The organism is Pseudomonas fjordensis (genome assembly GCF_976987115.1).
This window is the reverse complement of sequence record NZ_OZ336860.1, coordinates 3122616-3583988: the sequence shown is the minus strand read 5'-3', so window position 1 is coordinate 3583988 and position 461373 is coordinate 3122616. Positions and strand designations below refer to the sequence as shown.

Annotated in this window: 392 protein-coding genes, 2 tRNA genes and 20 pseudogenes (2 of these 414 running past the window's edge); 190 read left to right on the top strand and 224 right to left on the bottom strand. The window is 57.6% G+C overall.

The features are described 5' to 3' along the window. From ACWHXD_RS16010 to ACWHXD_RS15995, 4 genes are all read left to right on the top strand, one after another. On the top strand, positions 1-256 hold the end of the coding sequence (locus tag ACWHXD_RS16010; protein WP_032897009.1) for a sugar ABC transporter ATP-binding protein. 1298 nt of this gene lie to the left of the window's left edge; only the last 256 of its 1554 coding nucleotides appear in the window; its start codon lies beyond the left edge, outside the window; the stop codon is at positions 254-256. A 26-nt stretch (positions 257-282) separates the two neighbouring features. Then, positions 283-1305: an ABC transporter permease gene (locus ACWHXD_RS16005; RefSeq protein WP_003191668.1), complete on the top strand. Its 1023-nt coding sequence runs from the start codon at positions 283-285 to the stop codon at positions 1303-1305. A 385-nt stretch (positions 1306-1690) separates the two neighbouring features. Continuing rightward, a complete protein-coding gene (locus tag ACWHXD_RS16000) occupies positions 1691-2095 on the top strand; it encodes a TraR/DksA family transcriptional regulator (protein WP_003191666.1) in 405 nt (134 codons plus the stop codon). A gap of 159 nt (positions 2096-2254) precedes the next feature. Next, on the top strand, positions 2255-2458 hold the full coding sequence (locus tag ACWHXD_RS15995; protein WP_032897012.1) for a hypothetical protein: 204 nt from the start codon (positions 2255-2257) through the stop codon (positions 2456-2458). On the opposite strand, the gene ACWHXD_RS15990 is transcribed toward ACWHXD_RS15995, so the two are convergent. The 3 genes from ACWHXD_RS15990 to ACWHXD_RS15980 all read right to left on the bottom strand — a co-directional run bounded on the left by ACWHXD_RS15990 (position 2459) and on the right by ACWHXD_RS15980 (position 3386). Further along, a complete protein-coding gene (locus ACWHXD_RS15990; RefSeq protein ID WP_138761471.1) occupies positions 2459-2701 on the bottom strand; it encodes a DUF2789 domain-containing protein in 243 nt (80 codons plus the stop codon). A 68-nt stretch (positions 2702-2769) separates the two neighbouring features. Next, entirely contained in the window at positions 2770-3000 is a 231-nt protein-coding gene (locus tag ACWHXD_RS15985; RefSeq protein WP_003191661.1) for a hypothetical protein, read from the bottom strand. Between the two features lie 110 nt (positions 3001-3110). Further along, the gene (locus tag ACWHXD_RS15980) at positions 3111-3386 is read right to left on the bottom strand and encodes a hypothetical protein (protein ID WP_080765570.1); all 276 of its coding nucleotides are present in this window, start codon (positions 3384-3386) and stop codon (positions 3111-3113) included. A 396-nt stretch (positions 3387-3782) separates the two neighbouring features. Here ACWHXD_RS15980 and ACWHXD_RS15975 point away from each other — a divergent pair, with 396 nt between their 5' ends. Together ACWHXD_RS15975 and ACWHXD_RS15970 are read left to right on the top strand one after the other, a co-directional pair. Further along, entirely contained in the window at positions 3783-4232 is a 450-nt protein-coding gene (locus ACWHXD_RS15975) for a hypothetical protein (RefSeq protein ID WP_192901621.1), read from the top strand. Positions 4233-4363: 131 nt separating this feature from the next. Next, entirely contained in the window at positions 4364-5371 is a 1008-nt protein-coding gene (locus ACWHXD_RS15970) for an ABC transporter substrate-binding protein (protein WP_138761469.1), read from the top strand. 157 nt (positions 5372-5528) lie between these two features. Here ACWHXD_RS15970 and ACWHXD_RS15965 read toward each other — a convergent pair whose 3' ends face one another. Beyond that, positions 5529-7655: a TonB-dependent receptor gene (locus ACWHXD_RS15965; RefSeq protein WP_138761468.1), complete on the bottom strand. Its 2127-nt coding sequence runs from the start codon at positions 7653-7655 to the stop codon at positions 5529-5531. A gap of 91 nt (positions 7656-7746) precedes the next feature. Then, positions 7747-8136 (bottom strand): DUF2946 domain-containing protein, encoded by a 390-nt coding sequence (locus tag ACWHXD_RS15960; RefSeq protein ID WP_138761467.1) that lies wholly within the window; start codon positions 8134-8136, stop codon positions 7747-7749. A 93-nt stretch (positions 8137-8229) separates the two neighbouring features. On the opposite strand from ACWHXD_RS15960, the gene ACWHXD_RS15955 reads away from it, so the two are divergent. From ACWHXD_RS15955 to ACWHXD_RS15940, 4 genes are all read left to right on the top strand, one after another. After that, positions 8230-8667, top strand: coding sequence for a DUF3995 domain-containing protein (locus ACWHXD_RS15955; RefSeq protein WP_003191649.1), 438 nt, complete (start codon positions 8230-8232; stop codon positions 8665-8667). 242 nt (positions 8668-8909) lie between these two features. Next, entirely contained in the window at positions 8910-10076 is a 1167-nt protein-coding gene (locus tag ACWHXD_RS15950) for an efflux RND transporter periplasmic adaptor subunit (protein ID WP_138761466.1), read from the top strand. Then, entirely contained in the window at positions 10073-13249 is a 3177-nt protein-coding gene (locus tag ACWHXD_RS15945; RefSeq protein ID WP_138761465.1) for an efflux RND transporter permease subunit, read from the top strand. The genes ACWHXD_RS15950 and ACWHXD_RS15945 overlap by 4 nt, the downstream gene beginning before the upstream one ends. Continuing rightward, the gene (locus tag ACWHXD_RS15940) at positions 13246-14700 is read left to right on the top strand and encodes an efflux transporter outer membrane subunit (RefSeq protein ID WP_138761464.1); all 1455 of its coding nucleotides are present in this window, start codon (positions 13246-13248) and stop codon (positions 14698-14700) included. Before ACWHXD_RS15945 ends, ACWHXD_RS15940 begins: the two co-directional genes overlap by 4 nt. Positions 14701-14956: 256 nt before the next feature. On the opposite strand, the gene ACWHXD_RS15935 is transcribed toward ACWHXD_RS15940, so the two are convergent. Continuing rightward, positions 14957-16249: a PQQ-dependent sugar dehydrogenase gene (locus ACWHXD_RS15935; protein ID WP_138761463.1), complete on the bottom strand. Its 1293-nt coding sequence runs from the start codon at positions 16247-16249 to the stop codon at positions 14957-14959. Beyond that, a complete protein-coding gene (locus ACWHXD_RS15930) occupies positions 16246-16671 on the bottom strand; it encodes a DUF2231 domain-containing protein (protein WP_138761462.1) in 426 nt (141 codons plus the stop codon). The genes ACWHXD_RS15935 and ACWHXD_RS15930 overlap by 4 nt, the downstream gene beginning before the upstream one ends. Positions 16672-17422: 751 nt before the next feature. Here ACWHXD_RS15930 and ACWHXD_RS15925 point away from each other — a divergent pair. After that, positions 17423-18220 (top strand): nucleotidyltransferase domain-containing protein, encoded by a 798-nt coding sequence (locus tag ACWHXD_RS15925; RefSeq protein ID WP_138761460.1) that lies wholly within the window; start codon positions 17423-17425, stop codon positions 18218-18220. Beyond that, complete coding sequence (locus tag ACWHXD_RS15920) at positions 18213-18662, top strand: NUDIX hydrolase (RefSeq protein ID WP_138761459.1); 450 nt, start codon at positions 18213-18215, stop codon at positions 18660-18662. Before ACWHXD_RS15925 ends, ACWHXD_RS15920 begins: the two co-directional genes overlap by 8 nt. Positions 18663-18720: 58 nt before the next feature. On the opposite strand, the pseudogene ACWHXD_RS15915 reads toward ACWHXD_RS15920, so the two are convergent. Then, positions 18721-19280, bottom strand: a pseudogene (locus tag ACWHXD_RS15915) (cysteine hydrolase family protein). Positions 19281-19532: 252 nt separating this feature from the next. Here ACWHXD_RS15915 and ACWHXD_RS15910 point away from each other — a divergent pair. Then, entirely contained in the window at positions 19533-21731 is a 2199-nt protein-coding gene (locus ACWHXD_RS15910) for an OsmC domain/YcaO domain-containing protein (protein WP_138761458.1), read from the top strand. Between the two features lie 122 nt (positions 21732-21853). On the opposite strand, the gene ACWHXD_RS15905 is transcribed toward ACWHXD_RS15910, so the two are convergent. From ACWHXD_RS15905 to ACWHXD_RS15890, 4 genes are all read right to left on the bottom strand, one after another. Further along, positions 21854-23020, bottom strand: coding sequence for a cystathionine gamma-synthase (locus ACWHXD_RS15905; protein WP_032897041.1), 1167 nt, complete (start codon positions 23018-23020; stop codon positions 21854-21856). Continuing rightward, the gene (locus tag ACWHXD_RS15900) at positions 23017-24393 is read right to left on the bottom strand and encodes a pyridoxal-phosphate dependent enzyme (protein WP_138761457.1); all 1377 of its coding nucleotides are present in this window, start codon (positions 24391-24393) and stop codon (positions 23017-23019) included. The genes ACWHXD_RS15905 and ACWHXD_RS15900 overlap by 4 nt, the downstream gene beginning before the upstream one ends. A 922-nt stretch (positions 24394-25315) precedes the next feature. Next, positions 25316-25798 carry a VOC family protein gene (locus ACWHXD_RS15895; protein ID WP_098951312.1) on the bottom strand — a complete coding sequence of 161 codons (483 nt, stop codon included), beginning with the start codon at positions 25796-25798 and terminating at the stop codon, positions 25316-25318. Positions 25799-25857: 59 nt separating this feature from the next. After that, positions 25858-27042, bottom strand: coding sequence for an MFS transporter (locus tag ACWHXD_RS15890; protein ID WP_032897045.1), 1185 nt, complete (start codon positions 27040-27042; stop codon positions 25858-25860). 94 nt (positions 27043-27136) lie between these two features. On the opposite strand from ACWHXD_RS15890, the gene ACWHXD_RS15885 reads away from it, so the two are divergent. Then, entirely contained in the window at positions 27137-28030 is an 894-nt protein-coding gene (locus ACWHXD_RS15885) for a LysR family transcriptional regulator (protein ID WP_138761455.1), read from the top strand. 81 nt (positions 28031-28111) lie between these two features. Here ACWHXD_RS15885 and ACWHXD_RS15880 read toward each other — a convergent pair whose 3' ends face one another. Next, positions 28112-29053 carry a LysR family transcriptional regulator gene (locus ACWHXD_RS15880; RefSeq protein ID WP_032897049.1) on the bottom strand — a complete coding sequence of 314 codons (942 nt, stop codon included), beginning with the start codon at positions 29051-29053 and terminating at the stop codon, positions 28112-28114. Positions 29054-29162: 109 nt separating this feature from the next. On the opposite strand from ACWHXD_RS15880, the gene ACWHXD_RS15875 reads away from it, so the two are divergent. The 6 genes and pseudogenes from ACWHXD_RS15875 to aroQ all read left to right on the top strand — a co-directional run bounded on the left by ACWHXD_RS15875 (position 29163) and on the right by aroQ (position 34632). After that, the gene (locus ACWHXD_RS15875) at positions 29163-30215 is read left to right on the top strand and encodes a Gfo/Idh/MocA family protein (protein WP_138763653.1); all 1053 of its coding nucleotides are present in this window, start codon (positions 29163-29165) and stop codon (positions 30213-30215) included. Positions 30216-30312: 97 nt separating this feature from the next. Next, a pseudogene (locus ACWHXD_RS15870) lies at positions 30313-30480 on the top strand (MFS transporter); the annotation flags it as partial. Between the two features lie 116 nt (positions 30481-30596). After that, positions 30597-32117: an IS21 family transposase gene (gene istA / locus ACWHXD_RS15865; protein WP_081273177.1), complete on the top strand. Its 1521-nt coding sequence runs from the start codon at positions 30597-30599 to the stop codon at positions 32115-32117. Beyond that, entirely contained in the window at positions 32114-32854 is a 741-nt protein-coding gene (gene istB, locus ACWHXD_RS15860) for an IS21-like element helper ATPase IstB (RefSeq protein WP_064491510.1), read from the top strand. The genes istA (ACWHXD_RS15865) and istB (ACWHXD_RS15860) overlap by 4 nt, the downstream gene beginning before the upstream one ends. Positions 32855-32915: 61 nt before the next feature. Further along, positions 32916-34163 (top strand): annotated as a pseudogene (locus ACWHXD_RS15855) (MFS transporter); the annotation flags it as partial. Between the two features lie 19 nt (positions 34164-34182). Continuing rightward, positions 34183-34632: a type II 3-dehydroquinate dehydratase gene (gene aroQ, locus ACWHXD_RS15850; protein WP_032897054.1), complete on the top strand. Its 450-nt coding sequence runs from the start codon at positions 34183-34185 to the stop codon at positions 34630-34632. A gap of 285 nt (positions 34633-34917) precedes the next feature. Here the strand turns inward: aroQ and ACWHXD_RS15845 are convergent, their stop codons facing one another. The 3 genes from ACWHXD_RS15845 to ACWHXD_RS15835 form a co-directional block, all read right to left on the bottom strand. Continuing rightward, entirely contained in the window at positions 34918-35328 is a 411-nt protein-coding gene (locus ACWHXD_RS15845) for a hypothetical protein (protein ID WP_138763652.1), read from the bottom strand. 183 nt (positions 35329-35511) lie between these two features. Beyond that, positions 35512-35925, bottom strand: a complete 414-nt coding sequence (locus ACWHXD_RS15840) for a hypothetical protein (protein WP_138763651.1) — start codon at positions 35923-35925, stop codon at positions 35512-35514. 146 nt (positions 35926-36071) lie between these two features. Next, positions 36072-36374 (bottom strand): hypothetical protein, encoded by a 303-nt coding sequence (locus tag ACWHXD_RS15835; RefSeq protein WP_138763650.1) that lies wholly within the window; start codon positions 36372-36374, stop codon positions 36072-36074. A gap of 294 nt (positions 36375-36668) precedes the next feature. On the opposite strand from ACWHXD_RS15835, the gene ACWHXD_RS15830 reads away from it, so the two are divergent. Both ACWHXD_RS15830 and ACWHXD_RS15825 read left to right on the top strand, forming a co-directional pair. Next, positions 36669-37883, top strand: coding sequence for an aldose 1-epimerase family protein (locus ACWHXD_RS15830; protein ID WP_138763649.1), 1215 nt, complete (start codon positions 36669-36671; stop codon positions 37881-37883). A 259-nt stretch (positions 37884-38142) separates the two neighbouring features. Next, positions 38143-38658 (top strand): GNAT family N-acetyltransferase, encoded by a 516-nt coding sequence (locus tag ACWHXD_RS15825; RefSeq protein ID WP_138763648.1) that lies wholly within the window; start codon positions 38143-38145, stop codon positions 38656-38658. Between the two features lie 274 nt (positions 38659-38932). Here the strand turns inward: ACWHXD_RS15825 and ACWHXD_RS15820 are convergent, their stop codons facing one another. Together ACWHXD_RS15820 and ACWHXD_RS15815 are read right to left on the bottom strand one after the other, a co-directional pair. Further along, a complete protein-coding gene (locus ACWHXD_RS15820; RefSeq protein WP_032897064.1) occupies positions 38933-39553 on the bottom strand; it encodes a LysE family translocator in 621 nt (206 codons plus the stop codon). Positions 39554-39647: 94 nt separating this feature from the next. Next, positions 39648-39908, bottom strand: a complete 261-nt coding sequence (locus tag ACWHXD_RS15815; RefSeq protein WP_032897066.1) for a DUF6429 family protein — start codon at positions 39906-39908, stop codon at positions 39648-39650. A 101-nt stretch (positions 39909-40009) separates the two neighbouring features. On the opposite strand from ACWHXD_RS15815, the gene ACWHXD_RS15810 reads away from it, so the two are divergent. Then, complete coding sequence (locus ACWHXD_RS15810; protein WP_083610656.1) at positions 40010-40495, top strand: DUF2867 domain-containing protein; 486 nt, start codon at positions 40010-40012, stop codon at positions 40493-40495. A 78-nt stretch (positions 40496-40573) separates the two neighbouring features. Here the strand turns inward: ACWHXD_RS15810 and ACWHXD_RS15805 are convergent, their stop codons facing one another. The 17 genes and pseudogenes from ACWHXD_RS15805 to ACWHXD_RS15725 all read right to left on the bottom strand — a co-directional run. Then, the gene (locus ACWHXD_RS15805; RefSeq protein ID WP_057711800.1) at positions 40574-40930 is read right to left on the bottom strand and encodes a VOC family protein; all 357 of its coding nucleotides are present in this window, start codon (positions 40928-40930) and stop codon (positions 40574-40576) included. Positions 40931-40999: 69 nt separating this feature from the next. Beyond that, positions 41000-41692, bottom strand: coding sequence for a methyl-accepting chemotaxis protein (locus ACWHXD_RS15800; RefSeq protein ID WP_256204046.1), 693 nt, complete (start codon positions 41690-41692; stop codon positions 41000-41002). Between the two features lie 950 nt (positions 41693-42642). Beyond that, positions 42643-43944, bottom strand: a complete 1302-nt coding sequence (locus tag ACWHXD_RS15795; protein WP_499085056.1) for an IS4 family transposase — start codon at positions 43942-43944, stop codon at positions 42643-42645. 156 nt (positions 43945-44100) lie between these two features. Continuing rightward, positions 44101-46254, bottom strand: a complete 2154-nt coding sequence (locus tag ACWHXD_RS15790) for a TonB-dependent siderophore receptor (protein WP_138763577.1) — start codon at positions 46252-46254, stop codon at positions 44101-44103. Positions 46255-46466: 212 nt separating this feature from the next. Next, complete coding sequence (locus ACWHXD_RS15785; protein WP_138763579.1) at positions 46467-47228, bottom strand: PIG-L deacetylase family protein; 762 nt, start codon at positions 47226-47228, stop codon at positions 46467-46469. Positions 47229-48134: 906 nt separating this feature from the next. Further along, positions 48135-48794: a glycosyltransferase family 2 protein gene (locus tag ACWHXD_RS15780; protein ID WP_138763581.1), complete on the bottom strand. Its 660-nt coding sequence runs from the start codon at positions 48792-48794 to the stop codon at positions 48135-48137. Then, positions 48791-49390: an SAM-dependent methyltransferase gene (locus ACWHXD_RS15775; RefSeq protein ID WP_138763582.1), complete on the bottom strand. Its 600-nt coding sequence runs from the start codon at positions 49388-49390 to the stop codon at positions 48791-48793. Before ACWHXD_RS15775 ends, ACWHXD_RS15780 begins: the two co-directional genes overlap by 4 nt. Beyond that, complete coding sequence (locus ACWHXD_RS15770) at positions 49387-50145, bottom strand: PIG-L deacetylase family protein (RefSeq protein WP_098951333.1); 759 nt, start codon at positions 50143-50145, stop codon at positions 49387-49389. The genes ACWHXD_RS15775 and ACWHXD_RS15770 overlap by 4 nt, the downstream gene beginning before the upstream one ends. Beyond that, a complete protein-coding gene (locus tag ACWHXD_RS15765) occupies positions 50142-51140 on the bottom strand; it encodes an acyl-CoA dehydrogenase family protein (RefSeq protein WP_098951334.1) in 999 nt (332 codons plus the stop codon). The genes ACWHXD_RS15770 and ACWHXD_RS15765 overlap by 4 nt, the downstream gene beginning before the upstream one ends. 1 nt (position 51141) lies before the next feature. Next, complete coding sequence (glgX, locus tag ACWHXD_RS15760) at positions 51142-53301, bottom strand: glycogen debranching protein GlgX (RefSeq protein ID WP_125970132.1); 2160 nt, start codon at positions 53299-53301, stop codon at positions 51142-51144. 123 nt (positions 53302-53424) lie between these two features. Beyond that, positions 53425-53694 (bottom strand): DUF2934 domain-containing protein, encoded by a 270-nt coding sequence (locus tag ACWHXD_RS15755; RefSeq protein ID WP_003191595.1) that lies wholly within the window; start codon positions 53692-53694, stop codon positions 53425-53427. Positions 53695-53717: 23 nt separating this feature from the next. Next, positions 53718-56468, bottom strand: coding sequence for a malto-oligosyltrehalose synthase (locus ACWHXD_RS15750; protein WP_138763583.1), 2751 nt, complete (start codon positions 56466-56468; stop codon positions 53718-53720). Beyond that, on the bottom strand, positions 56465-58549 hold the full coding sequence (gene malQ / locus ACWHXD_RS15745; protein WP_138763584.1) for a 4-alpha-glucanotransferase: 2085 nt from the start codon (positions 58547-58549) through the stop codon (positions 56465-56467). Before malQ ends, ACWHXD_RS15750 begins: the two co-directional genes overlap by 4 nt. Further along, positions 58546-60291, bottom strand: a complete 1746-nt coding sequence (gene treZ, locus ACWHXD_RS15740) for a malto-oligosyltrehalose trehalohydrolase (protein WP_138763585.1) — start codon at positions 60289-60291, stop codon at positions 58546-58548. The genes malQ and treZ overlap by 4 nt, the downstream gene beginning before the upstream one ends. A 31-nt stretch (positions 60292-60322) precedes the next feature. Beyond that, positions 60323-61879 (bottom strand): glycogen synthase GlgA, encoded by a 1557-nt coding sequence (gene glgA / locus ACWHXD_RS15735; protein ID WP_078467083.1) that lies wholly within the window; start codon positions 61877-61879, stop codon positions 60323-60325. 455 nt (positions 61880-62334) lie between these two features. Beyond that, positions 62335-63288 carry a D-2-hydroxyacid dehydrogenase family protein gene (locus tag ACWHXD_RS15730; protein WP_138763587.1) on the bottom strand — a complete coding sequence of 318 codons (954 nt, stop codon included), beginning with the start codon at positions 63286-63288 and terminating at the stop codon, positions 62335-62337. Between the two features lie 25 nt (positions 63289-63313). After that, positions 63314-63604 (bottom strand): annotated as a pseudogene (locus tag ACWHXD_RS15725) (alpha/beta fold hydrolase); the annotation flags it as partial. A gap of 53 nt (positions 63605-63657) precedes the next feature. Here ACWHXD_RS15725 and ACWHXD_RS15720 point away from each other — a divergent pair. Continuing rightward, positions 63658-65232, top strand: coding sequence for a recombinase family protein (locus tag ACWHXD_RS15720; RefSeq protein WP_499084226.1), 1575 nt, complete (start codon positions 63658-63660; stop codon positions 65230-65232). Between the two features lie 895 nt (positions 65233-66127). Here ACWHXD_RS15720 and ACWHXD_RS15715 read toward each other — a convergent pair. Beyond that, entirely contained in the window at positions 66128-67252 is a 1125-nt protein-coding gene (locus tag ACWHXD_RS15715) for a DUF3800 domain-containing protein (RefSeq protein ID WP_499084225.1), read from the bottom strand. A 273-nt stretch (positions 67253-67525) separates the two neighbouring features. On the opposite strand from ACWHXD_RS15715, the gene ACWHXD_RS15710 reads away from it, so the two are divergent. Then, on the top strand, positions 67526-68461 hold the full coding sequence (locus ACWHXD_RS15710; RefSeq protein WP_499084224.1) for a hypothetical protein: 936 nt from the start codon (positions 67526-67528) through the stop codon (positions 68459-68461). Between the two features lie 315 nt (positions 68462-68776). Here the strand turns inward: ACWHXD_RS15710 and ACWHXD_RS15705 are convergent, their stop codons facing one another. Continuing rightward, a complete protein-coding gene (locus ACWHXD_RS15705; protein ID WP_499084222.1) occupies positions 68777-69487 on the bottom strand; it encodes a recombinase family protein in 711 nt (236 codons plus the stop codon). A 1838-nt stretch (positions 69488-71325) separates the two neighbouring features. Here ACWHXD_RS15705 and ACWHXD_RS15700 point away from each other — a divergent pair. Continuing rightward, a complete protein-coding gene (locus ACWHXD_RS15700; protein ID WP_138763593.1) occupies positions 71326-71646 on the top strand; it encodes a hypothetical protein in 321 nt (106 codons plus the stop codon). A gap of 341 nt (positions 71647-71987) precedes the next feature. Here the strand turns inward: ACWHXD_RS15700 and ACWHXD_RS15695 are convergent, their stop codons facing one another. The 9 genes from ACWHXD_RS15695 to ACWHXD_RS15655 form a co-directional block, all read right to left on the bottom strand. Further along, on the bottom strand, positions 71988-72269 hold the full coding sequence (locus ACWHXD_RS15695; RefSeq protein ID WP_138763594.1) for a hypothetical protein: 282 nt from the start codon (positions 72267-72269) through the stop codon (positions 71988-71990). 31 nt (positions 72270-72300) lie between these two features. Further along, positions 72301-72759 (bottom strand): hypothetical protein, encoded by a 459-nt coding sequence (locus ACWHXD_RS15690; protein WP_499084220.1) that lies wholly within the window; start codon positions 72757-72759, stop codon positions 72301-72303. 299 nt (positions 72760-73058) lie between these two features. Next, on the bottom strand, positions 73059-73313 hold the full coding sequence (locus tag ACWHXD_RS15685; RefSeq protein WP_197881316.1) for a hypothetical protein: 255 nt from the start codon (positions 73311-73313) through the stop codon (positions 73059-73061). An 84-nt stretch (positions 73314-73397) separates the two neighbouring features. Next, on the bottom strand, positions 73398-75755 hold the full coding sequence (locus ACWHXD_RS15680; RefSeq protein ID WP_499084217.1) for a tape measure protein: 2358 nt from the start codon (positions 75753-75755) through the stop codon (positions 73398-73400). Positions 75756-75771: 16 nt separating this feature from the next. Continuing rightward, complete coding sequence (locus tag ACWHXD_RS15675) at positions 75772-76164, bottom strand: hypothetical protein (RefSeq protein ID WP_499084215.1); 393 nt, start codon at positions 76162-76164, stop codon at positions 75772-75774. 190 nt (positions 76165-76354) lie between these two features. Next, entirely contained in the window at positions 76355-77089 is a 735-nt protein-coding gene (locus tag ACWHXD_RS15670; RefSeq protein ID WP_499084214.1) for a Gp138 family membrane-puncturing spike protein, read from the bottom strand. Next, on the bottom strand, positions 77089-78012 hold the full coding sequence (locus tag ACWHXD_RS15665; RefSeq protein WP_197881322.1) for a hypothetical protein: 924 nt from the start codon (positions 78010-78012) through the stop codon (positions 77089-77091). Before ACWHXD_RS15665 ends, ACWHXD_RS15670 begins: the two co-directional genes overlap by 1 nt. Beyond that, on the bottom strand, positions 78009-78854 hold the full coding sequence (locus ACWHXD_RS15660) for a phage baseplate protein (protein WP_499084213.1): 846 nt from the start codon (positions 78852-78854) through the stop codon (positions 78009-78011). The genes ACWHXD_RS15665 and ACWHXD_RS15660 overlap by 4 nt, the downstream gene beginning before the upstream one ends. Before the next feature lie 12 nt (positions 78855-78866). Further along, positions 78867-79046: a hypothetical protein gene (locus tag ACWHXD_RS15655; protein ID WP_499084212.1), complete on the bottom strand. Its 180-nt coding sequence runs from the start codon at positions 79044-79046 to the stop codon at positions 78867-78869. 795 nt (positions 79047-79841) lie between these two features. Between ACWHXD_RS15655 and ACWHXD_RS15650 the strand changes: the two genes are divergently transcribed. Then, on the top strand, positions 79842-80051 hold the full coding sequence (locus tag ACWHXD_RS15650) for a hypothetical protein (protein ID WP_499084210.1): 210 nt from the start codon (positions 79842-79844) through the stop codon (positions 80049-80051). A gap of 340 nt (positions 80052-80391) precedes the next feature. Here the strand turns inward: ACWHXD_RS15650 and ACWHXD_RS15645 are convergent, their stop codons facing one another. From ACWHXD_RS15645 to ACWHXD_RS15610, 8 genes are all read right to left on the bottom strand, one after another. Beyond that, a complete protein-coding gene (locus ACWHXD_RS15645) occupies positions 80392-81564 on the bottom strand; it encodes a hypothetical protein (protein ID WP_499084208.1) in 1173 nt (390 codons plus the stop codon). A gap of 887 nt (positions 81565-82451) precedes the next feature. Further along, the gene (locus ACWHXD_RS15640; protein WP_499084207.1) at positions 82452-82886 is read right to left on the bottom strand and encodes a hypothetical protein; all 435 of its coding nucleotides are present in this window, start codon (positions 82884-82886) and stop codon (positions 82452-82454) included. 122 nt (positions 82887-83008) lie between these two features. Next, positions 83009-83446 (bottom strand): hypothetical protein, encoded by a 438-nt coding sequence (locus tag ACWHXD_RS15635; protein WP_197883778.1) that lies wholly within the window; start codon positions 83444-83446, stop codon positions 83009-83011. Between the two features lie 81 nt (positions 83447-83527). Further along, a complete protein-coding gene (locus ACWHXD_RS15630) occupies positions 83528-83728 on the bottom strand; it encodes a hypothetical protein (RefSeq protein WP_197883780.1) in 201 nt (66 codons plus the stop codon). 188 nt (positions 83729-83916) lie between these two features. Beyond that, a complete protein-coding gene (locus ACWHXD_RS15625) occupies positions 83917-84258 on the bottom strand; it encodes a phage baseplate plug family protein (RefSeq protein WP_197883782.1) in 342 nt (113 codons plus the stop codon). Beyond that, positions 84255-84470, bottom strand: a complete 216-nt coding sequence (locus ACWHXD_RS15620; protein ID WP_499084204.1) for a hypothetical protein — start codon at positions 84468-84470, stop codon at positions 84255-84257. Before ACWHXD_RS15620 ends, ACWHXD_RS15625 begins: the two co-directional genes overlap by 4 nt. A 63-nt stretch (positions 84471-84533) precedes the next feature. Then, complete coding sequence (locus ACWHXD_RS15615) at positions 84534-85067, bottom strand: hypothetical protein (RefSeq protein ID WP_197883786.1); 534 nt, start codon at positions 85065-85067, stop codon at positions 84534-84536. 81 nt (positions 85068-85148) lie between these two features. Next, positions 85149-85295, bottom strand: a complete 147-nt coding sequence (locus ACWHXD_RS15610; RefSeq protein ID WP_499084202.1) for a hypothetical protein — start codon at positions 85293-85295, stop codon at positions 85149-85151. A 932-nt stretch (positions 85296-86227) separates the two neighbouring features. On the opposite strand from ACWHXD_RS15610, the gene ACWHXD_RS15605 reads away from it, so the two are divergent. Next, on the top strand, positions 86228-86857 hold the full coding sequence (locus ACWHXD_RS15605) for a hypothetical protein (protein ID WP_138762817.1): 630 nt from the start codon (positions 86228-86230) through the stop codon (positions 86855-86857). 11 nt (positions 86858-86868) lie between these two features. After that, the gene (locus tag ACWHXD_RS15600; RefSeq protein ID WP_499084200.1) at positions 86869-87591 is read left to right on the top strand and encodes a hypothetical protein; all 723 of its coding nucleotides are present in this window, start codon (positions 86869-86871) and stop codon (positions 87589-87591) included. Positions 87592-87630: 39 nt separating this feature from the next. On the opposite strand, the pseudogene ACWHXD_RS15595 reads toward ACWHXD_RS15600, so the two are convergent. The 6 genes and pseudogenes from ACWHXD_RS15595 to ACWHXD_RS15570 form a co-directional block, all read right to left on the bottom strand. Next, positions 87631-88383: pseudogene (locus tag ACWHXD_RS15595) on the bottom strand (alpha/beta fold hydrolase); the annotation flags it as partial. Between the two features lie 196 nt (positions 88384-88579). Continuing rightward, a complete protein-coding gene (locus tag ACWHXD_RS15590; protein ID WP_138762815.1) occupies positions 88580-92428 on the bottom strand; it encodes an immunoglobulin-like domain-containing protein in 3849 nt (1282 codons plus the stop codon). 110 nt (positions 92429-92538) lie between these two features. After that, the gene (locus ACWHXD_RS15585; RefSeq protein WP_032897096.1) at positions 92539-92961 is read right to left on the bottom strand and encodes a YqaA family protein; all 423 of its coding nucleotides are present in this window, start codon (positions 92959-92961) and stop codon (positions 92539-92541) included. Positions 92962-92964: 3 nt separating this feature from the next. Beyond that, positions 92965-93411, bottom strand: a complete 447-nt coding sequence (locus tag ACWHXD_RS15580) for a DUF411 domain-containing protein (protein WP_032897098.1) — start codon at positions 93409-93411, stop codon at positions 92965-92967. Positions 93412-93504: 93 nt separating this feature from the next. Further along, the gene (locus ACWHXD_RS15575) at positions 93505-93963 is read right to left on the bottom strand and encodes an SRPBCC family protein (protein ID WP_138762814.1); all 459 of its coding nucleotides are present in this window, start codon (positions 93961-93963) and stop codon (positions 93505-93507) included. A gap of 133 nt (positions 93964-94096) precedes the next feature. Beyond that, positions 94097-95092: an aldo/keto reductase gene (locus ACWHXD_RS15570; protein WP_138762813.1), complete on the bottom strand. Its 996-nt coding sequence runs from the start codon at positions 95090-95092 to the stop codon at positions 94097-94099. A 114-nt stretch (positions 95093-95206) separates the two neighbouring features. Here ACWHXD_RS15570 and ACWHXD_RS15565 point away from each other — a divergent pair, with 114 nt between their 5' ends. Further along, on the top strand, positions 95207-96118 hold the full coding sequence (locus tag ACWHXD_RS15565; protein WP_138762812.1) for a LysR family transcriptional regulator: 912 nt from the start codon (positions 95207-95209) through the stop codon (positions 96116-96118). Here ACWHXD_RS15565 and ACWHXD_RS15560 read toward each other — a convergent pair. Beyond that, complete coding sequence (locus ACWHXD_RS15560) at positions 96115-97020, bottom strand: AraC family transcriptional regulator (protein WP_056783513.1); 906 nt, start codon at positions 97018-97020, stop codon at positions 96115-96117. The genes ACWHXD_RS15565 and ACWHXD_RS15560 overlap by 4 nt on opposite strands. A 103-nt stretch (positions 97021-97123) precedes the next feature. Here ACWHXD_RS15560 and ACWHXD_RS15555 point away from each other — a divergent pair, with 103 nt between their 5' ends. The 5 genes from ACWHXD_RS15555 to ACWHXD_RS15535 are packed head-to-tail and all read left to right on the top strand — an operon-like array spanning position 97124 to position 101529. After that, the gene (locus tag ACWHXD_RS15555; RefSeq protein WP_138762811.1) at positions 97124-97684 is read left to right on the top strand and encodes a carboxymuconolactone decarboxylase family protein; all 561 of its coding nucleotides are present in this window, start codon (positions 97124-97126) and stop codon (positions 97682-97684) included. A gap of 39 nt (positions 97685-97723) precedes the next feature. Further along, positions 97724-98785, top strand: a complete 1062-nt coding sequence (locus tag ACWHXD_RS15550; RefSeq protein ID WP_003191576.1) for an acyl-CoA dehydrogenase family protein — start codon at positions 97724-97726, stop codon at positions 98783-98785. Beyond that, positions 98782-99585 (top strand): ABC transporter ATP-binding protein, encoded by an 804-nt coding sequence (locus ACWHXD_RS15545; protein WP_138762810.1) that lies wholly within the window; start codon positions 98782-98784, stop codon positions 99583-99585. Before ACWHXD_RS15550 ends, ACWHXD_RS15545 begins: the two co-directional genes overlap by 4 nt. Further along, positions 99572-100771 (top strand): ABC transporter substrate-binding protein, encoded by a 1200-nt coding sequence (locus ACWHXD_RS15540; protein WP_138762809.1) that lies wholly within the window; start codon positions 99572-99574, stop codon positions 100769-100771. Before ACWHXD_RS15545 ends, ACWHXD_RS15540 begins: the two co-directional genes overlap by 14 nt. An 11-nt stretch (positions 100772-100782) precedes the next feature. Continuing rightward, positions 100783-101529: an ABC transporter permease gene (locus ACWHXD_RS15535; protein ID WP_414478940.1), complete on the top strand. Its 747-nt coding sequence runs from the start codon at positions 100783-100785 to the stop codon at positions 101527-101529. A 73-nt stretch (positions 101530-101602) separates the two neighbouring features. Here ACWHXD_RS15535 and ACWHXD_RS15530 read toward each other — a convergent pair whose 3' ends face one another. Together ACWHXD_RS15530 and ACWHXD_RS15525 are read right to left on the bottom strand one after the other, a co-directional pair. Next, a complete protein-coding gene (locus ACWHXD_RS15530) occupies positions 101603-106432 on the bottom strand; it encodes a TraB/GumN family protein (protein WP_138762807.1) in 4830 nt (1609 codons plus the stop codon). A gap of 224 nt (positions 106433-106656) precedes the next feature. Then, entirely contained in the window at positions 106657-106788 is a 132-nt protein-coding gene (locus tag ACWHXD_RS15525) for a hypothetical protein (protein WP_256557817.1), read from the bottom strand. 172 nt (positions 106789-106960) lie between these two features. Here ACWHXD_RS15525 and ACWHXD_RS15520 point away from each other — a divergent pair, with 172 nt between their 5' ends. Continuing rightward, complete coding sequence (locus ACWHXD_RS15520; protein ID WP_014718591.1) at positions 106961-107155, top strand: hypothetical protein; 195 nt, start codon at positions 106961-106963, stop codon at positions 107153-107155. Positions 107156-107165: 10 nt separating this feature from the next. Here the strand turns inward: ACWHXD_RS15520 and ACWHXD_RS15515 are convergent, their stop codons facing one another. Further along, positions 107166-107546 (bottom strand): hypothetical protein, encoded by a 381-nt coding sequence (locus ACWHXD_RS15515; RefSeq protein WP_003191568.1) that lies wholly within the window; start codon positions 107544-107546, stop codon positions 107166-107168. A 238-nt stretch (positions 107547-107784) separates the two neighbouring features. On the opposite strand from ACWHXD_RS15515, the gene pvdQ reads away from it, so the two are divergent. The 3 genes from pvdQ (at position 107785) to pgeF (ending at position 111317) form a co-directional block, all read left to right on the top strand. Further along, complete coding sequence (gene pvdQ / locus ACWHXD_RS15510) at positions 107785-110064, top strand: bifunctional acylase PvdQ (RefSeq protein WP_098951359.1); 2280 nt, start codon at positions 107785-107787, stop codon at positions 110062-110064. A 214-nt stretch (positions 110065-110278) separates the two neighbouring features. Next, positions 110279-110352, top strand: a tRNA-Cys gene (locus ACWHXD_RS15505). A 233-nt stretch (positions 110353-110585) separates the two neighbouring features. Next, positions 110586-111317: a peptidoglycan editing factor PgeF gene (gene pgeF, locus ACWHXD_RS15500; protein ID WP_098951361.1), complete on the top strand. Its 732-nt coding sequence runs from the start codon at positions 110586-110588 to the stop codon at positions 111315-111317. A 93-nt stretch (positions 111318-111410) separates the two neighbouring features. Here pgeF and ACWHXD_RS15495 read toward each other — a convergent pair whose 3' ends face one another. Beyond that, positions 111411-111980: a DJ-1/PfpI family protein gene (locus ACWHXD_RS15495; protein ID WP_032897123.1), complete on the bottom strand. Its 570-nt coding sequence runs from the start codon at positions 111978-111980 to the stop codon at positions 111411-111413. Positions 111981-112445: 465 nt separating this feature from the next. Between ACWHXD_RS15495 and ACWHXD_RS15490 the strand changes: the two genes are divergently transcribed. Then, positions 112446-113165 carry an META and DUF4377 domain-containing protein gene (locus ACWHXD_RS15490; RefSeq protein ID WP_238344578.1) on the top strand — a complete coding sequence of 240 codons (720 nt, stop codon included), beginning with the start codon at positions 112446-112448 and terminating at the stop codon, positions 113163-113165. A gap of 437 nt (positions 113166-113602) precedes the next feature. Here ACWHXD_RS15490 and ACWHXD_RS15485 read toward each other — a convergent pair whose 3' ends face one another. Further along, complete coding sequence (locus ACWHXD_RS15485; protein ID WP_098951364.1) at positions 113603-114544, bottom strand: aromatic alcohol reductase; 942 nt, start codon at positions 114542-114544, stop codon at positions 113603-113605. 96 nt (positions 114545-114640) lie between these two features. Between ACWHXD_RS15485 and ACWHXD_RS15480 the strand changes: the two genes are divergently transcribed. The 5 genes from ACWHXD_RS15480 (at position 114641) to ACWHXD_RS15460 (ending at position 118707) form a co-directional block, all read left to right on the top strand. Continuing rightward, positions 114641-115090, top strand: coding sequence for a winged helix-turn-helix transcriptional regulator (locus tag ACWHXD_RS15480; RefSeq protein ID WP_044274169.1), 450 nt, complete (start codon positions 114641-114643; stop codon positions 115088-115090). A 122-nt stretch (positions 115091-115212) separates the two neighbouring features. Next, positions 115213-115821, top strand: a complete 609-nt coding sequence (locus tag ACWHXD_RS15475) for a LysE family translocator (protein WP_138762804.1) — start codon at positions 115213-115215, stop codon at positions 115819-115821. Positions 115822-116387: 566 nt separating this feature from the next. After that, complete coding sequence (locus tag ACWHXD_RS15470; protein WP_192901656.1) at positions 116388-116645, top strand: hypothetical protein; 258 nt, start codon at positions 116388-116390, stop codon at positions 116643-116645. Between the two features lie 93 nt (positions 116646-116738). Then, positions 116739-117722, top strand: coding sequence for a GlxA family transcriptional regulator (locus ACWHXD_RS15465; RefSeq protein WP_072446538.1), 984 nt, complete (start codon positions 116739-116741; stop codon positions 117720-117722). A gap of 37 nt (positions 117723-117759) precedes the next feature. Continuing rightward, positions 117760-118707 (top strand): ADP-ribosylglycohydrolase family protein, encoded by a 948-nt coding sequence (locus tag ACWHXD_RS15460; RefSeq protein ID WP_138762803.1) that lies wholly within the window; start codon positions 117760-117762, stop codon positions 118705-118707. On the opposite strand, the gene ACWHXD_RS15455 is transcribed toward ACWHXD_RS15460, so the two are convergent. The 5 genes from ACWHXD_RS15455 to ACWHXD_RS15435 form a co-directional block, all read right to left on the bottom strand. Next, complete coding sequence (locus ACWHXD_RS15455; protein ID WP_098951371.1) at positions 118678-119925, bottom strand: NAD(P)/FAD-dependent oxidoreductase; 1248 nt, start codon at positions 119923-119925, stop codon at positions 118678-118680. The two genes, ACWHXD_RS15460 and ACWHXD_RS15455, sit on opposite strands and share 30 nt — an antisense overlap. Positions 119926-119927: 2 nt before the next feature. Next, a complete protein-coding gene (locus tag ACWHXD_RS15450) occupies positions 119928-121499 on the bottom strand; it encodes an aldehyde dehydrogenase (NADP(+)) (protein ID WP_098951373.1) in 1572 nt (523 codons plus the stop codon). Between the two features lie 134 nt (positions 121500-121633). After that, a complete protein-coding gene (locus ACWHXD_RS15445; protein ID WP_032897145.1) occupies positions 121634-122581 on the bottom strand; it encodes a dihydrodipicolinate synthase family protein in 948 nt (315 codons plus the stop codon). Positions 122582-122618: 37 nt separating this feature from the next. Beyond that, positions 122619-123545 carry a 4-hydroxyproline epimerase gene (locus ACWHXD_RS15440; protein WP_098951375.1) on the bottom strand — a complete coding sequence of 309 codons (927 nt, stop codon included), beginning with the start codon at positions 123543-123545 and terminating at the stop codon, positions 122619-122621. Between the two features lie 11 nt (positions 123546-123556). Next, complete coding sequence (locus ACWHXD_RS15435) at positions 123557-125182, bottom strand: APC family permease (RefSeq protein WP_138762801.1); 1626 nt, start codon at positions 125180-125182, stop codon at positions 123557-123559. A gap of 187 nt (positions 125183-125369) precedes the next feature. Here ACWHXD_RS15435 and ACWHXD_RS15430 point away from each other — a divergent pair, with 187 nt between their 5' ends. Both ACWHXD_RS15430 and treS read left to right on the top strand, forming a co-directional pair. Beyond that, entirely contained in the window at positions 125370-126158 is a 789-nt protein-coding gene (locus tag ACWHXD_RS15430) for an AraC family transcriptional regulator (RefSeq protein ID WP_032897151.1), read from the top strand. Positions 126159-126343: 185 nt separating this feature from the next. Next, positions 126344-128407, top strand: a complete 2064-nt coding sequence (gene treS, locus ACWHXD_RS15425) for a maltose alpha-D-glucosyltransferase (RefSeq protein ID WP_138762800.1) — start codon at positions 126344-126346, stop codon at positions 128405-128407. A 161-nt stretch (positions 128408-128568) separates the two neighbouring features. On the opposite strand, the gene ACWHXD_RS15420 is transcribed toward treS, so the two are convergent. Further along, positions 128569-128997 carry a glycine zipper domain-containing protein gene (locus tag ACWHXD_RS15420; protein WP_034135058.1) on the bottom strand — a complete coding sequence of 143 codons (429 nt, stop codon included), beginning with the start codon at positions 128995-128997 and terminating at the stop codon, positions 128569-128571. 226 nt (positions 128998-129223) lie between these two features. Between ACWHXD_RS15420 and ACWHXD_RS15415 the strand changes: the two genes are divergently transcribed. Continuing rightward, positions 129224-129682, top strand: coding sequence for an Hsp20 family protein (locus ACWHXD_RS15415; protein WP_003191546.1), 459 nt, complete (start codon positions 129224-129226; stop codon positions 129680-129682). A 66-nt stretch (positions 129683-129748) separates the two neighbouring features. On the opposite strand, the gene ACWHXD_RS15410 is transcribed toward ACWHXD_RS15415, so the two are convergent. Then, positions 129749-130645: a LysR family transcriptional regulator gene (locus ACWHXD_RS15410; protein WP_499084191.1), complete on the bottom strand. Its 897-nt coding sequence runs from the start codon at positions 130643-130645 to the stop codon at positions 129749-129751. 292 nt (positions 130646-130937) lie between these two features. Between ACWHXD_RS15410 and ACWHXD_RS15405 the strand changes: the two genes are divergently transcribed. From ACWHXD_RS15405 to ACWHXD_RS15365, 9 genes are all read left to right on the top strand, one after another. Continuing rightward, a complete protein-coding gene (locus ACWHXD_RS15405) occupies positions 130938-131627 on the top strand; it encodes an isochorismatase family protein (protein WP_032897157.1) in 690 nt (229 codons plus the stop codon). Positions 131628-131692: 65 nt separating this feature from the next. Beyond that, positions 131693-132319: an isochorismate family cysteine hydrolase YcaC gene (gene ycaC, locus ACWHXD_RS15400; protein ID WP_003191542.1), complete on the top strand. Its 627-nt coding sequence runs from the start codon at positions 131693-131695 to the stop codon at positions 132317-132319. A 767-nt stretch (positions 132320-133086) separates the two neighbouring features. Continuing rightward, positions 133087-134118, top strand: coding sequence for a phosphate ABC transporter substrate-binding protein PstS (gene pstS / locus ACWHXD_RS15395; protein ID WP_098951382.1), 1032 nt, complete (start codon positions 133087-133089; stop codon positions 134116-134118). A gap of 74 nt (positions 134119-134192) precedes the next feature. Continuing rightward, complete coding sequence (gene pstC, locus ACWHXD_RS15390) at positions 134193-135158, top strand: phosphate ABC transporter permease subunit PstC (RefSeq protein ID WP_003191517.1); 966 nt, start codon at positions 134193-134195, stop codon at positions 135156-135158. Beyond that, the gene (gene pstA / locus ACWHXD_RS15385; protein WP_014718563.1) at positions 135158-136051 is read left to right on the top strand and encodes a phosphate ABC transporter permease PstA; all 894 of its coding nucleotides are present in this window, start codon (positions 135158-135160) and stop codon (positions 136049-136051) included. Before pstC ends, pstA begins: the two co-directional genes overlap by 1 nt. Positions 136052-136127: 76 nt before the next feature. Beyond that, positions 136128-136889 (top strand): phosphate ABC transporter ATP-binding protein PstB, encoded by a 762-nt coding sequence (pstB, locus tag ACWHXD_RS15380; protein WP_019817112.1) that lies wholly within the window; start codon positions 136128-136130, stop codon positions 136887-136889. A gap of 54 nt (positions 136890-136943) precedes the next feature. Further along, complete coding sequence (locus ACWHXD_RS15375) at positions 136944-137642, top strand: hypothetical protein (RefSeq protein ID WP_032897161.1); 699 nt, start codon at positions 136944-136946, stop codon at positions 137640-137642. After that, a complete protein-coding gene (locus ACWHXD_RS15370) occupies positions 137642-138259 on the top strand; it encodes a hypothetical protein (RefSeq protein ID WP_138762797.1) in 618 nt (205 codons plus the stop codon). The genes ACWHXD_RS15375 and ACWHXD_RS15370 overlap by 1 nt, the downstream gene beginning before the upstream one ends. 369 nt (positions 138260-138628) lie before the next feature. Continuing rightward, entirely contained in the window at positions 138629-140488 is a 1860-nt protein-coding gene (locus ACWHXD_RS15365) for a calcium-binding protein (RefSeq protein WP_138762796.1), read from the top strand. A gap of 218 nt (positions 140489-140706) precedes the next feature. Here ACWHXD_RS15365 and ACWHXD_RS15360 read toward each other — a convergent pair. Further along, positions 140707-140793 (bottom strand) — tRNA-Leu (locus tag ACWHXD_RS15360). Positions 140794-141016: 223 nt separating this feature from the next. Between ACWHXD_RS15360 and ACWHXD_RS15355 the strand changes: the two genes are divergently transcribed. After that, complete coding sequence (locus ACWHXD_RS15355) at positions 141017-141493, top strand: hypothetical protein (protein WP_138762795.1); 477 nt, start codon at positions 141017-141019, stop codon at positions 141491-141493. A gap of 572 nt (positions 141494-142065) precedes the next feature. Here the strand turns inward: ACWHXD_RS15355 and ACWHXD_RS15350 are convergent. Beyond that, entirely contained in the window at positions 142066-142593 is a 528-nt protein-coding gene (locus tag ACWHXD_RS15350; RefSeq protein WP_138762794.1) for a DinB family protein, read from the bottom strand. Positions 142594-142717: 124 nt separating this feature from the next. On the opposite strand from ACWHXD_RS15350, the gene ACWHXD_RS15345 reads away from it, so the two are divergent. Continuing rightward, a complete protein-coding gene (locus ACWHXD_RS15345; RefSeq protein WP_138762793.1) occupies positions 142718-143416 on the top strand; it encodes a tellurite resistance TerB family protein in 699 nt (232 codons plus the stop codon). Here ACWHXD_RS15345 and ACWHXD_RS15340 read toward each other — a convergent pair. The 7 genes from ACWHXD_RS15340 to ACWHXD_RS15310 all read right to left on the bottom strand — a co-directional run bounded on the left by ACWHXD_RS15340 (position 143413) and on the right by ACWHXD_RS15310 (position 151153). Then, positions 143413-144225 carry a PA4824 family protein gene (locus ACWHXD_RS15340; RefSeq protein ID WP_499084187.1) on the bottom strand — a complete coding sequence of 271 codons (813 nt, stop codon included), beginning with the start codon at positions 144223-144225 and terminating at the stop codon, positions 143413-143415. The genes ACWHXD_RS15345 and ACWHXD_RS15340 overlap by 4 nt on opposite strands. 18 nt (positions 144226-144243) lie before the next feature. Beyond that, positions 144244-144591: a DUF2493 domain-containing protein gene (locus tag ACWHXD_RS15335; RefSeq protein ID WP_003191350.1), complete on the bottom strand. Its 348-nt coding sequence runs from the start codon at positions 144589-144591 to the stop codon at positions 144244-144246. A 64-nt stretch (positions 144592-144655) separates the two neighbouring features. Continuing rightward, entirely contained in the window at positions 144656-147370 is a 2715-nt protein-coding gene (gene mgtA, locus ACWHXD_RS15330) for a magnesium-translocating P-type ATPase (protein WP_138762791.1), read from the bottom strand. A 236-nt stretch (positions 147371-147606) separates the two neighbouring features. Next, positions 147607-147900, bottom strand: a complete 294-nt coding sequence (locus ACWHXD_RS15325; protein WP_138762790.1) for a hypothetical protein — start codon at positions 147898-147900, stop codon at positions 147607-147609. A gap of 318 nt (positions 147901-148218) precedes the next feature. Continuing rightward, the gene (locus tag ACWHXD_RS15320; protein ID WP_138762789.1) at positions 148219-148830 is read right to left on the bottom strand and encodes a LysE family transporter; all 612 of its coding nucleotides are present in this window, start codon (positions 148828-148830) and stop codon (positions 148219-148221) included. A 545-nt stretch (positions 148831-149375) separates the two neighbouring features. Further along, a complete protein-coding gene (locus ACWHXD_RS15315) occupies positions 149376-149858 on the bottom strand; it encodes an arsenate reductase ArsC (RefSeq protein WP_138762788.1) in 483 nt (160 codons plus the stop codon). 11 nt (positions 149859-149869) lie between these two features. Beyond that, positions 149870-151153: an arsenic transporter gene (locus tag ACWHXD_RS15310; RefSeq protein ID WP_032897175.1), complete on the bottom strand. Its 1284-nt coding sequence runs from the start codon at positions 151151-151153 to the stop codon at positions 149870-149872. A gap of 223 nt (positions 151154-151376) precedes the next feature. On the opposite strand from ACWHXD_RS15310, the gene ACWHXD_RS15305 reads away from it, so the two are divergent. The 4 genes from ACWHXD_RS15305 to ACWHXD_RS15290 all read left to right on the top strand — a co-directional run bounded on the left by ACWHXD_RS15305 (position 151377) and on the right by ACWHXD_RS15290 (position 153193). Then, positions 151377-151592: a hypothetical protein gene (locus tag ACWHXD_RS15305; protein WP_003191339.1), complete on the top strand. Its 216-nt coding sequence runs from the start codon at positions 151377-151379 to the stop codon at positions 151590-151592. 71 nt (positions 151593-151663) lie between these two features. Beyond that, positions 151664-152359, top strand: a complete 696-nt coding sequence (locus tag ACWHXD_RS15300; RefSeq protein ID WP_032897176.1) for an AzlC family ABC transporter permease — start codon at positions 151664-151666, stop codon at positions 152357-152359. Further along, complete coding sequence (locus tag ACWHXD_RS15295) at positions 152356-152667, top strand: AzlD domain-containing protein (RefSeq protein ID WP_003191337.1); 312 nt, start codon at positions 152356-152358, stop codon at positions 152665-152667. Before ACWHXD_RS15300 ends, ACWHXD_RS15295 begins: the two co-directional genes overlap by 4 nt. Positions 152668-152839: 172 nt before the next feature. Continuing rightward, positions 152840-153193, top strand: coding sequence for a hypothetical protein (locus ACWHXD_RS15290; RefSeq protein ID WP_032897178.1), 354 nt, complete (start codon positions 152840-152842; stop codon positions 153191-153193). Positions 153194-153342: 149 nt separating this feature from the next. Here the strand turns inward: ACWHXD_RS15290 and ACWHXD_RS15285 are convergent, their stop codons facing one another. From ACWHXD_RS15285 to ACWHXD_RS15235, 11 genes are all read right to left on the bottom strand, one after another. Next, positions 153343-154047: a YoaK family protein gene (locus ACWHXD_RS15285; protein WP_032897181.1), complete on the bottom strand. Its 705-nt coding sequence runs from the start codon at positions 154045-154047 to the stop codon at positions 153343-153345. A gap of 69 nt (positions 154048-154116) precedes the next feature. Continuing rightward, on the bottom strand, positions 154117-155751 hold the full coding sequence (locus tag ACWHXD_RS15280; RefSeq protein ID WP_138762787.1) for an ABC-F family ATP-binding cassette domain-containing protein: 1635 nt from the start codon (positions 155749-155751) through the stop codon (positions 154117-154119). Between the two features lie 124 nt (positions 155752-155875). Beyond that, positions 155876-156925 carry a DNA topoisomerase IB gene (locus ACWHXD_RS15275; RefSeq protein ID WP_032897185.1) on the bottom strand — a complete coding sequence of 350 codons (1050 nt, stop codon included), beginning with the start codon at positions 156923-156925 and terminating at the stop codon, positions 155876-155878. Between the two features lie 74 nt (positions 156926-156999). After that, positions 157000-158079 (bottom strand): molybdenum ABC transporter ATP-binding protein, encoded by a 1080-nt coding sequence (gene modC, locus ACWHXD_RS15270; RefSeq protein ID WP_138762786.1) that lies wholly within the window; start codon positions 158077-158079, stop codon positions 157000-157002. A 5-nt stretch (positions 158080-158084) separates the two neighbouring features. Next, on the bottom strand, positions 158085-158765 hold the full coding sequence (modB, locus tag ACWHXD_RS15265; protein ID WP_098951403.1) for a molybdate ABC transporter permease subunit: 681 nt from the start codon (positions 158763-158765) through the stop codon (positions 158085-158087). Further along, positions 158766-159518 carry a molybdate ABC transporter substrate-binding protein gene (modA, locus tag ACWHXD_RS15260; RefSeq protein WP_047710915.1) on the bottom strand — a complete coding sequence of 251 codons (753 nt, stop codon included), beginning with the start codon at positions 159516-159518 and terminating at the stop codon, positions 158766-158768. It lies immediately after the preceding gene. Positions 159519-159615: 97 nt separating this feature from the next. Beyond that, positions 159616-160680, bottom strand: a complete 1065-nt coding sequence (locus tag ACWHXD_RS15255; RefSeq protein ID WP_138762785.1) for an NAD(P)H-dependent flavin oxidoreductase — start codon at positions 160678-160680, stop codon at positions 159616-159618. A gap of 71 nt (positions 160681-160751) precedes the next feature. Then, positions 160752-161825 (bottom strand): bifunctional DNA-binding transcriptional regulator/O6-methylguanine-DNA methyltransferase Ada, encoded by a 1074-nt coding sequence (gene ada / locus ACWHXD_RS15250; RefSeq protein ID WP_138762784.1) that lies wholly within the window; start codon positions 161823-161825, stop codon positions 160752-160754. 75 nt (positions 161826-161900) lie between these two features. After that, the gene (gene alkB, locus ACWHXD_RS15245) at positions 161901-162566 is read right to left on the bottom strand and encodes a DNA oxidative demethylase AlkB (protein WP_138762783.1); all 666 of its coding nucleotides are present in this window, start codon (positions 162564-162566) and stop codon (positions 161901-161903) included. Between the two features lie 3 nt (positions 162567-162569). Next, on the bottom strand, positions 162570-162737 hold the full coding sequence (locus ACWHXD_RS15240; RefSeq protein ID WP_098951408.1) for a hypothetical protein: 168 nt from the start codon (positions 162735-162737) through the stop codon (positions 162570-162572). 26 nt (positions 162738-162763) lie between these two features. Then, positions 162764-163066, bottom strand: a complete 303-nt coding sequence (locus ACWHXD_RS15235; protein WP_003191319.1) for a DUF1883 domain-containing protein — start codon at positions 163064-163066, stop codon at positions 162764-162766. Between the two features lie 212 nt (positions 163067-163278). On the opposite strand from ACWHXD_RS15235, the gene ACWHXD_RS15230 reads away from it, so the two are divergent. Both ACWHXD_RS15230 and ACWHXD_RS15225 read left to right on the top strand, forming a co-directional pair. Further along, the gene (locus ACWHXD_RS15230; RefSeq protein ID WP_003191317.1) at positions 163279-163629 is read left to right on the top strand and encodes a hypothetical protein; all 351 of its coding nucleotides are present in this window, start codon (positions 163279-163281) and stop codon (positions 163627-163629) included. Positions 163630-163774: 145 nt separating this feature from the next. Then, complete coding sequence (locus ACWHXD_RS15225; protein WP_032897196.1) at positions 163775-164005, top strand: hypothetical protein; 231 nt, start codon at positions 163775-163777, stop codon at positions 164003-164005. A 5-nt stretch (positions 164006-164010) separates the two neighbouring features. On the opposite strand, the gene ACWHXD_RS15220 is transcribed toward ACWHXD_RS15225, so the two are convergent. The 11 genes from ACWHXD_RS15220 to ACWHXD_RS15170 all read right to left on the bottom strand — a co-directional run bounded on the left by ACWHXD_RS15220 (position 164011) and on the right by ACWHXD_RS15170 (position 172834). After that, a complete protein-coding gene (locus ACWHXD_RS15220) occupies positions 164011-164292 on the bottom strand; it encodes a hypothetical protein (protein ID WP_032897198.1) in 282 nt (93 codons plus the stop codon). Between the two features lie 141 nt (positions 164293-164433). Continuing rightward, entirely contained in the window at positions 164434-165402 is a 969-nt protein-coding gene (locus tag ACWHXD_RS15215; protein ID WP_138762782.1) for a fimbrial protein, read from the bottom strand. A 96-nt stretch (positions 165403-165498) separates the two neighbouring features. After that, positions 165499-166023 (bottom strand): fimbrial protein, encoded by a 525-nt coding sequence (locus tag ACWHXD_RS15210; RefSeq protein WP_032897202.1) that lies wholly within the window; start codon positions 166021-166023, stop codon positions 165499-165501. An 11-nt stretch (positions 166024-166034) separates the two neighbouring features. Continuing rightward, entirely contained in the window at positions 166035-166514 is a 480-nt protein-coding gene (locus tag ACWHXD_RS15205; protein ID WP_138762781.1) for a fimbrial protein, read from the bottom strand. A 13-nt stretch (positions 166515-166527) separates the two neighbouring features. After that, positions 166528-167022 (bottom strand): fimbrial protein, encoded by a 495-nt coding sequence (locus ACWHXD_RS15200; protein WP_138762780.1) that lies wholly within the window; start codon positions 167020-167022, stop codon positions 166528-166530. A gap of 10 nt (positions 167023-167032) precedes the next feature. Beyond that, positions 167033-167605 carry a fimbrial protein gene (locus ACWHXD_RS15195; RefSeq protein WP_032897208.1) on the bottom strand — a complete coding sequence of 191 codons (573 nt, stop codon included), beginning with the start codon at positions 167603-167605 and terminating at the stop codon, positions 167033-167035. A 20-nt stretch (positions 167606-167625) separates the two neighbouring features. Continuing rightward, a complete protein-coding gene (locus tag ACWHXD_RS15190) occupies positions 167626-168387 on the bottom strand; it encodes a fimbria/pilus periplasmic chaperone (protein ID WP_032897210.1) in 762 nt (253 codons plus the stop codon). Next, positions 168384-170996, bottom strand: coding sequence for an outer membrane usher protein (locus tag ACWHXD_RS15185; protein WP_138762779.1), 2613 nt, complete (start codon positions 170994-170996; stop codon positions 168384-168386). Before ACWHXD_RS15185 ends, ACWHXD_RS15190 begins: the two co-directional genes overlap by 4 nt. A gap of 19 nt (positions 170997-171015) precedes the next feature. After that, complete coding sequence (locus tag ACWHXD_RS15180; RefSeq protein ID WP_032897212.1) at positions 171016-171576, bottom strand: fimbrial protein; 561 nt, start codon at positions 171574-171576, stop codon at positions 171016-171018. Between the two features lie 51 nt (positions 171577-171627). Then, positions 171628-172149: a fimbrial protein gene (locus tag ACWHXD_RS15175; protein WP_032897213.1), complete on the bottom strand. Its 522-nt coding sequence runs from the start codon at positions 172147-172149 to the stop codon at positions 171628-171630. A gap of 499 nt (positions 172150-172648) precedes the next feature. Further along, positions 172649-172834: a hypothetical protein gene (locus tag ACWHXD_RS15170; protein WP_003191311.1), complete on the bottom strand. Its 186-nt coding sequence runs from the start codon at positions 172832-172834 to the stop codon at positions 172649-172651. A 309-nt stretch (positions 172835-173143) separates the two neighbouring features. On the opposite strand from ACWHXD_RS15170, the gene galU reads away from it, so the two are divergent. Continuing rightward, on the top strand, positions 173144-173983 hold the full coding sequence (gene galU / locus ACWHXD_RS15165; RefSeq protein WP_003173830.1) for a UTP--glucose-1-phosphate uridylyltransferase GalU: 840 nt from the start codon (positions 173144-173146) through the stop codon (positions 173981-173983). A 150-nt stretch (positions 173984-174133) separates the two neighbouring features. Here the strand turns inward: galU and ACWHXD_RS15160 are convergent, their stop codons facing one another. Beyond that, on the bottom strand, positions 174134-175726 hold the full coding sequence (locus ACWHXD_RS15160) for a trypsin-like serine peptidase (RefSeq protein ID WP_138762778.1): 1593 nt from the start codon (positions 175724-175726) through the stop codon (positions 174134-174136). A gap of 249 nt (positions 175727-175975) precedes the next feature. On the opposite strand from ACWHXD_RS15160, the gene gorA reads away from it, so the two are divergent. Beyond that, entirely contained in the window at positions 175976-177334 is a 1359-nt protein-coding gene (gorA, locus tag ACWHXD_RS15155) for a glutathione-disulfide reductase (protein ID WP_032897214.1), read from the top strand. On the opposite strand, the gene ACWHXD_RS15150 is transcribed toward gorA, so the two are convergent. Next, positions 177335-178342 carry a DNA-binding protein gene (locus ACWHXD_RS15150; protein ID WP_138762777.1) on the bottom strand — a complete coding sequence of 336 codons (1008 nt, stop codon included), beginning with the start codon at positions 178340-178342 and terminating at the stop codon, positions 177335-177337. A gap of 169 nt (positions 178343-178511) precedes the next feature. Between ACWHXD_RS15150 and ACWHXD_RS15145 the strand changes: the two genes are divergently transcribed. From ACWHXD_RS15145 to ahpF, 3 genes are all read left to right on the top strand, one after another. Then, positions 178512-179444, top strand: a complete 933-nt coding sequence (locus tag ACWHXD_RS15145; RefSeq protein WP_138762776.1) for a site-specific integrase — start codon at positions 178512-178514, stop codon at positions 179442-179444. A 133-nt stretch (positions 179445-179577) separates the two neighbouring features. Further along, positions 179578-180141 (top strand): alkyl hydroperoxide reductase subunit C, encoded by a 564-nt coding sequence (gene ahpC / locus ACWHXD_RS15140; protein ID WP_003191303.1) that lies wholly within the window; start codon positions 179578-179580, stop codon positions 180139-180141. Between the two features lie 130 nt (positions 180142-180271). Next, positions 180272-181837 (top strand): alkyl hydroperoxide reductase subunit F, encoded by a 1566-nt coding sequence (gene ahpF / locus ACWHXD_RS15135; RefSeq protein ID WP_138762775.1) that lies wholly within the window; start codon positions 180272-180274, stop codon positions 181835-181837. A 124-nt stretch (positions 181838-181961) separates the two neighbouring features. Here the strand turns inward: ahpF and gloA are convergent, their stop codons facing one another. Next, complete coding sequence (gene gloA, locus ACWHXD_RS15130; RefSeq protein ID WP_138762774.1) at positions 181962-182483, bottom strand: lactoylglutathione lyase; 522 nt, start codon at positions 182481-182483, stop codon at positions 181962-181964. Between the two features lie 179 nt (positions 182484-182662). Here gloA and ACWHXD_RS15125 point away from each other — a divergent pair, with 179 nt between their 5' ends. Then, positions 182663-183199 carry a DUF4946 domain-containing protein gene (locus ACWHXD_RS15125; protein ID WP_032897918.1) on the top strand — a complete coding sequence of 179 codons (537 nt, stop codon included), beginning with the start codon at positions 182663-182665 and terminating at the stop codon, positions 183197-183199. A gap of 111 nt (positions 183200-183310) precedes the next feature. Here the strand turns inward: ACWHXD_RS15125 and ACWHXD_RS15120 are convergent, their stop codons facing one another. Next, positions 183311-183676: a histone-like nucleoid-structuring protein, MvaT/MvaU family gene (locus ACWHXD_RS15120; RefSeq protein WP_003191298.1), complete on the bottom strand. Its 366-nt coding sequence runs from the start codon at positions 183674-183676 to the stop codon at positions 183311-183313. Positions 183677-183870: 194 nt separating this feature from the next. After that, positions 183871-185415, bottom strand: a complete 1545-nt coding sequence (locus ACWHXD_RS15115; RefSeq protein WP_032897221.1) for an EAL domain-containing protein — start codon at positions 185413-185415, stop codon at positions 183871-183873. A 290-nt stretch (positions 185416-185705) separates the two neighbouring features. On the opposite strand from ACWHXD_RS15115, the gene ACWHXD_RS15110 reads away from it, so the two are divergent. The 5 genes from ACWHXD_RS15110 to ACWHXD_RS15090 are packed head-to-tail and all read left to right on the top strand — an operon-like array spanning position 185706 to position 191593. Then, positions 185706-186266, top strand: coding sequence for a fimbrial protein (locus ACWHXD_RS15110; protein ID WP_032897223.1), 561 nt, complete (start codon positions 185706-185708; stop codon positions 186264-186266). Between the two features lie 53 nt (positions 186267-186319). Further along, positions 186320-187093 (top strand): fimbrial biogenesis chaperone, encoded by a 774-nt coding sequence (locus ACWHXD_RS15105; protein WP_138762773.1) that lies wholly within the window; start codon positions 186320-186322, stop codon positions 187091-187093. A 2-nt stretch (positions 187094-187095) separates the two neighbouring features. Continuing rightward, positions 187096-189717: a fimbria/pilus outer membrane usher protein gene (locus tag ACWHXD_RS15100; RefSeq protein WP_138762772.1), complete on the top strand. Its 2622-nt coding sequence runs from the start codon at positions 187096-187098 to the stop codon at positions 189715-189717. Next, positions 189714-190853, top strand: coding sequence for a fimbrial protein (locus ACWHXD_RS15095; protein WP_138762771.1), 1140 nt, complete (start codon positions 189714-189716; stop codon positions 190851-190853). Before ACWHXD_RS15100 ends, ACWHXD_RS15095 begins: the two co-directional genes overlap by 4 nt. 59 nt (positions 190854-190912) lie before the next feature. Continuing rightward, the gene (locus ACWHXD_RS15090) at positions 190913-191593 is read left to right on the top strand and encodes a fimbrial biogenesis chaperone (RefSeq protein ID WP_138762770.1); all 681 of its coding nucleotides are present in this window, start codon (positions 190913-190915) and stop codon (positions 191591-191593) included. Here ACWHXD_RS15090 and ACWHXD_RS15085 read toward each other — a convergent pair. Next, a pseudogene (locus ACWHXD_RS15085) lies at positions 191594-191896 on the bottom strand (LysR family transcriptional regulator substrate-binding protein); the annotation flags it as partial. A 470-nt stretch (positions 191897-192366) separates the two neighbouring features. Between ACWHXD_RS15085 and ACWHXD_RS15080 the strand changes: the two are divergent. The 3 genes and pseudogenes from ACWHXD_RS15080 to ACWHXD_RS15070 form a co-directional block, all read left to right on the top strand. Beyond that, a pseudogene (locus tag ACWHXD_RS15080) lies at positions 192367-192567 on the top strand (EamA family transporter); the annotation flags it as partial. 246 nt (positions 192568-192813) lie between these two features. After that, positions 192814-193890, top strand: coding sequence for a 4-hydroxyphenylpyruvate dioxygenase (gene hppD, locus ACWHXD_RS15075; RefSeq protein WP_032897233.1), 1077 nt, complete (start codon positions 192814-192816; stop codon positions 193888-193890). A 287-nt stretch (positions 193891-194177) separates the two neighbouring features. Next, complete coding sequence (locus ACWHXD_RS15070; protein ID WP_238344577.1) at positions 194178-195407, top strand: dermonecrotic toxin domain-containing protein; 1230 nt, start codon at positions 194178-194180, stop codon at positions 195405-195407. A gap of 57 nt (positions 195408-195464) precedes the next feature. Here ACWHXD_RS15070 and rarD read toward each other — a convergent pair whose 3' ends face one another. The 3 genes from rarD to ACWHXD_RS15055 form a co-directional block, all read right to left on the bottom strand. Beyond that, positions 195465-196346 carry an EamA family transporter RarD gene (gene rarD / locus ACWHXD_RS15065; RefSeq protein WP_138762768.1) on the bottom strand — a complete coding sequence of 294 codons (882 nt, stop codon included), beginning with the start codon at positions 196344-196346 and terminating at the stop codon, positions 195465-195467. Positions 196347-196382: 36 nt separating this feature from the next. Further along, positions 196383-197393: an aldo/keto reductase gene (locus tag ACWHXD_RS15060; protein WP_044273895.1), complete on the bottom strand. Its 1011-nt coding sequence runs from the start codon at positions 197391-197393 to the stop codon at positions 196383-196385. Positions 197394-197475: 82 nt separating this feature from the next. Further along, on the bottom strand, positions 197476-198378 hold the full coding sequence (locus tag ACWHXD_RS15055) for a LysR family transcriptional regulator (RefSeq protein ID WP_138762767.1): 903 nt from the start codon (positions 198376-198378) through the stop codon (positions 197476-197478). Between the two features lie 101 nt (positions 198379-198479). Between ACWHXD_RS15055 and ACWHXD_RS15050 the strand changes: the two genes are divergently transcribed. Beyond that, on the top strand, positions 198480-199184 hold the full coding sequence (locus tag ACWHXD_RS15050) for an SDR family oxidoreductase (protein ID WP_138762766.1): 705 nt from the start codon (positions 198480-198482) through the stop codon (positions 199182-199184). A gap of 48 nt (positions 199185-199232) precedes the next feature. On the opposite strand, the gene ACWHXD_RS15045 is transcribed toward ACWHXD_RS15050, so the two are convergent. After that, positions 199233-200543: an MFS transporter gene (locus ACWHXD_RS15045; RefSeq protein ID WP_138762765.1), complete on the bottom strand. Its 1311-nt coding sequence runs from the start codon at positions 200541-200543 to the stop codon at positions 199233-199235. A 157-nt stretch (positions 200544-200700) separates the two neighbouring features. Between ACWHXD_RS15045 and ACWHXD_RS15040 the strand changes: the two genes are divergently transcribed. Then, on the top strand, positions 200701-201804 hold the full coding sequence (locus ACWHXD_RS15040) for a sugar diacid recognition domain-containing protein (protein WP_032897246.1): 1104 nt from the start codon (positions 200701-200703) through the stop codon (positions 201802-201804). A 29-nt stretch (positions 201805-201833) separates the two neighbouring features. Here ACWHXD_RS15040 and ACWHXD_RS15035 read toward each other — a convergent pair whose 3' ends face one another. Both ACWHXD_RS15035 and ACWHXD_RS15030 read right to left on the bottom strand, forming a co-directional pair. Next, on the bottom strand, positions 201834-203066 hold the full coding sequence (locus ACWHXD_RS15035) for a T6SS immunity protein Tli4 family protein (protein ID WP_138762764.1): 1233 nt from the start codon (positions 203064-203066) through the stop codon (positions 201834-201836). Beyond that, the gene (locus tag ACWHXD_RS15030) at positions 203054-204850 is read right to left on the bottom strand and encodes a lipase family alpha/beta hydrolase (protein WP_138762763.1); all 1797 of its coding nucleotides are present in this window, start codon (positions 204848-204850) and stop codon (positions 203054-203056) included. The genes ACWHXD_RS15035 and ACWHXD_RS15030 overlap by 13 nt, the downstream gene beginning before the upstream one ends. Positions 204851-205175: 325 nt before the next feature. Here ACWHXD_RS15030 and ACWHXD_RS15025 point away from each other — a divergent pair, with 325 nt between their 5' ends. Further along, the gene (locus tag ACWHXD_RS15025) at positions 205176-206315 is read left to right on the top strand and encodes a glycerate kinase (RefSeq protein ID WP_032897249.1); all 1140 of its coding nucleotides are present in this window, start codon (positions 205176-205178) and stop codon (positions 206313-206315) included. Here ACWHXD_RS15025 and ACWHXD_RS15020 read toward each other — a convergent pair. From ACWHXD_RS15020 to ACWHXD_RS15005, 4 genes are all read right to left on the bottom strand, one after another. Further along, positions 206305-207417: a class II histone deacetylase gene (locus ACWHXD_RS15020; protein WP_138762762.1), complete on the bottom strand. Its 1113-nt coding sequence runs from the start codon at positions 207415-207417 to the stop codon at positions 206305-206307. The two genes, ACWHXD_RS15025 and ACWHXD_RS15020, sit on opposite strands and share 11 nt — an antisense overlap. Continuing rightward, positions 207414-208568, bottom strand: coding sequence for an MFS transporter (locus ACWHXD_RS15015; protein WP_138762761.1), 1155 nt, complete (start codon positions 208566-208568; stop codon positions 207414-207416). Before ACWHXD_RS15015 ends, ACWHXD_RS15020 begins: the two co-directional genes overlap by 4 nt. Before the next feature lie 21 nt (positions 208569-208589). Then, positions 208590-209462: a transporter gene (locus ACWHXD_RS15010; RefSeq protein WP_032897252.1), complete on the bottom strand. Its 873-nt coding sequence runs from the start codon at positions 209460-209462 to the stop codon at positions 208590-208592. 96 nt (positions 209463-209558) lie between these two features. Continuing rightward, positions 209559-210530, bottom strand: coding sequence for a helix-turn-helix transcriptional regulator (locus tag ACWHXD_RS15005; protein ID WP_138762760.1), 972 nt, complete (start codon positions 210528-210530; stop codon positions 209559-209561). A gap of 227 nt (positions 210531-210757) precedes the next feature. On the opposite strand from ACWHXD_RS15005, the gene ACWHXD_RS15000 reads away from it, so the two are divergent. After that, positions 210758-211270: a GNAT family N-acetyltransferase gene (locus tag ACWHXD_RS15000; RefSeq protein WP_138762759.1), complete on the top strand. Its 513-nt coding sequence runs from the start codon at positions 210758-210760 to the stop codon at positions 211268-211270. A gap of 257 nt (positions 211271-211527) precedes the next feature. On the opposite strand, the gene ACWHXD_RS14995 is transcribed toward ACWHXD_RS15000, so the two are convergent. Then, positions 211528-212241: an aspartate/glutamate racemase family protein gene (locus tag ACWHXD_RS14995; protein WP_032897256.1), complete on the bottom strand. Its 714-nt coding sequence runs from the start codon at positions 212239-212241 to the stop codon at positions 211528-211530. 222 nt (positions 212242-212463) lie between these two features. Between ACWHXD_RS14995 and ACWHXD_RS14990 the strand changes: the two genes are divergently transcribed. Both ACWHXD_RS14990 and ACWHXD_RS14985 read left to right on the top strand, forming a co-directional pair. Then, on the top strand, positions 212464-213819 hold the full coding sequence (locus tag ACWHXD_RS14990; RefSeq protein WP_138762758.1) for a M10 family metallopeptidase C-terminal domain-containing protein: 1356 nt from the start codon (positions 212464-212466) through the stop codon (positions 213817-213819). Between the two features lie 115 nt (positions 213820-213934). Continuing rightward, a complete protein-coding gene (locus ACWHXD_RS14985) occupies positions 213935-214606 on the top strand; it encodes a DUF3313 domain-containing protein (protein WP_032897258.1) in 672 nt (223 codons plus the stop codon). Between the two features lie 54 nt (positions 214607-214660). Here the strand turns inward: ACWHXD_RS14985 and ACWHXD_RS14980 are convergent, their stop codons facing one another. Together ACWHXD_RS14980 and ACWHXD_RS14975 are read right to left on the bottom strand one after the other, a co-directional pair. Beyond that, the gene (locus ACWHXD_RS14980) at positions 214661-216061 is read right to left on the bottom strand and encodes a DUF1254 domain-containing protein (protein ID WP_138762757.1); all 1401 of its coding nucleotides are present in this window, start codon (positions 216059-216061) and stop codon (positions 214661-214663) included. 115 nt (positions 216062-216176) lie between these two features. Then, positions 216177-216530 (bottom strand): response regulator, encoded by a 354-nt coding sequence (locus ACWHXD_RS14975; protein ID WP_032897262.1) that lies wholly within the window; start codon positions 216528-216530, stop codon positions 216177-216179. Between the two features lie 262 nt (positions 216531-216792). On the opposite strand from ACWHXD_RS14975, the gene ACWHXD_RS14970 reads away from it, so the two are divergent. From ACWHXD_RS14970 to ACWHXD_RS14945, 6 genes are all read left to right on the top strand, one after another. After that, entirely contained in the window at positions 216793-220290 is a 3498-nt protein-coding gene (locus tag ACWHXD_RS14970) for a response regulator (protein ID WP_138762756.1), read from the top strand. Further along, positions 220291-221121, top strand: a complete 831-nt coding sequence (locus ACWHXD_RS14965) for a CheR family methyltransferase (protein WP_171905487.1) — start codon at positions 220291-220293, stop codon at positions 221119-221121. Continuing rightward, on the top strand, positions 221118-221717 hold the full coding sequence (locus tag ACWHXD_RS14960; protein WP_138762755.1) for a chemotaxis protein CheB: 600 nt from the start codon (positions 221118-221120) through the stop codon (positions 221715-221717). Before ACWHXD_RS14965 ends, ACWHXD_RS14960 begins: the two co-directional genes overlap by 4 nt. Further along, entirely contained in the window at positions 221711-222904 is a 1194-nt protein-coding gene (locus tag ACWHXD_RS14955; RefSeq protein ID WP_032897268.1) for a hybrid sensor histidine kinase/response regulator, read from the top strand. The genes ACWHXD_RS14960 and ACWHXD_RS14955 overlap by 7 nt, the downstream gene beginning before the upstream one ends. Positions 222905-222982: 78 nt before the next feature. Beyond that, positions 222983-223360: a response regulator gene (locus tag ACWHXD_RS14950; RefSeq protein ID WP_032897270.1), complete on the top strand. Its 378-nt coding sequence runs from the start codon at positions 222983-222985 to the stop codon at positions 223358-223360. 360 nt (positions 223361-223720) lie between these two features. Then, positions 223721-227560 (top strand): hypothetical protein, encoded by a 3840-nt coding sequence (locus ACWHXD_RS14945; protein WP_138762754.1) that lies wholly within the window; start codon positions 223721-223723, stop codon positions 227558-227560. 56 nt (positions 227561-227616) lie between these two features. Here ACWHXD_RS14945 and ACWHXD_RS14940 read toward each other — a convergent pair whose 3' ends face one another. From ACWHXD_RS14940 to ACWHXD_RS14925, 4 genes are all read right to left on the bottom strand, one after another. After that, the gene (locus ACWHXD_RS14940; RefSeq protein ID WP_138762753.1) at positions 227617-229287 is read right to left on the bottom strand and encodes an ATP-binding protein; all 1671 of its coding nucleotides are present in this window, start codon (positions 229285-229287) and stop codon (positions 227617-227619) included. Beyond that, positions 229287-230786 (bottom strand): ATPase domain-containing protein, encoded by a 1500-nt coding sequence (locus ACWHXD_RS14935; RefSeq protein ID WP_032897276.1) that lies wholly within the window; start codon positions 230784-230786, stop codon positions 229287-229289. Before ACWHXD_RS14935 ends, ACWHXD_RS14940 begins: the two co-directional genes overlap by 1 nt. A 206-nt stretch (positions 230787-230992) precedes the next feature. Beyond that, positions 230993-232051 carry a tetratricopeptide repeat protein gene (locus ACWHXD_RS14930; protein WP_098951460.1) on the bottom strand — a complete coding sequence of 353 codons (1059 nt, stop codon included), beginning with the start codon at positions 232049-232051 and terminating at the stop codon, positions 230993-230995. A gap of 72 nt (positions 232052-232123) precedes the next feature. Further along, entirely contained in the window at positions 232124-233017 is an 894-nt protein-coding gene (locus ACWHXD_RS14925) for a bestrophin family protein (RefSeq protein WP_098951462.1), read from the bottom strand. A gap of 336 nt (positions 233018-233353) precedes the next feature. Between ACWHXD_RS14925 and ACWHXD_RS14920 the strand changes: the two genes are divergently transcribed. Genes ACWHXD_RS14920 through ACWHXD_RS14900 form a run of 5 tightly spaced genes read left to right on the top strand, consistent with a single transcriptional unit; the run spans position 233354 to position 238911 of the window. Continuing rightward, complete coding sequence (locus tag ACWHXD_RS14920) at positions 233354-235003, top strand: AMP-binding protein (RefSeq protein ID WP_138762752.1); 1650 nt, start codon at positions 233354-233356, stop codon at positions 235001-235003. Positions 235004-235024: 21 nt separating this feature from the next. Beyond that, positions 235025-235792, top strand: coding sequence for an SDR family NAD(P)-dependent oxidoreductase (locus tag ACWHXD_RS14915; RefSeq protein WP_138762751.1), 768 nt, complete (start codon positions 235025-235027; stop codon positions 235790-235792). Between the two features lie 12 nt (positions 235793-235804). Continuing rightward, positions 235805-236989: an acetyl-CoA C-acyltransferase gene (locus ACWHXD_RS14910; protein WP_047710882.1), complete on the top strand. Its 1185-nt coding sequence runs from the start codon at positions 235805-235807 to the stop codon at positions 236987-236989. Positions 236990-236998: 9 nt separating this feature from the next. After that, positions 236999-238126, top strand: a complete 1128-nt coding sequence (locus ACWHXD_RS14905) for an acyl-CoA dehydrogenase (RefSeq protein ID WP_034135008.1) — start codon at positions 236999-237001, stop codon at positions 238124-238126. A gap of 11 nt (positions 238127-238137) precedes the next feature. After that, the gene (locus ACWHXD_RS14900) at positions 238138-238911 is read left to right on the top strand and encodes an enoyl-CoA hydratase (protein ID WP_138762750.1); all 774 of its coding nucleotides are present in this window, start codon (positions 238138-238140) and stop codon (positions 238909-238911) included. A gap of 614 nt (positions 238912-239525) precedes the next feature. Here the strand turns inward: ACWHXD_RS14900 and ACWHXD_RS14895 are convergent. From ACWHXD_RS14895 to arnC, 12 genes are all read right to left on the bottom strand, one after another. Further along, positions 239526-240677: an acyl-CoA dehydrogenase family protein gene (locus tag ACWHXD_RS14895; RefSeq protein WP_138762748.1), complete on the bottom strand. Its 1152-nt coding sequence runs from the start codon at positions 240675-240677 to the stop codon at positions 239526-239528. A 3-nt stretch (positions 240678-240680) separates the two neighbouring features. Further along, the gene (locus ACWHXD_RS14890; protein WP_138762747.1) at positions 240681-241784 is read right to left on the bottom strand and encodes an enoyl-CoA hydratase/isomerase family protein; all 1104 of its coding nucleotides are present in this window, start codon (positions 241782-241784) and stop codon (positions 240681-240683) included. A gap of 130 nt (positions 241785-241914) precedes the next feature. Continuing rightward, positions 241915-242625 (bottom strand): HPP family protein, encoded by a 711-nt coding sequence (locus ACWHXD_RS14885; RefSeq protein ID WP_003191232.1) that lies wholly within the window; start codon positions 242623-242625, stop codon positions 241915-241917. Between the two features lie 165 nt (positions 242626-242790). Continuing rightward, entirely contained in the window at positions 242791-242979 is a 189-nt protein-coding gene (locus ACWHXD_RS14880; RefSeq protein WP_262381714.1) for a type VI secretion system contractile sheath small subunit, read from the bottom strand. A 320-nt stretch (positions 242980-243299) separates the two neighbouring features. Continuing rightward, the gene (locus ACWHXD_RS14875; RefSeq protein WP_138762746.1) at positions 243300-244922 is read right to left on the bottom strand and encodes an ArnT family glycosyltransferase; all 1623 of its coding nucleotides are present in this window, start codon (positions 244920-244922) and stop codon (positions 243300-243302) included. Beyond that, entirely contained in the window at positions 244923-246305 is a 1383-nt protein-coding gene (locus tag ACWHXD_RS14870; protein WP_056783204.1) for a UDP-glucose dehydrogenase family protein, read from the bottom strand. Then, positions 246302-246715 carry a 4-amino-4-deoxy-L-arabinose-phosphoundecaprenol flippase subunit ArnF gene (arnF, locus tag ACWHXD_RS14865; protein ID WP_032897300.1) on the bottom strand — a complete coding sequence of 138 codons (414 nt, stop codon included), beginning with the start codon at positions 246713-246715 and terminating at the stop codon, positions 246302-246304. The genes ACWHXD_RS14870 and arnF overlap by 4 nt, the downstream gene beginning before the upstream one ends. After that, positions 246712-247059 (bottom strand): 4-amino-4-deoxy-L-arabinose-phosphoundecaprenol flippase subunit ArnE, encoded by a 348-nt coding sequence (arnE, locus tag ACWHXD_RS14860; protein WP_138762745.1) that lies wholly within the window; start codon positions 247057-247059, stop codon positions 246712-246714. The genes arnF and arnE overlap by 4 nt, the downstream gene beginning before the upstream one ends. Further along, complete coding sequence (gene arnT / locus ACWHXD_RS14855) at positions 247056-248711, bottom strand: lipid IV(A) 4-amino-4-deoxy-L-arabinosyltransferase (protein WP_138762744.1); 1656 nt, start codon at positions 248709-248711, stop codon at positions 247056-247058. The genes arnE and arnT overlap by 4 nt, the downstream gene beginning before the upstream one ends. After that, positions 248708-249592: a 4-deoxy-4-formamido-L-arabinose-phosphoundecaprenol deformylase gene (gene arnD, locus ACWHXD_RS14850; RefSeq protein ID WP_138762743.1), complete on the bottom strand. Its 885-nt coding sequence runs from the start codon at positions 249590-249592 to the stop codon at positions 248708-248710. The genes arnT and arnD overlap by 4 nt, the downstream gene beginning before the upstream one ends. Then, a complete protein-coding gene (gene arnA, locus ACWHXD_RS14845; RefSeq protein WP_032897309.1) occupies positions 249592-251583 on the bottom strand; it encodes a bifunctional UDP-4-amino-4-deoxy-L-arabinose formyltransferase/UDP-glucuronic acid oxidase ArnA in 1992 nt (663 codons plus the stop codon). Before arnA ends, arnD begins: the two co-directional genes overlap by 1 nt. Further along, positions 251580-252620 (bottom strand): undecaprenyl-phosphate 4-deoxy-4-formamido-L-arabinose transferase, encoded by a 1041-nt coding sequence (gene arnC, locus ACWHXD_RS14840; protein WP_138762742.1) that lies wholly within the window; start codon positions 252618-252620, stop codon positions 251580-251582. The genes arnA and arnC overlap by 4 nt, the downstream gene beginning before the upstream one ends. A gap of 411 nt (positions 252621-253031) precedes the next feature. Between arnC and ACWHXD_RS14835 the strand changes: the two genes are divergently transcribed. Then, positions 253032-253844, top strand: coding sequence for a M949_RS01915 family surface polysaccharide biosynthesis protein (locus tag ACWHXD_RS14835; protein WP_499084175.1), 813 nt, complete (start codon positions 253032-253034; stop codon positions 253842-253844). 108 nt (positions 253845-253952) lie between these two features. Continuing rightward, positions 253953-254867, top strand: a complete 915-nt coding sequence (locus ACWHXD_RS14830; RefSeq protein WP_056783188.1) for a site-specific integrase — start codon at positions 253953-253955, stop codon at positions 254865-254867. 489 nt (positions 254868-255356) lie between these two features. Here the strand turns inward: ACWHXD_RS14830 and ACWHXD_RS14825 are convergent, their stop codons facing one another. Beyond that, on the bottom strand, positions 255357-256568 hold the full coding sequence (locus ACWHXD_RS14825) for a multidrug effflux MFS transporter (RefSeq protein ID WP_098951487.1): 1212 nt from the start codon (positions 256566-256568) through the stop codon (positions 255357-255359). Between the two features lie 157 nt (positions 256569-256725). Here ACWHXD_RS14825 and ACWHXD_RS14820 point away from each other — a divergent pair. Continuing rightward, positions 256726-257481 (top strand): annotated as a pseudogene (locus ACWHXD_RS14820) (MCP four helix bundle domain-containing protein); the annotation flags it as partial. Further along, positions 257476-258339 (top strand): methyl-accepting chemotaxis protein, encoded by an 864-nt coding sequence (locus tag ACWHXD_RS14815; RefSeq protein ID WP_371914714.1) that lies wholly within the window; start codon positions 257476-257478, stop codon positions 258337-258339. The pseudogene ACWHXD_RS14820 and the gene ACWHXD_RS14815, both read left to right, overlap by 6 nt. Positions 258340-258603: 264 nt before the next feature. Here ACWHXD_RS14815 and ACWHXD_RS14810 read toward each other — a convergent pair whose 3' ends face one another. After that, positions 258604-258756, bottom strand: coding sequence for a hypothetical protein (locus ACWHXD_RS14810; RefSeq protein WP_169918349.1), 153 nt, complete (start codon positions 258754-258756; stop codon positions 258604-258606). A gap of 20 nt (positions 258757-258776) precedes the next feature. Here ACWHXD_RS14810 and ACWHXD_RS14805 point away from each other — a divergent pair, with 20 nt between their 5' ends. The 5 genes from ACWHXD_RS14805 (at position 258777) to ACWHXD_RS14785 (ending at position 264813) form a co-directional block, all read left to right on the top strand. Next, on the top strand, positions 258777-258962 hold the full coding sequence (locus tag ACWHXD_RS14805) for a helix-turn-helix domain-containing protein (RefSeq protein WP_032897323.1): 186 nt from the start codon (positions 258777-258779) through the stop codon (positions 258960-258962). Positions 258963-259769: 807 nt separating this feature from the next. Beyond that, on the top strand, positions 259770-260387 hold the full coding sequence (locus ACWHXD_RS14800) for a hypothetical protein (protein ID WP_019817046.1): 618 nt from the start codon (positions 259770-259772) through the stop codon (positions 260385-260387). Beyond that, the gene (locus ACWHXD_RS14795) at positions 260384-262390 is read left to right on the top strand and encodes a hypothetical protein (RefSeq protein WP_019817045.1); all 2007 of its coding nucleotides are present in this window, start codon (positions 260384-260386) and stop codon (positions 262388-262390) included. The genes ACWHXD_RS14800 and ACWHXD_RS14795 overlap by 4 nt, the downstream gene beginning before the upstream one ends. Further along, positions 262390-263355, top strand: coding sequence for an ATP-binding protein (locus tag ACWHXD_RS14790; RefSeq protein WP_019817044.1), 966 nt, complete (start codon positions 262390-262392; stop codon positions 263353-263355). Before ACWHXD_RS14795 ends, ACWHXD_RS14790 begins: the two co-directional genes overlap by 1 nt. Positions 263356-263358: 3 nt before the next feature. Further along, positions 263359-264813 carry a hypothetical protein gene (locus tag ACWHXD_RS14785; RefSeq protein ID WP_139129452.1) on the top strand — a complete coding sequence of 485 codons (1455 nt, stop codon included), beginning with the start codon at positions 263359-263361 and terminating at the stop codon, positions 264811-264813. A 414-nt stretch (positions 264814-265227) separates the two neighbouring features. On the opposite strand, the gene ACWHXD_RS14780 is transcribed toward ACWHXD_RS14785, so the two are convergent. Continuing rightward, complete coding sequence (locus tag ACWHXD_RS14780; RefSeq protein WP_171905453.1) at positions 265228-265515, bottom strand: hypothetical protein; 288 nt, start codon at positions 265513-265515, stop codon at positions 265228-265230. A gap of 232 nt (positions 265516-265747) precedes the next feature. Here ACWHXD_RS14780 and ACWHXD_RS14775 point away from each other — a divergent pair, with 232 nt between their 5' ends. Both ACWHXD_RS14775 and ACWHXD_RS14770 read left to right on the top strand, forming a co-directional pair. Next, positions 265748-266035, top strand: coding sequence for a helix-turn-helix domain-containing protein (locus ACWHXD_RS14775; protein ID WP_019817042.1), 288 nt, complete (start codon positions 265748-265750; stop codon positions 266033-266035). Positions 266036-266665: 630 nt separating this feature from the next. After that, complete coding sequence (locus ACWHXD_RS14770; protein WP_019817039.1) at positions 266666-268705, top strand: hypothetical protein; 2040 nt, start codon at positions 266666-266668, stop codon at positions 268703-268705. 234 nt (positions 268706-268939) lie between these two features. Here the strand turns inward: ACWHXD_RS14770 and ACWHXD_RS14765 are convergent, their stop codons facing one another. The 7 genes and pseudogenes from ACWHXD_RS14765 to ACWHXD_RS14735 all read right to left on the bottom strand — a co-directional run bounded on the left by ACWHXD_RS14765 (position 268940) and on the right by ACWHXD_RS14735 (position 276626). Next, complete coding sequence (locus ACWHXD_RS14765) at positions 268940-269476, bottom strand: hypothetical protein (RefSeq protein ID WP_499084173.1); 537 nt, start codon at positions 269474-269476, stop codon at positions 268940-268942. A 98-nt stretch (positions 269477-269574) separates the two neighbouring features. Further along, positions 269575-270315: an IS21-like element helper ATPase IstB gene (gene istB, locus ACWHXD_RS14760; RefSeq protein WP_064491510.1), complete on the bottom strand. Its 741-nt coding sequence runs from the start codon at positions 270313-270315 to the stop codon at positions 269575-269577. Continuing rightward, complete coding sequence (gene istA / locus ACWHXD_RS14755) at positions 270312-271832, bottom strand: IS21 family transposase (protein WP_081273177.1); 1521 nt, start codon at positions 271830-271832, stop codon at positions 270312-270314. Before istA (ACWHXD_RS14755) ends, istB (ACWHXD_RS14760) begins: the two co-directional genes overlap by 4 nt. A 110-nt stretch (positions 271833-271942) precedes the next feature. Further along, positions 271943-272773, bottom strand: a complete 831-nt coding sequence (locus ACWHXD_RS14750) for a hypothetical protein (RefSeq protein ID WP_499084171.1) — start codon at positions 272771-272773, stop codon at positions 271943-271945. Then, entirely contained in the window at positions 272770-274593 is a 1824-nt protein-coding gene (locus ACWHXD_RS14745; RefSeq protein ID WP_019817037.1) for a VPA1262 family N-terminal domain-containing protein, read from the bottom strand. Before ACWHXD_RS14745 ends, ACWHXD_RS14750 begins: the two co-directional genes overlap by 4 nt. 250 nt (positions 274594-274843) lie before the next feature. After that, positions 274844-275464 (bottom strand): annotated as a pseudogene (locus ACWHXD_RS14740) (tyrosine-type recombinase/integrase). A gap of 106 nt (positions 275465-275570) precedes the next feature. Beyond that, the gene (locus tag ACWHXD_RS14735) at positions 275571-276626 is read right to left on the bottom strand and encodes a hypothetical protein (RefSeq protein ID WP_019817036.1); all 1056 of its coding nucleotides are present in this window, start codon (positions 276624-276626) and stop codon (positions 275571-275573) included. Positions 276627-276934: 308 nt separating this feature from the next. Here ACWHXD_RS14735 and ACWHXD_RS14730 point away from each other — a divergent pair, with 308 nt between their 5' ends. Continuing rightward, positions 276935-281317: an NACHT domain-containing protein gene (locus ACWHXD_RS14730; protein ID WP_139129451.1), complete on the top strand. Its 4383-nt coding sequence runs from the start codon at positions 276935-276937 to the stop codon at positions 281315-281317. A gap of 468 nt (positions 281318-281785) precedes the next feature. On the opposite strand, the gene ACWHXD_RS14725 is transcribed toward ACWHXD_RS14730, so the two are convergent. Beyond that, on the bottom strand, positions 281786-282181 hold the full coding sequence (locus ACWHXD_RS14725) for a hypothetical protein (protein ID WP_069556933.1): 396 nt from the start codon (positions 282179-282181) through the stop codon (positions 281786-281788). 277 nt (positions 282182-282458) lie between these two features. Between ACWHXD_RS14725 and ACWHXD_RS14720 the strand changes: the two genes are divergently transcribed. From ACWHXD_RS14720 to ACWHXD_RS14705, 4 genes are read left to right on the top strand one after another with little or no spacing between them, the layout of a single operon-like run. Beyond that, positions 282459-282998, top strand: coding sequence for an AAA family ATPase (locus ACWHXD_RS14720; protein ID WP_069556932.1), 540 nt, complete (start codon positions 282459-282461; stop codon positions 282996-282998). A 3-nt stretch (positions 282999-283001) separates the two neighbouring features. Next, entirely contained in the window at positions 283002-284675 is a 1674-nt protein-coding gene (locus ACWHXD_RS14715) for an adenylosuccinate synthetase (RefSeq protein WP_069556931.1), read from the top strand. Between the two features lie 3 nt (positions 284676-284678). Beyond that, positions 284679-285329 (top strand): DUF7002 family protein, encoded by a 651-nt coding sequence (locus tag ACWHXD_RS14710; protein ID WP_069556930.1) that lies wholly within the window; start codon positions 284679-284681, stop codon positions 285327-285329. Positions 285330-285353: 24 nt separating this feature from the next. Continuing rightward, a complete protein-coding gene (locus ACWHXD_RS14705) occupies positions 285354-285815 on the top strand; it encodes an NUDIX hydrolase (RefSeq protein ID WP_069556929.1) in 462 nt (153 codons plus the stop codon). Between the two features lie 180 nt (positions 285816-285995). Here the strand turns inward: ACWHXD_RS14705 and ACWHXD_RS14700 are convergent, their stop codons facing one another. After that, positions 285996-286208 (bottom strand): hypothetical protein, encoded by a 213-nt coding sequence (locus ACWHXD_RS14700; RefSeq protein WP_069556928.1) that lies wholly within the window; start codon positions 286206-286208, stop codon positions 285996-285998. Positions 286209-286299: 91 nt separating this feature from the next. Here ACWHXD_RS14700 and ACWHXD_RS14695 point away from each other — a divergent pair, with 91 nt between their 5' ends. Continuing rightward, positions 286300-286635 (top strand): hypothetical protein, encoded by a 336-nt coding sequence (locus tag ACWHXD_RS14695; RefSeq protein ID WP_069556927.1) that lies wholly within the window; start codon positions 286300-286302, stop codon positions 286633-286635. A gap of 367 nt (positions 286636-287002) precedes the next feature. Here ACWHXD_RS14695 and ACWHXD_RS14690 read toward each other — a convergent pair whose 3' ends face one another. After that, positions 287003-288154, bottom strand: a complete 1152-nt coding sequence (locus ACWHXD_RS14690) for a site-specific integrase (RefSeq protein WP_069556926.1) — start codon at positions 288152-288154, stop codon at positions 287003-287005. Between the two features lie 78 nt (positions 288155-288232). On the opposite strand from ACWHXD_RS14690, the pseudogene ACWHXD_RS14685 reads away from it, so the two are divergent. Together ACWHXD_RS14685 and ACWHXD_RS14680 are read left to right on the top strand one after the other, a co-directional pair. Beyond that, a pseudogene (locus tag ACWHXD_RS14685) lies at positions 288233-289103 on the top strand (DNA-binding protein). A 273-nt stretch (positions 289104-289376) separates the two neighbouring features. After that, positions 289377-290132 (top strand): GNAT family N-acetyltransferase, encoded by a 756-nt coding sequence (locus tag ACWHXD_RS14680; RefSeq protein WP_019819770.1) that lies wholly within the window; start codon positions 289377-289379, stop codon positions 290130-290132. A gap of 141 nt (positions 290133-290273) precedes the next feature. Here the strand turns inward: ACWHXD_RS14680 and ACWHXD_RS14675 are convergent, their stop codons facing one another. Further along, positions 290274-290396: a hypothetical protein gene (locus tag ACWHXD_RS14675; protein ID WP_256203228.1), complete on the bottom strand. Its 123-nt coding sequence runs from the start codon at positions 290394-290396 to the stop codon at positions 290274-290276. 641 nt (positions 290397-291037) lie between these two features. Between ACWHXD_RS14675 and ACWHXD_RS14670 the strand changes: the two genes are divergently transcribed. The 14 genes from ACWHXD_RS14670 to ACWHXD_RS14605 all read left to right on the top strand — a co-directional run bounded on the left by ACWHXD_RS14670 (position 291038) and on the right by ACWHXD_RS14605 (position 318504). Continuing rightward, positions 291038-291757 carry a purine nucleoside phosphorylase YfiH/LACC1 family protein gene (locus tag ACWHXD_RS14670; protein ID WP_171905452.1) on the top strand — a complete coding sequence of 240 codons (720 nt, stop codon included), beginning with the start codon at positions 291038-291040 and terminating at the stop codon, positions 291755-291757. A gap of 375 nt (positions 291758-292132) precedes the next feature. Beyond that, complete coding sequence (locus tag ACWHXD_RS14665; RefSeq protein ID WP_019819764.1) at positions 292133-302068, top strand: non-ribosomal peptide synthetase; 9936 nt, start codon at positions 292133-292135, stop codon at positions 302066-302068. 8 nt (positions 302069-302076) lie between these two features. After that, positions 302077-305850, top strand: a complete 3774-nt coding sequence (locus ACWHXD_RS14660; protein ID WP_074059239.1) for a MupA/Atu3671 family FMN-dependent luciferase-like monooxygenase — start codon at positions 302077-302079, stop codon at positions 305848-305850. Continuing rightward, on the top strand, positions 305837-308392 hold the full coding sequence (locus tag ACWHXD_RS14655) for a condensation domain-containing protein (protein WP_019819761.1): 2556 nt from the start codon (positions 305837-305839) through the stop codon (positions 308390-308392). The genes ACWHXD_RS14660 and ACWHXD_RS14655 overlap by 14 nt, the downstream gene beginning before the upstream one ends. Then, positions 308376-309239 carry a S66 peptidase family protein gene (locus ACWHXD_RS14650; RefSeq protein ID WP_323570853.1) on the top strand — a complete coding sequence of 288 codons (864 nt, stop codon included), beginning with the start codon at positions 308376-308378 and terminating at the stop codon, positions 309237-309239. Before ACWHXD_RS14655 ends, ACWHXD_RS14650 begins: the two co-directional genes overlap by 17 nt. Continuing rightward, positions 309229-310242, top strand: a complete 1014-nt coding sequence (locus ACWHXD_RS14645) for an N-acetylmuramoyl-L-alanine amidase-like domain-containing protein (RefSeq protein ID WP_019819757.1) — start codon at positions 309229-309231, stop codon at positions 310240-310242. Before ACWHXD_RS14650 ends, ACWHXD_RS14645 begins: the two co-directional genes overlap by 11 nt. A gap of 98 nt (positions 310243-310340) precedes the next feature. Then, complete coding sequence (locus ACWHXD_RS14640; RefSeq protein ID WP_019819755.1) at positions 310341-311489, top strand: HlyD family secretion protein; 1149 nt, start codon at positions 310341-310343, stop codon at positions 311487-311489. A gap of 8 nt (positions 311490-311497) precedes the next feature. Then, a complete protein-coding gene (locus tag ACWHXD_RS14635; RefSeq protein ID WP_019819753.1) occupies positions 311498-313627 on the top strand; it encodes a peptidase domain-containing ABC transporter in 2130 nt (709 codons plus the stop codon). A 5-nt stretch (positions 313628-313632) separates the two neighbouring features. Next, positions 313633-314676 (top strand): RNA ligase family protein, encoded by a 1044-nt coding sequence (locus ACWHXD_RS14630; RefSeq protein WP_177324619.1) that lies wholly within the window; start codon positions 313633-313635, stop codon positions 314674-314676. Between the two features lie 53 nt (positions 314677-314729). Further along, the gene (locus tag ACWHXD_RS14625; RefSeq protein ID WP_019819748.1) at positions 314730-315791 is read left to right on the top strand and encodes an ROK family protein; all 1062 of its coding nucleotides are present in this window, start codon (positions 314730-314732) and stop codon (positions 315789-315791) included. 67 nt (positions 315792-315858) lie between these two features. Next, the gene (locus ACWHXD_RS14620; RefSeq protein WP_019819746.1) at positions 315859-316455 is read left to right on the top strand and encodes a hypothetical protein; all 597 of its coding nucleotides are present in this window, start codon (positions 315859-315861) and stop codon (positions 316453-316455) included. After that, positions 316452-316664 carry a hypothetical protein gene (locus ACWHXD_RS14615; protein ID WP_367235741.1) on the top strand — a complete coding sequence of 71 codons (213 nt, stop codon included), beginning with the start codon at positions 316452-316454 and terminating at the stop codon, positions 316662-316664. The genes ACWHXD_RS14620 and ACWHXD_RS14615 overlap by 4 nt, the downstream gene beginning before the upstream one ends. Before the next feature lie 184 nt (positions 316665-316848). Continuing rightward, positions 316849-318228: a TolC family outer membrane protein gene (locus ACWHXD_RS14610; RefSeq protein WP_019819744.1), complete on the top strand. Its 1380-nt coding sequence runs from the start codon at positions 316849-316851 to the stop codon at positions 318226-318228. Between the two features lie 39 nt (positions 318229-318267). Beyond that, positions 318268-318504, top strand: coding sequence for a hypothetical protein (locus ACWHXD_RS14605; RefSeq protein WP_074059233.1), 237 nt, complete (start codon positions 318268-318270; stop codon positions 318502-318504). A 281-nt stretch (positions 318505-318785) separates the two neighbouring features. Here ACWHXD_RS14605 and istB (ACWHXD_RS14600) read toward each other — a convergent pair whose 3' ends face one another. Together istB (ACWHXD_RS14600) and istA (ACWHXD_RS14595) are read right to left on the bottom strand one after the other, a co-directional pair. Further along, the gene (gene istB / locus ACWHXD_RS14600; protein ID WP_064491510.1) at positions 318786-319526 is read right to left on the bottom strand and encodes an IS21-like element helper ATPase IstB; all 741 of its coding nucleotides are present in this window, start codon (positions 319524-319526) and stop codon (positions 318786-318788) included. Next, entirely contained in the window at positions 319523-321043 is a 1521-nt protein-coding gene (gene istA / locus ACWHXD_RS14595) for an IS21 family transposase (protein ID WP_081273177.1), read from the bottom strand. Before istA (ACWHXD_RS14595) ends, istB (ACWHXD_RS14600) begins: the two co-directional genes overlap by 4 nt. A 344-nt stretch (positions 321044-321387) precedes the next feature. Between istA (ACWHXD_RS14595) and ACWHXD_RS14590 the strand changes: the two genes are divergently transcribed. The 6 genes and pseudogenes from ACWHXD_RS14590 (at position 321388) to avs1c (ending at position 331186) form a co-directional block, all read left to right on the top strand. Continuing rightward, positions 321388-322158, top strand: coding sequence for a hypothetical protein (locus tag ACWHXD_RS14590; protein ID WP_019819742.1), 771 nt, complete (start codon positions 321388-321390; stop codon positions 322156-322158). Between the two features lie 82 nt (positions 322159-322240). Then, positions 322241-322315, top strand: a pseudogene (locus ACWHXD_RS14585) (transcriptional regulator); the annotation flags it as partial. Between the two features lie 569 nt (positions 322316-322884). Beyond that, positions 322885-323847, top strand: a complete 963-nt coding sequence (locus tag ACWHXD_RS14580) for a DNA-binding protein (RefSeq protein WP_019819740.1) — start codon at positions 322885-322887, stop codon at positions 323845-323847. An 81-nt stretch (positions 323848-323928) separates the two neighbouring features. Beyond that, positions 323929-325113, top strand: coding sequence for an AVAST type 1 anti-phage system MBL fold metallo-hydrolase Avs1a (avs1a, locus tag ACWHXD_RS14575; protein WP_019819738.1), 1185 nt, complete (start codon positions 323929-323931; stop codon positions 325111-325113). Continuing rightward, the gene (gene avs1b / locus ACWHXD_RS14570; protein ID WP_499084167.1) at positions 325113-330917 is read left to right on the top strand and encodes an AVAST type 1 anti-phage system protease Avs1b; all 5805 of its coding nucleotides are present in this window, start codon (positions 325113-325115) and stop codon (positions 330915-330917) included. The genes avs1a and avs1b overlap by 1 nt, the downstream gene beginning before the upstream one ends. A gap of 11 nt (positions 330918-330928) precedes the next feature. Next, positions 330929-331186: an AVAST type 1 anti-phage system protein Avs1c gene (gene avs1c, locus ACWHXD_RS14565; RefSeq protein ID WP_019819734.1), complete on the top strand. Its 258-nt coding sequence runs from the start codon at positions 330929-330931 to the stop codon at positions 331184-331186. Between the two features lie 668 nt (positions 331187-331854). Here avs1c and ACWHXD_RS14560 read toward each other — a convergent pair. From ACWHXD_RS14560 to merT, 10 genes are all read right to left on the bottom strand, one after another. Next, complete coding sequence (locus ACWHXD_RS14560) at positions 331855-332679, bottom strand: hypothetical protein (RefSeq protein ID WP_019819733.1); 825 nt, start codon at positions 332677-332679, stop codon at positions 331855-331857. Beyond that, on the bottom strand, positions 332676-333758 hold the full coding sequence (locus ACWHXD_RS14555; RefSeq protein ID WP_019819732.1) for a ComEC/Rec2 family competence protein: 1083 nt from the start codon (positions 333756-333758) through the stop codon (positions 332676-332678). Before ACWHXD_RS14555 ends, ACWHXD_RS14560 begins: the two co-directional genes overlap by 4 nt. A gap of 266 nt (positions 333759-334024) precedes the next feature. Further along, a complete protein-coding gene (locus tag ACWHXD_RS14550; protein ID WP_019819731.1) occupies positions 334025-334237 on the bottom strand; it encodes a DUF3330 domain-containing protein in 213 nt (70 codons plus the stop codon). A gap of 160 nt (positions 334238-334397) precedes the next feature. After that, positions 334398-334634, bottom strand: a complete 237-nt coding sequence (gene merE / locus ACWHXD_RS14545) for a broad-spectrum mercury transporter MerE (protein ID WP_019819729.1) — start codon at positions 334632-334634, stop codon at positions 334398-334400. Further along, positions 334627-334989: a mercuric resistance transcriptional repressor MerD gene (gene merD / locus ACWHXD_RS14540; RefSeq protein ID WP_019819727.1), complete on the bottom strand. Its 363-nt coding sequence runs from the start codon at positions 334987-334989 to the stop codon at positions 334627-334629. Before merD ends, merE begins: the two co-directional genes overlap by 8 nt. Continuing rightward, a complete protein-coding gene (locus ACWHXD_RS14535; RefSeq protein WP_019819725.1) occupies positions 334986-335405 on the bottom strand; it encodes a hypothetical protein in 420 nt (139 codons plus the stop codon). The genes merD and ACWHXD_RS14535 overlap by 4 nt, the downstream gene beginning before the upstream one ends. A 20-nt stretch (positions 335406-335425) precedes the next feature. Next, on the bottom strand, positions 335426-337108 hold the full coding sequence (gene merA / locus ACWHXD_RS14530) for a mercury(II) reductase (protein WP_019819719.1): 1683 nt from the start codon (positions 337106-337108) through the stop codon (positions 335426-335428). A gap of 34 nt (positions 337109-337142) precedes the next feature. Beyond that, positions 337143-337577: an organomercurial transporter MerC gene (merC, locus tag ACWHXD_RS14525; RefSeq protein WP_019819717.1), complete on the bottom strand. Its 435-nt coding sequence runs from the start codon at positions 337575-337577 to the stop codon at positions 337143-337145. A gap of 12 nt (positions 337578-337589) precedes the next feature. Next, positions 337590-337868 carry a mercury resistance system periplasmic binding protein MerP gene (gene merP, locus ACWHXD_RS14520; RefSeq protein ID WP_019819715.1) on the bottom strand — a complete coding sequence of 93 codons (279 nt, stop codon included), beginning with the start codon at positions 337866-337868 and terminating at the stop codon, positions 337590-337592. A 13-nt stretch (positions 337869-337881) separates the two neighbouring features. Further along, positions 337882-338232 (bottom strand): mercuric ion transporter MerT, encoded by a 351-nt coding sequence (merT, locus tag ACWHXD_RS14515; protein ID WP_019819713.1) that lies wholly within the window; start codon positions 338230-338232, stop codon positions 337882-337884. 71 nt (positions 338233-338303) lie between these two features. Between merT and merR the strand changes: the two genes are divergently transcribed. Then, positions 338304-338723: a mercury resistance transcriptional regulator MerR gene (gene merR, locus ACWHXD_RS14510; protein ID WP_019819711.1), complete on the top strand. Its 420-nt coding sequence runs from the start codon at positions 338304-338306 to the stop codon at positions 338721-338723. A 201-nt stretch (positions 338724-338924) separates the two neighbouring features. Here merR and ACWHXD_RS14505 read toward each other — a convergent pair whose 3' ends face one another. Both ACWHXD_RS14505 and ACWHXD_RS14500 read right to left on the bottom strand, forming a co-directional pair. Beyond that, on the bottom strand, positions 338925-339131 hold the full coding sequence (locus ACWHXD_RS14505; protein ID WP_019819709.1) for a co-regulatory protein PtrA N-terminal domain-containing protein: 207 nt from the start codon (positions 339129-339131) through the stop codon (positions 338925-338927). A 162-nt stretch (positions 339132-339293) separates the two neighbouring features. Next, on the bottom strand, positions 339294-339542 hold the full coding sequence (locus ACWHXD_RS14500) for a phosphoribulokinase (protein WP_200645650.1): 249 nt from the start codon (positions 339540-339542) through the stop codon (positions 339294-339296). A 297-nt stretch (positions 339543-339839) separates the two neighbouring features. Between ACWHXD_RS14500 and ACWHXD_RS14495 the strand changes: the two genes are divergently transcribed. From ACWHXD_RS14495 to ACWHXD_RS14430, 14 genes and pseudogenes are all read left to right on the top strand, one after another. Further along, positions 339840-340520, top strand: a complete 681-nt coding sequence (locus tag ACWHXD_RS14495; RefSeq protein ID WP_004574802.1) for a cupin domain-containing protein — start codon at positions 339840-339842, stop codon at positions 340518-340520. Beyond that, positions 340517-341101 (top strand): TetR/AcrR family transcriptional regulator, encoded by a 585-nt coding sequence (locus tag ACWHXD_RS14490; protein ID WP_004574803.1) that lies wholly within the window; start codon positions 340517-340519, stop codon positions 341099-341101. Before ACWHXD_RS14495 ends, ACWHXD_RS14490 begins: the two co-directional genes overlap by 4 nt. A gap of 59 nt (positions 341102-341160) precedes the next feature. Continuing rightward, positions 341161-341937, top strand: a complete 777-nt coding sequence (locus tag ACWHXD_RS14485) for an SDR family NAD(P)-dependent oxidoreductase (RefSeq protein WP_004574804.1) — start codon at positions 341161-341163, stop codon at positions 341935-341937. Positions 341938-341951: 14 nt separating this feature from the next. Next, complete coding sequence (locus ACWHXD_RS14480) at positions 341952-342518, top strand: OsmC family protein (RefSeq protein ID WP_004574805.1); 567 nt, start codon at positions 341952-341954, stop codon at positions 342516-342518. Positions 342519-344007: 1489 nt separating this feature from the next. Further along, positions 344008-344313, top strand: a complete 306-nt coding sequence (locus ACWHXD_RS14475; RefSeq protein WP_019819701.1) for a type II toxin-antitoxin system RelE/ParE family toxin — start codon at positions 344008-344010, stop codon at positions 344311-344313. Next, entirely contained in the window at positions 344294-344629 is a 336-nt protein-coding gene (locus ACWHXD_RS14470; RefSeq protein WP_001172026.1) for a helix-turn-helix domain-containing protein, read from the top strand. The genes ACWHXD_RS14475 and ACWHXD_RS14470 overlap by 20 nt, the downstream gene beginning before the upstream one ends. Positions 344630-344643: 14 nt before the next feature. Continuing rightward, complete coding sequence (locus tag ACWHXD_RS14465; protein WP_000741275.1) at positions 344644-344979, top strand: hypothetical protein; 336 nt, start codon at positions 344644-344646, stop codon at positions 344977-344979. Positions 344980-345002: 23 nt separating this feature from the next. Next, positions 345003-345329: a hypothetical protein gene (locus ACWHXD_RS14460; RefSeq protein ID WP_000091614.1), complete on the top strand. Its 327-nt coding sequence runs from the start codon at positions 345003-345005 to the stop codon at positions 345327-345329. Continuing rightward, complete coding sequence (locus tag ACWHXD_RS14455) at positions 345326-345706, top strand: hypothetical protein (RefSeq protein ID WP_001054412.1); 381 nt, start codon at positions 345326-345328, stop codon at positions 345704-345706. The genes ACWHXD_RS14460 and ACWHXD_RS14455 overlap by 4 nt, the downstream gene beginning before the upstream one ends. Positions 345707-345862: 156 nt before the next feature. Continuing rightward, positions 345863-346135 carry a DUF3391 domain-containing protein gene (locus ACWHXD_RS14450; protein WP_236223213.1) on the top strand — a complete coding sequence of 91 codons (273 nt, stop codon included), beginning with the start codon at positions 345863-345865 and terminating at the stop codon, positions 346133-346135. A 91-nt stretch (positions 346136-346226) separates the two neighbouring features. Next, positions 346227-347096: an HD-GYP domain-containing protein gene (locus ACWHXD_RS14445; RefSeq protein ID WP_223198360.1), complete on the top strand. Its 870-nt coding sequence runs from the start codon at positions 346227-346229 to the stop codon at positions 347094-347096. Positions 347097-347263: 167 nt separating this feature from the next. Further along, positions 347264-348118 (top strand): annotated as a pseudogene (locus ACWHXD_RS14440) (helicase-related protein); the annotation flags it as partial. 151 nt (positions 348119-348269) lie between these two features. Beyond that, positions 348270-348518, top strand: coding sequence for a hypothetical protein (locus tag ACWHXD_RS14435; RefSeq protein WP_020302556.1), 249 nt, complete (start codon positions 348270-348272; stop codon positions 348516-348518). A gap of 92 nt (positions 348519-348610) precedes the next feature. Further along, positions 348611-348778: a hypothetical protein gene (locus ACWHXD_RS14430; protein WP_020302555.1), complete on the top strand. Its 168-nt coding sequence runs from the start codon at positions 348611-348613 to the stop codon at positions 348776-348778. A 154-nt stretch (positions 348779-348932) separates the two neighbouring features. Here the strand turns inward: ACWHXD_RS14430 and ACWHXD_RS14425 are convergent. Next, positions 348933-349019: pseudogene (locus ACWHXD_RS14425) on the bottom strand (AAA family ATPase); the annotation flags it as partial. A 192-nt stretch (positions 349020-349211) separates the two neighbouring features. Between ACWHXD_RS14425 and ACWHXD_RS14420 the strand changes: the two are divergent. Further along, positions 349212-349541: a four-helix bundle copper-binding protein gene (locus ACWHXD_RS14420; RefSeq protein WP_032489165.1), complete on the top strand. Its 330-nt coding sequence runs from the start codon at positions 349212-349214 to the stop codon at positions 349539-349541. 185 nt (positions 349542-349726) lie between these two features. Here the strand turns inward: ACWHXD_RS14420 and ACWHXD_RS14415 are convergent, their stop codons facing one another. Beyond that, a complete protein-coding gene (locus ACWHXD_RS14415) occupies positions 349727-349996 on the bottom strand; it encodes a hypothetical protein (RefSeq protein ID WP_003458515.1) in 270 nt (89 codons plus the stop codon). Beyond that, a pseudogene (gene tnpC, locus ACWHXD_RS14410) lies at positions 349986-350987 on the bottom strand (IS66 family transposase); the annotation flags it as partial. The pseudogene tnpC (ACWHXD_RS14410) and the gene ACWHXD_RS14415, both read right to left, overlap by 11 nt. A gap of 368 nt (positions 350988-351355) precedes the next feature. Here tnpC (ACWHXD_RS14410) and chrA point away from each other — a divergent pair. The 4 genes from chrA (at position 351356) to ACWHXD_RS14390 (ending at position 355810) form a co-directional block, all read left to right on the top strand. Then, the gene (gene chrA, locus ACWHXD_RS14405) at positions 351356-352561 is read left to right on the top strand and encodes a chromate efflux transporter (protein WP_017735062.1); all 1206 of its coding nucleotides are present in this window, start codon (positions 351356-351358) and stop codon (positions 352559-352561) included. 10 nt (positions 352562-352571) lie between these two features. Further along, positions 352572-352877 (top strand): PadR family transcriptional regulator, encoded by a 306-nt coding sequence (locus ACWHXD_RS14400; RefSeq protein ID WP_017335982.1) that lies wholly within the window; start codon positions 352572-352574, stop codon positions 352875-352877. Between the two features lie 582 nt (positions 352878-353459). After that, on the top strand, positions 353460-354947 hold the full coding sequence (locus ACWHXD_RS14395) for a SulP family inorganic anion transporter (protein WP_017735063.1): 1488 nt from the start codon (positions 353460-353462) through the stop codon (positions 354945-354947). Positions 354948-354958: 11 nt separating this feature from the next. Then, the gene (locus ACWHXD_RS14390) at positions 354959-355810 is read left to right on the top strand and encodes a universal stress protein (RefSeq protein WP_020302552.1); all 852 of its coding nucleotides are present in this window, start codon (positions 354959-354961) and stop codon (positions 355808-355810) included. Between the two features lie 102 nt (positions 355811-355912). Here the strand turns inward: ACWHXD_RS14390 and ACWHXD_RS14385 are convergent, their stop codons facing one another. Genes ACWHXD_RS14385 through ACWHXD_RS14375 form a run of 3 tightly spaced genes read right to left on the bottom strand, consistent with a single transcriptional unit; the run spans position 355913 to position 359559 of the window. Continuing rightward, positions 355913-358906, bottom strand: a complete 2994-nt coding sequence (locus ACWHXD_RS14385) for a Tn3 family transposase (RefSeq protein ID WP_019334756.1) — start codon at positions 358904-358906, stop codon at positions 355913-355915. A 3-nt stretch (positions 358907-358909) separates the two neighbouring features. Further along, positions 358910-359320: a putative toxin-antitoxin system toxin component, PIN family gene (locus ACWHXD_RS14380; protein WP_017335986.1), complete on the bottom strand. Its 411-nt coding sequence runs from the start codon at positions 359318-359320 to the stop codon at positions 358910-358912. Next, positions 359320-359559 carry a ribbon-helix-helix domain-containing protein gene (locus ACWHXD_RS14375; protein ID WP_017335987.1) on the bottom strand — a complete coding sequence of 80 codons (240 nt, stop codon included), beginning with the start codon at positions 359557-359559 and terminating at the stop codon, positions 359320-359322. Before ACWHXD_RS14375 ends, ACWHXD_RS14380 begins: the two co-directional genes overlap by 1 nt. Positions 359560-359760: 201 nt before the next feature. On the opposite strand from ACWHXD_RS14375, the gene ACWHXD_RS14370 reads away from it, so the two are divergent. From ACWHXD_RS14370 to ACWHXD_RS14355, 4 genes are all read left to right on the top strand, one after another. Further along, the gene (locus ACWHXD_RS14370; RefSeq protein WP_017335988.1) at positions 359761-360678 is read left to right on the top strand and encodes a recombinase family protein; all 918 of its coding nucleotides are present in this window, start codon (positions 359761-359763) and stop codon (positions 360676-360678) included. Between the two features lie 163 nt (positions 360679-360841). Next, positions 360842-361105 (top strand): type II toxin-antitoxin system RelB/DinJ family antitoxin, encoded by a 264-nt coding sequence (locus ACWHXD_RS14365; protein WP_020303033.1) that lies wholly within the window; start codon positions 360842-360844, stop codon positions 361103-361105. Then, positions 361092-361373, top strand: a complete 282-nt coding sequence (locus tag ACWHXD_RS14360) for a type II toxin-antitoxin system YafQ family toxin (RefSeq protein WP_011282522.1) — start codon at positions 361092-361094, stop codon at positions 361371-361373. The genes ACWHXD_RS14365 and ACWHXD_RS14360 overlap by 14 nt, the downstream gene beginning before the upstream one ends. Positions 361374-361589: 216 nt before the next feature. Further along, positions 361590-361874: a hypothetical protein gene (locus ACWHXD_RS14355; protein ID WP_425311902.1), complete on the top strand. Its 285-nt coding sequence runs from the start codon at positions 361590-361592 to the stop codon at positions 361872-361874. A 55-nt stretch (positions 361875-361929) separates the two neighbouring features. Here ACWHXD_RS14355 and ACWHXD_RS14350 read toward each other — a convergent pair whose 3' ends face one another. After that, positions 361930-362634, bottom strand: a complete 705-nt coding sequence (locus ACWHXD_RS14350) for a methyl-accepting chemotaxis protein (protein WP_370588167.1) — start codon at positions 362632-362634, stop codon at positions 361930-361932. A 228-nt stretch (positions 362635-362862) separates the two neighbouring features. Continuing rightward, positions 362863-362973: pseudogene (locus ACWHXD_RS14345) on the bottom strand (hypothetical protein); the annotation flags it as partial. 1945 nt (positions 362974-364918) lie between these two features. Between ACWHXD_RS14345 and ACWHXD_RS14340 the strand changes: the two are divergent. From ACWHXD_RS14340 to ACWHXD_RS14330, 3 genes are all read left to right on the top strand, one after another. After that, complete coding sequence (locus ACWHXD_RS14340) at positions 364919-365989, top strand: ComEC/Rec2 family competence protein (RefSeq protein ID WP_020302117.1); 1071 nt, start codon at positions 364919-364921, stop codon at positions 365987-365989. A 32-nt stretch (positions 365990-366021) separates the two neighbouring features. Further along, a complete protein-coding gene (locus tag ACWHXD_RS14335; protein ID WP_032904893.1) occupies positions 366022-366504 on the top strand; it encodes an MFS transporter in 483 nt (160 codons plus the stop codon). A 103-nt stretch (positions 366505-366607) separates the two neighbouring features. Further along, positions 366608-366958, top strand: a complete 351-nt coding sequence (locus tag ACWHXD_RS14330; protein WP_020302115.1) for a hypothetical protein — start codon at positions 366608-366610, stop codon at positions 366956-366958. A 459-nt stretch (positions 366959-367417) separates the two neighbouring features. Here the strand turns inward: ACWHXD_RS14330 and ACWHXD_RS14325 are convergent, their stop codons facing one another. After that, positions 367418-368284 carry a BrxR family helix-turn-helix transcriptional regulator gene (locus tag ACWHXD_RS14325; RefSeq protein WP_020302114.1) on the bottom strand — a complete coding sequence of 289 codons (867 nt, stop codon included), beginning with the start codon at positions 368282-368284 and terminating at the stop codon, positions 367418-367420. 135 nt (positions 368285-368419) lie between these two features. Here ACWHXD_RS14325 and mblB point away from each other — a divergent pair, with 135 nt between their 5' ends. The 3 genes from mblB (at position 368420) to ACWHXD_RS14310 (ending at position 372820) form a co-directional block, all read left to right on the top strand. Further along, a complete protein-coding gene (gene mblB, locus ACWHXD_RS14320; protein WP_020302113.1) occupies positions 368420-369604 on the top strand; it encodes an anti-phage 6A-MBL system MBL-fold protein in 1185 nt (394 codons plus the stop codon). Continuing rightward, positions 369601-371829, top strand: coding sequence for an anti-phage 6A-MBL system cap2_3 protein (gene cap2-3, locus ACWHXD_RS14315; RefSeq protein WP_020302112.1), 2229 nt, complete (start codon positions 369601-369603; stop codon positions 371827-371829). Before mblB ends, cap2-3 begins: the two co-directional genes overlap by 4 nt. Positions 371830-372235: 406 nt before the next feature. Next, complete coding sequence (locus tag ACWHXD_RS14310; RefSeq protein WP_020302111.1) at positions 372236-372820, top strand: hypothetical protein; 585 nt, start codon at positions 372236-372238, stop codon at positions 372818-372820. A 308-nt stretch (positions 372821-373128) separates the two neighbouring features. Here ACWHXD_RS14310 and ACWHXD_RS14305 read toward each other — a convergent pair whose 3' ends face one another. The 4 genes from ACWHXD_RS14305 to ACWHXD_RS14290 all read right to left on the bottom strand — a co-directional run bounded on the left by ACWHXD_RS14305 (position 373129) and on the right by ACWHXD_RS14290 (position 375987). Next, entirely contained in the window at positions 373129-373473 is a 345-nt protein-coding gene (locus ACWHXD_RS14305) for a hypothetical protein (protein ID WP_020302110.1), read from the bottom strand. A gap of 69 nt (positions 373474-373542) precedes the next feature. Next, on the bottom strand, positions 373543-373920 hold the full coding sequence (locus tag ACWHXD_RS14300; RefSeq protein WP_020302109.1) for a TIR domain-containing protein: 378 nt from the start codon (positions 373918-373920) through the stop codon (positions 373543-373545). Positions 373921-373922: 2 nt separating this feature from the next. Further along, entirely contained in the window at positions 373923-374399 is a 477-nt protein-coding gene (locus ACWHXD_RS14295) for a hypothetical protein (protein WP_139129447.1), read from the bottom strand. A gap of 556 nt (positions 374400-374955) precedes the next feature. Then, a complete protein-coding gene (locus tag ACWHXD_RS14290; protein ID WP_020302107.1) occupies positions 374956-375987 on the bottom strand; it encodes a hypothetical protein in 1032 nt (343 codons plus the stop codon). A gap of 1832 nt (positions 375988-377819) precedes the next feature. Here ACWHXD_RS14290 and ACWHXD_RS14285 point away from each other — a divergent pair. The 4 genes from ACWHXD_RS14285 to ACWHXD_RS14270 are packed head-to-tail and all read left to right on the top strand — an operon-like array spanning position 377820 to position 382705. Then, the gene (locus ACWHXD_RS14285) at positions 377820-379073 is read left to right on the top strand and encodes a tyrosine-type recombinase/integrase (RefSeq protein WP_138762740.1); all 1254 of its coding nucleotides are present in this window, start codon (positions 377820-377822) and stop codon (positions 379071-379073) included. A gap of 11 nt (positions 379074-379084) precedes the next feature. Continuing rightward, positions 379085-379519, top strand: coding sequence for a hypothetical protein (locus ACWHXD_RS14280; protein ID WP_138762739.1), 435 nt, complete (start codon positions 379085-379087; stop codon positions 379517-379519). Next, positions 379447-380604 carry a tyrosine-type recombinase/integrase gene (locus ACWHXD_RS14275; protein ID WP_238344576.1) on the top strand — a complete coding sequence of 386 codons (1158 nt, stop codon included), beginning with the start codon at positions 379447-379449 and terminating at the stop codon, positions 380602-380604. Before ACWHXD_RS14280 ends, ACWHXD_RS14275 begins: the two co-directional genes overlap by 73 nt. After that, on the top strand, positions 380582-382705 hold the full coding sequence (locus tag ACWHXD_RS14270) for a hypothetical protein (RefSeq protein WP_499084150.1): 2124 nt from the start codon (positions 380582-380584) through the stop codon (positions 382703-382705). The genes ACWHXD_RS14275 and ACWHXD_RS14270 overlap by 23 nt, the downstream gene beginning before the upstream one ends. Before the next feature lie 809 nt (positions 382706-383514). On the opposite strand, the gene ACWHXD_RS14265 is transcribed toward ACWHXD_RS14270, so the two are convergent. From ACWHXD_RS14265 to ACWHXD_RS14250, 4 genes are all read right to left on the bottom strand, one after another. After that, a complete protein-coding gene (locus ACWHXD_RS14265) occupies positions 383515-384570 on the bottom strand; it encodes a hypothetical protein (RefSeq protein ID WP_238344575.1) in 1056 nt (351 codons plus the stop codon). Between the two features lie 93 nt (positions 384571-384663). After that, on the bottom strand, positions 384664-386691 hold the full coding sequence (locus ACWHXD_RS14260) for a UvrD-helicase domain-containing protein (protein WP_138762736.1): 2028 nt from the start codon (positions 386689-386691) through the stop codon (positions 384664-384666). Between the two features lie 2 nt (positions 386692-386693). Continuing rightward, a complete protein-coding gene (locus ACWHXD_RS14255) occupies positions 386694-388736 on the bottom strand; it encodes an ATP-dependent nuclease (protein WP_138762735.1) in 2043 nt (680 codons plus the stop codon). Positions 388737-388828: 92 nt separating this feature from the next. Then, entirely contained in the window at positions 388829-392782 is a 3954-nt protein-coding gene (locus tag ACWHXD_RS14250; protein ID WP_499084148.1) for a DUF8371 domain-containing protein, read from the bottom strand. 415 nt (positions 392783-393197) lie between these two features. Here ACWHXD_RS14250 and ACWHXD_RS14245 point away from each other — a divergent pair, with 415 nt between their 5' ends. Beyond that, positions 393198-394067, top strand: a complete 870-nt coding sequence (locus ACWHXD_RS14245) for a hypothetical protein (protein WP_138762732.1) — start codon at positions 393198-393200, stop codon at positions 394065-394067. A gap of 267 nt (positions 394068-394334) precedes the next feature. Here ACWHXD_RS14245 and ACWHXD_RS14240 read toward each other — a convergent pair. Next, positions 394335-394622, bottom strand: a pseudogene (locus tag ACWHXD_RS14240) (transposase); the annotation flags it as partial. 63 nt (positions 394623-394685) lie between these two features. Here ACWHXD_RS14240 and ACWHXD_RS14235 point away from each other — a divergent pair. Continuing rightward, positions 394686-395105, top strand: a pseudogene (locus ACWHXD_RS14235) (DDE-type integrase/transposase/recombinase); the annotation flags it as partial. Between the two features lie 30 nt (positions 395106-395135). Here the strand turns inward: ACWHXD_RS14235 and ACWHXD_RS14230 are convergent. The 7 genes and pseudogenes from ACWHXD_RS14230 to ACWHXD_RS14200 form a co-directional block, all read right to left on the bottom strand. Then, positions 395136-396128: an HNH endonuclease gene (locus ACWHXD_RS14230; protein ID WP_138762731.1), complete on the bottom strand. Its 993-nt coding sequence runs from the start codon at positions 396126-396128 to the stop codon at positions 395136-395138. A 301-nt stretch (positions 396129-396429) separates the two neighbouring features. After that, positions 396430-399702, bottom strand: a complete 3273-nt coding sequence (locus ACWHXD_RS14225; RefSeq protein WP_499084146.1) for a DEAD/DEAH box helicase — start codon at positions 399700-399702, stop codon at positions 396430-396432. After that, a complete protein-coding gene (locus ACWHXD_RS14220) occupies positions 399695-400522 on the bottom strand; it encodes a hypothetical protein (protein ID WP_138762978.1) in 828 nt (275 codons plus the stop codon). Before ACWHXD_RS14220 ends, ACWHXD_RS14225 begins: the two co-directional genes overlap by 8 nt. 322 nt (positions 400523-400844) lie before the next feature. Next, a pseudogene (locus ACWHXD_RS14215) lies at positions 400845-401009 on the bottom strand (transposase domain-containing protein); the annotation flags it as partial. An 18-nt stretch (positions 401010-401027) separates the two neighbouring features. Next, a pseudogene (gene tnpB / locus ACWHXD_RS14210) lies at positions 401028-401273 on the bottom strand (IS66 family insertion sequence element accessory protein TnpB); the annotation flags it as partial. After that, on the bottom strand, positions 401270-401590 hold the full coding sequence (tnpA, locus tag ACWHXD_RS14205; RefSeq protein ID WP_138762980.1) for an IS66-like element accessory protein TnpA: 321 nt from the start codon (positions 401588-401590) through the stop codon (positions 401270-401272). The gene tnpA (ACWHXD_RS14205) and the pseudogene tnpB (ACWHXD_RS14210), both read right to left, overlap by 4 nt. A gap of 118 nt (positions 401591-401708) precedes the next feature. After that, a complete protein-coding gene (locus ACWHXD_RS14200; protein WP_499084145.1) occupies positions 401709-402242 on the bottom strand; it encodes a hypothetical protein in 534 nt (177 codons plus the stop codon). A gap of 44 nt (positions 402243-402286) precedes the next feature. On the opposite strand from ACWHXD_RS14200, the gene tnpA (ACWHXD_RS14195) reads away from it, so the two are divergent. From tnpA (ACWHXD_RS14195) to tnpC (ACWHXD_RS14185), 3 genes are all read left to right on the top strand, one after another. Next, entirely contained in the window at positions 402287-402619 is a 333-nt protein-coding gene (tnpA, locus tag ACWHXD_RS14195) for an IS66-like element accessory protein TnpA (RefSeq protein ID WP_019818068.1), read from the top strand. Continuing rightward, complete coding sequence (gene tnpB, locus ACWHXD_RS14190; protein WP_019719038.1) at positions 402616-402951, top strand: IS66 family insertion sequence element accessory protein TnpB; 336 nt, start codon at positions 402616-402618, stop codon at positions 402949-402951. Before tnpA (ACWHXD_RS14195) ends, tnpB (ACWHXD_RS14190) begins: the two co-directional genes overlap by 4 nt. A gap of 81 nt (positions 402952-403032) precedes the next feature. Continuing rightward, a complete protein-coding gene (gene tnpC, locus ACWHXD_RS14185) occupies positions 403033-404589 on the top strand; it encodes an IS66 family transposase (RefSeq protein ID WP_019818069.1) in 1557 nt (518 codons plus the stop codon). Between the two features lie 1490 nt (positions 404590-406079). Here tnpC (ACWHXD_RS14185) and ACWHXD_RS14180 read toward each other — a convergent pair. The 4 genes from ACWHXD_RS14180 to ACWHXD_RS14165 all read right to left on the bottom strand — a co-directional run bounded on the left by ACWHXD_RS14180 (position 406080) and on the right by ACWHXD_RS14165 (position 411877). After that, positions 406080-407048, bottom strand: a complete 969-nt coding sequence (locus ACWHXD_RS14180; protein ID WP_138762981.1) for a hypothetical protein — start codon at positions 407046-407048, stop codon at positions 406080-406082. Continuing rightward, on the bottom strand, positions 407039-407668 hold the full coding sequence (locus ACWHXD_RS14175) for a YaaW family protein (RefSeq protein WP_138762982.1): 630 nt from the start codon (positions 407666-407668) through the stop codon (positions 407039-407041). Before ACWHXD_RS14175 ends, ACWHXD_RS14180 begins: the two co-directional genes overlap by 10 nt. 339 nt (positions 407669-408007) lie before the next feature. Beyond that, positions 408008-409612, bottom strand: a complete 1605-nt coding sequence (locus tag ACWHXD_RS14170; protein ID WP_138762983.1) for a nuclease domain-containing protein — start codon at positions 409610-409612, stop codon at positions 408008-408010. A 3-nt stretch (positions 409613-409615) separates the two neighbouring features. Then, complete coding sequence (locus tag ACWHXD_RS14165; protein ID WP_192901660.1) at positions 409616-411877, bottom strand: McrB family protein; 2262 nt, start codon at positions 411875-411877, stop codon at positions 409616-409618. 673 nt (positions 411878-412550) lie between these two features. Here ACWHXD_RS14165 and ACWHXD_RS14160 point away from each other — a divergent pair. Next, positions 412551-413828, top strand: a complete 1278-nt coding sequence (locus ACWHXD_RS14160; protein WP_138762985.1) for a DUF2254 domain-containing protein — start codon at positions 412551-412553, stop codon at positions 413826-413828. A gap of 25 nt (positions 413829-413853) precedes the next feature. On the opposite strand, the gene ACWHXD_RS14155 is transcribed toward ACWHXD_RS14160, so the two are convergent. Both ACWHXD_RS14155 and ACWHXD_RS14150 read right to left on the bottom strand, forming a co-directional pair. Beyond that, positions 413854-415161, bottom strand: a complete 1308-nt coding sequence (locus ACWHXD_RS14155) for an ATP-binding protein (RefSeq protein ID WP_138762986.1) — start codon at positions 415159-415161, stop codon at positions 413854-413856. Beyond that, positions 415158-415898, bottom strand: a complete 741-nt coding sequence (locus ACWHXD_RS14150; RefSeq protein ID WP_138762987.1) for a response regulator — start codon at positions 415896-415898, stop codon at positions 415158-415160. Before ACWHXD_RS14150 ends, ACWHXD_RS14155 begins: the two co-directional genes overlap by 4 nt. 304 nt (positions 415899-416202) lie before the next feature. Here ACWHXD_RS14150 and ACWHXD_RS14145 point away from each other — a divergent pair, with 304 nt between their 5' ends. Both ACWHXD_RS14145 and ACWHXD_RS14140 read left to right on the top strand, forming a co-directional pair. Next, positions 416203-416463, top strand: a complete 261-nt coding sequence (locus tag ACWHXD_RS14145; protein WP_032897332.1) for a DUF2790 domain-containing protein — start codon at positions 416203-416205, stop codon at positions 416461-416463. Positions 416464-416493: 30 nt separating this feature from the next. Beyond that, complete coding sequence (locus tag ACWHXD_RS14140; RefSeq protein ID WP_138762988.1) at positions 416494-417705, top strand: cytochrome c biogenesis protein DipZ; 1212 nt, start codon at positions 416494-416496, stop codon at positions 417703-417705. 42 nt (positions 417706-417747) lie between these two features. On the opposite strand, the pseudogene ACWHXD_RS14135 reads toward ACWHXD_RS14140, so the two are convergent. The 8 genes and pseudogenes from ACWHXD_RS14135 to ACWHXD_RS14100 all read right to left on the bottom strand — a co-directional run. Continuing rightward, positions 417748-417882: pseudogene (locus ACWHXD_RS14135) on the bottom strand (aldehyde dehydrogenase family protein); the annotation flags it as partial. A gap of 24 nt (positions 417883-417906) precedes the next feature. Continuing rightward, a complete protein-coding gene (locus tag ACWHXD_RS14130) occupies positions 417907-418683 on the bottom strand; it encodes an alpha/beta fold hydrolase (protein ID WP_098951497.1) in 777 nt (258 codons plus the stop codon). Positions 418684-418708: 25 nt separating this feature from the next. Further along, on the bottom strand, positions 418709-419218 hold the full coding sequence (locus tag ACWHXD_RS14125; RefSeq protein WP_138762989.1) for a cytochrome P460 family protein: 510 nt from the start codon (positions 419216-419218) through the stop codon (positions 418709-418711). 24 nt (positions 419219-419242) lie between these two features. Beyond that, positions 419243-420316 (bottom strand): alpha/beta fold hydrolase, encoded by a 1074-nt coding sequence (locus ACWHXD_RS14120; protein WP_138762990.1) that lies wholly within the window; start codon positions 420314-420316, stop codon positions 419243-419245. 62 nt (positions 420317-420378) lie between these two features. Further along, the gene (locus ACWHXD_RS14115; RefSeq protein ID WP_138762991.1) at positions 420379-421746 is read right to left on the bottom strand and encodes an epoxide hydrolase family protein; all 1368 of its coding nucleotides are present in this window, start codon (positions 421744-421746) and stop codon (positions 420379-420381) included. A gap of 375 nt (positions 421747-422121) precedes the next feature. Continuing rightward, on the bottom strand, positions 422122-422370 hold the full coding sequence (locus ACWHXD_RS14110; protein ID WP_032897344.1) for a CsbD family protein: 249 nt from the start codon (positions 422368-422370) through the stop codon (positions 422122-422124). A gap of 134 nt (positions 422371-422504) precedes the next feature. Then, positions 422505-423113: a dTMP kinase gene (locus tag ACWHXD_RS14105; protein WP_138762992.1), complete on the bottom strand. Its 609-nt coding sequence runs from the start codon at positions 423111-423113 to the stop codon at positions 422505-422507. A 143-nt stretch (positions 423114-423256) separates the two neighbouring features. Next, positions 423257-424984: a hydrogenase maturation protein gene (locus ACWHXD_RS14100; protein ID WP_138762993.1), complete on the bottom strand. Its 1728-nt coding sequence runs from the start codon at positions 424982-424984 to the stop codon at positions 423257-423259. Positions 424985-425193: 209 nt separating this feature from the next. On the opposite strand from ACWHXD_RS14100, the gene ACWHXD_RS14095 reads away from it, so the two are divergent. Next, the gene (locus ACWHXD_RS14095) at positions 425194-426099 is read left to right on the top strand and encodes a LysR family transcriptional regulator (RefSeq protein WP_138762994.1); all 906 of its coding nucleotides are present in this window, start codon (positions 425194-425196) and stop codon (positions 426097-426099) included. A gap of 1 nt (position 426100) precedes the next feature. On the opposite strand, the gene ACWHXD_RS14090 is transcribed toward ACWHXD_RS14095, so the two are convergent. The 5 genes from ACWHXD_RS14090 to ACWHXD_RS14070 form a co-directional block, all read right to left on the bottom strand. Then, positions 426101-427033, bottom strand: coding sequence for a cupin domain-containing protein (locus ACWHXD_RS14090; RefSeq protein ID WP_138762995.1), 933 nt, complete (start codon positions 427031-427033; stop codon positions 426101-426103). 158 nt (positions 427034-427191) lie between these two features. After that, positions 427192-428523 (bottom strand): LLM class flavin-dependent oxidoreductase, encoded by a 1332-nt coding sequence (locus ACWHXD_RS14085; RefSeq protein ID WP_138762996.1) that lies wholly within the window; start codon positions 428521-428523, stop codon positions 427192-427194. Positions 428524-428545: 22 nt separating this feature from the next. Continuing rightward, a complete protein-coding gene (locus ACWHXD_RS14080) occupies positions 428546-429502 on the bottom strand; it encodes an ABC transporter substrate-binding protein (protein ID WP_138762997.1) in 957 nt (318 codons plus the stop codon). 165 nt (positions 429503-429667) lie between these two features. After that, positions 429668-430996 (bottom strand): ATP-binding protein, encoded by a 1329-nt coding sequence (locus ACWHXD_RS14075; RefSeq protein WP_138762998.1) that lies wholly within the window; start codon positions 430994-430996, stop codon positions 429668-429670. Then, positions 430993-431748, bottom strand: coding sequence for a response regulator (locus ACWHXD_RS14070; protein WP_138762999.1), 756 nt, complete (start codon positions 431746-431748; stop codon positions 430993-430995). Before ACWHXD_RS14070 ends, ACWHXD_RS14075 begins: the two co-directional genes overlap by 4 nt. A 119-nt stretch (positions 431749-431867) precedes the next feature. On the opposite strand from ACWHXD_RS14070, the gene ACWHXD_RS14065 reads away from it, so the two are divergent. From ACWHXD_RS14065 to ACWHXD_RS14055, 3 genes are all read left to right on the top strand, one after another. Next, a complete protein-coding gene (locus tag ACWHXD_RS14065; RefSeq protein ID WP_138763000.1) occupies positions 431868-432179 on the top strand; it encodes a hypothetical protein in 312 nt (103 codons plus the stop codon). Continuing rightward, complete coding sequence (locus ACWHXD_RS14060) at positions 432179-432847, top strand: DUF3313 domain-containing protein (RefSeq protein ID WP_138763001.1); 669 nt, start codon at positions 432179-432181, stop codon at positions 432845-432847. Before ACWHXD_RS14065 ends, ACWHXD_RS14060 begins: the two co-directional genes overlap by 1 nt. A 108-nt stretch (positions 432848-432955) precedes the next feature. Then, a complete protein-coding gene (locus ACWHXD_RS14055) occupies positions 432956-433825 on the top strand; it encodes an isocitrate lyase/PEP mutase family protein (protein ID WP_003191182.1) in 870 nt (289 codons plus the stop codon). Positions 433826-433829: 4 nt separating this feature from the next. Here the strand turns inward: ACWHXD_RS14055 and ACWHXD_RS14050 are convergent, their stop codons facing one another. Then, the gene (locus ACWHXD_RS14050; protein WP_138763002.1) at positions 433830-434306 is read right to left on the bottom strand and encodes a winged helix-turn-helix transcriptional regulator; all 477 of its coding nucleotides are present in this window, start codon (positions 434304-434306) and stop codon (positions 433830-433832) included. Between the two features lie 107 nt (positions 434307-434413). Between ACWHXD_RS14050 and fabF the strand changes: the two genes are divergently transcribed. The 3 genes from fabF to ACWHXD_RS14035 all read left to right on the top strand — a co-directional run bounded on the left by fabF (position 434414) and on the right by ACWHXD_RS14035 (position 438823). Continuing rightward, positions 434414-435682 (top strand): beta-ketoacyl-ACP synthase II, encoded by a 1269-nt coding sequence (fabF, locus tag ACWHXD_RS14045; RefSeq protein WP_098951517.1) that lies wholly within the window; start codon positions 434414-434416, stop codon positions 435680-435682. A gap of 71 nt (positions 435683-435753) precedes the next feature. Beyond that, positions 435754-436134, top strand: coding sequence for a RidA family protein (locus ACWHXD_RS14040; protein ID WP_003191178.1), 381 nt, complete (start codon positions 435754-435756; stop codon positions 436132-436134). A gap of 709 nt (positions 436135-436843) precedes the next feature. Then, positions 436844-438823: a peptidase U32 family protein gene (locus ACWHXD_RS14035; RefSeq protein ID WP_019820074.1), complete on the top strand. Its 1980-nt coding sequence runs from the start codon at positions 436844-436846 to the stop codon at positions 438821-438823. Between the two features lie 77 nt (positions 438824-438900). Here the strand turns inward: ACWHXD_RS14035 and ACWHXD_RS14030 are convergent, their stop codons facing one another. Continuing rightward, positions 438901-439809 carry a DMT family transporter gene (locus tag ACWHXD_RS14030; RefSeq protein ID WP_138763003.1) on the bottom strand — a complete coding sequence of 303 codons (909 nt, stop codon included), beginning with the start codon at positions 439807-439809 and terminating at the stop codon, positions 438901-438903. 108 nt (positions 439810-439917) lie between these two features. Between ACWHXD_RS14030 and ACWHXD_RS14025 the strand changes: the two genes are divergently transcribed. The 3 genes from ACWHXD_RS14025 to ACWHXD_RS14015 all read left to right on the top strand — a co-directional run bounded on the left by ACWHXD_RS14025 (position 439918) and on the right by ACWHXD_RS14015 (position 442456). Then, positions 439918-440361 (top strand): Lrp/AsnC family transcriptional regulator, encoded by a 444-nt coding sequence (locus tag ACWHXD_RS14025; RefSeq protein WP_032897385.1) that lies wholly within the window; start codon positions 439918-439920, stop codon positions 440359-440361. 345 nt (positions 440362-440706) lie between these two features. After that, positions 440707-442053, top strand: a complete 1347-nt coding sequence (locus ACWHXD_RS14020; RefSeq protein WP_098951523.1) for a cation:proton antiporter — start codon at positions 440707-440709, stop codon at positions 442051-442053. A 55-nt stretch (positions 442054-442108) separates the two neighbouring features. After that, the gene (locus ACWHXD_RS14015) at positions 442109-442456 is read left to right on the top strand and encodes a helix-turn-helix domain-containing protein (RefSeq protein WP_032897389.1); all 348 of its coding nucleotides are present in this window, start codon (positions 442109-442111) and stop codon (positions 442454-442456) included. On the opposite strand, the gene ACWHXD_RS14010 is transcribed toward ACWHXD_RS14015, so the two are convergent. The 3 genes from ACWHXD_RS14010 to ACWHXD_RS14000 all read right to left on the bottom strand — a co-directional run bounded on the left by ACWHXD_RS14010 (position 442447) and on the right by ACWHXD_RS14000 (position 443439). Continuing rightward, positions 442447-442584 (bottom strand): hypothetical protein, encoded by a 138-nt coding sequence (locus ACWHXD_RS14010; RefSeq protein ID WP_169918350.1) that lies wholly within the window; start codon positions 442582-442584, stop codon positions 442447-442449. The two genes, ACWHXD_RS14015 and ACWHXD_RS14010, sit on opposite strands and share 10 nt — an antisense overlap. Positions 442585-442595: 11 nt before the next feature. Then, entirely contained in the window at positions 442596-442808 is a 213-nt protein-coding gene (locus ACWHXD_RS14005) for a hypothetical protein (RefSeq protein WP_032897391.1), read from the bottom strand. Positions 442809-442893: 85 nt separating this feature from the next. Further along, entirely contained in the window at positions 442894-443439 is a 546-nt protein-coding gene (locus tag ACWHXD_RS14000) for a hypothetical protein (RefSeq protein ID WP_014718415.1), read from the bottom strand. A gap of 407 nt (positions 443440-443846) precedes the next feature. Here ACWHXD_RS14000 and ACWHXD_RS13995 point away from each other — a divergent pair, with 407 nt between their 5' ends. Further along, positions 443847-445256 (top strand): circularly permuted type 2 ATP-grasp protein, encoded by a 1410-nt coding sequence (locus tag ACWHXD_RS13995; protein ID WP_032897394.1) that lies wholly within the window; start codon positions 443847-443849, stop codon positions 445254-445256. A 2-nt stretch (positions 445257-445258) separates the two neighbouring features. Beyond that, entirely contained in the window at positions 445259-446209 is a 951-nt protein-coding gene (locus ACWHXD_RS13990; RefSeq protein WP_003191166.1) for an alpha-E domain-containing protein, read from the top strand. A gap of 100 nt (positions 446210-446309) precedes the next feature. On the opposite strand, the gene ACWHXD_RS13985 is transcribed toward ACWHXD_RS13990, so the two are convergent. Together ACWHXD_RS13985 and ACWHXD_RS13980 are read right to left on the bottom strand one after the other, a co-directional pair. Further along, positions 446310-448571, bottom strand: a complete 2262-nt coding sequence (locus ACWHXD_RS13985) for an ATP-dependent DNA helicase (protein ID WP_138763004.1) — start codon at positions 448569-448571, stop codon at positions 446310-446312. Continuing rightward, on the bottom strand, positions 448568-450214 hold the full coding sequence (locus ACWHXD_RS13980) for a VRR-NUC domain-containing protein (protein WP_138763005.1): 1647 nt from the start codon (positions 450212-450214) through the stop codon (positions 448568-448570). Before ACWHXD_RS13980 ends, ACWHXD_RS13985 begins: the two co-directional genes overlap by 4 nt. A gap of 189 nt (positions 450215-450403) precedes the next feature. Between ACWHXD_RS13980 and ACWHXD_RS13975 the strand changes: the two genes are divergently transcribed. Further along, positions 450404-450628: a YgdI/YgdR family lipoprotein gene (locus tag ACWHXD_RS13975; RefSeq protein ID WP_003191162.1), complete on the top strand. Its 225-nt coding sequence runs from the start codon at positions 450404-450406 to the stop codon at positions 450626-450628. A 59-nt stretch (positions 450629-450687) separates the two neighbouring features. On the opposite strand, the gene ACWHXD_RS13970 is transcribed toward ACWHXD_RS13975, so the two are convergent. The 6 genes from ACWHXD_RS13970 to ACWHXD_RS13945 all read right to left on the bottom strand — a co-directional run. Then, a complete protein-coding gene (locus tag ACWHXD_RS13970) occupies positions 450688-452112 on the bottom strand; it encodes a polyurethane esterase (protein WP_138763006.1) in 1425 nt (474 codons plus the stop codon). 180 nt (positions 452113-452292) lie between these two features. Further along, a complete protein-coding gene (locus ACWHXD_RS13965) occupies positions 452293-455400 on the bottom strand; it encodes an autotransporter outer membrane beta-barrel domain-containing protein (RefSeq protein ID WP_138763007.1) in 3108 nt (1035 codons plus the stop codon). 185 nt (positions 455401-455585) lie between these two features. Beyond that, positions 455586-458543, bottom strand: a complete 2958-nt coding sequence (gene eprS, locus ACWHXD_RS13960) for an autotransporter serine peptidase EprS (protein ID WP_138763008.1) — start codon at positions 458541-458543, stop codon at positions 455586-455588. A gap of 125 nt (positions 458544-458668) precedes the next feature. Beyond that, positions 458669-460009 (bottom strand): TolC family outer membrane protein, encoded by a 1341-nt coding sequence (locus ACWHXD_RS13955; protein WP_032897411.1) that lies wholly within the window; start codon positions 460007-460009, stop codon positions 458669-458671. 2 nt (positions 460010-460011) lie between these two features. Next, the gene (locus ACWHXD_RS13950; protein ID WP_032897414.1) at positions 460012-461325 is read right to left on the bottom strand and encodes an HlyD family type I secretion periplasmic adaptor subunit; all 1314 of its coding nucleotides are present in this window, start codon (positions 461323-461325) and stop codon (positions 460012-460014) included. Beyond that, positions 461322-461373: the 3' end of a type I secretion system permease/ATPase gene (locus tag ACWHXD_RS13945; protein ID WP_138763009.1), read on the bottom strand. 1700 nt of this gene lie beyond the right edge of the window; the window shows 52 of its 1752 coding nt (coding positions 1701-1752); its start codon lies off the right edge, out of view; its stop codon occupies positions 461322-461324. The genes ACWHXD_RS13950 and ACWHXD_RS13945 overlap by 4 nt, the downstream gene beginning before the upstream one ends.

Genomic DNA, 461373 nt, shown 5'->3' with positions numbered 1-461373 from the left:
CCGCTTGCTGATCCTGGATGAACCAACGCGTGGCATCGACGTGGGCGCCAAGGCCGAGATCTATCGCTTGATCGCCTTCCTCGCCAGCGAAGGCATGGCGGTGATCATGATTTCTTCCGAACTGCCCGAAGTGCTCGGCATGAGCGACCGGGTGATGGTGATGCACGAAGGTGAGCTGATGGGCACCCTGGATCGCGCCGAGGCGACCCAGGAAAAAGTCATGCAGTTGGCTTCCGGGATGACCGCAGTCCACTGATCTACAGAATAAGAAGGTGATGGGTTATGAACGCAATAACAGACAACAAGCCGGCAACCGCACCGGTCAAGAACCGTCGACGCATGCCCACCGAGCTGAGTATCTTCCTGGTGCTGATCGGTATCGGCCTGGTGTTTGAACTGTTTGGCTGGATCGTGCGCGACCAGAGCTTTCTGATGAACTCCCAGCGCCTGGTACTGATGATCCTGCAGGTGTCGATCATTGGCCTTTTGGCCATCGGTGTGACCCAGGTGATCATCACCACGGGTATCGACTTATCGTCCGGCTCGGTACTGGCCTTGTCAGCAATGATCGCCGCCAGCCTGGCGCAGACCTCTGACTTTTCCCGGGCGGTGTTTCCGTCCCTCACCGACTTGCCGGTGTGGATCCCGGTGGCGATGGGCTTGGGCGTGGGACTTTTAGCGGGGGCGATCAACGGCAGCATTATCGCGGTCACCGGCATCCCGCCGTTTATCGCGACCCTGGGCATGATGGTTTCGGCCCGTGGCCTGGCGCGCTACTACACCGAAGGCCAGCCGGTGAGCATGCTCTCGGACTCCTACACAGCAATCGGCCATGGCGCCATGCCGGTGATTATCTTCCTGGTGGTGGCGGTGATCTTCCACATCGCCCTGCGTTACACCAAGTATGGCAAGTACACCTATGCCATCGGCGGTAACATGCAGGCGGCGCGTACCTCGGGGATCAACGTCAAGCGCCACTTGATCATTGTCTATAGCATCGCCGGTCTTCTGGCGGGCCTGGCCGGCGTGGTGGCCTCGGCGCGTGCTGCAACGGGGCAGGCCGGCATGGGCATGTCCTACGAACTGGATGCGATTGCCGCCGCAGTGATCGGCGGTACCAGCCTGGCTGGTGGCGTAGGGCGCATCACCGGTACGGTGATCGGCGCGCTGATCCTCGGGGTGATGGCCAGCGGGTTTACCTTTGTCGGGGTGGACGCGTATATCCAGGACATCATCAAGGGCCTGATCATCGTGGTGGCGGTGGTGATCGACCAATACCGCAATAAGCGCAAGCTCAAGCGCTGAATACCCTGTAGGAGCGAGCTTGCTCGCGAAAGCTGCAAAGATAACGCGGGCTATCTGATTGAACGCGGTGTCCTTGAATGCTTCGCGAGCAAGCTCGCTCCTACAACCGTTTGTCTTCTATATAGCTCCACTACACTGAATTTCTTGCTATAAACGCACTCCGATGACCATTCGCCAAGCCCGTCCTGGTGCTTTTGGGGGTTGATCGGGAAAAAATGCCTGTCTTTTCAGTTGCTGCGCCCTCAAGTCGGCCTTAGACTGCCGCCCCTCGTAAATTGAGTGCCGGGTGGCGCTTGAAATGGACGGCGCCCTTCCGAGACCTGCACAGGCCTTGCGGAACGCTCCCTTATTCGCCTTAATGCACGTATTTTTTATAGAGAAATCAATGACAAAGGAAAAGTTGCTGGCCATGCCGGCGGATGACTACATGAATGCCGAACAGCACGCTTTTTTCGAGAAGTTGCTGCAAGACATGAAAGTGGAACACCACGAGCGCATTGAGCAGAACCGTATCGCCATTGAAAGCCTGGACACCCCGGCCGACCCGGCTGACGCGGCTTCCGTGGAAGAAGAGCGCACCTGGTTGGTGAATGCCATTGACCGCGACCAGCGCATGCTGCCGCAACTTGAGCGCGCCCTGGAGCGTATCAAGGAAGATTCCTTCGGCTGGTGTGACGACAGCGGCGAGCCTATCGGCCTCAAGCGCCTGCTGATCAGCCCCACCACCAAGTACTGCATCGAAGCGCAAGAGCGCCACGAGCAGATCGACAAGCACCAGCGTCAAGCCTGATGCGGTGAATGGGGGCGGCTCTCGAGCTGGCCGCCCCGGTCTCTACATTGTTGCTGTTTATGCAATGAAGCTATTCCGAAGATAGCTTTTTCCAACTGGAATAAAACCGTAGCATGGCCAACATTGTTAGCCAGCTAACTAATGCTGCGGAGAAGCTCCATGCAAAACAAAGTCGATGTGGCCGTGATGATCGGCAGTGGCGTACCCGAAACTCTGCGTGCCATGGGCCAGCGAGCCTGCTGGGTGGTGTTGCTCAACGGTGAGCAGCGCGGTACGGCATTCGCCAGCCGGGATGAGGCGCAGGAATGCCAGGCTGCCTGGCAAGCGCTGTTGCGCAGTGAAGCGTCAGACAGCCTGCATTGATCACATGCGGGGAGGCTCATGCAGCAGTGCATTGAGGTCATCCACGGCGGGCGCCCATTCTGCGTCGACGTGCAATTGCTCCCTGAGGAAGTTCGCCTGCTGTTCGCTCCAGAACGGCGCGTCGATGAGTTTTACATCGTCGGGCAGGCGATGTTCAGCGGTGAAACGCTCGATAGCTTCCTGGCTGGAATCCAGGCCCAGTTGTTCGAACAGGGTTTCAAGGGTTGGGGTGGTGGTGTCCATAACGTTCTCCATGCGGGCTTATCGTCATGCATGTGAGGGGTAGGGGACGCCAGAGTTCTATCGGATTGTCAGGAATTGAGCGCGCCGCAATCCACGGCGGCTTTCAGCGCCTGGGCCGCTTCTTTGCCTGCCACGGCAGCTGCGTCGGCGGTTTTGAACCAGCGGTCTTTTTCCACCTGGTGCGCGGTGACCTTGTTCAGCGGCGGTTTGGCTCGCATGATGATGACCGCTTGAAACTCGCCGTCTACTTCCCTCGCATCACCGTGGATAATAAATTCGCCAATATCAAATTCCGTCACGTATAGCTTTCCCTTCAAGGTAACTGCGTTGATGAAACCTGACCCGCAGGGGGCAAACTTCAATGGACGGGCCAGTATGGCAGTTGTTGAGGGGCGGTGGCGCAGTAAAGTCAGCCAGGTGACGAAACGACCCGACCGCAACGAGCGTGCAGCTTTGCTTCCAGAGTCTTGGCCAGTTCACAGGCCTTGTTGTGATCGCTGCGAAAACCCTTGATCCTGCCGCTGGGCACTTCAAGAATATGAAAAAAATTCTTTCCTGCCGGTACAACTTGGTACAGCACTGAATTGGAGTACCCGTCAAGGTTAAGCAAGCAGTAGTATTGGCGTTCGTCTGGACATGATGAACGAGTGTGGAAAGACGTAGCGTCGTGTTGACGTCGTTGCATGCTCAGCTCCTGTCGATCGATCTTATTGGCCTGTGGTTAGCATTTGCGGTGGTTTTGACCCCTGTTGCTGTTTTAGTATTGTCGTCGGCAGTTCGCGACTGGTTCCATGCCTTGCGTATTTTTTTGTGTGGAATGTCGGAAAACTGCATTTTTAATCGGGTTATTCTCTGAAGTTGGTCGCCCCGTATTCTCGGGTCGTTGAACCTGTGATTTGCTGTACCACCGGATGACCTTGCATGAGGTCCGCCGCAGATGTCTGTACTAGCCTTACGCGTTCTCTTCAGTTTTTTAATGACTCTGTGATCGTGTCGTAACGGCGATTTTTTGTGCTGCTCGCTTCGGCGGCCAGCGCTTTTTTGATGTGGGGGCGTTTCCTTGGCAGTCAGTAATCTGGATATGCACGCGTTATTCGTGCTGGGTGATTTGCGCGCTAAGTTGGTCAAGCAGTTTCAATCTCGGTTTGTCTACATCACTGAACAGACGCCGGAAGGTATTTATATCGCCGAGATCGATACCGAAGCGGCGCTGGTCGTGGATGACAAGCCACGTCTGGAACTCAAAGTGGGCGACCATTTTCGCGCGTCGGTGTTGCCCAGCCGCGAGGGTGGCAAGTTCGAATTGAGGTTTCGCGATATCAAGTTGACCGTGTACGGCCTCGGCGACTATGCCTTTGTGTCATCGAACGAAGGCCAGGGCATTGTGTTCAAGGAAGGCCACAGCGTAATGCTGGTATTCGCCGCCCATGAGCAATTGCAGGAAGGGTTGACCAAAACCCTGAAGGCCGTGACGGGCAAAGCCGCCAAATGGCGCAAGGGCGAGCTGGTGACCTTCAAGGCCAGCGAGTAGGTACTGAACACGTTGTGCCTCTTTGTCTATTGGAACCTCTACTACAGTTGAGTTGACTTAACTATTCAGAGGCTTCGCGCATTCGCAGCAAAGCCGTTCGCCATGACTGCGAAAACGCGAGGTGCAAAGGCATGAAAGGATTGAAGTCACTGTTGGCGGCGGGCCTGACAACCCTGAGTCTGTCATTGCCGGTATCGGCTGCCCAGGCACCGGTGCATTTTGCCGACCTGAACTGGGAAAGCGGCAGCCTGATCACAGAGGTCCTGCGTTTTATCGTCGAGAAGGGTTATGACCTGCCCACCGACACCTTGCCGGGCACCACCATCACCCTGGAAACCGCCCTGGCCAAGAATGATATCCAGGTGATTGGCGAGGAGTGGGCCGGCCGCAGCCCGGTGTGGGTCAAGGCTGAAGCCGAAGGCAAGGTGGCGGGCCTGGGCGATATCGTCAAAGGCGCCACCGAAGGGTGGTGGGTGCCGGAATACGTGGTCAAGGGTGACCCCTCTAAAGGACTCAAGCCCCTGGCACCGGATTTGAAAAGCGTACAGGACTTGGCGCGTTACAAGGACGTGTTCAAAGACCCTGAATCCCCAGGCAAGGGGCGCTTTCTCAACAGCCCCATCGGCTGGACCTCCGAAGTGGTCAACAAACAGAAGCTCAAGGCTTATGGCCTGGACGACAGCTACGTGAACTTCCGCAGCGGGTCGGGCGCGGCGCTGGATGCGGAGATTGCTTCGTCGATTCGCCGGGGCAAGCCCGTGCTGTTCTACTACTGGTCGCCGACCCCATTGATGGGGCGCTACAAATTGATCCAGCTGCAAGAGCCGCCATTTGATGCAGACGCGTGGAAGACCCTGACCGATGCCGACAACCCGAACCCTAAGCCGACACGCTCGTTGGCGTCCAAGTTGAGCATTGGCGTATCGACGCCGTTCCAGCAGGAACATCCACAAATTGCCGAGTTCTTCGAGAAGGTCGAGTTTCCCATCGAGCCGCTCAATAAAGCCTTGGCGGCGATGAGCGAGCGTCACACGCCTCCTAGGGAAGTGGCCCAGGCGTTTCTCAAGGAACATCCACAGGTGTGGAAGGCCTGGTTGACGGACGATGTGGCGCAGAAGGTCGAGGCGAGCCTCAAGTAAGCGACGGTCTTTGTATGCAGTGAAGATCAAAATGTGGGAGCTGGCTTGCCTGCGATAGCGGTGGGTCAGCCTAAAAATAGGTTGTCTGACACTCAGTCATCGCAGGCAAGCCAGCTCCCACATTCAATTGCATTTCAAGTCAACGGTCGTTGCAGCGTTAGAACTTGGTTTGTACAGCCAGCTCAAAGGTCCTCGGTGACCCCAGATAATACGCCGGCGACACATGGGCAAACTCGGCATACACCTCGTTGGTCAGGTTACGCACGCGCCCGGTGACCGAGGTGTTCGCATCCAGCTTATAGCGCAGGAACGTGCCGAACAGCGTATACGCTGGCACGGTCTGGGTGTTGGCATTGTCTGCATACACCTGGGCGACGTAGCGCGCATCCACGCCACCTTGCCAGTCCTCGGCAAAGTCGTAGGTCAGCCACAGGTTGCCCACGCGCTTGGGCACGTTGGTTGGCGTATTGCCCTTGCGTGACACTACGGCGCCGCTGGCGGTTTTTTCGTTGAACTCATCATACTGCGCGTCTACCCAGGCGAAGTTGCCTTCGGCCAATAGCCTCGGCGTGACGCGCAACGAGCTGGCCAGTTCGATGCCCTTGGACGACTGCGCGCCCACCGGGATGCTGTTGGTCGGGTCCAGCGGGTCGGTGACGGCAAAGTCCTTGCGTTCGATCTTGTAGGCCGCGACCGTAGCGGAGCCCCGACCTTCCAGGTAATCGAACTTGCTGCCGATTTCCCATTGCTTGCCGGTGGACACGTCGAACACTTGGGTCGTGGTATTGGGCTGTTCGACGGCGGTGCTGTATTGCACATAGACATTGGCAGACGGGATGAACTGATAGGTCAGGCCCACCCGACCCGTTACCGGCTCCCAACTGCGCTTGAAGTGCCGCGGGTTGGTGGCGGTGATCGTGCGATGGTTAGTCACGTCCAGGTCGATAGCGTCATAACGTAGCCCGGTCAGCAGCGAGAGCTTGTCCGTCAGCCCCAGGCGGTTCTCCACAAACAGTGCCTTGGTGGTCACCTGGTTGGTTTTGTCCTTGACGAAACCTGGCTGGGTACCGGGAATATCATAGAAGTGCCCTGGGTCGTAGTGGTTCGGGTCCACGCTACTTTTGCCCGGCACGTTCAAGGGACTGTTGGTGGTGCTGTTGACCTTGTACTCAAAACCGCCGGACCAGGTGGTGGCAAGGCCGAACACGCTGGTGTCATGGCGCAGTTCGAACTGGTTGCCGTTCTGCTCGCCCTGATGCCGCACCTGATAGGCCGTCGAGCGGTTCACCGCGCTGTTGTCGGCGTTGTACTGGTAAGTCTCCAGGTTGCGGTAGTCGCGCTGGCTGTCGAGGTGGTAAAGCGTGTTTTTCAGCGTGGTGCTGTCGTTGATCCGGTAGTCGATGATTGAACGTGCCCAGATCGTGCGTTGCTCATAACGCCCGTCGGCGACGTTGTAGTTATTGAAGCGGTTGTGCTTGTCGATCTTCAGCTCACCGGCCTTGGGGTTGAGCACAGGCGTGCCCCAGTACGGGCTGTCTTCATGTTCGTCCTGATATTCCAGGGCCAGGATGTGGGACAGATTGGGGGTGAGGTCGCTGAGCAGGGAAAACGCCACGCTCCAGGCATCGCGCTGGTCGCGGTCGATGTAGCTGTGGTTGGTGTTGCGGCTCACATCCAGGCGGGCGTAATGCTGCACCTCGGCGCCGGGTTCGGTCAGCGCATGGTTGAGGCCGAACGCCATGCCAGCGGTGTCGTAGCTGCCATAGTTCAGTTGGCCTTCGACGGCCTGTTCCTCGCGGGTCGCCAGCTTGGTCACGTAGTTCAGCGAGCCACCCACGGAGCCTGCGCCGTTGATCAAGGAGGAGGGGCCACCCACCAGTTCGACGCGGTCGTAGATCCACGCATCCACCGGCCGCGCCAGGCCGGTGGCGACATTGATGCCGTTGAACATCTGGGTGATCTGGCTGCTGGTAAACCCTCGGTACGAGACAAACCCGCCAAACCCGGGCGGCGCGCTGGCGTTGACGCCGGGCAGGGTATTGGCCGCATCGCGGAAGGTCTTGGCGCCGTGGCGCTCGATATCGTTGCTGTTGGCGATGGCCACTGACGCCGGGGTTTCCCGCACGCTCAGGCCCAGGCGCGAGGCCATGCCGCTGGATTGGTCCAGGGCCAGGCCTGGCTCGGCACTTTGCTCGCCATCAATGGTGGTCGGCGCCAGCTCAAGGGCCGAGGCGCAAACAGGCAGGCAGCCGAACAGGCCCGCCAACAGGGGTAAATGTTTCATGGTTGAATCCTGAAAACTTGGCTCGAAAACAACGCACAGCCACCCGTACTCCTTACGGCAACGGGGCAATGCAGATCAGAAAGCGCAGGGATCAGGCGAAGGCAGGTGGCGCGCGCGGATTAGCCGCAGGCCAGCTGAAGCGGGCAGGAATGTCAGCGGCAAGCACCACCGCAGCAGGCGGCGCGTGGGGTTGCGGCAGCACCGCCACATTCAGGTGGGAGTTGAGCGCCGGGCCCATGCCGCCGGTAGAACACAGCGGGCAACCAAACGCCTTCGACAGCGTGGGCAGGTTCTCGTCCGTCGAGTTGCTGGGCAGCGGCGCCTGGGTGCGTGGGTCGACCGTGCAGAACTGGCCGCTGATGCCGTTGAGCTGCATCCCCACCATCTGCCCATGCCCAATGCTGCAGGCGAACACATTGAACAGGACGCAGCAGTAGAGCATCCAGGCAATAAGCGAGCGGTCGGCACGGGCAAGTTTCATGGGGCGGCACTTTATCATCAGCGACCGACGAAATGCCTGCAAAAAATCTCAGGGCGACTATCCTCATTCGCACATTTTTGTGGAGCGCCGACCATGAGCTTTGTGATTGCGCGGTGGATCGTCGGGGTCTTTACCTTCATCAGCATGGTGCATTTGTATTGGGCTGCGGGTGGCAAGCTCGGCAGCCTGGCCGCTATCCCGCAACTGCCCGGAGAGTTTGCCAGCGGGCCCAGGCCGGCGTTCAAACCATCGGCGCTGGGCACTTTCCTGGTAGCGATGGGGCTGGTGGCGATTGCCCTGCTGGTGTGCCTTCGCGCCGGGCTGTATTTCTCGCCGGTGTCCCATGGGGCGTTGCAGTGGGGCATCAGTGCGATTGCCGTGCTGATGTTTGCCCGGGCGATCGGGGATTCGGAGCTGGTGGGGTTTTTCAAGAAGGTCGGCGGGTCGAAGTTTGCTCGCCTGGATACGTATTTTTACTCGCCGTTGTGCCTGGTGTTGGGCGCAGGCTTGCTGGTGGTCGCCTGGACCTGATGGAGCTCCTCTGTAGGAGCGAACTCGCTCGCGAAAAACGTCAACGATGACGCGTTCTTCCTGAATAAGCGCGGCGCTTGTGAGTTTTTCGCGAGCAAGCTCGCTCCTACCTGTTTAACCCTCCAGATATTTCTCAGACAAAACACACCCCCGGTTTTATAGCGCTTGACCTTCCCAGTATGGCAAGCCGGATAAAAACCCCACGTGTCGATTTGTCTTGAAAATTCCAAGGAGGGTGAACGATGTACACCAAACCACTAAGCCTGATTGCCGGGGCGTTGGCCGTAGCGTTAACGCTGGGCGGATGCTCGGACAAGGCGCCGCCAGCCGCAGCCGCCCAACCACCCGGCGTGCCGGTGGCCCAGGTAGTGGCGCGGGCAGTGACGCCGTTTGTGGAGTACACCGGTTCGTTGACCGCCATCGACCAGGTTCAATTGCGCCCGCGAGTCAGTGGCTATCTGCAAAGTGTCAGCGTGCCCGAAGGCCAGTTCGTGGCCAAGGGCAGCCCGTTGTTTGTGATCGATCCGCGCATGTTTCAGGCGGCAGTGAACGCCGCCAAGGCGCGTTTGCGCGAGGCCGAGGCCAATGCATCACTGGCCCAGGCCGAGCATGGCCGCGCCGAGCAGTTGTACGCCAAGAAGGTGGTGGCACGTGATCGCCTCGACACCGCCATTGCCTCGTTGAATGCCGGCAGGGCCCAGGTTGAGGCGGCCAGGGCTGCGCTGGATACGGCCCAACTGGACCTGAGTTACACCCGCGTCACCGCGCCTATCAGCGGGCGCATCGACCGCGCATTGGTGACGGAGGGCAACTATGTCACCCGTGGGGAAACACCCCTGACCACAATTGTCTCCATCGACCCCTTGCATGTGTACTTCGACGTGGACGAACGCACCTACCTGCATTCGTTGGCAGCGACGCGGCAGCATGCCGGGTCCAAGGGCGAAAACGCTGCCAAGGTCATGGTGGCGATGCTCAACGACACCACCTATGCACGGGCCGGGCGCGTGGACTTTCTGGCCAACTCGGCCGATCGCAAGACAGGTACGGTTCGCGTGCGTGCGGTGGTGGCGAACCCGGATGGGCGCTTGACGCCTGGGCTGTTTGCCAAGGTCAAGCTGGACACCGGCGCGGCGCAACCCCGGGTGTTGATTGCCGACCATTCCATCGGCACCGACCAGGGCCGCCGTTATGTGCTGGTGGTGGGTGAGGGTGACAAGACCGAATACCGCCCAGTCGAACTGGGCCCGGAGGTCGACGGCCTACGGGTCGTCGAACAGGGCCTGCAACCGGGCGAGCGCATTGTCGTCAAAGGCCTGGTGCGCCCCGGCATGCAGGTAACACCACTGGCTGCCAGCATCGAGGGCAAGCCGCTTGAGGCGCCGCTGGCGGTGGGGGGCGTGCAATGAGCTTCCCACGCTTTTTCATTGACCGACCGATCTTCGCCATCGTCCTGTCGGTGTTGATGATGATCGGCGGCATCGTCGCCTTCTTCCATTTGCCGTTGAGCGAATACCCGGCCGTCACGCCGCCCACGGTGCAAGTGACCGCGTCGTATCCGGGGGCCAACCCGCAGGTAATTGCCGAGACAGTGGCAGCGCCGCTGGAACAGGTGATTACCGGGGTCGAGGGCATGCTTTACATGACCTCGCAGTCGGCCACCGATGGCCGCATGATCCTGACCGCGACCTTTGCCCAGGGCACCAATGCGGACATGGCCCAGATCCAGGTGCAGAACCGTGTGTCGCGAGCTTTACCGCGCTTGCCCGAAGAGGTGCAGCGCCTGGGCGTGGTCACGCAGAAGACCTCGCCGGACATCCTCATGGTGGTCCACCTGCTGTCTCCCGACCAGCGTTATGACCCGCTGTACATCTCCAACTACGCCTATCTGCAGGTGCGCGACGAGTTGTCGCGCCTGCCGGGGATCAACGATGTGCTGGTGTGGGGCGCGGGTGAATACAGCATGCGCCTGTGGCTCGACCCGGACCTGATCGCCGCCCGTGGCTTGACCGCCGGCGATGTGATTGCTGCCGTGCGCGAGCAGAACGTGCAAGTGGCCGCCGGATCGGTCGGCCAGTCGCCGGATTCCACTGCGGCCTTCCAAGTCACGGTCAATACCCTCGGGCGCCTGACCGATGAAGAGCAGTTTGGCGACATCATCATTCGCACCGGCGATAACGGCCAGGTCACGCGCCTGCGTGATGTGGCCCGTATCGAAATGGGCGCCGATGCCTACGCGCTGCGCAGCCTGTTGGACGGCGAGCCTGCGGTGGCTTTGCAAATCATCCAGAGCCCGGGGGCGAACGCGCTGGATGTGGCGCAGTCGGTGCGCGATACCATGCAGCGCCTGCAAACCAACTTCCCCGAAGGGCTGGTATCGCGGATTGCTTATGACCCCACCGTGTTTGTGCGCGCTTCCCTGGAGTCGGTGGCCATCACGCTGATGGAAGCGATCCTGCTGGTGGTGATCGTGGTGGTGGTGTTCTTGCGCAACTGGCGCGCGTCGCTGATCCCCTTGATGGCCGTGCCGGTGTCGATCATCGGCACCTTCGCAGTCATGCACCTGATGGGCTTCTCCCTCAACACCTTGTCGTTGTTTGGCCTGGTGCTGTCGATTGGCATCGTGGTCGACGATGCCATCGTGGTGGTGGAGAACGTCGAGCGGCATATCGAGAACGGCGAGGAGCCGATGCAGGCTGCGCGAAGGGCCATGGGCGAGGTCACCGGCCCTATCATTGCGATCACCTCGGTGCTGGCGGCCGTGTTCATTCCCACTGCGTTTCTCAGTGGCCTGCAAGGCGAGTTCTATCGGCAATTTGCGCTGACCATCGCGATTTCCACCATCCTCTCGGCGGTCAACTCGTTGACCCTCAGCCCGGCGCTGGCCGGCCTGTTGCTGCGGCCCCGGCATACCGCCGTGGTGCCCGACCCGCGCAGCCTGCGCGGTCGCGCTACGCGGCTGCTTGAGGTGCTGGGCCGGCCGTTCCAGCGTGCGCCGCAAGCCTATGGCAATACCGTGCGCAAGGTCGTCGGCCGTCGCGGCGTGGCGCTGTTGGCCTACGGCGGCTTGCTCGCGCTGACCTGGTTTGGCTTCAACGCGGTACCGGCCGGCTTCGTGCCGATGCAAGACAAGTACTACCTGGTCGGCATCGCCCAACTGCCCAACGCGGCCTCGTTGGAGCGTACCGATGCGGTGGTGCGGCAAATGTCGAAAATCGCCCTGGACGAGCCGGGGGTCGAGAGTGTGGTGGCGTTCCCGGGGCTGTCGGTCAATGGCTTCGTCAACGTCCCGAATGCGGCGGTGATGTTCGTCATGCTTGATCCGTTCAAAGAACGCACCTCGGCGGATATGACAGCGGTCGCTATTGCCGGGCGCCTGCAAGCCAAGTTTGCGAGCATCCCCGACGGTTTCCTCGGCGTGTTCCCACCGCCGCCGGTACCGGGGCTCGGGGTGACCGGCGGCTTCAAGCTGCAGGTCGAAGACCGTGGCGGCGTCGGGCTTGAGGCGTTGGTGCAGCAGACCCAGGTATTGATGACCAAAGCCACTGAGTCAGGCCAGGTGGCCGGGTTGATGACCAGCCTGGACGTCAACGCGCCGCAACTGAATGTCGACATCGACCGCACCCAGGTCAAGAGCCAGGGCGTGCGCCTGGCGGATGTGTTCGAGTCGCTGCAGGTCTATCTGGGGTCACTGTATGTCAATGACTTCAACCGGTTTGGCCGCACCTACAAAGTCACGGCCCAGGCCGATGCAGACCACCGCATGCAGGCCGAAGCCATCGGCCGTCTGCAGGTGCGCAACGCCGCTGGGGACATGCTGCCGTTGTCAGCGTTTGTCACGGTCACGCCGAGCTCGGGGCCTGACCGGGTGATTCACTACAACGGCTATCCGTCGGCGGATATCTCTGGCGGCGCGATGCCAGGGGTCAGTTCCGGGCAGGCGGTTGCGCTCATGGAGCGTCTGGCCCAGGAGGTACTGCCCGAGGGCGTGACCTATGAATGGACGGACCTGACCTACCAGCAAAAGCTCGCCGGGTCATCGGCCCTGTTTATTTTCCCGCTGTGTGTGTTACTGGCGTATTTGATCCTCGCCGCGCAGTACAACAGTTGGCTGCTGCCGTTGGCGGTGTTGCTGATCGTGCCCATGTGCCTGCTCAGCGCAATCCTCGGCGTGTGGCTGGTGGACGGCGACAACAACGTGTTCGTGCAAATCGGGTTGGTGGTGCTGGTGGGCCTGGCGGCGAAGAACGCTATCCTGATCGTCGAGTTTGCCCGCAGCCTCGAAGCTGAAGGCGCCAGCCCCTTGGAGGCGGTGATCCACGCGTGTCAATTGCGCCTGCGGCCTATTTTGATGACGTCCCTGGCGTTTATCGCCGGCGTAGTCCCGCTGGTGTTTGCCAGTGGCGCCGGTGCCGAGATGCGCCATGCCATGGGGGTGGCGGTGTTTGCCGGGATGTTGGGGGTGACGCTGTTCGGCCTGTTCCTCACGCCCGTGTTCTATGTGGTGATGCGCAGCCTGGCGCTGCGTGTGCAGCGTCAGGGGGCGAGCCCTAAGGTGCAGCTAAAGGAGAGCGCATCATGAAACAGGCGTATCCAGCTTTTGTGTTGTCGTTGACCCTGCTGGCCGGTTGCGGCTCTGTGGGGCCGGACTATTCCGCGCCGGTGCTGCCCGCTGCGCAGCGGGCGACGAGCTTTGGCGCGCCCATCGCCGGGCTGGGTCCGGGCGAGGTGGAGGTGCAGTGGTGGCAGGTGTTTGATGAGCCGGCACTGAGCCAGTTGATCCAACAGGCACTGGCGGCCAACCACGACATCGGCATCGCCGCCGCGCGCCTGGACGAAGCCAAGGCGCTTTTGCGCGAAAGCCGCCAAGGCTTCCTGCCCAGCGGCGGCGCCGCCCTGGGCTACGAGCACCGCAAGCGCAGCGAGGTCGAGACCCCGTTCGGCGAGCAGCGCTCCATTGAAACCACCCGCGCGGCGGTGGATGCGGCCTGGGAAATCGACTTGTTTGGCCGCGTGCGTCGCTCGGTGGAGGCGGCCCAGGCCCAGGCTGGGTCGCGTCAGGCGTTATTGCGCAACGTGCAAGCGAGCGTCGCAGCGACTGTTGCGGCCACCTGGTTTGACCTGCAAGGCATCGAAGCTGAGCAGGCCGTGGTTGCGGATATCAGCCAGAGCCAGCGCGACAGCCTGGGCCTGGTGGGGCAGATGGTCAGCGTCGGCGCCGCCACCGAATTCGACCGGCTGCGCGCAGAGGCCTTGTTGCGCAATGTGGAGGCGGTCGCGCCTGACCTGGAGCGACGTCGCGCAAGGGCAGCCAACGCGCTGGCGGTGTTGTTGGGGCAGGCGCCTCAAGGGTTCAAGCCACCGCAGGCCCGGCCTGGGCGTGAAACCTTGAACCTGCGCACGCTGCAGGTGGGAGACCCAGCCGGCTTGCTGGCGCGCCGCGCCGACATTGCTGCGGCCGAACGCACGCTGGCGGCCGCGACCGCGCAGATCGGCGTGGAAACCGCAGGCTTGTATCCGGACATTCAGGTGCAGGGCTCCATCGGTTTGCTGGCCGGAAGCCTCAGCGCCCTGGGCGATGCGGGCATGCAGTCGAACTTTATCGCGCCGGTGATTCGCTGGTCGCTGCTGGACACCGGGCGCGTACGTGCGCGGATTGCCGCCAGCGAGGCGCGCACCCAGGCGGCCTTGATCGCTTATGACCAGACTGTGTTGCGGGCCTTGCAGGAAACCGATGATGCATTCCAGGCCAACCGCACGGCCGGCAACACCCTGGGCTTGCGGCTGCTGGAGGCGGCCGCCAATCGTGAGGCCGCCAGCTTTGCGCGCGAGCGGTTTGCGCAAGGCGAGGGCGTGTACCTGGATGTGCTTGAGGCCGAACGTGCCGACTTCACCAGCCGCCGCGCGTTGACCGCAGCGCGCACGGAACAGCGTTTGGCGGTGGTGGGGATCTATAAGGCGCTGGGTGGCGGCTGGGAGATCTGCGAGCGGTCGGGGCAGGCGTGTAGCGGGGCTGCTGCTGTGTTGCGGTAACGGTTAGGTATCAAATATACGACGGTGGGCTTGTGGGAGCGGGCTTGCTCGCGAAGGCGGTGGGTCAGTGACTGAATCTTTAACTGAACCACCGCAATCGCAGGCAAGCCAGCTCCCACATTGGTTATGTATTGCCCAAAGAATCAGCGCCTGGCACAGACCTTGTGTGCGCCCGATGGCAGCCTGACAGCCGAACAGCAGGTTGGATCAGACAGCCTATACATCAGTCTCACTACCCCGTTGCGTCGTTCCTCGATTATTGGTTACGTGTGACTCGCCAAACAGTATTGGCCAAGTCGTCAGCAATGATCAGCGCGCCTTTGGGATCCACGGTCACTCCAACCGGGCGGCCACGGGTTTTGCCGTCGTCGCCGCGAAAGCCGGTGGCAAAGTCGATGGGCTCGCCCGCCGGTTTGCCGTTGCTGAACGGTACGAAGATCACTTTGTAGCCCACTGGGTCGTCACGGTTCCAACTGCCGTGCTCGCCGACAAACACGCCGTCAGCGAATTTTTCACCCAGGGCGGGGATGGAGAAATCCACGCCCAACGCGGCCACGTGGGAACCCAGGCTGTAATCGGGCTTGATCGCCGCGGCCACCTTGGCCGGGTTTTGCGGTTGTGCGCGGGGGTCGACGTTCTGGCCCCAGTAGCTGTAGGGCCAGCCGTAGAAGGCACCTTCACGCACCGACGTCAGGTAGTCCGGCACCAGGTCGGGGCCCAGTTCATCGCGCTCGTTGACCACCGTCCACAGTTGCCCGGAACGCGGTTGGAGGGTCAGCGCCGTCGGGTTGCGCAGTCCCGTGGCGTAGGGTTTGTGCGCGCCGGTGGCCGCGTCGATCTGCCAGACCATTGCGCGGTCGATCTCCACTTCCATGCCGCGCTCGGTGATGTTGCTGTTGGAACCGATGCCCACATACAGCTGGCGCCCGTCCTCACTCACGGCCAATGACTTGGTCCAGTGATGGTTGATCTGCGCCGGCAGGTCGGTGACTTTGACCGGCGGGGCGCTGGCCTTGGTCTGGCCGTCGGCGTAGTCAAAACGCACCAGTGCATCCTGGTTGGCCACATACAGTTTGCCGTCGGCGAATGCCAGCCCGTAGGGAGCGTTGAGGTTGTCGGCGAATACCGTCTTGAGTTCATAGGTGCCGTCACCGTCGGCGTCACGCAGCAGCGTAAGGCGGTTGCCGCCCTTGACCTGGGTGTTGCCCTGGGCCTTGATCATACTGGCGATCACGTCCTTGGGCTTGAGCTTGGCCGCGCTGCCGCCACGGCCTTCGGCCACCAGGATATCGCCGTTGGGCAGCACCAGGGTCTGGCGTGGGATCGCCAGGTCAGTGGCGATAGCGGTCACGCTGTAGCCTTCGGGCACCTTGGGCTTTTGATCGCCCCACGGGGTGGGCTCGGCAATCTTCATGCTCGGCAACAGGCTGCTTTGTTGCTCAGGCAGCTTGGGGTCTGGGCCGCGCGCCTGGGTCTTGTCACCTTCGCCGCCGCAGGCACTCAGCAACAGGGCGGCGCTGAGCAGGGTCAGTGTGTTGAGTGGTTTCATCGGGCAGCTCCTGAGCGCAGGTTGGTCAAGCCGATCCAGGTGGCGACAATCGCCAGCACGGTGACGATCGCCGACAGCATCAAGCCGGTGGGCATCATGGCGTAGGCGTCCTTGGCATGCTGGAAGGCATTGACCAACCCAAGCACCCAAGTGCCCAGCAACAGCAGGAAGTACGCCACCGGGCGCCCGGCCTTGCGTTCGGCACGCACCAGGTTGACCAGCGCAAACAGCAGGGCAAAACCACAGAACACCAAGGCTCCTGCGATCAGCCAGGAGGCAAAATTGGCCCATTGGATCTGGTAGGTCTGGCCGTAGGCGATATCACTGAGCAAGGCTCCGAGAAACAACGGCACGGTGCCGGCGAGCAAAGTCCCGTGCAACGGCCCGGGCCTGACGACGGGGTAAGTGGGGAGGGTAGTCATGGTGGTGGCGGCTCCTTATCGTTCTGCACCCTGGACTCAGGGCGCGCTGACTTCGCATAGAAAAGGAGCATGGCACTTGTGAGAAAGTTCACTGGGAGGGCGTTTCGAGGTGTGTTTCGATCCGGCGTTCCGCTGCATATGCAGGTATCTAAACAATTTTGTCCTGTGGCGAGGGAGCTTGCACCCGTGACGGTCTCACAGCTGGCGCTGATCTATCTGACGCACCGCAATCCAAATGTGGGAGCTGGCTTGCCTGCGAAGGCGGCCTGGCAGTCGACACAGTTGGACGGTGTACATATCCGTTATTTAGGTAACTGCCACCTAGGGTTCCGCCCTGACGGCGGCTCACTTTTGAACAGCGCAAAAGTAAGCAAAACGCTCTTGCCCCACCACTCGGCACCTCGCTTAGGCTCGGTGTGCCCGTAATCCGCCAGTGATTTGGGGGGCCGCCGCCACGCGCCATCCATGGCGCGGGGCGGCTAAACCGGCATCCCTGCCGGTTTACCCCCCAAATCCCTGTCGAATTCCGGCCAGCGTGGTTTGACGGGGCGCTTAAGATCAAGATCAAAAGCAGATCAAGAGCGGCTCGCTTCGCATCGTGGTTAGCGTCTGCTGCTACAGCCCACAAAGTTATGTAGATACCTATGCCTGCATCTGTTTACCACAGCGGCTATATGACTCATCCTTCCTGGCCCGATATGAGGAATCGCGTTATGCCCACTCTGCATCTGCTCTGCGGCAAGATCGCATCGTGAACACCCAAAAATCTGCAGGCATTGATGTCGACGGCTATATCCTCACCGTTGCCGATGGGCCTATACAACCCGAGTTCCAGCCCCTGCTGACGGACATCTGCGCTACCTTGTCCCGGCCTGAACTGGGGCTGCACGGGATTTACCTGTATGGCAGCATCGCACGGGGCGAAGGTGAGATCGGCATTTCTGATCTTGACCTTTCCCTGATACTGGTCGAGCCACCGGATGCGCCCGTGCTTGAACAATTGGAGTCGGCCCGACTCGCGTTGGAGCAGCGGCATCCCCAAGTCACCAAGATCGACTTTGATATCGGCCACCGCGCCCAGGTGTTGGCGCCCGAGAACCGAAACCGTTGGGGCTTCTGGCTCAAACATCATTGCCGTTGTCTCTGGGGCGAAGACCTGTCGCTGCATTTCGAACCGTTTCGCCCGTCTCGCGCCATCGCCCTGGCGGTCAACGGCGATTTTGAACAGGCGCTCACGGGGTATCTGGTAGGTATCGAACAGGCCAGCACTGAGCACGTACGCCATCGCTTGCAGCGGGAAGCGTCGCGGGCCTTGATCCGCGCCACCCACACTCTGCGAGCGGAAGATGCGCAAACCTGGCCGCAAACCCTGGAAGAGTACGTCGGGCTGTTTGTTCAGCATTACCCGACTATGCGCGTGCAAATCGCCTATTTCCTGTTTGAGGCACGCAACCCGAGCGCCGAGGGCCAGGCATTTACGACACGCCTGCGGGCGTTTCTGAGCAGGATGAATTCGGCCGTCATAGAAAGGAATCAATCAGATGCGTGAACGCAAAGCCGCACGATTACTGGTCATAAACCCTGCACAGCAAGTGTTGCTGTTTCGCTTCGTGCACAAAGAAGGCGCCTTGGCCGGCCAGGATTACTGGGCCACACCGGGCGGTGGCGTTGAGGCCGGGGAGACCTTTCACAGTGCCGCGATTCGTGAGTTGCGCGAAGAGACTGGGATCACGGTGAGCAGCGTCGGGGAATGTGTAGCAGAGCGCAACGTGACCTTGATGCTACCCTGCGGCGAAACGGTGCTGGCGGTTGAGCGGTACTTCGTTGTGCATGCGCCCAGCGAGGCGTTATCCAGGGCCGAGTGGACGGAGCAGGAGGCCCAGGTGATGGCGGACCATCGCTGGTGGTCGGCAGAGGCGCTGCGCGCAACGAGCGATACGGTATGGCCGCAGGCGTTATCGCAAATGCTGGAGGATGCTGGGGTGTTTTAACCGCTCAGGCCCGCAAGCGGCCGCCAGCGTGCATTTGCCCTGATGCATGTCTGCTTTGTTAATGACTGGCCAGGATTTCACTCGTCTGGAACACCCTGGCATAGTCCATGGCCAAGTTACTCAGCGACAGCGCATGCACGTCTTCAGCGGCCCACAGCCGCCCCGACAAGTCGGTTTGGTCGAAGGTAAAACACGCATCCTCCGCCACGATCACGTCGAACCCCAGGTTGCCTCCCGAGCGTGCGGTGGATTCCACTGAATTGTTGGTGATGACGCCAACGATCACCAACTGCTGGATCGAGCGCACGTGTAGCCAGCGCTCCAGGCCTGTTGCGCTGAATGCATCCGGTACATTTTTTTCCACCACATGTTCGTGGGCCAGGGGATGCAACGCATCCCGGAACTCACAGCCAGGTTGGCCTGGCCGGAATACCGAAGCGGCAGAGCGGGAGATATGCCGCACATGAATGATCGGGCGTTGCGCCTGGCGCCACGCATTGAGCAAGTGCTGTATGTGCAGCTCAGCGTCTGGGTTGTTGCGGCGCCCAAGGGTGGGTCGGCCATGCCTTTTTGCATATCGATGATCAACAGTGCGGCGTTCGTCGCTATCGGTTCCATGACCTGTCCTGGCAGAGGTGAACATTATCCAGCGGGTATAACGCAGTCCAAATGTGGGAGCGGGCTTGCTCGCGAATGCGGTCTATCAGTGACTTATTTATCAACTGACAGCACGCATTCGCGAGCAAGCCCGCTCCCACAGGTTGGACGTTAGCACCGATCGGCAGCCGATACGCAAAACCCTGAGACTTCCCGGCGAAACGCTTCATAATGGCGGCCAATTTGTTTAGCTCGTTATTCTGGTGTGCCCGCATGGAAATTAAGGTCAACTTTCTCGACAACCTTCGGCTTGAAGCCAAGTTCGATGACTTCACGGTCATTGCCGACCAGCCCATCCGCTACAAGGGCGATGGCTCGGCACCGGGGCCATTCGACTACTTCCTGGCTTCGTCGGCGTTGTGTGCGGCGTACTTTGTGAAGTTGTACTGCCAGACGCGCAATATTCCCACCGAGAATATTCGCCTGTCGCAGAACAACATCGTCGACCCGGAAAACCGCTACAACCAGATTTTCAAGATCCAGGTCGAATTGCCCGCAGACATCTCCGACAAGGACCGCCAAGGCATCCTGCGTTCCATCGACCGCTGCACCGTGAAGAAGGTGGTGCAGGCCGGGCCGGAATTCGTGATTGAGGAAGTCGAGAACCTCGACGCCGATGCCCAGGCGTTGTTGATGCCCAATTCCACGTCCGAGGCGGGCACCTACATTGCCGGCAAGGACCTGCCGCTGGAGCAGACCATCGCCAACATGTCGGCGATTCTCGCCGGCCTGGGCATGAAGATCGAGATCGCCTCGTGGCGCAATATCGTGCCCAACGTGTGGTCGCTGCATATCCGCGACGCCCATTCACCGATGTGCTTTACCAACGGCAAAGGCGCGACGAAAGAAGGCGCGCTGGCGTCGGCGCTGGGTGAGTTCATCGAGCGCCTGAACTGCAACTTTTTCTACAACGACCAGTTCTGGGGCGAGGACCTGGCCAACGCGCCGTTCGTGCATTACCCGGACGAGCGTTGGTTCCAGCCGGGCCCCAACGATGAGCTGCCGAGTGAAATCCTTGATGCCTACTGCCTGAAAGTCTACAACCGCGAGGGCGAGCTGCGCGGTTCGCACCTGTTCGACACCAACTCCGGCAACGAGGCCCGTGGCATTGTCTCGCTGCCGTTCGTGCGTCAGTCCGATGGTGAGGTGGTGTATTTTCCGTCCAACCTGATCGAAAACCTCTACCTGAGCAACGGCATGAGCGCCGGCAATACCTTGGCCGAAGCCCAGGTGCAGTGCCTGTCGGAGATTTTCGAGCGGGCGGTGAAGCGCGAAATCATCGAAGGCGAATTTGCGCTGCCGGACGTACCGGCCGACGTGTTGGCCAAGTACCCAGGCATCCTGGCGGGCATCGAAGGCCTGGAAGCCCAGGGCTTTCCGGTGCTAGTCAAGGATGCGTCCCTGGGCGGTGAATTCCCTGTGATGTGCGTGACCTTGATGAACCCGCGCACCGGTGGCGTGTTCGCTTCGTTTGGCGCGCACCCCAGCCTGGAAGTGGCGCTGGAACGCAGCCTCACCGAGCTGCTGCAAGGCCGCAGCTTCGAAGGCTTGAACGACCTGCCGCAGCCGACCTTCGAAGGCCAGGCGGTCACCGAGCCGAACAACTTCGTCGAGCACTTTATCGATTCCAGCGGCGTAGTGTCGTGGCGCTTCTTCAGTGCTCAGTCTGATTATGAATTCGTCGAGTGGGACTTCTCCGGCCAGGGCGAAGACTCCAACGTCCAGGAAGCCGCCACGCTGTTCGGCATCCTCGAAGGCATGGGCAAAGAGTCGTACATGGCGGTGTATGAGCACCTGGGCGCTACCGCCTGCCGGATCCTGGTGCCGGATTACTCGGAAATCTACCCGGTGGACGACCTGATCTGGGACAACACCAACAAGGCGCTGTTTTTCCGCGAAGACATCCTTAACCTGCACCGCCTCAACGAGGAAGAGTTGCAGGCGTTGGTCGAGCGCCTGATAGAAAGCGAGCTGGACGACTACACCGATATCACCACGCTGATTGGCATCGAGTTCGATGACAACACGGCGTGGGGCCAACTGACCATCCTGGAGCTCAAGCTGCTGATCTTCCTGGCCTTGCAGCAGTATGAAGAGGCCAAGGAGTGCGTGGAGATGTTCCTGCAGTACAACGACAACACCGTTGAGCGCGGCCTGTTTTACCAGGCGATGAACGCGGTTCTGGAGATGGAGTTGGATGACGACTTGGAACTGGCTGACTACGAGGCCAACTTCCGGCGCATGTTCGGTAATGAACGCATGGACGCGGTGATCGGTTCGGTTAACGGCAGCGTGCGCTTTTATGGGCTGACGCCGACCAGCATGAAGCTGGAAGGCCTGGACCGGCATTTGCGCTTGATCGATAGCTACAAGAAGCTGCATGCAGCGCGGGCCAACATCACCCAAGGCTGATACACACTGATCGTTCCCACGCTCCGCGTGGGAACGCATCCGGTGACGCTCTGCGTCACGCTTGGGGACGCAGAGCGTCCCGGGTGGCATTCCCACGCAGAGCGTGGGAACGATCATGGCGGTTAGATGTGGGCCAAGGCCTGCGCCAGGTCGGCGCGCAAATCCTCCACATCTTCAACCCCCACCGACAACCGCACCAGCCCATCGCCAATGCCCAATTGCGCCCGAGTAGCCGCCGGGATGCTGGCATGGGTCATGATCGCCGGGTGTTCGATCAGGCTTTCCACTCCCCCCAGGCTCTCGGCCAGGGCGAAGATCTTCACGTTCTCCAGAAAACGCGTCGCGCCGGCCAGGTCGCTGTTCAAATCCACGGAAATCATCCCGCCAAACCCGCGCATCTGCTGTTTCGCCAGGTCGTGCTGTGGGTGGGATTCCAGCCCCGGGTAATGAACCCGCGACACTTGCGGCTGTTGTTCCAGCCAGGTGGCCAGGTCGAGGGCATTGCTGCAATGGCGCTCCATGCGAAGCGCCAGGGTTTTTACCCCGCGCAGGGTCAGGAAGGCATCGAACGGCCCGGCGATGGCGCCGATGGAGTTTTGCAGGAAGCCCAGGCGTTCGGCCAATTCAGCGTTGTCGCCAACCACAGCGATACCACCGATCACATCGGAATGCCCATTGAGGTATTTGGTGGTGGAGTGCACCACGATGTCGAAGCCCAGCTCCAGCGGGCGCTGGATCCAGGGGCTGGCAAAGGTGTTGTCGGCCACGCAGATAATCCCACGGGCACGGCAGATGCGGGCCACGGCGCGCAGGTCGGTCAGGCTCAGCAGCGGGTTGCTTGGGGTCTCGACCCAGACCATGCGCGTGTCGTCCTGCAATGACGCTTCAAAGGCCGACACGTCGCTGAGGTCGACATAGCTGAAGCGGTGCCCGGCACTGCGCTGGCGCACCTTGTCGAATAGCCGGAAGGTGCCGCCGTACAGGTCATTGCCCGAGACGATATGCGCGCCGGCATCCAGCAGTTCCAACACAGTGGAGATCGCCGCCAGCCCCGAGGCAAACGCAAACGCCTGGCTCCCGCCTTCAAGGTCGGCCACGCAGCGTTCCAGGGCAAAACGCGTGGGGTTGTGGGAGCGGCCATAGTCAAAGCCCTTGTGCACGCCGGGGCTGTCTTGCAGGTAGGTGGAGTTGGCGTAGATCGGCGGCATCAGCGCGCCCGTGGTCGGGTCGGGTGACTGCCCGGCGTGGATCACACGGGTGGCAAACGCGCTTTTATCGGGCTGGCTCATGCAAGGGATCTCCGTAGGTGGTTAAGCAGGTCGACGCGGGTGATCAGGCCATGGAAGCCTGAGGCGTCGGCAATGATGGCGACCAGGCCGCGATCCAGTTCTGCCTGAAGTTCGGCCAGGCTGGCGCTGGGGGCCAGGGTGTGCAGCGTATTGGTCATGGCGCTGGCAACGGTCATGGAGAAGTCCGCGGCGTCATTGTGCAGGCCCAGCAGGATGTCGGACTCGTCGATCACGCCCACCAGTGTCTGGCCATCGACCAGTACCGGCAGTTGCGACACGTCCGCCAGGCGCATGCGCTGGAAGGCGGTGAGCAGGGTGTCGTCGGGGCTCACGCTGATCACCCGGCCGTCTTCGAAGCGGCGGGCGATCAGGTCGCGCAGGTCGCCGTAGTGCTTGTATTGCAACAGGCCGGCGTCGTTCATCCACTGGTCGTTGTAGACCTTGGACAGGTAGCGCGTACCGGTGTCGCAGACAAAGGTCACCACGCGCTTGGGCTCGGTTTGCTCGCGGCAGTAGCGCAGGGCAGCGGCGAGCAGGGTGCCGGTGGATGAGCCACCGAGGATACCTTCGGCCTTGAGCAACTGGCGGGCGTAGTCGAAGCTGTCGGCATCGCTGATGGAGTAGGCGTGGCGCACGCTGGACAGGTCGGCGATCGAGGGAATGAAGTCCTCGCCGATGCCTTCCACCGCCCAGGAGCCGGGGGTTTCCAACGTGCCGCTGCGGCTGTATTCGGCCATCACCGAACCGACCGGGTCGGCCAGCACCATGGCCAGCTCGGGTTGCACGCGCTTGAAGAAACGCGTCAAACCGGTGAGGGTGCCGGCCGAGCCGACACCCACCACAATCGCGTCCACATCGTGCTGGGTCTGCGCCCAGATCTCCGGCGCGGTACTGGTCTCGTGGGCCAACGGGTTGGCCGGGTTGTTGAACTGGTCGGCGAAGAACGAGCCTGGAATATCTTTGGCCAGGCGCGCTGCCACGTCCTGGTAATACTCGGGGTGGCCCTTGCCCACATCGGAACGGGTGATATGCACCTCGGCGCCCATGGCCTTGAGGTGCAGGACCTTTTCCGTGGACATCTTGTCGGGCACCACCAACACCACCCGGTAACCCTTGGCCCGGCCCACCAGCGCGAGGCCCAGGCCGGTATTGCCGGCGGTGGCTTCAATGATGGTACCGCCAGGGCGCAAACGACCGTCGCGTTCGGCAGCGTCGATCATCGCCAGGCCGATGCGGTCCTTGATGGAACCGCCGGGGTTTTGCGATTCCAGTTTGAGAAACAGCGTGCAGGGGCCGGTATCGAAGCGGCTGACTTTGACCAGCGGGGTGTTGCCGATTAGCTCAAGTACGGCAGGGCGTGAAGGCGTGGGCATGTCGTCTCCTGGTTACGGGATGGGCGTAGGGCGAGGGACAGTAAAAAAACAGCATGGCTTGGAACATAGGCCGGTATCGCCGGTGTCGCAACCGGGCGTCCGTTGGATGACTTTTTTTGCCGCATGGGGGGAGGGCGCGCAATCCAGGATTGCGCTGAAAACCAACGATGGAGCTGGCTTGCCGGATTGCCGACACCTATCTACCTGACGCCACGCGATCCAATGTGGGAGCTGGCTTGCCTGCGATGGTCATAGGTATCTACACAACGTTGGTGCGACGCTGACCCTGTGGCGAGGGAGCTTGCTCCCGCGACGGCCTGACAGCCGACACCTATCTACCTGCCGCCCCGCGATCAAACTGTGTGGCTTGCCTGCGATAGCGACCTGCCAGCCGACACCTATTTACCTGACGCCCCACGACCCAACTGTGGGAGCGGGCTTGCTCGCGAAGGCGGCCTGACAGTCAAAACAGTTATACCGAGTACATATCCATTCCTGCGGTAACGGCCACTTAGGGTTCCGCCCAACGGCGGCTCACTTTTGAAAAGCGCAAAAGTAAGCAAAACGCTCTTGCCCCACCACTCGGCACCTCGCTTAGGCTCGGTGTGCCCGTAATCCGCCAGTGATTTGGGGGGCCGCCGCCACGCGCCATCCATGGCGCGGGGCGGCTAAACCGGCATCCCTGCCGGTTTACCCCCCCAAATCACTGTCGAATTACGGCCAGCGTGGTTTGACGGGGCGCCTAAGATCAAAAGCAGATCAAGAGCGACTCGCTTCGCATCGTGGTTACCGTTGAGAGCTGCAGAGTTATGTAGATACCTATGCCTTCATGTGGGAGCGGGCTTGCTCGCGAAAGCGGTGGGTCAGTTTTCACATGTGCTAGCGGATACATCGCCTTCGCGAGCAAGCCCGCTCCCACAGTTCAGTTCCCGGCAATCGCGGCTTCGATGGTAGCGATGTCGATTTTGGTCATTTTCATCATCGCCTCAAACGCACGCTTGGCGACGGCAGGATCTTTACTGGTAACCGCATCGACCAACACCCTCGGTGAGATCTGCCACGACAGCCCCCACTTGTCCTTGCACCAACCGCAAGCGCTTGCCTGCCCACCGTTGTCGATGATGGCATGCCACAAGCGGTCGGTTTCCTCCTGGTCATCCGTGGACACCTGAAAGGAAAACGCCTCACTGTGCTTGAACATGGGGCCGCCATTGAGGCCCACGCAGGGGATACCCAGTACGGTGAATTCCACGGTCAACTCATCACCCTGCTTGCCGGATGGGTAGTCGCCAGGGGCACGGTGTACGGCCTTTACTGCGCTGTTGGGGAAGGTGTTGGCGTAGAAGGTCGCTGCCTCCAGGGCATCGCCGTTGTACCAGAGGCAGATCGTATTCTTGTTGTTCATCGCAAGGCTCCTCGGGTTGGAAGGTGCATGAAGTCTAGACTAACAACCTGCGATGCTGCTCAGGCTTGCACCGCCTCTCTGCCAGAGCGTGAATCGGCCCGCCGCGCACGCCAGCTCAACCCCAATACCATCAGCAAACCCAGCCCAGCCATGATCGCGCCTGCCAGTGAAATCGCCGGGTAGCCCAGCCCAGCATTGATCACCGCACCCCCCAACGCCGCACCAATCGCATTCCCAAAATTGAACGCACCGATGTTCATCGCCGAAGCCAGGTTAGGCGCATCCTTTGCTGCCTCCATCACCCGCATCTGCAACGGCGGCACCAGGGCAAAGCTGGCAGCGCCCCACAGCAGGATCGACAACGCCGCAGGCAGCGGCCATTGCATGAGCACCGAGAAGGCCAACAGCACGGCAATCAACACCACCAGCGAGATGATCAAGGTGCGGTCTACCGAGCGGTCCGCAGACTTGCCACCCCACACATTGCCCAGGGTGAGCCCGATGCCGAACAGCACCAGCATCCCGGTGACGAAGTTGGTCGAAGCGTGGGTGACGTCTCGCAGAATCGGCGCGATGTAGGTGAATACCGTGAACATCGCACTCGAGCCCACCACGGTCAGCGCCAACGCCGCCAGCACAGGCCCGCGACCCAGCACACGAATTTCCGCCATCAGCCCGCCACCTTTAGGGGCCGGCGCATTGGGCAAGGCCCACCACAGCGCCGCCATCACCACTGCGCCAAGCCCACTGATGCCCCAGAACGCTGTGCGCCAACCAAAGTTCTCGCCAAACCAGGTCGCCAGGGGCACGCCGCCAATGGTTGCCAGGGTCAGCCCCATGAACATCGCCGCCACAGCCCCCGCGCGCTTCTCGGGCGCCACCAGGCTTGCGGCCACGATCGAGCCAATCCCAAAGAACGCCCCATGATTGAGCGACGTCACCAGCCTGGCGATCATCAGCGTCTGGTAGTTGCTGGCCAACGCCGACAGCAAATTACCCAGGGTAAAAATCGCCATCAGCCCGATCAGCAAATAGCGGCGGGGTACCCTGGCCGTCGCCAGGGTCATGATCGGCGCGCCAATCAACACGCCCATGGCGTAGGCGCTCACCAACAGTCCCGCAGCGGGAATGGAGACATCAAGATCAGCGGCGATACCGGGCAACATGCCCATAGGGGCAAACTCTGTGACCCCGATGCCAAAGGCACCGACGGACAATGCTACAAGGGGTGGATTGATACGCATGGGTGACTCCTCATCTGTGAGCCAAATGCTACAATCCTGCCTTTTGCAGCAGTAGCCCTTGGTTGGGAACTACAGCTTTGCGCAGGAGGCACAAATGGACATCGGCGGGCGGTCGGGAGAGATGGAGGTGTTCACCATGGTCGCCGAGCACGGCAGCCTGTCGGGTGCGGCAAGGGCCTTGGGGCTGACGCCATCGGCCATCAGCCGCATCATCACCCGCACTGAACAGCGCATCGGCACCCGCTTACTGCTGCGCACCACCCGCGCCATCACCTTCACCGCCGAAGGCGAAGCCTACCTGCGCGGCGCCCGGCGCATCCTCGCCGACATGGCCGAAGTCGAAGACGCCATCACCGACCAGGGCGCGCCCCGCGGCCGCCTGCGCGTCAGCGCCGCACTGGCACACGGTCGCATGACCATCGTCCCCCTGGTCGCCGCCTTCAGCGCCCGCTATCCCGCCATCGTCGTCGACCTGATGCTCGGCGACGAAGTCGTAGACATCCTCGGCGGCCAGGCCGACGTCGCCATCCGCTTCGGCACCCTCGCCGACAGCCCACTGACTGCTCGCCTTATCGGCTCTACCAGGCAGGTGATCGTCGCCTCGCCGGAGTACCTGGCACGGCATGGCACACCGGTGACGCCGCAGGATCTGCTTGGGCACAACTGCCTGCGCTTTAACTTCCGTAGAGCGGCCCCGGATTGGCCGTTTCGGGTGGAGGGACGGGAGTTTTCGCTGAAAGTAGCGGGGACGATTGAGGGCAATAGTGGTGAAGCATTGGCGCAGTTGGCGAAGCTGGGGGCGGGGGTGGCGAGGATTGGGGCGTTTAGTGTGGTGGAGGAGGTGAGGCAGGGGGAGTTGGTGGTGCTGCTGGAGGAGTTTAATCCTGGGGATGTGGAGCCGATTCATGCGGTGTTTGTAGGGGGAGGGGCGATGCCGGCGCGGGTTAGGGCGTTTGTGGATTTTTTGGTGGAGAGGTGTGGGGGTTAAGGGGAGGGATTTTTGGGGAGGAGGGGGCTGACCGGCGGATTTCGGCCAATAACTGCCGGTCGTAGCGACACCCTCTGGGACTTAGCCATTTCGTAGCGCGTAAGGGCCAGAACTCAAGTGCGCACTCAGAAACTCCAGGCATACCCTGATCTTCATCGAGCCAGAAGCCCGAATCGTAGTGACTGCGGACACATTCGCCGGCTGGAAATGTTCAGGCAGGATGCGTATGAGCGTCCCACTCCTGATGCTCGGGGCCACATCCCAGGTTGATGCCATGATGATGCCGAAACCATCATGCGCCCACTCTCGAACGACATCACTGTGGTTGGACGCCATCGGCCCTGTGACTTTCACCGACTCAAGACCGTTTGGCCCCTCGAGCCGCCATACTCCAAAGCTTTGATCCCTCCCACGAAACAATAGACAATCGTGGCGTTGAAGCTCGCTCACAGAGTTTGGATTACCGCGCTCTTCCAGGTAACTCGGAGCAGCACAGAGAATCCTCTGGCTATCTGCGATTTTGTGAATAATCAGATTTTGCTCGTTAACTTCTCCAACTCGGATATCGATGTCGAACTGCTCCCCAATGAGATCAGTTCGACGGTCAACCAGCTCAAGCCACACCTCTAATTTTGGGTAGCGTTTACGAAGCAAGGCCAGAACTGGAGCGATGTGAAACCGCCCCATTCGCTGGCTTGTGCTGATACGCAGCGTGCCTCTGGGCTCGACCCGGTCACCAAGTGATGTCTCCAGCATCCCATTGACGTTGTCCATGATTGTCTGAGCCCAAACGAGCATCGTTTCGCCATCTTTGGTGATCGAAACCCGTCTGGTTGTCCGGTTAAAGAGCTTGCAGCTCAGCGTTTCTTCCAACGCCAAAACACGCTTGCTGACATGGGCGGGAGAAATTCCAAGCTCTGTCCCGGCCGCGCTAAAACTTCCACGTTTTGCGATGACTGAGAACAGAAGCAGATCCCTCAGGAAGGGATCATTATTTACTAGTGGAGAATTCTGATTTTCCATATGGCTCAATTATAGCTTTGCGCGTTGATAGTAGCCTTGATCCTAGCAGATCGAATCACGACTTCAGTACGTCGAGATTTAAAACAATAACGCTCGCGAAGATCAAAGCATGTCCAAAATCAGAATTGCGGTAGCGGGTGCCGGCCTCATCGGCCGACGCCATATCGAACTCATCCAAGCGAGTTCTTCTTGCGAACTGTCAGCCGTTATCGATCCGTTCGAACTTGATGGCTCCTACCTAGACTCGCTTGGCGTCTCGCAGTATGAAAATCTTCTGGCTTGTTTCGCCGAGGACAAGCCTGATGGCGTAATTCTCGCCACTCCAAACGCCTTACATGTCGAACAGACTTTGCAATGCATTGAGGCTGGTGTTGCGGCGCTGATAGAGAAGCCGGTGGCGCACAGCGTTGAGGAGGGCAGGCGGTTACTCGCTGTTGCCGATGCAACTGACGCCAAGCTGCTCGTAGGACATCATCGAGCGCATAGCCCAATCCTTGCCAAGGCGCGAGAGATCATCCGTGACGACATTCTTGGAGACATCGTTGCCGTGCAAGGCAGCGCTCTGTTTTACAAACCAGATGACTATTTCGACGCTGCCATCTGGCGACGCCAGGAAGGCGGTGGCCCTATCTTGATAAATATGATCCATGAGATCGGCAACCTGCGTTCGCTGTGCGGCGAAATTGTTGCTGTTCAAGCAATGCAGTCGAGTGTCGCACGTGGATTTCCTGTCGAAGATACCGTGTGTATCGGCCTGCGCTTTGAGAATGGAGCTCTCGGTTCCTTCTTGCTTTCCGATAGCACCGGATGTGCCCGCAGTTGGGAACAAACATCGCAAGAAAACGCGAGCTATCCGTCCTACGAGGATGAGGATTGCTACGTCATCAGTGGGAAGAACGGCTCACTGTCAGTGCCCACAATGCGTCTCAAATACTACGTGAAGGCCGAAGACAGATCATGGTGGAAGCCCTTCCAAACGAGCCACTGCGCTGTCGACCGCACAGACCCCCTCGAGATCCAGCTTGAGCACTTTTGCAACGTCATACGAGGCACGGAAACGCCTTTGGTCTCCGTGCGCGACGGACTGCAGAATCTGATCATCACTGAGGCTATTTCACAGGCCGCAAAAAGCGGCTCGATCATAGAAATCGACCGTATTTGAGCCCGGCATGGCTTCCAGTCATACCCTGTTTTGCGTGTACCAGGGGCGGTTGTTGCTGCCCTGCCAGACCTATAACAACAATATCTGGAGTAGTCAGATGAACACAGCAACAGCGACAGAGCAGCACCGTTCCAAGCAAGCCAAGAAAGCCACCGCGAGTGGTTGGATCGGCTCCGCGTTGGAGTATTACGACTTTTTCATCTATGCCCAAGCGGCAGCACTGATATTTCCACAACTCTTCTTCCCCTCTGTTAATGGCCAATTAAACTGACCCACCTCTGGCCAACAATTTTGACCCACCCATAGTGGCATTGGCCACCGACCATGTAGCGTCACCCGCCTTATGCACAGGCCGGGGACAGATCATTGAAGGAGTGGGTTGTGATTCACAAGATCAAGGGGTTGTATGACCAGGGCCGAGGCCTGTCGGTCCGTGCCATCAGTCGTGAGCTGGGGATTTCCCGGAACACCGTACGCAAGTATCTCCACCTGGATGAGATGCAGATCAGCGCTACCATTGCTGACCCTTCACGCACCAAGGTGCTCGACGAGCACCGCGATTATCTGATTAATCAGTTGGGTCAGTTTCCAGCCCTGAGCGCAGTCAAGCTGGCCCGTCGCCTGAGGGAGCGCACCACCGAGCTGGCGGTGTCAGACCGGAGCATTCGCCGCTATGTGCAAGCGCTCAAGCAGCAGGTTGCCAGTGGCCAGTTGCGCTATTACGAGCCGGTCGTTGAGTCAGTGCCTGGCGTGCAGTGTCAGGTCGACCCCGGTGAGCTGCGAGGCGTCATGATTGGCGGCCTGGAGCGTGTCGTTCATTTTGTGGTGTTTGTGCTGTCCTGTTCACGGCTGATGTATGTCGGTCTGAACTTCCGGCCGCTGGATACCGAACGGTTTATCCAGATGCACGACGAGGCCTTCCGCTACTTCGGCGGCGTCACCGAGGAGTGCATCTACGATCAGACCAAGATGGTGGTGATCAACGAGCAGTACCGTGAGCTGACGCTGAACCAGCGCTTCCACCAGTATGCGACTACCGTCGGGTACCGCATCCATGCCTGCGAGGGCTATGACCCGGAGAGCAAGGGCAAGGTGGAGGCCGGGGTCAAGTACGTCAAGCGTGACTGCTTCTACGGCGAGCACTTCCAGGACGAGGCCGCCGTCCGACAGCACCTGAATGATTGGCTCGAGACTGTCGCCAACGCACGCGTGCACGGCACGACGGGGCAGCATCCAAGAGCGCATTTCGAGGCACTGGAGCGTAGTCAGCTCAAGCCCTATCTCGTCCCGCAGAACCTGCTGCACGTGGCGCCGACAAGGGAGACCCGCAAGGTCGACAAGACCGGCTTGATCTCATGGCAGGCCAACAAGTACTCGGTACCCATGGCCTGGCAGCAAGCCCGTGTCGGTGTCAGCGCACAGGACAACCAGTTGCTGATCCATGACCTGGAGAGCGGTGAACTCATAGCCACCCATGACCTGTGCAAGGCCAAGGGCCGGATGATCAAGAACAACAACCATTACCGAGACCATGCCCAGCGCATTACCGACCTGGAGCGCGGCATCGACTCGATCCTGCCCGATGCCCTTGGGGCAACCCTGTGCCAACTGCTCAAGCGTACTTCGCCGCGTATCTACAAGGATCAGCTGGTTGCTGCACGCGACCTGCTCATGGCCCATGCGCCGGTTGATACGGCGTTGCTCGGCGAGTTGTGCGAGCGCAGTGAACTGACCGCCACCGGGCTCAAGCGCTACCTCGAAGCATGGCAGCAAGCCAAGGCGCGGGGCCGGATCATCGGCGACCATGACTATGCGCCAGAGGCCGGTAGCCAGGTTAGTCACGCCGACCTGAACGCTTATGCCCGCATTGGCCAGTCGACTGGCCACGGGGTGACCCAATGAGCCTGCTCGACAGCACTATCGCGCAGTACCGAAGCCTGCGCCTCAGCGCGACCGCGGGTGAGCTGGCCACCCTGCTGGCCAGAGCCGAAGCCAATGAACTGTCCTACCTGAGCTTCGCCCAGTCACTGGTCGAGCATGAGCTTAACGCCCGCTCCAGTAGCCGCGTAAGCCGCAACCTCAAGCAGGCGCAGTTCCCCTCGGAGAAGCATCTGGAGGCCTTCGATTACCGGCACCAGACCACCATCACCAAGCGCCAGGTCAGCACCTTGCTGGACTTCAGCTTTATCGACAACCGCGACAACCTGGTGTTCATCGGACCACCGGGTGTGGGCAAGACCCACTTGGCCATTGGGATTGGCCACAAGGCGGTTCAGGCGGGCTACAAGGTGCTGTTCCGCACGGCTCTGGCGTTGGTCGAGGATCTGGAGCTGGCGGAAATGAAGGGCGAGCTGAAGAAGCGCCTTAATCAGCTGAGCAAATACGACGTGCTGATCATCGATGAGCTGGGCTACCTGCCGATGACGCGCCAAGCCCGGTACAACCTGTTCCAGTTAATCAACAACCTGTACGAGTACCGCTCGGTCATCCTGACCACCAACAAGGACTTCACCAGCTGGGGCGAGTTCTTCCATGACGACAACGTGGCCGTGCCCATCATCGACCGCGTGATCCACCATTCACACATCTTTATGCTGGGAGGTGAGAGCTATCGTTTGAAGCAGAAAACCGGCGGTTAGCGGTGAGCAAGTGGGTCAATTCTATTGGCCAAAAGTGGGTCAAAATTAATGGCCATTGACACCCTCAACCGATCCAAAGATTGCCATCGTGGCGGCTATGGCGACTTACGGGGTTGGGTACATTGCTCGCCCTATCGGCGCGTTCTTCTTGGGGCACTGGGGTGATACTCGAGGACGCAAGAACGTACTGCTGCTATGCATGTTCCTGATGGGATTCGCCACCATGGCGGTAGGCCTGCTGCCGACCTACCACCAGATTGGTATATGGGCACCTATCCTGCTAGTAGTTCTGCGACTGGTGCAGGGGTTTGCTGTAGCGGGAGAGATCTCGGGAGCCAGCTCAATGATTCTGGAGCATGCACCCCAAGGACGAAGAGGATACTTCGGCAGCTACACACTTCAAGGGGTACAGGCAGGTCAGGTACTCGCAGCAGCCATTTTCCTGCCTCTGGCCTATTTCATGTCCGATGAAGCCTTCAATAGCTGGGGCTGGCGTATTCCCTTTCTTTTGAGCGCTGTGGTGCTGATCGCTGGCTTTATCATTCGCCGGGAAGTTGAGGAACCGCCAGTATTCGTAGAGCAAACAAAGAAAGATGAGAAGTCTGAATCGCCGGTTATCGGAGCTTTCAAACACAGCTGGAGAGGCATGCTGGTGGTCGTTGGGGTTTCGTTGATGAATGTTATTCCAGTCATTACGACCGTGTTTGGAGCGGCCTATGCGGTGCAACCTGCCTATGGCATCGGTTTCGATAAAAGCGTGTACCTGTGGATCCCGGTCGTTGGCAATATCGTGGCGGTGCTGTGCATCCCTTTCGTGGGCAATCTTTCTGACAAGGTTGGGCGCCGGCCTCTGATCATCGCAAGCGCCTTTGGTTGCGGGCTGATGTCCTTTGCTTATTTATACGCAATCAGCATTCACAGCCTCCCGCTCGCTTTCGGCGCCTCACTGCTGATGTGGGGAATGATCTACCAGGGCTACAACGCGGTGTTCCCATCCTTCTTCCCAGAGCAATTTGAAACACGTTACCGCGTGTCGGGAATGGCAATTTCGCAAAACAGCGGACTGTTCATCACCGCAATGTTACCTGCTCTGTTTGCCCTGATCGCAGGCCCTGGGACTCAAAACATACCCTTGATTGTCGGTGGGATCGCCTGTGTGTGCACGTTGCTAGCTGGTATCGCGGCCTGGTGCGCGCCCGAGACCTCTCGAATTCCTACAGCCGACCTCGGTAACCGCGATGCCCAATCCACAGAAGCCGGCGAATATCATAAAGCACGTCTGGCAGCCATGAGTACCGTAAAGAATTGAAGCGACTGGCGAGGATTAAATGATGAAAACCATCCTGGTTTTGAACGGCCCTAACCTGAACATGTTGGGATTGAGAGAGCCCGAGGTGTATGGGTCGGAAACATTGGCCGACGTTGAGCAGACGTGTCGTCAGTACGGCGAAGGACTTGGGCTTGTAATTGAGTTTCAGCAAACCAATCACGAAGGGCAAATGATTGAATGGATTCACCACGCACGTAGAAGGATAGCGGGGATTGTGATCAATCCAGGAGCATGGACCCATACATCGGCAGCCATCCACGATGCATTGATTGCAGCCGAGGTACCGGTGATTGAGGTTCATATCTCAAATGTCCACAGGCGTGAAGATTTCAGGCACTTTTCCTACGTGTCACGCGTTGCCAAAGGCGTGCTCGCAGGGTTCGGCACTGATGGGTATCGAATGGCGATACAGCACTATGCAAGCTGCCTGGAACAATCAAACGCCTAACCGAGACGCCCGGCCCAGTGATCTGCTAGCGGTGCGTGGTATCTGTTGAGTAAGCGCTCTCAATCCACGCTGGCTCATGTTTACGGTGTAGCCGAGTCTGCGAGGATTGATAGTTGTTTGCTGGCACTGCCTAGAGCCAGAAAATTGTGGATTACCACGCTTCGGGTCGATTTCCGCCGTTCACGATCGGCAGTTTTCGACCCAATGGGGACACCAGTTGCCGGAAGAAATCGGCGAAAAGCGGCTTCCGATCAACAATGGAATCTCAGCTTCTGTGATTCACGCCTACAAGCCGCATAGGAGTTCGCGCCTCACCTGAAGAGCAATTGCTGCGAAGCCCTTTCCAGTACCGCGCTTGCGGGGCGCGTAGTCCTGATTAACAGAAACATCCTCCCATTGACTCACCGATTTCACGTACCTATGAGTGTCATCGGTATCAATTTCAAACTCTATGAACCGCTCTGCGTGAGTGAGCAAAAGACCATAAAGGCTGGGCATACCGGGAAAGTCGACTTCAAGATCCAGTACTACGGTTTCTGACCATCTAATGCCTTTCGACTCGCCATATTTTTTTAAGGCTAGGGGAATCCCTCTGGCCAACCAAGCTTTGGCGGTTACCATGAGTGTGTGGGCCACAAGAGCATTTTGCTCTTGCACGTTCAGTTGCCGCTTTTTTAACAGACGGTCAATGTCCACTTCAATCTCCTCAGAAATCGTCGCTTACAGAATGACGATGACCTATCAAACGCGCAACGACTCGGGCGATTCCCATCTCCACGCTGCTACCCGCTCCGCGCGGGGCGTAGCGACGTTCCGATGTCTTTACCGAAAGACGTCTTTCGACCCATAGCAGACGTCGAGGGCCAGAATTTATTCCGTTCAGAAAACGATTTCGCATCGTGCTTCAGCGGCTTGTACTCGTAATGTCAGACCAGACTCGAAAGACATGACAAGGTGATGATCTGGTTGGATGTTATCTGTGAGATAAAAGGTTTGTGTCTCGGCGTCGGACACCACGGCTCCAATCGAATGGATAACACTACCGTCGCCTTCAATTGGGTGTACATCCCGCCCACTTGCTGAAAAGTAATCGACCTCATGGAAGCTGATAGTAATCTTGCGTGCCTCTTCGGCTGGCACCCAAGCTTCAGTCCGTCGAGTAAAGATAAGTACAGCCGACCTATCCACGATGTCGTAATTGATAACGCTGGCTCGGTAGAAATTATGCAGATCGTAGGCACGGTCGTGAATCTCAACCTCGATATGCCCGAACACGAAACCAAGGAATTGCATGGGTTAGCTCTTATGATCTACCGGCAGGCGTGTATCGTACTGCATCGTCGCAATGGCTGCTTTTGGCCGATTGCAGCCGATGAGACGACGCTCACTCTAATCCCCACGCGCTGGCCTTTTCGATTCCAGCGCGCGGAGATCATCCACTAGCTAACGGTCGCGGCAGACGCAACCTCCACCTCGGAAACCTCCTTCTGCAACCGCTGCCCAATAACCTCCATCAAATCACACCCATCCCGCAACGGTATCGCCAGCAACTGCGCAAAATCCGAAAGCACCACGCAATCAGCCTCCACCTCACCCCGAAAAGCGATGTTTTCCAATACTTGAGTCACGGTACGAATACGGTAGTCAGCCATCGCTTGAAGCACGTCGAGCGGTGCTTGCGAGTCAATGAGAAGGGAGGCTGGAACCCGTTCGATGCCAGTAAGAGGGATATATCTTTCCATTTTGAAACTCCGATAAATGCAATGATTTACCGATAAGCAGGTCGCCAAACCTGGTCGCCACGTGGGTGACCGGGGGACTATAAATGTCATTGCAGCCGACTAGCAACGCCAAGGTTGTAACCGGCACGGATGGTCTGAAGCTCATACGCCGCTCATCCCACTTTTTTGCTTCAGTCTCCCTAGGCTAGTCTCATCTCCTTCGTGGCATTTCCCCGTACGACTACGCTTTTTAAGCTTGCTGAAACGTTTCATCGAGTTTATAAATCGCAAACAACTCCAATAAAGGCCACCGCCATGACCCCGCTAAAACTCATCGTTGCCCTCAGCGCATTCTCTGCCGCCTCCCACGCCCTGGCCTGGGATTACGTGCTGCTCGATACCGACAAAGCCGCCCAGAACTGGCAGGTCACCAGCCAGCAGCTTGGCATCCAAACCGACAAACCCTTCAGCGTTACCCTGCGCACCCTGCACGGTGGTCGGCAGGAGGGCGTGAGCATTGTCGATATTAATAACGGCACGATGAAGCTCTCGGTAGTGCCGACGCGTGGCATGAACGTGTTGCAGGCGTCGGTTGGCGATGTGCGTATGGGTTGGGATTCGCCGGTCAAGGAAGTGGTGAATCCGTCCTTTATCGAACTCAATGGCCGTGGTGGTTTGGGTTGGCTGGAGGGTTTCAATGAGCTGGTCACCCGCTGCGGCTACGAATGGGTCGGGCACCCTGGCATCGACAACGGCGAGTTGCTGACCCTGCACGGGCGGGCGGCCAATATTCCTGCGAATAAAGTCACCCTGCATATCGATGAAAAACCGCCGTACGCCATCACCCTGCGCGGCGAGTTGAAAGAGCAGGCGTTCAAGAAGGTCGATTTTTCTGTTGCGACCGAACTGGTCACCGAGCCTGGCAGTGTGGTGTTCGCTCTCAACGACACGCTGACCAACAATGGTGATTATCCGAAGGAATACCAGGCGCTGTATCACAGTAACTTCAGCACGCCGTTCCTGGAGCAGGGCGCGCGTTTCGTTGCGCCGGTGAAGCAGGTGTCGCCGTTCAACGACAAGGCCAAGGGCGAACTGGCAGACTGGCAAACCTATCGTGCCCCGACCAAGGACTATGACGAAACGGTCTACAACGTGGTGCCGTATGCCGATGCCAAGGGCGATACCTTGACGGTGTTGCATAACAAGGCCGGCAGCCTGGGGGTTTCGGTGGGTTTCAATACGCAGACACTGCCGGTGTTTTCCCTGTGGAAGAACACTGATACCCAAGGGCAGGGCTATGTCACGGGGCTGGAGCCGGGGACGAGTTTTTCGTACAACCGTCGTTATCAGCGGCCATTGAACCTGGTGCCTACGATCGGGGCGAAGGAACATAAGCAGTTCCGTATCAGCTACAGCTTGTTGGCGGATAAGGCGGCTGTTGATAAGGCTTTGAAGCAGGTCAGCGAGATTCAGGGTGGGCGGGAGACTGAGGTGCGGCAGACGCCTTTGGTGGATTTGACCAAGGGGTGATGTTGGCTGGAGCTTTCACGCGGGGCCCGGCGTTCTTCATCGACGCCGGAATCGCCCTGCAGCTGTAGGAGCGAGCTTGCTCGCGAAAAACCCACAGGCGCCGCGTTCACTCAGCAAGCCCGCGTTATCGTTGAAGTTCTTCGCGAGCAAGCTCGCTCCTACATTGAGGTTGGTATTGATATTGGGCGGTGTTCAGCGCAGGGCTTTCTGTCATCGACGGGCATGCATACTGAAATAACCGTATTTCAGGAGCATCTCCATGATTCGCAGGGCCTTACCCGCCGACGCAAAAGCCATTGCCCAGGTGCATATCAGCAGTTGGCAAGACGCCTACCGTGACTTGATGCCCGCCCAGTTCTTGAGCGGGTTGCAAGCAACCCTGGCTAGGCGCGAAGCCCATTGGGTTCGCTCGCTTGCCTTGGGTGAGTCGACGGTATGGGTTGCCGAGGTGGGCCAGCAGATTGTCGGCTGGATATCCGTTGGCGCCAGCCGTGACGAAGACGCCGTCCAGGCAAAGGCTGGTGAGGTCATGGCCATCTACGTGCTCGCCGAGCATTGGCAAACCGGCGTTGGGCTGGCCTTGTGGAAAGCCGGCTTGCAGGACCTATTGGCGCAAGGCTATGAGCGTTTAACGCTGTGGGTCTTGGCCGGTAATGAACGGGCTATTCGATTTTATCGCCGGGCGGGGTGTGTGGAGGAGGCCGGGACTGAGCGCGATCTTGAAAGGGGCGGTGTTGCGCTGGTGGAGGTGAGGTATGGTTTGCCGTTGAGATAGCACAGGTATCTACGCAACTTGGGCATCAGTTGAATCGTCGTCGGCTGCCAGGCCGCCTTCGCGAGCAAGCCCGCTCCCACATTGGTCATGCATTGCCGTCAAAATCAGTGCCTGGCACAGATCCCCTGTGGGAGCTGGCTTGCCCGCGAAGGCGGTGTGTCAGTCACTGAATTTTCAACTGAACCACCGCCATCGCAGGCAAGCCAGCTCCCACATTTAGATCGCGCCGCGTCAGTTAGATCGGCGTCGGCTGCCAGGGGCACTCCCACCTCACTCATGCCCTGCGCGCAGTCAACAACACCGCCGCCGCCGCTGACAACAAACCCGCGCAGCAGCGATTGAACAGGCGCTTGCCCTTCGGCTCGGCAAACCAGCGACGCATATGCAGGCCCATATAGGCGTAGGCGCTAATGGCGACCCATTCCAAAGCCAGGAACATCACACCCAGCAGGGCAAATTGCGCAGTGACGGGTTGGCCGGGCACCACGAATTGCGGGAGGAAGGCGGTGAAGATCAGGATGGCTTTGGGGTTGCCTGCCGCCACCAGAAACTCCTGCCGTGCCAAGGCCCACAGGCCTACCTTAGTCGTCGCGGTGTCCACCTGCTGCTGCGGGTCTGCGCGCCATAGCTGATACGCCAGGTAAAACAGATACGCAGCGCCGAGAATCTTGATCCCGTAGAACAACAACTCTGAGGTTTGCAGCACCACCGCCAACCCGGCGGAAGCGAGGGCGATCATGCCAGCGAAGGCCAACAGGCGACCGAGACCGGCGAGACAGGAGGTGCGGTAACCGTAGCGGGTAGCGTTACTTACCGACAGCAGGTTATTGGGGCCGGGGGCCATGTTCAGGGCGAAGCAGGCGGGGAGGAAGAGGGCGAGGGTGGCGAGGTCCATGGCGGCTCCGGATTGGCAGGTCGGGGAGTCTGGAGGATAAAGGCATAAAGCACGGTTTAACAATTCGTGGCTGGGCTTAAGCTCCGCTAGCGCTTCAGGTGTCCGGGTTGGATAAGCGCTCGGCTTCAGGTGCTGCACCAAACAATTGATCCGCGATGTGCCGGCCCCGTTCCAAGCCTTCCGGCGTCAGCCAAATGGATTTGCTTTTGTTTACCGGATTTCGGATAAAGCCTTGCTCATGGAGTCGGTTCATTATCTGAAAGTCGTAACCTTTCCATGAGTTGCCCTTATCAAAACTGAAGGTGGTCAGCAGGGCAAGTACGGTTTCCTCAATCCGTTTTTCGTCGTATTCCATAATGGGTACTCCGCTTGAATTCCACAGACCCTGTCTAGCTTAGCGCAGCATTTCGCTTGAAGAGTTATGATGCCAATCCCGGTTTTGATCATGGACGAAAAATCTTGGCGACTCACTCTGTCAGTCACACGTTGGGTGCACCGTCTGAACTCAATTATTACGATTGCAGGTCGGTGCCATTGTCGACTGAGATCAGCGCGCTGGATGCCTGGAACATCATGACCGCCGAAACGGGACCGCTGTTAAAATTGGCCTTTAGGATCAGAGATGGGATTTCTTCAAGGTTTGGCGTTAAGCGCATCGGCGGGTTCTCCGGCAATCGGCGCGTGACGGTGCAAGCGGGTGAGCGGCTTGATTTTTTCCTGGTGGAGGACTGCGCGCCGGATAGGCTGGTGCTGACCGAGCGTGACCGGCACCTGGATGTGATGATTTGCCTTTCACTTGCTGATCGTGTGCTTACGATCACTTCATCGGTGATCACCCACAACACCTTTGGGCGCCTCTACATGCTGCCGGTGGGGCCGGCGCACAAGCTGATCGTCAATCGGCTAATGACCCGCTTGCAGCGCAAGCTGCAACAGCTTTGAATCTAGAAAAGACTCCCTCAACACAATTTATTCTCCGTCAGAGCTTTCGCGCTTTAACGATACAGCTAAAGCGCTGGATCACAGCGCAACGCTCCACACCGCCAGTTCATACCCATCTGGATCGGTGAAGTGGAACCTGCGGCCTCCTGGAAACGCAAACGTCTGGCGAGTAATCACCGCGCCCAGCTGTTGAAGCCGCTGCTGCACACTGTCCAAGTCATCGGCATACAAGATAACCAAGGGCCCGCCCGGTCGCACAGGCTCGCCGGTGGTGAAACCGCCCGTGAGCCGGCCATCGCTGAATTCGCTGTAGGTGGGGCCGTAGTCGACGAACGTCCAGCCGAATGCAGCGCCGTAAAAGGCTTTACTGCGGGCGATGTCGCTTACGTTGAACTCAATATTGTCGATCTGTCTGTCTTTACCGGCTGTGCTCATGGTGGCCTCCGCGGCTCGTATCTTAGGCCGCGAGTGTAGCGGATCCGTGCCTGTCCATTTCCCACGCGTTCAAGGATGAAACCTGCGCCCCAACGCATCCAGCCGCACCGCGATCGGTGGCAGACGTTCGCTGCTACGCGCGAGTGTCTCGACGTCGTCGGCGGTGTTCTGGGCGATGCTTTGCACCGATTGCAAGCGCTCGACGATCTCCAGGTTGGCCGAGGTCTGCTCGCGGGTGGTGGTGACAATGTGGCCGTTGAGTTGGTCGATGTGCGCGATGTCCTCGCCCACCGCCCGTAGCATGTCCACCGCCTCTTGGCTGTCGGCCACGCAGCGCTCTACGCCTTCGCGGCTGGCGTGCATGGCTTCGACGGCTTGGCGGCTGCCGTGTTGCAGGCCCTCGATGATGCTCTTGATTTCCTGGGTGGACAGGGCGGTGCGCTGGGCCAGGCTACGCACTTCATCGGCCACCACGGCAAAGCCACGGCCTTGCTCGCCGGCGCGGGCGGCTTCGATGGCGGCGTTGAGGGCCAGCAGGTTGGTCTGGTTGGCGATGCTGCTGATCACTTCCAGCACCGAGCCGATTTGTTCGGCCTGCACCGCCAGGGATTCTACGGTCGACTCCGTGCCGTTGATGCGCGAAGCCAGTTGGCTGATTTCATGCTGGGCGCGGCCGACGCTTTCCTGGCCGCGCACAATCTGCTGGCTGGCCTGGCCCGCATGTTCCACGGCCTGTTCGACTTGCACCGTAATGTGGCCCATGGCGTCTTCCATGCGCTGCATCGAGCCGGTCATCTCGCCGATCTGTGCCAGTTGATGCCGTGCGCCTTTTTCCAGGGTGCCGCTGGCGCTGGCCAGTTCCTGGCCGAGCTGGCCCAGGCCATGGGAGTCGCGGGCGACGCCGTCGATCAGGTGGGTGAGTTGCTGCAGGAAGTGGTCGAACCGCTTGGCGAGGGACACGTGGGCCTTGCTTTCACCTTGGGCGGTTTCCACGGTGAACTGCGAGGTAACGGCGAGCATCTTCTCCAGCATTTCCTGGCTCTCCACCGCTTCGGCCTGGCTATGGACGGCGAGGTAGAGCAGGGCGACGGTCTCCATCACCACATAAAAGGCGTGGACGAAGACCATCGTCCAGCCGCCGTGATGCTCCATCACAAACACCGGGAAGCCCTGATGCTGCAAGGCATGGAACACCACGTGATGCACCGCGATGGTGAGCGCCGCTACCAGGATCGGCAGCCAGTCACGGTAGAAGGTCAGCACTGCCAACAGCGCGAAAATGCCGAAGTGGGATTCGATCACCCCGTGCGCCTGGTTGATGTGCAACGCCGCCATCACCATCAAGCCGGCACCCAGTGCACAGCGCATCACGCGGGTGCCGCCGATGACGCGGTACAGCGCCGTGAGCACCACGCCGGTGCCTCCCCCGACGATCACGGCCTGCATGAGGGTGTCGTGCCAGAACGCCAGGCCGAGGGAGAACAGCAGCATTAACCAGATCAGTGCCAGCATGATGCGGTCGGCCTTGCGATAGTGCTCTAGAAAACGGACGGGCATTCACTCTTACTCCATGAGAGGGGGCGTCGAGGTCAAGCAAGCACGCGGTGTGCCACACAGGCGCTCCGCTGTGGAGTCAAGCAGATGTTAAGGATTGTCGCCGGTTACCCACGCGTTATCGGCACGCGGGTGCGGGACTTTAAGAACCAGCCCTTTCAAGGTCTTTTCGTTTTGGCAGCCTTGATTACCCTGTCTGTTGAAACATGCGCATTCACCGCCGTGCCTTGCACCCATGTCTTGGGTTTAGGCACCTTGGGGCCGCGGGGACTTTTCGCAACTTGTTTGGGTTGGATGTTTCTGGCCAGCTCCAACAAACGCTGGGCCAACTTTTCCACAGGGATGGCGGGAAGATATTCCGAGGGCAGTGCAATCTGCATTCCCTCATAACCACTCCTGACCTGGACCGCCAAGTGATAGATCGAGGCTTCCCAGCCATCAGGCTGGGTCTCCCGATGGGCTTGCTCCACGCTTCGCTTGAGTACGGCCAGGACGTTGTAGGCCAACACTGCCGTAGTGAACCCGAGCAAGGCGGCCTCTGGGCTGCCGAGAGTTTCGATTTCACTTTCCAGGATCGCTTCCAGTCGCTGGAACATACCTTCAATGCTCCAGCGGCGGCGATAGAGTTGCGCGATCTGCTCAGCGCTGACGTTTTCAGGCAAGTTGCTCCAGAACATCAAGCTGCTGTCACCCGAGTCTGTTGGCGAATGAAGCGTCAGTTCGACGCGCCGACATTGGTAACCGCCTCTGACCTGGATGATCTGCTCACGCACAGAGCCTGTTTCCACAGGCACGGGTTCTTGCCACTCACCCTCTTGAATCAGGCGTGGATGTTTGGCTTGCTGGCGAATGACAAAGGACGTCTGGACCTGCTCACAAGCTTCCATTACCGGAAGCGTGCAGTAGAGTCGGTCAGCCAGCCACACCTGGCCCGGTTCAGCATTAGCCAACAGAGGCAACACGCAAACGCGCTCGCTGGCGTAGGCATCCTCACATGCCTGAAGGTCGATGACCTGATCGAGATCAGGATCGTAGACCACTACCGAAAAACCGGGACGAGCCGCACCTCGCTCCTGGCGTAAAGCCCCCAGACGCTTCTCAGTGGATGCCAGGTGATTGCCATCTACCACGCGAACCTGCCAGTCCGGCAGCATCGTCGTGCAACCCAGTTCTTTGATGGTTGGAGTCAGTCGTTGCGCACTACCGGTGACCAGAGCGCGCAATAGCGCGGGTTCAGTACGACTGATCTTGTCGTAAAGCGCCGCCAAGCTGACAGGGAGATCTTCCAGTTGCCGCGCGGCGGCGTGCAGGGATGGCTTCAAGCCCAATGAAACAAGGGACATCAGCTTGATTATGGTCGAGAACAGTAGTTCACGAGAATACTGCCGTTGCCGATGTTCTTCGAAGACCTGATCGACCCACTCAGGGGCAATAGCTTGTTCCAGCGCCAATTTGGCCATGACGCTGGCAGGTGCTTTTTTCTCGAAACGCGCTAGAACATCGGCCCACATCGTTTGGGATCCCTGAATGAAATTTCAGGGGATTTTACCGAAGACCTTGAAAGGGATGACTTTAAGAACGGCTGCCCGAGCGGGCAGCCGAGGTTGCCGTGAGCCTCAGAAGCTGTACTTGGCAGTCAGCATCATGTTGCGGGGGCTGCCATAGGAGTCGCCGCCATAAGTCACTGAGTTGGAGATGGACTGGTAGTAGTGGCGATCAAAGATGTTGTTGGCGTTGAGCTGCAGGTCCAGGTGCTGATTGACCCGATAGCCCGCCATCAAGTCGGTGACGGCGTAGCCGCCTTGCTGGAGCCGATAGTTGCTGCCGTCCGCGAGCTTGATGTCGTTGTACATGCGGCTCTGCCAGGAGATATTGCCGCCGACTCGGAGTTTTTCCAGCGGGCCCTGGAAGTTGTAGCGGGTGGTCACTTTGAACAGATGTTCCGGGATGTCGGTATCGAACTGCTTGTTGACCTTCTGCGGGTTGGCGTCGTCCTTGATGGTGTGGGTGCGCGCATAGGTATAGCCGCCGCCGACCTGCCAGTTTTCAGTCAAGGCGCCTTGCAGTTCGAAGTCGATACCCTGGCTGCGGATTTCGCCCGAGGCTTCGGCACAGGACGCCTGTGGGCAGTTGGGCACCACCACCGGCACGGCGCGGTTTTCCTGGTCGACGCGGAACAACGCCACGCTGGCATTGAGCGTGCCACCGAAGTATTCGCCTTTGACGCCAACTTCATAATTTTTACCGACGATGGGCTTGAGTGGGGTGCCGGCTGTGCTCTTTTCCTTTTGCGGCGTGAAGATGTCGCTGTAGCTCACGTATACCGAATGCTGGTCGTCCAGGTCGTAGATCAGGCCGGCGTAGCGGGTGAGGTTACGGGTGACTTTGTAGTCGCCGGCGGCATCACGGTTGTCGTAGTCGTACCAGTCCAGGCGAGCGCCGAGGATCAGCTTCAGCGGGTCAGCCAGGCTCAGGCGGCTGGTCAGGTAGAAACCGTCTTGGGTGGTGACTTCGCGCACATTGTTGGTGCGGGTGAAGTTCGGCTTGCCGGCGTTGATCGGCCAGTTGAGGTCGTACGGGCTGTAGTTGTGGGTGGTCATGTCGTAGATGCGCTTGCTGGCGCCCACCACCAGTTCATGGGCACGGCCGAACGCCTCGAACGGGCCGCTGGCGAAGGCGTCGAGCCCGGCCTGGTTTTCATCGTAGCTGGCCTGGTACACCGTGCGGCCCAGGGTGCTGTTGGTCCAGCGCGATTGGTAGGAGCCGGAGAACAGGGCGTTCTGTTCGGCATAGTTGGCGTTGACCTGCAGGCTCCAGTCATTGGCCAGGCGCTGGCGCAGCTCGGCGAACGCGGTGTTGATTTCCTGGTCCTTGTTTTCCCAATCGGTGCCTGGGTTGTAAGAGCGCGACAGGTCCAGGTGGCGGCCATCGAGGCCGACCATCGAAGCGCCCCAGAAGTAGTTGGTCTTGTCCTTTTGGTTCGAGTAACCGAGGGTTAGGGTGGTGTCTTCGCCCAGGTCGGCTTCGGTGACGGCATAGAACAGGCCGTGATCCTGTTCAGCCTTGTCGATGAAGCTGTTGGCATCCCTGTAAGAGGTGACGACGCGACCGCGCCAGGTGCCGCTGTCATTGAGTGGGCTGGAGGCGTCGAGCTCGCCTCGGTAGTCGTCCCAGCTGCCGACGGCGCCGGTGAGCGTGACTTTCTGCTCGTCCAGTGGCCGCTTGCGGATCAGGTTGATGGCGGCCGAAGGGTTGCCCGCGCCGGTCACCAGGCCGGTAGCGCCGCGCACCACTTCGACACGGTCGAACATTGCCAGGTTCGGCTGGGCGCCTACCGAGGCACCGTTGTAGCCGCTGGGGATACCGTCATACATGAGGTTGTCGATATCGAACCCGCGTGCGGTAAAGCCTTGTCGGCCAGGGCCGTTGGAGTAATTGAGGAACAGCCCCGGCGTGGCGTTGACCACGTCGTTGATGCTGGTCATGGCCTGGTCATCCATGCGCTGGCGCGTGATCACGGTGACGGCCTGCGGGGTTTCGCGCAGGGTCAGTGGCAGTTTGGTTGCGGTCTTCATCGAGCCGGTGGTGTACGACTCGCTGCCTTCGGTGGTTGCGCCAAGCTGTTGGCCGGAGACCTGGGTGGCGCCCAGCTCAATGGTGGCAGGGGCTTCGGCGTCGGCGGCCATGGCCGCATTGGAGGTTGCTAGAGCGATAGTGATTGCCATCAGACTGGGTGTAAAAACGTTGCCGCCGCATTGTTGCACAGACATGAAAGTAGGGCTCCCCAAGCGCCGTCCGTGGCGAATAATAAATCTGTTGATAATTATTCGCATCAGTTTGGCAGATTGAGTCTGTAGGGAAAAGCCCGAACGCTGTAGGAGCGAGCTTGCTCGCGAAAGACTCACTGGCGCCGCGTTTATTCAGGAAGCCCGCGTTATCGTTGAGGTTTTTCGCGAGCAAGCTCGCTCCTACAGGGGGGTGTTCAGGTGAACAGGATTTCGTAGGGCTCGCGCATGCGTTCCAGCAATATTTGCGCGAGCATCGGTGGTAAGCCGATCTGCGGGTCGCCCACCAGTTGGCTGGCGTAGGCATGGGCGGCGTGCAGCTTGCGCGCGACGGTCCAGGTGTCCAGGCGGACCTTGCGCGCACGTTGCCAGGGTATTACCGCGCTTTCCCGGGCTGGCCAATGCCAGGCCCAGATCGGCAGTTCATACAACTGCGCACCCACCAGGCTGCACGCCTTGGCACTCGCGCGGCCAACGGCATCGTGGTCGTCATTGCCGTCGTTGCGCCAGGTGGTAAACACCACGTCGCCGGGTTGCAGGTAGCGCGCGATGAATTGGCTCATGGGCTGTTCACGGGCGGCCAGGGCGTCATCACAAAACCCGCCACGAATCCATTTCAGGCTGTGCAAGGGCATGCCCAATCGGCGCAGGGCCTCGGCGCTTTCCTGGGGGCGCACCACGCTCAAGCGGCTGGCCGGCCATACTTGAGAGCCCGGATGGCTGGCGCTGCCATCGGTGATGGAGATCAATTGCAGTGGATGCTCCTGGGTGCTGAGCAGTTGCAGCAAACCGCCGCACGCCAGCACTTCATCGCCCGGGTGCGGGGCGATCACCACCACGCGAGCGCCGCGCGGTACCAGGGTGTTCAGGGAGATGATGGGGGTTTGCGCCAACTGCGGCGCACTGTTCCAGATTTGCGCGGGGCCGCGGCGGCCTTCGCTTAAGGAGGCAGGCTTCATGGGTGTCACATCCTTGTCGGTTGATACCGGGTCGTACCCCGTTGACGGGACGACGCTCTTGTCTTCACCGCAGGCTCCGCTGGGGTGAGTGCTGTGCGAGGCGTTAGGAGCATAGACAGGCATGGGTGTCTGCACAACTTTGGATGCGATGCCACATAACAGTCGACGATTAGCCTGGCGTCTCACGATCCAACTGTGGGAGCGGGCTTGCTCGCGAAAACGGTGGGTCATTCACCATCAATGTTGGCTGGGCCGACGTCTTCGCAGGCAAGCCAGCTCCCACAAGGATCTGTGCCAGGCGCTGATTTTGTGGGCAATACATGACCAGTGTGGGAGCTGGCTTGCCTGCGATGGGCATAGGTATCTACACAATTTTGTAGGTTGCAGCAGCCAACGGTAACCACGATGCGAAGCGAGTCGCTCTTGATCTTGATCTGCTTTTGATCTCAGGCGCCCCGTTAAACCACGCTGGCCGAACGCAGGCTTGAATTCGTGGGTAACCCGGCAGGACGCCGGGTTAGCCGCCCCGCGCCATGGATGGCGCGTGGCGGCGGCCCACGGATTCAAGCCTGCGTTCGGGCACACCGAGCCCAAGCGAGGTGCCGAGTGGTGGGGCAAGAGCGTTTTGCTTACTTTTGCGCTGTTCAAAAGTGAGCCGCTGTCAGAGCGGAACCCTAAGTGGCCGTTACCTAAATAACGGATATGTACCCGGTCCAACTGTGTTGACTGTCAGGCCGCCTTCGCGAGCAAGCCCGCTCCCACAGGTTGATCTCGGGGCGTCAGGTAGAAGCATCGGTTGTCCGGTCGTCACGGGAGCAAGCTCCCTCGCCACAGGTTCGGCGCAATACCCGAAGTTGTGTAGATACCTATGCTGCGATGGGCCTGTTGTTGAATGCGTTTCCGTTTTCACCCAGCCTGCATCAAGCTCTTCAAATAGTCCCCAAACCCACCCTCAGCCCGACAATCCAGGCGCGCGCTGGTCACCACTTGCGGTGCATGGCTCCAGGCAATAGAAGCGCCGCAACGCTCCAGGTCGCGCACCAGCTGTACATCCTCGTGGCATTCCAGCGGTTCAAACCCTCCGGCCTCTACATAGGCGCGGGCACTCACGCCCAGGTTGGCACCGTGGATATGCCGATGCCCGTCGCGGGCCTGGTAGGCCTGGTGATAGCGGATCTGCGCAGCCGGGTCGAAGCCTTCGCTCCAGGCGTCTACGGTGACTGTGCCGCACACCGCGTCACAACCTTGAGCCAGTTGGGCCACCAGCCAGTCAGGGGCGACGCGGCTGTCCGCGTCGGTACAGGAAATCCACCGCGCGCCTTGCTCCAGCAAGTACCGTGCACCCACGCCGCGGGCATGCCCCACATTGCGGGCCTGCACGTGCAGGCAGTGCACTTGGTGGGCCTGAGCTATCGCCGCGCTGGCATCGCTGCAGCTGTCGAGTACTACCAGAATCTGTACCGCTTCACCCAGCAAGCCAGGATGGTCGGCGGCGATTCGCGCAGCCTTCAGGCAACCATCCAACCAGGCTTCTTCGTTATGTGCCGGGATCAGAATACCGATCATCGTAAGTCCTCGTGGCGAGCGACCGAGGTGCCGTCGAGGCTCCACAGGTCGAGCAGGAAGTCCGGGTCCTGGTACTGGACCAACGGTGCTCCACCCAGACGCTGTTGCAGCACGGTGTGCACCTGTTCGGCGGTTTGCGGGCAACCGTCAATGGGCGCTCGCCAATGGCAGGCCAGGAGTTGACCGTCAGCGGTCAAGGAGGCGAGGGCGCAATCGATCAGACGATTCAAATCATTTGCATCAAGGTAGTAACAAAGCTCACTCAATACGATCAGTTCGAACTGCCCGCTGGGCCATTGCTCCGGCAGGCGGCGCTGCTCCACGCGGGCATGAGCAAAACGCTCCAGCCGCGCCTGTGCCAGCCGCACCGCAGCGCTTGCAGTGTCGCAACACAGCAGGCGGTCGCAACGTGGCGCCAGCTCGGCACTCAGTTCGCCATTGGCACAGCCCGGCTCGAATATCGACGCATAGCGCGGCCGTGTCAGCATGGCTAAGGTCAGGGCGCGCTTGCGTTGTTCGTACCAGCGTTGGCGAAAAGCCCAGGGGTCGTCATTGCCAGCAAACAATTGGTCGAAGTAGGGGGTTGCCACACTCATACGAACACCACTTCAAAAGGTTGCAGCAAGCGCTCCACCACATAGGGCGCCAGCACCGGAGGCAGGCCGATTTGCGGGTCGCCCTCCAATTGGCTGGCAAAGGCGTGGATCGCATGGCGTTTGCGCGCCACTTGCTCGGCGGTCAGCGGGATTTTGCGCGCCCGATGCCAGGGCACTTTGTGGTCTTCGGCGGTGGCCCAGTGCCAGGTCCATACCGGCAGTTCACACAACACTGCGCCCACGGCCTTGGCGGCCTTGGCGCTGGCGCGGCCCACGGCTTCATGATCGCAATGCCCATCCTCGCACCACGTGGCGAACACCACGTCGTTGGGCTTGAGGTGGCGCTGGATAAACTCGCACAGCTGGGTTTCGCGCTCGGCCACATGGCTGTCGGCAAACCCGCCGCGCAGCCATTTCAAACTGTGCAGCGGCAAGCCAAGGCGGTGCAGGGCCTGGGCTGATTCCTGCGGGCGCACCACGCTCAAGCGCTCCACCGGCCAGCGCCGGGAGCCAGGGTGGCTGGCGCTGCCGTCGGTGACGGAGATCAACTGGATGGGGCGATCCAATGCAGCCAACCCTTGCAGCAAGCCGCCGCTGCCCAGCACTTCATCATCCGGGTGCGGGGCGACGATCACCGCTCGATGCCCTGGCGGCACCAACTGCGCCACGCTGATGTGTGGCAACTCGGCCAACCGTTCAGAGTTTTGCCAGTGGCTTAACGGTGTGCCCTGGCCAACAATCGGATTGGGCCTCATAGCTCCCATCTCCCTGTAGGCGCGCCAGCGACGTGTTCGCCCAAAGCGGCCAAGTCGCGTTCGGCATGGCTTTGCCGCACATACACCGGCAAATCCGCCATCAACTGGGCAAAGTGCGGGTCCTTGCAATACGGCCCGGCGCCGACCGCACGGCCCACATGGTGGATCACTTGCTCCACCGTATCTTCGATACACGCGCGCGTCTGTTGCGCCAGTTGCCGCGCATCGGCGCGTGGCTGGCGGTCGATCTGCGCGGCGCTGGCGCGTAACACGCAGGCGGCACTGTTCAGGGCGCTGTCGACCGCGCCGAGATGGGCCAGCGCATGGGGCTCCGCACGCGTGGCACATTGGGCGCGCAGCACTTCACCCAGGCGTTGCGCCGCGCCGTACCAGCACGCGGCGATGCCAATGCCGCCGTGCCAGAAGCCCGGGCGGGACAGATAGTCGCCCGGGCCACCCACGGCAATCCCCCTGGCGGCGCTGAACAGGATGTCGACGCTACCGGTCGCCGCCATGCCCACCGCCTTCCAACCTTCATCCGTCACCGTGATGCCGGGCTGATCCATCGCCACGGCCACCAGTTGCTGGCGGTCCTCTTCGTCCCAGGCCGTCAGCAAGCCGTGGCTGACCACCGCCGCACCGGAACACCAGGCTTTGCGCCCCTCGACGAGCAATCGCTGGCCGTCGCGGCGCACGCGCACCTTGGCGGTCGGCGGCTCGGCTGCCCACATGCCCCAGGTGCTGCCCAGCGGCGGCAAGGGGCTGTCGAGTTCGGCAATGATCGCCAGCGCATCGGTATGGCCTTCGAACAACTTGCACAGGCGCAGGTCATGCCCGGCCACCTGAGCCAATTGGCTCAAGCGGGCCAGGGTATCGCCGCTGCCCGGCAACGGCAGTTGATCAAGGCCTTCCTCTTGAAGGGCCCTCAGCGCATTGCCCAGGGCTTGCGTGTCGGCATAGCCCCGGTAGCCCCGAAGGAAACCGTGCAAGGCCATTTCACACCTCGCCTTCGTGCTGCAGTTCAAACAGCAGCAGCGAGCGACCGGTGACCGCGTACTCATGCTCGAAATCAAAGCGTTCCTGGCCACGCACAGCCGGGTCGTTGGTGTCGAGCAGGCAGGTCCAGAACTCACCCTCTGGTACCGGTGGCAGGCGGAAATTGACCAGGTCATGATGGGCGTTGACCACCAGCAGCAAGGTGGCGTCGGCCCCGGCGCGGCGAATCCCGGTTTCCTGGGCGCGGCCATCCATCAGCATGCCCAGGCAACGGCCCTGGCTGTCTTCCCATTGCTCGGTGGTCATCTCGTTGCCGTCCGGTGCCAGCCAGGTGACATCCTTCACGCCGATGTCTTCGTTGTAGTCGCCCACCAGGAAACGCCCGCGCCGCAGGATCGGGTAAGCCAGGCGGAGCTTGATCAGGCGCTTGACGAACTTGAGCAGGGCCTTGCCGTCATCGTCCAGGTCCCAGTTGACCCAGCCGATTTCGCTGTCCTGGCAATAGGCGTTGTTGTTGCCGTGCTGAGTGCGAGCGAACTCGTCCCCGGCGACGATCATCGGCGTGCCCTGGGCCAGCAGCAGGGTGGCGAAGAAGTTGCGCATCTGGCGCAGGCGCAGCGCGTTGATCTCCGGGTCGTCGGTAGGGCCTTCGACACCGTGGTTCCAGGACAGATTGTTATTGCTGCCGTCCTGGTTGTTTTCGTCATTGGCCTCGTTGTGTTTGTCGTTGTACGACACCAGGTCGTGCAAGGTGAAGCCGTCGTGGGCGGTGATGAAGTTCACCGAGCTGTACGGCCTGCGCCCACGGTGGTTGAACATCTCGCCCGAGGCGGTCATGCGCCCGGCGAAGTCGGCGAGCTGGCCGTCGTCGCCTTTCCAGAACGCCCGCACGGTGTCGCGGAAGCGGTCGTTCCATTCCACCCAGCCCGGTGGGAAGTTGCCCACTTGGTAGCCACCGGGGCCGCAGTCCCAGGGCTCGGCGATGAGTTTCAACTGGCGCAGGATCGGGTCCTGGCGGCAAGCCACGAGGAAACTGTGGCGCTCATCGAACCCATCGCGGTAGCGCCCGAGGATGGTCGCCAGGTCAAAGCGGAAGCCGTCGACGTGCATCTCGGTGGCCCAGTAACGCAGGGAGTCGGTGACCATTTGCAGCACGCACGGATGGCTCAGATCCAGGGTGTTGCCGGTGCCCGAATCGTTGATGTAGAAGCGCTTGTCGTCGGGCATCAGCCGGTAGTAGGAGGCGTTGTCGATGCCGCGCATGGACAGGGTCGGGCCGCGTTCGTTGCCTTCGGCCGTGTGGTTGTAGACCACGTCCAGAATCACTTCCAGCTTCTGCTCGTGCAGATGCGCGACCATCTCCTTGAACTCTGCGATCTTGCCGCTGGCCAGGTAGCGCGGGTCGGGGGCGAAGAACGCAATGCTGTTGTAGCCCCAGTAGTTGGTCATGCCTTTTTCCAGCAGATGCTGGTCGTTGACGAAGGCGTGCACGGGCAACAGCTCGACCGAGGAAATGCCCAACTGACGGATGTGCTTGAGTACGTCATCTTCCATCAAGCCGGCGCAGGTGCCACGTACTGATTCGCCCACCGAAGGGTGGCGCATGCTGATGCCGCGCAGGTGGGTTTCATAGATGATCGTGCGGTCCCACGGCACCCGTACCGGTTGGTCGTTGCCCCAGGTGTGCGCCGGGTCGATGACCTTGCACTTGGGCACGAAGGGCGCACTGTCGCGTTCATCGAAACTGAGGTCGTCGTCCGGGTGGCCGATGGTGTAGCCAAACAGCGCTTCGGACCATTTGAGTTCGCCCACCAGTTGCTTGGCGTAGGGGTCGATCAGCAGCTTGTTGTGGTTGAAACGGTGACCATTGGCCGGGTCATACGGGCCGTATACGCGGTAGCCGTAGATCAGCCCAGGGTGAGCATCGGGCAGGTAGCCATGAAAGATTTCGTCGGTGTATTCGGGCAGTTCGATGCGTTCCAGCTCAACCTCGCCGGTATCGTCAAACAGGCACAGCTCCACTTTGGTGGCGTTGGCGGAAAACAGCGCAAAGTTCACACCCAGGCCATCCCAGGTGGCGCCAAGGGGGAAGGGCAAACCTTCACGGATCCGCGACGGCTCATTAACCGGCGTCGCTGTGGTGTTGTCGGGTTTGCTCATCGAGTTGCTCCTGCAAGGGGTCTTTTTTTTCGGGCCGAACGCCACCGTACTGACGGTGCTTCAGCGCATGGCATGGACGGAAAAGGGCCTGCAGCGCGCATTGCGTGCTGCAGGCCCGAGAAATCATGGGGCGGGCGGTTTGGGCTTCTTCGGCGCGGCGGGTTTCTTTGCCGCAGGCTTGGCGGCGGCAGGCGCAGCCGGCTTGGGCTTGGCCGCCGCCTTGGGCGCGGTTTTCGGCTTGGCGGCCGGTTTAGGCTTGCTCGGCGTCAGCGCCTCGGCTTCGGCCAGCTTGCGCGCCATCTCCCAGTGGCGATCATGGGCGCCATCGGGCTTGCCTTCAGACTCCCAGATCTGATGCGCCAGTTCGCGAATGCGTTTGTCTTCTTTACTCATCACAAACTCCTCACAGAAAATTTTCAGCTTTCTTGATTATCAGGATTGATAAAGACATTGACCGGGAGATCCCCCAGGGCAGCGCTGATCAACAGCTCCTTGTTGGGTGTGACTACGCCCGTTTGAAAAAGTCCCTTCCAGTTTTGTGCAGGGGCGGCGAACGGTAATTTCACCCGCGTATCGCCCCAAACCTGCGCATTGATCTGGGGAAACATCCCGTTTTCAAGCAACGGATAAGACCAGCGCGGCACCACCACCAGTAACTGCTTGCCTTGATGTTCACGGTAAAACGCAACCACGCGCTCAGCGTGCTGACCCACCACTTCCAAAGGCGTATAGCTGCCATGGCGCAGCAGATCGGGGCAGGCTTTACGCAGGCCCAGTACCTGGGCGATCACTGCCTGTTTGATACGCCCGTCGCGCCAGTTGAACAACAGTTCGCCGATGTCCGGTGGTGCCTGCAATGCACGTTGCCGCGCAGCGAAGTCCACCGGGCGACGGTTGTCCGGGTCGACCAGGCTGAAGTCCCAGAACTCATCGCCCTGGTAAATATCCGGCACACCCGGCACGGTCAGATGAAGCAAGGTTTGCGCCAGCCCATTCAGGGCGCCAGCGGGAGCGATGGCCTGGGCGGCGCTGTCCAGGGCACTGCGCAGCGGCGCACCGGCCTCACTGAGCAGCAGGCGCTTGAGGAACCCGTCCACCGCCTGTTCATACGCGTCGTTGGGCGCGCTCCAACTGCTCTGCAACTTGGCCTCGCGCAGGGCTTTTTGCTGCCACTGCCAGAGGCGTTGCTGGTACACCTCCAGATTGGGGTTGGGCTCCAGCGGCCAACTGCCCAGCAGCACCTGATAAAGAATCAGCTCATCACCCGCTGAGGGGCTCTCGGCGCTCTCGCGCAAAGGCTCGGCCAGGCGGCGCCAGTGCTCGACCTGTTCGGCATACCAGGGGGCGCACTCGCTGAGTACCGCCAGGCGCGCGCGGGTGTCTTCGCCGCGTTTGTGGTCGTGGGTGGCGGTGGCCAGCAGGTTGCCAGGGAAGGTCTTCAGGCGCTGTTGATTGGCTGCATGGAAATCGGCCAGCGGCGCACTGAATTGCTCGGTACTGAAACCCACATCGTTACGCGACAACAGCACTGCCGAACGGTAGAACGCGGTGTCTTCCACGGCCTTGGCGGCGGCGGGCGAGGTCAGTTGCTGGAAGCGCACGCAGGCATGCTTGAGCATCTTGCGCGCGCGGCCCACCGGGCGATTGCGCCAGGGCTGGCCGCCGAGCCATTGCTCCAGGTGGTCGAGTACCGGCCAGTCGCCTTCGTTGAGGGTGCTGCGCGCCCCCTCCATGGCCTGCTGGAACACCTTGTCGTCGTCCGCACTGCGGCCCTTGGCGCTGATATAGGTGCGGTACACCGGGAAATGCACGATCAGTTCCTGCAAGGCACGACGGATGGCGCCCAGGGTCAAGTCGCGGGTCATCACGTCATCGCGGGCCACTTGCAGCAGGGCCTGGGCCACGCTTTCGAAGTCGCCGCCCAACGAACCATTGAGGATCTGCTGGCGCGCCAGCCGCGCTTCTTCGCCGAAGGCTGAAGGCCGGTCGCTGTAACGCGTCCACATCTCGGCCAGCGGCGTAAAACCTTCGGGATGGTGTTGCAGCAATGACAACTGGTTCATGAACTCGTAGCCGGTGGTGCCATCCACCTGCCAGTCTTCACGCAGGGTTTCGCCTTCGCCCAGGATCTTTTCGACAAAGATCGGCAGGTGACGCTGGGGTGACAGCGCATCCACCCGCCGACGCAATTTGCGGCAATAGCCACGCGGGTCGGCGAGGCCGTCGATGTGGTCGATGCGCAGCCCGTCGACCAGCCCCGCGCTGATCAGCTCGAAAATCTTGCCATGGGTGGCTTCGAACACCGCTGCGCGCTCGACCCGCAGGCCGCCCAGCTCATTGACGTCGAAGAAGCGCCGCCAGTTGATGTCGTCCGCGGCGGTGCGCCAACTGGCCAGGCGATAGGTCTGTTGTTCAAGCAGGTGATGCAGGCGCTCGAAGCCCTCGGGCTGGCGACTGTCGAATGCGGCCAGGCGTTGTTCAATAGCGGGCAGCAGCTCGCTGGCGCGTTCGGCCAAGGCTTGTTTGAGCGTGGCGGCTTCGGCGTAGGCGTCGTGCTGATAGGCGAGGGCGGCGAAACGTTCGGCCAGCGGTTTGAGTAACTCATCGTTGCCCAGGATCAGGCCGTAGTCCCTGGGACAAATCGGAAAATGGTGTTCGTAATGCTCGACATAGAAACTCCCCTGGGCGGCATCGAACTTGAGCGGGAGCGTGCCGCTCTGCAAGGCTTCGCCGTAATCGCTGCCGAGAAAGGGCATCAGCAACTGGCCCTTGAGCAGCGGGTCGGGAGAATGCCACTGGATGTCGAAGAACTCGCTGTAGGGGCTTAGGCGGCCCCACTCCAGCAGGTCCAGCCACCAAGGGTTATCCGCGCCGCCCACGGCCATATGGTTGGAGACGATATCGAGGATCAAGCCCATGTCGTGCTCACGCAGCGCGGCGACCAGGCGACGCAAAGCCGCTTCGCCCCCCAGCTCTGGGTTGACGCGGGTCGGGTCGACCACATCGTAGCCGTGCATGGAGCCGGCGCGGGCGCTCAACAGCGGTGAGGCATACAGGTGGCTGATGCCCAGCTGGGCGAAATACGGCACCAGCGGCACCCCGTCATCGAGGGTGAAACCTTTATGAAATTGCAGGCGCTGGGTGGCGCGCAGGGGCAGTGCGTTCATCGGTCACGCTCATAGGCTTGGTTACGCGCCACGGCCAGCAGTTCGAGGCGGCGCGCGGCGCTGTCATTGTCGAGCAGGCTGGCGGCTTCGCCGGGCAAACGGCGGCGCCAATTGGGGTGGGTGTCGAGGGTACCTGGAAGGTTGGCTTGCTCCTCCATGCCCAAAGCATCTTCCAGGGGCAACAACACCAGGGGCGCGCGGGTATGGCCCAGGTAACGCGCGCTGGCGTCGATCATATGGTCGGTGTCGTTGCGGATCTCATCGATGAAGTTCTGCGGGTCCTGGCTCAAGGCTTGGCGCAGTGCCTGGCGTTCGCGCAGGCGGTGTTCGCTCCATTGGTCCACGGTGGGCGCGTCGATCAGGCCCAGCTGGATGTTCCATTCGATATCGCGGCTGTGCCACCAGCCATTGAGGGTGGGCAAGTCGTGGGTACTGGTGGTGGCCAAGGCGTTGTCGGGCCAATCGAGGATGGGCTTGAACTGGCCGTCATGGTTCTGTTCGAACAGCAGCACACGCATGCCCAGGATCGAGCGGGCGCTGAGCTTCTCGCGCAGGCCGTCGGGCACGGTGCCCAGGTCTTCACCGAGGACGATGGCCCGGTGGCGGTGCGATTCCAGGGCGAGCAAACGCAGCAGGTCGTCTACCGGGTAATACAAGTAGGCACCTTCGCGGGGTGATGCGCCCAGGGGGATCACCCACAGGCGTTGCAAGCCCATCACGTGGTCGATGCGCAAGCCGCCGGCATGGGCGAAATTGGCCCGCAGCATTTCGATAAAGGCGCGAAAACCATTGCGCTTGAGGCCTTCGGGGGAAAAGGCCGAGATGCCCCAGCCCTGGCCTGCGCGGTTGAGAATGTCCGGTGGCGCGCCCACGGTGAGGTCGGCCAGCAGTTCATCCTGGCGGCTCCAGGCCTGGCTGCCGCCACCGTCGGCACCCACTGCCAGGTCAGCGATCAGGCCGATGCCCATGCCGCTGCCACGGGCGGCCTGTTGCGCGCGCTCCAGGCTGCGGGCGATCAGCCATTGGGTGAAGGCGAAATAGCCGATTTCATCGCGGTTGTCTTCGGCGAACTGCGCCAGGGCCGGGCTTTGCGGCGTGCGCCAGGCTTCGGGCCATTGGCGCCAGTCCAGGTCCTCACCGGCGGCAGCACGCTGGGCCTGTATGGCTTCGAAGCGGCAGTGGTTTTCCAGGGCTTCGCCGCCGGCCTGGCGGAAGCTCTGGAAGTCGCCATGCTGGGGATGCGCGCCGTGGCGGAAGTCTTCATACAGCGTTCGCAGCAGGCGTTGCTTGGCTTTGGCGGCGGCAGGCCAGTCGATCAGCGTGAGCTGTTCCAGGGCATGCAGCTCGTCGGCCAAGCCGGCAGCCTCGATGGCGTTACGCACTTCACGTTCACCGAGAATGCACGCCGGCGAGGCATACAGGCTGTTAAGGAACAGGCGGCTGGAGGGTGAATAAGGGCTGAAGCGCTCGGTGTCGGCGCTGAACATCGCGTGCATCGGGCTGATTGCCACGGCGTCGGCGCCGCGCTCGGCGGCTGAACGCACCAGGTGTTCCAGGGCCAGGGTGTCGCCAAAACCGCCATCGCCGAGGCGGCGCAAGGCATACAGTTGGGCGCTCAGGCCCCAGGCGCGAGCGGGTTGGCTGTCGACCGCGTCGGCCACGCTATAGCAATGGCTGGGCGCGACGGCGAGGGTGAAGGTTTGCCCGTCGATATGCACCTGGTGGTAGCCGAGGGCAATGACGCCGGGCAGCACGGCCTCGCCGTCCAGGCGCAGCTCCAGGGTTTCGCCGCCTTCCAGGCTGACGCGGCACGGGGTGTCCGGGGCGAAGTAACGCGCCAGGTCCAGGCCCGCGCCACTGTCGGTGGTCATCAAGGGTGGCAGGTGGGTGTCTTGCTGCGCCTGCTCAAGTTGCTGCAGGCTGGCGTCGATCTCGTCATCGCTGTCGGCCGGGTGCCCAAGGCCTTTGAGAACGGCGCGCAGCGCGTCAGGCTTTACATGCTGCGGGCGACCGTTGGCATCGATCCAATCGACGGCCAGGCCCGCGCGGCTGGCGAGAATTTCCAGGTTCGCTTCGCTCAAAGCATTTCTCCAACAGGGGATAAGCAAACGCGTGCGCTCAAGGGCGGTAAGTGCGCACCTTGCTGGGCAGGCGTTTGGAAAATAATCGGCTGGGGTGCCGGATGGTCCAGGGGCTGCTCACTCAGGTTCAGGTCGATCTGCAGCACACGGCCATTGCCCAGGCGCCAGCGCGCGGTGACGGCGCGGTCGGCCAGCACGTGCGCCCCGAGCGCCACGGTGCCGGGCAAGTGCGGCACCACGTGCGCGTGACGCAGGCTCAGCAGGTGGCGGTAGAGCTGGGTGTGGTCGTTTTCGACGAAGGAGGGCATCGATTGCAAAAAGGTTTGCAGCGCGTTGGGGTCGGGGATGCGCTGGCGTTGCTCGGGGTCGTGAAACGCCGCGAAGTCGGCAAACTCACTGCGCCGGCCTTCACGCACGGCCTCGGCCAGTTCGCCATGATGGTCGGTAAAAAACAGGAAGGGCTCGGCGGCATTTACCTCGTCGCCCATGAACAGCATCGGGATCATGGGGCACAGCAACAGCAGGGCGGTCGCCGCTTTCAGCGCCTCGGGCGAACACAACTGGTGCAGGCGTTCGCCCAAGGCGCGGTTGCCGACCTGATCGTGGTTTTGCAGGAACGCCACGAAGGCGCTGGGGGGCAGATCCGCACTGGGTTCGCCGCGGGCATGGCCATGGCGTGTCGTTTCGCCCTGATAGATAAACCCCTCGGCCAGGCAGCGCGCCAGCTTGGCGGTGGGCTGTTCGGCAAAGTCGCTGTAGTAGGCGTCAGTTTCATCGGTGAGCAGCACGTGCAGCACGTTATGAAAGTCATCATTCCATTGCGCGTCAAAATCGTGCTGCAACAGGCTGGCCTGGTTCAGTTCGTTTTCCAGCATCAGCCACACGTGGCGCCCGCCGTCCACCTGCTGGCGTACCCGTTGCGCCAGTTCTTGCAGAAACCCGGGGTTGTCGATGGCGTGCACGGCATCCAGGCGCAGGCCGTCGAAACGGTATTCAAGCAGCCACATCAGGGCGTTATCGAGGAAGAAATCCCGCACTTCACGGCGCTCGAAATCAATGCCAGCGCCCCAGGGCGTGTGCACGTCTTCCTGGAAGAAACCCTGGGCGTACTGGCCCAGGTAATTGCCATCGGGGCCGAAGTGGTTGTAGACCACATCGAGGATCACGGCCAAGCCGTGGCCATGGGCACTGTCGATCAGTTGCTTGAGTTGCTCGGGCGTGCCGTAGGTGGCGTGGGGCGCGTAGGGCAGCACGCCGTCATAGCCCCAATTGCGTTCGCCGGGAAATTGCGCCAGAGGCATCAATTCAATCGCGGTGACGCCCAGCTCGGCCAGGCGCGGCAGGTGTTTCTCGACGCCAGCGTAGCCGCCCATGGCACCGACGTGAAGCTCGTAGATGATCGCCGAGTGCCAGGGGCGGCCCTGCCACTGGCTGTGGCGCCATTCATGGGCGAGGGGGTCGACTACTCGGCTCCAGCCATGCACATCCAGCGCCTGGGCCCTGGAAGCAGGGTCGGGCACCGTGTTTTCGCCATCGATATTAAAGCGGTAGAGCGTGCCGGCAGGGCACGCGACTTCGACTTCGAACCAACCACCGGCCTGGGGCAGCATGACGATGGTTTTACCCTGTTCCAATTCAACGCTGACATAAAATGCGTCTGGCGCCCATAACGCAAAGCGCGTGCGGTGCGCGTCCAGCATGATTGCGCCGTGGGGCCAGGTTTCCAGAGTCCGTAACGGCATCTATGAAGACCTCCCTTAGTTGTTCCAATCGCTATTTGTTCGATTTCCCCAGGGCCTTGGCCACCAGTTGTTCGTAGAGTTCGGCGTAGGGTTCCACGGCCTGGCACCAGTTGAACGGCTGGGTCATGGCACGGCTGCGCATGGCATTGAGCAGACCGGGGAAGGCAAACACCTTGAAGGCGCGGCGCAGCGCCTCTTCGTAGCTTTGCACGGTGGATTCATTGAACAGGAAGCCGGTGACGCCATCCTCAATGGTGTCCGCCAGCCCGCCGGTATTACGCGCCACCGGCAACGAGCCGAAGCGTTGCGCATACATCTGGCTCAGGCCGCAAGGCTCGTAGCGCGACGGCATCAGCAGAAAATCGCTGCCGGCAAACATGCGGCGCGCATCGGTCTCATTGAAGCCGATGCGTACGCCCACTTGGCCTGGGAAGCGTAGCGCCAATTCGCGCATGGCCTGCTCTTCTTCCGGTTCGCCACGGCCGATAATCGCAATCTGGCCGCCGTTTTCGACGATGAAACTGGCGACGGCTTCGGTGAGGTCCAGGCCTTTCTGGTAGACCAGGCGCGAGACCACCGCGAACAGCGGGCCACTGGATGGCTGCAGCTCAAACAGCTCGCGCACATGGGCGGCGTTGATAGCCTTGCCTTCCCAGTCACCGATATTGAAGTTGTGGATCAGGTGCGTGTCGGTGGAGGTTTCCCAGCTTTCGTCGATACCGTTGGGAATGCCGCTGAGCAGACCTTGTTGGGTCTTGCTGGCGAGGAAGCCATCCAGGCCACACCCGAATTCCGGGGTGGTGATCTCCTGGGCGTAAGTGGCGCTCACGGTGGTGATATGGCTGGAATACGCCATGCCCGCCTTGAGGAACGACATCTTGCCGTAGAACTCCATGCCTTCTTGTTGCAGGGCGTGGGGCGGAATGCCCAGCTCTGGCGTCGAGGCCAGGCTGACCACGCCTTGGTAGGCCAGGTTATGAATGGTGAACAGGGTGGGCGTGCGTGACCCACGCCAGTGCATGTACGCCGGAGCCAGGCCCGCAGGCCAGTCATGGGCGTGCACCAGGTCTGGGCACCAGTGGATTTGCGCGAGGTTGGCGGCCATGTCGGCGGCGGCCAGGCCCAGGCGGGCGAAGCGAATATGATTGTCCGGCCAGTCGCGGCCGTTGTTGGCGCCGTAGGGCGTGCCTTCGCGCTCATACAGTTCGGGGCAGATCAGCACGTAAATGACCAGGCCGTCCGCAAGGTCCATGCGCCCGATCTTGCACGGTGGCAACGCAGCGTGGCCGCCCAGTTCACCGACGATATGAATCGGGTTGTCGCTTTCCATCACTTGTGGGTAACCCGGAATCAGCACCCGCACATCATGTAGGTGGGCCATGGCGCGGGGCAGGGCAGCGGAGACGTCGCCCAGGCCACCGGTTTTCACCAGGTCCGCGAACTCGGAGGTGACAAACAAGACTTTCTTTCGATTCGGATTCTGACTCACGACCGGCCGCACAGTGTTGGGCAGGTCGGCCAAAGACTTTGGCCCTCCTGCCGGCTGACTAAAACGCTCTCCCTGAGTATCTACTGCGGCACTGATCATAATGCACTCCCATCTGTTGGTTGGCTAATGGCCCGCTGCCATCAGCTCCGAGTGACCGCATCCTGCGGCCAGGCACACAAGCGCTATACAAGCTGGCAAGGCGTATGCCAGTTGCAACGTCGGCTAAAAAAGATTGGATGAGCGGGCATTCGGCCTGAAGCGCGCGTGCTCGCCCTTACCTAAAACTTGACCAGCGGCAGGTTTCGAAAGTTTAGATTTTTTGCGGGGTTTTTGTTTTGGAACGGACCCATCGGTCATGAGTCTAGGACAGATCCCAGCGCCTGCTGGGTTTTCATGCAGATTTTGTAGGACAAAAAACTTTTAACGATATGCCACCCTGCCCCTGTAGGAGCGAGCTCGCTCGCGAAAAACCAGAGAGCGCCACGTAAAACCAGAATGCCCAAGTTATCGTCGGCGTTTTTCGCGAGCCACCAAGATTGCACTTTAATGGTGCGTCAGCTGAGCCCGCGAATGGGCACACCGCTGGCCCAAGCCTGGATATCGTCGATCATCTGCTGATAGAACTGCCGGTAATTCTGCTCGCTCACATACCCCACGTGTGGCGTAGCCAGCACAGTGGGCAAGCGGCGAAATGGATGGTCAGCCGGCAGCGGTTCCTCGGCATACACATCCAGCGCCGCCCCGGCCAGGCGACCGCTGTGTAACGCTTGCACCAGCGCCTGCTCATCCACAATCGGCCCACGTGCGGTGTTCACCAGCCGCGCGCTGGGTTTCATCCAACCCAAGGCTTGCGCATCCACCAGGCCACGGCTGCGCTCGCTGAGCACCAGGTGGATGGTCAGGATATCCGCCTGCTCAAACAGCTCGCGCTTGCTGACCCAGGTCACCCCTGATTCCGCTGCACGCTCCGGTGTGAGGTTTTCACTCCAGGCAATCACCCGCATGCCAAACACCTGGGCGAACTTTGCGACTTTCTGGCCAATACTGCCCAACCCCAGAATGCCCAGGGTCTTGCCATGCAGGTCGCCGCCCAGGCCGACCTGCCATCCACCTGCGCGCAGCGAGTTGGCTTCGGCGAGCAGGTTGCGCGTGGAGGCCATGATCAAGGCCCAGGTCAGTTCCGGTGCGGCGTGCTTATAGCTGTCGGTGCCGCACACCTGAATGCCCAGGGCCTTGGCTGCGGAAAGGTCGATGGCGGCATTGCGCATGCCGCCGGTCACCAGCAATTTGAGCTTGGGCAGCCCTTGCAGCAAGGCTTTGTCAAAGGTTGAGCGTTCGCGCATGAGGCAAATCACCTCGAACCCTTTCAAGCGCTCGATCATGGTGGCGGTATCGGCGGGGTAGTCGTGGAGAAAATGCACCTTGCCTACGCTGTCCAGTGTCGACCAATCCACCACGTTACTGGCCACGTGCTGCCAATCATCCATCACTGCGATCTGTATCGACATGCACGCGGGCCTCGAAAAGTGGCAATTAAAGGGCCTTCAACCCCTGCAACAGGGCTTTATGAAACTGTTCAGGTTCTTCCATCTGCGGCGCATGGCCCAGGCCGGGGAACTCCACCAGCGTGGCGTGGGGAATCAGCTTGGCTACCTGCTTGCCCAGTACCTCGTAATGACCGATTTTGGCCTTGACCGCCGGCGGCGCCACATCTTTGCCGATGGCGGTGGTGTCGCTGGTGCCGATCAGCAGCAGGGTGGGCACCTGCAAGTCCTTGAACTCGTAGTACACCGGCTGGGTGCAGAATGCGGCGTTGTATATGAGAGTGATAGACTCACTCCACACCGGCCAGAGCCAGAGGATACAGAGACTTCGCCATGCCTAAAGCAATCTCCTACATTCGTTTCTCCTCTGAGAAACAAGCCAAGGGTAGCAGCCTTGAGAGACAGCAAACAATGCTCGCTCAGTGGCTGGAATCTAACCCTGAATACGTCCTTAGTGACCTACGGTTTCAGGATCTAGGGGTTAGTGGGTTCACCGGGGCACATCTTGAAAATGGCTTCGGGCAATTGCTAGCGGCTGTAGAGAATGGAAGCATTGAACCGGGCGATGTTGTGTTGATTGAAGCTATCGACCGGGTAGGGCGTTTAGAACCTATGGAAATGTTGCCATTGCTTGCACGTATTGTGAGGACTGGCGTCTACATCGTAACCCTAGACGATGGCATCAGATATGATCGTGAGTCAGCGAACAGCAATCACCTGTTCTTGCTCGTGGCGAAGGTGCAGCAGGCACACCAATATTCAGAGACGCTTAGCCGCCGATTGAAGGCCAGCTATGCAGCACGTAGAAAGAACGCTGTTGAAGGCGTGGTGCCAAAACGTCACACGCCTGTGTGGCTGACAAGCGATGGTGAGTTGATTCCCGAGATTGCACCACTCGTTAAACAAGCATTTGAAGACTATGCAAGCGGGATCGGTGAACGTCGAATCTTTGAACGTATCTTTAAAGGGAATTCCAACCCACTGCTAGCACGGATGGCACCTAGCACCGTGAAGCGTTGGATGAATAACAGAACCGCTATAGGCGAGTGGGACAGCATACCTAACGTCTATCCAGCCGTTGTGGAACCTGAGTTGTTCTATCGTGTGCAAAAACGAATGGAAGCTAAGTTTTCTCCACGTGGCACACCGAACAAACACGCTTATACAGGATTGGTTGTTTGTAGCGAGTGCGGGAAGAACTTTAACACCAAATACTTTAAGGCCAGCGACCAAACTTCAATGGAATGTTCCAGTCGTGCCCGTAGAGGCGCTATGGGCTGTTCTAACAATCGTTCTATACCTGAGCCTGTCATTGAGCTAGCTTACCTGTTTACGTTTACTGGGCACGCTCTGAAAGCGTTAGAAGGCCAGATGCTCACAGCTTCACAGAAGCGAGCTGTGGAACTGGAAGGTGAGATAGGCGAAGTGAACAAAAAGATTACTCGCATCGTGAACGCTATCACCGTCCTTGAAGACGACAGTGAAGAACTGACAGATAAACTAAGAAGTTTACAGGCTGAACGTAAACTGCTACAGGCTGAAATGAACGGACTGACGCACACATCTATTAGTATGCGTGACAAAATCGTAAACACGACTGACTTCAACAAAGACATGATGAAAGCTAACGCACTCTTACAAAGTGTGGGTTATCAGTTGGTCTGTCATCCAGACGGGCGAATCACCTTCGAAGATGAAACAGGAAAACAGACATTCCATTACCTAGGCTGGGGTCGTAGTGAAGATGTACATAAAGTGGGTTTGCCAGATGGGAAGCTAGTGAAGCTTGGTATTACTCGCCCCGAGAATAAACTGATGAAAAAGACAGTAAAGGCTACGCCGGTAGATAGAGCAGCCTTAAAAGGGGTGAAGCTTTCACAGATTAAGGTACGTTGGGATAAGAAATAATCCATGAGTCTGTGCAGCCATGTTGCTTATAGTAGTGCACGGTGTTGGGAACTAAGATGTTTAGGGCTTGGATAGCAGTATCACAAAACCCTGTAGGGGATTCTGCTTCATACTCATAACGGCTACCGGCGAACACATGGCGGCACGTTCTAATAGATATTTCAAAACGATGTAGATTCACCGCTTTCCGTACTTCCTCGGGAACTGCATAGAAGAGTAATAGTAGGTCGTGAGAATCCAGTCTATCGCCTACTTCACCCTTTTCTTTCAGGATCGCGTGAGAGGCTTTCAGGGCGTCCTTATTGGGTCTGTATTTCTCGTGCACCTTACCTTCATTCTTAGTGATATTCGCTATGAAAGACTTCAACAGTATCTCAAGGCCAAGGGCTGCGTTAACACTAGCTATGTGTAACAGGTTGGGGTCTGCCCGATAAAGGATGTTAGCTGCTTTAAGGTATTTATGGGCGCTTTCGACCATCCAAGGTGCAAAGGTTATTGTCATCGGGGTGCGGCTCGCTACAATGGCTGAGTTCCCAGTATACACAGGATTTTGAAGTGTGCTTTGAGGTGCCACACTCCGCACTTTGTGAAGAATATGTCAGTTAAAAAGGGTCTCTAGGCCACGTAGTGCCTGGGCTGTAGCGAGTCGGAGCGGAGTAGTTCCTATCCTACCTGCAGCGTAGCTTCTTTGATTCACTTTCTACAGACAAAAAAGGCCATTCTCAGCACAAGAGTGGCCTTCAAGACAGCGGGGGGCGTCAACGTCTGTAGAAATCGCTAGTGATGCTCGTGTTAACCCCACCAAAAAACATTAGATAGAATCCAAATAGAATCAACCCTCCTACAATCAGGATGTATATAGCACCCGCTAATCTGCTGTTACTATTCATGTGTATCAAATTCCATCTAGATGTTTTTTGCGTTCTGCTTCTTGGAGTGCTACAAATTCTTCTCCGCGTTTCATATCATCCGCTGAAAGCTCAGGTCCGCCGAGAAGTAATGGCTCCCAACGATCCATCAAAGCATTGAACGATACCTCAGAAGTTTGCCCTTTCTTAAGGAGCGGTTCAAGGAAGCTTTTTAGAGCATTGGAACCTTTCTTTCCTTCGGCATGCTGCTTAAATAGCCAAAGGTACACGTCGACTAATTCAAGTCCGGTGTCTTCATCCCCTGGTGTGCAGGCGATAGGAATATCAGGGATGTGCGTAAGATCCATCACGGGAAGTCCTGGTCCTGTCTCCCATGGAATGTGCTTGCTCTTTTTATAAAACTCAGCAATGTACTCTTGTGCTTTGTTAAATTCAGATTGCCTATCTACAATGATTGCCGCCGCTTTTGCGCCATTGCTTCCCAATCTTATTGCAATACCGTGTAGTACTGACTGAAACCCTATAAGGTTGGGCGAGATTTGAAGTTTGTCATCCTTGCTGTAAATATTGTAGTGTATTTCCTCTGGGTATTTTTTAGCCCACTTGAGAGCGTCTCCAATAACTTCGCGGGAGCGAGCGTCTGGAAGTTGGTCTACCCGTTGTAAAAGAATCTCACAAACCTCTTGTAGCTTTTTGTTGGCCTTTTGAGAGTTCTTCTCTATTCGTGCTTCCCATGCTAATTCCAAAACGGCCTGATCAAAAATAAATCCAAGCTTTGCTAGGAGTATGTATCGAAGAGGTGTCCAGTAAGATGCCCAAGGAACGGCCTTATTAAGCCCTTGGTCAAAAACTTGATCAAAGAAGCTTATGAGTGCGTAATCTGGCTTGAGAACTTTGTAAACGTCTAATGTGATGTCGAATTGCTTGTGGAGGGTTTCCAGTTCGCCAGTGATGCTTAAAAGCCTTCCCAGCCCTAGTTCACTAGCATGTAGGCGTTCTACTTGGAATCTTTCTCTCAAGGACTCAACGAAAGGGCGTGCAACTTCATTCAAGTTATGAGGCGATGAGATTACACCATAATACAAGATTGGTTGCTGTGCGTCGAAAAGTTTAAGTCCGGTTTGGCCGCTTTCATCAATATAAAAATACATTTTCCACTCCTTAAAAATTTACTTTTAGTAACACTTTTAACCATTTTTCTTGTCAAGGCTAAGCTCGTGAGCTATAAGCCATTCTAACAGGGCTAGGCTGGCATTTGGCTACCATCATAGCTGAGTTGGTGCTTGCGGTTATAGTGCGTTCGGCTAGGTCATTGAAGGGTGGCGCGAAAAGAGATACCTCTGAATTGATCAAGCTTTCTGTCCAACCAAGCATAGGTTCTATCAATAGCGGTCTTTCAGGCAGTTTTGCAAAGGAGAGCAGTTTTGAAAGAAATAATATACAGCTTTTATCTGATTGCAGATGAGCAACAGAGAGTGGGGTTTCTCGGGCATATTTGCTATGAGGTCGAGGGTACTGACGCAGAGAAGCAAGCATTTCTGAAAATCGCAGCAGAACGAGATTACAAAAAAGCTATATTAACAAAGGCTCCAGCTGGTTTGACAATTGCTGCTTATACTGCACGTAGTCGCTTGGGGACGGCGCTTGGGCTATTTGAGTATGCGTTTGGGCCTAACGTCGCACGAGACCCACTCACGGCCATAACTATCATCTTGAATGGCAAGCCTGCGATAAATTATGTTTCTGATCACTCCCCGCTAGATATGAATGACGTTAATAAGGCGATGGGGGCGGATAGTGTGATGGAAGACTGGCTGGCAAAGTATACCAAAGATAATATGTTTCACTATGCCGATCTTATTAATGACGATTTTCTTTTAGCATATAAGCTTCTCTTTAATCATAAGCACTATGCTTCTGCTACTAAATTGTTTATGTCTTGTATCGACAGCATTGCACATGTCGAGTACGGCTACGATAAGCAACCACAAGATCGAGCTGTTTTTAGTAGATGGCTGGACGCGTATGTGGATTTAGAGCCTGTGGGTATTACTGCCGACGAGCTTTGGGAAATGCGAAATGGGGTTTTGCACATGTCGAATCTTGACTCAAAAAAGGTATTAAAGAAAAAGACTCGACGAATTTCAATCGCAATTGGCGACGTTCCAGAGAGTTCGCAGGGCGCGTTCGATGGGATATATTACTTCAATCTGCACTCTCTCTATCTTGAGGTTTGTGAGGGCATAAGAAAATGGCTCCAGACTTATGCGGATAGCCATGATAAATTTCTAATATTTGTTGAGAGGTGGGACAGAACAATATCTGATTCTAGGATGGCTCTATATGACCCACAATCCTAGTAGGTGAGCGACACGCATCAAATTTAACGTCTCTTGGCCGATGACCTTTTCTTTGGTGATAATACTTGAAAATTCGTTGTGTCAAGAGTGCTTTATAAGGAATTCCATTTTCCGCCAAAAAATTAGACGCGTACAACAGGGTGTTTCAGCCCATAGCACAGAAAAATAATTTCTAGCTTGATCTGAGAACATGGGATTAGCACGTTACCTGCTTAACACGGAGCGAGACGCCAGCCTAGAAAGCTGACAAATATGAAAGTAACCTGTGGCACCCCTGAGAGTGCCTGTAGGCCACGCTAAGCTAGGATCGCTCTATCACACGGGAGAGTCATTCAGACGCTTCATAACGCGGCTTACCTGCATTGCTGTCCACTCTTTGCCTTGAGGTGTCAGCACCTTTCGTTCATTCAGAAAGAGAGCAATGTCACGTAGGGTAGAACAGCCCTTAGAGCGTGCTAGAGCTATGGTGCCTTCAAGGGTTACAGCAAACTCTTTGGCCCGCTCTGTACGGACTGCCCTAGCCAGCAGCAAGGCCGCAGTGTTGGAGTCTTGTGGCTTCGCCTTAGCACGATTAGCGATCTTCCATAGGCTTGTCTCACAGCCCCCGTCTGCCCGGTCCTTCAAGGCTTTCAAAGCCTCCTTGGTGCGTTGGGAAATGAAAGCTCGTTCCTGTTCCGCCAGTGCTGCAAATAGGTGGAGTTGGAAGTTGTCGGCCTGTGGCATTGTCGCCACCTTCAAGGACACTCGTTTCATCAGGGAAGCAATGTGTTCAACGTCACGAGAAAGCCTGTCTAGCTTCGCTACAGCCAGTGGTAGGCCATGAGCCAATGCCTTTGCACATTCAGGGCGATCAAGCGGGGCAATGGTGCCGCTGACAGTCTCCACGTATTCAGCTACCACTTCCCAACCATGGGATTTTGCCGCTGTTTCAATGTAAGCCTTCTGAGCTTCCAGACCTAGACCTGACTCGCCCTGGCCCTTTGTGGAAACTCGGTAATAGGCAACTACAGGAGCGGTGCTTTTCATGGTTGGATTCCGTAACGTTGTGTTGTGATTGAACTGTACGCTCAACACAGTGTTACAGCAAGCTGTTTCTGTAACGGTTGGTAGACGGGCGTCTACACGATGTTACAGGGTGTGAACGGCTCATAATCTGTACGCCCTGTCTACAGGATTAATTTTCCCATGAGCATTGCCCGCTCTTTCTATGGGGCCATTCATGAATGAATGAGAATGGCCCTACACACCTTCTAGGAAGGCTTGACAGCTAGCTATTTCTGTCATTGAAAACACAACTTTTGCCCAACAGGGCCGGGGGTTTGGCGGCTTTAGGGCGGAGAGATATCTCTCCTATGGCATAGCACTAAGTCTCTCAGGGCGAGACAACTAGGGCCGCTGGGCCAGTTAGCACGAGAAGTACCGTAGACAGTCCTAGAATAAGCCAGCCAACAGAGCCTGAGAGCTAGCAAGGCAATCCTATAGCCACGTTAAGCACAAGCCAGTGGGGTAGGGCGCTTCTCATGGCTAGTAGTCTAGAGCGAGCCCTAGAACCACTGAGGGTGCTAAGAATACTTCTGGTGTGGACACTCCACGCGCCAATGTTTGGAAATTCAAGAATCTCAATCAATTGCCTTTCTCTATCACAAATGGCGAGCCAATAGTCAGACCTTGCGTGCAATTTGAAGCGTTTCGTCCAAACAGTGAAAAGGGGAATTGCCGTGCTACAAACGCCTTTTGCCGGGGTTTGCACGTGGTGCTTGACGGCTGCGACTAGAATTGATCTAGCGAAATGAATTTAAAGAATTTGAATAAAGTAGTTGACTGTGAAAAAGCAACTTGCTTAGCAATACGCACGGTTAGAGTAGGTGCGTAGAGACGTATTCCAGCGAAAACCTACATGAGAAGGGGAGAGGCACTCCACGCCCTTACATGCAATCACGTCTTCTGTACTAGTTGTGATGTAATTGGTTGATTTCTAGCCAGATGGTGTAAGACTTCAACAGAGTTAAATTTCTGAGAATTCAAATTCGCTGATTCAGCCGTATTGCACTGGATGATTAGAGAGCAAGCTAGGTTTTTCAGGGGTTTCAAGGAGTTTTCAGATGGTTATTTCTGGGGTTTTTAAACCCACTCCCAAGGCGGATATTCAGCCCTATCTTGCAAGCTCCCACAGCACCTTATGAGCAACGTTCTAGCACGGAGTATTGCAGAGTATGGGTGTTATCGTATCGTTGCCGATACGGCTTGTGAAAGCCTCACAGCGAACGCTGTAGACTGAGCCTGTTAGCACTGTATCCAGTTAGGATAGTTCACAGGGATTTTCATGAATGAAAAAATCCCTGAAAAGAAAAGGGTATCATCTAACGCTTCGCTTTACCGTGCTAAAACTGAAAGCGAAGCTTTCATGATGTATCTCTCAAGCTAGCTTGAGATTAGTAACACTTCTTTCTTGGGGCGTTATCACTTCGTGAATAAACACGCCTTTGTCAGCTTGCACCTGTTTCTAGTGCTAGCTGTACCTATCGTGGCTCCCCGCCACAAGCGAAGGTCAAGAGCATAATCTTGGAGCGTTTCGCTGTCGCTTCACTGGGGCGTTTCACGTCCCTCCTAGATTATGCGACCGTGTTGATTCTGTCAGTCAAAAATAGGGTTTCGTCCAATGCCTACAGGGGTTTGCTATGAAATGGCTGGTGATGTTTCCCCACTAGGGAGGGTGTAATTCTGTAAGGGCTTGGGGAGGGTTCACGCGATTCCTTAGCTGTGTGTAGCGTGGACGTTGCAAGTCTGTAACGTTGTGTTGGGTTGACAGAATGTTACAGGCTGTGCATAATGGCGGCTCACCACAACACACGGAGGATACAAGCATGCGGAAACTGAACCGGAACACCAGCCTTGAGCGAGCCAAAGAGATTGCAGTTAATGGCGGAGTTTTCTTTGAGCCTATGGAAGTTAACGAACAGCAATCACGGGAAACGTTTACTCGACTAGAGGACCATCAGCACTACGCAAATGCTAGGGCGATGAAGTTGGTTCAAAAGGCTATGGAAATTTGCTATTCCCATGGCTTGGATTTTGAGTCTGTCAAAGATGCAGCTACGGGTTGGATAGATGGCGGGGCGATCCATCCTAATGATGTTGAACGCTGTTTTGCAGACGGTATTCCACTGTATACCCTAAGCCGTTGATACAAAATATACGGGCATAAAGAAGCCCCAGCTATCATAATTGGTAACCGAGGCTTTTCTATTTCAGAAAGGAACAGGAAGGATTTTCTTAAACTCTGTGAAGCAATTTTAGAGCATATTCTGCGAGTCTCTGTAAGCCTGCACGGGGCGTTTTCTAGTCCTAGTGTTGCCATTGCCTATGTGAATTCCTTGAATGCTCTCAGAAGCGCATGTAGAGGCTTCTAGAGGGAGACATGATAAGTTGCATCGACGTTTGAAGCGATAAGCTGTGAACACTTTCAGGCAATGTTCACACGTGTTGATTTTCATAAGTGCGAATCTCCTTACTCGTGTTGAGGTATTTAAGCCTTACGCTTAGCCTTTGGGGCTGGCTTGGCTTTCTCTTTTGGAATGTCTAGCGGGATTGCAAAGCCGAAGTCTGCATAAAGGGCTACGTGTGCTTGAGGCTCTGTGTAGCCACTCAGCACCAGATTGAACAGTCTGCTTGGTGCGTTCGGGAATGTCAGAACGTGTTGCACGTTCCACTTGTTGGCGATGTAGTGGCCGCAAGCTTCGATGCCGTCTTTCTCAAGAAACAGACGTTTGTAGTCTACGGCTTTGGATGGATCTGGAATGTAGTGCATTTGGATTACTCCTTATTCTGATGTGTATTTATCAAGCTAGCTGTTTGCTTGAATCAATCTTAAATGTGACGCTTCGTAGCATTTTGCCTGTGTCGTATAGAGGATCATCAAATCCTTTAATGGCAATCGTGTTGGGGCTGTTGTGGTCCGGATAGTCATCAATGGTTTGCTTCATAATCTCAGCTACTTCTTTACCTAGGCGATTCAGTGCGTTGAATGCTTGACCATTGCTGTTAGCCACGCTTCGGAATACATCACGAATGGCTTTATGAATGCGTTGTCTGTTCATATGGGTCAAGAATGTATCGTTCATGAAAGGGCGTTCAGGGTGAAAGCTTGTTCCGTAGTTGTTCCACGCTGCCACTTGTGCAACTGAGGTTCCATCATCGTAATAGGAATCAAAGAAACCCACTTTCACGTCTCGCTTTTCAAGAGCTTTCAGACGTTTTTTCAATGATTGCAAACCACTAAGGTCTAGCTTTAGTGTCATTGTCTTTAAGCTCCTTCTTGAGAGGTAAAGTGGAAATGATCTTTGTTAGATAACCAACGGTGCTTTGGAGTTGTAGAATCAAATCTACTTGTCGTTCTGAGGCTCTAGCTGAGTTGTCAGCTACAATCAACACACTACTCTCCACTTTGTTCACTCGTGCGATTAGCACGGGAATCTCTTTTGTTCTAGTCTGGAGAGAGTTTAGGGATGTAACTGTGTAGGTAACGAATAGCAGGAATAGGGCAATCACTACGCCATAGAAAGCGGGTGCCATAGATGTTTTGGACATATAATGGCACTCACTCTAGGCAAGCTGTAGCACCAATAGATTTAATGCACAGTTGTTCGGCTAGCGACCTTGCTTCTTTGGCAAGGGTGATTGCACTATCTGTACTTCTATTAATGTCACGATCTTGGACAATGAGAGTTGAGCGAATTTGCTGTTGTTGCTGGCGTTCATCATACATCTTTGCGTTATATGCTACAGGCGAAACGCCCATAAGCATTGTTAGCACAAAGGCGACTAGAAACACCTTGTGTTTGGTCTGTACCACTTGGGATTCTCCTATGGTGTACACGTATGAGGTGCGAACCCCGTTCGTCACGTCCTTGACTAAGGGGCTTAAATGGATTGGACATTATCGCAAGTCAGTCACAGAAGCAGGGGAGAACTGTTTCCCCTGGGCTTCTAGCACACCTTGTTTTGCTGCCTCTCTCGCTGCCTGTTGGATGGCTGGCAATGCGTCTTTAAGCACACCCTCAGTTGTGGTTGCGTTTGAGTGAATTGTCACGTTCATGTCACCCGTCTTAATGTCGTTGTTGATTGTTGTAACTGGTGCTTGCTGGTTAACGGTTGACTGATTGTTAACAGCGGCTTGGCTTTGATTTGAAGCCATCACATAGGCGCTCGACTGAGACGCTTTCAAACGGTCAATAGCTTGATTCTCGTTAAGCTTCAACAGTCCACCTACAAGGGGACTCGTAGCTATTTGAGAGCCAATGATGCTATTCGATTCTTGTGGCGCCATAACCAAAGGCTTAGTACCGCTACCATCAACTACACGGTTTGGATGTGCTTCGTTGTAAAGACGGTTTGTCTTTTCAGCTTGCGATTCATAACCCAACTTCTTGGCAGACCACTCAAGTACAGCAGCAAGGGCGTTAACAGCGCCTGTGAGAGTTTCTAGGGCTGTATCAAGGGCCATGCCTGCTAGTGTTGCGAATGTACCAGCCAGTACGCCGATAAGGGCTTTCAGAGGCTCTAGAGCGTTGTTGAGTCTTACAAGTGCAACACCCAATGCCCCGAACTTCTCGCCCCATTGGCTAATCCCAATAGAAGCAAACGTAGACTGGAATCCATCAATGAATGCTTTCAAACCATCAATGTTTGATTTGATAGCTTGCTCTAGTTTGTCAGTGTTCCCACTGAAACCATTCAACCAACTGTCAATAGCTGGAATGAGCTGTGTTACGGAATCCGTTAGGCGGGTCATGCTTTGAATGGAAGCTGTGCCCACTGTAGACATTTTATCGACCAGCGGAGCCAATGCAGCAATGAAGTTTTGTTGAGCAACAGCGTTTGCTGTCAAAGCTTTGCCCATAGCACCATCATCTTTATCGTAAGCGTTTGTCGCTACTTGTTGAATCAAAGTGTTACGGCGGTTCTTCTGGGATTCGAGACTTGTCTTTGCAAGATCAAGACGGCCACCACGGTTAGCATCACGCTCCAGCAATTCAGCGACTGTTTCAAAGAACTTCTTAACGTCATCCCCTTTGATAGCGCCTTTTGCCATTGCTTGTGTAAGAGCGGCTGTTGCAGCAGCACCAGTTAGCTTGCCACCTGTCATTTTCTGATAGGCTTCACCACCAATCTTCCCAGCCCCCGGCAAGTGTTCAGCAATTTGGTTCTTCCATTCCTCAGACATAAGTTGGCCTTTAGACAGAGACTGTCCCATGGCCTTCATAATGCCGGCTACGTTCTGTGTATCCAGGCCAGAACCTTTAGCGTATGCAAGGAATCCGTGCAATGTTTTCTCAGCACGAACATCAGGCATTCCCGCATCCATCAGGTTTGTTCTGTTGGCTGCGTAATCTTTCCCAGACTGCCCGGCGTCTAGTCCAAGTTCATCAGCAACACCCAGGAAACGATAGTTGGCCTGACGGCCCAGCTTGGTAGCATCCTGTTTAGAACGTTTTCCATCGTCGTATCCCGCTGTGAGCTGGGCGATACGCATGTTTGATTGTTGGCCTTTCTCAGCAATGCTGTTTACAAATGCGTGCATTGCAGCAGCAGCACCGATAGCAGCAACGCCTAGGCCAACCACACCAACAGCAGCCGCACCAACGGCAGATGTGAATCCACCGATACCCGGCATTGAGAAACCGCCAGCGTGAGCGCCTACCATGCCACCTACACCACCGGCCATTGCATGGCGTGTCAGTGATGGGGAAGCATGCCCACGTGAGCCTCTGTAGGAGCCTGTGCCACCTGTTGAGGCGTTACTGCGTGGCTGTGGGTTGAGGCGGGCTTGAATGCGATCCTGTAGACGCATAGAGGCCAATTCAGTTTGGTGCATAGCACGCAGTAGGCGTGTCTGTTGATACATAGCCTGTGTCTTGGCTGACTGGTTACGCATCATTTGCTGTTCAGCACGCAAACTGAATGCTTGAGCAGCACGCTTGCCTTTGTCTACTTCGTTCTGAGCTTTAGCCTGCGCCTGTGCCACTTTGGCTCTAGCCTGTTCAGTAGCGAGCGTAAACTTTGCTGTCTGCATTTGCTCTTTGTTCATCTTGGCTGTGAGACCTTGAAGGCTTCGCAGTTGTGCGGCGTAGTTTCCAAGTGTTGGCTTAAGGTTTAGAGACCTTTCAAGCTTACGACCAATCTTGTTGACTTCACTTGAAAGCTGTCGCATGCGTCGTTCAAACTGGTTAAGTCCTGTCCAATCGACTTTAAAACCTAGTTGGCCGAAAAATTGACCGATAGTTTCTGTACTCATTATTGTTTACTCGACATTACTTCGGCAGGTAAGAGCCGCCGAAGGTGCGTTGATTCGGGATGGTGACGTGTGTTGCAACAGCCTTGCTAAGAGCCGCTGACATAGGGCGGCTATGGTGTCCTTCGTAAGCCGGTGTGCAAGTGAATTCGTCGCTGTTGTTCAGAAAAGCTTTGGCAGTATCGACCGAAGTTGCATCGCCGCTAATGGCGAATGCCAAACCTCTGTCAGTCAGTATCCAGAAGTATCGGAATTGACCTAGGCCACGTGTCTTGCCTTTGATTACGTTGCGAAGTTGTTGCACTGTACGTTTGATGGCGTATTCATTCGCTACAAGGTAGCCAATGAAGTAGTTTGTTCTGTCGCCTAGAATGCCCTGGGCGTAGGCGATAGTTTGATTGTTAATCATCATTGAATAAGTCTCCTAGAAAATGGGGGAGAGAGTGAAAGAGGGTTGGCCCTTGAAAGTGTCAGCACGAATAGTGGCTAAGGAAAATAAATTCCATTCGTTCTGACGCTTTCTCAAAGGCTTCTGTTTGGGATTGCAAAGCCGCTTCTAGTTCAAGAGTGCGAAGTGTTCCTAAGAGCCTGCATAGGCCGCGTTAAGCAACTGGGTTAGCAGAAGTGCCATTACCCGGTGTGACGCCTGTATGCTTGTGTGTAGAAAAAGGAATGCCATTGAAAGTAGCTTGACCTGTCATCGTGTAGTTTCCCTTCCACGTAGTGTTAGGAACGTCGATAGACATTGAAGCGCCTTTGAGAGCAATCGAGTTTGTAGCTGTTAGGTTAATGTCCTTGGCGTTCACGTTCACTTGAAATTCTGTGTTCAACGTAATCTCGCCAGATGTAGCTAGACGCACTTCACATTCGTTGCCGCCAATGTTCGCCACCACAACTACGTCTTGGACGTTGTGAGGGTATTTGCGAGCGGAAACCCTGTTAGAGCTTGTGCCAAACGGGAATAGTCCGGGGATAGCGATAGCGTCTTGTAGATCATTCTTGCGAGAGTCATTAGGTGTTGTTGGTCTGCCAGCGCCTAGCTTGAAGTTATCCATTGAGCGTTGAGCGAACACGAGTAGCACAGTGTCACCAACTTCAACAGGAAAGCTTACAAGAGCTTTCTTACTTCCCGGCATGATCAATGGAACACTCAAAATGTCCGGGAATTCATCCGCTGTGCCGTCTGTGTAAAGGTCATTAATGATTGGTTGAACGTTAACGCTCAAGGTTTCAAGGTTGTTAACGCCAGTGATTCTAGCGGGGAGGGCGGTGAAGCCAGCCGCTAGCTTTTGTTCAATCATGCTATGCACATGATCATCTTGAGAAAACATTCTCATTAAACTAGTTCCTCCGCTGTAATTTCAGAACAGAAACAATCTACATACCAACTGTCTCCACGGTAATTGCCTGCAAACTGAGCAGTATTGATTCTAAAGAAACCTGAAATATCAGGATCTTCAATCTTGACGATTGCTCCGGGCAATAGATCTGGGTTCAAAAAAGCTGTGAAATGTACGCCACGTTTGCGGGTCTTGTCTTTTGGGAGTTTCTTTCCTTCGGCAGATGTGAAGTAGGGAACATCAAGCAAGCCAGTGTTTTCATTCAGCACGATAGCGTTTAGTGTGTTCTTGCTTGAAGGCATATTCTTACCAGTTACGTTAAGTACACCGCCGCTAATGTTCCATTCTAGGTCATTCGCTTTACACAAACGCGTCAGCTGTTCTTTGGGCGTGCCATGCAGGGACATACCGTTAGTAACTGGCCTTTGCAAACCGTCACCACGATAGCTTCCCTTGGTTACATCGCCATCCATTGCTGTACGGATAAACTCAATACAGTCTTCAACCTTTTTGCCAGCGGAGATAATGCCTTTTACTCTCTTATGATTCAGTGCTGAATACGCCTCACCAACTTTGAAAGTAGTCACACGATCAGCACCAATCTTGCGAGTGGACATTTCAATCACATTGCCTTTGACCATCAATCGAGGGCCGTTAGACACATAACCAACACTCAAGGTGAGTTCTGTAAAGTCTCCATCAACGAGTTTTAGATGTTCGCGTGATACGTTGTAAACTGCAATCTCACCGCTGTTAGGGGTTCTTGCATTGTCAGAGTCGCGGGTGAAAGAGAAGACAAGTTGACTGCCGTATGTGAACAATCCTGTTTCTGGATTAGTCCCGTCACTGCGAAGTAGAATCCCATTACCTGTCTTATGGTTGCCAATTGTTAGTTCGTATACACGTTCTTTTAGGGTCATGGGTTAACACCTTCATTGCCTGTTCGCTGTGGCTCTTTAGGCGCTGGCAGGGCTCCACTCTTTGGTCCTTGAGCATTAACACGTTGAGAAGCTGACTGATGGGAAAGGTCAGTGGGTGCACTATTAGGTGCGTCGTCACTCACTTTGCTACGCTTGGTAGCAATGCCTTGCTTACGGCCTTTATTCTTAATCCGTACTTTGATCTGTTTTGTCTCCGCATATCTTACCTGTTCGATTTCCATAACTGGGAACAGAGCCTGAGCATCCCCACCGTCAGCATTCTCAGAGAAAGACAATCCAGTTAACACGCAATGTTCCCAACTACGTTTGATCAAGCTTGCATCAAAATCAACTACTGTGAATTCTTCTTTCTCTTGCATGATCGTCACAAGGTCCATACGTACAGCGGCTGCTGCCTTAACCTTTGGTTGCTCTGTCACTACTACTTCCGGAATCTCTGTGGTTGTGTATTGTGCAATAGAGTCAGGTAGATACTTCTTAAATGTATTTGTATTGCTGTTGATAGAGACAGGGCTGTTCGTCGGGGTATTGTTCACGTACTGTTTGTCAGGTGCAGGGAAGTATGCATCTGCTTGTTGAAGTCCAGCGGTAGCCAGGCTAGAGTTGTAGTCAGACATTTGTGGGCGGTTGTAGTTGAAGTCTGCGTCTGACAGGATTCCGCGTAGGGTGAAACGTGGGTTGTCTTTAATGATGTGGTCAGTAACGAATGCACCAGAGCCAATAGGGTGTTTGGTTGTAGTCGCTGTTAGCACTTCGTCAAATCCTTCAATGGCGTCAAACCAAAGAATGTCACCGTTCTTACGGCGGATAGCGATAGTCATTATGAGTGTTCCTTATTGTAGCGAGCTGTAGAGAGCGGGCATGTTTGTACGGATGTACTCGCGGGCACGTTTGCCGCGAGCTTCGTTCTGTGCTGTTTGGGCAGCTTGAGCCATTGCCAAGCGTTGTTGACGCTGTTGTTCAGCACGTTGAATCTGTTGTTGTTCGATGTGCTGAGCTTGTTGAAGCATCATTGCCAAACCATTAGCTGATTGGCAGCTTTGGTTAAAGCGTTCTTGTAGATCCCGTGCAGTGTGTGGCACGAAAGATCATTGAAGTGATCAATCATTACAGCGTTCATAAATGAGTTTCCTTATAGAGAGGGAGTACAGGATTAGCGAGGTTGCTTAGCACGGTAGGCTTTCAGACGGCATGCCTCAGAACACCAAATAGTACGGGGCGAGAATGTGTTGAATGATTTGTTACATTGCTTACAACTGCATAGACGGGCACGAGTGCGGCGAATAGCCATAGAAATAGCTCCTTGAGTATCTAGGTGAGAGTGAATGTTTGGAGTTGTACGGGTTGCTGAAACAGGTATGAAAAAGGGCCGTCACATACTGGCCCTTGTATGAATGCTTAGCGATGTGTTTGGGTAGCTGATTGCTCAGGCGAGCACAGCGAAACACAGACTAGGCGCCTGTGTCATAGAAGAGGGAAGCCAATCTATGAAGCCGATTGGAAGGCTGTAACACGGAGAAAGGAAGCGTCTCAAAATTTCCTTAGTTTACATTATAAGTATAAACTAAATTCTGTAAAAAGCAATGCCTTAGAGTAACTTTATACGCATTAAGTGTGCAAGTGGTGCAGGGATGCAGGCTAGTGTTCGTAGCGGGGTTAACAGAATGGAAGCATGGTTTGTTGTGAGGTCTTATGGTTGCGGATGGGGCTAACGTGAATTTACAGCGTAGCTAGGCAGTGAACATCAAGTTGGCTAAGCTGACAGCGGGTTGCATAATTGCCGCATCCATCATACGAGGAAGCTTTCTATGGATAGAGATCTAAAAGAAGTAACCGCCGACGCATTGGAGCTAATCGTTCTCAATCAGCACGCACTCAGCGCCGCAATTGAAGAACTAAATAATTGGGTTAGAGATAGGGGGGCGTTGGTTGTTCATGAAAATGTCATTGGTGCGCTAGAGACTCTTGACACAAGCAACGAGGGGATTTTTAACTTGATCCGGGTGTTGCGTGAATAGGTTCAGATCGCGGCAGCGGGATGTACCGCAGTAGGGAGGGAGAGTGCAGGGCCAATACTAACCCCAGTCACCACAACGGCGGACAGCTCAACACTCCTTGTCCCGCTACACCTTCCCGGCTGTGGGGCGATTGTAATACGTCCCACTTGTTGACGTTTAGAACCATGCTATGGCGTGAAATTTGTCAGCTCAAACAGGGGTTTCGCCCTTTAAAACCGGGCACTTAAGGGCGGAGGGCTGGTGAAGAAAGCCCCCTATGGGGCGTCTCTAATACTCTTCTTACCGGCAAACAAAACCCCGCGTAGCACGGAGGCTAAGCGGGGATCGTTTAGAGAGTGGATTAAAATGGGATCTGACTGTAGTACTCGTGGCACTCCAAAGGAATGATGTTTCCACGGCTATCAACAATCAATTCAACTTCTTGCACAGCGGCAGCGGCTGGAGTGTCTAGGAGGGTTTTGTAAGCAGCCATAGACATGTCGGTAGCTTGTGCCCAGCCGTGAACGTAAGTGATGTGTTTGTACAGAGTGTTTTCAGCAATCAGCATTTGAAGAGTATCGCCCATAACTTCAATCGACTTACCGTGCAGCACGTCGAACAGCATTTGTGCATGATGCTGGGTAAATAGACTGTGACCGGCTTGTGTGGTCAAAGCATCTTCAAAAGCGCAAGCGTAAACTCCTAGTTCAGGACGAACTAGGGAAAGGCGGGAGAGTTCACGAGACATAACGTGTTCAACACGAGCAGCTTCACAAAGCATGAAACTGGATTCTTTACCAGTCATCAGCGTTTTGACTGCTTGCAGTTGTTTAGTCTTCATGTCTTCCAGTGCGTCTAGATCTGGAAGGGCCGCAACGTGTTCAGCGTTGGATTCGTCGTAATGGTTAACAATCCATTGTGTTAGCTGGCAACGTTGAGTAGGTTTGATCTTGCACGCCCTGATTGTCTCAAGAACAACTGTCTTACCAAGGAAGGCTAGAACGCGTTGAACCACAGACGACTCCTTTTCATTTTCTTTGTCTACAGCGTGCTTTGTGTTGAGAGTTGCACGAGAGATAGACATGCCGTGTCCGAAGTGTTTAGTTCCGTGGGCACGGTTGAGAGATTTAGGCGCGGAGACAAGGTTATCAGCGAACAGCAAACCTAGAGTGTTCACGCCGCTGACTGGGGAGATGTGGGATAGCTCATAGTCGTTACGGTCGCCGTAGCCGTTGTAACGCATGTTTGCTTTGTAGAGAGAGTGGAGAGCAGAGAGGGATTCAACTGTGTGACCACGTAGAATTTCCAATGTACCAGCACGAGAGCATTCACGAGCTAGGTAGTAGAAGAAAGCACATTTCATTGCTTTCTCAAGAGGATCTTTACGGCGGGAAACTGCTAGAGCTTTGTCCTTGCAGGTACGTGAGCAGTAGATCTTATCTTTGATTGTTGTGGTGAATCGCACTTTGCAGTGTTTGCAAGTAGGACGACGTGGAGCGGATTTCTTAGTGGCTATTTGGGTTTGTTTGGTCATGCTGAATAGCTCCTTCTAGGATGGCTGGGGAAGTTGTGTTTTGTGTGGTGCGGCAAGTGCTGGAGCAGAAAGGCTGTAGCTTGCGAGAGAGGAAAGAGATTCCACAAACCTTGCAAGTACAAGTCTTAGAAGCGCCACCACGAGTAGAAAAGCGGGTCATAGAAATACCTCCATTCGGGATGGTGTTTTGGGGTGTTTGGTTTGGATGTAGCAGAAGGTGTAGCGAGTGAAGCGGGGGGAGGTTGTAACGAAAGCAGAAAATGTTTATCTTCTACTCATGTATATATTACCACGAGAACCAAGTTTGTCAATACTTAGAGGGGGTATTTATTTGACATTTATTCTAAAAGATGAAAGAGAATTGCTGGTAGCCTAAAGTATCCCACGCTAACCGACCTTCATTGTTCAATCATAGTATTGTAGGTAACTTTCGTTTGGTGGGTTGCGTGGGATATAACAGCCTTAACACTTGGCTCTCTTGAAGCCTTTCGTTGTTCATACTGTTCACGTGGTTTAGGGCGTGTAGCCTCTTGTACTGGCAGTAGTTCAGGATCTTCTACAGCACCGCTAAGAGCCTCTACAAGCTGCATTGCTGCATCTGTTCTAGCTTGGAGTGGGATAGCACTGGCATAGTTTTTAAGTGCTGCCAGAACGCATCTCAAGAGGTCGTGAGGATCATAAAATGCGTCGGGATTCATCAGCTCATTGTTTCTCGTGCATCGGGTTTAAGGGTTAGGCCCAATTGGTACTTAAACATGCAATCTGTGTTACAGAACATTCCTGCATAGTTTCGTGCCCCCAGCAGGCGGCGACAGTGTTGGCATACTTTTGTTTTCATGTTGTCTTGTCCTTATGGCGTGCGGTGTGAGCCTTACGGCTTTGTGTCTTTAAGGGTTGTCACGATCAGCCGGGGAGGCGTCAAGGTGATCAGTCTTTGGTGTTAGATGTGGTTTGTTTACACTCGTTGTGCTGTTGTCTGTTCGGCTCGCTGTTCCATAGTTTGGTGCCTCGACTTTCACATTCACGTTTCCAATCTCATAGCGAGAGTTGTCATTGATCGTGTGGGACTCGACTTTACCAATCTTGATTTGAGCTTTACTGACTTCGTTCAACACCTTCATAGTGTCTTCTTGGTATCTTTGCTGGCGTTGTTGAGTGATTAGAAGCACCTGATTCATCTTGAAATCAGTCTCTTGTCTAACATCTTCAATTCCGCTCATCTGGCACGAATGCAAGGCAAAGATTAGAAAGATAACAACCAACAAACCAAAGTGATTGCACAGCCAGCGTTTCACGGCTGACACTGTTGGCAAACTCGGCATTGTTCATGTTCCTTCTTTGTGGCGAGGGTTGTATTGAGAGTGTCTGTAAGGCGATTACAGAGCGTTTGAAGCCGGAGAGACTGACAAGCGGGGGTTAGCCTCTCTTTGCACCGTACAAGCGGTTATGCTCGCTTCTTGCGACGTGGAGCGACCGCCTGAGCATTCACAGCACTTCCTGAATAGGAGCGTTTGCCTGGGATTGGGCGGTACATCATTTCAATGGTTTGCATGTAAGCCTTGAAGCGGATCGCACCACCACCAACATGCAAGCATTCAGCACGCGTGAAATGTAGGCTGTGATCTAGGAGGCGATTGGCGATTACTTCCATCACCTGCTTATCACCTGAGAAACCTACCACTATTCCAATGGACGTATTCAGCCAGAAGTAGTGGAATTTGTATGCTGTACCGCCAAAACGAATCTTAATGACTTTCTTGAGGTCGTACATGATTGCAGAAATGTTTGTGCATCCTACCAAGCGATAGGTGGCGTATTTGTCTAGAGCGGGATCAGCTACCGTATTAACGTAGTCTGTGATTGGTCTAATTGGTTTAGACAATTGTGTGTCTCCTTGTATTCATCTTTTGTTTGGATCAAAAGAAGGGCTTAGAGCGTTAACCCTAAGCCCTCCTTGAAATGTTTATGCTGTACGGCGGATTGTGTCGCGGATGGCAAGGGCAATCATTCGTTCAGCTTGTTCACGCGTGATTAGCTCGCTAGGATCTGTGTTAAGCGATGGCATGAAACCAGCTCCTTTATTTTCCGTCACGAGTGCGTCAGCTACCGCTGAAACATCTCTGATTGCTTTGTAGGTTGTGTTGGAATGAGAAACTGTGTTCACTGGTTATCCTTATTGTAGAGCTTCGATTGTTTGAGTTGCGAATTGCACCGTAGACTCTAGGAGTTCAAGTAAATCGTCTCGCTGTGCTGCGACTGTTTCCAGTTCCTCTGCGAGTAGGCTTACTTGATCAGCCAGTTCTTTAACACTTGCAAGCAACGTTAGTTCTAGTTCAGTGTATATTGGCATTATTAACCCTCTGCGGTGTAGATGTAGTAAAGCTTGAAGAACTGAGGCATAACTGTTGGCTCTAGCGTCAGCTTTGTTCCAGTTGCTACGTTCACTGGCATCAATTCAAAGTGTCCAGTTAGGCCATAGGTTTCTAGGTGGAAGTCTTCAAGCATTGGGAACTGAGCTACCAGGGCGTGACCTAATACGATTGGCGTTTGATCTTCTTGGCGAATATCCATATGCCATTGGCTAGCACGGTTAGACCAGTGGAAGCGGAACTGCAACGAAACTGTTTGAAGAGATAGGCTGTAGCGGTAATCTTCTTCTTCATACAGTGGGAGTTCAACAAGGATTGTACTCATTTGGCTTTCTCCACGATAAGGTTAGTGATCTGGCCTTGTGTGGCACGAATGTCACGGCTAAAGCCTTGGGCTTCTGCTAGATCGCGTAGAGCGTCCATTTGAATTTCTTCGTTGTATCTGTATTCTTTAAGAATCTGTTGGAAGTCTTCATCATTCTGAATTCTTGCCATTGCTTCGCGTGTTTGGCGTTCTACTACGGCTGTATGTTTCACTTGTCATTTTCCTTATAGAGAGTGTGTAGGGTTCTTGTGAGCCCTTACAGAGTATCGCTTTGATTAACGCATGCCACGGGCGGCACGAATGTCTTTTTCGATTCTTGCACGTTGAGCAGCAGCGGCATTAGCAACCGCTACACGTTCTTCTTCAATCTGGGCAGCAATAGCAGACTCAATTTCAAGAGCGATTGCTTTCTCAGCCTCGGCAGCAAAGCGAGCTTTCAAATCAGCTTCGGCTTTTGCACGAATCACTTCTAGTTCTTCGACTTGTACAGTCTCGGGTTTTTCAAAGAAAACTTCAAAAGAGTGAGTGGCATATTGATCGCGGAGTATGTTAGAAGGCAATGCAGAGAGTTTGTAGCCTTGGGCAATGTAGTCAGAGTATTGCGTGAATACGCTGTTTTGATTGCCGTTAGCTTCAAGAAACACTTTCACGATTGCACCCTTGAAGTGTTTGCGCGGGTAAATACCTCTGTCACTAGGGGCTTGGTTAAGATCCTCTGCGAAGCCCTCAACGGCAGCACTGTACTCAAGTGCGGCTAGATCTTTGGCTTCTTGGATTTGTTGTTTGGTTGGAGCGGATTGGATGGTCATTGATTTGTTTCCTTGTATTAGAGAGTGGGGTTTTGAAAGAGATTAAATAGATGAATGCAGCGGCTGAAAAGAAAATAGCCATTAGCAAATATCCTCATAGAGTTCTGCGTAGGCATCTTTCTCTGCTTCGCCAGCTAGAAGCATGTCGAGGTAGTTAGCTTCGATTAGTTTTGCTACATCGAGTCTTTGCACGTAGGTTGCTAGTTTGTTGAGGGCTGACTGATCCATTATTCAGTGCCTCGAAAAACAGACACTACAGACGGCAATCCGAAAGCAATCAAACCTAGCGAGGTGGCACAGACCACCATTAGCACGAATGTAAGCATGTTATTTATTTCCTATTGAGAGAGTGTGCCGTGTGAGTACGGCGGGTATTGCGAAAGCGTACGGGTAGAGAATGCAGATAAAGAAAAAGCCGATTTCTCGGCCTATTCTATCCACTCTCTATTGGATTTGTTTTAAACTGACTCTGCCGTGTTCGGGGGCATGTTTAGAGATTAGTTCCGGTTATGATCCACTCGACCGGGGCGAGCTTCGAAATGCCTCTTGCAAGGAACCACCCTTGAGACACTGGATCTATCTGTTTAAGCCACACTACAGATTAAAGCGATGAGGATAAAAACAGCTGATTCAAGGCTGAAATTATTGGCTTAGTGGAAACTCTGAATTAGTGCCCTGTTGCGACCACACTACAGGGCAAGTGCTTGAAAAAGGATTCTACGGCAGACGCTAAGCGTAGTCCCAAGGTCTTTCAGCTCGACAATTGCACTCGTAGAACAGAATTAGGAGCCTAGTTTTCTGTCACGTTACTAGGGGAACGTTGGAGGTGGCTTGAGCAAACCAGACAGAAGGAGTAACACTAAGAGAGAAGCCCAGCATTACAAATAAGATGGTTTAAGCAGAATAATTTATTTCCGCCGTACTACATCTAAATTATAGCACGGGTCTGAACTTTGTCAAGACTTTCAGGGGCAATTGCAAGGCATTTATTCAAATAAATCTACACTTTCGATAGGCGGGTTTTGTAACTTTTCTATTTGAATTGAGTTCTATAGGCTTCACCTGCCTTTCATTTACATTGCCACAACTTTCAGAAAGGCAGTCTGCCACCTTGTCTCTGGTATAATCTGTATTTTTGGGGTGATGGGGCATTCACGGATATGAAGAAGCATTGGACAAAGCTGTTGGCCTTAGCGGTTGCCGCATGCGCTTTGGTGGGGCAGTCGGTTATCGGGTACGTCACTGAGAATGGGCAACTGCCACCTTGGATGCCGGAGAAGCTAGGCGGGATGGCAAGCTGGCTTTCAACTGACCTAGGTATCCCTTATTGGTCTATCGTCTTGGTTCTCGTATGCGGAGGCGGTTTAGGTGTCATGTTTGTGAAGTACCGTTCCAGTGCGGCTCATAAATTGAATGCCCGTCTAGCCTCCACGCTAGCAACGCTAGCGGATAGTGAGCAGCGTTACCGCTCAGCTCAGGTTGAGAACGCTCGCCTAAAGTCTTCGTGTGAGGAATTAACACGTTTGCTTGAAAAGGCCCAGGCTCCAGCGGAAGTGGAGGTGTCAGCTATCGGATTTGATGTGATGAAGATAATGGCAAAATATACGGATGCAGAAGTCAGACCTACATTGGGTGTTTTTGCCTCTGCCTTAGGCATAGGGAATGTAGAAGCTGGCGCCGCTATTGATGATCTTCTTGAGCAGGGATTTCTAGGCAAGATTGCGAATGTACGTGGAGTGTTCTACCGGTTTACACCAGCTGGCCGTGCGTATTATTTAAAGCATAGGTGATGGTGGGTTTTATGAGTCAGCATCCATGGAAGCACTCAATTGTGGACGTATACGCCAACAACTATGGCAACGTGGTGCAGGACTATTTAGAGCTGGTTGTTCAGCCTTCTCTACTCGCTCTACGGCGTCGACGTGATGAATTGATTGACCGCACTGATATAGACGATTTTATAAAGTCACTTCATGCCTTCGACCATTTCGTACTGGAGCAAAGGGCAGCTATGACTTTTTGCCTTGGCATCCAGTCGTTGTGGGAGCAGCAAATACGGACATACGTCACTGGGTGCGTGCGACAGTTCTTCACTCCCACTGTGCCAAATGAACAGGCGCCTGATTTGATTGGAAAGGAGATTGAGAAAGCAGAGAAAACCCTATGGGGTGAGGATTTCAAAAAGCTTTTCTTAAAAGTTCGGGGGCTAGAGCTTTCACAATTCCAATCGTACCTCCAGCTCGACCTGCTTATGCTTTTAGGTAACGTGTGTCGTCATGGTGAGGGTAAGGCTGCTCGTACGCTTCGTAAGCGGAATCCAGAGCTTTGGCCTGATTCTCAGCCGTTGTTTGAAGAGCATTTCGGTGTACGTCCGGTGACTGACATTCGACTTTCTTTTGAGCTGCTTCGCTCGCTGGTGGATGCGGTAGTGTTGTTCTGGCGGGACTTAGAGCGTCACGTCTTGCGAACCTTTATGACTGTCGATGAAGCAGAGGCCCGATTGTCCAACAAAATTCGTGACTGACACGAAGCTGCATTATAATCGCGTATACGTTGGCGCTTACTTCGTGAAGATCATGTCGTAAATCAACGCCGAGTTCCAGGCAACCTGCAGATGCCCCGGGCCTTTGTTCAGGCCGGCGAGCATGTCCACCCAGCGCTCGTATTCAGGTTTCCAGCGCCCGCCGTAATAGGTGCTGCGCTCATAGCTGCGTACACCGTCGGCGCTCAGCTTCAGCTCGCGCTGATACCACTGGTCGACGCTCTGGTAAGGCACGCCCAAGGCTTTCCAGTCTTCCAGGCCGATGGGGTTCACCAGCCCAAGCTGTTCGGTTTGCTGGGGGTACATCAGCGCATAGCGCGTGGCGAGCATGCCGCCGGTGGAATGGCCGATCACCGTGGCCTTTTGAATGCCGAGCTTTTCCAGCAGTTGATGGGTGTTGGTCGCCAGTTGCTGAAAGCTGTACTGGTAATGGTCGGGCTTGCTGGAGGAGCAAAAACCTATCTGGTCCGGGGCGATGACGCGGTAACCGGCGTCACTCAGCGCCTTGATCGAACCTTCCCAGGTGGCACCGCAGAAGTTCTTGCCGTGCATCAGCACCACGCTGCGACCGTTGGGAGTGCCGGTTGCGGGGACGTCCATGTAGCCCATTTGCAGGGATTTGCCTTGGGATTGGAAGCTGAAATGTTGGAGAGGGTGAGGGTATTGGAAGCCTTGGAGTTCAGGGCCGTAGACGCGTCCTTCGCTGGAGGCGAACACGTAGGAGGCGCTGAGGCTCAGTAGGGTAGCGATGGATAGGGCGCGGACTGAAGTCATGGGCGGGGTTCCGAATGGAGTAATCGGATGCTGTCGGGAGGGGATTAAGTGAAAATTAACATCTAGCAGCAGGGCTGTGGACGGGCAAGTCGTTGGCGTCCGCTTTGAGGCGTAACTGCTTTAACGCTCCCGGAATTTATCGGGGCTAGGGACGAACCCATAAATAGAATAGATTCGTCCCTTTTCATCACTCCGGCTAATCTTCGTATTTAAACTGGTCTATAGCTACCGCATTAAAAGTATTGCTGGGAACATTGGCGAACCATGCCGTTACCCCCGAGGCCAGATTGGTCGTCCAAAAGAACTCAATCCCAAATTCTTCACGCTGACGTGAGCGCGACCAATAGTAATTATTTGCCATTGGCCAACGACCAGCATACTGCTCTTGCATTAACTTTTGTTGCTCAAGATAAGGCAATGACATGTTTCTATCAACGGCACTGTTAAACATTTGATCGAACGTTCCCGAGCCATTGTTGTAAACCCAGATCACGTTTTCAATCGAGGCAGTAACTGTCCTGACCTGTGGCGGACTTGACGAGTCGGTAATGCTGATAATCGCTACCCCATTACCCCGTGTTGAGACCGCTCCATTTGCATCGACAGCGGCCACATTACTTTTACTGGACGAGAAACGATAGGGCGCGGTGCCGCCTGATACGTTCACTTGTGTCGTATTGCGTGACGTGCTGGTAGCGACAATGTTGGGGTAATCTCCCAACCTATACATATACGAACTGTGCCTGATTCTGTCTGGCCAGACGATAAGTGTATTACCGAGAGCAAGGGTGTATTGGGTGCTGGGGAAAGCCACTGCACGGCTTTTGTCGTTAATGCGGTTATAAGCCGCCCAGAATTTGACCGTGATCTGGCTGTTATTCGGCACCCTGGCCAACCAACTACGCAGCACTGCTTGATCTTTCAATCCATTCGCAGCCTCCGTGGCGTTAATCGCCTTGCCCTCGAACACGGTTAAATCTTCAATTCCCTCAGCGCTCAACACCATCCACGTCAGTTGATCTTCATCGCTCAAAGGCCATTTACTTACTGACCCCTTGGCGTCGCCAGCAAAACTCGCCAGGTCCAGCGTGCCTCCGTCGATGACATTGTTGACGAGTGGCTGCGGTAAGTCTGCCGCAGGAATTGCATTGACCCAAACCGTCTGCACCTGCGACGCAATCGGATCAGGCACGCCTGTGCGCGCCACGGAATATGTCAGGCATACCGTACTGTATACGCTGCGATGCAAGACTTTATCAGCGGTGAGATTGAACACCACGGTGCCGCCATCCAGCCCAGGCAGACCAGCCGAATGACTGCTGCCGTCGGCAAAAGTCCATACAAGCGTGATGAAATCTTGGCCACTCATACCGGTATACCGTACGGTCACCGTCGTATTGTGTTCAATTGGCAGCGGGTCGACTGTCACATTCGGCCCGGTATCGGTGGTGCCATTGATAAAGGGGTGCGGCAAAACTCCTGATAGTGCCTGAATGGTGTACGTGCGTTGACGGAAGTGCACTGCATTGGTTTTGTTGGTACTACGATCAAAACTGGCCCAGAAATCGATGGTCAGCGTCGATCCATCCTTGAGCCTGCGCAGATCCGGCGGCGTGGGAGGCATGATGCCCAGACTCTCGCCCTCAGGCGTTACTAAATTCTCGCTGTACGTATCCTCACGGTAAGGCATGTCATCGCTGTAGATACCTTTATATGTCATCCATATCCGCTGAAAACGGTGAATGAAGAGCCAGATATTGATCAGGGTGCGCTCCTGGCCAGTGAGCTGGGAAACCACCAGTACCGGGCTATCATGCCCTTCGATGGTGGGGGTCGGTAGCGTGGTCAGGGGCAGTAACAGCAGATCCAGTATGGGCGACGGTATTCTCCGTGTGCCGCGCAGCACAAAGTACTGCACGGTAATCAAGCGACCTTCGGAAAGAATGTTAGCGCCTACCACTTCGCTCGGTACGTCAAAGTGCAACGTTCTTGAGGTGTTGCCATTCTGAGTGTCTTCATAAGTGCCGATGCCCGGTGTGCCACTGAACACTGCCATGACCCGGTCGCTGGGCGACATGGTCAGGAACGATACTTCAATCGTCGCTCCGGTTGTTGCGGCCTCCGGTCTTAGTTGGTCTGGGTATCGCGAGGCTTCAAGCACTTCCGGCCTTGGCAGTACACCTATTGCTTTACCGACTGTCACGTCAAGTGTTTCAGAGCGCAGTGGTTGGTTACCGCGTATGAGGGAATAGCTAAAGCGAATGGTGCCGTTGTTATTCAAGTCGACATACTTTCGAGCTACCGCAAACGAAATCTCTCCTGCTACAACGACGTTAATTGTGCCGCCTGTGCTGCCATCTACACCAGAGCCAACCCAGCGCCACACCACAGTGTCACCTGGTATAAAGGCATAGGGCAGAGTGGCATTGACCTGGAAAATTACATCGGTCGGATCGAGGTTGCCATTTTCATCTACGCCTTCAATCTGCGGCGCAGGCAGGTCGGCGCTACGTTCGCCTATTTCTACTATCAGGTGCTCGGATTCACGCACCGTCAGCACACCGGCGTCCTGTACCGTGGTCACACCATCATTGACACGATAAAAGACGTCGATCGGCCCGAGCCCGTCAAACTGTAAGAAATCTTTAGGGGACACAATCCGAAATTTTGTGGGCGGTGGAGGGTCACCCGCCTGCTGGGTTTGTTCATAAAACACCAGGCCGCCGCCGGGTTGGTGGGCCTCAAAGCGCAAGGTGACGTGATAGTTCGGATTGTAAGGTGTGAAGACCGGGAAGTTGACTTTGAGGTAGGGCTCGGTCGGATCAATCAAGCCGCCCTCGTTTTCCTCGATTTCAACCGCAGGCATGTTGGAAACAGTACCGAAAACTGTGACAGTCAGACCTGCGGAATAGCCAATCTCAGTGCCCAGCGGGAATTGCAGTTTGTAGGAAATTCTCATCGAACCGTTGATCAGGTCTTCGAGGATGCTGTTCTCGACGGTGGTATAGGCCGAACGCCCGGGCCGGGCGGCAAACGCTGGCAGTGTGACGGTGACTTTCGTTTTATCTGCGCGTGTGCCCTCGATGGTGGCTACGATCTGAGCGCCTGCTGGCGTTGTGGCGCCATTGGAGAGTCGTGTGGGCACAATCACTTCGAGTTCGAAGTGACTCTGTGCGTACTGATCGAAATCGACGTCATTACGATCAATGTCTGCGCCATCCACCAAGAAGTGGGGGCGCATGAATGCGTTTGGATCCAGGTTACTTTTCAGGTTTACGACCTGAGACCACTGCCGCACTTCCCCTGAGAAGTTCAGCACCAAGTCATAGATCCGGAATCGGATACTCAGCAGGCCGCTACCGCCCAAGGTGATGACATCCGGCTTGACAAACACCTCGATAGGCTTGAGCCCCTCAGCCTGATCCGCGTCCAACGACAGCTCCACCAAATGGCCGTTCCAATACAACTCGATGGTGTCACCTACATATGCTTCGGGGTAGTGATCAATGGTAATGAGCACACCCTCTTTTGCGCGGACGCTGTCGAGCTCGGCATTTGGGTCACTCAGGTCCTCTGGCAGGTGAAGGATCAGCGCCGAATGGTAGGGGAGGCCTGGGTCCTGATCCACGCCTCCTGGCCGGGTATCTTTCAAGAACCAGGTTTCTTCCTGCGATGTGATTTCAGTGCCAGACCCGCTACGCCTGACCAGGCCATAGCAGGGGAACACCCTACCTAACGGTACATGCTCGCGTAGTACCGACAGTTGGTAGCGTGGCTGCGTTTCCTGGCCAGCAAAAATTTCCCCCCAGGCGACCGGAAAACGCCGGTCTCCCATATACCATTCGTAAGTATCGCCGACTCGCTTCTGGGTCCAGCTCTCGAAGGTAATCAACAAACGGTTTTCGAGGCTGCGTATACCAACCCCTACATCAGCAAGGAGTTCGGGAAGGGGGCGTACCGTGTTGTCGTTGTAGGGCGGCGGCTCCAGGCCTATGATGCGTGGTGGGTGCAGGATGGGTGGACTGTCTGAGCGTTTATCGGACATGGGGGTGACCCTTCAGGCTGATTTGAGAAAACGTGCCAAACAGGGTCAGCAAATATGAGAAGGTGATAACCGTCTAGCTGTGAGAAATGACAGTGGCGACGGGCGGTCAACTACCGAGTAATGAGCGCCAGCACGCCATAACGCACGCCCTTGGCCAGAGTCACCAGCAGCAAAAACCGCCACCACGGCTCACGCATCACCCCAGCCACCAATGTCAGCGGGTCACCAATAATCGGCACCCAACTGAGCAACAACGTCCAGTGCCCCCAGCGCGCGTAATGGCCGCGAGCCTTGTCCAGCTGCCTGGTGCTGACCGGGAACCAGCGTCGCTCTTTGAAGCGTTCCACCGAGCGGCCCAGCAGCCAATTGACTACCGAGCCCAGCACGTTGCCCAAAGTCGCTATGCCCAGCAGCAGCCACAGGTTGTAATGCCCGCTGAGCAGCAGGCCCACCAACACGGCTTCCGATTGCAGGGGCAATAACGTCGCCGCGCCAAATGCCGCGGCGAACAGCCCCAGGTAACCCATCAACACCGGTCAGTGAGCCGGGTAGTCCGCTACCACCACGTCTTTGCCCTCACGGGTAAGGCCTATGACTTGATAGGCCTCGCTGCGTCCATCCACTTCCATGCCTGGCGAGCCCAAGGGCATGCCCGGTGCGGCAAGGCCCAGCAGGTCGTCGCGCTTGCGCAGAGCCAGGACCTGTTCGGCGGGCACGTGGCCTTCGACGAATTTGCCGTCGATGACCGCTGTGTGGCACGAGCCAAGGCGTGGCGCGACACCCAGGCGTTGTTTCACCGCGCTCATGTCGGCTTCAACGTGGTCGTTGACCTTGAATCCGTTGCTTTCCAAATGGCTGATCCATTTTTTGCAGCAGCCGCAGTTGGCGTCGCGGTGGACGTCGATGGGGATCAGCTCGGCGGCCTGGGCCAGGGTGGTGGTGAACAAGGCACTGAGCAGGGCCAGTCGCAATGGGGTTTTCATCGTGGGTCTCACTCAAGGCGCGGCAATAAGCCGGGCATTCTCCCTGCTTTTGCGGGCGTGTTTGCATTGTGACGCCGTTGTAATGTTTCTAAATTATACGAAGCCCTGGTTTTCCAGCCTTTGCTTGAGCCTGTCCAATGCAATCGCCGATAACGTGACCATGCGCTCATGCAAAGACGCCAGTTGCAGTTCGGTCTCGTAAGTCAGCACCCGCTTGAACAGCGTGCCTCGCTGATGAGCGCGCAAGAAATAATGGATGGAACCGTCAACCGCCAGGGAGGTGAACACGGTCTTGAATTCGCTGGGGCGGCGGGCGATTTGTACGCGGTAACTCATGGGGACGCGTATGCCCAGCAGGTCGATGATTTCGGTAAAGCGCGTGCCGACCGGCAATGAACCGGTGGTGCCGGTGTCGGCGCTGAGGGAGGTGGGGTGCCACTCGTGCCAGCGGTCGGGCTGGGTGACATAGTCATAAACCGCGTCGATCGGCGCCTGGATGAAGCGCTCCTGACTGATCTGCTCCAAGCGGACCGAATGCTCAGTCGCGTGCATGACACACCTCCTGTGTGGCGGTTTTTACACTAGGAGCTGTGAGAATAGTCTGACTCCTGCGCTTTGCACGGGAGTCGGCAGGCCGTTCATCAATCCCGCTCAGAACGGCCCGCACAAAGGTTTTCAGCAGGCGCTAGATATCCAGCATGGCCAGCACTTCCTTGGGGTAACGCAGGCCTGCGGCTGCATCGGGAGGGAAAATCGCATCCAGGGCAGCCAGTTCTTGCGCGCTGAGGGAAATCGACAGCGCCTCCACATTCTCTTGCAGATAAGAACGCCGCTTGGTGCCGGGAATCGGGATGATGTAATCGCCTTGGGCCAATACCCAGGCCAGCGCCAGTTGTCCGGCCGTCACACCTTTGTCTGCCGCCAGGGCCTTGACCTGTTCGACCAGCTGCAGGTTTTTCGCAAAGTTCTCGCCCTGAAAGCGCGGGCTGAAGCGCCGGTAATCATCAGCACCGAAATCATCCGGACTTTTCAGCGCGCCGGTTAGAAAGCCACGGCCCAACGGGCTGTACGGCACAAACGCGATGCCTAGGCGTTGGCAGGTGGCGAGGCAGCCGTTGTCTTGCTGGTCACGGCTCCACAGCGAATATTCACTTTGCAGGGCGCTGATAGGATGGACCTTATGCGCTCGTTCCAGGGTAACGGCAGACGCCTCGCTCAGGCCCAGATAGCGAACTTTGCCCTGTTTCACCAAGTCGGCCATGGCGCCGACGGTTTCTTCGATGGCCACGTCCGGGTCGATACGGTGCTGGTAGTACAGGTCCAGCGTATCCACCCCAAGGCGTTGCAAGGTGCCGTCGATGGCGTTGCGAATATAGTCGGGCCGGCCATTCACGCCGCGTACTACGGGGTTGGCGGGGTCGCGCACGATCCCGAATTTGCTGGCCAGGAAGACCTGGTCCCGCTTGCCAACGATGGCCTTGCCGATCAATTGCTCATTGGTGTGCGGGCCGTACATGTCAGCGGTGTCGAGAAAGTTGACGCCCAACTCTAAGGCGCGGTGCAAGGTTGCAGTGGCCTCGGTGGTGTCGGTGCCGGGCGTGTAGAAATCGGTCATGCCCATGCAGCCAAGGCCAATGGCAGACACATGCGGGCCGTTTTTACCGAGTTGTCGAGTGTGCATAGGGGCGCTCCTTGTGATGAGGGCCCATTGTTGCCCTTGAAAAAATGCAGATAAACCCGCTAAAAGTGCTATCACTGTTTGTAATATCTAAACAATCCTTGCAGGAGCACTCTTTTGGATCGTTTTAACGCCATGCGCGTGTTTACTCGGATTGTCGAATTGGGCGGGTTTGCCAAGGCCGCCGACAGCCTGCAATTGCCACGCGCCTCAGTGACCATTTTGATCAAGCAATTGGAGGCCCATCTCGGCGTGCAACTGCTGCAGCGCACCACACGCCACGTCAGCCCGACCCTGGATGGCGCGGCGTACTACCAACGTTGTGTGCAGTTGCTGACCGATCTTGAGGAAACCGAGGCGGTGTTTTCCACGCAGCGCCAGAACCCCCGCGGCACCTTGAGTATCGATATGCCCTCAGGCATTGGCAGTTTGATCGTGATTCCGGCTTTACCCACATTCACCGCCCTGTACCCGCAGATCGAACTGGAGATCGGCCTCAACGACCGCCCGGTAGATCTGATACGCGAAGGCGTCGATTGCGTGTTGCGCGGTGGTCCGGTCCTGGACGAATCGCTGGTGGCGCGCCCCTTGGCGATGATGGAACAACTGACCCTGGCCAGCCCCGCGTACCTTGCGCGCATGGGCACGCCTTTGTGCCTTGAGCAGTTGGCGGATCACCAAATGGTCGAGTACGTTTCCAGTGCCAGCGGTAAACGGTTTGGCCTGGAATTTTTGCTGGGCAGCGAGTTGCGCCCGATCAACCTGAAGAAGGTGGTTGCCGTAAACAGCTCCACCGGTTACTTCGCTGCGTGCGAAGCCGGCTATGGGCTGATCCAGGCGCCGCGTTATCACGCGCTGCGCCAACTGGCCGAGGGCACGTTGGTGCAGGTGCTGGCCGATGTAGCAGTACCGAAAATGGCGCTGACAGCGTTGTACCCGCCCCATCGGCAGTTGTCGCAGCGGGTGCGGGTGTTTGTCGATTGGCTGGTGCAGTTGTGCGCCCGGCCCGGCACGGGTTTACACGGCTAGGCTTGCGCTCTGCGATAGGCGCCAGGCTGTTGCCCGGTGACTTTATGAAAGGCTCGGGTAAACGCCGCCACCGACTGATACCCGGCCGCCAGCGACACCTCGGCCACGGTCTGGTCCGCCTTGAGCAACCCACAGGCGTGGCGCATGCGGATCATCAGCAGTACTTGCCCGGGTGACTGCCCGCACAATTCGCTGAAGCGCTTGAAAAACGCCGAGCGCGACAACCCCGTGCAGGCCGCCATGCTTTCCAGGCTCCAGGGCTCGGCGGGGCGGGCGATCAATTGCTCCAGCAAATGCGCAAACGCAGGTGCCCGGCCTAGCGCCGCCAGGCCGCCAAGCTCGGTGTTGTCGAGCACTTGCTGACGCAACACATACAGGAACAGCAGGTGGCACAGGCGCTCCAGCAAAGCGGAAGAGGGCGCCGGCGTGCGTGCGCATTCTTGCAGGATCAATTCGAACAGGTTGCGTGCAGCCATCAGCGACGGGTCGCCGGCGCGCAGGATGATCCAGCTGGGGAGGGTGTCGACAATGAGTGTCGACAAGCCGGATTGGAAGTGAAAGAAACCGCAGACTAATCCCACACCGTCGGTGGCCGTGCTGTCGAGGGGCAACATCGAGCGGCGTGGGCACTCCTGGGCGCCGGCTGCCGTGGCCTGGCCGGACAGGCGAAAAGCAAAGTCTCGCAGCAGAAACACCGCGTCACCATTATTCAGGTGTTGTGGCCTTGGATCGCCGTCGATATGCAGCCAGCATTCGCCCTGCACGATCAAGTGGAAGCTCGCCTGTGCCAGGCCGTGGGTGCTCGCGTGCCAGTCCCCGCAATAGCGGCCGACGTGAAACAAGCTGGTGTTGAGTTCGAGGCTATCTAATAACCAATCGACAAGGACGCTGGACGAATTCATCTAATGGAAAGACTCAAGAGCAAGTAATCGCTACTTTAGCCTATTGAGCGCTTTTTTTAGAACCAACAGACTGGGGCATTCAAACCCAACAGGAGTCCACTTCATGTCCCGCGTACCGCTGCTCACCCCCGAAACTGCCCCGGAGGCCGCCAAACCCTTTCTGGAAAACGCGCTCAAAGGCTCGGGTTTTATTCCTAACCTGCTGGGGGTATTGGCCAACGCACCGGCTGCGCTGGAAACCTACATCACCGTCTCCGGTTTGAATGCCAAGGCCGAGCTGAGCCTGGCCGACCGTGAGGTGGTGCAGCTGATTGCCGCCACCAGCCACGGGTGTGATTTCTGCGTCGCCGGCCACACGGCGGTTGCCCGCAACAAAGCCAAGCTGCCTGAGGAAGTGATCGAGGCCCTGCGCCGCCGCGGTGAATTGCCTGACGCGCGCTATGAGACACTCGCCGCCTTTACCCGAGAAGTGATCGCCACCCGTGGGGATGTGAGTGATGCGGGCTTTGAGGCATTCCGCGCCGCCGGCTACACCGACGGCCACGCGCTGGAAGTCATCCTGGGTGTCAGCCTGGCAACCCTGTGCAACTTCGCTAACGTGTTTGCCCGCACCCCGCTGAACCCGGAGCTGGCGCAATACCGTTGGGAAAAACCGGCCAGCTGATTCGGCGTTGGCCCATCTGCTGTAAAAGGAGAGACATGAATGCTTGACCCAATCTTGAGCCGTTGGCTCGATGTTCAAGCGCAGGCCCTGGACGTGGGCAGTTGCGATCCACAGGAAGTGCTGCCGCGGCTGGCAGAAGCCAATATTCTGAAAATCGGCGTGCCCACCCAACTGGGCGGCCTGGGCGGTGATGTGGCGGGGGCGGTCGAGGCCATCGCCAATGTGGCCAGCCATTCCCTGGCGGCGGCGTTTGTGTGCTGGGGCCAGCGCTCGTTTATCGAGTACTTGCTGCAGAGCCCCAATCAGCGCCTGCGCGAGCAACTGATGCCAGACCTGCTCAGCGGCAAGTTGGCCGGGGCCACCGGGCTGTCGAATGCGATGAAGTTTCTGTCGGGTATCGAAACGTTGCAGATCAGCGCCGAGCCCAACGACCACGGTTGGACCCTCAACGGTCGCCTGCATTGGGTGACCAACTTGCGCAAGAATGGCTTTGTCGCTGCAGCGGCCATCGAGCATGCAGGCGGCGGCGCGCCGTTTATCCTGGCGATTCCGGATTCGGTGGCCGGGTTACAGCGTTCCCGCGACCTGGAGCTGCTCGGGCTGCAATCGAGCAACACCGCAGCGCTTGGCCTGGAAGGCGTGGAGCTGAGTCGCGAGTGGTTGCTGCACGAGGATGCGCGCAAGTTCCTGCCCGCGGTACGCCCGGCGTTCCTGGGCTTGCAGTGCGGCATGTCGATTGGCTTGGCCCGGCGTTCGCTAGCCGAAGTGGCTCACCATTTGGGTGCCAGTCGCACCGTACTGCGCGAAGAGTTGGAAGCCCTGCGCGTGACCCTGGATCATCTGGTCAGCGAGCTTAAAAACGGGCTGTTGGCCGGGCGTTTTACCGCCGAGCCGATACCGCTGTTCAAGCTGCGCATCGCCTTGGCTGAAACCGCCGCCAGCGCCGTGCAGCTTGAACTGCAAGCCAGCGGTGGCAAGGCTTATTTGACCGCCCACGGCAGCGGCTTTGCCCGGCGCTGGCGCGAGTCGGCCTTTGTGCCGATCGTAACGCCCAGCCTGGTGCAACTGCGTACCGAGCTGCATCGCCAGGCCAATCTATGAGCCAGGCGGTATTGACGGCCCAGGGCATTTGCCTGGGGTATGGCAGTGGGCCGGTGCTGCAAGGCTTCGACTTGCACTTGCAACCGGGCGAAGTGGTGTCGATCCTGGGCCCTAGCGGCGTGGGCAAATCCAGCCTGCTGCGGGTGCTGGCCGGCTTGCAGGCACCTCAGGCGGGCCGTATGCAGGTATTGGGCGAGCCATTGAGCGGCCCGCATCCGCGCGTCGTGGTGGCCTTTCAAGACCCGAGCCTGCTGCCTTGGCTGACCCTGGAAAAGAACGTTGCCTTCGGCCTGGATTTCGCCCGCCAACCGCACTTGAGTGTTGAAGAGCGCCGCCGGCGTGTCGACCACGCCATTGCGGCGGTAGGGCTGGAGCCTGCGCGCCAGCAGTTCCCGGCGCAATTGTCCGGTGGCATGGCCCAGCGCACGGCATTGGCTCGCTGCCTGGCGCGTCAGCCGCAAGTGTTGCTGCTTGATGAACCCTTCGGCGCGCTGGATGAAGTGACGCGCGCCGATATGCAGCACCTGTTGCTCAAGGTCAATCGTGAGCAGGGCTCGGCGGCCGTATTGATCACCCACGACATCGACGAAGCACTGCTGCTATCCGATCGCATCCTGCTACTGGGTAACCGCCCGGCGCGGACGCTGGGCGAGTGGGCTATTGATTTGCCGCACCCTCGGGAAGAACAGGTCGAGGCCATCGGCGCGCTGCGTATCGAGATTTTGAAAACCTTACGGCAGGCGAGCCGCCCTCAACCCCACCCCCTTGAACAACAGGAGTTTACCCATGTGTCTGGATGACCTGACCCACTCGCGCCGTGACTTTCTCAAACTTTCCGCTGTGCTCAGTGCCGCCGGCGCCTTGCCTCTGCTGAGCAGCTTGCAGGCGCGTGCCGCCAACGAGCCCGACGCGCCGGTGCGCATTGGCTATCTACCTATCACTGACGCCACGCCACTGCTGGTGGCCCACAACAATGGCCTGTTCGAAGCCGAAGGCATCAAGGCCGAGCGCCCGGTGTTGTTGCGCAGTTGGGCCCAGGTGATCGAGGCGTTTATCTCCGGCCAGGTCAACGTCATACACCTGTTGTCGCCGATGACCGTATGGGCGCGCTATGGCAGTAAGGTGCCAGCCAAAGTGGTGGCGTGGAACCATGTGGGCGGTTCAGGCTTGACCGTATCGCCAGGCATTACCGACGTGAAGCAACTGGGCGGCAAGTCGGTGGCGATTCCGTTCTGGTACTCGATCCATAACGTGGTGGTGCAGCAACTGTTCCGCGATAACGGCCTCACCCCGGTCACTCGCGCCACCGGCAGTTCGATTGCCGCCAATGAGGTCAACCTGATCGTGTTGCCGCCCTCGGACATGCCTCCGGCTTTGGCCAGCAAACGCATCGACGGCTACATCGTCGCCGAACCGTTCAACGCCCTGGCAGAAAACCTCAAGGTCGGTCGTGTGCAGCGCTTTACTGGCGACGTGTGGCGCAACCATGCCTGCTGCGTGGTGTTCATGCATGAGCACGACCTGGCCAACCGCCCGGAGTGGTCGCAAAAGGTGGTGAACGCCATCGTCAAGGCTCAGGTGTGGACCCGTGACCACCGCGGTGAGGCGGCGCTGCTACTGTCCAAGAGCGGCGATAACCGTTACACGCCCCATGCCGAGCCGGTGTTGAGCAAAGTTCTGGCGCCGGCTGCCAGCGACCGGGACGCCTATTTGAAAAGCGGCGCGATCCAGCATGCCAACTGGGACGAGCATCGCATCGACTTCCAACCGTACCCGTTCCCCAGCTACACCGAAGAACTGGTGCGGCGCTTGAAGGACACCTTGATCGAAGGCGACAAAAAGTTTCTCGCCGGCTTGGACCCAGCCTTCGTGGCCAAGGACCTGGTGGACGACCGCTTCGTGCGCAACGCGATCGAAGCCGTGGGCGGCATGCAGACCTTCGGTTTGCCGGAAGGCTATGAGCGGCACGAGGAGATCGGCGTTTGAACAACAGCAGAATCCCCGGCTGGTGGCTGGGGCTGAGTGGCTTGGCGGGTTTGCTGCTGCTGTGGTGGCTGGGCGTGAACGTGTTTGGCGAGGCCGATGGCCTGTCGGCGCGCTTTTCCCTGGCGGCCACCGCCAGCAGCCTGTGGGAATTGCTCGGGCGCGGTGAGTTGTACCTGCATATCGCCGTGAGCCTGAAGCGTATTTTTGTCGGGCTGTTCCTGGCGTTGTTGGTCGGGGTGCCCCTCGGGTTGCTGGTGGGCAGTTCGCGTAACCTGGAGGCGGCGACCACGCCGGCGTTCCAGTTTCTGCGGATGATTTCGCCGCTGTCCTGGATGCCGATCGTGGTGATGCTGATGGGCGTGGGCGACCAGCCAATCTACTTCCTGCTGGCCTTTGCCGCCGTCTGGCCGATCATGCTCAACACCGCAGCGGGCGTACGTCAGCTCGACCCGCGTTGGTTGCAGTTAAGCAGGAGCTTGAGTGCCACGCGTTGGGAGACGTTACGCCGGGTGGTCATTCCAGGCGTGGTGGGGCATGTGCTGACCGGCGTGCGCCTGGCCATCGGTATCCTGTGGATCGTGCTGGTGCCGTGCGAAATGCTTGGGGTCAGTGCGGGGCTGGGGTATTACATTCTCGACACCCGTGATCGGCTCGCTTACTCGGAGTTGATGGCGATGGTGCTGGTGATCGGGGTGCTGGGGTTTGCGCTGGATGCGTTTGCGCGTGGGTTGCACCAGCGGTGGGTGCATGGCGGTTGATGGCTTGAACGTCGCCATGTGAAGCAGCCGACGTGCCACGTTGGGGCGCGAGCCCCAACGGTTTACCCGGTGCTTACGCTTTTATGTCAATCTGCAAATCGCCGACAGTGTCATCTCTGCTGGATATTCTCACTGAGGTGTCACGGGTAGCGCCCGCTTTACGGCCCCCGCTGTGGGCGATATCCGATTTTTGATAGACGCCAATACCGATGCCACCGGTTAACTCCGCGATACCATAAACACCCTCGGCGGTATTCATATGCGAGCGGCCTACCAACACCACGGATTTCCCGCCGAGTTCATTTTTCATTATCTGCCTGGCACCGTAATAGTTCACTTCCTCAAGGCGTTGCTTGGACAATGCCAGATACTCGGGGGAGTCTTTATCAAGTTTACCCAGGCCTTCGAAATAGCCAGGAGTATCGGAGTGCCTTGTCAAAAACTTGTGCTCAAGCGGCAGTAATTCGATTGCATATTTTTCGGCTTCCGTTATCAGTTCCTCATAGATTTTTTCACCCCCGGGTCGTCGCTTCAGAGCGTGTCGGAACGAACGATCGTCTAGCAGGCCATACGGGTCGAGTGTCGTACCTTCCAGGTAAATGGCGCTGACGCCCTTTTCATGGAATGTTTTCATTCCGTCGCGTAGTGCAATCAGGCCTGCAACTTCAGTGTGATCTTCTCCCAGCACCAGTACATCGGTATTTTCCAACGCCTTTTCAAATGCCTGATTGGGCGTCAGTGCATCCTCGATATCAGGCACTGTTGCAGCGCGCGGCCTCTCGCCCTTGGCCGCGTCTTGTAAATAACCGCTTTTCTCCAATACAAACTTTTCCCGTGTCTGTTTAATTCTATTGGGTGTGAAATGATCCAGGACCAGATAACCGTTCGTACTGCGGCTCGTCGCGTATTCGTCCTCGGGTAGCGGCACCCTCTTGACGGCCTTGGAGGGGCGAGACGCCCTGCTTAGTGGGTTATGACGTACGCCATTGCGGCTGCTCGTCGTCGTATCATGCAGGTTAGGCGAGGGCGGCATCAGTAGATCCGCCGGGGAAAACTCCCTGGCCGCGCCGTAGGGCTTTTGTGTCATCGCATCGTAGGCATACCATTTGCCGTTGTGCTTGATGGCCGAACCTTGCACCTGTTGCTCACCGACTTTGAACAAGCCCGTCGCCGCAGCTTCATAACGCTTGCTCGCTTTAACCAGCTCACCGCCTGTGGCCATGCCGCGCACTCGTTGAACACCCGCGCGGGCGGCGCTTGCACCTTCCATCAGCACTTTGCCCGCGCCTACCGTCAAGTCACCTAGACCACCCAGCGGGTTGAATGCGCTGAAGGCGGTCGCCCCAATGATTCGGCCGCTGCGGGCGACTTTGGCGAGCGCATTGCCGGTTTTGCCGACGGCTTTTGCCAACTTTCCGACCATGGCCACGCCCGCAGTGAGGAAGCCGAACAAATCAAACGTCAAGTCTATGGCACCGTCCTTTATGTTGCCGTTGCGAAAATTGGCAATGGCCGATCTGAGGGGGATAAGATCCAGCAAAAATTCGCCTATCGTGGTGAGGGTGTCACGCTGTTGTTCCCTGGCCGTTCTGCCTTCGGCCAGGCGCCTGACGGCGTCACTGTCGATCCCCAGACCCTTCACGACCGTTTCTGCCACCTCCTGAATTCGATGGTTTTGGAAGTGGTTCTGATTACTGCCGTGATACAGCGGTTTCTCATGCTCGAAAGAGGTATTGGCTGGATTAGGAGAATACTCCTCGACCCTGATGACTTCGTCCGAGAAAGTGACGGGTTTGTGGTCGGCTGGGTGTGATCCAGTTTTTTGAATGGTGCCTTTCTCGGTGTCAAACAAGTACGACTGCTTTTTCCCATTGAGCTCGGTTTGCACTCGAATCGTGGCGCTCGAATGGAACAGTTTTTCACCGACAAATGGAATGTAAGAGACCCTGTAGGAATTTTCTTTGAAGAACCGGATTTTGCCGTAGTTAAGTTGGGTTCGGTCCTCCAGAGGCAAGTGCGTGATAGCGTTCATCACCAGATCTTTGTTGATGTCTTTGTAAAGGTTGGTGACCTCGGTGAATTTTTTGTTGAACTCGCTCACAACGTTGTATTGAGCTTTATCACGAGTGAGCGCGACAAAGTCGTCAAATGTTTGCTTGCTGATTGTGGCGCCATCCGTGCGTTGCCAATACTCATCGAGTTTCATCCCCTCCATGGTGAGGTCCAGCATCGAATGGGCGGGGCCGAATCGAGGGCCGATGGATTCATGCCCGTAGTTGATGCGCAGGCATTTTTCTTCAAAATCGATATCACCGCCGAATTTCTCTTTGAGCAGAGCCAATGCCATGGCCCTTCGATTGGGCATCGGTGTTTCAAGCCGTTCGGACATGACTTTCAACGCATCCAGTTGCCGGTTGAACACCGTACGGGCGTATTCGATGTTCTCTTGGGTGTAATCCCCACTTGGGTCGACATGGGTAATTTGATTGGCAACTGCCCAGTCCATCAGCACCGCTTTCTGTACCGCTTCGCTGGCCGGCGGTGTGTCTTCGGCAGCCAGCATGACTTCACCGAAACTCATCGACGCAACCTTGCCAGGCGTTTGTGCTTCGATGCGGGCGACTGCCAGGCACAGATTCGCCCACGCCATGCTGCCGACAGTGACGGTGGCAGGAATGTCTTTGACCAAGAACTGAGGGGCGACACGTCCCAACAGCAAGCGTGCGCCCAATGCAGCTGTCTGCGTGGAGGTCTTGCCGCTGGTACTCAGGTGCTCCGCCAGGGCGCTGATAATGTCTGAGGGCGGCTTGTTCCAGAATGTATCGGCAGCGAGATCGAAGCCTGCGACACGGCTTCGACTGGGGTGGTCGATGGACTCGTGATCAAGCCCCAAATGGATCGCCGCCAATACGTAATCGTTGATACTGCTGTGGGTGGCTATGCCATTGATCTTGGTTTGGATCGCTTCGCCCAAGGCCTTGTAACGGGGCGAGCCGAGCAGTTTTTCCAGCGCTTTGGCGGGGTCTTGCATGTCGGTTGGCGACAGCGATACGGCGCTGGCCAGGTAGTCCAATGCGCCCCAGCTGGGATTTTGCAACGGCAAGCCCTCCAGGCCGGCGCTGTTGCATGCGACCACGTTGAACAGTTCGCGTTGGTTTTCAACACTCAGGGGCAGTGGCCATGACAGGGCGCCTGCGAAATTGCCCAAGGGGTGCTGCTGCGCTCGAACGTTCGCGGTTTGCACCAAGGCCAGTAGGTCGTCGAGGGTCTTGGGCAATGGCAAGCCGTTTTCAGTCAGGAACGCTTCAACGCTTACGGACATCCCAGGTGCGCGTATATAGGATTGGTAATGGCCGGAGTCTGGCGCGATATTCATCGGCGTTTTTTTCAAAATGGCCGACACGTCCCGCGCTGTGGGTTTTTCCGGCAATGTCTGGATGGACTCGTTGAGTGTTTGAGCCAGGTATTGCCAGTTTTTCTGGTTCCCAAGGCTTTGGTCCAGCGCCTGGCGAGCGTCCTGATTGTGTGATCGGCTGTCCAGCCATTGCGTGCGCGTCAACAAGGCGTTATCGCCGTCGAAATGCCACCCCAGGTCGGCGGCTTCATGCAGGCCTCTCTCAGTCAACAGGTGTCGCCAAGGGTCTACTAATATCGGTTCTTGGCTTTGCGAGTCATATAGCGCTTGTAGTTCGTTGCTCACCTGTTGTCGCTGGCGCTCCAACAATTGCGGTACACCTGCTGCAATCACGTCAACCTTCACCGGGGAGAGGTTCTGGCTCAGATGAGTTTGCCAGTCATCTTTCAAGCTCCGCTGAACTTCTATAGGCAGGCTCTGTAGTAATTGCTGCGCGGCATCGGGGTCGTCGTTGATGCGTTGACGCAGTGCCGCAAGTGCCTTGGCCGGGCTGTCGAATGTTTCGTAGCCATCGCGGGGGGTGTAGAGCACGGTCAGCCCTTGCTGTTGGCCAGGCAGCAGGGTCCGATCGGTTTGCGCGCTATTGAATGGGCGTGTCGCTGACGACCCATCGCTGCTGGTGATCAGGAAGGCACCCGCCAACAGGCTGCCGGCCGGGCGTGGCACCTCTAGCTTGAGCGGGTAGACGCCAGGCCGGTCTCCCTCTTTCATCGCGCGTTCCCGAGCCTCCAGGGTCGGGTATTGGAATGCCTTGTCGATCAAAGATTTGGCTGCGGGCGTCAACGCACCGTCTTCCACTCCCAAGGCCGCCAGAGTGGAGAGCATCTCTCGGTGGATAGCCAGCAACTCGTTTTGGGGGGACTCAGGGTTGGGTTCGCCCGTGCGTGGCTCGGTCCAGAATCGGGCAAGGCTCAGGGGCAGTTGTTTTTCGATGGTTTGTGCAATTGAAAGCAGGGTGTCGCGAGTCTGCAATTGCTGGGTGCTTTCGCTTGGCGAATCGCTGCGGTAAAAGCCGACTTCCATGCCGACGGTACTGGTCGAGGGCTCAGCGTCGGGAGATGTCTTGAGCTGGCGCAACGCCTTGAATAGCGCCTCGGTGATGCCTTCCACCGAGACCAACGTGCGCTGGCCCTGCTCATCGGTGTGATAGCGGTGTACATACAGCGACGAGACGTCCAGGGGAGGCGTAATGCCTAAACTGCGGGCGAGTTGCTGCTCGATAACACTGCTGAGCGTCGGCTGGCGTAGCAGCAGTGCCTGGATGTCCTGATTGAGTTGCTGGTATTGATTGAGCAATAGGCGTTGATCAGTTATTTGCAGGCCCTTGATCAGGTCAGAGCGAGTCGCGCTGGCCGGCACGATAGCCTCTACCTCAGGAGCAGAAGGCGTTTGGGCCGAGGGTGAGATTTGTGGGGTGTGAGAAGCCTGGGTGGTTTCATCGACGCAGACGTCTCGGCGCAGGCGAGGGGGGGCGATACCTGTCAGCAAGTGAGTTATTCCGATTGCATTGGCCCAGGCGTCCTGATGGTAATCCGAGGGATGATTCTTCCTTAGTTGGGCCTCGGATAATTGGGGTGAAAGCGTCGGAAGGTTCCGAGCAGGCCCGCTGAAATGTTATTTACGAATATGTACCGCCCGTGGCGGCAATGCTGGGCTGCCCAGCTTGCCGCACGCAGTGTCTACGTAGGGTCAGGTAAATTTGATGGAGGGGATCAGCGCCGTTCGTAACCGCGGCCGCCGTCATCGTGGTGATCATGCCAACCACCGCCGCGCGGGAAGAAGAAGCAGCCGCTGATGCTCAGCATGATCAGAAGGGGAACTAGCAGCACGAGTCGTCGAAGCATTTAATGATCCTCAAGGGAGCCTTACAGAGTCAGTCAGGCGCCGGACAAGCCAAAACTATTGATCGCCTGTAACATAAGACCCCGCCGACCCCGTGCCATCCCCAGAATTGGGTATGTGCTTGGCATGCGCGGCGATACACAGTGGATACATTCTCAGGTTCAGGAACTTGTCATGACCCAAAAGCAACGCTTGAAATACTCGCTTCTGATTGCCCTGGCGGTACTGGGGGCGATGTTCGGCCTGTCTTATCTGCAGAACACAGGTGTGATCAGCGAAAAAACCTTCCAGTACCTGGCGATCGCGATTGCCGTGGTGGTCGTGGTGATCAACGGCATCATGCGCCGCAAGGTCAAGCCTAACTTCTGACGGGCGTCAGTCAGGCACGGCTTTCAAGGACCTTGGCAGCCTCTTCATGGAGGCTGTAGCTCTTGTCAGCGTTCAGGGTGATCACGCCCTCGCTGCACAGACGCTTGAGCACCTCGCGCACGCTGAGAAACGACAACGGAATGCCCAGTTCCAGCAAGTGGCTGTGCACGCCGCGGACCCCGAGGGTGCGCTGGTTGTCGGCGGCGGTGAGGAGGGCGTCGATGACCTTCAGCCGGATCAGGCTGGTGCGCAAACCGAAACACTTGAGCAAATGGCGGATGCGCTGGTTGCCCTGCTGTTCGGGCGCGTTGCCGAACGCCTGTGTGCCTTTGCCAAAGTGAGTATCTGTGGCCTTTGAATGTCCATCCGTGGGCACTTGAGGGTTATACATGCAAAAACTCCTTTTCAGAGCCTGATCAGGAAAAAGATGGTGCTCTTGAGTAATAAGACGAACGAGTGACGCAAATCATGAAACGACGGATGTAGAAAATTTGTCGGTATCGGGTTTGTCACTTTTCAAGCGCTGACGATATACAGCCGTGTGCGGCTAAATTATTCCGGTCGATGTGCGTTCTTACGGTGGGGTAACCATCCCGTGTGAGGGTGTTCAATTTGACTGTGGAGTCGGCGTGATTATTTCCAACGGGTTGTCCAGAGTGGGCGTGGCAGGGCTGTTGCTGGGGCTGAGCCTGGCCGCATCGGCACGGGAACAAATGACGCAGGCGTCGGCGGATATCCGCCGTACCAGTTATGGCGTGCCGCATATTCGCGCCGTTGATGAGCGTGGCCTGGGGGTGGGTATGGGGTACGCCTATGCCCAGGACAACCTGTGCCTGTTGGCCAATGAGGTGACCACGGTCAATGGCCAGCGCGCCAGGTTTTTCGGGCCGGACCAGGCGACCCTGGAGGAGCGCAACAACCTCGCCAGCGATGTGTTCTTCAACTGGCTGAATACACCCGAGGCCGTGGCGGCCTTCTGGAAAGCCCAGACGCCAGCGATGCAGCAGCGCATCGAAGGGTACGTGGCTGGCTACAATCGTTATCTAAAGGAGCAGGGCGCCCCCGCGCAGTGCCAGGCCGCTTGGGTACGGCCCTTGGTGAAGGAAGACCTGGTCAAGTTGACCCGTAGGCTATTGGTAGAAGGGGGCGTCGGCCAATTCGCCGAAGCCTTGGTGGGGGCTGCACCACCCCTGGCTACCGCCAGTGTGCAACTGGGTACCAAAGCCTTTGCACAGGCCGCAACCAACCAGCAGCGCTTCACCCTGGACCGAGGCAGCAATGCCGTTGCCGTGGGCCGTGACCGCTCATTCAATGGCCGTGGGATGCTGCTGGCCAACCCGCATTTCCCTTGGGTGGGCGGCATGCGTTTTTACCAGATGCACCTGACCATCCCTGGCCAGTTGGATGTGATGGGCGCCGCACTGCCAGGGTTGCCCGTGGTGAACATCGGCTTCAACCGGCATGTGGCGTGGACCCATACCGTGGACACATCCAAGCATTTCACCCTGTACCGCCTGACCCTCGACCCCAAGGACGCCACCCGTTACCTGCTGGACGGCAAGTCCATCCCCCTGGATAAAACGGCGGTAACGGTACAGGTCAAGCAAGCCGACGGCAGCCTAAAGGCGGTGAGCCACACCGTCTTTAGCTCGCAGTTTGGCCCCGTGGTGCAATGGCCCGGCAAGCTCGACTGGGACAGCCACTACGCCTTCAGCCTGCGCGACGCCAACCTGGGCAACGACCGTGTGCTGCAACAGTGGTACGCCATGAACCGCGCCGGCAGCCTCAAGGAATTGCAAAACTCGGTGCACACCCTGCAAGGTATCCCCTGGGTCAACACCCTGGCCGCCGATGACCAGGGCCAGAGCCTGTACATGAACTTGTCGGTGGTGCCCAACGTCAGCGCCGCCAAGCTGGCAACCTGCAGCGACCCACGGGCCGGGCTGCAAATGATCGTGCTCGACGGCGCCCACAGCGCCTGCGCCTGGGACATCGACCCACGCGCGGCCCAGCCCGGTATCTTCCCGGCCGACCAGTTGCCACAGCTGCAACGCACCGACTACGTGCAGCACTCCAATGATTCTGCCTGGATGGCCAACCCCAAGGCCCCGCTGAGTGGCTTCTCGCCGGTGATCAGCCAGGATCACATCGGCCTCGGCCCGCGCGCGCGCTTCGCGCTCCAGCGCCTGCAAACCCTTGAGAAACAGCCGATCAGCATCACCGACCTGCAAAATATGGTCATGGACAACGAGGTGTACCTGGCAGGCCAAGTCATGCCGGACTTGCTGACATTCTGCGCCAACCAACTCGGCACCGACGCCAATGCGCTGCAACCGCTGTGCACCAGCCTGAAAAACTGGGACCAGCGCGCCAACCTCGACAGCGGCGTGGGCCTGGTGCACTTCATCAACCTGATGCAGCACTTGCAGCCACTCCCCGACGCCTGGCGCGTGGCCTTCGACCCGGCCCACCCCTTGACCACCCCAAGCGGCCTCGCCATCGACCGCGCCCCGGTCGCCAAAGCCCTGCGCGAAGCCATGCTGGCCTCCAGCGCAGAGGTCGGCAAACTGGGCCAGACCCGCTGGGGCGATATCCAAGTTTCCGGCCAAACCCCAATGCACGGCGGCCCGCAAGAACTGGGCATCTACAACGCCATGCAAACCGTGCCCCGTGCCGACGGCAAACGCGAAGTCGTCAGCGGCACCAGCTACCTGCAAATCGTCACCTTCGACGACAAAGGCCCCAACGCGCTCGGCGTATTGGCATTCTCCGAGTCCAGCAACCCAGCGTCCGCCTACTCAAAGGACCAGACCCAAGCCTTCTCCCAGAAAAAACTGCGCCCATTGCCCTTCACCGAGGCCCAGATCAAGGCCGACCCGCACTACCAAATCCACACGGTGAAGGAGTAGGGCAGACGCGCAACCCCTTGATGCCAAGGCAGAATATTTTTTGAAATCAAGGGGTTGCAGGCCTAGGCAAATGAGTACATAATGGCGCCCATCGAACGCAACGAAGCATTAAAAACTTCAATGTATTCAATGAGTTAGAGTAGAGGCAAGCTTCACATAGCCCACTCAAGTTTGTATGCGGTGAATGTCAGCAACAAGGGCATTGATCGTTTGAGGCCGAGTAGCAAAATGGTTATGCAGCGGATTGCAAATCCGCCTACGCCGGTTCGATTCCGACCTCGGCCTCCACTCTTAGAAACCCCGTAGATTAACGTCTACGGGGTTTTTTATTGCCTTCGATTTAGTCATCGCTTCCGCAATTTTTCGGATCGTTTGCGCAACCCTGCCTTTTTTCAGCAAATTTGAGACGCCGTTAAACGTGCGCTCACCTCATCCGGAACACAGAGTTCTATGCGAACTTGACCCATTCCTCTTACGGATGATATGCCGGTACCCGGATTGCCATCGATAGGATCTGCTCCATGACCTACCTGTCTTCGTTGCTGTTCGAGATCCCTGGCGTGGACCACGGTTTCGAGACTTCGGGAAATTTAACGCTGCCGGAAGGAACACTTTACTGTGCTCAGGTTCACGGTACGCACATCGTCGATGCTGACGGGAAAGGGCGAGATGAACGTCCTGTCGCCGATGCACTATTCTCGAGAGGAGCCCAGGGTGCGATAGCGATCATCACTGCCGATTGCTTGCCGGTTCTGGTTGCTTCGGTTGATCAACCACTTGTAGCGGCAATCCACGCCGGATGGCAGGGTTTGAAAGCAGGCATTCTCGGTCATTCGATCAGCCGGCTAGAGAAAGAAGGTGCTTCTCTTACGGGATTGAGAATAGCGATAGGCCCATCTATCGGCCCTTGTTGTTATGAGGTGAGCAGGAAGTTTGTCGAAGATATTGAACATGCCGACAGCCATCTCTGGCAAAACGATTCTGCGCCGTGGACCCACCATCGTGCGCCACCGGCAAGTGCGCCTTGGGTCGAACCTGAGATCACACATAATGAAGCCTGGTTTGATCTACGCAAATATGCGCTGCGCCACTTGGTGGCGAGCGGTGTGAGTATTGAACAGATTCAGGTGCTCCAACATTGTACTTATTGCCACAGCGCTGATCTGGGCAGCTATCGGCGGCGAAGCCATCAAGTCGAGGCTAAATCCTTCCAGTATTCTTGGATAAGACGTTCTCGGGATCCGGTTTCTTGAATGGCGATTTCAGCCGTTCATAACAGGCAAAAATTGTCCATGGGCGGCCACTCGAACACATCACCTAGCCGGCTGTTTTGTAAGGCGGCGCAGTCACCGATGCTCCGCTGCCAACATTGATCTGAATTGAGAAGTGGTCTCGCAAGATAGCCCGGCAGCTTCGAACACTGCGCAGGTGAAGCTAACGGGTGCAGGGCCTGGAGCAGTGATGACGCGGTCTGCAACCACAGCCACTGGACTGCTTCGATAAAGCGCGCGCCCCTCATAACCTACGGCATTCTGTTGCAGGAAGTCAGCGCTGTTCGATGTATGAGCAACGGTGTCGAGAAGGCTGGCCCTGGCAAGTGCCAGCGTTCCCCCGCAGATACCGGCAATTGTCGCTCCATTTGAACGGCTCGCATGAAGAAACTCTCGAATATCGGGTGCTTCTGCACGCTCCCAGACCATTCCTCCAATCACGACTACAACGTCCGGCTTCCAGTCCAGACATTGTTGCAAACTGCTATCGACCGTTACCGCCAATCCACCCTGCGAGCGAAATTGCCCCGTAGCAGAAGCGAAAAACCTGACGTCGATCCCGTAAAACGCAGACGCAGTTCCAGCAATGAAAGCGTATTCCCAGTCCGCAAAACCGGGTGTCAGTATCAATCCCACACGTGGCATCAGTCAGAATCCTCCATGAATGCCAATAAGATAGGGCGACAACACAGCTACATCAAGGGCAGCCGGCCGGTTATGACTGACTGCTTTTGGCCGAGGCATCGGTACATCCTTGAGATAAGCTACAGGTATAGGCAACTGAGTACAGAATTGCGCCCATCGAACGCAACGAATCATTACCGCCGTCGCCCTCATTGCGTGAAACTGATCGAAGCAAATGATGTCCGATTGCTATCGGCCAAGGACGAGGTCCGCCAAGCACGCATTGGGTCTAGGCTCAGTAAGGTCTCAAGCGACCTCCTCACGCCGTTTTAGCCGCGCGCTTATCCTGCCAGCGCAAGATAACGCCCGCACTCATCAAAGCTGACAGAGTGACCCATGAAACAAAAAATTCTTCTTGTAGCCGTGTGTGCTGCACTCATCCAAGGCTGTGCCGCCCCTTCCAAAAGCCATGAAGAATCACCTTCGATGCCAACTACCTCAGCCGCTGTAGCCCAGCCAACCTTATCTGCTTACGACTGGAGCCTGGTCTCGGCAACGGATGCGTCGGGCAAGCCTCTTGTGGCGATGAACAAAGGCATCGAGCGCAAGTTGCGCGTTGCCTTCGGTGACAAAAACCTGAGCATCAGCGGCGGCTGCAATCGGCAGTTCGGCGGCTATCGCTATCAGGACGGGGTTGTGAAGGTGCAGCCACTGGCCTCTACGTTGATGGCCTGTGACAAGAGCCTGATGGACCTTGACGCCCAAGTAGGGCGCCTGCTCAAGGGCGATCTGCGCGCGGTGATCACCGGCGACAACATGGCGCCGATGCTGCAACTGACGACAGCGGACGGCTCGGTGCTCAAGCTGCAAGGCGAGGCCACCCCGCAGACCCGCTACGGTAGCGAGGGTGAGGTCAAGTTTCTGGAAGTGGCGGCCAAGACGGTCAAGTGCAGCCACCCTTTGATCCCGAACTATCAATGCCTGCAAGTGCGCGAGCGTCGCTATGACGACGCGGGCCTGCAACTGGCGACCCAAGACACCTGGCATCCGCTGTACCAGCCTATCGAAGGCTTTGTGCATCATGACGGCGTGCGCACTGTGTTGCGGGTCAAGCAGTACGAATGGAAGAATCCGCCAGCGGATGCCCCTTCGACGGTCTACGTGTTGGATATGGTGGTCGAGCAGGACGCTTCTGGCAGCAAATAAGCTCGCGCAAACCCCGTAGATTAGCGTCTAAGGGGTTTTTTTTTGCCTGTGGTTTACCTGTTTTTCGACGAGTGACACGTCTAGATCAAGGGTTATAGCCCGATTGGGGGTTGTCACCTGAACTTTTGCCGACTACCCTGAAAATGTTTGAATTATTACAAATAATTTCGGTGTGGCTGTTTTTCGGTCACACGGCTTCAGGACGAGGAACGAAAGATGTTTTCACATGAAGGTACTGCGCTAGAGCTATTGGTCTTGGTTTTTGGCGTCACCGGGTTGTTGTTGGTCGCCTGGTTTATTCACCATCAATAATACGAGCTCAGGTCGCGAAAGTATGTAAAAAAACAACATACCTCTGGGCAGCAGCGTGAAGCTCAAAGCCGCTAACCGTCCCTTCACCTGTGCCAGCCTTTACGGCTGGCCTCAGAATCCGACTTTCAATGGTCTGCAAGGTTTTCCCGAGCCCACTGCTCGGCAGTGGTGACCGGAATCGACTGTTGCTCGTTGAAGGTAACCGCCTTAGGCCAGGCCACACCTTTACCTTGTGCGAATACGGCACGGTACTTCTTGATGTGGTGTGTGGGGTCTTGCTCCAGTGCCTGCATGAGGTAGTCAACCGTCCACACGTTGCGCTTGAACGGGCGATCCAGAACACGCTCCAGCATGCTCGCAACCTGCTCATAGGTCACGGTGTCGCCGGCGAGGTAGACAATCTGATTGCGCAGGCGCGGTTCGAAGAACACGATTTGCGCTGTCAGCGTGCCGATGTCGTCTGGCGTGGTGAGCGTCACGCTGTTCTCCAGGCTGCCCAGGGCGTTGACTGTGTTGTTGTCGAAGTCGACGACCTCGAACACCGGCTCGAACAGGAAGCTGGTGAACATGCCTGTCGAGATGATGACCCATTCAGTGTTGTCCTGGGCGCGCAGCAACTCGCGCACATCGAGCTGAGCATCGAACAGATCCTGGGGGCTGCCCCGGCCAATCACTTCGAAATCCACGCCGAACTGCCACGGGAAGTAGCGCTTCACGCCGGACTTGAGCGCGGCGGTCGCCAGCTTCATCGGGGTTTCGCGGCCCGCGACCATGCCCGCGCAGCCGATCACGGTATCGAAGCGTGCGAAGACCTTGGCAAGTTGATCGATTGAGTCGTTCACCAGGTCTGCGGCGACCATCTGAATGCCCAGGCCGCGCAGCTCATCGATCTCTACCTTTTTTTCGGGCACTTGCGTGTTGATGGTCGACTCCCTTAGCAACACGCTGAGGGCGGAGCCGGGCGCGCGTTTGGCCTCACGCGCCAGGTTGCGCAAAACCGGCAGGCCGAGTTCGCCAGCGCCTAGAACGAGGATCGATTGAGAGGGAAGTGGGGTCATTTCAGGCATGATTTCTCCGCAGACCTGTTGGCGATAAGATGAGTTCATGCTGGCACGATTCGGCAGCGCTCATAAGAAGGCACACGGGTGATACCAGGGGTAGAAATGACCGATCATGAAACGCTCAGCCAGGCAGAAGTTATCTGCCAGTCGCTCAGGGAAGAAGACGATGGCGTCAGGCGTGAAGTCCTGGCTCACGCCGGTAGCCGCTGGTCACTGGGCATTCTGCATGCGCTGGGTGTGTACGGTGCGATGCGTCATGCCGAGATAAAACGGCAGATGACAGGTGTGACTCAGCGCATGTTGACCAAGACCCTACGCGCCATGGAGCGCGACGGCCTGTTGGTTCGGCGCGAGTTCGGTGAGATTCCGCCCCGCGTCGAGTACGAGCTGACGCCCCTGGGCCGAGAGCTTTTGATTCGCATGTCGCCTATCTGGACCTGGGTGGTGGAAAACGTGGAGGACTTTCGTAAGGCTCGGCGTGTTTTCGACAGTCAGGAGGGCAAAAAACCGGCATGGCAGGTTCCCACACCGGTTCCGGATGCGCCTCGGTAAGCGCAACTTCTCGATGAAGGCTGTGCAAGTGTATGCCTCGATACACCCCTAGCTGTACGGGGCGCAGCGCGCCATAACCCACTACTGTCGCAGGCACATCACCATCGCTTGGATGCCGCGCCATGATCATGTCTACCAGCCTGTTATCAGCCTTCGTGCTGTTCGCTTTTGTCTCTTCGATCACCCCTGGGCCCAACAACACCATGTTGCTGGCCTCAGGCGTGAATTTCGGCTTTCGCCGTTCGATGCCCCATGCACTGGGTATCAGCATCGGCTTCATGCTGTTGGTGATCTGTGTGGGGCTGGGCTTGGGCGAGGTGTTCAAGCTGTTCCCGTGGGCTTACACCTTGTTGCGTTATGTCGGTGCCGCGTATTTGTTGTACCTGGCGTGGAAGATTGCCAATGCGGGCGGCATGTCTGACAACCCGGATGAACACGGCAAACCGATGACCTTCCTCGGTGCGGCGGCCTTCCAGTGGGTCAACCCCAAGGCCTGGATCATGGCGCTGGGGGCGATCACCACGTACACGCCGGCCGAGGGTTATGTCACCAATGTGCTGGTGATCGCCCTGGTATTTGCAGTGGTCAACTTGCCGAGTGTGTGCGTGTGGGTGGGGTGTGGCAGCGGCTTGCGTAACCTGTTGCGTGAGCCGCGCTGGTTACGGATGTTCAACTGGTCCATGGCCGGGCTGTTGGTGTTGTCACTGTATCCGATGCTGTTTTTGGGCTGAGGTGGCGTAGGTAACCACGATGCGAAGCGAGTAGCTTTTGCTCTTGATCTTGACCTGCTTTTGATCTGAAGCGCCCCGTTAAACCCCGCTGGCCGGAATTCGACAGGGATTTGGGGGGTAAACCGGCAGGGATGCCGGTTTAGCCGCCCCGCGCCATGGATGGCGCGTGGCGGCGGCCCCTCAAATCACTGGCGGATTACGGGCACACCGAGCTTAAGCGAGGTGCCGAGGGGTGGGGCAAGAGCGCTTTGGTTACTTTCGCGCTTTTCGAAAGTGACCCGCCGTCAGGCGGAACCCTAAGTGGCCGTTACCTCAGCAATGGATATGTACACAATCCAACTGTATTGACCGCCAGGCCGCCTTCGCGAGCAAGCCCGCTCCCACAGTTTGGACCGCGGGGTGTCAGGTAGAGAAGTGTCGGCTGATAGGCCGCCATCGCAGGCAAGCCAGCTCCCACAGTTGGATTGCAGGGTGTCATGGAGATAGGCGTCGGTTGTCAGGCCGTCACGGGAGCAAGCTCCCTCGCCACGCTGATGCGGGCTTAGACCGGCGAGATGGTCGCCAACATGCCGATGCCAATGGTCAACACCAAAAAGCCAAACAGGAAAATTGCCATCTTGGTCATAAGGCCTCCGAGGGGAAGGGGACGACAGGAATGTCGGGATGGGGCTATTGTCCGCCTCAAGGGCTTTTCAATACAGGCGCAGATCGAAAAGAAAAAACCGTATCAGATCACCGCGCAGCGCCTGGGCCGTGGCTTTTCAAGCGAACAGCTTTTATCAAGATCAGCGCCATGGCGGGTGCACGTCTTGAGCGTCACCTGAGACAGCCACTGCATTTGCCCCTAAGATAGCGCCCACTGCACAACAATAAGCATGGGCCGACCCTCGATGGAAAGACGCCAGTTCAGCGGTGGCATGCAAGGCAAGAACCTGCGCTACCTCAGTGATAACCCTCAGCAATCAACCTCGGTCACCCGCGTCGGTTTCCTGCTGCTCGAACACTTCTCCTTGCCGGCCTTCACCCAGACCCTCGACACGCTGGTGACCGCCAACCTGTTGCGCCCTGATCTGTTCGCTACGCGCACTTTCGGGTGGGGCGAGGGCGAAGTCATCAGCGACTTGGGCCTGATCATTCGCCCGGATGCGAACCTGATGCTGGCGAGCTTGCAGGACTTGGACCTGTTGGTGATCTGCGGTGGTTTTCGCACCGAACTCAAGGCCAGCGAGCCATTTATCCAATGGCTGCGCAGTGCGGGTGAAGCGGGCGTGCGCCTCGCCGGTTTGTGGAACGGCTCGTGGTTCCTCGGGCGTGCGGGGCTGTTGCAGGGTTACCGCTGCGCCATCCATCCCGAACATCGGCCGGCACTGGCCGAAGTGTCCAAGGCGGCGCAGGTCACCAGCGAACCCTATGTGATCGACCGCGACCGCCTCACCGCGTCCAGCCCCTCGGGGGCTTTCCATATGGCCCTGGACTGGATCAAGAGCCTGCATGGCAAAGCCTTGGTCGAAGGCATCGAAGATATTCTGGCGTTCGAAGAATCGCGCTACCGCCGCATCAAACCCACCGAAAACATGTGTGTCAGCGCGCCGCTGCGCGAGGTGGTGAAGTTGATGGACGCCAACCTCGAAGAACCCCTGGAACTCGATCAACTCGCCGTCTACGCCGGCCGTTCCCGCCGTCAGCTGGAGCGTCTGTTCAAAGAACAGCTGGGCACCACGCCGCAACGCTACTACATGGAACTGCGCGTCACTGAAGCGCGACGCCTGTTGCAGCACACCGAGTTATCCCAGGTGGATGTGCTGGTGGCGTGCGGGTTTGTCTCGCCGAGCCATTTCAGCAAATGCTACAGCGCGTATTTCGGCTATCGCCCCTCGAAGGAGAAGCGGTTGGTCAAGTAGCCTGGCGTGTGTAGAAAGATTTTCACAAGGAGTGGCAATGGACATCACGCTTTTGGATCGTTATCGCGGCAGCCTACTTGGGCTGGCGTGTGGCGACGCGGTAGGGACGACCGTTGAATTCATGCCCCGTGGCAGCTTTTCTCCCGTGACGGATATGCTTGGCGGCGGACCGTTTAGCCTCAAGCCTGGCCAATGGACTGACGATACGTCCATGGCACTGTGTCTGGCCGAAAGCCTGTTGCGCAAAGGCGGTTTTGACGCGATAGACCAGATGGGGCGTTACCTGAATTGGTGGAAGTGGGGTTACTTGAGTTCTACCGGAGAGTGTTTCGATATCGGCATGACGGTTCGCGAAGCGCTGGAGCAATTTCAGCAAAGTGGCAACGCTTTTGCGGGTTCAACGCATCCGTATTCGGCCGGCAATGGTTCAATGATGCGCCTCGCACCTGTGGTGTTGTTTTACTTTCCAGATAGGGCGCACATCCACCTGTTTGCCGAGCAAAGCTCGCGAACTACTCATGCCGCGCAGGAGGCTATCGAGTGCTGCCTGCTGCTGGCCGAGGCTATCAGCAATGCCCTGAGCGGTGTTCCAAAGAAGCAGGTGCTGAGCTTTTCCCACACTGTGCTGTCGGCCCCTAAGGTCAAGGCTATCGCCTCTGGCGATTATCGCGATAAAACCTCTGCTCAAATCGTTGGCTCAGGTTACGCGGTGGCTTCGCTGGAGGCCGCATTCTGGTGTTTCGATCAGACCTCCAACTTTGCTGACGCGATACTCACCGCCGCCAACCTTGGGGATGATGCAGACACTACTGCCGCAATCGTTGGGCAACTGGCGGGGGCGTATTATGGCGTCCAGGCTATCCCCGCCGATTGGTTGCACAAACTATGGATGCGCGATGAAATTCAAGAAACGGCTGATGCGTTATTCAACATTTCGCACCTACAACAGCATGGTTCAGAAACGATCCAGCCGATAAGGCTGTAGCTCTGGCACCCGCTCACCCGCCGCAAGCTGCCCAACCCGTTCGGCCGTCACCGCTGCTTGTGTCAGCCCCAGATGCTGGTGACCGAACGCAAGCAGTACCTTGCCCTCGCACACCCGGTCAATGATCGGCAGCGAGTCGGGCAGGGACGGGCGAAACCCCATCCAGGGCGTGGCTTCGCTGTCGCTCAGGTCATGTCGGAACAGCCCTTTGCTCAACCGGTGCAACTGCCAGGCCCGTTGGATATTGGCCGGGCGGTCGAGGCCGGCGAATTCGACCGTGCCGGCCAGGCGCAGGCCGCCGGTCATGGGCGTCATGATGAATTTGCGCTCCAGCGACGTGACCGCGAATGGCAGGCGCTGTTGTTCGTGGGGCAGCATCAGGTGGTAACCGCGTTCGGTGTCCAGTGGCACTTGTTTGCCGGTGAGTGCAGCGGTGAGTTTGGCCGAGTGGGCGCCGCAGGCGATCAGCACGTGCTGCGCTGTCAGTACGCCTTGGTCGGTCATCAGGGAAACGCCGCTGCCCTCCAGGCGCGCATCCAGAACCCGCTGCTGAAGAAATTTCACCCCCTCGGCCTTGGCCGCGTTCACCAGTTCGCCAACCACCGTGTACGGGTCCAGAAAGTGCCCGGTAGCCGGGAAGAACAAACCGCCTTGTAGGGCGTCGCTCAGTTGCGGCGCAGCCTTGCGCACTGCGTCGCCGCTCCAGAAGTCCACGGCGACGCCTTGCTGAGTCATGCGGCGCTGCACTGCATCCAGTGCAGCGCGGGATTCGGCGCGCTCATACACCAATAGCGAACCGTCTTCGCGCAGCAGTTGCGCTTGCCCAATCGATTGCAACAAGCGTTGCCACGCGCCCAGGCTGCCTTCGTTCAAGGCGCGAAGGCCCGCCACGGTGCGTTGGTAAGGTGCTCGCCGCAGGTTCAGCAGCAGGCGGATAAACCAGGGCAGGGCGCGGGGCAGGTAGGCCCAGTCCAGGCGCAACGGGCCCATTGGGTCCAGGAGCATGGCGGGCAAGCGCTTGAGGATCGACAGGTCGGCGATGGGGAAGACTTGCTCCGTCGCCAGGTGGCCGGCGTTGCCGTAGGAGGCGCCCATGCCGGGTGCCTGCGCGTCGACCACCACGACTCGCCGGCCTTGGCGTGCCAACTGCAAGGCGCAGGCGACGCCGATGATGCCGGCGCCGACTACTACGATGTCTGCTTGATTGGGTTCGGCCATGGTTATGCTTCTCGCTGGCCGTCGAGCAGGCGCCGCAGCCGCAGCGGGTTGTCGTGCTGCAGGGCAGTGGGCAGCAAGGCGTCCGGGAAGTCCTGGTAACACACCGGGCGCAGGAACCGCAGGATCGCCGCCGTGCCCACCGAGGTGCTGCGCGCATCCGAAGTCGCCGGAAAGGGCCCGCCATGCACCATGGCGTCGCACACTTCTACGCCAGTCGGCCAGCCGTTGACCAGCAGGCGCCCAGCCTTGCGCTCCAGTACCTGCAGCAGTGCCCGTGCGTGTGGCAGGTCGGTGTCATTCATTTGCAGGGTGGCGGTGAGTTGGCCTTCCAGGTGTTCGGACAGCTGGCGCATTTGCTCGACATCGCGGCACTGCACCACCAGCGAGGCGGCGCCAAAGACTTCGGCTTGCAGGTGTTCATTGTTCAGGAACGCCTCGGCCTGGGTCACGAACAAATGGGCCTGGCCCTGGTTCGGCCCGGTTGCTGGCAAGCCGTTGGCGGCAATGTTGGCGTGTTGGGCCAGGGTCTTCACACCGGTTTCGTAGGCGTTGAAGATGCCCGGTGTGAGCATGGTCTGGGCCGAGCAACGCGAGAGCCTGTCACTGGCAGACTGAATAAAGCGGTCCAGAGCGACGCCTTGCAGGGCGATCACCAGGCCAGGGTTGGTGCAGAACTGGCCGGCGCCTTGGGTCAGCGACGCCACGAACCCTTCGGCTAAGGCTTCACTGCGGGCTTCAAGCGCAGCAGAAAACAGGTACACCGGGTTGATCGAACTCATTTCCGCAAACACCGGGATCGGCTCCGGGCGTGCCTGCGCGGCTTGGCACAGGGCAATGCCGCCACTGCGCGAACCGGTAAAGCCCACGGCCTTGATGCGCGGGTCGCTCACCAGTGCGATACCCACCTCGTTACCCGCGCCGTAGAGCAGTGAAAACACACCCTCCGGCAAGCCACAATGTTTCACCGCCTGGGCGATGGCGCAGCCCACCAGCTCGCTGGTGCCGGGGTGCGCGTTATGCGCCTTGACGATCACCGGGCAACCGGCGGCGAGTGCCGATGCGGTATCGCCGCCCGCCACGGAGAAGGCCAGAGGGAAGTTGCTGGCACCGAACACTGCGACGGGGCCGAGGGCGATATGGCGCTGGCGCAGGTCGGCGCGGGGCAGGGGTTGGCGCTGGGGCTGTGCGGTATCGACGCGCACGTCGAGCCATTCGCCCAGGCGCACGGTGCGGGCAAAAGCGCGCAGTTGGCCGCAGGTACGGCCGCGTTCACCTTCAATGCGTGCGCGAGGCAAGCCGGTTTCGGCGCAGGCGCGTTCGACCAGCTCATCACCCAAGGCTTCGATGTGGGTGGCGATGGTTTCAAGCAACGTGGCACGATTTGCCAAGGTGGTTTCGCGGTAAGCGTCGAACGCGGCCCACGCCAGTGCGCAGGCCTGTTCGACGTGCTGCTCATCCCCGCCAGCGTAGGCGGGTTCCAGCGGGGTGTTGGTGGCGGGGTTGATCGCCCGGATCGCATCGCGATGGCCGGAGATGGATTGCTGACCGATCAGCAGCTTGCCTGTCAGAGTCATGGGGGCATCCTGAAAAACAAAAGAGGTGTTGTAGGAGCGAGCTTGCTCGCGAAAAACGTGCCTACAACGCGTTCATTCAGGGTGAGCGCGTTATCGTTAACGATCTTCGCGAGCAAGCTCGCTCCTACAAAGAATCAAGCGGCGTTCTGTTCTGCCGACCAGTTGGCATACCACTGGCGGAACAGTGCGTACTGCTGCTCGGCATAGCGTCGCTGGGCAGCGCTGAGCCCGTCGGTTTCGTTGAAGTGCAGGGCGTAACCCTGGTCGCCGTTGAGCACCATCAAATGCTTGTAATACAGCACCAGGTCGCAGCCTTCGTCGAACGACGACAATACCGCCAGCGCAGCTTCCAGCTCACGGGCCTGGCGACGCGCCTTGGCATCGCCCTTGGCGGCCTTTTTGCTCAGGGCCACCAGTTGCAGCACTTCGCGGGGCAGTGCATTGCCGATGCCGGTAATGGCGCCGGTGGCGTTGCAGTTGACAAAGCCGTGGACCACTTGGGTATCGACGCCGACCATCAGGGTCACATCGTCGTCCTGGGAGGTGATGTTTTCCGCGGCGTAGCGCAGGTCGGCGGCACCGCCAAACTCCTTGAAGCCGATCAGGTTCGGGTGTTCGCGGCGCAGTTCGAAGAACAGGTCGGCGCGGGTGGCGAAACCGTAGTAGGGGCTGTTATAGATCACCGCCGGCAGGTTGGGGGCCGCGTTGAGGATCGCTGCAAAGTGGGCCTTTTGCGCAGTGACCGAAGCACCTCGGGACAGCACGCGGGGAATGACCATCAAACCATGGGCGCCAACTTTAGCGGCATGGGCTGCGTGGGATACGGCTTCACGGCTGTTCACTGCACCGGTGCCGACGATGGTTGGCACACCCGCCGCCACCAGGCGCGCCACGCCTTCCTGGCGCTGGGCCTCGGTGAGCAGCGGCCAGTCGCCCATGGAGCCGCAATACACCACGGCACTCATGCCGATGTCGATCAGCTCGCGACCCTTGGCCACCAGGGCGTCGAAGTCCGGTTGGCGCTCGGCGGTGCAAGGGGTCATCAGGGCGGGCATGCAGCCGGTGAAGATGTTGTCGCTCATGGTGCTAACTCCGGTTTCAGTTGAATTGTTCAAGGGCTCAGATGCCCCAGGCAAACGGGTCTTGTTCGTCGATCAGCAGGGTGCTGTCGGCGGTCATGTAGGCGCGGCCGGTGATGAAGGGGCGTACGTGTTCACCGTCCCACTCATAGCGGCCGAGGAACTGGCTGCCGGTGATGCTGGCTTGTACCCAGGGTTCTCCTGCGGCCAGTTTTGCGTCGGCGGCCAGGCAGGCGAGCTTGGCGCTGGTGCCGGTGCCGCAGGGGGAGCGGTCATAGGCTTTGCCAGGGCACATCACAAAGTTGCGGCTGTCGGCGTGGGCGTCGTCGGCGAACAGTTCGATATGGTCGATCAGCGCACCGTCTGCACCACGAATGCCTTGGGCCTCGAGAGCCTTGAGCATCGCCCAGGTGTAGTCGGTCAGGGCCTCCACGTTATCCATCTGCAACTCATGGCCATGGTCCGACACCAGGAAAAACCAGTTACCGCCCCAGGCAATGTCGCCCAGCACCACGCCATGCCCAGGCACCTCAACCGGCACCTGTTTGCGATAGCGGTAAGCGGGCACATTGCGCAGGGTCACGCTGCCGTCGTCGTGCAAGGTGGCCGCGACCGGGCCGACCGGCGTATCGAGGCTGTGCACGCCCGGTTGGATCAGCCCCAGGTGGTGCAGTGAGGCAACCAGGCCGATGGTGCCGTGGCCGCACATGCCCAGGTAGCCAGCGTTGTTGAAGAAGATCACCCCGCAGGTCGCTCCCGGTGTGACCGGCGCGCAGTACAGCGCGCCCACCAGTACATCATTGCCTCGGGGCTCCAGCAGGCATGCGCGGCGCCATTGATCGTGGTGGGTGCGCAGGTGGTCCAGTTGGTCGGCGATCGTGTCGCCAACCAGCGCGGGGAAACCGCTCATGACCAGGCGTGTAGGTTCACCGCCGGTGTGTGAGTCAATCACGTGCAGCCGTTTCATAAGGCGCTCCATCAGTGGGTAGTCGGGGACAGTGGGGCGCTGTAGTGCGCGTCGCTGACGGTTTCGCTTTCGTCTTCTTCCTGCTCCAGGCGCACCAAGTGGGCGGGCACGCCGGTGGCGGCGCCCCAGTAGTAGATGCCCAGGGCGCAGGCCGCCACCACCAGGGTGTCAAACGGGTGGCTGATCACGCCGATACCGCCAAAGCTGCCGAGTTTGGAGAGCAGGATGGTCACGGCGTAGAAGCCGATCAGCCACGCCGAGGAACGCACCTGTTGCTTGAGGTTCAGGTGCGCGGTCGGCACCCAGCGTGCACACAGCAGGTACACCACAAACATCAGGATTTGCAGGCCCAGCAGCCAGGACACGGTGTTCCAGCCCGACCAGTACACGATCAGCGCAGCGATGATGAACGACAGCGGGCCCAGCACCGCCATGCCCTTGACCCGAAACGGGCGCGCCATGTCGGGTGCATTGCGGCGCAGGGCGGCGACGGTCACCGGGGCCACCGCGTAACTGAGGATCAGGGCAGCGGACACCACGTTGATCAGCGCTTCCCAGGACGGGAACGGCAAGGTCCAGAACACCGACAGGGCAAAGGTCAGCCACAGCGCCGGGCGCGGGATGCCGGACTTTTCATCGATGCGCGTGAAGACCTTGAAGAAGGTGCCGGTCTGCGCCCAGCCATACACCACGCGCGGGGTGGCGTTCATGTAGATGTTGCCGCAGCCGCTGGGGGAGATCACCGCATCGGCCACCACCAGGTAGGCCAGCCAGCCCACGCCCAGCGCCAGGGCGATATCGCGATAGGGCAGGGCCAGTTCCTTGCTGATGCCGGCCCAACCATTGGCGAGCATTTCGGTAGGCACGCCGCCGAGGAACGCGGTTTGCAGCAGCACATAGATGGCCGTCGACAGCAGCACCGAGAGGATCAGGGCGATGGGGATGGTGCGCTGTGGGTTTTTCACTTCGCTGGCCACCGAAATGATCGGCGTGAGCCCCAGGTAAGCAAAGATCACCCCGCCTGCGGACACGGCCATCTCGATGCCCGACAAGCCGAACGGTGCAAAGCCATGCACCTGGAAATTCTCCGGCTTGAAGAAGGTGAACAGCACGCCGATCACCAGCAACGGCACGATGAACTTGAACACGCTCACCAGGTTATTGGCGATGGCAAAGGTCTTCACGCTGCGGTAATTGAGCACAAAGAACAGGCACAGCAAGGCAAATTGCACCAGCCAGCCCAGGGTGGTCGGGTCACTGGAGCCGGCCTTGGTCAGCTGGGGAAACCAGGCTGCCGCATACTGGCGCGAGGCGACCACTTCAATCGCCACCAGGCTGGAAAACGCGATCAGCGTGATAAAGCCCATCAGGTAACCCAGCAACGGGCCATGGGAGTACACCGGGTAGCGCACCACGCCGCCGGCGCGGGGCAGGGCGGCGCCGAGTTCGCAGTAGACAATGCCCAGCAACAGCACAGCGAAACCACCCAGCAACCAGGAAAAAATCCCCGCCGGGCCTGCGATGGCAGACACGTGGCTGGCAGCGAACAACCAACCCGAACCGAAGATGGCCCCCAACCCGATAAAGGTGAGGTCCATCAGTGACAGCTGTTTCTTGAACTTGCCTTGGCCTGACATAGCGGCGCCTTCTTGTGAGTTATTGGATAGGCATGCAGTGGCGCTATCCTGAACCCACAGGCCTGGCTGACGATTGATGTTTTATGCGGCGATGGATGACGAATTCAGCACAATTTGCCGCGCTCGACAGCGCTCGGCCTATGGCGCAATCTGCTGGCTGTCGACGAATAAAAGGGCAGATAAAGTCATGTTGCAGAGCGCGTTCGCGAGCCTTTTCCAGGGCAGCCGACCCCACAGCATCGAGCAGCTATTGAGCGGGGTAGAGCAGTTGCTGCCGATGCTCGATGTACTGCCCAATGCCGCGATTTTCATCAAGGACATCGACGCCCGCTACGTGCTCGCCAACCGCACCCTGGTGCAACGCTGCGGCCTCAAGCAGCTGCAACCACTGCTGGGCAAGACCAGCGCTGAAGTGTTTCCCGCGCAATTGGGCCCCGGCTATACCGAGCAGGACCGGCGCGTGCTGAAGCAAGGCCTGGTGTTGGAGGATCAACTCGAATTGCACCTCTACGGCACCCGCGAACCCGGCTGGTGCCTGACCCACAAGTGGCCGCTGTACAACCAGCTCGGCGCGATCATCGGCCTGGCCGGAATCTCGGTGGACCTGCAATCGGCCAGTGAAACCCACCCGGCCTATCAGCGCCTGGCGGCGGTGGACGAACACATCCGCAGCCACTTCAACCGCCGTGTCACCCTGGGTGAACTGACCCGAATCGCCGGGATTTCTGTGGCGCAACTGGAGCGCTACTGCAAGCGGGTGTTTCACCTCACGCCCCGGCAAATGATCCAGAAAGTCCGGCTCGAACATGCCCGGCGGTTGTTGCATACCGAGCTGCCGATTACCGAGGTGGCGCTGCAATGCGGCTACACCGACCACAGCGCGTTTACCCGGCAGTTCAAATCCTCTACAGGCTTCACTCCAAGGCAGTACCGACAAGCCACACAAGGCGGCAGCGCAGGTGAATGTCTTCTGTAGGAGCGAGCTTGCTCGCGAAAAACCTCAACGATAACGCGGGCGTCCTGAATGAACGCGGCGCCTGTGAGTTTTTCGCGAGCAAGCTCGCTCCTACAGGGTAAGCGTTCTATTGCGATGCAACGAATGGCGCCCACGCCCCTCATATGCTTACACCGACCCTTTTCACCACGACAGGTACCGAGCTTATGACCGCGGCGAACAACGATCATGTGAACTGGCTGGTGCAACATTCCATGCTTCACGCGGCGCGGCAGCGGGCCAAGCTGTATTCGGGGCAAGGGCGCTTGTGGCAGCAGCCCTATGCACAGACCCGGCCGCGTGACGCTTCAGCCTTGTCGTCCGTGTGGTTCACTGCTTATCCCGCGTCGATTGTCACCCGCGAAGGCGGCACTGTGCTGGAAGCGTTGGGGGACGAAACCCTGTGGCATACCCTGTCGAAGATCGGCATCCAGGGCATTCACAACGGCCCGTTGAAGAAGTCCGGTGGTTTGTCTGGCACCGAGCACACCCCGACCATCGACGGCAATTTCGACCGCATCAGCTTTGACATCGACCCGCAACTGGGCACCGAGGCGCAGTTACAGGCGTTGACGCGCATGGCTGCCGCGCACAATGCGGTGATCATCGACGATGTGATCCCGTCCCACACCGGCAAAGGCGCGGATTTTCGCCTGGCGGAAATGGCCTATGAGGACTATCCGGGCCTGTACCACATGGTCGAAATCCGCGAGGAAGACTGGCCGTTGCTGCCCGACGTGGCCGACGGACGCGATGCGCAAAACCTCAGCCCCTCACAGGTAGACGCGCTGCGCGACAAGCACTACATCGTCGGCCAATTGCAGCGGGTGATTTTCTTCGAGCCCGGCGTCAAGGAAACCGACTGGAGCGCCACCCCGGTGGTGCTCGGCGTGGATGGCAAACCGCGGCGCTGGGTCTACCTGCATTACTTCAAGGAAGGCCAGCCGTCGCTCAACTGGCTTGACCCTTCGTTTGCCGCGCAGCAGATGATCATCGGTGATGCGCTGCACGCCATTGATGTGATGGGCGCGAAAATCCTGCGTCTGGATGCCAACGGCTTTCTCGGCGTGGAGCGCAAGCTCGACGGCACGGCCTGGTCCGAAAGCCATCCGCTGTCGATCACCGGCAATCAGTTGCTCGGCGGCGCCATTCGCAAGGCGGGCGGTTTCAGTTTTCAGGAGCTCAACCTCACTGTGGACGACATCGCGTCCATGTCCCATGGCGGCGCCGACCTGTCCTATGACTTCATCACCCGGCCGGCCTACCAGCATGCGTTGCTGATGGGCGACACCGAGTTCCTGCGCCTGATGCTGCGGCAGATGCACAGCCTCGGCATCGACCCCGGCTCGCTGATTCACGCGCTACAGAACCACGATGAACTGACCCTGGAGCTGGTGCACTTCTGGACGCTGCACGCCCATGACAGCTTCCTGTTCCAGGGCCAGACCTTTCCCGGCAACATCCTGCGCGAGCATATCCGCGAGCAGATGTACGAACGCCTGACCGGCGAACATGCGCCGTATAACCTTAAGTTCGTCACCAACGGCGTGTCCTGCACCACCGCCAGTATTATCACTGCAGCCCTGGGGATTCGTGACCTGGAGGCGATCACCCCGGCGGATATCCAGCAGATTCGCCAGATCCACTTGCTACTGGTGATGTACAACGCCATGCAACCTGGGGTGTTTGCCTTGTCCGGCTGGGACCTGGTGGGCGCACTGCCGTTGGCGGCCGAAGAGGTGGCGCACCTGATGGCGGATGGCGACACCCGGTGGATCCACCGTGGCGCCTACGACCTGGTAGACCTGAACCCCGACGCCGAGCTGTCGGCGGGGCAAATGCCGCGCTCAAAAAGCCTGTATGGCAGCCTGAACAGCCAACTGCAGGACCCGGAGTCCTTTGCCTCCCAACTGCAAAAAATCCTCGCCGTGCGCCGCGCCTACGACATCGCCGCGAGCCGCCAGATCCTGGTGCCAGATGTCGAGCATCCCGGCTTGCTGATCATGGTTCACGAACTGCCGGCGGGTAAGGGCACGCAAATCACGGCGCTGAACTTTGGTGCCACGCCAATCACCGAAACCTTGCACCTGCCCAACATCGCACCGGGACCGGTGGTGGATATCATCAATGAGCGGGTGGAAGGCGATTTGACCGAGGAGGGGGCGTTCACGATCACGTTGGACGCCTATGAAGGGCTGGCGTTGCGGGTGGTGAGCAGCACGCCGATGTAAAGGGATATTGGCCCTGGCAAACCGTAAACGTCATCGCCTACTGTAGGAGCGAGCTTGCTCGCGAAAAACGTCAACGATAACGCGAGCTTCCTGAATAAAAGCGGCGTCTGTGAGTTTTTCGCGAGCAAGCTCGCTCCTACATGGCAAGTCGTGCCAGACGATCAGTGGTGCTTGTTCTTGTGCTTATGTTTGTTGCCTTTGTGCTTGCCACCACCGGAACGATGACCGCTCTCGTCATCGGCCAGATTATTACCCAGCGCGCCACCGGCTGCGCCGCCCACGCCCGCGCCGATGGTCGAACCGGTGGAGCCGCCCAGGCGATTGCCAATCAGCGAACCGCCCGCCGAGCCCAAACCGCCGCCAATCGCCGCTTCGGTCTTGTTGCCCTTTTGCGCACCCACCGCACTCCCGGCTGCGCCACCTACGCCTGCACCGATGGCTGCACCGGTCGAGCCACCGAGCTGTTGGCCGACCACATTGCCCAACACGCCGCCTACACCGCCGCCCAGCGCGGCGGTACCATCTCCAGCGGCCAGGGCGCCTTGGGAGATCAGGATGCCCAATGCCAGGGCCGGGAATGTCATTTTCATTTTTTTGTACCTCAAGGGCTGTCTCAGGCGCTCACGGGGTAAAGCACGCCTGGCAATGTGATTAGAGCACAGGCCGCCGCACTAGGGTTTCGGTGTTCGCCCCTTGCGCAAGAAAATTTTTATCAACCCTCTTGAATTCCTTTTGCGCGTCCATAAATTTTTGATCACGCGATGCCGAATCCGGGTCGCGTACTAAATCACTTGGAGAAACTCAGGAGATTTTAAAATGGCTACTACCCTGTCGTTGGCCCCACTGTTCCGTCAATCGGTGGGCTTTGATCGCTTCAATGACCTGTTCGAGTCGGCGCTGCGCAGCGAGGCTCCGAATTCCTATCCACCTCACAACGTGGAAAAGCACGGTGACGACGCGTACCGCATTGTCATCGCCGTGGCTGGCCTGACCGAGGAGGATCTGGATATCCAGGTCGAGAGGGGTGTATTGACGGTTTCTGGCGGTAAACGCGAAACCGACGATAAGGTCGCTTACCTGCACCAGGGCATTGCCCAACGTGCGTTCCGGTTGTCGTTCCGCTTGGCGGACCATATCGAAGTACGTGGCGCATCCCTGACCAACGGGTTGCTCAACATCGACCTGCTGCGTGAAGTGCCTGAAGAGGCCAAGCCAAAACGCATCATGATTGGTGGCGAGGCCAAGCCCGAGCTGCGTCAGGTCAGCTTGCAGTAAAACAATCGGCGGTAAAAAGGCGCTCTGCGGAGCGCCTTTTTTGTGCGCGCTGCAAACCCAGGTCCGCTAAGCCTGGGTGTTGGGTGCAAACAACTGCTTGGCCTCGGCAAAGCATTTCTCGGCGATGGCCGAGCGCGGTTCGGTCTTGCGCATCACCATGCCCAAGGGCGCTAGGACGCTGGCATCCGGCAGGTGAATAAACGCCAGGTTCTCGATGGGGCTTTCCAGGCCGCTGTCCAACGGCATGATCGCGCAGCAGAAGCCTTCGTGAATGGCCTGGAACAGTTGATAGGTGGAGTCGCTTTCCAGAATCGGCTGGGGATCGAGACCGCGGCTGCGGAAACTCAAGTCAATGGATTTTCGATAGTGCATGCCATTGCTGATCATCCCCAGGGGCAGCTCGGCGGCTTCTTCCCAGCTCATCTGCGTGCCTTCGAAGTGGAAGTGGCGGGTATCGTACAGCAGGCCGACACGGGTCTCGCCCAGTTCGAAAAACTCCAGGTAGTTGGGGCTGACGTGGTCCAGGTAACACACGCCCAGGTCCAACTGGTTGGTGCCCAGGGCTTCGATGATTTTGTCCGAACTCATGGAGGTGAGGCTGAACTTGAGTTCCGGGAAGCTGTGGGACAAGCCCTGGATGAAGCTGATCGGGTTGAAGCCGCTCAGGGGCACCAGGCCCAGGCGCAGGTTGCCGACCAACTGGCCGCGACACGCAGCGGCTTCGGCGAACAGGCCATCGTGGGCGGCGAGTAAAGTCCTGGCCCAGGCCAGCACGCGTTCGCCGGCCTGGGTGAAGCCTTCGAAGCGTTGGCCACGGGTCACCAGTTCCAGGCCCAGTTCTTCCTCCAGGTTGCGCAGGCGCATCGACAGGGTGGGCTGGGTGATGTTGCAGCGGGCAGCGGCCTGGCCGAAATGGCGGGTCTGCTCCAGCGCGAGCAGGAATTTAAGTTGTTTGATGTCCATGAAGGCACCTGCCTGGAAATGAGCCGATGATCGCATTGTAACGACCGGCACGTCCAAGTGCCCTTGCCACGGTGCAGTGGCATTGTTCCATTTCTGGGATGGAGCGGCCCGTTTCAGCTACTACCTAACCCCGAACGCGATGACTAAGGTGGTCCCACTGTTTTTTTGGGTGGGCCAGCTGACACACGTCCAGGTCGCTGCCCAAGCGTGTCTTTACAGGAAGTACAGGCACAGCCGGGCGCAGCTCCGGCGCACACGCCAGGGAGGTATCGCCAAGCAAGAGGAAATGCAAATGACTGCATCAGGTAACGCTGCAAACTTCAATGGTCAAAAGCCGACGATTGACCCCGCTGACACCGCCATGTTGCTGATCGACCACCAGAGTGGTCTGTTCCAGATCGTCAAGGACATTGATGTTCCTCAATTGCGTGCCAACGCCATCGCGCTGGCCAAGGCCGCAACCCTGCTGAAAATACCGGTCATCACCACCGCGTCGGTGCCGCAGGGCCCCAACGGCCCGTTGATTCCGGAAATCCACGAAGCCGCGCCGCACGCGCAGTATGTGGCTCGCCGTGGCGAAATCAACGCGTGGGACAACCCGGAGTTTCATGCCGCCGTCAAAGCCACCGGCAAGAAGACCCTGGTGATCGCCGGCACCCTGACCAGCGTGTGCCTGGCGTTCCCATCGATTGCGGCGGTGCATGAAGGCTACAAGGTGTTCGCGGTGGTCGATGCCTCGGGCAACCACTCCAGGCTGGCCACCGACCTGACCGTTGCACGCCTGGCCCAGGCCGGCGTGGTGCCGATCGACATCATGGGCACGCTGTCGGAGTTGCAAGGCTCCTGGAACCGCCCGGATGCCCAGGAGTGGGCCAACGTCTACACCCAGGCCATGCCGCACTACCAGTTGCTGATCGAGAGCTACATCAAGGCCCAGGAAGTGGCAAACAACCACGAAGTACTAGACTCACAGCGCACCTAAATACGCTGGGGCCTTTTGCGGTAAGCCCATGTTGGGCGCTGCCTCTATTTATCAGGAGTATGAAGATGTCTACACCTTACGTTCGTTTGGACAAAGACAACGCCGCGGTGCTGTTGGTCGACCATCAGGCCGGCTTGCTGTCATTGGTCCGTGACATCGACCCGGACAAGTTCAAGAACAACGTGCTGGCCCTGGCTGACCTGGCCAAGTACTTCAAGTTGCCGACCATCCTCACCACCAGTTTCGAAACCGGCCCCAACGGCCCGCTGGTGCCCGAGCTCAAGGCGCTGTTCCCGGATGCGCCGTACATTGCGCGCCCAGGCCAGATCAACGCCTGGGACAACGAAGATTTCGTCAAGGCCATCAAGGCCACCGGCAAGAAGCAATTGATCATTGCCGGCGTCGTGACCGAAGTGTGCGTGGCGTTCCCGGCGCTGTCGGCCCTGGCCGAAGGCTTTGAAGTGTTTGTGGTCACCGATGCCTCCGGCACTTTCAACGAACTGACCCAGCAATCGGCCTGGGCTCGCATGTCGGCCAACGGCGCGCAACTGATGACCTGGTTTGGCCTGGCCTGCGAGCTGCATCGCGACTGGCGCAACGACATCGAGGGCTTGGGGACGTTGTTCTCCAACCACATTCCGGACTACCGGAACCTGTTCACCAGCTACAACGCGTTGACTGAAGGCAAGTGAGCCTGATGGCAGGCTGCCGCTAGCCCTGGGGGTGACAGTAGAGCACCTATTTCCCTGACACCCTTACGTCCAAATGTGGGAGCTGGCTTGCCTGCGATGGCCATAGGTATCTACACAACTTTGTAGGCTGTAGCAGCAAACGGTAACCACGATGCGAAGCGAGCCGCTCTTGATCTTGATCTGCTTTTGATCTTAGGCGCCCCGTCAAACCACGCTGGCCGGAATTCGACAGGGATTTGGGGGGTAAACCGGCAGGGATGCCGGTTTAGCCGCCCCGCGCCATGGATGGCGCGTGGCGGCGGCCCCCCAAATCACTGGCGGATTACGGGCACACCGAGCCTAGGCGAGGTGCCGAGTGGTGGGGCAAGAGCGTTTTGCTTACTTTTGCGCTTTTCAAAAGTGAGCCGCCGTCAGGGCGGAACCCTAGGTGGCCGTTACCGCAGGAATGGATATGTACACGGTCCAACTGCGTTGACTGTCAGGCCGCCATCGCAGGCAAGCGAGCTCCCACATTTGGATCTTGGGGCGCCAGGGAGATAGGCGCCAGCCGTCAGGCGGTCGCGGGAGCAAGTTCCCTCACCACTGGATCAGCACCGCTAGAAGGATGACAGCACTCTAGTCGTATTTTGTTACTAACCCATGTCCTAAAAATACAGCGCTGTGGTGCAAAAGCAGGACAAAACACCCTCTCGCCATTCAATTTTCATAAAAATGTAACAACCCTGCTTCACAGTTCGGGAGCCCGTCACCACAACGAGTTCCTTTTAATGAAAAGCTTGATGAAGTCCGCAGCACTCGCCATTACGGTATCCCTGTGTGCCTCCTCCGTGACCTTCGCCGCCGAGAACGTACGCCTCACCGGCTCCGGCGCCAGCTTCCCTGCACCGATCTACCTCACCTGGTTCAAGGATTTCAGCAAGAAGACCGCTGGCGTCACCGTGGATTACCAATCCAAGGGCAGCGGCGCAGGTGTGCAGGACTTCCTGAATAAAACCGTCGACTTCGCCGCCAGTGACTCGGCCATGAAAGACGAAGACATCGCCAAGGTCGCCGAAGGCGTGCAACTGCTGCCAATGACCGCCGGTGAAATCGTGCTGGCCTATAACCTGCCGGGCAATCCCAAGGGCCTCAAGCTGCCACGCGATGTTTACTCCAATATCTTCCTGGGCAAGATCACTAAGTGGAACGACCCACAGATCGTTGCCGCCAACCCGGACCTGAAGCTCACCGACACGCCGATCACTGTAGTGGTACGCGCAGACTCCAGCGGCACCACAGCGGTATTTACCAAGCACCTGTCCACCATTAACCCTGAATTCAAAACCGCGCTGGGGGAGGGCAACACCGTCAACTGGCCGGCCAGCGACAAATTCATCAAGTCGCCCAAGAACGATGGTGTGACCGCCACCGTACGCCAGACCCCAGGCGCCATCGGTTACATCGAGTACGGCTTCGCCAAACTGGCCAAGGTTGACTTCGCCCAGTTGCAGAACAAGGCCGGCCAGTACGTGGTGCCGAACGCCGAAAGCGGCGCCGAGGCCCTGGCCGCAGTGAAGATGCCGGAAAGCCTGGTGGCCTGGTTGCCGGACCCGGACGGTGCCAAGTCTTACCCGATCACCTCGTACACCTGGATGATCTTCCGCAAGGACAACGGCAACCCTGCCAAGGCCAAGGCCATGCGCGAAATGGTTGAGTACAGCCTGACCGAGGGGCAGAAAATCGCCGACTCCATGGGCTACATCCCGCTGCCGCCATCGGTGGTGGAGCAGGTTCGCAAGGCATCCGCCAACATTCAGTAACACCCGTGAGGCCGCTCTCGGTGTGGGCTGTTTGCCGCGCCGGGGGCGTTTCCCCCCTGTTCCGGAATTAGCCAATGAACAAACCTTTCGTCGTACCGGTTAACCGGGATTCTGCCTGCCAACCTCCCTCGGCCAAAGACTTCCTGGTCGATCGCACCTTCCGTGGGCTCGCGCGAATCGGGGTGGTACTGATTCTGGCGTTGGTCGCAGCCTTGGTCTTCGAGGTGGGACGCAAGGCCTTGCCGGGCATGGAAAAGCACGGCTTCGATGTGCTTTTTGGCAGTGTCTGGGACGTTAACCAGGGCAAGTACGGGATCCTGCCGGCCATTTGGGGCACGCTCTACAGCGCTTTTATCGCGCTGCTGATTGCAGGCTTTTTCGGTGTCAGCATGGCGATTTTCCTGACTCAGGATTTCCTGCCGGCCAAGCTGGCGGCGGTGTTTCGCACCATCGTTGAATTGCTCGCGGCCATCCCCAGCGTGGTGTATGGCCTGTGGGGCATCTACGTGGTGATCCCAGCGATCCGGCCACTGACCACCTGGTTGAACAGTGAACTGGGTTGGATACCATTTTTCGGCACGTCCTTGAGCGGGCCGGGGTTGCTGCCGGCGGCGCTGGTGTTGGCGATCATGATTCTGCCGACGATTGCCGCCGTGTCCCAGGACGCGCTCACCAGCGTGCCGATGAAAACCAAGCAGGCCGCCTACGGCATGGGCACCACCCATTGGGAGGCGATCCTCAAGGTGATGGTGCCATCCGCCGCCACCGGTATTTTTGGCTCCCTGGTACTCGGCCTCGGCCGTGCGCTGGGCGAAACCATGGCGCTGGCGATGTTGGTGGGCAACGCCAACAACATTTCCCTGTCGCTGTTCGCGCCGGCCAATACGTTGGCGGCCTTGTTGGCGCTGAACTTCCCCGAAGCCGGGCCCAACGAGGTGGAGGTCTTGATGTACGCCGCCCTCGTCTTGATGTTCATCACACTGCTGGTGAACGTCATCGGTTCCATGATCATGCTCTACGCCCAACGGGGTAATCGATGATGACGAATCTCACATCCCCTATCACCGCGGTACCGAGCCTGCAGCGCAAGTTCGAAGGCCGCGCCTTGCGCAGCCTGGTGTTGACCACATTGGTATGGTTTGGCGCGCTGCTGGCCAGTGTGCCGCTGATTTCGGTGCTCTACATGCTGATCACCCGTGGCGGCGCACGCCTGAGCCTGGAGGTGTTCACCGAACTGCCGCCCACCGGCTTCGAGACGGGCGGCGGTTTCGGCAACGCCATGGCCGGCACCTTTGTGATGGTCGGTATCGCTGCGGCGATCGCAGTGCCGGTCGGCATCATGGCGGCCATATTCCTGGCCGAACTGGGGCCGGACAGCAAATTGGCCAACGCTGCACGCTTTGCCGCCAAGATGCTCACCGGCTTGCCTTCGATCCTGGCCGGCGTGTTTGCCTACGCCTTGGTGGTGATGACTACCGGCACCTACTCGGCACCGGCAGGCGGCGTGGCCCTGGCGGTATTGATGCTGCCCATTGTGGTGCTGACGGCTGAAGAGTCGATGCGCATGGTGCCCAAGATCATGAAGGACGCCGCCTACGGCATGGGCTGCACCCGCTCCCAAGTGATCTGGAAGATCATCTTGCCGACCGGCCTGCCGGCGATCCTCACCGGCGTAATGCTTGCTGTGGCTCGTGCCGCAGGCGAGACCGCGCCGTTGCTGTTTACCGCGCTGTTCAGCAACTACTGGATCTACCACGACGGCGACCTGGCGGTGATGAACCCCACGGCTTCCCTTGCCGTGTTGATCTACAACTTTTCCGGCATGCCCTTCGACAACCAGCTGGAGCTCGCCTGGGCGGCCTCGTTGGTGTTGGTGATGATCGTGCTGGTCGTGAATATTGTGAGCCGTATCTTCGGCAAGCCTAAGTATTAAGAACGGGAGCATCTGAATCTTGAACGTCTCAACTGCGCAAATAGCCGCTCCGTTTGTCACCCAATCGCCTGTGGTCATGGACTGCAAGCTGGACCGGATTTTCTACGGCAACTTCATGGCGGTGCGTGACAGCCATGTGCCGATCGAAAAGAACAAGATCACCGGTTTTATCGGCCCGTCCGGCTGCGGCAAAAGTACGGTACTGCGTAGCCTCAACCGCATGAACGACCTGGTCAAAGGCTTTCGCTTCGAGGGCCACGTGCATTTCCTGGGGCAGGATGTGTATGGCAAGGGTGTAGACCCGGTGGTGGTGCGCCGTTACATCGGCATGGTGTTCCAGCAGCCTAACCCGTTCTCCATGAGCATCTTCGACAACGTCGCCTTCGGCCTGCGCCTGAACCGCTACAAAGGCGACTTGGGCGACCGCGTCAAGCACGCTCTGCAAGGCGCGGCGCTGTGGGATGAGGTCAAGGACAAGCTCAAGGTCAGCGGCCTTTCGCTCTCCGGTGGCCAGCAGCAACGGCTGTGTATTGCCCGCGCTATCGCCACCGAGCCGGAAGTCCTGTTGCTCGATGAGCCGTGCTCGGCACTCGACCCGATTGCGACTCGCCGGGTAGAGGAACTGATGGTGGAGCTGAAGAAGGATTACACCATCGCCCTGGTCACCCACAACATGCAGCAGGCCATTCGCGTGGCGGACACCACAGCGTTTTTCTCGGTGGATATTTCCCAGGGCACGCGTACCGGCTACCTGGTGGAAATGGGCCCGACTGCGCAGATTTTTGGCAGCCCGCGTGAACAGATGACCGAGGATTACATCAGCGGCAAGTTCAGCTGAGTCCCTATGTTCGATAAAAACCGCACGTGCGCCACCGTCAGCCCAGGAATGCCAATGTCTGCAACGCATCGTCTTGATTTGTCAGCGATTGAACGCGCGCTCCGTAAAGTGCAGAGCCGCTTTGCCGAGCTCAGCACGCAATTTACCGAGCCGCGCGACCCCTTGACCGACGAAGTGCTGCTCAACGTGCTTGAAGGCTATGCGCTGGTTGACGACTATGTCGCACGGGGCGTTGACCTGTTTGACCTTCATCATCTGGACCTGATGCTGGAGATCAACGCCACCGTGCTCTGCGGTAGCGACCCGGCGCGCCGCGTGGAATACGCGCAGCACCTGGCCGCCACCGAAGAGCACTTCTTCAACAATGTTGAAGGCGGTATCAAGGACTTGTTCAACTGGTACTGCGCGTATCGCAGTGAATCGGTATGGAAACGTGCGGCCGGCGTGTATGTGCGCATCCTCAGCAAGCCGCAGTTGTTCATCGAAGGCAACAACCGCAGTGGCTCGCTGATCGTCAGCTATCTGCTGATGCGCGCCGGGTTGCCACCGTTTGTGCTGACGTTGGAAAATGCCGAGGGTTACTTCAATCCTTCTTCGGTGATCCGCAACTCGGCCAAACATGGGGTCAAGGCGTTGTATGAATTGCCCAAGATCAAGAAAAAATACGCCGCCTTCCTGGAGGAACAGGCCCCGGATCCCAAGGCGTTTTTCTTGAGCGATACACCACAGCCTATCTATCAGGGAGGCCATTAATGCGCTGGTATCCAACACTCGCCAGCCGAGCCGTGCAAGCCGTCCAGCAAGCGGTCCTCACGCGTGCCGCCAAGCACCCGCGCGTACGCATCTCCTTTGATATTGACGACACGCTGGCTTGCCAACTTGACCACGCTGATGTCGAGAGCAGTTGGCTGCCGGCCTGCGCTCATCGTTGGTGGGGAGAACCGCTGCGTATCGGCACCCGGTCGTTGACACGGGAGCTGCGGCGCCAGGGTTGCAGTATCTGGGTCTACACCTCATCGGGCAGGGCGCCTTCCTACATCAGGCGTTGGCTGATGCTGTACGGCATCCGTGTCGACGGCGTAGTGAATAGCGAGCGGCATAACCACGCCCTCAGGGTGCATGGGCTGTCGAACACCCCGTCGAAATTTCCGCCGGCCTTCGATATTGATTTGCACGTGGACGATTCCGAGGGCGTGCGCCTTGAAGGCAACGACCACGGCTTTCGCGTGGTGGTGGTTGACCCGCAGGATGAGCATTGGGCGCAAAGAGTGCTTGAAGCGGTCGCGGGCGTGCAGGCACAACTGGCCCGTCAGCAATTGCCCAGGTTCAAGCAGCCTGTATGCCAACGTGCTGAGGTTTATTCTTCCTGAGTTCCAGAGAAACCTGAACTGCTTGAGCCCTTATTGCAGTTCACAACTTGCTATAAGGGCTTAATTGTCTTTGACTCATTAGTCACGAACAACACGGAACTTCACTTCTTGTTCGACAAACAGCGCTTATGGCGCTTTTGTCGTCTATATCCCTGAGTACATACCCTTGCCATCCGATAGTCGGTCATTTTAAGGCGGCACTTCTAGGCTAGTGTTGACGAGCTTCCTTAATGGTTAACCTCGATATTAAGCAACGAAGCAGCCTGAACAGAATGCACAACAACAACTTCAATGCATATTGTTTAGCCCGACGCATCAGGTATTACCGTTGATTTTCGGTGTTGATCGCTGGGCTCAAGGAGTACTGACATGGCTATATTCGATTACAAGGGGCAAGACGCCCGCGTCCTGATTTCAGATGCCTGGACCCTCGCCACTTACACCAGTGGCGTAGCGACCGTCGGCGCGCTCTACAACATTCCGGGGCTTGTGCTGGGCGAGGGCAACACCTTCGCGCTGCCCAAGGGCTGGCGTGAAATCGGCGCGAGCGAACTGGAGGTTGATAGCAGCCACACCGACATCACTGGAAGTTTTACCGGCGACGGCGTGTTCGGCTCCCAGGCCAGGGTGTTTGGTCAATACGATGACAGCGGCCAATTAGTCAAAATGGGTTTTTCCATTGCCGGCACCAACTCGCCAATTGATCTGCTGGGTTGGCCAGCAATGATCGACAACTCTTATATCAACGGCTACGACTACCTGCTCAATTCAATTAAGGATTACGCCACGGGCCATAACCTGAGCGGTAAAGATGTTCTGGTGACCGGCTACAGCCAAGGCGGCTCGGTTACCAACAGCATGTATATTGGCAAGGACACTTTGGCAGACGGTTTTTTCAAGGATTCGGATTACTTTGGCATGGAGTCGCCCAAATCCAGCAACAGCGACGGAATCTTCAACTTCGGCTTTGAAAACGATGTGGTCCACCGCCTCACGGGGCAAGAGACTGACGTGGGCAGCGCCATCATCGACGCGCTTCAAGGCAGTGACGCCAGTTACACCTCGACCACCGACAACATCGTGCTGTTCGACACGATCTACGCGCTACCAACCTGGCCCAATGGTCCGTTTTCGATTGCCAACCTGTCAGGGTGGGCCGCGCACCTGGAAGGCATTTTCATCAACCCTATCCAGCGTATCGCCCAATCGACTTTCTACGATTACATCGAACGCGACAGCACCATCGTCATCAGCAACCTCGACGCCATCAGCCGCAGCTTTACCTGGGTCAGCGACAAACAGACCGCCACCTCCAACCACTACGGCACACCGGCCTTCCTGCTGGGCACCGACAGTTCGGACAAGCTGCAGGACGGGCGCAGCGATGACTTCCTGGACGGGTTCAAGGGTGACGACAGTTTCCGCGTGAGTACCGGTACCGATATTGTCGCCGGCGGTGAGGGCAACGACAAAGTCTTCCTCAAAGGCACCGCGTCTTCCTACGAAGCGGTGAAGCTCAGCGATGGCACGTTGTTTCTCAACGACAGCAGCGGCCAATACGGCCTGAAGGAATTGCACGGCGTAGAACACGTGGAGTTCGAAACCGGCCTGGCCAACAGCCTCGGCCACGTGCCAGTGTTCGGCGGGCTCTTCGGTGGCATTGGCGAGGTCCTCACGCCGGCCTATACGGTGACCAGTGGCAAACTCGACTTCGAAGGCCTGTTCGGCGCCGATAAGGCGTATGCCAAATCCATCGAAGGCAGCCAATTGGCCGACACCCTCAAAGGCACCGCCGCGCGTGACCTGATATTCGGCCAGAACGGCAATGACCGGCTCGACGGTGGCGCCGGCAATGACCTGCTGCACGGCGGCGAGGGCAACGACACGCTACTGGGCGGCACGGGCAACGACGCGCTGTATGGCGCCAGCGGCAATGACGTCTTGATCGGCGGGCTGGGCAATGACCAACTCAGCGGTGGCGTGGGCAGCGACCTGTTTGTTTTCGATCAACGCGGGTTCGGCCACGACGTGATCAGCGACTTCAACATTCACCAGAACGGGCAGGACCTGCTGGTGTTCGCCAAGTCGCTGTTTGCCAATGCCGATGCTGTGCTCGGAGCCACTACCCAGCATGGCAGTGACAGCGTAATTCTGGCGGGGGACAGCAGTGTCACCCTGGTGGGGTTCAATGCGGCGCAGTTGAGTGCAGAGATGATCAGCGTGGTTTGATGCGGTATCGGTAAGGTTGGCGATAAAACCCCACAGCGTCGTTGATGCTGTGGGGTTTTTTCTGGCTTATCGTTTTGCAGCCGTCAACGCGTACGAGAAGGAGTGCCTGATTTTGTTTGGCTGGACGCCGGGGAAGGGATTGGCGAGCGGGGTTTTAAATTGCGGAGCGGAAAAGATAAGGGCCTGCCCAGGTTTCCCTGGCAAGCCCTTGATATCTATGGTGCCCGAACCCGGAATCGAACCGGGACGCCCTTACGAGCGGGGGATTTTAAGTCCCATGCGTCTACCAGTTTCGCCATTCGGGCGGTAGCGCGGTGTAACAGGGTTGGGAATATATAGATCCAGCCGCTTCAGCGCAACCTCAAAGCCGGTTTTCCCGCATAAAGATGCGCAGGAAAAAGCGTGGCAGATCAGTGATCTACAGGGCCTTTGTGTCACGTCTTGATGAACGCACGCAACGCAGGAACAAGCCCCATAAATGACAGTCATAGCGATATGCCATTTCGGCATTTCGCAAGGAGTCGTTTGATGCTCAGGGTCCGTAAGCAGGCTTGGATCATGGCCGCGGGTGTGGCGGGTTTGTTGGGCACTGCCGTGTTCAGCTCGGCGCAGGCGGGGAGTGCGGTGCGGTGGGGTGAGTTTAGTGCGTCGTCTTCAGACAAGTTGACGGCCGGCTCGATGGACGTGGGCGGTGCCTATGTGTTGAAGCCGTCGGGTGTTTCCGTGGGTGCTATCGAGGCGCTGCAGGCTGGGCAAAAACAGAGTCAAAGCGAACTGCAAAGCTTGAAAAGCAAGGTGGAAGGTCAGGAGCGTGCGTTTGATGAGTTCAAGCGTAAGGACGGTTCGAGTGCCAGTAGCAGTGACAGTCAGCTGTCGAGTCTCAAGCGTACGGTGGACGAGCAGAAGAGCACGATAGAGCGGCAGAAAGGCGAGATCGACGGGCTCAAGCGTAGCCTGGATGAGTTGAAGCGCAGTGTGGAGACCTTGAGCAGCAAGGTGAAGTGATTAGTGTGGGAGCTGGCTTGCCTGCGATGGCGGCCTGACAGCCGACATCTATCTTCCTGACACCCCGCGATTCTACTGTGGGGGCGGGCTTGCTCGCGAAGGCGGCCTGGCAGTCAACACAGTTGGACCGGGTACATATCCGTTATTTAGGTAACGGCCACCTAGGGTTCCGCCCTGACGGCGGCTCACTTTTGAACAGCGCAAAAGTAAGCAAAACGCTCTTGCCCCACCACTCGGCACCTCGCCTAGGCTCGGTGTGCCCGTAATCCGCCAGTGATTTGGGGGGCCGCCGCCACGCGCCATCCATGGCGCGGGGCGGCTAAACCGGCATCCCTGCCGGTTTACCCCCCAAATCCCTGTCGAATTCCGGCCAGCGTGGTTTGACGGGGCGCCTGAGATCAAGATCAAAAGCAGATCAAGAGCGGCTCGCTTCGCATCGTGGTTACCGTCGGCTGCTACGGTCTGCAAAGTTGTGTAGATACCTATGCTGCGATGCAGGCACCAGGTATGTCTGTCACACCGCGGCGCTGCAATCGCAGGCAAGCCAGCTCCCACATTGACCTTGTCGGCCTTCAATCAATAAGGGCCAGTAAGTCGGTGATCCCCACATCTACACCCGCCTGGCTCAGCAGTGTCGTCACCTGGCCGCGGTGGTGGGTCTGGTGGTTGAAAAAGTGCACCAGCAGGCCGAAGAAGGGTTTCTCGGCAGCCAGGCCGCGCATGTTGTGATAGCGCAGGCGTTGATCAAGGTGGGACTCGTGCAGGCTCTTGACCCAATCGATGATCAGTTGATCCAGCCAGGCGCGATGGGCCGATAATTCAGCGAGGCTGGCGAAGGCCAATTGCTTGAGGTCGCTGGGCGTGGCAATCCCGTTGAGTGGCGCCAAGGCCGCAAAGTGGGCCGGGTGTTCGGCAAAGCGTTTGAGCCAGACGATGTCGCCCAGCATCAGGTGGTTCAAGGTGCCGAGAATCGAGCCGAAAAACGCCTGGCGGTCCAGGGTCAATTGTGCGTGCGTCAGGGTGCTGGCGGCGTCGTAGACCTTGCGGTTCATCCATTGGTTGTAGGTGGCCATCAACGCAATATGCTCGATGCGATTCACCGCTGTTCTCCCTTGTCGGCGTGATGGCGTCATCATAAAGCTTGCCCGCCCGACGGTCATGGTGTTCCATCTGGGGAGGACTATGTTTGATCAACGCCACTATTGCGCCCCGGAGGGCGACACCATGAATACCAGCGATCTACTGGAACAACTGTTGCGTGCAGGGCAGCAAGGCGGCGGGGCTTCGGGCGGCGGCCTGGGCGGGTTGCTCGGAGGGTTGTTGAAGGGCGCCGGCACCGGCAATGCGTCTTCGGCGGGCGGCGGTTTGGGTGGTTTACTAGGTGGCCTGGGTGGCTTGTTGGGCGGCGCGCCGGCAGGTGGTACTGCCCAGACGCGTAGCGGCGGTGGGATGAACTACGCGGCGCTGGCGTCCCTGGGGATGGCGGCGTTCCAGGCGTACCAAGCCTGGCAACGCCAACAGGCCTCGGCGCCGCAGCAAGCTATCCAGACCGTTGACCAGCTTGAAGGGCCTGAAGCCGAAGCCCATAGCCACGGCGTACTGCGTGCGTTGATCGCGGCGGCCAAGGCGGATGGCAAAATCGATGCGAAAGAGCAGCAGATGATTTCTACAGAAATCGGCCGTCATACCGACGACCCACAATTGCAGCAGTGGCTCGACGCCGAAGTCGCCAAGCCATTGGATGCCGCCGATTTTGCCGAGTATGCCAATGACCCGGCACTCGCTGCGGAGATTTACCTGGCGAGCGTGATGCTGGTCGATGACCAACAGGACGCCGAGCGTAATTACCTCGACGACCTGGCCGGTCAGTTGCAAATCGACCCGCAATTGCAGGTGCATCTGGAGCAGCAGGCCAAAGCCTAGAACCTCAGCGTCGCCCCAGTGGTCAGCAACTGGGCGCGATCGCCAATCAGGCTGCGCCCGACCAGCACGTCCACGTCGACAAATTCGCCGATGTGCAAACGCGGCCCAGCCTGCCAGGCCTGTTCGCCGCCTTCCTGGCCATAGCGCTCGCCAATCAGTGTGAGCGCGTCTGCCAACTGATATTCGAACCCTGTGCCCCAGGTCAGTCGGTGTTGTTGATCACCGTCGTTGTAGGCGTGGCTCCAGCCCGCGTTCAGGTTCAGCCGCAGGGGCGCCAAGGGTTGCCATGTGAGTGGGATGTTCAGGTCTGCGCCATCAAACCCGTGATGGCGATCCAGCGCGACATGCGCCCCGACAGCAACCGCCAGTTCCAAGCCCAAGTCTTGCCGTGACAGCACCTGCACCTTGGCTTGCGGGCTGATCTGCGTCTCGCCTTTGCCTGCATCCGTGGCCCGTGACAACGCGGCGCCCCATTGCACGGCAGGCATGGCGCTGAACGTGCAGGCGGGCGATACGTTGCTGTTGTGGGTACTGCCCGCGTGCCGCTGGGCGCTGTACCAGGCGTCGATGTTGCAGTCCCCCGGCGCGTTGATCGCACCGTCATCCACCACATAAGCGCCGCCTGCGGCTTGCGCTTTTGAAATCAACGCGACGACAAAGACCAGGCCCAGCGTTATGCCGATAAAGATCAAGTTGCGCTGCAATGCACGGCGCTTTGCTGGCGGCAGTAACAGCGGGGTGTGGCGAGCGTGGCGTGCGCGATATTTGGTAAACCCGTCGCGGCGCGCCGGCGTGTATTTTTTGTGCATGATGCACCTCGCTTGAATTCAGCTTTCTACGGTCAGCACCGAAATGCCGCTGGCTTTGGCCTGGCAGACCAGCTCCGAGGTATCGTCACCACCCGGCAGGGCGATGATCAGGTCGGGACGGCTGTCGGCCAGCATGAAATGGTTGCGCTGGCGTTCGGCCTGTTTGCCGTGGCGCTGCCAATTGGGTGGGTAACGCACCACGTCGATACCGATTTCTCGTGCCCATTCCTCAATCTCACTGCCCAGGAACTGGTTGCCGCCGTGGATCAGCACCTGCACCGGGCGCAGGCGGTGGTAAGCGTCCAGCACGTGGCGGGACTTTTTGGTGTCGGCGTAATGACGACCTGCACAGATCAACACGCGCATGAGTAAATCCTTGTATTGCACGCAGGCGACCGGGCGGCCGCCTGCGTTTGAACGGCGGGGAGGGTCAGTACCACTGCTTGAAGCGGCGGATGTAGATCGTTTTCATCAGTTGGGCGACGCAGCAGTAAGCCAGCAAGGTGCCCACCAGCCATGGGAAGTACGCCAGCGGCAGCGGTTGCAGGCCCACCAGGGTGCCCAGCGGTGAGAACGGCACGTAGATGCCCAGGGCGATCACGATGCAGGTCATCATCAACACCGGCCAGGCAGCCGTGCTCTGGAAGAACGGGATCTTGCGGGTGCGCAGCATATGCACCACCAGGGTTTGCGAAAGCAGCCCCTCGATAAACCAGCCGGACTGGAACAGCGTCTGCATTTCCACACTGTTGGCCGCGAACACGTACCACATCAGCGCAAAGGTGGTGATGTCGAAGATCGACGAGGTCGGCCCGATCCAGATCATGAAGCGGCCAATGTTTTTCGCATCCCACTTGCGCGGCTTGGCCAGGTATTCCTTGTCCATCTTGTCCCACGGCAGGGCCAGCTGGGAGATGTCGTACATCAGGTTTTGCAGCAGCAGGTGAATCGCCAGCATCGGCATGAATGGAATGAACGCACTGGCCACCAGCACCGAGAACACGTTGCCGAAGTTGGAGCTGGCGGTCATGTTCAGGTACTTCATGATATTGCCGAAGGTTTCGCGGCCCTTGAGCACGCCTTCTTCCAGCACCATCAGGCTTTTTTCCAGCAGGATGATGTCGGCCGATTCCTTGGCGATGTCGGTGCCGCTGTCCACCGAAATACCCACATCGGCATCGCGCAGCGCCGGCGCATCGTTGATACCGTCACCGAGGAAGCCGACGGTGTGACCGTTGGTTTGCAGCGCCTTGAGCACGCGGGATTTTTGCAGCGGCGTGAGCTTGGCGAACACCGTGCGTTCTTCCACGCGACGCAGCAAGGTGGCTTCGTCCATGGCTTCGATTTCCACGCCCAGCAGCGGCTGGCCCGGTTCCAGGCCAACCTGGCGGCAGATCTTGCTGGTGACCACGGCGTTGTCACCGGTCAACACCTTGATCGCCACGCCAATCTGCTGCAGCGCCGCAATGGCCGGGCCTGCGGTTTCCTTCGGTGGGTCCAGGAAGGTCAGGAAGCCCTGGATCACCAGGTTGCGCTCATCGCTAGTGGTGTACTGCTGGCGTGCCAGTGCTTTGGGGATATTGCGGGTCGCCACTACGAGTACGCGGAAACCGTCTTCGTTGTAGTCATTGGCGAGTGCCAGCAGGGCGTCACGACGGCGGTCATCCAGGGGCAAGGCTTCGCCGGCCTCCATGACATGGGTAGAAATGCTCAGCATCTCTTCCACCGCGCCCTTGCACACCAGCAACTGGTCACCGGCGGCATCCTTGACCACGATCGACAGGCGGCGGCGTACAAAGTCGAACGGCAATTCATCGACCTTGCTGTAGGCAAACGGCACCTGGAACTTGGGGTTCTGTTCCGAGAACTGCACCACTGCCTGGTCCATCAGGTTTTTCATGCCGCTCTGGTGAAAGCTGTTAAGCCAGGCCAGGGACAGCACGGCGTCATCGCGCTGGCCGAAGGCATTGACGTGATGCTCGAGGATGATCTTGTCCTGGGTGAGGGTGCCGGTCTTGTCGGTGCACAGCACATCCATCGAACCGAAGTTCTGGATCGCATTGAGGCGCTTGACCACCACTTTGCGCTTGGCCATGGCCGTAGCGCCCTTGGCCAGGTTGGCGCTGACGATCATCGGCAGCATTTCCGGGGTAAGGCCGACGGCTACCGCCAGGGCAAACAGGAAGGCATCGCCCCAATCGCCCTTGGAGAAGCCATTGAGGAAGAACACGATGGGCACCATCACCAGCATGAAGCGGATCAGCAGCCAGCTGACACTGTTCACGCCCCGGTCGAAGGCGGTTTGCACTCGCGAGCCGACAATCGCCTTGGCCAGGGAACCGAAGTAAGTACGCGGCCCCGTTGCCACCACCACTGCTTTGGCGCGACCGCTGACCACGTTGGTGCCCATGAAGCAAATGTTCGGCAAGTCCAGCAGGTTGCCCTGGTCGGCGGCGAGGGTGGAGGCGGATTTTTGCGTGACATCGCCTAGGGTGTCGTACTTCTCCACCGGCAAGGCTTCACCGGTCAGCACGGCCTGGCTGATAAACAGGTCGCGGGACTCGATCAGGCGGATATCGGCGGGGATCATGTCGCCGGCGGACAATTGCACGATATCGCCGGCCACCAGGTCACGCATCGGTACTTCACGCAAGGTGGGCTGGGCGCCAACCTGCTCGCGGCGTAGCACGGTGGCGGTGGTGCGTACCATGGCCTTGAGGGCCTCGGCGGATTTGGCCGAACGGTGTTCCTGCCAGAAACGCAGCAGGCTGCTGAGCAACACCATGGTCATGATGATGACGACCTTGGTCGGGTCGGCTTCTTCGCCTTCCTGCATCGGCAGCCAGCAGTCAGTCACAAAGCTGATACCGCCCAGGGTCAACAGCACGTAGATGAACGGGTTGTTCAGGGCCTGCAGGAACTGGATGATCGCGTGCGGCGGCTTGTCATGGGCGACTTCGTTATAGCCTTCCCGTTGCAGGCGCGCCGAGGCGTCCAGTTCGGTCAGGCCGTCCTGGGTGGCCCGTACATTGGCGAGGGTGGCCGCCAGGCCATTGTGGGCTTCACGGGCGGCACGCATCGACAGCTTGGTGTCGGCGGCGGTGCCATTTTTCTTGTGCAGAGGCGTGTTTTTTACGGCGCTCATTGTCTGTACTCCTGTCGCCAATTCTCGACAAAACATACCCGGTACTTACCTGCAGACAGGCGAGCGAAAGCATGCCGAGCCGCAAACTTTGCGATCGGTTTAAATAAGGTGTTCACATAACTTCTGAAGGGCCCGCTAACGGCGCGTTAGTTAACTAACGTGCAGCGGGCTACTACTGGACCTGTTCATAACGAACTCCAGGGTCATCAATAAGAAAGTTGTTGTTTCCAGCCAGGTCAGGCGGCGCGAGCGCTCAGGTAAAGACCGAACAGCAAGCGCGCTTGCGACAGGCTGAAAACCTTGGGTCTCTGTGGGTCTAGAGGGTCGGCGTGATCCCAGTGCTGCACCAGGTGGCCGCTTTCAGGGCTGATACGCCAGTGCGCCAGCGGCGGGGCCGAGCGCACTTGAGGGGAGGGTATGGCAAAGGTCGAGCGGGTTGGCGAAAAGCCCACGGGTGCTCGGCACAGCTTGGCGCGCAGGGCGGCCACCAGTGTGCGTGTATCGGGCAAAACAAGGAGTTGGAAGGTCATAACACACCTCGGGACCGGACGGGCGACCGGTGAGGCAGTTACGGTGGAGCATCAAGCTCTAGCGCAGCTTACCGGACCTGGAACGCGAGTCCTGTCATATTCTGGGTTTGGCGCCCGATGCCCGCAGAGGCGGTGCTCGGACAGCGACTAGATACTGTGTCCATTGGCTTCTTTTGTGAGGTTTAAAAAAGGCCCCAGTTGCGGGCACGGGCAATCTACTCAGGGCATCAGTGAATGTCAACGTATGATTAATTAAATTATCCGGTGTTCAGAGTTCGTTCAGATAAGAGCCGCGCGTAAGTTGTAGGTTGAATAACTTCATATACCTTGCGCGGCGAGTAGCGCCAGATAGATCAATACTAAACCGCAGGCCGCATAACTCACGCGCTGCCAAGTCGGTGATGCATTTTTGCGCAGCAGGTTTACCAAGGCGGCAGTGAGAAAACACGAGAGCACCGACGCCAGCATGAAGCCGGCAAAAAACATCAGCGTTTGCGCGTGGCTGGGGGTGGTGCCGACAATCCCCGACAGTGCGCTGCCCAGGGCGCCCCAGTAGACAATATTCTTAGGGTTGGCCAGGGAAATCGCCGCGCCCACCGCCAACGCATTTTTGCCTGAGCTGGCAGGGGCGTCGTCGGTTGCGGGCAACTGCCAGGCATCAATCAGGCTGCGGATGCCCAACCAGGCCAGGTACAGCGCGCAGATGATTGTGAGTGGTACCCGCACTGCATCATGCTGGATCAGCAGTGCGATACCGGTGAGGCCAATCACGGCCCAGACGGCGTCGCCCACCAGCGAGCCGAACTGCACCAGCAAGGCCGGTGTGAAGCCATGGAGCAAGCCGCGGCGCAGGGTCTCTGCCAGTACGGCGCCGGGGGAGAGGCAAAATACGAAGCCGAATACCAGCGCATAAACAAAGATCGACAGCATACTCAGCTCCTTTCGAGAAAGTGCCAGAGCATACGTCAGTCCGGGAGGGGGATACCACGTCCTCTGTAGGAACGCTCGCGATGGCGGTGTGTCAGTCACTGAATCTTCAACTGAACCACCGCTTTCGCAGGCAAGCCAGCTCCCACACTGGCCATGCATTGCCCACAGAATCAGCGCCCGGCGCAGATCCCCTGTGGGAGCGGGCTTGCTCGCGAAGGCGGCGTGTCAGTCACTGCATCTTTAACTGAACCACCGCTTTCGCAGGCAAGCCAGCTCCCACATTGGTTATGTATTGCCCACAAAATCAGCGCCTGGCACAGATCCCCTGTGGGAGCGGGCTTGCTCGCGAAGGCGGTGTGTCAGTCACTGAATCTTCAACTGAACCACCGCTTTCGCAGGCAAGCCAGCTCCCACATTGGCCATGCATTGCCCACAGAATTAGCGCCCCCCTGTAGGAGCGAGCTTGCTCGCGAGAAGCGTCAACGATAACGCGTGTTTTCTGGATGAGCGCGGTGTCTATGAGTTTTTCGCGAGCAAGCTCGCTCCTACAACGGCTGCGGTGTTGAGGCAATGCGGTCGACTTCAGCCTTCAATTCATTTGGCGACAAACTCGCAAAGGGCAGCGCAAAAAACGCCTCGCAGCGTGCAGCGATAATGTCGAGGGTGGCTTTGAATGCCGCCTCTACTTGCGCCTCATCACCCTGTACCTCGGAAGGGTCTTCCAAGCCCCAATGCGTCTTCACCGCTGGGCCGAAATACACCGGGCACGCTTCACCGGCCGCTTTATCGCACACGGTGATGACCACATCCGGCGGGCTGTCTTCAAAGGCGTCATTGCCTTTGCTGTAAAGGCCGTCAGTGCTGATGCCCGCCGCCTGCAACGTGGTCAGGCTGCGTGGCAACACCTGCCCCTTGGGGAAGCTGCCAGAGCTGATCGCCTTGAAGCCCGACGGTGCCAAGTGGTTGAACATCGCTTCAGACAGGATGCTGCGGCAACTGTTGGCGGTACACATGAACAGGACTCTCATGGGGCGCTCCTTTAGAGGCTCAAGCGCAAAGCGAGGGCGGCGAGGGTGATCAGCAGCACGGGCAAGGTCAGCACGATCCCGACCTTGAAGTAGTAACCCCAGGTGATGGTGATGCCTTTGCGCGCCAGGATGTGCAGCCACAGCAAAGTGGCCAGGCTGCCGATAGGCGTGATTTTCGGGCCCAGGTCGCTGCCGATCACATTGGCGTAGATCATCGCGTCCTTGACCACGCCCACGGCCTGGCTGGACTCGATGGACAACGCGCCAATCAGCACAGTCGGCAGGTTATTCATGGCCGAGGAGAGCAGCGCCGTCAGCACCCCGGTGCCCATGGCCGCGCCCCACACGCCGTAGGTGGCGAAGGTGTCGAGCCAGGTCGCCAGGTAATCGGTCAGGCCGGCGTTACGCAGGCCATACACCACCAGGTACATGCCCAGGGAAAAAATCACGATCTGCCACGGGGCTTCCTTAAGCACTTTGCGCGTGGAAATCTGATGACCTTTGGCAGCAATTACCAGCAGCAGCACCGCACAGGCCGCCGAAATCGCACTGATGGGTATGCCCAGCGGTTCCAGGGCAAAACAACCGACCAGCAGAATACCCAGCACCCACCAGCCGGCGCGAAAGGTCGCACGGTCATGGATGGCACTGGCGGGGTCGTCCAGGTCGGCCGGGTCGTAGGTCTGCGGAATATCCCGGCGGAAAAACCACAGCAGCACCGCGAGTGTGGCGGCGACACTGACCAGGTTCACCGGCACCATCACCGCGGCGTATTCATTGAAGCCAATCTTGAAATAGTCCGCCGAAACGATGTTCACCAGGTTCGACACCACCAGCGGCAGGCTCGCGGTGTCGGCGATAAACCCTGCGCCCATGACGAAGGCCAGGGTCGCCGCCGGGGAGAAGCGCAAGGCCAGCAGCATCGACATCACGATAGGCGTCAGGATCAACGCCGCACCGTCATTGGCAAACAGCGCCGATACCAGCGCACCGAGCAGCACCATATAAGCAAACAACCGCCGCCCGCGGCCACGGCCCCAGCGCGCCACATGCAGGGCCGTCCAGGCGAAAAAGCCGGCCTCGTCCAGCAACAAGCTAATGATGATCAGCGCGACAAAGGTACCGGTGGCGTTCCAGATGATGTGCCACACCACCGGAATGTCCGCCAGGCTGATCACCCCACACGCCAGCGCCAGGATCGCGCCCAGGGTGGCACTCCAGCCGACGCCCAGGCCCTTGGGTTGCCAGATGACCAGCACGATGGTGACGAGGAAAATCGCAATTGCGACAAGCATGAATAAAAGCTCCGATGGCTCACCAGCAAGGCTGGCCCGTTGTGGTCTGTCGCCCATTGCATTCAGACGCAGTGCGTCTATACGTATTTCTGTATGTCCCGGTCAAATCTTGTTTCAGTTGATATGGATCAAACGCCTGTGAAACCACCACAACTGTTTGAAATTAAACTGAAACACAAATGTCCTAAGGTGCCTGCCCATTGCTGATGAAGGAAGACCTCGCGTGACCCGAGCCACCCGCAACCTGCGCAAGACCCTGGATTCCGTCGCGGAAAATAACGAAACCGCGGCGTTTGACCTGATGCGCGCCGTGGAAAAACTCGGCGATGAAGTGCTGCGCCAACGCCTGCTCAATACCATCCACCGACTGAACCAGGATGCCTACGAATTGCGCGAAGCGCGGGATTCGGTAGAGCAGGTGTCGGTAAAGCTCGCCTGAGCAAGATCGTTCAAGACACGCCTTCGTTGGTGCTGGCATGTTTGTCGACTGTCTGTCGATGAGCCGTTTCCATGCCCACTGCATTACCTCATTACGCCTTCACCCGCGGCGCCATCGCCGTCATTCCCTTGTCCCTGGCCTGTGCGCCCTGGGGGTTGCTGGCCGGCTCCATGGCCATCGACGCGCAATTTACCCCGCTGCAAGCCCAAGGCTTGTCCGCCATTGTGTTTGCCGGTGCCGCACAATTGGTAGCCATTGGCATGGTCAAGAGCGGTGCCAGCCTGATTTCCATTGTGCTGACCACCTTGCTGCTGACCTCCCAGCATCTGCTCTATGGCATGCACATGCGTCCTACCCTGTCTTCGCTGAACACCCGCTGGCGCATGAGCCTGGGGTTTTTGTTGACCGATGAGTTCTTCGCCCTGGTCAACCACTATGACCGCCAGACCTTCAATCGTTGGTACGCCCTGGGCGTCGGCCTGACGTTTTACCTGATCTGGAACCTCTTCACCCTCGCCGGCATCGTGCTGGGCAAGAGCATTCCCGGCCTCGATCAATTGGGGCTGGAGTTCTCGATTGCCGCCACCTTTATCGCCTTGATCACCCCGGTGGTGCGCGATGTGCCCACGGTGGTATGCGTGGCGGTGGCACTGCTGTGCTCAGTCTGGCTGAGTTATTTGCACTGGGAGTCGGCGGTGGTGGTCTCAGGTGTGTTGGGGATGAGCGCGGGGTTTGCCTGCAAGCGGCTGGGAGTGGGGCAACGATGATTTACCTGATGATTGTGGCCATGGGCCTGGTGGTGTTCTTCAACCGTTACCTGTTTATCGAGCCACGCTTGCCGGTGCGGCTCAATCGCGGCGCGCGTGAATTTCTGGGCTTCGCCGTGCCAGGCATGCTCACGGCGATCTGCGGGCCGATTATTTTCCTGGCTGACCATCAGCTCAACCTGAGCCCGACCAACCCTTACCTGCTGGCCGGTATCTGCGCCGTGGCGTTGATGTACTGGACACGCAGCGTATTGACCACTGTGCTATTGAGCATGGCGCTGTTCTATCTGCTGCGTTGGTGGCTCTGATACCCGGGCAAAAAAAAGCCCGCGGGGTGGCGGGCAGAAGGGAGACTTCTAAAAAATGAGCCTGCCAACTATAGGCGGCGTGTTGACTCTTCACAGTGAAACAAAGTTCATGGGCGCGTCAGTTGGCCTCGGCACAGTGGTAGAGTCACGGTTTTTCCAAGGAAGCAATGCCATGCACAAAGTGGTAATGGGCGCATTGATACTGGCGGCACTGGCCGGTTGCGCCGGTTCGAAGATGAAAGAGGCGCGCGCAGGCAGCCCTTACAAAACCCTGGCGTCAGACAAGGCCACCCTGGTAGTTGCCCAGTGCATCCAGTTTGGCTGGCAGGATGAAAGCGTGTTCGGCGTCGATGCCGGCGGCTTCAAGGAAGCGACCGAGGCGGGTGGCTTCACGGTGTACACCACCGGTGGCGATTACTTTGTCGATGTACTCAGCTCCGGCGCGGGTTCCAAGGTCAACTACTATGCCGCACAGGACAATATGCCAGCCAAGCGTCGCTTGGCAGCACTGGCCACTTGTCTGTAAGTCGGTTGCCTTAGTCATATTCCGAAACGCCTGGCGGGACAGCCGCCGGGCATTGGCTTATGATTCACTCGCTCGTTCGACGTGATGGCTCTTTACCGGTACACGGATGTCGAGGCTTAAACGTCGAACGAGCTCCTCCACCCCCAACCTCAACGGGGCATGAAACCCAAGTGCCAGCGTCGCGGAATCAACAGTGTCACCACCCCCAAGGCCCCGGCCAACGCACCACTGACCCACAGTGCACGCAGGCCCATTTGCTGTTCCAGCAGGGCGCCGATCACCGCGCCGATAAACATCCCGGCCCACGGAATCAGTTGCACGCGCCAACCATTGCGGCGCTCGCCCATTAACCAGCGGCCCAGCCCGCGACCAAAACGTGACAGCGCCCCGGTGACGTAGGTCAGCCCCACCGGTAATCCGTTCACCTCCTCGACGGCCGCGTTGAGCATGCCCATGGCAATAATGGCCGCGAGCAACGCAGGCAAGGTGTCGGTGGCAGGCCACAACGCCGCAGCGCAGAGCAAGGCGCCGATGCACAGCAATAAGGGCAACGCGTGGCGCTTGCTGAAACGGCTGACCAATACGCCCAAGGCATTGCCGACCACGAAGGTAGCGACCAACAACACCAGCCGCCCGGTGAGCCCCAGGTCGCCCGCGCTGATGGCCACCGCCAGGCGCGTGGTGTTACCGCTCATGAACGAGACGAAATCGCCGCTGGCCATAAAACCGATGGCATCGGTCATGCCCGCCAGCACCGACAGGCAGGCCACCAGCATCAAGCCCACGCGCCCGCGCCAGCGCTGTCGATGGGCGAGCGTGGCATTGGTGTAAGGCTTGCGGGACGAAGGCAGCATGGGGCCGGTTTCCTCGGTGAGATTATCCGGCCACTACCGTAGGGCGCTTTGCTTGTCCGCGCAATGACCTCAGACACGCTCCAGTTGCCAGCCGGTGGCGTGCCACGTCAGATGGTGAGTCGGCTCGATCGCCTGCAAGAATGCCTCGTCATGGGACACGGCCAGCAGCGCGCCGGTAAAGCCCTTCAAGGCCTGCTCGAACGCCAGTACCGATTCCAGATCCAGGTGATTGGTGGGTTCATCCAACAATAGCAACTGCGCCGGTGTTTCACGCCACAAGGCTACCGCCATCGCGGCTTTCAAACGCTCGCCGCCGCTGAGGTGCCCTGCGGGCTGCGTGACCCGCAGCGCGTCCAGCTGCAACAACGCCAGGCGTGTGCGCAGTTCGGCTTCGGCCAATGGCGTATCGAGCAAGTTGAGTTGTTCGACCAGGCTGCGTCGGTCGTCCAGCAGCGCCAGGTGCTGATCGATATAGGCGCTGGGCACCGCGACGTTGCACTCGCCGCTGACCGCCCGCCAGTGGCCGGCGAGCAGTTTGAGCAAGGTCGATTTGCCGCAACCGTTCGGCCCACGCACGGCAACGCGAGCCGGGCCTGTCAGGTTGAGCGTCAGGTAGCTGGCGGGTGCCAGCGGATCGAGCCAAGGCAACTGCGCCTGTTCCAGCACCAGCACTTGGCGGCCATTCGGGACGGTTGAGCCTGGTAATGCGAGCAGTGTGGGCGTCTCATCCGCCACGCGCTCGTAAGCTTGGCGCACTTGGGCGTCGAGTTGGTTTTTGTGATCGTGATGGGCACTGCGTACCGTGCTGACAATCTCCTTGGCTGCGCTTTTCCAGCGGGCCTTGGTAAAACGGTCGACGTTGGCGGTCTCGGCCTGTTTACGTGCGCGTGCGGCGTGGCGCTGCAGGTCGTCGTGATCTTTTTGCAGGCGCCGACGTTCGCGGCTGCGGGCCAGACGCGCCTGCTCCCACGCGGCAATCGCGGCCTGCTGGTGAGTATCGCGTTGCTGGCGATAGGCATCGTAGTTGCCGCCGTAGACCTGAATGCCCAGGGGCGACAGTTCAATGATGCGGCCCATGGCGTTGAGCAACTGCCGATCATGGCTGACCACCACCAGGCCACCGCGCCAAGCGCCCAGTACGCGCAACAGCCAATCGCGCCCGGCAGCGTCAAGGTGGTTGCTGGGTTCATCCAGAATCAGCAACTGCGGCGCCGCCAACAACGCCCCGATCAGCGCAACCCTGGCGAGTTGGCCGCCGCTGAGTTGATCGGCCGGGGTACTGGCGCTGAGGGTCGGCAAACCCGCTGCATCCAGCGCCTGACGCAGGCGTTCGGCGAGGTCCCAGCGGTCGTCGATCAGCTCCAGGTCACCGAGACGTGCATCGCCCTGGGCCATGCGCTCAAGGGCAGCCAGGGCCGCGGCAGTTGCGGTGATATCGGCGATGGTTTGCCCTGGTTGAACGGCGACAGCCTGGGGCACATAGGCAACATTGGCGGTTTTTTTCAGGCTGCCGGAGGAGGGCAGCAGCACGCCGGCCATCAACTTCGCCAGGATACTTTTGCCCCGTCCATTGCGCCCCACGATACCGGTAGGCGTTTGGTCAATGGACAGGTTCACGTCCGCCAGCAAGGTTTCGCCATTGGCGAACTGGAAAGACAGGTGGTGCAGGGAAACAAGCGCGGGCAGCCGTTTGACGTCAGTCATCAGCACCTCCAAAAAAATGTCGAACAGGCCAACAAGCGCGCCAGGCGGCTCGTTGCAGATACATTTTGGAAGGCTTAGATGTTCACGTCGGCGGTCATCCTGTCAGTCAGAAGGGAGGCAGAGCCTAACCCACCTTAACTTTTCGCGGCAAGTCCTCGGCGAGTTTTTCCAGGAACATCGCCAGCGCGACTTCTTCGGCTTTCAGGCCTTTGCGCACTCGCGGCTTGGGCAGCTTCGACAATTGGCCGAGGCTGAAATGTTCAAGCACCGCCGGGTGGATATAGCACTTGCGACACACCGCTGGCGTGTTGCCCAACTGCCGGGCGACATCCTTGACCATCGCCACCACATGCCGCTTGGCGTCAGATTCGGGCTGCCACGCCAACTCGCGCAGCACCGCCAGCGCCATCGCCGTGCCGGCCCAGGTGCGGTAGTCCTTGGCGGTAAAATCTTCGCCGGTAAGATGGTGCAGGTAGTCGTTGACGTCCTGGGAGCTGACGGTATGCCGCTCACCGTCTTCATCCAGGTACTGGAACAGGTTCTGCCCCGGCAATTCCATGCAGCGCTTGACCACCCGGGCCAGGCGTCGATCCTTGACGCTGACTTGGTGCTCCACGCCACTCTTGCCACGAAACTGAAACTGGATCTCGCTGCCTTTGATGTCCACATGGCGGTTGCGCAGGGTGGTCAGGCCGTAGGATTTGTTTTCGCGGGCATATTGGGTATTACCGACGCGGATCAGCGTGGCGTCCAGCAACATCACCACCGTGGCCAATACCTTTTCGCGGGTAAACCCCGGCTCGGCGATTTGTGCTTCGAGCTGTTTGCGCAATTTGGGCAAGGCGGCGCCAAAGGCCTGCAAGCGCGAATACTTGTCGCTGTCGCGCACTTCGCGCCAGCGTGGGTGGTAACGGTACTGCTTGCGGCCACGGGCGTCGCGGCCGGTGGCTTGCAGGTGGCCGCGAGGGTCGGCGCAGATCCACACATCGGTGTAGGCGGGTGGCACCGCCAAGGCGTTCAGGCGTTTGATTTCATCGGCATCGGTAATGCGCTCGCCCTTGGCGTTCAGATACTGGAACTTGCCTCGCACTTTTTTACGGCGGATGCCGGGCTGGGTGTCATCCACATAATGCAGGTCGCGGGGCAGGTCGGCGGGTAACGAAGAGTCAGGCATGGGGCGGGTTCCTTGGCAACAAATCAGGCCGGTATGTCTGATTGACCGCAGCGCCCTGCGGTCGTGCCAAATGCTTAAGCCAGTACCGCCACTGCCTTGATTTGCGCCCACAGCGTCTGGCCCGGATGCAGTTGCAACTGGTCGCGGGAGAAGCGCGTGATGCGCGCCAGTAACGGCGTGCCGCCAGCGTCCAGACGCACCAGTACATGGGCACTGTTATCCGCGCCGATGGTTTGAGTGACGGTCACCGGCAAGCGGTTGAGGATGCTGCTGTGTTCTTCGGCCTGCAGGCTCAGGCTCACATCCCGCGCCTGGACCTTGACCCGCAGCGGTTTGCCCACCGCCAGCGGGGCGTGGGCCACGCGCATCTGCAACGGGCAATCGGGCAACTGCAGGGTGAGCAACTGATAATGCGCGTCGTAGGCAACGACGCTGCCGGCGATCACCACGCCGGCATCGTCGCCCAGCGCCAGGGGCAGGTCGAGACGCGCCAGGGTTTCGCCGATAGGGCCGCTGGCCAGGGCCTTGCCGTCGCTGAGCAAGACGATATGGTCAGCCAGGCGCGCCACTTCGTCCTGGGCGTGGCTGACGTAGAGCACCGGGATGTCCAGCTCGTCGTGCAGGCGTTCCAGGTAAGGCAATATCTCGCTTTTGCGTTGGCTGTCCAGGGCCGCCAGCGGTTCATCCATCAACAACAACTTGGGGCTGGTGAGCAAGGCGCGGGCGATGCCGATGCGCTGGCGCTCGCCGCCAGACAAGTGTTGCGGGTGACGCTCAAGCAAGTGCCCGATGCCCAACAGTTCGGTGGCCTGGGCCATGTCCACGCGCCGCTGCGGGAGTGAAATTCGTTTGAGGCCGAACTCCAGATTGGCGCGCACCGATAGGTGAGGAAACAGGCTCGCCTCCTGGAACACATAGCCAAGGGCGCGTTTATGCGGCGGCACAAACAGCCCTTTGCGGCTGTCTTGCCACACCTCGTCGTTGATTTGCACAAAACCGTGTTCGGCGCGTTCTAAACCTGCGATGCAGCGCAGGCAGGTGGTCTTGCCAGAGCCGGAATGCCCGTACAGCGCGCTCACGCCACGGCCGGGCAATTGCAGGTCCACATCCAGCGTGAAGGCGGAGTACTTCAGCTGCAGGCGTATATCCATCATGGCGATCAGCTCCAGCCCATCTTGGTTTTGCGGCTGGAATAGAGCGCCAGCAACACGAGAAAGGCGAACACCACCATCGCCCCGGCCAGCCAATGGGCCTGGGCATATTCCATGGCTTCGACGTGGTCGTAGATCTGCACCGAGACGACACGGGTCTTGTCCGGGATATTGCCGCCGATCATCAGCACCACGCCGAACTCACCGACGGTATGGGCAAAGCCCAGGATCGAGGCGGTGATAAACCCAGGGCGTGCCAGCGGCAGGATCACCGTGAAAAACGTGTCCCACGGGTTGGCGCGCAAGGTCGCGGCCACTTCCAGCGGGCGCGTGCCGATGGCCGAAAACGCGTTCTGCAGCGGCTGCACCACAAAGGGCATGGAGTAGATCACCGAGCCAATCACCAGCCCGGCGAAACTGAAGGTGAGGGTGCCCAGGCCCAGCCACTGGGTGAACTGGCCGACGTAGCCGTTGGGCCCCATGGCCAACAACAAGTAAAAGCCGATGACCGTTGGCGGCAACACCAACGGCAGCGCCACCACTGCGCCGATGGGGCCGCGCCACTTGGAACGGGTGCGCGACAACCACAGGGCAATCGGTGTGCCGATGATCAACAGGATCAGGGTGGTCAGTGCGGCCAGCTTGATGGTCAACCAGATCGCAGAAAAATCAGCACTCGACAGGGGCATTTACAGCTCGTAACCGTAGGATTTGATAACGGCAGCCGCTTTCGGGCCTTTGAGGTAGTCCACCAGGGCCTTGGCGGCGGCGCTGTCCTTGCCCTTGTTGAGGATCACGGCGTCCTGTTTGATCGGGTCATGCATGGCGGCCGGGACAATCCACGCCGAACCGCTGGTGACTTTGCCGTCCTTGTAGATCTGCGACAAGGCGACAAAACCCAGCTCGGCGTTGCCGGTGGAAACAAACTGATAAGCCTGGGTGATGTTCTGGCCCTCGACGAGCTTGTCCCTGACCTTGTCAGTCAAGCCTTCTCTGGCCAGCACTTGGGTGGCGGCTAAGCCGTAGGGTGCAGCCTTGGGATTGGCGATGGACAAATGCTTGAACTCATTTTTCTTCAGCACCTCGCCCTTGGCATCCACATAGCCGTCTTTGGCTGACCACAGCGCCAGGGTGCCGACCGCGTAGGTAAAACGTGAGCCCTTGACGGTAGCGCCTTCGCTTTCGAGTTTTTGCGGGGTGGTGTCATCGGCGCTGAGGAACACTTCAAACGGCGCGCCATTTTTGATCTGGGTGTAGAACTGCCCGGTGGCACCGTAAGCCGCGACCAGTTTATGGCCGGTGTCTTTCTCGAAGTCGGCGGCAATCGCCTGGATCGGGGCGGTGAAGTTGGCGGCCACGGCCACCTGCACTTCATCGGCATGGGCCGTACCCAAGGCAAAGGCGGCAAGCAGGGGGGCCAGGCGTGAAACGCGGGTGATCATGAGGCAACTCCTTGAAGGTGTACGGCAGGCTTACCGCTATGTATGGGAATATATAGCGGTTGGCCATTGCCGGTACAGTGCCAAGTTGCTGCTCAGATCAGATGCGGGTGAGTTTGCTCAAACTGTGCTCGGCTAATTGGCGTGTCAGGTCATAGGTGGACTGGTCTTTGCCCAGCCTCAGGGCCTGGCCTGCCCACAGGTTGCTGAAACCGGCTTCATCCTTGGCCTTGAGCGGCATTAACGCGCCACCGGCTTTAGGAAACGCCGGCGCCACCGGGTTGATGGCGCCCAGCTCACGCATCACCCGGTTGACGATGCCCCGCGCCGGGCGGCCGGTAAACAGGTTGGTCAGCGCGGTTTCGCTGGCCTGGGCATGGCGCAGCGCGTGGTGATGGGAAGCGCTTACAGTGGCTTCGGGCGTGAACAGGTAGGCTGTGCCGATCTGCACGGCCGAAGCGCCGAGGGCAAAGGCGGCGACGATGCCACGCGCATCGCCGATTCCGCCGGCGGCAATCACCGGCACGCTGACCGCGTCGACCATCTGTGGCAACAGTGCCATCAAGCCGATCTGGCTGTTGAGGTCATCGCTGAGAAACAGACCACGATGCCCACCGGCTTCAAGGCCCATGGCGATAATCGCGTCACAGCCGTGCTGTTCCAACCACACGGCTTCCTCGACGGTGGTGGCCGATGACAGCACCTTGGCACCGCTGGCTTTTACTCGATCCAGTAAAGACTTCTCTGGTAGGCCAAAGTGAAAACTCACCACTTCTGGCCGAAATTCTTCCACCACCTGGCAGGCTGCGTCATTGAACGGCGCGCGGTTGGACACCGGGGTTGGCGCATCGAAGTCGGCGCCCAGTTCGTGGTAGTAAGGTTGCAGCAAGGCCTTCCAAGCCTGGTCCCGCGCTTCATCGGCATCGGGCGGTTGATGGCAGAAGAAGTTGACGTTAAGCGGCGCATGGCTGGCCTGGCGAATGAGGGCCAAGGCGTCGCGCAGTTGCTCAAGGCTCAAGGCTGCGGCGGGCATGGAGCCCAGGGCGCCGGCTTGCTGGGCGGCGATGACCATGGCGGTGGTGGTGGCGCCAGCCATCGGCGCCTGGATGATCGGCACCTCAATGCCCAACAGGTCAAGAATGCGGGTGTCTGGCCAGGTGCTCATGGGGTGCGTCTCCAGCGTTAGTCGGGCTTTTCGCTGTTTTAGCAGGGCAGTCGGCACCCGGCCAGTCTGTTTTATTCACTGGACGACAGCGGCATTTTGTGGGGCTGGGTTTCGCGCTCCAGTAACTGGCGCTTGCGCTCTACGCCCCAGCGATAGCCCGACAGCTCGCCATTACTGCGCACCACGCGATGACAGGGAATCGCCACCGCCAGGTGGTTGGCACCACAGGCCTGGGCCACGGCGCGAAAGGAGGTGGGCGCGCCGATACGCTCGGCAATCTGCGCATAGCTGGCAGTGCTGCCCGCAGGGATTTCCCGCAACGCCTGCCACACCCGTTCCTGAAAGGCCGTGCCGCGCAGGTCCAGGGGCAAATCCAGGCCCAGAGCAGGGGCCTCGACAAAGCCGACGGCGTGGGCGACCAGTTGTTCGAAACCCTGATCCGCGCCGATCAACTCAGCCTTGGGAAACTGGTCTTGCAGGTCGCGCACCAGTTTGCCCGGATCATCGCCCAATAAAATCGCACACACGCCACGTTGGCTTTGCGCCACCAGAATCGCCCCCAGCGAGCACTGCCCAACGGCAAAGCGGATGGTGTTATTGGCGCCGCCGCCTTTGTAGTCTCGCGGTTTCATGCCGAGCACTTGGTCGGCGGCTTCATAAAAGCGGCTATTGGAATTAAAGCCCGCGTCGTACAGGGTGTCTGTCACCGAATGCTGGCCCTTGAGGCCGTCGCGCACTCTGCGCGAACGCAGGGCGCTGGCGTAACCCTTGGGGGTCAACCCGGTGTTGGCTTTGAATACACGGTGGAAGTGAAACGGACTCAGCCCGGCGCATCGGGCGAGCGCGTCCAGGCTAGGCGGGGTTTCGGCTTGTTCGATTTGCCGGCAGGCTTCGGCCACCAATTGCCCATGGTGAGCGGCCAACTGGGTCTGGTCGCCGGCAGCGCGTTTACTGGGACGATAACCGGCGGCTTCGGCTTGCGCCGGCGTGTCGAAAAACTCGACATTCTCCGGGCGCGGCAAACGCGAAGCGCTGCTGGGGCGGCAATAAACACCAGTGGTTTTCACGCCGTAGACAAATAGCGCGTCAGCCTTGGTATCACGGGCAATAATGGCAGCCCAGCGCGGATCGTGTTCGTTGTTCATGGCCTGCACTCTTGACGGTTCCGGAGCAGATTAAGCCCGCCGCTCGCGCTCGACACTCCGAAGCTTGCGGTCAAATTACCCAGCGGTGCGAAAGGTCAGGTTGATGCGCTGCGGGCCCATGATCGGATGCACGCCGTCCTTGATCGGCATCACGCCATGAAAGCGCAGGCGATCAACGCCGCCCCACACCACCACATCACCATGGAACAACGAGACCTTTTGGGTTTTTTCGCTGCGCGCATGCCCACCGAACAGGAAAATCGCTGGCAGCCCCAGGGACACCGAGACCACGGGCGCGCTGTAGCTGCGCTCGTTCTTGTCCTGGTGCAGTGACATTTTCGCCCCCGGTACGTAACGGTTGATCAGGCAGGCATCGGGCAAAAAACCGTCGAAGCCCGCTTCAGTGGCCGCCGCCACCGCCAGTTGGCGCAGCGTGTCGGGCATGGCCGGCCAGGGTTGCTGGCTGCGCGGGTCGAGTGGGCTATAGCGATAGCCGCGGGCGTCGGTGGTCCAGCCCAGCTCGCCGCAACTGCTCAGCGCCGCCGACATGGTAAAACCGCCGGGGGTGACCATCTGCCGAAACGGTGATTGAGCCAGGACACGCCGCAGTTCAGGCAATAACCGCTCGATCCAGGGCAGGGCATAGCCCCTCAGTACGTAGGACTCTTCGCCAATTTGCTCGCGCCCGGCAGGCTGTTGCAGGGCATCATCGGCAAACAAATCGGCGGTAGGGCCCGGCATGGCTTACAGCGCCTTGCTCACATTGATGTCGGTGATTTCGTCGCTGGCATCATGAATTTTCGCCAAGGCTTGCTTGGCTTCTTCGACGCTGTTGCTGTGCAGCTGGGCAAATTCAAAGCGGCGTTCGCCGTTGAGCTTGTACTTGATGACGTATTTGGTTGTGGTGGTCACAGCTTTTTTCCTGTCAGGTGTTCGGGTCAGCTCAGCTTGCTGCTGGTACGACGAACGATACGGATCTTGTGGGACAACGCAGGCTTGCGGGTCACGCTGATGGCGCGACGGGTCACCACATCCAGGGTGATGTTCCAGAAGCCGGTGCTGGGCGCGGTGATCTTGGCCGGGAATTTATCAAATGCGCCGCCGTGGTAGGTATGGCGGCCGCCGTTTTTGAAGCTGCGAAAGTTCGCATCACTCATCAGGCGAATATTGCAGGTCTGCGAGCATTCGATGACGACAATGTCTCCCTCGTTGAGGTGCTCACGCTGGTGGATGAATTTCATGGGGTGTCTCCAGAAGGGCTTTTTCTGAAAAATCAGAACGATACGTAGGTTAAGATGGAGTTTATCAGCCCCAGCGCGTTTATTATCGGGCCGTCGTCGACGACTTCGACAATTTAAAACAGTTATTTACCGAGTTATCACAGATAAATCCTACGTTGGTGGGAGAAAATTACCATCCCCGCTGTCGTAGGGTCTTTATCGGAGGTTTTTGTATGAAGTGGAGTGTGTTGGTGCTGGCCTTGGCAATAGGTGGGTGTGCTTCGGTTGCAGATATCAAGCAGACCCCGCCAACATTGGTGGTCATCTCAGGGAAGAAACCGCAGGAATATGCGGCGTGTGTGGTGCGCAAATTGGAGGCGACCCGTCGGCCGCCGCAGATCGAGCCCCATAAAGACGGCATTCAGGTGATCGTGCCGCAGAAATTCTCGGCAGACCCTTCGGCAATCTTTGAAATCGAAGACCGTTCCAGCGGTAGCAGCATCAAGCTTTATGAAAGCATGTCCAATGTGCCCATCCGCCCGGGCGACGTGAAGAAGGCAGGGGAAGAGTGCATTTCTGGTTGAGCCACAGGCCCACCCCTCAAACCCGATAAAAAAAGCCATCACCCTGCAGGGACGGCCTGCATCCGTTAAACTGTCGGGCATTCACTACAAAGATGCCGCTCAAACCCTGGGTTTGAGCGGCATTTGTTTTTCTGGAAAGCCCGTTATGAAACGAGAACACGTCAAAGCCCGCCATGCCGAAGGGCAGATTTCGGCCACCCATGTCATCCAGAACCCCGCCGATTTGGGCGAGTGGATCGTATTTTTCAAGAAGAGCGGCGGGCGCAGCTACTTCCTGGTGGACGAGCAGGATGAGGTCGAATCGTTCGCGCGCCTGGATGACCTGATCGAACTCCTGCGTGGCCTGGGGATCAAGTTCGCTGAAGTGCACCTGTAGCCGGTTTACTTGCAGACCACCACCACGCTACGGCCTTTGAAATTGCCCACGTCCTGGCCCAGGGTCTTGTCGCTTTCCTTGAGCGCCGGCGTACCGTTGGTGCCGACGATGCGGTAACCGGTGCCCGCGCAGGATGCGTCCGCTTTCTCGTAGCAACTGGCCCATGAATTGGCCTCGCCCGAGCAGTCGATGGTCAGGCCTTGCTCGCCATTTTTCAGCAGGGTGTCGGAAGCGGTGGTGCAGCCGGCGAGTGCCAGTACCGCGGTCAGTGCCAGGATTTTGTTCATAAGGGATCTTCGTCGAGAGGGAATAGAGGGCGCTGACACTGTCGTGGGGCGTTGGCGGCGATTATAGCGAACTGCCATCGGGTGTGCAGTCGCAGGTTACCCGTACTGCGTTTGCACACCCTGTAAGTCAGTCTGTAACAGTCATGGCACGCCCATTACCAGCACGCCACTTCCGCTGATCGCCCCGGCAGCAGGGAAGACGCCCGCTCGTCGTACGAGCGAAAAGGTCACATCATCGCCTCCCATGCTGTTGGTGATGCGGGTCCGGAATGAACCGTTAACCCTCACCGCTGAGCCCGCACGCACGAGGGCGGTGCCCACGTTCGGGTTGCTCATCACCAATAGCCTGTCGTCGAACGACGTCGAAATGCCTTTGTAGGTGATGGTGATGTCGGTGTTGATCCCACCATTGGGGCATGAATAGGTGAGCCTGCGGTTGGCGCGAACCGAGGTGGTAAGGGGATCGGTGCCGATCGCCCGCTGTTGCACATTGCCGAAGTTGATCTCGATGGGGTTGTTATTGTTGATGGTGCAGGTTGACGGTGAGATGCCGAAGTTGTTGGCGGCTTTGTACGTGAGGACGAGCCGCGTGCTTCCAAAGCTGTAATTATTCGTCTGGTGCAGATTCAGCGCGCCCAGAATGTCACCTATTACCACGCTGATCGGGTTGCTGGGGTCGTTGCGCAGCAGGATATAGGGGGTTACATAGATGGGATACGCCACAAAGTTGTTGGGCATGGTCGCGATCCGAATATTAAACGGCACCGGGGTGTTATAAAACGCGCCGTTTATGCGTAGACCGGTGCCTTGATTGTTGAATTTCGGCCCGGGCACCCAGGGGGCGCCGGCTTGCGCGGATGTCCCCCAAAAGTCTATGCGTGTGGGGTGAGCATGGGAGGGCGTAAATCGGCATTCCAGCCACGCGCCTTCGAGAAGGATACGGGTGTTGTCCGAGCCGACACTCACGTTGACGGGGACCTCCAGGTTCAGGATCCCGCCGTCGCCAACATATTGCCAATTGCCGCCATTCACGCGGCAATCCGCTGCTCGCGAGGTGGTCGTCACACTTAGCAGGACGAGAAGCACTATTGCTCCATAGAGTCGTTTCATTTTGATCTCTCATTGCGCCTCTGTCCGAACGTCACTGTGAGTGATCATCCGGAAGATAATTAAGGTTTGCCCAGGCCGTTTTCAGGCCAGCAACGGCTACGGATAGTCCAACGTAAAAGTCGAGGTCACCCTGTACGCGCCTTGGCCGATGGTCTGGTCGCTGATGGCTTGCGGCTCGCCCTGCACAAAGGCTTTAAGCGCGATCACATTGCTGCCATCTATCAGTACCTGCGCATCGCTGGGCGAATTCAGCGGCAGTGGCTTGTTGCTCGGCGTCTCTATGCCCACCCCGATGCCTGAGGCGCCACTGCCGCCATCCAGCGCTAGCATGCCGGGCAACGCGGTGTTTTCCCTGCCGCCAAAGGTGATGCTGACCGTGGCGCCAATGGTGGTGTCGCAGTTCTCCAGGTGCAGCCTGAAGTCCTTGCCCTGTGAACGGGTGTTGATATACAGGTGCTTGCTGGTAACGTCCCAGAGTTCCAGGGTGACGGCCTCGTCGCCCGGCCGCAGGGTGCAGGCCTCCTGGACCAGGTTGCCCTTGAAACTCAGGTTGTCCGCTGCTTGGGCGTCGGCGGCCAGGCTCAAGGCCAATACCAGCGCTGCACGGTGTAAATGTCCCATTGATTCGACTCCTACTGGTATTCGGCCAACAGCGTGGCCACCGCGCTAAACCTTGCGGGCGCCAGGGTTGCGCCGGGCTGTTTGACCGGCACCACTTCCAATACGGGCGGTGATGACAGGCTGATATCCAGTGGCGTATTGAGTGAAAAAGGCAGGTTGTTCTGGAAAACCCGAATACCCAGCGCCGGTACGCTTGTCTGTACCGCCGCCCCGTCAAAGGTGGTTGGCGTGCCGTTGACACTCAATTTCAACGCCCATGGCAGCGTGTCGGTGCCGCAGTTGATGGTGTAGCCCACGCCTTTTCGGTACTGCACACCGTCGACGCGCTTGATCCCGACATCGCCAAAATCCACCTCGATGGTGTTGCCCGCATCGATCGTGCACGGGGGAGGCTCGTTGAGCGTGCCGCTAAACGTCAGGTTGGCCGATGCAACGCTGCACAGGCCCAGGGAGCACAAGGCGAGCAACGCTCGCTGCGGCCAACAGATCATTGGTCATTCCTCTTCATTGATAATCGACCACGAGAGTGGCGGCCGCATCGAATGCGCCTCCGGTCAGCTTGCTGCCCGGGCGTTTGACGGGTACCGCCTGCACCACCGGCACGTTGGGATAGGTGAAGTTCACCACCGTGTTCAGCGGCCAATCGGCGCCGTTGACGAACAGCTTTACCCCAAGGTCCTGCTTGCGGGTGACCAGCACGCGGCTGTCGAATGCGGCACCCGTGCCCCGAAGTTGCAGGGTCAGCGCGTTGCTGAAAGGGGAGCTGCAGGTGACGGTGTACGGCACGCCACGGCGATAATTGACCCCGTCGACTCGCGAGGTCAGCAGGTCATTGCCAAAAGGCACGTCGAGCGTACTGCCGCTGTTGATGACACACGGCGGCGGCGCAATGATCACCGCGCGGATGGTCAGGTTGGTCTCGGCCTGCGCACCCAGGCTGAGCGCCCAGAGCAAACCGCTGCCCATTAACACGGCCCAGGGGCCGTATGACTTAGCCATTGTTCTGCCCTTACTCATAATTGAGCCTGAAATCCACCACGGCCCGGAATGCCCCGCTGGTCAATGGCGCAGCGGTGCGCGTAGGCCGAACGTTCCAGGTCTTGGTGTTACCGCCCAGGGGCAAGAACAGCGGTTCGCCGCGTTGGCCCAGTTGTACGTCCCGCCCCAGGGCGTCGGTCAGTTGCAGCCCCAGGCCGGTGATGCCTTGCACTTTGACCAGGCGCGAATCGTCGTCATCGGCAGGCGCGATAAAGGCCACCGACAGCACCGGTTGAAAGGCGCTCCAGGTCAGGTTGCCGGTGCGTTCACTGCGGATACTGCCGGCGGTGCGGTTGCACTCGGTAAAGCGCAACTGGAAGGCCACCTGGTTGGCCTGATCACCAGGCCGACGTAACTGGCTGGTGGAGACGTCGCCCAGTTCAATGGTTTGATGCAGCGAGGTCATTTCCAGGCTGCACGGGGTTTCGTGCATGGAGCCGGAAATATTCAGCACGCCATTCATGCCCTCGATATCCTCGGCCTGCGCGCTCCCTCCAAGGGCCAGTAACAGGCCGCCCAATGCCGTTATGTAATGAGACTTCATGGCTGACTCCAGCGACAGGCTTACTGTTTGGGCAGTGCTGCTTGCAGGTTGACCTTGCAAGTCTCGCCGCTGCAGGTGAAGGCCAGCAGCGGACGGCCGCCGTAATCATTGACGTAGGCCAAGTGAGGGGTAGGGCCCAGGGCCTTGGCGGTGGGGCCGAGGATCAGCGTGCCTTTGGGCGGCACCATCACCGGCTCGAAACCGGCCACGGTCTTGCCCTCTTTGGTGCTGCGCGCATCCACCAGGGTCACGTAGTAGGGCGTCGGGTTATTCACCCGGTAATGCTCGCCTTGCCGGGTCAGGGTCAGCTTTTCCTGCCAGGGGTTGGACAGGTCTTGCTGGCTGGGCGTAATGGCTTGAGGCCGGTAGAACAGTTTGATCCGGGTCTGCAGCGCGATTTGCAGGGTGTTGGCCTTATCGGTGCGTGGCGGAATTTCCCGCAGGTTGAAGTAGTAGACCGTCTCTCGATCCTGGGGCAACGACTTGGCCGCCGGCAGCGCCTGGACTTTTACCTGGCTCTGCTTGCCCGGTTCCAGGCGCTGCACCGGGGGCAGCACGATCAAGGGTGTGGTGAGTTTCTGGCCCTCTTCATTCTCGATCCAGCCTTGGGCCAGGTACGGCAATTGGGTGTTGTTATTGGTGATGTTCACGCTGGTGGCGTCCTTGCTGCCGTCGAAAATCACGCGGGTACGGTCCAGGCCAATTGCAGCGTGGCTGCTGTGGCTCATGGCGAGCGTCAGCAGGGTGAGGGTCGAGACGGTGAAGCGTTTGTACAGGGTCATGAGGATGTGGTCTCCGTGACGGGGTGCTTGCCGGTCAGTTCTGCCGGCGCGGACAAGGGTTGATCGGTGGCTGCGACTCGGCAGTCCAGTTGCAGGGCGTTGCTCAGGCCGTCAGCGGGCAAGACGTCGGGAAGGGTGAGGGTGCAGCGCTCATTCCCGCCCCAACTGACGACCATCTGTTCACCGGCTTGAATGCCGCTGAGGTAGACATTGCCGCCGTCATTCACGATGCCGGTGTCCTGCTGCTTGGCGTTCTGGACCGTCGCACCGAAGGGCGGCGAGCTGCCATCGGGCAGGCGCAGCACCGCCATGGCTTTTTCACCGGCAATCACGTCCAGGGCGCGATAACCGATGGCGCCTTCGGTGAGGGTCAGTTGGGTGACAGATTGAGTGGCTTCGACATTGCTCGGCAGGCTCTCCAGATCGACGCTGGCTGCCGTACGCTGGTAGCTGCTCAGGTCGGCGATCACCGCTTTACCGAAGGCGTTGCTGCGGGTCGGCGAGCCGTAACCCCGCACCGGCACGTCAGGCACGCCGCTGGTATCCACCATCAAACGGGTGCCGCCCATGCTGTTGGTGCGATGCAGGGCTGCGCCGTGAGACGTGAGCGTGCCACCGCCGCGGGCTGACAGGCTGAGGCTGGTGCGACTGTCTCGTTGCCGGCTGGCGGCAAGTGTCAGGTCCGCTTGATCACCCATGTGGCTCAGATAGCCACTGGCCGAATTATCGCTGGCGGTCAATTGGTAGCTGTTGCGCTCATCGAGGCGGTCGCTGTAACGCGTGGAAAAGCCGTTCTTGCCTGCGGCCCGGCTGGCGTCCAGCGACAGCGTGCCGCTGCGTCCCAATGGCAGGCTGACCGTCAGCGCCATGCCGTTATCCTTGTAGTTGTAATCCAACGTGCGATAAACGTTGAGCGACAAACTCATGTTTTTGACGGTGCCCACATTGAAGTAGCGGGACACCGACAAGTTCCAGCGCTGGGTAGCCGGCCGCGACCAGTAAGTTTGTTTGTTATAACTGGCGTAGACCGTGGCGCCCAAGTCGCGAAATTGTTTGTTAACGGTCGCTGTATACAGCGCTTTGCTGCCACCAATAGGTTTGAATTCACCGGCATATTGACCGAATTCGTCGTATTGCCCGCGGCCCGCCAGTTCCCCGTTCCTGCCGTAATGACGAGCGTCTAAATATTCACTCATGCTCAAGAAGTTCTTATCGGAGAACCGATAACCGGCGAAGGTGATCTGGCTGTCGTATTGTTCAAAGTTCTTCGAATATTGCAGGCGGTAGGATTTACCCGAGAGCGTTTGATTCCACACCTCAGCCCGGGACTGGGTGATATCCAGGGATAACGCGCCCAATGCCAACAGGTCGCGGCCAGCGCCGATAGTGGCGGCCCGGTAGTTGTTGTCGGTGATGGCGCCGCCGAACAACGACCAGCCGTTGCTCACGCCCCAGGAGAACTCCCCCGTGCCAAAAAAGTTGCCGTCAGCGCCATATTGGAGATCCGAAGGCCGCCCGCTCGCCAGCTTGTATCGAACTTGCCCAGGGCGCGTCAGGTAAGGAACGCCTGCGGTGTTGAGCTTGAAGGTCTGTACCGAACCGTCTTGCTCCTCTACCCGCACATCCAGCGTACCGGTGACGGCATCATTGAGGTCCTGGATACGAAAGGGGCCGGCGGCCACCAGGGTTTCATACAGCACGCGCCCTTGCTGGCTGACGACCACCCTGGCGTTGGTCTTGGCCAACCCCACCACTTCAGGTGCGTAACCGCGCAGGTTGGGGGGCAGCTGACTTTCGTCTGACGTCAACGCGGCACCGGTAAAGCGGAAGCTGTCGAACAAGTCCGAATACAGGTAGTTTTCGCCAACCACCAGCCGCGCCCTCAAGGCAGGAATGGCGCGGTAAGCGTAGTAGCGGCTCCACTCCAGCTTCTGTTCCCCGGCGGAACGGTCCCTTGCGCTGTCGACACGGCCCTGCCAGTCGGCCCTCAGGCGCCAGGCCCCGGCATTGGCCCCCAGCGTTCCGTTGCCACTGAGGTGGTTGCGGGTGCGCTCGTTTTTCTGGGCGTTGGACTGCGCCGTCAGGTTGTAGTCGATCAACAGTCCCGGTACGCCTTCATCCCAGCGTGCAGGCGGATCCCAGTTGAGGGCGCTGTACTCAAGGTAGGCGTGGGGCAGGTTGATGCTCAATGTGGAGGTGGCCAGGTCTGCACTGACCTCGGCACCTGGCAAGCCTTGAAGGTCCAGGCACTCGTCGCCTTTCCACCGAGTGAGCCTGGCTGCTTCGATCGCCTTCAGGCCCAGTTGCGCCACGAGCTCTGCGGACAAGCAGGCCTGGCTACCCTTCGGGTCATCATCAGGGGGATAAAAAGCCACCGACTGCTCGGAAAGCGCCTGGCCGTTGATCTGCACAAGCATCGTGTAGGTGCCGGGCAGAATGAAACCGCTGCGCGAAAACCGCGACAAATCGATATTGGTGCGATCATTCAGGTCAAGAACGTCGGTATTGAATTCGATATCCCCGGCACCCAAGGCTGTGCCTGCCAGTGACATCAGCCCGCCAACCAACGTGGGGCGCAGCGTATGTTTGATCTTCGACGCATTCAGCATGAAAGCAACCCATCAATGTTCAAAAGTATTCCAACTTGAACCGCACGGCGACGCGGTGAGCGCCCGGCGCCAAGGGCAACCCGTTGCCCACCAGCCGCAACGTGTAGTGAAGTGTCATGTCGCCTTCGGCTAAGGGATGCGGCGCCATCGGCTCGCCCGGCACGCTCTCCTGGCCGGCCGAATCCCAGATGTGAAAGGCAACACCCTGTGAATCGCCGAAGGCAGCAAAAGAGCGACCGTCGCGGTCGCGCGGGCCGTCGAACGTGACCCGCAAATGCTCCCAGTCCGGTAGCGTTGCACCCGGCCGTAAAGGGTCCGGGCGCGTCAATGAGCAGTTGACCAGGCGCAAATCAAAGGGGTGTGGCTCGCCCAACGCGTTTCGCAACAGCCTCCCAATGGGCTCGGCGGGCATCTCGATGGTTTGATCGGCACTGGTCAGTTCCAACCCGCACGCGGAGTCAACGACCCTGCCACCGAGCGTGATGACCCCTTCACCTTGCGCAGGCTCCTGCGCGAACACCCAAGGGCTGATGACCACCGCCAGTGACGAGCTCATCGCCAGACTTATGAGTTTTTTCACCGTTTTCTCCCACCCGTTCCCCCCGCCACCCTGAAGTGGCGGGGGGGCTACTTACTGATAAGCCAAGGTGAAATTGGTGACCGCGCTGAAGTCACCCGGCACGATGTCGCCGGTCGCCGCGCCTTGAACAAAGGCGCCGAATTCCAGCGTGTTGTCACCGGTGGAAATGGCCTGGGGCGTGGTTGCCACACCCAGTTGGATAGGGCTGCCGCCGTGGGTCATCATGATGCCGACGCGGCCTGCGGTACCGACGGTGCCGATTGCGCCAGGTACGTCAGTTGATGGCGCAGCCGTGAACGTCGTGGTCACGGTGTTATCAGTCAGATTCGTCAGGTCGCAACCTTCCAGTTCAATCAGCACACGGCGAGCTTCGGACTTACCGCCTGCCTGCAATTGATGCTTGGCGATGGCGCCCAGGTGAATGGTCTGATCTACCGATTCAGGCTTGATGGAGCAGGCACCCGAGTGGACCGATCCCAGAAAGGTAACCGTTCCATCTGCCGCCTGAGCGCCGGACATGGAGCCCGCGAACAGGCCGATGGTTAACAGTGCAGTTTTGAACGTAGTTTTCATTTGCAGATGCCCACATAAAAATGTCATGGAAGAGCCCCGCCACCCGTTGGCGTGGGGCTGACGTTTCACCTCAAGAGTGGCCGGCAGCAAACTCGGCTGATCGCCAGTCGAGTACCAATCAGAAGTTAAAACTTTCCAATTAGTTGTATTGCCATTTGGGCGCACGGTTGAGGCGGAAGCAATTGTGTGATGGCGGCTTGAAAAAGTAAGTCGTCACATTCGCTTATTGATGTGGGCAGGCAGTATCGCGACTTATAGGAAGAATATGGCACTTTGCCAAAACTTTGATTTTGGCTGTAAGAAATGAACTACACGCTGCTAAATGAGAATAATTTAGTTGGGGTTATAGCTGTAAGAATGGGATGACATACAGTGAAAATCAATAGACATTAATGGCGCGAAACAACTAACCGGGTTACGGGCGCAGAGGCCGTGAGGCTGGCGGGTCAACAGCCACAAAAAAGCCCCGCTTAACGGGGCTTTCGCAGAGCAACGAGGCTTACTTGGTTTTCGGCCGCTTGCTCGATGCATGGCCTGCCTCATCCACAAACACCTCGGCTACGGCAATCGCCATGCTTTCGGTCTCGAATACGCCGGCAACGCTGTCGCCGTGAAAATTGATCAAGTGCCAGCCGTCTGCTCGCTTCGTGATCAGGTAGCCGTTTACACCTTTGGGTTCTGACATCTGTTGGCAATCTCGTGGTCTTGGTTCAAGGCGCTCATGATAACGCCAATTGCCGGGGCAGGGCGCAAGTTGTTGCAGGTCAGTGCCAGGGGGGCAAAAGCGTGCTAAAACCATTGCAGCCCTTTAAACAAGGGGCCAAGTCGGGTTCTGACCGACCGTTGGTGATGCGCTTTGCAGGATCAGCGGAACTTACGCCGACATTTTTTCTCTATGATGACATCGCAACGCCAGCAGGACCCATTGTAAGGTGACTGCGGCCTGATTAGACTGCGCCGAATTCCGTACGCACAGCCCTTTGTAAGGACTCATATGATCAAGAAATGCTTGTTCCCAGCAGCCGGTTACGGCACTCGCTTCTTGCCAGCGACCAAAGCCATGCCCAAAGAAATGCTGCCAGTGGTGAACAAGCCACTGATTCAGTACGGTGTGGAAGAGGCTCTGGATGCCGGTTTGAACGAGATCTCCATCGTCACGGGTCGTGGTAAGCGCGCGCTGGAAGACCACTTCGACATCAGCTATGAGCTGGAAAACCAGATCAAGGGCACCGACAAGGAAAAATACCTGGTCGGTATCCGTAAATTGCTCGACGAGTGCTCGTTCTCCTACACCCGTCAGACTCAGATGAAAGGCCTCGGCCACGCCATCCTTACCGGCCGCCCGCTGATCGGTGACGAACCGTTCGCCGTGGTCCTGGCGGATGACTTGTGCGTCAACCTGGAAGGCGACGGTGTGCTGACCCAGATGGTCAAGCTCTACCAGAAATACCGTTGCACCATCGTTGCGGTGATGGAAGTCAACCCTACCGAAACCAATAAGTACGGTGTTATCGCCGGTGACGATATTGGCGATGGCCTGATCCGCGTACGTGACATGGTCGAGAAACCAGCACCGGAAGATGCACCGTCGAACCTGGCGATCATCGGTCGTTACATCCTTACCCCGGACATCTTCAAGCTGATCGAAGAGACCGAGCCAGGCAAGGGCGGCGAGATCCAGATCACCGACGCTCTGCTCAAGCAAGCCAAAGACGGTTGCGTGATTGCCTACAAGTTCAAGGGCCAGCGTTTCGACTGCGGCGGTGCTGAGGGCTACATCGAAGCGACCAACTTCTGCTACGAGCATTTCTACAAGACGGGCAAGGCTTACTGATTCATGTAAGCCGTTGCTCCAGCAGGTCGTTTCAGCGACCTAAACAAATGCCCCGATTGTTCGGGGCATTTTGTTTCATGCGTTAGGCGCACGCGTTCTGCTTTTGACCTCTAAAGCGAAGAGTGTCGATGCCAGCAGATGAATGGCGGGTTAATGTTTCGCTGTTTCGATTTTGAGGTCCCTGGTGATAATAAGCGTTTTATTGCCGGCCTCGTCTTTTCCGTAGGCGCAATAACGCCAGTTCCGATCTTTTGGCAGTATGAGTGTCTCTCTTACGAGGGCGTAACCGCTTTCATTCTTGCAGTCAATTGAATCGAGCGCCCCGTATTTATAATACGTCTGGACAATTTCGTTCAGCCGAGAGGCTGTGGTTATTTGCCATTCGTCAGGGCTGTGTTCATACACGTCGACTTCCGGCTTGCTCTGCGGGGCTGTGTCATCCAGCTGGCGTAATTTAACGGTCGCAAACTTCATGGGTTGCCAGGACGTCTGTCCAAAGCGTTTGCCAATGATGCATATCGCCTGAACCCCCTCCCTTTGATCGACGGGCAGTTTAAGCAGGGGTTGATCAACCGCCCTGACTGGCGCCCCATACCCTTTTGGCAGTGCGCATTGAATTGAACTGGCTGATCCGCTCTTGTAGCGAATCCATTCGAAGTCTTTACTGATCTTCAGGCCCCAAGACGCCGGTTGCAATTGACCGTGCTCGTTGGGGGCTGCGGAGCGGGTCGACCAAGAGCCCACGCGTTCGATAGCTATCCCGGTACCCGGGTCAAGATTGCTCAGGTCCAAGGTGTTATCTGGTCGAAATGCCGCAAGAATATGATCAACCGAGTGGGTGTATACCGCCTCAGGCCGACTTACCGTGCCGGCAGGCGCGAGTTCGCAGGGCCGGGCGAAGCCACAACCATTCAAGTAAGAGTCGGTCGCTGTAGATAGTATGCCGATTACCCGCTTGCCATCTTTCGCAAAGACCGGGGAGCCGGAGGAGCCGCCGTATACGCCAATACAGTCGTTGGCACGAGCGTCGGACCAATACCAGGGAAGGTCTGGTCGGATAGGCCAGGCGCTTTCGAAAAGAGGCGTGGGCGGCTGCGATTGACAAACTGAGTGGCGCAGAAAAAATCCGCCAGGAAAAGCGCCCTGGGGTATATGTGCCAGTTCAATGGCGCGGTCGGACGCATCAAAATTCTTTAACAGTAACGGCTTCACGCCTCTTGAGCGAAGTTCGCCGTAGGTTGCAGCCAGTTCCAGCAACCCGACGTCCGACCCTTTCATGCTTGAATAAACTATACGTTTGATGCTGTACCAATGGTGCTCATTAACATTGTCAAAAAAATAGGCGGGGGAAAAAGCAAAGCCAACTGCCATGGGTTTATCAATGACGACGTCATTGTCACCGCTATCAATGCTCAACAAAGGATCAACACTGCAATGCCCCGCAGTGAGAATAAGCGCGGCCTGAGTATCATTGGGTGTTTCGCTGCTAGCCACCAATGTCGCCGTGCATTCCCACGCGAGCCCTTGAGTCTTCTTCATTAAACCTACAGCGAAGAAACGATCTGACCCCGGCGCAGTGGCCGATAACAGCGGAGCCACTCCAGCAGCGGGTGAGGTGTGAGGATTTGGAATTGAGACAAGCATGCTGTCGGCATGGCTGGAAGTAATCCATGCAGCCAGCACAATGAGCGTGAGTCGGCTAAAAAATCTTGAACTAAGCGTAAAGCGATAGCCGAAAATCATAGCGATGCTTCCTCATTTCGGATGCGGTGAGTGTTTACGGCACCGAAGTATCATTACGGATCGTCAATCAGCCTTCTACTGTCAACAATGACAGGTTACGCCTGCGGTTTTTAACTAGCCGTTAAAGACCGTCGTGACAATGCGCTCTCTAGGGCCTCGTATTTGAATGTGGCAAGGTATGTCGATTGGCTTTTTCGTTTCTCGTCCCCACCTAAGTCGGTATGCTGGTGTCCTGCCGAGGAGAGTGAAATGGCCTACGATTTTGACCTGTATGTAATTGGCGCCGGTTCCGGCGGTGTTCGCGCGGCGCGCTTTGCCGCGGGCTTCGGCGCCAAGGTGGCTGTTGCGGAGAGCCGCTACCTGGGCGGCACCTGTGTGAACGTCGGCTGTGTGCCAAAGAAGCTGTTGGTGTACGGCGCGCATTTTGCCGAAGATTTTGAACAGGCCAGCGGCTTTGGCTGGTCCCTGGGCGAGGCGAACTTTGATTGGGCGACCTTGATCGCCAACAAGGATCGCGAGATCAACCGCCTCAACGGCATCTATCGCAACCTGTTGGTCAACAGCGGCGTGACATTGCACGAAGGGCACGCACGCCTGGTTGATGCCCATCAGGTGGAGATTAACGGTGAGCGCTTCACTGCCAAGCACATCCTGATCGCCACCGGTGGCTGGCCGCAGATCCCTGAGATTCCAGGGCGCGAGCACGCCATTGGCTCCAATGAGGCATTCTTCCTTAAAGAGCTACCCAAGCGCGTGCTGGTGGTGGGCGGCGGTTATATCGCCGTTGAGTTCGCCGGCATCTTCCACGGCCTGGGTGCGCAAACTTCATTGCTGTATCGCGGTGACCTGTTCTTGCGCGGCTTTGATGGTTCGGTGCGCAAACATCTGCAAGAAGAACTGACCAAGCGCGGCCTGGACTTGCAGTTCAATGCCGACATCGAACGTATCGACAAGCAAGCCGACGGCAGCCTCAAAGCCACCTTGAAGGATGGTCGCGTGCTGGAAGCCGATTGCGTGTTCTACGCCACCGGCCGCCGTCCGATGCTGGATAACCTGGGCCTGGAAAATACCGGGGTCAAACTGGACGAGCGCGGTTTCGTCGCGGTGGATGATCTCTACCAGACCGCCGAGCCGTCGATCCTGGCGATTGGCGATGTGATTGGTCGTGTGCAGCTGACGCCGGTGGCGCTGGCTGAAGGCATGGCCGTGGCGCGGCGGTTGTTCAAGCCCGAGCAATACCGCGCGGTGGATTACGCCAATATCGCGACGGCGGTGTTCAGCCTGCCAAACATTGGCACAGTCGGTCTGACGGAAGAGGATGCACGCAAGAACGGCCACAACGTGCAGGTCTTTGAAAGCCGTTTCCGGCCGATGAAGCTGACCCTCACCGATTGCCAGGAAAAGACCCTGATGAAGCTGGTGGTCGACGCCGACACCGACAAAGTGCTGGGTTGCCACATGGTCGGCCCAGATGCGGGTGAAATCGTGCAAGGGCTGGCGATCGCGCTCAAGGCGGGCGCGACCAAACAGCATTTCGACGAAACCATCGGCGTGCATCCTACGGCGGCGGAAGAATTCGTCACCATGCGCACGCCTGTGGCGGATTGATCAGGTTGGCTCTGCTGCCTCTGGCGCCGTTGCAACGACGGCCGCCAGGCGCAGGGCTTCGATGCTTGCCTGGGCCTTGACCAGGTCCAGCTCAAGCGCCTTGTTGTGCTGCTGGTGTTCCAGCAGTGCGGCCTGGCGTGATTGGCTGTCTTGCACGGCCACGCGCAGGCGTTCCTGGAGCAGGGTGCGCTCGCTGTCGATCTGACTCAGCTGCTCCTTGAGTTTCAGCTGTAGCGCCTGGTCCTGGCGAGTTTGCTCCTGCAGCGCATTCAATTCCTTGGCGGTCACTCGCTGCTCACTCAGCAGACGCTCGTTATCGCGATGCAACTGGGTGATTTCATCCTGGCGCACCAGCGCGCTTTGCTGTGCCTGGCGCAATTCGGCCTGAACCTGCTGCAACTGGCCTTCATGGCGACGCTGTTCCTGCTCGCGCTGTTCCTTGATGGCATTGCGGTAATGCTCAAGCGCATCACGGGCGTGCAGGTGTTTTTCTTCCAGTGAGCGAATCTGCTCGTCCTTGTCCTTGAGTCTTAGCTCGTAGTCGCTGCACGCCTGGCTCAGCCCGGCATTACGGGTTTGCTCGGTCTGCAGGCTGGTGCTGGCGGTTTGCAGCGCCGCGCTTTCTTCGGCCAGGGCTGCCGCCTGGATATCAAATTGCTGTTTGAGCTGGGTATGCGCTTCTTCCAGGGTTTCTACCTGGGCGAGCAGGGCGGCTTTGTGTTGCTCGAATTGCGCCAGGGCCAGGTCGATCGGCTCTTGGGCCTTCTCTTTCAGGCGTTGGGCCAGGCGTGCGACCAGTTCGCCCAGCTCATCGTCAATCGGCGCCTGGGTGATGGTTTGCCGTGATTCGCTTTCGTCCAGCTCTTTCAGGTAACGATGAATGGTGGTTTTCGAGCCGGTATTGCCCATTTCGATACGCACCGCATCGATGCTGGGGTTTTCGCCACGGGCGAGGATCGCCAGGCGTGCCGTTTGCACTACTGCTTTGTTTATGCCGCCGCGAGCCATGGAGTCTCCGTCGATTTAGTACTGTGGTACATGGTATGTATATACATACTATAGCATGGTTAAAAACTCGTTGAAATTCATGATTTAACAGATGGGATATTGGCGTATTATCCCGTGTGACCCCTGTTTTCATCAGCCATTCACCTGTCAGCAGTACGAAAAGACGCCTATGAGCGACCTCGACCGATATCTCAACGCCGCCACCCGTGACAACACGCGCCGCAGCTACCGTGCGGCCATCGAGCATTTCGAAGTCAGTTGGGGAGGGTTCCTGCCGGCCACCAGCGACAGCGTGGCGCGTTACTTGGTGGCGCATGCGGGAGTGTTGGCAGTCAATACCTTGAAGCTGCGGCTCTCGGCCTTGGCGCAGTGGCATACCAGCCAAGGGTTTGCCGACCCGACGAAGGCGCCGGTGGTACGCAAGGTGCTCAAGGGCATCCGCGCCGTGCACCCGGTGCGTGAGCGGCAGGCCGAGCCTTTGCAGCTCCAGCATTTGGAACAGGTGATCGCCGCCCTGGACATTGAAGCCAAACAGGCCAGCGAGCATCACGACCAACCGCGCTTGCTGCGGGCCAAGCGCGATGCTGCGCTGATTCTGCTGGGCTTCTGGCGCGGGTTTCGCAGTGATGAACTGTGCCGATTAAGCATTGAGCATGTGCAAGCCGTACCGGGCGCAGGCATCAGCCTGTACTTGCCGCGCAGCAAAAGTGATCGCGACAACCTCGGCAAGACTTACCAGACCCCGGCGTTGCTGCGGCTGTGCCCGGTGCAGGCTTATAGCGAGTGGCTCAGCGCCTCGGCGTTGGTGCGCGGGCCGGTATTTCGCGGCATTGACCGCTGGGGCAACCTGGGCGAGGAGGGCTTGCACCCCAACAGCGTGATCCCGTTATTGCGCCAGGCCCTTGAGCGCGCAGGCATCCCTGCCGAGCAATACACCAGCCACTCCCTGCGTCGGGGCTTCGCCACTTGGGCACATCGCAGCGGTTGGGATTTGAAGTCGCTGATGAGTTACGTCGGCTGGAACGACATGAAATCCGCGATGCGCTATGTTGAAGCGACGCCGTTTCTGGGCATGACCCTGGCAACCCAACCGCTGATTTGAGATTTCTTCTATTAATACCGTCACCTGATAGAGAAAGCCAATCGTCAGCATCAGGTTTGCCAATGAGCCATCGACCGAAAGAGCCGGTAGGATTCATCTCATCAACTTCTTAACCCCTGACGGAGAGTCAACGATGCCTATCATCAACAGCCAAGTAAAACCGTTTAAAGCCACCGCTTTCAAAAACGGCAGCTTCGTCGATGTGACCGACGCTGACCTGAAAGGCAAGTGGTCGGTTGTATTCTTCTACCCAGCCGACTTCACCTTCGTTTGCCCAACCGAACTGGAAGACCTGGCTGACAACTACGCCGAATTCCAGAAGCTGGGCGTCGAAATCTACAGCGTTTCCACCGACACCCACTTTGCCCACGCTGCCTGGCACAACACTTCGCCAGCCATTGGCAAAATCCAGTACACCATGATCGGCGACCCAACCCTGACCATCTCCCGCAACTTCGACGTGCTGATCGAAGAAGCTGGCCTGGCAGACCGCGGCACCTTCGTGATCAACCCAGAAGGTCAGATCAAGATCGTTGAGCTGAACGACGGCGGTGTAGGCCGTGACGCTTCCGAGCTGCTGCGCAAAATCAAGGCCGCTCAGTACGTTGCTGCCCACCCAGGTGAAGTCTGCCCAGCCAAGTGGAAAGAAGGCGAGGCCACTCTGGCGCCGTCTCTGGACCTGGTCGGCAAGATCTAAGTCTGTGAACGCGTATCAAGGGCGGGTATCCGCACTTAAGTAAGCTGCATCCGCCCTCAAAACGCCCGGGCGAGATTCGCTCGGGCGTTTTTTTGTCTGCAATAAACCGAATGAACAGGAAATCGCCCGTATGTTGGATGCCAATCTTAAAGCTCAGTTGAAGTCATACCTGGAACGGGTCACCCAGCCGATCGAGATCGTCGCCTCCCTCGACGACGGTGCGAAATCCCAGGAAATGCTTGCTCTTTTGCAGGACGTAACCAGCCTCTCCACGCTGATTACCCTGAACACCGATGGCAATGATGCGCGCAAGCCATCGTTCTCCATCAACCGCCCGGGTGCCGATATCAGCCTGCGTTTCGCCGGCATCCCCATGGGCCATGAATTCACTTCGCTGGTGCTGGCCCTGCTGCAAGTCGGTGGCCACCCGTCGAAAGCCAGTGTCGAGGTGATTGAACAGATCCGCGCCCTCAAAGGCGAGTTCAGCTTCGAGACTTACTTCTCGCTGTCGTGCCAGAACTGCCCGGACGTGGTCCAGGCGCTGAACCTGATGGCCGTGCTGAACCCCAACATCCGCCATGTTGCGATTGATGGTGCGCTGTTCCAGGCCGAAGTCGATGAGCGCCAGATCATGGCGGTGCCGAGCGTTTACTTGAACGGGGTCAACTTTGGCCAGGGCCGTATGGGCCTCGAAGAGATCCTCGCCAAGCTCGACACCAGCGGTATCGAGAAAGCCGCGGAAAAAATCAGCGCCAAGGACGCCTTCGACGTCCTGGTAGTTGGCGGTGGCCCCGCAGGGTCTTCAGCTGCCATCTACGCGGCACGTAAAGGTATTCGTACCGGTGTGGCGGCTGAACGCTTTGGTGGCCAGGTGCTGGACACCATGTCCATCGAGAACTTTATCTCGGTACAGGAAACCGAAGGGCCGAAACTGGCCAGCGCACTGGAAGCCCATGTGCGTCAGTACGATGTCGACATCATGAACCTGCAGCGCGCCAGCAGCCTGGTACCGGCGAAAAATGCCGGTGAGCTGCACGAAATTCGCTTCGAAAGCGGTGCCACCCTCAAGTCCAAGACCGTGATCCTGGCCACAGGCGCCCGCTGGAGAGAGATGGGTGTGCCCGGTGAGCAGGAATACAAAGCCCGTGGCGTGTGCTTCTGCCCGCACTGCGATGGCCCGCTGTTCAAGGGCAAGCGTGTGGCGGTGATCGGCGGCGGTAACTCCGGCGTGGAAGCGGCCATTGACCTGGCCGGTATCGTCAGCCATGTCACCTTGCTTGAATTCGACAGCAAGCTGCGCGCCGATGCTGTGTTGCAACGCAAGCTCTACAGCCTGCCGAACGTGGATGTGATCACCAGCGCATTGACCAGTGAAGTCAAAGGCGATGGCCAGAAAGTCACCGGCCTTGCCTACAAGGACCGTGACAGCGGTGAATTCAAGACCATCGACCTGGAAGGCATCTTTGTGCAGATTGGCTTGCTGCCCAACACCGACTGGCTCAAAGGCACCGTAGAGCTGTCGCCGCGTGGCGAGATCATTGTCGATGCCCGTGGCGAGACTTCACTGCCTGGTGTGTTCGCCGCCGGTGACGTAACCACCGTGCCGTACAAGCAGATCGTGATTGCAGTAGGCGAGGGCGCCAAGGCTTCGTTGAGCGCGTTCGATCACCTGATCCGTACCTCTGCTCCGGCATAAATGCTGAGCTGAAAATGAAAAACCCCATGAGCGATCATGGGGTTTTTCTCGTTCCCACGCTCGGCGCGTTCCCACGCTCCGCGTGGGAATGCATCCGGTGACGCTCCGCGTCACGCAGTGCTTATTACATCGGCGCCGGCTGGATGATCTCGACCCAATAAGCATCCGGGTCTTTGATGAACGCGAGGCTCTTCATGCGGCCATCCGTCAGGCGCTTCTGGAAATCACAGTCCAAGGCTTCGAAGCGTTCGCACGCAGCGACAATGTCCGGCACCGAGATGCAGATATGGCCAAAGCCACGCGGGTCGGTGTTGCCGTTGTGGTAGGCAAAGTCGGCATCGTTTTCGGTGCCGTGGTTGTGGGTCAGTTCGAGGATGCCCGGAATCGACTTCATCCACTGGGTACGCTCGGCGGCGTCGGCCGGGATCTGGGCCTTGTCCACCAGGGCCAGGAAGTACAGGCTGAATTCGGCTTCCGGGAAGTCACGTTTCTCGACCAGGGAGAAACCCAGGATACGCGTGTAGAAGTCCAGCGACTTGGTGATGTCCTTGACCCGCAACATGGTGTGGTTGAACACAAAGTTCGCCGTGGCGTTGTCGGGTTGGGCGGTGACGCCCGGGAAGGTGTTCAATTCGTGCAGGCTCATGGGCCCTCCAGAAAAAATGTGAGATGAGCGGTCCATTGGCTTGCGGCCTGCCTCCATGCAGGCGGGCCATGATACGCAAGGCGCACCGGCTGCGCCAAATGAAAAAGCGCGCTCAACCCTTGCGGTCAGCGCGCGCCGGGCCGCACACTTTGCCGCTGGAACCTTGGGTGTTTTTCGCAATGATCGAGTTTCGTAGGCCGCTGTTGAGTGCTGTGTGCGTGTTGTTGGGCAGCCCGTTTGTGCTGGCCGCCGAACCGGAGGTCCATTGGCCCAGCGGTTGGCAGGTCGAAGAAGTCGTGCCTGACGGCGAGCCCCCTGCCAAACCCCAAGCAGTGTCCCGGCAGCGAGCGATCAAGAACGATGAAAATGGCGCCACGTTGATGGTCATGGAGTTGACCGGAACGCCAATTGAGGCCGGTCATAAAGTTAATCTTGCTGGCGTGTTGCTGGAGATGCGCAAGTCGATCCAGAAAGACTTTGCCCGCGGCGGTTATCAAAGCGTGTGCAGCAAAATGCACTCCACGACATTGAGTCGGCTTGACGCGTTGGAAACTACCTGCGTGATTACCGAGAATGGTCGACACCTGTTGTCGCAAACATTAGTCGGTGCGCTGGATGTCGACAAAGCCTATGTTTTTTCATACGCCGGGCAGGCGCAAGCGTACGAGGCGAGCAAGGAGGAAGTCAGTTTGGTGCGTAACAGTCTGAAACTTTGACGCGCTCAAATTGAGCGAATTTGAACAACATGAACGCTGAGTTAAGTTCGATTCCGAACCGTTAGAGCAAAAAAAGCCCCGCGTAGGCGGGGCTATTTTTTAGTACATGTTTCAGCCGCGAAGCCAGGAGTCTACAGTGGCAGCGCCGTACTCTTCTTTCCAGGCTTTGAGGCCGCGGTGGTTGCCACCTTTGGTCTCGATCAGCTCGCCGGTGTGCGGGTTGTGGTAAACCTTGACCACCCGTGCGCGGCGCTGTTTAGGCGCGGCAGCGGCCGGTGCGCCGCCTTTGCGTGGCGCTGGATCGAGGATAGCGATCACATCACGCAGGCTTTTGTCGTATTTGCCCATCAGCGTCTTGAGCTTTTCTTCGAATTCGATTTCTTTCTTCAGGCCAGCGTCGTTCTTCAAGGATTCCAGCTGTGCAAGCTGCTCTTGAAGGGCTTTTTCTGCTGCGCGAAATTCGGCGAGTCTGGACAAAATCTGTACTCCAATAATGTAGTTGCTGATATCAACTGCAGACAAAGCTATAAGCCAAGAACGTTAAGCCACGTCAACGAAAAAGACCCTTCTGCGAGTTCTGCACAGGCAGAAAAAATTGTAGTAGTTAATTCAGCCCGAGTAAATCATGTCTTTTAAAGAAAGACCAATCTTTCATCACCGGTCGCGCAAGGCTATTCCACGATGCCCAACGATTTAATGAATTCATCGCAGGGTAATGGTCGACCAAACAGGTAACCCTGTAGGAAATCCACGCCTTGGGCAACGAGGTATTCACACTGTTGGGCTGTTTCTACGCCTTCGGCAACAATGCCTAGATCCAGCTTGACCGACAACTCTATGATGCTGTCCAGAATATGCCGAGACAGCGCATCCGCACCGATCATGGCGACAAAGCTTTGATCGATCTTCAAGTAGTCGACATTGAAATTGCGCAAATAGCCCAAGCTGGAGTGGCCGGTGCCAAAATCATCAATGGCGATCATGACCCCCATTTGATGCAGCGCCTCGAACAGGCGGCGGGTGGTCTCGGTGGGTTCGATCAACTCCCGCTCGGTCAACTCCAGCACCAGGGTGACCTGGCCGGGTGGGAACGCGGCGAGGAATTCCCGGCAGTCCTGCACCAGCGCCATGTCCTGGCAATGGCGCGCAGTGATATTCACGCCGATATGAAAGCCTGGGCTGAAGCGCGCGGCATGAGGCGCCAGTTGCGCGGCGGTCTGGCGCAGCAGGGCACGGGTCATCGGCACGATCAGGCCGGAGTCTTCGGCCAGGGGAATAAACAGGTCCGGGCGCACCAGGCCTTCTTTGGGATGCTTCCAACGCATCAGCACCTCACACCCGGCCCATTGGCGTGTGTCACCGCGTACCACCGGTTGGAAATACGGGATGAACTCATTGGCCCCCAAGGCGCGTTGTAACTCATGGGTCGGCGCGGACGAACGTTTTTGCAGCCAGTGAGCGAGCAGCCCCGCCAATATCCCGAAGAACACCACCAGGCTGAACAGGGCCGGATACCGCGCCTGCATATAGCGCCAGACTTCACCCTCGGGCATCCCGGCCTCGACACTGTATTGATAGCGCTCGGAAGCCAGGCGCTGTGGCGCCACGGCAAATGTCGGCAACGCGCCTTGATGCACTTTGCCGTCGGCACCCAGCCAGTTCGGGCCGACGTGCAATACCAAATACGCGTAACGGCTGATCAAGCGCAAGGCGTTGGTGAGGTGGTAACCGTCAACCGAGGCAAACGCACCTTGATCGCCTTGGACCAGGCGGTACACCAGCAGGGCGGTATCGGGTGTGACGGGGTTGCCTTTCATCAACCACAGGCGCCCATCCACGTAGTCGTCGGGGTTGACGGGCGATTGGTAGCGACCGCCAAACAACGAGCTGCAATAGATATTTTTCTGCCAGGACAGCGTGGTGGCCCGCACAAACGGCCGACGCGTGACTTGTTCACGTAGCGCCAACTTGGTGGCGCTGTCACACGGCTTACCGGCCAGTGGCAGCAACGCCTGGGCAGCGATGGCGGTGTTGTCGAGCATCAAGTCGAACTGGCGCACCGCTTCTTGAGCGGTTTGCGCCGTGCTTTGTTCAAGGGTGCGCTCGGCTTGCCAATACAGAATCACAACCCCCAGCAAGATGGGCAACACGCCGCTGGTTGCACTGATGAAATAGCGTGCGGCTCGGCTTCGTGGGCCTTTGACGGTCAGGGGCATAGGGGCGGTCAGTCGCGAGAAAAAGAGTGAGATATGCCGATGATAGATGGCAATACGCAGGCCTGCTCAGTTGTTTTGAGCGGGTTGACCTAGCCGTTCGGTCAGTTGTGGCGGGGATTTCATCTAGGCAACATAAACATCGTTGCAAGAAGTAAGAGACTCAGGACCGTATCCCTCCAGCCTCTCTCAGTGCCGTGCTAGCCCAATTTTGGCGGGACGGTCGGCGCGTGCCTTTCGAATGTCGGCAGCCGCCTTGCAGCCTTTTAACGACTCCACAGGAATTTGCAGCAATGAAAAAAATCGCACTGGCCGTTGCCTGGTTGATGGCTAACAGCGTTGTCGCTCTACCGGCGTTCGCGGCGGACGGCACTATCACCCTGACCGGTGAGATCACTGGCACCACCTGCAGCATCAGTGGCGGGGCAGGCGCTGCACCTGGCGCCGGGCCGGACTTTGCCATTGCGCTGCACAAGGTCCAGGCCAGCGCACTCAAGGCAGCCGGGCAGACGGCAGGGGTAAAGCCATTTTTTATCCAAGTGGGCAGTTGCCCGAAGGACACGGTGGTCGCGGTGTTATTCGAGAGCAGCAGCCCGGCGATCAACCCGGCGACCGGTAACCTGGTCAATCAGGCGCCAGCCACGCCCGAACCGGCAAAGTTCGTGGAAGTACAGATTGTGGATGGCGTCACCAACCAGCCCCTGGACCTGCGGCTGGGCCTGAGTTCGAGTACCGCGACAGTGCCAGACGGCGGCGCGGTGACGCTGCCATTTGCGGCTCAGTACTTCGCCACGGGGGCAGCGACCGCCGGCCCGATCAGCACGCAAGTGCTGTATTCCGTGACATTCCCCTGATCAAGGCCATGGTGCCTGGCAATGCGCCAGGCCCTGCCTTGAAGGATGGACTCATGCTTTCTCGCACATTACTGGCGAGCCTCACCTTTGCGCTCCTCGCCGGCTTACCGTCAACGGCCCACGCGGGTGTGGTGATCGATGGCACACGGCATATCTACCCCCAGCAGCGCCGTGAAATCACCCTGCGCCTGACCAACGACGATAAACGGGCACCGCGCCTGGTCCAGGTGTGGCTGGATCAAGGCGATGCCACTCCAGATCCCGCCCATAGCGACGTGCCGTTCAGCCTCTCGCCCCCGGTGTTTCGCCTGGATCCGGGTAGAAGCCAGGGGGTGCGGCTGGTCTACACCCAGGAGCCGCTGCCGTCAGATCGAGAATCACTGTTCTGGCTCAATGCCTTGGAAATCCCCCCTAAAGTCAACGCGGCCGAACTCGACGAGCAACCCTCTGAAGGAAACCACCTGCAGTTTGCTTTTCGTATCCGCACCAAAGTGTTTTTTCGCCCCCCTCATTTGCCTGGCAGTGCAGACCAGGCCCCCGCGCAACTGCGCTGGAGTCTGAGGCGCACCGAGCGCGCAGCCGTACTGCGCGTACACAACCCTACGGCCTTTCACGTGACCTTCAACGAGGTGGCACTGGCGCTGGGCCCTCGGCCTGACGCCCACCTGATACCGGTACAAGAAGGCATGGTGCCGCCAGGTGCCAGCCTCGAACTGCCTGTACGCGGCAGCCTGCCGACGATCCCCGCCGACGCCCAGGTGCATTTCAAATACATCAATGATTACGGCGCATTCTCCGCGCCGCAGCGAGCGCCCCTGAAGTTTTGATTATGTCTGTTTACCTGCCATTTACGGGGCATCCCGTGTTTGCCTGGCTGTTGTACAACTCGCGGCTGATGGTGTCGCTGGGTGTGTTCACGACCTTATGCTTGCCGGCCGAGGCCGCGCCACTGTTGTTTGATATCGAGGCGTTTACCACCGGCTTGTCCACTGCGGTGGATATTTCGCGTTTCAATACGGGCAATGCACTGGCGCCTGGCGTCTATCGTGTGGATGTGATGCTCAATGGGCAATCCGTGGGGCGCCGTGAAATCAGCTTTGTCTCCCGGAAGGGGCAGGATGATGTCCAGCCTTGCGTGAGCGCGCTGGAACTTGCCCAACTCGGAGTCGTGCTGCCACCTGACAAACGTAGCGCCGACACGCAGTGCCGTGAATTTACCCAATGGATCCCCCTGGCCAGCAGCCAACTCGACATCGAGACCCTTACACTCGACGTCAGTATTCCCCAAGCTCACCTCAGCCGTGCCGCACGCGGTTACGTTGACCCGGCCCGCTGGGACAAGGGGCTTAACGTTGCGCTGCTCAATTACACCTTCAGCGCCGCAGCGGTGACTGCGGGGGCGGGGGAAGGTCGGGGTTACCTGGGCCTCAACGGCGGCGTCAACCTCGGCGACTGGCGCCTGCGCCACCAAGGCGGCCAGGCCTGGACCTCCCGAGGCGGTCTGTTGCCTTATCAACACACCGCCACGTACCTGCAACGGCCCTTGTCGGCCTGGCGTTCGCAACTGACCCTTGGCGACAGCTTCAGTAACGGCCAGGTCCTCGACGGCGTGCGAGTGCGGGGCATCACCCTGTCGACCGATGACCGCATGCTGGCGCCGTCGCAACAAGGCTATGCACCGCAGATACGCGGCATCGCCGACAGCAACGCCTCGGTAACGGTGCGCCAGAACGGCTACACGATCTACGAAACCCAGGTTGCCCCAGGGCCCTTTGTCATCGACGATCTTTACCCCACGGGCTACGGCGGCGACCTGAATGTCAGCGTCACCGAGGTGGACGGGCGCCGCACCACCTTTGTCGTGCCGTATTCAGTGGCCCCACAGTTATTGCGTCAGGGCGCCACCCACTACAGCACGACCTTGGGCCAGGTGCAGCAACGCGGAGTCAGCGGTGACAGCCCCCTGTTATTTCAGGGCACCTTGCAGCATGGCCTTACCGATGGCCTGAGCCTTTATGGCGGCAGCACGCTTTCCAAAGGTTACTTTCAGGGCAAGGCCGGGTTGGCGATGAGTACGCCCATCGGCGCATTTGCCCTGGACACCACGCACTCGCGCACCCGCATTGAGGGCAACGGGGTGGTTGGCGGACACAGTTGGGGCCTGGCCTACAACAAGAACCTGCCGTTTTCCGGAACCCATTTTGCGCTAGGCGCCTACCGCTTCTCCACGGTCGGCTATCTGAGCCTGCCGGATGCTTTGAATGTGCAGGAACTGGCGCGTCAGCAGGGGAACATCGAGGGCTATGCCCGACAGAAAAGCCGTCTCGATCTGACGATCAGCCAGCAACTGGGCGAAGGCACCTTGAGCCTGTACGGCAGTTCGGTTGACTACTGGGCGAGCCGGCAAGGTCGCCAGACATCCTTCACCCTCAGCTATGGATCACGCTGGAAGCGGCTCAACTGGAACATTTCGGCGCAGCGCTCAAGGGTCAGCGACGCCGACCCACCCAGCGATCGTGACCACAGTGACGCGATCTTTTTCGGCCGCGCGTTGCAACCCGGTCGCGTCGATAATCGTCTGGCGCTGACCCTGTCGATGCCGCTGGGCCAGGGCACATCGGCGCCGACCCTGAGCAGCGCGTTGTCGCGCGACACCGGCGAGTCAAAGGGCAGTCAACAGCAAGTGGGTATCAATGGCTTGCTCGGCGAGGCGTCAGAGGGGCACTACGGCCTGGCCGGCAGCCAGGGCACGGGGAGCCAGGCCGGTTCCAGCTTCAATGCCTACGCCGGATATCGCAGCAGCACGGCCAACCTGCGCGCCGGTTACGGCCAGAGTGGCAACAACGCACAAGTGTCCATGAGCGCCGACGGCGGGCTGATTGCCCATGGCGGTGGCGTGACCCTCTCGCAAAGCCTCGGTGAAGCGTCGGCACTGGTGTATGCACCGGATGCCCAGGGCGCGCAGATCGGTGGGGGGGTACGCATCGACTCACACGGCTATGGCGTGTTGCCGAGCTTGCGGGCCTACCATCCCAATGACGTGGATATCGACCCCGAAGGCATGGCCATGGATGTGGAGCTCAAGGAATCGAATCGCTCGGTGGTACCGACAGGGGGCGCAGTGTCGCTGGTCAAGTTCGAGACCGTCAGTGGCCGTGCGGTGGTGATCAAGGCGACCCATCGCAACGGTCAGCCGCTGCCTTTTGCCGCTCAGGTGTTCGACGAGCAGGGCAGGGAAGTCGGGGTGATTGGGCAAGCCGGCAAGGCGTTTGTGCGCGGCGTGGCCGATCAGGGCACGCTGACCGTGCGTTGGACCGAGGCGGCAAGTGACCGCTGCTATATCCCATACCGTCTGCCACCGCGGCCACCGGGGCACCGCCAGGAAAATGCCGACCAACTGGTCAGCCGGTGCCACCCCAACACCGCCAACGAAGAGGTCAGCAGCCGATGATCAGCATCTGTACGCAACGTCTGGCAGGGCTTGTCATGGTGACCTGCATCGCCCTCGCCAGCGCGCCCCATGTCCAGGCCAAGGCGACGTGTACGCCCGCGCCGCCGACGGTGCTGTCGGTGCCGCGCATTACGGTGCCCGCCAACCCTGTGGTCGGCCAAGCCCTGGGCAACCCGGATGGCTACCCCGTCGAGGTAGCGCACGGATTGAGGTGCACCTATCCGCCCAACCTGATTGTTCGCTATTGGTCGTCCACGCGGATTGCTCGGGAGATTCCCTGGACGGGACGTAATTTCTTCCACTCAGGGGTCGTCATGCCGGTTCATCTGACCGGCGTGCAAGGTGTCGGGTTTGCGTTTATGGCGCAGGACCGTGACGTCGGGCCGATGCAAACCGTGACTACCGGAGTCACAGTGTTGCGTGGCCCGATCCATCCCGGTTTGCCTACGTGGGGCTTGCGCGGACGCTTGTTCTTGGTAGTAACCGGCCCGATCCAGGGCGGCACCATTGCGCCGCAGACCTTCGCGGGCTTGTACCTGTACACCAGCGAGACACACCACGCGTTCAACTTCGGCAGCATCGAAGTAGGCCCGCCGAGCAAGCCCACCTGCACGGTCTCCACGCCCTCCGTGGCAATCCCGCTGGGGGCGGTGGAGAGCAGGGCGTTCAAGGGCATTGGCAGCGTGGCCGGCAATGCCACCCGCACCATCACCTTGCAATGCGCTGGTGGCGGGGGCGCTGACAGCGATGTGCTGTTGACCTTGACCGACCAGACCCAACCGGCCAATCGCAGTGACCAACTGACATTGACCGCCAGTTCCACCGCCAAGGGCGTGGCGCTGCAACTGCTGTTTGGCAATCGCCTGATCAGCTACGGCCCCGACGCCGCCGCTATTGGCACGCCGAATCAATGGTTGGCAGGTAGCACCGGCAACGGCACCTTCCAGATTCCCTTGACCGCGCGCTACATACAAACCGGCGCCGCCGCTATTGGCACGCCGAATCAATGGTTGGCAGGTAGCACCGGCAACGGCACCTTCCAGATTCCCTTGACCGCGCGCTACATACAAACCGGCGCCGCCGTCCGCCCGGGCACGGCCAACGGGTTGGCGACCTTCACTTTGGCCTATCGGTAGTCGGCGTGATAATCCGAGCCTTATTGAACTGTGTGTTCGGGCTGGCACTGGCGGCATCTATGGCGAAAGCGCAGGCCGAAATCGTCATTGATCGCACCCGGCTCATTTACCCGGCCGCGGCACGGGGGGTAACCCTCAACCTGCGTAACGAGGCGGACAGCCCGAGGCTGGTGCAAGTCTGGATCGATGAAGGCGACCCCCAGGCTACGCCGGAACGCAGTGACGTGCCGTTTACCGTCACGCCACCGATCCTGAGAATGGAAGCGGGCAAATCGCACGCATTGCGGGTGATCTATCATCCGGTTCCGCAGACTGCCACGGCCGATCCTCAGGAAGTGGTGTATTGGCTGAATGTGCTGGGGATCCGGCCCACTGACGCGGCGAGCCATCAACTGCAATTGGCGTTTCGCACGCGCATCAAACTGTTCCTGCGCCCCAACGCGTTGCCAGGCAGGGTGGAAGATGCCGTGGCGGCGCTGCAATGGCAACTGGCAGACGACCGCGCGGTGCTGCGGGTGCGCAACCGGAGTGCCTTTCATATGACCTTGTCCAGCGTGGCGCTCAATCTTGAGGGCGTCGAATACCGCCATGAAAACCCACCGATGCTGGCTCCGCGCTCAACGGCCGAGTTGATCATGCCGGGTTGGGTTGTACCGTGGCGAGGAACGCCGACGCTGCGTTTCACCACATTGGATGACTATGGCGCGACGCAGGAGAGGACGCAGCGCATAGGCCGGTAACTAAGTAGGCGAGGGGTACAGCTCTTGTGCCAGCGCGATAAATGCCAGGGCAGCCGGGGAAGACTGACGCCGATCCAGCACCGCCAGCCCGATCTGACGCGGTACCCGCGGCGCCAATGGCAACGCCACATAACGCGAGTCGGCATGTTCCGGCAGTGAAGCCTGCGCAACCACACTCAGACCATCGCCCCGGCTGACCGCTTCCAACGTGCTGAGCAACACCAGCTCCGACGAGCCGGCTTCAGTCAGGATAAAGGGTTCATCGCAGAGTGCTTGCAAGGTCATGGCCTCATCGGCGCATAAGTATCTACACAACTTTGGTATGACGCTGAACCTGTGGAGAGGGAGCTTGCTCCCGCGACGGCCTGATAGCCGATGCTTATCTACCTGACGCACCGCAGTCCAAATGTGGGAGCTGGCTTGCCTGCGAAGACGGCCTCACAGTCAACGGATTGTGTGCATATCCATTGCTGCGGTAACGGCCACTTAGGGTTCCGCCCTGACGGCGGCTCACTTTTGAACAGCGCAAAAGTAAGCAAAACGCTCTTGCCCCACCACTCGGCACCTCGCTTAGGCTCGGTGTGCCCGTAATCCGCCAGTGATTTGGGGGGCCGCCGCCACGCGCCATCCATGGCGCGGGGCGGCTAAACCGGCATCCCTGCCGGTTTACCCCCCAAATCCCTGTCGAATTCCGGCCAGCGTGGTTTAACGGGGCGCCTGAGATCAAAAGCAGATCAAGATCAAGAGCGACTCGCTTCGCATCGTGGATATCGGCTATCGATGGCATTCGTCGCATAGGCGCCACACGCTCCGGGGTGTTCATCGCGCTTAACCCGTTGACGACAGTCATTTGCGGTACGGTGCTGCTGGACGAACCGCTGACAATGCCGATGTTGCTCGGCGGCGCGGTCATCCTGCTGGGCATCTACCTGTGCAACAAACCCCTTGCGCGGGGCAGGGCAATGGGGATTTGATAAGAGTACGGACAAACCTGGTTACGCTGTGTAGAATCAGTTTACGCATACAAGAATATGGACTTGCGCTCACGCAAGCCTCGGCCGTCAGAGACTGATGACACCATGAAGCTACTTGGCTCCCCCCTCATCTTTGGTGACTTCCTCGCCCGCAGCGTGCGGGGCCTCTCTTGTGCGCCACCCTCCAGCCTCATCCTTGCTCGCAACTAATCAATTGCTACCTACAAGAATGATGAGGCACCGAACATGACCGACCAACTCGCAAACCCAATGGGCCTGATGGGCTTTGAATTCATCGAATTCGCCTCGCCCACCCCTGGCACCCTGGAGCCGATCTTCGAGATCATGGGCTTTACCAAAGTGGCCACCCACCGCTCCAAGAACGTGCACCTGTATCGCCAGGGCGAGATCAACCTGATCCTCAACAACGAACCCGACAGCCTCGCTTCCTACTTTGCGGCCGAGCACGGCCCGTCGGTGTGCGGCATGGCGTTTCGCGTCAAGGACTCGCAACAGGCCTACAAGCGTGCCCTGGAGCTGGGTGCCCAGCCGATCCACATCGACACCGGCCCGATGGAATTGAACCTGCCGGCAATCAAAGGCATTGGCGGTTCGCCGTTGTACCTGATCGACCGTTTCGGCGAAGGCAACTCGATCTACGACATTGACTTCGTGTACCTCGAAGGCGTTGATCGCAACCCGGTAGGCGCTGGCCTGAAGGTCATCGACCACCTGACCCACAACGTCTATCGCGGGCGCATGATCTATTGGGCCAACTTCTACGAGAAGCTGTTCAACTTCCGCGAAGCGCGTTATTTCGACATCAAAGGCGAGTACACCGGCCTGACCTCCAAGGCCATGAGTGCGCCGGACGGCAAGATCCGTATCCCGTTGAACGAAGAATCGTCCAAGGGCGCCGGGCAGATCGAAGAGTTCCTGATGCAGTTCAACGGCGAGGGCATCCAGCACGTCGCGTTCCTCACCGACGATCTGGTCCAGACCTGGGACGCGCTGAAGAAGATCGGCATGCGCTTCATGACCGCGCCGCCTGATACTTACTACGAAATGCTTGAAGGCCGCCTGCCGAACCACGGTGAGCCGGTGGACCAGTTGCAATCGCGTGGCATCCTGCTGGATGGCTCGTCGGTTGCCGGTGACAAGCGTCTACTGCTGCAGATCTTCTCGGAAACCCTGATGGGCCCAGTGTTCTTCGAATTCATCCAGCGCAAAGGCGACGATGGGTTTGGCGAGGGCAACTTCAAGGCGTTGTTCGAGTCGATCGAGCGCGACCAGGTGCGTCGTGGTGTACTGACCGCCGATTGATGACTGGCTAAAGCAAAAAAGCCCGGTTTTTACCGTTTTTGTAGGAGCGAGCTTGCTCGCGAAAAACTCACAGGCGCCGCGTTCATTCAGGATGCCCGCGTTATCGTTGACGTTTTTCGCGAGCAAGCTCGCTCCTACAAACATTACGGTTTTTACCGGGTTTTTTTGTGCCTGATCCATCGTGTTGCAAATAGCCTGCGGTTTATTGGGAACAGATGTTTCTTGAGAGATCACTCAGAGGGCAGGACGCAGAAAAACCTGCGTTTCCACTATGAAGAGGCCCTCTTATGAATGTGAATGCTCCTACCCCTCAACGCCCGATCGGCCCCTCTATATCAACGGAGCAGGCTGGGCCTGTGCGAAATGTTCCTTCAACCGGTCATGCAGACCCGGTCGATCAGGCGCGTAAACAGTTTCTCGATGACGGTGAAACCGAGTACTTGGGCGGCACACTCAGCGCCGAAGGGTATCAACTGACGAAGGCAGCTGTGTCACCCAACAAACCGGGAAGTCCAAAGGTGCAGGTTTCGACATTTGCCGTTGATGGCGTTCAGTCCAACGACATGATGGTGATCAAGCGCGTGTCGCGTACAGAAGAGGGGCCTAATCTCGTCCTGTATATGCCCGAAGATGACGTGACATCGTTTCATGAGTTCAAAAATGCAGAGGAGATGACTGCCTGGCTCAAGGGTGTGGCCAACGACCCGACCGAGCGCAAGCGATTTACCCAGCATTTTGCCAGTGATAAAGCGCCGAAGCAGGAGGACCGGGTTAACAAGAAGTTTGGCGAGTTCGCTGATGGCGACATCAATGCAGTCGTGGGCAGTTTTGGCGATGAGAAGGGTGATATTTTCGAACGGTTGAACAAAGATGCTTCGGTGCCACCCGCTCCGGTCGACGGTCTGGTGCGAACGCAGCTCTATAAACTTGCACCAGATGGCAAGGCGTTTTATGTCGGGTACCGGCCAGATGGGGAAGCCATCGTCTATAGCTACGACGCTTATGGAAATTTGCAAGGCGCAGGCCAAAAAAAGGACGTCAAGGCGCGCAGACATTATTTCGTTCAAAACGGGTTGACCGAAAATAAACCGCTTGAACCCATGACCTTCAATGAGTTCCGCAAAAAAATAGCCAGTGCCGCCCTGGACAATGTGGGTGCCAATAATCTAAACGGTCTTTACGACGAATTCCTGAAGCAACTCAGAAGCCCTGGGCATGGCCTTGCCACCGCGCTGAAAGCGCTGGGTGTTCCTGACGATGTGGCCCACTCCATCGAAACCATCGTGAAAGACCCGGTTAAAGGAACGTTGCTTGAGTTGAACCACGACAATCGTATCGGCAAGCTGTTTGGAGTCGATCAGGCCGAGATGGACGCCCAGCTGGAAAGCGCAGGCAGCCAAATCCAAAGCAATATTCCCTATTACGGTACGTGGCGAGACAGGTTGGAAAATACAGCCAACGTCATTGAACGAGTCGTCGGCACACCTGAAGTGCCGACGACCGAAGTCAGGGTCTGACTCAATCGACAAAGGGGTAGGGAAACCCCGCAATCGACATTCACGCTAAGCCGCGCATCAAGCCCGGCGCTGACGCACCAAGTGCTTGAACCCTTCATACACCAGCACCATCACCGCCAGCCAGATCGGGATATAGGTCAGCCATTGCCCACCCTGGATGCCTTCACCCAATAGCAACGCCACCGCCAGCAACAGCACCGGCTCCACGTAGCTCAGCAGCCCGAACAGGCTGAACGCCAGCAAGCGACTGGCAATGATATAGCTCACCAGCGCCGAGGCGCTGATAAGGCCCAGCATGGGAATCAATCCATAGAGCTTTGGGTGCCCATCCAGCACGGCAAAGCCTTGTTCACCGCTTTGTACAAACCACCAGGCCACCGGCAGCATCAACGCCATATCCAGCCACAGCCCACCCAGATGGTCGGTGCTCAGGTACTTACGCACCACGAAGTACACCGGGTAGCCGATGATCACCACCAGTGTGGCCCAGGAAAAACCACCGGCCTGGTACAACTCGTTCAACACGCCCAGCGCGGCCAACACCACGGCGATCTGTTGCAGCCGTGACAGACGCTCGCCGTAGACCAGGCGCCCGGTGAGCACCATGGTCAACGGCAGCAGGAAATACCCCACCGACACGTCCAGGCTGCGCCCATTGAGCGGCGCCCACATGAACAGCCACAACTGCACGCCGAGCAGGGCAGAAGACACCAGCACGCCGCCAATCAGCCGTGGCTTAGCCGCCAGCCTGCGCAGCAGTTCCCACACCCTGCGCCACTCACCGCTGACAATCATGAACACCGTCATGCAGGGCACGGTCAGCAACATGCGCCAGCCGAAAATTTCCAGGCCACTCAGGGGAGTAAGCAGCGATGTGAAGTAATACATCACCGCAAACAACACCGAGGCCAAGACCGATAACACCACACCTTTAGACACGCTGTCCTCACGAAAGCCGATTATTCCGTCGGCAGTCTACAGGCGCGCCAACCGACCGGATACAAAATGCCCGACATCGTTGAACCCCGGCGACGACGAATGCCCCGGCGTAACCAACGAATCAATGAACGCCTCGTCTTCGGCGCTGATCTTCACCGCCAGCGCGCCGGTGTAGGCGTCCCACTGCGCCTCGGTCCGTGGCCCGACGATCGCTGAGCTCACCGCCGCATTGTTCAGCACCCAGGCGATTGCGAACTCGACAATCCCTACGCCACGCCCTTGGGTGTATTGCTGGATCTGCTGGGCAATGCGCAGTGATTCAACCCGCCACTCGGTTTCCAGGATGCGCTTGTCCTGGCGCGCGGCACGGCTGCCGGGTTCAGGCGTGACGTCCGGTGCGTACTTGCCGCTGAGCACCCCTCGGGCCAGCGGGCTGTAAGGCACCACGCCCAGCCCATAAGCCGCTGCAGCGGTGATCTGTTCCACCTCGGCCTGGCGATTGACGATGTTGTACAGCGGTTGGCTGATGATGGGTTTATCAACCCCCAGACGTTCAGCCACGCGGATCACTTCGGCGATGCGCCACCCCCGGTAATTGGACAGGCCCCAGTAGCGGACCTTGCCCTGGCGGATCAGGTCACCGATGGCGGACACGGTCACCTCCAACGGCGTGTCGTGGTCTTCACGGTGCAGGTAGTAGATGTCCAGGTAGTCGGTGTCCAGGCGTGCCAGGCTGGCGTCCAGGGCTGTGAACATACGCTTGCGGCTCAAACCGCTGCGGTTGGGCACGCCATCGGCAGGGCCGAAGCCGACCTTGGAGGCCACCACCCAATCGTGGCGGTTGCGTGCAATCGCCTCACCGACGATTTCCTCGGAGCGCCCGCCTGTGTACACATCAGCGGTGTCGATGAAATTGATGCCCTGGTCCCAGGCCTTGTCGATGATGCGCAGCGAATCTTCGGTGCTGGTCTGTTCGCCAAACATCATGGTGCCGAGGGTCAGAGCGCTGACCTTCAACCCGGAGTGGCCCAATGTGCGGTAAATCATGCAAAGCTCCTCATGGCAGGCAAAATGTAAGTGATGCAATACCAGACCCGAGCGCTCTGGAACAAGCCCTGGGCGCATTTCTTCATGTGCGTAGCAAAGTCAGGCAGCGCGCCTGTAAAAAACGGTGCAGCACTTTCACGCGTTCCGACACTTGCAGGCGGTGCGGGCACATCAGGTTGAACGGAGCGGGTTCGCCTTGCCAGTCGGGTAGCAGGGGTACCAACCGCCCAGCCTGGATATCACGGGCCACATCCAGGTTGGCCTTATAGGCAATGCCATGCCCCGCCAACGCCCAGCGGCGGACAATCTCGCCGTCATCGCTGAGGTAGTCACCGCTCACCTCGACTTCGTGAAGCAACGCCCCCTGGCGGAAATACCAGGTGCTATTGGCCTGGCCCCGGCGCATATAGCGCAGCGTGCTGTGGTGGGCCAAGTCTTCGGGCTCAAGCGGTGTGCCGTGGTGCGCCAGGTACTCAGGGCTGGCGCAGGCAATGCGATGGTGATCGGGTACCACCGGCAGGGCCACGAGGCTGGAGTCCCTCGGCACGCCAAAGCGCAAGGCAATGTCGACGGTGTCGCGAAACAAGTCGGCATTGCTGTCGTTGAGCAACAGTTGCAAGCGGATATCAGGGTGCTCCAACTTGAACTCGTCCAGCCAACCCAGCAGCACATTGCGGCCAAAGTCCGAGGGCGCGGCCAACTGCAATAAACCGCTGAGGCTCTGGCCTTGTTGCTTGATGGCGTGCTCGCCTTCCGACAACGCCTCCAGCGCCACCCGCACGCTGTCCAGGTAACGCCGGCCTTCTTCAGTCAGGCGCATGCTGCGCGTGGAGCGAGCGAGCAGGCGGATGCCGAGGCGGGTCTCAAGGCGCTTGAGCGCAATACTCGCCGCTGCTGGCGTGAGGCCCAGGCCACGGGCGGCGGCCGTCAGGCTGCCGGTGTCGGCGCTGCGCACGAAGACTTCAAGGTCAAGAATCGAGCTCATTGATAAAAATCCTTTAAAGATCTTGTCGTTTTACCCGGATTTTTCATCGATTACCAAGCTGGGAAGATGAACGCTCACTTTCTGACCCGGGTAGTTTTCTCATGACCTCTTCTCTGAGCGGCAAAACCATCATCGTTATCGGCGGCAGCAGCGGTATCGGCGCGGCAGTGGCCCAGGCAGCCTTGGCGCGCGGCGCGAAGGTGGTCGTGGCTGGGCGCCGCTTGGCGTCAAGTTCCGACAACGGCCTGCACAGCGAGCCGGTGGACGTCACCGACAGCGCCTCTTTAAAGCAACTGTTCGAAACCGTGGGGCGGTTTGACCATCTGATCTACACCTCGGGGCCTTCAGTACGGGCCAAGGCTTTGATTGAAACCGACCTGGATGAAGCCCAGGACAACTTCAATGTGAAGCTCTGGGGCGCACTACGCGCCATTCAACACGCGCTGCCCTTTATGCATGAACAGGGCAGCATCACCCTGACCTCGGGCCAACTGGGGCGAAAGTTGGCGGCAGGGCAGTTCATCAAGACGGGCATTAACGCCGCGACCGAGGCATTGGGCAAGCAACTGGCGAAAGAACTGGCGCCGCGTCGAGTCAATGTGATCAGCCCGGGGGTGATAGACACACCGGCCTACGCAGGGCTTGGCGAAGAGCAGCGTTTGGCGATGTTTGCCAAGGCGGGCCAGGGGTTGCCGGTTGGGCGGGTGGGGCAGGCGCAAGAAGTGGCGGCGGGGTATGTGCTGGCCATGGAAAATGGCTTTATGACCGGGGCAGTGGTTGATATCGACGGCGGCGGGCTGTTGTAAATACATGACCAAAGTGGGAGGGAGAAGCTCCCTCCCACTTTGAAGGCGTCAGGCCCTGAGCGTACGCGTCATCCGCAACGCCAGCACACTCCCACCCACAATCACCGCCGCCAGCAGGTACAACGCCACATCCGTGGACCCGGTGGCATCCTTCACAAAACCCACGATATACGGGCTGAGAAATCCCGCCATCTGCCCCATGGAGTTGATCAACGCCAAGCCACCCGCCGCCGCACCCGCGCTGAGCATCGCGGTGGGCACTGGCCAGAACATCGGCAGGCCGGTCAGTGCGCCCATGGTGGCGATGGTCAGGCCGAGAATGGCAATGGCCGGCGTGGTGGCGAAGTTCACTGCAATGACCAGGCCGAGGGCGCCCATCAACATCGGTACCACCAAATGCCAGCGGCGCTCCTTGCGCAAGTCGGCGGAGCGGCCCACCAGCAGCATGAACACCGCTGCCAGCAGATACGGAATAGCGCTGAGCCAGCCAATCACCAGGTTATCGCTGAAGCCCATGTTCTTGATGATCGACGGCAGCCAGAAGTTGATCGCATACACGCCACTCTGGATGCAGAAGTAGATCAGGCCGAACGCCCAGATCGCCGGGTTCTTGAACACTTCGGCCAGGGAGTCGCTGGTGGCTTTGGGTTTGTTCGCCAGGTCCGTGGCCTGGTCGGCTTCCAGCACTGCACGCTCATGGGGCTTGAGCCACTTGGCGTTGGCGAAGTTGTCACTGAGCAAGAAATAGGCGAGGGCGCCGAGGATTACAGTCGGGATGCCTTGCAGCAGGAACATCCACTGCCAGCCCGCCAAGCCACCTTGGCCTGCGGCGAAGTGATTGAGAATCCAGCCGGAAAACGGGCTGCCGAGCAAGCCGGACACCGGAATGGCGGACATGAACAGCGCCATGATCCGACCGCGGCGAAAGGTCGGAAACCACTGCGAAAGGTACAACACCACCCCTGGAAAGAAGCCGGCTTCAGCGGCACCCGTAAACAGCCGCAAGGTGTAGAAATGCGTGGGCGTGGTCACAAACAGCAGGCATGTGGAGAGCGTGCCCCACACGATCATCATCAACGCGATCCAGCGCCGCGGGCCGAACCGGGTCAGCGCCAGGTTACTCGGCACGCCGCACAGCACGTAGCCGATAAAGAAAATCCCGGCCCCCAGGCCGTACACGGTTTCACTGAATTTCAACGCATCGAGCATCTGCAACTTGGCAAAGCCAACGTTTACCCGGTCGAGGTAATTGAACAGGTAGCAGATAAAGATGAAGGGGATCAGGCGCAGGGTAACGCGCTTGTAGATGGCGTTTTTATCGTCATCGCTGGCCAGTGCGGCAGTGGCGCTCTGTGACATGGGATTCTCTCTTTATTATGATTTTTCGCGGTGCGAGGGTAACGTTGACCGCCCTGACAGTCTCGGTGACGTGACGGGCAACTGTCTTTGTGCTGGCGCACAGTCAAGCCATCTTTGCGCTGTGCCGGTGAACAACCTTTTTCAGGAAATTAGCCCCATGTTCGAGCTGGATCATGCCCTGGCGCAGGAGATTGTCGATCGCACCATGGCGATCCTGCCCCATAACGTCAATGTCATGGACAGCCAGGGCTTGATCCTGGGCAGCGGCGAGCCGGAGCGTATCAACACTCGCCATGAAGGTGCGCAACTGGTGTTGGCCAATGGGCGCGTGGTGGAAATCGACGGGCAGACCGCCAAGCATCTCAAGGGCGTACAGCCGGGCATCAACCTGCCGCTACTGCATGATCAACGCCTGATCGGCGTGCTGGGTATCACCGGCGAGCCGGATGGGCTGCGCACCTATGCCGAACTGGTGCGCATGACCGCTGAAATGCTGGTCAGCCAACGCCACCAGCAAGCCGAGCAACAATGGCGGCGCCAGCGTTGCGATGATCTGCTGGCCCTGCTGTTGGCCGACAGCGGCGACTCCCCGCGCCTGGTGGACGAAGCCCAGCAACTGGGGCTCAAGCCACAACTGGCGCGCACGCCGTACCTGTTTGAACTGGGCCCGGGCCAAACGGCGGAGGCTTTGAGCGCCTGGCTCGCCAGCCGTTACCCGGACAGTTGGTGCGTCAGTTCTGCGCAGTTTTCCTTGCTGTGGTGCCGACCCGCCGCGGTGCAGGTCGATAATCCCCGCTTGCTGGAAAAGCTCGACGGCCTGGGCTGGAACATCCTGCGCGTGGCCATCGGCGGGCAAGCGGAAGGTTTGGCGGGGCTGCGCCGCTGTTACCGAAGGGTAGGGGACCTGCTTGCCTATGGCCGCGATATCCTGCCCCAATCACGCCTGTTGACCCTCAACCGTTACCGCCTGCCGGTGATGCTGTGGCGTCATCGCAACGACGACGCCCTGGATGAGCTGCTCAACCCGTTGCGCAAGGTGTTGGCCAAGGACAGCAACGGGCAACTGCTCGCCACGTTGCGCAGTTGGTGCGAACACGATGGGCAAAGCCAGGCCTGTGCCGACGCCTTGGGCATTCACCGCAACAGCCTGCGCTACCGCATGGAGCGCATCGCTGAACTCAGCGGCGTAGACCCGCTGACGCTCGATGGGATGCTTGCCTTGTACCTGGGCGTCCAACTGCTGCCCCAGAGCGAACGCTAAAATTCGTGTTATTAGCTGTTCTCCCAATGTCACGGCTTACGTTTTTCAAAACTGGCAATGAACTCATCGAGGATGCGCTTGTTTTCGGCAACCTCATCGGCACTGGGCCCGCGAATGTTGGCCCAAGGGTCCGGCTTGGGCACGACCGAGCCGTAGCGGATGCGTACGGATTTGAGGATGGCGTCCCACACGGCCATGGCTTCGTAGTCGGTGAGTGAGGGGTTGACGGGTTCTGGTGACGCGGGTTGTTGCCAGAGAGGCAGTTCGTAGCCTTTGTTGGCGAATTGGGGAAGGGTCCAGCGCACCAGGTCTTCGGGTTCGTTGGGATCAACTGGCTCTCCTTTCATGCCCCCCGCCGACAAACGGATGCTCATGCCAGGCCGAGCCAGCGAAGGATTGTCCCGGTAGTTTTCGCTCACAAAGAGTATTTGACGGTGAGTGTCATCGCTGAAGCCGATCAGGGACTCTTCAGCTTGCATGCCGGCTAACGTGATTTCTCTTGTCCGCAAATTTTCGTAATCCCCTGCGAGAAAAATTTGCCCGTCTTTGGGAGTGCGCACGTGCAAGCGTTCTTCATCATCAGGCGACAGAGCGTTGATATAGATACTCAGCGAGACATCTGAGGCTGGTGGGCTAAAGTCGAAACTAGCGATCTCCTGATCGTGATGACTGCGAATGACAATGGAGTCCAGTGCAAAGCCTGCGCCTGCGGTTTCAGGGGTGACTTTGAAGATCTCTTTTGAAAGTTTTAACAGACGACCTTCAACAGGGGCGGTATTACCATTGAAGGAGTCAGCGCGGAGCATGACGTAAACGTCACCAATCAACAGATGGGACTCATGCACGAACCAGTCTGCAATTTCAACGCTCTCGTAGTACTGCAATAACCTATGTTGTGCCGTTACGACTTTCGCCGATACCAGCATCGACACATCGGAATGATTGTAGTTTTTTACGGAAGCAATCCGACTCGCTCGCTCGTACACAGCAGCATCAAACCGCTCTCGCGTCACTCCCTCTCCTAACACCCGCACTTCAACGGATGCATGATCGGCCCCCAGCCCGTAGTACAACTTCACATTCCCGCCCCCCGTCCAGCTGGCGGGCAAATCTATCAGCCCACGGCCCAGCGCCCAGGTGCGCATGTTGCTGGTCAATTCGTGCACGGTTTGTTTCTCCTGTTCACTGGGTTGTTTGAAGGTGGTGCACCCTGCAACCGATCCAAGTAGCAGGCATGTAAAAAAAACGGTCAGCCTGCGCATAGAGGCCTCTTGGCTTTCGCCGCAATCTTGATCAGGGAGTAGAGGGTGAATTGCTGAGTGAGCGGGTTGGCGTAGGACGCTTCATGGTCGAACCCTGGGGCCTGCACTTGCTGGCGGACAGAACCTTGGCGGACCTGCCTGATCGGCGCGCGGCCGGAGCTCACCGGTACGGTGCCGTCGCCAGCGCCGTCCTGCATACGGCAATGCAGTTCCCAATAGCTGGTCTGTACGGTCTTTACTGGCGCATTGGGGTCACCGCGTGGGGGCATTACACTTTCGGCTTGCCCGCCTACGTACAGCGGGCTTCGCCCGTCGTCACGCACCTCGGGCATTTGCAAGCTGGACACCGTGAAGGCGTCGGGGCTTGAAGCATAGGGGCCGTTGAGGCGAGACCCTCGGCGCATCTCCCAGGTGATGGTTTCGAAGCTGGGATATTTATCGTCGTTTCCATAGTAAACATAGGTTTGAGGGTGGTATGACCCTGCAATGCGTTGATGGAAGCTGCTCGCTTTCTTTATGTTTATCGCAAATGTCTCCCAAGTAATCGGATCCCCATCCTTCGGTGCCAACCACTCTTCACGCAACAATCCCCACCAACGGTCGCGGCGTAGATAAATCTCTTCATAAGGATCTTTTACCGGTTGACGCGGCATAGCCGGGGCTCCGCGCTCGTCAATCAGCCGCAGCCAGCCCGGGGCATAGTCCTGGGTGGGCAGCAATTGCAAGGCACCGGGTGCCTGCGCAAATACAGCGGTGACCTCCTGACCGGTGGGGCCAATGACCGCGCCGGCAATGGGGTCTTCGTCGCGCATGCCGACCTTGCAGCGACGGTAAGCGACCGGCGCCCCGATGGCGGGCATCACGCCGTGCACGACGCCGGCAATTTTGTCGGCCATACCCGGTAGCTGCGCGCATCGCCGTGCCACCAGCCCGCCCATGGAGTGGGTAACCAAAATCACCTGTTGGCAGTTGCGACCGTACTGCTGCATGAGTTCATCAATACGCTCAGCCAGCCTTGACGCGGCCTCCTCGTTGGAGTCCAGCCAGTTGTAACCACAGGCATGCACTGGCATGCGGTAGCCACCACGCGCCGCCAACTCGTGCGAAATAATCGACGGCAACTGCGCCGCCAGGTTAGCGCCCAACCCCGGCATGGCGATGGGCATTTCGGGTTTCAACTCGGTGACTTGAACCGGGCCGGGCTCGACACTGCGCGTATGCAGATGCTCAGGCCGAATGTCGAATTGCGGCCATTTATGCGGCATGAATTCGCTGTTAAGGGTGTCTTCCAGCCACAGAAGAAACGCGTGGTAGCTGGTTTCGCTGACTTCGCCCCAGCCCCGCTCTTCGTAGCGCTTGGTCAGAGCCAGGATGGTTTTTTTCCTGTCCGGCTCTGGCGGCACTATGACCGTGCCGACAGAGCGCTCCGGCACTGCGCCTTTGTTATCGACCTCTACCCTGGCGGGGTGCAACAGTTGCTGTCGTATACCCGCCTTTTTGTTTATCCAGTTCAGGGCCAACCACATATTCTTACCCATGAACCCCGCATCCAACCGCCAGACGGGAGCCGCCTTATTCTTTCCCTTTCCTTTCTCCGGTTTGCTCTTCAAATTCGACCCCATAATCCCCGGCACAAAAATCACCGGCAGCACCCCATCCGGCGGCAATATGCAATGCACCGGGTCGGTGATATGGCTGGGCGTGAGGGTCCAGGTATGTACCGGGTTGCCCCGGGCGTTATAAGAGAGCGGCGCTATGCGTGGCATTTGAGGGGTGTCGGCCATGAAGTTCTCCCTGAGTCGAGGGCGTTGTTGCGGGCCGGCGTGGAGCCCCCGGATTGATATTGTCTGGAATCTTCTGGGCCACACTCTATTAGCGTGCAATTGCGAGCCTCAAGGGAGCGTGCGCATTAAAGATGCGTCCTACACTGCTGCAAGTCGTTACTGACAGATAGATCAAACAAGCGGGCCCATAGGTTTGGCGTTTATTTATCGCGGCGTTTCACTTTGTGGGAATGAACAACAAACCCGCCCCACACTTGTGCATCGGCCCCGCGTCATTGCCCCAACCAACTGGCAGCATGGGCGTTATAAAAACCGGAGAAAGCCCATGAAAATCGTGATCGCCCCCGACTCGTTCAAAGACAGCCTGAGTGCCGCAGGCGTCGCCCAGGCGATTGCCGAGGGGTGGGCCCAGGTCTGGCCGGATGCGCACGTGCTTCAATGCCCGATGGCCGATGGCGGTGAAGGCACGGTGGATGCGGTACTCGCCGCGTGTAAGGGTGAACTGCGCAGGCAAACGGTCCGAGGCCCGCTGGGCGGGGCCGTCGAAGCGCGTTGGGGCTGGCTGGCCGACAGCCACACGGCGATGATCGAGATGGCCGAGGCCAGCGGCTTGCAACTTGTCGCGCCGGGGCAGCGCGACGCGTGTTCAAGTACGACCTACGGCACCGGTGAGTTGATCCGCGCCGCGCTGGATGCCGGGGCGCAGCGCATTATCCTGGCGATTGGCGGCAGTGCCACCAACGATGGCGGGGCGGGGGCGATGCAGGCCCTTGGCGTGCAGCTATTGGATAGTGAACGCCAGCCACTGCCGGCGGGTGGGTTGGCGTTGGCACGCCTGGCCCATATCAGCCTTGAACAACTCGACCCGCGCCTGGCACAGGTGCGTTTTGAAATCGCCGCCGACGTCAACAACCCCCTGTGCGGCCCTCACGGAGCGTCTTCGATTTTTGGCCCGCAAAAAGGCGCGAGCCCCGAGCAAGTGGCACAACTAGACGCTGCCCTTGGCCACTTCGCCGACCATTGCGCCCAGGTGCTGCGCCAGGATGTGCGCGACGAACCCGGCAGCGGCGCCGCCGGTGGCCTGGGTTTTGCCGCCAAGGCGTTCCTCGGTGCACAGTTTCGTCCGGGGGTCGAGGTGGTGGCTGAACTGGTTGGCCTCGATGAAGCGGTGCGTGGCGCCGATCTGGTCATCACCGGCGAAGGCCGCTTCGACGCCCAGACCCTGCGTGGCAAAACCCCGTTTGGCGTGGCGCGCATTGCCCAGCGACAGGGCGTGCCGGTGATCGTGATCGCGGGCACCTTGGGCGACGGCTACGAGCAGATGTACGCTCATGGTGTGGACGCAGCGTTCGCCTTGCCGTCGGGGCCGATGTCACTTGAGCAGGCCTGCCACGAGGCCCCGCGCCTGTTGCGCGAGCGGGCCTCGGACATAGCGCGGGTATGGCGCCTGGCAGCTACTCGCTGACCCCGCGCGCCAAACGCTCCACCCACAGCTCTTGAAACCCCTGCAGCGCCGCACCGGGTTGCTGCAATTGCACAAACTCAAGCATCGGGTCTTGCACCGCTGTGCGCACGCCGCTCAGTTCCTCCAGGGTCGCCAAGCCGCAGAACGGCACATAGGCTTCGCTGTAGCCGCCTTCGTGCACCAGCACCAGGCGACCGTGGCACAGGCGTTCGGCGGCCAGGCGCAGGGCGCGGGTCAGCAGCCGGAACGATTCGCTGTGCAGCAACATGCGCGCTAGCGGGTCGACGGCGTTGGCGTCATAACCGCAGGCGACGATGATCAACTCCGGCTCAAAGCGCTCCAGGGCGGGCAGTACGATGCGCTCCATGGCCTGTAGGTAGGTGGCGTGACCACTGCCTGGCGGCAACGGGATATTGATGTTGGCGCCCAGGCCTGCACCCCGGCCGCGATCCTGCTCGCCGCTGTAACCGGGCGGGTAGCAGCCGTCCTGGTGCAGGGAGATCGTCAACACATCGGCGCGTTCTTCGAAGATCGACTGCGTGCCGTTGCCATGGTGCACATCCCAGTCGATCACGGCGACTTTGCCCAGCCCGTTGCGGGCCTTGGCGGCCTCGATGGCAATGGCAATGTTGGCGAGAAAGCAAAAGCCCATGGCACTGTCTGCCAGGCAATGATGCCCCGGTGGCCGCGACAGCGAATAAGCGTTGTGCGCCTGGCCCTTGAGCACCGCTTCCACGGCGGCCAGGGCCAAACCGGCGGACAGTTGCGCGATCTCATAGCTGCCGGGTCCTATCGGTGCCTGGGGGCCAAGCTCACCGCCGCCGGCATCGCTCAAGGCTTTGAAACGTTGCAGGTAAGCACGGCTGTGGACGCGCAGCAGGTCCTCTTCACTGGCGGGCGGCGCGCTATGCTGGTGCAGGTGGCGGCTGAGTCCGGAGACATCCAACAGGCTTTTCAAACGCCGCTTGGTCTCCGGTGACTCGGCATGCCCGCTGCCGGCCGGCGGCTGCACCCAGCCGCCCACGGGCAGGGTCAGCGCATGGGCGCCGGCGCTGTGCCAGAGGCTCATTTCGTCGAAAAAAAATGCGGTGGTCAGGTTCATACCGGTTCCAGTTCAGTGGGGGAGTGGGGACGGCTGGCGACGATCATTACCAGGGACAGCAAGGTGATAGCGGCAGCACCGAGCAGCAACAGGCTGAACCCGCCGCTGGCTTCGATCAGGCGGCCGGCGAGCGCCGGGCCGATGGCCAGGCCACCGCCGATGACCAGGTTGGAGGCGTTCATCAGCTTGCCGCTGTGATCGAGGTCGGCCAGGCAGGCCAGGATCAGCGGCAGGATGAAGGTCCAGGTAAACTTGAACAGCAGCGCGGCCAGGGCGAACCGCAGTAATGCAGGCTGGCCGAGCAACAGGAGCACCGCTGTTGCCATTGACGTGTAGCCCAGCAACAACAGCGCACCACGCGGCAGGCGAGCGCCGATCAGTGAGGCGCTTGCGGCCCCGGCAATGCCCATCACGGTGGCAATGGCGAGGATTTCGCCGCTGTGCTGCGCCGAAATCCCGGCACTGGCGCCCAAGGCACCGATAAAGGTCCATACGCCCCCGAGGCTGATGTAAAAGGCCAGGACCGCGCCAACCCCCAGGGCGGCTTTCCAGCGTGAGCCGGGCAATACCGGCTCGCGGTTGGCCGGCAACGCTGGGCTACCAGCGGGAAAAGCCCGCGCCAATGGCAGCAGCAGGGTCATCAACCCTGCCAGGATCAGATAGCAGGCATTCAAGCCAAACCGTTCGAACAAGCCAGGCAGCGCCACCAGGCCGAGGGCACCGACGACCAACTGCCCCATCACCCACAAGCCATACACCCGGCTGGGGTTGGCGGTGGTGGCGGCACTGGCCAGGCAAAGGATCATCAACGAGCCGCCGGCCAGGGCGCTGGCACCGCGCAACACCAGCAGCACGGCGTAGGTGTCGGCGAGCATCGACAGCAGGTTAGCGGCAATGAACAACAGCGCGGCGACCCGGGCGGCGGTGCGCCAGTCAACCCGCTTGAGCCACCACCAAGCGGGCAAGGTCGCCAGGCTCATGGCGCCCAGCTCCACGGAAAACAAGTCGCCAATGCGCGCAGGGCTCAGTTGCCACTGGCTGGCCAACTGCGCGGCCACGGCGGGAGCGGTCATCAGGATGGTCGGGGTGATGGCGGCAAACAGTACGATCGCCGCCAAGCGTGCCGTTATTGCAGGGGTGGAAATGGGCATTTTCAAGCTCCAGGAAAGGGGTCAGAACACGTGCACAAGGCGTAACAACGCCTCGGTGCCGGCGTAGCCATTGGAAGCCGCAACGTTTTGCGAAAGGCTGACCATCAGTTGGTTCTGCCGGTCGAGCCAATGCCCGAATTCGAAGCCGACTTGGGTATAGCGCTTGTGGGTGTCGTCGAGGCTGCGGTTGTTGAGGCGTAGCGCGCCACCGTCGGCCTGGATCAGGCGCAATGCGCCGTAAGTGGCGGCGCTGAAGTCATACGAGGCGAAGGCCTGTAAGCGATACAGCGGCGCTTGCTTGAGTTCGCTGCCGAAGTAATCGTCATTGCGGCCATAGAGCTGGGCTTCCAGGTTGGCTTCCAGTACCCATTTGTCGCCGATGCCGTGGGTGTAGTTGTAGACAAAGGTGGCGCCCCAGCGATTGGCACCGGGGGACACGTCCGGGTTTTGGCTGTGGTACTCACCCACCGGCACGGTGATCAGGCTCAACAGGCCGCTGTAGGTACGCGAGGCGGGGTCATTGACGAAAAACAGCGTGCCACCCACCTGTGGGTCGCCCAGGCCGCGCTCGCGGCTGCGCTGGTTTGCGCCGGGCAGGCGTGCGTTGATGTCGGCAAAGGGCAGGATGAATTGCGGCGTGCACAGCGTGCCGCAGGCGTCGGTGAAATACACCTGGCGGTAAGCCACGGCGTTGACCCGCAGGTCGGCCTTGCCGGTGCTGTCGGCGGGGCCATGGAAATCCCCGGCACGTGTGGCGGGCAGGTACAACACACCCAGGCTGGTACCCGGTGGGGCTGCGAAAAAGTCGCGGGCGTTGAGGTCGGCCGCCTGGCTGTCGAGGCTGAGCAGGGTGGCGCACAGCACTGTCAAGTTACGTAAGCATGTGGAAGTCATGAAGAAGCGTCTCGTGTGAGAAGGCCGAAAAAGGGCAACAGCAGCCCGTGACCGTTAAAAAACGACCGTGGTAAACCGTGGGAGAAACGGGCAGGGTCAGTCGGGCGGGGCGTGCACCAGGTGCGCTATGCGTGCTTTGTCCTTGACGCCGAGCTTGGTGTAGATGGCGCGAATATGGTGGCGCACGGTATTGGGTGAGAGGCCAAGGTCGCGGGCCACTTCCTTGTAGGTCTTGCCCTCGCCAAAGCCTTGGGCCACGTCGTTTTCCCGTGGGCTGAGCTGGGGCAGGGCGCGGTTGACGCGCGCGGCCAGCAGCAATTGGTCGCCCACGGGGGACACCTGGATATGGATGTGCTTACCGTCATGCCCGCGCTCGTCCAGGGGCACCGGCAGGGTGGGGCCACACCATTGCGGCCATTCGCTGAGCAGCAGGTCGACAAACCCGCGCTCGGCGCATTGCAATACTCCCCGTGGGTCGCACACCGCCAGGGCGAGATTGCGCGGGCTGGTCAGGGTTTCACGCATGGCCACCAAGGTGCGGATCTGGTTCGCCGAGACCGCCGCCACCAGATGCAGCATCAGGTTATTGAGCAACTGGCAATCCTGCGCGTTGAACGTGGGCGCGGAGGGCTGGCGGTAGAGCGTCAGGTGGTGGCTGAGGTGGGTTTGCGCGTCGATATGGATCACACAGAGCAATTCACCCAAGCCGTGGCGTTGCCCCAACCAGTTCAAGGCGCTGCCGCTGGCGGGGTCGCGCATATCGATGATCACTGCCTCGCCGGGCGAGGCATGCACCCGTGCGACGGTCACGTCCAGATGGCGGATCGACTGCCAGTCCGCCAGATAGTCGGGGGGCAACTGGTAGAGGAAGCTGTTGTGCTCGTGCGGCACCCCGTTGATGACCGCCGAGCGCCCCCACCAGGCGCTGTCGAAGGCCAGCAATTGGTTGAGGCGCGCCAGGGCATGGTGTTGAAAGTGTTCGATGTCCTGGTGTTGGGCCAGGCGTTGCAGGTCCAGGGTCAGGGTGCTGAAAGCCTGTAACAGGCTCGCGGGATCGAGACGGTTCATGGGTGTTCCTCTGTGGGACTTTTTTTGTTGTTCTCGTCACAGGGTGAAGGCCAAAGCGTCGGGTTGACGGGGCAGGGCCTGGGCTGAGTATCGGCGCTGCGCGCAGGGATCGCCATCGTTCAGATGCAGGATGGTGCTGGTTGGCCAGTGGGAAAACTCCGGCTCGTCAGATGGGCGACTTAACTTCTACACTGGTCAGCCACCTGTCTTTCATAGGATGAAAAGCAATGCACGTGCCTGAACCGTCTATCGTGATCCAGCGTTTTACCGAGGCCCACCTGGAGGGCGTCGCCGCGCTCTACAATGAACCGGCTGTTTGCCGTCAGGTGCTGCAAATGCCTTTTCAGTCGGTTGAGATGTGGCGCAAGCGCCTGGTGATGGATAACGAGCGGCGCCTGCAACTGGTGGCGTTGCAGGGCGCTGAGGTGATTGGTCAACTGGGGCTTGAGCAGTACTTGCGCGTACGCCAGAGCCACGTTGGCTCATTGGGTATGGGCGTGGCGCCCGCGTGGCAGGGCAAGGGCGTCGGTTCGCGGCTGTTGGCGGCCGCGCTGGAGGTGGCCGACAACTGGATGAACCTGCGCCGTGTGGAACTGACGGTCTACGCCGACAACGAAGCTGCGCACAACCTGTACCGCAAGTTCGGCTTCGAAGTGGAAGGGCGGTTGCGCGACTATGCCCTGCGTGATGGTGTGTTTGTCGACACCTTCAGCATGGCGCGCCTGCGCACATCGGCTTGATCCTTTAAGCAAAGGGATCTACACAACTTCGATGAAAGCGGTGTGTCAGCCACTGAACCCTTGACTGAACCATCGCTTTCGCAGGCAAGCCAGCTCCCACACGGGTTATGCATCGCCCACAAAATCAGCGCCCGGCACAGATCCCTGTGGGAGCTGGCTTGCCCGCGATAGCGGTGTGTCAGCCACTGAATCTTTAACTGAACCACCGCCTTCGCAGGCAAGCCAGCTCCCACACGGGTTATGCATTGCCCACAAAATCAGCGCTTGGCACAGATCCCTGTGCCCTGTAAGGCAAACCCCACCGCGGCCTGCGCATGCAGCGCGGTGGTGTCCAGCAGTGGCAGGGCGCTGTGCTCCGGTTGGATCAGCAAGCAAATTTCCGTGCAGCCGAGGATGATCGCCTGGGCGCCGCGTGCCGCGAGTGTCTGGATCACCCGCTGATACACCTGGCGCGAGGCGTCACTGATGACGCCCACGCACAACTCTTCATAGATGATTCGGTGCACCGCCCTGCGTTCATCCGCGTCTGGCACCAGCACGTTGAGCCCCTGGGCGGCAAGGCGGGACTTGAGGAAATCCTGCTCCATGGTGAACGCGGTACCCAGCAATCCTACCGTCAAGGTCCCAGCTGCCAGAGCCGCCGTCGCCGTGGCATCAGCAATATGCAGGAAGGGAATCGACACCGCCGCCTCAATGCGCGGAGCCACTAAATGCATGGTGTTGGTACACAGCACCACACAATCAGCACCCCCGGCCTGCAAGCGTCGCGCGGCATCTTCCAGGATCAGCGCGGCATCGTCCCAACGCCCGGCATGTTGAGCCTGTTCCACCGGGCCGAAATCCACGCTGTACATCAACACTTGCGCCGACCGCAGCGGGCCGAGCTGGTCGCGCACGCGCTGGTTGATAAGGCGGTAGTACTCGGCGCTGGACTCCCAGCTCATGCCGCCGATAAGGCCGATGGTGCGCATGTAATGCTCCGGATAAGGGGATAAGGCTTCACCTTACACAACGAAGGCGGTTCATTTGAAGGCCGCACGCCCGGGTGAATGTTTGCCAACGCTACTAGGCGAGCCGCGCCTCAATTGTGAGGTCAGTTCGGGAACTGTTTAGCGTAGCAATACCACCTATACGCAGGTCACTGGTCTGCCGCCAGACGAGTAGAAAAATCCCAGTTCCCTTAGGACTACCTCATGAATATTGATCCGAACACTGCGTTGGCAAGGGCATACGCCACCAGCGATGCACACAGGACCGTCGTCGAGATTGCTCATTCAGGCGACCGCGGCAATCAAATTAAACATCGCCACGTTTCATTGTCCACGGACCAAGTATTAGAGAGGTCACAACGTGCAGACGGATTTGCGGGTTCACTGCGTTCCGGGGACTCCGCAGAGGTAACCTATGACTTCTCCAATCGTCCCGAAACGGGCGCCACCACCAGCCAGTTCACAGAAACACAAAAAGGCGTCATCCGTGAGACCCTGAATAATTTCAGCGATGCTGCAAATATCCGGTTCAAAGAGTCTGCCAATGCACAATCCCATCATATGCAGTTTAAGGTTGATGGCAGCTTTAAGTGGCAAGCCCCTTGGTATGCACCGGTGTCCGATGACGAGCCCGGCAGGGTGCAGGTAACGCTGATCCAGAGCCATGCCGATGGGCTGGAAAAACCCAATAATTTTGGCCGTCACGTCATTGCAAAAGCTGCGGCCTTTAAATTGGGGCTTCCTGACCCGACGTCCGCAACACCGGAAAATAAGTATGCGGAAAATACGCTGGCTTACACGGTAAGGAGTCCTTTTCTGGAAACCCGCTCAGACCATCGCTTTAATAAATCCCATGGCCAAGACAATCAATATTCAAGTACACCGATGATGGATGATATCGCCATCATGCAAGATAAATTCGGGGCGAACCTCCAAACGCGTACGGGAGATACGACGTATGGATTCAACTCAAATGCCGACCGTGAAGTATTCAAATTGGAATCAGTCGATGATTTACCGGTATTTTGCGTGTGGGACGCCGGTGGTAGAGACACATTCGATTTCTCCGCATTCAAGCAAGATCAGGTTATCAATTTGAGATCGGGCAGCTTCTCTAATGTAGGGGGAGGCATAGGCAACGTCTCGATCGCCAACGGCGTCACCATCGAACGGGCTATTGGCGGTGCTGGCAACGACATTCTTATTGGGAATGACTCGGATAACGAACTGGAGGGCGGCGAAGGCGATGACACTCTCTATGTCAAGGCGAACTCTGGCTTTAACCGGCTGTCAGGCGGGCCTGGTAAAAATACCTTCGTTATCGGCGCAAACGACTCATCCGCCAGCTTTGAAAACACAGCTATAACGGACTTTGTCAGCGGCAAGGATAAATTGGATATTTCAGCCCTGCGCGCAGCCCACCCTCAACTCACCGTCACCCAGAAATATTATCCCAGTCATAACCTCACCTTGCTGCGTTTCGATTTCGATGGCGACAAAAAAGACGACTTCATGATGAGTATAAGTGGGCGAATCGTGCGTTCCGATTTCCATCCTTGACCTGAATGTGTTGACGCATGTATTGGCGTGCTCCGAGCGAAATTAGGTGTACTGCCTAAGTATTGGCTATACCTATAACTCATTCTTACAATGATGGTCGCCAGGGAGTTCACTAATGAAGCTAAGGCTAATGATCGGCACACTGTGCGTTGCCTCGCTCGGTTTGGCCGGTTGCGCGAGCAAGGTGGTGCAACCGAATGAATACTCAGGGTTCCTCTCCAACTACAGCCAGCTCAAGGAAGCCAAGTCACCGTCGGGGGCAGAGGTGATGCGCTGGGTTGATCCACAACTGGACTTGAGCCGCTACACGGCGGTGTACATCGAGCCTACCCAGTTCTACCCCAAGCCCCAGGCCACCTCCCGGATTCCCGAGAGCACGTTGCGCGGCATCAACGACTATTACAACCAGGCGCTCAAGCGCGAGCTGGCCCAGTCACTGCCCGTGGCCAATGCCCCAGGCCCAGGGGTGATCGTGGTAAGGGCGGCGATTACCGCCGTGAGCAGCAAGACCGAAAGCCTCAAGCCTTATGAGTTTATTCCCGTCGCCCTGGTGGCCGCGGCAGTGAGCACCGGCACCGGCATTCGCGACCAGGAAACCACCCTGGGCACCGAGGCGCAGTTCCTCGATGGCGCTACCAATAAAGTGCTGGCCCAAGTGGTGCGCAAAGGCACCGGCAAGCCGCTGGCCAATGACTCCCAGGTAATGAAGGCCGACGATGTGAAAAGCGTCATCGACGGTTGGGCATCGGACCTGCACCAGTCTTACGTGAAACTGAAAAAACACTGAGTCAAAAAAAAGCGCGACGGGTTATCGCCCGCCGCGCTTTTTTATTCGCCGTGATTATTTAAGCGGCGTCAACGCTGGAAGCTTCCACTGGCCGCTGGCGACTTCAGGATTGGGCAGGTAAATGCGCAATACCGCATAAAACGGGCCGGGCGGGGCCGGCAACCAGTTGCTCTGCTCAGCCTTGGGGGGCTCGTGGTGTTGCAGCGCCAGGGTCAAGCCACCATCGGCGTCGAGCTTGAGGGTTGGCAGCATCTGCGAATTGATCAGGTAGCGCTTCTTGTGGTTGGGCACCAGCGATTTAGTCTTGGCGTCGTACATCGTCAGCGACCAGAACGCATCGGCCGGCGGTAACTGGTCCTTGGCAAAATGCACGGTGTAGCTGTGGCGCGCACCATTGGCCGGCTTGCCCTCGCTGTCGATGACGTAGCTCAAGTGCGCAGCTTCATCACTGGAGTTGCCGAACATTCCCAGCTCGGCACCGGCGTAGCGGTACAGGTAGTTGTTTTGCAGGTGGTCGCGGCTGCCGTACAGGTCTGCGCCGGTCACTTGGTGGGTATCGACCTTGGCTTTCTTGAACGCTGCGAATTCGGCGCGGCCATCGGCGATGCCGTCCTCCAGGGCCTTGCGCTGCTCGGCAGTCAACAGGTTGACCTTGAACGGCGCGCCCGGCGCAATACCGATCTTGGCAAAGCGCGCCAGCAGGTCTTTTTCACTGTCCTGGGGCGCGGCAAAGGCCAGCATGAAATTCAGGTAGCGAAACAGTTGCGGGCCTTCGGTCATGGTTGCCATTGGCTTGGGCCATTGGATCTTCGGCACATTGGCAGGCGCGGGTTGCTTCACATAACTGCTCAGCGTCTGGACCTTGTAGCCACTCTGGATCTGCTTGAGCTTGCCCAAGTCTTTGTCATCAAACAGCTGCGTACGGTAAAGGGCGTAGGCGATGTTGCTTTCGCTGTAGACCACACGGTCGATGTCCACCGGCTGCTGACCTTTCCAGTCGGGCCCGGCGATCATGTAGTGACCGCCGTTATTGCCGGTACTGCGGGTGCCCAAGTAAGCGAAATTCTGCGTATAGAGGTCGATCAACTGCACTGAGTAGTAACGGTTGTCTTCAATCTTGGGCAGGGTCAGCACCAAAGGTTCTTTGCGCAGGTCCATCCATACGAACGAGTAGGGCGTGTCGACGTTCGGGGTGGTAACTGCGTTGTCCTTGGGGGTAAGCACCTGGGCGCTGTTGTCGATACGGTTGAAGGGGGCCTTGAAGTGGGCACCGCCTTTATCAACGGCCTGGGTGTAGAGCGTCTTGTACATCTGCACCACGGGGAAGCCGTACAGGTAGGCTTCCTTGGCGATGGCCCGGGCTTCGCTGGGGCTTGCGGTGAAGTCAGCCCAGGCGCCGGAGCTCATGAAAATCGAGAGGCTCGCCAACAGCAGGCGCGTCGGTTTTCCAATCATGTTGTTGCGTCCTTCCTGAATGCTATCTGAGAGCGTGGCGTGAAGGCGCTGAGTTTCCTGTTTTATTGGCCGGACGTCACGTTAATCTCTGCAAAGGACAACGGGGGGAGGGGCGTTACAGCATGGATTTGACTTTGTCACGCAATTGATCGATCGAGAACGGTTTGCCAATCACCTGCATACCGGCGGGTACATCAATATTTTCGGCATAGCCGCTGGCAAACAGAATCGGCAGGGTGGCGCGCAGTTCGCGGGCTTTGGTTGCCAGTTGTTTACCGTCCATGTCGGGCAGGCCGACGTCGGTCATCATCAGGTCGATGATCTGGGCAGTATCTTTCACCACTTCCAACGCTTGCTCAGCGTCTGCGGCTTCGAGCACCCTGAACTCCAACTCTTCGAGGACATCGACGATCAGCATGCGCACGATGGCGTCGTCTTCGACTACAAGGATGGTGGAGGCATGGGACATAGTGAACTTTCCTGAACAGTGAGGGCGCTGGGCTTAAAGGCAACAAGATTGTGAGTGATAACAATGCCAGCAAGTTCCGAAGCAATTGCTGGCATTGTGACCTTAGCGGCGCAAAAAGTCCCGTCAGCTTGCGTGCTGACTCACAAAGGGGCCGGCGCCATGCGCTTGACCGCATCCGCAGCCAATCAACGCACAAACATAGCTTTTAGCCAGGTTGTTCGGGCAAACTTGCGGCTTTTCCGCATTTGGCCAAGGCATGCCCATGACACCCGCGTCGTCCGTCGATGAAAAAAGCTTTCGTACCCTGCTGAGCCGAAACGTGGCCCTGCCTTTGGGCGTGGGCGTGCTCAGCGCGGTGTTTTTCGTCTGCCTGATTACCTATTTGCTCTCGGTGATCCAGTGGGTGGAGCACACCGACCGCGTCATTAACAACCTCAATGAGACGTCCAAACTGACGGTTGACCTGGAAACAGGTATGCGCGGCTTCCTGATCACCGGTGACGAGCATTTCCTTGACCCGTACGAAGTGGCCAAGCCGCGGATCATCGCCGACCTGCGCAATCTGCAGGACCTGGTAGCCGACAACCCGCAGCAGGTTGACCGGCTCAAGCGCTTGGAAACCTTGCAGACCGAATGGAACAACTACGCGCAGTCGATGATTGAACTGCAGCGCAACAGCGGCGATTTCCGGGGCGCTGTCAAGGCGGGCCGGGGCAAGCGGCTCACTGACGAGATCCGCAAGGAATACGAAGACGCGGTGGCGATGGAACAACAGTTCCGTATCACCCGTAACGCAGAAGTCACCCGTACGACGGTGATCAGTGTCACGTTGTACCTGGTGTTTGTACTGGGGTTGAGTGGCTTTCTGGCCTACATCGGCAGGAAGAATTTAATTTCACTTTCAAAGAGTTACAGTGCAAACCTCGCGTCACAACAGAAGATTGCCCGGCGCCTGGAGCAAACCGCCTGGCTGCGCAATGGCCAGACCGAGCTGGCCGAGCAAGTGCTGGGCCAACTGACCCTGAACATGCTGGGGCGCAATATCCTGCAGTTCTTCGCCCAATACATGGGTTCGGCCGTCGCGGCGCTGTACGTGCGCGAAGAACACGGCGGCCTCAAGCGCGTGGCCACCTACGGCTTCTCCCGCGAGCAGGAACAACAGGAACAGTCGATCTACAGCGACGAAGGCATCGTTGGCCAGGCCGCCCAGCACGATCGCCTGATTCGCCTGGATGATGTGCCGGTGGATTACTTCAAGGTCAGCTCGGGACTCGGCGAGGGCGCGACCCGTAGCGTACTGGTAGTGCCTACCAGCGATGACGACCGTGTCAATGGCGTGGTCGAGTTGGGTTTCCTGCGCCCACTGGATGAGCGTGATATTGAACTGTTGGAACTGATTGCCGGCAATATCGGCACCTCCATCGAAGCCGCGCGCTATCGCCAGCGCTTGCAGGAAGTGCTGGCCGAGACCCAGCAGCTCAACGAAGAGCTGCAAGTGCAGCAGGAAGAGCTCAAGACCGCCAACGAAGAGCTGGAAGAACAGTCACGCATCCTCAAGGAGTCCCAGGCTCACCTGGAAACCCAGCAGGCCGAGCTGGAGCAGACCAACGAGCAACTGGCCGAACAGACCCAGACCCTGGCCGAACAGCGCGACGCCATGGACCGCAAGAACATCGAGCTGAACCAGGCCCAACTGGAGCTGGAAGACCGCGCCGATGAGTTGCAGCGTTCCAGCAAGTACAAGTCCGAATTCCTCGCCAACATGTCCCACGAACTGCGCACACCGCTGAACAGCTCGCTGATCCTGGCCAAACTGCTGGCAGATAACCCCCAGGAAAACCTCAGTGCCGAGCAGGTCAAGTTTGCAGAGTCGATCTATTCGGCCGGCAATGACTTGCTCAACCTGATCAACGACATCCTGGATATTTCCAAGGTCGAAGCCGGCAAGCTGGAAGTACGCCCGGAAAACGCCAGCGTCGAGCGCCTGGTGGATGGCCTGCGCGGCATGTTCGAGCCGCTGGCAATGGACCGCAAACTGGGCTTCCAGGTGGACGTGCAGCAAGGCTCGCCAACCCTGCTGTTTACCGATCGCCAGCGTCTGGAGCAGATCCTCAAGAACCTGTTGTCCAACGCCATCAAGTTCACTGAACAGGGCGAGGTCAGCTTGTCGGTGTCCCGTGCGCCGGGGGAGGGCATTGCCTTCACGGTGCGCGATTCCGGCATTGGTATCGCCCCGGACCAACAGGAAAGCATCTTCGAAGCCTTCCGCCAGGCCGATGGCACCACCAATCGCCGTTACGGCGGTACGGGCCTGGGCTTGTCGATCTCCCGTGACCTGGCCACCTTGCTGGGCGGCTATATCAGCGTGACCAGCGAACCGGGCAAAGGCAGCATTTTCACGCTGGTGTTGCCGGAACAGTATGTTGAACGCGACGAGGACGCAGCGCCGATCGAGCCCCCGCGCCAAGTGGTGGTCGCGCCGGCACCGGCGCCCGTCAAGGTGTCGCCATTGCCGGTGGCCGACGCCAAGCTGATCCCACGCTTTGCCGACGACCGCGAAAAGGCGCCGTTCAGCACCCGTTGCATCCTGGTGGTGGAAGACGAGCCGAATTTTGCGCGCATCCTGTTCGACCTCGCCCACGAGCTGGGTTACCACTGCCTGGTCGCCCACGGTGCCGACGAGGGCTACAGCCTTGCCGAGCAGTACATCCCCGATGCCATCCTGCTGGACATGCGCCTGCCCGACCATTCCGGGCTGACCGTGCTGCAGCGCCTCAAGGAACACGCCAACACGCGCCACATCCCGGTGCACGTGATTTCCGTGGAAGACCGCGTCGAAGCCGCCATGCACATGGGCGCCATCGGTTATGCAGTCAAGCCCACCACCCGCGAAGAGCTCAAGGACGTGTTCGCACGCCTGGAAGCCAAGTTGACCCAGAAGGTCAAGCGCATCCTGCTGGTGGAAGACGATGACCTGCAGCGCGATAGCATTGCCCGCCTGATCGGCGACGATGACATCGAGATCACCGCCGTAGGCTTTGCCCAGGAGGCGCTCGACCTGCTGCGCAGCAATATCTACGACTGCATGATCATCGACCTCAAGCTACCGGACATGCTCGGCAATGAGTTGCTCAAGCGCATGGCCACCGAGGATATCTGCTCGTTCCCGCCGGTGATCGTCTACACCGGGCGCAACCTGACCCGGGACGAAGAGGCCGAACTGCGCAAGTATTCACGCTCGATCATCATCAAGGGCGCGCGCTCGCCCGAGCGCCTGCTGGATGAAGTCACGCTGTTTCTGCACAAAGTCGAATCCCAGTTGTCCCATGACCGCCAGAAGATGCTCAAGACCGCCCGCAGCCGCGACAAGGTCTTCGAAGGGCGCAAAATCCTGCTGGTGGACGACGATGTACGCAATATCTTCGCCCTGACCAGCGCCCTGGAGCACAAAGGCGCGGTGGTGGTGATCGGGCGTAACGGCCAGGAAGCCATCGACAGACTCAATGAAGTGGACGATATCGACCTGGTGCTGATGGACGTGATGATGCCGGAGATGGACGGTTACGAGGCCACCGCCTTGATCCGTCAGGACCCACGCTGGAAAAAACTGCCAATCATTGCCGTGACGGCCAAGGCCATGAAGGACGATCAGGAACGTTGCCTGGCTGCAGGCTCAAACGATTACCTGGCCAAGCCGATTGACCTGGACCGCCTGTTCTCACTGATTCGCGTATGGCTACCGAAGATGGAACGCATTTAAGTGGAGCAGTGTTTCTTGGATAAGAGCAGCGATATTGAGCTGCGCCTGTTGATCGAGGCGATTTACCTCAAGTACAGCTATGACTTTCGCGACTACTCGGGCGCGTCGGTCAAACGCCGTGTGGCCCATGCCTTGCGCCAGTTCGACTGCGCGACCATCTCCGCACTGCAAGAGCGCGTATTGCACGACCCGGCCGCGTTCATGCAGTTGCTGCAGTTCTTGACCATCCCGGTGAGCGAGATGTTTCGCGACCCGTCGCACTTTTTGGCGATTCGCCAGGAAGTGGTGCCGTTGCTCAAGACCTACCCGTCGATCAAGATCTGGATCGCTGGCTGCAGCACGGGCGAGGAGGTGTACTCCATGGCCATCCTACTGCGTGAAGAAGGCTTGCTGGAGCGCACCATCATCTACGCCACCGACATCAACCCGGCGTCGCTGGAGAAAGCCAAGCAGGGCATCTTTTCCCTGGAGAACGTGCGCGCCTATACCGCCAATTATCAGCAGGCTGGCGGGCAACGTTCATTTGCCGACTACTACACAGCGGCTTACGATTACGCGATCTTCGACAAGACATTGCGCGAGAACGTAACCTTCGCCGATCACAGCCTGGCGACCGACAGCGTATTCTCAGAAACTCAATTAATTTCATGTCGTAACGTATTGATTTATTTCAATAAAAAATTGCAAGATCGAGCGTTTGGCTTGTTTCATGAGTCGCTGTGTCATCGCGGCTTTCTGGTGCTGGGCAGCAAGGAAACTCTGGATTTTTCCGCCTATAGCAAGCAATTCGAGCCCTTGGTCAAGCAGGAACGGATCTACCGCAAATCATGAGCGACGCGCCAGACACCCCGATTCGTGGGATCGAAGCCATCGTCGTCGGCGCTTCCGCCGGCGGCGTTGAGGCGTTGCTGAGTATTTTCGGCCAGCTGCCGAGCAGCTTCGGCCTGCCGATCATTGCCGTGCTGCACCTGCCGGATGAGCGCCGCAGCCAACTGGCGGAAGTCTTTGCGCGGCGGCTGAACATCCCGGTCAAGGAGGCCCGGGACAAAGAAGCCGTAGAGGCGGGTACCTTGTACTTTGCCGGGCCTGGTTATCACCTGTCGGTCGAGCAGGACCGCAGCCTGTCCCTGAGCCAGGAAGACCGCGTGCACCATTCCCGACCCGCCATCGACTACCTGTTTTCCTCGGCGGCCGATGTGTATGGGCGCCGCCTGCTCGCCATTTTGTTGACCGGCGCCAACCAGGACGGCGCAAGCGGCCTTGCCCACGTCAAGCAATCAGGTGGCATTACCATCGTGCAGGACCCACAAGAGGCACGCATTGCCGTCATGCCCCTGGCGGCCCTGGCCTTGCACACACCTGACTATATTCTTTCCTTGAGCCGAATCGGCTCAATGCTGGCTTCCCTGGAACCTTTCCCATGTTAAGTACTGTCCAGGCCAAACTGCTGATCGTTGATGATCTGCCGGAAAACCTGCTGGCCCTCGAGGCGCTGATCAAGCGTGAGGATCGCCAGGTCTTCAAGGCATTGAGTGCCGACGAGGCGTTGTCCCTGTTGCTGGAACATGAATTCGCCATGGCGATCCTCGACGTGCAGATGCCCGGCATGAACGGTTTCGAACTGGCCGAACTGATGCGCGGCACTGAAAAGACCAAGAACATCCCCATCGTGTTCGTCAGCGCCGCTGGCCGCGAACTCAACTACGCCTTCAAAGGCTACGAAAGCGGCGCGGTGGACTTCCTGCACAAGCCGCTGGATATCCATGCGGTCAAGAGCAAGGTCAATGTGTTCGTCGACCTGTATCGCCAAAGCAAGGCGATGAAGCTGCAAGTCGAGGAACTGGAGCGCAGCCGTCGTGAGCAGGAGCTGTTGCTCACGCGCCTGCAAGCCACCCAGGCCGAGCTGGAACAAGCGGTGCGCATGCGTGACGACTTCATGTCGATTGTCGCCCACGAAGTGCGTACGCCCCTCAACGGGCTGATCCTGGAGACCCAACTGCGCAAGATGCACCTGGCCCGGGACAATGCTGCGGCGTTTACCCTGGACAAGATGCACGCCATGGTTGACCGCGATGAGCGCCAGATCCAGAGCCTGATCCGCCTGATCGAAGACATGCTCGACGTTTCGCGCATCCGCACCGGCAAGTTGTCGATTCGCCCGGCACACATCGACCTGGCGCAACTGGTGCGCAACCTGGTCGATAACTTCGCGCCGCAAGTGGCGGCCGCCGAGTCGTCCATGCAATTGCAGGCCGAGAGCCCTGTGGAAGGTTATTGGGATGAGTTCCGTATCGAGCAGGTGATCACCAACCTGTTGACCAACGCCTTGCGCTACGGGGCCAAGAGCCCGGTGCAGGTGCGGGTGTATACCGAGCATGGCGAAGCGCGGGTAGAGGTGCGCGACCATGGCATTGGTATCAGCGAGGAAAACCAGAAGCGTATTTTTCAGCAGTTCGAACGGGTTTCCGCCAACCACTCCGCCGCCGGCCTGGGGCTGGGCCTGTTTATTTCCGAACAGATCGTGGCGGCCCATGGCGGCACGATTGAGGTCGAGAGCCAGATAGGTGAGGGCGCCCTGTTCCGGGTGTGCCTGCCCCTGGAAGTGGCCGAGTGAAATCAATCGTCACCCCAACGCAACCTCTGCGTGACCCCATGGTCGTAACTGCAGCAATTGACCGGACAAAGGCTTCCCATGAGTGAAGATGCACAAGATGTCGTACTGATCGTCGAGGACGACGAATCCATTATGTTTGTGCTGGGCGAGTACCTGGCAGGCTTGGGCTACCGGGTCTTGAAGGCGATCGACGGGGAGCAGGCCTTCGAAATCCTTGCGACCAAGCCGCACCTGGACTTGATGGTCACCGATTATCGCCTGCCGGGTGGGATTTCCGGCGTGCAGATTGCCGAGCCTGCAATCAAGTTGCGTCCGGAACTGAAAGTGATCTTTATCAGCGGTTACCCGCAGGAGATTCTCGACTGCCACAGCCCGATAACGCGCAATGCGCCTATCCTGGCCAAGCCGTTTGATTTGGATACGTTGCAGGAGCATATTCAGCGATTGCTTGCCTAAGTTCTCAACGTCAGCTACCGCGGGGGAAATCCTCGCGGATAAGTCCAACATCAGTCGATGGAGTAAGGGCTTCAGGTTGAGCAACTCTGCTCATCCGAGGAAAGACTGACTCAAGCAAGAAGATAGTGGCAACATTCGTATCCATCTTGGTTTTTAGACGAAGAAAGTTGTAACAATTTTGATAATGTCACGAAAGTATATTTCAGCCAGTTATGAATGCCTTTTGCCAAGGCGGTGTCGAAATATCGTTGCTTTATATGTTCTAGCTGGAACCTTCTGACAGATTCAGCCCATTAATCTCGTCGGTGTTGAGCCACATTCATCACCGACGAGATTAATTGACTTTCAGAAGGTTGACCCATGAGCCTCTCCAATATTTCCTCAAGCAACCGCCTGTCTGATCCGGTGACGAACTCGCGGCCGCTTTCTATCGAGGCGCCCATACAACAAGCCCAAGCCAGCGGAGCAACTGGCGATAAGCGGCTGTTGGAGCTTTATGCGAGTGCTATACGCCAAGCAACGCAGACAAATACGGGCGATGAAACAATTGACGATATTCCTAATGACTCGCGGTTTGGCGCGTGGTGGCAGCAACTGTACAACGTTACACATAGTCCGGCGTTCTTGGAATGGGCGAAATCGAAGAATATCGATACCTCACAAGCCATCACCGTCAACCCTCACAGTGACGTACTGACCGTTACGATCAATGGCGAACGTACTGAATTGCGCGGTTCGGAACAAGGCCCCGGCTGGCGGGAGGCTACGGGGCCGATCATGGTGGCCGTGAAAGCGTTGGGGGCTTCCATCGTCGACGCGCCAACTCGCCCACAGCAGGCGCCGTTGATTCTGATTGCTCGTTTTTACGGTGAGGTACTGCTGCCTTACAGAAAAGAAGAAGTGCTCTCCCGGGCCACGCAGCTTGAACATAACCAGGAATTCGATGTGTTGGGCGCTGATACTTATGTTGATCTTGGCGCTCAATCGCCCGAGATACTGGAACAGCAAAAGCGCGAGCTAGGCGATAGCGTCAACAAATTCGCGCTGCTTGAGAAATTGAAGAAATTTAGCCAGGCCCATCCTGAATTCCTTGCCAGGTATCTGGCCGATGCACGGGTCTCGACCCACCCAGACTCAACCTACCAACAAGAAACGCAACAAACCGACGCCAGTCTGCAAGACCTGCTTCATGCAAATGGCTGGCACGTGCCAAACAATGTGGACGAACTGAAAAATCTGATCCATGTTCTGGGCTCCCCTGCATTGCCTCAAACAACCGACGGAAACTTTGCCGGTGCATTGGCATGGCCCATGCCAATGTCCATCGAGGACCAGTCTGAACTTGTGCGCATAGTCATTGACAACCAGCCGCCATTGCCTGGTTTGAGCAGCGACGCTCGGCTTGGCAGTGCTGATGTGTTGGGGGCATTGGTAAAACAGGTCCCCCGGCCCGTACTCAATCAAGGGGATCCAGTCGCCACCGTACAATGGATCCTCAATAGCGGTCTGGGCCAAGAATTAGGCATAGAGCTGAAAAAGCGAATGGGGCAGGTGGCGCAACACTCCACACCACGGGAAGTATTGTTGACGGTGTTGGCTGTGACACTGGACTCACAAAGTCTGGTTGAGGCAAAACCCGATCACATTGCCGGGTTTAATCTCACCGCGCCTGAGTTCAATAACCAGCCCTTGTCCGTCATCAAACAAGGGCTGATCGATCATCTGTTGCAGACAAACAAAACCACACCAGAGGCCGCTCCAATCGCGGCAATGCTTCTACTGAGTCGTGCCGCTCCAGAGCTATGTGTCAAAGATATTCCCGCCGACGTGACCTACCTCTCAGCTAACTGGCTCAATCTCAAGGCTGCGGTAGGCCGGATTGAAGCAACCAGCCCGGGTGCCGCTATACGAATGAGCTTTAGCGAAATTGTTAATTTCGATGCTATTGACCCTATTACAGACCATGAACAAGAGATTCAAACGCTGACGGCCTGGCCTGGGATCCGCGAATGGGGCAAAGCGCATGGCAAGCTCTCGATAACAAAGGAGCCTACCGCTGAACAGCTGGAAGAAACCCAGAAGGCATTCCGTCAGGAGCAACAGCAGATATTGAGCGCCGCTGACGTATTGACGTCCTCACCCCCGACGCAGCGCTCTATAGCACTGGCCGAGCTCAAGGCGCACTTAGGTGAGGGCATACCGTTTGAAGAAAAAAGTATCCGCAGTCATGTTACTCAAACAGATGGCTATAGACTAACCCCATCCCTCACATTAGATCCGGAAGGTAGTTATTCACTGCTGGACCTTTTTTTGGCAAAAAAAGCAGGGTTGACGGTGGGGTGGCACTCTACCAACCCCAAGATTACTGAAACGGTCATCAACCAACTTTTAACGATGCCAGATCCAATAACAAAACACAGCCAAGCGTTCGATCAGTACGCGGAAGATTTGTCGCAGGCCTGGAGTACCGTGACCAAAAAGCTTATTTCCAACTTACCCTTGGAAGATCGGAAAAACATCGAATGGGGCGATTTGGAAATCTATGAAAAAGGTCAGACAACGCGTACGGAAACACTCGCAGGCCGTGCGGGCACTCTACACCATTCCGACGGTTTTTCGCGGCATCAGGAAGACAGGTCACTGATTATTAAAACCGTTCGTAACGGTGTCGAAACTTACTATGAGTTTGATCCTCAGCGCAAAGAGCTACGAAAACGAGACGATTGGAAGAACTCCTTCCATGAGGGGCCTCAAGGTCCGGAGACGGAAATCCAGTACGGCGGCCTTGGAAAAAAATTTACCGTTGATGCCATTCAAAAACATCCGGCCTCTAATGACGCCGCCCATGTGCGGGGCGTCCCAGATAACGAAGATTTCCTACCGGATTCATTTTCCAGTGACCGAAGTAATTTTTTGGGTATGTTGCTCTCTAAAAACATTATAGGATCCTACGCCATGGAGGATGTGAAGGCCTCCACTCGCGAAGTAACAACGTTTGATCAAGAAAAAGAAAAACAGGAGTTTTTTCGTAACCTGGTACTGGGTTTAATACCCGGAGGGTCTGCCTTGTGGAATTTGGCACACGGCAATTACAAAGATGCAGCTGCGGATATCATTTTTGATATCGTGCTATACGCTACCACCGCAGGGCTAGGAAAGGCGGGTAGTGGAGCAGCTCGCACGGGGTCAAGCCGCTTCGGAAAGTACCTGGCCGCTGGAAAATCGACAGCCGGCGTGGGTAACTTGTTTCGGTCGACGACGAACGGAGGGGGGGAACTGCTATCCAAAAGCCGTCAGTGGTTTGGCAGGTTGACAGGGTCCTCCGACAGTGTCGATTTACTTAAGCTCTCCAATAGACACGATATTGCAATAGGCACCTATAAACCGGTCAACGGTGCGCCGGTATCGAACGTCGCAGCGAAGTTCGATGAGGCGACTGGTAGATGGTTACCTTATGATGTAACCAAGAACAAAGTCTATGGCAACCCCCTGGAAAACTTTACACCTGAAACCGCCAGGTATTTTGAGGACAGCTTGGGCACTGCAGACGATGTCGCAGATGGCGTCGGCGAAGTGGTACGCCGCAGAAAAAAAACCAATCACCTGGAAAAAAGCCTGGCCAGTGATAACGCATTACACTTGGGGCGCGAAATCAAGGATTTTAAGGTGCTCGGCGATGGTATTTTTTGCTATGTGGATAAATATAAAGGCGTGGAGAGATTTAATATCTGTGCCCATGGGGTCAATCCGAATTTTAAACAACTTCTCACTAATGAGCCAATGAGTATGTTTTTCAATGGTAAGAAGAACACGCCCGCTGACCTGCTGGAGCATCTTCGCGCTTCGGGCATTAGTCCTGAAAAGTTCAACAATGTACGCTTGTTGATGTGTCACTCAGCCAATGGGTCTGCCAATTCTTTTGGGAGCCAATTTGGGAAATTAATAAAGCGTGATGTCAAGGCGTTTCAAGGGCCTGTTCGTGCGTACGTCGTGCCTGAAGACGTTGGTACTTTAAAAGAAAATATAAATCTGACCAGTCCCGGGGCTTCAGCCGCTGATATTAACCAGAGGATCTACAATCAGCTTCAGCTGAATTTGTCCCTTGGTACAAGTAAAACCGGCCCTAAAGGAATTAGCGGCTCTCGGTCTGGAAAGGAAATACCCTTTTATTATCGCCCAGTAAAGTTTAAGGCAAGCTAAAACATGATCAGCCCCTTCGTCACAGCGAGAGGGCTGTCAGTTCTGATAAAGGCTCATTACTCCCGAATCATCTCCCGTACTGTGGCCGTTAATAAATCAAACGTAAATGGCTTGGTGATCAACTGCATGCCAGGGTCCAGGAACCCTCCACGTACGGCCGCATGCTCGGCATACCCTGTAATGAACAACACCTTGAGTTCAGGGCGAATTTGCCGGCCGATTTCCGCCAGTTGCCGGCCATTCATACCAGGTAACCCGACATCGCTGATCATCAGGTCAATGCGCTGCTCGGATTCAATGATCGGCACTGCCGTATTCGCGTCCCCAGCCTCGATAAACCCATAACCCAGCTCTTTGAGCACGGCGCTGACCAATACTCGTACAGCGGGGTCATCCTCGACGATCAACACCGTTTCCCCTGCGTTGGCAAACGGCAGCAATGTCGGATTGAGCGGCTCCTGAGCTTGGGGCTCGCCGATAAAACGCGGCAGGAACAAGCTGACCGTCGTGCCTTTGTTGACTTCGCTGTGGATGGTCACATGCCCGCGAGACTGGCGAGCGAAGCCGTAGATCATCGACAGCCCCAGCCCTGTGCCCTGGCCGATGGGCTTGGTGGTGAAAAACGGATCGAACACGCGGCCCATCAGGTGTTGCGGTATGCCGCAACCGTTGTCGCTGACACTCAGCTCTACGTAATCGCCCGGTGTCAGGGTGCCGTAGGCGGCGGTGAAGACGCTGTCGAGGTGGCGGTTGGTGGTTTCCACCCTGAGCGTGCCACCGGTGGGCATGGCGTCGCGCGCGTTGATCACCAGGTTGAGCAGGGCGCTTTCGAGCTGGTTCGGGTCGGCTTCGGCCGTCCACAAGGCGTCGCTCAAGCGCATGTCCAGGCTGATGCTTTCGTTGATGCTGCGTTGCAACAATTCGCCCATGGCCGCGACCAACTGGTTGATCTGCACGGGTTTGGAGTCCAGCGATTGTCGACGGGAGAACGCCAACAGTCGGTGGGTAAGGCTGGCCGCGCGGTTGGCGGAGGTCACGCCCAGGTCGATCAGGCCGTCCAGGTCATCCAGTTTGCCTCGCGCCACACGTCGGCGCAGCAGTTCCAGGCTCCCGATAATGCCGGTAAGCATGTTGTTGAAGTCATGGGCGATACCGCCGGTCAACTGGCCAACGGCTTCCATTTTCTGCGACTGGCGCAGGGCTTCTTCGTTGTGGCGCAGTTGGGCGGTGCGTTCTTCCACTTGCTGCTCGAGGGTTTCCAGGGTGCGCTGCAGCCGCAGCTCGCTCTCGCTCAAGTCAATCAAGCGGTCCCGCGCCTCGTATTGGCGCCGGCGACCGCGCAGGGCGGCGCTGACCAGGCTGATCAGGGTGATGGGATGGAATGGCCGCTCCAGAAACGTGACGTTACCCAGCAAGCCGCTCAGCCGGGTCGAGCCGTTCTGCTCTTTGCCGCCATGCTGGGTCATCAGCACGATCGGCAGGTCGGACCAGGCCGGCTGCTGATGCAACAGCTCAAGTAACGGCTCAAGGTCGACGCCACGCAGCGCCTCAGCCGCAATGATGAGCAGGCCGGCGCCTTGGGTCAGCTCTTCGCACAGGGCGGCCAGGCTATTGGCGACGATCCCGCTGTAGCCGGCTTCGTTTAGCATCATCAGCGCCAATGACCCATCGCGGCCCATGGGCGCCAGCACGATGGCGCGCTCGGAGACAGGAGAAAGGGCCGGCACTAGCCCTCATCCTTGAGCAGGGGGGAGCCGGCGCCCATATAGGTCGGAATGCCGCGCAGCACACCCTGGAAGTTATCCAGGGGCACACCCACCGTCATGCCGCGGCTGCCGATGCGGTATTCGCGGATAGTCGACTCATGGGAGCCGGTTCTTTTCTTGATGATCGAAATGGCCCGGCGAACTTTGCCCAGCGCCTCGAAATAACGCAGGAGGATCACGGTGTCAGCCAGGTAGGTGATGTCGACTGGCGTCTGCATGTCGCCGACCAGGCCGTGCTGGGCCACCGTCATGAAGGTCGCGGCACCACGGCGGTTGAGGTACAGCAGCAGCTCATGCATATGCAGGATCAGCGCGTTCTCTTCGGGCATGGCCGCCTGGTAACCGTTGATACTGTCGATGACCACCGTCTTGATACCGCGCTCATCCACGCAGCGGCGCACCCGGTGCGAAAATTCGCCAGGGGAGAGTTCGGCGGCGTCGACCTGCTCAATCAGCAGATTGCCGGTGTCTCGCAAAGCCGCGAGGTCGATGCCCATGTTCTTCATACGCTCGAACAGCAGGCCCAGCTCTTCATCGAAGATAAACAGCGCAGCCTTTTCGCCACGGGCCACGGCAGCAGCGGCGAAGATCATCGAGATCAGCGACTTGCCGGTACCGGCCGGGCCGAGAATCAGGCTGCTGGAGCCGGTCTCGATTCCCCCGCCGAGCAGAGAATCCAATTCCTCGATCCCGCTGCTCAAGGTTTGACGGTTGTAACCGCCGCGATGCTCGGCCGCTACCAGGCGCGGGAATACGTGAATGCCGTCGCCCATGATGGTGAAGTCGTGAAAGCCGCCACGGTATTTCTGGCCCCGGTATTTCACCACCCGGATGCGACGACGCTCGGCACCGTAGTTGGGCGTCAGTTCCTCCAGGCGAATCACCCCGTGGGCCACGCTGTGCACGGTCTTATCCAGGGATTCGGTGGTCAGGTCATCCAGCAGTAATACGGTAGCGTCATAGCGCACGAAATAGTGCTTGATCGCCAGGATCTGCCGGCGATAGCGCAACGAGCTTTGCGCCAACAGGCGGATCTCAGACAGGCTGTCGACCACCACGCGGGTCGGCTTGACCCGCTCTACCACTTCAAAGATCTGGCGGGTGGCTTCGCCCAGCTCCAGGTCGGAGGAGTACAGCAGGCTTTGCTGGTGTTCGGCGTTGAGCAGGCTTTCGGGTGGGGTCAGTTCGAAGATATGAATATGGTCATCGAGGTCCCAGCCATGGGATTTAGCGCCCTGGCGCAATTCGTGCTCGGTTTCGGACAGGGTGATATACAAGCAACGTTCGCCGTTCTGCGCGCCGGCCTGCAGGAAGTGCAGGGCCACGGTGGTTTTACCGGTGCCGGGTTCGCCCTCAAGCAAAAACACGTGGCTACGCGATAGCCCGCCGGCAAGAATGTCATCAAGACCTTCGATGCCGGTGGCCGCCTTTTCACTCAACAGCTGATTGGATGTACTCAAGAAGTGCCCTCAGGTCACGTACAAGTAGAGGTGCACGCCCGCTAGGACGCGCCATATTCACTTGACCGTAGTGGCACGTAGCGGTTCAACGTTTTGGATGAATTGTACGAAGGGAGGAGCGAGCTTGCTCGCGAAGAGCCGGAGGGCGCCGCTGTGAACCAGGCAGCCCGCGTTATCGTTAACGATCTTCGCGAGCAAGCTCGCTCCTACAGGCCCTGCTGTAGCGCCGGATCATCGGGGTTTTGTTGCTCCAGTTGGGCGAGCAGCACCTGGACGTTCTGCAACTGCCCGGTCTCTTTCCAGTAATTGACCAGCAACACACGGGCTTTGCGGTTGGCGGGATCACGCTGGACGATTTCTTCCAACTGGCGCTGGGCCGCCTCTACTTCGTCCTGGGCGTGCAGGGTGGTGGCCAGGTCGTAGCGATAATCCGGATTGTCCGGTTCAAGCTCCACCGCCTTGGACAGGCCGAGCAGGGCGTAGGGGCGCTCGCCATGGTGCAGCAGCCACATGCCCAAGGCATGTTGCAGGTAGGCCGATTCCGGATGCGCCGCCAGTTGCCGGGCCAACAGTTGGCGCGAGTCGTCGGTCTTGCCTTGTTTATCCAGCAGTTCGATTTGCGATACCACCGCTTGCAGGTTGTCCGGCTGTAAACGCATTGCCTGCTCCAGGGCGTTTTGCGCCTCCGGCAGCAGGGCACTGTGGATGTACAGGCGCGCCAATTGAATCCATCCTTCGGCGGTTTCGGGTTGGGCCTTGAGGGTTTTCACGAATTCGTCGAGCACCTGCTGCAGCGGGCCAAAGTACAGGCCCAGGGTGTCGGGCGACAGGCCGAGCAAGGCATTGGCGGCGGCAAAGCGCACCGGTTGTTCGGGGTCGTCCAGCACCGGGCCGAGCAGCAGGGTGCGTTGGCCGGTGGGCACCAGGCCGACGATGCTGTGAATCGCGGCTTCGCGCACCAGCGCCGATTCATTGGCCAGGTCTTTATCGGCCAGCTTAAGCGCCTGGGGGCTGGGGTAATTGGGCAATTCAGCATGCAAGGCGGCGCGGCGTTCGGGCGACAGGTCCGGCCGGCCCAACTGTTGGTACAACACACGTGCGGCGCCGGGCTCGCCGTTATGCGCTTGCTTCAAGGCCTTGGAATAGCCATGGGCGATGGCTGGGGGTACGGCCACTGTCGGGGTGCGGGAGAAAAACCAGATGATCAGTACGATCAGCAACAGGGCGCACAGGCCGATGATGGAGTAACGGCGTGACTTTGACATGCAGGCGTCCGAAAGCTTGGGCAGCTAAAAGTGGACAGCTTCGGTCAGCGCACGGCGAGTGTCAAACTTGCGTCAGGTCAGCACGTAGTCCGCTGGTTCCAACGCAGGCGGCAGGTTGACTTCACCCAGGGCTGCGAGAATCTCACGCTCCAATGTCCGCAGGATGGCGTCACACGGCAAGTCGTTTTCGTCGAAGCCAAAAGGGTCCTCCAATTCGTCGCCAATAGCATCCAGGCCAAAGAAGGTGTAGCTGACGATCGCAGTGAACACCGGCGTCAACCAGCCCAGTGGCTCGGCCATGGCGAACGGCAGCAGGATGCAGAACAGGTAGATGGTGCGGTGCAACAGCAGGGTGTAGGGGAAGGGCAGTGGCGTGGTCTTGATCCGCTCACACGCCGCCTGCACCTGGCTCAGGCTGACCAACCGGCTTTCCAGCTGGGTGTAGCGCCATTCGCTGATCACACCCTGTTGGGCCAGGACCGAAAAGCGGGCACCGACCGTTTGCAGCACGCTGTCCGACAGGTTGGGGTGGCTGGCTGGCACGGTGATCCAAGGGTGTATCGCCCGGGCTTGATCTTCATGACGCAAATGCGCGACCAAACCATGCGCAAAACCGCATAGGCCGCGCAGCAGGCCAGCACGCTCGGCGGTGTCCCCCAGCACCTGGGTCTCGCGAATCAGCGAACGCACGTCAATGACCATTTGCCCCAGTTGCTTGCGGCCCTCCCACCAACGGTCGTAACAGGCGTTGTTACGAAAACTCATGAAGATCGACAGCGACAAGCCCAGCAAGGTGAAGGGCGTAGCGTTGACCTTGGAAAAATAGGCGGGGTGCAGGGTTTCCACCAGCACGATGACCGAGGCCAACAGCGTGACCAGCAGACTGCGCCAGGCAATGCGCTTGGCAATGGAGCCTTTGAGGGAGAACAGGATACCCAGTACGTTGGGTTTGGGGCGAACGATCATGGCGGGCTTCTGTGGCGGCGCAGATCATCAGGGTAGAAGCTGGCACCCGGAGCGTCCAATCACTTGGATCGACCGTCTGATCAGTCGACTCAATGACTCTTTGTAGGAGCGAGCTTGCTCGCGAAAAACGGCAACGATAACGCGCGCATTCTGATTAAACGCGGCGCCTGTGAGTTTTTCGCGAGCAAGCTCGCTCCTACAGATAGCCATGGCCAAACCAGTCAGCCAAGTTGAAAGCTTTGACCATTGCCGCTGCGCCGCTCTGGAGCGACTATTTCAGCGGTTTTATCGAGTTGAAAATGTCCTGAAAATAAAAACACAGAAGGATAGAAAGCGATGCGTGAGTATTTGGCTGCCACCACCGAGTTTGATTACCAGCACACCGTCGACGCCGCACTGGCCGGCAATCTGCAAGCGCTCAATGCCTGTGTGGAGTGTTGTGACCGTCACGCACTGCCGGGGCGTATCGCGTTGTTCTGGGAAGGCAAGGACGGGCGTAGCGCCACCTCGACCTTTACCGAACTGCAGGAGCAGGCCGCGCGTTTTGCCAACTTCCTGCTGGCCCAGGGCGTCAAGCGCGGTGACAAGGTGGCGGGCCTGTTACCGCGTACCGCCGAATTGCTGGTGGTGGTGTTGGCGACCTGGCGCATCGGCGCGGTCTATCAGCCACTGTTTACCGCATTCGGGCCCAAGGCGATTGAACATCGCTTGAACAGTTCCGGTGCAGCGCTGGTAGTCACCGATGCAGTGAACCGCGCAAAGCTGGCTGAAGTCGCCGACTGCCCGACCATCGTCACGGTGGCCGGAGCCAAGGGCGAAGGCATCGTGCGTGGCGATTACAGCTTCTGGGCCGAACTGCCCAATTACTCTTCTTACTGCGAGCCGGTGCTACTGGGCGCAGAGGAGCCGTTCCTGCTGATGTTCACCTCGGGCACCACCGGCCCGTCCAAGGCGCTGTCGGTGCCGCTCAAGGCCATCGTCGCGTTCCAGGGCTACATGCGCGACGCCGTGGACTTGCGCCCTGAGGACGCGTTCTGGAACGTCGCAGACCCTGGCTGGGCCTATGGCATCTATTTCGGCGTGACCGGGCCGTTGTCCATGGGGCACCCGATCACCTTCTACGATGGCCCGTTCACCCTGGAAAGCACCTGCCGGGTGATCAATAAATACGCAATCACCAACCTCACCGGTTCGCCCACGGCGTATCGCCTGCTGATTGCCGGTGGCGAACAGTTCGCGCGTTCGATCAAGGGCAAGCTGCGCATCGTCAGCAGCGCCGGCGAGCCGTTGAACCCGGAGGTGATTCGCTGGTTCGCCGACAACCTGGGCGTGACCATCCACGACCATTACGGCCAGACCGAACTGGGTATGGTGCTGTGCAACCACCACGGCCTGGCGCATCCGGTGCACGTGGGTTCGGCGGGTTTTGCCTCGCCAGGGCATCGCATCGTGGTGCTGGATGACGACCATCAAGAGCTGCCGGCCGGCCAGCCCGGCATCCTGGCCATCGACCGCGAGCAATCGCCGATGTGCTGGTTCGCCGGATACGACGGCGTGAAAACCAAGGCGTTCGTCGGCAAGTACTACCTCAGCGGCGACACCGTGGAGCTGAACCCGGACGGCAGCATCAGCTTCGTGGGGCGCAGCGACGACGTGATCACTACATCCGGCTATCGCGTGGGCCCCTTCGACGTGGAAAGTGCGTTGGTCGAACACCCTGCGGTGGTCGAGGCTGCGGTGGTCGGCAAGCCTTGCCCGGAGCGCACCGAGCTGGTCAAAGCCTTTGTGGTGATCAGCGAGCAATACCGCGCCACCCCCGAGTTGGCCGAAGAGCTGCGCCTGCATGTGCGCCAGCGCCTGGCCGCCCATGCGTACCCACGGGAAATCGAATTTGTCAGCGACTTGCCCAAGACCCCGAGCGGCAAGCTGCAACGCTTTATTTTGCGCAATCAGGAAATAGCCAAGGCCCAGGCGGCCGTGGCTTGATCTCTTTAAAAGGAAACAACGATGCAGATTGAAAACAAGGTATTCCTGGTCAGCGGCGGCGCGTCGGGCCTCGGCGCGGCCACCGCTGAAATGCTGATTGCCGCGGGTGCCAAGGTGATGCTGGTGGACTTGAACGCCGACGCTGTGGCCGCCAAGGCCCAGCAACTGGGCGACAACGCCCGCAGTGCCGTGGCGGACATCAGCCAGGAAGCCGCTGCAGAAGCAGCGGTGAAGGCAGCGGTAGACGCATTTGGTGGCTTGCATGGCCTGGTCAACTGCGCGGGTGTGGTGCGTGGCGAGAAGATCCTCGGAAAGAATGGCCCGCATGGCCTGGCAAACTTTGCCCAGGTGATCAACGTCAACCTGATCGGCAGCTTCAACCTGCTGCGCCTGGCCGCTGCGGCGATCGCTGAAACCGAGGCGAATGCCGACGGCGAACGCGGCGTGATCATCAATACCGCCTCGGTGGCGGCCTTCGATGGGCAGATTGGCCAGGCTGCGTATGCCGCCTCCAAGGGCGCGATTGCCAGCCTCACCTTGCCTGCCGCACGGGAACTGGCGCGCTTTGGTATCCGTGTGATGACCATCGCGCCGGGCATTTTCGAAACCCCGATGATGGCCGGCATGACCCCCGAGGTGCGTGAGTCCCTGGCGGCCGGCGTGCCGTTCCCGCCACGCCTGGGCAAACCCGCCGAATATGCCGCGCTGGTACGCCACATCATTGAAAACAGCATGCTCAATGGCGAGGTGATCCGTCTCGACGGTGCCTTGCGCATGGCGGCCAAATAAGGAGCAATGGCTATGAACGACCCTATTGTGATTGTCAGCGCCGTGCGCACGCCCATGGGCGGGTTTCAGGGCGACCTTAAAAGCCTGACCGCGCCGCAGCTGGGCGCTGCCGCCATTCGTGCGGCGGTCGAGCGTGCCGGTATCGCCACCGATGCCGTCGACGAAGTCCTGTTTGGCTGCGTGCTGCCTGCCGGGCTTGGGCAGGCACCTGCCCGCCAGGCCGCCCTGGGCGCCGGGTTGGACAAGGGCACGCGCTGCACCACCCTCAACAAGATGTGCGGCTCCGGCATGGAAGCGACGATTCTGGCCCACGATTCGCTGCGCGCTGGCAGCGTCGATGTGGTGATCGCCGGCGGCATGGAAAGCATGTCCAATGCCCCGTACCTGTTGGACCGCGCGCGCAGCGGCTACCGCATGGGCCACGGCAAGGTGCTTGACCATATGTTCCTCGACGGCCTCGAAGATGCCTACGACAAGGGGCGCCTGATGGGCACCTTTGCCGAGGACTGCGCCGAGCACAACGGTTTTACCCGTGAAGCCCAGGACGCGTTCGCCATCGCCTCCCTGACCCGCGCGCAGGAGGCCATCACCCACGGCAGCTTTGCCAGCGAAATCGTCCCGGTGCAGGTCACCGTGGGCAAGGAGCAAAAAACCATCCTCCATGATGAACAACCGCCGAAAGCCAAGCTGGACAAGATCGCCAGCCTGAAACCGGCGTTCCGTGACGGCGGTACAGTGACAGCAGCCAACTCCAGCTCGATCTCCGATGGCGCGGCGGCGTTGTTGCTGATGCGTGAGTCCGAGGCGCTCAAGCGTGGCCTCAAGCCCTTGGCGGTGATCCATGGTCACGCCGCGTTTGCCGATGAGCCTGGGCTGTTTCCGGTGGCGCCGGTGGGGGCGATCCGTAAGCTGATGAGCAAGACCGGCTGGAGCCTCGACGAGGTGGACCTGTTCGAAATCAACGAAGCCTTCGCCGTGGTCAGCCTGGTGACCATGAGCAAGCTGGAGATTCCCCACGACAAGGTCAACGTGCATGGCGGCGCCTGCGCACTGGGCCACCCCATTGGCGCCTCTGGCGCACGTATCCTGGTGACATTGCTCGCGGCCCTGCGCCAGAAGGGGCTCAAGCGTGGCGTCGCAGCCATTTGCATTGGCGGCGGTGAAGCCACGGCGATGGCCGTTGAATGCCTGTATTGAGGATGACCTATGTTGCCCAATGACGAACAACTGCAAATCAGCGACGCCGCCCGGCAATTTGCCCAGGAACGTTTGAAACCCTTCGCCGCCGAGTGGGACCGCGAGCATCGCTTTCCCAAGGAGGCCATCGCGGAAATGGCCGAACTGGGCTTTTTCGGCATGCTGGTGCCAGAGCAGTGGGGCGGTTGCGACACCGGCTACCTGGCCTACGCCATGGCCCTGGAAGAAATCGCCGCGGGCGACGGTGCGTGCTCCACGATCATGAGCGTGCACAACTCGGTGGGTTGCGTGCCGATCCTCAAATTTGGCAATGACCAGCAGAAAGAGCAGTTCCTCACGCCCTTGGCCAGCGGCGCTATGCTGGGTGCTTTTGCGCTGACCGAACCCCAGGCCGGCTCCGATGCCAGCAGCCTGAAAACCCGGGCGCGCCTTGAAGGCGACCACTATGTACTCAACGGCTGCAAACAGTTCATCACCTCCGGGCAAAACGCCGGGATCGTGATTGTGTTTGCGGTCACCGACCCGGCTGCGGGCAAGCGCGGAATCAGCGCGTTTATCGTGCCCACCGATTCGCCGGGCTACACGGTGGCGCGGGTGGAGGACAAGCTGGGGCAACATGCCTCGGACACTTGCCAGATCCTGTTTGAAGACGTGAAAGTGCCGGTGGCCAACCGCCTGGGCGAGGAGGGCGAAGGTTATAAAATTGCCCTGGCCAACCTGGAAGGTGGCCGCGTGGGCATCGCGTCCCAGTCGGTGGGCATGGCCCGCGCCGCCTTCGAAGCGGCCCGCGACTATGCCCGTGAACGTGAAAGCTTTGGCAAGCCGCTGATCGAACACCAAGCCGTCGCCTTTCGCCTGGCCGACATGGCCACCCAGATCGCCGTCGCCCGGCAGATGGTGCATTACGCCGCTGCCCTGCGTGACAGCGGCAAACCAGCGCTGGTGGAGGCGTCCATGGCCAAGCTGTTTGCCTCGGAAATGGCCGAGAAAGTCTGCTCGGCCGCCTTGCAAACCTTGGGCGGTTACGGTTACCTGAACGACTTCCCCCTGGAGCGGATCTACCGCGATGTGCGGGTCTGCCAGATTTACGAAGGCACCAGCGATATTCAACGCATGGTCATCTCACGCAATCTTTAAGGAGCCGAGACATGAGTTACGAAACCATCCTGCTTGACGTTCAGGGCCGTGTCGGGCTGATCACACTTAACCGCCCCAGCGCACTGAACGCCTTGAATGCACAACTGGTCAGCGAGCTGAACCAGGCGCTGGACAGCCTGGAAGCCAACCCGGAAATTGGTTGCATCGTGCTGACCGGCTCGAAAAAAGCCTTCGCGGCCGGTGCCGACATCAAGGAAATGGCCGAGCTGACCTACCCGCAGATTTATATGGACGACCTGTTCAGCGACAGCGACCGTGTGGCCAACCGCCGCAAGCCGATCATTGCCGCCGTGAATGGATTCGCCCTGGGCGGCGGCTGTGAACTGGCCTTGATGTGTGACTTTATCCTTGCCGGCGACACCGCCAAGTTCGGCCAGCCGGAAATCAACCTGGGCGTGCTGCCAGGCATGGGCGGCACCCAGCGCCTGACCCGTGCGGTGGGCAAGGCCAAGGCCATGGAGATGTGCCTGACCGGGCGTTTTATCGACGCGGTAGAGGCCGAGCGCTGCGGGATTGTGGCGCGTGTTATCCCCGCCGATGAGTTGCTGGAAGAGGCGCTGAAGGTGGCTACCCTGATCGCCGGTAAATCCGTGCCGATCAGCATGATGGTCAAGGAAAGTGTGAACCGTGCGTTTGAAGTCAGCCTGTCTGAAGGCGTGCGTTTTGAGCGTCGGGTGTTTCATGCGGCGTTTGCGACCCAGGACCAGAAGGAAGGCATGGCCGCGTTTGTGGCCAAGCGGGCGCCGGAATTCAAGGATAAGTAACCTGGTGGGGGGGGGGGGCCTGCCTGCGATGGGGGCCTCCCAGCCGACACCTAGCTACCTGACACCCCAACGATCCAACTGTGGGAGCTGGCTTGCCTGCGATGGCGGCCTGCCAGCCGACACCTATCTACCTGATACCCCCGCGATCCTACTGTGGGAGCGGGCTTGCTCGCGAAGGTGGCCTGGCAGTCAACACAGTTGGACTGAGTACATATCCGTTATTTAGGTAACGGCTACTTAGGGTTCCGCCCTGACGGCGTCTTACTTTTGAAAAGCGCAAAAGTAAGCAAAACGCTCTTGCCCCACCACTCGGCACCTCGCCTAGGCTCGGTGTGCCCGAACACAGTCTTGAATCCGTGGGCCGCCGCCACGCGCCATCCATGGCGCGGGGCGGCTAACCCGGCGTCCTGCCGGGTTACCCACGAATTCAAGCCTGCGTTCGGCCAGCGTGGTTTAACGGGGCGCCTAAGATCAAAAGCCAGATCAAGATCACAAGCAGAGCAAGAGCAAGAGCGGCTCGCTTCGCATCGTGGTTAGCGTTGATCGGTACCTGATGTACCGAGGTGTCTGCATCGCAGGCAAGCCAGCTCCCACAGGGTTTTGTGTGGTGTCGGTTAGAGCTGGTAGTTCTTGAGCTCTCTTGCGATCACCAGCCGCTGTATCTCGCTGGTGCCTTCGTAAATCTGCGTGATCCGTGCATCCCGGTAGTAGCGCTCCACCGGGTAATCCTCCAAATACCCATACCCACCATGGATCTGCATTGCCTTGGAGCAGACCCGTTCGGCCATTTCCGAGGCGAACAGCTTGGCCTGGGAGGCTTCGGACAAGCAGGGTTTGCCGGCGGTGCGCAGGCGTGCGGCGTGGAGGATCAGCAGGCGCGCAGCGTTGAGTTGGGTTTGCATGTCAGCCAGCAGGTTGGCCACGCTCTGGTGTTCGATGATTGCCTTGTCGAACTGCACCCGATCACGGGCGTAGGCCAGCGCGGCTTCAAACGCGGCGCGGGCAATGCCCAGGGCCTGGGCGGCGATGCCGATGCGTCCGCCTTCCAGGTTGGAGAGGGCGATGGCCAGGCCCTTGCCGCGCTCACCCAGCAGGTTGGCTTGGGGAACCTTGCATTGGTTGAGCGTGACCGCGCAGGTGTCTGACGCACGAATGCCCATCTTGTGCTCGGTGCGGTCGACCACGAAACCTGAGGTATCAGTCGGTACCAGGAACGCCGAAATGCCTTTCTTGCCCAGTTCCGGGTCGGTCACGGCGAACACGATGGCCAGCTTGGCGCGCTTGCCATTGCTGACGAACTGCTTGGCGCCATTGATGACCCATTGCCCGTCACGCAACTCGGCACGGGTGCGCAGGTTATGGGCTTCGGAACCGGCCTGGGGTTCGGTCAGGCAGAAGCAACCGATGGCCTGGCCGCTGGCAAGTTCGGACAGCCAGGTGTTTTTCTGTTCGGTTGTGCCGTAGTTGAGGATCGGCCCGCAACCCACTGAATTATGGATACTCATCAGCGCGCCCGTCGCAGCGTCACCGGCGGAGATTTCCTCCACGGCCAGGGCGTAGGCGACGTAATCGACATAGGTGCCGCCCCATTCTTCCGGTACCACCATGCCCAGCAGGCCCAGCTCGCCCATCTTCGCCACTAGGGCGTCGTCGATCCAGCCGGCTTTCTCCCAGGCTTGGGCATGGGGCGCGATTTCGCCACGGGCAAAATCACGCGCCATGTCGCGGATCATCACTTGTTCTTCAGTGTATTCAAGATCTTGCATGGCTTATTTCCCAATCTGCACGAAGTCGCGGAAGAAGCTCTCGACATGGCTGGCATCCAGCGCATGGAGGGTGGGCGGGTTCCACTTCGGAGCCTTGTCCTTGTCGATGATCAGGGCGCGAACCCCTTCGATCAGGTCGCCGCGCTCGAACCATTGGCGATCCAGGTGCAGTTCGAGGGCAAAGCACTGTTCCAGTGGCAAGTGGCGGCCACGGCGCAGCATCTCCAGGGTCACGGCCATGGCCAGGGGCGAGCGGGTCTGCATGAGGTTGGCGGTGGTCAGCGCCCAATCATGGCTATCAGCCACGGTGACTTGTTGCAGTTGCTCGACGATGCTGGGCACGTCCGGCAACCCGAAGAAATGGTCAATGGCCGGGCGCAAGGCCGCCAACGGGGCGTCGGGCAGTTGCTGTACGGCGAGCTTGGCGAGTGCGCCTTGCAAGTCCTTGAGCGGCGAGTCGTGCCATTGCAGGCCGTCGAGTTTCTGGTCCAGCTCAACCAGCTTGGCGCTGTCGATGTACCAGTCTGCCAACCCACAATACAAGGCATCCGCCGCGCGAATCTGCACCCCGGTCACCCCAAGGTAGGTGCCCAGCTCGCCAGCAATACGCGAGAGAAAATAGCTGCCGCCCACATCCGGGAAGTACCCGATGGCCACTTCCGGCATCGCCAGGCGGCTGCGTTCGGTGACTACCCGCAGGTCTGCGCCTTGCACCAGGCCCATGCCACCGCCGAGGACGAAGCCGTCCATCAATGCCATTACGGGTTTACGGTAGTGGTGAATGGCCAAGTCGAGGGCATATTCCTCGACGAAGAAATCCTGGTGGAGGGTGTCGCCTTGCTTGAAGCTGTCGTACAGCGAACGGATGTCGCCGCCAGCGCAAAATGCTTTCTCGCCGGCGCCGCGCAGTACCACGGCGTAGACCTCGGGGTCGACGGCCCAGGCCTGCAAGTGCGCGGTTAACTGGCGGACCATGTCCAGGGTGATGGCATTCAGGCCGGCGGGACGATTGAGGGTGAGGTGGCCGATATGGTTACGCACCTGTGCCAAGACAGCGTCCTGCTGGACCTCGGCGTGGCTTGCTTGGGATGAAACCTGAGCAGTCATCTCTAACTCCCTGCTTTTATTGTCTTTATCAAGATGTTCGCGGGTGAACTCTCTTGTGATCGTACCAGTGCAAATTTGCCCCGTACAACCCGGAATCCTGCAGGTCGTTGTTGCATTTATGCAGTGCCGGTCAAACCACCCGGCTGGCCAGAACCTCGCCGATACTGCGACGCCGGGCATGGCCCTCGGCGGCGTGGATCAGTTGCTCCAGCTCTGTCGGTTCGACGTCGTAGAACTGCTCCATCTCGGCCAGCGCCAGCTTGAGGTCGGCTGCCGTGATGCTCGGCTCGCTGACGGCGGTGGCAGTGCCCAGGATAACCGGTGCAGGCTCGGCAAGCCCCTTGGGGTAACGCGTGCGCGTGGCGTTGTTATAGGCCAGCGCACAGGCGAGCAGGGCGCCAGCGCCGAGCATCACCGGCGCCAGTTCGTACCAGCCAAGGGCGACAGATGCCGGATCGGCCAGCACCAGGGTCATGGCCAAGCCGCCGGCCGGCGGGTGCAGGCAGCGTAGCCAGCAGATGAGGACCACTGTCATACCCGCCGCCAGGCACGCGCTGCCCAAGGTGCGCCCCAGGACGCGGGCGACCAGCAGCGCCACCACGCCTGCGCACAGGTAACTGCCGATGATCGACCAGGGTTGGGCCAGCGCGCCCGATGACACGGCAAACAACAGCACCGCCGAGGCACCCAGAGGGCCGAGCAGGTGCAGGGCCACCTCCATGCCGAATACTTGGGCACAAGCCCAGACACTCAATAGCGTGCCCAGGGCCATGCCGATGGCTGCACGGCTCCATTCGGCGGGACGGGTGTTGATTGCAGCGGGTAACCAGCGAGCGAGCATTGAAAGACGGTCCATAAACAGCGGGCGAAAAAAAAGGCCTGCCTGGTTTCCCGGAACAGCCCTTTGAAGGTTCCAACATTGGGGGAAGGAACCTGTGCAGTGTGCCGCGCTTGATCCAGGGGCGCTACTGCATATTAATGAAGGTTAAATGCAAAACAAATGCAGTTAAAAGGCGTCGCCGTAGGTGATCGGCCCGGTGGCTGTGGCCGTCGTTGGGTTGATCTTGCCCAGCACGCGACTGTGGGTTTCTTCATTGAACAGGCGCTCTTGCAGGTCTTCGCGCAGCCTGGGATCGTCGGCCAGCGGCCCCTTCAACGCCACCAGTGCGTCACGCAACGCCATCAAACGATCCAGCCTGGGTAAAGGTACGGTTAACAGGTCATCTCGCACGGCATTGTCCTCTCAATGAAGTAAGCCATCGCGCGCGGGCAGCCTACAACGTCCTTGTTGTTGTGAAGTGCCCTGACCCAAGCGCTACAGGTTGGTCCTGACGGTCGGGTGGTAGATAGTGAGTGCACGTGGCAGCGAGTCTACAGTTGGGCTCCGAGCACCGGAAGGGAAAGTGCACCAGCCATTACGCAAACAAATGTAGGCACTTTCTTGGTACCTATGATGAAAGCCGCCCACTCGTGGAGGAGTGGGCGTTCTTTCTTACAATGCAGCCGGAAAAGCACTCAGGGCGTCGAGGTTTTTGCCAAATGCAGCAACACATAGGGGTTTTTGTCGAACGCTGCCGTGAGCGTCGGCGTGATTGAGCGCAGGCGCGGATCGTCCAGCGCCTGGAAGTCGGCCTGGCTCATCACTATCCATGCCGGCGCCTGGACGGGTTTCAATTCGGCGGGCAGCTGAGTAAACAACGGCACCTTGTCGCAATCGAAGTTGACCATGAACTTGATGGCTTTCGCGTCTTTGCCCAGTGCATGCAACACCAGCGGCGCCGGTTGCTGCTGAACGTGCGCCTTGACGGCGAGGCTGAAGGTGCGGGTGTCGTACACCTGACGTTCCAGCGGTTCGACCACCATGATGTAGGTGCTCCACAGGGCGAGCACGGCGGCCAGGGCGGGCCCGTAGGTGCGCAGCCGCGAGCGGAACAATGCCAGTAGGGCCAGCACCTGCAGCACACCCAGCACGACGAAGATCAGCACCAGGTCGGCCAGCGGCTCCGGGTAACGCCGCCGCGCCACCACCAGGCCAATGACCAGCAGCGTTGGCAACAGCGTCCAGATGCCCAGCATCAAGGCGCGCAGCCAGGCAAACAGCCGCCCTTGCGTGGCCTGGAAGGGGTACGCGGCAATGATCGCAGCCATCGGCAACATCGGCAGGATATAACGCGCTTTCTTGGCTTGGGGCACCGACAGCCCCAGCATCACCAGCACACCCGCTGCTGCGCAGTAGAGCACCAGCTTCAAGGCCGGGTCCGGCGCGCGTCGACCGCCCATCAGCACCGCCAGCAGCACTAACAATGCCAGTGGATAGGCCAGGGCGTAATTGCCCAAAGAGCTGGTGAAGTAATACAGCACGCCGCCGGAGCCTTCACTGCCATCCATGCGCCCCAGGAACTGCATGCGAATCACGTCATGCATAAAGTCTTCGCCACCGCTGAGCTTGGCCAGCAGCAGCAACAGGCCGACGCACGCCGCCAGCAGCGCCAGTGCCAGCAGCCCGAAGCTGAACAGCTGGCGCCACTGGCGGTTGATCAGGTAGTAGCTGCACAACACGCCCGTAGGGATCACCAGGCCAATCGGCCCACGAATGGCAAACCCCAACAGCAGCAGCAAAAACAGCCAATGCAGGCGCTTTGCAGCGGCGAAATGGTCATGGGCATAGCCCAGGTAGAATACCGCCAACGCCACGGCGGTGAGCATCTGATCCAGGGAGACTGCGCGGGTTTCGCTGATGAAGGTACTGCTGAGCAGCAGCATCGCAATGCTCAGCAGGCCCCAACGCGGCGAGTAGGGCGCGGTGAGGCGATAGACCAGCACCACGATCAGCGCCGACGCCACCGCCGTGGGCAGCCACGCCGTCAGGCTGGTGACCTGGCCCAAGGGCAACGACAGCAGCCACGTCAGCAGGGTCGACGTCGCCAGGTAATCGGCATACGGCTGGCCATAGGTGGTGGGGAAGAAGCTTGGCCCATGGCGCAGCATTTCCTGGGCAAACAGCACAAAGCGCGAATCAAAGCCGATGATCGCCTGGTGCCAGTTACCGGCGATAAACAGCACCAGCGCCAAGAGCCCAAGCCCTAGCGACTGGTGGCGGATCGTTGCACGCTGCGCGGACAGTAAGGCGATGTTCACCTAGCAAGCGTCCTTGACCTGTTCCACCCAGTTTTGCTGGGGGATCGGTAACTCGCAGGAGTCGCCGCGGCCGATGGGGAAGTACTTGAAGCCTTTGCGCGCCAGGCGCTCGCCGTCGTACAGGTTACGGCCGTCGAAGATCACCGGGGTTTTCAGGCGCTGGTGAATCAGGTCAAAGTCCGGTGCCTTGAATTGCTGCCACTCGGTGCACACGATCAACGCATCGGCGCCGCCCAAGGTGGATTCCGGGGTGCCCATCAGCATCAAGCGCGGGTCGTCGCCGTAGATGCGTTGGGTTTCCTGCATGGCTTCCGGGTCGAAGGCACGCACATTGGCGCCGGCGGCCCACAGGGCTTCCATCAGCACACGGCTGGGGGCGTCACGCATGTCATCGGTGTTGGGCTTGAAGGCCAGGCCCCACAGGGCGAACGTCTTGCCCTTGAGGTTGCCCTGGAAGAACGCGTTGATGCGCTCGAACAGCTTGCTCTTCTGGCGCTGGTTGATGGCTTCCACCGCTTCGAGCAGGTCGCTGGAGCAGTTGGCCTGCTTGGCGCTATGGATCAGGGCGCGCATGTCTTTGGGGAAGCACGAGCCGCCATAACCGCAGCCGGGGTAGATAAAGTGGTAGCCGATGCGCGAGTCGGCACCAATGCCCAGGCGCACCGACTCAATGTCGGCGCCCAGGTGTTCGGCCAGTTCGGCGATCTGGTTGATGAAGCTGATCTTGGTGGCCAGCATGCAGTTGGCGGCGTACTTGGTCAGTTCGGCGCTGCGCAGGTCCATGAAGATGATGCGGTCGTGGTTGCGGTTGAAGGGCGCGTACAGGTCGCGCATCACGTCACGTACTTCTTCACGCTCACAGCCGATGATGATCCGGTCCGGGCGGCGGCAGTCGGCAACGGCGGAGCCTTCCTTGAGGAATTCCGGGTTGGAGACGATATCGAACTGCAGCTCACGGCCGGCGGCGCGCAGGTTATTGAGGATGTGATCGCGCAACGTGTCGCCGGTGCCGACCGGTACGGTGGATTTCTCCACCAGGATTACCGGCGCCACGCGGTGGCGGGCAACTGCATCACCCACCGACAGCACGTATTTCAAGTCGGCCGAACCGTCTTCATCCGACGGCGTGCCCACGGCAATAAACAGCACTTCACCGTGTTCGACGGCGAGTTTCTCATCGTGGGTAAAGCGCAGGCGTCCGCTTTCCAGGTTGTCCTTGACCATGGCTGCCAAGCCCGGCTCGAAGATGGTCACATGACCCTTCTGTAGCGACTCGACCTTGCTCTTATCAACGTCCATGCAAATGACATCGTGACCGACTTCGGCTAATACAGTGGCCTGGACCAGACCAACGTAACCACTACCAAATACACTGATTTTCATGGGGTATTCCTGGGACTTGAGGTGCTAGCACGACGAGAGTTGATAACCAGTACACCGAGGATGACCAAAGCCACCCCCAATGTTTTTGAAAGCGAGAAATTTTCGTTGAACACCGGCAGGCTGGCGGCCAGCAAATACACCAGCGCGTAACTGATGCTGAGCAGCGAATAGGCTCGGCCCAGGGGTAAGTGCTTCAGTGCGCCGAGCCAGCACAGCATCGACAGCGCATAGGCGATGATCGCCAGGATCACCACGCCAAGGGCACCCAGGTCGACGCTGTTATCCGTGAAGGCGGCCAGCCATTCAGAGGGGAGGGGCAGGCGCGTCATGCTCCAGCGCATGCCCAGTTGGGCACCACTCACCAGGCCGACACTGCCCAGGGCCAGGGCGAAACCCCGCACGCGGCTCATACCTGACGCCCCAGCAAGACCACGCCAGCAATCACCAGCCCCACACCCAGCCAGTGACGGCCATCAATGGGTTCGTGGAACACAAAGCGCGCCATCAGCGTGACCAGCACAAAATTCAGGCTGAGCATGGGGTAGGCAATGCCCACTTCCAGGCGCTGCAACACCAGCAGCCACACCAGCAAGCCCAGGCTCAGGCACACCAGCGCCGACCACAACCACGGCGAGCGCAGTTTCAAGGTCCAGCCATCCGGCACGCCGCGCCAGCTTTCCACAGCAAACTTTTGCGAGACCTGGCCCATGCACGTGAGCAGGCAGGCCGTGAGCAGTAGCAGCAGGGTGATCATGGCGCGACCTGCGGGAAAATCAGGATCACGATCTTGCCCTGCGCATAACGCTTGCCGTCGGTGGGCAGCAGGGCGAGCTCTTCCTTTTCACCGGTGCTATTGACGCGCATCACCACGCCCACCGCGCCGGTACGACGGGTTTCGGCCATCCATGACTGGATGCGGTTACGGTCGACCAGACGCGGCGCCGTGTCCTCGTAAGCCAGGCCGTACTTGACCTCACCCGAGGTGTTGTACAGCGTGATATCGGGGCGTTTGAGGCGCCAGGACAACGCCGAGGCGGCGCCCAGGTCGTTGCTCAGCAGGGCAACGCTGGGCTGCAACTCGTCGATGTGATCGATGATGAATTGGTCCGGGGTCTTGTTGTAAACCACCGAATGGGGCAACGCCGCAGGCACCAGCAGCACCAGTAAGCCACTGCCGATCAAGGGCGCCGCCCACAACTTCAAGGGGCGTGCCGCTTGCAGCAAATTGACCACAATCCAACCGAACAAGAAGATGAACACCAGCACCAAGCTGGGGGTCTCTTCACCCGGTTCGTATACCGGCTTCTTCAACTGGAACCAGCTGAGAGCTAGCAACACCAGCACACCGATCACCAGGTTCAACCAACCATTGATGCGCAGCACGCGGCCGCGACCTTGAGCCAGTTTGTCACTCAAGGCCGAGCCCATCAGCAAGGCCAAGGGCAACATGCACGGCATGATGTAGGAGGGCAGCTTGCCTTTGGCCAGGCTGAAAAAGGCCAGGGGCATCAACAACCACAGCAGCAGGAACGCGGTTTTCGGCACGCGCCGTTGCAGCCAGGCCTGGTTGAACGCGGACGGCAGAACGGCGACCCACGGCAGCGCGAACGCGACCAGCAACGGCAAGTAATACCAGAAGGGTTCGGCGTGCTGGGCGTCTTCACCGGCAAAGCGTTGAATGTGCTCGTGCCAGAAAAAGAAATGCCAGTAGTCCGGCTCTTGCAGGTGCACAGCTAACGCCCACGGCAGGCTGACAGCAATCGCTACCACCACGGCAACAGGGCCAAACTTGCACAACTCACCAAAACGTTTTTGCCAGACGGCGTAGGGCAGGGCGACCAGCACCGGCAGCAACCAGGCCAGGAAGCCCTTGGTCATGAAGCCCATGCCGCACGCCAGGCCCAGCAAGGCCCAGGACCACAAGCGCGCACGCCGCGTGGTGCTGTCGAAACAAAACCACAAGGCCACGCCCGTCAGGTTGACCCAGAAGGTGAACTGCGGGTCCAGGTTGGCATAGCCGCCCAGCGCGGCCACGCTGACGAAGCTCATGTAGAGCAGCGTGCTGACCAGGCTCTTTTGCGGGTCGTTCCACAACCGGCGAGACACCAGATACACCAGCAGAATGCTCAAACCGGTGCTCAAGGCCGAGGCAAACCGTACGCCAAACAGGTTCTGCCCGAAGATCGCCTGGCCCAGCGCAATCATCCAATAGCCTGCGGCGGGCTTTTCGAAGTAGCGAATGCCCATGAAGTGCGGCGCAGCCCACTTGCCGGTCAGCAGCATTTCCTGGCTGATTTGCGCATAGCGGGTTTCATCGGGAATCCACAGACCATGGGTGGCCAACGGCAGCAGGTAGAACACGGCGAACGCCAGCAGGAGCAGGGGCAACGCCCAGCGGCGGATCATGCCTGCTGCACTCCCAGCCAACCCTCGCGGCCGCTCAAGGCGCCGCGCACCAGCTGTTGCTGGGGCAGGGTGGTCGCATCCGCAGGCAACAGCTCGCCCAAGGGTTTGAAATCAATGCCGCGCTGCCCGGCCTGGGCGAGCAACTGGCGAAAATCATTGGCCATCAGAATCCCTTCTACTTCTGCGTGGATCGTATAGACGTTCAGCTTTGACGCGCTGAACCGATCAAGAATGAAGCGGTTGAAATCGTTGGCAGCCACCACCGGCCCGACGACTTCGTCGAAGGTCGGCAGGTCTACCGGAATTTGTGGGGTGCCCGCGCTGCCATCGGCCAAGGTTGGTCGAAACAGGCTGGTACCCCGGCAATCGCTGTTGTAGCGAAAGTTGAAGCTTTGCTTGGCTTGCACCACGCGCTCATCGGCACGCCAGCCGGCGGCCGCTGAACAGTCGACGCGCTCGCCGAGGATGTCGCTCAAGGTGTCTACGCCGCGTCGAATCTGCTCGATCAGCTGTGCCTCGCTCCAACGCCCGGTGTTGGCCTGCCAGCCATGGTGGTCCCAGGCGTGCAGGCCGACTTCATGCCCGGCGGCCTTGGCCTGGCGCATCAAATGCCCCAGGTCGCGGCCAATCGGCTTGCCTGGCCAGGCGGTACCGGCCAGCAAGATATCCCAGCCATACAGGCCGGCAGCGTTGGAACGCAGCATCTTCCACAAAAACTGCGGGCGGATCAGGCGCCACAAGTGGCGCCCCATGTTGTCCGGCCCGACACTGAAGAAGAACGTCGCTTTGACCCCGGCTTCGGCCAGGGAGTCGAGCAACCGTGGCACACCTTCACGGGTGCCGCGGTAGGTGTCGACGTCGATGCGAAGACCTGCCTGCATTACTTTTTGTCCGCAATTTCAAGCATGGCTTCACGCAGGAAGAAATCCAGGGTGTTGCCGATGGTTTCGCTCATCTGCACGCTCGGCTCCCAGTTCAGCAGGCGCTTGGCGTTTTCGATGCTTGGCTTGCGGTGCGCCACGTCCTGGTAGCCGGTGCCGTAGAACGCCTTGCTCTCGACGTCGCGGAACCCAGCGAACGGCGGGAAGTTGTGGCGCAGCGGGTGAGCCTCGAACTGACGCAGCAGCTCTTCGCCCAACTGGCGGATGCTGGCTTCGTTCTCGGGGTTGCCGATGTTGATGATCTGGCCGTCGCACACGCCATTGTCGTTATCAATGATGCGCGCCAGGGCTTCGATGCCGTCGGCAATGTCGGTGAAGCAACGCTTCTGCTCACCACCGTCGAACAGACGGATCGGCGTGCCTTCCACCAGGTTCAGGATCAGTTGGGTAATGGCGCGGGAGCTGCCGATGCGCGCCGAGTCCAGGCGGTCCAGGCGCGGGCCCATCCAGTTGAACGGACGGAACAGGGTGAACTTCAGACCCTTGTCGCCGTAGGCCCAGATCACGCGGTCCAGCAGTTGCTTGGAGACGGAGTAGATCCAGCGCTGCTTGTTGACCGGGCCCACCACCAGGTTGGAGGTGTCTTCGTCGAAGTACTGGTCTTGGCACATGCCATAGACTTCGGAGGTCGACGGGAAAATCACGCGCTTGTTGTACTTGACGCAGTAGCGCACCAGCTTGAGGTTTTCTTCAAAATCCAGTTCGAACACACGCAGCGGGTTACGGGTGTATTCGATCGGCGTGGCGATGGCCACCAGCGGCAGCACCACGTCGCATTTCTTGATGTGGTATTCGATCCACTCGGTGTGGATGCTGATGTCGCCTTCCACATAATGGAAGTTCGGGTGGCTGCGCAGGCGCTCGATGGCGTCGGAGCCGATGTCCAGGCCATAGACTTCGTAGCGGTCGTCACGCAGCAGGCGCTCGGACAAGTGGTTACCGATAAAACCGTTGACGCCCAGAATCAGCACGCGAGTGCGGCGCGGCTTGCGGCCCGACTCGGCGCCGCGCAGTACAGAGCCATCCACCAGGCCCAGTTCATCGGCCAGGGACGGGCCCGCCAGGTACAGGCCGTTTTCGTTGCGCTGGCCGAACTTGACCACCAGAGAGTCTTCACCGCAGGCAATGCGCAGTGGGTTGACGCTGATTACACGGCCAGGCGCCAGACCTTCGTTGCCCTTGACCACATCGGCTTGCCAGACGATCAGCTTGTGCTCGCCCACGGCGCAGAAGGCGCCCGGGTACGGCTGGGTCACCGCACGCACCAGGTTGAACAGTTGTTCGGCGGGCTGTTTCCAGTCCAGCTTGCCATCGGCGGCGGTGCGACGACCGAAGTAGGTGGCTTTGCTCTCGTCCTGGGCGGTTTCGCTCAGCTTGCCCTGGGCCAGCTGTGGCAGGGCATCGCGTAGCAGGGCAGCGGCTGCATCACGCAGCTTGGCGTGCAGGCTCAGACCGGTATCGCTGCGTTCGATGGTGACTTTCTGCTGGGCGAGGATGGCGCCGGCATCGGCACGCTTGACCATGCGATGCAGGGTCACGCCGGTTTCGGTTTCGCCGTTGACCAGCACCCAGTTGGCCGGGGCGCGGCCACGGTATTTAGGCAGCAACGAGCCGTGCAGGTTGAACGCGCCTTTGCGAGCGGTGGCCAATAGCGGTTCGCTCAGCAGGTTGCGGTAGTAGAACGAGAAGATGTACTCCGGGTTCAGCTTGGCAATGCGTTCGATCCACAGCGGGTGGTTGGCGTCTTCCGGAGCATGTACCGGGATGCCGTTGCGTGCGCAGAGTTGGGCGACGGAACCGTAGAAGTTGTTTTCCTTGGGGTCATCGGCATGGGTGAACACGGCGGCAATGTCGTAACCGGCGCTGAGCAGCGCTTCAATGCCTGCGCAGCCAATATCGTGGTAGGCGAATACAACAGCTTTTGAACTCATGACTGGACCTGATCCGAAGAAGAAGTAGAAGTAGAAGTATGGGAAGACACCAGGCCGTCAACCACGACGACTGGAGCCGGTGCTGCCGGTTGGTTGCGCAGCACTTTTTCAATAAAGAAGCGTGGGCGGGCGCGTACATCGCTGTACATGCGGCCCAGGTATTCGCCCAGCAGGCCCATGCCGATGAACTGGCCACCGGTGAACACGAACAGCACCGCAAACAGCACGAACAGGCCATCACCGGCCCAGTCGGCGCCGAACGCCAGGCGCATGACGATCAGGGCAAAGGCAAACAGCACGCCCAGCGCCGCGAGGCTGAAACCGACGATGGACAGCAGGCGCAAGGGCGTGGTGGTCATGCACGTCAGCAGGTCAAACATCAGGCTGATCAGGCGCATGGCGCTGTATTTGGATTCGCCGTGCTCACGTTCAGCGTGGTGCACGAGGATTTCCGTGGTGTGGCGGGCAAAGCCGTTGGCCAGGATAGGAATGAACGTGCTGCGCTCACGGCAGGCGAGCATGGCGTCGACGATGGTGCGGCGGTAGGCGCGCAACATGCAGCCGTAGTCGCTCATCGCCACGCCGGTAGAGCGCTGCACGGCGAGGTTGATCAAGCGCGACGGCCAGCGGCGGAAGGCCGAGTCTTGGCGGTTATTGCGCACGGTGGCGACCACGTCGTAACCCAGGGCGGCTTGCTCGACCAGGCGCGGGATTTCTTCCGGCGGGTTTTGCAGGTCGGCGTCGAGGGTAATCACCACTTCGCCACGGCACTGTTCGAAGCCGGCCATGATCGCCGCGTGCTGGCCGTAGTTGCGGTTAAGGATCACCGCCACCACGTTGCTACCGTCTTCGGCGGCGGCGTCTTCGAGCAGTTGGGCCGAATTGTCGCGGCTACCGTCATCCACCAGGATGATTTCGTATTCGTAAGCCAGTTGTTTGCAGGCTGCCGTGGTGCGACGCAGCAACTCAGGCAGGCTTTCTTGTTCGTTGTAGACCGGGATAACGATCGACACGCAATGAATAGGGTAGGGTTTCAAAGATTCATGACCTCGGGCTAAAGCGACTTCAAGCGTGAAAACAGCAGCGTTCATTGGGCAAAACTACAGCCCGCAAGTTACAAAACGGGGCCAAAGATGATGCGTTTTCAATAGGTTAGTCGATAATCCACGGATTGCTCTTAAGTGTTGCCTACAAGGTTAAGCGCAAAAATGTGCAACGAATATGAAAGGCGGATGAAAAACTCGTTTATTTGACAGGCAGACAGCTAGGGTTCAGCTAAGTAATCAAGGCGTTACAGGTAAGCCTCACAGGGCGATATCGGAGCTTCGTGCAGGGCGCTTGGTTCAATTTGAGCGAGGCGATCAGGCCAATGCGCGCCCTTCAACAATCTTCTCTGCATTGGCGCTCAAGTGCCGGTAAAGTAAGCCCTCTCTTGCCAGGGTACTCGGATGAATAGCGTGCAGCTTTTGCGCGGCCCATTGCGGCCCGTGCTGATGGGATTGTTGATGACGGTGGCCTGTGTCACCAGCGTGCGGGCCGATCAGGGCGTTGCGCTGACGCCTCTGGAGGAGGTGCCGGAAGGGGTGGAAGTGCGCGGCAAGCAAGTCGCCGCGTATACCTGGGATGACCGCCAGGGCAAAAACCTGCTGGTACTCGCCGAGCAAGTCGGTGAGCGCGATGACGATGGTACCCAATCGGCCTTTGTCTACGCGGCGCAGTACGTGCTGAGTGGCGAGCGCCCCAAGCGTGTCTGGATGCTCTATGACGATGTGCAGCACTGCGAGTTCGACGCCGGGCTGCGCTTTGACCGGGCAGCAACCAAGGTCACCGACCTGCTGGGCGATGGCAATACCCAGGCTACCGTCGGCTATTCACGCGCTTGCACCAGTGACGTCAGCCCCAACGAATTCAAGCTGATCATGCATGTCGGCAAGTCCGAGAAGTATCGTCTGCGTGGCCTTGACCGCGTAGGCGCCAGTTGGTGGGATGAAGACGCGGGCGCCTTGCGTGGCATGCCACTGCCCACTGACTGCAGCGTCGCGGCGCAGCAAGCGTTGGTCAGCCAGTACAAGGAGCAGGGCACCGAACTGCCACTGCCGGGTTGCTACGGCGACGAGAAGGACTTTGCCAAGGCGCCGGACAGTTACCTCGCCTTTATGCGCCAGCAGTGGTTCGCGCTGATGCAGCAACAGGACGCCGACTGGAGCCAGTCCCAGGCCCAGCCCCAGGCAGCCAGCGAGGACGACGATACAGCCCCGTGATTTTGTGCCAGGGCCGCTCCTGGGTTAGACTCGGCCTTCGCCAACCCACTAAATACATCGACTAATCAAATAGTTGGTCGGTGTATTTAATCCAAAGGCTGATCTACCTTGACCGAGTCCATTTGCAACCCACTGACCCTTTATCTCACCCGCCTGGCGCCTTCCAGCCAACTGACCATGCGCTACGTGTTGCAGGATGCCGCCGACCGCCTGGGTTTCGAAGACCTCAACCTCGAAGAGATTGACTGGCACCTGCTGCAGCCCGAACACGTTATCGCACTGGTGGCTGCCTTGCGCGAGGACGGCTTTGCGCCGAACACCTCGTCGCTGTATGTGAATGCAGTGCGCGGGGTGATGAATGAAGCGTGGCGCATGAGTTTGATCAGCCAGGACCACCTGTTGAAGATGCGCTCGGTCAAGGCCACACCCGGTACGCGCCTGGGTCAGGGCCGCAACCTGCGCCGCACCTTGATCCGCGAGATGCTCGACGTCTGCGCCGCCGACCCTCGGCCCCAGGGCCTGCGGGATGCCGCGGTGATCGGGCTGTTATATGGATCGGGCATGCGCAAGTCGGAGTCGGTCAACCTGGACCTGGCGCAGATCAACTTTGACGAGCGCAGCTTGCGCGTGATCGGCAAGGGCAACAAAGAGCTGGTCAAGTACGCGCCGGACTGGGCGTTTGCCAAACTTCAGGCCTGGCTGGCGTTTCGTCGCGAGCAGCTCAAGGAAGGTGAGCAGGACGATAGCTTCCTGTTCAACCGCATCCGTCGAGGCAGCCATATCACCCGGGAACGCATTACCAAACATGCGATTTACTACATCGCGCGCCAGCGTGGTGATCAGGTGGGTGTCAAGATCATGCCCCATGATTTCCGTCGTTCGTTTATCACGCGGGTGATCGAGGAGCATGATTTGTCGATTGCGCAGAAGTTGGCGCATCACACCAATATCCAGACCACTGCCAGCTATGACGTGCGTGACGACAATGAGCGGCGGCGGGCGGTGGATCGGTTTGATTTGTAGGCGGCGGGGACATGTGGGAGCTGGCTTGCCTGCGATGACGGCCTCCCAGTCGACACCTATCTACCTGACACCCCCACGATCAAATTGTGGGAGCGGGCTTGCTCGCGAAGGCGGCCTGACAGGCGACACGGTTGGATTGTGTACATATCCATTGCTGCGGTAACGGCCACTTAGGGTTCCGCTCTGACAGCGGGTCACTTTTGGAAAAGAGCCCCAAAAGTAACCAAAAGGGCTCTTGCCCCACCACTCGGCACCTCGCTTAGGCTCGGTGTGCCCTCACTCCGGCTTGAATCCGTGGGCCGCCGTCATGGGCCATCCTTGGCCCAGGACGGCTAACCCGGCGTCCTGCCGGGTTACCCACGAATTCAAGCCTGCGTTCGGCCAGCGTGGTTTAACGGGGCGCCTGAGATCAAGATCAAGAGCAGATCAAGAGCAGATCAAGAGCGACTCGCTTCGCATCGTGGTTACCGTTGGCTGCTACAACCATACTCAGGAGGAGGGCGGGGCGCTTGAAGCCAAATGAGCCGGTAAGCGCCGCAGCGTCCACCACGTGGTCAGCATCGCGGCAAGCGCACATAGCGCGATACCGATCAACATCGGCGCCGGGGTATGGTCGGCAAACACGCCCACCAAGGTCATCGCCACAGCCGCCGTGACCATCTGGATCGCGCCCAGCAGTGCAGACGCAGAACCGGCCACTGCACCGTGATCCTCTAACGACAACACCCCGGCCGCCGGCAATAACAGGCCCAGAAAACCAAAACCGATAAACAACAGCCCCATCATCAGGGCCAGGCTGTCACCCCACAGCGTAGTCGCCGCCAGCAAGCTCATGACCGCCGCCACGCCCACCACCGACCATCGAATCAACGGCGCCAGGCCAAAGCGGGCGCTGAGGCGCGCGGTCAGTTGGCTCATGGCAAAAAACGAAGCAGCGTTGAGGGCAAAGCACAGGCTGAACTGGGTTGGTGTCAGGCCAAAAAACTCGATGTACACGAAAGGCGCGCTGCCGATGAACACGAAGAAAGTGGCCAGGCCAAACCCGCACACCACCGACAACCCCGTGAAGACCGGGTCGCGGAGGAGGGCGCCATAGCTGCCGAACGCCTGGCCTAGGGTCTTGCCCAGGCGGCGCTCGGCCGGGTGGGTTTCTGGCAGTTGTACGGCGGTCATCAGCAGGCACAGTACGGCCACTACCGCCAACACGGCAAACACTTCGCGCCAACTCCAGATCGAAATCACCAGGCTGCCAGCCAGTGGCGCGAGGATCGGTGAAACACTCATCACCAGCATCAACAAAGCCATAAGACGCGCCGCTTCATGGCCGGTGTACAGGTCGCGGACGATCGCCCGGGGGATCACCATCCCCGCACAGGCACCGAACGCCTGCACCGCACGAAAGCCGATCAACACTTCGATAGTCGGGGCCAGCGCACAGCCGACGCTGCCAATGGCAAAGATCACCAGACCCGCGTAAATCGGTGGTTTACGCCCGAACACATCGCTGAGGGGGCCGTAGAACAACTGGCACACACCGATAATCATGAAGAACACCGTCAAACTCATCTGCACCGCCGCCGGCGAGGCTTGGAGGCTGGCGCCCAGGGTGGGCAATGCTGGCAGGTAGATGTCGATGGCAAAGGGGCCGACGGCGGTGATCAAGCCCAACAGCAGGGCGAGACGGGCGATACGTTGAGGCATTAGGCAGATCCAGGTAGAGCAATGGACGGTCAGCTTAAGGGAACCGCGCAGATCCGCAAACTTAGGCTTCACTAACAAGCAACAGCTGCCGATACAGCTAGCAGCGACACTCAAACGGTTGGGTTCCCAACCGGCAGGCCTGGCACGGGGTACCACTATGACGATCAAATTACGCTTGGTGCTGTTGATTGCGACGGGGTTGCTCACCGCCTTGATCATGAGCCTGGCCGGTTACCTGGGTAATACCCGGATGGCCGATGCCGTGCAGGACAACGACGTCAGCATGACGGTACTGCGCAACCACATGGAAGCCGACATGATGCACGACGCCCTGCGTGCGGATGTGCTGTCTGCCATGTTGGTCGGGCTGGGCAAAAGCACCAGTACGCCGGCCGAGGTCAACAGCTCGATCAAGGAGCATGCCGAGCACTTCCGCGAGGTGCTGGCGGAAAACCTCAAGCTGCCGCTGGACGCCTCGATCAAGGCCAGCCTGGAAAAAATCAAACCCAGCCTGGACACCTACATCAGTGCCGGCGAGCGCATCGTCGCACTGGCCCTGGACAATCCAGAGGCCGCTCGTGGGGAACTGCAGACCTTCAATGCCGCGTTCAGCCAGTTGGAAGAACAAATGGCGGCGTTGAGCGAACTGATCGAAAACAATACCCAACTCACCAGCACCGGTACCCGGCAAACCATCAGTAACGCCAACTTGACCTTGGCCATCGTATTGGGCGCCAGCCTGCTATTGCTGCTGGCACAAGGACGTTGGGTGACCCTGAGCATCATGGGGCCGTTGCGCACCGCCAGCCGTATTGCCCAGAGCATTGCCCATGGCAACCTGAGCGAGCCGATTGTAGAACCCAAGAACCAGGACGAAGCCAGTGCACTGATTCGTAGCCTGGCGACGATGCAGCGGGATTTGCGCGGCATGATCGAAGTGGTTCGCAGCAATGCCCATGGCGTGAATGGCATGAGCGAACGCCTCAGCCAGGGTTGCCATGAAGTGGCAGGCAGCAGCCAGCAACAAAGCGTCGCCGCCAGCACCATGGCCGCCGCCGCAAGCGAAATGACCGCCAGCATCGAAGAAATCACCCGTCACGCCCAGCGTGCCCTGGACATGGCCAGCCAGGCTGAAACCCTGGCCAAGGACGGCGGCCGCGTCATTCACCAGGTGGTCAGCGACATGGACGGCATCGCCCGTTCAGCCCAACAGTCAGCCCAAGTGATTCGCACGCTGGACAAGGAGTCCGAAGCGATCTACAGCATCATCCAGGTGATCAAGGGGATTGCCGACCAGACCAACCTGCTGGCCCTGAACGCCGCCATCGAAGCCGCCCGCGCCGGTGAACAAGGCCGCGGCTTTGCGGTCGTGGCCGACGAAGTGCGCAGCCTGGCCGGACGCACCAGCGCCTCAACCCAGGAAATCGCCAGCATGGTGGGGAGTATCCAGCAGAACACCCGAGCAGCGGTGATCAGCATGGAGGAGGGCGTTGCTCAAGTGGACAAGGGCATGGCAGTGACTGCCGAAGTGGAACGCGCCATTCGCGAGATCCTCCAGGCTACGCTGAGTACCACTGAATTGGTCAATGATATTTCCCGCACTATTAGCGAGCAGAGCCTGGCCAGTAATGAGATAGCCCATCAGGTGGAGAGGATTGCGGGGATGTCGGAAAGTAACAGTCGGGTGATTGCGGGCACAGCGTCGACCACCGATGAGCTATCCAGCCTGGCAGGGCAACTGTCGCAGTCGGTTGATCGATTCAAGATGTAGGAGCCTAAGAAGAACCAGGCCCGGGTTCCAGTAGAGGCGATAAGCAGCCCGCATATAACTATACTAAATAGTCATTTAGTATAGTTATGCGCACTGGTTATTAAAAAGAGGAGGGTAGCTCAACTCCTTGCTCGTTATCTTCCAAATGTGAACGCTATCTCTCAAGGATGAGAAATTAGCACCCTGTAAAATCACGTGTAATCGGCAACAAGTTACGTCGTTTATGGGCTTCAACCATCAAGCGCGTGGATGGCTGAATAGATCTTACGCGCGAACTGGCGTCAGGATTATCGTGCCGTTAGGTTTCACTTCCAGGTCGAGTTTGTCGCCGTTGGCCAACTTGACGACCGACAGGAGATCGTCAGTCAGCGGTATGATTAAATCGCCAGTCCCATTAGCCTTGGGTTTCGGGTTCATTATTTTCTCCAGGTGATCAGATGACAGAGCCCATTCATGATTATGACCCAGCAGACGCGCTGGTTGATTCAGAGGCCATATCTGTATTTTTGGCTGATGTACACGACACCGGTGACGCGGCTTTCATTGCCGAAGCGATGGCCGTTGTTGCACGCGCCAAGATTCGTATCGAGGCAGATGGCCAAGCCCAGGAGTCATCGTCCTGAACGGGTGTTGCTAGTAGCAACACCTTAACGCTGATCAAGTCCCCAGAACTAAAGTATTGACATTTTTACCACCTAAAAATAGCAAAAAAAACAGATCGTTAGCAAAATCTAGCATCGGCGTGGTGCCAAGATATGAAAAGAAATTAGTCCCGGCTTTGGAAGTGATTATTTTTCTAAGAATGCGTAGGAACTAAATTACTGTCGGTGCTGCAGCAACACTATAGGAGCCCGAACGCCGGCTTAAAGGGGAGTTCATTACCCACTGCGTATAGGTCACAGAGGCTATTGTTGGATGGATGGCTACAAGTGTGGCCACCCAATCTGAGTTTGCCTCCTTCGACCTCAGTAAATACAGATTATGAAAAGGGTGACGTATTTGACCAAGGGCCGTTTTGTCCCGGTCAGTGTGTTATTGGGTTTGGTGATAACGCGTTAATCACGAGCAAAAATTACGCGCACCAATTTGCTTATTTTTTAATTGGGTCTCGCTGAAAAGGTAAGGGGCTTTGCCTATTTCTTATAGGTCAGCATACGAGGGGGGATCTCAGGTTGACAATCTCTAAAATGCGGAAGCTCTGAATATTTAATACACTACACGTATGCATATGATAGGACTGCAAGCCGTTGCATTAATACGATACTAAACACGTAGCTGTAATAATTTGAAGAATACCTATTTGACCGCAGGCTGACTTGGTTTGTAGAGCCACTATATGGCAATTAAGCGATAGAAATTTATGATTAATTGATATAACAAGAAAAATATTCTGGGGGTAGATTAAAGCCTAATGAAAACGGAGAGCTGGTATGGCTTCGGGCAAGCAATCTCTCAAGCAAGCGCATAGGAAGCGAATTATTCGAGAGGTAAGAGCGCGCGGTCACAGTAATAGAAATCTATGGTATGTGTACAGCGTCAAGCTAAAACAGGACTTGGTGTTGTCTTCTGATCTAGCGTTAGTCTACTGGCTAGTATTTCTTGAGATTAATCTAGATGTGGTGTCATTTCGGCAGTCTGAGGGAAGCGAAACTTTTGATTTTTTAGTGCAAAAAAGATCAGGAGATCTAGTTGAAGTTGAACTCTCGAACTTGGGTGAGCCTGCGGATAACAGTAGTGAGAAAAGTGTTCGAGTTCCATCAGTGCAAGTTATGAAGGAGGCGCCTTTCGCGATAAAAATTATGAAAGCTTTGGCATTTGCCGCGGCTATCAGATCGCTCGATTGTGTAGCAGCTTCGAATGCCATACGTGCAATTGAGGTGTCGCTTGGGGAGGGGGACATAAAGAGTGTACTTTCGAAGGCTCCGCTTGTCGCACCTCCGATAGTTTGCGGTGTTTTAGTACGTCACTTTATCGCGGGGCATATCGAAATTGATTTTGCGGGTAAACCCTCATTCGGGTATCACACCCAATGGAAATGTCGGTCATGACTACGATAAATAATGAGACTAACAATTGGGTCGAAAGCTTAAGCAAGCGAGCGATAGCGCTAGGCACTTTTCATGACTGGCCAAAGCCTGAATTGGTGGGATTGACTGACCAAGAGATAGAGAAATTTCAGCTAAAGTTTTTGGCAATGAAACTCTACTGTGAAGGCCTACCATTAAACAGCATCGTTGCTGCAACAGGTATAAATAGGCAGTGTATAAATTATTACGCGTCACGGTGCATGCAGTTGGCTCCTGACGGCTTATGTTGGGGATGCCGCGCACTGTTGCCGTATTTGCATACAAAGAAGTATAGCAGATCCAAGCAAGCGGCTCCAAAACTTCCTGAAGCTCAAGGCGGGTACTCTGGGCTCTTGGGCGCAGTCTTAAAAAAGTATCCAGATTTAGAGAGTAGATTTATTAGGAAAGTTCTTTCTTATTCAGATCCGGAGTCTGAAAGCGAGTATGCCATCAGTTCAAAAACACTACATAAGATATTTCTTGCTTCGCTTAAGGAGTTCGGTGTTAAGGAAGATGAATGGCCGTTTAATACTTTGTATCAAGGGCAGCGTACGATATATGATTACATTAAAAATATAAGAGAAAGCAATTTTAGTCGCATGATTCGCCTTGAAGGGACGCGCGAGGCGAAAGCACATATGGCGGTCGGAAAGGGACCAAGACCTGGATTGGTCTACACTGAACCATTCGAAGCTGTTGAGATTGATGGTTATAAAATTGATTGTCACTCTTCAGTTTTAATGAAGGCGCCGAATGGAACTTATATCCCCAAAAGGATTAGCCGGATATGGGTCGTACTCATGATTGATTGTGCATCGGGGGCGGTGCTGTCCTATAAGTGTGTTTTTCGATCAGAGATTTCAGCTACGGACGTGGTTGATGTCATGCGTTATTCTGTTGTAGGGCAGCAAAAACCAGAGCCCGGTATTGAAGGACTGATATATCCCGAAGGCAGCGGATTGCCTAATGACGTTATTCCGCAGTGTAAAGGAGCCTTATTTACGGTTGTAAAATTCGATGGGGCACTGGCTCACCTATCGGTAAAAGTTACAAATGCTGCAAGAAAAGAGTTGGGCTATTTCTGGACGGTTGGTGCACCTGCGCACTTTGAAAGGCGACCATGTGTAGAGCATGTATTTGGCTTGCTCTCCAATAATGTATTTTGCCGACTTTTAAGTACGACGGGCCACGGCCCTAACAATGGGCGTGCGGAAAACTGTGAGGAAGTTGCGACGCAAGCCCCGATTCTTGTTGAGCATTTGCTTCATCTACTTGATGTTGAAATAGCTCAGCATAATACAAGGATGAGTGAAGGCCTGTTTTTCTTGTCACCGTTAGACTTTATCAGGCAAAAACTGGAGAAAGATCACCAGCACTTCATGGTGAGAACGTTACCGGATGCCAGTGCTATGGGGGATACTATATTGCAGATGAAAAAAACAGTTAATGTTCGAGGTAGCAAAAAAAATGGCCGCCATCCTTATATTCAATTTATGAAAGTTCGTTACACGTCAAGCTATTTGCACGATGCGTGGGCAATGATTGGATCGAAGGTCGTACTGCACATTGATGAAAACGACTTAAGATTTGTAACAGCATTCACGATGGAAGGTTTTTTGCTTGGAAAGCTTGTTGCAGTTGGAAAATGGGCAGATACCAAGCATGATTTGCGAACCCGTAAAGCCATCAACTCAAAGGTGGCGGATAGAACGTTGCAAGTCAGCTTTGAACAAGATCCAGTTCTAGCTTATCTGGCTTTTTTAAGTAAGTCGAAGAGCAAAAAATCCATAGCTATTTCGGCCGACTCGGCAACCGAGGCGAAGCGTGTAGCGAGTGAGGCGGGAGCGCCATTAGTAGTTTCCGGATCCGCTAATAATTCAATTCCGGCGCTGGAAGGGAAACCGTTGGAGTTTTCGGACTCATTAATCATTGGTAGAAAGATTCCTGACCTGAATGAACTGCTCAGAAAAAGAAGGCTAAAATAATGGAATCCAAACAAGAGTTTGATAGGGAGGCTTATTTAGAGAGTCACCCGATTGTAAGTACTTTTTACACGCTGATTACGCCGATGATCGAAAAGGTCTATTCCATTTTTCGAGAAAGAGTATTCTCAAGACATACTGGGACCTTCTTGTATGCTCAGCCGAGAATGGGTAAGACAAGGTGCGCTAATGCCGTTAGAGACCTACTGGCCACCGAATTTCCAAAAAAATATGTCCTGTATCATACAGCAGATGGAAACAAGTCAGCTCACTTGACTCGCGATTTGGTTTTTGGAGCAGGGTTGTACAAAAATCCAAAAGAGTCATACAGCGCTTTGATTGAAAAATTTATCCTTCATGTACGTGTTGAAGTGGAATCAAGAGGTGGTAGGCACTTTGTAATAATTATTGATGAAAATCAACTTTTGTCGATAGACAGTTGGAATGAGTTACTTGTCATTCATAATCGTTTGGAGGAGCATGGCATTAGCATGACGACGCTAGGATTCGGACAGGAGGAGATACTTCAAAGAAGAAATTTATTATTCGGTGTTGGAGCAACCAACTTAGTGGCTCGGTTTTTAAGTGAGCCAATTCATTTTGACGGATGTTTGTCAGAAGCTGATTTCGAAAGCATACTCAATGAGTACGATTTGAATAAAGAATATCCGCTTGACTCGGGGTGCACATATACCGATTTCTTTTTGCCTAAGGCCTTTGCAGCAAATTTCCGATTGACCAGTTACAAAAAACTTATTTGGGCCGAGTTAATGAATGTAGCAGGGGAAAATGGCCCCCGCGTATTACCTCTTGAACATATTTTCCGCGTTATCGAAAGGATTTTAATGCGTTCCCGCCATATGGATAGCTCAGAGTTTCAAGTCACGGAAGGGATTGTTAAGGAGGCAGTGGGCGCAAGTTTAATCGCTGAATTTGTATCGTTGATGCGACAGGCAGAAAGGAAGTAGCCCATGAAACTCACATATGGACACTTTAACTATATTCCATTTGAGTCATCGTGGGGGATCCTGCTAAAAGCAAGCGCATTAAACTTCACTCGCCCGTTACAACTACTCAACGAGATTTCACGATTTCAGCAGTCCAGTCGTCCTGTTCAGTACTGGAGGGGGCGTGCCATTGATGACTCCAAGCTGGCCGAAGCGCTTTCCCTGCCATATCCTGCAGTCAGGCGGGCTTTTATCGATAACCTGGTGGAATGTACGCCATTCAATTCGGTGGTTTATATACGACACTGCGCAAAATGTATCGCTCTAGGTTACCACTCAGTGTTCTTTCTTCTCCAAATGATAAAGCGGTGCCCTTGGCATAACCTACCACTTGAGCTATGCGTGCCCTGCAGCAATGCCATGAGGCTAGGACTATTTTTTTCTCCATCACCTGGAGGATTCGTCGCCAAGACGCGCTGCGATCATTTTGTTTTTGATTCTTCCGGGTCCGTCTACCTGAATAGCACTACTCCAGAGCAGCGGAATAAGTATGTGGAAGTTGGCTTAAGGATCGAAGCATGGCTTCATGCTGCGAGTGCAATGAAAGATCCTGTAGTCGACTACGCAGTGTCTCTGCTTCACGCCGCCAAAGTAGAAAGCACAGACTTTAACGAGCAAGCGCAGTTCGTCAATATCGGTCTCAATTTCGCGATCACCGAATTACGAGGATTCCCCTTTCCTAACGCAATCACTACTCGACCCATCCCTCCTTATAGAAAGATCGGCGCTACATACAGTCATCAAGAGGCTACAGATTTTGATCTCAGCGCGCGAGAAGTATACGTTCGATACCGGTGTGTTCGTCGATACTTGTACAAGACGTATGTGAAACCGCATTTGGAGTGCTATAAATATCTGAGTTCCCTAGATGCTCAGAGTCGACATGGTCTCGACTGCCGGTGCGCCTGTACGGTGTCTGCAGCGTTTTTGGCTTGGCGTTTAGCGTTGCACTATCGATTTCCTGCTGATGGGCGCGCGATCAATCTTACTACACCGAGTTGGCGTTTCCGTCCGACCTCTCCACGTCAAATTATGACTCTCTGGATAACGCAGTTTTATGCTATCTGGACCGGCATTGAATCCAGATGCGCAAATTGCAACCGAGACCGGGACCGTTTTTCGGTTGAGCTGTCGGGTGGAGATTCCCTTATGTTGGGGGCGGATGTCATCAGCATTACCAGTGTTGACGTAGATAAAAGTTCTGATGTGACCTGCTTGCACGTTTGCTCCGACTGGCTATCTCGGCAAAGCGATAAGCGATGCAGTATGAGGTTACGCGTTAGCGACCAGAGTAATTTTCACGCAACTGAAGCCGTCAACAGCTGGTCCTACACACCCGAACCGAAGACTTTTCTACGCTTTTGGTATGGCAAACACAACAAAATAGGGCGCCCATCGCCATTTGTAGCCGCAGGTTGACGTAGATTCACCTGCTTTAAAAGACGTTTGTCGTTCATCCGATAAGGGTGGCGGCAAGCAGGTGTGACGGTTGTTATGAAATGCCTTCAAAACTGCATACCATTTCTCACCTATGGCTCTAGCATAGTCATTTGCACAACGATGCCAGCCTCGCTAGTCTAGGAGACTTTTTTCACTTTTAACCGCAGAGCGGGGTTAGTGCTTAGCGCTGTGTTTTTTGGGGCGACGACTGATCGATAACTGCCTGGTTAGCCAAATCAACGGTGCCCAATATAGCTTCCAGCAATCCAATATGTACCGTACTAGCGATTGTATAGTGCTCGGTTCCTTTAGACTTCCCATTAGGCTTTACCCCCTACACTGGTCTTTTTGAGGAGTACGTATTTCACGCTGAGTGTTTCTTTGCAGTGTCTTTTAGCCCTTCGCTAAGTAGATGGTACACACAACCTGATCTGTCACGTCGTCTGTTTGCCCTTGGGTGTAGAGGCGGTCACCTAGCACTCTATAGATGTAGGATTTCGCTTTGCCTGGGCCGTTCCCCACCTCCGTCAATTCCAGGAGAGGCTCCATCAGCCATCGATCGGATTTGTTGACATAACTTGGGCTGACCAACTGAACGTCTTCCACCCATGCTGTAGATGTTTTCTCAGTCAAGACGTTCTGCAAGGTCTCTACCTTGGACAGCATCAACATTTGGCTCATCTGCAGGCCATCCTCATGATGAACCAATCGTACGTAGAACCAAGGCACATGCAAGCCATGCTCGATGTACGACCATAGCTGTACGTCCTCGCATAGAAATGCCGGCCTGGGTATTGCCGCATCCCGTGTCGTTCTAAACATACCACCGAAACCCTAGCGAAAATGAACACTATAGATTGTAGCTCTAAAGTGGTCGTTGCTGCCTTATAGTTCCTTTTGCGAGTTGTGCAAAATGGAGCTAAACCAAGCATTCGGACTGGCGCTGCAGCGTCTCAGGAAAAGCAGCGGGCTTACTCAAGAGGACTTTTCGACCGTCAGCAGTCGTACGTATCTCAGCACCTTGGAGCGCGGTCTCAAGAGCCCTACGCTGGAGAAAGTAGGGGAGCTGGCCTCCGTGATGGAAATCCAACCGCTGACGCTGCTCGCGTATGCCTATTTGCTACGCGATGAAACGCTCAGTCTTGAAGGAATGCTTGCTCAGGTCTACGGTGAGCTAACGGCGCTCGCATCTGAAGGTTGAGCGAGGCGACGGATCAGGACTAAGTCAATGGCGACGCTCCTGCATGCGGAGTAGGTCGGTGCCTAGCATGAGGTTGTGTGGGGCGAGCCGATATGGATGCACTTGCCCCGTGGAGCGCGCATGCCGGTGAAGCCTTCGGGCGAGAGCCCATGCCGCCAAGCCTTAAGGCTTGGTTCCGCCAAAGCATATTTATTTATGTGGAGGAATACGATCTTATGATTTAAGAGTTCCTGTGCCTATTTTCTCTTGCTAAAACAACCATCCAGCGCACATTTCTAATGGCAAAGCATCATTGCTGTACTTCGTGACATTTGACATCGCAGCGGGGTTTTAAGTCGCCCTATCCAAGTCTAGAGAGCTCTGAAGTCAGGTATCAACGTCAAAATTTGACTAGGCATATCCAAATCAATAAGCTTGAAGGGCTCGCTCTGAGGTTCGTGGGTGAAAACCTCCTCTCGGAGACACTTGAAATGAAAAAAGCCCATCACCCGATGGGCTTTTTTTTTGCTAGCAAACTTCTGAAAACGTTTGGTTCTACTGGTCGATCAAGTCAGCATCGCCCTCATGCAGACAGCGCCCGACTCTGGCATCGTGAATGCTAGGCAGTGAGGCCAATTTGACGAGGTAGATTTGAACGTGAACTGGGGAACGCTTGGGCTAGAAACACAGGAACAGGACGCGCTGGGCAGACCTATTTTCCCGCAACAATGGGGCGCACACCTGCATGACTTGGCTTCTGCAACCGTACATTCGCAGCACACTCCATTGGGGGCATCTCCATTTTCGTTCAGCGACATGAGCGGGGAGCAATTCGAGCAGTTCTGTTGGTGGCTACTTAGAAAGGATCATGACCTAGTTGGGTGCCAGGTGCTGGGCAAACAGGGAGCAAAACCTCAGGGCGGAATCGATTTGTTTGCCTTCCATCGTTCGCAGCCGGACGTATTGCGGGTCTATGAATGCAAATGCTGGAAACGATTTACTCCCGGTGCGTTAAGGGACACGGTGGATCGTTTTCTCTCTGGACGATGGGCCGACACCGCGCGCGTATTTACCTTGGTTCTTTCCAGCAGTGGCGTGCAGGGGTTGGGAGGCGAGTGGATTGAGGCTCGCAGAAAACTAGCCGACCGAGGCATCGAAGGGGTGATTTGGACCGCCGAGCATCTTTCAGAGAAGCTGCAAGCAGCACCTGACGTGATCAGTCGATTCTTCGGTGAAATGGCGGCGGCGGGGTGGGGGGCAGGGTGGATGCGACGGGTCGCTTTTCACGACGCGCTGCTTCAGGCGCTTGAAGACCCGCGACCGCACGTATCGAGGCTGGCTCATGACTTTATAGGTCAGGAGCGAGGCGCGAACGAGGAGCTGATTACCTGCCACGGCACAGACCGAGGCTGGTTCATGAGGAGGCCTTGGATCGAAATTTCGGCGCTGCTGCCTCGAGGCAAAGAGTTTCAGTATCCGGGATCTGCCATCGTTTCGCTGAAGCTTCCCGATACCGCGGGTGTGGATGTGGTTCTGGATCAAAAGTGGATGTTAAGGAACTTTCTGGGCCATTCTGAGAGCCCTGTATCTTCTGAAGCTAGGCCATTCTTCAAGGGGCCCCTGGCCTCGGACAAAATTGGCGAAATCGTCGATCTCAATCATTGCCGTTTCATAATCCCTCCTGAGGCCCTCAAGGAGATCATCAAAGCTTCGGATGCGCTTTCTGACGTATACCTCGGTGCGTTGCGGCAGCAAGAGTCTGATTGGGAGTCAGTGGGTTTTCCAGTCGTAACTTGGAACGGGCCGCAGGTGGCACTCTGCAAAGTGGATAGGCGGGTCTGGGAATGGATTCTCGCGTTCGCCAATCATCATGACGTACGTAAAGGCACGACTGAGTGGCATATTTTCCATGAGGCTCAGGATCGGCTGATGCCATTCTGTGAGTTGGGCTACAGGGGTATTTTCTGGGGGGTAAATATCCCCGATCTTTGCGATGAATCGGAAATAGCTATTCTTTGGGACCCGTCCTTTCTTGACGGGCGCGCGGACCGCCGAGCCGTCTGGTCCTGCATTGATACCTACACCTGGATTTATGAGGAACTGCTACCCGCCATCGGTAGGTGGATTTCCGCGAGTCGCTTCACGCGATTGCAGCGTTGGTTGCATCCGAAAGCAACGCAAAACGAGATGGCACGGATCGTAGAAACTTGGACCAGCGCTTGGATAGTGAGTGAAGTCCGAAGTGTGCATCTGTTGCCAGGAGACGCCTTCCGTAGCCTTGGGCTTTTTCTGACATTAAGTCGCCTTCAAAGCTTCTACAACATCGCAGGACGCTGTAGTCGGGCGCATTTTAGTCTCGAAGCTTGTATGGGGCTTTATCGCACGCTGCTCTGCTTGCTTGAGGGCGGGCGTGGGAATGCGCCTTACATGGGAGCTAACCTGGGACTACGAGCTAGCTGTCAGGACCACGCTGAGCTCAGAACCCACCTCGCCGAACAAATGAGGTGCGGGACGATCATCACCGAACCGGCTAGCGTAGAATATGTGATGCGCGCCATCCTTGAGGCAATCGGCGAGGACGACGGATGGGTTGATCCACGAATACGTGATGCGGCGTTCGAATCACTGATGCCTTGGATGGTATTTCATGACAGGCAATTGCTTATTGAGCGACACAGCCGATACATCTGAGACCGCCCGTTTCATTTAGGCCCCGCCAAAAAAATGGATCAGACCACGATTCAAGGTGTGCCGGGAGGAGGGGTCATAGCGAAGGGCAGCTTTTGGCCGATAGCCGCCTTTGACGGCATCTGGCTCGCCACCGAGCCCATGGATATGCTTCGCCGGTACCGAAACCGTGCTCGCCAAAGTGGTTACCTTTTTTTGTCGGCGAAGCCGCACTTCTGTTGCTACCGGTGTTAAACGCTAACGTGCATGGGCGTCATAAAACTCGTAACGAACGCCAGCGAATTCGCTCTCGGGATTTATGGCAGGAGGGAGTGCATGAAGACCTTCACTGGGTGGATGCAGCAGTGTTAGCGCGTGTTTCACGAGGCGTACTCGAGAGGAAAGACGATTTCGCTCATTCAAGAGCGAGCTCTTGGCTGGAAACCAGGTCTGCTCGACGCACGCAATTTCGACCTGCAGTTTCTCAATTTCAGCTTTTATCTCAACCTCAGGAAGGCTTGCGTAGTAAACGGCCACTGGAAAGTCGAAGGAGCAAGTCGAAGGTGCTGTCAGGCCCGTTCCAGCTTCCTTATGGCCGTAATCCCAATTATCCCAGCGCGTGAAGGCAAGACGCCACATTTCCCTCGAATCCTCTACCCCCTTCGTCTGGATGAAAGGAACGAGAAGCCTTGCAACCGCGTTAGCGGTGCTGGGTAGTGTCCAGAGCTCTACAGCATCGATGAAGGCGGCCCAGTGCATGGCGTTTAGCTGGGCCAGCGCAATCGGGAGCGCCATCTCTGTCACCGTGTCTTCATGTGGATAGCGAGCCAAGTGTCAATGGCCATTAATTTTGACCCACTTTTGGCCAATAGAATTGACCCACTTGCTCACCGCTAACCGCCGGTTTTCTGCTTCAAACGATAGCTCTCACCTCCCAGCATAAAGATGTGTGAATGGTGGATCACGCGGTCGATGATGGGCACGGCCACGTTGTCGTCATGGAAGAACTCGCCCCAGCTGGTGAAGTCCTTGTTGGTGGTCAGGATGACCGAGCGGTACTCGTACAGGTTGTTGATTAACTGGAACAGGTTGTACCGGGCTTGGCGCGTCATCGGCAGGTAGCCCAGCTCATCGATGATCAGCACGTCGTATTTGCTCAGCTGATTAAGGCGCTTCTTCAGCTCGCCCTTCATTTCCGCCAGCTCCAGATCCTCGACCAACGCCAGAGCCGTGCGGAACAGCACCTTGTAGCCCGCCTGAACCGCCTTGTGGCCAATCCCAATGGCCAAGTGGGTCTTGCCCACACCCGGTGGTCCGATGAACACCAGGTTGTCGCGGTTGTCGATAAAGCTGAAGTCCAGCAAGGTGCTGACCTGGCGCTTGGTGATGGTGGTCTGGTGCCGGTAATCGAAGGCCTCCAGATGCTTCTCCGAGGGGAACTGCGCCTGCTTGAGGTTGCGGCTTACGCGGCTACTGGAGCGGGCGTTAAGCTCATGCTCGACCAGTGACTGGGCGAAGCTCAGGTAGGACAGTTCATTGGCTTCGGCTCTGGCCAGCAGGGTGGCCAGCTCACCCGCGGTCGCGCTGAGGCGCAGGCTTCGGTACTGCGCGATAGTGCTGTCGAGCAGGCTCATTGGGTCACCCCGTGGCCAGTCGACTGGCCAATGCGGGCATAAGCGTTCAGGTCGGCGTGACTAACCTGGCTACCGGCCTCTGGCGCATAGTCATGGTCGCCGATGATCCGGCCCCGCGCCTTGGCTTGCTGCCATGCTTCGAGGTAGCGCTTGAGCCCGGTGGCGGTCAGTTCACTGCGCTCGCACAACTCGCCGAGCAACGCCGTATCAACCGGCGCATGGGCCATGAGCAGGTCGCGTGCAGCAACCAGCTGATCCTTGTAGATACGCGGCGAAGTACGCTTGAGCAGTTGGCACAGGGTTGCCCCAAGGGCATCGGGCAGGATCGAGTCGATGCCGCGCTCCAGGTCGGTAATGCGCTGGGCATGGTCTCGGTAATGGTTGTTGTTCTTGATCATCCGGCCCTTGGCCTTGCACAGGTCATGGGTGGCTATGAGTTCACCGCTCTCCAGGTCATGGATCAGCAACTGGTTGTCCTGTGCGCTGACACCGACACGGGCTTGCTGCCAGGCCATGGGTACCGAGTACTTGTTGGCCTGCCATGAGATCAAGCCGGTCTTGTCGACCTTGCGGGTCTCCCTTGTCGGCGCCACGTGCAGCAGGTTCTGCGGGACGAGATAGGGCTTGAGCTGACTACGCTCCAGTGCCTCGAAATGCGCTCTTGGATGCTGCCCCGTCGTGCCGTGCACGCGTGCGTTGGCGACAGTCTCGAGCCAATCATTCAGGTGCTGTCGGACGGCGGCCTCGTCCTGGAAGTGCTCGCCGTAGAAGCAGTCACGCTTGACGTACTTGACCCCGGCCTCCACCTTGCCCTTGCTCTCCGGGTCATAGCCCTCGCAGGCATGGATGCGGTACCCGACGGTAGTCGCATACTGGTGGAAGCGCTGGTTCAGCGTCAGCTCACGGTACTGCTCGTTGATCACCACCATCTTGGTCTGATCGTAGATGCACTCCTCGGTGACGCCGCCGAAGTAGCGGAAGGCCTCGTCGTGCATCTGGATAAACCGTTCGGTATCCAGCGGCCGGAAGTTCAGACCGACATACATCAGCCGTGAACAGGACAGCACAAACACCACAAAATGAACGACACGCTCCAGGCCGCCAATCATGACGCCTCGCAGCTCACCGGGGTCGACCTGACACTGCACGCCAGGCACTGACTCAACGACCGGCTCGTAATAGCGCAACTGGCCACTGGCAACCTGCTGCTTGAGCGCTTGCACATAGCGGCGAATGCTCCGGTCTGACACCGCCAGCTCGGTGGTGCGCTCCCTCAGGCGACGGGCCAGCTTGACTGCGCTCAGGGCTGGAAACTGACCCAACTGATTAATCAGATAATCGCGGTGCTCGTCGAGCACCTTGGTGCGTGAAGGGTCAGCAATGGTAGCGCTGATCTGCATCTCATCCAGGTGGAGATACTTGCGTACGGTGTTCCGGGAAATCCCCAGCTCACGACTGATGGCACGGACCGACAGGCCTCGGCCCTGGTCATACAACCCCTTGATCTTGTGAATCACAACCCACTCCTTCAATGATCTGTCCCCGGCCTGTGCATAAGGCGGGTGACGCTACATGGTCGGTGGCCAATGCCACTATGGGTGGGTCAAAATTGTTGGCCAGAGGTGGGTCAGTTTAATTGGCCATTAACAGCCAAGTCCATGATCCACCCTCGCCACCTCTCGGTCTGGGCGACCTGAACATGCAGCGTGGCAATGTCCGCCACTGTCGCTTCTGGTACCTGTGCTGCTGGGCAATCAGCGAGGGAACAAACGCTGAAGTATTTGAATGTAACGTTGTTGACTGACAACGCGAGTTGAACGGATTGCGATCCAAGTAGACGTTGGACTGCAAACGAAAAAAGCACATCTCGCTTTTCCTGAATTAAGCGCGAAACTTCGGCAGGCGCAAATGCCGTTAGCAGCAAGATCGCGACGCAAGCATCCGGCGCTATGTCTGCTTCCTGATGACGTGTCAAATGTCGAAGCCGATGGTAGTTGGCATCGCGATCGGCTGTTTGAAGTGCTTCGCGCAACTCCTGCTGAGATTGGTGCCGGGATATCATACGGATATCCGGGGACGATTCTTCCACCAGGGTGACCAGACCTTTTATGAAATTAGCGTGCGAGAGCGCTTGTGGAACGATCTGCGCAGCCTCTGAGGCTGAGGGTGAGGCAATGTACAGAGTAGTCAAGACAATTCGAAGGGGACTGAGGCTTTGGTCAGGGTCTAAGGACAGCACTTCAAGTTGCCGAAGCGCCCATTGTTGAGCATGAGTTCGATGCAATGCCTGCTCTTCCGGAGTGCCAGACTCGGTTCCGTGCCAAAGAAGTCGATTGAGCGCCCGATTGAAGGCCTTTACCTCACTTGGGCTAGCAGCGAGGAGCGTCACTTGGCTGTCCCCTAATGCGGTGGAAACAGCCTCGGGCATATTAATAAGTTGTAACGACTGTTCTTTCATACCGTGCGCTCCGTGTCGGGAACGCTTTTCCATATTAAGTATTTTTCCTTTTGAAGCTGTCCCCACAAGTCTTGGAAGGCCTGTGCAATTGCTTCGCCGTGCGTGACTTTCTGCAGTATGTGGTGTTCAGCACCGAAGCTGTTGATCGAGGTCCCCAGCGACCAGACCAAAGCGGAACCCTGAGTTCTTGGGAAAATGATGAAGCGGTCGTGGAATGCCCAGCCTGCGCCTCCTTCGCGAATGCGAAACTCAAGCTCAAGTCCAAGACAGTTGCCTTTCGCCGACTCCAGCTTTTCAGCTAGCAAACGTTTCAAGTGTTTTGCTTTCTTACGTGCCTTTATTCGACTTTCCCGGTCATTAGTCGGTTTAGGGGCCTCCCCAGTTTTTGTGGAGTCACTGATAGTCTTACCGGCAGTCAAGGCAAGAAGTCGAACGCCATCATGTGGGCAATAGAAAAGTGTGCGTAGCACGTCATCCGCATTGAGGTAGGGATCCCACAACCACACACCTTCATCACCATGTTCGCAAATAAGCTCGTGCAGGTCCTCAAGTGCGGCTGTCTTTCTTTTGTGCTTCGGCGGGGCGTAAACTAGCGGCCCTTCTTGGCCAATACCAGCAGCCTGAACGTCTGATGATGTCTCAGAGGCATGCGGTGGGTTTGGATCTGCGTCGAGGCCGTATTGCACGAACTCCTTGCGTGCCCTTAGGCTTGAGATGGAATCGCGGAACACTCGTTGCGCAACCCAGGGCTCCCGCGGTCTTTCGGGAGGGCTCCCAATGAGCCGCCCTAGTTCAGACGGTTCTTTCAGGCAAATCGTTTTTTGGCATTCATTTCCATCAAAATCAGTGAACCGAAACTTGCGACTTTTTGCGCTGGCTCCTTCGCCAACGGCCCTCGTCGACATCCGGAGAGACGTGAAAAACCTCATCGCTGGTGTGGCGCATAAAAGGACCCGTTTTTCCAAGTCCCAAATACGTATTCGTCCACCGCCCCCGCGAGCGTTGAGCTCAAGGGTCGCTTCGCCGGTAGTGATGACTGCCGAATCAAAACTACTTAAGGCTGCGTTGTCTAGAATCTCGGCGGTGATCTGGACCTGTCTGGGAGTAACGTCGGGGTGCCAGGCAATGCCTAGCCGATGCTCTCCGCCGGGGGAGTTACGAACGACAGTAGAAAACACTGTCACGGGTAGCTGGATGATGATATTTCCGAGACGATCAGACATACCGTCCAGTTTTATCGGCACTATTTGCCCTACGACGTTCGCAAGCTGAGTCAGTCGGCGGGTGTCCTCGAGCAGGAATCTGAGATGCTCCTTAGTCGTATCAAACAGCTCCAGCGTATGGGAGCCTTCGAAGAAGTTGTTCTTTAGAACACCGTTCCAAGGGGTTGGTTGGTCTGCATCGGGGGGGATGAACTGAGGCGGGGTGGCGGCAAGAGCGCCGAACTTGATATCAGCGGGTGATGTCTTCCAGTGACCACCCACCTCACACTCTGCGAACTTTCTTAAGAAAGCGGAAACAGAAAGTCGATATCGCATAACGCCGAACGAGCAGCTGACTTTTGGGAGCTGAATCCGCTCTTGGTTCAAACGAACAGCGTTCCAATCAATTTCACTCGGTGCTTCGCCCGGCTCCGCTACGGCGAGTGTTAGCACATTGAAGATTTTTTTGTCCTCAAAGCCTAGAATTTCGGTGATCTCGACGCTGTTGTAAAAACCCAGTACGCCTGGCTCCATGAGCTCAACCAGCTTGGCTCGTGTTCTTACTAGATCCCAATCAATCGTCTTTTTCAGCATGATTTGACCATCAATAAATGCCATGTCTGCCGCTCAATTGCCGTGTTCAGACAGTCAGCGGTAGCAGCCGCAGAAAGGTGATGTTATCGCACGACGATATGACCGGGCCGTAAATGCTGCACAAGGGGGGACGAGGACGCTCGAATAATCGCTCTGATTACTTTCAGTCCATACTGGGCTGAGGTAGAGGCTACTTTGAGATGTTAGCGTGCATCAGAGAAAGTCCGCTTTTGGCCGGATAGCAACGGCCTAGCATCGACCGTCGCAGTGATGGTCAAACTTCTGTCTGCTCTGCCATTTCCAGGGCATCATCGACCTCGATTCCCAGGTATCTGACGGTGCTTTCAAGCTTTGTATGACCAAGCAGGAGTTGGACAGCTCTCAGGTTCTTTGTCCTGCGATAGATTAGCGATGCCTTAGTTCTCCGTAGCGTGTGAGGACCGTACATAGCTGGGTCAAGGCCAATGGCTGTCACCCACGCTTTGACTATTCGAGCGTATTGTCTGGTGGAGAGATGGTCTGAGTCGTGCAACCGGGTCGGAAACAAGAAGTCCTCGCTGCGGAGACGGGCCTGATGCATCCAAGCCTCAAGAACCGTTCGGGTTTGCTCAGTGATTTCAAATTACACTGGATGCTGAGTTTTCTGTTGCATCACGATGGCCTGTGACAATACATGCTCCCCATGGGTTATGTCTCGGACTCGCAGTTTGGTTAAGTCACAGGCACGCAATTTGCTATCGATGGCCAAGTTGAACAGCGCCAAATCCCGTGTCTTCTCCGCGAGCTGGAGTCTGACCCGTATGGACCAGATATCTCTGATTCGGAGCGGGGCTTTCTGCCCGACAAACTTTTCCTTGTTCCAAGGCTGATGGCTGCATTTAGCTATGGTGTTCATGGCTCGCCCTCCACGTTGAGGGATGACAAGGGTGGATCAGTCACAATGGCTGGAAGTCGCTATCCGACCCAAAGCTTACCCTTCACAAACCCACCCAGCAGCGATGTTAGGTCTCGCCAGCGAGTTTCGATGCTTGGCCCCTGATCCTTTCGAGAGTCTCAGTGACGTGCTTCGGATATTCACCGCTGAAGTACTCGAAGGTAAGGGGGTTGGCTGTATAGAAGTGGCAGCATAGATCGACCCAGTCTTCCGTTTTCAGCGGGCCATTGATCTTGAAGAGCTTGCTCGATCTGGCTTTAATGTGTGCAGGGTTCTTCATCGTCATGTTGAAGTCGGAATCCCGCCGCTGGAAATATTCTTCTTTCGTGAAAAGCTGGATCGCGCCGTCAAAGTGCCTGAAACAGTTGGCCGCGAGATCGAACTCGGCGTGCAAGTAGCGGGCGGGGAAGAAGTATTGCCCCCCGACCTCAATCTGAATGTCCTCTGTCTTCATTTCCAAGGCCTGGAACGACTTGATGCCATTTAACTCGCTCCACTTGATGTCTAGACAGTACGCGTCGGCGAAGAAGAAAGAGATATTCCGAGCGTCCAGATCCAGTGGCGGGCGCAGCTTGGCGATTCCGGTTTTGATGTTTCTTATGTCCTCGCCGAATGGAGCGCCATACCAGGTGTCGGCCTCGAAATAGCCTAACCCGCCGACGTCGACCCGGACCCGGTCTTCGTCGAGGGCAATGTATTTTTCTATGCCGGGACCGTCGAATCGCCAGAACAGATCTACGAACCTCGGGGCCCAGTTGTTGACTGGGTGCATTCCTCGCCGGTAACAAGGGTGGGCCATCAAAATAAAGTCGGGGCCGGCAAAGCATCCTTCGTGATGGAGGCTAGGAGGGAGTCGGTTTGCGATCTCGTTAAATGGCAGCAGTCCATCGCGCTCGGCCCTGATTGGCCCCAATAGCGTCCTTGCGATGCCCTGCGCCTTGGCAACGATGCCGATGGTCTGGATGTACTCGAATGACTCCGCACCGAGGATTACACCTTTGGATGCGGCTAAAGCCGTGAACTTCGAAATCAGGTCATTTGCTTCGGCAAGCCGTTTGCGGGACTGCTTTTCCATTTCCGTGAAATAACGGGCAATCATCTCGTCGTATTCTTGGTCAACCATCATTATTTCCGAGTAGATGATAAGGGCCCCTAAATATACATTCGCGACCCTTACGATTGGACGATGGTCCCCATCGAACGAGTTCGAACGCGCGGAGTACTAGACCTGGATTAACTGCCACTGGCCCGCAGCTCGTCAGTTAATGGCCGATTGCAGTCCATTGGGAACGACTCCAATTGGCCAATTTTAGTGTTTCACTCTGCTCGTTGAAACTGAATGCAACTGGGAACACACTGAGTTTGTAAGTCTCAAGACCGTTGGCTATATCACATTTGGTAGAGCTGTAAATTTTCACTACAGAATTTTGAATGTCTATGCGCGACGATTTCCGGGCCCAAACCATTCGTAATCTTGCCGCTCGTGTGGGCTATCACTGCTCGAATCCTTCCTGTATGCGCTCGACTTCCGGCCCAGCATTAGCTGAAGAAGGGACGGTCAACATCGGTGTCGGTGCGCACATAGCAGCAGCGGCACCCGGAGGAAAGCGTTACGACCCCAACATGAGTTCCGCCGAGCGCAGCAGCCCCATGAATGGTATCTGGATGTGCCAAAGCTGTTCAAAACTCATCGATTCCGACGATTCGCGCTTTACGGTCGCACTGCTGCAAGAATGGAAAGACACGGCAATACAACGGGCGTTGGGTGCGATCGCCGGTGGCGAACAGCTAGGTTCTATTAGGCCTGCTGAACTGCTCGATGATGCAGACCAGGATTTCCTTCGGGGGCTCAACCTTCCAACCGTTGAAGCGATCGATGCTGTCGGAGGACGACTTCGTGCGGCGACACTAAGAGACATTCAAGGTTTCCGTGCTGCACCCGGTCAACCCGCGCGAACCATTGCGCTAACGCTAAGACTTGAAGGTAGTTCCACACCCCCAGTGACGTTTGAGAGCTTTGCACGACTTGTTTCGCTTGCTGAGCCAGTTGGCGTTGTCGCGGTAGGCGGCACCGGGAAATCGACCACACTTTTACAGCTTGCAGAATGCATGGGAAATCAGGAAGGTTTGATTCCTATGCTTGTCCCCCTCGGTGAGTGGTCTGACCGACTGGAAGATTTTTTTGATTTCGTCCTGCGTCGTAGCGCTTTCTATGGCATCCGGCGAGAACACTTGATGCAGCTGGCCTACCACGGGAATCTTGCTCTGCTGTTGGATGGCTGGAATGAACTACCAGCCGATGCTCGGTTGCGAGCAACTCGTGACCTGACGGCGTTACAGCGCGACTACCCGCAACTCGGCATTGTCATCAGCTCACGACGTCAGGCTCTACCGGACATTCGGCCGATTATCGTGATCGATCCCCTTTCCGATGAGCAACAGCTAGAGATCGCGCAAGCGGTGAGGGGGGATGAGGGCGTTGGTTTTGTGGATAGGGCATGGCGAACGCGTGGAGTGCGCGAGTTAGTGAGCAATCCACTTTATTTAAATGCTTTGCTGACGTTGCCCACAGGTGCGGAATTCCCGGTGACGAAGGAAGCGGTGTTGCGCATGTTTGTGCAGCAAAATGAGAGCGCACCTGAGAAAGTCGAACGTTTGCAGAGAGATGCTGTTGGTCAGCATAAAGCCTTTTTGATTGGGCTTGCGGTCGAAGCAATCCGTGGCGCGAATACTATAGTCGCCGACACCAGCGCTAACCGCATCATTTCAGATGTCACGAAGTGTCTTATTGCAGGGGGACAAATTGGCTCAGCACCGCAACCCCGTGCGATTGTTGATGGGTTAGTTGCCGCGCACTTGCTGGTTCGCTCGACTGGCATCGACGGAGCAGTGAGTTTCCAACATCAGTTGTTCCAAGACTGGTATGCGTCTTTGGAAGTAGAGCGTGTGATGCTTGAGGCGTCAGCAGGGGATGCGGATGCGCTCAGCGTGCTGCGCGAACAAATGCTCAATTGGCCGAGCTGGGAGGATTCGGTCCTCTTCGCATGCGACAGAGTTTCACGTGAAGGCGAAGAAGGCGTGTGGTCAGTCGCAGTTGCGATTAATGAGGCGCTTAAAATTGACCCGGTTTTGGCTGCGGTAATGCTCGAGAGAGCCGATGATTTGGTATGGCGGAAGGTGCGCGATGGAGTTCTTGCTTTTATTGAGTGCTGGCACCGTCCGGGAGAACTTGATAGAGCTGTGAGATTTATGGTTGCCTCTGGCAAGCCCGATTTCGTGCAAGCAATTTGGCCGTTTGTGTCAAGCACAGAACGTCAAACTCAGTTCGACCTATTCGGATTAATTGATCGTTTTCACCCCAGTGTCCTCGGAGTCGATTGTGCGATCCATTTGGGTGAGATGCCTACGGCCCAGCGATTAATAGCTTTCCCTGAGATCGCACGCAATAGTGGATTCGATGGCTTAGAACTAGCGGTTGAACTGGCTGCTTCCGATCCTGATCCGGACGTAGTTGCCGCCGTCGTAACTGCACTGGCGTTCCGCCGAGCTGACCGCCATGTGAACCTAATTCTAGAGACTGCTTCGGACGCGGTTTGGGAAGTAATAGCGCACGCGGGTTTCCCTGATCATCTCACTGATGTGGAGCTTAATGCTCGTCTTATTGCTCAGCGCGGAACGGCACGCAATGCTGACGCTACGCCAGGGCAATTGCTTGACTGGATCTTGCAAGAGCGCCCACAGGATACGGAGTTCCAAATTACGCAGCTTATAGGGGCGGTCGAGTTCGAGCCCAATGGCAGCCGGATCGAACAAGCAGTGATGACCTCATTCTCAAAATATCCGCTCGCCGTTGCTGCTGGGCTCGTTGCCAGAATCGCCGCGGATTTACCACTTCCCTATCACATAGAAGACTATCTCAATGAGACGCCACTGATCGATACAGGACCAGTCGCTGAGGCTGCTTTCGACCCGCTCACCTCGGGGCGCCGTTTAAATGCTGCGGCGGCTGTCATTGGCCCGGTCACCATCGCTGTGCTCTTCGACCAGTTGTTTGTGATAGATAGTCAACTAGAGGCTCTTCTCGGTCGATACGATGAGCCATTGTCGAAAGCCTATAATCGATTGGTAGACGCGCTATCCAGTACACGGCAAAACGTCTTCGCGCAGGTGCTTGTGTCCAAATCCGAGGAAGCTAACTATCGTCGCATCGGCTTGCTAGCTGACGTCCTAGCCCGTCATGGTGGTGGCGATACGAAGCCTCCGTTTGACGATGAACATCGCTCGAATTTGTCTCTCGTCGTTGGCACTTGGATGGACACATTACAAGCTATGCCTCAACTACCCCGTAATGTTGCTTCCGAGGTGGCTCGAGCCGCTGAAAGAGTTGCGGATGCAGCGCTGGCGGAACCATTGCTTAATCTCATTGAGCGTGACTTGGTCGAATATGAGATTGAACGTTCTGGTTGGCTTCAAGCTGGGGGACGTGGAGGTGTGATCCCAGCGGGGCATTCGTTGACGTACTCCCGGGCCTTGGCAGCTATGCATGATGCACCCGCCGTCGCAGTCCTTATTCGAGGGTTGAGTGACTTACGTTGGGGTAAGGAGGCAGCAGGGGCGTTGCTGGATATCTGGCTGGCCGATCATTCCCCTTCAAAAAAACCGAACTTCAGTCGGTCGACCGATTATTCGCATCATCTGATTCGGAGAGCGGAGCGCGTGACGCAACGCCCCGTGACTTCAGATTTTGCGGAGGCGATCTTTGCTGTGGCGATGGATTTCGGAGTTGCTTCAAAGTCTGGTGCAGAGCAGAAGCATGCTCTCGTACTTGTCGGTGTAGGTCTTGCTTTACCGCACGGAGCAAAGCGACCAGAAATAGATTTGCTTCTGTCGCTTCCTCAGCCGACACCGTGTAAGCATCGTTTATTGGTAAATGCTGCTCGCGCCGGAGAAGTTATTCCCTCTGCGATATTGATGGAAGGTGTGCAGGCGCTACTCTCCGAAGCCCAGGAACAAAGATGGCGACTTGACGAAAATCGTGGAGAGTTGATGGGATGGATTGACCTGTTCCCTTTTTCCGACGGTCCAGAACGGGTACACGATGCCATATTTATGTTGTCGGATCAGCACCGCAGCCCATACGCTTTACGGCGTCTGTTGGAGACCATTCCCCAAAGCCCCGCCGATACTGCGTTTGTCATGCTAGAACGTCTGGCCGCTGACATCCCCGCATTTTTGGGTGATTCCCAATGGACAAGCGCGGTGTTGAAGTTGAACACTCTGGAGGCGGCTGTTGCGGTGCTTGAGCACCTTAGCGAGGGCCGAATCCCAGGAGGGGATGGCTTCCACCTATCGTCTGAGTTAACGAGGCTTGCCATTTCGCTCCCTGATTTCCATAGGATTCTGATCGAGCGCTACCTTGCACTGCCCCCCGGAAACACTCGCCGTGTTCTTGAAATGGCAATGGATGATTTACCTGGTGAGGATAACTTCATGGCGCTTTTTGAAGGTAATGTCCAAGCCCCTCATCCTTTTCAACATCTGGGTAGGGCGTTAAGAAACCTAGCTATTTCCCGGCGGCCCTCGGAGCAATGGAGGGGCGCTTTTGAAGAGTTTGGATTGCCCCTTAAAGGGATTCGCGCACGACTTTTCGCAATGTTGCCTGCCAACGATGCACGCGCACGGTTGGCCAAACAATGCTTACTGGCAATTGAAGAATACCGAGACGAAAAAGGGCGAATTAACGGCGAGCCGCGGCATCCGGATATAGCAACGGGTCGAGCATGGCCGCCGGAGGCCGAAACTCAATTCGTGTGACGCGGCTATTGGGGCAGACTACAAAGCGAGCTGGTGCGTCTACTGACCGCTTTTGGCCCAGAGTGTGTAAAAACGCTTCGCCAAAATTGAAGTGTGCGCGTCTACGTTAAATCTGAAATTTATCGGCACGTCAGCAGATATGGATTTCGCGTAGAAACGCGATTTTCAGTCCAGTTTTGAGTAGCTGTCGCGCTCAAAACTGTTTTTACACAGCCTCGGCCGGCTGCTGCCGTTCTCCAGAGGCAGCGGTGGATCGATAGCCGCCTGTCGTGCATTTGTCGGCGTAGGGTTTCGGCTAACTACCACATCCTGCTCGAAATCGCGCTCACTATATTTATGGTCAGCGCACACACCCTGATCAGGCGGGCCGAGAAACGCTGCGTCAAGCAGGCAAAAAGCAGTACTGGAGCGTGAGTGGTCGGAGCTATGCAGTTAGTTGCAAAAAGGCCCAGGCCTGACAGGCCGAGGTCAGTCGTCAGTATCTGATTCAAGGGCCTTGGCTTCTGCTTCCCCCGGCAGCGTATCAATGACGCTTACGCTCGTGCATGCTTTTAATAAGCGCTCCACATCCTTTGCGCTGTATCCATTGGCTTCAATGACAACCGAGCCATCTTTTACTTGGACCATTACGCGTCGGCTTTTCCGAGCCTCGACCCAAGAGATGATCACTTTAGCAATGCCGTTCCAAGGCATAGCATCGCTCAGCGCTGAGATCATCTCGGCAAATCCCGAAGCCTGCGGCTGTCCTGAAAACTGCATCACGCTGGAATGGCGAATGGAGGCATCGTCTAACGCCGCAAGAAAAGAATCCCTACTGTGCTTAAAAAGAGTGAAGCGGATCGCGATTACAGTCTGGTCACTCATTGGTACCGTCCCTTCAGGCATGATTTTAGAAGCGGCATTCCGCGTCCATGGCAATGGTACTCGGGCACTCAATCTCTAACAGTACTCAATCGCTTCTATACGCTTAATCTGAGTTTAGGCTATGGCATTGGGTATCTATCATCGGCAGCAGCGGTATTTACTGCAAATTTCAGCTAGTTGGTGCCTAGCTTCGGTTTCACGAAAATCCCGGCTAAATTCACCAACTAATCTACACTTTATCGTTATATTGGTTTCGCAAGACAGGGATCGTCAAAGCATGAAGCGACTACTTCTCCTAAGTGGCCCGATGGCCAGTGGCAAGACGTCGGTTTCCGCCGTCCTCCAAAAACTCCATGGATTTGTTCCGATCAGCAGCGGCTCCTTTCTGCGTGCGCACCTGGCTACCCGGAGTGAGCCACTTGATCGTCATAACCTCCAAGAACTCGGCGACTCTCTCGACAAGGCCACCGACTTCTCTTGGCTCATAGACTCTGTAGCAAACCCAGCCATCCAAGCTCGGCCAGACGTCGAAAACTGGCTCCTGGATGCTGTCCGCAAGCCCCGGCAGGTTGAACTGTTCCGACTCCGTTTCGGCAGTGCGGTGAGGCACCTGCACATCATTGCGCCCGAGGCTGTCCTGCAACAGAGGTACGCTGCACGAAGCGCTTCCCATCTCGATGAATATAACGCCAGCGTGTTGCATTCCAACGAGCAGAGTGCCCGTTCGCTCTCAGGTTTTGCGGACAAAGTTCTCGATACATCCACGTACACCCCGTTTCAAATTGCGGATCAAATATTAGGAATCTGGGAGATGTAGCTCATGGAAACTCGTCAGATCGTAGTGATCAGTGGCAAGACCTGTAGCGGCAAGAGTGGTTTGGCCAGTTTGTTGGAGAGGGAATTTGGCTTCGCCGTGGTTTGCGATCGTCGAGCCATTGATGATTCCGAGTGGCGCCTTCGCGTGGCGCAACCCGACATACCTGATCGTCGTCACGAAGCGAAAGACGCTGACCAGTGGATGCTTCGGGAAACCCAGGCAGCGTGCGAGGCGGAGAAAGATGGCCGACCGTTAGTGGTGGATCACCTGAATACGCTTGCGCAGGTGCTGCAGTTTCGACAGGTCTTCGGTGCAAACCTGGTGCATGTACACCTTTACGCAAGTGACCCTACGCTCCATGGCCGTTATGCAAAGCGAATAGAGGGTGAAGCCAATCCTTTGTCTTATGGCGAGGTCAATCAGCTCAAGGATCAGGCAGAGATCCAGGCGCTCAAGGATGATGCCGACGTCCGCATTTACACCGAACGCTCGGACTCAAATGACACGCTGGTGCGGGTTGCCGCTCGGTTGCATCTGTACACACCGCCTGAAATCAGATGCGTGGATGTGCTGATTGGCGGGCAGTATGGAAGCGAGGGGAAGGGTAACATCGTCGCTTATCTCGCGCGCGAGTACGACGTGATGATTCGCGTCGGCGGGCCCAATGCCGGACATACGGTAGCCAGTTCTGCCGGCCCTTACACTTACCACCATCTGCCTTCTGGGTCGCGGGACGTGACAGGACGACTGCTTCTCGGCCCGGGCATGACGATTCATTTGCCAGGGCTTTTGAAAGAAATCGAGGAGTGCGGTATCGGCAACGATCGACTATTCATTGATCCCCGGGCCACCATCATTGAGGAAGAAGATATCGGGACAGAGAGGGGCGGGCATCTGGTCTCAACAATTGCATCAACAGGGAGCGGTAGTGGAGCAGCCGCTGCTCGGCGTATTTTGAGCAGGGGTAAAGAGATCCGGCTCGCACGAGATGTTGATGAGCTTCGTCCATACGTCGGTACTCCTGGGAACTATCACGGTTGCACGTCAGACCGTTTGGAAGAGGCCTACCGCAGCGGCCATTCCATATTGCTGGAGGGAACGCAGGGCAGCGGGCTGAGTATTTTTCATGGAGATTATCCTCACGTGACGTCCAGGGACACGAATGTTGCGGGATGCTTGGCTGAGGCTGGTATATCGCCCAGCAGGATCCGCAAAATCCTGATGGTCATTCGCCCCATGCCTATTCGTGTAGGCGACCCCGACGGTGAGGATGGACATACCTCCGGGACGCTCAAACATGCGACGACCTTTGATGACATCGCAGCGTTTGCGGGCCTTGAAGCGCAGGCGTTGAACACCGCAGAGAAAACCTCCACCACCAAACGCAGCAGGCGAGTCGGATGGTTCGAATGGGATCAATTCAGAAAAGCATGCGCCCTGAACGCTCCGACGGATATTGTTCTGACGTTTGCCGATTACTTGAAGTCATCCAATAGCAAGGCGCGCAGGTTCGAGCAGCTCGATCCGGACACGATCAAATTCGTCGAGGAACTCGAGCGCGTTTCTCAGGCGCCTGTCTCGCTTATCAACACCCGCTTTTCCAGAGACCCCCACGCGAGCGATTTACGCTCTCTGATTGATCGGCGGAATTGGACTGCACGTTCTGACAGGAGATAATAGATGGATCTGGACAAGCTGATCGAGCTTTACCCTCGGGTTTATCACATGGCCGAACGCGGCGCTTGGGACAGTATTCGCACACGCGGATTGATGAGTGCCACTGCAGTTCTGGATCACCTCGCAGTGGGAGAAGGTGAGCGCGCCCGATATGAGAGTGAGCATCGTGGACAGAAGATGGATGTGAAGGCAGGCGACCCCTCCAATATCGTACTTCGTGATCAGAAACCGATGCCTGAAGGCCGGTTGGTTAGAGCGCTTACGGGGGGAACAACGCCACGCCAGTGGTATGAATTGATCAACGGCAAAGTTTTCTTCTGGGCCGAGGAAAAGCGCCTCCACGGTCTGCTCGGAGCTCGCGATTATCGCAAGCTGGAACATGACGTCCTGACTCTCAACTCGTCGATTTTCATCCCCGCATATGCCGAGGCCATCTGGCTGTGCCATATGAATTCGGGTAATACCTGGCCGATGCCACACCGTCGCAGCACGGACATCTTCTGCAAGATTGGGGACTACCCGGTGAAGCGTTCTGGCAAGCCCGTGAAAAACGTCGTCGAGCTAGTTGTCGATTACGCCGTTCCCAACATCGCGGATTATGTGGTGGAAGTTCGCAGGATGCAGGGCAGCGAGGTATTGGGCGTCATTGGTTAGTTGTCATCCATGGAGCGGGGAAGTATGCCGCGAAAGCGTTTAGCCGCTCGTTTATTGGTGATCAGTCCAAGCGACCGACTGCTGCTTTTTAAGATTCACTATCAGGCTGGTGTTTTGGCGGGCATGAGCTATTGGGCGACGCCCGGTGGAAAGCTCAAGGATGAAGAGTCGTTTGAAGCGGCGGCAATACGTGAACTCTACGAGGAGACTGGCATTGAGGTACCTTTCGTAGGTCGCTGTATCGCACACAGGGAGTTTCTGTGGCAGATGCCTGATGGCGAGCATGTGCTTGCGGTCGAAAATTACTTTACGGTGTACACAGGTACCGAGCAGTGCTCCTGCGCCCAGTGGAGTGACCGGGAGCGCGAAGCGGTATGTGAAGTGAGGTGGTGGTCTTCAGGAGAGCTTGCGGCTTGCCATGAAAAGGTTTTTCCGTCGGATCTGAATAATCTGTTTGGCAGGGCTCTTGATCATAGCGTCGGGTGAGTCCTGGCAGCCAGATCCCCGATGAGTGTTATGGTGAAGCAGATGTTTGAATCGCCCCGAGTTTCGTAGGCACTTTTGGTGCTGCGCTCTTGGCTGATAGCTGCCCCCCCCTGAATGATAGCTCTAGGCGGATAAGACGTCTTCAAAGTGCGAATATTTGGTTGTTCAGCACCACGACGATCAAAGATTTCTAGATCTGAGCTTTGCCAAGCCCTGCTTGATGTGGCCGGCATTTTCTCCCAAAACATATAACGCACCGCGGACATTTTCGCCGACGTCGCGTGATCCCTGGTCCTCGGCGTGGATTACCAACTCCATCAGCGCCCCCTCCAAGGCCAATTGGTTTTCATACAGCCTTTCCAGCAAGTCTGAAAGTGAGTACTCCATCGCCATTTCGTTTAAATTCCTATTGAGAAAACACAAGCATAGCAGTGGCACGGGTTAGAGTCGGTCACTTGATAGATCAGGCTCAACGAGAAAAATGATGAATACAGAACTTACAGAAGAAGAGATACGTCGAGCATTGTTCGGCGACGTCGAGCCGCCTGCGCCAGGCGCCATTGTGCATCAGCAAAATATCGCCCCGGATGATGTACCGGTGCTGCCTGTTACGCGTGCAAAGAAGAAGGCCTCAATCTCAAAAGGTTTTACGCCCAGGTTGAGGGTCACGCTGCGTGTGGGGAACGATTTTGAGGGTCAAATGCACGAGCTGGTGCATGAGGCCGACACGCTGAGCTCTCTGCTCGCAGAGCAAGAGGCAATCAAGGCGGCGCGGAAGAAATTCCGGTACGTGGAGGTGGTATCGGTCAAGTCGATGTAACTGCGTATCGCCGCATCGTTAAAAAGCTGCCCGGTGTGATCGAGGCGGATTTTAGGTGCCAGGGTTGCGATTGTTACCTCACCCCGCTGGAAAAAGGGGATCACGCTGGCGCGCTTTAAGATTGTGGCCGCTGCCAGCGTCTTAGCGCTGATAGATGACCGGTCTCAGACGAAGGGTGAGTCACCGCCATTGCAGTGGCGGCCGTCTCTTTTTTGATCGGTCGCATCCTGCTTGAAGCGCGTCGGGTGAAGGCACAAGGCGAGCGGCTTCTAGCGGGCGGCCAGGCGATGAACCGTGGTGCTGCGCGAGCATTCGACACACACTCAAACTCAAATCGACCCGCGCGCAGTGCGCGCATACCCAGCAACTAAGGTGGCTCGGTAGCTTCGGTTGCCCCAATTTGCTTGCCCTTCGGGGGTTCTTGGTCATCAACGGTCGATGACTTAAGCAGAGTCGTGGCTCGACTTTCGAGCAGTGCACCGGCTTGAAAGTAGCCCATGACCGTATTCACGCTGCGGTGCTCGGTCATCGCCATGACTTCACCCAGTGGCACCCCCTGACGGCCGGCCTCGGTTACGAACCCTGAGCGCAAACTGTGCGCCGCCCAGTCGCCGTCCAAGCCCGCGAGTTTTGCACGACGCTGAACGATGCGGGCCACCTGGTCAGCTGATAAGCCTGCCGTGCCCACGTTGTCACCCTTATACAGGCGCCGAAACAGCGGCCCCGACGCTGCAGGCGCAGCCTTCAGCCATTCGCTCAGCGCTTGAGCGGCGGGGCCGCGCAACGGTATTTCACGACGGGTGCCGCTGGTGTCGGTCTTGGTGGTGCCTAAGGCATACAGCCAGGTGTCAGCATCCAGGCGACGCACATCGCCGATCTGCAAGCCAACCACCTCGGAACGCCGTCGACCACCACCACTCCAGGCCAATAGGAGCAGGGCGCGGTCACGCTTCCCGCGTACGCCATCGGTGCAGGTGGCCAGCAGTGCCTGCAGCGGCTCAAGCACAATCGCGGTTTTCTTGCGCACGGTCACACCCTGGCGCGACTGGGCCTTGCGTGCGTCACGCAGCAGGGTTTTCAGGGCTGGCGCTTCGGTGGGGCTGTCCCAGCCCTGCAAGCGGTGCCATTTGCCGAGCACCGAGAGGCGATGACTGACCGTGTTATAGGCCAGCGTCCCCAATCCGCCCTTGACCCGTGCGGCCACCAAGGCGGCATCGATCGCTGGCGGTAGCAGGTGCGCCCACGTGCCGTCGCCCAGCGGTCGGGCCAGGTGATCCAGGACGAACTGTACCGCCATCGTTGCCGGCAGAGGGGCGTCGCCCAGCGTCTGGCGATAGCGCAGATGCAGCCAGGCGGACCAATAGGCGAGGGCGCTGCGATAGCTGCGCACGGTGTTGGCCGCCGTGCCGGCGGCGATAAACGCCGCTGCTGCGTGCTGCGCGTTCATGGCCAAGACATGCGGATCCAGCGGGGTTTCGTCGACTAGGGTTAACTGATCTGTAATATTTAATACGTTCAACGTATGATAATTCCATTATTCAGAAAATAACGTCGGATAATCTTTCATTATCAGACCTTATTCGTAAAGGAGCATGGCATGGCGATAGGCGTCCCGGAAAATGAGGTGTTCGCCGCCGCGGATGCGGTGCTGGCTCGCGGTGAGCGGCCGACGGTCGAGCGCGTGCGTATCGAGCTAGGCCGCGGCAGTCCGGCCCGGGTCGGCGGTCTGCTCGATCAATGGTGGGCGCGCTGACTGAGCGGCTGAACGGCGAGACCCGCCTGCCAGCACTGCCGGCCGAGGTGGCGCGGGCCTTTGTCGCAGTGTGGCAGCAGGCCATGCATCTGGCACAGGTTGCCGCCGAGCAGGCGCTGGTCGAGCAGCGCCAAGTGCTGGCCGGCGAGCGCGAGCGGGTTGCGGCGGTTGAGGACCAGGCGCGCCAAGACGCTGCGCAGTGTCGCCAACTGGCGGCGGACGCGGTGGCGGGGCGCCATGCGGTCGAGTTGCGCCTCACCGACCTGGAGCTGCTGCTGTCCCAGCGCCAGACGCAGATTGAGGACCTGCAGCAGCGGCGTGAAGGCTGGCTGCGCGAGCGCCGTGAGGCGCAACAGCACAGCCTGGCGTTACAACAGGAGTTGCAGGCGCTGCGACTCAAGGCCGAGCAGGAGCGCGTCGCGCAGGAGAGCTACGTGCGCGGTGTCGAGGATCGCGCGCACCGCGAGGTCGACCGCGCCCGGGAGGAGGGCAAAGCCATGACCTGCAGTTCAAGGAGGTCGGACGGCAGTTGGAACACCTTAAACAGCGGGTGGAGACGATCCAGACCGAACTGAGCCAAGCCCAGCAATACGCCGCGGCAGAGCGAGCCCGGGCCGACACGCTGGAGCCGCATCTGACGCCGGGGCATCAGGCGCCGGCCGTCAAACGTAAGCCGCGGCCGCGAAAACCTCTGGTGTCGAAGAGCGCCCCCTGAAGAGGACCGGAGCGACTGGGGGCCACCCGGCTCCGGGTGCCGGTACCGCGGCAACGGCCAGCCCCACGTTCCATGGCTTCGATGGCAGGGCATGCGTCGCAGCGGGCTGTGCCCGTCGCTGGCTGGCGCACCTCGATCGCCCAGGCGACGCCTTGTCAGTACGCACCACGCAGCGCAGCGTTCCCCGGCGACTAGCGCTGGCTTGGCGCGCACCGTAGGCCTGTCGAGCTGGGTCGCGGCGAGTTTGGCGCGGTAGCCAATAAGCGCGGTAACATGTTCTTTCATCACCGTCGGACAGTTCTAGAGGTTTTGGTGCACATAGATTTTCAAAGTATTGAGAAAAAATTCCGGACCCGCGTCCAGCCTGAGGACATGGTGCTAACGCATACAATGGAGGTGGTTGTTGCAGGAGCTCTCCGTCGGTTAGCCGTAAAGACTACTGTATTGCAAGGCGTCTTCGCCGCGGATGGCGAGACTGAAACTGCTGGCTACGAGTTCGAATACTTTCAAATCAGTGCACCTACCCCACATAAAAAATTGGGGTTTTTGCCGCCCTTCCAGTACAAGCCGACCACCAATACATTTTCGGCCACCATTTGCCACACGACAAAGACCGTGCGCTTTGGCCCTGTCAATGCCATCAAGGCGAGCCCTGACAAAATTGGCATTGGCAGCGCCCTGATGGGGGCTGTTATCGAGTGGCTGCAAGGCCAACACCTGACGAGCTACTGCGTTGCCCCCGGAAGCTTGGCGGAGGCGCATGCCATTGAGGATGAGGCAAGGAAGAACCGAAACAAGTTTTATATGGCTCACGGCTTTCAACTGTCGAGCAAATGCGGTTTGTTGCACGGCCTCGATGTCGTTGAAGGAACTTTCGCTGCCGAATCGGTTGGATCCCTGACCACCAGCTATAAACGGGGAGTGAGGGTTGCACCAATAACGCACGCAGCTGACCCAGCCCCATCCTCGGCGTCTCTTGTCGGCTGGTTGCGGGCACGTATACAGCGGCTCAAGTGGTGGCCGAATTAGCCGGTCACTCGACGTCAGTGCTCGGGAGCCTGACAACGTCAGCGAGACACGGCCACAGCATGGGAAATGCGTGTCGGGGTTGTCAAAACTCAACTGCTACAAGCTTTTGCCGGGCTGAGAAGGCGAGCAAAAGAGGCATCGCTATAGATCCGGCTCGACCGTCAACGTCGGTACGGCACCGAGGGAGCGGCCGGGCTTGGCGGAGCTGCGCATACGCAGGTGGAACGTGGCCGCATAGTCCGTCGCGATAGAGATCGGCTGCATGTGACTCTGGTCGTGTGAGCAGTAAGGACAAAACGCTGTATCGGGTGGATTCACCAGGTGGCAGGTGGAGCATTCGGTGCCGTATCCGTACTCGGCAGAGACTTTCACAGTTGTGCCAACGATTTGAGCTTCGCGTAGTTCACGTTTCCCAGTGACGTTGGAGGGCCGTGGTTTCGATGACTGCTACTGCTACAGGCTTTTGCTAGTGTGCGGAGGGCGGTATAAGAGGGCGCATCACTACAAGCCCGACTTGATGGTCGGCGCCGGTAAGGCCTAGGGATGGGGCCAATGCGCTTCGCAAGTCGGCAGCCTCCGTGCTTGCATCCAATGTCCGGTGCTTTTTCTGCTTTTAAGTCCATCGTCAGCTCCTTTAGTTTTGGTGCGCGCCGATTCCAATGAACTAGTACCGGATGTAATGAGACTGTCATGAACTGTCGTTACTGTGCCTAGCAACTGCATAGGGGTTTGATGGCGCAGGTGATGACTGCCAGTCATACCGGTAGAGCCAATAGTTTCAAGGGATAGGACAAAGCTTTCTCGTGTTAAATCGTCTGACAAAGTGATTGGCCGATAATCGTCTCTTCGGTATTTCGAACGACTAATAGCTGCTAGGTGCAAGCTCTCCAAGAGCCATTGCATTCATGAATGATAATTCTGCAGGTGCCTCAATGGATGAAGCAATCATTAGCCCTTTACTCGCGACGATCCCCGGTATTCAGCACGGTTTTGGTTGTCGAAAGAAAAACGTGCCACCAAGTGTTGCTCCTTATTGGGAGCAGCGTGCAACTAAGCGGCAAGTGCACGGCGCGCGAGTAGTACAGGTGTCAGAGTATTGCGAAGATGTGGGCGACGCTGATGGTCTTATCACCTATCAGCCCGGGCTCGTGCTTTCTATTCCAACTGCAGACTGTATTCCCGTGCTATTGGCGCGCGTTGATGGTGGTGCAATAGCTGCACTGCACATCGGATGGCGAGGTGCGTACGAGGGGATTGTGCACGAGTTTGGCGGTGTCCTAGCTGGTGTTGGGGAAGATCTCAGCCGCTGGGTTGCTGCCTTGGGGCCGTGTGCTCAAGGGTGCTGCTATGAAGTGTCGGAGCAGCTAATTGACGACTTCGAGCAGAAGGTCAAAATTCCCCGTGCTGCGTTTTCTCCGCAGCCCCGCAAATTGTCGCTGACCATTATTGTGCAAACACAACTGAATTGTATTGGGGTTGCGAGGCACTCCAATAGTGGTGAATGCACCATTTGCGGTACCGAACGTGTAGAGGGCGCTTCTCCGCGATTTCATAGTTATCGCAGGGACGCAATGCGTGATCCCTCCAAAGATCTTCAGTATGCAGCCATTGTGCTTGCGCCATAATATCATCCAGAACGCATACGAAAATTATGACCTCAGAAATCAGCTTTGCAATCCAGGCAGCAGAACGCATATTGGCAGTTTCTTCGAAACGTCCGTTGTGTAATTTATACCCTCAGGTTTACGAAGCTACTGGTGAGGCAGTACGAGTTGATTGTGGGGAGCTTGCTTTTAGCATTGTCTCGCAACCGATCATTGCGCAAATGGCTGATCGTGTTCTTCATGCCCGTCATGGAGAGATAACACTTGAGCACAGCCTTACTCCTTTGTCTCCACGGGATCACGCGATACTCATTGAATGGGTTGAGTTGTTTCGTGAGTACGGCGGGGAAGTCAACTCCGTGTGCAGTTGTGGATAAAGCCCAGTAAGGAAGTGAGATGTATTTAGACCCTGAGGCGTACGACGTTCAATATGACGTTTCATCGAAAAAGACTCTCCACGACTTCGTCCTGGAGCAAGCGGAACTTACGCCACTTGCTTGCGCCATTGCTGGAGACGGAGCGCAAGCGCTGACTTATCAGGAGTTAGTCGCTCGCTCAAACCAATGGATGGCAGCGCTTGTACAACTTGGCACGAAGCCAGGAGAGCGCATTGCTGTTGCTCTTCATCGCACCCCGGACCTTATCTGTGCTTTGCTCGGCATATTGCGAGCTGGTTGCACCTATGTGCCGCTTGATCCTGCTTACCCGGCAGCTTATCGGGAATTTGTTCTTGAGGATTCAGCGGCGCGCGTCGTATTGTGCGACGACGCGAGCGACGTGCCACAGGCTCAGCATCAAGTTAAAATCTGCACGGCTGAAGATTTGCCCTCAGTGTCAGAGGATCAGCCGAATGCCCAGATCGACGATGGCTCAATTGCCTACCTCATCTACACATCGGGATCGACAGGAAAGTCCAAGGGCGTGCTGGTCGGTCATAACAACGTCGTCAATCTAATTCAATGGGCGCTTGATCGCTACACTCACGAAGAGACAAAGTGCGTTCTGTTCTCGACATCGATTTGCTTTGATATATCGGTGTTTGAGATGTTTTTGCCCCTCTCTTGCGGCGGTACGGTATATGTCGTTAGCGATGCCTTGTCTCTCGTCGATGATACGCCATCACTCCCGATCTCATTGATCAATACGGTACCAAGCGTCATGCGCGAATTGCTGCGCATGAATGCCATACCGACGACGGCGCGTACGATAAACGTCGCGGGCGAGCCGGTAAACGCCGATCTCGTTCGTGACCTTCACGCGCAACCTGGGGTGAGCCGCGTATGCAATCTTTATGGCCCGACTGAAACGACCGTTTACTCCACCTTCTGCGAGCTAACGTCCAAAGACTCATCGCCTACCATTGGCCGTCCCATTCGTGAAACGTCCATTCGCTTGGAGGGAGAGAATGGAGATGAAGTGAATGCCGGTGATGTAGGGGAAATTGTCATTTTGGGGGCCGGTGTTGCTGCCGGATATCTAGGGCGTCCGGATGATATGCGGGCCAGGTTCTTCACCAAGGAAATTGGGGGAAGAACCGTACGTGGATACCGGACGGGTGACCTTGGCCGCTGGCGAGCAGATGGGAACCTAGAGTGTTTGGGACGGAGTGATGATCAAATCAAGATACGCGGGTTCAGAGTTGAGCCGGCGCAAGTAGAAGATCTGCTTCGGCAGTGTCCTGGAGTGATCGACGCTGCCGTGGTAGCGGTTGCTGTCGCTGGCGAGCCATTGCGCCTAGTCGCCCATCTCTCTACGGACAGCGTAAGCGAAAAAATCATCGAGGGTGCTCGTTCGACATTAATGCAGCGTCTTCCGCGCTACATGGTTCCAACTGAATGGAAGACGTGCCCTCTGATCCCGCGTTTGCCGAACGGCAAGGTAGACCGGGTACGCCTGAGGACGATGGACGATGTCGATAGACAGTTGTCGCCGCTTGCTTGGCCTTCCTACCAACAGCTGGAGGCCTTGCCGGAGGGCATCCTGAACGTATTGCTCCACCCCATTAAATCCCCTCTGGAGCACGTCATTTCGGCAGCTTTGGCGGTGGCCGTGGCCCGCGTCGCCCAACTCGATGTTGTTCATGTCATGCTCATTGGTGCCTCAGCCGAGGGGCTAAAATTCGTTTTTGACGGTGAGGCTACGTTCGCCAGTTGGGCAAGCAGCGCTGCTTTATATGAGGCCAATGATGCTGAGGTTCGGCTTGTTTTGGGGGAGGGAGCAGTCGCTAAATGGACTTACAGCAGCGATGTGCAACGGAAGATCGAACACGTTAACGTCGCCGATAGTTTGAGTGCTGTACTGCAACGGATTGTAAGCGAGCCAATGAGTCTCCTAAGGGACTTGCCGCTTCTGGGGGCCGATGAGTACATCAGGTTAGTTCAGCAATCGAATGCGACCGACGAAGAGATCCCTGGCCATGAGACGTTGGTCGGCCTAGTTGAAGAGCAAGTCATGCGGACCCCGAACGCGCTTGCCATCGCATTTGAGGATGAGTGCACCAGCTATGCAGAACTGGACGCTCGGGCCACGGATGTAGCTCGACACTTGCGTTCGCTTGGAGTGGGTCCTGACTGCATTGTCGGAGTATTTGCCGAGCGGTCCATCGACATGGTCGTTGCGTTATTGGCCACCCTTAAGGCGGGAGGTGCCTATCTCCCCCTTGATCCCACGCTGCCCGCCGATCGCATTCGGTTCATGGCAGACGACGCTAAAGTGGCGATCATCTTAGCTCAACGTCATTTGCAGAACCGCCTGCCCGTGCTGTCCCAGCCTGTTTGCTGGTTGGAAGATGAGCATGGGAATAACAACGACATTAATCTGCCACCGGTGGCAACCAGTCATCTAGCTTACGTCTTGTACACCTCTGGCTCCACAGGCCAACCCAAAGCGGTCTGCATTACTCATGCGGGAATTGTGAACCGGATTCTCTGGATGCAGCGTGCCTATCCGATCTCTGGAGATGATCGAATCCTGCAAAAGACGCCGTTCTCATTTGATGTCTCCCTGTGGGAATTTTTCTGGCCGCTGACCCAAGGAGCCATGCTGATTATGGCTAAACCCGGTGGCCACCAGGATGCGCAATACCTTTATTCGCTAGTCGAACAAAAGGGCATTACCGTAATGCACTTTGTTCCCCCCATGCTGGAGCCGTTTCTCAATGAGGTTGTAGAGGGGCAGTGCGGTTCGTTGCGCCATGTCTTTTGTAGCGGTCAAGAATTACCTGTCGCGCTCGCCAGGGCTTTTCACCAGTGCTTGTCTGATACGAGCCTGCACAATCTGTATGGTCCAACCGAGGCCTCGGTGGATGTGTCGTCTTGGACGTGCTTACCGGGCGATACGTCGCTCAGCATACCCATTGGGCGTCCTATCGCAAACACACAGCTATATGTGCTGGACTCCTGCTTACAACCTGTTCCGGCAGGTGTAGTTGGAGAGCTGTTCATTGCAGGGGCGGGGCTCGCTCGCGGTTACCTGGGAAAGCCAGAACTGACTGAGCAGGTCTTTATAAACAATCCATTCGGTTCCCCAGGTTCCCGTATGTACCGTACGGGCGACCGTGTGCGTTATCGTGTCGATGGCGCATTGGAGTACCTCGGCCGACTAGACACACAGATCAAATTACGCGGTGTACGTATTGAGCTTGGCGAGATTGAGCATTTGATTGCTCAACAGCCCGGCGTTTACGCGACAGCGGTGTTGCTGCATGAGCCCACGCCGCATTCGCAGCAACTGGTTGCTTACGTGGCGACGAAGAATCAAAAGATCGATAGAGGTGCATTGCGCGAAGCATTGGCGGCTACGCTACCTGTCTACATGCTTCCAAGCGTTTGGGTGGTGATGGAGTCTCTGCCGCTTAACGCCAATGGCAAAGTAGACAGAAGAAATCTACCAGCCCCCGTGCAGGAGATCGGTGAGCCGCTTACACGTGAGGAGGAGCCGGTCTCTTCGCTTGAGAAGGTGATTGCAGGCATATGGTCTGATGTTATTGGCATCGCGGCAGTAGGGCGCAACGATCACTTCTTTGAAATCGGAGGCGACTCCAGAGCGGCGCACGTGGTTGCTCATCGTCTGGCTAAGACTCTGTGCGTGGCCGTTCCAGTTTCAACGTTGTTCGAGTCACCGAAACTAACTGAATTTAGTCAACGAGTTGCGCTGAACAAAAAAATCGATGCTTTGCCTTTCGGTGGCCTTGTACACGTGAAAGCGCTACCGATGACGTCTGCGCAACGCCAGATGCTGAGTTTCTCAATGCTCATGGCGCCAGCGCCCGTTGCCAACGTTGCCTTTTGCTTGAAGTTCGTTAGTCGGGTATCGCTTTCCGAAATTGAGGCGGCACTGAAGCAGGTTCAAAAGAACAACCCACTCTTGTCTGCTCGTGCCAGTGAGGACGGGGAATGGGTATTTTCTGACCTTGAGCTGCCTCTGTTGATCGAGTCGATTGCTGCCGACGATAAAGTGCTCTACGCGAAAGTAGTCGCCGCAGCGCGCACGCCCATCGACCCTCGGGACGGGTACGGATGGCAAGGGCAGCTCTTCCTTCGACCAGATCTCGCTCCTTGGCTTCTGCTGACCCTGCACCATCTGTTGGTAGATGAAGTGTCGGTCGACATCATCATGCGGCAGTTTCAGAAAGCGCTCGAAGGTGTTTCTGGGGAGCCACAAACGGCACAACCTGAGTTCATGCCGCACGATGAGATAACTGACGAAAAAGATATCGCTTGGTGGAAATGCAAAGTTGAACGGGTACCACCCATTTCGATTCCTCTTGATTTCACCGCAAGTACGGCTTCCCATGGACAACTTGATTGCGAGAGGAGACGTCACCTTTTTGGGGCCACCACTTGGGCAAAAATTGGAGAGGTCGCTTCAATTCGAGGCTTGACGCGATACGAATTTCTTGTTGCGTCACTGTCGCGTTTGCTTTCGATTTGGAGCGGGCAGTCACATGTAGTCTTGGGCACCATGATGTCGACGCGTTCGCCATTCCTAGACCCGCAGATAGGCTTCGAAGCTGCACTTGTGCCGCTTATTATTGAGATGAGCCAAACAGCCCCGTGGGCGGATGTTCTTGGCGTTGTGCGTGACGCCGTGCGCAGTAGCCACTTACATGCCCACGCATCTGCGATTCAGTTGCAGGGGCTCGCGCGTGCTCTCTACGCAGGGAAGGACCTTCTCCCCGTGCGTTTCGGCATGATCGATGCCCCAGCGCGGCGTTTGGAAAAATCTGACTTCATTGCTGAGGAAGTCAATCTGGGGGTGTCTGACGCGCTTCTGGATTTCCAAGTGCGGGTTCACAAGACAGGTGCAGAGCTTTACGTTGATGGCCGCACCGCCTCTTTTCGTGGTGAGACCCTAGATTGGTTGCTGAGCGGCTGGGTTGCGTCAATTGAAGCGTCAGTTAAAGGTACTCCGTTCTCGCTATCACCTTCCGCATGCGCTCCTGCGGTGCATTCAGTCGATACGCGATCCGTTGTGGATTGCTTCGAAGAGCACGTACAGCGACACCCGGATGCTTGTGCAATCTCTGCTGACGGTATGTCGATATCGAGAAAAGCTCTACACGAGCTTTCTCGTAACATTGGCGCGCACCTCAACCGGGTTGCAGCACCTGGAGCCCCGGTCATCATTTGGTGTGGCAGTGTGATTTCCTCTGTAGCAGCCATGCTTGCTTGCCTGCAGAACCGATGTGTTTTTGTCCCTGTCAGCCAGAAGGAACCGGTAAGCCGATTAGGTGATATTGTTAGTTCGGTCGGTGCACAAGTGGCCATAGTCGACACGGCTTCTTTGTGGCCATCGGCAGAAGTCCCTATTTCATCCATTATCAATGTTGCAGACCCAAAAGACTCTGGTCCGATATCAATAGTGGCAAGAGGTCCTGTCCCCGGGGCGTCTGCGCCGGCGTATGTATTATTCACTTCCGGCACCACAGGACGCCCCAAGGGGGTGGCACAAGACGCCGACGCGTTGAATTACCACATCATGACCTACGTACGTAGTGTCGGTATGACGCAGAGCGACCACATTAGTCTTATCGCTGATGTCTGCTACGACGCAGCCCTGATGGATATATTTGGCGCATTGGCAAGTGGCGCACGTTTGGTTGCCTGGAATCTATCCAGGAGTGGTATCGCGGGCCTGCTCGGATGGTTTTCTCAAGAGACCATCACCATCTTTCATGGAACACCGTCGGTATTTCGGGAGGTATTCACAAGCGCCGGTCCCCTTTCCTTGCCGTTGATTCGATGCATCGTCCTTGGGGGCGAAGCGGCTCTGTCCGAAGATCTTGCGTTGTTCAATCGCCGCTGTCCGCCTGAGGCAATCCTGATCAACGGTTTCGGCCCGACTGAGTCCACGATGGCACTCCAGGCACACTTTCGTCACGGTGAAGCCTGTGACTTGCCCTCATTGCCTATCGGTACAGCTGTCACCGGTACCGATATCGCGCTCATTAGCGATGAAATAGGCGAATCGACGATGACGGGAGAGATCGAGATTAGAAGCCCGTACGTCAAACTTGGCTATGTACACCATCCGGACGATCTTGCTGCATTAATTTTGCTCGATACGGCCACCAGACCACGTGCTCATCGAACGGGGGACATAGGTCGCTTTTTACCCGATGGTCGCCTTGTTCACATTGGAAGGCGAGATCACCAAATCAAAGTCGCTGGGGTGCGTATAGAGCCTGCAGAAGTGGAGGCTGCATTGCATCGCCTAGACGGTGTTGCACAAGCATGCTTGCGGTTTTGGCAGCGAGAAGTAGGTAATGCAGCGTTGGTTGCCTATGTGGTACAGGTAGCTGATGCCGGCACCAGAACACCAGAGCAATGGCGAAGTGTTCTGGCCACACGCTTGCCTTCAGCGATGCTGCCGATCGTGATGACAGTGCCGTTGTTGCCCCGACTTTCGAATGGAAAAATCGACTGGAACCAACTGCCATTGCCCGGTTTGACTGGGGCCTATCAAGGACGCAGTCTGACCGAGCATGAGCAGGCGATAGCCGCGACGTGGTCCAAAGTGCTTCGCTTGGAGCACCCAATAGGTCCGGCCGATACTTTCATGCGACTGGGTGGAAACTCATTGATGGCTATGTCGGTATGCGCCGCCGTCGGACGCCTCATTGGACGTCGAATATTGCCCTCATCGTTGTTGCTAGACCCTACGTTAGAATGCTTTGCCGCTGAAAGCAGCCCCTCACAGACGAGCCTTTCAAATACTGTAACCGAATCATTAGCCCTTCTACCGCAGCAGTTACGCTTCTGGTTTAACGTGCAACTGCGTGGCGCTGACGATGGGAATCACATTCTCTGGGCAGCCCGTCTGCATGGGCGCGTCAATTTAGAGGCAGCTGTTGCCGCCATGCGTTGTGTATTCGATCGTCATGAAATGCTGCGGGCCAAAATGGTCGATAGCGATCCACCATCAATCACCATCGCCAATTTCGTCGCAGCACCTCTAGCATTTGAATCGGTGGCACGTTTGCCGGAGGTATTAACGCCGCAGCATCTTCCTGCCAGCCTGCGTGAGCCGTTTGACCTTTGTGATGGCCCTTTGCTACGAGCTGCGATTTTATCGGGACCAGAAGATGACAGACTAGTCATGGTTTGCCACCACATCATCGCCGATGCGAGATCCTGTGAGGTGATCCTGCACGACTTCGATCGTGCTTACGCATCGATAGTCCTCGATGGCGCCCAACCCCAACTGGATGCTCCTCCTTCTTTCGCCCAGGCTGTTACGCGCCTGCAGACGGCGAGTGACCAGGTGCGAGAGGACGCATCCAGTTATTGGCGCAAAGCGCTTGATGGCTCGGTCACCGTGCTCAATCTTCCTGGATTGTCAGTATTGGAGCCTTCGCGCACGGTCACCAGCATACGGAAATCTTTGAAACTAAATGAGCCGTTGCGGAAGTCGCTGTTCGAGTTTTGCAGTTTGAAAGGATTCTCACCGACGGCCGTGTTTCTCGCCGCTTACTCGCTCGTCCTCTGTCGACACGTTGGAGAGAATGACGTCACTATTGGCATGCCGACATCGTTGCGCGAGGCAGGTGAAGATGATGAGCTTGTCGCGCCTTTACTGAATGTTCTGCCGGTGCGTTGTCGGTTGCCTGCTGAAGGAGATTTCTTGGCGCTGTGCCGCCACGCCACCTTAGCGATTGCCGGCGCGCTCGACCACGCTGACTTGCCCTTTGAAGATATTCTCGCGCTTGTTAACCCTGTGAGAGCGTCAGGACGACATCCACTCTTTCAGGCGGTGCTGTCAGTTCATTATTTGAGAGTGGAAACCGGCCGCTTGCGAACGTTGGCGCCGGTTGATACGAACTCCTCAACATTGAGTTGTGACTTGGCCCTAACCGTGGAGTTGCGCGCGGAGGAGGTCGTTTTATCACTTGATGGGATAGGCGGTCGTCTCCACCCTAGATGGCTTGGGCGTGTGTGTGAGCAGATTTGTACCGTGATGACCAATGGCATTGCGAGTGAGCACGCCGCACTGGAATCTATGGTGATTGTTCCGAAAAAGGAGCGAGACGAGATCGTGTATGCATTGGCCTCTGGCGGTAACATGCCAAGGCAGCAAGACTCGATCGTGGAGCAATTTCTTCAAAATGCGCGCAGACGCCCTGGGGCGTGGGCATTACGCGGTCGGCATATGCAGACTTACGCTGAGCTGGCAATGGCCGCACAACATCTGGCAGAGCGGTTGGTTGAGCATGGGGTTAGTAAGGGCTCGATAGTTCCTTTCATCGCGAACGATGACATTAACCCTGCGGCTGTGGCCTTAGGCATTCTCATGGCAGACGCCGCATTTCTGCCGATTGATCCTGCGTGGCCGTCCTCAGTTCGAGAGGCAGCACTTGATGACGTGGGGGCCTCCATCTTGATCGAGCAGGACGGGGCAAGTGTGGCATTGCGCCCGCGCGGGCAGGAAGTTGGACGCAAGAAATCAGAAACCCTAACCGGGGAGGCGGCTGTCTACGTCATTTTTACCTCAGGTTCGACCGCTCGGCCGAAAGCAGTCGCCATTGCCCAACGAGGATTGCTTAACAGGTTCGCCTGGATGACTAGTTTCTTTGGCGATGAAATGCCCAACACGCTTCAGACAACACCCCTTGCCTTCGACAGTGCTGTATGGCAAGTGCTTTGGCCTCTCACGAGAGGTGGCACCTGTGTGTTGCCGGAGCGGCACGAACTATTTGACGTAGAGGCGCTCGCCACACTCGTTGCACGAGAACAGGTCACGGTTGCGGATTTCGTGCCTTCGGTTCTTCAATCGTTGTTGCCAGAGTTCGAGAGTGCAAACTCGGCAGTCGGTCGATTGCAAGGTCTGCGCTGGGTGATACTCGGAGCGGAGCGCCTTCGCGCTGAAACAGCGCGTCGCCTTTCAGCACTCTTGCCAGCCGCCAGAATTGTCAATCTTTATGGCCCGACCGAGGCCACAATCGGATGCATTTATCATGAGATATCTGGCGACACAGGCGCCATTGTTCCCATTGGACGACCACTGCCCAACGTACAAGCCTATGTGACCGGTAAGGACGGCTGGCTCCTCCCACGTGGTGCTGTCGGCGAGTTGGTGGTATCGGGTGATTGTGTCGGTATTGGTTATTTGGGACAGACCACGGCTAATGGATTTTGTACGGTACCGTTCGCAGAAGGTACAGACGCCCGAGCTTATCGTACAGGCGATCTTGTGCGCTGGAACGAGCAGGGAGAACTCGAATATTACGGGCGTATCGACTCTCAATTAAAGATCCGTGGCATACGGATCGAGCCGTCAGGCGTTGAAAAAGTTATATACAGCTACCCGGGGGTTCAGGAGGTAGAGCTTCTTGTTGTCCCCGGTGAGGAAAGCAACCCGCAAGACGAACTGGTCGCGTTCGTGAAACCAAAAAGTGGATATGTGTTGCAGACATCTGAACTGGATCTGTGGCTCCGTGAGCGTTTGCCCGCTGGATGGGTGCCCGGAATGACTGAAGTTATAGACGCAATTCCGCGCCACATTTCCGGCAAGCTCGATACGCAGGACTTGCTATCCAGGGTGAAGGTGAACCGTACCGTTGAAGTGACTGACAGCTCTGATTTGGGTGGCTGCGTACGGCAGATTTGGCGCGAGCTTCTAAAACACACCAATCACATCCCAGCAACTGCGACATTCTTTGATGTCGGAGGGCACTCATTACTGATGCTCGGGTTACGGCGGCGCTTAGTTGAAAGGCTAGGGGTCACGGTCAGTATCGCCGATCTTTTCAGGCACTCGACAGTTCCCTCCCAGGTGGCGCTCCTCGTCTCGCGCGGGGCTCAAATCAATAAGCAAGTTAACTATTCGAATTAGAAATGACTATGGACAGTTCGCAAAACAAAATTGCAGTAGTTGGAATGTGGTGTCGATTCCCCGGTGCAAATTCTCCTGCCGCTTTTTGGGAAAACCTCTGCTCGGGCAAGGTCACGATTCAGCGCCTAGAGCGTGAGGCCATGATCGCCGATGGCGTCGCACCTTCAGATCTGGACCATCCAGATTATGTCCCGTACCGAGGCCTTTTGGACGACGCGCTAATGTTCGACCCGGCTTCGTTCGGAATGTCTCCGGCTGAGGCAGCTCTTACCGATCCCCAGCACAGGCAGTTTCTCGAATGCGCCAGACTTGCTCTACAGGATGCTGGCATCGACGGCCGAGATCTTACGCGTACAGCCGTATTTGCCGCGCAAAGCCATAACGAATACAGAACAGCTTGCCTATCGGGTGCAAGCGAGATTGCTTCATTCAGCGCTGATGTACTCAACGGTGCAGCTCACCTGGCGACAAGCGTAGCCTATCGGCTTGGTGCGGAGGGCGCTGCACTGACAGTGCAGACGGCGTGCTCCAGCTCTCTCGTTGCGGTTCACCTGGCATGCCAGGCTTTACATGCGGGTGAATGCGACCTTGCAATCGTCGGCGGCGTTGCAATTGGGTGGCCGCAACATGTCGGATACAAATATGTGCCGGATGGAATTATGTCCCGTGACGGCCAATGTCGACCTTTCGACGCGGGTGCATCAGGCACGGTTCGCGGTGAAGGTGTCGGTATTCTGGTCTTGCAACGGTTATCGGACGCACAGGCCGCTGAGCGAGCCATACGCGCTGTTATCTGTGGCAGTGCAGTAAATAATGATGGCCGTCATCGCATGGGCTTCTCGACACCTTCGACGCAAGGCCAGGTTCGAGTTATTCGCCAAGCGTTCGAGAGGTCCACGGTGTCGGTGAGCGACATTTCTTATGTTGAAACTCACGGGACCGGGACCGCTGTCGGAGATGCGATCGAACTGGCTGCGCTATCCGAGGCGCTGCACTTGGACGATAGCCCTGAGCATCGTGTCTATCTAGGTAGCGTAAAAGCCAACATCGGACATCTTGATGCGGCTGCCGGAATCGCGGGGATGATCAAGCTTATCCTGCAGTTGCAGCATCGGAAAATAGTGCCGCAAGCAGCGTTTGAGCGATTGCATGACGAGAGTCGCCGCCACCAGGAACAGTTCTCTTTTGCAGAAAAGGTTGTTCCCTGGACGAGTGTGGGAGCCCTTACTGCTGCTATCAGCTCGTTCGGCCTCGGGGGAACAAATGCCCATCTGATCATTCAAAGTCAACCAGAGGACCGCAGCCAGTCGAATCCATTGGAGAGTGATGCGTGGCCGGTGGTTGTGCCCTTAGTCAGCACTGACGAAAAGACTTTGCGTGCTCGATACGCATCGTTATGCAAGCGCGCTGCAACGCTTGGTCTACGTTACGTTGATGTGGCTTTTACCTTGGCGAGCCATAGCAATGGAGTAGGCGCGCGCGCCGCTATCTTCGTTTCTTCTGTCGATGCAGTTCGAGTAATTGATCCAACCACCGTAGTCGCTTTCTCACTGGTCGAACGCGAGCGGCTTGGCACTCTGTTTGTTTTCGGTGAACTGCGAGGGGCCGCAGCTGTTGCCCGTGATCTCAGCCGATGCTTCCCCGTTTTCCGGCGCAATCTAGCGGCAATCGTTTCAAGAGTAGGGCGCTCCGAAGGTACTGCGAATACGGTGGGGGAACATACGACTGCTCTGCCATCGCAAGATCGTTTGGCGGGTCTCTGTGTACAAGTCGCCCTTGCTCGCACTCTGGCGGCAATGGGCGTTCCTGTTCTTCGAGTCGCTGGTTATGGTTTCGGTGAGGCCGCGGCTGCTTGCGTAAGCGGTGCATTAACCTTGGACGTTGCAGCCGCATTGGTGTTGGCCGAATCTGCCAGCGAACTCCAAGACGCGCTGGAAATGGCACAAATACGCGAGGGTATCAGTTGGTACTCCGCAACTCTTGCGCGGCATACCTCGTCAGATGACCTGCACAACAGTGATTTCTGGCACGTGGTGTTCGAAGAGGATGATGATGCTGTGGGGACCTTAATGTCTGAGACGGGCAGTGTGATGCACGTCATTGTTGGTGCGATAGCGACTAAGGTGAGCTTGTCGATTGAGACGCCTCATATCCACTTCATTGACACAGTTGATCAACGGGCATCGGCGCACATGACACGCGCCATCGGGCAAGCATGGTGTTTAGGCGCCACTATCAATTGGCCATTAGTCTTTGAAGGGCAGCAAGCACATGATTATGCAAGCGAGCTACTTGAGGACCGGAGAAGGGCCTACTATCCGCCTGCTATGGTTCGTGTGCAGCAAGCGACCGCGGTTACCGCACCCTCCGAATTGACTCAAGTTTCCAAGCCGGTCCCTGCAGAAATGCGAGCTTATGCGAAGCAGGCGTTTTGCGATGCGCTTCAGCTTGAAGACATTGATATAGACACTAACTTTTTCGAACTGGGTGGATGCTCGCTTACCGCACTCGATGTACTTGAGCGTGTCAATGGCGTAGCCGAAGTGCGCATCTCCCTGCGTGAGTTCTTGCATGAGCCAACAATCCGCTCGCTTGAATTGCTGTTAGTGCGGAATAGCGAAGAGATGGACGGCGCTTTATCGGTCGACACGATCACCTCTTCAGCGCTTGCCTCACCTGCTAGACCTGTTGAGTTTGGTCTTGCAGCAACTGCACATACAGACTCAATGGGAAATGCTGTCCACGAGCACCTCCCGCGATTCAGTGTGTTTTTCTTCTCTGGAGAGACCTCTCAGCACGCACAGCCAAACTTATATGGGCTTGTACTCGATGCCGCTCGCTTGGCCGATGAAAGCGATTTTGAGGCGATATGGATTCCAGAGAGGCACTTTCACCGATTCGGCGGGCTCTTCCCAGCTCCCGCTGTGTTAGCCAGTGCGATTGCGGCTATAACACATCGCGTAAAAATCAGAGCCGGCAGCATTGTGTTGCCGCTGCATAATCCAGTCGAAATCGCAGAGCAGTGGTCCGTTGTCGACAATATTTCTAATGGACGCATAGGCCTGGCTCTTGCCCCGGGCTTTCATCCAACCGATTTCGTGCTCAATCCGACGCGTTATGAAAAACGACGAGAGCATTTCGCGGACAGCACTCGAGTGTTGCGCGCAATGTGGCGTGGTGAGCCTTATAACGGAATAAACGGCTTAGGGGAAAATGAGAACGTCACCGTGCTACCGCGGCCTGTTCAAAGCGAGCTTCCTGTGTGGATTACTGCTGCCGACAGCGAGTCGAGTTTTGAGAGTGCAGGTGCCAGCGGATCCAACGTATTGACTGCAATGTTGTCATTGGACCTTGATGGGTTGCGTCAACGCATTGCCATCTATCGCAAAGCGCTTAATGGCCGTCCTGGGCGAGTCACGGTCATGTTGCACACCTTTGTGCATCAAGATCCGACGGTTGTAGCGCAGATCGGCGCAGGGGCTCTCTATGAATATCTGGATACGCATCTGGACTTTGCTTCCGCGCGAGTAAGCTACGAGAGAGTGCGTGGTTTGGCTGCAGCCGATCGCGGCGCCCTGGTCGACCATGCAGTGGGCCGTTATCTGAACGGCGGCTCACTTATTGGGACACCGTCTCACTGTGAAGCGATGGCTCGATCACTAAAAGAAATTGGCGTGGACGAGATTGCATGTCTGGTCGACTTTGGTGTTCCTCGAGAGCACGTACTGCCTTCACTTGTCGAGGTGGCTTCAATGCAGGCTAAGTTGAATGTACAGCGGTGACCTCTCCGAAATGACTCCGCACTCTCTCCGGACGATGGCGACGGATAATGCGACGATCCCGGTTGCTGGTTTGTATCCTACTTCAGCTGCCCAAAAGCGCATGTGGTATATGTCTCAATTGTCGCCGGATGATCCACACTATAACGTTACTTTGGCAATGCGGCTGAGCTTCGACTTGAACCAAGACGTTCTTGCAGAATCATTACGCCAACTGGTAGCGCGCCATGAAATCCTTCGCACGAGCTATCCCATCGTCGCAGGCGTGGCTTGGCAAAAAGTCTCTCCACCCGAAAAATGGAATTTGGAGTGGATGGGAAGTATTGAGGTCCCCGAGGAACAACGCCTCAAGCGCTGCGAAGTGTTGGGCGCGGAAATTGCGTCATTACATATTGATCTTGAACATGGTGCCGTTTTTCGTGCGTTTCTTTGGTCTTTGGGGCCGTCAGATTATCTCTTGATTCTCTTGACCCATCACATTGCTGTTGACCAGCGAACGATAAATACGCTCTGTGAAGAACTCGACGTTTTATATCGAGCATGCAACGGAGAACGTCATGAACAGTTACCCGTAGCAACACAATACCGGGAGTACGTTGATTTTGAGCGATCTAGGTTCGAGCGTGACCGCCAGCGGTTAGTCGAGTATTGGCATCAGCAACTCATAGGCGAGTTCCCCATGCTAGAACTTCCCTATCTCTGCGCTCCAACAGATCCGAGACGCGACCGGCGTGGTGCAGAGTACCCCATCGAATTACCACCTTCTGCCGTGAATCGATTTCGTGCGTGGTGTCGTCGGCATCGGTTGACCGAGTTCGGCGGCATACTGTGCATCTGGTCGATCTTGCTGCACTCGGTGTCGGGGGGACGCCAGTTATTGCTGGGCACGACGACAGCTTTCCGTGAGCAGCGGCGTTTTGGTCGAGCATTAGGGTGTTTTATCAACACATTAGCAATCCGTATTGATTTTGGAGCGGGCGCGACAATCAATAGCATGGCAGCGCATGTGCGCGAGCAGCTTCTCGATGCCTTTGATCATAGTGCATTTACGTATGAGCGCCTTGTGGAGCAGGCACGAAAATCCAATCCAGCTTTAGGCGAGGATCTCATCAATGCGTATTTACAATTTCAACCGCGGTCAATAGCTGTTGCTCATCAAGCAGGTGGACGGTTCGCCCCAAATTTAAATGTTTTCAATGGGCGGGCAAAATTTCCTCTGATGCTGAACATTTCTGACCGTGGAGACGTATTCACAGGACATTTCGAATACGAAGTCGATGCCTTTAAACAGGAAACGATCGCCACGCTTGCGTCGGACTTCTACACCCTGATAGAAAAAATTGACGAAGAGGGTGATAAATTACCAGAGGGGCACTTTCCGACGGCCGTGATGCGTACGATGGCTATCGATACTCAAAGAACGAATCTGAATGAGCAGGCTCAGATTTCAGAGGCGTTGGTAGAGCAACGACCGTTCGATGATGTAGATCATCGTCTCGCCGACATTTGGTATGACTTGCTCCGTCTTCGGCCATTGAGTTGGAAAGACGACTTTATGTTAATGGGGGGGTATTCTTTACTTCTGACGCAACTCTCCTGGCGAATCCAGCAAGATCTTGGGGCCCGGATTCCGCTCAAGGAGTTGCGTCAAAACACCCGGATGGAGCAAATGTCTGCATGTGTTCGTCGCTCGGCCGTTGCTTCCCCTGTCGTGATATCTCGACCTTCAGCAGATAGCCTCCACGTCGGGGACATTTCTGTTCGCTTGGAACTTGGAGTCTGGACAAGAGATTCTCTTGCTGCCCGTATTGCAAGCGTGAATAGTGTGCGCTCTGGGAGCGGTAATCGCCTATGGCTGGCGGCGGAGTCATTTATGGGGACGCCTGTCAGTCTAAAGTCATCTGGATTTTCGGCCGGTGATACCAGCTTATCTCTATCTCTCGGCGCACTAGACTCTGAAGCGCTTGCAGCGATAGCGATTGCGATGGCCGATGCCAAGGACATGACATCATTTGTTCGGCGTTTTCAAGCGTTGCGCGCTAGGGCTCTCGCAGATGATCAGCGGCGCAACACTATGTCAATATTGCAACAAGCGATAGAGCGCAACATGTTGGTTCTGATCGCAGGCGACCTAGATGAAAAGTCTGACCTTGCTGAGGGAAATTCGAGTCTTGGTTTGTGTACGGGAGACATTGCTGTTTTTAGAAACCGCGCAAATACCTCACATCAGACATATGACGTGGGGATCCTATTCGTGGATCGTACCCAGGCGTATGTATTGCAATCCGTAATAGACTATGAACATTTGCCCGAAGGCAAGTCCGGCGTCAACGTCTTCTATGACACCGAACAACGGTGCGCGCAACTTGGTGTCGGCTTGCGTCGACGCCGTAAAAAAAATGCGGCTACATTCGCTGTTGGTACCCGCACTGCATACGCACTTGAATCAGGTGTGCCTGCATCGCTGAAAGAGTGTTTGCTAGAGGACAGTACGGTATTGTCAGCCGTACTTCGATTGCCAGAGAAAAATGATTATGAGCCATAAACGTCTTACGATAGCGGTCATCTCTCCTGCGGGGATACCTGATCCAGCGGGCCTGGAGCAAGGACTGTCTCTTATACGTAGTTGGGGGCATGAAGTTATAACCGGCCCTCACGTCGGAGCAAAGTGGCGATATATGGCGGGAGATAACGATCAGCGCTCCGCCGATTTGCGATGGGCCTTCGAAACCACCGGCATCGATGTGGTATGGATTGCTCGAGGAGGATTTGGGGTTCAGCATTGTCTCAAGGCCTTGCCTGTGGGTATGAATGATGATCGGATAGTCATTGGTTGTTCAGATGCGACAGCACTGCTGCATTACTTGTCTCTCCAGGGGCATACGCGGCTTGTACACGGGCCGATGATTGATACGCTAGCATCTGGCGTGACCGATGAAACGAGAGCCCGTGTACGGCATATTTTGACTGGTAACTTTCATGGCGAAATGCCTGTGAGCTCATCAAACCAGGCCGCGCTTGAAGGGAAGCTGATAGGTGGAAATCTGACAATGCTCGCGAGCATGTGCGGCACTCCTCAGCAAATCAACACTCGAGGAGCCATTCTCATGCTTGAGGATGTTACAGAACATGCGTTTCGCTTGGATCGCATGGTCCTTCAATTGCGTGACAGCGGTGCTCTGGACGGGGTTAAAGCTATCGTGCTGGGCGAATATGTACGGTGCTATTTACCGGCCGGTGCTGACTACACGGCGGACGAATTGATGGAGAATTTATTACAACCTCTAGGTGTTCGTGTAGTGAGAGGCGCGGGTTTTGGTCATGGGCGAGATAACTATGCCTGGCCATACGGCCATAACGCCCAGTTGCAAGGAGGTCGACTTGTCTTCTAATTCTCATTTACAAGAGGTTATTGGCGGTATCCCATGCGCCGTTTCGCTGGGTGATCTCATTAGTCGGCAAGAGATCGAAGACCTGCTCTTTGAATTCTCCGAATTGCCTCCAGGTCAGCGATTGGCGGTTTGGGCTGAGCGGTTAATTGGTACGCCGTTTGAGTTTGAAAGCAACCTTCCTATCCTTTCGGAGGACATGTTGCGCGTGAACTTGGCCAATCTGGATTGCATCACTTTTATTTACGTTGTCATTGCTCTGAGCCGCGCGGACTCATTCGAGCAATTCGTAAGGCAACTTAAAGTGCTGCGTTACGATGTACCCGACGTTGAGGCCGCGTCAGGTCGTCATGCGGCTTCAGGTTCATTTCTTCACTTTGTTGAGGAGTCGTTGCTCGAACGGGCGATCGAGCAAGGTTGGCTTACCGACGTCACCTCAACACTTGTAACGGCGGAATGCATTATTCCGATGGCAGTCGATCTTCGTGTCATTCGTCGACCCGCGGCTTTTGATTTTCGTGAGCAGCTTGTAGCACCTGTACGTGGCGAGCGCGCCATCAGTCACACATTCATTCGTGCCGTAGATTTGCAAAAAATGGATGTCAAACTGCTTCAAGATGGCGACATTATTGTATTTGCTAAGGATCCTACAACAGCGCAAGGGGATCTTCGTCATATCTTGGTCAGGCATCTTGGGATTGTAAAGAAGCAAGCCGGCGCCGCATACTTTATTCACTCCTCCAGACATTTTGCTCGACGTGAGCACGCTACGAACGAAGCTCGACCTTCACATACCGGCATTTTCTATGACGATGACCGGCGTTGCGAACAGCTGGGTGTCGACTTCTGTGGCGCCTATGCAGGTGACGAATACATTATCAAAAAAGACTCGGATACCTACTTTGCGATGGACATGTCTCGTCTGCGCACGGTGCAGGAGTATGCTGAATCCAATTTCACCGGAATAAAGGTTTTACGCCTTCTCCCGAAACCCAAAAACGCATAGCTGATACAGCTGATACAGTGCATTACTGCTCGGCTAAAAAAATTTAAGCCTACTCGGCAACTTTGGGTGTCGCGTTTTATGCGCGGGACAAGAGAAATATGAGTAAGAAAAGTGCGGTGATCTTTTTTCTAATAAGCGCTTTAGCGGCGGTGATCATCTTCGGAGAGTATACCGAGACGGCGGTCGCCACGGGAGTAGCTGAACCTGAAGGAGGATATGTTTCTGTTGTTGCCGAACAAAGCGGAACGATTATTCGGTTAATAACTGAGGAGGGCTCCAGCATCAATGCCAACACAGCGCTGGCTGAAGTGGCGCCGCAGCGGTTAGGGGCAGACGGCAACGACTTCAGTAAAATGACGATCGAGATATTGCGACAACAACGGGATCTCATCTTAGAGAAAATTAAGCAAGTAGACTCTCGCTTAACTCAGAAAAAGCAGTGGTTAAGCGAACGGTTGAGGATGAACGATCATCAGACCGATGAAGCCCGCATCGGCTTGAAGTCGTTGGAGCCTGCTGTGGTTCAAGCAAAGGACATGATTGAGCGTTACCGCGAGCTAGAGCGTGAGGGGTTTGTGTCGCATACGGTCGTTTCTGAAAAGCTCTCTGATTTCACGACACTGCAGTCACGGGTACTTACCGCGACTCAACAGGTTCAGCAACTAGAACGTCAGAATGTAGAGTTGCGCGTGGAGAGTGCTGATTTCGAGCAGCAGGCCAATAGCGATAAACTGTCCTTTCAAATGGAACTCGAGAAAACTAACCAGGCGATCGAGCTAGCTAAGTTTCAGAGTAACTCTCTGGTTACGGCAGGGGTGGGGGGGCGTGTTGTCGTCTCTAGTGTTCGGCTAGGGCAATATGTCAACCGTGGTGACAGCCTCTTTATGGTGGCGCCCGAAGGCGCAAAAATATCTGTACGCCTTAATGTACCCGCTGAAGCCACCGCTCGCTTGGAGGTTGGTCAGCACGTCAAACTTCGCTACGCGGCATTTCCCTATCAAAAATATGGAATTCAGACGGGAAACATAACGAGTATTTCAGGGGCGCCCGTTCAAACTGATGCAAATGGTCATGAGCGTCCAGCGATTCGTGGGTTCTATCGGGTGATCGTACATCCGGATGTGCAGGCTATTCGTCAAGATGGTCTTGATCTCCCTATTCCAGCAGGCACGCCGGTTGATGCCAATATTGAAATCGCCAACGAATGGATTGTTGATTGGGTTTATTCGATTTTCGTTAGGAAGTGATAATTAATATGCGAAGCAATGAATATACAAATATACATTTTTGCGCGCAAAAAGTGGCCATTCAGGATGACGTTGACTGGTGTTTGGATTTTATTGCAGAACATTATCGCTGTGAAATGAATCATGTCACTCCGGATTCGGTTGGTGAAAAGGCAGAAGGTGTGTACGAAAAGGCACGCCAGCGTGGATTGGTGGCTCAGTCTCATAATGCAGTACTGGATGAATTGCCTTTACTTCAGTCGCCGACATTGGTTCGGCAGATTGATGGTCGCTTCATCGTGATGGTTGCTCGCGGTAAACAGGGTGCGATGTTCGTTACATCGTCAGGTTCGGAGGCGGAGCATATTAAATGGGACGATTTGGCGAAGATATTTTCCGGTGTCGTCGTAAAGGTTTCGCCTATGGGCTATACGCGTCCGCCTAAAAAAGTAAGGGTCCCATTGAGCAGGCTAACCGGGAATCTAGGTGATTTGACAGGGGCCACAATCCGTATTGGAGTGTTGGCGGTAGGGATTGAACTATGCTTGATTGTGTCTCCTCTGTTCATGAAGTTAGTTCTTGATCGAGTACTGCCGGCCGTAGATGGGCCACTTTTGGCCACCTCTGCTATATTTTTTTTTATACTGGTTGCGTTGCAGATGTTGTTACACGATGTTCGCAGCCAAGCGTTGATAAAGTTTAGCCAGCGCATAAACTTGCGCTGGCTGAGCAACCTCTTTACGCACCTTGTCCGTTTACCGATCAGTTTTTTTGAGCAACGCTCAGTAGGAGATGTCGCCTCCAAGTTTTGGTCAGTTGCGCACATACAGCGTACCCTGGCGGTCGGTTTTATCGAAGGTGCTCTTGACGGTTTGATGGCATTGGTTACTGCACTGGTCCTGGTCGTTATTGTTCCTCAGTTAGCAGGATTGCCTGCGGCAGCCCTACTGTTCTACATCATCCTGCGTTGGCGCTGTTTAAAACGGCAGAGAAAGGCGGAGCATGAACGTTCCCAATATTCAGTCGTCCAGCAGTCTCACATTTGGGAAACTATTTCGGGTATCCAGTCTGTTAAGCTATTCCAGAGAGAGAACAACCGGCTGGAGGGCTGGTTGGCGCACGTTTCTCAACTGTTTGATGGAGATAGAAGTTACCAAGAGGTTGAGGCAAGTTTGAGAACGAATTTTACAGCGCTGATGGCTATCGAGCGGGTAATAGTTATAGCGCTAGGTGCCTGGATGACGATGCAGCAAACGATCACTATTGCTCAACTAATAGTGTTTCTAGCCTATAACGAGCTTTTTCTTAATCGCTCCTTCACGTTAACTAATAAGTTGGCCGAGATAGCCTTGCTTGATGGACATCGTGACAAGGTGGCGGACATCGCTTTACACGAGCCCGAGGCGTCGGTCGCGAAAGAGGATAGCTTTGATATTCAGGGCGGCTCTGCAAGTATTGAATTTCGTAATGTTTATTTCAGTCATCCTGGCAGCAGAACCCACGTGTTAGAAGATTTTTCGTTGAAAATCCACCCCGGGGAGTGTGTTGCATTTACGGGGCCGTCGGGTTGTGGAAAGACAACGTTGCTACGCCTTATGCTAGGGCTGGCAGTGCCGCAAAGAGGGCAGATCTTGATCGCAGGGTGTGACTTACATAAGCTGAGTCCAGCAGACTATAGGTCAAATTTGGCGACAGTGATGCAGGAAGATCGTCTGTTCACAGGAAGTATTCTCGAAAATATTACTTTCTTCGAAAAGTACTATGATATGGAGTACGTCATCGAGGTGGCTCGTGCCGTAGATATTTACGATGACGTTGTAAAGCTTTCTGAAGGTTTGCAGACAAAGATAAAGGACAGTGGCTCGATTTTGTCGTCGGGTCAACGACAGAGGATTTTGCTTGCTCGTGCACTTTATAGACGTCCTAAATTTCTATTTCTCGACGAGGCGACAAGTCACCTGGATCCGACGCGAGAACGTCATTTTACTGAGCGACTAACAGCGCTTGATATCACTCGAATTATTGTTTCGCATCACCAACAACCACTGACGGCGGCAAATCGAGTATTTCATTACAGTGATGGGCGTTTTGTTGAGTCTGAAGGTCAACGCCGCTCATCTGTGGTTTCCAATTCAATGGCAGGGCCTAGTGAAGTATGAATGGCATGTATTTATCCCCGGATAAGCAAGGCGTCGTTCTTGCACGTGACAATCAAAGGTGCGTCGTCTGCGAAGGCACGGCAGATGAGGTGTGTTCTATACTCGATCTTCGTCTTTGGGACACATTTACATTTGATGCCCACAATTGGGTGTCTCTATGCGCCACCCATGCGGCCGCCGTAAAAAATGGATTGTTTCATCCCGCTGAATTAAGAAGTTTAGCCCGTATTGACTCGATACTCGTGCCCGCGCAGTGCTATCAAACCTTCACTTATGATCGTTGGGGAAATCAGATTCTCAGCAGTGGGGAGCGAGTCAGAGGTGAGCTCTTTCATGCTTCGGACGTCCAGGATATTTTGGCGAAAACGGGGAAGAGCGATAGCTTTGTACAATGGGCAAAATACCCTCGCACATTCCTTCTTCCTTGGGTGGATGCGGTCTCCGAGGGCGATAGAATAATGACCGACACGAAGGCGCTACACGGCAAAAGAGTCATCGTTACCGAGAAAATGGACGGCGAGAATATTACGATTTATCGCGACTATTTTCATGGTCGGAGTGTCGACGGCCCATCTCATCCTAGTCGGAATTGGTTAAGAGAGTTTTTGAATCAATTATCCATTCGTATCCCTACGGGCGTCAGGGTCTGTGGAGAGTATTTGTTTGCACGTCACGCTATAGAATATCGCGATCTGGAAAGTTATTTTCTCAGTTTTTCTGCTTGGACGGCACTTGATGAGTGCTTGTCGTGGGATGATTCAGTGCAACTGTTCTCGCGACTGGGAGTCTCTACTGTCCCTGTGCTATATGATGGGGTGTTTGAGCAACAGGCAATACACGAGGCCTGGCGTGAGCAGTGCTCACCGCAGAGTGAGGGTTATATAGTTAGGAGCGCGGACGCTATTAGGCCTGATCGCTTCCGGCATCTGTGTGGAAAATTTATCCGGAGTGATTATACGCAAGCCGATGCTATTCAACTCAATCGGCGTGAAGGGCGCCCCGTTGTCCCTAATGGTTTGCTTTCACCGACTTTGCTTGATCCTTCTTGACTGTTTAGGCTTGAATCAAGAATTCATTACATTTAATTGGTGGCGTATCTATCATGAGTTTCTATATTGCGGTTGATGCAGGATTTACCAATACCAGAGTTGCGGTAGTAAAAAGTGGGGAGGTTATAGCTTACGCCACCTCGGCGACGCCGGGGCGTTGCGACAAAGGCGTAGATGGATCAAACGCCGATGCGTTACAGGAAAGATGGCTGTGTCATCTTGTTGCGCAAGTAAAAAGCCAGTTAAGTTCGGAAGGTGCGTGCCTGGGTATTGGAATAAGTTTTGCGGGTGTCGTCTCGCAAGATGGGAGTATTTCCAAGGATAGTGCGATTTGGGGCAGTGCTAGCGAGGGAATCGAACTCGCAGATTTGGAGCGGCGCTTAGGGTTCCCCGTGCGTGTCGCAAACGACGTTTCTGCTGCCTGTTATAGATATGCGTTTGATTTCCAATACATGAAGGACGAAAGAATTTCGTTGATCAATATTGGGAGCGGTATAGGTGCAAAAACATACTTGCGAAGCCTTGACGCAATTTTGTTGGACTCAAAAGGGCGAACTGGGGAAATCGGATTGGCGATTGTAGATCCCGGAGAGCACGCGTTGGCCAGCCAGACAGGGAAATTTAAAGGCGCGTTGAATAACTACTCATCGGGCACTGGATTCGCAAGGTTTCTTGGCGTTCTTGCCCAGCAATGCCCGGATCTCTATGAATCCTCCTTGCTCAAGCGGGCGCTAAAAATGTCCTCGATTTCCATCGATGAAAAGTCGGGCGCTGCGTTAAATAGGATAAACAAGATTGCGATCAAGTGCCTTAATGATGGGGATATTTTTGTCTCGGACGCGCTTGACCGTTCGGTCGGCTGGTTGTCGATAGCATTGCAGCACGTCATTTTACTCGATTCGCCAGATCGAATCATTCTTTGTGGCGGGTTCGTTTCCTCAATCGGTCCATCGTATAGAGATCGCCTGGTAGCTAAGTTGGTGCCGCATCTTAATTATCTTTACAGTGAAGAAGAGATTATGGGGATGGTCCGTCTTGGTAATAACGATGATCTGGACAACCTCCTTGGTATTGCAGAGTTCTGCAAGAAATCACTTTCTCAGATCGGCGAATAATGGGTTGTCTGAAAAGGTAAATTTTTTCTTCAGGGGTGTTGTTTTCAGCGAGTGGCGGAGTACGACGATGAGGGGTTCTGACGTTGAAGTGCCCGCTGCTGGCGTCATGGAAAACTTCCTTTCAAAGATTCGGAGGTATGTGGGGGCTTCGGCGCTTGAGGCGCAAGTGCAGGTGTCACCTCATTTTTTGCCAGAGGGCGCCGTGTCTTTTGCTGTCTCGCTGAAGGACCTGGATTCTATGGCGGCGTTGGTGACTGATGACCTGCTACCGGATGAAGTTCATCGTAGTGTTTATCAGCGGCGTATTGCCTTCATTGGCGGGAGATTATGTGCTGAGTTAGCAATGGAGAGTATTAATGTTTCCACTGAGGGAGGGGTGTTCCGCTGCTTTGATGGCGTGCCGAAATGGCCTCCTGGTATCGTCGGATCTATTACCCACACCGAGCATATGGCTTACGCCACGATCGTTAACTCTTCTCATATTGGATCGTTAGGCATTGAAAGCGAACCGGTCGCGAGTGACGACGCGACGCGTAGTATTCTATCGTTTTGCTGCACGGATTTGGAGCGGGAGGTGTGGTTCGGTTCTGGTTTGGATAGCAGAATGCCACGCTTTTGTTTTCGGCTAAAGAAGCCTTTTACAAGGCGATTTATCCCCGTGTGATTCAACCCTTGGAGTTTACTGACGTGCAGGTTGAAGGTGTTTTTTGGGGGCGGGGAGAGTTGCTGCTATGTCCTGTATCTGAACGCCCGCTGCTCAAGCAGTTTTCTGGCACCTCCATCAAGTTTGTAGAGCATCACGGATGCGTTCCATACCACAGCATCGGAATTATTTCGTTGTTTTTAAAAAAGCTCGTGCTTAAGGCCGGATAACGCTGTTAACCCTCTCCATGCGTCATGACGCAGCGCCAAGTCCTTCTGCCAGTTTGAAGTCCTGGTGGGCTAAACAGGTGAGAAGAGCCCATTGGTCAATAGAGGAGCGCACGCTCCTTAACTATCCGCTTTAGTCCGCATTTCGCGTGATGGCGCGGTCGATAATCGAACGGTGAGTCAGCCGATGTTGAAGAAAGCCTTTTATCTATCGTGGATGCTGGCGCTACCGGTGCACCTCATGGCACAGCCCGGGCCAGTCAGGGAGCCGGATAGCTACGTCGATATTTGGACGCTGTACCAGCAGAACATAGTGTCCAATCCCAGAATCATTGGCGCCGAAGCGCAGGTTCGCAGTGCCCAGGGACAGGAGCGTGCCTCATTCGGGCAGCTGCTGCCGCAAGTCAGCGCCAGCAGCTCGTTTAACCGAGTAGGCCGCGAGCAGGGGACATACAAAGAGCTTGTCAACGGCGAGACATATGGCCTTCGCCTGAGTCAGTACCTTTACAATCCAGCGGCCTGGCGAGGCTTTAAGAAATACACAGAGATGACTGCGCAGTACCGTTCCCAATACGAGGATGCCAAGGTCGAATCTACCGTAGATCTAGTGCAGCGCTATTTTACCGTTCTGGCGGCCGAAGATGAATTGGAGTTGACCACAGCAGAGCGCAAAGCGACCCAGCGCAACTTGGATCGATTGCAGGCGATGTTCAAGCTTCGGCTGGCTACGGTGACGGATGTCTTGCAGATCTCCGCCAAGGTGGACAGCCTTAAGACAGCCGAGATCGAGGCTCGTAATCAGATTGAGGTCAGCCGCGAGGCACTGGCCGAACTGATCGGTCGCGAGGTCTATCAACCGCTCAAGCGGATTGATCAGGGCGTACACTTTGACATGCCTCCAGGCACCGAGGAATATTGGCTGGCCCAGGCGGTGAGTAGCAACCCGGCTCTACAGGCGAAGCAGAAGGCGGTCGATTCGGCCAATTACGCCATCGGTGAGGCGAAGGCCGGAAATTTGCCTACCTTAAGCATGGGTCTCGGCGCTCAGCGTAGCGACTTTGCCTACGAGAACGTGCCGTCGCCGCGCACGGACACTTATTCGGCTAGCGTCTCGATCCAGATTCCGATCTACAGCGGCGGCTCCACCAGCGCTCGGGTACAGGGCCTTTACGGGGCGCGAGACGCGGCTGAGCAAGATTATGAGTCCATTCGCCGACAGGTCATCAAGGAAACCCGCACTGCCTACATGAAAAGTGCCTCAGATCTGAGCAGGATTGCCTCGTCACGGCACGCGCTGGACTCGGCAACTAAGTCGCGGCAGGCCAGTGAGCGCTCGATGTCCCTGGGTATCGCGACTGCCGTAGAGGTACTCAATGCCGTGCAGCAGGAGTACTCCGCGCGGCGCGACTACCTAAAGGCACAGTATGACTTCATCTTTAATCAGCTGGTCCTGCTGCGCTGGCGTGGAGGGCTGACTGACATCGATATACAGAAGATCAATGCTTGGCTGAGTGTGCCTGTCCTAGGCGCGCAGAACGATATGTCGCCAATGAAGGCTAGGGGATGAGTGCGCAGCTACAAACGATTTCGGCGCCAGGAAACCCTAATGACGATTCACCAGGCGCGACACACCTATGATCCCAACCGACCTTTTTTCCCGTGGCTGCTGACTCTCTCGCGGCGCCGCATTGCTAACGGTGTGAGGTGTCGCTCACGCACCAAGCGACGCGAAATGGTGATCGATGCGTTTGATGTAACTTTTATCGACAACCCGGCGAATATCGAGTGCGAGTCTTCGGTGGATAGCGAGCGCTTATGTTCAGTCATCGGAGCAACACGTTGAAAACAAAACAGGCGGAGCACCCCGCAGTTGCTGTGACTTCATACTGCCGATAAGGCTGAGTCATGAATGACCCTCGTATCCACATCACTTCTGAGAACCTTGTTCAGAGCGAGGCCGTGCCAGTGCTTGATGAACCGATGGAAGCTCATGCTTTCGTATCCCGAATTCCCGAACTGTTGGTGGCTGAGATGAACGCTTAGCTAAACCGAGTGCTGCTTTTTGTCAATGGCCATTAATTTTGACCCACTTTTGGCCAATAGAATTGACCCACTTGCTCACCGCTAACCGCCGGTTTTCTGCTTCAAACGATAGCTCTCACCTCCCAGCATAAAGATGTGTGAATGGTGGATCACGCGGTCGATGATGGGCACGGCCACGTTGTCGTCATGGAAGAACTCGCCCCAGCTGGTGAAGTCCTTGTTGGTGGTCAGGATGACCGAGCGGTACTCGTACAGGTTGTTGATTAACTGGAACAGGTTGTACCGGGCTTGGCGCGTCATCGGCAGGTAGCCCAGCTCATCGATGATCAGCACGTCGTATTTGCTCAGCTGATTAAGGCGCTTCTTCAGCTCGCCCTTCATTTCCGCCAGCTCCAGATCCTCGACCAACGCCAGAGCCGTGCGGAACAGCACCTTGTAGCCCGCCTGAACCGCCTTGTGGCCAATCCCAATGGCCAAGTGGGTCTTGCCCACACCCGGTGGTCCGATGAACACCAGGTTGTCGCGGTTGTCGATAAAGCTGAAGTCCAGCAAGGTGCTGACCTGGCGCTTGGTGATGGTGGTCTGGTGCCGGTAATCGAAGGCCTCCAGATGCTTCTCCGAGGGGAACTGCGCCTGCTTGAGGTTGCGGCTTACGCGGCTACTGGAGCGGGCGTTAAGCTCATGCTCGACCAGTGACTGGGCGAAGCTCAGGTAGGACAGTTCATTGGCTTCGGCTCTGGCCAGCAGGGTGGCCAGCTCACCCGCGGTCGCGCTGAGGCGCAGGCTTCGGTACTGCGCGATAGTGCTGTCGAGCAGGCTCATTGGGTCACCCCGTGGCCAGTCGACTGGCCAATGCGGGCATAAGCGTTCAGGTCGGCGTGACTAACCTGGCTACCGGCCTCTGGCGCATAGTCATGGTCGCCGATGATCCGGCCCCGCGCCTTGGCTTGCTGCCATGCTTCGAGGTAGCGCTTGAGCCCGGTGGCGGTCAGTTCACTGCGCTCGCACAACTCGCCGAGCAACGCCGTATCAACCGGCGCATGGGCCATGAGCAGGTCGCGTGCAGCAACCAGCTGATCCTTGTAGATACGCGGCGAAGTACGCTTGAGCAGTTGGCACAGGGTTGCCCCAAGGGCATCGGGCAGGATCGAGTCGATGCCGCGCTCCAGGTCGGTAATGCGCTGGGCATGGTCTCGGTAATGGTTGTTGTTCTTGATCATCCGGCCCTTGGCCTTGCACAGGTCATGGGTGGCTATGAGTTCACCGCTCTCCAGGTCATGGATCAGCAACTGGTTGTCCTGTGCGCTGACACCGACACGGGCTTGCTGCCAGGCCATGGGTACCGAGTACTTGTTGGCCTGCCATGAGATCAAGCCGGTCTTGTCGACCTTGCGGGTCTCCCTTGTCGGCGCCACGTGCAGCAGGTTCTGCGGGACGAGATAGGGCTTGAGCTGACTACGCTCCAGTGCCTCGAAATGCGCTCTTGGATGCTGCCCCGTCGTGCCGTGCACGCGTGCGTTGGCGACAGTCTCGAGCCAATCATTCAGGTGCTGTCGGACGGCGGCCTCGTCCTGGAAGTGCTCGCCGTAGAAGCAGTCACGCTTGACGTACTTGACCCCGGCCTCCACCTTGCCCTTGCTCTCCGGGTCATAGCCCTCGCAGGCATGGATGCGGTACCCGACGGTAGTCGCATACTGGTGGAAGCGCTGGTTCAGCGTCAGCTCACGGTACTGCTCGTTGATCACCACCATCTTGGTCTGATCGTAGATGCACTCCTCGGTGACGCCGCCGAAGTAGCGGAAGGCCTCGTCGTGCATCTGGATAAACCGTTCGGTATCCAGCGGCCGGAAGTTCAGACCGACATACATCAGCCGTGAACAGGACAGCACAAACACCACAAAATGAACGACACGCTCCAGGCCGCCAATCATGACGCCTCGCAGCTCACCGGGGTCGACCTGACACTGCACGCCAGGCACTGACTCAACGACCGGCTCGTAATAGCGCAACTGGCCACTGGCAACCTGCTGCTTGAGCGCTTGCACATAGCGGCGAATGCTCCGGTCTGACACCGCCAGCTCGGTGGTGCGCTCCCTCAGGCGACGGGCCAGCTTGACTGCGCTCAGGGCTGGAAACTGACCCAACTGATTAATCAGATAATCGCGGTGCTCGTCGAGCACCTTGGTGCGTGAAGGGTCAGCAATGGTAGCGCTGATCTGCATCTCATCCAGGTGGAGATACTTGCGTACGGTGTTCCGGGAAATCCCCAGCTCACGACTGATGGCACGGACCGACAGGCCTCGGCCCTGGTCATACAACCCCTTGATCTTGTGAATCACAACCCACTCCTTCAATGATCTGTCCCCGGCCTGTGCATAAGGCGGGTGACGCTACATGGTCGGTGGCCAATGCCACTATGGGTGGGTCAAAATTGTTGGCCAGAGGTGGGTCAGTTTAATTGGCCATTAACACTTTTGGATACGCCTCAGGCCTTCCGCATCATTTTCGCCTGTCGGCCAAGTTGATGTTGATCTCAATACGCAACTCTCAGCGCAAGGCATTAGTCAGGGCCGCGCGGGTCGGGATGAATCAGTTGTTAAGCTGGTTCGTCTCATGACAAGACCGGGTTCAGTTGATGATGTTGTTTTGATATTGTGTTCGCTTGCCGATTCCGAGGTATCAAATGCACAAGCTTGTCGCTGAATATTTACGTCCATGGAAAGACAAGCTACCAACCCTTTACGATTGGGATTTTGACCAGGATCGCGCAACAAAAGACTTCGGATTGAGCTTTGGGGATACCACATCGTTCGGTAGAACGTTGGAGCTGAAGTCAGGTTTGCGTCAGCTGGTGAGGGAAACCGACTGCCCGATCGAGCACGCGAGAGTAGCGATCTATTTCGTAAAAGTTTGGGGGGGGATTACCCGCTTCTCAAAAGTCGAGGAGACACTTTGTCTTTTTGCACACATGAAGGGCAGCACAGCTCCGCCGGTGGCCTACAATCTCCCATTCAAGATGATCAGTAGCTGGTCGAAATGGGCGTCTATAGTCTGTCCTGAGTGGGCATGTATATATGATGTTAGGGTTGCCTACTCGCTAAATGCTATTAATTATCTAGCCGGGGCTAAGCACCCAATTTTTCCGATGCCAGAAGGGCGCAACTCACGCCTCAAGATGTTGGACGTTTCAACGCTGCTTTTGAGCGAAAGGTTGGGGCATACGCAACCACACGTTGATGGTGCGAGTGAGCCCAAGACGATCCGAAAAAATCACTTTATTCCTGAGCACAGTACTTACGCTACCTATGTGTCGTTGGTCTCCAAGGTGAGCCAGGATCTTTGGGGTGATTCCAACCGTATTCATGAAGTTGAAATGCTGCTTTTTTCGCTGGCAGATGCTGACATCTACGCTGATGTGTTTAAGCGTCTTTCCAACGTTGCGGTAAAGCAATAGAAAATTCGGTTCTCGCCGTTGTCACAAGGCACTCTAAAGTTTTATTTTGACTTGAATATCCAATGTTCCCTAGGAGCCCCCAACGTCCAAGCTCGCAGAATTCCGTCAACTCGAAAAACACCTCGCCGAGCAGCTGCAGGCCCTTGAGGTGTTGGAGCCGAAGTCGAATTGACCCAGTTGCCGATATGTGGCTGCCCCATTCGTCTCCTCGCAAAAACATTGCCTTTGCTGAATTTTGGCAGATTGGAGGTGGGTCAGACTTGCGTCAACACGTGGGGCAATTTGGCGTTGGCGCCAACAGGCTAGTGAACCTCATCTCTCAATTCTGATGCTTGCCGAAGTCCCCCGTTCAAGTTATTACTCCCAGCTCCTCAGTTACCGTCCGCCTGATGTAGGACTGATTCGGTTGCGCGATCGGATAAGCGAGGTGTTCTCACAAAATCGTATTGCTGCCGGCAGCTGCAGCGAAGTTACTCACGACTAAAAGTCCATTCCTTGTGACGCATCCGACGAAAATTACACGAACGCTATCCTGACACGACAAAAAGTCCAGGCTTTGTGTCTTAAGACAGTTCTTATAGCTAAAAAATGGGCAAATAGTCCAAGAATGATGTCGGTGCGGGCATCTGTATTATTCATTACGTTCAACGTATTATTAATTGAGTTTCGATTTTATAATGTCGTATAACATTCTATTATCAGACCTAATATACCGGGAGATAGTCCATGGCAGTAGGGGTGCCAGAAAACGAGGTATTTGCTGCCGCGGACGCGGTGTTGGCTCGCGGCGAACGGCCAACGGTCGAACGCGTGCGCCTGGAACTCGGGCGCGGCAGCCCGGCGCGGGTTGGCGGCCTGCTCGATCAATGGTGGGCGCGCCTGGCCGAACGGCTGAACGGTGAGACACGTCTGCCAGCGTTGCCAGCCGAAGTGGCGCAGGCCTTTGTTGCCATCTGGCAGCAGGCGATTCATCTGGCGCAAGGCGTCGCCGAGCAGTCCCTGGACCAGCATCGCCAGGTGCTGGCCGCCGAGCGCGAGCGCGTGGCCGTGATTGAAGGCCAGGCGCGCCAGGATGCGGCGCAGTTTCGGCAGCAGACGGCAGAGGCTCTGGCTGGGCGGCAGACAGCAGAAACTCGGTTGGCTGATTTGGACCAACTGCTGGCCCAGCGCCGGGCGCAGATCGAGGACCTGCAGCAACAACGTGGCGCCTTGCAACTGGACCGCGACGCCTTGCAACAGCAGTTGCAGGCTCTGCAAGCCGAGCTGCACGACACCCAGCACCAGGCCGAGCACGCACGGCTGGAGCAGGATGCCTACGTGCGGGGCGTCGAGGACCGTGGCTACCGCGAAATTGATCGGGCACGCGAGGAGAGCAAGACACATCAGGTTGAACGCCGAGAGCTACAGCGCCAGCTCGACCAACTGCAGCAACGATTGGAGCAAGACCGTCATGCCTTGAGCGAGACGCAGCGACAGGCAGCCGCTCAGCAAGCGCGGGCCGAAGTGGCAGCGGAGCAGGGCGAGCAACAGCTGCAAGCGCTTGAAGGCCGCCTGCATGCCACGCAGCAAGCGCTTGACGCAGTGCGGCATACGGCCGTGGCCCAACAGGCGCGTGCTGACACGCTGGAGCAGCAACTGGCCCAGCAGCAGGCGCCGAACCCGCGCAAGCCCAGAATCAAGAAAGGGTGAAGTGTTGGGGCGCGAATTCTTCGCCTTGCCAGCCGCCGTCCCTTAGACTGTGCAGCCCTAATCGGACGTCTGTTGGGCAGTATGCTGAAACTGAAGATGTATCCGGCAAATAAAGGTGATGCGTTTCTGGTCAATGCCAATGGCAATCACTTGCTGATTGATGGCGGGTATGCCAGTACCTACACCGACTACATCGCTCAGGATCTGGCGGAATTGTCACGACAGGGCGGGCGTCTCAGCCTGGTGGTATGCACCCATATCGACGCCGATCACATCGGTGGGCTGCTGACCTTCTTTTCGACCAATGGCGGTCCCGGCAACCGAGGCATCGACGTCGACGAGGTCTGGCATAACAGTCTGCGCTCCTTACCGTGCCCTGCCACCGGGCCAAGCCTGACTGAAGATGCCACGGTGCTTGAAGCCATAAAGCGACGAGGTTTCCCCATACCTCCCGAGCAGGCGGCCGATCCGATCAGTGCGCGCCAGGGCAGCTCGCTAGCCAATCTCCTCAGAAGCCAGGGTTATCACTGGAATTTCGGTGACGGATCTCGCTGCATAGACCGCCGCTGCGCGACACTCGACCTGCCGCATACAGTACAGCTTGCCGTGCTGGGCCCTAGTGTCGCGCGGCTGGAAAGTCTTCGCACCTTCTGGCTCAAAGACATGCAGAAGTTCGGCTATCGAGGTGCAGCGCAAAGCAGCGATCTGGTGGACGATGCCTATGAGATGTGGTGTGCCCATGCTGCTCAACAACCAGTTTCTGCGGGCATTCAACCGATTGCTGCAAATCAGGAGCTGTCGTTGGCGCAGGTGTACAAAGCCGACACGTGGATTGCCAATGGCAGTTCCATTGCACTGTTGTTGACGGCGGGGCGGTCAACCGTGCTGTTGTTAGGTGATGCCTGGGCCGAAGACATGGTCGAAGAACTGAAATGCCGGCAGCCAGAGTCGGGGCCCTTGTTGTTTGACGCCATCAAGATCGCTCACCATGGGAGTTATCACAACACCAGTGTGGAGCTGTTGGCTTTGGTGGACGCCCCATGCTTTCTGATTTCCACCAATGGCAAGGGAAGGCATGGTCATCCGCATTTCGAAGTACTGAAAGAAATCGTCGACCGGCCAGCGTCTTTCGAACGCACGCTGTATTTCAACTATGAAACCGCAGCCTCACGACGGTTGCGCAACTACTCATCGAAATCCGGAGCGCGTTTTAGCGTTCACGTGGTTGAAGGCGAATGGATTGACCTTGGAGAAGCCCAGCTGTGATGGATGAAGCTGTCAAACAAGCCACCTGCATGATTATCGGTAGCGAGGATGTAGGGACCGGTTGGCTGATTACACCCTCGCTCGTGCTAACGGCGCTGCATTGCGTGAAAGCCACTGCGGCGGCAGGCGGCCCCCTCACAGCCCGCTTCGGGACTGGTACTGCTGCGACTCAGTATGCTGTGGTGGTTGAAGCGCTGGACGACGATCTCGATGTATGCCTGCTGCGCCTGCCTGCGCCCTTGGACATTGAGCCGATTCCACTGGACGGCAGCCTGCCCCGGGTGGGTGCAAAGTGGTACGCGTTCGGCTATCCGACGACCAAGGTTGATATTGGTCATGCCCTCAACGGTGAAGTCCAGCAGATATTGAGCGAACGGGTGCACGGAGTGGACCTCGACCTGTCGGTCGCTCCAGGATCCCACCTCTCCGATTATCAAGGCCTGTCAGGCGCGGCGCTCATGACCGGCCGCGTTTGTCGCGGCATGCTGCGGCTGAATGTCGACACGGCGCTCGCTGCGCTGAGCATCGACCAGTTGCGTCCATTCCTTGAGGCCCACGGCGTGCTGCCTGAACTCCTTGTCGACGCCGAGCAGAGCGCGCCGCATGGCGCTCGCCCGGAGTTTGACGAGCTTTTTGAAAGCCGCCTGGCGAGCCTGAACGGCGGTTACCTCTGGGTGGAGGGCGCGCACGGTATTGGCAAGTCGACCTACTGCAGGCAGTTTGCACCGCGCACCCAGCCACTCGAAGTGCTCGGGGTGTACGCGCTTTCGGAGCGAGGTCGAGGAATAACGCCCGCGCACCAGGCTCAGCCGGAAGTATTCTTTGACTGGATCAACTCGTTATTGTCGCTGCAAGTGAGCGGGAAGCCGGCCAGGTTGCGGGAGCTGTCCTACCCTGATCTGATCCAGCAGACCCATGAAGTGCTCAACGCGCTGGCCCATCGGCACGCCGCTGCCGACAAGGTCGGGGTGCTGTTTATCGACGGCCTGAACGAAGCTGTCGGGGTGAGCACGGATAGTCTGCAGCGTTTTGTCGGCTTACTTCCCTCGGTTTTGCCTCGCGGGCTCGTGATCGTCATTACCGGGGTTGGCTTGGAAGCGCATGCCAGCAGCATCGGCCCCCTGCTGCAGAGCGCGGGGCGCTTGACCCTGCCGGCCCTTGATCACGACAGTCAGCACGCGTTGTGCATCGAGTTGCTCGACCCGGGCGTAGCGACGTCGACGCTGGTGGCCCTGCTGTGTGAGCGGGCCGTGGGCCACCCGCTGTACCTCCATTACCTGGCGGATCTGGTGAACGGTGGCGCTAGCGAAGCCGATATTGCTCGATTGCCCGCCTTCAGTGGCGCCATTCAGGATTATTACGAGACGCTCTGGGGACAACTCCTGCCGGACCCCGACGCGGTCAATCTGCTGGGGATCATTGCCCGGCTCCGTTGGGGGATTTCCACAGCAGACCTGACCGTCATGCTGCTGCCCGCCGAGAGTGCCGTCTACATCGCCACACTGGCCCGGATCCAGCACTTGCTTTCTCGAACGGGTAACACCGAGATCTATCATCCATCCTTTTCGGAGTTTGTGGCGCACAAGACCTCAGCCATGAACCAGCGCCTGCAGGAGCGGCTGGCGACTTTCTGCGTCACTGCGGAGAGTGGCGACTACGGACAGCTGAACAGGGTCTATCACGGCCTGCTGGGTGGAAAGCAGGCGCAACTGCTGGCCATCGGAGAATGTCAGCAAACATGGGTGGACGCCGCCGTTGTGCTGGGCTCAGAGCCCGATGTACTCCTTGGCGACATCGATCATGCGCTCGCCGCCGCGACGCGTATCGGTATGGCCACCGACATGGTCCGTTTGCTGCTGCTGTCACAACGATTGACCTTTCGCTACGACACCCTGTTTACCCAGTCAGCCGAGCGGGTGGCGCTGGCTCTGCTGGCGCTCGACAAAACCGATGAAGCACTGCGCCATGTCATTCGCAATGGTCGCGTGATTGTGAGCGCGCACGAAGCGTTTACAGTCGTCCATGCGCTGACGCGCAAGGGCCGCCAGCGCGAAGCGCAAATCCTGCTGGATAAGGTTCAGCTGTCGCTGAATGCGGTATTTGAACAGTGGCAATCCGAGGGTAGCATCGAGACTGATCGGCTCATCGAGACGATCCAACTGCGCTTGCACGGCTTTGCTTTAGCCGTAGCAGCGGGTGGACAGCCGCCAGTGAAGCGCTTCCTTAACGCGATCGTGCATCAATTCGTGCGCGCCCCGCATAGTCCGTTTTCCGTCGAAGAGCAAAATGAAGTTCTGTTACAGCTCACAGGTAACCTGAGCGGCGCGCTGCTTTGTCTGCGCGGACAGTTTACGTCGCTCCTGCAGCTCAAACTCCCTAACACCGATCCCGAGCAGATCCTGCACTCGCTGCTCCACACGCTGGTCTTCGCCGAAATGAACTCCCGCCTGTATGGTGTTCGCCTGGCCCGGGAGAGTATCAACTTGCTGTTGGAGGATTTGGAAGCGGTCAGCCAGACACTACAGCAACCCCAGGATCTGCGCGTCGTCGTTGTCGATACGCTGATTGAGGCGGGGGCCACTCGGCCGCTGGTACGAAGGTGCACAGTGGGCATTGCCGACACCCCGCAACCGCTGGCCTTGTATAAAACCAACCGTGCCGACCCCGATCGGGAGGGTTTCCACGAGTCGTATCGGCAGCTGCGTGCCCGGTATTTCCTCGATGACACCCAGCTACAGCCGGTGGTCCACCCGGTCCAGCCGCATGACTGGGAAGGCCCATTGCGCTCGATTGCTGCGGCCATCGCCTGGGCTGATGGTACCGCGCGCAGGGCCACGGCCGAGGCGGATCACGCCACTGTTGATCAGGTATGGTCCTGCGTAACTGATGTGATTTTACCGGCTTGGGCCATCCCCCTCGCTTCTCGGATCCTGTGGCAAGGCGCCTACAGCATTCCGGAGACCATCATCCCTGTTCTGTACGAGCGTTTAGCAAAACTGATACTGGACTGCTTTCCCCAGCGGTCAGGTGTGTTCATTCAGGTGCTTGAAGCGGCGTTTGATCACCAGTTCGGCCTCTACAACGAAGGTTTCCGCCAGGCGCTCGCGGGTGTCGCGGAGCAGTTCGTCAGCGCCGAGTTAACGGTGGACACGGCGGACGCGCTCTTCAACCTGATCATCCGCTGGCGAGACTACGTCGCGGCAAATGTCGAGAACCGATACGAGCTGATACCCGAGCTATTGCGCATTGTCCCCCTGCTGACGCGATTGGACGCGACCGAACAGGCCTTCCAAACGTATCAGTTGGCACTGCGTTTTTCGATGGGCCCAAGCTGGTACAAGGAGGATCAGTTGTCCCTGATGTCCAGTACGCTTGAATCCCTCCCGATCGAGCTGAAGGTGCCCCCGACAGCGCAGGCACAAATTGCGGCTTACCTGGAACGAGCCAGCGGGGATATGACGTTTCAGCGGTATGTTCGGGCAGACAAGGGCAGCTTCATCTCTCAACTCTGCCGGCGTTCGTTGTACGCTGGTGCCGTTCAGTATTTCAAGCATCAGTCTTGCGGGTCGCTGGCGCAACTATTGGCACAAGCGGCGGCCGGTGATCTGGACAGGGTATCACCGCTGGTTGGCATGCGATTCCCGGGCGGCGCGCTGGAGGAGCAGGCGGCCATGCTCGCCTTGCTTCGCCAGGTGCCGAGCAAGGCGGACTGGCGGCTGCGCTGGGCGCTGCTTGAGGTGTACCTGCATGGTGATGAGCGACACCTGGGCGACTGGGGACGAGAGTACGCGCTCATTATCACTGCACTGGAAGTTGAGCCAGACGATGTGGCCTGGGCGACACGGCGAATCCGGGTCCTGGTTCAAGGCATGCGCGCTGAACGGGCGTGGATGCTGTTGAGGGAGTCGGTCCTCCCCTTGTCCGCCGCTATCAACGCTGACCTTGCCCGCTTGCTGGAAGAGACCGAGGCGCGCGTAGGGCAGGAGCGCCTTGCGCAACTCGCCTCCATGTTTGGTTTTGAGTCTGAGCAACCTCGGGCGGCAGAAAAAGCGACGGGTAGCCCTGAGATACAGCCAGATCAGGTTGATTCCCTTGCGGACGAGCTCTACCGCCCAGGTCTGTTCGGCAAAGTGTCGGTTGAAGAGCAGGCCCGCAAAGATCTAGCGGCGGCGCGCTCGCTCCTGCGCCGAGGTAATTCGAACGCGGCAGTCAACGCCTGTATCGAAGTCCTGCGCAACCTCCAAGCGGGAGGATGGTCCATCTGGTCGAACAACCATACCGGTACCGCGGCGGAGCGGCTGATCATCGCCGAGGTACAAGACGGCAACGAGTTGGCCCGTCTTTATGGCCCGCTGTTGCTCGAGGAGCGCCACGTGCAGCGATGGCGCATCGCATCGCACCTCATTGACGTCGTGGCCAACAAGGTAGCGGCGCCACAACAGGTTGCCTTGCTTGACATCGCCATTGAGCATGTCGGACAAATGGTGGGAGAGGCGTCGACTGAAGCGTTCGACTACCTTGACCGCTGCGAGATCGAGGCCAACGAAGCGCTTTTTGAACTGTTGCTCTGGACCCTTGATCATCCGGTCTGGGAACGCCGCGACAGCGGCGCGGCCATGCTGCTCTGGCTGTCCTCAAGGGATGACACCTGGTTTGCCCAAGTGGTGAAACTTGCCTTTTCAATGGATCCGCGCAACCGGGCGGACATCGCTGCTGCCGTTCTCGACGTGCTGTCCTGCCGCAATCCGGCGGTGTTGTGGCAACGCTTAGCACCACACCTCATCATCGCTGAGGTTGTAGCACAATGTCGTCACGTAGCACGGTTTGCCACGCTTCTGCGTATCGCCCAGCGGGCGAGTGAGCAGGGCTGCGCGACTGCAGCTAGCGTGGCGTCGGCGATGCGCGCAAGTTGCGCTGACGGCCCTGTTCCAGCGTCTGCCCAGTCGCCTGCAGTACCTGAGTTCTTTCCACAGGAGCTCCACGAACTCTGGCATACACTGGCAGAGCTCGGTGCCCTCACGGAAGCGTCGCTGACGCAGCTTGGCACGGTGCTAGCCGATACCTGTCGACCGCTCTCTATTGATATGGCACAGCAGCTGGAAATGAAAACTGCGCAGAGTTTTCGAGAGCCGGACCATCTCTCCACGGATCGTTGGGCTGGTAAACTGCGCTATGCCTTGAACGCGGCATTGTTTCGCCCCATGCCTGTGGACAGGCTGCTCTCCATCGAAGCGGCGCTGCGCACCTACAATCCGAGCACCATTGCCGCGCCCAAGGACGGTAACCGATTGCTCTCTGGCCTCGTGACCGCACTGGAAAATGGTGACGAGCAGGACTATCGACCCGCTTGCGACGATTTGGTGTTTCTGGATCTCCAGTGCTTCGTGGAGTTGGAAGGGGAAACCGCGTTCATTGAACTTGTCCCGCATCTGGTTTCTCCTGATCCCAGACAAACGCCGTATCGCTCAGGCTATGGATTTAAATCAACGGAGCTGCCACCCGATACCCCTGATCAGCAAATGGCGATCAGTGTCAGGGCTCAGCCAGTTGTCGCGTACTTTGCCTCGCTCAGTCCGGCGGTGCCTACTCACAGTTTCACCCAACTGATCGGGGCCAGCCCCTCTGCAACCATCAGGTACCATTGGCGCGATGGCAGCAGCGTTACGGGCACCGGCTGCAGTCGTCGATACGAGGCCGCACTGCTCGCCGTACAGCGGGGAGCACTCGCGCTTCCTCCAGGCTGGAACATCGTCTGGGCGCTGCGAGTCAACGGGAATGTGCGGGCAATTCTGCACGATGTTTAGAGGGCGATGACATGCTGACATCTTATGCGACACCGCTGACGCGGGCGGATTTTGAAGCGCGTGTGGGCTACTCGGCGGAACAGTGCCGCATGGGACTTATACACTTTGCCAAAGGGCTACGAGGCACTGAAAGCCTTACCCAAGTGCGGTGTTTGCCCAACGGCAGAATCGATTTGCTGAGCATCGACGAAGCAGCCCGCTTGCACGCGAACATGATGTATCAGATGCGGAATTTCACACCCTCGGTTGCCGAGGAAGGCATCGAATAACGCATTGCCGGCCCGGCCTCGAGCCAGGGCATTTCGTCCATTTTATGCAGGATCGAATGTGCTCGCGGCCGTCTCGGCCAAGCCAGGACAAACGCCCGGATGCTCGCTCAACGGCTTTGGCCGCTGCAACATATTTGTGCGGCTTTTGACATTTTGTCGTTCGGACATTCTGACCGTTGTCGGCCTGCTGTCTGCACACCTTTGGGCACGGCAGCGATTCATTTGATCTACGCCGCCCCCTGCGTGGTGTGGGGTTGTAGCCGCGTAGTTTCGCTTCAGCATCACCTCGGTGTTAATGCTCAATGCTTGAACTCAACATGGCTGAGTGGAGCTGGATCGCCGTTTCGCGCCTGGGATCGCCCGGATCGCAGGTTTGCAGCAGCTCCTCGAGCAGGCCAATGTTAAAAAGGATCCACGGCTCCAGCTCCCACTCTAATCCGGGTCGCCAACAAGACCTACTGTCGGTGTCGCGGGGCGTGCAAGTGCAAACCCGCACGGCCGGTGCGGGGGGCGGCTTTTTCCGCTTGGGGCAGGGGACAGGTGTTCGCGGATTGTAACCGGAAGGGGGAAGGCTGCCGGGCCGGCGCCCTGTGTCGGGACAACACGTCTGTGGCATTGCTCAGCTTTAGCAAGCGGCTTTCGCCCCCTGCTAAAGGGAGTGCCCGGGTCTATGCGGATTTTTCTGCAGTGGCGCGTGCCGCTCGTGGCTTCGGCGCCCAGGCTTCGCAGGTCAGGACAAGAGTGCGTGCGTAGGAGAAAGCAGCCTCACGTACGGACTGTTCGGTGAAATACCTCAGCCACAAAAACAGCATGGCCAGCGACACTGCAACCGATGTCAGCTCCCCACCATTGAGCAACGATTCCGGTGTCGCCGCCGCCTGGAAGCGGATTACCCAACTATTCAGGCCGTGTCGAACCCCCACCCAGACCAGACTGCCCAAACACAGGCTGATCGCGACACACCGCAATCCGAAAGCATTGCGGCGGAAGCCGTAGGAGATGTTGTCCTTGTACAACAGGCCGAATTGCTTGGTATCACGTGTGGCATTGCGCAGCATATTTCCCGCGGAAGTATAGAGGGCGTCCGCCGCTTGCGGATCGGCGGCTTCCTCACCTGCGTTGGGGAAGCGAGCGCCCATCTTCTTCGCAAGAATGGCGTGATAACGCTGGAGAGAGGCCACGTCGAAGGTGGTGTTTTCCCGATGGCGCAATACCTGGGTACTGGGCATGCCCCCCCACTTCTTCCACAGCGCGGGCTCCTTGGCTTTTCCGCCACGTCGGGCAAAATCAGCCAGCAGATACAGCAGACCGCAGACGATCAACGCGGAAACCAATGTGCTGAGCACCCCGAGCTTCTCGCTGTACAGCGAGAACACCAGCACGATCACCGGCGACAGGGTCAGGAGCGCAGGGTACAGACGTGCCTGTCGTTCGTAGGGATCGGAGAACTGACCGATGGCCTTGGCAATGGATGCCCCCGTACTGACCGTCATTCTTCGACTTCCTCATAAAACGGCAGATAGGTGATCGGCCCCCAGCCTTCACGCTTCGGTGTGCCCTGGGTGAAATGAGAAATTGCCCGCCCCTTGGTCTGGCCAACGCGAAAGCCGCGACGAAGGAATGCATTGGTAACAACCTTCTTCGGGTGCCGCGGGGCGTTAGCGGCCGCTGACACATAGGCCGTCCGTGAGGGTTGATCCGGAGTGTTCTGCAGCGGCTCGCCCACGATCATATTCAAGGTCTCGGTGGACACGTTGTGCCGACCGCCATGGTGGGGAATCTGCACAAAGCTGACACGCTGGGGCAAATCAATGCCAATGCTGCTGGCAAAGTCCGCGCAGGCGCGCAGGGCCTCGATGCCCGCATCCCCGGTCAGCAGGTAACCGCCTTTCCCGACGGTGGCAAACAGGATTGCGCTGCTTTCATTTTCAGCCGAGGTCGTTACCGTATCGGGCAGATATTCCTTGTCCCACAGGTCGGCAACATACCCGGCCGCTTCCTTGATCATGTCGAAGAAAGAGGCCGCGGTACTCTCTTCTTTCTTGAGCTCAGGGGATTTTTCAAACTGGGGGACTAGTCCGTGGACATAATGGTCTCGGGTGGGTGACAACACCGTAAAAATCCCGATCTGGCTGCCGGCGAACGGTTCGTGGATCGGAATGTCTCGCTCCAGCGCGGCTTTTTCCAGGGCATTCGCGGCCGACATTTTTTGCTTCAGGCGCTCGGCAAGGCTGTCGTTGGTGATCCGACCATCGTGGAAATAATGGCGAATCTCGTTGCTGTACGCCCAAGGGCGGTGCATCCACAGTTGGCCTACCGTCAGGTTCTCCAGGACGTGCAGCAATCCCCCCGCATGGTCATTGTCCGGATGCGAATTGACCACGTAATCGACGTAATGCGAGTTGAAGTGTTTTTTGACATGCTCGACCAGGTCAGCGCCGTAGGCCTTGGTGCCACCGTCATAAATCAGGATTTTGTATTGATCATCCTCGCGCCAACGAACTGCGATCGCGTCGCCACTGTGTTTACCTTCCCCCACGGGCAAGAAGTCAATTTCGATACCGTTCACCATTTTAAGCGCTCCAAATTTTTGTTGTTGTCTCTGCCGCCGACCAGCGCTCACGAGGAATGGCCGTCTAAGTGTAACGGCTCGCGTTTGAAATCGGCCGCGCTCGCAATCAATGCGATTCCCGGCTCAGATTAACTGCAACTGACGGAGCAGCCGGGCTCACATTCACTGCGAGTGAGCTTGCATTCAGATGCGTCGGCTTGCATTCCATCATCGTGGGCTCACGCTTTCTGCAATTAACCAGAGCCACTTTCCAGAGGCAAAGCGAATTAGTCGTCGTGACGGGTACTGACCTTTTGTGTGCAGGGGCTATCAGGCTCGAATGCCGCCCTCTTATCCGCGCGAGACATAAAGCGTTGATAGCACTCCAGGCCACAGAAGTGCACGACGTACTCGGAACCTTCCGGCGTAAGCGCGGCGTCAAGGGGAATGTCCTTGCAACATTCGCAGCAGCTGATGGTAGGGGTGTTGTTTGCGTTCATGATGGGGTTCCTCCGTCGTCCAAGAAAACCTAGTAACGCTTCCGCACCCGTGATCGAACCTGTGCGCAGATCGACCTGCGGCCGGTAGTGCAGAAGAATTCCCGGCGCTCCCAACTCTGCCGCAACTCGGCAGCGGAGACCGCGCAGTGGTCTGAGCGGATCACGGCCGCTCCCGAAAGGCCCGCAGTGCCGCTCTCAGGAAGAGGATGAAGAGAACCGCCAGCACGAGCGCAGCGAGGCTCCAATGTTCGCTGACGAAGGCCCCGGCCGCAGTCCCCGAAAGCAGCAATGCCAGCACCGGCAAATGGCAGGGGCAAGTGAGCGCGGCGAGCGCACCCCACGTGTAGGCGCGCCAGCGGGGTATCTTGATTGATTCGGATTGGTTGGTGTTACGCATGGGCGTGACCTTCGACGGCGCAATGGGTCAGCCCGGCCAACTCCGTTTTCACTGCGGCTAAAGCCGCCTGCCGTGTCGCGATTTGCCGAAGCAAGCGCTCGATACACCCGATCACATCGGTACTATCGTGCGCATCGAGCGCTCGACAGAGCCGCGCCAATTCGTCGAGCCCGATACCGGACTCGAAGGCGGCACGCACGAAGCACAGCCGCGCCAGGGACCGCTCATCGAAAATGCCGTAACCGCTTTCCGTGCGCCGCGCGGGCTGCAGCAAGCCGCGCAGCACATAATCTCGGACGATATGGACACTAACGCCCGCGTCCTCGGCCAATCTGGATATGGAGTAGGCATTCATCGCCGACACACCCGATCTTCACCGCAAACTGGGGCGCTCAGATATTTCCTTCCGGCTAGGCGCTCAGGTAGCCAGATGAGCAACGGTGCAGCACCCAGAGCCAGTAGCAGCCAAAGCCTGGAGAGATGCTCGCCGTTTTGGTCAAACACATAAGCCAGTAGCGCACCAACCGCGAGCAACAGGAAGTAAGGCCCCGTGATGTAGCAGTGAAGGCGGTGACAACGCGTGGCGTTGACCAGGCAGGCGCCGCCCATCACGGCCAGCGCGGCGCCCGCTGCCAGGAACAACGCGGGGCGTCGATCTGACAGAACAATCGCTATCGTCGCCACGACGGCAGGCAGCCCCCAGAAGCTGACCACCTGCCATGTCTTGCGTAGGCTGTCGCACCTACCGAGTTCGCCTGCCGTGTTGCTCATGTTTCAACCTCCCTCTCTCATTACCCGGCGCAGCAGGACAATTGTTTGACGTCCTTGTTAAAGGTCTGTGCGGCGAGCTTCAGCCCCTCGACCATCGTCAGGTAGGGGAACAACTGATCGGCCAGTTCCTGCACCGTCATCCGGGCGCGGATGGCAATGGCGGCGGTCTGGATGATTTCCCCCGCTTCCGGAGTCACCGCCTGCACGCCCAGCAGCCGGCCGGAGCCCGCTTCGGCGACCAACTTGATGAAACCCCGCGTGTCGAAGTTAGCCAACGCTCGTGGCACGTTGTCCAGGGTCAAGGTGCGGCTGTCGGTTTCGAGGCCGGCGTGCTGCGCTTCGGCTTCGCTGTAGCCGACGGTGGCCACTTGCGGATCGGTGAACACCACGGCCGGCATGACGTCGAGATTGAGCTTTGCCTCGCCGCCGGTCATGTTGATTGCCGCGCGGGTGCCCGCCGCCGCCGCCACATAGACGAACTGTGGTTGGTCGGTGCAGTCGCCGGCCGCATAGATATCCGCTGCGCTGGTGCGCATACCCTGATCGATCTGGATTCCACCGCGCTCGTCCAGCTTCACGCCGGCGCCGTCCAGATTCATGCCCTGGGTGTTCGGCAAGCGCCCGGTGGCAATCAGCAGTTTGTCGGCACGTAACTCACCATGGTTGGTGGCCAGTACGAACTCGCCGTTGGCGTGGGACACCTGGCTGGCTTGCGTTTGCTCCAGCACTTCGATGCCCTCCATACGGAAGGCCTCCGTCACCGCCGCGCCGATGGCCGGGTCTTCGTGGAAGAACATCGCACTGCGTGCCAGGATCGTGACCTCGCTACCCAGCCGGGCGAAGGCCTGCGCCAGTTCCACCGCCACTACGGAGGCGCCGATCACGGCGAGCCGCTTAGGGACTGTATCGCTCGCCAGCGCCTCGTCCGAGGTCCAGTAGGGCGTGTCCTTGAGACCGGGAATCGGCGGAACGGCCGCGCTTGCGCCGGTGGCGACCAGGCAGCGGTCGAAGGCTACGATGCGCTCGCCCCCCTCGGCCAGTTCCACGCTGAGCGTGTGGCCGTCCTGGAAACGGGCGGTGCCACGCAGCACGCTGATGGCTGGGGTGCTCTCCAGAATACCTTCGTATTTGGCGTGGCGCAGTTCGTCGACACGGCCTTGCTGCTGCGCGAGCAGTCGCTCGCGCAGGACCGTCGGCGTCGTGGCGGACAATCCAGTGTCGAACGGACTCTCGCGGCGCAGATGGGCCACATGCGCGGCACGAATCATGATCTTGGAGGGCACGCAGCCCACGTTGACGCAGGTGCCGCCGATGAGACCGCGCTCGATGAGGGTAACGCGGGCACCGCCTTCCACCGCCTTGAGCGCGGCCGCCATCGCCGCGCCACCGCTGCCGATGACCGCAATGTGGAGCCTACCGTCTTCTTTCCCGGCGCCAATGCTGCCGCTCAACCAGCCCCGCGCCTTGTCGAGCAGGCCAGGACGGGCTTGTATCGTGGAATCTTCGAACGCCGCTCGATACCCCAGAGCCTCGACGGCGGCCTGCATTTGCTCTCGGCTTACGCCCTCGTCGGCCTTCAATTCGGCTTTGCCGCTGGCATAGGAGACATCCGCCCGGTGCACACCGGGAATTTGCTCCAAGGCCTCTCTGACATGCTCGGCACAGGAGGCGCAGGTCATACCGCGGATTCGTAAGGTGGTCATATTCTTTGTTTCCTCGGAGGGGTTAGTGGCGGTATCACGGTTTTGGCGGCGTCGGACAGGCATTCGGTACGCAACGGCGGTGAGCGGGCGACACCAGATCCCAGATGGACACCCCAAACATGAGAGCCAGGCCGATGTAGAGCAACCAGCCACTCCGCCAGCCGTGAGCCAGCATCAAAAACACCGCTGCCAGCACCAGGACAGGGCCGATCAGACTGAGCGCAGTCCGTCGCCACTGCCGATGATTGAGCCAGCCAAGGGCATTAACGAGCAGAGCCAGTCCAGCAAAAAGAGGCAGCAGCGTGGTGATGAACAGGCCTTCCCACTGGCTCAAAAAGCCCAGACCGATCGCGGCCCCCAGGCTGGCAAGGGCGGGAAAACACGAGGCGCAACCTATGGCGGAAACCAGCACGCCGACAGAACCGGCTTTGTCACCGATCCGCGTGAACAGATTGAAAGAATTTGCCATCGGAACTCCCGCCTATTGCTTGACGCTGGACGGGTAGCCGGCGTCCTCGGTCGCCTTGGTCAGCGCCGGGGCATTGGTCTTGGTATCGTCGAAGGTGACGGTGGCCTCGCGGTTCTCGAAGCTCACCTCAGCCTTGGTCACGCCATCGACCTTGGTCAACGCCTTCTTCACCGTAATCGGGCAGGCGGCGCAGGTCATGCCGGGCACCGACAGGGTAACGGTCTGGATGGCCGCCCAGACAGGTGTGGCGACGAGAGTGGCAAGGGCGAAGGATGCGAGCAGTTTTTTCATGGCGAACTCCTGATCAGTAGAACAAGGGAAGGATGTAGGGGAAGCCGAGCGCGACCAGCGCCAATGCCGTCACCACCCAGAAGAGCAGCTTGTAGGTGGTGCGTACCTGAGGGATGGCGCAGACATCGCCCGGCTTACAAACTTGTTGGGGTCGAAAAATGCGCCGGTAGGCAAAAAACAGCGCGATCAACGCCCCGCCGATAAAGATCGGGCGATAAGGTTCCAGCACGGTCAGGTTGCCGATCCAGGCCCCGCTGAATCCCAGTGCGATCAGTACCAACGGCCCAAGACAGCAAGTCGAGGCGAGAATCGCAGCAAGCCCCCCGACGACAAGAGGGGCGCGCCCGTTTGATGGTTCAGACATGCATTTCTCCTTTCGAGCATTTGATCGATGGTTTAAGGTTAATCCCGTAGTCAAGTACGGAATCAAGCGGTATGAAAAAAAATTTGGAAAGCCTGACCATCGGCGCCTTCGCCAAGGCGGCCGGGGTCAACGTGGAAACCATCCGGTTCTATCAACGCAAGGAGCTGTTGCCCGAACCGGACAAGCCCTACGGCAGCATTCGCCGCTACGGCGAGGCGGATGTCGCACGGGTGAAATTCGTAAAATCCGCGCAACGGCTGGGCTTTAGCCTCGAAGAAGTGGCCGGGCTATTGAGGCTGGATGACGGCGCTCACTGTGATGAAGCGCGCGTGCTCGCCGAGCAGAAGCTCGAGGACGTGCGCGGCAAGCTCGCAGATCTGCGACGGATCGAGTCAGTTTTGGAGCAACTGGTTCACGACTGTTGTGCGAGCCACGGGACTGTCTCCTGTCCGCTGATCGTTTCGCTGCATAGGAACAAAGAGCCGCGCTGACCTACGATCAGCAGTTTCGTAAGGCACCCCTGTTTGTCGGCTGGAGCTTAAAAAAAAGCGGCGCTCAATGAGCACCGCTGAATGGCCAAAGGAGCACTTGCAGAGGCCACAGATGGGTAATCTGACATTTACGCTCACGCCTTATCAGGACAAACTCACGCTGAGTCTGGTCGAGCGGAGCGTGGAGCGGTCGCTCATGTACTACCTTGCAGGTGAACAGGCGGGCTGCTCTTCGACACGGCTAGCCGCCGTGGCCCCTTGTTGCTCAATCTTCACCACCAAGGCCGCCTCAGCCTTGTCGTGCATAGAAGCGGCCCGCTCAATCGAACGATCGCTCCCGCCCTCGGCCCATATGGTGGATGACAGCAGAGTCGAACCCACTATCAGTAGCAGTCTTAGGTATTTCATAACAGCCTCCTCTCGGGTTTTCTACCCACGAGTCGACTCTATCTCCGTAGTTAAGTACGGAATCAAGCAGAGGATAGAGTTGGAGTACCTGGACTATTGCGCTGAGAGGAGAGGGCAGGGCTTAAGTGCACTTTCTGATCCGTTGCTCCTCAGCCCCCAGACTCAGATCGGCAACCCCGCTGCCAGCATCTTGTCCCGCAGCTCAGCGGCGCGCGCCGGATCGAGCGCGTTGCTAAACAGCGCCTTGATCTCATTGGGTCTGGCGTCGAACTGATCTACCAGATCCTTGATGCGGTAACCGTGGCGCGTCAGGGTCGGTTCCAGATCATCCAGTTGACGCGACAGCACTGATTCCACCAGCTCCGCCGAGACCGGTTTCTCGCCAGTCAGGTAGCCGGCTTCCAATGCCATGCTGAGGTGCAGTTGGATTTGCAATGGTGTGCGCAGCTTGGTGGCGAGCAGGTCGATGGCGTCTTCACTCAGGATCGACTCGGGTTCGACCTTCCCCGCAGTGCAGGTTTCCAGCAGCCAGTGGATGTACTCGGGGACGATAGAGAATTCGGAAAAAATCGTACGCTAAGCTTCGCGAGTTCTTGTAACCAATTCATTGTTTTTTCAATGGATGAAAGAAAATGGCGAAAGCTATTTGACAAACAAATCGGGATCTTATAACTTACCTACCAAGTAGTCGGTAGATGAAATAAAGCCATGAAACTCAATTCAGATCTTTCGCAGCGTGTTGTCGTCGAGCCTTCAAGCTTACAGTGGGTCGATTCGCCAGCGACCGGGATTCAACGCCAGTTACTGGAGCGTGATGGCGACGAAGTGGCGCGTGCCACCTCGATCGTGCGATACGCGCCGGGCTCCGCTTTTGAAAATCATAAGCACGACTTGGGCGAGGAGATTCTGGTCCTGGACGGCGAATTCAGCGACGAATCCGGGACCTTCGGGCCTGGGACTTACATCAAGAATCCACCAGGTTCTTCGCATGCACCGAGCTCCGCGACGGGTTGCACGTTGTTCGTCAAGCTGCGCCATCTTGATCTAGCCGACAGCCAACGCACCGTGGTCGACACCCGTAACGGCCCCTGGTTTCCAGGCCTCGTGCCGGGTCTGTCGGTGATGCCACTTTCTGAGTTCGACACACAACATACGGCTTTGGTGCGCTGGGCCCCGGGGACACGATTCAATTCGCATCGTCACTACGGCGGTGAAGAAATCTATGTGTTGGAAGGCGTCTTTGAGGATGAGTTCGGAAGCTACCCTACCGGCACATGGATGCGCAGTCCGCATTTGAGTGCTCACCGTCCCTTCAGCAATACAGGCTGCACCATCCTGGTCAAGACAGGCCACCTGCCAGTCGCCGAATCAAATGAGGCGCTTGCATGAAGCATTTCTCCGAAATCTCGCCGACCGCCGAGCGGGTGGTCGATGCCGCTGAAGGGTTGGTACAGCAGCACGGCTACAACGGCTTCTCATACGACGACGTGGCCCAGTTGGTAGGCATCAAAAAACCAAGTATCCACCACCACTTTCCCAAGAAGGGTGAACTCGTGGCCGTGGTCGCACAGCGCTACACGCACCGGTTTCGTGAGGAGTTGCTGAGCATCGAAGGGCAGCATGCGAAAGCGCCTGACAGGCTAACTGCGTATGCGGCACTTTTCGAACGCACCTTCGCCAAGGACCGGCGCCTTTGTGTCTGCGGCATGTTGGGTGCCGAGTCGGACTCGCTGCCGGACGCCGTTGTGAGCGAGGTCGAGCGATTCTTTAAAGTCAATCTCGACTGGTTGACTCTTGTCGTTGCCGATGGTCAGCGTGCCGCGCTGATCACCTCGAATTCCACCCCAGAGGCTCTCGCAGAGGCATTCTTGTGCGCGTTGGAAGGCTCGATGATGGTGGGCCGTGGCATGCGGTCGTCACGCGGACCGGCCGAAGTTGGAAACACTTTTCTTTCCACCGTGTTGACCTGAGGTCGGCACTTTTTTTGCAACACAACCCTACCATTTAGTTGGTAGTTAAGGAGATTATTATGAGTACTGAATTTAATGGCAAGAAGTTGTTGGTCATCGGCGGCACTAGCGGGATGGGACTGCAAACTGCCCGCATGGTTCTTGAGCAAGGCGGAAGCGTCGTCATCGTCGGTCACCGTGAAGACAAGGCCGAAGAGGCCCGCAAGGCGCTGTCGTCGTTGGGCACCGTGACCGCCCTGACTGCCGATCTCTCGCGAGCCGAAGATGTGAAGCGACTCCTGCATACCATCGATGAACACCACAAGGACATCAATCTTCTGGTCAACGCGGCTGGGGTGTTCTTCCCGAAGGCGTTTCTTGAGCACACGGAAAGTGATTACGAACAATATTTGACGTTGAATAAAGCGTTCTTCTTCATCACACAAAAAGTCGTGGCCAATCTCGTGGCCAGCGAGCGTCCCGGCGCCATTGTGAACATCGGCTCGATGTGGGGCAAGCAGGCGATTGCGGCTACGCCGTCGTCCGCGTATTCGATGGCAAAAGCAGGTTTGCATTCGCTGACCCAGCACCTTGCGATGGAGCTGGCATCCAAACAAATCAGGGTCAATGCCGTTTCTCCGGCGGTTGTCGAAACGCCGATTTACGAGGGATTCATACCCAAGGCCGAGGTTCATGGCGCCTTACAGGGATTCAACAGCTTCCACCCAATCGGCAGGGTTGGGACGCCACAAGACGTCGCCGAGGTCATCCTCTTCCTGTTGTCGGACAAGGCAGCATGGGTGACGGGCGCAATCTGGGACGTTGACGGCGGCGTGATGGCCGGGCGTAACACATAATGGGGGAACGAGAAATGAACACAAACATTAAAGGAACTCCCGGCAACGGGATCAACGTCGGCGCATTGCGTGAGTTTGCAGATCAGGTCGCAGCAAAGCCCGCCGCAGGCATCGCGACGTTCGGCGTCGTGACAACCTGGGAGGGTGGCACCCGGACGCGTGCGCGAACCATGCCGCTCGTACTAGGTGACACGGCCTTGGCGCGCGGCTTTGTCATCGACGCGGACGAACCGGCAGAATTGCTCGGTACCGACACGGCCGCTAATCCACAAGAATTGATCCTGGCTGCGTTGAACGCATGCATGACTGCAACCTACGCGGCAAATGCGGCGGCAATGAACATCGAGTTGCAATCGCTGACTATCCGCACGAAGGGAAGCCTCGATCTGAGAGGTTTTCTTGGAATCGATCCTGGGATCAATCCAGGGTACGACCAGGTCGAGTATGAGGTCGAAATGGAGTCGTCGGCGGATTCGGCGGCGCTGAAAGCATTGCACGCGCAGGTGCAGCGAACATCGCCGAATTACCACAACTTCGCGAGAGCCATTGATCTCAAGGCCAAGCTGACCATTCTCCAATGATCGAGTCAGTGTTTCCCGTGGTTGGCTGACGGGAGGCCAAACCAGATGCGCTATGACGGAAGGTTCAACCTTCCGTCATCACGTTCTCTGGAATACGCAGTGTCAATTTGAGGTATAGGAAGCGGATAGAGGCGGCGTAGCGGGGTGAGGTAGCAACGATTGCCAAAGCCCGATACTTGCACGGAACGCTACGACGTAAATCCGACAGGCATAAGCAGGAAGGGCGCGCGAATTACCCTGGGAGATCTGTTTGGCCTGCCACGTGCTACCGGCACCGAGAGGTGGCGGGATGGGCGAACAGAAGTCAGCAGAGGCCGTAGTAGTTGCTCGGAACCGGAGCGATGAAGGGCTGAACCTGTCATGAGTGGATAGTCAGGTGTGCTCTCTGTTGGAGCGTAAGGCAGAAACGTCGTGAACAGCGGCGGTCGAGACCATCAGGAGGTAGGAGTCGGAAACTCCGAGGGCCGGTCTGGGCGCTTAGTTACCACAGGCGACACATCAACGGAACCAAGCTCGCTGACGCAGTCTGTCAGTAGGCAGGAACCGCCGTATACGGAACCGTATGTACGGTGGTGTGGGAGGACGGCGGGGGCGACCCCGCCTCCTACCCGATTTCTCTATCGTCCCCAAAATCGGCCCCCTGCGGCCCCCTGCGGCCCCCTGGGCGCGTTTCTGGTGCTAAGGTAGGCTTGCCCCCTGACTGACAGCTTCCGCGTTGTGTGGGCGATTCTGGAGGCTCTGACGCTGCTCCGGTTGCAGCGCTCCCGCCCCCTCTTTGGCGTTCAACCCTTACGGACTTGCAGGCGGCGGCAGTCGTCCAGGATGAGTACAGGCGGTCGGATCGCCTCGATCCATACTGTCCAACCCTTAGCGAGCCTTCAGGCGGCGCATAGGTTTGGTTCAGTTCGAGGTGGTTGGGTTGACGCCGGCGCGGCTTGCCGCGCCCTTGGTAAACGTTGCTGGCCGTAGGCCAGGCATTTTTGAGCGGGCGCAGGCCGCGACAGGCCGACGCGAAGCGGCGGGGCGAAGGGAGCGAAGCGACCGAAGGGTAGGCGCGCCCATAGGGCGCTAACGGCGGCTTGTATGTTGCTTGCAGGGCTGCGAGTTGCCCACAGGCTGAGAGGTTTTAAGAAGATTTAAAAGATTTAAAAGATTTAGGAGGAAAAAACGGCTTTTTATCTTTTGAAATCAAGGTCTTACGGATGTGGCCGGTTCCTAATAGACGGAACTCGGTTCCTAATAGACGGAACTCGGTTCCTAATAGACGGGCTATCCACAGCCTGGGAGGGAATACGCGACAAAACATGGTTTAGGGGTGCCCGCAGAATTCGGAAAAAATCGTACGCTAATGTTTTACGACACCTCCTTGAGGTTGCCGCGTTTACATCATTACCTGAACAGGTATAAAATTCCGTCATGACAAACAAAGAAAAACCGCTCGAATGGATCGCGAGCAGCCACAAGGATTTGATGGCGTTGCACGTCCGACGTGCGTCGCCGTTTCGGTTACGCGCTCTCGTTGGCGCAGATAGGCGATCAGGATGACGCAGCAAAGGTGCTCAAGGGGTTCGGTGGTGCCGGCGTGCTGGAGGTCGTCGAAGACGATGCCGGCGGCACCTATCGAGCGGTATACACGGTCAAGTTTGCGGAAGCGGTGTTCGTCCTGCACTGCTTCCAGAAGAAGAGCAAGAGCGGAATCGCCACGCCAAAGGCCGACATGGACATCATCCGCGCTCGGCTGAAGGTGGCCGAGGTATTGGCACAGGAGCTACGAAATGCAAAAACGAATCATTGAAGGCGTCGAGGTTCAGCGCAGCTCGGGCAACGTCTTTGCCGACCTTGGACTGCCTGACGCTGAAAAGCTCAAGATCAAGACCGGCCTGGTGGTCGAGATCAGGAGGGCCATGCGCGCCCTTGGGCTGACTCAACAAGCGGCGGCCAAACGCATGGGCATCCCGCAACCGAAGGTGTCGGGCATGATGCGCGGCGACTTCACCAATCTATCCGAACGCAAGCTGATGGATTGTCTGAATCGCCTCGGCTACGACATCGAAATCAAGGTACGGCCAGCAGCCGAGCCGATCGGGCATCTAACGCTCGCAACCGCTTAATCGGAGCCCTCCTGATGGCAGCCCGCATCACCGACGACGAATGGGACGAACTGACTCCCGAGAATTTCGATACCACGGCACTGCTGCGTGCAGTCGATGCCGTGGACGTGCTGCGCGGCGATTTGAATGACAGCGCAGACGGCGCACCTCCGCAACTGCGCACCGACCTGTTGAAGCTGCATCAACTGGCAATGGCCGCGTTCAACGAGGGATCACGCAGCCGAGTGGCTGAGCTATTTGATCTCGCCGTGGATCTTCAGGATCAGGTTGATCATCTGATGACCTCGCTGGAACAAGTGCAAGAAACCCTGTCCCGGTTGACGGCGCTCTACCCAGAAAGCCTGTCCTGAATGTTCTTGGAGACAACCACATCATGAGCCGCAGCCGCCGCAAAACGCCCATCGTTGGGCACACGACCTGCCGTAGCGAGCGCGAGGACAAGAAACTCTGGCATCAGCGCTGGCGAACCCACGAGCGCACCGCGCTGGCCAGCGCGTCGCCGGAAGCTCTATGCGCCCATCTGCCTCTACTGGAAAACCAGGTCAGCAACGTCTGGTCGATGGGTAAGGATGGCCGCTCCTACTGGCCCATCAAGCGCCAGGCCGCCACGGCGGATCGCATTGCCAACCACAAGGGACGCAATCCGCAAGAGCGCGCCTCCCTGAAAAAGCGTCTGCTGCGCAAGTGGATGAGCAAATGAACCTGTCCACCATCGAGGCGCTGGCTATCGCTTGGGCGCGAATCGCTGAAGAAGCAGAACTCCCAGCCGGCTACGAGGGCACGGCGACGCCAGAGGCGCATCGGGCCTGCGAGGTGATCCAGGAGCGGATTCGAGAGCACGTCGTCGCCACCAATGACATGCGGCTGTTCGGCCTGCTGCACCTGCTTGGGCAGGCGTCGCTGCGCATGGAGCAAGCGCTGTGGCCGGAAGAATATGCGCGGATGACCCGCGAGGTCGAGGAAGCTCTCCGAGAGGCCGACGACCCCAACGCCAAGTCGTACACCCACGAAGAAGTCATGCAGGCGATGCAGGAACGCATCGACCGAGCGCGAGACAAAGCCATGTTGATCGGCTGACGGAAATTTCGGCGGTTCCGGCTGATCCAAGAATCTTGGCGTGACCTTACCTCCGCTCTACCGCTGGGTGCCAGCCTCGGCGCACGCCTAACCACCCAACTCAGAAAGGAAAATAAGTTGGTAAAACGCATTCCCGTATCCGAGCTTCGTCTCGGCATGTACATCCACAAGCTCGCCGGCTCTTGGGTTCGACACCCATTCTGGCGCGGCAGCTTCCTGCTGACCGAGCCTCAGGATCTCTCTGCCATTCGAGAATGTGGCGTCGGGGAGGTCTGGGTCGACTTGGCCAAAAGCCAAGTCGACCCAGAGAGCCCAGAGAGCCCAGAGAGCCCAGAGAGCCCAGAGAGCCCAGAGAGCCCAGAGCCCAGAGCCCAGAGCCCAGAGCCCAGAGCCCAGAGAATTGTCGGAGGAGCAATCTCTGCCGTCTAGTCCACTAAGCAAGAAAAGTGACGGCGCAACCTCAATGGAGAGCGAAATGTGTTATGCACGGAAACTCTGTCTTGCGGCCAAGTCCCAAGTCATGGACATGTTCCAGGAAGCCCGGCTTGGCAAGGCCGTCGACCCAAGCACGACGTTGCCGCTGGTCGGAGAAATCGCTGCCTCGGTGCTGCGCCAACCTCATGCCCTCATCAGCGTCGCACGCATCAAAACGCACGACGATTACACCTACCTGCACTCGGTTGCCGTCTGCGCCCTGATGCTATCGCTGGCCCGGCATCTCGATCTAGACGAGGAGCAAACGCGCCTGGCTGGCATCGGCGGACTGATGCACGACCTAGGCAAGGCCGCGATGCCGCTGGAAGTGCTTAACAAACCAGGCAAGCTCACCGATGCCGAGTTCGCCATCATGAAGCGCCACCCTGTGGAGGGCGCAAAGATGCTGCGCGCAGGCGGGGCCGAGCCCGGGGTGGTGGACATTGCCCTGCACCATCACGAGAAGATCGACGGAACCGGCTACCCGGATCGCTTGGCCGGTGACGCCATTTCACTCCTGGCCCGCATGGGCGCAATCTGCGACGTCTATGATGCCGTGACGTCGGAGCGAGCCTACAAAAAGCCGTGGGACCCGTCCGCGGCGATGCGGCAGATGGCCAAGTGGGAGGGCCATTTCGACAAACGCATCTTCCACGCCTTCGTCAAGGCCGTGGGCATCTACCCCGTCGGCTCCTTGGTTCGCCTGTCCTCTCAGCGTCTGGCCGTTGTCGTTGAGCCGGGAATGGAATCACTGCTGACTCCCAAGGTTCGCGTGTTCTTCTCGCTACGCTCGAGAGAGCCGATCCCGATGCAGACCATCGACCTGGCGGCCACGAGTTGCAAGGACAGTATCACTGGCCCCGAAGACCCGACGCTCTGGAACTTCAAGAACCTCGACGACTTGTGGATGGAATAGCCCCCACAAAACGACGGCCCCGTGAGGGAGCCGTTGAACATCGTCGAGCGATGCCCGTCCAGGGAGGGATGGCCGAGCTCGATTCTCCAGAAGGTAGCTGGTGACACGAGTGTTGAGCCCACCCAACTAGGGTGACGGAAATTTCTGGGGTTCCGGCTTACATCCCCTACGTGCTGCCATTCACCGTTTTCCTGAAACTCAAGGACATCGGTGGAAACGTGCTGCCACCCTACGATGAGGAGTTCGTCGAGGTGGACATGGCTGATGAGCAAGCCGCGGCATACGCCAGGCTGGCTGCAACCCTGACAGCTGAACTGAGACAGGCACTGGCTCGTAGGGACACAACGCTTCTAGGCGTTGTGTTGAACGTCCTATTGGCATGGCCCGACTGTTGTTTCCGGGCCGAAACAGTGAAGCATCCTCGCTCCAAGGCCCTGTTGGCATTTGTGCCAACGATCTTTCCTGATGGAGAGCTGATGCCCAAGGAGCGAAAGCTGCTTGAGCTCTGTCGGGAGGAAAAAGCCAAGGGGCGCAGGGTTCTGGCCTACTCGGTATACACGGGAACGCGTGACACAACCTCGCGATTGAAGGCCATCCTCGAACAGGGCGGCTTGAAGGTCGCGGTGTTGCGCGCATCGGTAGACACGGCTCGCCGTGAAGACTGGATCCTCGACCAGGTGGATAAAGGCGTTGACGTGTTGATCACAAATCCCGAGCTGGTAAAGACGGGTTTGGATCTTCTGGACTTTCCAACCATCTGCTTCATGCAGACGGGCTGGAACGTCTACACGCTACAGCAGGCTGCGCGCCGGTCTTGGCGGATCGGACAAAAGCAGGCGGTACGGGTGGTGTTTCTGGGCTACGCCAAAACATCGCAGATCGCTTGCCTGGAGCTGATGGCCAAGAAGATCGCAGTAGCGCAATCCACGTCTGGTGACGTGCCTGAGTCTGGGCTCGATTCGCTGAACCAGGATGGCGATTCGGTTGAAATGGCGTTGGCCAGGCAACTGGTAGCTTGTTAAGTCATCGTTATAGCTAGCCCCCGTAAGGGGGCTTTTTTTTGATATGTCGGAAGGACTTGTAGGGTACCTTGAGGCGAACCTAAGAGTAGGCAATGCGCTAAGGTCGAGATTTGGGCTGAGCAGTTCAAGCCGTATGGCTAAGGAAAACGTGATGGTCGATCTACTAAGCAGGGTACGGATCGCCGCTAGGCGATACCGTGACGCCAATCCCGAGCGCCAAGGAGGCATTGTGCTGGTTTTTCAGGACAAGGTTTACGGCTGGAAAAACTGCTTGCGAGATGCGGGTCACGAGCAGCCTGGCGCTTATGCAGTGGACGAAGACGGTCACGTTTTCATTGCAGAAGGCGGCAATGAGTACGACGGAGCCAAATGCTGGGTCGCTGTCGGCACCTCAAACTGATCATGGAAAACGGCAAGGCTCTAGCCCTGCATCTGTAGGGCCGGGGCTGTAGGAGTGAAGCGATCTTCGCTTCATTGAATCGAGGGCTCGGTATGCAGCACAAAGGCGATTTGATAGTCAACGATCAGAGAGAAACCACCGGCCAGATTACCGGGACGACCTATGTCAAAGCTGGTGGGCTACTAATTGCCCATGGCCAGCTTGCTGGTGGGCTGATCATTGTTGGCGCTGATGGAAAATTGACCCACCCTGCCGATTGAAATTTGACCCAGGGCGGATTGCTGATTTTGTTACCAGCAACTGTGGATAAGTCTACCAGCGCAGCTGCTGTTGCCCCCACTCCTTCGCTAGCCCAGTTCAGTTGTTTAAGACCTGCCACACGCAGCCATGTAGCAGGCCGTCGTCGCCATGAAATCAGAACGGCTCATCGTCCTCCGGTTCCTGGCTGCCCTTACGCTTTCGCTCCCGTGATTTGATCTTGGCCTGGGCCGCCAAGCTACTGACTGCCACATCGCCACCAACTGCGCCCGCAGAGCCCCGGTGCGGTTGGATTTACCTTACAACATTGTAATGAAGTTTTTCGAAACGGGCTCGGTAGGAGCGTGTCATAATTCAGTGCCTGCTAACAGGCTGATGAGCCGTATCGGTCAGTAGGCACCGACGACATACAACTATCGAACCCTGGAGAACGCAATGACAAACTCAATGTTCGCTTCCTGTATCCAAGCTTGTTCGAACTGTGCCCTTGTGTGCGAAACGTGCGCCTCTGCTTGCCTGCGTGAGGATGACGTAAAAATGATGGCACGCTGCATCGAGCTTGACCGCGACTGCGCGGACATTTGTAGGTTGGCCGCCATACTGATGAGTCGCGAAAGTGATTACGCTAAAGAATTTTGTGCCCTTTGCGCCAAGATCTGCCGTGCATGCGGAGAGGAATGCGCGAAACATCAAGTGGATCACTGCCAAGAGTGTGCCAAAGCGTGCATGAAGTGCGCTGAAGAATGCGAGCGCATGGCTGCGTAACATTCGCGACTTGCTGCTCTGGCAAAGCTCGTCATCTCGTTGCCAGAGCAGCTTCGCCGGAATGACCTTATATCCCAGCATGTGCAGTTGAAGCTAAGCCAGCTGACTTGCTAGCAGAAAAGGCCTAGATATCCGCTGGCCGAGCTCACCCAAACCGTAAGCGTTCATTCCACGACGTACTGGACTTACTTTACGTCCCGAAGGGGCCTTAGCAATTCCGGTGAGACCTTGTACTGTTTCGTGCCGTTCTCGGCCAGGACGATCACGCTCTTGCGGTTGATCTTGGTGACGATCCCCATAGTCAAGCCAGTTCGGCTTTCGAAGGTCACCTTCAGCCCCACGTGCAGCCGACTCAGCGCCTGCAGGTTTTCTTGATCTTGCAGTTCATCAATGCGCCGGCAGATCATTCGGTTCAGCTCCAATAGCTGATCGATGCTCATGTCTTCAATGCGCATGGAGGGTGCCCTTTGGCTGTGCGGTCTGTCGATCAGAATGGCGCGGATCGATCAGCGAGCGTAACGGATTATCGGCGAACCGGGTCTTCCAGAGCCGAGGCGTCAGGTCAGCGACCTTGCTGGCCGGGTGCTGACTGATGCGCTGCAGCACGTCCACCAGATAGGTGTACGGGTTGATGTCGTGCAGTTTGCACGTAGTGATCAGGCTCTGGATGATGCCCACGTGTTCCGCGCCGAGTTCAGTCCAGCAGAACAGCCAGTTCTTGCGTCCCATGGGAATGGGGCGCAGGGCCCGTTCCAGGTGGTTGGTGTCTGGCTGGACGTCTGGGTCTTCCAGGAAGACGGTCAGGCTGGCTTCACGGCTGAGCACGTAGTTCAGTGCTTTGGTCAATAAATCACTGGGCAGCAGACCGCCCTGTGCCAGTTGATCCCGGCACCATTGGAAGAAGTCGCTGACCACCGGCTTTGAGTGGAGCAGCCGGTACTGGCGTTTCTTTTCGCCGGTCAGTTGCTGGACGCGGATCTCTTCTTCGTTGGTGTATAGCTTGGCAATCTGCTGAAGGGCTTCGGTGGCAGTTATCGGGTGGTCCTTCTGCGCCTCAATGAAGTAACGACGACTGTGCACCCAGCACTGCGCGTGGATGATGTTCTGCTGTGCGGCGGCATAGCGGGCATAAGCAGCATAGCCGTCACTGATCAGAGTTCCGCTGAACTGTTCGTTCAGTACCTGCTCGATATGGGCTCGGCCTCGACTGTTCGAGTAAGTGAACACCACTTCATCGGCATCGCCGTATAACGGCCAGAACCAGCCGGATTTCATCTTGCCTTTTTGTGGGCCTGCCCGACCCTGGTGGCCAGCTTTAATCGGCGTCTCATCCATCGCCAACACCCGGCTGCGCAGAACATTGTCGGTCTGGGCATCCACGATCGGCCGCAGCAGATCAATAGATGGGGTTTGGGGAGCAATGGAACCAAAAACCAACGTAAGCCCGACTAGCTCCGTTCAGAGCCCTCTTCCCAGGCATCCGACTCGATAAAACCATTGCGCAACTTGACCACCCATTGGCGCCGTTATTGACCAGCCGGCTGCATTCTTGACCAGTTATTTGCATTCGGAGTGACCAGGAGGGGGGCAATAGAGAAAACGGAAAAAATCGTACGCTAAGGCCAAGCGTGTTTTGCTAATGAACTGTGCTAGCAGACAAAACCAGCGGCTAGCACAACATCGATTACTTGCATTGCGACACCCAGTACGAATTGCACGGTACTCCAGTCGTTTTGGGCAGCTATAAAATCGAATTTCGTTATCGAAGTTCGATTATTATGGATTAATCTGTGGAAAATCAGGTAGGCCAACGCATGACTAATACCTCCACCGATGACCGCAGCCCATGGTCGGTTTTTCTTATTTTTCTACGACTTGGATTGACCTCCTTCGGCGGCCCCATCGTGCACTTAGGCTATTTCCGTGACGAGTTCGTCACACGACGGCGCTGGTTGTCTGAACGCAGCTATGCTGATTTAGTGGCGCTGTGCCAATTTCTTCCAGGCCCAGCAAGCAGCCAGGTCGGCATAGCGTTGGGGCTATCACGGGCTGGATATAGCGGGGCGCTGGCTGCTTGGACAGGCTTTACGCTGCCTTCGGCCGTAGCTTTAATCCTGTTCGCGCTGGGCATTTCCAACTATGGGGATTCCGTTTCGCCGGGCGCGTTGCATGGCCTAAAAGTGGTGGCCGTTGCCGTAGTCGCCCAAGCGGTATGGGGCATGGCGCGCAACCTGTGTACGGATGGGCTGAGAGTCACAATAATGGCGATTGCCGCCTGTGCTGTCCTGCTCGTACCGTCCGCGTGGGGGCAGGTTGGTGTGATTGCTGCCGCAGGCATCATAGGCCGACTATTGTTCAAGCCAGCACATACTGTTGAGCACGACCCACTACCTATCACGGTCAGTCACCGGGCCGGCGCACTTTGGCTATCGTTATTTTTTGCCCTGCTGATTGGCCTACCGATCTTGGCAAAATTGCTGCCAAGTCCAACGATGGTGGTAGTGGACGCCTTCTATCGTGTGGGGTCACTAGTGTTCGGTGGTGGCCACGTTGTGTTGCCGCTGCTGCAAGCCGAAGTGGTGTCCTCCGGCTGGGTCAGTAATGAATCCTTCCTCGCGGGGTACGGGGCGGCTCAAGCGGTGCCCGGCCCATTGTTCACATTCGCCGCGTTCCTTGGTGCTTCGATGAGCACCGCTCCCTCTGGCTGGGTCGGCGGTATTGTGTGCCTACTGGCTATCTTCGCACCCTCTTTTCTGCTGGTTGTGGGAGCCATGCCATTTTGGGAGCGTCTGCGTCGCAATACAGGCATGCAAGCCGCGCTGGCTGGGGTCAATGCGGCGGTGGTTGGCCTGCTGCTGGCCGCGTTCTATCACCCTGTATGGACTAGCGCCATATTTCAGCCGCAAGACTTTGTCTTGGCCCTGGTCGCCCTTGTCGCACTGATGTTCTGGAAGCTCCCGCCGTGGCTAGTTGTCGTCGGCAGCGGTGCAGCGGGTTGGCTGTTGAGTATCGCGCTGTGAGGCACGAAAAATGACAGATAAAGACCTGTACGGCGGGTTGATCCGCCTGCACATACTTCACCATGCAGCCGAGAAGCCCGTCTTCGGACTGGGAATCATCGAAGAACTGCAACGACACGGCTACGAGCTGAGCGCCGGGACGGTATACCCAATGCTGCACGGGCTGGAAAAGAAGGGCTATTTGACCTCACGCCACGAACGCACCGGGCGACGTGAACGGCGTGTCTATGAGATCACTGAGCAAGGCCAAGTTGCGCTGGTCGAGGCACGTGCAAAGGTTAAGGAACTGTTCGGCGAGTTGATCGAAGGTTGCTGAGTTTACGGCTTCAACTCGGCGTCAGGCGGTTCACTGGCACCGCGTCAGACTAGGGCCGCTTTCTGCATTTTCTGACGCCAAGGCGTCAATCTCTATGGCCTCAACCTGACAGGCCGAATGCTTAGCGTACGATTTTTTCCGATTTCTCTATCGACCCCAGGAGGATCTGAATTGATCTCTCCACCATGTGTACACTGCCTGACAGCGGAGTTCGTCGCGGTTTAATCTAGAAAGACTTGCCCTAGGGAGATCAGCACGGCTGGAAGAACTGACCCAAACGAGGCAGCAGGTCGCATTTGACGATATCTTCACTGTATACTTTATCGCTCAGCCATACCTCTTGAGCTACAGGAACACCAGCATGACTGTACTCCAAACGATCTACTGGCAGCCTACGCCGCCTTAGCGCTACGCCCCCTCGCAACATCTCGCTTCCGCTAGTTTCGCTCGCGGTCGCGTACTGCTGTATGCCCGGTTTTTACACCCAAGGCACACAGCCAAATAATCCTCACAACTTGAATTCGTATCGACGCGCTCGCCATCTGCCTGGTGTGCGTGTGGTGCATTGCCTTGGATATTCTGATGCTGCAATCGCTCAAACAAACGTGGTTTTCCAACGTCCGTGGAGACGTGCTCGCGGGGATCGTGGTCGCGCTCGCGCTGATCCCGGAGGCCATTGCTTTCTCTATCATTGCCGGCGTCGACCCCAAGGTCGGTCTCTACGCCTCCTTCTGTATCTGTGCTGTCATCGCCTTCGTCGGCGGTCGACCCGGCATGATCTCGGCAGCTACCGGTGCGATGGCACTGCTGATGGTCACCCTGGTAAAAGATCACGGGCTTCAGTATTTGCTGGCAGCCACCTTGCTCTGCGGGGCGCTTCAAATCCTCGCTGGATACCTGAAACTGGGCTCTCTGATGCGCTTTGTTTCGCGCTCGGTAGTCACAGGCTTTGTGAATGCATTGGCGATTCTGATTTTCATGGCGCAGTTACCTGAATTGACCAACGTGACCTGGCACGTTTACGCCATGACCGTAGTGGGCCTCGGAATAATCTATCTGTTTCCGTATGTACCGAAGATCGGCAAGCTGATTCCCTCGCCGCTGGTGTGCATCCTGGCCCTGACGGCCATTGCTATTTACCTCGGTCTGGATATCCGCACTGTGGGTGACATGGGCGAACTGCCGGACACGCTGCCGATTTTCCTGTGGCCTGAAGTCCCGCTGAACGTTGAAACTCTGCGCATCATCTTCCCGTACTCAGCCGCCTTGGCCGTAGTAGGTCTGCTTGAGTCCATGATGACCGCGACCATCGTCGACGATTTGACCGATACCACCAGCAACAAAAACCGTGAATGCAAGGGTCAAGGCATTGCCAACATCGCTGCCGGGATGCTCGGCGGTATGGCAGGCTGCGCCATGATCGGCCAGTCGATCATCAACGTGAAATCCGGTGGACGTACCCGTCTCTCCACATTGTGCGCGGGCATTTTCTTGCTGCTGATGGTCGTTTTCCTCGGCGAATGGCTCTCCAAGATCCCGATGGCTGCATTGGTTGCTGTGATGATCATGGTATCCATCGGCACCTTTAGCTGGGATTCCTTGCGCAATCTGAAAGAGCACCCACTGTCGACCAACCTCGTCATGGTCGCGACCGTTGTGGTGGTCGTGGCAACGCATAATCTGGCTTACGGCGTGTTGGTCGGCGTACTGCTGGCTTCGTTGTTCTTTGCGAACAAGGTCGGACATTACCTCGATATCAAGAGCAGTCTTGAAGAGACGGAGTCGCATCGGACTTACCGCGTGGTAGGCCAGGTGTTCTTCAGCTCGGCAGACAAGTTCACCGAAGTTTTTGACTTCAAGGAAGCGCTCAACAAGGTCACCATCGATCTGACACAGGCGCATTTCTGGGATATCACCGCCGTCGCCGCGCTGGATAAAGTGGTAATCAAGTTCCGTCGCGAGGGCGCCGAGGTTGAAGTGCTGGGTCTAAATGAGGCCAGCGCCACAATCGTTGACCGCTTTGGCGTGCATGACAAACCTGGCGCCATCGACAAGCTCATGAGCCACTAAGGAGATCGACAATGACCCACGTAATGGCATGTATTGATAACTCACAATCCTCATTGGCGGTCTGCGACTACGCAGCATGGGCGTCGCAGCGACTCAACGCGCCTCTTACCTTGCTTCACGTATTGGATGAAGAGAAATACCCAGCAGCAGCTGACCTAAGTGGAAATATTGGTCTCGGCAGTCGAGAGCATCTGCTGGAGGAGCTGGCTACATTGGATGCCCAATGCGCCAGACTCGCTCTGGAACAGGGCCAACACATGCTGGAAAAGGCCAGGGAGCGAACGGTCATTTCCGGCGCTGCGTTTCCTGAGCTGAAGCAGCGCCACGGACACTTGGTAGAAAGTCTGAGCGACCTTCAGGAGGATATTCGACTGTTGGTGATAGGAAGAGTGGGTGAAGACAACTCACGCAACGCGCACAGCCTTGGCAGCCAGATAGAAGCTGTAGTGCGAACAATTCACCGGCCTATCCTGATCACAGCCAACAGCTATAAAAAGCCCGAAAAGGTGATGCTCGCATTTGACGGCAGCTCCACAGCCTACAAAACCATCCAAATGTTTGCCGCCAGTTCGCTTTGCAAAGACTTGCCCATTCATCTTGTTACGGTCGGTGCAGATTCGGTGAGCAATCACGAGGCACTGGGAAAAGCACAAAGCATGCTTCTCTCGGCTGGCTTCCTAGTCCAAGCTGAAATCAGACAAGGTGAGGTGGAGTCGGCTCTGCACGATTATCAGACAGAGCACGGCATTGATCTGCTGGTCATGGGTGCCTATGGGCATTCACGCATCAGGCAGTTTTTGGTAGGAAGCACGACTACGACGATGCTTCGAACAGCCACCATGCCTGTATTGCTGCTGCGCTGAGATAACTCTCTAAGCCACAGTGTTTCTACTTATTGAGAAATGCTGTGGTCAATCCCATCTAAGCTATCTGACAACATAGCCCACTGAGTTCGACCTGCGCACCTAAATATCGTCGTCTGGATTACGCAGTGGCCGTAGCTCACCTCGGGCGACCTCTTCTGGTACCGCGAAGGAGTACCGTCCCAACATATTGATGTGCTCGAAGATCAGCGGCGACAAACGAGCCAGGTCTTCGTCCTGTACCGGGTAGCCGTGCTGCTTTAACCGCTCCACGGCAGCCGTCATGTAGAGGGTATTCCATAGCACAATGATATTTACCACCAGGCCCAGGGCACCGAGTTGATCCTCCTGGCCTTCTCGGTAGCGCTGGCGAAGCTCGCCTCGTTTGCCATGGAACACGGCGCGAGCCAGGCTGTGTCGGCCTTCGCCGCGATTCAGTTGGGTCAGGGTGGCGCGGCGCTTGGACTCATCATCAATGTAGGTCAACGTATGCAGGGTTTTCTCGATCCGTCCGAACTCTGCCAACGCCTGGGCCAGACGGGTCGGACGATCTCCCGTTTGTAGGGTGCGCATGATGCCTGTCGCCGGCACTCGGCCAAGTTTGAGTGAGCCAGCCAAACGCAACAGGTCATCCCAGTGCTCGGCGATCAGGTCGAGCTTGACTGACTGGCGAGCAAGTCCGTTGAGCTTGCCGTAATCCGCGTCCGGGCGGGTGCGCCAGAAGCGGGTACCGCCGACATCAGCCAGGCGCGGGCAGAAGTGATAACCGAGCAGACGGAATAACCCGAACACCACATCGCTGTAAGCACCGGTATCGGTCATGATTTGTGTGGGCTGCAATTCGGTCTGTTGTTCCAGCACAACCGCGAGCAATACTAGGCTGTCGCGCAGGGTGCCGGGCACCGTAATGGCGTTAAGACCGGAAAACTGGTCGGAGATCAGGTTGTACCAGGTGACGCCCCGGCCGGTACCGAAATACTTCGGGTTAGGGCCGGCATGTACGGTACGCACAGGTACGACAAAACGCATGCCATCGGCGGAGGCCACCTCGCCGCCGCCCCAGACCTGAGCCAGCTCCAGTTGACTCTGCGCAGCCACCAAAATGGCATTGGCTGCCGACAGGGTATCGTCACGGAGATAGTTCTGGCTCACCCAGGACATTCGGTCACGGCGCAGCGCTTGGTTGTCGTTGCGAGTCAAGGGCTCCAGGCCGGTGTTACAGGCTCCTCCCAAGAGCACTGCGCACAAACTCGTCACCAAGTTGTCGGCCCGCGCATTGCGTTCGGACACATGGGTGAAGGCTTCAGTGAAGCCGGTACGAGCGGCGATTTCTAACAGGATTTCCGGCAAATCGACACGCGGCATCAAGTCGGCCACGGCTGCACGCAGTTGCAGCAACGAGTTGGGCTCTTCCAGCTTCTCCAGCGCTCCGAGGGACAGCTCGGTTTTGCCCTCTGTATTCTCACTCAACTGGATCGCAGGATTGTCGGGCAGGCGAGCGGCGACTGCGTACCAAGTCGCATCCAGCTCGGCAGACAAGGCGTCCAAGGTGGTTTTGGCGTTCACAGTCAGGCCCAGTGAGCGACAGATGATCGGTCGCGCCGACAGCCATTCTGCACCATCGAGCAGACCGATACGCGGGTCGGCATAGCGCCAACTGGGTGCAACAAAGACATCGCGGCGGCGTAGGGCCGTGCGTAGTGCATCAAGCGTGCAGAAGACATAGGCGCCCATGTCGAGGGAGCCATCTTCGCGAGTGATGTGGTTCTGCCAAGCCTTGGCCACGATCTCCTGCGGCACGTCATCCTCCGGCTTCCTGCGAGGCAAGTTCAGTTGCAACCAGTCCAAACTAGCCGCCACACCCTTACCCGCCGGGCTGAAGCCGAAGCGAATATGTTTCAATAAGTCAGGAAGGAAACGGCGCACGCTGCGGTAGCGCTCCTCCAGAGCGAGGTAAAACACATCGTTGGCCGGACGGATCAACGCATTGACCTCTTCCAGGGCTTTCTCCAGCGTGACACGTGGCAGGTCGTTGAACAGCCGGGCACGGACATTGTCATCGCTGATCGAGCTATCCAGCACGACCTTGCACGCAGCGGCGAGCATTGCCGCCGAGCGATCCAGGTCTTTTAGACTACGCAACCGAGCCTTCTTGTCAGCCTTCTCTGCGTTGTTGAAGATATCACGCAGTAGCGCTTCCAGAACTTCCAGAGCATCGTCGTGCGCACTGGCTTCCAAGGAAACCGCGAATGCCACCAACGTCGCCAACCGGCGCGACGCCGGCAGTCGATTGATGGCCGTGACCTTCGCGGTGTTGGCAAAGCGAGCCAGGGCGGCAATGCGGCTGGGAGGGATATGCGCAGCTGCCGGTAAGGCGATACCCAACCCGCGTACATCATCCAGCCGACGCAGCGCCCGAACCAGTGCAGGGCCACTGACCATCACCGGGCCGGAGCGTAGTTGATCCAGTCGGGAACTACGGTTGCCTTCGGCCACCAGAAGCAAGTCTTGTAGGTGCTGTCTTTGCTCCTCGGTCACGCTGCGGCCCAAGGTGTACCAGAGGCGTTCTTCAACCCGGCTACGCAGTTGGGCAATGAAGCGCTCTAACTGGGAAATTCCGGGCAATAGGACTTTCTGTGTGAGCAGCCATGAGGTAGCTCGTTCGAACAGCACGCCAGGACGATCAGTACCAGTCCAGCAAAGGGCATACAGCCATCGGCTCAAACGAAAGCCGATGCCTGGGTCAGTAAAGTGGCGATAGCCATAGCGCTCTTGAATATCGGCCGCATGTATCCAGCGACGATGATCGCTATAACGTACAAGACAGTCAGGGTCGGCGATTGCCAATTGCCGACAAAGCACAAGCAGGACTTCCACCGGCACAGCCGTGGGTTTGTCCGGCAAAACACCGACGAAGCGAACGGTAGTCAGCAGAACGGCATAGCCCAAGCGGTTATGGTTGCCCCGTAGTACCTGGACGGCTTCACGGTCTTCATCGCTCAGGTGGAAGTAGCGCTCCAGTTCATCACGGCTGGGCGCATCGATGTAGCGACCAAAGCCGTCGCGTTGCTCCTGAGTCAGAAAACCAACCGGCATCGATCACAGTACCTCGGCGCAGAACACGGCGGGGGTGACAATCCGCGTGCGTTCGATATGTCCGCGCTGCAAGAGGCCTGCGCGTCGATCACCGGTTACTAGGTAGTCCGCATTGCCCGCCAAAGCCATGGCCAGCAGAAAAGAGTCATCCGGATCATCGGCTTCAACCTCAATGGTCAACCGCTCCAATACCACGGCGCGTTGCAGGTTATTGATCATGGCCCCCACTTTGGCAGGCTGAAGGATGGCCTGAAGCTTGGGGTAACGACTGGCGCGACGAATTTCGTCGAGCTGTGCCCGTGAAGTCACCACCTCGAAGCGAGCTGAACGCCAGGCCCGATAGATCGCATCAGGAGACCCATGCGGTGAGATCAGCGCACTGAACAGAATGTTGGTATCCAATACAACCCGCATCAGCGCTTACGCGCCCAGTCGAGCGCTTCTTCAACCGCTTCGGTCAGTTCGGCCTCACTCAGATGGGCATTGGAAACCTTGGCCTGTTCGGCGCTCAGCTCCAGGATGTGTGCCCGCACCGCTTCTTCGATGAAGCGCGACAGGTCGCCCTTACGGCCACCGCCTTGGCTGGCCAGAAACATGCGAAGCGATTGGTCGGTGTCGGTGGAGACGGCGACGTTCCAGCGAGTGGTATTCATGACTTTTTCCAATGTTAGGTGTTTATGTGTTTATACACTCGATCCTCACTGCGCCGCAACGGTTCGATAAAACCCTCGTTTTATAGAACTTTAACGGAAGACCTGCCCAGCTCCGAGTTAGCCCATATTATGGTTTTAAATACTGGTATCGTTAATCAAGGTTCTATTTTCAATTTCTCTGTTGAGTAAACGGTACTTTTGATGAAAATTGGCTATGCGCGGGTGAGTACTCGGGATCAGAACGCCGACCTCCAGATCGATGCTCTGACAAAGGCAGGGTGCGAGCGGATCTATCAAGACGTTGCCAGCGGCTCAAAAAGCGCACGTCCGGAACTGGACAAATTATTGGTTCATGTACGGGCCGGTGATGCTGTGGTGATTTGGAAGCTGGATCGTCTAGGGCGCTCGCTCAAGCACCTGGTCGAACTGGTCGGTGAATTGGCCGCTCGTAACGTTGGCCTGCAAAGTCTGAATGACCCCATCGATACCACCCACGCGCAAGGCCGCTTTGTGTTCAACCTGTTCGCTTCATTGGCAGAGTTCGAACGTGAGTTGATTCGTGAGCGCACACAGGCAGGCTTGTCCGCTGCACGGTCACGTGGTCGAGTCGGTGGCCGCCCGAAGGGGCTGCCCGCTCAGGCGGAAGCGACCGCTATGGCCGCAGAAACGCTGTACCGAGAGGGTCGGTTAAGTGTGAGCGCCATTGGCAAGAAACTGCACATTTCCAAAAGCACGCTTTACCGCTACCTCCGGCATCGCGGCATAACGATCGGCGTACCCGCAAAAATCACCCAGCATCTCAACATCACGGTCCCACCGGCAGTGGACAATGCCGAACGGATCGCGACGGTCATATTGCGCCTGGCCGTCGAGAACAACAGCAAGTTCGTGCGTGGTAAAAAACGGGCACTGGAGAATATCGAGCGTTACTGCCTGGAACCTTACGGCATGAAGCTGCTTGAGTCGGGCAACTACGCGCTGAGCATTCCCTATCGCAACGATGAGGCACTGGATAAGACGGTACATGATCTGCTGACCGAGATCAGCCAAGAGGCCGAGATGCGTAATTGCTTTATCGAGGCAGATGCTTGGGAAGAGGGCTCTGAGCGGAGGTGGTAGGGCTTATGTTGGTTTTTGGTTCCATTGCTCCCCAAACCCCAACATCAATGGTACGGACAGTCCAATAAACCTTCGTTTGATAGACGCCTCTGGCGAGGTGTGCTGGGTGCACTCCTGGAAGGATTGAGCTACAATGTAGCTCATCAATCTGGAGGATCAAACCATGTCCGCAAATGCTGTAGTCCGTGCCCGTATCGACGAGCACATCAAGGAAGAGGCGACCGTCGTGCTGGCAGCGATGGGACTCACCGTGTCTGACGCCTTCCGCATCATGTTGACCCGAGTCGCCCGCGAGAAAGCCTTGCCGTTCGAGCCGCTGATTCCGAACGCCACCACCATCGAGGCGATGAAGGAAGCGCGCCGTGGCGGCTTGAAGTCGTTCGCTTCCGTCGAGGATCTGATGGCGGATCTGAATGCGGACGATTGAACAGACCAGCCGGTTCAAACGCGATTATAAACGCGAAGCCAAAGGCCCGCATCGTCAGACGCTGGCGAGCGATTTCATTGCCGTCGTCACAGCCCTGGCGAATAACCAGCCTCTGGCCGAGAAGCACCGTGACCACGCCCTCACCGGCGACTGGAAAGACCACCGGGACTGTCACATCAAGCCCGACCTGGTGTTGATTTACCGCAAGCCGGATGACGCCGTGCTGCAACTCGTGCGTCTCGGATCGCATAGCGAGCTTGGCCTGTAACGCCGGGGTCTGCCCAGGACAAGGAAAGAAGCTACATGACAATCAGCATCACCGACGACGATTGGAACGAACTGACTCCCGAGAGTTTCGATACCACCGCACTGCTGCGGGCAGTCGATGCCGTGGACGAGCTGCGCGGCGATTGAGTGACAACGCAGACGGCGGGCCTCCGCAACTGCGCACCGACCTGTTGAAGCTGCATCAACTGGCGATGAGGTGATCCAGGTGCGGATTCGAGAGCACGTCATCGCCACCAATGACATGCGTCTGTTCGGTCTGCACCTACTGGGGCAGGCGTCGCTGCGCATGGAGCAAGCGCTGTGGCCAGAAGAATATGAGCGGATGACCCGCGAGGTCGAAGAAGCTCTCCGTGAGGCCGACGACCCCAACGCCAAGTCGTACACCCACGAGAAGTCATGCAGGCGATGCAGGAACGAATCGACCAAGCACGAGACAAGCCATGTTGATCGGCCCTGCCCCAACTCCCTCGAACTCGGATGAGTCGGACCTAGCAACGTGGTGACACCGATCATCTAGGGCCGGAGCAGAGCCTGTGTCAGCCCGCGAGGCGGTGCGTCACTTCGCTGAGCTGGGCCGACAGCGTATGCAGGTTCTGGCTGGCTGCCTCGGTACGCTCGACATTGTCCTGGTTGGTGGTGGCGATGGCGGTAATTTCGGTCAGATTGCGCGAGATATCTTCCGCCACGGACGTCTGCTCTTCGGCAGCGGTAGCGATCTGACGGTTCATGTCGCGGATCGCTTCGACTTCTTGGGTGATGCGCTGAAGCATGCTGCCCGCTTCCGTAACCTGTTCGACACCTTCGTTGCTGCGGGTTTGTCCATTTTCAATCGCACGCACCGCATCCACCGCGCCGGTCTGCACCGTGTCGATAATCTGATGAATTTCAGCGGTGGAGTCGGCGGTGCGCCTGGCCAGCGTGCGCACCTCGTCGGCAACGACGGCAAACCCGCGTCCGGCATCGCCCGCGCGGGCGGCTTCGATGGCTGCGTTTAGCGCCAGCAGATTGGTCTGGTCGGCGATGCCGCGAATAACTTCCAGCACCTTGCCAATGCGACCGCTATCGGTCTCCAGACGGCGTATTACCTCGGCGGTGTTGCTGATCTCGCCGCGCATGTGGGTAATGGTCTGGATAGTCGAACGCATCATGGTCTCACCCTGCTGCGCCGAATGATCGGCCGCATCCGCTGCACGCGCGGCTTCGGCGGCGTGACGGGCGACTTCCTGCGCCGTAGCGGACATTTCATGCATGGCGGTAGCGACCTGATCGGTGCGCGAGAACTGCTCGCGAGTGCCTTGGCCCATCAGTGCGGCGATGGCGCTCAATTCACCACTGGCGCTGTCCAGGTCCGAGGTGTTGCGTTGCAGGAGGGTGAACGTATCGGCAAGGAAGTCACGCAGGATATTCGCGGCAACTGCCAGACGTCCCAATTCGTCAGCACGGGACGCATCGACGCGCTGTGCAAAGTCGCCCTGGCTGAGCTTGGCGATGTGGTCGATCAGGTGACGGATGGGGGCGATCAGATTGCGGTTTACCAACCATAGGCTGAGCAAGGCGATGAAAACGCCAGCGGCTAGCATTACCAACGAGCCGACGACTATTTTACGATCTGCGGCTTCGCTGATGGTTTCCGAACGATGCAGCGCCGAATCGCGCTGCTGGATGACCAAACCACTGAGCTGTTCGCTGGTGGCACGGTCGATGCCTTGAACCGCCTCGTCGCCGGCGAATGGATCGTTTCCGCCGGCGATGTAGGCCGCACGGCCCGCGCGGTAGGCGGCGCCGAGGCGCCGGTGCTCCTCGTGCAGGTCGCGGAGCTGCTTTGACAGGGCAGGGTTGTGCTCGCTTCGCTCAACGAGTCTGCCCAGGATGTCCTGGACCTTTCGTTCCTGGTTCTCGAAGCTTTGCCAGTACTTGCTCAAGGCTTCAGGTGATTTGCCACGCAGCAAGACGTTCTTCCACTCCTGCACCTGCACTTTGAATTCCACGTTGGCTTCGTCGATCAGGCGCGACGTTTCGATCGGACCCTTGAGTAGTTGTTGATACTTGGAAATGTCATCCGACAAGAAGGAAAAACTGGCGAAGGCGATCAGCAATATCACCAACAGGCTGCCGCCGATCAGTGTGAGCAGCTGAGCGCGCAGGGATTTTTTCAAGAGCATCTGGGCGGTCTCGTATCGAAAGGGGGGCGCTTGAGTCATACGCAAGATTGAGCGAGCGGTCAGCCAAATGACCGTTCGTTCGCCCCCTTATGTCGGCGTACCGCTGCGATACTTGAACGCTTTCAGACCAGACGCAGATGGTTGTCCCAGAGCCCTGCCGGCAATTGCAGCGCGGTGCTGACGAAGCCCCCGCTGGCGGGGTCGACCGTTAGGACAAGATGTCCGATCCGCGCTCATCGAAGCCTCCGCGCCTGGCCGGGGCACTTCTACCCGTGTGTTCGCGCAGTTGCGACAGCCAACCCGCAGGGAGTTTTTGCGGTTCATCCGCGTGGCTTGAGGAGACCAAGTTTCCGTCGCGGTCAAATAAGCTCATGCGCTTGAAAACCGGGTCCTCGGCGAGCATTCGCGCGGCTCGTCTCTGGTTTGGCCTTAAGCTACCGGCGCCCCTATCTGCCTGGTCTGCACTCTTTACTATACCGAACGACGAATGTCAGATCGAGCGCTCGGCGATCGGGAATATTTTTCGCCAAGCAAGGGCTACGCATGTCGCGAGATTCCAGCGCCTACGACTGGTGTTTAGAGTCGGCCAATACTCCTGTCCGGCCGGTCAGCCATGCGTCCTTGAGTCGTCGTGAATCCTGGCGGGATCGGACCTGGGCCCACAACCGTTCCCACCGAACATTTTCCCCGCCGGCGAGCGGCTTTCTCGCGCAACAAATTGTTCGGAGCTCAAGGTCCTTCTCTACGTTTCGGCTGCATTGGCAGTGCGTTCGGCCCTCACCCGCCGATCGGCTCACAACAAGGACGCGATGGGCGCGACCATGAATCCGAAAGGAGAACACCATGGCCATCATCGGCATCTTTACCACCTCTAAAGACGGGGCTAGTTGCAGTTAATGTGAGTAGGGAACGATGGAATGCAAGCCGGCGCGGCTGAATGCAAGCTCGCTCGCAAATAATCTGAGCCAGACGGCTCCGTCAGTCGCAGTTAATCTGAGCCGGAAATTGCGCTGATTGCGAGCACGGCCGTTTTCGATTGCAAGCCGGTACATCTAAGTGCGGGGCATTGACTGGGTGGCGGCCACTGGCCACTAGCTCATGCACAACATAGGGTTGGATCCAACTTCTTCAAGGGCGGTCACGGAAATTATTTTGTCCGGCGGGCGCAGCGATAAATTGGCGATGGGGTGGTCCGCTGCACGCGGAGACAACGGGATGAGCCAGCCCATGGCTGGCAAGGCTGGGGGGGGTACAGCACGACGATTGGCTTGACGGGCTGGGCCAATCTGATGCAGCGTGTCAAAGGGCCAGTATGCTTGGCATGTGGCTCGACCTCAATTAAGCACGAAGGGAGCACAAGGACGTGGCGGACAGTGTTGAGATTGACTTTATCGGCGTCGAAACCTCGAAAAGCGGCGATGCCATTACGGTGCGTTACACCATCAATGGCACCACCCAAATACACGTGGTGGACGGGGGCTATATCGACACTGGCCCCCAGATTATCGAACACCTTCAACAGCATTATGGAACAACGCGGATCGACCATGTCGTGCTAACCCACCCCGATCGTGACCACGCCAATGGCCTGAGAGCGGTGCTTGAAAATTGCAGTGTGGGAGCACTATGGCTCAATCGACCCTGGCAGTACGCCGCAGAGCTGCTGCCCCGTTTCGCGACTTATACCTCTGCCGACGCACTGGAGCGAAAGTTGAGGTCGGTGTATTCCGCCAGCGCAACGCTCGAAGCGATTGCCCTAGCGCGAAATATCCCGATCTACAGCCCACTACAGGGCCAGCGTATCGGTGCCTTCCACGTGCTGGCGCCTTCTCGCCGCCGATATTTGGACTTGATCGTGGAGTCCGAAAAAACGCCGGAAGCCGAGGAGGCCTCGGTGATCGGCGAGTCTTTCGAGGGCATTGCCAAAGCGTTTCGAGCATTGACAAACCTGGTGAAATCGGTTTGGGGCAATGAGTACTTTCCAGCTGCCGGTACGAGCAGTGAAAATGAAATGAGCGTCGTTCAATACGCAAAAATCAATGAATCGAAAATCCTGTTGACCGGCGACACCGGCCGCGAAGGGCTGACCGAAGCAGCGGACTTCGCCCCCCATGTCGGTTTGGCGTTGCCCGGGCTCGAGTTGTTTCAGGTGCCGCATCACGGTGGCCGGCATAATGTGTCCACCGAGGTGTTAGATCGGTGGCTGGGGGAACGACTACCATCGCTGCCGGATGAGCCGGTGTGGTCGGCGATCTGCAGTTCCGCAAAGGCGGATGAAGACCATCCGCGAAAGTCGGTAGTGCGTGCGATGATGCACCGGGGCGCGCATTTCGCAGCCCTGGAGGGCACCGACATTCTGTGGTTCAACGGCAATCAGCGAGTAGGGTGGTCGGCGGTGCCCCAGACGGCTTTTCCAGAAGAGCAAGAAAATTGACCGATCCTACTTCGAGAGTCACGACCAATCTCATGCTGTTCATTATCCCTCTTTATCTGGTACTGCTGTTGTTTCTGGCGACGTATTCCATTGGCGCGATGGCATTGGGTTGGCTGAGCCAACCCTACGAGGTGCTGAGGGTGCCGCTGATGTGTGGGGCCATTGCATGCGTTGGGGGATGTCTGTACTGCTTAAGAGCGGTGTATCTCAACAAATGTATGCACAAACGTTGGGATCCCGATTGGCATGTTTGGTATTTCATTCGACCGATCACCAGCATTGTGGCCGGCGCAGTCAGCTACCTGTTTTTAAAGGCTGGATTGTTGGTCCTTGAATCCAGCGCTAAAAGTGATGCCAGTGAAATCGGTTTTTTTGCCCTGGCATTCATTGCGGGACTGAATGTCGACAAGTTTGTCGCCAAAATCGAAGAGGTGGCCAAAGCCGTCTGGGGCATCGATAAGTCGAGAGCTTCCGAGGTGCGCAAGGACGATACCTCTGCAGGCGACCGGCAGTAAGGCACACGCCGGGCCCTTCCCGCATAGGGCCCGTGGCCCTCTGGTCCGACCGGCCCGTTTGAGGTGTTTCCCAGGAATCCTTCAATGTTTCTAAGGAGTTAAGGTGGCCAACGAACTTGCCTTGCTTGATCACACATTTGAGTCACAGAAGGAAGCGGAAGCTTACTTTTATGCCCTGCGCGACAAATACAGCGCCTCTGCGGCCGATATCACCCAGCCGCAGGAGTTCGAATTGCTGCGTGAGCTTTACCTCAAATATTGTGAGTACACGGATTGGCCAGTACCAGCCTCACCCATAGCTTTTTGCGTGCGCAATGTCGGAAGGGGTGTGGGTGGTAAGGGGGGAACAACACAAGCTTTTGTCGTTCGGTTCAATTCCGACGCGAAAGCCGATAAAGAGTTCTCGGCGAAGAAGGCCATCCAAGCCATCGCGAAACACCACGCGACCAGGTGAGACCAGGTAAGGCACAGGAGGGGCAAGGTACGCTGCGCCCCCCCCCTGCAACGTCACAGGATCCTCAATGATCTGCAGGGTGTTCACGCCGTCGCCAGTCAACGCGCACCAGCTGACGCCCAAGTGCCTCACCCCCGCTGCGGCTGGGCATGACAGGGGGGGATCAGGAGGACAGGCCTGTTCCAACTCGGAATGGATGGTATCCATTTTTGCGGTCTAAGGCTCGCGCCGGAGAATTGATAAATTGAGCCACCGAAGCACTTCGGGCTTGGATCAATTCTTAAAAATGAAGACACCCGATGGGTCTTGAACTGTCAGGAAGGGTGGCATTGGTCACCGGCGCATCGAAGGGCATTTCTGCCTTCAACACCGCGGGGATTGCGTTATCCACCTCTTCAGGGAGTATTCAGTCTCGGCGTGGTGCGGTCTCGCCACCGAGCAGGGCTCATCATTATTGCCCTACTGTCCGGATGCGGAGCATTCTTCAATTCGTAACATTACGATTTGCTGCGAATCCTTAAGGGGTTCATCAGGCTTTATATCCAAATTTAGGCGCCGGGTTAAATAATACAACTGGGCCTTACGAGCGCGGATCTTTGTCTCGCCGTTGATCATTTGGTAATCGTGTTCAATGGCTAATCTTTTGGGGTTGGAATAATTAGGATTTGGGCCGATCACGATATCAATGAAAGTTTCCCATTCAACATCCTGAGGAACTTCGCCAGGTGGAGCGATTGATTCTGTGATCTGCATGATGCGACCGAGCACGTAATCCTTGTATTTTGACGATTTAAAACAATAAGCACGTATGTGCCATCGAAACCCATCATGGGCAAATGAAGTGGGGTAAATTGTGCGGGTCGCGGCTTCGTCAAAACTTGTCAGAGACCGGTAATCGCAGACTACTGCCTGCTGTTTTTGCAGCGCTCTAATCATACTCACAAGTATGTGAGGCTCGACCTTGCGAGTAGGCGAGGGGAGGCTCGCAACGGGCGGCGCCCAACCGATGAAGCTATCACCCGGGGCAACGGTGCCGTGCTCACGCAACAACAGTTCGTTCAAATATTGACTGCTGTCAAAACTGGCCAGAATCGGCTTAAAGAAGGGTGAGGCGACGTAGGCCTTGAGGGTGCGATCGTAGATCAGGTTGTCCGGTGCAAGCTCCTGGTACCTGGACAAATCCAAGGATGCTTGGGGAACAGAGATTCTGAAAAAGGTCGTTAGGTCGGAGCGATTCAATCGTCCCTCCCACAGCAGACGGAAATCGATGAACTCCAGTCTTCGGTCTTGACCCCATCGGCCAGTACGGGTGATCTGCTCGGTCATGTTATTGATTTTCCATGCTTTTTTATATGCGTATAAAAATTATCCGCATAACTACTAGACGGGTAGTTTTTCTATACGTATCTTAGCCTTCGCGGTGCCAGAACTCAATCGTGCGTAACCGCCCAGGAGGCGTCAATGGCAGCAAAAATTACGTTCTTTCAGGTCGGTAATGGCGACATGACTCTGGTTCGGCTCGCGGACACACGCGTGACAACTATCCTGACCGACATCAACATTCGTAGTTCAGCGGATGATCCCGACGATGACATGCCTGACGTTGCAGGCGCACTGCGTCAGCGGTTGATGTATGACAAGGATCAGCGTCCGTTTGTTGACGCCTTTATGCTTAGCCATCCGGATCAGGACCATTGCCGCGGCCTGCGCAAGCATTTCTGGCTGGGGCGTCCGGAGGACTATCCGGATGACCATCTTGAGCGCTCAGAACGGCGCATTATCATCCGTGAACTGTGGTCGTCTCCGCTGATTTTCCGCCGTCGTTCAGTGAACCACACCTTGTGTGACGATGCGCGCGCCTTCAATTCGGAAGCTCGCCGGCGCGTGGCGCACTGGCGTGCAAATGGTTATGCCACCAGCGGCAATCGCATTCTCATCATGGGTGAAGACAACGACGACAAAACCGATGATTTAGGCGCCATCCTGATAAGGTCGGGCGATACTTTCAACAAAATTGACGGTGAGTATTCATCGCTGTTTTCCGCTCGCCTATTAGCGCCAGCGCCGCATGAAGATGATCAGGAGCTGGAGACTCTGCTGTCTAAAAATGACTCCAGCATCGTCATGAACATGGAAATTTCGCCTTCCATTTTTTCGAGCCGCAAGACGCGCTTTCTGACAGGCGGTGATGCGCGGGTGCTGATTTGGGAGCGTATGTGGGAGCGCTTCCAAGATACACCGGAAGTGTTGGAGTACGATCTCCTGCTGGCACCGCATCACTGCTCTTGGCGATCGCTCTCGTACGACAGCTGGTCGGACCTCCGGGAGAACGCCCAACTCTGCGATGCTGCGCGCAAGGCACTCGGTCAGGCACGCGGCGGTGCGACCATCATTTCCAGTAGCAACAAAATTCTCGACGATGCCGTTGATCCACCGAGCATCCGCGCCAAGCGTGAGTATGACGAAATCACCGACGAGGTGGACGGCTGGTTCGGCTGTACCGGGGACTTGAAGGATGCCGCAGTCCTCGAATTGGAGGTCGCGAGCAATGGGAGTGTGAGCCGGATCGCCGCGGTAGGTATCGCTTCTGCTGCCGCAAGTACCGCCGCAGCTGCGGCACCGCGCGCGGGTGCACCTGAACGATGATCGAATATTTCGAACTGGGGGAGTTACCCGACACTCTGACCAGTGCGCCGCTCTACCCAGCGACCGTGGCTCTGATAAAAGCCTGTGAGAAACATCCTCACATTGCGATCCGTGAATTGCGTATTGCGGAGCAGGGCGACGATCGTTCGGAATACATCGTCATTGATGCGGGTGACGGTGAAGTCAACGCGGGCAACCCAGGGCGGATTCGGCGCAAAGAACGGTTGGCGATAGAGATCAATCCCGAGCGGAGGGTCCCCATTGTCGCTCGCACATTGCGCAAAGACTTTCCGAGTCTGTCACACCAACATGCCTGGGTGCCCGGCACACCAAGGACACTTTGCCTGTACGAAACGGCGTGGAGTGCCGAAGAGCGCAGCTGGACCGCAGAGCGATTCCTCCGTCGGATATTCTGGTGGCTTAAGGAGTCATCCGAGCTGCGCCTTCACCGGGAGGATCAACCGCTGGAACAGCTCTTTTATCTCAGCCCGTACCAGCTGATTCTACCCGCCAATCAATACGAATATGCGAACTCGGTCGACCGCAAGTTGATGATTCAAGAGGTCCAGAAAGGGCCGCCTATCACTTGGAGGGCGGTACCTGAGAGTGATGGATCGTCGGTGAAGGCCATCCGCATGCTGACGATCGAGGTCCTTCCAGTCGAGGCCAAGTCAGTGGTGATGTTTCCCGAGACCTTGGGCGCACTGCACGAACACCTGGTGTCGTGGGGCAGTGAGTTGGCCGATCGGCTGCTAAAGACCACCTTCGACGCCATACCAAATGGCATCAAACCGCCGAGTGGGAAAGGGGAGGCACTGCTGATTCTGGTGTGGGTACCGCGCTTACGCAATGGGCGCGACGAGCGCCCTAATGTTATGGGGTATGTAGTAGGCACTTCACTCTACGAGCTCGCCTGTGCATTCGATATCTTAGGGCCAAAGGACGGGGAGGGGCTGCAGTTCCGCTTCCAGCCACTGGATGGCCAGGTCGGTGCGGGCTGGCAGAAGCTTCCGCTGTTACCTGTGGAAATTCGTCCCGGGATGGACGCCAAGAATGCGCGGGATCTGTCTGCAATTGACCATGACACCGCCGTTTTTAAAGGCGTATTGGCCGGTGTCGGGGCCTTGGGAAGCACCTTGGCTGATATCTGGGTGCGCTCGGGCTGGGGGCAATGGACATTTATCGATCCTGATCAGTTGATGCCGCACAATCTGGTCCGGCAATGGGGGTTCGATGGCCACCTGGGTCTGTCGAAGACCGCGGTTGTGCAGGAGCTGGCGACGTACATCTATCCGCATGAGCCCGCCCCGACTGCCATCGCCAAGAGCGTTGTCGAGGAAGATGGGGATGTGGTTCAGGCGCTTCGAGACGCGCAGCTAGTGGTGGATGTCACCACCACCTTTGAAGCGCCTCGTAGCTTGGCAGTTCGCGATGATGCACCTCGAACCATCAGTTTGTTCCTCACTCCCTCGGGGCTCTCCAGTGTCATGCTCATGGAGGACGCCAGCAGGACGCAGCGAATCGACGCCCTGGAGGGGCAGTATTACCGCGCGATCCTGAACAGTGAGTGGGGGCAATCTCATCTCGAGCATCATTACGGCGACCGCTGGGTGGGAGGCGGTTGCCGGGACATATCGGTGCGCATGTCCAATGAGTGCATTCATGCACATGCCGGGATCTTGTCGCGCCAACTTCGCCAGGCAGTGCTTAAAGAGGAGGCCCGGCTCTGTATTTGGTCATCCGATGAGGCTTCAGGGGCCGTTCACGCGCACGAGGTGGAACTGTTTGCAGTGACGCGCGAAATTACCGCGGGCTGGACCGTCACGTATGACCACGGTCTTCGGCTGAAGCTTAAGGACATCAGAAGGGGCGCGCTGCCAAATGAAACCGGTGGTGCCATTCTCGGTGTCACCGATTTCAAGAACAGGACCATCACTCTTGTTGATGTGCTACCTGCGCCATCCGACAGCGAATCCAGCCCTACTCATTTCATCCGCGGCAAGGAAGGACAACGGGAGGCATTAGAAAGGGTGCAGCAATTGACTGCGCGGGTGGTTGATTACGTAGGCGACTGGCATTCCCATCCGCCAGGCTCTTCGGCAAGGGCGAGTGTTGACGACGAAAAGTTGATAGCGACCTTGCATCAAAGAATGAGTGCTGATGGCTTGCCTGCGGTTATGGTCATCGTTTCGGAGCATGAGATAAACATAGTTGTTAAGCAATAACGTTAAACATTAGAACGTGCTGCAAGTTCACTCACGTCCACCCTGCGGCAGGACGCTAGTGGGTAGACGACTTGACCGGTTGGGCATCTATATAGGTGTGGGCTTGGCCAATATTAGGCTGCGATGGAAGTACGATTTAGCTCTTTAGCAGCGTTGCTTTAGGCCGCAAGCGTTGCTGACATGATCGTCCACCTTAAATGCCTGCTTGGCATGGAGCGCTGCCCAGTACAAGTCGTTCAATTGGATACCAGGCATCAAGAGCACAAGGGGAGATTGGCTTCTATTATGGCAGTGATCTCAGGTAATCCATTGCGCCGCGCATAGTTAAAAATTTGAGTTTTGAACTTTACCTAATCCGTACATCTTTAATGCTAGTAACCGTCAACGGGAATAGTGGGTAGAAAAAATGAACGAAACGAAGTCGGAGTTGAATAGTGGAGGCGAGCAACATCTGAATGGTGTCTATGGAGGGTGGGAGCTCCTTATTGCGGGTGTGGTCTTGGTTGTTGTGGCCCTGCTGGATGTCGCCTATCTTCAACTCTATCTTTCTGGTCGCGAACCGGTATATGTATTCTCGGCGGTTATGATCAGCGCCTTGGGGGGCTTTATATTGTGGCTTCCGTTCGCAAGGAGACGGATCGAAGCGGCCGGAGAAACCCGATTCTCAAATTTCCTGGCCTTACCTGACAATGAGGTACCTATTACGTTTCCGGTGGTATCGGCTTTTCTGGGTGAACAAGCGTTGGGCGGCTTTTTAGGCAGCGTGCTCATGCTGACGACGCACGGGGTTTTTTCCAATTTTGGGGCTGCGATCGCAGGAATTTATTGCTTTGCTCTAATAGTCCTTGCGATCACAATTACATCTTTCTCGCTTCTTAGATTTGTTGTTCTCTTTGCTAGATATGGTTGGGCCACTTATGGGGTTATAGCTGTTTCCTCGCTCATTGTGATGTTCGGATTTTTCTGGGCGGGAGTGAGATCGGTATCGTAGTTGCAGGTGTATGGTGGGAATGATGTTGCTCATGGAGGCCATGTCACGCAAAGTCAAGCGGCACTGGGGTGTCATATTTTTAATGATACTTCCGACTGTATTTTTTCTGAACAGCCTTGGCGGGGGCGTCGCAGACAATGGCGATGGGACGTTGGTAATCCCTAGATGTGAATTTCCATTTATAGTCTCGTTGGGAAATTACTACTCAAGAATTACTTATGTCAAAGTTCGCATAGTTCCGTCAACTCAAAAGATACCTGGCCGATCTAGAGGCCCTGAAGGGGTAGCTTCAAGTCGTGCGAGGGGTATTAAATGGTCGCCGTCATGCCCGACTTGGAGAATACAGTGATCGGACCACTCCCCAAGAGAATTTCTATTTTGATGCTGCCGTCTTCGTACAAAGATAGCATATGGTTTTTTAGCACTATAGATGAGAGCCCTGAGTCATCGTGAACCCATTTGGTAAAATCCCATAAATACATACGTTGCCCTGTATCTTTATAATTTTTAGGCTGTCCGCTGTGATCATCTTCTACTTTATCCAAAATCGTTTCTACAAGCTTGAAGGCCTCGCTTTTCGTTCCCACACATCCAGCGGACCCAAGCTGTTCCATAAAAATCAGCAATCGTTCCCGCTTTGAGAGCTCACTCATAACTATCCTATTACCTTTAGTGGGTGGCAGATATAACCATCGGGGTGATAATTTTTTGTCTCTGGTTTTTCAGAGACTTAATGGGGGAGCTTTTCGGGCTGCAACTAACTTATCGATAGCACCAGAGATGGTCAGGCGAATTTCATCTATGGAAAATTCGTTTGTGGAAGCGTCCGCATGTATGGTGACGCCATGAAGATCAATTGCCTTCGCAGTATCTATTTCCCATTTTACCCACGGTGAGTTTTTTATGGAATCAGTGCTCAGCAGCATAAAAATATCTGCCTGCTGCAACTCATTTGCCACTCTTGCTTGCTTATTTTTTGAGTGATTGTGAAGAAGATCGATATAGATATCCCCCAAGTCAGATAATTCGAACTCCAAGATACTAAGAAAGTCTCTCGTTATTATTTTGTCTCTGGTGGTGTAGCTGATAAATATCTTCATTTTTACTGGCCAGAGGCGAAATGCTTGACAATATGCATGATGATGGTTGCGAGCATGATGAGTACGAAAATGGTTGAGCAGTAAATGTATAGCAGCATGGATTTGTTAAAAATCGCTGCATTCCATGAATTAGGCAGTATAGGTGGGGCGATAGATTCTCCAGTGTTTCGGTTTGAGATTTTAGTTTGAAGATTCAAAATTTTCTGTCGATTCACTCTTTGATAGTAATAGGCTGTGGTATCGCACATCCAGAACCCGGTGCTAATGAATAGGCAGGTTAGCGAAAGCAATAATGGAGTTGTATCCGTTCCGAGCTTCAGCATGGCCGCGATAATAATGCCCAAGGCACCCACGCATAATTTTTTGTATTCAAAGCATTGATTGCTAATTTGCATTGTTGATTCATGGTATTGCTCAACCGAGGACCAGTCTAGCTCGTCATCTAAGCTCTTCTTATATTCCGGCATCCCACTGCTCATATTTAAAACCCTTGGCGAAAGAGAGATCTTATCTTATGAGCCCGATTTCGCCAAGATCGCGGAGTTAAAGAGTTATAGCACTCTGCGACTATTGTCAAAATTTTGGCTAGGGGCAGGGAGTTCCCATAGTTGACGAAGGGGAGCGGGATAACGCGCGACGGCAAGTGCTTGCGCAACTTCAGGGCTGCATCCGAGCGGCTCTGAAGTTGATGTCATTGACGTCAGCGCCCAGCTGCTGAGCGCTGGGCCGTTGAGCCTTGGAAGCTGGCGGCGAGGAAACGCTTGCGGCAATTGGCCGGTCGCATTGAGTTAGGGTTTCGCCTTCGCTCCCGTCTGCTTCCCATTCGCGAGCTTTTTCTTCTCACTGGCATTGCCATTTTTGGCAAGTTCGCCACGGACTCTGTGCAGTGCAAGGAATCTTTCCGGCGCCGAGCCCGCTCCATTTCTAAATACAATCACTTCCGCACTCCAGAACCCTAGTGCTGCGGAACCGCCGACCTCGCTAAGCCACATAGTTGCCGCGCTTGAGGCGCCTGCAGGTATATCAGTGCTGGCGCTATCTCCTCTCGATGTCAGCATGGTGACATGCGGTGGGCTCGCTATTCTGCCCTGTCAATGAGTACACGTTGTTTGGATAAAATCCGAGCGTGCATTGCACGAGCAGTTGCTGTAGCTGTTCGGTGGTTGCGCCGCCAAGAAGCTCATTAATTACTTGGGTGAGCCATTTCTGCGGATCATTAGAAGCCGTGCCGCCGGTGAGCATTTCCGCGACTTCGATGATTGGCAGGGCCTCGCTTTTAAACCCGACTGAAGGCGTTGCATAAATAAACTCCTGGAAGACGGGCCTCTTCTGGGGACGCGCTCCAAAACCGCCGGCGAGTTGTTCGTTTCGGGTTGCATAAAGGTCAGTAGTGGCACAGGGGTAACGGCAAGCTTCGAGGCTTTTTACGCCCAGCTTGAGCGACGCCCCATCCTTATCGACATCAACTTCAAGATCAGCGTTACTGGACTCCCATTTCTTTCCGTTGTGCGCGATGCGCGCCGATACGATCACTACTTTACCTAAGCCAAAGCTACTGATCGGTGCGTAGTTGGCGAGCTCGTGCTCGAGGCGGGCAGCAGAGGCTTGCAGATCGCTGATGACGGCCATTCCACCGATGCATTCTCCGGCAGTTGCGATGAAATTATCGGCCGCGACAAGCAAACTTTGTTCGGAAAATCTTGTTCGAGTGAGAGACTGACCGGCTATAGGCGAGGTCACTCGGGCGTATACCGCATCTGTACCTGGCTGCAATCCATGTCCAGGCATTGAATAGGTCGCCGAGTAATCCCATATTTTTGCTGTAGCCAGGGTCTGCGGCTTCAGGGTCTTGGTGGTACCGATATGCCCTGAGGCAATCGGTGTATCGAGGACTCGCCGTAGCGGCGCTGGCGCTGTGAAAGTGGGCAACACGAACTCCGCCCGCGCAGGGCCGACGTCGACCAGCCGCAGCCAGGGTGCGCCGGTCGCCTTCGCCAGCGACTTCACCTCCGCGAGGTCGACAAGAATGTGTCTGGCAGCAAATTTGAGGGCTGGAACGGAAACCATGCCTGGTTCAGCACCCATCGTGGCCTAGAAGGCTGCCCAATATCCAAGTCTGACAGTTATCGGATATGGCAAAATAGGGCTTGGAAGGATGACACCAAAACAGGATGACTATTAGCTCAACTAAATAGATGTTTAGTTGAGTTAAAAAAGGCTTGCTAGAAACCACCCCCAGAAAGAGTAGGGCAGACCTGCTAGATTCTAACCACGCCACGCACAGAAACGTTGGTAGGCAGTTTCGGCGTTTGATTTTCGCACAAGTCTGGTTACGTCATCCATCCTCAACGTCCTTGCGCTGTGGTGCATACTTGTTTCTCGCAACCAGAGCAGACTCGCTTTACGGAACCCTGAGTCCGGCGAGACCACGCATCCGCTCTCGATAAGCCTATCAAGACGACCTGACATACCGACGTTGGAGTACGAACGCAGAAAACCACGGACGGCTTCGAAACCGTCCATGGGTTTGAGATATGCATCAAAGTTCGCCAGATAGTTCATCACCAGCGGTAGGCACGGGTCAGGTTCATCGCTAGTGTGATTGACGAATTCTTTGTAGGTGTTAAACAGCGGATACGGGGCCGGCATCTTGTTATCCTTTACGGGATACTGCATTGCAGATTTCAGATTCTGACAGTCATCGGATATTACATGTCGATCAGGTAGCGGAGCGCTGGAGGTAATCATTCGCGCTTTCGCCGCAGCGAACGAAATTAAAGAATTACTGCGCAGCTGGGGGCAGTTGACCCGGGCGTGTAGGGGTAGGCGCTGTCAATGTGATTGACACAGGCGTCAACCTCTCTCTACTGTAGCAATGCAACTGCGGGACGACTAACCGGTTGAGATTCGAACGTCCCCTAGCCCGAGAGGGTGCTCGCGCAAGGCGGGCCGATGCCTTATAAGGCGAAGTGGTGACCGGATCTGCTTTACCCGAATACAGATGGGCTCATTAGCAGAAAAGAAAATGCTCCGTATCAAAAGATGCGGAGCATTTTTCGTTATGGCATAAGGGCTTTAGCAGTTCAACACTCACGAAAGCAATGCCCGTTGGCAAGCAGTTTCAGGCCTGCGAAGAGACCGCAATCGCCGCCAACGCAAAAGTAAACGCCCTGAACAAGTCGTGGCGTACTGTAAACCTGTTTTCTGATCTGTTAACCACCGTGGTTAACAAGTAAAAAATTTGGTTTACAACGATAACGCACTAGCACATCACTGCGCTTTTGAGCGAACCAAATTCTGGAGCAGCTACCAGGGTATTAGGTGGCTGCAAAAGCTCCACGACCTTATCTGAATGTAACTCAGCCGGCGTTGGTCATTGCGCGAATGGCAGCCCGTGAAATCCGTGCACCAACTCCATGCCGAAAGCTGCAGATTTCACACAGCGCCGTGCTTGGAGGTGGACCTGCGATTCACGAAGTAAAATCAGTCGCGACGAAGCCCGCAAGGGACACGCCGGCCTGGTTAGTGAAATCCTTAAACGGAGACCACGAGGGCCAATGGAGACCAAAAAAGAATACGTCGTGAACCCATCAGTGCAGATCATCTGTAGATGTAAATTCTTTTCCAGGCGGCAAAACGGCTATGCAAGGAATTTAGTTCTCGAAATGAAAGGAGATTACTTCCGAGAGCTGATCACTTGGTGAAAAGCAGCCTCCAGAGCCCCCCAGCTCCGTATATGTCGGTACGCATAATGTATATTATGTTAAACAAGATGCTATGTCAGATATGTTCATAAGTCACGTAAGTCACTGATTCGACCAATTCGTATTTGACGCCTACTCTCTCAACGGGCCATGTCCATAGTGTTCATGACGATTCCTTGAATGAGGTGGCTGTCGATGAAACTGATTCAGTGCAGGTTCTCTTCAGGTCAACGACTACCGCTGCTTGTACAAGCTGGTGATGCGACGCCGTTGCCCATACTCATTCCGTTCATCTACGTCCAACTCAAACTCAGGCACCGCGCTTACAACACGGCTGCGGCGCACCTGCGCGCGATCCAGGCTTTCTACGCCTATGCCAAAAGCCGAGATCTGAATATCGATGAGGCCATCTTGGCCTGCCACTTTGAGGCGATTCTGGCTTTGTTGGACGGTTACGCTATTTGGCTCCAAAGTGGCCGTCATGCCGATAATCTGATCGCCCGAATCGGCAAAGCTGGCACTGTACTTTTTCAGCAGATCAGTTCACAAACACGTGACCAATACCTGCGCCTGCTGAAGAAATACCTGTCTTGGTGCGTCACCCGTTACATCCCGCGCGCCCGTCAGAATTTAGCCACACAGGCTGACATCAACGTGGTATTTGCCGATGTTGCCGACGTCATTGAGCGGCGCTTTGAGAGCCATATCATCAATGTTCGTCCCGACCGCACTCGTTACCGCAGCCTGACAGATACGCAACTACAGATCGTTCGCACACTGATTCGCCCTGGCGCTGTGGAGAATCCGTTCCCGGAACGTTTGCAACTGCGTAATTGGCTAATGATTGAATTGCTCTTGGAGACCGGCATCCGTCGCGGAGAGCTTCTGAAACTCTACACCACGGATATCAATACAGGGTCTCAGCACGCCTATGTCAGCATTAATGATCGCGAACATGATCCCGGCGACCCGCGCGTTGAAGAGCCTGCTCTCAAAACACATGGGCGAACTGTGGGCATCTCCGCACAGTTGTATGAGGTCTACGAGCGCTATATCCAGAGCGAACGGCGCCCTTTGCGTGACGGAAAACCGATGAAATTACTGTACCGCTATTTGTTCATCTCGGATCGTGGCCGCCCGCTGTCGATCCGCGCGTTGTCTAACGTTCTTGACCGGCTGTTTCTGACCATTGAACTGGCTCACCCAGGGTTGTTGCCTACGCTTTCTGCGCATGACTTTCGCCACACCTTTGCAGACCGGTTTTTGGCTTACCTGGTTGAAAAACGTGGGCATGACCTCGATCGGGCCACGGACGAACTGCGGCGAGTCTGCGGTTGGTCTGAGACCTCGACGATGCCACGCCGTTACGCAGGTCGTTATCTAGCGGAGTCGGCCAACCTCCACAATGCCCAGCGCACCTCGGCAGCCTGGAGCCGACTTGACAGTTAAGGAGGTTCGCCGTGGCCAAATCAGCCGATCAAAAACAAGCAACACCACCCTCCTCTTTGCCAGCTTACGTGTTCAGGGGACCCGCTTACGTTGCAATTCGAACTCGCACTAATGACCAGCCACGCTACGTCGATACGCGGCTGAAGGTGTGGACCTGGTACGACGGTGGAATTGCGATGGAAATCGATTGGACTGCGATCCACCTGCATCCTAATCTCATGCAAATCGCCAAAGCGTTTGTAGCTTATGCGCTTGAAAAGTATGCGCCTGTAACGGCATTCAAAGCTTCCGGGGTGTTCGGACGACTAGCTGATAGCGATCTTTCGGCCAAATTTCCTTGGACTCTTCAGGAAGTGATCAATACCATAAATACTTGGTCGAAATTTCGCGAGAGCACTATTTTTTTAGAACGTTTTATCGCTGGGCCCTTAATCGTGGGATTTTAGGATTTGACAAAGAAATATATCTGGCACTTAAAGAAATTAAGACGAGCCGCCTTGATCCGTACGAACGTATATTTCTATTCCAGTCCGGTTTAGCCCTTGATGAAGAAATCCGGCTACTTCAGCGAATTGAACGCAATATCCAGACCCAAAACTGGAGTGAAGCCCAGTTCAACATAATGCTCCACTTGAGTTTCGAATTAGGCCCGCGTTCGATTCAATTCCATTCGCTTGATATTGCGGATTTTGAACTCATTAAAAGCGCTGATCATGATAAGTACTACACTCTTTGGCTACCCATGGCTAAAAAAGTTGGCCAGCGCAGACCTGAGCGACGGCCCCGCAAAATAACCACCCGGTTGGGTGACAAAATTTCGCAGCATGTTTCGGAATTGCAACGCCGTTTTGGCAGTGACTGCGAACCCTTATTTGTAAATCCTAACGGAAGGCGCCTCTCGGTAACTGAAATCGGGGTGAGACTTAAACAGGAGCTTCGAGAAACCGGAATAGACAAACCAAACCAAGTAACTATGTTACTGCGTCATCATCTCGGTCAAGGCTTGGCGGATCAGGGTACTCCAGCAGACATGATTGCTGAACTGCTCGGCCACAACAGCACTGTTGCGGCGCGTGCTTATGTCACTGCAACCCCGAACATTGCCCGGATCAAAGAGAAAGCACTGGGTAAGAGCCCGGCTTATCAACGCATCATGCGCAGCTTATTAACTGGGAAAATCGTCCAACGCCGCGATACAGCTCCTGAAAGAGCCGTCCGCGGCGTCATTGATACGCAGTACATAGGCGATATTGGTGCCTGCGCCCTGCCGGTCCATACCCACTGTCCCTACAACCCTATATACGCGTGCTACACCTGCAAGAAGTTCCACCCCTTTGCTGACGGCCGCCATGAGCAGGTAAAGGATGCGCTCCAGCGGGAGGCCCAACGGTTCATTGATATGGCAGAACTAGCCGGAGATCTCATTCATAACCGGCCCCTGGCCCAGCATCAGACAACCATTCTCGCGGTAAGCGCTACAATCGAGCGCTGCCGGCAACAAACTGGGGATGCTGCAGATGACGCTGTCTAGAGCAAGTCAACGCCTCGGAGGTTTTGTTACACGGGAACAAGCGATTTTCCATTCGTTACCGATTTCTACACCGTGGTCTTCATCGTTATGGGCCGTCGGAAGCTGGTTACCACAACGGGGAAAGCAAAATACGCTTACTTTCGAGACGCACCGGCAAGCCCTCGAAAAAACGGGCTATCCTTCTCCGGCCAAGGGCCCACTCCCCTTCGAATTCCAAGATTTTAGCAAGGCCCTGATTGTGTATCTACAACGCACCAGGAACCTAAAGTTTTCGATGGTGGCCGCATACAATATTGCTATTCGGCGGATATACAACCCCTTGTTTGAGCGCGGCGCGTCCGATCCAACACAATTGACACGAGGCGACTTTGATCGCGTCGTAGAATTTCTCCGCCATAGTGGTTACAAAAATCTGTACGACGCGATCTCTCACCTTCAAGTAGTAGCGGATACGATTGATAGTCTGCAATTAACTGAGATCGCCATCCACTTTGAGCATGATGCAAAACCAGAAAAGCGCCGTCACGATTATATTTCACTGCATGATCCCGATCGTGATGTAAAACAGCGTAAATCTGACGAGAAGCTACCCTCTCGGGAGGCGATGGAAGCCTACGCCCTTTGCTCAAATAACCCGCTTAGTGACAGTGAAGAAATCTTACTGCGCGTTATCGATTTACTGATCGCGACAGGCCAAAGGGGGAACGAGGTAGCGGTAATTCCTTTTGACTGTTGGGTCGAAAGGCCAATCAAAGGCGCAACAGGCGAGATAGTTGTAGATGCAAATGGCAAACGATTGGTCGAATGCGGAATCAGGTACTTTGCGGAAAAGCATTTTCAATCTCGTGTTCATTGGTTTGCAGAAAGCGACATCCCTCTAGCCAGGCGTGCAGTCAAGAGACTAAAGGTACTGACGCAGGAGCAACGAGAAATCGCTATATGGCAAGAGGCCAATCCGGGACGCCTTTGGGAATACTTGCCGCACGAGATTCTGACTGAGAATCAAGTTCTCCGGTGGCTCGGATTTAGTGACGGGTCAAGCTCAGGTCGGAATCTCCATTTGTATCTATCTAGAAATGGCATTGACCCATTTGACGATGAAACAAAGCTTAAATCAACTGAAGCTAGGAGACGGAGGTACCTAGCCGGTGAGATTGAAAAACTACTCATCCCTAAGCTGTGCGGTCATGAGACTCTAACGGAGAATATCGGTGGCATGCCACGGACAGTACTTAAGACTAGCGAAACGCTTGCAATTGCGTTTGACGGACAATTTCGTTTAGGTGGACGTGAGGGCAATGTGTTCCGCGCCATTCCGCGACGAGTCACGTTGGTTGACATTAACCGAGCACTCGGCGCGGATCCGCGATTCTCGTCTATATTCTCGCGTCGTTCATTATTTGAAGCTGATGGGACACCGATCAAGCTGACTAGCCATCAACCGCGCCACTGGCGAAATACTATCTACCATCTGACTGGCATGAGCAATGTTCAGCAGGCGCTGGCTTTGGGGCGAAAACGTCTCGACCAGAATGTCTATTACCAACACACAAGCATTGAAGAAGACGCTGCTACCCATCAAGAGTTTTTGGCTTTCAATAGCCATCACGAGCGTATCGACTTTCTACATGCGGGCATAAGAGATAAGCGCATTCAAGGCGCTTTGACCGACAGTTATCATGCGCTGCTTTCAGATAAAGGCACTACCACGGCAGAAGCATTCCTTGCCGTACACGCCACGGCGCTGCACGTGACACCTTTTGGAGGGTGCATTCACGATTTCTCCCAAGCGCCCTGCCCTAAGCATCTTCAGTGCTGGAATGGCTGCTCGCATCTCCATCTGATGGGCACTCCTTCGGAGCGGACCAACCTTGAGAGACAAGCCGAGAATCTGACGACCGCAATTACCATTATGCGCGATGCCGGTGCCGGAGAGGCAGGCAGCGATGTATGGCTGGCAGACCAGGAAGACAAGCTCAATAATTTAAGATCCGTCCTTGCACGCGATACCAATATAGGCGTGCAACGCGTGTTTCCAGATGGGCATCCTGTGACAGTGGCAGATACGAACAAACGACACAGTTCGGTTTCAGATGACTAGAGGCGACTATGGCGAGACGACAGATATTGCGGGGCGGCACTCTAGATGAGGCAATAGACGCCCTGCTCGCCCAGATGATTAGCTCAGGAGTGGAGCTCGCTCCCATTTCCCGACCCGAGGTGCAGCGCCGGCTGGGCCTGACAAGCCGAGCTACGCTAGGAGGTGACCGTGGAGACAGAATTGAGGCCGCTCGTGTTGTTCAAATGAGGGAAAGCGGGAGGGATCCGGATGGTGCCCGCCGGCGCAGGAGTCTCGAAGAGCGTATTGCAAGTCTTCAAGCGGAGAACGCTGCGTTGGCAAGACAGCGAGACAAGCTTTTTGAGGCGCTGTCAGTAATAGCGCACAACTGCTTTGTGAACGGTTTGGACGTAGAGTCAGTGATGGCACCTTTGAGAAACACCCGATAATCAGCTTAGCATTCTTCATATCGACTACAAATTACGGCATGGTAATCTGCCTAGAGCGCTAGACCGGGCTGCGTCAGCACTGATGACTACACATTACGGTATCCTGACTACTTCGTATCAGACGCGAAGCGTTGACATGTGCGCCAACCGCTCGTAGAGTTTGGTCGGTTGCCCCTGAGGCACTTGAGTTTTATCTCCCCTTGAGGGTTCTGCAAAGCCCGGTTTTTGACCGGGCTTTTGCCTTTGTGTGTCTGTTCTGCGGGCTGCGTACTGGCGTGATCAACAGGCGTAAGTTTGAAGGAAGAGCATTCAGGCGACCGTTTGTCCCCCAAGATGTATTGGCGCTTTACTGGTTAATGCCTGTTGACTGGGGCTTATCGCTGGCGTGTATTCGATGGCCTACTACTTGCTTTTTATTAGGACTCTACCGTCGACCAAAGACACAAGCCCCACCTCGGTGGTCACCCCAAGAAACTCGTAAATCGTCCGGACCTTGTCCACAAAAACTTCGTCTGCGCTGAGCAGGATGTGAGCGCGGGATCCGATTGCCGCATGAGCAGCATCGCTGATGGCGGCAACATATCTGGATCCACGCTTGAGCTTGCTGTCGGTCTTGTAGCCAATGACGTTCAGCAAGTTGTAAATGGCCGTAACTTTTTCATGCACGTGCATGTCTCGGCTGTACAGAGGCGTGGCGGCGATGCCGAGGAAGTTTTCGATCGAGTAGCCCCGATCGCGGTAGCCATCAAGGTTCTGGTAGGCCTGCCATATTTTCTCAATGACGCGGGGAGGCTTTATGTTGTTGAGTTCCTTCGGACCTAATCCAACCGAGGCCCGGTAATTTTTCACTCCCGATTGATCTCTCTCATCGCTGATGTGTTTCCTCATCTCGGCGGCGGACATCACAGAAACTTGTTCGTACTGGGACTGTAGGATTTGGAGGTATTGCTCGATGGACGCGCGCAGATGAGGGTGGGTATGGTCGAGTTGGGCAAGAGGGGCAGACAGACTTTTGATTAGGCCATCAAACGCGTCGATCTGCTCAGAGGCTATTTCGGTGAAAGTCGAGTCGCTGCGGCCCCCGTAGAGCTTGAGTGTGGTTTGATGAGCTGCCGCCAACATGATGTCGTAGACCGGCTCCGCCTGGAGATAATTGTCATAGGCTTGGACGGGAGGAACCTCATGGAGGATCATTTCCCCAGTAGGCTCGAAGCTATCGTTGACCTGATACCTGAAGTGCATTGCGTTCAGGGAGTCGAGGGCTGCCAGGAATTTATTAGGCTGGCCGCTGCGCTTGATCTCACGCAGCGTCTCGTCCGAGTAGATGACCTGAAATCGGTCAAGTAACGATGTAAAGAATGCAGGGTCGTGGCCTTTGACAGCCATGGTCAGTACGTTTTGATCTATATAAACGGTTGTCTTGCCCACATAGGGTGGCAGACAGGGGCTTGCATTCATTCTCATTGTCTCTGAGGTTGCGCAGGAGATGAGTGCCAAAAATTCAAGACAAATAACTTCCACCTTATCGGAGGCTAACAAAAGCGCAAGTTTTCACGGAGTTGGATCAACACTATCGACGGTGTTTCTGGGTACTATCTGATGAACGTTCCAGCCTTGGTCGATCAACATCTGGCGACTCTGCTCAAACGCTTCACCTTCTCCCAGTGATCGCCTGCTAATCGCCAAACACAGCAGGTGTGTTGGCCTGGTCATGGCGACATACATCGCCAGAAGGCGCCTCCTCTGGCGAATCTTCACAGACTTGCCGCCATGACACTGTTGCCCCAGCATCCAGGGCATCAGGCTGTTGAGTACATGGCCATAGTTATACGTTTCCAGAACCAGTGTCGCGGTATGTGTTTGGCCCTTAGCCGAATGAACGGAGCCAAGCTTGATGTCGACCGTTCTTTGCTCGTGCACGCATCGATACGTATTCATTGACGGTGCGACGGTTTCCTCTTGGATAGTCTCCTGAGCGTCTTCTACCCAACCCAGATAGTCCTTTCCAGCCTCCGATAGCTCGTTGGTAGCCGCGAGTACCTTCGCAAGTGATGAGAAGCGATGTCCCAGTACCTTCCAGCGACGCTGGCTGATCGTTTCGGAGCTGAACAAAACCTCGACTACCAGATGTTGGTACTGTTGCAGATCATCAGGCTTGATCAACAGCTGTTGTACCTGAACGTGCTGCCGCGCTCCAGGCTTGATCCTCATACGAGGATCAGACAGGTTCGCCAGGTGGATCAACGCACGAGCCATCTCCTCCACCGCCTGATGCGCCGTTTCCCCGTTAGTAAGGTGATGCCTGGCTAAACGTAGTCGCTCCACCAGTGTGGGTGGCTTGTAACCTGAGCCGCCGGCGTTGCGGTCGTACTTCCCCCAGTAATGTGCCACTGTTTTGGGGTAATGCTCGTCCTGGTCTTCCGGGTCTATGCCCTTGTGCGTAAAGCCTAGAGCAGTGATGGTCGCTTTCTGAAGCAGCTCTATAGGAAGGTGCTGCAGTACGTGGCGACCATAAGCATCGAGCACCTCGCCGCAATCTCCATCCGGGAAAACGAAAATGGTATGAGGTAGCCGTTGCTCATTCCCCTTCGCGCGAAGCCCTCTAAGACGCTGCGCGACGGGATGAAACGCAAAAGGGTTAGCGAGCAGCGCGATTGATTCGTCGAATCGAAAACTGCTGGCAATGTCCAGCGATTGTACGACATCTGGGAAATCGTTGCCTTGGGAGCTTGCTTCAGAGTCGAAAATTGCCTGGTTAGGATCGCCCACTCGTGTCACGCAGAGATCCCCATCTTCCCGTGGAAAAATGGTACTGAGGTATTCGTTCTGAAGATCAGACGTGTCCTGCATTTCATCAACAAGTACACAGGGGAAACGGTGCCGAAGGGATGCGCCAACGCCCGGTCGTTCGGTTAGTTGTGCCTTGCCCAGAACGAAGATCTCGTCATAGCAAAAGTAACCACGCTTGGCGGCCTCACCCATCGCGGCTGCCATGATTTTGTAGCTGTCAGCATCCGGACCACAGGGAAAGTTATTGCCTGTGAGCGGGTCGGTGAAGTCGGTGCTGGTCAGCCTGAGACTCTCAGCTTTGAAATTGCTACGCTCGAAATATCCACGGACTTTTTTTCTATCAGCGAGCGTCATGCAATTGAAGCGCATGCGATGCGTCAGCTCATCATCGATGGCTGTGAACCGAAACCCGGCAGATAGCAGCCATGGCGTGGCGAGAAATCGGCTGACAAAGCCGTGGATCGTATCTATGTAGTGTGGGTAGCTGAGCAGCCGCTGTCCCATTTCGGTGTTCCCGAGCCGGTGCTCGATCTCGTGACGCGCAACATTCGTATGGGATAAGACGCAGATACCGCGGGTACGGCTCGTCCACTTGCGCGCGAGAATAGCAAGCTTCGCGACGACCATCGTCGTTTTGCCACTCCCAGGACATGCGGAGACATCCAGCGTCTCACGCGATCGTAGGAACTCAATTCGAGGCGCATCGAGCTCCTTGAGCTTCATGAGTTCAACGACCCAGGCAACGTCATCCTCCGTAATCTCGGACACCAAATCTCGAAACGCGGTCATGATCAATCTCCGGACGGTTCTTGAGTTAACTCGAGACGCGTTGTCACGTAGGTAATCGCCTCGGTTAGATACCCTGGCAGCCAACCCATAATCTGCTCGCGGCTGAGCACCTGGCGCTGCAGGCAATCCTCCAACAAGTCGACCAGGTATTGTGCAGTGATGGCTTTGGATGCAGTCCTAGACGTGAACAGGCTGTAAATGTGTGAGCAGAGATGGGCATGGGTGTCCGTTGACTGGCGAAGCTGCTCAAACTCTGCTTCTGCCGCCTCGACGACCTCCTTAACTTTTTTCCGCTCCATGTTCAGCGCGTCATCATTTGCCGCGAGCCTGGCGGCTACTAAAAGCTCCTTCGCCAGGCCCGCGTATGCCAGGTCGTATTCGAGCGTCCAGTGATTCGCGATGAAGGTTTGAACGTTCTGGGCATCGTCGCTTTTGAGGTTTGTGCGACGAGCCGCTAGGGCTTCATCACGGGTTTTCTCATCATCCCCGAAATGCCTCATGGCTTTCCACCGACGGTGCTTCCCGTTCCACCTGGGATCGTTGTCATCGTCCACCAGTCCCAGGATTGCCGGCGCGCAGTCAGGCATCACATCCATGTCTGCGACTCTGGCGACAGGGATATTGAGCGTACCCTCCTCCGGTATCGCCCGTTGCAGTATGCGGGAGTATCGACCGAGCCCGGTGCCGCCCACATTCACCACGGAAACCCCGTGCCGGGTGAAATCCCGGCCCATGATCTTCGCCAGTGCCGGCAGCAGGATAGCCTCCCCATCCCCCTCAACGATGAGCACACCTCGTGCAAAGAACAGGTTGGCTTTGGTGACGTCCAGGAACCGCGCCAGAAACCGGTAATCGGTGGCATCAAGGTTAGTTTGCTTCTCCGCGAGCGAGTAGGCCTTGTGCCGATGCATGAGCACGAGGTTATTCAATGCGATCTTGGAACTCAGATTGGGGCTGTGAGTAGTCAGGATGATCTGCACGGGGCGCTGCTGATTGATCTCTTCCAGGTTGGACTCTTCCAGCTTGCATGCCATTGGTTTGGCCGCTGCTTCCAAAAATTCCATCAACCGCAGTTGCCGCTGAGGATGCAGGTGCGCCTCCGGCTCCTCGATCAGCAGCAAAGGCAGCCCGTCAGGCTCTCTACCCAGAAGTAGCAGCTCGCAGGCCATGAACAGCAGGTTGTTGGAACCGAGTCCGTAGGAACCCTTCGTATCACCAGATTGCTGATCTAGTAGCCCTAGTTCCAGGCGCTCAAGGATCTGGCGCAAGCGCGATGACTCCGACCCGCCCTCTACAAAGTTGATGTGGCTGTGCAGATCATCGCCCTCCAACCCTAGGTGGGAGAGGTAGTTATCGTTGATCGTGTCCTGGGCCTTCTTCACGCCCCCGTGCAGGTTGACCAGGTGACGCAGATACTCCGCCAAACCCGCAAGGCTCAGGCTGGCAGGATCGAGGTCTGCAAGAGGTTGGTCAGCGTTAAAATCAGCACCGTGCTTGATGTGAGGAAAGTTTTTCAGAACCTGGGACAGTCGAGACCCACGGCCAGGCGACATCTCGCGCTCAGCATCGCGCAGCGGTCGCAGGTACGCGGCGGCTAGCAACTGACGCACATTGACGTCCAAGCTTGGCCCTCCTCCGCTATGGCCGCTACGGACCGCGATATCAACCCAGCGACGAGCCAACTGATCGTCATTCAGTCGGCGTGCAGTCCAGTGCACATACACCGCAGCTTCTTGCTTGTTAAACGTGACGTACTCCGATAACGCGCCTTGCTCCGCAGTCGAGAGGGCGGAGAACTTTGCTACGATCTTGATCTGATGGGCTTGTTGACCATTCTCAGGGAAATGGAAGTCGTCAGGCTGCAATCGTACGTACTCCCCATCCCGGGTCTGCAGCACCAACCGCAATGCGTCAATTACGGACGACTTGCCCGCATCGTTCTCGCCTACCAGCGCTGTGACGCCATTGTTGAAGCGAATTACCAACCCCTGCCCTCCAGCTCCAAACTGCCGGAAATTCTGAATCGTGAGCGCTGACAAATACATCCGTGTTTTCCTGTCGCAAAAGGTTTTGGCACGATACGCGCCTGCAGTAGCACGCGGGCTTTAGCGAGTGACCTCAGCATGGTGGGTACCTCTTATGTGCCTTTGCCTTCACTTCCTTGGGGTAGTTCTGCCACAGCTTTCGATTTTTTTGGGGGGAGTGGCTTGGCTGCTTTCGCCTTGTTGAACTCGATGTCCTTTCGCACTTTCGCTGCCTGCGCGGCATTGGAGACATCCAATACCACCACTGATGTTGTAGCAGCTAGCTCGGCTGGCAGCAGATTTTCCAGTGCCGCCTTCAACGCTTCAGGTTTTTCGGGTTTTATGCCTGCTGGAGGGCGCGTCACACCAAGCGCATTACCGAACCAGAAGATCACATAAATGCCTTGACCTTCGGTACTGTTCGCCAATGTATAGGTCTGAAGCTGACCGATATGCCCATACCAGAGATGTGTATGGCTTGTCCGTTTCGCTTCGACCGGCACGGTAAATGGGCCATGGGTAACAAGCAGGTCCGCCCGCGTTCCGCCGGATGACGCCGCTTCAGGGGACACCTCGAAGCTACCGAAAAAGCCAAGTTTGTCTCTGAGCTTGCCGGCCAGCACGTCTCGGCAATCGTTCTCGACCTTGGGCTTGTTGTTGTCCCAAAAAAGCCTCCACAGGTTATGTGGAGAAGGCTGCAACTCGGCAGCGACTTCCTCAAGGCTCAACAGCACCAAGGCCTTCAGGTCCTGCGCATTGATAGGGCCTCTGCCGCTCAGCACCTTTGCCAGATCTGTCGGGGAGAGTAGCTTCTGTGTTTGCGATCGGACATCTCGCCTGTAAAGCTCGAGCTCGTGCCTGATGGTATCAACCCAGCGTGTACCCTCAGAGTCCGTGAGCAATTCCAAAAGGATCGTCTCGACGCCTGGTTCATCCGACAACGAAACGGCTTTCAATACTTTCACTGTGTCCGGCCAAACGCGCTCAAAGTGTCCCTGCATCAATGGAGTGCGCTGGAACAGGAACTGCAACAGGAGGCGGCTGACGGCCAGCGTGGACGTCGGCGTCTGCCAATAGCTACAGTTGGGGTATCCGTCGAAGATCACCCGGTGAATGACAGCGTCCTCTGCCTCGTCAAGGGCATGTACGAAGTCATTGCTGAACACATCCGACTGCAGGCAGACGGCAAAGTATGCCCAGCGCAGGCGGTCAGCGCAGCGCAGATCGCTACCCGTGACCAAAGCATCAGTACCGTCGCCCTTGTTCGACCAATGGGACAGCACATCAGTCAATAGCGGCGTCAGTTCTGGCGCTTCAGCATTCGTTTCAGCCAGCCGAAGCACGCTGTCTAGAAGACTTCCACTCAGCGTATCAGGCTGCTCCAATGCTACCTGGACGGCCCATGCATGTAACGCGGACCGCGCTGGATGCTCTCGCAGCTTGTACAAAAGCGCGTTCCAATTGGCGTCCCGCTTATGGGCGAGCTGACAAAAGTAAGCAGGATCGTCTATGAACGATCGAATGAGTTGATCAATGCAGCAGCTCTCTAAGCGTTCCTTGAGATAGGCATCTCGCATCGTCACTGTGGCGAAAAGGACCTTGAGAATTCGTCCCGCAGATTCCGCGGAGAAATCCTGTCCGTCCGCCAGGTGAATGGAAGCAGACGCGGCTGTGATGGCTCCGCTAGCCCCGCGTTCATCTTCATACTCGCCCTTCGACCACACACGGGCGAGCCCCTCAAGGATTGACTGAGCCAGCGGTTCACCGAACACTTCCTGCAGCGCCTCTATCCCGCTTCCGTGACGACCCGTGATCGGGCGACTACCGCAATAGACTTCTGCCCCCCAGTACAAGGCCCCGTCGACCTTACCTGCGACCACGGAGGGTAACTGCAACTGCCATTCGGCTATTTGACGGACTAGCCACTGCTCGATGCTATCCCGTTGGTGCGCTTGTCGCTCCGATTCTTCTTCAACGTGTAGCCGTACGTATTGCAGGGCGGCGTCAGCGGCAGCACCCGGGCTCTCGTGGAGTACCGGAATCAGCCAGGCCGGTACGGGCTCTCCTCGTTCCAGTGCCCAGTTACCCACCTGTCTGCCGACGTATGCTGAACCGACGCTGGATATCAGTGGGTCGGAGTTCAGCATCAGGCGCACCAGCGTCTCGCTAGGCTTCAAGCCAAGCGCTCGCAGTCCGAGGGCAAGCGACCCACTATCGGCTACCTCCTGGTCCGCAATCAAAAGCAACGCGTGCAATACCTCCTCGGAGGCGGATCGAGCGATCAACCATTCTCCGGCAGCCTTCTTGAAGGTTGACTCGGCCCCAGTGATCACACCGGTAGCGACCATCATATGCGCGAATTCTTTCGCGGTAACGCCATCGTGCGACAAGGCCGCGATGCACAGCACCGAGGCGAATTTGTGCTCCAAGGCCCCCATACCAGCCTGTAGCCGCCAGCGCTTCGGTGTATCCAAAATCAGGGGGCGCCACAAATCTGCTGCCACATGACAGGCGATATCCCTGATCGCGTAGATGCTCTCCATGCGTCCATCTTCCGGCGCAGCTCGCGGAAGAAGTGCATTATTGGCTCTTTGCAGGCTAGCCAGAACCCGCTCCACGTCGCCGACCACCAACTGTTGCGCAGGGATCGCGCAAAAAAGTTGTGCAATGCTGCGCAAGTAACCACGCGACGTCTCCCCGGAGGAACAGAGCTCGTCGATCCGCCCCCAAATGTCATCCGCTGAGGTCACAGCATTATGTAGCCAAGCATCAATAGCCTGCTCTCGGCACCATTGCACGTCACTCTGGCGTAACGCGACGCTCCAGCAGGCGTCAGCGGTGGAGGCCAGCGCCGGCCCGGTCGACAACGCCTCCAGCAACATGCTGAGTCGGTGCGTGGACGCCTCTGTTTGCAGCAGCTCAATCACCAGCGGCGCAAGGTCCGGGGTAACAAGTCCCACGGAACAGATCCGCGCTGGGCCCCACTGCTCCGGAGTCCAGCGAAAAAACGGATCGCGTGCCCCAACCTCCTGCAGCACGGTGACGCGGGACGCAACGGGAAGTGTGGCCGCATCGCCATGCAGTAACAGCGTTTCCGGGTCGCGCTGGACCAGCCGTTGGGCGTGGTGTAGTGCGCCCTCGTTGACCAGATGACAGGTGAACCAGGCATACAGCGCCTTCAGACCTTCGGATGGTAGCCCATCGACCGACACCAACAGTGCAACCGCGCGTTCGATATGTAGTCTTGCGATCCCGAGGGCGCCTGTCACCAAGCGAGCCAGGTAGCGGGCGGCCAGAAACTCTTGGATGCTGCGATGAAAGGGCAGGAAGTCTTCGCCCTTCTTCATGAACAGCGCGGTGTCCAGGACGGTCTCGCGAGCGATCGGGTCAAGCCCCGCGTCATGCACCGACAGCATGGTATCTGCGACAGGAGCAGATCGCTGCAAGCCATGCTTTCCGGTCAGGAGCAGAGTCAGAAAGACGCGCCCGGCATGGTCTAGGACGACGTCGGGCGCAGGTTCGCCGTGTTGCCGGTCTTCTGACTTGGAGGGGTTGTGCTCGGTAGCGAAATGGCGTGCACCGGACTCGTACAGTTCGAAACGGGTGAGCGACGGCAACCGTTCGGGCTTTACGCTCATGAGAAACTTCAGCCCCAGCGGGGATAGCACGAAGGGCGTCGATCGCAGCGTCTGCAGCGTAGAGAGGAGCGTGATGGGCTCTGAGCAGCCAAACGCTGTGAGCACTGCGACTGCTTCCTCCTCACTGAGAGGTTGCAACTGAGCCACGACGGGGGCCTCGTCAAGGGCTGCCAGCCCCTGACCGAACGCTTTGCTGAGCTTTCCACCCTCGTTCCAGTCCTCCGCTCGACAACTCACTCGCCATCGCATCGACGGTAGCTCTTCTAAGCACTTTGCAATCTCAATGGCGTTCTGCATGGGGACTTCATCGAGAGCATCGATAAACACCGTCGTGACATCGGAAAGATCTTTGCGGCGAAACCAAAAGGCAGAAATGCACGACGCATCCGCTCGCTCCGCAAAATGCTCGAACGCCACAGTCTTGCCCATGCCAGGCGCGCCCAACAAAACAACATAGGGGGCCTCGGCCAGATCACTTAGGCGCTGGGCGTCTTTGTACTCGTCAGGGCCTGATGATATAGATATGAGCCTATCAAGCGGAGCGATTGACATTGCGAAGCGGCACCGAGCGACAAAGGTGTCGCCATCATACGGTATGCCCAGATGACTCCACTACTCTTACCGCGCGGGGGCTGCATTCTCGATCTGCGGCAGGAGCCGGTACAGTAAGTGTTCCAGGCCGATCACCCGAATGTCCTTTAATTGCAGCTCCGACATTGCATTCACGGAAATACACCGCACTGGAGATTGCTGGCCGACTCCCAGCAGTTTAAAAATTCCGCGCAGATTGGATTGGCCAAGTACCCATGGCTACAATGCGGCCCCTTCCAAATACCGGTGTACCATGTCCCCCAAAGTAACGAGAGACCTGAAATTTTCTTTTGACAATCAACGTCTCGCTTATGATGTCGGGGAGTTTTGGAATTGGGCATTTTCGAACATCACGACTCCCGTCATTCGCGGTGTCATGATCGAATTCATTCTGGCTCGACACCTGATAGATCACGTCGACGACATAGTGTTGGGCCGAGTGCTGGACTTGACGCACCAAGTTCCGCTTCCAGGACAGCTGGCTAAAAGCTTGGCACCTTTTTACAGCAACCAACCCCATGGTGATGTCTTTGACTTGCAGCTGACATGGGGTGTGACGATTGAAATTAAAAGTACGAGCAATCGCGAAAACTGGAGGCTCAATAAAACGTGTAGATGGAATATGGCTAAAGACAAGAACAAGGTCGAAAAAGTCTTTCCCGCCCAATACTACATCCTCGCGGTTGTTGAAAAAGATCCTGAAGTGAGCGTGACGCACCTGAACCTTTCCGAGGCTGAATTCTACTTGTGCAGCGGCAGAACATTGGACATCAATGTGGAGGCGCCCCAGAAATCGGTGGGTTTCAAGAAGTTCTCAGAGATCTCAGTACGATGTGGCTTCAGCGAGCTGGTCCCTGTGCTCCATGAACTCCAACGCCAAGAGCACGAGCGGGTCAGAAATCTGTTGGTTCCTAGATGGAAACAATCACGCCCTCCTTCATTTCATTCAAACTTTATGCCCTTGGCCGTCGAAGCAAATGGGAAAGTAACCGGAGCCTGGTATCAGGGAGGGAGTGGAGCATTGAGCAACCCGACCGCCATAGACGTTCGATGGGTTGACGGCGCGAATCCTGACTGGCGGGATTGGGAAGCCGTAGGCTTCAAGTATGAACCTGAAATTTAGCTGGCCATCATGCTCTCCCCAAGTGCCTTTGCGGTGAGCAATGGGCTTCACGTGATCTCGCGAAATTGGGTGGTTGCGGTGACGACTCAGAAAGACGAAAAGCACCGGGTCGAACACGGCCACCCTGATATCCAGTTAGACTAGATCGGCAAAGTCCTCGATGGTTTTCCGAAGTCCCCGGCCTTGGGGCAGAAGTAAAATTTTTTTTCCACTTTTGCATCAACTCGCATCATAGCGACGGCTTCAGAAAGAACTCGGAAGCGCAGCAAAGGCGTACTTCAGCCGCACTCCTTGGCAAAGTACGCTGCGGTCTATTTAAGATGTCTCGCTCTTCAGTGACGCGTTTGAGTTCCACTCGCAGGCGACGCAGTTCAGCGTACTGATCATCGTCCTGCTGCCGTTCTTCGTGAGGTTTGATGTAGCGCTTTATCCAGGCATAGAGGCTATGCGTCGACACGCCGAGACGAGCCACTACATCAGCGACAGGCAGCTTCTTCCGGTCACTTGATTGACCGCTTGGATTTTGAATTCCTCGGGGTAACGCGGGTTGCTCATGGCACCTCCTAAACGGCCTCAGTTTAAGGCAAAGAGGTGTCAACGAAACCCGGGGCGATTCACTATGCACGCGGAGTGGTGGGCTGGGCGTTATCAGAAAAGCCGAACGCAGACCTGGTGGTTAAAGAGCTGGACGTGGCTTACGAACAACGCGGAAAGCCTCAAGGGCTACTGTTTCACTCCGACCAGGGATCGCAATATGGCAGTCGTCAGTTCCGCCAGAGACTGTGGCGCTACCGCATGCGCCAGAGCATGAGCCGCCGAGGCAACTGCTGGGATAGTGCGCCGATGGAGCGAGTATTTCGCAGCTTGATATCAGAGAAGATACCGACCACGGGCTACCTGACCGGGCAGCAAGCTCAACGAGACATTAGCCAGTACCTGATGGGCCACTACAACTGTATCCGATCCCATCAGTTCAACGATGGACTGGCTCCGGCGAAAGCTGAAGAAAAACTCAAAACCGTGTCCGGGATGAGTTGACCACTACATTCGGCACTGACTAGAAAGCATTTATCTTGGATCTGAAGGGCTGTTATCTTCACCCGGCAAAATAAATTTTAGTTCTTTTATTCGTTCTTTTAAACTGTCCGGCAAATCCTCTGCTTTAACCTCAATCCAAGCTCCATCGCTTCTCATAGAGGATTGATCCTTCACCCTAATAGCAATGGAGGATGAAAGATCGACCTCTTCGGCGACTGATCGTCCACGTTGCCTGGCCAAACCAAACGCATGCGGTATAGAGAGTTGATTCATTTTCTTATAGTCAAGGAATTTGTCTTTTGAGCAAAATGGAACAGAGAAATAGAAAACAAAATTATTGAACCCGACAGCGCAGCTAAGATGTGGGTCTTTTTTTGATGATCCTTTTCTTTTGAAGAGAGAGATCCAGGCATTGGTGTAGGGCATCGGCCCCGGAATAAAGGCCCTGACGACCTTAAATAAATCGACATTAAATCTTGCCGGCCTTTTATTGTGGCGAACCCATTCAAAGCATTGCTTGTAGCTCTTAATCTCCGACGCGGGGAGTATTGCTAGAGCCATTTTCATGAAGCACTTGTAAACTTGCAGTGGAATATACGAATTTGTCGTGGTGGTTATGAGGAGATCCGTCTTGTCTTCGCTGAGCCTCACCATATCTGAGTCGTAAGCCTCAATAATCATCATATCATTCCCATACATCTCTACACGTTCATTGCTTACTGTTTTTACTTTCGGAACCCCTTTCTTCCCCTGAACCTTTGTTGTAGTCCTAGCAATGCCCAGGAAATTTGCAAGATTATTTTCCAGGGTTTTATCAAAATAACTATTGCATTCATCGCACTCATCATTAGAAAACAAAAATTTATTGCCAATTAGCTCGGGCAAAGAGTGTGCGGTTTTTCTAAAGCTCACTTCGCCAACTTTCTTTCTGCAATACCTACACTCTCCGCGCTGCCCCAGCATTATCCTCTTATCTAATTCATACTTGAGAAGAAGTTCATATCCCTCGGGAGGCATTAGCATAACAAGTCCTATCTGTAGTGATTAAAAAGCAGCCCGACTAGAAATTGTACCAAGCGCCGTCATTTTTCAACTGAAAAGACAATGCCGCCGACAGCTCAATTGCGTCATAAAATAATAACAGAGTTTAGGCTCTGTACAGAATCCCGAGAAACCCAATCGCCGTGCCTTGGGATGTTAGATTTTGTGGAGTCTCCGCGCTACCTTGGAGTGTGTAAAATGGCGTCGCAATAATATTTTTGCGACGCGTAATTAATTCCGCATACCTAATAGCCAACCAGCCCTAGCAAGTTAATATCCTGCGTCAACTGTCAAAACCCCTTAGCAAGTCTAAAAATAAGGCATCTCTCACCTCAGATCGCACCGCATCTATGCTTGAGTTCGGATTCAGGTCAAAGCTTGCCTGGAGGCGAAGATATGCTTCATGAATAGCTACTCTCGAGCTACCAGCCATATTTTGACGCAACACAAATTGGTGCCGATTGTAATCACCAGCGCGTATCATCTGCGGTAGCAACTCGATGAAGTCTAGTGGAGAGTTTTCAATCTCCGCGAACACATGGGCAGCAACCTGACCAATTACCCCACAGAGAAAGCCAATATCAGGTGTTAACCTGACAATGAATCGCCTTGCGTGATGCGCAGTTTTCGACTTAGTTGCCTGCCTAGATACTTCACCCTCATTTTCTCGAATGAACGCGAGAAGCCACGTCTCAATGTTCACTACATTGAGTCCTGAACACCACATCTCCACTAGCTTTTTCAGCGCAGAGAGGACTTTTATTGCCGCATCATTACCGGGTCTATGAGCCCTGGCAAACACAGACTCAAGAGCACTTTCGCGCAAGAAACCATTCAGATCTGTAGGATTTTTCGAAATTATGTCAAGCGCCCACCCAACCCAATCCGAGGTTGACCGTAGTTCAGCCGGCAACTTTATTAGGGCATCAGCAAAGCTGGAAATAATACGCGGGTTAACTCCATTGCGAATGGCTAGTTCCTTCTGCCAGTCGTCAGCTTCCGGATCATCTAACTCCTGTTCTGCAGCTTTCAAAACAACTCGTCGGCCTTCGAGCCAAGTTTCCGCACTGCTGGCGTCTCGAGAGCTCCGCTGGAAATACCCGAGTGAGCGCCTGACAATTCCATCGAGACCACTGCTACCCTCGGGAGTGACTGCATTCAGCCTTCGAATCAAAGCCTGCACTCTCAGATCATTCGCAGAAGAAACCTCAATTCGGTCAAGCAGGTAGTCAATAGGATCGTATATTATTTCGCATGCATCTTGCTGAGCAAATGTCGTATACAGATCTTCATTGTTTGAAGTGATAGCTTCGTCTAGCTCAATAATAATGGGCTTTGCGGGGATGACCACAGAAAGCCCAGTAGCAGCGTATGCGGCTCGGCCAGCTCTACCGAGAGCGTTCAAAATCTCATGCGGGCGCAAGTCAGTTCGAGGATTTCCAGTTGGGTCGTCAGCGGCGCTACGATCTGTTCCTGCCAAAATTACGACATCACAAGGTAGATTCAATCCTTGGGCGATAGTGGAGGTAGCAGCCAGAACATCAAGCCCTAACTCTTGCTTTCCTCTTTTACTACGAAAAGCTGCCTCAACCAACCGTCTTTCCAATGGAAGAAGGTCGCTATGGTGGACACCTGCACGCCTGGAGTCTACCTCGAAAATAGCAGAAACATCACCAACATCTTCAATGATTGTTTCACGGATTAACCTTTGATTCTCATCAAGAACTATAGAAGGCGGGGGCAATAGCTTGTTGACGCTATCAGCAACCGAACTACACACCCTCACGTCGCTACAAAAAACCACTACCCTCTTGCCTAGATGTGCAAAATCTGCGGCAAGCGTGGCAGCCAACTCATTGCGATTAGCCGTCAGATAACCCTTATCATTAATATTTAAAAATGGATTGGCATCACTAAGCCTTCTAATCGCAAATGTTTCTGTTTGCGTCGGGTGCCAGCCTGCGACTAATGAAAAAAGGCCAAGAGGTTCGGAGGACACTCGACTGCGCTCTTTTTTTGTTTCCCCTTGAGCAGCGACCTCGACGGCTGCATCAAGTGCTTTCTCGTCATATACGACGCATGTTCTTAACTGACGGGTTGGCTTCCATGGATCGTCAAAGACATGCACTCCTCGGCCTAAAACATGGCTAAGCCAACTAGCAATCTCATTGGCATTTTTGACCATTGCAGACATGAGTAATAGATCAGCAGTTGGACATAGGCGAGTAAACCCGAGGAGTGACAGCATAGCGTCAACTGACCTCGAACCCACCTTAACACTCTTGGGATCTATATCCATACCGATGAGGTGAAACTCATCAAACACGATAAGCCCGACGTTTCCAAATAGTTCCGGAGCGAAACCTAAGAGAGCTAGCAATCGCTCAGGCGTCATAACTGCGAATGGGGGAAGCGCATCACCAAGCTCTTCGAGTGCCTTGTCTTCAACGCTCACTGCCTCAATATCCGCTAAATGGTGCGCGAAGTCGTTCTCGACTTGATCTACTAATGCATGCGTCGGTGCCAGATAAACAACTGACCTCCCAGAACAACGAACCGCTGCAATTTTCAGCATGGAAAGCGTGGTCTTACCTGAGCCAGTCGGCGATGTCATCACCATGGAATTTCCACGGTTCAAATAGCCGCTCTGGATTGCCTTTTGATGGTTTACCCATAAAAACGGTCGCAATTTAGACTGGCTGATTGTCCATTTATCCCATTCTCCAACATTGGCCCCTTCCGGAGTCGCCAGGCGGGCAAGCATCGATGATCTGACGCCTTCGATCATAGCAAGTAAAAGGCTAGCCAAATGATGCGGGCCAGCATATTGATAATTAACCATACCTGATAGGCCAGGTAAATTTTCAGTAGTCGCCCTTGATAAATCCAATACTTTGTCTAGAGCATCCCTTACGTCAAATTCGTAATCAGCGCCATGCGCCTCAGCTGCAAGACCTTTGATAGCTGTGGCACATTCATGAAAAAGCAGATCTGCAGCAAACTCACGACTATCGCGCCCAACATTTACCTCTGAGTACATCGCATCTACGGGATATTCTCTCGCCAGAAGAGAGTCAAGCCGCCCCATAGCCAGATCTTTAATAGATAATATTAACGCGCTTCGCATTGACGAAGTAGCATTAACTACCGTGAGACGACTGGCAGCTTCAGCGGCATCTGCTGAACGATCCGCAATGAGAAACAGCAGCGTCGTTGAGATTGTAGAGTCAATAGCTTCAGCACTAAGAAGCGTGCGCTTACTATTCTCCGCATTTCGTGCCATCGAGATTACTTGGTGAGCAACACCGGCGACGAATGCGGCAGCTCTCTTTTTCTCAGGTTGTATATCAAGTACAACATATGCTTCAAATGTTGAAGCCAGTCGCCTAACCTTGGTCAGAGTCGATCTGTCCGAATCAGCACCCCGCTGAATAGCCAGGCGTGCTGTCGCAATTTCTACATGAGCCTCTGTCAGTAGAGTATCGATGGTATCCGGGTCGAATTCGGGAAGGTCTGGAGCACTTTTCAGGAGCGCACGAGAACTGGAGTCAAACACGATAAATCTCCTTCACTTTTTCGATGACTGCGAGAGCAAACTTATCTAAACCATCGCGAACATTTTTAAATGCCAGAACCCCACCCGTGCGTGAACTCATCGCTCCGCTAACTGTGCCTGAAAAACCATTCATAAGCTTCTCAAAGCTGCCAGAAACAGTATCTCTAATATTTTCCCCAGTAGCTATACAAACTCTAAACCGTCTCGCCTCCTCCCACACTACTCGCCCTATCGCGCCCTCTTTATTTACACCCTCGACCCCCTTGAGCAAAGCAACCAGCTCAGCCAAAATTTCGTCATCACGCTCACCATCAATTATCTGCTTTAACTCTGGCCAAACTTTAGACGTGATCAGGTTCCTGGGTTTAGCCGAGGCCTTATCTTCGGATATGATAATGCTATCGACTTTTTCTTTTTTTTCATCAAGCTCAAGTACAAAGCCGTCAAACCCCTTGTCAGCTTGTCGCACATGCGGCGAAGTCATTACACCACTTGGAATTGAAATCCTTGTAACAACCCAGGATATATGCTGAAACAAGAGTCCATCTCGGTGAATTATCGAGTTTTTTATCTGATCTGCAGTATTTGAAGGGTCTGTCGGACTGAGAACCCCAAGTTTCCTTATCACATTTGCAACAACATTACCAAAGGGCTCAACCCTTTGCGTTGCAACCTGACTAATTACTCGTTGAGCATTCTCTTCTTGCCTCAGATACAAATAGGCAACGATTTCTACGAGATTGTCTTCTTTTAAAGGATCAATTTCCCACTCAGAGAATTCGCACTCACTGGAAGCGACTGTTTTTTGATTTATCGGCATTTTCAGAATCCATCCCACATCACATTAATCAGTAACCAATACCCCAGACTCTCGGCTTAACAGAACACTTCCTTCCACTTCGAGTGCTGACTGCAGAGCTTGAGAAGGAAAGGCTCCCCTCCTACGTCCTACCCTCACAAGCCGGATGATGGCACATTAACATAGCTGTAGTGATCCCCCGAATAGCTCAGATCTGCCTATCCCGAGCCACAAAGAGCACATCCGTACCCCCCTTGCTAGATTGGACATTACAAAACGATGGAGCGGAGTTTGTCCTCACGCGCCTGAAGGGTAAGCGTCCGCCCAACTCACCTTGCGTAAGTCAGGCCGGCATCCACTGATGCGGCAGCAGTTGCCCTATCTCACTGGCCCGTTGCGTCGGTAGCCGCGTCAGCACATCCTTGAGATAGGCATACGGATCATGTCCATTCATACGCGCCGACTGGATCAGGCTCATGATTGCATCCGCCCGCTTACCGCTACGTAGGTCGTTATCGAGATCGACCTCGCAGCCATGGCGAATGCCGGGCCAGTGGAACTTGCCTTGGTTCAGTCGACGCGCGGCAAGCCAGACGCCGACACCATCGTTTACCAGCACTTTCATCCGATTAGCCCGGCGATTAGCGAACAGATAAGCGCAGTGCGGCTTCGCCGCACCGAACACCGCGATCACTCGCGCCAAGGCGGTTTCGGTACCGGCGCGCATGTCCATCGGCTCGGTGGCCAGCCAGATGGCATCAATGCGGATCATTGAGCGACAGCCCGGATAAATTGCGCGCAGCCCTCAGGATCTGAGGCTGGCCATTTCACCATGATCACTTGCCCGACCATGGGCAATTCAATTGTCACTAACGTTTCGGCGGGCCGTTTAGATGCAGCCTTCAGCGGGACAAATGCCGGTAGTGAGGTTGCTGCGGATTGGTCTCGATAGAGCGGCAGCCATTTGCGGATGACGTTGGCATTGATGCCGTGTCTGATGGCGACACTGGACACGGTTGCGCCAGGTTGCAGGCAGTCCTGAACGACCTGGGCCTTGAACGGATTGGGGTAAGAGCTTCGTTGGCGCATGAAAATCCTGGCGGTAAGGGTGATCGCGTCCGCTTAAAAATACGCGGACACCATCGCCCTTAATGCTGGAGTTCGGAAGGCGAGTTCGCCGGACACTTACCCTGAAGGTGTCCAAATCTCAGTACCGGCGCTCATAGTCCTCTTGAAAATCTCCAAGCTCGACTAGAGTGCCCAGTACGGCCTGACTGTTCGTGATAAGCGCCCGCGTGCGCTCTGGATTGTCCCATCCCGCGTCACCATGCTTTCCGCCGTGAAAAAGATTGTTGCGAACGGTCTTAACTACGCGAACCACTTTTGCCAAATCCGATTCTCCCTCACCGAATCTGAGACCGCGCCACTCTAAAGCCCGACTCTCTCCAACAACCTGTTTGCTGGGAGGAGCCGCGAGCAGATCTCCGGCCTCAGGGGACAGCGTATAGGTTCCTGAATACCGCTCTACAAATGCATTCCATCCTGGCTCAGCGGCGTTACCAGGCTTGTCATTTCCCAGAAAACCGTTTTCTTTCAAACAAAACTCGAACCGAGAAAAGCCATAAAAGAACTCGAAAGCGAGCTGAGTCAGCTCATCTGTGATCTGATCCCTTCGCATACCTACGTAACCGGCCAGCAAACACACCTTTCTGACCCCACCGCCAAAGGCGATGGTGTCCACCTATTTAAGTGGACACCACTTCTAGCCTTTTAAGAGGGTCTTTCATGCAGCCACAACGCCGTTCCTATTCCAGGTCGTTCAAGGCCCAAGTCATTCAAGAGTGCGCCCAACCTGGGGCCTCGATTGCCAACGTTGCGCTGAGCCACAGCCTCAACGCGAACCTCGTCCACAAGTGGATTCGGCTGCAAACGCAGAAAAGCATGGCGCTGCATCCCGCTTTTGTTTCACTGCCCATGCCACTCGCCAGCACTGAGTCGCAATCGGCATCATCGACTATCAGCGTTGAGATCCAGCATCCGCGCGGCACCGTTAAAGTGAACTGGCCAACTGAAAGTGCTGCTGCCTGTGCAACCTTTCTTCGAGACCTGTTGCGATGATTCGTATCGACGCCATCTGGCTCGCCACTGAGCCCATGGACATGCGCGCCGGCACTGACACAGCGCTGGCGCGGGTGGTGGCCGTGTTCGGTGCGGCGCAGCCGCACTGTGCTTATCTGTTTGCCAACCGCCGCGCCAATCGCATGAAAGTGCTGGTGCACGATGGGTTGGGCATCTGGCTGGCGGCGCGCCGACTGCATCAAGGCAAATTTTTCTGGCCGGGATCTCGGCACGGCTCGCAGATGGAATTGGGTGCCGAACAACTGCATGCCCTGGTGCTGGGTTTACCTTGGCAAAGAGTTGGGCAAAACAGTGCGATTACCCTGATGTAATCACTGCCATGGCCAGCGTCGCCGTGCAATTGTCCGATGAGCCTATCGTCAGTGTTGGCCTGTTCTGACAAAATCGGCGGCATGACTTTGCTTCCTGATTTCGACCAATTAAACCCTGAACAACTGCGCGCTATCGCCGCGCAGCTGATGCAGCGTGTCGAGACTCTCGATCAAAAAGTCGAGTCCATGGACAAGCAGATCCATCACTACAAAACGGTCAACGACAAGCTGACCCACGAGATCGCACAGCTCAAGCGTTTCAAGTTTGCCAAGCGCAGCGAGCAGCTAAATCCGTATCAAACCAGCCTGCTCGATGACGTGATCGATGCCGATATCGCGGCCATCGAAGCCGAGCTTGAGACGTTGCAACCCGCTCCAGCCCCGACCGTGGCTCGGCAAAAACCTAAACGCACCGCCTTGCCGCCCGAGTTTCCACGCACGCCCATCCATCACGAACCGGACAACACTCACTGCCAATGCGGCTGCGCCCTCAAGCGTATCGGCGAGGATGTCAGCGAGAAACTCGACTACACGCCCGGCGTGTTCACGGTTGAACAACACATCCGTGGCAAGTGGGTCTGTGAGGACTGCGAGACCCTGATCCAGGCACCTGTTCCTGCGCAGGTCATCGATAAAGGCATCCCCACAGCAGGTTTGCTGGCTCAAGTGATGATCGCCAAATACGGTGATCATTTGCCACTGTACCGTCAGGAAAAGATCTTTGGCCGGGCCGGCCTCGCCATCCCGCGCTCGACCTTGGCGCAGTGGGTCGGCACTTGCGGTGTGCAACTGCAACCACTGGTTGATGCTCTGCGCGAAGTGGTGCTTGGACACAACGTGGTGCACGCCGATGAAACGCCGGTACAGGTGCTCATGCCTGGCTCGAAGAAAACCCATCGGGCCTACGTCTGGGCCTATGCAACCACCGCGTCTGCCGATATCCGCGCAGTGGTGTACGACTTCAGCCCCAGCCGCTCGGGCGAACATGCACGCAACTTCCTGCAAGACTGGAAGGGCAAGCTGGTCTGCGATGATTTTGGTGGTTACAAAGCCAGTTTTGCACTCGGTGTCACTGAAATCGGCTGCATGGCCCATGCGCGGCGTAAGTTCTTCGACCTGCACGCCACGAACAAAAGCACGCTCGCCGAGCAAGCTCTGCGCTATATCCAGTTGCTGTACGAAATCGAAAGTGAAATCCGCGATTTGGAGCCCGATGTACGGCGACGAATACGACAAGAAAAAGCCGTCCCCGTGATGAACATGCTGCACACTTGGATGATCGCCCAGCGCGAGCTGGTACACGAGGGTGTGGCCATCGCCAAGGCCCTGGATTACAGCCTGAAACGCTGGACGGCGTTGTCACGTTATCTGGATGACGGCGCGGTGCCTATTGATAACAACCACATCGAGCAGCAAATCCGGCCATGGGCGCTCGGACGCAAGAACTGGCTCTTTGCAGGGTCGTTACGCAGCGGACAACGCGCGGCTGCGCTGATGAGTTTGATCCAATCGGCCAAGCTTAACGGGCATGATCCGTATGCTTATCTCAAGGATGTGCTGATGCGGCTGCCGACGCAGCGCGCCAGTGAGATCGCCGAGTTGTTGCCGCATAACTGGCTGCCGTTACGCAACCTGTAATGCCCGTTCGCTTACATACCTACTCCAGATCCATGAGGAAGATTGAGCTCCGGCAGGATTGCAGAAGCGATGCCACCGTGCGAGTGAGTCGGCGTCATGGCCACGTCGACTAGGCGCACCTAGCCTCTAACTTTATGCTCTCTGGCATTTTTAAGGCACTTCGAATGTGCTGCCCGGGCTCGGTGAGCAACCTGGCAGCAGCAATGGCCATCCCCTACCAGAGCCGGCCAGCTTTCAGCTTTCATGCGCGTCATCACCCGAACGCGATAGAGATCGATTGTCTTGATACTGACCTGCAGTCGCTACACGATCTTCAGGTCACGCCAAAGCTACCAAAGCCGCCCGCCGCCTTTGAGGCATCCAGAAGGCATAGCGGATGTTTGAAACGGGCATTCATACGATTAGCTCGAAGAGCCGCTAGAGCTCGTTAGCCCGCAGGGAGCACCTCTGGGTGGCCGAGCATATCAACGAGGTAGTCATAATCTGCTCAAGCGCAAGTTTGATGTCACGGCGATCAACCAGGTGTGGTGTGGCGATGTTACGTACATCAAGGTCGGCAAACGCTGGATGTATTTCGCGGCAGTTCAGAGGTCGGGGCGACGAGGCTAAGGAGGGGGCAGAAAACTAGGTCTATGAACATCAATCGATGAACAGCCGCATTCATTTCTGGAGCATTAAGCCAGGGGCGTTCTCCCGATGAGCGATTCATGAACATTTGACATCGCCCACTTGTTAAATCATGGGTGGCGTCGTACCGTTACGTTCCATCTCTCCAGTACCTCGTCAGCTTCACCAGCCCTGCCATCCCTGATAGCCCGGTTTGAAAACCATAATTCAGCAGCTAGAGATCCCATCCGAAATCTCATCGTCTAGTTCAGCCGACGCTCTCGAACTACGGTTGAAACTGAAGCTTTGCTGAACTGAGCCGACGACTGCCCTAGTTTAGTCTTCTCCTGTTCGGCATCTACAATCTACACCCTTGCGCTGGCGTTCCACGGCCAAGCTAAGGCTGTCCTTCAACAGTCGCTCAATCGGCGGCTGAGGAGCTTTGCGCCATGATTCGGCATTGACTTCCTGGCCAAGCAGTGCCAACGGCCGGAATTCACCCCAAGGCACTACAAGATCATGTGTTCAGTGCTCGAAACGATTCGGACCTTTCCCCGCAAAGCCTGCTGCTGCCTTTGATGGATGGTAGTGCTGGTTACGCGGGCCATACCATGATCGATCTATTCAGCAGGTTCACGGCCAGCATTCTGAGGCAACTGCAGCAAAGTCCGTTGGCTGCGAAGGCCTACTGGCGCGACTGCGGTCATCTTAAGGCTGGAGCCTCGATCACATTCCTTGAGTTGAGGGAGGCGGCCAAAAAGGCCGGGGGGTATCCAAGGCAGTAAGTATCGCTATGCCACAGTGCCTACGGCCAAAGGCCTGCGCCCTCCCCGGCATTAATGTCAGCTTCAAGTGCCGCGTTTCGTTGACGGCAACCGAATCGCTCACGCGGCTATCAGCAAGATTTCCCGCGCCTCGGTCGTATGCTGAAGTATCCCAGGATGCTTCACTTCAAGCTCGATGAGATCAGCTTGGTAGGTCAGAGAAGGCGTCATCCGTGTTCCGTCCTGCAGAAAACGAGTCAGACCCGCGAATTGCTCATGAGTGATCGTTGACGCGACACTGCGATCGTTGGACAAAGCCTTTACCCGAGCATCGTTAAGGCTGGCGATGTCGGTTGCAAGCTCCGTCAGGTGTTGTCGGGCGTACTTGTGAGAACCAGCCTTCAACTGAACGTGGGACATCATCAAGCCAAGGTTTACCAATCGGTTTTGCAGTAATGAAATCTGATCGAAGAGTACGACGTTGCTTGTGGCATTCCGCGAATGTCGTTCCAGGAGAAGCCTGGTGAACTGATACTGCTCATTGAATGATCCAATCAATGGCTTGAGCTGCGGAACATCACCTTCTTCGCAGAACTGCATTGCGGTGACTAGCAGGCCTCGAAAGCGAGCCTCATCAGCGAGTAGATTGCGTTCGTGCCCCTCACTCACCAACTGCCATGTATGTGCGATCGTTTTTGATTGCTCGTCTATTTTCTGGCTGATTTTGTCGAGTTTTTTGCAAACGATGGCAAAGCCTGCAGTTGTCACTGCGAGGTTGAGTCCGCTCATTACGAGGTTGGCCGACTGCAGACCCTGAAGCACATTCAAGCTCTGCTGCACTTGATCCATGCCGGTTTGGAGCGACCCCAGGCCACTTGATAGTGTGGATTGCAGGTTCTGTAGGCTCTCTTGGACATGCCCTGAGTCGCCCGGAAAAAGGAGGTGCCCGACGATCTGGCCAGCCTTCTCGGTTCCCTTTGAGTGTCGGACTACGCCACCCCATAGCGTGTAATCTCCGCTATGCAGTTTGGCCAGGACATCTGGGATATCAGGCAAGGATCGTACAAGCGCGTCAACGTTTACAAACATGCTTTCAGTTTCTCCGTGTAGGCTTCGAAGTCCTGGTCGTAACGTGCGCGCCGCAGCTTGGCGATTTGAAGCACGGCAGGAATGGTGATCCGGAACGCCGGCGACGATGCCTGGTAAATCGCGAGTCCTGCGGCTCCGATAGCGAGTGGCGCTGCCACCATTGAGAGCATCCGGCCTCCTAATGCGCTGGCAAAGCCAGCCCCGCCACCAGTAGCAGCCATACCGCCCAGGCTACCGGCAGACAACATCAGCGTTTTCACCATTTCATTGATGTAGCCAGCGAGATTGCCGCCGCTCAGATAGTCCTTGAGCGCTTCGTTTCCCATGTATTTGTCCATGGCCTGGCGGATGATGATTTCCTCAATGGCGAAGATGTCATCTTGCGCGGAGGGTTTTCCGTCCAGCTTTTTGGCGACATCCGTCGCGACTTCGAGGTAGTCGATGCTCTCCGATTTGATTGCGGAAACAATGGTGTTGCTTCCGAACGCACAAATTTCCTTTTCAAGCAGGCCCGAAATAGATTGCAAGCGGCCCTGCACCTTCCGGGTCATGATGGTTGCCTTCACGTCGCTGTCGAGGGCTATCCTGCCCTTGCCATTGTCGGTGATCAGGTCGGCCAAGACTTCCAGATCCGCTGATGCGGCACGCGATAAGAGATCGGATATCGACCGGTCTCTCGGAACTACTGACTCCATGTATCCCCCTGTAAGCATTCCTAAAGTGGCGGATCATCAAAACAATGATTGCCTATGGCCATTACGAGCGTGCTGATTTTAGCCACAACACCCGCGTGTGTCTTCCCGCTGGAGAGTCAGACTGGCGCTCGCTGAATGAGGAATGCAGAGCAGACGCCCTGCAGCGCGTTGCACCGACGCTTGCTCGATGGGCATCATGAAATCAAACAACAACAATAAAGGCAGGCCTAGGAATTTGCACTCAGGCTGGGCGCGCGCGATCGCTTACGTCTTCGCTCCAGTAACAATCGAACACACAGGAGCGGCCGCGATTGGTACCGCAGTCAGAATACGTTTGATCTCGACCCCCAGCGCCTCCCCTTCTGATTCAGCTCCGATTTGCCAAGCTCCAACTCCATAGTCCGCATGATAGGTCGGGCTGGCAAGCAGCGTTACGTTGTCTGCCCGAGGGATCAGCAGCAACGAAACGTCAGGCTTGATGCCCTTCCACCGGAGACTATCGTGATATATGTGCGCTGACTCCATTGCATCCAGGACGCTGGCGCGGGCGCTGCGATACTTCGCGTCGAAAACCACGAAGCGCTTCGCCGAAGGCGAGTCCAACGTCACGACGATGTCCGGATATCGCTCTCGCGATAAGCTTTGGAAACCGCGATGCGCAGGTTGATCAATCGCTGGGCATCGGACTTGGTAACATACCTCAACGGTCACATCAGCCGCTTTCCCCCGCCATACGATTTCTTTTAACCCCAATGATCGATATTCACGACTCCATACGAGTTCAGGAAACTGACGTTGCAGCTGTGAGACAACCGTCACAAAGCACCAGCGCTCATAGATCTCCCATGTTGGGCTGATCCACAGAGTCTCATCAGGATCCTTCCCCAACCACCCTGAACGCAACGCGTACCAACCAAACCGATAAGCTCGTGCATATGCGGGGTGAGCAGAGATCGCATTCAATCCCGCAGCCGATAGACGTCTGGCAGTCACGATGCAGAAAGGTCTTGCGCGTTGAAGACGTTCTAGCTTGCGAGCAAGCGACTCGGTGAATGCGATTCGGCGTACGAGCCTTGGCGTTAACGCTGATCGGGTATCACTGACCACTTCAGTGGCAGCTGCGTGCTGAAGCCCCCTCACCACCTGCCGGCAACGTCTAAGTACATCAAAGAGAATAAGCCCAACGGTCTGATTCGCGGGATTGTCCTCTTCCTCGTAAGATCTGCTGACCTCAAAGCGAACAGTGTTCAAGACCGGACGCTGAGTGCTAGCAGGATGCAACAGTGCCTGCCCGGTCGGCCCTCTTAGTGCCTTGCGCACGGATGCGGAATCCAACCGCTTGACCGTGTGCGCACTCACCGACGTGCGATCGCTCTTCAAGGTTGTTAACGGCCGCAGAGATATCTGTTTGAGCGCGCGGTGAAGCCGATCCCCATAGCGTCTCAGCCTCGCATACTGCAGATGCGGGTTGGTTAGTGCTCCATCATGGCCAATTCCAAACTGAGCCTCTTCTGTGCCCAGAACGAGAGCCGGGTCGAAATCCAGAATCGCCTCAACCATGGCAGCGAATGCCTGGCCGCCGAGCTTATTATCAGCTGCTGAAACGTCCAGCCGGTAAATGGCGGCAGTCCGCCCCTGGTCATCCAGAAGCTCTGCCGCGACGTCCCCTGCATAAAAGCCTGGCGACCATAACCACGCACAGGCGCCGTTTTGGTCGACCGTCTCGATCAAGATGTCATCAATGTAGAAGGAAAACCCTTCAAGCGCGGTAAAACGATAAGCCTTCTTCTCCATGAAACCCGGGTTCAACTGACCTGGGTGCACGTCAAATCGAGCATCGCCCTGCTCTACCTGCAAGATGATCGACATGGTCTACCGCCAGAATCTGGTCGAGCCGGAGTGAGCCAGGTCGTCGGCCATTTCTTTGACCTTGCGCAGCGACATACCCAACCCCGCATCTTTGAGCGTGGCATGTAGCAAAGTGAACACCTGCTGAAGTCGCGGGCTGTCTTCGCCACGCAACTTGGGGAGTATCTTCGAATAAATGGCATGGTCGAGAGCACGTGAGAACTCGATGACACCACCCGCCTGTGTTTGCTGCAGATAGCCAATCACGTCGTTGAGCGTGCGCCACCCGAAATGCAGTCGAGCTGGACGAAGCACATCCATGAGTGAGGACATGAGATTTCTGACGATTGAAATCTGTTCATCCTCAAGCGAGCTCTTCTGCCAGCCAGGAAATGCTTTGACCTCAATGTCCCAAAACTCGATCACAGACGCTCGATCAAGCACCTTGTCGCTCAACCCATGAGTGGTCTCATCCATGTTCACGGTGCCGATGATCACGAGGTTGCTCGGATACGGAATGCCTGGAGGAACACCATCGATCTCGTCGACTTGACCGTGAAAGACGATCGTTTCGCCGGTTTCCATCGCTGAAAGCAGAGGCGCCAGATATTGTTCCGGATGAGAGAGGTTCATTTCATCAAGAACCAGTGTGTAGGGCTTCGTCGGGTTGGCGCTTGCCTGCAGGAGAAAATCCAGAACGCCAGTACGCACATACGCGTCTGACTCCAGTGGATTAACGTAACCCAGCAGACTCGTGTAGTCATGCCAGCCTGGCTGGACAGGCACGATCAGCAACCCTTCACTTGGCTGGGGATCGTCCTGCCAAAGACTCAGCGCATAGTTACGGGCTAGTTGCGTCTTTCCCGCACCGCTCAAGCCTGTCAGCACCGCGAAATGACGCCTCGGATGCCCCCACAATCCAGCATCAAGTTGTCCGATCAGCTCTTCTGGAAAGCGAAACTCTTGATCAAATCGGGCAATCACGGCGCCCAGCTTTGGCCTCTCAATTTCGATATCGAGCTGGACTGGGGGTACTTGAGCCAAGGACGGGCCGATACCTGGAATGCCCGCAAGGCCCTTAGGCTCCCAGTCAATTCGATTAACCCACTGCCTACCCCTTTCGGTGAGACTGAGCACTTTCTCGTGAATCGTGGCCAGATCAAGGTGTCTGAACCAACCAATAATTGCTGATGGGGCAAAGTCAGACGTCCATCCAGGGTTCGCCTTTCTGAGTGTAAGGATGGCATCACGGTTAGATAAAGGTGAGTTACGCAATGCCGCTAGCAAATAGTCAAACCCCAAGATGCGGGTGATCATCCAGTCAATGATCTCATCTGGATCACCCGACTCCAGAAATGCCTCGCCGCGAGGCGTTAATTGCAGGTTATTTGCATTGGCACGTAACACGCCCCACTCGGCGATCAGAGCGTTCAACTGAGTATTGCAAGTCGACGTTTTTGATTGAGGGCTGATCGATTGCAAGTGTTGGATGAAGTCTTCACGTGTACATCCATCTGTTGCAAAGTCGATCATGCTTTGAATGGTGGCTGTGCCTCCGCCAATCGCCAGCAGACCGCGCCTCCTTCTCTCAGGAGGCAAGGGCTTGAGTACTTCGTCACCTGTCTCCAGGTCGGATATTTCGGTGGCTTCGCCTTCTGGGTTCTGAACATAGTTGACAAACAGTAGCCAAGGCAGCGTTAAACGTGAGACGCCCTCCCTGGAATAGACGTCAGCCACCTCACCCAGCACGTCATCTAACCGGTTCAATACGAGGCGGTGCAGATGACGCCTCTGACCGCTCAGTGGAAGCCCCAAGGCATGAGCCAGCTCGCGCAGTTTTCGATGATGCGCTATCGACGTGAAAGCGCCAGGACAAAGCAATGCGAAAACACGGTACATCTTGAGCCGAGGGTTTCTTTTGGTCAGCCCAGCAACCGCGGACGCAATTTGAGCCCAGGCGTCAGCGATGAGCATCTCATTCTCAGAAGGATCGTTTGTCTGCGCGTACTTTTGCTTCAGATGCCAGAGGCTCTCTGCGATTGCCGGATTATCGGCGACCGCAGAAATGTTGATGCGCCCCATGCCTGTTGCCGAAACAGCCTCGGTGTCCCAGAGCGCCAGTTGGAAGTCCTTGCTTAGGAACTCTTCATGAGACACTTCCCTGACACGCACTAACCATTTCTGGAATTCGGTGATCCAGCTTTGATTGCCCGCCAAGGACATCACCTGCTCCTGGAGGCTAATACATGCAGCCCTGAGCTGTTCGTCATCCTTAAGATCCAGCAAGTCCATTCTCCACCAACGATATTTTTAGATGGCGAGATAATGTCATCACTGGGAGGTGGAAGCCAGCTCCGGGAAAAGCGTGGCAGTGACCCGCTCTACCCCATCTCGTCCGGCTGAAAACTTCACGCGAATTACGTACATATTGGTTCAAAAATCGCTTAAATCAATCAGCGGAAAATCACGAATCGGGTGAAAATAATTGGTGGAAAATCACGGTTTATTTTGTTTCTTCAGCGGAAAAACCATAAATAAATGGTTCCACTAATTTATCGAAGGGTTCGGTTTGACCTAGGAAATACGGGGCTTTTGGGCTTTCCACTTAAATCGCGATTGGTGGACCACATAGGGCACTGATTCGGCGAGTTCGATTTTGACGCCTACTCTTTCAACGGGCCTTGTCCATAGTGCTCATGACGATTCCTTGTACGCCTTGCCGACGCGCGGGAGATATCGTGGTTTTCCAGACGTACCTGGTGGTCGTCTTTTCTATCCTGATCCAAGGCATGTCGATCAGTAAATGGGTCAAGCGAGTCATTCCGTGTGCAGCAACCAAAGACGCTGGATGAACCCTCGGCCAGACCAAAGACTCCATTAAGGATAATCTACTCACCGCCTTCGTTTCCCTGAATCCTTGCGGTGGGTTCCGTCGTGTTATTTGCAGAAGGTATAAAAAATGCTCGCACGCTGGCGCTGGGTGCTACACCAATTGACCAAACGGCTGTGGTTCAGGGCGAGTCTGTTTTCCTTGCTGGGTATTGCGACCGCGTTACTCGCCGTTGTCTTCAAGGACTACATTCCCGAGTCGTTGCCCGCCCGCATCGGTGCCGACGCCGTCGATAAGATATTGGGCATCATTGCCTCAAGCATGCTCGCGGTGACGACCTTTTCTTTAAGCACCATGGTCAGCGCCTACGGTGCGGCGAGCAGCGGCGTGACGCCCCGTGCCACAACCCTGGTGATGGAAGACACCACGACACAAAATGCCCTGGCCACCTTTATTGGCTCATTCCTGTTCAGCCTAGTTGGGATCATTGCTTTGAGTACCGGCGCCTACGGTACACAAGGGAGGGTTTTGCTATTTGCGGTAACCATCGCGGTGGTCATTCTGATTGTCTACACGCTGCTGCGCTGGATCGATCATTTGTCCAAGCTTGGGCGGGTGGGAGAAACCATTGACCGTGTCGAGCAGGCAGCCATTGATGCCATTAACCATCGAGTCCAATGGCCGCATTTGGGGGCATCCCCCTACCCTTGCGAGTTAGTGATCCCCAGTTCGGCGCTGATCATCACAAGCCAGCACACGGGGTACGTCCAGCACATTGACGTTCAGGCGTTAGGCGCGATCGCCAAAGCAGATGAGATACAGATATTTATGGATGTCCTGCCGGGAAGCTTCGTGCATGTCGGCATGCCGCTCGCAAGAACCGTCAGCTTGAGCAACGCACGCGGTGAGGAACTGGCGTCGAGCAACGAAAAAATCATCACAACCCTGGCTATGGGAGTGCGTCGAACGTTCGAACACGACCCCCGGTTCGGCTTGTCAGTGTTGTCAGAGATCGCCTCCCGCGCCTTGTCGCCGGCCGTCAATGACCCCGGCACCGCCATTGACGTGATTGGGCGCGGCGTCAGAAGCTTGACATGCTGGGGTACACCCAAAGAACCCACCGCGAAAGCCGACGCTGATTGCCAGCACGTTTACCTGCGCGGCTTGACAGTAGATGACCTGTTCGATGACTTCTTCGCACCGATTGCCAGAGATGGCGCGGGTCTAGTGGAAGTCGACCTGCGCATGATGAAGGCCCTTGTAAGCCTGGCACAGATAAACCCGGCGATGTTCAGGGGAGCCTGTACCCGGCACGCAGAACGATTGCTCAAGCACGCAAACACTGCGCTTGTACTCGAAGAGGACCGGCAAAAGCTCAGCGCAGCGGCGCGACCGCTGCTGCACTGACCCACTCCTGCGTGATTCGCTCCTCCTACGATAAGCGCGTCGGTAATCTCAGTTCAGCACACAGTCCACCGCCTTCGCGATTTCTCAAGGTCAGGGAGCCGCCAAGGGCTTGTGCCAGTTGCTGGGCGATAGCCAGGCCCAGGCCCGTGCCGCCGGTGCTGCGGTTGCGCGAATTTTCCACGCGGTAAAATGGCTCAATCACCCGGGCCAGCTCCTCTTCGGCGATGCCGGGGCCACGATCCATTACGGTCACCGAGAGGCTGTCGCCCTCCTTCGGCTCCACCCGCAGCTGCGCTGCACCGGCAAATTTGAGCGCGTTATCCGTGAGGTTTACCAGCACTCGGCGCAGCGCGTGGGGCCGCGTGTGAATCACTGCGTTGCTTTTGCCGCTCAGCTGCACGTCCTTGCCCATGTCCTGGTAGTCGAACACGAGGCTGTCGAGGAATGAATCAAGATCGGTACGGCGGCTTTCCTCGGTGGCGCCATGCACGCTGCGGGCATAGGCAACGCCTTCACGCACCAGGTGTTCCATCTCGCCGAGGTCATTCCACAATTTGTCTTTGTCGCCGCAGTCGTCCATCAATTCGGCACGCAGCTTCATGCGCGTGATCGGGGTTTGCAGGTCGTGGGAAATCGCCGCCAACAGTTGCATGCGTTCTTTCAGATAGGCCGCAATGCGCGCCTGCATGGCATTGAAGGCGATGGCCGCGTGTGCGACTTCGGTCGGGCCTTGTTCATCCAGATGCACCGGGTGAGTATTGGGATCGAGGTTTTCCACGGCCTGGGCCAGGCGAGTCAGCGGGCGTATGGCAATGCGCACGGCCAGCCACGCGCATAGAATCATCAAGGCCAACTGGCCCAGCAAAACCACCGGCAGCCACGGCGACAACGGCACCATCGAGGGGCGCACGTCGATGGTCACCGGGCTGCCGTCGGCCAGTTTCAGATGGACCTGGAAATGTTTGATAGGCCCGGGAATGTCTGTCACGGTCATCGGGTAATCCTTGCCGATGGCCTCCTTGATCGAGGTCACTGCAATCGGCGTGTCACGCAGAGCGACGCCTGGCGAGCCTTCGTCGAGCAAATAGCGGTAATTGCGTCGATCCAGCCGTTTCAACCAGCTCATGCGCTCCTCGGCGGGCAAGCGGTCAAGGATGGCAATGGACGTCGATACATCGGTTTGCAGGTTATCGAGCATGGTGTTTTTCGCGGTTTCGTAACGCTCGTAATACTGCACGCCGAAAGACAAGGCCTGCGCCAGGGTCAGCCCTACCAGAAAGATCAGCGACAGCCGCGAGATGAGGGTACGAGGCCAATGCAGCGAAGGCTTCATGCCGGTGCTCCAAGCACTTGCACCGGCAGCGAGAAGACATACCCCTCGCTGCGTACGGTTTTGATGTAAGCCGGCTCGCGGGCATCGTCAAGCAGGCGTTGGCGCAGGCGGCTGACCAGCAGATCAATGGAACGGTCGAACAGGTCGGCGTCACGGCCCTGGGTCAGGTTGAGCAACTGGTCGCGATTGAGTACCCGTTGCGGATGGTCGAGGAACACCCGCAGCAGGCGATATTCAGCGCCGCTGAGGGCGACCATGGTGCCGTCTTCATCAAGCAGATGGCGGGCGGAGGTGTCCAGGCGCCAGCGCCCGAACCCCAGCCACCTTCCCGTTTCGGTAACGATCAGGTTGGGCGGCAGCATGCGCGTACGGCGCAGCACAGCGTTGATGCGCGCCAGCAATTCACGGGCGGCGAACGGCTTGACCAGGTAATCGTCAGCGCCCATTTCCAAACCGATGATGCGGTCGGTTTCGTCGTTGCGGGCGGTCAGCATCAGCACCGGCGTGGCCTTGTGTTTGCCGGCGCGAATGTCGCGGCAGAGCACCAGGCCATCGTCGCCGGGCATCATGATGTCCAGCACGATCAGGTCTACCGGCGTGGCTTCGAGAAACGAGCGCATCTGGCGGCCATCGGCAACCACGGTGGTCCGCAGGCCGTTCTTCTTCAGGTAGTTGCCTACCATCTCTCGAATCTCACGGTCATCGTCCACGATGAGGATGTGATCAACGTGTTCCATGGGCCAAGCCTCTGTCAATGGGAATTGCGGCTCAGTCTATAGAGGCTGAGCCCGTTCGCCCGCGGCGGTTTGTATTGCAGTGTATCTGCTGTGGCGAAGGATACATGCAGAGGCAAAAACAACAATTTCCGGGGTTTTGTATGGCTGTGTATCGGGACGGAGTCCTGATACGAACCGATTTATCCGCGCCTGTTTTTGACACAGACGAGATACCTCGCGCGCTTCTAATGAGCCACATCGAGGCCAACCCAAGCGCCTCGGCTCAACTGAACGACCCAACCATTGAAGCCTTGAGGAAACGACCATGAACACCAATACCCTCTATGCCACTTGCCTGTTTGCCGCCCTGAATATCTGCACCTTCTCGGCCCGCGCCGAAGCCGACGTCACGCCGCAGGCCTACACCTACGGCACGCACCTGGACATCCAGAAAGTGGTGGCATTGACACAGGATGCCGGGGCTGCCTGCGGCATTGTCGATGCCCAACTGACCTACCTGAATTCGCAGGGCAAGACCGAGATCCTGAACTACCGCAAATTTGCCGAGTGCCATAGCGATAACTGAGCCCCGCCCACATTTCATCAGGAGACCCTTATGTTCCTCATCGCATTCCTGGGCGGCTTATTGACCGTCCTCAGCCCTTGTATCCTGCCGGTCGTGCCATTTCTGTTCGCCGGTATCGACCGCACACGCTCCTCGATCCTGCTCACCCTTGGCGGCATGGTCCTGACCTTCGCGCTGATTTCCAGCCTGGCCGTGGTCAGCAGTGAATGGGTGATTCAGGCCAACAACGCCGGGCGTCATGTGGCACTGGTGGTGATGGCGCTGTTTGCCTTGTCGCTGATCTCGGCGCGAATCAGTGGCTGGCTGGCCAGCCCGTTCGTGTTATTGGGCAATCGCCTCGACCCCCAAACGCGCAAAATGTCCGGGCCGTTGGGTTCGCTGATGATCGGCGTCGCCACCGGCCTGCTCTGGGCGCCGTGCGCCGGGCCTATCCTCGGGGTGATCCTTACCGGCGCCATGCTGCAAGGCGCCAATGCGCAAACCAGCCTGCTGCTGGTGGCCTACGGCCTGGGCAGTGCACTGTCGTTGGGTACGCTGATTTTCGCCGGACATGGTTTAGTCAATCGCCTGAAGGCCTCGATTCCGGTCACTGGTTGGCTGCGGCGCGGCACCGGTTTTGCGGTCCTGGCCGCAGCGCTGATGATTTCTACCGGTGCCGACAAGACGCTGTTGGCCGGGGCGTCGTCCGAAGGCGTCAGCGTGCTGGAAAAAGGCGTGCTGCAAAGCGTCCCCAAAGTCGTCGAATCCCTGGTACGCAAGGCCAAGGCCGAATCCACCCTCGACAACGCCAAAGGCCCGATGCCGTCGCTGTCCGGCGCGGTGGAATGGCTCAACTCGCCCGCACTGACCAGTGAGTCGCTCAGAGGCAAAGTGGTGCTCGTCGATTTCTGGACTTACGACTGCATCAATTGCCAGCACACCCTGCCGTACGTGAAGGACTGGGCGCAGAAGTACGAGAAGGATGGCTTGGTGGTAATCGGCGTCCACACCCCGGAATACGGTTTTGAACGCATCATCAGCAATGTCAGGGATGAGGTGAAAAAGCTCGGCATCACTTACCCGGTAGCCATCGATAACAACTACGCGATCTGGCGCAACTTCGATAACCAGTACTGGCCCGCGCACTACCTGATCGACGCTAAAGGGCAAGTGCGTTTCACCCACTTCGGAGAAGGTCGCTACGAGACGCAGGAAAAGATGATTCAGCAACTGCTGCAGGAGGCGAAAGCCCCAGCCGCGTAACCGTTGAAAATCAATGGCCCACAGGCAGCGCGCTGTGGGCAATTAGCTTTTATTCCTGCGGCCTGGGTTGCGCGACCACCCTCTCCTGCCGACACCGGACTGTTTTACCCCGCCGAACGGCGCCAGCAGCTCTGGCGAAATTCTGTTGATCAACACCGAGCCGGCGTAGAGCGCTGAAAACGCCGCTTCGCCCTTGGCGTGTCATTTCGCCGTGGCGGCTTTTTCGATGAGTCGGGCAACCGGTTCCGGGTTCGAAACCATCACGACATGGGAAGCGCCCTTGACCACTTCCACGGCTTTGGCAGCGGCGCGCTTGGCCATGAATGCCATGGCTTGCGGAGGAATGTTCTTGTCCTTGTCGCCGTAGATGTACCAGGACGGAATATGCTTCCAGGCAGGGCTGCCGGACGCTTCGTTGAGCGCCGCTTCCGTCACCGGGCGTTGGGTGGCGGCCATCAATGCCGCCTCTTTCGCGGGGACGTCAGCGGCGAACTGGTTGTGAAACTTGTCCTGCTGGATGTACAAGTCCTTGCCCCCATCGGCCAGCGGTACAGGCGCAGCCAGCGTTGGGCCCAGCGTGCTGCCCGGGAATTTGCCGGCCAGCCCGGCGACGGTTTCCCCGGCCTCAGGTGCAAACGCACTGACGTAAACCAGGGCTTTGACGTTTGCATGATCGTTGGCCGCATCACTGATAACGTTGCCGCCATAGGAATGGCCGACCAACACCACCGGCGAATGAATGCTCGTCAGCAATGCCGAGATTGCCGAACCATCGCTCTTTACACCGCGCAATGGGTTGGCAGCGGCAACCACCGGGTAACCGTCCTTCTCGAGAATCTTCACCACGCCATTCCAGCTCGACGCATCGGCAAAGGCGCCATGTACGAGCACAATCGTGGGTTTTTCAGTTTGCGACCAGGCGTGTGTCGCCATGCTCAGGCTGACGGTGACGGCCAGTGCGGTTAATACTTTTTTCATTGTTAACTCCGGGTTTGACGGGAAATCAGGGAGCGAAGCGCGTGAAGACAAAGTCGTGATTACGCACTCGCGCCTGGTGACAGGCGAAGCAGGTTTGGTGTTGGGCTTCATCGGCCGGTTTACCGTTGATAAACCGCCCGAATCCCCAGCCACCGGTTGCTGCATATCTTTTCGAGTCTTTGACCATCACCTGCACGGTCGTGGCCGGCCCCGGGATGGACGCCGGCTCGAATTCCGGGGACTGCACATCTTTCCAGGCCAGCTTTACCAACACCGTGCCATCAGGGAATGGCAGCGTTGAATCCTGATAAGCCTTGATGGCCAAGTCATTGCCCAGCACGGCTCGCAGTTCGTTCAGGGGGGCCGCTTCCTGCGCCGGCGCAATCAGCGGCCATAGGCGGTAGTGTTCAGGCAATTTCACGCCATAGATCGGTGAGGCTTCGCCAGTATTGGCGTCGCCCGAGGCGACACCGGTAGCGGTCAACGCTGCGATTGCAATGGCAGCCGACATCGCGGCCAGAAATTTCAGCTTCATCATCGCCCTCCTCTCAGCCGGTTTTCAAAGATGATCGGCGTCGATCACCGCCTGGGCGAAGGCTTTCGGCGCTTCCTGCGGCAAGTTGTGACCTACACCACCGGTGATCAATCGGTACTCGTACTTGCCAGTGAAGCGCTTGGCGTACGCTTCGGCAGGTGGGTGCGGTGCGCCGTTCGCATCGCCTTCCAGGGTGATGGTGGGCACGCTGATGGATGGAAATGCCGCGAGTTTCTTCTCCAGCGCGGCGTATCTGGCCTCGCCCTTGACCGACCCCAGGCGCCAGCGATAGTTGAAAATCGACACGGCCACGTGATCAGGGTTTTGCAAGGACGCCGCGCTGCGCTCATAAGTGGCGTCGTCGAAATTCCACTGTGGCGACGCCAGCTTCCAGATGAGTTTGGCGAAGTCATGGGTGTTTTTCTCGTAGCCCAGGCGCCCGCGCTCGGTCGCGAAGTAGAACTGGTACCACCACTGCAGTTCGGCGGCTGGCGGCAATGGCGCCTTGCCCGCCTCTTGGCTGCCTATCAGGTAACCGCTCACAGCGACCAGGGCTTTCACTCTTTCCGGCCACAGTGCGGCAACGATATCTGCAGTGCGGGCGCCCCAGTCAAACCCACCCAGCACCGCCGTCTTGATTTTCAGCGCGTCCATGAAGTCGATCAGGTCGGTCGCCAGCGCAGCAGGTTGACCATTGCGAACTGTCTTGGCCGAGAGAAAATGCGTATCGCCATAACCACGCGCAGAAGGGATCAACACTCGATATCCCTTGTCCGCCAAAGCAGGAGCAACATCAGCGTATGCGTTGATATCGTAGGGCCAGCCGTGCAATAAAATGACCACAGGGCCATCGGCTGGGCCGAGTTCCGCGTAAGAAACGTCCAGCAGCCCCGCTTTCACATGCTTAAGAGCACCGAAAGAGGTGTGAGCTCCCGGGGTGATAGCCCCAATGGTGGACGCGGGTACATCAGCCGCGCTGGCTTGGGAAAAACCGACAGCCACCGCTGCGAATTGCAGCACCGCTGCTGCCAACAGCGATGGGGCAAGACCCCGCAGGCGGCTGGATTTATTTTGATTGTTCAGCAAGGTCATCTCCATGGTGTTTCTCCGTAGCGAGCCGCCGAATAGCGGCCCGGTGTGTTGACTGGACTGCGTATGAGCTACTGGGCTGTCTTCGTTACGCTCAGCTTGGCGCGCAGCGGCCGGAAGGCCTCCCGCAATTCTTCGCTGAACAATTGAGGTTGCTCCCAGGAGGCGAAGTGGCCGCCCTTGTTAACCTGGCTGTAGTAGGAAAGTGATGGGTAAGCGCGCTGCGCCCAGCTTTTTGGCGCCTGATAGATCTCGTGCGGGAAGACCGTGATCGCCACCGGCACCTTGATGCTTGCGGTGTTCTGCGCGGCAGCGCTGAAATTGTTGTTGTTGTTTTCCCAGTAGAAACGCGATGACGATGCGCCTGCGTTCGTCAGCCAGTACAGGCTGATATCGTCCAGCATCTCGTCACGGGTCAATACCCGTTCAGGCTGGCCATCACTGTCCGTCCACGCTGCGATTTTTTCGTACATCCACGCCGCAGTTCCGGTAGGCGAATCGGCCAGCAGGTAACCGATAGTCTGCGGGCGCGTCACCATCATCGCGCCGTATGCTGCATTGCGGCCGAAGAAGGTGCTCAAGGAATCAAACGCCTTGCGTTCAGGCTCAGTGAGCTCGTCAGAGGCCGGATCACCACTATTGATCGGCTTGACCAATTCGGGCGGGATGGTGGCCGGCATGTTCAAGTGAATGCCCAACAGCCCCGGCGGATTCAGGCGGCCCAATGCATCCGATATGACCGAACCGTGATCTCCGCCCTGGGAAACATAGTGGGTATAACCCAGACGCTTGATGAGCACATCCCAAGCCTTCGCGACTCGATCCGGCCCCCAACCCAATTCAGTTGGCTTACCGGAAAAGCCGTGTCCCGGAATCGATGGAATGATCACGTCGAACGAATCTTCAACCTTACCGCCGTAAGCAACGGGATCCGTCAGCGGGCCGATCGTCTTCAGGAACTCAAACTGTGAGCCAGGCCATCCGTGTGTCAGAAGCAGCGGCATCGCGTTGGGGTTTGGCGAGCGAACATGGATGAATTGAATATCGACGCCGTCGATTGTCGTGATGAATTCACGCAGCGCATTGAGCTTCGCTTCGGCCTTGCGCCAGTCATAGCCGCTGCCCCAATACTTCACCAGCGCCTGGACCTGGGCCAACTGCACGCCTTGGGACACGTCATGGACGGTCTCTTTGTCCGGCCAGCGGGTCGCCGCAATACGCTTTTTCAGATCGGTCAATTGAGCTTCATCGACGTGAATTCGATAAGGTCTAATAGATTCGGGATGGGTCGAGGCCGAGCTGGCAACTGACGCATCGGCGGCCGGGCCAGCAGCCCAGGCACCACCGCTGCCGCCTATCAGGGCCAACCCCAAAACGCCCATTCTTACGGAAGAAGCCAGACAATGGCGCCAGGTGAAACCGAACGTAGCTGCAGGCATTTTGAATTTCCTATAAGTCATTGGTCGACAACGTCGCGAAACGCGCAGGGATAGCCGCGAGTTAAATGAGTCATCCATTGGAGAATGGTTTGCGCCTTCTCGATGGGTTCATTTAAAGCCCCGCAGGTATCCCGTATGTGTCATCAACCGACTTAAAGGAATCGCTGTGTATCTACCCGAAGCCCAGATACAAAACGATACAAACCGACCACTCGCTCATAAAAAAGCCAATGCCCCGATTTGTCGGGGCATTGGCTTTTCTGGGACATTAAAAATATAAGGGCTTTGGTTTAAGGGTTACGGCTTACCCCCCTCGTACCTCCCGGCGCGGAACTCCAAGGAGTACGAGGCAAATCTTATTGAAGCTACTGATGTTCAGCGACTAAGCAATTTCTTCAGCACCAATAGAGCAACCGCTCCGATTGCCAGTGCAGCAACCGGCTTCTCTTTAACGAATGTAGAAACGCTGTCCAGTGCGTCGCCATAAGTTTGCGTCAGCTGACCGGCAGCCTGGCGTCCAGCGCCCTCAGCTTCCAACTTCGAATCACCAAAAAGCTTCCCGACTGCGCTCTGCGCTTTGCCAGCAACCTTTTCAACAACGCCTTCTACCTGTTCGCTCTTCATGATTAACCAAACCTTCGTGTGTCATTGGGTAGCCCAGGAAAACCTGGGCTTGAGGCAACGTGCAAAGCGTTAGGTGGACAGGCTTAGTGATTAGTTCAAATTGATGAACCTCACTTGGTCCAGATCAAAGTAGATCAAAGGACTTCATATATCTGCGAAACCACCCGCCTCATCGCCTCTTCAATCGTCCCTTCATTGCGACACATCACCCACCCCTGCCCCACAGCCGCTCGCTCAAACGCCTCGGTACACGCAACTTGTTCCTCCAGCTTAGACATCACCGTACTGCTCAGCCCGCGCCGTCGTGCTGCCGCCCGCGCCCAGGATATTTGCGCCGCGGTGACAACCCCCACCTGCAGATCCGGCACTTGCACCTGTCGATCAATGTTCAGCTCAAGAATCTCTGCAAAGGGTATCAATCGACGAAACGCGGCATCAGACGGGTACCAGCGATCCATCAGGATGATGCTGTCAGGTGGCTGTGCGGCCAGTACGTGCTGGGTAATCCAGCTGCGGCTGTCAGCGAAGCGCTCACACACCTCAAGTTCCAGATCCCGACTGGGGTCTCTGGCGAATTTGTTAACCAGCGCCATCGTTAGCGCTCGATAGGGATCGCTCTTGCGCTCGCACAGTCGGACGACCTTTTTATTGTCGGCCCTCAATGCTGTCGTAACGGCCTCCAACAGCGTGGTTTTGCCGGTGCCCTTGGGCCCATCCAACGAAATAAACAGCGCCCGAGTCATACGAGCGCTGCGTTATCGTTCAGGTTGTGCAGTTCCATGGGGCCTCGGGGTCTGTGCGGTTGGGCGAGTGGGCCTCCATTATGGGCAACCCTATTGCCCAATGCGAGGCTGGGCTGGCCGCCGCGCCCTCCCCGCGTTGACAGTCAGTCATTCAGCATCCGGCTTTGCGGCACGCCAGCCTCGTACTTCAACGCCCACGGCGCAATCAACCGCTGCGGGGTCTGGCAGGTTTTGCGTTTAAACACGAAGTTGCGACACTTCTCGGCAAACTGCTGGCGGTTGTCCACCATATCCAAACGCATCTGTGCCAGTTCCTGCTCGCGACAGCGTTCAACTTGCTGAGTCTCCAGCGTGGCTTTGCGTGTGCGTGCGTAAAGGTACTTATCATCGGTCAATGCACTGTCGGCCTGTTGCAAAAGCCACAAGCCAAATGCCTGTGGGCAACGCGGGCCGATGGCCTGGACCATGCCGTATTGCTGGGCCTGAATGGCACTGATGGGCAAGCATTCTTCAGTGAGTTTATGCGCGATTTCACTGCCCACGGCCCGTGGCAGGCTATAGGTCCAGTATTCGGAACCGTAGAGCCCCATGGTTTTGTAGTGCGGGTTGAGCACCACACCTTCGCGGGCCAATACAATGTCGGCGGCCAGCGCCAGCATGACGCCGCCTGCGCCTGCGCTGCCGGTCAGGCCGCTGATCACCAGTTGCCTGGCGGTGAGCAGCTCCAGGCATACATCGTCGATGGCTTGAATGTTGGCCCAGGCTTCCAGCCCCGGCACGTCGGCGGCCTGGATGACGTTGAGGTGAACGCCATTGGAAAAGCTGCCGCGCCCGCCCTTGATCAGCAACACGTGGGTGTCTCGCGCCTTGGCCCAGCGTAACGCAGCCACCAGCCTCTGGCATTGTTCGGTGCTCATGGCGCCGTTGTAGAACTCAAACGTCAGTTCGCCGATGTGGCCAAACTTCTGGTAGCGGATCGGTTGATAGGCCTGTGCATTGAACGCCTGGCAAGCGATTGAACTGTCCAGCACCGGCACGCCGGCCAACTGCTCAGCCAGAACGTGACGTGCTGGCAGCTTGAAGGTCTCTGGGCCTTTGGGTTTGAGCGAGCCGATCCACAGGCTGTGATCTCCAGCGGCTACCAGCACGGCGTCATCCTGTATCGCGAGAATTTCCCCCGGGGTGCCCTGGCGGGCGTCCAAGTGCGCGTCGTAGACGTAATACTGCCCGCCCAGCAGGCTCGCCAACACGCCGGGCTGGCCATCGGCAGCATCGATGCTGCGCTTGATAAAGCCTGCGCAATCGAACCAACTGAAGGTCCGGTCAGCCTGGGTCATGTTCGGCTGCAAGCGTCCGATGACACTGGGTTGGGTGTAATCGAGCGGTGTCGGCACGAAGCCCTTGGCGAATTTCGCCACGACGTCACGGATGCAAACCATCGCGGCGTCGCTCACCAGGCCGTTGTACAGCTCGGATTTGCGCACCTGGTCGGGCATGTCGAACTCACAGGTCGACCAGATTGGCCCGGCGTCCATTTCCTCCACCGCTTGCAAAGCCGTGACGCCCCAACGGCTGGCCTGCTGGGTGATCGCCCAATCCAGCGCACTGGCGCCACGGTCGCCGACGATGCCCGGATGGATGATCACCACCGGGCGCTGGGGATGGCTCCACAGTTGGTGCGGCACACGGTCCTTCAGAAACGGGCAGATCACCAGGTCGGCGCCGGACGCCTCCACCTGCTGGCACACGGTGCCTCCATCGGTGAACACCACAACGCTGGGGTCGTGACCCGCCTGGCGCAGATCCAGCCAGGCCCGTTGGGTTAAACCGTTGAATGCCGATGATAACAACAGGATCTTCAGTGATCGCATGGCTGACTCTTCCTTGAGAATGTGCGACCAGAGCTGCTCGTTGAGCCGTCCCTGGCCATCGATAAGCGCCCAAGGTTATAGAGCGGGCCAGCGGGGTCACCTGATCGAGATCAATCTTGTGTCAGCAAAGCGCGCTGCCTGTTCGAGTTGACAGCCCCCGCCAAAACTCAACAACCTGCACCTCTCACCGCCCTGCCCTGAGGCTGCCCTTGGACTATTTCACCGCCCTCACCGCCTTTATCGAAGCCGCCGAAGGCAACAACTTCTCCCGCGCCGCCGAGCGCTTGGGCATCAAGGCCTCAACGGTCTCGCGCTACGTGAAGGACCTTGAGCAGGACTTGGGCATCGCGCTGTTCAACCGCTCCACACGCACGCTGCATCTGACCGAAGGCGGCCAGACCTTCCTGATACACGCACGCAGGGTGCTGGATGAACTGGAACACGCCAAGGCCGCCACGTCTGCGCTGAACCAGCATCCTCGGGGCGTGCTGAAACTCAACCTGCCACCGGCGTTTGCTCGCCATCACATCCTGCCGGCGTTGAATGACTTTCTGGTGCGTTACCCGCAAATCAGCGTGGAACTGGTGCTGGATAACACCCAGGTCAACTTGATTCATGCCGGCGTCGATTTAGCCATCCGCATTGGCGAGCTGGCCGATTCGACGCTCAAGGCACGCAAGCTCAGCGACGGCCATTACCGCTTGGTGGTCAGCCCGGCGTTTGGCATGCAGCACCCTCCTCCGTCCACGCCCACGGACCTGGCCGGTGTGCCTGCGGTGTTGGGCACGGCTATTACGGGCGATATCAGTTTTGTATCCGCCGGCCGCGCGTTCCCGCTGCTGCATGACAGCGTTATTCGAATCAATGACCTGGACGCGCAACTGATCGCCGTGCGCCAAGGCCTGGGCTTTGCGCTGTTGCCGGACTGGCTGGTGGCGCGAAGTGTCGAGGCCGGCGACTTGGTAGTGTGGCTACCGGAGTGGCACATCCAAGGCGTGGAGCGGGCGTTTGCGGTGTGGTTTGTCTACCCCCCCAAGCGCATTGTGTCGTCCAAGGTCCGGTGTTTTATCGACTTTATCGTTGAACGACTGGCCGAGACACCGGACTGGAAGTGACTCAACTGAAGCGAATATCCAACGCGCGCAAGTAAGTTTGCAGCCCGGCATCCTGAATCGGGATCAGGAACGCCTCGCTATCTGATTCATTAAAATGCGCATGCCAATAACCCGGTGGCGTGACAAACGCCAGGCCGGGTGACCAGTCGACCCGTTGCGGGTTACGGATTTGCCCGTCCGCCTCAAGCTCAGTGCCCACCAAGGAATAACAGCCCTTGGGGCAATCGATAATGAAGTCCAGTGCAATCGACTGATGCCGATGGGGTTTCTGCACCGATCGTGCCGGCAGAATCCCGTACATGGCCCACAATACGTGGGTCACCGTGCGCGTCTGCGGAAAGTGGCGGTTACCCAACAGGATACTGATGCGGCTGCGGTCCTGGGCCCTGGGGTCATCGGCTGCTTCACGCAACTTCGCGTTGGCCAGTGCTGCCGGGTACAGGGTTGGTGCAAAGCGGTCGGCACTGGGTGTCACCCCCAGGTAACGCAGCAACGGCTCATCGTGCACATAGTAAAGACGCGCATCCTCGCGGGCACTGAAGTGCGCCTGCTGTAACCCCGGCAGGGCAATAAAGCAGCCCTTGGACCATTGAATCTCATACTCGCCCTGAATCACGCTGCCCTCCCCGGCGATCACGTAGAACACCTGGGAGGTGGCGTTGGGCTGCAGCTTCAACGTGTCGCCACGGTTAAGGCGCATGAAATTCGCGCACAACCCTGGGCCTGTCGCAGGGCCTTCGCAGCCCAAGGCCTCGCTGAGGTCCAGCGGTACCACGCGCGAGGGGCCACTGTCATATAGCGAGGCGGGAAAGCTGTGGTAGGGAATGCGGGAAATCAGATTGGCACTGATGGGGTTCGCCGCCTTGCTGTACTCGAAGTACTCGGCGTCGACTTGGTTGATATCCGTCAGTGCGGGGTCGAATTCACGGTTCATCAGGCTCACCTCAGTCTTGGGCTGGATCGCGCAACGCCGTTGAACGGGCTGCACGGGGTGAGTGGACTATAGACACAGCTCGCTGGCGGATTAATGCCCGTGACAGCACAGCAGTTATGCGAAATGGGGCAGTTAACGCAACCCCGCAAAACCAGCCCTTAGGATGAGGGGTAGCGCTGGAACCTCGGAATCGCCAAGCCCAGGCTTTCACGCAAGGTCGAGCCCTCGTAGGCCGTACGATAAACACCGCGCTCTTGCAGCAGCGGAATCACCTCCTGAGTAAAACGATCAAATTGCCCAGGGTGCCCGATGTAGATATTGAACCCATCCACGGCCCGGGCCTCGAACCAATCCGCCATCTTCTGCGCCACCGTGGCGGCGCTGCCGACGAACGCGCCTGGGCGCAATTGCCGGCCAAATTCGACGGCCTGGCGTAGGGTAAAGCCCTTTTCCCGGGCCTGGTCGGCGATGCGTTTGGCGGCGGTGAAAAAACTGCTGCGCGCGGCCTCCAGGCTCTCTTGCGGGAACGGCGCGTCCAGGTCGTATTGGCTGAAATCATGCCAGCCAAAATTGCGCCCGAACTCCTTGAGTGCCAACGCAAAACTATGGTCCACCTGATGGTAGTGCTGTTCGATTTCCCGGGCATGGGCATCGGTGTCGCCCACATAGATTTCCGCACCGGGCATGATCAGTAACTGCTCAGGATCACGCCCCCGTTGTACCGCCCTGCCCTTGATATCGCGGTAAAACGCCAGGCCCTGCTCGAGACTGGCCGCGTGGGTGAAGATCACATCGGCGGTGGCGGCGCCCAGCTCGCGGCCTTGTTCGGAGTCACCGGCCTGGAAAATCACCGGCTGGCCTTGGGGCGAGCGCTGGATATTCAGCGGGCCCACCACCGAAAAATGTTCGCCCTGGTGATTCAGGCTGTGCAGCTTGCTCGGGTCGAGAAACTGCCCAGTGGCACGGTTGCGCACAAACGCATCGTCTTCGTAGGAGTTCCACAACCCCTGTACCACCTGAACGTGTTCGGCGGCGCGACCATAGCGGGTGGCGTAGTCGTAATGTTCGTCGCGGCTGTAATTGCCAGCGGTACCGGCATCGCCACTGGTCACCACGTTCCAGCCGGCGCGGCCTTTGCTGATCAGGTCCAGGGAGGCCAGGCGCCGGGCGACGTTATACGGCGAGTTATACGAGGTGGTCAGTGTACCGACCAGGCCGATATGCCGCGTGCTCACGGCCAGTGCCGACAGCAAGGTCAGCGGCTCCAGGCGATTGAGGTAATGGGACGGCGAACCTTCGGTGATGAACTGGCTGTCGACGATAAACATCAGGTCGAACAATGCCGCCTCGGCCTGGCGTGCTATCTGGATGTACCAGTCGACGTTGACGCTGGCATCGGCCGGCAATTGCGGGTCAAGCCACAGGTTATGGCGGCCCGGCCCACCGCAGCCCATGGTCAGGGCGCCAAGTTTGAGCTGTCGTTTAGTCATTGCGCAGTAGTCCTTCAAGCGTTCAGGGCTGGGTGGTGGCGACGGCGGGCTGCAAGGCGGCCGCGAATGAAGGGTCGAACAACGTGGCGGCCGAGTAAGACTTGACCAGGCCCAGGCCGGCAAAAAAGTCCACGGTCTTTTGCGCCTCGATGGGCGCCTGGGGCGTCAGCGGCTCGACGGAGGTGCGCGCGCGGGCAAACCAGACGCGGGCAATGTCGGCATCCGCGCGGGTGCGCTTGGCCCAGGCATCGGCATACGCGTTGGCGTTGGCCGGGCTGTGGCGGGCCCAGTCGCGGGCTTTTTTCAGGCGCTGGAGAAAGTCGCTGATGAGTTCACGCTTGGCCTCCACAGCACTGGCGTTGGCGGCAATGAAACTCTGGGCCGGGATCAAGTCTTCAGCGGTTGCCAACACCCGCGCACCTTGACGTTCCTGTTGCGTGACATAGGGTTCCCAGGTGGCGATCACGTCAACCGCACCGCCTTCCAGCGCGTGGGAGGCATCCAGGGCGCTGAGGTAGCGCCATTGCAGCGAATCCCGCGCCACCCCGGCCTTGTCCAGCGCGGTCAGCAACAGTTGCTGGCTCCAGGAACCCTTCCAGATCGCGGCGCGCTTGCCCGCAAGGTCGGCCAGGCTGTGGATCGACGAGTCCTTTTTCACCAGGATGGCCACTCCGTCGAGATTTTGCCGGCTGACGGCGATCACCTTGATCGGTGCACCCAGGGCGCCCAGGAACAACACCGGCGCATCCCCGAGCAGGCCCAGGTCCAGGCTGCCGACATTGAGCGCTTCGGCCACCGGTGAGCCGGCCGTGAACTGCTTCCAGTCCAACGTGTAGGGCAGGTCATCGAGTACCCCCGCCGCTTCCATCACGGCCTGGGCGTTGTAGCTCTGGTCGCCGACCACCAGGGTTTGCGCCTGCGCCGTCAGGCACAGCAATGAGGCGGCCAATCCAGCCGCCAGGGTTTTGAGGTAACGCACGTTCGTCTCCAGATGCCGTGTGGGGCATTCAAGTCGATCCGCGCGTACGGTCTCGATTTTATAAGGTCATTTGTTGTCAGGGGTATTTTTGCGGTGTTGAAGGCGGGATGTAAAATACTGATAACGCATAACCTAATTCAATAATAATGCGCATATCGCATCACGCTAGCACGGCAATTCAACCCGGGCCACCAACCCCGAACCACGTCGATTACTCAGGCTCAGTTCACCGCCCTGCTCGCGCACAATCGCCCGCGCCGCCGAGAGCCCAAGCCCCACCCCACCGGTATTGCGGTTGCGTGAGGTCTCGAGACGAAAGAACGGGTCGAATACACGCTCCAGGTCCGCTTCGGGAATCCCCGGGCCCTCGTCGCTGACTTCGATGCATACCCTCTGGGCGTCAACACTCAGAGCAATGCTGGGGTTCCGGGCATATTTGGCGGCGTTTTCCAGCAGGTTGACCACCACCCGTTTAAGCCCCAGTGGCCGGCCGTGATAGACCAGGTGGGGCGGCCCTCGGAAGTCGACCACCAGTTGTTGGTCGCGATAGTCGTCGATGATGGTTTGCAGCAGTTCAGACAGATCGAACGCCGTGCTGTGCTCCAGCACCGTATCGTCGCGGAAAAACGCCAATGCGGCGTTGATCATCGACTGCATTTCCTCGACATCGCGAATCAGCTTGTGTTGATGGTCCAGGTCTTCCATGAATTCACAGCGCAGGCGCATCCGCGTCAAGGGCGCGCGCAAGTCATGGGAAATGGCTGCCAGCATCTGGGTGCGCTCGCCGATGAAGTGCTGGATCTGCGCCTGCATGGCGTTGAAGGCGATAGTGGCCTGGCGTATTTCGTGGGGGCCTTCGATGTCGATGGGCGGTGCGCGCAGATCGCCACCGAAGCGTCGGGCAGCGCTGGCGAAACGCTGCAACGGCTGGGCCAATTGCCGGGTGGCGATCCAGGCGACCAGCAAGGTAGCGATCAACCCCAGGATGATGATCACCGCGATCCGCGTGGGTGCGCTCAGGCCCCAACTGCGTTCGGGCGGGATGAAAGACAACCAGCTGCCATCAAGTAGCTGCACCAGCGCCACATAATGCGCGTCGGGGCTGCCACGCGGCCAATCGTCCGGGCTGTACACCTGAATGGTGCGCCCCGTGCCAAACAACGCCTGTATCCCGGGAACTTCGCCGGCTTGTAGCACATTGCCGCCGCTGGGCAGGCCGAAATCCGCAGGGTCGGTATGCCATGCCACATGCAGGCGGGTATCGCTGGCCGCTGTCGCCAGCTGCGAGCGCAACGGCGCAGGCGCGGCCTCGATCACTTTCAGTGTCGCGGCCATCTGCTCAAGCAACCCCGTACGGTCGATGGGCGGACGCGCCCACACCCCGGCCACCTGCACGAACAAGGCGTTGAGGGCCAGTGAGGCGAGCATCGCGGCGAGAATGGTCAGGGCGATCCGCCGATTCAGGGTGTCGCGGCGCAACAGGCGGCGGATCATGAGCGGGTCACCGGGGCGGTAAACAGATAGCCGCCATTGCGCACGGTGCGGATCAGGTCCGGGCGCTTGCAATCGGGCTCGATCTTGCGGCGCAGCCGGCTGACCTGCACATCGATACTGCGGTCAAAGGCGTCGTGGCCCTGGCCGTGGGTCAGGTCGATCAATTGGTCGCGGGTGAGGATGCGCTGGGGGTGCTCGAGAAACACGACCAGCAGGTCGAACTCGCCACCGGACAGCGGGATCATGACGCCCTCGGGCGAACGCAGTTCGCGACAGGTGATATCCAGGTGCCAACCGGCGAAGGCAATCACCGGGCGTGAACGCTCGTCGGCCGCACTGACCGACTGCCCCGCACGCCGTTGCACGGCACGCAGGCGGGCCAGCAATTCGCGCGGGGCGAAGGGTTTGGTCAGGTAGTCGTCAGCGCCCAGTTCCAGGCCAACAATGCGGTCGCTCAGCTCGCCCATGGCCGTGAGCATGATGATAGGAATGCCGAACTGCGCCCGTACCTTCTGGCAGAGGCTGAGGCCGCCTTCGCCGGGCAACATGAGGTCGAGGATGATCGTGTCTGGCCGCTGCTGCGCGATGGCCGCCCACATGGCCTCGCCGTCGGCGGCCACGTCGGCTTCATAGGCGTGCTGGACGAAGAACTTCTTCAGCAATGCCAGCACTTCCACGTCGTCATCGACGATCAGCAGTCTGCTCACGTTCACAGGTTCCCAAGCCAAAAAAAGAAAGACATCTAAAACCATTCCGGCGCCTTGGTCATTTATTTCAATCGAGCAACATTCCTTCGCCACGGACACAACCCGGACATCTTTGGGCAAAACCTGTCCGGCATTCTGCACGCCTTCCATTCAAGGAGATGCCTATGAAAGTTTCGAGCAGCAGGTACACCGAGCAGGCCGCGGGCGACGTACGGCCACTGGTACTGAGCCAGCGCACCTCGTCCCCCGCTCAGGATAGCCCGATGTTGTTTCAGGAGTCGTGCCTGGGGCTGAACGCGGACCTGGACCGTATCGTGCTGCGTCGCTACTTCGAGCACTACAGCCCCGACGCCGGGCGCTGGGTCGAGTACGCCCACTCCATTCCCATCGCCGAGCTTGTCCACTGGATCATGACCCATGGCCAGTTGCACATCGAGTCTTCCCACGACACCTTGAACGAACAGGCCACCCATTGATGACCCGCATGTGCTCACTGTCGCTCTTGATGGCGGCCGCCCTGGGCCTCACCGCCTGCAGCAGCAAAACGGTGGAACCGGAGCGGTACACCGGGTTTCTTCACGATTACAGCCTGCTCCAAGCACAACAAAGCCCTTCGGGCGAGGCCATCTTGAGTTGGATCAGCCCGGCCTTGAAGCGCTGTCGCTACAAGCAGGTCTACCTGGCGCCCAGCCAGTTCTACCCGGCCGTCGCCCCCAGCGCTCGCATCCCCCAAAGCACCCTCGCCCACGTGACGGGTTACTACGACCTGGTACTGCGCTCGGAACTGGGCAAAGTCGTGTACCTGGCCGCAAAGCCAGGCCCCGACACCCTGACGGTACGGCCCGCCATCACCCGCATTGCCACCAGCACCCAAGGCCTGCGGTTTTATGAATGGCTGCCGATCACCCTGGTCGCTGCAGGCGTGAGCACCGCCACCGGCATCCGCGACCAGGACAGTGAGATCGCCACGGAGCTGTCCTTGGAAGACGGTTCGACCGGTGATGTCGTGGCCGCCATAGTCCGCAAAGGCACCGGCACGCCCCTGGACAACGACCGGCAAGTGGTGACCGTCGACAACGTCAAGGCGGTGCTCGACGGCTGGGCCCGCGACCTGGGCCAGACATACAGCGTCGTCGCTCGTTAGCCTGCCCCGCTCAAACGTCATAATCACAGGGGCATCTGCGTGGTAATCTCCCGGCACCACGAATAGACATTGATCGTCACTTGACGATGACCAAAGCCAGGAAAGACCATGCCCAAGATTTCTCACTCAGCGCTACGCCGTAACTTCCGTGACCTGCTGGCAACGCCCATCTGCGTTGAAACCGCCTCCGTATTCGACCCCATGTCTGCCCGCATCGCGGCCGACCTGGGGTTTGAAGTGGGAATCCTGGGCGGCTCGGTCGCCTCCCTGCAGGTGCTGGCGGCCCCCGATTTTGCGTTGATTACCCTGAGTGAGTTCGTCGAGCAAGCCACCCGTATCGGCCGTGTGGCCCAGTTGCCGTTCATTGCCGACGCCGACCACGGCTACGGCAACGCCCTGAACGTGATGCGCACCGTCGAAGAACTGGAACGCGCCGGCGTCGCGGCGCTGACCATCGAAGACACGCTCTTGCCCGCGCAATTCGGGCGTAAATCCACCGACCTGATTTCCGTGGAAGAAGGCATCGGCAAGGTCAAGGCTGCCCTGGAAGCACGTGTCGACCCGGCGCTGTCGATCATTGCCCGCACCAACGCCGGCGTGCTGCCCACCAGCGACGTGATTGCGCGTACCAAGGCCTATGAAAAGGCCGGTGCTGATGGCATCTGCATGGTCGGCGTCAAGGACTTCGACCACCTGGAGCAGATCGCAGAGAACCTCAGTGTTCCCCTGATGCTGGTGACCTACGGCAACCCGCAACTGCACGACAGTGAGCGCCTGGCCAGCCTGGGCGTGCGCATCGTGGTGGCCGGCCATGGCGCCTACTTTGCCGCGATCAAGGCCACCTATGACAGCCTGCGTGCCCAGCGTCAGCTGACCCACAGCACTTCGAACCTCAGTGCCACGGAATTGACCCACACCTACACCTTGCCTGAGAGCTATGTGGCGTGGGCTGAAGAGTTCATGGATGTAAAAGAGTAATCAATCACTCACGGTTCAGCCGTTGGCGCATCCCTGCGCTGGCGGCCGGGCCGGGCTGTACCACGCACTGATCCATCGTCACCCACGCACCTTGCGCCGTCGCCATCATCGGCTGCACCGGCCGGCCCGTCTCGCGTTCCACCACCTCGACACTGATGCCCTCCTCGGCGTAATGCCGGTTGCCCCACGCCACCAAAGCCATCAGCACCATTCGAAAATCTTCGCCCCTGGCCGTCGGCACGTATTCGTAGCGTGGCGGGCGCTCGCTGTAGGCGCGGCGCTCCAGCATTCCGGCTTCTACCAAGCCATTAAGGCGGCGCGTCAACATGTTGGGCGCGATGCCCAGGCTGCGCGAAAACTCGTCGAAACGGCGCAGGCCGTGCAAGGCGTCGCGCATGATCAACATGCTCCACCACTCCCCTACCCGTTCAAGGCTACGGGCGATGGGGCATTCGGCACTGATGAGGGATTTGCGCTGCATAAGTATTCCTGGGTGCGAGTACAAACTTGAAGGATGCCATGTTACTTTCATGATGATAGTGACGTCCATACGCTGTGTATCCTTCAAGCAACAGGAGTCGATTGAGCATGAGTAAACGTATCGTCGTGACAGGCATGGGCGCGCTGACGCCGCTGGGGTCGAGCGTGGAATCCACTTGGCAGCGCTTGCTGGACGGGCAGTCGGGCATCCGTCGTTTGCCGCAAGAATTGATCGGTGATCTGGCGGTCAGCATCGGCGGCCAGGTGCAAAGCGTGCTGCAAGACCCCGAAGCCGGGTTTGATCCTGATCGACTGCTGGCCGCCAAGGAACAGCGCAAAATGGACCGCTTTATCCTGTTCGCCCTAGCGGCAGCAGATGAAGCTCTGAAACAGGCCAAGTGGGACCCCAAAACGCTCGATGAGCAGGAACGCACGGCGACCATCATCGCTTCCGGTGTCGGTGGTTTCCCGGCCATTGCCGATGCGGTGCGCACCACCGACAGCAAGGGCCCGCGTCGTTTGTCGCCCTTCACCATTCCATCGTTTCTGAGCAACATGGCTGCCGGGCATGTGTCGATCAACTATGGCTTGAAAGGCCCTCTGGGCGCGCCGGTGACCGCCTGTGCGGCCGGGGTTCAGGCCATCGGCGACGCAGCGCGAATGATCCGCGCCGGCGAAGTCGACGTGGCGGTATGCGGCGGTGCCGAAGCGGCGATTCATCGCGTCAGCCTGGCCGGCTTCGCCGCGGCGCGAGCGTTGTCCAGCGATTTCAATGACAGCCCGCAGCGTGCTTCGCGGCCCTTCGATCAGGCGCGCGACGGCTTTGTGATGGGCGAAGGCGCCGGCATTCTGGTAATTGAAGAACTGGAGCATGCCCTGGCGCGGGGCGCACAGCCGATTGCTGAACTGGTGGGCTATGGCACCAGCGCAGACGCCTATCACATGACCGCAGGGCCTGAAGACGGCGACGGTGCGCGCCGGGCAATGACCCAAGCGTTGCGCCAGGCGGGTATCGAGGCGTCGCAGGTGCAGTACCTGAATGCCCACGCAACCTCCACACCTGTGGGCGACAAAGGCGAGCTGGCGGCGATCAAGACGGTATTTGGTACCGGCGGCAGCCCGGCGATCAGCTCGACGAAATCCGCCACCGGCCACTTGCTCGGTGCTGCGGGGGGCATCGAAGCGGTTTTCACCGTGCTTGCCCTGCGTGACCAGATCGCGCCAATAACACTCAACCTGGAAAACCCGGACACCCTCGCCGACGGCCTGGACATGGTGCGTGGTGAGGCGCGGCCCATGGCGATTGAATATGCGCTGTCCAATGGCTTCGGCTTTGGCGGCGTGAACGCCAGCGTGCTGTTCCGACGCTGGAGATGAGCCAGGGTTTGCCCCAGGGGTGAATTTCACCGACCATGGCACCTTTCTGTTCCTGCCAACACGAGGTGCCCATGGCCAACCACGACCTGTCCTATACCCCTGATCCGGACGCCGATTCCATCTCCTCTGACGTGATCGGCTTCAACGGCATCCTGGTCTCCACCCAGATTCCCACCCGTGCCGATGGCAGCCTGGAGCTGGGCGATATCACCCAGCAAAGCGAGTGCACCCTGCAAGCGCTGAAAGTCGCGCTGGAAAAAGCCGGCAGCTCCATGGATCGGGTGATGCACCTGACTATTTACCTCACCGACATGGCCGACCGTGCGGCGTTCAACGAGGTCTACAAGCGCTTTTTCGCCAAGCCCTGGCCAGTGCGGGCGGCCGTGGGCGTTGCCGCCTTGGCGGTGGAAGGTATGCGCGTGGAAGTGACGGCGATGGCTGCCAAGGCTTGAATCTGTGGCGCCGTTAGCGCCGAGCTGATCGGAATGTCGAACTCGGTCAGAAAGCTGGGAGCTGGGAGCTGGCTTGCCTGCGATAGCCATAGGTATCTACACAACTTTTGGGCTGTAGCAGCAGACGGTAACCACGATGCGAAGCGAGTCGCTCTTGATCTTGATCTGCTTGTGATCTTGATCTCAGGCGCCCCGTTAAACCACGCTGGCCGGAATTCGACAGGGATTTGGGGGGTAAACCGGCAGGGATGCCGGTTTAGCCGCCCCGCGCCATGGATGGCGCGTGGCGGCGGCCCCCCAAATCACTGGCGGATTACGGGCACACCGAGCCTAGGCGAGGTGCCGAGTGGTGGGGCAAGAGCGTTTTGCTTACTTTTGCGCTTTTCAAAAGTGAGCCGCCGTCAGGGCGGAACCCTAAGTAGCCGTTACCGCAGCAATGGATATGTACACAATCCAACTGTGTTGACCGTCAGGCCGCCTTCGCGAGCAAGCCCGCTCCCACAGTTGGATCGTGCGGTGTCAGCTAGATTGGCGTCGGCTGGCAGGCCGTCATCGCAGGCAAGCCCACACATTGGGCCTTCGTTGCGTTGAGCATTGCGTTCGCTTAAACGGACTTGCATTAGGCCCGACAGCCCTGCGGTAGATGCCGCCCAGGCATTTCACGGCTACAATGCGCGCCTCAACCGTGACAAGCCTGACTAAAAAAACTATGTCCTTGCCCAAGCATCACCTGGAATTGCTCAGCCCTGCCCGCGATGTCGCCATTGCGCGCGAGGCTATCCTGCACGGCGCCGACGCCGTTTATATCGGCGGGCCGAGCTTCGGCGCCCGCCATAATGCGTGTAACGAGGTGAGCGATATCGCTCAACTGGTGGAATTCGCCCGCCGTTACCACGCCCGCGTCTTCACCACCATCAACACCATCTTGCATGACAACGAGCTGGAGCCCGCACGCAAGCTGATCCATCAGCTCTACGATGCCGGTGTCGATGCACTGATCGTGCAAGACCTGGGCGTGATGGAGCTGGATATTCCACCGATCGAGCTGCACGCCAGCACCCAGACCGACATCCGCACCCTGGGCCGGGCCAGGTTTCTCGACCAGGCCGGGTTCTCGCAGTTGGTATTGGCCCGCGAGTTGAACCTGCAAGAGATCCGCGCCATTGCCGACGAGACCGATGCCGCCATCGAGTTCTTTATCCACGGCGCCCTATGTGTAGCGTTCTCCGGCCAGTGCAATATCTCCCACGCGCAAAATGGCCGCAGCGCCAACCGTGGCGACTGCTCCCAGGCCTGCCGCCTGCCGTACACCTTGAAAGATGACCAAGGCCGCGTTGTAGCCTTTGAAAAGCACCTGCTGTCGATGAAAGACAACAACCAGAGCGCCAACCTGCGCGCCCTGGTCGAAGCAGGCGTGCGCTCGTTCAAGATCGAAGGCCGCTACAAGGACATGGGTTATGTGAAGAACATCACCGCCTACTACCGCCAGCGCCTCGACGAGATCCTCGAAGACCGCCCGGACCTGGCACGCGCTTCCAGCGGCCGTACCGCGCACTTCTTCCTGCCCGACCCGGAAAAAACCTTCCACCGTGGCAGCACCGATTACTTTGTCAGCGACCGCAAGATCGACATCGGCGCCTTTGACACCCCGACCTTCACCGGCCTGCCCGTGGGCACCGTGGAAAAAGCCGGCAAGCGCGACTTGCAGGTGGTCACCCATGAGCCGCTGTCCAACGGCGACGGCCTGAATGTGCTGATCAAGCGTGAAGTGGTGGGCTTTCGTGCCAATATCGCCGAGCCCAAGGGTGAGTTCGAGGAAGACGGTGAGAAGCGCTACCGCTACCGCGTCGAGCCCAACGAAATGCCGGCCGGCCTGCATCAACTGCGCCCCCATCACCCGCTCAATCGCAACCTGGACCACAACTGGCAACAGGCCCTGCTCAAGACCTCGGCCGAGCGCCGTATCGGCTTGTCATGGGTCGCGCGCCTGCGTGAAGAGCAGCTGCAAATCACCGCGACCAGCGAAGAAGGCATCAGCGCCAGTGTCACCCTGCCCGGCCCGTTTGGCGTGGCCAACAAGCCGGAACAGGCGCTGGACACCCTGCGCGACCTGCTCGGCCAACTCGGCACCACCGAATACCATGCCACCCGCATCGAGCTGGATGCGCCGCAGGCGTTCTTCATCCCCAACTCGCAGCTCAAGGCCTTGCGCCGTGAAGTGATCGAAGCGCTGACTGCCGCACGCGTCGCCGCGCACCCACGGGGTGGGCGCAAGGCTGAAACCTCACCGCCGCCGGTTTACCCTGAGGCGCATCTGTCGTTCCTGGCCAACGTTTACAACCAGAAGGCCCGGGACTTCTACCATCGTCACGGCGTAAAGCTGATCGACGCGGCCTTCGAAGCCCACGAAGAAACCGGCGAAGTGCCGGTGATGATCACCAAGCACTGCCTGCGTTTCTCATTCAACCTGTGCCCTAAACAGGCCAAGGGCGTGACCGGGGTGAAGACCAAGGTGGCGCCGATGCAGTTGATCCACGGCGACGAAGTGCTGACCCTGAAGTTCGACTGCAAACCCTGCGAGATGCACGTGGTGGGCAAGATCAAGGGGCATATCCTCGGCCTGCCGCAGCCTGGCAGTGCGGTGGAGCATTTCAACCCGGAAAACCTTATCTACCAAGGCACGCACTGACCCTCACCTGTAGGAGGGAGCTTGCTCGCGAAAAACCAGAGAACGCCGCGTTTCAACCCCGATGCGCTGCGTCATCGTTAACCTTCTTCGCGAGCAAGCTCGCGCCTACCCAGGTTGCGGGGCCACCACCAGCCCCGCTGCAACCCCGCCGCTGCCAGCAGAATCGCCGCCACGCCCAGCCATTGCAGCCACCCCAGGCGATGCCCGAACGCAATCCAATCCACAAAGATCGCCGCAATCGGGTAGATGAACGACAGTGCGCCGGTAATGGCGGTCGGTAGTTTCTGGATCGCGCCATACAGCAGCACATACATCAACCCGGTATGCACAACCCCCAAGGTCAGCAGCGCAGCCCAGGCATTTGTGGACGTAGGCAAGCCATTCCAGGGTACCAACGGCGCCAGGAGTACCGCGCCAGTGGCCACCTGGATCAACGCCATCAAATGCGGCGGTACTTCCTTGAGGCGCTTGATGATCAACGCAGCGATCGCATACAAAAATGCCGCCCCCAGGGCCAGCGCGATGCCTACCAGATAATCACCGCCACCGGTTTGCTCGCCATGGGCGGTGACAATCGCCAACATGCCCAGGAACGCCACGCTCAACCACGCCAGTTTCTGCACGGTGATTTTTTCACCAAGAAACACCGCCGCCAGCATCACCAACATAAACGGCTGCACGTTGTACACCGCGGTGCTGATAGCGATGGATGCCCGGGAATAGGATTCGAACAGCAGCAGCCAGTTACCGACAATGGCCACGCCGCTGAGCACGGCCAGCCCCAGTTTTGCCCAACTGAGCAGGTCTACACGCAGGTAACCCAGCCAGGCGCACACCAGTAACAGCGTCAGCGCGCCGATCACGCAACGCCAGAACACCACCTCGATCACCGACACGCCAGACACCAGCACAAACCAGCCAATGCTGCCCGAGATCAGCATGGCGGCGACCATTTCCCACGACCCGCGACGGATGGATGAATCCATGATTGAAGCTCCTCAAGTGAGGTTCCAGTATGGCAATCTGTTCGCGACGGCTACAGCGTCTAAAAAAGGCAAAACCCCGAATTCACCTTTTCTTATTAGGCACAGACCATGATCGACACCATCGACCAGCAATTGATCGCCGCCTTGATGGACGACTCGCGGCTGTCCCTCAAGGCCCTGGCTGGCATCACCGGGCTGTCCTCGCCCAGCGTCAGCGAACGCCTGCGGCGCCTGGAAGAACGCGGCGTGCTGACCCACTACACCGTCGACATCGACCCCAAGCACTTCGGCTACCTGCTGCAAGCCATCGTGCGCATCCGCCCCCTGCCCGGCAAACTGCAGGAAGTGGAGCGCCAGATCCAGGCGATCCCCGAGTTCACCGAATGCGACAAGGTCACCGGCGAGGACTGCTTCATCGCCCGCCTGCATGTGCGCACCATGGACCAGTTGGACAGCCTGCTGGACCGGATCAATGGCTATGCCGAAACCAACACGGCGATTGTGAAGAAAACCCCGGTGAAACGGCGCTTGCCGCCGCTGGGGGATCGCTGAGGGGCCATGCCAAGGGCGTGTCATGGCCAAACACAGTCCTATGTGGGAGCGGGCTTGCTCGCGAATACAGGGTGTCAGTCACCGACTATGTTGACGGGTATAACGCATTCGCGGGCAAGCCCGCTCCCACAGGGGATCTGCGCCGGGCGCTGATTCTGTGGGCAATACATAACCAGTGTGGGAGCTGGCTTGCCTGCGATAGCGGTGGTTCAGTTGAATATTCAGTGACTGACACGCCGCATTCGCGAGCAAGCCCACAGAAGCCACTTCAAGCCGTTGATTGTTTGAACCCGCACTTGGCCACGGCCCTCCAACCTGAATGAACCACGGCCGGGTGCACGCACAATGACTTTCATTCTATGGTTGGCCGTATTGGGCGCGGTGCTGCTGACTCTCGCCCTCACCTCCTCCTACCTGCGCTGGATGCCAGTCACCACCTCGGCGGTGTGTCTGTTACTGGGTATCGCCATCGGCCCGTTGGGCGTGGACCTGCTGCACCTGGACATCAAGGGCTCGGCGCGCTGGATGGAGCACCTGACCGAAGTGGCGGTGCTGTTTTCGCTGTTTGTCAGCGGTTTGAAACTGCGCCTGCCGCTCAGGCATCGCACCTGGCGCATCGCCTTCGGCCTGGCCGGCCCCGTCATGCTGCTGACCATCCTCGGCACCGGGCTGTTGCTGCATTACCTGCTGGATCTGTCGTGGGGCGTGTCATTGCTGGTGGGCGCGATTTTGGCGCCGACCGACCCGGTGCTGGCGGGCCTGGTTCAGGTCAACAATGCCCAGGACTACGATGCGCTGCGTTTCGGCTTGTCGGGCGAAGCAGGCCTGAACGACGGCAGCGCCTTTCCGTTTGTGATCTTCGGCCTGCTGTTCATGCAACACGGCGGTTTTGATGGCGACTGGGTCGGCGGTTGGGTGCTGAAAAACCTGGTGCGGGCGGTGCCGGTCGGGCTATTGATCGGCTACTGGATGGGCCGAGGTATCGGCCGTGTAACGCTGCGCCTGCGCCTGATCAATGCCGACAGCACCCTCTCGCCCAATGATTACCTGACACTGGCCTTGATCGCCCTCGCCTATGTGAGCGCCGAAGCCGTGGGCGGCTATGGCTTCCTGTCGGTATTCGCGGCGGGCCTGGGGTTGCGTCAGGCCGAAGTGAAGTCCACCGGCAACGCCCAGACACCCGCCGAGCACCTGGCGCAACCGGTGGTGGGCCACCTTGAAATCGAGCCCGAACAAGCCTTGCATGGCGACGTCAGCCACCTGAAAGACACCCAGATCGCAGCAGGCGTGATGATGGGCGATATGCTGGCCTTCGGCAGCCTGGTGGAGCGGGCCATGGAGGTGTTCCTGGTAACAGTTTTGGGCATCGTGCTGGTCAGCCACTGGGAGTGGCGCGCGTTGGCGGTAGCGCCGCTGCTATTCTGTGTGATTCGCCCCGCCAGCGTGTTCGCCATGCCGTGGGGCCGCCTGCTTGACCGGCGGCAACGCAGCCTGGTCAGTTGGTTCGGCATTCGTGGTATCGGCAGCATTTACTACCTGTTCTATGCGCTCAACCATGGGCTGGTGGGCACCAGCAGCGAGGTGGCGGTCAACCTGACGCTGTCGGTCATCGCGTTGAGCATCCTGGTCCATGGCCTGAGTACTCAGCCGATGCTGGCGTGGTATGAGCGTCAGGCTGCGCAAAAAAATTGAATCCTGCCCCGCGCCGGGGTTTCAAACAGTCAGGACCCACAGTACGAGTCAGCCAATGAAAAAGATCGCCCAACGCTTGCTTGAGGAACGCCAACGCCTGGGATATTCGCAGCAATACCTGGCACAGGCAGGCGGCGTGACCACACGCGAGCAACGTCAATATGAACTGGGCGAAGACCTGCCCCATGCCGACTACCTGGCAGCCTTGGCCGAGCATGGGGTGGATGTGGTGTATGTGATTACCGGCAAGCGCAGCACGGTGGTCAATATCAGCCGCGATCAGGCGCAGACGCTGATCGATAACCGCGTGGTGGGCCAGGAGGTGTCGCTGGACGGCGGGGCCGAGGAAGACGTCTACTTCAAGCTCAGTAACCCCTCGGGCCCGCCGCCGGATCAGTCCTGATTTTCAGTGTTGCCGACGTCTGCCACTTCTTCATCCGGGTCGCTCAGCGGCACTTGGGCATCGTCCATCAGCGAACCCGGGTCTTCGTTGCCCGGGTCGTTGGGTTCTTCTTCCAGTTCTTTTGACATGTGCGTCTCCTCTAACCGCCTTGGGTATCGATATCGGCATCGGTTTCAGGCTTGTGCTCGCGTTCAGGCTTGAAGTCTGGACTGTAGTCGTTTTCCTTGGCCTTTGGGTCGCTCGCAGGCGTCGGGTCCTTGGGCGCATCGGCGGCGGTGCGAGGGGCGGGCTCGCCGCCGTCGATCGCAGGGTCGTTGCGATTGCTAGTCTGGGGATCGTTAGGTTGGGTCATGAGGCACCTCTTGGCAGGCCGGTGAAAAATCTGTACTGCATAGAGGTAAGGCGTCATGGCCACGGCTGAAGTTCCGTTCGCTTGCTCAGCGCAGTGGGTTGTCCACCTGGATATAAAACGCATAGATGCCCAACACCAGCCAGAACACCATGAACAGCCATGGCGCACGCATGGAAAACAACAACGATTTGCGATAGCCCTTGTGGCTCGACTCCACCTCGGAAAACAGCGGCGATTCATCGTAGGCCATGCCCATCACCGGCTCGCTGCGCAGCAATTCGCTTTGCTTGTAGTGCCAGTGGTCGATGATTTCATAGGCAGCACGGATACCGGGCCAGGCATTCAGCGAACTGAGAATGCCCAGCGAAACCAGGAAGATCGGCACCACCAGCGTGAATAATTTGCCCCATTCCGGGTTGAGGTTACCCATGCCGGAAACAAAGGCAATCACCAGGAAGGATTGCGCCGTCAAGTAGGCGTCGGTGCGGTTGGCCAGGATGCTGGTTTCGTACTGGATCTCGCGCCGGTAAAAGTCGAGGCGGTCCTTGGGCGAGCCGAAAATCTTTGCGTTGTGTTCGCTGTGGTCGTTCAGGGCCGCTTCCGGAGTGTGGGGGGAGATGATTCTGGACACGACGGTGCTCCACAAGGTGACGAAACTCCTTAGAAGAATCGGGGCCTGGTGAAGTTCAAGTAGGTTCGCGCACCAATTCAGTGCAACCACCGCCCTCTGTAGGAGCGAGCTTGCTCGCGAAAAACGTCAACGATAACGCGGGTTTTCTGAATAAACGCGGCGCCGGTGAGTTTTTCGCGAGCAAGCTCCCTCCTACAGAGAATTATTGGCATTCCGGCACAGGCATTGCTTTATCCATTCACCACCCCGAAAACAGGAGCATGCGTTACCCCCCGACCCAGAGCCGCCCCCATAAGAAAGTAAGGACCAGGTCTGTTGGCACCTTCAGCCACGGGCTCATAAAAACATGCGTTTTTTTAAGCGGCAGTGCCACCCAAAGCCACACTGGGCACTGACAAGGTACTGGAATGGCTCGATCTTTCTTTGATGAAATGAATGACGCAAACGGCGTATGCCGTGCGCACTATCAGGACTTCTCTCGCTGGCTGGCCAATACGCCGCCGGAACTGCTGGCCCAGCGTCGCCGTGAAGCAGACTTACTGTTCCATCGCGCCGGGATCACCTTCACCCTGTATGGCGACGAGCAAGACACCGAACGCTTGATTCCCTTCGACATCATTCCCCGCAGCATCCCCGCCAGTGAATGGAGCCTGATCGAGCGCGGCTGCATCCAGCGGGTCAATGCACTTAACATGTTCCTCGCCGACATCTACCACGACCAGCGCATTATCAAGGCCGGGATCATTCCCGCTGACCAGGTGCTGGGCAATGAGGGCTATCAGAAGGCCATGGTCGGTCTTGACCTGCACCGCGGCATCTATTCGCACATCTCCGGCGTGGACCTGGTGCGAGACGGCGACGGTACCTACTACGTGCTGGAAGACAACCTGCGCACCCCCAGCGGCGTGAGCTACATGCTCGAAGACCGCAAGATGATGATGCGCCTGTTCCCGGAAGTGTTCGCCAAGCAGCGCATTGCGCCGGTGGATCATTACCCTAACCTGCTGCTCAAGACCTTGAAGAGTTCCAGCCGCCTGGACAATCCCAACGTGGTCGTCCTGACCCCTGGGCGCTTCAACAGCGCCTTCTTCGAACACGCGTTCCTTGCCCGGGAAATGGGCGTGGAACTGGTGGAAGGCGCCGACCTGTTCGTGCAGGACCTCAAGGTGTTCATGCGCACCACCGACGGCCCCAAGGCCGTGGACGTGATCTACCGACGCATCGACGACGCTTTCCTCGACCCCCAGGCGTTCAACCCCGAGTCGATGCTCGGCGTGCCCGGGCTGGTGGCGGCTTACTGCGCCGGCAATGTGGTGCTGGCCAACGCTATCGGCACCGGGGTGGCTGACGACAAGTCGATCTACCCCTACGTACCGGCGATGATCCGCTTCTACCTGGACGAGGAACCGATCCTGCAGAACGTGCCGACCTTCCAATGCCGCAAGCCCGATGAACTGTCCCATGTGCTGGCCAACCTCGAGCAGTTGGTGGTCAAGGAAACCCAGGGCTCCGGCGGCTACGGCATGCTGGTGGGCCCGGCGTCGACGGCCGCCGAGATCGAAGACTTCCGCCAGCGCATCAAGGCCCGTCCCCATGCGTATATCGCCCAACCGACCCTGAGCCTGTCCACCTGCCCGACCTTTGTCGAAAACGGCATCGCGCCCCGGCACATCGACCTGCGGCCCTTCGTGCTCTCAGGCAAGGAAACCCGCCTGGTGCCCGGAGGCTTGACCCGCGTGGCGCTGAAGGAAGGCTCGCTGGTCGTCAACTCGTCGCAAGGCGGCGGAACCAAGGACACCTGGGTGGTGGAGGGCTGAGTATGCTGAGTAGAACGGCTGCAGATCTGTATTGGATGTCGCGCTACCTGGAGCGCGCCGAGAACCTGGCACGCATGCTGGAAGTCAGCTATTCGCTGTCCTTGATGCCCCAGGCTGGGCGCAGCGATGGCCTGGACGAACTGGCGATGTCGTTGCTCAGCAGCGGCACCCTGGACAGCTACCTGGAACGGCACCAGACCCTGGATGCCGAGCGCATGTTGCACTTCTTTGCCCTCGATGCAGAAAACCCCGCGAGCATTTACAACTGCCTGCGAGCCGCCCGAGGCAATGCCCATGCGGTACGCGGGCGCATTACCGCCGATATGTGGGAAAACCTCAACGCCACCTGGCTGGAAATGCGCAGCATCGCCGCCGGCGGCCTGGCGCGACACGGCATCAGCCACTTCTGTGATTGGGTCAAACAACGCTCGCACCTGTTTCGTGGCGCAACCTCGGGCACCATCATGCGCAATGACGCCTACCGCTTCATTCGCCTGGGCACCTTTGTCGAACGTGCAGACAACACCCTGCGCCTGCTGGACGCGCGCTATGAGATGTTCGGCGAAGAGTCCGAAGAAGTCAGCGACCTGTCGGCACGCGGTTATTACCAGTGGAGCGCCCTGCTGCGCGCGTTGTCGTCGTTCGAGGCGTATACCGAGCTGTATCCGAATGCCTTGAATGCACGCTCGGTATCCGAATTGTTGCTGTTGCGCAGTGATGTGCCGCGCTCGCTGCATGCCTGCATCGAGGAGTTGAGCCATATCCTCGCCGACCTGCCCGGCAGTTATGGGCGCACGGCGCAACGCCTGGCGGCGGAATTCGAGGCGCGGCTGCGGTACACGGGGATTGATGAGATTCTGGAAGATGGGCTGCACACTCGGCTGACAGAATTCATCGACACCGTGCGTGAGCTGGCGCGGGAGATACAAAGCTCCTACCTGGAAGTGGTCTAACACACCTGTAGGAGCGAGCTTGCTCGCGAAAAACTCACCGGCGCCGCGTTTATTCAGAAAGCTGCGTTATCGTTGACGTTGTTCGCGAGCAAGCTCGCTCCTACAGGGGGTTGATCGCCCACCAACGGGGGAGCAACTGGCGTACCCGCGACTCGCCGAAGCGGTCGTCGATCAGCATCACCACCCCGCGATCCTGCGGGCTGCGGATCACCCTCCCCGCTGCCTGCACCACTTTCTGAATACCGGGATACAGGTAGGTGTAGTCGTACCCCGCGCCGAACACCGCGCCCATGCGCGCCTTGATCTGTTCATTCACCGGGTTGAGCTGCGGCAAGCCCAGGGTGGCGATAAAGGCACCGATCAGGCGCGCACCGGGCAGGTCGATACCTTCACCAAACGCACCGCCCAACACCGCAAAGCCAATGCCTTGGCTGTGGTGGGTGAACTGGTCCAAAAAGGCTTGGCGCTCGGCCTCGGCCATGCCCCGTGCCTGCAACCACAACTCAATCTGCGGGTGCCGTTCGGCCATTAACTGGGCCACCTGTTGCAGGTAATCAAAGCTTGAGAAAAACGCCAGGTAGTTACCCGATTGCGCGGCGAATTGCCGGGCGAGCAGTTCCACAATGGGTTCCAGCGACGCCTGGCGATGCACAAACCGCGTAGAGATGCGGTCAACGATGCTGACCTGCAATTGCTCGGCCTTGAACGGTGACGCCACATCAACCCAGGCAGTATCCGCCGGCAGGCCCAGCAAGTCGGCGTAATAATGGCGCGGGCTCAGGGTCGCGGAAAACAGCACGCTGCTGCGTGCGGCGGTCAACCTGGGCCGGATGAACTCGGCCGGCACCACATTGCGCAGGCACAGGGTTGAGCTACTGCGCTTGCCGCTGAACTGGCGCTTGGTGATATCGAAGATAAAGTGCTCATTGAACAGCTCGGCCACTTTGGCCCATTGCAGCGCGTCGAAGTAGAAGGCTTGCAGGTCGCCACTGAGGGCTTCGGGGTGGTCGTTGAAGTAGTCGCCCATGGCGCTGGTGCACAGGCTCAGAGCCTGGAGCAGTTTCTCCGGTTTTGCCGCGTATGCCTGATACGGCGCGAGTTGGTCCTTGTGCAACGCATTCCACTCGCGGTTCAAGCGCTGCAAGGGTTTCTTCAGTATCTCGGGCGCGCTATCGCGCAAGGTCTTGAGGCTGTACTGGTCCAGGCTGGCGCTGTACATCGAGCGCGCCCGTTCGACCAGGTTGTGCGCCTCGTCCACCAGCACTGCGACGCGCCATTGGTTGAGTTGGGCCAGGCCGAACAGCATGGCGCCAAAGTCGAAATAATAGTTGTAGTCGGCGACGATCAGGTCGCTCCAGCGTGCCATTTCCTGGCTCAGGTAGTACGGGCAGACCTGATGAGCCAGCGCCACGTTGCGCAGGCTGCGCTGGTCGAGCAAGCGCACCTGGGACGCGGCCTGGCGGGCGGCAGGCAGGCGATCGTAAAAGCCCTTGGCCAACGGGCAGGAATCACCGTGGCAGGCTTTGTCCAGCTGTTCGCACGCCTTGTCCCGAGCCACCAGTTCAAGCACGCGCAGTGACAGCTCGGGGCTGCTGCCGTACAGCACTTGGGCGGCATCCAGGGCCAGCTTGCGCCCGGGTGTCTTGGCGGTGAGGAAGAACAGCTTGTCGAGTTGCTGCGGTGCCAGGGCCTTGAGCAGCGGGAAAATAGTGCCGATGGTCTTGCCAATGCCGGTGGGCGCCTGGGCCATCAGGCACCGGCCCGTAGTCACCGCTTTGTAGACCGACTCGGCCAGGTCGCGCTGCCCGGTACGGAAGTCGGCATGGGGAAACGCCAGGCTCTGCGCAGCGGCGTTGCGTGCGTCGCGATGCTGCATCTCTTGCCGGGCCCAGTCCAGGAACAGCGCGCATTGTTGATTGAAGAACTGCTCGAGGTCTGGCGCATCGAATCGCTGGTTCAGCACGGTTTCGCCTTCGCCGACGATATCGAAGTACACCAGCGCAAGGTCGATATGATCGAGCCCGAGCTTCTGGCACATCAGCCAGCCATACATCTTGACCTGGGCCCAGTGCAGTTGCCGGTGGTTGGCGGGCTGAGCAGCGAGATCGCCACGGTAGGTTTTGACTTCTTCCAGGCGGTTGGCGTCCGGGTCGTAGCCGTCCGCCCTGCCCCGCACCTTGAGCTGCTGGTAGTCGCCCTCCAGGGCAACCTCATGCTGATAATGCGCGCTGCGCCGGGACGCCACCGTACGATGGCCGACAATGCCTTCCTGGGCGCTGGGCGACGGCGTAAAGCGCAGGTCGAGGTCGCCGACCTTGGCGGTGAACTCACACAGCGCCCGTACGGCCACGCTGTAACTCAAGCGGGTTGCTCCGCCCAGCGTACGTAGCAAACGGTGACCGGCATCTGGTATTCACCGCAGAACGCCAGCCAGCGCAACTGGTTGTCTTGCAGGCGGTCGCCGGGGCCCTTGACCTCGATCATGCGATAGGTGTTTTGCGCCGGCCAGAACTGGATGAGGTCCGGCATCCCGGCCCGGTTGGCACGGATATCCTGCAACAGGCGCGTAAACCAATGACGCAAGTGCTCGGCGGGCAGGCAGGCCAGGGCTTGCTCCAGCAACTCGTCGCTGAGCAGGTTCCAGAACACGAACGGCGACTGAATGCCCCATTTTTCCACGTAGCGGTGGCGGATGCTGGCCTTGTAGCGACCGTCCTCCAGTTGTGCAAAACACGCGGCAAACAAGGCTTCACGACGCTGATAAAAGTCCTCGCTGTGCAAGTCCGCCGGCCCGCGCTGGAAGGGGTGGAAGAACGCCCCCGGCAGCGGCGCAAAAATCGCCTCCCAGCACAACAAGCCAAACAGCGAATTGATCAGGCCATTCTCGACGTAATGCACCGGCGCATCCGGTTCACTCAGGTGCGCCAGCACACAGGACTCCACCGACAGCAGCGGCTCCTGCACCAACGCCAGGTCCAGGCGCGCAATCGCTTGGGGCTTGGCCCTGGGCAGCGCCGGCCCGCCAAGTTTGCGCCGCAGGCGCGGCACGACGCGCAGCAGGTGTTGTTGTTCCGCTGCGTTGTGCGGGGCCTGTTGCGCCTCGCTCGCCAAGGCCATGGCTTGGGCATAATCCTCCTGGCGCTCCAGTACGCGGATCAGCCGCGCCCGCGCTCCGGGATGGGTGCAAGTGCGGTAGATCTGTTCGGCCAGTGCCAGCTCGGCGCAACGTTCACAATACTGGCCGATCTGGAACAGCAGCTTGGCGCGGCGCTTTTCCAGCCAGGGGTTGTCGGTACACAGCGTGGCGACCTGCGCCAACACCGTATCCACTGCCTCACCGGCTTCAAAGGCTTGCTGGCACTGGTGCAGGAACACAAACCCGTGCACGTCGTCACGGCTGCGTAAACCGCGAGACTCGGCGCAGAACTCGACTTTTTCATAGGTGTAGATGCCCAGGTCCGCCAGCACGAACTCCGACCAGTCCTGGTGCAGGTTGCCGAAGAACATCAGGCGCAGGCGATCACACAACTCCATCACCGTCAGGCTATAGAGCACATCGTCCACGTCGGGACACCACTGGGCAAAGCTGCGCGGTTCGGTAAATTGTGCGGCCAAGGGTTCAAGCCAATCGGCCTTGTTGCCCTTGGGTTGATCGATCCAGGGCCTGAAGGCGCCGAGCAGTTCATTTTTTTGCAGCAGCGCAAACAGCGTGGCAAACGGCAGCGGGCTTTGATCCTCCACCCATCCCAACTCACGCAAAGGCCCCACCGCCGCATGAGGGCAACCGATTTCCAGGTAATGGAGCTTGGCGGCACGAAAATGCACGCCCTTGCGCATTACCATCCGCACCAACAACGCCTGGGACGCCTGGGGCAACCTGTCAAATTGCTGAATGAAATGCTGTTCGTGCGCATCGAGCAAATCGGCATAGCGTTGCCCCAACCACACCAGCACTTGGCGGAAGTTATGCAGGTAATACAAGGGGTCTTCGAGGGGGTTGGCCATGGCGCAGAGCAATCAAATACTGGTTATGCATACAGAGTGCCGGGGCAAAGCGGTTGTTGCAATCAGTAATAGATAAATGGCGCCTGCAACTTTTTGCAAAAAAACAATCTGATGAGGGGGTTGATCAAGTAATATTTATGGCCGTGCAGCCAGACGCTGCGGGACTTTTCAGGGTTAAAGGTAAGGGTTATGAACATGAAGAATTTGGGTCTGCCACTGGTTGCACTCACTTTTCTGGTATTGGCCGGTTGCTCCACGCAAACCGTAGTGACCTTGCAAAACGGCACACAATATTTGACCAAGGACACGCCCAACGCCAAGACGGCCGACGGCTTCTACGAGTTCACCGATATTGCCGGCAAGCGTATTCGTATCAAGGCCGATGATGTGGCCACGGTGCGTAAGGAAAAATGATCATCTAGCAAAACCCATCAAATGTGGGAGCTGGCTTGCCTGCTCCCACACCGAATGCATCAGCTGATCACTATCCCCTCCCCCGACAGACTGCTCACACCCACCAGCGTCACCGAATCCGTACCAAAGCTAATGACGGTATCCCCGCCCACCACCTTGGCGTGATCGCGGTAATCGGTGCTGCCCGCCACGTCGTTGAACACCAGCTTGTCCGTCGCCTGGTAGCCAATCACCCGGTCATTGCCAAACTGCCCGCTGAACAAAAACGTGTTGTGCCCGCTGCTGTCGCGGATCGTGTCATTGCCCTTGCCGCCTTCGATAAAGTCAACGCCCCTGCCGCCCTTGATCAGGTCGTCACCGTCACTGCCGATGATGAAGGTATTGCCCTTGTGCGCCTCGGCATTGCGGTTGAGGTCTTGCACCCAGGTGGTGGCCCGTGCCGGGTCGGACAGGTTGGCGACGATCACCGTGGAGTCGCGGGTCATCTGTTCGTAGAAGCCCGAGTCGAGGATGCGGGTCATGCCGTCGCCGTAACCGGTGGGCAAGTGCGAAACCCAGGTGGGCAGGTTGAGGATGGAAAACGGCAGCACGTTCCACAGGGATGAGGCGTAGTGGTCGTTGAAGCTGACGATGTTGTCGGTGCTCGATTCGTGGGGTTTATCGTGCACGCCCAGGGACGACAGGTTGAATGACGAGCCATCCAGGGCACGGAACACCGGGTCGTTTTCATAGCCGACGTTAAGCACCTTGTCGCCGGCGCTCTGGGTAGGCGACGCGTAGGCCACGTAGTTGGAGTTCTTATAAAACCCCGACCAGGTGCTGTCGCTCAAGTCGGCCATGCTGTTGACCGCCAGGCCTCCCAGGCTGTGGCCGCTGACCACGACGTCGTTGCCGCTCAGACCCTGGGTAATGGCGTAATCCGCCACGTTCTTGAGCAAGCCGCCAAAGGCTTCCCCTGCGTAGTTCTTGGCGTAATCCTTGGGCCCGAAGGCGGCAAGCAGGTCGCTGATCACATCGCCGATGGAGTCGGTGATCACACTTTCCCGAGGCCCCGAAGTGCCGCGAAAACTGATGCCGAGTTCCAGCAGCTTGCCGGCGTCATCGTACTTGCCCAACACCTCGGCCTGCGCCGTGCCGTAGCCGAATTTTTCGCCAAAGAAGGTGCCGCGCGCATCGACCTTGCCGCTGTAGCCCAGGGTGCTGGCGTTGATGGGCGTCCAGCCGGCTGCTTGCACCGCCTCAAGGGCGGCTTTTTCCGAGTCGGGGTTCCAGGGGATGCCAGGGATGACCCCTTGGGCGTTGCTGCCGCCAATCAGCGCGCTGACCAGGGTGGCGGGCAAGCCCAGGCCGAGGCCGTTGTTCTGGTAGCCGACGGCAAAGCCGTTATCCAGGTTGTGGTAGGAATACAGCGTGATCGCCATCGCATCGGCGAACAGCGCCTTGGAGTCCTCGGTACCGAGGTTTTTATAGTCAAAGATACCCATTGGTAGTGCCTCTCTGTTGTTGGATTTGTAGAGAAAGCCAAAACACCTGTTATCCGTTACCCCCCTGTAGGAGCGAGCTTGCTCGCGAAAAACTCAAGTGCGCCGCGTTCCTTCAGGTGGAACGCGTCATCGTTGATGATCTTCGCGAGCAAGCTCGCTCCTACAGTGATTTTTAAAGCTTTAGAACGCCCAATCCAGGCTCAAGCCAACGCCGTGCACCTTCTCTTTACTGGCCAGCAGGCCGTTGTAGTCGAAGTTCACCCGCGCATCCTTGCTCAATGCCAGGCTGACCCGGGCCCCGACCAACGCGGCATCGCGCACCATCGGCGCACTTTCTACGGTGAACGAAGGGCCGCCCGAGGCAAACGCCAGGTGCTTCTCCGAATCGGTGCTGCTCAGGTTGTGCTGCCAGCCCAGGGTGCCGGAGACTTCCAGTTGCTGATGGTCGTTGATATTGAAGGTCTTCAAGGCGCGCATACCCAGGGTGCTGAGCACCAGGTCACGGCTGTCGTCGCCACTTCTCAGCGCGGCGGCGTCGCCCTTCTCTTTGAAGCTGTCAGTTGCCAGGTGCACGTAGGCCAGGTTGGCGAACGGCTCCAGGGCCAGCGGTTGCAGGTTGATGCGGTACGCAGCTTCCGTGAACACCTGGGTGCTGTGGGCATCGACCTTGGCCTTTTGCTTGCCGCTGACGTCGCCGTATTGCAGGTCGCGTTTGACATCGGCGCGGTGCCAGCTGTAGGTCGCGCCGCCACTCAGGCGCCAGGCGCCGATTTCATGCCCGGCATAGGCGCCGAAATGGTAGCTGTCGACCGAAGCGCGGCTGTGGGTGCCGCTGCCCATGTTCAGCGACGTGTCGCTGTAGCCGGCCACCAGGCCAATGCGCGTGGCGTCATCGAGGGCACCGTCCACACCGGCGAGCATGCCGCCGATGGAGGTGGTGTAGCCCGCCGTGTCGTTGCGGCTGTCGGTCTTGCCCCATGCGCCCAGTGCCTTGACCCACACGTTGCCACGGCTGTCGATGGCTTGGCTGGCAGCGCCCATTTCACCGTTGCGCAGGCGCTCGCCCACGGCTTCGCGCACGTAGCGGCTGTCATTGACCAGCGCGGTTTCCAGCGCCGGGTAAACCTCGCCGCTCAGTTGCTGGAACGCGCCCTGGGCCGAGGCGGCCGTGGGTGCCAGCAGCAAGCTTTCATACACGCCATTGCCCGCGCCCAATTGCTCGGCGGCGGCGGCCACGGCGCGCTGGTTCGGCGTGGCGGCCACGCTGGCGAAGCTGTTGGTGCGTGCCACATCCAATTGCACACCGTTGGCGGCGTAGTTCAAGGTGCCGCCGACAAACAGGTAGTTGGGCACCACTGCCGCGAAGCTGCCGGTGACGCCACCTGCCGCTTGCAGGATGTTGTACTGACGGCCGATCAGGCTTTGGGCCTGGGTCGCGCTCAGCAAAGTCGGGCTGTTTTCCAGGGCCAGGGTCACGGTGCCGCCGTTGAGGGTGGCGGTGCCGCCGGCGACGATGCGATCGCTGCTGGTGGGCGACAGTTCTACCGCGTAGGTCGAGCCCGGTTCAAAGTTGACGTTGCCCGCCACGTTCAAGGTGCCGATGGAATTGCCCGGCGCCACGGTGCCGCCGCTGTTCGCGCTCAGTGAACCGATACGCCCCGAACCACCGACCACGCCGCTCTGGCTCACAGTGACGTCGGAGGTGACCGAACCGTTGATCGCCAGCAAACCCTGGTTGACCAGTGTTGGCCCGCTGTAGGTGTTGGCGCCGGTGAGCACCAAGGTACCGATGCCCTGCTTGGTCAGGCCGCCATGGCCCGAGATGTCATTGCTCCACACATCCCGGCCGCAGTGCAGGTCATCGCACACACGCTGGGTGGGTTTGCCGGCATCCACCACCGCGCCGACACCCGGCAAATCCGCGACGAACTGGCCGCTGCCGTAGGCACCGTCGATACGGAACTCGGCCGGGATATCTTCGGCGGTGATAAACATCCCGGGGCCGTTAACCGCCTTGCCCAGGTTGATCATGCCCCAGCCGTACAGCGAGTCGATGCCCGGCGCGCCGAGGTCGGTGGCGGTGGTTTTGAGCACGGTGGAGATCTGGTCGCCGCTCATGTATTGGAAGCGCTCCATCAGCACCGCTGCGGCGCCCGCCACGTGGGGTGCGGCCATCGAAGTACCGTTTTTGTTGGCCCAGTCGGTGGTGAGGTTGCTCAGGTCGGTACCGTTGATGATCGAACTGTAGATCTTGGTGCCGGGTGCCGACACGCAAAAGCTCGCCGCATAGCCACAACGCGAGGAGAAGGTACTGATCACGTAAGGATCGGGGCTGGCGGTATTCGGGTTCTGCTGGAGGGCCGCGACGGACAGCCAGTTAGGCGCGATCTCTGGCACAAAATACGCAAGGCCGGAAATCGCATCCGGGTTGTTGAGGTTGTAGTCATTGCCTGCGGCAAAGATGGTCAGCACGCCGCTGCGGGCCGCGTCGATGGCGCCTTGGTACGCGCCACCTGCGAGGGTGCCGAGGATCGGCCGGATGGTATTGAACTGCGCCTGGGCCTCGTTGACGGTGAAGTTGGGGAACGCCGGATCACGACCGCCCTTGGCGTACTGATCACCGATGCCGATACCCCAGCTGTTGTTGATGATGCGCGCGCCACTGGCGACCAACCCATCCCAACCGGCCTTGTACACGGCGCCGTCGTTGCCAAGGATAATCCCGTCTTCCGGCCCCGGGTCACCGTTTTCGGCGGTGAGGATCTGTGCGTTGAACGCCACGCCATGCATCGGCCCGCCATCGCGGTTACCGGCCGCAATGCCGCCGACGTGGGTGCCGTGGTTACCCAGCTTGCCGTTGGAGTCCTTGGACGGCGTGCCGTCGTAGCGGAACGCGTCGCCGGCCTTCACCGGGATATACGGGTCGGTGTATTGGCGAATGCCCTCGGTGACAATCGTCACCACTTTGTTAGGGCTGGCGAACTCCGGGTGCTGGGCGTACACCGGCTGGTCGAAGATCCCCAGCTTGACGCCCTTGCCGGTGTAGCCGGCCGCATAGGCGGTGTCGGCGTGCACGGCGCCCAGGCCCCAGTCGGCCTTGAACTCATTGCTGCGCCAGCTGGCGGCGTCGCCCAGTTTGCCGGTTTCCACATAGGGTGCGGCCTGGGCAGTCCCCAGGCTTGCCAGGCAACACAGCAACGCGCCGTATGGCACGCAGCTCAGCGCCTTGAGCGGATAGCCCGGGCCTGTGTGGATGGCGGTAGTTAACCCTGACTTGCGTTTTTTCACGGTGACCTTCCTTAGTTTTCTTATTGCACGTGTGTAAATCACTTTCTCCAGAACACCGCCGCTGATCGTTCCCACGCTCCGCGTGGGAATGCGGTCCCGGACGCTCTGCGTCCCAAAGCGTGACGCGGAGCGTCACAAGAGGCGTTACCACGCGGAGCGTGGGAACGATCAGGCTCGCGGTGTCTTCAGAACTGCCAGTTCAGGCTCAAACCCACGCCCTGGGTTTTCGCGCGCCCACCCAGCTGGCCGTTGTAATCCAGGTTGACCCGTGTCGATGCATTCAGCGCCAGGCTGGCCTGCACGCCCACCAACGCGGCATCGCGCAGCAATGGCGCACTGCGCACCGCAAATGAAGGCCCGCCTGCAACAAACGCCAGGTGCTCTTCGGACTCCACCGCCGTCAGGCTGTGTTGCCAGCCCAACGAACCGGACAGGTCCAGTTGCTGGTGGTCATTGAGAGCCAGGGTTTTCAGCGCACGTACGCCAAGGGTGCTGAGCACCGCATCACGCCCGTCGCTGCCGCGCTCCAGGGCCGCGGCATCGCCTTTTTCGTGGAAGGACTCGCTGTTCAGATGCACATAGGCCAGGTTGGCGAACGGCTCCAGGGCCACCGCTTGCAGGCGGATGCGGTACGCGGCTTCGGTGAAGACTTGCGCCGTGGTCGCGTCCAGCTTGGTTTTTTGCTTGCCGCTGACATCACCCCATTGCAGGTCGCGCTTCACATCGCCGCGATGCCAGCTGTAGGCACCGCCGACGCTCAGGCGCCAATCACCCAGCTCGCGCCCGGCGTACGCACCGAAGTGGTAGCTGTCGATGGACGCCGATGAATGGGTACCGCTGCCCATGTTCAAGGAGCTGTCGCTGTAGCCGGCAACCACGCCCACGCGGGTCTGCTCATCCAGCGCGCCATCCACGCCCGCCAACAGGCCACCGATGGAGGTGGTGGAACCCGCCGTTTCAGTGCGGCTATCGGTCTTGCCCCAGGCGCCCAGCGCCTTGAACCACAGGTTGCTTTCACCGGTCACTGGCACATGGCGCAGGCGCTCGCCCACGGCATTGCGCAGTTGCAGGCTGTCGTTGATCAGCATCGCACCCACAGCCGGGTAGATTTCCCCGGACAGTTGCTGCAAGCCCTGCTGGGCCACGGCAACCGATTGCGACTGCAGCAGGCTTTCATACACCGGGTTGCCGGCGCCCAATTGCTCGGCGGCGGCTGCGACGTTGCGCTGGTTGCGGGTGGCGCCGACGCTGGCGAAGCTGGCGTCGTTGCGCCCCACGTTCAGTTGCACGGCATTGGCGGCGTAGTCGAGGGTGCCACCGAGGAACAGGTAGTTGGGCAGCACTTGCCCGAACTGGCCCTGAATGCCGCCCGCCGCCTCGAGAATCGAGTACTGCCGGCCGATCAGACTTTGGGCCTCGCTCTGGCTGAGCAAGGTGGGGCTGTTTTCCAGCGCCAGCGTGACGGTGCCGCCGCCCAGAATCGCCTGGCCACCGGCGACAATGCGGTCGCTGCTGGTTGGCGTCAGTTCCACGGCATAGGTCGAGCCGGCGCCGAGGTTTACATCCCCCGCCACTTGCAAGGTACCCACCGAATTGCCCGGCGCCACACGGCCGCCACTGTTTACCGACAACGCGGCGATACGTCCGGAACCACCCAGGGTGCCGCTGTCATTCACCGTCACTGCCGAAGTCAGCGAGCCATTGACGGCCAACAGACCGCCGTTGACCAGGGTTGCGCCGCGATAGGTGCTGTCGCCGCTGAGCACCAGGCTGCCGGCACCGGCCTTGATCAGGCTGCCTTCGTACACGCGGTTGGCGGCGGCCTGGTCGCGGGCGTTGCCGATGGCGTAATCGGTCTGGTCCTGCTGGCTGGCAGTGGCGCCCACGCCGTTTTGCCAGCCCTTGTCTATCAGGGTTTGCTGCCAGGCCGTGTGCTCGGCGCGGTCCTCGGCCTGGCGCTGAAGTAGCGCCTGGTCGGAGATGCCGTTGCTCCACACGTCACCCTGCCCGGCGGCCAGGTTGACCTCCATTGGGCCGAGCAATTGCCCTGGGCCGTGCATCGCCCGGCCCAGGTCAGGCACGCCCCAGCCGACGATGGCGTTAGGCGCCTGGGTGATCGAGCCGTCGAGCTGGGTGGCGGTGGTCAGCAGCACCTGCAAGGCTTGCTCGTTGGTCATGTAGGGATAACGTTCCATCACCAGCGCCAACGCGCCAGTGGCATGGGGCGCCGACATCGAGGTGCCGGACTTCACCCCATACCCGCCGTCGGGAATGGTGCTGTTGATCAGCGCGCCAGGGGTAGAAATACACCAGTACTTGGCGACGCCGCACTTGTTGTATTTCTGGTTATTGGCTTTATCCAGCCCGGATACGGCCAGCCAGTGGCCTTCCAGTTCCGGCTGGAAATACGGCAAGGCCGAGCGCACGCTGGCGTTGGCATAGCCGCTGTTGCCGGCGCTGAACACGTTGATCACGCCGGCCTTGGCCACGTCCGCAGCCGCGTCCAGCCAGGTGCCCCGGTTGTAATGCTGGGCGTACGCCGCATGCATGTTGTCCAGGGTCTGGTAGCTGACGTCCTTGGGCTGGCTGCCCCAGCTGTTGTTGATGGCGCGCACGCCGGAGTCCACCAGGGCGGTGTACACGGTCTTGAAGTATTTGGGGTCTGGCGTGGGGCCGAACAGGAAGCTGTCGTTGGCGTTGGTGTTGCCCACATAGACTTGCGCGTTGTACGCAACGCCATGCATGCCCACGCCGTCGCGAGCGGCGCCCATGGTGCCGGTGACGTGGGTGCCGTGGGAGTCATTGTTCGGGTTGAGCGCGCCGGTGGTACTGAAGGTGCTGCCATCGACATAGGTGCCGGTGGCGGTGACCGGGTGGAAACGGTCTTTGGCGGCTTCGGGGTGATTGGCATCGAACCCTGAGTCCAGTGCGCCGATTTTCACGCCTTGGCCGCTGATCCCGGCGGCGTAGGCTTCATCGGCTTTCATGCGGCCCAGGCCCCAGTCGCTCTGGTACTCGGCCGAGCGCCAACTGGCAGGGTTACCCGGCTGGCCGGTCTCGGTGTATTGCGCCTGTGCCGCAACGGACAGCAGCAGCAAGGAACCAGCGGTGAAGGGTTTGAAACGCGGTGAATCGGTGATCATGTGCACACTCCCTATTATTGTTATTCCCCCTGTAGGAGCGAGCTTGCTCGCGAAGCACTCACAGACTCCGCGTGCATCCAGGTTGCCCGCGTTATCGTTGACGTTTTTCGCGAGCAAGCTCGCTCCTACAGTTTTCCATCCGGGCCGAAGGCTTCGTCCACTTTGGCCAGGTCGGTATCGCGCAAGTTGCCCGCGTAGTAGTGCAATTTGGTCCAGGCCATCAAGTAGTCATAACGCGCCTGGGCCAGGTCGCGGCGGGTGCTGTACAGCTGCTGTTCGGCGTTCAGGGCGTCGAGGTTGACGCGCTCGCCGCCGAGAATGCTTTGCTTGGTCGACACCACCAGCGCCTCGGCGGATGCCAGGGCTTTCTGATAGGCGCGCAACTTGCTCACGCCTGACAGGCACGCACTGAACTGGCGACGCAGTTCGATCAGGGTTTCGCGGGTCTTGCCTTCCAGCTCGTACTCCGCCTGCTCCATGGCACGGCTGGCCTGGCGGGTGGAGGCCGAGATACCGCCACCGGCATACAGCGGCATGCTCACTTCGACGCCAATGGTGTTGGTGTCGTAGCGCTGGTTATAGGTGTTGCCGCTGTCGGACTCCTGCTTGCGCGAGGTGGCATACGCGGTGATGCGCGGCAAATGCCCGGCGCGGTTGCGTTCCACTTCATAGCGCGCCACTTCCAGGGACTGGCGTTGCGAAGCCAGCACCGGGTTGTTGGTCAGCGCCAACTCGTGCCAGGTGTCGTAGTTGGCCGGGGTCAGGGTGAACGCGGCGAAGCTTTGGTTCAGCGGTGCCAGGTCGTTGATGTTGACGCTTTGCACGCCGATCAACGCGCCCAGTTCCCGAAGCGAGGCGTCCTGCTCATCCAGGGCCTGGATCTCTTCGGCGGTGGCCAACTCGTAGCGCGACTCGGCTTCAAGGATATCGGTGCGGGTGCCCTCGCCTTGCTCGAACAGATGGCGGTTCTGCTGGAATTGTTGTTCGAAGGCCTTCTTCTTGGCCCTGGCGATGTCGATCTGGTCCTGGGCAAACAGTGCCTGGGTGTAATAGCTCAACACCCGCACCAGCAACGCCTGGCTCTTGTCGCGAAAGCTTTCATCGGCGAACAGCGCCTGGGCCACGCCCTTGCGGTAGTTGGCATAGGCTTCGTAGTCGAACAGTGGCTGTTGCAGGCTGAAGGTGGAGCCGTAGCTGTTGTAGTTGCGGTCGTCGCGATAGCTGCCACCGCGTCCGTCAGGCAGGTGCGCTTCGGAATTATTGCGGCCCTTGTTGTAGTTGTAGGACAGCCGCGGCAGCAAGCCGGCGCGGCCAATGGTGCGGTTTTCCAGGCCGGCGTCGCGCTCCTTGATGGCGCCAAGGAACACCGGGTCGTTGCGCAGCGCCTGCTCGTACACATCAAAGGGCCCCATGGCTGCCTGGGCACTGCCACACACCAACAACAGCGAAATGAACACTGGCTTCATGCTCATTCCTCGGTCAACGCGGAGCCGGCGCGGTCCAGCAGCGGCTTGAACAGGTAGTTGAGCAAGGAACGCTCGCCGGTGCGCACGAACATCTCGGCGGGCATGCCGGGTTTGATCACCAGGCCGTTGAGTTTTTCCATCGCCGCCTCGCTGACGCTGGTGCGCAGCACGTAATACGGCGCACCGGTCTTTTCATCGAGCATCTGGTCGGCGGAGATCAGGCTGACTTCGCCCGGTACCCGTGGCGTGCGGCTTTGGTTGAAGGCGGTGAAGAGGATGTCGACCGGCAAGTGCGTGCCGACCTTGTCCACCAAATGCACCGGCAGGTGCCCTTCCACTTCCAGGCGTGTGCCCTGGGGCACGATCTCCAGCAAGGTTTCACCGGCGCGCACCACGGCGCCCTCGGTGTGCACGCTGAGGTTGACGGCGATGCCATCGGCCGGCGCGTTGATTTCGCTGTGTTGCAGGTTGAAGCCGGCGGAGGTCAGTTGCTGTTCCAGGGTCAGGCTGCGCAGTTGCGCGTCGGCCAATTGGCTGCGCACCTCTTTTTGATATTCCTCGCTGTGCTGCTGCAATTTGAGCCGCGACTCGACAATGCCCTGCTCTATCCGGCCGCTTTCACCGGCGTTTTGCGCCAGGTCCTGCTGCACCTGAGACAACTGGCGCTGGTAGTCCATCAGCCGGTTGCGCGGGATGTAGCCGTTGTCGGCCAAGGGTTGCAGGTTGCTCAGTTGCGCGCGCAGGGATTGGGCCTGGGCGGTCAGGTCACTGCGCGCACGGCGCATGCCGCTCAACTGTGACGTGGCGCCTTCGATGCTGGCGCGAATCCCGGCTTGTTCACGGGCAAACGCGTCGCGGCGGCTGCTGAACAGTTGGCGCTGGCCTTCGAGCACCAGCATCAGGGCTGGGTCGGGATTGGCGCTCAGCTCAGCGGGAAAGGTGATGCTGGAAAGGTTGTCACGTTCGCTCTGCCAGCGCGCCACGCTGGCCCAGGCCATGCGGTACTGGGCTTGCAGCGATTGCACATCGGCCTGGTTCTGGGTCTGGTCGAGACGAAACAGCGGCTGGCCTTGTTTGACCAATTCGCCCTCCTTCACCAAAATCCGGCTGACCACGCCGGGGCTGAAGGTTTGTACGGCCTTGCGCTTGCCAGACACCACCACGGTGCCTTGGACCGGGATGCCCTGGTCCAACGGTGCGAGGCTGGCCCAGAGGAAAAAACCACCGGCACCGACAATGGTCATCACCCAGCCCATTTTTACGAAAAAGCCGGCATCACGTTCTTTGCTACGAGGTTCAACAGTAAGGCTGCTCATGCGCCTGGATTCCTTCCGGCTTGATACTGACGACTGAAACTCACGCCG

What these genes read in the sequence shown, in the direction of transcription:
- ACWHXD_RS16005 (WP_003191668.1), top strand. Translation starts at nt 283, where the DNA reads ATGAACGCAATAACAGACAACAAGCCGGCAACCGCACCGGTCAAGAAC.
- ACWHXD_RS16000 (WP_003191666.1), top strand. Translation starts at nt 1,691, where the DNA reads ATGACAAAGGAAAAGTTGCTGGCCATGCCGGCGGATGACTACATGAAT.
- ACWHXD_RS15995 (WP_032897012.1), top strand. Translation starts at nt 2,255, where the DNA reads ATGCAAAACAAAGTCGATGTGGCCGTGATGATCGGCAGTGGCGTACCC.
- ACWHXD_RS15990 (WP_138761471.1), bottom strand. Translation starts at nt 2,701, where the DNA reads ATGGACACCACCACCCCAACCCTTGAAACCCTGTTCGAACAACTGGGC.
- ACWHXD_RS15980 (WP_080765570.1), bottom strand. Translation starts at nt 3,386, where the DNA reads ATGCAACGACGTCAACACGACGCTACGTCTTTCCACACTCGTTCATCA.
- ACWHXD_RS15975 (WP_192901621.1), top strand. Translation starts at nt 3,783, where the DNA reads ATGCACGCGTTATTCGTGCTGGGTGATTTGCGCGCTAAGTTGGTCAAG.
- ACWHXD_RS15970 (WP_138761469.1), top strand. Translation starts at nt 4,364, where the DNA reads ATGAAAGGATTGAAGTCACTGTTGGCGGCGGGCCTGACAACCCTGAGT.
- ACWHXD_RS15965 (WP_138761468.1), bottom strand. Translation starts at nt 7,655, where the DNA reads ATGAAACATTTACCCCTGTTGGCGGGCCTGTTCGGCTGCCTGCCTGTT.
- ACWHXD_RS15960 (WP_138761467.1), bottom strand. Translation starts at nt 8,136, where the DNA reads ATGAAACTTGCCCGTGCCGACCGCTCGCTTATTGCCTGGATGCTCTAC.
- ACWHXD_RS15955 (WP_003191649.1), top strand. Translation starts at nt 8,230, where the DNA reads ATGAGCTTTGTGATTGCGCGGTGGATCGTCGGGGTCTTTACCTTCATC.
- ACWHXD_RS15950 (WP_138761466.1), top strand. Translation starts at nt 8,910, where the DNA reads ATGTACACCAAACCACTAAGCCTGATTGCCGGGGCGTTGGCCGTAGCG.
- ACWHXD_RS15945 (WP_138761465.1), top strand. Translation starts at nt 10,073, where the DNA reads ATGAGCTTCCCACGCTTTTTCATTGACCGACCGATCTTCGCCATCGTC.
- ACWHXD_RS15940 (WP_138761464.1), top strand. Translation starts at nt 13,246, where the DNA reads ATGAAACAGGCGTATCCAGCTTTTGTGTTGTCGTTGACCCTGCTGGCC.
- ACWHXD_RS15935 (WP_138761463.1), bottom strand. Translation starts at nt 16,249, where the DNA reads ATGAAACCACTCAACACACTGACCCTGCTCAGCGCCGCCCTGTTGCTG.
- ACWHXD_RS15930 (WP_138761462.1), bottom strand. Translation starts at nt 16,671, where the DNA reads ATGACTACCCTCCCCACTTACCCCGTCGTCAGGCCCGGGCCGTTGCAC.
- ACWHXD_RS15920 (WP_138761459.1), top strand. Translation starts at nt 18,213, where the DNA reads ATGCGTGAACGCAAAGCCGCACGATTACTGGTCATAAACCCTGCACAG.
- ACWHXD_RS15910 (WP_138761458.1), top strand. Translation starts at nt 19,533, where the DNA reads ATGGAAATTAAGGTCAACTTTCTCGACAACCTTCGGCTTGAAGCCAAG.
- ACWHXD_RS15905 (WP_032897041.1), bottom strand. Translation starts at nt 23,020, where the DNA reads ATGAGCCAGCCCGATAAAAGCGCGTTTGCCACCCGTGTGATCCACGCC.
- ACWHXD_RS15900 (WP_138761457.1), bottom strand. Translation starts at nt 24,393, where the DNA reads ATGCCCACGCCTTCACGCCCTGCCGTACTTGAGCTAATCGGCAACACC.
- ACWHXD_RS15895 (WP_098951312.1), bottom strand. Translation starts at nt 25,798, where the DNA reads ATGAACAACAAGAATACGATCTGCCTCTGGTACAACGGCGATGCCCTG.
- ACWHXD_RS15890 (WP_032897045.1), bottom strand. Translation starts at nt 27,042, where the DNA reads ATGCGTATCAATCCACCCCTTGTAGCATTGTCCGTCGGTGCCTTTGGC.
- ACWHXD_RS15885 (WP_138761455.1), top strand. Translation starts at nt 27,137, where the DNA reads ATGGACATCGGCGGGCGGTCGGGAGAGATGGAGGTGTTCACCATGGTC.
- ACWHXD_RS15880 (WP_032897049.1), bottom strand. Translation starts at nt 29,053, where the DNA reads ATGGAAAATCAGAATTCTCCACTAGTAAATAATGATCCCTTCCTGAGG.
- ACWHXD_RS15875 (WP_138763653.1), top strand. Translation starts at nt 29,163, where the DNA reads ATGTCCAAAATCAGAATTGCGGTAGCGGGTGCCGGCCTCATCGGCCGA.
- istB (WP_064491510.1), top strand. Translation starts at nt 32,114, where the DNA reads ATGAGCCTGCTCGACAGCACTATCGCGCAGTACCGAAGCCTGCGCCTC.
- aroQ (WP_032897054.1), top strand. Translation starts at nt 34,183, where the DNA reads ATGATGAAAACCATCCTGGTTTTGAACGGCCCTAACCTGAACATGTTG.
- ACWHXD_RS15840 (WP_138763651.1), bottom strand. Translation starts at nt 35,925, where the DNA reads ATGCAATTCCTTGGTTTCGTGTTCGGGCATATCGAGGTTGAGATTCAC.
- ACWHXD_RS15835 (WP_138763650.1), bottom strand. Translation starts at nt 36,374, where the DNA reads ATGGAAAGATATATCCCTCTTACTGGCATCGAACGGGTTCCAGCCTCC.
- ACWHXD_RS15830 (WP_138763649.1), top strand. Translation starts at nt 36,669, where the DNA reads ATGACCCCGCTAAAACTCATCGTTGCCCTCAGCGCATTCTCTGCCGCC.
- ACWHXD_RS15825 (WP_138763648.1), top strand. Translation starts at nt 38,143, where the DNA reads ATGATTCGCAGGGCCTTACCCGCCGACGCAAAAGCCATTGCCCAGGTG.
- ACWHXD_RS15820 (WP_032897064.1), bottom strand. Translation starts at nt 39,553, where the DNA reads ATGGACCTCGCCACCCTCGCCCTCTTCCTCCCCGCCTGCTTCGCCCTG.
- ACWHXD_RS15815 (WP_032897066.1), bottom strand. Translation starts at nt 39,908, where the DNA reads ATGGAATACGACGAAAAACGGATTGAGGAAACCGTACTTGCCCTGCTG.
- ACWHXD_RS15805 (WP_057711800.1), bottom strand. Translation starts at nt 40,930, where the DNA reads ATGAGCACAGCCGGTAAAGACAGACAGATCGACAATATTGAGTTCAAC.
- ACWHXD_RS15800 (WP_256204046.1), bottom strand. Translation starts at nt 41,692, where the DNA reads ATGGGCCACATTACGGTGCAAGTCGAACAGGCCGTGGAACATGCGGGC.
- ACWHXD_RS15795 (WP_499085056.1), bottom strand. Translation starts at nt 43,944, where the DNA reads ATGGCCAAATTGGCGCTGGAACAAGCTATTGCCCCTGAGTGGGTCGAT.
- ACWHXD_RS15790 (WP_138763577.1), bottom strand. Translation starts at nt 46,254, where the DNA reads ATGTCTGTGCAACAATGCGGCGGCAACGTTTTTACACCCAGTCTGATG.
- ACWHXD_RS15785 (WP_138763579.1), bottom strand. Translation starts at nt 47,228, where the DNA reads ATGAAGCCTGCCTCCTTAAGCGAAGGCCGCCGCGGCCCCGCGCAAATC.
- ACWHXD_RS15780 (WP_138763581.1), bottom strand. Translation starts at nt 48,794, where the DNA reads ATGATCGGTATTCTGATCCCGGCACATAACGAAGAAGCCTGGTTGGAT.
- ACWHXD_RS15775 (WP_138763582.1), bottom strand. Translation starts at nt 49,390, where the DNA reads ATGAGTGTGGCAACCCCCTACTTCGACCAATTGTTTGCTGGCAATGAC.
- ACWHXD_RS15770 (WP_098951333.1), bottom strand. Translation starts at nt 50,145, where the DNA reads ATGAGGCCCAATCCGATTGTTGGCCAGGGCACACCGTTAAGCCACTGG.
- ACWHXD_RS15765 (WP_098951334.1), bottom strand. Translation starts at nt 51,140, where the DNA reads ATGGCCTTGCACGGTTTCCTTCGGGGCTACCGGGGCTATGCCGACACG.
- glgX (WP_125970132.1), bottom strand. Translation starts at nt 53,301, where the DNA reads ATGAGCAAACCCGACAACACCACAGCGACGCCGGTTAATGAGCCGTCG.
- ACWHXD_RS15755 (WP_003191595.1), bottom strand. Translation starts at nt 53,694, where the DNA reads ATGAGTAAAGAAGACAAACGCATTCGCGAACTGGCGCATCAGATCTGG.
- ACWHXD_RS15750 (WP_138763583.1), bottom strand. Translation starts at nt 56,468, where the DNA reads ATGAACGCACTGCCCCTGCGCGCCACCCAGCGCCTGCAATTTCATAAA.
- treZ (WP_138763585.1), bottom strand. Translation starts at nt 60,291, where the DNA reads ATGCCGTTACGGACTCTGGAAACCTGGCCCCACGGCGCAATCATGCTG.
- glgA (WP_078467083.1), bottom strand. Translation starts at nt 61,879, where the DNA reads ATGATCAGTGCCGCAGTAGATACTCAGGGAGAGCGTTTTAGTCAGCCG.
- ACWHXD_RS15730 (WP_138763587.1), bottom strand. Translation starts at nt 63,288, where the DNA reads ATGTCGATACAGATCGCAGTGATGGATGATTGGCAGCACGTGGCCAGT.
- ACWHXD_RS15720 (WP_499084226.1), top strand. Translation starts at nt 63,658, where the DNA reads ATGCCTAAAGCAATCTCCTACATTCGTTTCTCCTCTGAGAAACAAGCC.
- ACWHXD_RS15715 (WP_499084225.1), bottom strand. Translation starts at nt 67,252, where the DNA reads ATGTATTTTTATATTGATGAAAGCGGCCAAACCGGACTTAAACTTTTC.
- ACWHXD_RS15705 (WP_499084222.1), bottom strand. Translation starts at nt 69,487, where the DNA reads ATGAAAAGCACCGCTCCTGTAGTTGCCTATTACCGAGTTTCCACAAAG.
- ACWHXD_RS15700 (WP_138763593.1), top strand. Translation starts at nt 71,326, where the DNA reads ATGCGGAAACTGAACCGGAACACCAGCCTTGAGCGAGCCAAAGAGATT.
- ACWHXD_RS15695 (WP_138763594.1), bottom strand. Translation starts at nt 72,269, where the DNA reads ATGCACTACATTCCAGATCCATCCAAAGCCGTAGACTACAAACGTCTG.
- ACWHXD_RS15690 (WP_499084220.1), bottom strand. Translation starts at nt 72,759, where the DNA reads ATGACACTAAAGCTAGACCTTAGTGGTTTGCAATCATTGAAAAAACGT.
- ACWHXD_RS15680 (WP_499084217.1), bottom strand. Translation starts at nt 75,755, where the DNA reads ATGAGTACAGAAACTATCGGTCAATTTTTCGGCCAACTAGGTTTTAAA.
- ACWHXD_RS15675 (WP_499084215.1), bottom strand. Translation starts at nt 76,164, where the DNA reads ATGATGATTAACAATCAAACTATCGCCTACGCCCAGGGCATTCTAGGC.
- ACWHXD_RS15670 (WP_499084214.1), bottom strand. Translation starts at nt 77,089, where the DNA reads ATGAGAATGTTTTCTCAAGATGATCATGTGCATAGCATGATTGAACAA.
- ACWHXD_RS15665 (WP_197881322.1), bottom strand. Translation starts at nt 78,012, where the DNA reads ATGACCCTAAAAGAACGTGTATACGAACTAACAATTGGCAACCATAAG.
- ACWHXD_RS15660 (WP_499084213.1), bottom strand. Translation starts at nt 78,854, where the DNA reads ATGACTATCGCTATCCGCCGTAAGAACGGTGACATTCTTTGGTTTGAC.
- ACWHXD_RS15655 (WP_499084212.1), bottom strand. Translation starts at nt 79,046, where the DNA reads ATGATGCTTCAACAAGCTCAGCACATCGAACAACAACAGATTCAACGT.
- ACWHXD_RS15650 (WP_499084210.1), top strand. Translation starts at nt 79,842, where the DNA reads ATGGATAGAGATCTAAAAGAAGTAACCGCCGACGCATTGGAGCTAATC.
- ACWHXD_RS15645 (WP_499084208.1), bottom strand. Translation starts at nt 81,564, where the DNA reads ATGACCAAACAAACCCAAATAGCCACTAAGAAATCCGCTCCACGTCGT.
- ACWHXD_RS15640 (WP_499084207.1), bottom strand. Translation starts at nt 82,886, where the DNA reads ATGCCGAGTTTGCCAACAGTGTCAGCCGTGAAACGCTGGCTGTGCAAT.
- ACWHXD_RS15625 (WP_197883782.1), bottom strand. Translation starts at nt 84,258, where the DNA reads ATGAGTACAATCCTTGTTGAACTCCCACTGTATGAAGAAGAAGATTAC.
- ACWHXD_RS15615 (WP_197883786.1), bottom strand. Translation starts at nt 85,067, where the DNA reads ATGACCATCCAATCCGCTCCAACCAAACAACAAATCCAAGAAGCCAAA.
- ACWHXD_RS15610 (WP_499084202.1), bottom strand. Translation starts at nt 85,295, where the DNA reads ATGGATCAGTCAGCCCTCAACAAACTAGCAACCTACGTGCAAAGACTC.
- ACWHXD_RS15605 (WP_138762817.1), top strand. Translation starts at nt 86,228, where the DNA reads ATGAAGAAGCATTGGACAAAGCTGTTGGCCTTAGCGGTTGCCGCATGC.
- ACWHXD_RS15600 (WP_499084200.1), top strand. Translation starts at nt 86,869, where the DNA reads ATGAGTCAGCATCCATGGAAGCACTCAATTGTGGACGTATACGCCAAC.
- ACWHXD_RS15590 (WP_138762815.1), bottom strand. Translation starts at nt 92,428, where the DNA reads ATGTCCGATAAACGCTCAGACAGTCCACCCATCCTGCACCCACCACGC.
- ACWHXD_RS15580 (WP_032897098.1), bottom strand. Translation starts at nt 93,411, where the DNA reads ATGAAAACCCCATTGCGACTGGCCCTGCTCAGTGCCTTGTTCACCACC.
- ACWHXD_RS15575 (WP_138762814.1), bottom strand. Translation starts at nt 93,963, where the DNA reads ATGCACGCGACTGAGCATTCGGTCCGCTTGGAGCAGATCAGTCAGGAG.
- ACWHXD_RS15570 (WP_138762813.1), bottom strand. Translation starts at nt 95,092, where the DNA reads ATGCACACTCGACAACTCGGTAAAAACGGCCCGCATGTGTCTGCCATT.
- ACWHXD_RS15560 (WP_056783513.1), bottom strand. Translation starts at nt 97,020, where the DNA reads ATGAATTCGTCCAGCGTCCTTGTCGATTGGTTATTAGATAGCCTCGAA.
- ACWHXD_RS15555 (WP_138762811.1), top strand. Translation starts at nt 97,124, where the DNA reads ATGTCCCGCGTACCGCTGCTCACCCCCGAAACTGCCCCGGAGGCCGCC.
- ACWHXD_RS15550 (WP_003191576.1), top strand. Translation starts at nt 97,724, where the DNA reads ATGCTTGACCCAATCTTGAGCCGTTGGCTCGATGTTCAAGCGCAGGCC.
- ACWHXD_RS15545 (WP_138762810.1), top strand. Translation starts at nt 98,782, where the DNA reads ATGAGCCAGGCGGTATTGACGGCCCAGGGCATTTGCCTGGGGTATGGC.
- ACWHXD_RS15540 (WP_138762809.1), top strand. Translation starts at nt 99,572, where the DNA reads ATGTGTCTGGATGACCTGACCCACTCGCGCCGTGACTTTCTCAAACTT.
- ACWHXD_RS15525 (WP_256557817.1), bottom strand. Translation starts at nt 106,788, where the DNA reads ATGCTTCGACGACTCGTGCTGCTAGTTCCCCTTCTGATCATGCTGAGC.
- ACWHXD_RS15520 (WP_014718591.1), top strand. Translation starts at nt 106,961, where the DNA reads ATGACCCAAAAGCAACGCTTGAAATACTCGCTTCTGATTGCCCTGGCG.
- ACWHXD_RS15515 (WP_003191568.1), bottom strand. Translation starts at nt 107,546, where the DNA reads ATGTATAACCCTCAAGTGCCCACGGATGGACATTCAAAGGCCACAGAT.
- pgeF (WP_098951361.1), top strand. Translation starts at nt 110,586, where the DNA reads ATGACCTACCTGTCTTCGTTGCTGTTCGAGATCCCTGGCGTGGACCAC.
- ACWHXD_RS15495 (WP_032897123.1), bottom strand. Translation starts at nt 111,980, where the DNA reads ATGCCACGTGTGGGATTGATACTGACACCCGGTTTTGCGGACTGGGAA.
- ACWHXD_RS15490 (WP_238344578.1), top strand. Translation starts at nt 112,446, where the DNA reads ATGCCAACTACCTCAGCCGCTGTAGCCCAGCCAACCTTATCTGCTTAC.
- ACWHXD_RS15485 (WP_098951364.1), bottom strand. Translation starts at nt 114,544, where the DNA reads ATGCCTGAAATGACCCCACTTCCCTCTCAATCGATCCTCGTTCTAGGC.
- ACWHXD_RS15480 (WP_044274169.1), top strand. Translation starts at nt 114,641, where the DNA reads ATGACCGATCATGAAACGCTCAGCCAGGCAGAAGTTATCTGCCAGTCG.
- ACWHXD_RS15475 (WP_138762804.1), top strand. Translation starts at nt 115,213, where the DNA reads ATGATCATGTCTACCAGCCTGTTATCAGCCTTCGTGCTGTTCGCTTTT.
- ACWHXD_RS15470 (WP_192901656.1), top strand. Translation starts at nt 116,388, where the DNA reads ATGCCGATGCCAATGGTCAACACCAAAAAGCCAAACAGGAAAATTGCC.
- ACWHXD_RS15465 (WP_072446538.1), top strand. Translation starts at nt 116,739, where the DNA reads ATGCAAGGCAAGAACCTGCGCTACCTCAGTGATAACCCTCAGCAATCA.
- ACWHXD_RS15460 (WP_138762803.1), top strand. Translation starts at nt 117,760, where the DNA reads ATGGACATCACGCTTTTGGATCGTTATCGCGGCAGCCTACTTGGGCTG.
- ACWHXD_RS15455 (WP_098951371.1), bottom strand. Translation starts at nt 119,925, where the DNA reads ATGGCCGAACCCAATCAAGCAGACATCGTAGTAGTCGGCGCCGGCATC.
- ACWHXD_RS15450 (WP_098951373.1), bottom strand. Translation starts at nt 121,499, where the DNA reads ATGACTCTGACAGGCAAGCTGCTGATCGGTCAGCAATCCATCTCCGGC.
- ACWHXD_RS15445 (WP_032897145.1), bottom strand. Translation starts at nt 122,581, where the DNA reads ATGAGCGACAACATCTTCACCGGCTGCATGCCCGCCCTGATGACCCCT.
- ACWHXD_RS15440 (WP_098951375.1), bottom strand. Translation starts at nt 123,545, where the DNA reads ATGAAACGGCTGCACGTGATTGACTCACACACCGGCGGTGAACCTACA.
- ACWHXD_RS15435 (WP_138762801.1), bottom strand. Translation starts at nt 125,182, where the DNA reads ATGTCAGGCCAAGGCAAGTTCAAGAAACAGCTGTCACTGATGGACCTC.
- ACWHXD_RS15430 (WP_032897151.1), top strand. Translation starts at nt 125,370, where the DNA reads ATGTTGCAGAGCGCGTTCGCGAGCCTTTTCCAGGGCAGCCGACCCCAC.
- treS (WP_138762800.1), top strand. Translation starts at nt 126,344, where the DNA reads ATGACCGCGGCGAACAACGATCATGTGAACTGGCTGGTGCAACATTCC.
- ACWHXD_RS15420 (WP_034135058.1), bottom strand. Translation starts at nt 128,997, where the DNA reads ATGAAAATGACATTCCCGGCCCTGGCATTGGGCATCCTGATCTCCCAA.
- ACWHXD_RS15415 (WP_003191546.1), top strand. Translation starts at nt 129,224, where the DNA reads ATGGCTACTACCCTGTCGTTGGCCCCACTGTTCCGTCAATCGGTGGGC.
- ACWHXD_RS15410 (WP_499084191.1), bottom strand. Translation starts at nt 130,645, where the DNA reads ATGGACATCAAACAACTTAAATTCCTGCTCGCGCTGGAGCAGACCCGC.
- ACWHXD_RS15405 (WP_032897157.1), top strand. Translation starts at nt 130,938, where the DNA reads ATGACTGCATCAGGTAACGCTGCAAACTTCAATGGTCAAAAGCCGACG.
- ycaC (WP_003191542.1), top strand. Translation starts at nt 131,693, where the DNA reads ATGTCTACACCTTACGTTCGTTTGGACAAAGACAACGCCGCGGTGCTG.
- pstS (WP_098951382.1), top strand. Translation starts at nt 133,087, where the DNA reads ATGAAAAGCTTGATGAAGTCCGCAGCACTCGCCATTACGGTATCCCTG.
- pstC (WP_003191517.1), top strand. Translation starts at nt 134,193, where the DNA reads ATGAACAAACCTTTCGTCGTACCGGTTAACCGGGATTCTGCCTGCCAA.
- pstA (WP_014718563.1), top strand. Translation starts at nt 135,158, where the DNA reads ATGACGAATCTCACATCCCCTATCACCGCGGTACCGAGCCTGCAGCGC.
- pstB (WP_019817112.1), top strand. Translation starts at nt 136,128, where the DNA reads ATGGACTGCAAGCTGGACCGGATTTTCTACGGCAACTTCATGGCGGTG.
- ACWHXD_RS15375 (WP_032897161.1), top strand. Translation starts at nt 136,944, where the DNA reads ATGTCTGCAACGCATCGTCTTGATTTGTCAGCGATTGAACGCGCGCTC.
- ACWHXD_RS15370 (WP_138762797.1), top strand. Translation starts at nt 137,642, where the DNA reads ATGCGCTGGTATCCAACACTCGCCAGCCGAGCCGTGCAAGCCGTCCAG.
- ACWHXD_RS15365 (WP_138762796.1), top strand. Translation starts at nt 138,629, where the DNA reads ATGGCTATATTCGATTACAAGGGGCAAGACGCCCGCGTCCTGATTTCA.
- ACWHXD_RS15355 (WP_138762795.1), top strand. Translation starts at nt 141,017, where the DNA reads ATGCTCAGGGTCCGTAAGCAGGCTTGGATCATGGCCGCGGGTGTGGCG.
- ACWHXD_RS15345 (WP_138762793.1), top strand. Translation starts at nt 142,718, where the DNA reads ATGAATACCAGCGATCTACTGGAACAACTGTTGCGTGCAGGGCAGCAA.
- ACWHXD_RS15340 (WP_499084187.1), bottom strand. Translation starts at nt 144,225, where the DNA reads ATGCACAAAAAATACACGCCGGCGCGCCGCGACGGGTTTACCAAATAT.
- ACWHXD_RS15335 (WP_003191350.1), bottom strand. Translation starts at nt 144,591, where the DNA reads ATGCGCGTGTTGATCTGTGCAGGTCGTCATTACGCCGACACCAAAAAG.
- mgtA (WP_138762791.1), bottom strand. Translation starts at nt 147,370, where the DNA reads ATGAGCGCCGTAAAAAACACGCCTCTGCACAAGAAAAATGGCACCGCC.
- ACWHXD_RS15325 (WP_138762790.1), bottom strand. Translation starts at nt 147,900, where the DNA reads ATGACCTTCCAACTCCTTGTTTTGCCCGATACACGCACACTGGTGGCC.
- ACWHXD_RS15320 (WP_138762789.1), bottom strand. Translation starts at nt 148,830, where the DNA reads ATGCTGTCGATCTTTGTTTATGCGCTGGTATTCGGCTTCGTATTTTGC.
- ACWHXD_RS15315 (WP_138762788.1), bottom strand. Translation starts at nt 149,858, where the DNA reads ATGAGAGTCCTGTTCATGTGTACCGCCAACAGTTGCCGCAGCATCCTG.
- ACWHXD_RS15310 (WP_032897175.1), bottom strand. Translation starts at nt 151,153, where the DNA reads ATGCTTGTCGCAATTGCGATTTTCCTCGTCACCATCGTGCTGGTCATC.
- ACWHXD_RS15300 (WP_032897176.1), top strand. Translation starts at nt 151,664, where the DNA reads ATGCCCACTGCATTACCTCATTACGCCTTCACCCGCGGCGCCATCGCC.
- ACWHXD_RS15295 (WP_003191337.1), top strand. Translation starts at nt 152,356, where the DNA reads ATGATTTACCTGATGATTGTGGCCATGGGCCTGGTGGTGTTCTTCAAC.
- ACWHXD_RS15290 (WP_032897178.1), top strand. Translation starts at nt 152,840, where the DNA reads ATGCACAAAGTGGTAATGGGCGCATTGATACTGGCGGCACTGGCCGGT.
- ACWHXD_RS15285 (WP_032897181.1), bottom strand. Translation starts at nt 154,047, where the DNA reads ATGCTGCCTTCGTCCCGCAAGCCTTACACCAATGCCACGCTCGCCCAT.
- ACWHXD_RS15280 (WP_138762787.1), bottom strand. Translation starts at nt 155,751, where the DNA reads ATGACTGACGTCAAACGGCTGCCCGCGCTTGTTTCCCTGCACCACCTG.
- ACWHXD_RS15275 (WP_032897185.1), bottom strand. Translation starts at nt 156,925, where the DNA reads ATGCCTGACTCTTCGTTACCCGCCGACCTGCCCCGCGACCTGCATTAT.
- modC (WP_138762786.1), bottom strand. Translation starts at nt 158,079, where the DNA reads ATGATGGATATACGCCTGCAGCTGAAGTACTCCGCCTTCACGCTGGAT.
- modB (WP_098951403.1), bottom strand. Translation starts at nt 158,765, where the DNA reads ATGCCCCTGTCGAGTGCTGATTTTTCTGCGATCTGGTTGACCATCAAG.
- modA (WP_047710915.1), bottom strand. Translation starts at nt 159,518, where the DNA reads ATGATCACCCGCGTTTCACGCCTGGCCCCCCTGCTTGCCGCCTTTGCC.
- ACWHXD_RS15255 (WP_138762785.1), bottom strand. Translation starts at nt 160,680, where the DNA reads ATGAGCACCTGGCCAGACACCCGCATTCTTGACCTGTTGGGCATTGAG.
- ada (WP_138762784.1), bottom strand. Translation starts at nt 161,825, where the DNA reads ATGAACAACGAACACGATCCGCGCTGGGCTGCCATTATTGCCCGTGAT.
- alkB (WP_138762783.1), bottom strand. Translation starts at nt 162,566, where the DNA reads ATGCCGGGCCCTACCGCCGATTTGTTTGCCGATGATGCCCTGCAACAG.
- ACWHXD_RS15235 (WP_003191319.1), bottom strand. Translation starts at nt 163,066, where the DNA reads ATGAAATTCATCCACCAGCGTGAGCACCTCAACGAGGGAGACATTGTC.
- ACWHXD_RS15230 (WP_003191317.1), top strand. Translation starts at nt 163,279, where the DNA reads ATGAAGTGGAGTGTGTTGGTGCTGGCCTTGGCAATAGGTGGGTGTGCT.
- ACWHXD_RS15225 (WP_032897196.1), top strand. Translation starts at nt 163,775, where the DNA reads ATGAAACGAGAACACGTCAAAGCCCGCCATGCCGAAGGGCAGATTTCG.
- ACWHXD_RS15220 (WP_032897198.1), bottom strand. Translation starts at nt 164,292, where the DNA reads ATGAACAAAATCCTGGCACTGACCGCGGTACTGGCACTCGCCGGCTGC.
- ACWHXD_RS15215 (WP_138762782.1), bottom strand. Translation starts at nt 165,402, where the DNA reads ATGAAACGACTCTATGGAGCAATAGTGCTTCTCGTCCTGCTAAGTGTG.
- ACWHXD_RS15210 (WP_032897202.1), bottom strand. Translation starts at nt 166,023, where the DNA reads ATGGGACATTTACACCGTGCAGCGCTGGTATTGGCCTTGAGCCTGGCC.
- ACWHXD_RS15205 (WP_138762781.1), bottom strand. Translation starts at nt 166,514, where the DNA reads ATGATCTGTTGGCCGCAGCGAGCGTTGCTCGCCTTGTGCTCCCTGGGC.
- ACWHXD_RS15200 (WP_138762780.1), bottom strand. Translation starts at nt 167,022, where the DNA reads ATGGCTAAGTCATACGGCCCCTGGGCCGTGTTAATGGGCAGCGGTTTG.
- ACWHXD_RS15195 (WP_032897208.1), bottom strand. Translation starts at nt 167,605, where the DNA reads ATGAAGTCTCATTACATAACGGCATTGGGCGGCCTGTTACTGGCCCTT.
- ACWHXD_RS15190 (WP_032897210.1), bottom strand. Translation starts at nt 168,387, where the DNA reads ATGACCCTGTACAAACGCTTCACCGTCTCGACCCTCACCCTGCTGACG.
- ACWHXD_RS15185 (WP_138762779.1), bottom strand. Translation starts at nt 170,996, where the DNA reads ATGCTGAATGCGTCGAAGATCAAACATACGCTGCGCCCCACGTTGGTT.
- ACWHXD_RS15175 (WP_032897213.1), bottom strand. Translation starts at nt 172,149, where the DNA reads ATGAAAACTACGTTCAAAACTGCACTGTTAACCATCGGCCTGTTCGCG.
- ACWHXD_RS15170 (WP_003191311.1), bottom strand. Translation starts at nt 172,834, where the DNA reads ATGTCAGAACCCAAAGGTGTAAACGGCTACCTGATCACGAAGCGAGCA.
- galU (WP_003173830.1), top strand. Translation starts at nt 173,144, where the DNA reads ATGATCAAGAAATGCTTGTTCCCAGCAGCCGGTTACGGCACTCGCTTC.
- ACWHXD_RS15160 (WP_138762778.1), bottom strand. Translation starts at nt 175,726, where the DNA reads ATGATTTTCGGCTATCGCTTTACGCTTAGTTCAAGATTTTTTAGCCGA.
- gorA (WP_032897214.1), top strand. Translation starts at nt 175,976, where the DNA reads ATGGCCTACGATTTTGACCTGTATGTAATTGGCGCCGGTTCCGGCGGT.
- ACWHXD_RS15150 (WP_138762777.1), bottom strand. Translation starts at nt 178,342, where the DNA reads ATGGCTCGCGGCGGCATAAACAAAGCAGTAGTGCAAACGGCACGCCTG.
- ACWHXD_RS15145 (WP_138762776.1), top strand. Translation starts at nt 178,512, where the DNA reads ATGAGCGACCTCGACCGATATCTCAACGCCGCCACCCGTGACAACACG.
- ahpC (WP_003191303.1), top strand. Translation starts at nt 179,578, where the DNA reads ATGCCTATCATCAACAGCCAAGTAAAACCGTTTAAAGCCACCGCTTTC.
- ahpF (WP_138762775.1), top strand. Translation starts at nt 180,272, where the DNA reads ATGTTGGATGCCAATCTTAAAGCTCAGTTGAAGTCATACCTGGAACGG.
- gloA (WP_138762774.1), bottom strand. Translation starts at nt 182,483, where the DNA reads ATGAGCCTGCACGAATTGAACACCTTCCCGGGCGTCACCGCCCAACCC.
- ACWHXD_RS15125 (WP_032897918.1), top strand. Translation starts at nt 182,663, where the DNA reads ATGATCGAGTTTCGTAGGCCGCTGTTGAGTGCTGTGTGCGTGTTGTTG.
- ACWHXD_RS15115 (WP_032897221.1), bottom strand. Translation starts at nt 185,415, where the DNA reads ATGCCCCTGACCGTCAAAGGCCCACGAAGCCGAGCCGCACGCTATTTC.
- ACWHXD_RS15110 (WP_032897223.1), top strand. Translation starts at nt 185,706, where the DNA reads ATGAAAAAAATCGCACTGGCCGTTGCCTGGTTGATGGCTAACAGCGTT.
- ACWHXD_RS15105 (WP_138762773.1), top strand. Translation starts at nt 186,320, where the DNA reads ATGCTTTCTCGCACATTACTGGCGAGCCTCACCTTTGCGCTCCTCGCC.
- ACWHXD_RS15100 (WP_138762772.1), top strand. Translation starts at nt 187,096, where the DNA reads ATGTCTGTTTACCTGCCATTTACGGGGCATCCCGTGTTTGCCTGGCTG.
- ACWHXD_RS15095 (WP_138762771.1), top strand. Translation starts at nt 189,714, where the DNA reads ATGATCAGCATCTGTACGCAACGTCTGGCAGGGCTTGTCATGGTGACC.
- ACWHXD_RS15090 (WP_138762770.1), top strand. Translation starts at nt 190,913, where the DNA reads ATGGCGAAAGCGCAGGCCGAAATCGTCATTGATCGCACCCGGCTCATT.
- hppD (WP_032897233.1), top strand. Translation starts at nt 192,814, where the DNA reads ATGACCGACCAACTCGCAAACCCAATGGGCCTGATGGGCTTTGAATTC.
- ACWHXD_RS15070 (WP_238344577.1), top strand. Translation starts at nt 194,178, where the DNA reads ATGAATGTGAATGCTCCTACCCCTCAACGCCCGATCGGCCCCTCTATA.
- ACWHXD_RS15060 (WP_044273895.1), bottom strand. Translation starts at nt 197,393, where the DNA reads ATGATTTACCGCACATTGGGCCACTCCGGGTTGAAGGTCAGCGCTCTG.
- ACWHXD_RS15055 (WP_138762767.1), bottom strand. Translation starts at nt 198,378, where the DNA reads ATGAGCTCGATTCTTGACCTTGAAGTCTTCGTGCGCAGCGCCGACACC.
- ACWHXD_RS15050 (WP_138762766.1), top strand. Translation starts at nt 198,480, where the DNA reads ATGACCTCTTCTCTGAGCGGCAAAACCATCATCGTTATCGGCGGCAGC.
- ACWHXD_RS15045 (WP_138762765.1), bottom strand. Translation starts at nt 200,543, where the DNA reads ATGTCACAGAGCGCCACTGCCGCACTGGCCAGCGATGACGATAAAAAC.
- ACWHXD_RS15040 (WP_032897246.1), top strand. Translation starts at nt 200,701, where the DNA reads ATGTTCGAGCTGGATCATGCCCTGGCGCAGGAGATTGTCGATCGCACC.
- ACWHXD_RS15035 (WP_138762764.1), bottom strand. Translation starts at nt 203,066, where the DNA reads ATGCGCAGGCTGACCGTTTTTTTTACATGCCTGCTACTTGGATCGGTT.
- ACWHXD_RS15030 (WP_138762763.1), bottom strand. Translation starts at nt 204,850, where the DNA reads ATGGCCGACACCCCTCAAATGCCACGCATAGCGCCGCTCTCTTATAAC.
- ACWHXD_RS15025 (WP_032897249.1), top strand. Translation starts at nt 205,176, where the DNA reads ATGAAAATCGTGATCGCCCCCGACTCGTTCAAAGACAGCCTGAGTGCC.
- ACWHXD_RS15020 (WP_138762762.1), bottom strand. Translation starts at nt 207,417, where the DNA reads ATGAACCTGACCACCGCATTTTTTTTCGACGAAATGAGCCTCTGGCAC.
- ACWHXD_RS15015 (WP_138762761.1), bottom strand. Translation starts at nt 208,568, where the DNA reads ATGCCCATTTCCACCCCTGCAATAACGGCACGCTTGGCGGCGATCGTA.
- ACWHXD_RS15010 (WP_032897252.1), bottom strand. Translation starts at nt 209,462, where the DNA reads ATGACTTCCACATGCTTACGTAACTTGACAGTGCTGTGCGCCACCCTG.
- ACWHXD_RS15005 (WP_138762760.1), bottom strand. Translation starts at nt 210,530, where the DNA reads ATGAACCGTCTCGATCCCGCGAGCCTGTTACAGGCTTTCAGCACCCTG.
- ACWHXD_RS15000 (WP_138762759.1), top strand. Translation starts at nt 210,758, where the DNA reads ATGCACGTGCCTGAACCGTCTATCGTGATCCAGCGTTTTACCGAGGCC.
- ACWHXD_RS14995 (WP_032897256.1), bottom strand. Translation starts at nt 212,241, where the DNA reads ATGCGCACCATCGGCCTTATCGGCGGCATGAGCTGGGAGTCCAGCGCC.
- ACWHXD_RS14990 (WP_138762758.1), top strand. Translation starts at nt 212,464, where the DNA reads ATGAATATTGATCCGAACACTGCGTTGGCAAGGGCATACGCCACCAGC.
- ACWHXD_RS14985 (WP_032897258.1), top strand. Translation starts at nt 213,935, where the DNA reads ATGAAGCTAAGGCTAATGATCGGCACACTGTGCGTTGCCTCGCTCGGT.
- ACWHXD_RS14980 (WP_138762757.1), bottom strand. Translation starts at nt 216,061, where the DNA reads ATGATTGGAAAACCGACGCGCCTGCTGTTGGCGAGCCTCTCGATTTTC.
- ACWHXD_RS14975 (WP_032897262.1), bottom strand. Translation starts at nt 216,530, where the DNA reads ATGTCCCATGCCTCCACCATCCTTGTAGTCGAAGACGACGCCATCGTG.
- ACWHXD_RS14970 (WP_138762756.1), top strand. Translation starts at nt 216,793, where the DNA reads ATGACACCCGCGTCGTCCGTCGATGAAAAAAGCTTTCGTACCCTGCTG.
- ACWHXD_RS14960 (WP_138762755.1), top strand. Translation starts at nt 221,118, where the DNA reads ATGAGCGACGCGCCAGACACCCCGATTCGTGGGATCGAAGCCATCGTC.
- ACWHXD_RS14955 (WP_032897268.1), top strand. Translation starts at nt 221,711, where the DNA reads ATGTTAAGTACTGTCCAGGCCAAACTGCTGATCGTTGATGATCTGCCG.
- ACWHXD_RS14950 (WP_032897270.1), top strand. Translation starts at nt 222,983, where the DNA reads ATGAGTGAAGATGCACAAGATGTCGTACTGATCGTCGAGGACGACGAA.
- ACWHXD_RS14945 (WP_138762754.1), top strand. Translation starts at nt 223,721, where the DNA reads ATGAGCCTCTCCAATATTTCCTCAAGCAACCGCCTGTCTGATCCGGTG.
- ACWHXD_RS14930 (WP_098951460.1), bottom strand. Translation starts at nt 232,051, where the DNA reads ATGTCAAAGTCACGCCGTTACTCCATCATCGGCCTGTGCGCCCTGTTG.
- ACWHXD_RS14925 (WP_098951462.1), bottom strand. Translation starts at nt 233,017, where the DNA reads ATGATCGTTCGCCCCAAACCCAACGTACTGGGTATCCTGTTCTCCCTC.
- ACWHXD_RS14920 (WP_138762752.1), top strand. Translation starts at nt 233,354, where the DNA reads ATGCGTGAGTATTTGGCTGCCACCACCGAGTTTGATTACCAGCACACC.
- ACWHXD_RS14915 (WP_138762751.1), top strand. Translation starts at nt 235,025, where the DNA reads ATGCAGATTGAAAACAAGGTATTCCTGGTCAGCGGCGGCGCGTCGGGC.
- ACWHXD_RS14910 (WP_047710882.1), top strand. Translation starts at nt 235,805, where the DNA reads ATGAACGACCCTATTGTGATTGTCAGCGCCGTGCGCACGCCCATGGGC.
- ACWHXD_RS14905 (WP_034135008.1), top strand. Translation starts at nt 236,999, where the DNA reads ATGTTGCCCAATGACGAACAACTGCAAATCAGCGACGCCGCCCGGCAA.
- ACWHXD_RS14900 (WP_138762750.1), top strand. Translation starts at nt 238,138, where the DNA reads ATGAGTTACGAAACCATCCTGCTTGACGTTCAGGGCCGTGTCGGGCTG.
- ACWHXD_RS14895 (WP_138762748.1), bottom strand. Translation starts at nt 240,677, where the DNA reads ATGCAAGATCTTGAATACACTGAAGAACAAGTGATGATCCGCGACATG.
- ACWHXD_RS14890 (WP_138762747.1), bottom strand. Translation starts at nt 241,784, where the DNA reads ATGACTGCTCAGGTTTCATCCCAAGCAAGCCACGCCGAGGTCCAGCAG.
- ACWHXD_RS14885 (WP_003191232.1), bottom strand. Translation starts at nt 242,625, where the DNA reads ATGCTCGCTCGCTGGTTACCCGCTGCAATCAACACCCGTCCCGCCGAA.
- ACWHXD_RS14870 (WP_056783204.1), bottom strand. Translation starts at nt 246,305, where the DNA reads ATGAAAATCAGTGTATTTGGTAGTGGTTACGTTGGTCTGGTCCAGGCC.
- arnF (WP_032897300.1), bottom strand. Translation starts at nt 246,715, where the DNA reads ATGAGCCGCGTGCGGGGTTTCGCCCTGGCCCTGGGCAGTGTCGGCCTG.
- arnE (WP_138762745.1), bottom strand. Translation starts at nt 247,059, where the DNA reads ATGATCACCCTGCTGCTACTGCTCACGGCCTGCCTGCTCACGTGCATG.
- arnT (WP_138762744.1), bottom strand. Translation starts at nt 248,711, where the DNA reads ATGATCCGCCGCTGGGCGTTGCCCCTGCTCCTGCTGGCGTTCGCCGTG.
- arnD (WP_138762743.1), bottom strand. Translation starts at nt 249,592, where the DNA reads ATGCAGGCAGGTCTTCGCATCGACGTCGACACCTACCGCGGCACCCGT.
- arnA (WP_032897309.1), bottom strand. Translation starts at nt 251,583, where the DNA reads ATGAGTTCAAAAGCTGTTGTATTCGCCTACCACGATATTGGCTGCGCA.
- ACWHXD_RS14835 (WP_499084175.1), top strand. Translation starts at nt 253,032, where the DNA reads ATGAATAGCGTGCAGCTTTTGCGCGGCCCATTGCGGCCCGTGCTGATG.
- ACWHXD_RS14825 (WP_098951487.1), bottom strand. Translation starts at nt 256,568, where the DNA reads ATGCCTCAACGTATCGCCCGTCTCGCCCTGCTGTTGGGCTTGATCACC.
- ACWHXD_RS14815 (WP_371914714.1), top strand. Translation starts at nt 257,476, where the DNA reads ATGCAGCGGGATTTGCGCGGCATGATCGAAGTGGTTCGCAGCAATGCC.
- ACWHXD_RS14810 (WP_169918349.1), bottom strand. Translation starts at nt 258,756, where the DNA reads ATGAACCCGAAACCCAAGGCTAATGGGACTGGCGATTTAATCATACCG.
- ACWHXD_RS14805 (WP_032897323.1), top strand. Translation starts at nt 258,777, where the DNA reads ATGACAGAGCCCATTCATGATTATGACCCAGCAGACGCGCTGGTTGAT.
- ACWHXD_RS14800 (WP_019817046.1), top strand. Translation starts at nt 259,770, where the DNA reads ATGGCTTCGGGCAAGCAATCTCTCAAGCAAGCGCATAGGAAGCGAATT.
- ACWHXD_RS14795 (WP_019817045.1), top strand. Translation starts at nt 260,384, where the DNA reads ATGACTACGATAAATAATGAGACTAACAATTGGGTCGAAAGCTTAAGC.
- ACWHXD_RS14790 (WP_019817044.1), top strand. Translation starts at nt 262,390, where the DNA reads ATGGAATCCAAACAAGAGTTTGATAGGGAGGCTTATTTAGAGAGTCAC.
- ACWHXD_RS14785 (WP_139129452.1), top strand. Translation starts at nt 263,359, where the DNA reads ATGAAACTCACATATGGACACTTTAACTATATTCCATTTGAGTCATCG.
- ACWHXD_RS14780 (WP_171905453.1), bottom strand. Translation starts at nt 265,515, where the DNA reads ATGAGCCAAATGTTGATGCTGTCCAAGGTAGAGACCTTGCAGAACGTC.
- ACWHXD_RS14775 (WP_019817042.1), top strand. Translation starts at nt 265,748, where the DNA reads ATGGAGCTAAACCAAGCATTCGGACTGGCGCTGCAGCGTCTCAGGAAA.
- ACWHXD_RS14765 (WP_499084173.1), bottom strand. Translation starts at nt 269,476, where the DNA reads ATGGCGCTCCCGATTGCGCTGGCCCAGCTAAACGCCATGCACTGGGCC.
- istB (WP_064491510.1), bottom strand. Translation starts at nt 270,315, where the DNA reads ATGAGCCTGCTCGACAGCACTATCGCGCAGTACCGAAGCCTGCGCCTC.
- ACWHXD_RS14750 (WP_499084171.1), bottom strand. Translation starts at nt 272,773, where the DNA reads ATGAAAGAACAGTCGTTACAACTTATTAATATGCCCGAGGCTGTTTCC.
- ACWHXD_RS14745 (WP_019817037.1), bottom strand. Translation starts at nt 274,593, where the DNA reads ATGGCATTTATTGATGGTCAAATCATGCTGAAAAAGACGATTGATTGG.
- ACWHXD_RS14735 (WP_019817036.1), bottom strand. Translation starts at nt 276,626, where the DNA reads ATGGTTGACCAAGAATACGACGAGATGATTGCCCGTTATTTCACGGAA.
- ACWHXD_RS14730 (WP_139129451.1), top strand. Translation starts at nt 276,935, where the DNA reads ATGTCTATGCGCGACGATTTCCGGGCCCAAACCATTCGTAATCTTGCC.
- ACWHXD_RS14725 (WP_069556933.1), bottom strand. Translation starts at nt 282,181, where the DNA reads ATGAGTGACCAGACTGTAATCGCGATCCGCTTCACTCTTTTTAAGCAC.
- ACWHXD_RS14720 (WP_069556932.1), top strand. Translation starts at nt 282,459, where the DNA reads ATGAAGCGACTACTTCTCCTAAGTGGCCCGATGGCCAGTGGCAAGACG.
- ACWHXD_RS14715 (WP_069556931.1), top strand. Translation starts at nt 283,002, where the DNA reads ATGGAAACTCGTCAGATCGTAGTGATCAGTGGCAAGACCTGTAGCGGC.
- ACWHXD_RS14710 (WP_069556930.1), top strand. Translation starts at nt 284,679, where the DNA reads ATGGATCTGGACAAGCTGATCGAGCTTTACCCTCGGGTTTATCACATG.
- ACWHXD_RS14705 (WP_069556929.1), top strand. Translation starts at nt 285,354, where the DNA reads ATGCCGCGAAAGCGTTTAGCCGCTCGTTTATTGGTGATCAGTCCAAGC.
- ACWHXD_RS14700 (WP_069556928.1), bottom strand. Translation starts at nt 286,208, where the DNA reads ATGGCGATGGAGTACTCACTTTCAGACTTGCTGGAAAGGCTGTATGAA.
- ACWHXD_RS14695 (WP_069556927.1), top strand. Translation starts at nt 286,300, where the DNA reads ATGAATACAGAACTTACAGAAGAAGAGATACGTCGAGCATTGTTCGGC.
- ACWHXD_RS14680 (WP_019819770.1), top strand. Translation starts at nt 289,377, where the DNA reads ATGTTCTTTCATCACCGTCGGACAGTTCTAGAGGTTTTGGTGCACATA.
- ACWHXD_RS14675 (WP_256203228.1), bottom strand. Translation starts at nt 290,396, where the DNA reads ATGCAGCCGATCTCTATCGCGACGGACTATGCGGCCACGTTCCACCTG.
- ACWHXD_RS14670 (WP_171905452.1), top strand. Translation starts at nt 291,038, where the DNA reads ATGAATGATAATTCTGCAGGTGCCTCAATGGATGAAGCAATCATTAGC.
- ACWHXD_RS14665 (WP_019819764.1), top strand. Translation starts at nt 292,133, where the DNA reads ATGTATTTAGACCCTGAGGCGTACGACGTTCAATATGACGTTTCATCG.
- ACWHXD_RS14660 (WP_074059239.1), top strand. Translation starts at nt 302,077, where the DNA reads ATGGACAGTTCGCAAAACAAAATTGCAGTAGTTGGAATGTGGTGTCGA.
- ACWHXD_RS14655 (WP_019819761.1), top strand. Translation starts at nt 305,837, where the DNA reads ATGTACAGCGGTGACCTCTCCGAAATGACTCCGCACTCTCTCCGGACG.
- ACWHXD_RS14650 (WP_323570853.1), top strand. Translation starts at nt 308,376, where the DNA reads ATGATTATGAGCCATAAACGTCTTACGATAGCGGTCATCTCTCCTGCG.
- ACWHXD_RS14640 (WP_019819755.1), top strand. Translation starts at nt 310,341, where the DNA reads ATGAGTAAGAAAAGTGCGGTGATCTTTTTTCTAATAAGCGCTTTAGCG.
- ACWHXD_RS14635 (WP_019819753.1), top strand. Translation starts at nt 311,498, where the DNA reads ATGCGAAGCAATGAATATACAAATATACATTTTTGCGCGCAAAAAGTG.
- ACWHXD_RS14630 (WP_177324619.1), top strand. Translation starts at nt 313,633, where the DNA reads ATGTATTTATCCCCGGATAAGCAAGGCGTCGTTCTTGCACGTGACAAT.
- ACWHXD_RS14625 (WP_019819748.1), top strand. Translation starts at nt 314,730, where the DNA reads ATGAGTTTCTATATTGCGGTTGATGCAGGATTTACCAATACCAGAGTT.
- ACWHXD_RS14620 (WP_019819746.1), top strand. Translation starts at nt 315,859, where the DNA reads ATGAGGGGTTCTGACGTTGAAGTGCCCGCTGCTGGCGTCATGGAAAAC.
- ACWHXD_RS14610 (WP_019819744.1), top strand. Translation starts at nt 316,849, where the DNA reads ATGTTGAAGAAAGCCTTTTATCTATCGTGGATGCTGGCGCTACCGGTG.
- ACWHXD_RS14605 (WP_074059233.1), top strand. Translation starts at nt 318,268, where the DNA reads ATGACGATTCACCAGGCGCGACACACCTATGATCCCAACCGACCTTTT.
- istB (WP_064491510.1), bottom strand. Translation starts at nt 319,526, where the DNA reads ATGAGCCTGCTCGACAGCACTATCGCGCAGTACCGAAGCCTGCGCCTC.
- ACWHXD_RS14590 (WP_019819742.1), top strand. Translation starts at nt 321,388, where the DNA reads ATGCACAAGCTTGTCGCTGAATATTTACGTCCATGGAAAGACAAGCTA.
- ACWHXD_RS14580 (WP_019819740.1), top strand. Translation starts at nt 322,885, where the DNA reads ATGGCAGTAGGGGTGCCAGAAAACGAGGTATTTGCTGCCGCGGACGCG.
- avs1a (WP_019819738.1), top strand. Translation starts at nt 323,929, where the DNA reads ATGCTGAAACTGAAGATGTATCCGGCAAATAAAGGTGATGCGTTTCTG.
- avs1b (WP_499084167.1), top strand. Translation starts at nt 325,113, where the DNA reads ATGGATGAAGCTGTCAAACAAGCCACCTGCATGATTATCGGTAGCGAG.
- avs1c (WP_019819734.1), top strand. Translation starts at nt 330,929, where the DNA reads ATGCTGACATCTTATGCGACACCGCTGACGCGGGCGGATTTTGAAGCG.
- ACWHXD_RS14560 (WP_019819733.1), bottom strand. Translation starts at nt 332,679, where the DNA reads ATGACGGTCAGTACGGGGGCATCCATTGCCAAGGCCATCGGTCAGTTC.
- ACWHXD_RS14555 (WP_019819732.1), bottom strand. Translation starts at nt 333,758, where the DNA reads ATGGTGAACGGTATCGAAATTGACTTCTTGCCCGTGGGGGAAGGTAAA.
- ACWHXD_RS14550 (WP_019819731.1), bottom strand. Translation starts at nt 334,237, where the DNA reads ATGAACGCAAACAACACCCCTACCATCAGCTGCTGCGAATGTTGCAAG.
- merE (WP_019819729.1), bottom strand. Translation starts at nt 334,634, where the DNA reads ATGCGTAACACCAACCAATCCGAATCAATCAAGATACCCCGCTGGCGC.
- merD (WP_019819727.1), bottom strand. Translation starts at nt 334,989, where the DNA reads ATGAATGCCTACTCCATATCCAGATTGGCCGAGGACGCGGGCGTTAGT.
- ACWHXD_RS14535 (WP_019819725.1), bottom strand. Translation starts at nt 335,405, where the DNA reads ATGAGCAACACGGCAGGCGAACTCGGTAGGTGCGACAGCCTACGCAAG.
- merA (WP_019819719.1), bottom strand. Translation starts at nt 337,108, where the DNA reads ATGACCACCTTACGAATCCGCGGTATGACCTGCGCCTCCTGTGCCGAG.
- merC (WP_019819717.1), bottom strand. Translation starts at nt 337,577, where the DNA reads ATGGCAAATTCTTTCAATCTGTTCACGCGGATCGGTGACAAAGCCGGT.
- merP (WP_019819715.1), bottom strand. Translation starts at nt 337,868, where the DNA reads ATGAAAAAACTGCTCGCATCCTTCGCCCTTGCCACTCTCGTCGCCACA.
- merT (WP_019819713.1), bottom strand. Translation starts at nt 338,232, where the DNA reads ATGTCTGAACCATCAAACGGGCGCGCCCCTCTTGTCGTCGGGGGGCTT.
- merR (WP_019819711.1), top strand. Translation starts at nt 338,304, where the DNA reads ATGAAAAAAAATTTGGAAAGCCTGACCATCGGCGCCTTCGCCAAGGCG.
- ACWHXD_RS14505 (WP_019819709.1), bottom strand. Translation starts at nt 339,131, where the DNA reads ATGAAATACCTAAGACTGCTACTGATAGTGGGTTCGACTCTGCTGTCA.
- ACWHXD_RS14500 (WP_200645650.1), bottom strand. Translation starts at nt 339,542, where the DNA reads ATGGCATTGGAAGCCGGCTACCTGACTGGCGAGAAACCGGTCTCGGCG.
- ACWHXD_RS14495 (WP_004574802.1), top strand. Translation starts at nt 339,840, where the DNA reads ATGAAACTCAATTCAGATCTTTCGCAGCGTGTTGTCGTCGAGCCTTCA.
- ACWHXD_RS14490 (WP_004574803.1), top strand. Translation starts at nt 340,517, where the DNA reads ATGAAGCATTTCTCCGAAATCTCGCCGACCGCCGAGCGGGTGGTCGAT.
- ACWHXD_RS14485 (WP_004574804.1), top strand. Translation starts at nt 341,161, where the DNA reads ATGAGTACTGAATTTAATGGCAAGAAGTTGTTGGTCATCGGCGGCACT.
- ACWHXD_RS14480 (WP_004574805.1), top strand. Translation starts at nt 341,952, where the DNA reads ATGAACACAAACATTAAAGGAACTCCCGGCAACGGGATCAACGTCGGC.
- ACWHXD_RS14470 (WP_001172026.1), top strand. Translation starts at nt 344,294, where the DNA reads ATGCAAAAACGAATCATTGAAGGCGTCGAGGTTCAGCGCAGCTCGGGC.
- ACWHXD_RS14465 (WP_000741275.1), top strand. Translation starts at nt 344,644, where the DNA reads ATGGCAGCCCGCATCACCGACGACGAATGGGACGAACTGACTCCCGAG.
- ACWHXD_RS14460 (WP_000091614.1), top strand. Translation starts at nt 345,003, where the DNA reads ATGAGCCGCAGCCGCCGCAAAACGCCCATCGTTGGGCACACGACCTGC.
- ACWHXD_RS14455 (WP_001054412.1), top strand. Translation starts at nt 345,326, where the DNA reads ATGAACCTGTCCACCATCGAGGCGCTGGCTATCGCTTGGGCGCGAATC.
- ACWHXD_RS14450 (WP_236223213.1), top strand. Translation starts at nt 345,863, where the DNA reads ATGTACATCCACAAGCTCGCCGGCTCTTGGGTTCGACACCCATTCTGG.
- ACWHXD_RS14445 (WP_223198360.1), top strand. Translation starts at nt 346,227, where the DNA reads ATGGACATGTTCCAGGAAGCCCGGCTTGGCAAGGCCGTCGACCCAAGC.
- ACWHXD_RS14435 (WP_020302556.1), top strand. Translation starts at nt 348,270, where the DNA reads ATGGTCGATCTACTAAGCAGGGTACGGATCGCCGCTAGGCGATACCGT.
- ACWHXD_RS14430 (WP_020302555.1), top strand. Translation starts at nt 348,611, where the DNA reads ATGCAGCACAAAGGCGATTTGATAGTCAACGATCAGAGAGAAACCACC.
- ACWHXD_RS14420 (WP_032489165.1), top strand. Translation starts at nt 349,212, where the DNA reads ATGACAAACTCAATGTTCGCTTCCTGTATCCAAGCTTGTTCGAACTGT.
- ACWHXD_RS14415 (WP_003458515.1), bottom strand. Translation starts at nt 349,996, where the DNA reads ATGCGCATTGAAGACATGAGCATCGATCAGCTATTGGAGCTGAACCGA.
- chrA (WP_017735062.1), top strand. Translation starts at nt 351,356, where the DNA reads ATGACTAATACCTCCACCGATGACCGCAGCCCATGGTCGGTTTTTCTT.
- ACWHXD_RS14400 (WP_017335982.1), top strand. Translation starts at nt 352,572, where the DNA reads ATGACAGATAAAGACCTGTACGGCGGGTTGATCCGCCTGCACATACTT.
- ACWHXD_RS14395 (WP_017735063.1), top strand. Translation starts at nt 353,460, where the DNA reads ATGCTGCAATCGCTCAAACAAACGTGGTTTTCCAACGTCCGTGGAGAC.
- ACWHXD_RS14390 (WP_020302552.1), top strand. Translation starts at nt 354,959, where the DNA reads ATGACCCACGTAATGGCATGTATTGATAACTCACAATCCTCATTGGCG.
- ACWHXD_RS14385 (WP_019334756.1), bottom strand. Translation starts at nt 358,906, where the DNA reads ATGCCGGTTGGTTTTCTGACTCAGGAGCAACGCGACGGCTTTGGTCGC.
- ACWHXD_RS14380 (WP_017335986.1), bottom strand. Translation starts at nt 359,320, where the DNA reads ATGCGGGTTGTATTGGATACCAACATTCTGTTCAGTGCGCTGATCTCA.
- ACWHXD_RS14375 (WP_017335987.1), bottom strand. Translation starts at nt 359,559, where the DNA reads ATGAATACCACTCGCTGGAACGTCGCCGTCTCCACCGACACCGACCAA.
- ACWHXD_RS14370 (WP_017335988.1), top strand. Translation starts at nt 359,761, where the DNA reads ATGAAAATTGGCTATGCGCGGGTGAGTACTCGGGATCAGAACGCCGAC.
- ACWHXD_RS14365 (WP_020303033.1), top strand. Translation starts at nt 360,842, where the DNA reads ATGTCCGCAAATGCTGTAGTCCGTGCCCGTATCGACGAGCACATCAAG.
- ACWHXD_RS14360 (WP_011282522.1), top strand. Translation starts at nt 361,092, where the DNA reads ATGCGGACGATTGAACAGACCAGCCGGTTCAAACGCGATTATAAACGC.
- ACWHXD_RS14350 (WP_370588167.1), bottom strand. Translation starts at nt 362,634, where the DNA reads ATGTCCGCTACGGCGCAGGAAGTCGCCCGTCACGCCGCCGAAGCCGCG.
- ACWHXD_RS14335 (WP_032904893.1), top strand. Translation starts at nt 366,022, where the DNA reads ATGCTGTTCATTATCCCTCTTTATCTGGTACTGCTGTTGTTTCTGGCG.
- ACWHXD_RS14325 (WP_020302114.1), bottom strand. Translation starts at nt 368,284, where the DNA reads ATGACCGAGCAGATCACCCGTACTGGCCGATGGGGTCAAGACCGAAGA.
- mblB (WP_020302113.1), top strand. Translation starts at nt 368,420, where the DNA reads ATGGCAGCAAAAATTACGTTCTTTCAGGTCGGTAATGGCGACATGACT.
- cap2-3 (WP_020302112.1), top strand. Translation starts at nt 369,601, where the DNA reads ATGATCGAATATTTCGAACTGGGGGAGTTACCCGACACTCTGACCAGT.
- ACWHXD_RS14310 (WP_020302111.1), top strand. Translation starts at nt 372,236, where the DNA reads ATGAACGAAACGAAGTCGGAGTTGAATAGTGGAGGCGAGCAACATCTG.
- ACWHXD_RS14305 (WP_020302110.1), bottom strand. Translation starts at nt 373,473, where the DNA reads ATGAGTGAGCTCTCAAAGCGGGAACGATTGCTGATTTTTATGGAACAG.
- ACWHXD_RS14300 (WP_020302109.1), bottom strand. Translation starts at nt 373,920, where the DNA reads ATGAAGATATTTATCAGCTACACCACCAGAGACAAAATAATAACGAGA.
- ACWHXD_RS14295 (WP_139129447.1), bottom strand. Translation starts at nt 374,399, where the DNA reads ATGAGCAGTGGGATGCCGGAATATAAGAAGAGCTTAGATGACGAGCTA.
- ACWHXD_RS14290 (WP_020302107.1), bottom strand. Translation starts at nt 375,987, where the DNA reads ATGGTTTCCGTTCCAGCCCTCAAATTTGCTGCCAGACACATTCTTGTC.
- ACWHXD_RS14285 (WP_138762740.1), top strand. Translation starts at nt 377,820, where the DNA reads ATGAAACTGATTCAGTGCAGGTTCTCTTCAGGTCAACGACTACCGCTG.
- ACWHXD_RS14270 (WP_499084150.1), top strand. Translation starts at nt 380,582, where the DNA reads ATGCTGCAGATGACGCTGTCTAGAGCAAGTCAACGCCTCGGAGGTTTT.
- ACWHXD_RS14265 (WP_238344575.1), bottom strand. Translation starts at nt 384,570, where the DNA reads ATGAATGCAAGCCCCTGTCTGCCACCCTATGTGGGCAAGACAACCGTT.
- ACWHXD_RS14260 (WP_138762736.1), bottom strand. Translation starts at nt 386,691, where the DNA reads ATGACCGCGTTTCGAGATTTGGTGTCCGAGATTACGGAGGATGACGTT.
- ACWHXD_RS14255 (WP_138762735.1), bottom strand. Translation starts at nt 388,736, where the DNA reads ATGTATTTGTCAGCGCTCACGATTCAGAATTTCCGGCAGTTTGGAGCT.
- ACWHXD_RS14250 (WP_499084148.1), bottom strand. Translation starts at nt 392,782, where the DNA reads ATGGGCAAGACTGTGGCGTTCGAGCATTTTGCGGAGCGAGCGGATGCG.
- ACWHXD_RS14245 (WP_138762732.1), top strand. Translation starts at nt 393,198, where the DNA reads ATGTCCCCCAAAGTAACGAGAGACCTGAAATTTTCTTTTGACAATCAA.
- ACWHXD_RS14230 (WP_138762731.1), bottom strand. Translation starts at nt 396,128, where the DNA reads ATGCTAATGCCTCCCGAGGGATATGAACTTCTTCTCAAGTATGAATTA.
- ACWHXD_RS14220 (WP_138762978.1), bottom strand. Translation starts at nt 400,522, where the DNA reads ATGCCGATAAATCAAAAAACAGTCGCTTCCAGTGAGTGCGAATTCTCT.
- tnpA (WP_138762980.1), bottom strand. Translation starts at nt 401,590, where the DNA reads ATGCGCCAACGAAGCTCTTACCCCAATCCGTTCAAGGCCCAGGTCGTT.
- tnpA (WP_019818068.1), top strand. Translation starts at nt 402,287, where the DNA reads ATGCAGCCACAACGCCGTTCCTATTCCAGGTCGTTCAAGGCCCAAGTC.
- tnpB (WP_019719038.1), top strand. Translation starts at nt 402,616, where the DNA reads ATGATTCGTATCGACGCCATCTGGCTCGCCACTGAGCCCATGGACATG.
- tnpC (WP_019818069.1), top strand. Translation starts at nt 403,033, where the DNA reads ATGACTTTGCTTCCTGATTTCGACCAATTAAACCCTGAACAACTGCGC.
- ACWHXD_RS14180 (WP_138762981.1), bottom strand. Translation starts at nt 407,048, where the DNA reads ATGTTTGTAAACGTTGACGCGCTTGTACGATCCTTGCCTGATATCCCA.
- ACWHXD_RS14170 (WP_138762983.1), bottom strand. Translation starts at nt 409,612, where the DNA reads ATGTCGATCATCTTGCAGGTAGAGCAGGGCGATGCTCGATTTGACGTG.
- ACWHXD_RS14160 (WP_138762985.1), top strand. Translation starts at nt 412,551, where the DNA reads ATGCTCGCACGCTGGCGCTGGGTGCTACACCAATTGACCAAACGGCTG.
- ACWHXD_RS14155 (WP_138762986.1), bottom strand. Translation starts at nt 415,161, where the DNA reads ATGAAGCCTTCGCTGCATTGGCCTCGTACCCTCATCTCGCGGCTGTCG.
- ACWHXD_RS14150 (WP_138762987.1), bottom strand. Translation starts at nt 415,898, where the DNA reads ATGGAACACGTTGATCACATCCTCATCGTGGACGATGACCGTGAGATT.
- ACWHXD_RS14145 (WP_032897332.1), top strand. Translation starts at nt 416,203, where the DNA reads ATGAACACCAATACCCTCTATGCCACTTGCCTGTTTGCCGCCCTGAAT.
- ACWHXD_RS14140 (WP_138762988.1), top strand. Translation starts at nt 416,494, where the DNA reads ATGTTCCTCATCGCATTCCTGGGCGGCTTATTGACCGTCCTCAGCCCT.
- ACWHXD_RS14130 (WP_098951497.1), bottom strand. Translation starts at nt 418,683, where the DNA reads ATGAAAAAAGTATTAACCGCACTGGCCGTCACCGTCAGCCTGAGCATG.
- ACWHXD_RS14125 (WP_138762989.1), bottom strand. Translation starts at nt 419,218, where the DNA reads ATGAAGCTGAAATTTCTGGCCGCGATGTCGGCTGCCATTGCAATCGCA.
- ACWHXD_RS14120 (WP_138762990.1), bottom strand. Translation starts at nt 420,316, where the DNA reads ATGGAGATGACCTTGCTGAACAATCAAAATAAATCCAGCCGCCTGCGG.
- ACWHXD_RS14115 (WP_138762991.1), bottom strand. Translation starts at nt 421,746, where the DNA reads ATGCCTGCAGCTACGTTCGGTTTCACCTGGCGCCATTGTCTGGCTTCT.
- ACWHXD_RS14110 (WP_032897344.1), bottom strand. Translation starts at nt 422,370, where the DNA reads ATGAAGAGCGAACAGGTAGAAGGCGTTGTTGAAAAGGTTGCTGGCAAA.
- ACWHXD_RS14105 (WP_138762992.1), bottom strand. Translation starts at nt 423,113, where the DNA reads ATGACTCGGGCGCTGTTTATTTCGTTGGATGGGCCCAAGGGCACCGGC.
- ACWHXD_RS14100 (WP_138762993.1), bottom strand. Translation starts at nt 424,984, where the DNA reads ATGCGATCACTGAAGATCCTGTTGTTATCATCGGCATTCAACGGTTTA.
- ACWHXD_RS14090 (WP_138762995.1), bottom strand. Translation starts at nt 427,033, where the DNA reads ATGAACCGTGAATTCGACCCCGCACTGACGGATATCAACCAAGTCGAC.
- ACWHXD_RS14085 (WP_138762996.1), bottom strand. Translation starts at nt 428,523, where the DNA reads ATGACTAAACGACAGCTCAAACTTGGCGCCCTGACCATGGGCTGCGGT.
- ACWHXD_RS14075 (WP_138762998.1), bottom strand. Translation starts at nt 430,996, where the DNA reads ATGATCCGCCGCCTGTTGCGCCGCGACACCCTGAATCGGCGGATCGCC.
- ACWHXD_RS14070 (WP_138762999.1), bottom strand. Translation starts at nt 431,748, where the DNA reads ATGGTTTTAGATGTCTTTCTTTTTTTGGCTTGGGAACCTGTGAACGTG.
- ACWHXD_RS14065 (WP_138763000.1), top strand. Translation starts at nt 431,868, where the DNA reads ATGAAAGTTTCGAGCAGCAGGTACACCGAGCAGGCCGCGGGCGACGTA.
- ACWHXD_RS14060 (WP_138763001.1), top strand. Translation starts at nt 432,179, where the DNA reads ATGACCCGCATGTGCTCACTGTCGCTCTTGATGGCGGCCGCCCTGGGC.
- ACWHXD_RS14055 (WP_003191182.1), top strand. Translation starts at nt 432,956, where the DNA reads ATGCCCAAGATTTCTCACTCAGCGCTACGCCGTAACTTCCGTGACCTG.
- ACWHXD_RS14050 (WP_138763002.1), bottom strand. Translation starts at nt 434,306, where the DNA reads ATGCAGCGCAAATCCCTCATCAGTGCCGAATGCCCCATCGCCCGTAGC.
- fabF (WP_098951517.1), top strand. Translation starts at nt 434,414, where the DNA reads ATGAGTAAACGTATCGTCGTGACAGGCATGGGCGCGCTGACGCCGCTG.
- ACWHXD_RS14040 (WP_003191178.1), top strand. Translation starts at nt 435,754, where the DNA reads ATGGCCAACCACGACCTGTCCTATACCCCTGATCCGGACGCCGATTCC.
- ACWHXD_RS14035 (WP_019820074.1), top strand. Translation starts at nt 436,844, where the DNA reads ATGTCCTTGCCCAAGCATCACCTGGAATTGCTCAGCCCTGCCCGCGAT.
- ACWHXD_RS14030 (WP_138763003.1), bottom strand. Translation starts at nt 439,809, where the DNA reads ATGGATTCATCCATCCGTCGCGGGTCGTGGGAAATGGTCGCCGCCATG.
- ACWHXD_RS14025 (WP_032897385.1), top strand. Translation starts at nt 439,918, where the DNA reads ATGATCGACACCATCGACCAGCAATTGATCGCCGCCTTGATGGACGAC.
- ACWHXD_RS14020 (WP_098951523.1), top strand. Translation starts at nt 440,707, where the DNA reads ATGACTTTCATTCTATGGTTGGCCGTATTGGGCGCGGTGCTGCTGACT.
- ACWHXD_RS14015 (WP_032897389.1), top strand. Translation starts at nt 442,109, where the DNA reads ATGAAAAAGATCGCCCAACGCTTGCTTGAGGAACGCCAACGCCTGGGA.
- ACWHXD_RS14010 (WP_169918350.1), bottom strand. Translation starts at nt 442,584, where the DNA reads ATGTCAAAAGAACTGGAAGAAGAACCCAACGACCCGGGCAACGAAGAC.
- ACWHXD_RS14005 (WP_032897391.1), bottom strand. Translation starts at nt 442,808, where the DNA reads ATGACCCAACCTAACGATCCCCAGACTAGCAATCGCAACGACCCTGCG.
- ACWHXD_RS13995 (WP_032897394.1), top strand. Translation starts at nt 443,847, where the DNA reads ATGGCTCGATCTTTCTTTGATGAAATGAATGACGCAAACGGCGTATGC.
- ACWHXD_RS13990 (WP_003191166.1), top strand. Translation starts at nt 445,259, where the DNA reads ATGCTGAGTAGAACGGCTGCAGATCTGTATTGGATGTCGCGCTACCTG.
- ACWHXD_RS13980 (WP_138763005.1), bottom strand. Translation starts at nt 450,214, where the DNA reads ATGGCCAACCCCCTCGAAGACCCCTTGTATTACCTGCATAACTTCCGC.
- ACWHXD_RS13975 (WP_003191162.1), top strand. Translation starts at nt 450,404, where the DNA reads ATGAACATGAAGAATTTGGGTCTGCCACTGGTTGCACTCACTTTTCTG.
- ACWHXD_RS13970 (WP_138763006.1), bottom strand. Translation starts at nt 452,112, where the DNA reads ATGGGTATCTTTGACTATAAAAACCTCGGTACCGAGGACTCCAAGGCG.
- eprS (WP_138763008.1), bottom strand. Translation starts at nt 458,543, where the DNA reads ATGATCACCGATTCACCGCGTTTCAAACCCTTCACCGCTGGTTCCTTG.
- ACWHXD_RS13955 (WP_032897411.1), bottom strand. Translation starts at nt 460,009, where the DNA reads ATGAAGCCAGTGTTCATTTCGCTGTTGTTGGTGTGTGGCAGTGCCCAG.
- ACWHXD_RS13950 (WP_032897414.1), bottom strand. Translation starts at nt 461,325, where the DNA reads ATGAGCAGCCTTACTGTTGAACCTCGTAGCAAAGAACGTGATGCCGGC.